The 388,791-nt window shown below is 72.5% G+C and carries 373 protein-coding genes, 8 tRNA genes, 5 pseudogenes and 2 riboswitches; of the genes and pseudogenes, 212 read left to right on the forward strand and 174 right to left on the reverse strand.

The features are described 5' to 3' along the window. Nucleotides 1-84 (reverse strand): DUF4192 domain-containing protein (locus FXF52_RS42400; protein WP_222870425.1); only part of this gene is annotated, 84 nt, incomplete at its 3' end. Nucleotides 85-247: 163 nt separating this feature from the next. Between FXF52_RS42400 and FXF52_RS03135 the strand changes: the two genes are divergently transcribed. The 5 genes from FXF52_RS03135 to FXF52_RS03155 all read left to right on the forward strand — a co-directional run bounded on the left by FXF52_RS03135 (nucleotide 248) and on the right by FXF52_RS03155 (nucleotide 7,010). Continuing rightward, nucleotides 248-1,162 carry a fructosamine kinase family protein gene (locus FXF52_RS03135; protein ID WP_148793723.1) on the forward strand — a complete coding sequence of 305 codons (915 nt, stop codon included), beginning with the start codon at nucleotides 248-250 and terminating at the stop codon, nucleotides 1,160-1,162. Beyond that, on the forward strand, nucleotides 1,159-2,172 hold the full coding sequence (moaA, locus tag FXF52_RS03140) for a GTP 3',8-cyclase MoaA (protein ID WP_148793724.1): 1,014 nt from the start codon (nucleotides 1,159-1,161) through the stop codon (nucleotides 2,170-2,172). Before FXF52_RS03135 ends, moaA begins: the two co-directional genes overlap by 4 nt. A gap of 2 nt (nucleotides 2,173-2,174) precedes the next feature. After that, nucleotides 2,175-2,420, forward strand: a complete 246-nt coding sequence (locus FXF52_RS03145) for a MoaD/ThiS family protein (protein ID WP_148793725.1) — start codon at nucleotides 2,175-2,177, stop codon at nucleotides 2,418-2,420. A gap of 11 nt (nucleotides 2,421-2,431) precedes the next feature. Further along, a complete protein-coding gene (locus FXF52_RS03150; protein WP_148793726.1) occupies nucleotides 2,432-3,718 on the forward strand; it encodes a metallophosphoesterase in 1,287 nt (428 codons plus the stop codon). Between the two features lie 94 nt (nucleotides 3,719-3,812). After that, entirely contained in the window at nucleotides 3,813-7,010 is a 3,198-nt protein-coding gene (locus tag FXF52_RS03155; protein WP_148793727.1) for a UvrD-helicase domain-containing protein, read from the forward strand. A gap of 270 nt (nucleotides 7,011-7,280) precedes the next feature. Here FXF52_RS03155 and FXF52_RS42835 read toward each other — a convergent pair whose 3' ends face one another. The 3 genes from FXF52_RS42835 to FXF52_RS03165 are packed head-to-tail and all read right to left on the reverse strand — an operon-like array spanning nucleotide 7,281 to nucleotide 8,889. Continuing rightward, nucleotides 7,281-7,538 (reverse strand): prepilin peptidase, encoded by a 258-nt coding sequence (locus tag FXF52_RS42835; protein WP_255471713.1) that lies wholly within the window; start codon nucleotides 7,536-7,538, stop codon nucleotides 7,281-7,283. A 17-nt stretch (nucleotides 7,539-7,555) separates the two neighbouring features. Further along, nucleotides 7,556-7,867: a hypothetical protein gene (locus FXF52_RS42840; protein WP_255471714.1), complete on the reverse strand. Its 312-nt coding sequence runs from the start codon at nucleotides 7,865-7,867 to the stop codon at nucleotides 7,556-7,558. 11 nt (nucleotides 7,868-7,878) lie between these two features. Continuing rightward, nucleotides 7,879-8,889, reverse strand: a complete 1,011-nt coding sequence (locus FXF52_RS03165) for an EamA family transporter (RefSeq protein ID WP_148793728.1) — start codon at nucleotides 8,887-8,889, stop codon at nucleotides 7,879-7,881. Between the two features lie 87 nt (nucleotides 8,890-8,976). On the opposite strand from FXF52_RS03165, the gene FXF52_RS43970 reads away from it, so the two are divergent. Both FXF52_RS43970 and FXF52_RS03175 read left to right on the forward strand, forming a co-directional pair. After that, a complete protein-coding gene (locus FXF52_RS43970; RefSeq protein WP_148793729.1) occupies nucleotides 8,977-9,813 on the forward strand; it encodes a flagellar basal body protein FliL in 837 nt (278 codons plus the stop codon). Between the two features lie 182 nt (nucleotides 9,814-9,995). After that, nucleotides 9,996-11,231, forward strand: coding sequence for an ATP-binding protein (locus FXF52_RS03175; protein ID WP_148793730.1), 1,236 nt, complete (start codon nucleotides 9,996-9,998; stop codon nucleotides 11,229-11,231). Nucleotides 11,232-11,240: 9 nt separating this feature from the next. Here the strand turns inward: FXF52_RS03175 and FXF52_RS03180 are convergent, their stop codons facing one another. After that, nucleotides 11,241-11,786: a GNAT family N-acetyltransferase gene (locus FXF52_RS03180; RefSeq protein ID WP_148793731.1), complete on the reverse strand. Its 546-nt coding sequence runs from the start codon at nucleotides 11,784-11,786 to the stop codon at nucleotides 11,241-11,243. A gap of 146 nt (nucleotides 11,787-11,932) precedes the next feature. Here FXF52_RS03180 and FXF52_RS03185 point away from each other — a divergent pair, with 146 nt between their 5' ends. After that, the gene (locus FXF52_RS03185) at nucleotides 11,933-12,478 is read left to right on the forward strand and encodes a DoxX family protein (RefSeq protein WP_148793732.1); all 546 of its coding nucleotides are present in this window, start codon (nucleotides 11,933-11,935) and stop codon (nucleotides 12,476-12,478) included. A gap of 204 nt (nucleotides 12,479-12,682) precedes the next feature. Then, the gene (locus FXF52_RS03190; protein ID WP_148793733.1) at nucleotides 12,683-14,119 is read left to right on the forward strand and encodes a glycosyltransferase 87 family protein; all 1,437 of its coding nucleotides are present in this window, start codon (nucleotides 12,683-12,685) and stop codon (nucleotides 14,117-14,119) included. A gap of 45 nt (nucleotides 14,120-14,164) precedes the next feature. Here FXF52_RS03190 and FXF52_RS03195 read toward each other — a convergent pair whose 3' ends face one another. From FXF52_RS03195 to FXF52_RS03215, 5 genes are all read right to left on the reverse strand, one after another. Beyond that, the gene (locus FXF52_RS03195) at nucleotides 14,165-14,596 is read right to left on the reverse strand and encodes a molybdenum cofactor biosynthesis protein MoaE (protein WP_255471715.1); all 432 of its coding nucleotides are present in this window, start codon (nucleotides 14,594-14,596) and stop codon (nucleotides 14,165-14,167) included. Between the two features lie 217 nt (nucleotides 14,597-14,813). Further along, nucleotides 14,814-16,070, reverse strand: coding sequence for a molybdopterin molybdotransferase MoeA (locus tag FXF52_RS03200; RefSeq protein ID WP_148793734.1), 1,257 nt, complete (start codon nucleotides 16,068-16,070; stop codon nucleotides 14,814-14,816). A 31-nt stretch (nucleotides 16,071-16,101) separates the two neighbouring features. Further along, complete coding sequence (locus tag FXF52_RS03205) at nucleotides 16,102-16,572, reverse strand: molybdenum cofactor biosynthesis protein B (RefSeq protein ID WP_148793735.1); 471 nt, start codon at nucleotides 16,570-16,572, stop codon at nucleotides 16,102-16,104. After that, entirely contained in the window at nucleotides 16,569-17,060 is a 492-nt protein-coding gene (gene moaC, locus FXF52_RS03210) for a cyclic pyranopterin monophosphate synthase MoaC (protein WP_148793736.1), read from the reverse strand. Before moaC ends, FXF52_RS03205 begins: the two co-directional genes overlap by 4 nt. Before the next feature lie 242 nt (nucleotides 17,061-17,302). Then, the gene (locus FXF52_RS03215; protein WP_255471716.1) at nucleotides 17,303-20,440 is read right to left on the reverse strand and encodes a BTAD domain-containing putative transcriptional regulator; all 3,138 of its coding nucleotides are present in this window, start codon (nucleotides 20,438-20,440) and stop codon (nucleotides 17,303-17,305) included. A 507-nt stretch (nucleotides 20,441-20,947) separates the two neighbouring features. Between FXF52_RS03215 and FXF52_RS03220 the strand changes: the two genes are divergently transcribed. The 5 genes from FXF52_RS03220 to FXF52_RS03240 all read left to right on the forward strand — a co-directional run bounded on the left by FXF52_RS03220 (nucleotide 20,948) and on the right by FXF52_RS03240 (nucleotide 26,831). Then, on the forward strand, nucleotides 20,948-23,503 hold the full coding sequence (locus FXF52_RS03220) for a bifunctional diguanylate cyclase/phosphodiesterase (RefSeq protein WP_187413306.1): 2,556 nt from the start codon (nucleotides 20,948-20,950) through the stop codon (nucleotides 23,501-23,503). Between the two features lie 145 nt (nucleotides 23,504-23,648). Beyond that, complete coding sequence (locus tag FXF52_RS03225; RefSeq protein ID WP_148793737.1) at nucleotides 23,649-24,995, forward strand: glycosyltransferase 87 family protein; 1,347 nt, start codon at nucleotides 23,649-23,651, stop codon at nucleotides 24,993-24,995. A gap of 10 nt (nucleotides 24,996-25,005) precedes the next feature. Then, complete coding sequence (locus FXF52_RS03230; RefSeq protein WP_148793738.1) at nucleotides 25,006-25,638, forward strand: phosphoribosyltransferase; 633 nt, start codon at nucleotides 25,006-25,008, stop codon at nucleotides 25,636-25,638. Between the two features lie 23 nt (nucleotides 25,639-25,661). Beyond that, nucleotides 25,662-26,045 (forward strand): zf-TFIIB domain-containing protein, encoded by a 384-nt coding sequence (locus FXF52_RS03235; RefSeq protein ID WP_148793739.1) that lies wholly within the window; start codon nucleotides 25,662-25,664, stop codon nucleotides 26,043-26,045. Between the two features lie 90 nt (nucleotides 26,046-26,135). Then, nucleotides 26,136-26,831: a maleylpyruvate isomerase N-terminal domain-containing protein gene (locus tag FXF52_RS03240; protein WP_148793740.1), complete on the forward strand. Its 696-nt coding sequence runs from the start codon at nucleotides 26,136-26,138 to the stop codon at nucleotides 26,829-26,831. Between the two features lie 101 nt (nucleotides 26,832-26,932). Here FXF52_RS03240 and dnaB read toward each other — a convergent pair whose 3' ends face one another. The 5 genes from dnaB to rpsF form a co-directional block, all read right to left on the reverse strand. Then, nucleotides 26,933-29,752, reverse strand: coding sequence for a replicative DNA helicase (gene dnaB, locus FXF52_RS03245; RefSeq protein WP_148793741.1), 2,820 nt, complete (start codon nucleotides 29,750-29,752; stop codon nucleotides 26,933-26,935). Between the two features lie 595 nt (nucleotides 29,753-30,347). Continuing rightward, nucleotides 30,348-30,794, reverse strand: coding sequence for a 50S ribosomal protein L9 (gene rplI, locus FXF52_RS03250; RefSeq protein WP_148793742.1), 447 nt, complete (start codon nucleotides 30,792-30,794; stop codon nucleotides 30,348-30,350). Between the two features lie 14 nt (nucleotides 30,795-30,808). Continuing rightward, nucleotides 30,809-31,048, reverse strand: a complete 240-nt coding sequence (gene rpsR / locus FXF52_RS03255; protein WP_013289355.1) for a 30S ribosomal protein S18 — start codon at nucleotides 31,046-31,048, stop codon at nucleotides 30,809-30,811. A gap of 41 nt (nucleotides 31,049-31,089) precedes the next feature. After that, nucleotides 31,090-31,617 carry a single-stranded DNA-binding protein gene (locus FXF52_RS03260; RefSeq protein ID WP_187413307.1) on the reverse strand — a complete coding sequence of 176 codons (528 nt, stop codon included), beginning with the start codon at nucleotides 31,615-31,617 and terminating at the stop codon, nucleotides 31,090-31,092. A gap of 80 nt (nucleotides 31,618-31,697) precedes the next feature. Continuing rightward, nucleotides 31,698-31,988: a 30S ribosomal protein S6 gene (rpsF, locus tag FXF52_RS03265; RefSeq protein WP_046563719.1), complete on the reverse strand. Its 291-nt coding sequence runs from the start codon at nucleotides 31,986-31,988 to the stop codon at nucleotides 31,698-31,700. 667 nt (nucleotides 31,989-32,655) lie between these two features. Between rpsF and FXF52_RS03270 the strand changes: the two genes are divergently transcribed. Beyond that, on the forward strand, nucleotides 32,656-33,438 hold the full coding sequence (locus FXF52_RS03270) for a deoxyribonuclease IV (RefSeq protein ID WP_148793744.1): 783 nt from the start codon (nucleotides 32,656-32,658) through the stop codon (nucleotides 33,436-33,438). Nucleotides 33,439-33,674: 236 nt separating this feature from the next. Continuing rightward, nucleotides 33,675-35,726 carry a hypothetical protein gene (locus tag FXF52_RS03275; protein ID WP_255471739.1) on the forward strand — a complete coding sequence of 684 codons (2,052 nt, stop codon included), beginning with the start codon at nucleotides 33,675-33,677 and terminating at the stop codon, nucleotides 35,724-35,726. 255 nt (nucleotides 35,727-35,981) lie between these two features. Here the strand turns inward: FXF52_RS03275 and FXF52_RS03280 are convergent, their stop codons facing one another. The 3 genes from FXF52_RS03280 to FXF52_RS03290 form a co-directional block, all read right to left on the reverse strand. Then, entirely contained in the window at nucleotides 35,982-37,514 is a 1,533-nt protein-coding gene (locus tag FXF52_RS03280) for a glycosyltransferase family 87 protein (protein WP_148793745.1), read from the reverse strand. A gap of 118 nt (nucleotides 37,515-37,632) precedes the next feature. Continuing rightward, nucleotides 37,633-40,473 carry a transglycosylase domain-containing protein gene (locus FXF52_RS03285; RefSeq protein WP_148793746.1) on the reverse strand — a complete coding sequence of 947 codons (2,841 nt, stop codon included), beginning with the start codon at nucleotides 40,471-40,473 and terminating at the stop codon, nucleotides 37,633-37,635. A gap of 194 nt (nucleotides 40,474-40,667) precedes the next feature. Next, nucleotides 40,668-41,132, reverse strand: coding sequence for a DUF5318 domain-containing protein (locus FXF52_RS03290; protein ID WP_148793747.1), 465 nt, complete (start codon nucleotides 41,130-41,132; stop codon nucleotides 40,668-40,670). A gap of 174 nt (nucleotides 41,133-41,306) precedes the next feature. Between FXF52_RS03290 and FXF52_RS03295 the strand changes: the two genes are divergently transcribed. Then, nucleotides 41,307-41,945, forward strand: coding sequence for a PadR family transcriptional regulator (locus tag FXF52_RS03295; protein ID WP_148793748.1), 639 nt, complete (start codon nucleotides 41,307-41,309; stop codon nucleotides 41,943-41,945). Between the two features lie 24 nt (nucleotides 41,946-41,969). After that, nucleotides 41,970-43,049: an inositol-3-phosphate synthase gene (locus FXF52_RS03300; protein ID WP_148793749.1), complete on the forward strand. Its 1,080-nt coding sequence runs from the start codon at nucleotides 41,970-41,972 to the stop codon at nucleotides 43,047-43,049. A gap of 83 nt (nucleotides 43,050-43,132) precedes the next feature. On the opposite strand, the gene FXF52_RS03305 is transcribed toward FXF52_RS03300, so the two are convergent. Beyond that, a complete protein-coding gene (locus FXF52_RS03305; protein WP_148793750.1) occupies nucleotides 43,133-43,612 on the reverse strand; it encodes a methylated-DNA--[protein]-cysteine S-methyltransferase in 480 nt (159 codons plus the stop codon). A 70-nt stretch (nucleotides 43,613-43,682) separates the two neighbouring features. Between FXF52_RS03305 and FXF52_RS03310 the strand changes: the two genes are divergently transcribed. From FXF52_RS03310 to FXF52_RS03325, 4 genes are read left to right on the forward strand one after another with little or no spacing between them, the layout of a single operon-like run. Continuing rightward, nucleotides 43,683-44,204 (forward strand): SigE family RNA polymerase sigma factor, encoded by a 522-nt coding sequence (locus FXF52_RS03310; RefSeq protein ID WP_148793751.1) that lies wholly within the window; start codon nucleotides 43,683-43,685, stop codon nucleotides 44,202-44,204. Beyond that, nucleotides 44,201-45,301 carry a PD40 domain-containing protein gene (locus tag FXF52_RS03315; RefSeq protein WP_148793752.1) on the forward strand — a complete coding sequence of 367 codons (1,101 nt, stop codon included), beginning with the start codon at nucleotides 44,201-44,203 and terminating at the stop codon, nucleotides 45,299-45,301. The genes FXF52_RS03310 and FXF52_RS03315 overlap by 4 nt, the downstream gene beginning before the upstream one ends. Nucleotides 45,302-45,340: 39 nt before the next feature. Further along, complete coding sequence (locus FXF52_RS03320) at nucleotides 45,341-45,862, forward strand: NfeD family protein (RefSeq protein ID WP_255471740.1); 522 nt, start codon at nucleotides 45,341-45,343, stop codon at nucleotides 45,860-45,862. Nucleotides 45,863-45,889: 27 nt separating this feature from the next. After that, complete coding sequence (locus FXF52_RS03325) at nucleotides 45,890-47,398, forward strand: flotillin family protein (RefSeq protein ID WP_148793754.1); 1,509 nt, start codon at nucleotides 45,890-45,892, stop codon at nucleotides 47,396-47,398. 88 nt (nucleotides 47,399-47,486) lie between these two features. On the opposite strand, the gene FXF52_RS03330 is transcribed toward FXF52_RS03325, so the two are convergent. Then, nucleotides 47,487-48,947: a CCA tRNA nucleotidyltransferase gene (locus tag FXF52_RS03330; RefSeq protein ID WP_148793755.1), complete on the reverse strand. Its 1,461-nt coding sequence runs from the start codon at nucleotides 48,945-48,947 to the stop codon at nucleotides 47,487-47,489. Between the two features lie 129 nt (nucleotides 48,948-49,076). Between FXF52_RS03330 and murJ the strand changes: the two genes are divergently transcribed. The 7 genes from murJ (at nucleotide 49,077) to FXF52_RS03365 (ending at nucleotide 57,513) form a co-directional block, all read left to right on the forward strand. Then, nucleotides 49,077-50,828 carry a murein biosynthesis integral membrane protein MurJ gene (gene murJ, locus FXF52_RS03335; RefSeq protein WP_148793756.1) on the forward strand — a complete coding sequence of 584 codons (1,752 nt, stop codon included), beginning with the start codon at nucleotides 49,077-49,079 and terminating at the stop codon, nucleotides 50,826-50,828. Nucleotides 50,829-51,241: 413 nt separating this feature from the next. After that, nucleotides 51,242-52,846, forward strand: a complete 1,605-nt coding sequence (locus tag FXF52_RS03340) for a protein kinase family protein (protein ID WP_148793757.1) — start codon at nucleotides 51,242-51,244, stop codon at nucleotides 52,844-52,846. A gap of 43 nt (nucleotides 52,847-52,889) precedes the next feature. Then, nucleotides 52,890-53,621 carry an RNA polymerase sigma factor SigM gene (sigM, locus tag FXF52_RS03345; protein ID WP_148794048.1) on the forward strand — a complete coding sequence of 244 codons (732 nt, stop codon included), beginning with the start codon at nucleotides 52,890-52,892 and terminating at the stop codon, nucleotides 53,619-53,621. Continuing rightward, complete coding sequence (locus FXF52_RS03350; protein ID WP_148793758.1) at nucleotides 53,618-54,664, forward strand: hypothetical protein; 1,047 nt, start codon at nucleotides 53,618-53,620, stop codon at nucleotides 54,662-54,664. Before sigM ends, FXF52_RS03350 begins: the two co-directional genes overlap by 4 nt. A gap of 178 nt (nucleotides 54,665-54,842) precedes the next feature. Next, nucleotides 54,843-55,796 (forward strand): thioredoxin-disulfide reductase, encoded by a 954-nt coding sequence (trxB, locus tag FXF52_RS03355; protein WP_148793759.1) that lies wholly within the window; start codon nucleotides 54,843-54,845, stop codon nucleotides 55,794-55,796. 38 nt (nucleotides 55,797-55,834) lie between these two features. After that, nucleotides 55,835-56,158, forward strand: a complete 324-nt coding sequence (trxA, locus tag FXF52_RS03360; RefSeq protein WP_148793760.1) for a thioredoxin — start codon at nucleotides 55,835-55,837, stop codon at nucleotides 56,156-56,158. Nucleotides 56,159-56,352: 194 nt separating this feature from the next. Beyond that, nucleotides 56,353-57,513, forward strand: a complete 1,161-nt coding sequence (locus FXF52_RS03365; protein WP_148793761.1) for an N-acetylmuramoyl-L-alanine amidase — start codon at nucleotides 56,353-56,355, stop codon at nucleotides 57,511-57,513. Nucleotides 57,514-57,582: 69 nt separating this feature from the next. Here the strand turns inward: FXF52_RS03365 and FXF52_RS03370 are convergent, their stop codons facing one another. Beyond that, a complete protein-coding gene (locus FXF52_RS03370) occupies nucleotides 57,583-58,248 on the reverse strand; it encodes a GNAT family N-acetyltransferase (RefSeq protein ID WP_148793762.1) in 666 nt (221 codons plus the stop codon). Nucleotides 58,249-58,529: 281 nt separating this feature from the next. Here FXF52_RS03370 and FXF52_RS03375 point away from each other — a divergent pair, with 281 nt between their 5' ends. Both FXF52_RS03375 and FXF52_RS03380 read left to right on the forward strand, forming a co-directional pair. Next, the gene (locus tag FXF52_RS03375) at nucleotides 58,530-59,843 is read left to right on the forward strand and encodes a PLP-dependent aminotransferase family protein (RefSeq protein ID WP_148793763.1); all 1,314 of its coding nucleotides are present in this window, start codon (nucleotides 58,530-58,532) and stop codon (nucleotides 59,841-59,843) included. A gap of 7 nt (nucleotides 59,844-59,850) precedes the next feature. Next, on the forward strand, nucleotides 59,851-60,846 hold the full coding sequence (locus FXF52_RS03380; RefSeq protein ID WP_148793764.1) for a D-alanine--D-alanine ligase: 996 nt from the start codon (nucleotides 59,851-59,853) through the stop codon (nucleotides 60,844-60,846). A gap of 15 nt (nucleotides 60,847-60,861) precedes the next feature. On the opposite strand, the gene FXF52_RS03385 is transcribed toward FXF52_RS03380, so the two are convergent. From FXF52_RS03385 to rpmH, 9 genes are all read right to left on the reverse strand, one after another. Beyond that, on the reverse strand, nucleotides 60,862-61,623 hold the full coding sequence (locus tag FXF52_RS03385) for a hypothetical protein (protein ID WP_148793765.1): 762 nt from the start codon (nucleotides 61,621-61,623) through the stop codon (nucleotides 60,862-60,864). A 2,475-nt stretch (nucleotides 61,624-64,098) separates the two neighbouring features. Then, a complete protein-coding gene (locus tag FXF52_RS03390; protein ID WP_148793766.1) occupies nucleotides 64,099-65,127 on the reverse strand; it encodes a ParB/RepB/Spo0J family partition protein in 1,029 nt (342 codons plus the stop codon). A gap of 27 nt (nucleotides 65,128-65,154) precedes the next feature. Beyond that, entirely contained in the window at nucleotides 65,155-66,522 is a 1,368-nt protein-coding gene (locus tag FXF52_RS43805; RefSeq protein ID WP_148793767.1) for a ParA family protein, read from the reverse strand. A gap of 226 nt (nucleotides 66,523-66,748) precedes the next feature. Beyond that, nucleotides 66,749-67,654: a 16S rRNA (guanine(527)-N(7))-methyltransferase RsmG gene (gene rsmG / locus FXF52_RS41450; RefSeq protein ID WP_370517874.1), complete on the reverse strand. Its 906-nt coding sequence runs from the start codon at nucleotides 67,652-67,654 to the stop codon at nucleotides 66,749-66,751. A 220-nt stretch (nucleotides 67,655-67,874) separates the two neighbouring features. Further along, a complete protein-coding gene (locus FXF52_RS03405; RefSeq protein ID WP_148794049.1) occupies nucleotides 67,875-68,405 on the reverse strand; it encodes a R3H domain-containing nucleic acid-binding protein in 531 nt (176 codons plus the stop codon). 264 nt (nucleotides 68,406-68,669) lie between these two features. Further along, complete coding sequence (yidC, locus tag FXF52_RS03410; protein WP_148793769.1) at nucleotides 68,670-69,644, reverse strand: membrane protein insertase YidC; 975 nt, start codon at nucleotides 69,642-69,644, stop codon at nucleotides 68,670-68,672. Then, nucleotides 69,645-69,884 (reverse strand): membrane protein insertion efficiency factor YidD, encoded by a 240-nt coding sequence (yidD, locus tag FXF52_RS03415; RefSeq protein ID WP_222870422.1) that lies wholly within the window; start codon nucleotides 69,882-69,884, stop codon nucleotides 69,645-69,647. 44 nt (nucleotides 69,885-69,928) lie between these two features. Beyond that, nucleotides 69,929-70,342: a ribonuclease P protein component gene (rnpA, locus tag FXF52_RS03420; protein ID WP_148793771.1), complete on the reverse strand. Its 414-nt coding sequence runs from the start codon at nucleotides 70,340-70,342 to the stop codon at nucleotides 69,929-69,931. A gap of 34 nt (nucleotides 70,343-70,376) precedes the next feature. Then, nucleotides 70,377-70,514, reverse strand: coding sequence for a 50S ribosomal protein L34 (gene rpmH / locus FXF52_RS03425; protein ID WP_073836962.1), 138 nt, complete (start codon nucleotides 70,512-70,514; stop codon nucleotides 70,377-70,379). Between the two features lie 638 nt (nucleotides 70,515-71,152). Between rpmH and dnaA the strand changes: the two genes are divergently transcribed. From dnaA to FXF52_RS03450, 5 genes are all read left to right on the forward strand, one after another. Further along, nucleotides 71,153-72,967, forward strand: a complete 1,815-nt coding sequence (gene dnaA / locus FXF52_RS03430) for a chromosomal replication initiator protein DnaA (RefSeq protein WP_148793772.1) — start codon at nucleotides 71,153-71,155, stop codon at nucleotides 72,965-72,967. Nucleotides 72,968-73,737: 770 nt separating this feature from the next. Continuing rightward, a complete protein-coding gene (dnaN, locus tag FXF52_RS03435) occupies nucleotides 73,738-74,871 on the forward strand; it encodes a DNA polymerase III subunit beta (protein WP_148793773.1) in 1,134 nt (377 codons plus the stop codon). Nucleotides 74,872-74,911: 40 nt separating this feature from the next. After that, on the forward strand, nucleotides 74,912-75,784 hold the full coding sequence (gnd, locus tag FXF52_RS03440; protein WP_148793774.1) for a phosphogluconate dehydrogenase (NAD(+)-dependent, decarboxylating): 873 nt from the start codon (nucleotides 74,912-74,914) through the stop codon (nucleotides 75,782-75,784). A 16-nt stretch (nucleotides 75,785-75,800) separates the two neighbouring features. Next, entirely contained in the window at nucleotides 75,801-76,934 is a 1,134-nt protein-coding gene (recF, locus tag FXF52_RS03445; RefSeq protein ID WP_148793775.1) for a DNA replication/repair protein RecF, read from the forward strand. Then, complete coding sequence (locus FXF52_RS03450; protein WP_319993778.1) at nucleotides 76,924-77,649, forward strand: DciA family protein; 726 nt, start codon at nucleotides 76,924-76,926, stop codon at nucleotides 77,647-77,649. Before recF ends, FXF52_RS03450 begins: the two co-directional genes overlap by 11 nt. Nucleotides 77,650-77,789: 140 nt before the next feature. On the opposite strand, the gene FXF52_RS03455 is transcribed toward FXF52_RS03450, so the two are convergent. Next, nucleotides 77,790-78,344 (reverse strand): hypothetical protein, encoded by a 555-nt coding sequence (locus FXF52_RS03455; protein ID WP_148793776.1) that lies wholly within the window; start codon nucleotides 78,342-78,344, stop codon nucleotides 77,790-77,792. 626 nt (nucleotides 78,345-78,970) lie between these two features. On the opposite strand from FXF52_RS03455, the gene gyrB reads away from it, so the two are divergent. From gyrB to FXF52_RS03485, 7 genes are all read left to right on the forward strand, one after another. Then, complete coding sequence (gene gyrB, locus FXF52_RS03460; RefSeq protein ID WP_148793777.1) at nucleotides 78,971-80,917, forward strand: DNA topoisomerase (ATP-hydrolyzing) subunit B; 1,947 nt, start codon at nucleotides 78,971-78,973, stop codon at nucleotides 80,915-80,917. 131 nt (nucleotides 80,918-81,048) lie between these two features. Then, nucleotides 81,049-83,574 carry a DNA gyrase subunit A gene (gene gyrA, locus FXF52_RS03465; protein ID WP_148793778.1) on the forward strand — a complete coding sequence of 842 codons (2,526 nt, stop codon included), beginning with the start codon at nucleotides 81,049-81,051 and terminating at the stop codon, nucleotides 83,572-83,574. Nucleotides 83,575-83,577: 3 nt separating this feature from the next. Further along, entirely contained in the window at nucleotides 83,578-84,495 is a 918-nt protein-coding gene (locus FXF52_RS03470) for a DUF3566 domain-containing protein (RefSeq protein ID WP_148793779.1), read from the forward strand. Between the two features lie 145 nt (nucleotides 84,496-84,640). Next, a tRNA-Ile gene (locus tag FXF52_RS03475) sits at nucleotides 84,641-84,714 on the forward strand. A gap of 42 nt (nucleotides 84,715-84,756) precedes the next feature. Then, nucleotides 84,757-84,885, forward strand: coding sequence for a DLW-39 family protein (locus FXF52_RS42405; protein ID WP_222870423.1), 129 nt, complete (start codon nucleotides 84,757-84,759; stop codon nucleotides 84,883-84,885). Nucleotides 84,886-84,926: 41 nt separating this feature from the next. Continuing rightward, nucleotides 84,927-85,002, forward strand: a tRNA-Ala gene (locus tag FXF52_RS03480). Between the two features lie 771 nt (nucleotides 85,003-85,773). Next, entirely contained in the window at nucleotides 85,774-86,466 is a 693-nt protein-coding gene (locus FXF52_RS03485) for a maleylpyruvate isomerase family mycothiol-dependent enzyme (RefSeq protein WP_148793780.1), read from the forward strand. 9 nt (nucleotides 86,467-86,475) lie between these two features. Here the strand turns inward: FXF52_RS03485 and FXF52_RS03490 are convergent, their stop codons facing one another. Beyond that, nucleotides 86,476-87,375, reverse strand: a complete 900-nt coding sequence (locus tag FXF52_RS03490) for an aminoglycoside phosphotransferase family protein (protein WP_148793781.1) — start codon at nucleotides 87,373-87,375, stop codon at nucleotides 86,476-86,478. 282 nt (nucleotides 87,376-87,657) lie between these two features. Between FXF52_RS03490 and FXF52_RS03495 the strand changes: the two genes are divergently transcribed. Together FXF52_RS03495 and FXF52_RS03500 are read left to right on the forward strand one after the other, a co-directional pair. Next, on the forward strand, nucleotides 87,658-88,611 hold the full coding sequence (locus FXF52_RS03495) for an L-threonylcarbamoyladenylate synthase (protein WP_148794051.1): 954 nt from the start codon (nucleotides 87,658-87,660) through the stop codon (nucleotides 88,609-88,611). Nucleotides 88,612-88,767: 156 nt separating this feature from the next. Beyond that, a complete protein-coding gene (locus FXF52_RS03500; RefSeq protein ID WP_148793782.1) occupies nucleotides 88,768-89,187 on the forward strand; it encodes a CBS domain-containing protein in 420 nt (139 codons plus the stop codon). A 4-nt stretch (nucleotides 89,188-89,191) separates the two neighbouring features. On the opposite strand, the gene FXF52_RS03505 is transcribed toward FXF52_RS03500, so the two are convergent. Then, nucleotides 89,192-93,760 carry an HAD-IC family P-type ATPase gene (locus FXF52_RS03505; protein WP_148793783.1) on the reverse strand — a complete coding sequence of 1,523 codons (4,569 nt, stop codon included), beginning with the start codon at nucleotides 93,758-93,760 and terminating at the stop codon, nucleotides 89,192-89,194. A gap of 201 nt (nucleotides 93,761-93,961) precedes the next feature. On the opposite strand from FXF52_RS03505, the gene FXF52_RS03510 reads away from it, so the two are divergent. From FXF52_RS03510 to FXF52_RS03530, 5 genes are all read left to right on the forward strand, one after another. Continuing rightward, nucleotides 93,962-94,252 carry a hypothetical protein gene (locus FXF52_RS03510; RefSeq protein WP_148793784.1) on the forward strand — a complete coding sequence of 97 codons (291 nt, stop codon included), beginning with the start codon at nucleotides 93,962-93,964 and terminating at the stop codon, nucleotides 94,250-94,252. A gap of 84 nt (nucleotides 94,253-94,336) precedes the next feature. Continuing rightward, nucleotides 94,337-95,704, forward strand: a complete 1,368-nt coding sequence (locus FXF52_RS03515; RefSeq protein ID WP_255471719.1) for an MFS transporter — start codon at nucleotides 94,337-94,339, stop codon at nucleotides 95,702-95,704. Nucleotides 95,705-95,867: 163 nt separating this feature from the next. After that, complete coding sequence (locus tag FXF52_RS03520; RefSeq protein WP_148793785.1) at nucleotides 95,868-96,647, forward strand: SDR family oxidoreductase; 780 nt, start codon at nucleotides 95,868-95,870, stop codon at nucleotides 96,645-96,647. Between the two features lie 37 nt (nucleotides 96,648-96,684). After that, nucleotides 96,685-96,885, forward strand: a complete 201-nt coding sequence (locus tag FXF52_RS03525) for a hypothetical protein (protein ID WP_148793786.1) — start codon at nucleotides 96,685-96,687, stop codon at nucleotides 96,883-96,885. A gap of 124 nt (nucleotides 96,886-97,009) precedes the next feature. Next, nucleotides 97,010-97,558 (forward strand): YbaK/EbsC family protein, encoded by a 549-nt coding sequence (locus FXF52_RS03530; RefSeq protein WP_148794053.1) that lies wholly within the window; start codon nucleotides 97,010-97,012, stop codon nucleotides 97,556-97,558. A gap of 49 nt (nucleotides 97,559-97,607) precedes the next feature. On the opposite strand, the gene FXF52_RS03535 is transcribed toward FXF52_RS03530, so the two are convergent. From FXF52_RS03535 to FXF52_RS03555, 5 genes are all read right to left on the reverse strand, one after another. Continuing rightward, complete coding sequence (locus FXF52_RS03535) at nucleotides 97,608-98,240, reverse strand: DsbA family protein (protein WP_148793787.1); 633 nt, start codon at nucleotides 98,238-98,240, stop codon at nucleotides 97,608-97,610. 20 nt (nucleotides 98,241-98,260) lie between these two features. Beyond that, nucleotides 98,261-98,686, reverse strand: a complete 426-nt coding sequence (locus FXF52_RS03540; protein ID WP_148793788.1) for a SufE family protein — start codon at nucleotides 98,684-98,686, stop codon at nucleotides 98,261-98,263. A 97-nt stretch (nucleotides 98,687-98,783) separates the two neighbouring features. Then, nucleotides 98,784-99,203, reverse strand: a complete 420-nt coding sequence (locus tag FXF52_RS03545; protein WP_148793789.1) for a CBS domain-containing protein — start codon at nucleotides 99,201-99,203, stop codon at nucleotides 98,784-98,786. 50 nt (nucleotides 99,204-99,253) lie between these two features. Further along, nucleotides 99,254-101,023 carry a proline--tRNA ligase gene (locus tag FXF52_RS03550; protein ID WP_148793790.1) on the reverse strand — a complete coding sequence of 590 codons (1,770 nt, stop codon included), beginning with the start codon at nucleotides 101,021-101,023 and terminating at the stop codon, nucleotides 99,254-99,256. 160 nt (nucleotides 101,024-101,183) lie between these two features. After that, the gene (locus tag FXF52_RS03555; RefSeq protein WP_148793791.1) at nucleotides 101,184-101,927 is read right to left on the reverse strand and encodes an MBL fold metallo-hydrolase; all 744 of its coding nucleotides are present in this window, start codon (nucleotides 101,925-101,927) and stop codon (nucleotides 101,184-101,186) included. Between the two features lie 110 nt (nucleotides 101,928-102,037). Between FXF52_RS03555 and FXF52_RS03560 the strand changes: the two genes are divergently transcribed. After that, on the forward strand, nucleotides 102,038-102,892 hold the full coding sequence (locus FXF52_RS03560) for a class I SAM-dependent methyltransferase (protein ID WP_148793792.1): 855 nt from the start codon (nucleotides 102,038-102,040) through the stop codon (nucleotides 102,890-102,892). A gap of 107 nt (nucleotides 102,893-102,999) precedes the next feature. On the opposite strand, the gene FXF52_RS03565 is transcribed toward FXF52_RS03560, so the two are convergent. Further along, complete coding sequence (locus tag FXF52_RS03565) at nucleotides 103,000-103,182, reverse strand: DUF397 domain-containing protein (RefSeq protein WP_148793793.1); 183 nt, start codon at nucleotides 103,180-103,182, stop codon at nucleotides 103,000-103,002. Continuing rightward, a pseudogene (locus FXF52_RS03570) lies at nucleotides 103,173-103,358 on the reverse strand (Scr1 family TA system antitoxin-like transcriptional regulator); the annotation flags it as partial. The pseudogene FXF52_RS03570 and the gene FXF52_RS03565, both read right to left, overlap by 10 nt. Before the next feature lies 1 nt (nucleotide 103,359). Here FXF52_RS03570 and FXF52_RS03575 point away from each other — a divergent pair. From FXF52_RS03575 to FXF52_RS03590, 4 genes are all read left to right on the forward strand, one after another. Then, a complete protein-coding gene (locus FXF52_RS03575; protein WP_148793794.1) occupies nucleotides 103,360-103,692 on the forward strand; it encodes a hypothetical protein in 333 nt (110 codons plus the stop codon). Nucleotides 103,693-103,779: 87 nt separating this feature from the next. Continuing rightward, on the forward strand, nucleotides 103,780-104,310 hold the full coding sequence (locus FXF52_RS03580) for a SigE family RNA polymerase sigma factor (RefSeq protein WP_148793795.1): 531 nt from the start codon (nucleotides 103,780-103,782) through the stop codon (nucleotides 104,308-104,310). Continuing rightward, nucleotides 104,307-105,431: a hypothetical protein gene (locus FXF52_RS03585; protein WP_148793796.1), complete on the forward strand. Its 1,125-nt coding sequence runs from the start codon at nucleotides 104,307-104,309 to the stop codon at nucleotides 105,429-105,431. The genes FXF52_RS03580 and FXF52_RS03585 overlap by 4 nt, the downstream gene beginning before the upstream one ends. A gap of 181 nt (nucleotides 105,432-105,612) precedes the next feature. Continuing rightward, nucleotides 105,613-106,650 (forward strand): hypothetical protein, encoded by a 1,038-nt coding sequence (locus FXF52_RS03590; protein ID WP_148793797.1) that lies wholly within the window; start codon nucleotides 105,613-105,615, stop codon nucleotides 106,648-106,650. 52 nt (nucleotides 106,651-106,702) lie between these two features. Here the strand turns inward: FXF52_RS03590 and FXF52_RS03595 are convergent, their stop codons facing one another. Beyond that, nucleotides 106,703-108,208, reverse strand: coding sequence for a hypothetical protein (locus FXF52_RS03595; protein ID WP_148793798.1), 1,506 nt, complete (start codon nucleotides 108,206-108,208; stop codon nucleotides 106,703-106,705). A 231-nt stretch (nucleotides 108,209-108,439) separates the two neighbouring features. Here FXF52_RS03595 and FXF52_RS03600 point away from each other — a divergent pair, with 231 nt between their 5' ends. From FXF52_RS03600 to FXF52_RS03615, 4 genes are all read left to right on the forward strand, one after another. Next, the gene (locus tag FXF52_RS03600; protein WP_148793799.1) at nucleotides 108,440-109,207 is read left to right on the forward strand and encodes an SGNH/GDSL hydrolase family protein; all 768 of its coding nucleotides are present in this window, start codon (nucleotides 108,440-108,442) and stop codon (nucleotides 109,205-109,207) included. A gap of 3 nt (nucleotides 109,208-109,210) precedes the next feature. Beyond that, nucleotides 109,211-109,657 carry a hypothetical protein gene (locus tag FXF52_RS03605; protein WP_148793800.1) on the forward strand — a complete coding sequence of 149 codons (447 nt, stop codon included), beginning with the start codon at nucleotides 109,211-109,213 and terminating at the stop codon, nucleotides 109,655-109,657. A gap of 98 nt (nucleotides 109,658-109,755) precedes the next feature. Further along, entirely contained in the window at nucleotides 109,756-110,658 is a 903-nt protein-coding gene (locus tag FXF52_RS03610; RefSeq protein WP_148793801.1) for a sulfurtransferase, read from the forward strand. A 118-nt stretch (nucleotides 110,659-110,776) separates the two neighbouring features. Further along, nucleotides 110,777-112,414: a serine aminopeptidase domain-containing protein gene (locus FXF52_RS03615; RefSeq protein WP_148793802.1), complete on the forward strand. Its 1,638-nt coding sequence runs from the start codon at nucleotides 110,777-110,779 to the stop codon at nucleotides 112,412-112,414. Here FXF52_RS03615 and FXF52_RS03620 read toward each other — a convergent pair. Both FXF52_RS03620 and FXF52_RS03625 read right to left on the reverse strand, forming a co-directional pair. Further along, nucleotides 112,386-112,814, reverse strand: a complete 429-nt coding sequence (locus FXF52_RS03620; RefSeq protein WP_148793803.1) for a hypothetical protein — start codon at nucleotides 112,812-112,814, stop codon at nucleotides 112,386-112,388. The genes FXF52_RS03615 and FXF52_RS03620 overlap by 29 nt on opposite strands. Before the next feature lie 28 nt (nucleotides 112,815-112,842). Beyond that, a complete protein-coding gene (locus FXF52_RS03625; RefSeq protein WP_148793804.1) occupies nucleotides 112,843-114,087 on the reverse strand; it encodes an MFS transporter in 1,245 nt (414 codons plus the stop codon). 107 nt (nucleotides 114,088-114,194) lie between these two features. Here FXF52_RS03625 and FXF52_RS03630 point away from each other — a divergent pair, with 107 nt between their 5' ends. The 3 genes from FXF52_RS03630 (at nucleotide 114,195) to FXF52_RS03640 (ending at nucleotide 117,323) form a co-directional block, all read left to right on the forward strand. Beyond that, nucleotides 114,195-114,821 (forward strand): TetR/AcrR family transcriptional regulator, encoded by a 627-nt coding sequence (locus tag FXF52_RS03630; RefSeq protein ID WP_148793805.1) that lies wholly within the window; start codon nucleotides 114,195-114,197, stop codon nucleotides 114,819-114,821. An 83-nt stretch (nucleotides 114,822-114,904) separates the two neighbouring features. Then, a complete protein-coding gene (locus FXF52_RS03635; protein ID WP_148794054.1) occupies nucleotides 114,905-116,242 on the forward strand; it encodes an acetyl/propionyl/methylcrotonyl-CoA carboxylase subunit alpha in 1,338 nt (445 codons plus the stop codon). 160 nt (nucleotides 116,243-116,402) lie between these two features. After that, nucleotides 116,403-117,323 carry a hydroxymethylglutaryl-CoA lyase gene (locus tag FXF52_RS03640; protein ID WP_148793806.1) on the forward strand — a complete coding sequence of 307 codons (921 nt, stop codon included), beginning with the start codon at nucleotides 116,403-116,405 and terminating at the stop codon, nucleotides 117,321-117,323. 134 nt (nucleotides 117,324-117,457) lie between these two features. Here FXF52_RS03640 and FXF52_RS03645 read toward each other — a convergent pair whose 3' ends face one another. After that, on the reverse strand, nucleotides 117,458-117,796 hold the full coding sequence (locus FXF52_RS03645; RefSeq protein ID WP_148793807.1) for a rhodanese-like domain-containing protein: 339 nt from the start codon (nucleotides 117,794-117,796) through the stop codon (nucleotides 117,458-117,460). A gap of 35 nt (nucleotides 117,797-117,831) precedes the next feature. On the opposite strand from FXF52_RS03645, the gene FXF52_RS03650 reads away from it, so the two are divergent. From FXF52_RS03650 to FXF52_RS03665, 4 genes are all read left to right on the forward strand, one after another. After that, nucleotides 117,832-118,473 carry a TetR/AcrR family transcriptional regulator gene (locus FXF52_RS03650; protein WP_187413309.1) on the forward strand — a complete coding sequence of 214 codons (642 nt, stop codon included), beginning with the start codon at nucleotides 117,832-117,834 and terminating at the stop codon, nucleotides 118,471-118,473. A 191-nt stretch (nucleotides 118,474-118,664) separates the two neighbouring features. Next, on the forward strand, nucleotides 118,665-120,197 hold the full coding sequence (locus FXF52_RS03655; RefSeq protein ID WP_148793808.1) for an acyl-CoA carboxylase subunit beta: 1,533 nt from the start codon (nucleotides 118,665-118,667) through the stop codon (nucleotides 120,195-120,197). A gap of 81 nt (nucleotides 120,198-120,278) precedes the next feature. After that, complete coding sequence (locus FXF52_RS03660; RefSeq protein ID WP_148793809.1) at nucleotides 120,279-121,427, forward strand: acyl-CoA dehydrogenase family protein; 1,149 nt, start codon at nucleotides 120,279-120,281, stop codon at nucleotides 121,425-121,427. Nucleotides 121,428-121,583: 156 nt separating this feature from the next. Next, complete coding sequence (locus FXF52_RS03665; RefSeq protein ID WP_148793810.1) at nucleotides 121,584-124,241, forward strand: helix-turn-helix domain-containing protein; 2,658 nt, start codon at nucleotides 121,584-121,586, stop codon at nucleotides 124,239-124,241. A 258-nt stretch (nucleotides 124,242-124,499) separates the two neighbouring features. Here the strand turns inward: FXF52_RS03665 and FXF52_RS03670 are convergent, their stop codons facing one another. After that, entirely contained in the window at nucleotides 124,500-124,997 is a 498-nt protein-coding gene (locus FXF52_RS03670; RefSeq protein WP_148793811.1) for a MarR family winged helix-turn-helix transcriptional regulator, read from the reverse strand. A gap of 100 nt (nucleotides 124,998-125,097) precedes the next feature. On the opposite strand from FXF52_RS03670, the gene FXF52_RS03675 reads away from it, so the two are divergent. Further along, entirely contained in the window at nucleotides 125,098-125,679 is a 582-nt protein-coding gene (locus FXF52_RS03675; protein ID WP_148793812.1) for a YceI family protein, read from the forward strand. A gap of 249 nt (nucleotides 125,680-125,928) precedes the next feature. Then, nucleotides 125,929-127,407: a glutamate--cysteine ligase gene (locus FXF52_RS03680; protein ID WP_148793813.1), complete on the forward strand. Its 1,479-nt coding sequence runs from the start codon at nucleotides 125,929-125,931 to the stop codon at nucleotides 127,405-127,407. A gap of 66 nt (nucleotides 127,408-127,473) precedes the next feature. Here the strand turns inward: FXF52_RS03680 and FXF52_RS03685 are convergent, their stop codons facing one another. Continuing rightward, on the reverse strand, nucleotides 127,474-128,772 hold the full coding sequence (locus FXF52_RS03685; protein ID WP_148793814.1) for a hypothetical protein: 1,299 nt from the start codon (nucleotides 128,770-128,772) through the stop codon (nucleotides 127,474-127,476). Between the two features lie 117 nt (nucleotides 128,773-128,889). Between FXF52_RS03685 and FXF52_RS03690 the strand changes: the two genes are divergently transcribed. Next, nucleotides 128,890-129,576, forward strand: a complete 687-nt coding sequence (locus tag FXF52_RS03690) for a PASTA domain-containing protein (protein WP_148793815.1) — start codon at nucleotides 128,890-128,892, stop codon at nucleotides 129,574-129,576. 101 nt (nucleotides 129,577-129,677) lie between these two features. Beyond that, on the forward strand, nucleotides 129,678-130,556 hold the full coding sequence (locus FXF52_RS03695; protein ID WP_148793816.1) for a PASTA domain-containing protein: 879 nt from the start codon (nucleotides 129,678-129,680) through the stop codon (nucleotides 130,554-130,556). A gap of 3 nt (nucleotides 130,557-130,559) precedes the next feature. Here FXF52_RS03695 and FXF52_RS03700 read toward each other — a convergent pair whose 3' ends face one another. Both FXF52_RS03700 and FXF52_RS03705 read right to left on the reverse strand, forming a co-directional pair. Beyond that, nucleotides 130,560-131,006 (reverse strand): hypothetical protein, encoded by a 447-nt coding sequence (locus FXF52_RS03700; protein WP_264998380.1) that lies wholly within the window; start codon nucleotides 131,004-131,006, stop codon nucleotides 130,560-130,562. Nucleotides 131,007-131,106: 100 nt separating this feature from the next. Next, on the reverse strand, nucleotides 131,107-131,391 hold the full coding sequence (locus FXF52_RS03705; RefSeq protein ID WP_148793817.1) for a hypothetical protein: 285 nt from the start codon (nucleotides 131,389-131,391) through the stop codon (nucleotides 131,107-131,109). Between the two features lie 612 nt (nucleotides 131,392-132,003). Here FXF52_RS03705 and FXF52_RS03710 point away from each other — a divergent pair. From FXF52_RS03710 to FXF52_RS03720, 3 genes are all read left to right on the forward strand, one after another. Further along, a complete protein-coding gene (locus tag FXF52_RS03710; protein WP_148793818.1) occupies nucleotides 132,004-132,885 on the forward strand; it encodes a helix-turn-helix transcriptional regulator in 882 nt (293 codons plus the stop codon). Beyond that, a complete protein-coding gene (locus FXF52_RS03715; protein WP_148793819.1) occupies nucleotides 132,855-133,076 on the forward strand; it encodes a DUF397 domain-containing protein in 222 nt (73 codons plus the stop codon). The genes FXF52_RS03710 and FXF52_RS03715 overlap by 31 nt, the downstream gene beginning before the upstream one ends. Before the next feature lie 157 nt (nucleotides 133,077-133,233). Next, nucleotides 133,234-133,635, forward strand: a complete 402-nt coding sequence (locus tag FXF52_RS03720; protein ID WP_148793820.1) for a hypothetical protein — start codon at nucleotides 133,234-133,236, stop codon at nucleotides 133,633-133,635. Here the strand turns inward: FXF52_RS03720 and FXF52_RS03725 are convergent. After that, nucleotides 133,603-134,259: a hypothetical protein gene (locus FXF52_RS03725; RefSeq protein ID WP_255471721.1), complete on the reverse strand. Its 657-nt coding sequence runs from the start codon at nucleotides 134,257-134,259 to the stop codon at nucleotides 133,603-133,605. The genes FXF52_RS03720 and FXF52_RS03725 overlap by 33 nt on opposite strands. A gap of 219 nt (nucleotides 134,260-134,478) precedes the next feature. Here FXF52_RS03725 and FXF52_RS43975 point away from each other — a divergent pair, with 219 nt between their 5' ends. Beyond that, on the forward strand, nucleotides 134,479-136,485 hold the full coding sequence (locus tag FXF52_RS43975; protein ID WP_148793821.1) for a S8 family peptidase: 2,007 nt from the start codon (nucleotides 134,479-134,481) through the stop codon (nucleotides 136,483-136,485). Nucleotides 136,486-136,570: 85 nt separating this feature from the next. Here FXF52_RS43975 and FXF52_RS03735 read toward each other — a convergent pair whose 3' ends face one another. The 3 genes from FXF52_RS03735 to FXF52_RS03745 all read right to left on the reverse strand — a co-directional run bounded on the left by FXF52_RS03735 (nucleotide 136,571) and on the right by FXF52_RS03745 (nucleotide 138,640). Then, nucleotides 136,571-137,377 carry a WecB/TagA/CpsF family glycosyltransferase gene (locus tag FXF52_RS03735; RefSeq protein ID WP_148793822.1) on the reverse strand — a complete coding sequence of 269 codons (807 nt, stop codon included), beginning with the start codon at nucleotides 137,375-137,377 and terminating at the stop codon, nucleotides 136,571-136,573. Beyond that, nucleotides 137,374-138,447 carry an NAD-dependent epimerase/dehydratase family protein gene (locus FXF52_RS03740; protein WP_148793823.1) on the reverse strand — a complete coding sequence of 358 codons (1,074 nt, stop codon included), beginning with the start codon at nucleotides 138,445-138,447 and terminating at the stop codon, nucleotides 137,374-137,376. Before FXF52_RS03740 ends, FXF52_RS03735 begins: the two co-directional genes overlap by 4 nt. A 107-nt stretch (nucleotides 138,448-138,554) precedes the next feature. Continuing rightward, nucleotides 138,555-138,640 (reverse strand) — tRNA-Leu (locus FXF52_RS03745). A 209-nt stretch (nucleotides 138,641-138,849) separates the two neighbouring features. Here FXF52_RS03745 and FXF52_RS03750 point away from each other — a divergent pair. The 7 genes from FXF52_RS03750 to pknB all read left to right on the forward strand — a co-directional run bounded on the left by FXF52_RS03750 (nucleotide 138,850) and on the right by pknB (nucleotide 147,752). Continuing rightward, the gene (locus FXF52_RS03750) at nucleotides 138,850-139,638 is read left to right on the forward strand and encodes a DUF3662 and FHA domain-containing protein (protein ID WP_091126795.1); all 789 of its coding nucleotides are present in this window, start codon (nucleotides 138,850-138,852) and stop codon (nucleotides 139,636-139,638) included. Between the two features lie 6 nt (nucleotides 139,639-139,644). After that, complete coding sequence (locus FXF52_RS03755; RefSeq protein WP_148793824.1) at nucleotides 139,645-140,130, forward strand: FHA domain-containing protein; 486 nt, start codon at nucleotides 139,645-139,647, stop codon at nucleotides 140,128-140,130. Next, entirely contained in the window at nucleotides 140,127-141,575 is a 1,449-nt protein-coding gene (locus FXF52_RS03760; RefSeq protein WP_148793825.1) for a PP2C family serine/threonine-protein phosphatase, read from the forward strand. Before FXF52_RS03755 ends, FXF52_RS03760 begins: the two co-directional genes overlap by 4 nt. A gap of 85 nt (nucleotides 141,576-141,660) precedes the next feature. After that, complete coding sequence (locus FXF52_RS03765; protein ID WP_370517875.1) at nucleotides 141,661-143,091, forward strand: FtsW/RodA/SpoVE family cell cycle protein; 1,431 nt, start codon at nucleotides 141,661-141,663, stop codon at nucleotides 143,089-143,091. Then, a complete protein-coding gene (locus FXF52_RS03770) occupies nucleotides 143,088-144,593 on the forward strand; it encodes a penicillin-binding protein 2 (protein ID WP_148793827.1) in 1,506 nt (501 codons plus the stop codon). The genes FXF52_RS03765 and FXF52_RS03770 overlap by 4 nt, the downstream gene beginning before the upstream one ends. 1 nt (nucleotide 144,594) lies before the next feature. Then, entirely contained in the window at nucleotides 144,595-145,953 is a 1,359-nt protein-coding gene (locus FXF52_RS03775) for a serine/threonine-protein kinase (protein WP_148793828.1), read from the forward strand. Continuing rightward, entirely contained in the window at nucleotides 145,950-147,752 is a 1,803-nt protein-coding gene (pknB, locus tag FXF52_RS03780) for a Stk1 family PASTA domain-containing Ser/Thr kinase (protein WP_148793829.1), read from the forward strand. Before FXF52_RS03775 ends, pknB begins: the two co-directional genes overlap by 4 nt. A gap of 217 nt (nucleotides 147,753-147,969) precedes the next feature. On the opposite strand, the gene FXF52_RS03785 is transcribed toward pknB, so the two are convergent. The 4 genes from FXF52_RS03785 to FXF52_RS03800 are packed head-to-tail and all read right to left on the reverse strand — an operon-like array spanning nucleotide 147,970 to nucleotide 151,550. Beyond that, complete coding sequence (locus FXF52_RS03785; RefSeq protein ID WP_148793830.1) at nucleotides 147,970-148,620, reverse strand: aminodeoxychorismate/anthranilate synthase component II; 651 nt, start codon at nucleotides 148,618-148,620, stop codon at nucleotides 147,970-147,972. A gap of 4 nt (nucleotides 148,621-148,624) precedes the next feature. After that, entirely contained in the window at nucleotides 148,625-148,906 is a 282-nt protein-coding gene (locus tag FXF52_RS03790) for a hypothetical protein (protein WP_148793831.1), read from the reverse strand. A 2-nt stretch (nucleotides 148,907-148,908) separates the two neighbouring features. Then, nucleotides 148,909-150,747 carry a class E sortase gene (locus FXF52_RS43810; RefSeq protein ID WP_264998379.1) on the reverse strand — a complete coding sequence of 613 codons (1,839 nt, stop codon included), beginning with the start codon at nucleotides 150,745-150,747 and terminating at the stop codon, nucleotides 148,909-148,911. Then, entirely contained in the window at nucleotides 150,744-151,550 is an 807-nt protein-coding gene (locus tag FXF52_RS03800) for a DUF881 domain-containing protein (RefSeq protein ID WP_148793832.1), read from the reverse strand. The genes FXF52_RS43810 and FXF52_RS03800 overlap by 4 nt, the downstream gene beginning before the upstream one ends. 229 nt (nucleotides 151,551-151,779) lie before the next feature. On the opposite strand from FXF52_RS03800, the gene FXF52_RS03805 reads away from it, so the two are divergent. The 5 genes from FXF52_RS03805 (at nucleotide 151,780) to FXF52_RS03825 (ending at nucleotide 158,202) form a co-directional block, all read left to right on the forward strand. Further along, nucleotides 151,780-152,043, forward strand: a complete 264-nt coding sequence (locus FXF52_RS03805; RefSeq protein WP_148793833.1) for a cell division protein CrgA — start codon at nucleotides 151,780-151,782, stop codon at nucleotides 152,041-152,043. A 306-nt stretch (nucleotides 152,044-152,349) separates the two neighbouring features. Then, on the forward strand, nucleotides 152,350-154,551 hold the full coding sequence (locus FXF52_RS03810; RefSeq protein WP_148793834.1) for a (Fe-S)-binding protein: 2,202 nt from the start codon (nucleotides 152,350-152,352) through the stop codon (nucleotides 154,549-154,551). A gap of 166 nt (nucleotides 154,552-154,717) precedes the next feature. Next, a complete protein-coding gene (locus FXF52_RS03815; RefSeq protein WP_148794058.1) occupies nucleotides 154,718-156,025 on the forward strand; it encodes a hemolysin family protein in 1,308 nt (435 codons plus the stop codon). Next, a complete protein-coding gene (locus FXF52_RS03820) occupies nucleotides 156,018-157,022 on the forward strand; it encodes a hemolysin family protein (protein ID WP_148793835.1) in 1,005 nt (334 codons plus the stop codon). Before FXF52_RS03815 ends, FXF52_RS03820 begins: the two co-directional genes overlap by 8 nt. Nucleotides 157,023-157,185: 163 nt before the next feature. Next, the gene (locus FXF52_RS03825) at nucleotides 157,186-158,202 is read left to right on the forward strand and encodes an NlpC/P60 family protein (RefSeq protein WP_255471722.1); all 1,017 of its coding nucleotides are present in this window, start codon (nucleotides 157,186-157,188) and stop codon (nucleotides 158,200-158,202) included. Between the two features lie 63 nt (nucleotides 158,203-158,265). Here FXF52_RS03825 and FXF52_RS03830 read toward each other — a convergent pair whose 3' ends face one another. After that, nucleotides 158,266-160,311 (reverse strand): N-acetylmuramoyl-L-alanine amidase, encoded by a 2,046-nt coding sequence (locus FXF52_RS03830; protein WP_148793837.1) that lies wholly within the window; start codon nucleotides 160,309-160,311, stop codon nucleotides 158,266-158,268. Nucleotides 160,312-160,542: 231 nt separating this feature from the next. After that, nucleotides 160,543-160,678, forward strand: a riboswitch (cyclic di-AMP (ydaO/yuaA leader). 12 nt (nucleotides 160,679-160,690) lie between these two features. On the opposite strand from FXF52_RS03830, the gene FXF52_RS03835 reads away from it, so the two are divergent. Continuing rightward, complete coding sequence (locus FXF52_RS03835; protein ID WP_148793838.1) at nucleotides 160,691-161,725, forward strand: NlpC/P60 family protein; 1,035 nt, start codon at nucleotides 160,691-160,693, stop codon at nucleotides 161,723-161,725. A 45-nt stretch (nucleotides 161,726-161,770) separates the two neighbouring features. On the opposite strand, the gene dcd is transcribed toward FXF52_RS03835, so the two are convergent. Beyond that, nucleotides 161,771-162,349: a dCTP deaminase gene (dcd, locus tag FXF52_RS03840; RefSeq protein ID WP_148793839.1), complete on the reverse strand. Its 579-nt coding sequence runs from the start codon at nucleotides 162,347-162,349 to the stop codon at nucleotides 161,771-161,773. Between the two features lie 78 nt (nucleotides 162,350-162,427). Between dcd and FXF52_RS03845 the strand changes: the two genes are divergently transcribed. Beyond that, complete coding sequence (locus FXF52_RS03845) at nucleotides 162,428-162,973, forward strand: pyridoxamine 5'-phosphate oxidase family protein (protein WP_148793840.1); 546 nt, start codon at nucleotides 162,428-162,430, stop codon at nucleotides 162,971-162,973. A gap of 66 nt (nucleotides 162,974-163,039) precedes the next feature. On the opposite strand, the gene FXF52_RS03850 is transcribed toward FXF52_RS03845, so the two are convergent. Then, nucleotides 163,040-164,023, reverse strand: coding sequence for a zinc metalloprotease (locus FXF52_RS03850; RefSeq protein WP_148793841.1), 984 nt, complete (start codon nucleotides 164,021-164,023; stop codon nucleotides 163,040-163,042). Nucleotides 164,024-164,265: 242 nt separating this feature from the next. On the opposite strand from FXF52_RS03850, the gene FXF52_RS03855 reads away from it, so the two are divergent. Beyond that, nucleotides 164,266-164,339 (forward strand) — tRNA-Gly (locus FXF52_RS03855). A 106-nt stretch (nucleotides 164,340-164,445) separates the two neighbouring features. Then, the gene (locus FXF52_RS03860; RefSeq protein ID WP_255471723.1) at nucleotides 164,446-164,715 is read left to right on the forward strand and encodes an e9imm peptide; all 270 of its coding nucleotides are present in this window, start codon (nucleotides 164,446-164,448) and stop codon (nucleotides 164,713-164,715) included. A gap of 2 nt (nucleotides 164,716-164,717) precedes the next feature. On the opposite strand, the gene FXF52_RS03865 is transcribed toward FXF52_RS03860, so the two are convergent. The 3 genes from FXF52_RS03865 to FXF52_RS03875 are packed head-to-tail and all read right to left on the reverse strand — an operon-like array spanning nucleotide 164,718 to nucleotide 166,920. Then, nucleotides 164,718-165,914, reverse strand: a complete 1,197-nt coding sequence (locus FXF52_RS03865) for a tyrosine-type recombinase/integrase (RefSeq protein WP_148793842.1) — start codon at nucleotides 165,912-165,914, stop codon at nucleotides 164,718-164,720. Then, nucleotides 165,914-166,129, reverse strand: a complete 216-nt coding sequence (locus tag FXF52_RS03870; RefSeq protein WP_255471724.1) for an excisionase family DNA-binding protein — start codon at nucleotides 166,127-166,129, stop codon at nucleotides 165,914-165,916. Before FXF52_RS03870 ends, FXF52_RS03865 begins: the two co-directional genes overlap by 1 nt. Nucleotides 166,130-166,134: 5 nt before the next feature. After that, nucleotides 166,135-166,920: a replication initiator gene (locus tag FXF52_RS03875; protein ID WP_187413311.1), complete on the reverse strand. Its 786-nt coding sequence runs from the start codon at nucleotides 166,918-166,920 to the stop codon at nucleotides 166,135-166,137. A gap of 59 nt (nucleotides 166,921-166,979) precedes the next feature. Between FXF52_RS03875 and FXF52_RS03880 the strand changes: the two genes are divergently transcribed. Genes FXF52_RS03880 through FXF52_RS03890 form a run of 3 tightly spaced genes read left to right on the forward strand, consistent with a single transcriptional unit; the run spans nucleotide 166,980 to nucleotide 168,592 of the window. Continuing rightward, nucleotides 166,980-167,183 carry a lipid A biosynthesis lauroyl acyltransferase gene (locus tag FXF52_RS03880; RefSeq protein WP_255471725.1) on the forward strand — a complete coding sequence of 68 codons (204 nt, stop codon included), beginning with the start codon at nucleotides 166,980-166,982 and terminating at the stop codon, nucleotides 167,181-167,183. Between the two features lie 2 nt (nucleotides 167,184-167,185). After that, nucleotides 167,186-167,731, forward strand: coding sequence for a DUF6879 family protein (locus tag FXF52_RS03885; RefSeq protein ID WP_148793844.1), 546 nt, complete (start codon nucleotides 167,186-167,188; stop codon nucleotides 167,729-167,731). 24 nt (nucleotides 167,732-167,755) lie between these two features. After that, on the forward strand, nucleotides 167,756-168,592 hold the full coding sequence (locus FXF52_RS03890) for a helix-turn-helix transcriptional regulator (RefSeq protein WP_255471745.1): 837 nt from the start codon (nucleotides 167,756-167,758) through the stop codon (nucleotides 168,590-168,592). Nucleotides 168,593-168,647: 55 nt separating this feature from the next. Here the strand turns inward: FXF52_RS03890 and FXF52_RS03895 are convergent, their stop codons facing one another. The 3 genes from FXF52_RS03895 to FXF52_RS03905 all read right to left on the reverse strand — a co-directional run bounded on the left by FXF52_RS03895 (nucleotide 168,648) and on the right by FXF52_RS03905 (nucleotide 171,022). Next, nucleotides 168,648-169,391: a YfbU family protein gene (locus FXF52_RS03895; protein WP_222870424.1), complete on the reverse strand. Its 744-nt coding sequence runs from the start codon at nucleotides 169,389-169,391 to the stop codon at nucleotides 168,648-168,650. 675 nt (nucleotides 169,392-170,066) lie between these two features. Next, nucleotides 170,067-170,570 carry a hypothetical protein gene (locus FXF52_RS03900; RefSeq protein ID WP_148793847.1) on the reverse strand — a complete coding sequence of 168 codons (504 nt, stop codon included), beginning with the start codon at nucleotides 170,568-170,570 and terminating at the stop codon, nucleotides 170,067-170,069. Between the two features lie 203 nt (nucleotides 170,571-170,773). Further along, on the reverse strand, nucleotides 170,774-171,022 hold the full coding sequence (locus tag FXF52_RS03905; RefSeq protein ID WP_148793848.1) for a hypothetical protein: 249 nt from the start codon (nucleotides 171,020-171,022) through the stop codon (nucleotides 170,774-170,776). Between the two features lie 343 nt (nucleotides 171,023-171,365). On the opposite strand from FXF52_RS03905, the gene FXF52_RS41455 reads away from it, so the two are divergent. After that, the gene (locus FXF52_RS41455; RefSeq protein ID WP_187413312.1) at nucleotides 171,366-171,536 is read left to right on the forward strand and encodes a hypothetical protein; all 171 of its coding nucleotides are present in this window, start codon (nucleotides 171,366-171,368) and stop codon (nucleotides 171,534-171,536) included. A gap of 208 nt (nucleotides 171,537-171,744) precedes the next feature. Here FXF52_RS41455 and FXF52_RS03910 read toward each other — a convergent pair whose 3' ends face one another. Genes FXF52_RS03910 through FXF52_RS03920 form a run of 3 tightly spaced genes read right to left on the reverse strand, consistent with a single transcriptional unit; the run spans nucleotide 171,745 to nucleotide 173,037 of the window. Continuing rightward, complete coding sequence (locus FXF52_RS03910) at nucleotides 171,745-172,278, reverse strand: GNAT family N-acetyltransferase (RefSeq protein ID WP_148793849.1); 534 nt, start codon at nucleotides 172,276-172,278, stop codon at nucleotides 171,745-171,747. A gap of 22 nt (nucleotides 172,279-172,300) precedes the next feature. Then, a complete protein-coding gene (locus tag FXF52_RS03915; RefSeq protein ID WP_148793850.1) occupies nucleotides 172,301-172,684 on the reverse strand; it encodes a VOC family protein in 384 nt (127 codons plus the stop codon). Continuing rightward, a complete protein-coding gene (locus tag FXF52_RS03920; protein ID WP_148793851.1) occupies nucleotides 172,681-173,037 on the reverse strand; it encodes a DUF1801 domain-containing protein in 357 nt (118 codons plus the stop codon). Before FXF52_RS03920 ends, FXF52_RS03915 begins: the two co-directional genes overlap by 4 nt. Before the next feature lie 110 nt (nucleotides 173,038-173,147). Here FXF52_RS03920 and FXF52_RS03925 point away from each other — a divergent pair. The 3 genes and pseudogenes from FXF52_RS03925 to FXF52_RS03935 all read left to right on the forward strand — a co-directional run. Then, a pseudogene (locus tag FXF52_RS03925) lies at nucleotides 173,148-173,246 on the forward strand (LysR family transcriptional regulator); the annotation flags it as partial. 91 nt (nucleotides 173,247-173,337) lie between these two features. After that, a complete protein-coding gene (locus tag FXF52_RS03930) occupies nucleotides 173,338-174,390 on the forward strand; it encodes a MerR family transcriptional regulator (protein ID WP_148793852.1) in 1,053 nt (350 codons plus the stop codon). Between the two features lie 59 nt (nucleotides 174,391-174,449). Further along, complete coding sequence (locus tag FXF52_RS03935; protein WP_148793853.1) at nucleotides 174,450-175,328, forward strand: LLM class flavin-dependent oxidoreductase; 879 nt, start codon at nucleotides 174,450-174,452, stop codon at nucleotides 175,326-175,328. Nucleotides 175,329-175,334: 6 nt separating this feature from the next. Here the strand turns inward: FXF52_RS03935 and FXF52_RS03940 are convergent, their stop codons facing one another. The 3 genes from FXF52_RS03940 to FXF52_RS03950 all read right to left on the reverse strand — a co-directional run bounded on the left by FXF52_RS03940 (nucleotide 175,335) and on the right by FXF52_RS03950 (nucleotide 177,491). Beyond that, nucleotides 175,335-175,766, reverse strand: coding sequence for an ASCH domain-containing protein (locus tag FXF52_RS03940; protein ID WP_148793854.1), 432 nt, complete (start codon nucleotides 175,764-175,766; stop codon nucleotides 175,335-175,337). Between the two features lie 116 nt (nucleotides 175,767-175,882). Beyond that, nucleotides 175,883-176,902 (reverse strand): questin oxidase family protein, encoded by a 1,020-nt coding sequence (locus tag FXF52_RS03945; RefSeq protein WP_148793855.1) that lies wholly within the window; start codon nucleotides 176,900-176,902, stop codon nucleotides 175,883-175,885. A gap of 49 nt (nucleotides 176,903-176,951) precedes the next feature. Further along, a complete protein-coding gene (locus tag FXF52_RS03950; RefSeq protein WP_148793856.1) occupies nucleotides 176,952-177,491 on the reverse strand; it encodes a phosphoribosyltransferase family protein in 540 nt (179 codons plus the stop codon). Between the two features lie 205 nt (nucleotides 177,492-177,696). Here FXF52_RS03950 and FXF52_RS03955 point away from each other — a divergent pair, with 205 nt between their 5' ends. Together FXF52_RS03955 and FXF52_RS03960 are read left to right on the forward strand one after the other, a co-directional pair. Next, a complete protein-coding gene (locus FXF52_RS03955; protein ID WP_148793857.1) occupies nucleotides 177,697-178,344 on the forward strand; it encodes a septal ring lytic transglycosylase RlpA family protein in 648 nt (215 codons plus the stop codon). Nucleotides 178,345-178,444: 100 nt separating this feature from the next. Beyond that, complete coding sequence (locus FXF52_RS03960; RefSeq protein WP_148793858.1) at nucleotides 178,445-179,572, forward strand: PP2C family protein-serine/threonine phosphatase; 1,128 nt, start codon at nucleotides 178,445-178,447, stop codon at nucleotides 179,570-179,572. A 3-nt stretch (nucleotides 179,573-179,575) separates the two neighbouring features. On the opposite strand, the gene FXF52_RS03965 is transcribed toward FXF52_RS03960, so the two are convergent. Then, nucleotides 179,576-180,064, reverse strand: coding sequence for a MarR family transcriptional regulator (locus FXF52_RS03965; RefSeq protein ID WP_148793859.1), 489 nt, complete (start codon nucleotides 180,062-180,064; stop codon nucleotides 179,576-179,578). Between the two features lie 87 nt (nucleotides 180,065-180,151). Here FXF52_RS03965 and FXF52_RS03970 point away from each other — a divergent pair, with 87 nt between their 5' ends. The 3 genes from FXF52_RS03970 to FXF52_RS03980 all read left to right on the forward strand — a co-directional run bounded on the left by FXF52_RS03970 (nucleotide 180,152) and on the right by FXF52_RS03980 (nucleotide 183,260). Continuing rightward, nucleotides 180,152-180,820 (forward strand): NAD(P)-dependent oxidoreductase, encoded by a 669-nt coding sequence (locus FXF52_RS03970; RefSeq protein ID WP_148793860.1) that lies wholly within the window; start codon nucleotides 180,152-180,154, stop codon nucleotides 180,818-180,820. 137 nt (nucleotides 180,821-180,957) lie between these two features. Beyond that, nucleotides 180,958-182,814: an acyl-CoA dehydrogenase gene (locus FXF52_RS03975; protein WP_148793861.1), complete on the forward strand. Its 1,857-nt coding sequence runs from the start codon at nucleotides 180,958-180,960 to the stop codon at nucleotides 182,812-182,814. 176 nt (nucleotides 182,815-182,990) lie between these two features. Next, on the forward strand, nucleotides 182,991-183,260 hold the full coding sequence (locus tag FXF52_RS03980; protein WP_073835076.1) for a DUF6458 family protein: 270 nt from the start codon (nucleotides 182,991-182,993) through the stop codon (nucleotides 183,258-183,260). A 91-nt stretch (nucleotides 183,261-183,351) separates the two neighbouring features. Here FXF52_RS03980 and FXF52_RS03985 read toward each other — a convergent pair. Next, nucleotides 183,352-183,887: pseudogene (locus FXF52_RS03985) on the reverse strand (histidine phosphatase family protein). Between the two features lie 115 nt (nucleotides 183,888-184,002). Between FXF52_RS03985 and FXF52_RS03990 the strand changes: the two are divergent. Further along, the gene (locus tag FXF52_RS03990; protein WP_148793862.1) at nucleotides 184,003-184,290 is read left to right on the forward strand and encodes a DUF6458 family protein; all 288 of its coding nucleotides are present in this window, start codon (nucleotides 184,003-184,005) and stop codon (nucleotides 184,288-184,290) included. 82 nt (nucleotides 184,291-184,372) lie between these two features. Here FXF52_RS03990 and FXF52_RS03995 read toward each other — a convergent pair whose 3' ends face one another. Next, the gene (locus FXF52_RS03995; RefSeq protein WP_148794061.1) at nucleotides 184,373-184,996 is read right to left on the reverse strand and encodes a hemolysin III family protein; all 624 of its coding nucleotides are present in this window, start codon (nucleotides 184,994-184,996) and stop codon (nucleotides 184,373-184,375) included. Nucleotides 184,997-185,154: 158 nt separating this feature from the next. Between FXF52_RS03995 and FXF52_RS04000 the strand changes: the two genes are divergently transcribed. The 3 genes from FXF52_RS04000 to FXF52_RS04010 are packed head-to-tail and all read left to right on the forward strand — an operon-like array spanning nucleotide 185,155 to nucleotide 187,341. Next, complete coding sequence (locus FXF52_RS04000) at nucleotides 185,155-185,763, forward strand: allophanate hydrolase subunit 1 (protein ID WP_148793863.1); 609 nt, start codon at nucleotides 185,155-185,157, stop codon at nucleotides 185,761-185,763. After that, entirely contained in the window at nucleotides 185,760-186,608 is an 849-nt protein-coding gene (locus tag FXF52_RS04005; protein ID WP_148793864.1) for a biotin-dependent carboxyltransferase family protein, read from the forward strand. The genes FXF52_RS04000 and FXF52_RS04005 overlap by 4 nt, the downstream gene beginning before the upstream one ends. Further along, the gene (locus FXF52_RS04010) at nucleotides 186,592-187,341 is read left to right on the forward strand and encodes a LamB/YcsF family protein (RefSeq protein ID WP_148793865.1); all 750 of its coding nucleotides are present in this window, start codon (nucleotides 186,592-186,594) and stop codon (nucleotides 187,339-187,341) included. The genes FXF52_RS04005 and FXF52_RS04010 overlap by 17 nt, the downstream gene beginning before the upstream one ends. A gap of 111 nt (nucleotides 187,342-187,452) precedes the next feature. Here FXF52_RS04010 and FXF52_RS04015 read toward each other — a convergent pair whose 3' ends face one another. After that, complete coding sequence (locus FXF52_RS04015; RefSeq protein WP_148793866.1) at nucleotides 187,453-189,288, reverse strand: NHL domain-containing thioredoxin family protein; 1,836 nt, start codon at nucleotides 189,286-189,288, stop codon at nucleotides 187,453-187,455. A 781-nt stretch (nucleotides 189,289-190,069) separates the two neighbouring features. On the opposite strand from FXF52_RS04015, the gene FXF52_RS04020 reads away from it, so the two are divergent. Continuing rightward, entirely contained in the window at nucleotides 190,070-191,005 is a 936-nt protein-coding gene (locus tag FXF52_RS04020) for a hypothetical protein (protein WP_148793867.1), read from the forward strand. Between the two features lie 117 nt (nucleotides 191,006-191,122). Here FXF52_RS04020 and FXF52_RS41460 read toward each other — a convergent pair whose 3' ends face one another. From FXF52_RS41460 to FXF52_RS04035, 4 genes are all read right to left on the reverse strand, one after another. Beyond that, nucleotides 191,123-191,290: a hypothetical protein gene (locus FXF52_RS41460; protein ID WP_187413314.1), complete on the reverse strand. Its 168-nt coding sequence runs from the start codon at nucleotides 191,288-191,290 to the stop codon at nucleotides 191,123-191,125. A 218-nt stretch (nucleotides 191,291-191,508) separates the two neighbouring features. Next, nucleotides 191,509-191,778: a hypothetical protein gene (locus FXF52_RS04025; protein ID WP_148793868.1), complete on the reverse strand. Its 270-nt coding sequence runs from the start codon at nucleotides 191,776-191,778 to the stop codon at nucleotides 191,509-191,511. A 2-nt stretch (nucleotides 191,779-191,780) separates the two neighbouring features. Next, on the reverse strand, nucleotides 191,781-192,461 hold the full coding sequence (locus FXF52_RS04030; protein ID WP_148793869.1) for a hypothetical protein: 681 nt from the start codon (nucleotides 192,459-192,461) through the stop codon (nucleotides 191,781-191,783). Between the two features lie 74 nt (nucleotides 192,462-192,535). Beyond that, nucleotides 192,536-192,853 (reverse strand): hypothetical protein, encoded by a 318-nt coding sequence (locus FXF52_RS04035; RefSeq protein WP_148793870.1) that lies wholly within the window; start codon nucleotides 192,851-192,853, stop codon nucleotides 192,536-192,538. Between the two features lie 739 nt (nucleotides 192,854-193,592). Here FXF52_RS04035 and FXF52_RS41465 point away from each other — a divergent pair. Further along, nucleotides 193,593-193,766 carry a hypothetical protein gene (locus tag FXF52_RS41465; protein ID WP_187413315.1) on the forward strand — a complete coding sequence of 58 codons (174 nt, stop codon included), beginning with the start codon at nucleotides 193,593-193,595 and terminating at the stop codon, nucleotides 193,764-193,766. A gap of 1,113 nt (nucleotides 193,767-194,879) precedes the next feature. Here FXF52_RS41465 and FXF52_RS41470 read toward each other — a convergent pair. From FXF52_RS41470 to pdhA, 9 genes are all read right to left on the reverse strand, one after another. After that, a complete protein-coding gene (locus tag FXF52_RS41470) occupies nucleotides 194,880-195,029 on the reverse strand; it encodes a hypothetical protein (RefSeq protein ID WP_187413316.1) in 150 nt (49 codons plus the stop codon). Then, a complete protein-coding gene (locus FXF52_RS04040; protein ID WP_148793871.1) occupies nucleotides 195,026-195,322 on the reverse strand; it encodes a hypothetical protein in 297 nt (98 codons plus the stop codon). Before FXF52_RS04040 ends, FXF52_RS41470 begins: the two co-directional genes overlap by 4 nt. Before the next feature lie 81 nt (nucleotides 195,323-195,403). Further along, the gene (locus FXF52_RS04045; protein WP_148793872.1) at nucleotides 195,404-197,131 is read right to left on the reverse strand and encodes a recombinase family protein; all 1,728 of its coding nucleotides are present in this window, start codon (nucleotides 197,129-197,131) and stop codon (nucleotides 195,404-195,406) included. Nucleotides 197,132-197,156: 25 nt separating this feature from the next. Beyond that, entirely contained in the window at nucleotides 197,157-197,288 is a 132-nt protein-coding gene (locus FXF52_RS42850) for a hypothetical protein (RefSeq protein ID WP_255471726.1), read from the reverse strand. A 119-nt stretch (nucleotides 197,289-197,407) separates the two neighbouring features. After that, a complete protein-coding gene (locus FXF52_RS04050; RefSeq protein ID WP_148793873.1) occupies nucleotides 197,408-199,996 on the reverse strand; it encodes a hypothetical protein in 2,589 nt (862 codons plus the stop codon). 351 nt (nucleotides 199,997-200,347) lie between these two features. Beyond that, the gene (locus tag FXF52_RS41475; RefSeq protein ID WP_187413317.1) at nucleotides 200,348-200,485 is read right to left on the reverse strand and encodes a hypothetical protein; all 138 of its coding nucleotides are present in this window, start codon (nucleotides 200,483-200,485) and stop codon (nucleotides 200,348-200,350) included. Nucleotides 200,486-200,708: 223 nt separating this feature from the next. Further along, nucleotides 200,709-202,184 (reverse strand): dihydrolipoamide acetyltransferase family protein, encoded by a 1,476-nt coding sequence (locus tag FXF52_RS04055; RefSeq protein WP_148794062.1) that lies wholly within the window; start codon nucleotides 202,182-202,184, stop codon nucleotides 200,709-200,711. A 5-nt stretch (nucleotides 202,185-202,189) separates the two neighbouring features. Then, a complete protein-coding gene (locus FXF52_RS04060; protein ID WP_148793874.1) occupies nucleotides 202,190-203,179 on the reverse strand; it encodes an alpha-ketoacid dehydrogenase subunit beta in 990 nt (329 codons plus the stop codon). Next, entirely contained in the window at nucleotides 203,179-204,357 is a 1,179-nt protein-coding gene (pdhA, locus tag FXF52_RS04065; protein WP_148793875.1) for a pyruvate dehydrogenase (acetyl-transferring) E1 component subunit alpha, read from the reverse strand. The genes FXF52_RS04060 and pdhA overlap by 1 nt, the downstream gene beginning before the upstream one ends. Nucleotides 204,358-204,845: 488 nt before the next feature. Between pdhA and FXF52_RS41480 the strand changes: the two genes are divergently transcribed. Then, complete coding sequence (locus FXF52_RS41480; RefSeq protein WP_187413318.1) at nucleotides 204,846-205,571, forward strand: hypothetical protein; 726 nt, start codon at nucleotides 204,846-204,848, stop codon at nucleotides 205,569-205,571. Between the two features lie 85 nt (nucleotides 205,572-205,656). Here FXF52_RS41480 and FXF52_RS04075 read toward each other — a convergent pair whose 3' ends face one another. From FXF52_RS04075 to FXF52_RS04085, 3 genes are all read right to left on the reverse strand, one after another. Next, nucleotides 205,657-206,880: a hypothetical protein gene (locus tag FXF52_RS04075; RefSeq protein ID WP_148793877.1), complete on the reverse strand. Its 1,224-nt coding sequence runs from the start codon at nucleotides 206,878-206,880 to the stop codon at nucleotides 205,657-205,659. Nucleotides 206,881-206,933: 53 nt separating this feature from the next. Beyond that, nucleotides 206,934-208,592 (reverse strand): GTPase, encoded by a 1,659-nt coding sequence (locus FXF52_RS04080; protein WP_187413328.1) that lies wholly within the window; start codon nucleotides 208,590-208,592, stop codon nucleotides 206,934-206,936. A gap of 100 nt (nucleotides 208,593-208,692) precedes the next feature. Beyond that, entirely contained in the window at nucleotides 208,693-210,531 is a 1,839-nt protein-coding gene (locus tag FXF52_RS04085) for an ABC transporter (RefSeq protein WP_148793879.1), read from the reverse strand. Between the two features lie 219 nt (nucleotides 210,532-210,750). Between FXF52_RS04085 and dnaK the strand changes: the two genes are divergently transcribed. The 5 genes from dnaK to FXF52_RS04110 all read left to right on the forward strand — a co-directional run bounded on the left by dnaK (nucleotide 210,751) and on the right by FXF52_RS04110 (nucleotide 215,638). Next, entirely contained in the window at nucleotides 210,751-212,619 is a 1,869-nt protein-coding gene (dnaK, locus tag FXF52_RS04090; protein ID WP_148793880.1) for a molecular chaperone DnaK, read from the forward strand. Nucleotides 212,620-212,667: 48 nt separating this feature from the next. Beyond that, nucleotides 212,668-213,429 carry a nucleotide exchange factor GrpE gene (gene grpE / locus FXF52_RS04095; RefSeq protein WP_148793881.1) on the forward strand — a complete coding sequence of 254 codons (762 nt, stop codon included), beginning with the start codon at nucleotides 212,668-212,670 and terminating at the stop codon, nucleotides 213,427-213,429. A 79-nt stretch (nucleotides 213,430-213,508) separates the two neighbouring features. Further along, complete coding sequence (gene dnaJ, locus FXF52_RS04100; RefSeq protein ID WP_148793882.1) at nucleotides 213,509-214,690, forward strand: molecular chaperone DnaJ; 1,182 nt, start codon at nucleotides 213,509-213,511, stop codon at nucleotides 214,688-214,690. Between the two features lie 28 nt (nucleotides 214,691-214,718). Next, nucleotides 214,719-215,159, forward strand: coding sequence for a heat shock protein transcriptional repressor HspR (locus FXF52_RS04105; RefSeq protein WP_148793883.1), 441 nt, complete (start codon nucleotides 214,719-214,721; stop codon nucleotides 215,157-215,159). 272 nt (nucleotides 215,160-215,431) lie between these two features. Continuing rightward, a complete protein-coding gene (locus FXF52_RS04110; RefSeq protein ID WP_148793884.1) occupies nucleotides 215,432-215,638 on the forward strand; it encodes a hypothetical protein in 207 nt (68 codons plus the stop codon). 122 nt (nucleotides 215,639-215,760) lie between these two features. Here FXF52_RS04110 and FXF52_RS04115 read toward each other — a convergent pair whose 3' ends face one another. From FXF52_RS04115 to FXF52_RS04125, 3 genes are all read right to left on the reverse strand, one after another. Then, on the reverse strand, nucleotides 215,761-216,189 hold the full coding sequence (locus FXF52_RS04115) for a hypothetical protein (protein WP_148793885.1): 429 nt from the start codon (nucleotides 216,187-216,189) through the stop codon (nucleotides 215,761-215,763). A 171-nt stretch (nucleotides 216,190-216,360) separates the two neighbouring features. Then, complete coding sequence (locus FXF52_RS04120) at nucleotides 216,361-217,569, reverse strand: cation:proton antiporter (RefSeq protein ID WP_148793886.1); 1,209 nt, start codon at nucleotides 217,567-217,569, stop codon at nucleotides 216,361-216,363. Nucleotides 217,570-217,574: 5 nt separating this feature from the next. Then, entirely contained in the window at nucleotides 217,575-218,075 is a 501-nt protein-coding gene (locus FXF52_RS04125) for a cation:proton antiporter regulatory subunit (RefSeq protein ID WP_148793887.1), read from the reverse strand. A 29-nt stretch (nucleotides 218,076-218,104) separates the two neighbouring features. On the opposite strand from FXF52_RS04125, the gene FXF52_RS04130 reads away from it, so the two are divergent. After that, nucleotides 218,105-219,178 (forward strand): hypothetical protein, encoded by a 1,074-nt coding sequence (locus FXF52_RS04130; protein WP_148793888.1) that lies wholly within the window; start codon nucleotides 218,105-218,107, stop codon nucleotides 219,176-219,178. A gap of 121 nt (nucleotides 219,179-219,299) precedes the next feature. Here the strand turns inward: FXF52_RS04130 and FXF52_RS04135 are convergent, their stop codons facing one another. Further along, nucleotides 219,300-219,518, reverse strand: coding sequence for a winged helix-turn-helix domain-containing protein (locus FXF52_RS04135; protein WP_148793889.1), 219 nt, complete (start codon nucleotides 219,516-219,518; stop codon nucleotides 219,300-219,302). 316 nt (nucleotides 219,519-219,834) lie between these two features. On the opposite strand from FXF52_RS04135, the gene FXF52_RS04140 reads away from it, so the two are divergent. Together FXF52_RS04140 and FXF52_RS04145 are read left to right on the forward strand one after the other, a co-directional pair. After that, a complete protein-coding gene (locus FXF52_RS04140) occupies nucleotides 219,835-220,152 on the forward strand; it encodes a DivIVA domain-containing protein (RefSeq protein WP_148793890.1) in 318 nt (105 codons plus the stop codon). Further along, on the forward strand, nucleotides 220,149-220,400 hold the full coding sequence (locus FXF52_RS04145; protein WP_148793891.1) for a hypothetical protein: 252 nt from the start codon (nucleotides 220,149-220,151) through the stop codon (nucleotides 220,398-220,400). The genes FXF52_RS04140 and FXF52_RS04145 overlap by 4 nt, the downstream gene beginning before the upstream one ends. 63 nt (nucleotides 220,401-220,463) lie before the next feature. Here FXF52_RS04145 and FXF52_RS04150 read toward each other — a convergent pair whose 3' ends face one another. Beyond that, on the reverse strand, nucleotides 220,464-221,600 hold the full coding sequence (locus tag FXF52_RS04150; RefSeq protein WP_148793892.1) for an epoxide hydrolase family protein: 1,137 nt from the start codon (nucleotides 221,598-221,600) through the stop codon (nucleotides 220,464-220,466). Between the two features lie 83 nt (nucleotides 221,601-221,683). On the opposite strand from FXF52_RS04150, the gene FXF52_RS04155 reads away from it, so the two are divergent. The 15 genes and pseudogenes from FXF52_RS04155 to FXF52_RS04230 all read left to right on the forward strand — a co-directional run bounded on the left by FXF52_RS04155 (nucleotide 221,684) and on the right by FXF52_RS04230 (nucleotide 234,744). Then, entirely contained in the window at nucleotides 221,684-222,334 is a 651-nt protein-coding gene (locus FXF52_RS04155; protein ID WP_148793893.1) for a TetR/AcrR family transcriptional regulator, read from the forward strand. An 85-nt stretch (nucleotides 222,335-222,419) separates the two neighbouring features. After that, nucleotides 222,420-225,011 carry an ATP-dependent chaperone ClpB gene (gene clpB, locus FXF52_RS04160; RefSeq protein WP_148793894.1) on the forward strand — a complete coding sequence of 864 codons (2,592 nt, stop codon included), beginning with the start codon at nucleotides 222,420-222,422 and terminating at the stop codon, nucleotides 225,009-225,011. A 181-nt stretch (nucleotides 225,012-225,192) separates the two neighbouring features. After that, nucleotides 225,193-225,567, forward strand: coding sequence for a hypothetical protein (locus FXF52_RS04165; protein WP_148793895.1), 375 nt, complete (start codon nucleotides 225,193-225,195; stop codon nucleotides 225,565-225,567). 58 nt (nucleotides 225,568-225,625) lie between these two features. Then, complete coding sequence (locus tag FXF52_RS41485) at nucleotides 225,626-226,456, forward strand: hypothetical protein (RefSeq protein WP_187413319.1); 831 nt, start codon at nucleotides 225,626-225,628, stop codon at nucleotides 226,454-226,456. An 84-nt stretch (nucleotides 226,457-226,540) separates the two neighbouring features. Further along, nucleotides 226,541-227,170 carry a DUF4178 domain-containing protein gene (locus tag FXF52_RS04175; protein ID WP_148793896.1) on the forward strand — a complete coding sequence of 210 codons (630 nt, stop codon included), beginning with the start codon at nucleotides 226,541-226,543 and terminating at the stop codon, nucleotides 227,168-227,170. Between the two features lie 2 nt (nucleotides 227,171-227,172). Next, on the forward strand, nucleotides 227,173-227,664 hold the full coding sequence (locus tag FXF52_RS04180; protein ID WP_148793897.1) for a DUF2617 family protein: 492 nt from the start codon (nucleotides 227,173-227,175) through the stop codon (nucleotides 227,662-227,664). Continuing rightward, nucleotides 227,661-228,086, forward strand: coding sequence for a DUF4247 domain-containing protein (locus FXF52_RS04185; protein WP_148793898.1), 426 nt, complete (start codon nucleotides 227,661-227,663; stop codon nucleotides 228,084-228,086). The genes FXF52_RS04180 and FXF52_RS04185 overlap by 4 nt, the downstream gene beginning before the upstream one ends. Nucleotides 228,087-228,116: 30 nt before the next feature. Next, a complete protein-coding gene (locus tag FXF52_RS04190; protein ID WP_148793899.1) occupies nucleotides 228,117-228,539 on the forward strand; it encodes a DUF350 domain-containing protein in 423 nt (140 codons plus the stop codon). 77 nt (nucleotides 228,540-228,616) lie between these two features. After that, on the forward strand, nucleotides 228,617-229,375 hold the full coding sequence (locus FXF52_RS04195; protein WP_255471727.1) for a hypothetical protein: 759 nt from the start codon (nucleotides 228,617-228,619) through the stop codon (nucleotides 229,373-229,375). Next, the gene (locus tag FXF52_RS04200; protein WP_148793901.1) at nucleotides 229,372-230,940 is read left to right on the forward strand and encodes a polyamine aminopropyltransferase; all 1,569 of its coding nucleotides are present in this window, start codon (nucleotides 229,372-229,374) and stop codon (nucleotides 230,938-230,940) included. Before FXF52_RS04195 ends, FXF52_RS04200 begins: the two co-directional genes overlap by 4 nt. A gap of 90 nt (nucleotides 230,941-231,030) precedes the next feature. Beyond that, nucleotides 231,031-231,804 (forward strand): hypothetical protein, encoded by a 774-nt coding sequence (locus FXF52_RS04205; RefSeq protein WP_148793902.1) that lies wholly within the window; start codon nucleotides 231,031-231,033, stop codon nucleotides 231,802-231,804. A 72-nt stretch (nucleotides 231,805-231,876) separates the two neighbouring features. After that, nucleotides 231,877-232,488 (forward strand): annotated as a pseudogene (locus tag FXF52_RS04210) (hypothetical protein); the annotation flags it as partial. Between the two features lie 305 nt (nucleotides 232,489-232,793). Beyond that, nucleotides 232,794-233,603 carry an SDR family oxidoreductase gene (locus tag FXF52_RS04220; RefSeq protein WP_148793903.1) on the forward strand — a complete coding sequence of 270 codons (810 nt, stop codon included), beginning with the start codon at nucleotides 232,794-232,796 and terminating at the stop codon, nucleotides 233,601-233,603. Between the two features lie 166 nt (nucleotides 233,604-233,769). Then, nucleotides 233,770-234,309 carry an orotate phosphoribosyltransferase gene (gene pyrE, locus FXF52_RS04225; protein WP_148793904.1) on the forward strand — a complete coding sequence of 180 codons (540 nt, stop codon included), beginning with the start codon at nucleotides 233,770-233,772 and terminating at the stop codon, nucleotides 234,307-234,309. Between the two features lie 57 nt (nucleotides 234,310-234,366). Next, entirely contained in the window at nucleotides 234,367-234,744 is a 378-nt protein-coding gene (locus FXF52_RS04230; protein ID WP_007073957.1) for a helix-turn-helix transcriptional regulator, read from the forward strand. 166 nt (nucleotides 234,745-234,910) lie between these two features. On the opposite strand, the gene FXF52_RS04235 is transcribed toward FXF52_RS04230, so the two are convergent. The 4 genes from FXF52_RS04235 to FXF52_RS04250 all read right to left on the reverse strand — a co-directional run bounded on the left by FXF52_RS04235 (nucleotide 234,911) and on the right by FXF52_RS04250 (nucleotide 241,565). Beyond that, nucleotides 234,911-235,687, reverse strand: coding sequence for a DedA family protein (locus FXF52_RS04235; RefSeq protein WP_148794063.1), 777 nt, complete (start codon nucleotides 235,685-235,687; stop codon nucleotides 234,911-234,913). A gap of 79 nt (nucleotides 235,688-235,766) precedes the next feature. Then, on the reverse strand, nucleotides 235,767-238,283 hold the full coding sequence (locus tag FXF52_RS04240) for a polynucleotide kinase-phosphatase (RefSeq protein ID WP_148793905.1): 2,517 nt from the start codon (nucleotides 238,281-238,283) through the stop codon (nucleotides 235,767-235,769). After that, nucleotides 238,280-239,746 carry a 3' terminal RNA ribose 2'-O-methyltransferase Hen1 gene (locus FXF52_RS04245; protein ID WP_148793906.1) on the reverse strand — a complete coding sequence of 489 codons (1,467 nt, stop codon included), beginning with the start codon at nucleotides 239,744-239,746 and terminating at the stop codon, nucleotides 238,280-238,282. The genes FXF52_RS04240 and FXF52_RS04245 overlap by 4 nt, the downstream gene beginning before the upstream one ends. Nucleotides 239,747-239,996: 250 nt before the next feature. After that, nucleotides 239,997-241,565, reverse strand: coding sequence for an LPXTG cell wall anchor domain-containing protein (locus tag FXF52_RS04250; protein ID WP_148793907.1), 1,569 nt, complete (start codon nucleotides 241,563-241,565; stop codon nucleotides 239,997-239,999). A gap of 178 nt (nucleotides 241,566-241,743) precedes the next feature. Between FXF52_RS04250 and FXF52_RS04255 the strand changes: the two genes are divergently transcribed. Together FXF52_RS04255 and FXF52_RS04260 are read left to right on the forward strand one after the other, a co-directional pair. Continuing rightward, complete coding sequence (locus FXF52_RS04255; RefSeq protein ID WP_148793908.1) at nucleotides 241,744-242,229, forward strand: SigE family RNA polymerase sigma factor; 486 nt, start codon at nucleotides 241,744-241,746, stop codon at nucleotides 242,227-242,229. After that, nucleotides 242,226-243,275 (forward strand): LCP family protein, encoded by a 1,050-nt coding sequence (locus FXF52_RS04260; protein ID WP_148793909.1) that lies wholly within the window; start codon nucleotides 242,226-242,228, stop codon nucleotides 243,273-243,275. Before FXF52_RS04255 ends, FXF52_RS04260 begins: the two co-directional genes overlap by 4 nt. 33 nt (nucleotides 243,276-243,308) lie before the next feature. Here the strand turns inward: FXF52_RS04260 and FXF52_RS04265 are convergent, their stop codons facing one another. After that, nucleotides 243,309-243,521 (reverse strand): hypothetical protein, encoded by a 213-nt coding sequence (locus FXF52_RS04265; protein ID WP_148793910.1) that lies wholly within the window; start codon nucleotides 243,519-243,521, stop codon nucleotides 243,309-243,311. Between the two features lie 191 nt (nucleotides 243,522-243,712). Between FXF52_RS04265 and FXF52_RS04270 the strand changes: the two genes are divergently transcribed. Together FXF52_RS04270 and fbaA are read left to right on the forward strand one after the other, a co-directional pair. After that, a complete protein-coding gene (locus FXF52_RS04270; RefSeq protein WP_148793911.1) occupies nucleotides 243,713-244,096 on the forward strand; it encodes a phage holin family protein in 384 nt (127 codons plus the stop codon). A 131-nt stretch (nucleotides 244,097-244,227) separates the two neighbouring features. Then, entirely contained in the window at nucleotides 244,228-245,253 is a 1,026-nt protein-coding gene (gene fbaA / locus FXF52_RS04280; RefSeq protein WP_148793913.1) for a class II fructose-bisphosphate aldolase, read from the forward strand. A gap of 55 nt (nucleotides 245,254-245,308) precedes the next feature. Here fbaA and FXF52_RS04285 read toward each other — a convergent pair whose 3' ends face one another. Further along, nucleotides 245,309-246,523 (reverse strand): LOG family protein, encoded by a 1,215-nt coding sequence (locus FXF52_RS04285; protein WP_148793914.1) that lies wholly within the window; start codon nucleotides 246,521-246,523, stop codon nucleotides 245,309-245,311. A gap of 261 nt (nucleotides 246,524-246,784) precedes the next feature. Here FXF52_RS04285 and FXF52_RS04290 point away from each other — a divergent pair, with 261 nt between their 5' ends. Then, a complete protein-coding gene (locus FXF52_RS04290) occupies nucleotides 246,785-247,213 on the forward strand; it encodes a DUF3151 domain-containing protein (RefSeq protein ID WP_148793915.1) in 429 nt (142 codons plus the stop codon). Nucleotides 247,214-247,266: 53 nt separating this feature from the next. Here the strand turns inward: FXF52_RS04290 and FXF52_RS04295 are convergent, their stop codons facing one another. Beyond that, nucleotides 247,267-249,243 carry a chromosome partitioning protein gene (locus tag FXF52_RS04295; protein WP_370517876.1) on the reverse strand — a complete coding sequence of 659 codons (1,977 nt, stop codon included), beginning with the start codon at nucleotides 249,241-249,243 and terminating at the stop codon, nucleotides 247,267-247,269. A 426-nt stretch (nucleotides 249,244-249,669) separates the two neighbouring features. Then, nucleotides 249,670-250,668, reverse strand: a complete 999-nt coding sequence (locus FXF52_RS04300) for a diacylglycerol kinase family protein (protein ID WP_148793917.1) — start codon at nucleotides 250,666-250,668, stop codon at nucleotides 249,670-249,672. A gap of 122 nt (nucleotides 250,669-250,790) precedes the next feature. On the opposite strand from FXF52_RS04300, the gene FXF52_RS04305 reads away from it, so the two are divergent. The 3 genes from FXF52_RS04305 to purD all read left to right on the forward strand — a co-directional run bounded on the left by FXF52_RS04305 (nucleotide 250,791) and on the right by purD (nucleotide 254,516). Then, entirely contained in the window at nucleotides 250,791-252,080 is a 1,290-nt protein-coding gene (locus tag FXF52_RS04305) for an adenylosuccinate synthase (RefSeq protein WP_148793918.1), read from the forward strand. Between the two features lie 196 nt (nucleotides 252,081-252,276). After that, a complete protein-coding gene (locus tag FXF52_RS04310) occupies nucleotides 252,277-253,185 on the forward strand; it encodes a type IV toxin-antitoxin system AbiEi family antitoxin domain-containing protein (protein WP_148793919.1) in 909 nt (302 codons plus the stop codon). A gap of 83 nt (nucleotides 253,186-253,268) precedes the next feature. After that, nucleotides 253,269-254,516, forward strand: coding sequence for a phosphoribosylamine--glycine ligase (gene purD / locus FXF52_RS04315; RefSeq protein ID WP_148793920.1), 1,248 nt, complete (start codon nucleotides 253,269-253,271; stop codon nucleotides 254,514-254,516). Between the two features lie 181 nt (nucleotides 254,517-254,697). On the opposite strand, the gene FXF52_RS04320 is transcribed toward purD, so the two are convergent. The 4 genes from FXF52_RS04320 to FXF52_RS04335 form a co-directional block, all read right to left on the reverse strand. Further along, a complete protein-coding gene (locus FXF52_RS04320; RefSeq protein ID WP_148793921.1) occupies nucleotides 254,698-256,224 on the reverse strand; it encodes a N,N-dimethylformamidase beta subunit family domain-containing protein in 1,527 nt (508 codons plus the stop codon). A gap of 104 nt (nucleotides 256,225-256,328) precedes the next feature. Beyond that, nucleotides 256,329-257,894, reverse strand: a complete 1,566-nt coding sequence (locus FXF52_RS04325) for an AMP-binding protein (RefSeq protein WP_148793922.1) — start codon at nucleotides 257,892-257,894, stop codon at nucleotides 256,329-256,331. Between the two features lie 108 nt (nucleotides 257,895-258,002). After that, nucleotides 258,003-259,217: an acyl-CoA dehydrogenase family protein gene (locus tag FXF52_RS04330; protein WP_148793923.1), complete on the reverse strand. Its 1,215-nt coding sequence runs from the start codon at nucleotides 259,215-259,217 to the stop codon at nucleotides 258,003-258,005. Nucleotides 259,218-259,219: 2 nt separating this feature from the next. Next, nucleotides 259,220-259,672 (reverse strand): SCP2 sterol-binding domain-containing protein, encoded by a 453-nt coding sequence (locus tag FXF52_RS04335; protein ID WP_148793924.1) that lies wholly within the window; start codon nucleotides 259,670-259,672, stop codon nucleotides 259,220-259,222. 67 nt (nucleotides 259,673-259,739) lie between these two features. On the opposite strand from FXF52_RS04335, the gene FXF52_RS04340 reads away from it, so the two are divergent. After that, nucleotides 259,740-260,387: a TetR/AcrR family transcriptional regulator gene (locus FXF52_RS04340; RefSeq protein WP_148793925.1), complete on the forward strand. Its 648-nt coding sequence runs from the start codon at nucleotides 259,740-259,742 to the stop codon at nucleotides 260,385-260,387. 6 nt (nucleotides 260,388-260,393) lie between these two features. Here the strand turns inward: FXF52_RS04340 and FXF52_RS04345 are convergent, their stop codons facing one another. The 7 genes from FXF52_RS04345 to FXF52_RS04375 all read right to left on the reverse strand — a co-directional run bounded on the left by FXF52_RS04345 (nucleotide 260,394) and on the right by FXF52_RS04375 (nucleotide 267,590). Further along, nucleotides 260,394-261,008, reverse strand: a complete 615-nt coding sequence (locus tag FXF52_RS04345) for a DedA family protein (RefSeq protein WP_148793926.1) — start codon at nucleotides 261,006-261,008, stop codon at nucleotides 260,394-260,396. A gap of 47 nt (nucleotides 261,009-261,055) precedes the next feature. Further along, nucleotides 261,056-262,303 carry an adenylosuccinate synthetase gene (locus tag FXF52_RS04350; RefSeq protein ID WP_148793927.1) on the reverse strand — a complete coding sequence of 416 codons (1,248 nt, stop codon included), beginning with the start codon at nucleotides 262,301-262,303 and terminating at the stop codon, nucleotides 261,056-261,058. Continuing rightward, complete coding sequence (locus FXF52_RS04355; RefSeq protein ID WP_148793928.1) at nucleotides 262,300-263,259, reverse strand: hypothetical protein; 960 nt, start codon at nucleotides 263,257-263,259, stop codon at nucleotides 262,300-262,302. The genes FXF52_RS04350 and FXF52_RS04355 overlap by 4 nt, the downstream gene beginning before the upstream one ends. A 10-nt stretch (nucleotides 263,260-263,269) precedes the next feature. Beyond that, nucleotides 263,270-264,244 (reverse strand): serine/threonine protein kinase, encoded by a 975-nt coding sequence (locus FXF52_RS04360; RefSeq protein WP_148793929.1) that lies wholly within the window; start codon nucleotides 264,242-264,244, stop codon nucleotides 263,270-263,272. Further along, nucleotides 264,241-264,993, reverse strand: coding sequence for an NUDIX domain-containing protein (locus FXF52_RS04365; RefSeq protein ID WP_148793930.1), 753 nt, complete (start codon nucleotides 264,991-264,993; stop codon nucleotides 264,241-264,243). The genes FXF52_RS04360 and FXF52_RS04365 overlap by 4 nt, the downstream gene beginning before the upstream one ends. 105 nt (nucleotides 264,994-265,098) lie before the next feature. After that, nucleotides 265,099-266,232 (reverse strand): MaoC/PaaZ C-terminal domain-containing protein, encoded by a 1,134-nt coding sequence (locus FXF52_RS04370; protein WP_148794064.1) that lies wholly within the window; start codon nucleotides 266,230-266,232, stop codon nucleotides 265,099-265,101. Next, entirely contained in the window at nucleotides 266,232-267,590 is a 1,359-nt protein-coding gene (locus FXF52_RS04375) for a 3-oxoacyl-ACP reductase (RefSeq protein WP_148793931.1), read from the reverse strand. The genes FXF52_RS04370 and FXF52_RS04375 overlap by 1 nt, the downstream gene beginning before the upstream one ends. 149 nt (nucleotides 267,591-267,739) lie before the next feature. Between FXF52_RS04375 and FXF52_RS04380 the strand changes: the two genes are divergently transcribed. Beyond that, nucleotides 267,740-269,032 carry an acetyl-CoA C-acetyltransferase gene (locus tag FXF52_RS04380; protein WP_148793932.1) on the forward strand — a complete coding sequence of 431 codons (1,293 nt, stop codon included), beginning with the start codon at nucleotides 267,740-267,742 and terminating at the stop codon, nucleotides 269,030-269,032. A 93-nt stretch (nucleotides 269,033-269,125) separates the two neighbouring features. Here FXF52_RS04380 and FXF52_RS04385 read toward each other — a convergent pair whose 3' ends face one another. Next, nucleotides 269,126-269,605, reverse strand: a complete 480-nt coding sequence (locus FXF52_RS04385; RefSeq protein WP_187413320.1) for a hypothetical protein — start codon at nucleotides 269,603-269,605, stop codon at nucleotides 269,126-269,128. A 156-nt stretch (nucleotides 269,606-269,761) separates the two neighbouring features. Here FXF52_RS04385 and FXF52_RS04390 point away from each other — a divergent pair, with 156 nt between their 5' ends. From FXF52_RS04390 to FXF52_RS04400, 3 genes are all read left to right on the forward strand, one after another. After that, entirely contained in the window at nucleotides 269,762-270,013 is a 252-nt protein-coding gene (locus FXF52_RS04390; protein WP_148793934.1) for a hypothetical protein, read from the forward strand. Nucleotides 270,014-270,085: 72 nt separating this feature from the next. After that, a complete protein-coding gene (locus FXF52_RS04395; RefSeq protein ID WP_148793935.1) occupies nucleotides 270,086-270,601 on the forward strand; it encodes a SigE family RNA polymerase sigma factor in 516 nt (171 codons plus the stop codon). Further along, nucleotides 270,598-272,523: a hypothetical protein gene (locus FXF52_RS04400; RefSeq protein ID WP_148793936.1), complete on the forward strand. Its 1,926-nt coding sequence runs from the start codon at nucleotides 270,598-270,600 to the stop codon at nucleotides 272,521-272,523. Before FXF52_RS04395 ends, FXF52_RS04400 begins: the two co-directional genes overlap by 4 nt. A gap of 56 nt (nucleotides 272,524-272,579) precedes the next feature. Here FXF52_RS04400 and FXF52_RS04405 read toward each other — a convergent pair whose 3' ends face one another. Next, nucleotides 272,580-273,320 carry an SDR family NAD(P)-dependent oxidoreductase gene (locus FXF52_RS04405; RefSeq protein ID WP_148793937.1) on the reverse strand — a complete coding sequence of 247 codons (741 nt, stop codon included), beginning with the start codon at nucleotides 273,318-273,320 and terminating at the stop codon, nucleotides 272,580-272,582. A gap of 132 nt (nucleotides 273,321-273,452) precedes the next feature. Between FXF52_RS04405 and purB the strand changes: the two genes are divergently transcribed. Continuing rightward, nucleotides 273,453-274,877: an adenylosuccinate lyase gene (gene purB / locus FXF52_RS04410; protein ID WP_148793938.1), complete on the forward strand. Its 1,425-nt coding sequence runs from the start codon at nucleotides 273,453-273,455 to the stop codon at nucleotides 274,875-274,877. Nucleotides 274,878-274,971: 94 nt separating this feature from the next. On the opposite strand, the gene FXF52_RS04415 is transcribed toward purB, so the two are convergent. Beyond that, nucleotides 274,972-275,541 (reverse strand): YbjQ family protein, encoded by a 570-nt coding sequence (locus FXF52_RS04415; protein WP_148793939.1) that lies wholly within the window; start codon nucleotides 275,539-275,541, stop codon nucleotides 274,972-274,974. 24 nt (nucleotides 275,542-275,565) lie between these two features. Beyond that, nucleotides 275,566-276,246, reverse strand: a complete 681-nt coding sequence (locus FXF52_RS04420; RefSeq protein WP_148793940.1) for a DUF1986 domain-containing protein — start codon at nucleotides 276,244-276,246, stop codon at nucleotides 275,566-275,568. Between the two features lie 351 nt (nucleotides 276,247-276,597). On the opposite strand from FXF52_RS04420, the gene purS reads away from it, so the two are divergent. From purS to FXF52_RS04440, 4 genes are all read left to right on the forward strand, one after another. Next, complete coding sequence (gene purS, locus FXF52_RS04425; protein WP_148793941.1) at nucleotides 276,598-276,861, forward strand: phosphoribosylformylglycinamidine synthase subunit PurS; 264 nt, start codon at nucleotides 276,598-276,600, stop codon at nucleotides 276,859-276,861. Further along, nucleotides 276,858-277,541 (forward strand): phosphoribosylformylglycinamidine synthase subunit PurQ, encoded by a 684-nt coding sequence (gene purQ, locus FXF52_RS04430; RefSeq protein ID WP_148793942.1) that lies wholly within the window; start codon nucleotides 276,858-276,860, stop codon nucleotides 277,539-277,541. Before purS ends, purQ begins: the two co-directional genes overlap by 4 nt. Nucleotides 277,542-277,608: 67 nt before the next feature. Beyond that, a complete protein-coding gene (purL, locus tag FXF52_RS04435) occupies nucleotides 277,609-280,395 on the forward strand; it encodes a phosphoribosylformylglycinamidine synthase subunit PurL (protein ID WP_148793943.1) in 2,787 nt (928 codons plus the stop codon). Continuing rightward, nucleotides 280,355-281,155, forward strand: coding sequence for a 2-phosphosulfolactate phosphatase (locus FXF52_RS04440; RefSeq protein WP_264998378.1), 801 nt, complete (start codon nucleotides 280,355-280,357; stop codon nucleotides 281,153-281,155). Before purL ends, FXF52_RS04440 begins: the two co-directional genes overlap by 41 nt. A 398-nt stretch (nucleotides 281,156-281,553) precedes the next feature. On the opposite strand, the gene FXF52_RS04450 is transcribed toward FXF52_RS04440, so the two are convergent. Further along, nucleotides 281,554-283,533, reverse strand: a complete 1,980-nt coding sequence (locus FXF52_RS04450) for a carboxypeptidase-like regulatory domain-containing protein (RefSeq protein WP_148793946.1) — start codon at nucleotides 283,531-283,533, stop codon at nucleotides 281,554-281,556. A gap of 164 nt (nucleotides 283,534-283,697) precedes the next feature. On the opposite strand from FXF52_RS04450, the gene FXF52_RS04455 reads away from it, so the two are divergent. The 5 genes from FXF52_RS04455 (at nucleotide 283,698) to amcA (ending at nucleotide 288,420) form a co-directional block, all read left to right on the forward strand. Further along, on the forward strand, nucleotides 283,698-284,051 hold the full coding sequence (locus FXF52_RS04455; RefSeq protein ID WP_255471728.1) for a sterol carrier family protein: 354 nt from the start codon (nucleotides 283,698-283,700) through the stop codon (nucleotides 284,049-284,051). A 163-nt stretch (nucleotides 284,052-284,214) separates the two neighbouring features. Continuing rightward, nucleotides 284,215-285,771, forward strand: coding sequence for an amidophosphoribosyltransferase (purF, locus tag FXF52_RS04460; protein WP_148793947.1), 1,557 nt, complete (start codon nucleotides 284,215-284,217; stop codon nucleotides 285,769-285,771). Nucleotides 285,772-285,833: 62 nt separating this feature from the next. Beyond that, complete coding sequence (gene purM, locus FXF52_RS04465; protein WP_148793948.1) at nucleotides 285,834-286,988, forward strand: phosphoribosylformylglycinamidine cyclo-ligase; 1,155 nt, start codon at nucleotides 285,834-285,836, stop codon at nucleotides 286,986-286,988. 123 nt (nucleotides 286,989-287,111) lie between these two features. Continuing rightward, nucleotides 287,112-288,215 (forward strand): cyclophane-forming radical SAM peptide maturase AmcB, encoded by a 1,104-nt coding sequence (amcB, locus tag FXF52_RS04470; protein WP_187413329.1) that lies wholly within the window; start codon nucleotides 287,112-287,114, stop codon nucleotides 288,213-288,215. Next, nucleotides 288,184-288,420: a multiple cyclophane-containing RiPP AmcA gene (gene amcA / locus FXF52_RS04475; protein WP_148793950.1), complete on the forward strand. Its 237-nt coding sequence runs from the start codon at nucleotides 288,184-288,186 to the stop codon at nucleotides 288,418-288,420. Before amcB ends, amcA begins: the two co-directional genes overlap by 32 nt. 147 nt (nucleotides 288,421-288,567) lie before the next feature. On the opposite strand, the gene FXF52_RS04480 is transcribed toward amcA, so the two are convergent. Both FXF52_RS04480 and FXF52_RS04485 read right to left on the reverse strand, forming a co-directional pair. Beyond that, complete coding sequence (locus FXF52_RS04480) at nucleotides 288,568-288,783, reverse strand: DUF3073 domain-containing protein (RefSeq protein WP_073834995.1); 216 nt, start codon at nucleotides 288,781-288,783, stop codon at nucleotides 288,568-288,570. Nucleotides 288,784-289,085: 302 nt separating this feature from the next. Next, complete coding sequence (locus FXF52_RS04485; RefSeq protein ID WP_148793951.1) at nucleotides 289,086-290,168, reverse strand: Glu/Leu/Phe/Val dehydrogenase; 1,083 nt, start codon at nucleotides 290,166-290,168, stop codon at nucleotides 289,086-289,088. A 173-nt stretch (nucleotides 290,169-290,341) separates the two neighbouring features. On the opposite strand from FXF52_RS04485, the gene FXF52_RS04490 reads away from it, so the two are divergent. Both FXF52_RS04490 and FXF52_RS04495 read left to right on the forward strand, forming a co-directional pair. Next, nucleotides 290,342-291,181, forward strand: coding sequence for a hypothetical protein (locus FXF52_RS04490; protein ID WP_148793952.1), 840 nt, complete (start codon nucleotides 290,342-290,344; stop codon nucleotides 291,179-291,181). Between the two features lie 253 nt (nucleotides 291,182-291,434). Next, nucleotides 291,435-291,644 carry a BldC family transcriptional regulator gene (locus tag FXF52_RS04495; protein ID WP_007073996.1) on the forward strand — a complete coding sequence of 70 codons (210 nt, stop codon included), beginning with the start codon at nucleotides 291,435-291,437 and terminating at the stop codon, nucleotides 291,642-291,644. A gap of 90 nt (nucleotides 291,645-291,734) precedes the next feature. On the opposite strand, the gene FXF52_RS04505 is transcribed toward FXF52_RS04495, so the two are convergent. Further along, nucleotides 291,735-292,112 carry a PPOX class F420-dependent oxidoreductase gene (locus FXF52_RS04505; RefSeq protein WP_148793953.1) on the reverse strand — a complete coding sequence of 126 codons (378 nt, stop codon included), beginning with the start codon at nucleotides 292,110-292,112 and terminating at the stop codon, nucleotides 291,735-291,737. 114 nt (nucleotides 292,113-292,226) lie between these two features. Between FXF52_RS04505 and FXF52_RS04510 the strand changes: the two genes are divergently transcribed. Then, the gene (locus tag FXF52_RS04510) at nucleotides 292,227-293,003 is read left to right on the forward strand and encodes a bifunctional 2-polyprenyl-6-hydroxyphenol methylase/3-demethylubiquinol 3-O-methyltransferase UbiG (RefSeq protein ID WP_148793954.1); all 777 of its coding nucleotides are present in this window, start codon (nucleotides 292,227-292,229) and stop codon (nucleotides 293,001-293,003) included. A 63-nt stretch (nucleotides 293,004-293,066) separates the two neighbouring features. Here FXF52_RS04510 and FXF52_RS04515 read toward each other — a convergent pair whose 3' ends face one another. Next, nucleotides 293,067-293,345: a hypothetical protein gene (locus tag FXF52_RS04515; RefSeq protein WP_148793955.1), complete on the reverse strand. Its 279-nt coding sequence runs from the start codon at nucleotides 293,343-293,345 to the stop codon at nucleotides 293,067-293,069. A gap of 163 nt (nucleotides 293,346-293,508) precedes the next feature. Here FXF52_RS04515 and FXF52_RS04520 point away from each other — a divergent pair, with 163 nt between their 5' ends. Then, nucleotides 293,509-294,366 carry a 3-hydroxyacyl-CoA dehydrogenase family protein gene (locus FXF52_RS04520; RefSeq protein ID WP_148793956.1) on the forward strand — a complete coding sequence of 286 codons (858 nt, stop codon included), beginning with the start codon at nucleotides 293,509-293,511 and terminating at the stop codon, nucleotides 294,364-294,366. A gap of 52 nt (nucleotides 294,367-294,418) precedes the next feature. Then, on the forward strand, nucleotides 294,419-295,162 hold the full coding sequence (locus FXF52_RS04525; RefSeq protein ID WP_148793957.1) for an enoyl-CoA hydratase/isomerase family protein: 744 nt from the start codon (nucleotides 294,419-294,421) through the stop codon (nucleotides 295,160-295,162). 60 nt (nucleotides 295,163-295,222) lie between these two features. On the opposite strand, the gene FXF52_RS04530 is transcribed toward FXF52_RS04525, so the two are convergent. Next, nucleotides 295,223-296,563, reverse strand: a complete 1,341-nt coding sequence (locus FXF52_RS04530) for an ABC transporter substrate-binding protein (RefSeq protein WP_148793958.1) — start codon at nucleotides 296,561-296,563, stop codon at nucleotides 295,223-295,225. 166 nt (nucleotides 296,564-296,729) lie between these two features. Here FXF52_RS04530 and FXF52_RS04535 point away from each other — a divergent pair, with 166 nt between their 5' ends. Beyond that, a complete protein-coding gene (locus tag FXF52_RS04535) occupies nucleotides 296,730-297,119 on the forward strand; it encodes a hypothetical protein (RefSeq protein ID WP_148793959.1) in 390 nt (129 codons plus the stop codon). An 89-nt stretch (nucleotides 297,120-297,208) separates the two neighbouring features. Next, nucleotides 297,209-297,916 carry a DUF2786 domain-containing protein gene (locus tag FXF52_RS04540; protein ID WP_148793960.1) on the forward strand — a complete coding sequence of 236 codons (708 nt, stop codon included), beginning with the start codon at nucleotides 297,209-297,211 and terminating at the stop codon, nucleotides 297,914-297,916. Nucleotides 297,917-297,977: 61 nt separating this feature from the next. Here FXF52_RS04540 and FXF52_RS04545 read toward each other — a convergent pair whose 3' ends face one another. After that, on the reverse strand, nucleotides 297,978-298,493 hold the full coding sequence (locus FXF52_RS04545) for an SRPBCC family protein (RefSeq protein WP_187413322.1): 516 nt from the start codon (nucleotides 298,491-298,493) through the stop codon (nucleotides 297,978-297,980). Between the two features lie 446 nt (nucleotides 298,494-298,939). On the opposite strand from FXF52_RS04545, the gene FXF52_RS04550 reads away from it, so the two are divergent. Beyond that, a complete protein-coding gene (locus tag FXF52_RS04550; RefSeq protein WP_148793961.1) occupies nucleotides 298,940-299,551 on the forward strand; it encodes a hypothetical protein in 612 nt (203 codons plus the stop codon). Between the two features lie 281 nt (nucleotides 299,552-299,832). Here the strand turns inward: FXF52_RS04550 and FXF52_RS04555 are convergent, their stop codons facing one another. The 8 genes from FXF52_RS04555 to crtI form a co-directional block, all read right to left on the reverse strand. Beyond that, the gene (locus tag FXF52_RS04555; protein WP_148793962.1) at nucleotides 299,833-300,075 is read right to left on the reverse strand and encodes a hypothetical protein; all 243 of its coding nucleotides are present in this window, start codon (nucleotides 300,073-300,075) and stop codon (nucleotides 299,833-299,835) included. Nucleotides 300,076-300,194: 119 nt separating this feature from the next. Beyond that, nucleotides 300,195-300,268, reverse strand: a tRNA-Phe gene (locus FXF52_RS04560). Nucleotides 300,269-300,342: 74 nt separating this feature from the next. Continuing rightward, nucleotides 300,343-300,416 (reverse strand) — tRNA-Asp (locus tag FXF52_RS04565). Between the two features lie 33 nt (nucleotides 300,417-300,449). Beyond that, nucleotides 300,450-300,522, reverse strand: a tRNA-Glu gene (locus FXF52_RS04570). Nucleotides 300,523-300,665: 143 nt separating this feature from the next. Next, a complete protein-coding gene (locus FXF52_RS04575; protein WP_148793963.1) occupies nucleotides 300,666-301,466 on the reverse strand; it encodes a polysaccharide deacetylase family protein in 801 nt (266 codons plus the stop codon). A gap of 77 nt (nucleotides 301,467-301,543) precedes the next feature. After that, the gene (locus tag FXF52_RS04580) at nucleotides 301,544-302,542 is read right to left on the reverse strand and encodes a MerR family transcriptional regulator (protein ID WP_148793964.1); all 999 of its coding nucleotides are present in this window, start codon (nucleotides 302,540-302,542) and stop codon (nucleotides 301,544-301,546) included. Further along, entirely contained in the window at nucleotides 302,532-303,146 is a 615-nt protein-coding gene (gene idi, locus FXF52_RS04585; protein ID WP_148793965.1) for an isopentenyl-diphosphate Delta-isomerase, read from the reverse strand. The genes FXF52_RS04580 and idi overlap by 11 nt, the downstream gene beginning before the upstream one ends. A gap of 27 nt (nucleotides 303,147-303,173) precedes the next feature. Then, the gene (gene crtI / locus FXF52_RS04590; protein WP_148793966.1) at nucleotides 303,174-304,655 is read right to left on the reverse strand and encodes a phytoene desaturase family protein; all 1,482 of its coding nucleotides are present in this window, start codon (nucleotides 304,653-304,655) and stop codon (nucleotides 303,174-303,176) included. A 151-nt stretch (nucleotides 304,656-304,806) separates the two neighbouring features. Between crtI and FXF52_RS04595 the strand changes: the two genes are divergently transcribed. Further along, nucleotides 304,807-305,733, forward strand: a complete 927-nt coding sequence (locus FXF52_RS04595; RefSeq protein ID WP_148793967.1) for a phytoene/squalene synthase family protein — start codon at nucleotides 304,807-304,809, stop codon at nucleotides 305,731-305,733. A 1-nt stretch (nucleotide 305,734) separates the two neighbouring features. Here FXF52_RS04595 and FXF52_RS04600 read toward each other — a convergent pair whose 3' ends face one another. Next, on the reverse strand, nucleotides 305,735-306,838 hold the full coding sequence (locus FXF52_RS04600; protein ID WP_148793968.1) for a serine hydrolase: 1,104 nt from the start codon (nucleotides 306,836-306,838) through the stop codon (nucleotides 305,735-305,737). 92 nt (nucleotides 306,839-306,930) lie between these two features. Here FXF52_RS04600 and FXF52_RS04605 point away from each other — a divergent pair, with 92 nt between their 5' ends. Genes FXF52_RS04605 through FXF52_RS04615 form a run of 3 tightly spaced genes read left to right on the forward strand, consistent with a single transcriptional unit; the run spans nucleotide 306,931 to nucleotide 309,877 of the window. Then, on the forward strand, nucleotides 306,931-308,406 hold the full coding sequence (locus FXF52_RS04605) for an NAD(P)/FAD-dependent oxidoreductase (RefSeq protein WP_148793969.1): 1,476 nt from the start codon (nucleotides 306,931-306,933) through the stop codon (nucleotides 308,404-308,406). Between the two features lie 52 nt (nucleotides 308,407-308,458). Then, nucleotides 308,459-308,977 carry a SigE family RNA polymerase sigma factor gene (locus FXF52_RS04610; protein WP_255471729.1) on the forward strand — a complete coding sequence of 173 codons (519 nt, stop codon included), beginning with the start codon at nucleotides 308,459-308,461 and terminating at the stop codon, nucleotides 308,975-308,977. 6 nt (nucleotides 308,978-308,983) lie between these two features. Next, nucleotides 308,984-309,877: a hypothetical protein gene (locus tag FXF52_RS04615; protein WP_148793970.1), complete on the forward strand. Its 894-nt coding sequence runs from the start codon at nucleotides 308,984-308,986 to the stop codon at nucleotides 309,875-309,877. Here FXF52_RS04615 and FXF52_RS04620 read toward each other — a convergent pair. Continuing rightward, a complete protein-coding gene (locus tag FXF52_RS04620) occupies nucleotides 309,870-310,682 on the reverse strand; it encodes a crotonase/enoyl-CoA hydratase family protein (protein ID WP_148793971.1) in 813 nt (270 codons plus the stop codon). The two genes, FXF52_RS04615 and FXF52_RS04620, sit on opposite strands and share 8 nt — an antisense overlap. A 135-nt stretch (nucleotides 310,683-310,817) precedes the next feature. Continuing rightward, nucleotides 310,818-311,717 carry a DMT family transporter gene (locus tag FXF52_RS04625; protein ID WP_148793972.1) on the reverse strand — a complete coding sequence of 300 codons (900 nt, stop codon included), beginning with the start codon at nucleotides 311,715-311,717 and terminating at the stop codon, nucleotides 310,818-310,820. Between the two features lie 233 nt (nucleotides 311,718-311,950). Here FXF52_RS04625 and FXF52_RS04630 point away from each other — a divergent pair, with 233 nt between their 5' ends. Continuing rightward, nucleotides 311,951-312,802, forward strand: coding sequence for a Rieske 2Fe-2S domain-containing protein (locus FXF52_RS04630; RefSeq protein ID WP_148793973.1), 852 nt, complete (start codon nucleotides 311,951-311,953; stop codon nucleotides 312,800-312,802). Nucleotides 312,803-312,939: 137 nt separating this feature from the next. Here FXF52_RS04630 and FXF52_RS04635 read toward each other — a convergent pair whose 3' ends face one another. The 12 genes from FXF52_RS04635 to FXF52_RS04690 all read right to left on the reverse strand — a co-directional run bounded on the left by FXF52_RS04635 (nucleotide 312,940) and on the right by FXF52_RS04690 (nucleotide 322,428). Continuing rightward, a complete protein-coding gene (locus FXF52_RS04635) occupies nucleotides 312,940-314,181 on the reverse strand; it encodes a LysM peptidoglycan-binding domain-containing protein (protein WP_148793974.1) in 1,242 nt (413 codons plus the stop codon). A gap of 19 nt (nucleotides 314,182-314,200) precedes the next feature. Beyond that, nucleotides 314,201-314,632 (reverse strand): pilus assembly protein TadG-related protein, encoded by a 432-nt coding sequence (locus FXF52_RS04640; RefSeq protein WP_148793975.1) that lies wholly within the window; start codon nucleotides 314,630-314,632, stop codon nucleotides 314,201-314,203. Continuing rightward, the gene (locus tag FXF52_RS04645; protein ID WP_148793976.1) at nucleotides 314,629-315,087 is read right to left on the reverse strand and encodes a TadE/TadG family type IV pilus assembly protein; all 459 of its coding nucleotides are present in this window, start codon (nucleotides 315,085-315,087) and stop codon (nucleotides 314,629-314,631) included. The genes FXF52_RS04640 and FXF52_RS04645 overlap by 4 nt, the downstream gene beginning before the upstream one ends. A gap of 5 nt (nucleotides 315,088-315,092) precedes the next feature. Further along, nucleotides 315,093-315,635 carry a TadE/TadG family type IV pilus assembly protein gene (locus FXF52_RS04650; protein ID WP_148793977.1) on the reverse strand — a complete coding sequence of 181 codons (543 nt, stop codon included), beginning with the start codon at nucleotides 315,633-315,635 and terminating at the stop codon, nucleotides 315,093-315,095. 8 nt (nucleotides 315,636-315,643) lie between these two features. Next, the gene (locus tag FXF52_RS04655; RefSeq protein WP_148793978.1) at nucleotides 315,644-315,838 is read right to left on the reverse strand and encodes a DUF2970 domain-containing protein; all 195 of its coding nucleotides are present in this window, start codon (nucleotides 315,836-315,838) and stop codon (nucleotides 315,644-315,646) included. Between the two features lie 24 nt (nucleotides 315,839-315,862). Further along, nucleotides 315,863-316,723 (reverse strand): type II secretion system F family protein, encoded by an 861-nt coding sequence (locus FXF52_RS04660; RefSeq protein WP_187413330.1) that lies wholly within the window; start codon nucleotides 316,721-316,723, stop codon nucleotides 315,863-315,865. 43 nt (nucleotides 316,724-316,766) lie between these two features. Then, entirely contained in the window at nucleotides 316,767-317,666 is a 900-nt protein-coding gene (locus FXF52_RS04665; protein WP_148793980.1) for a type II secretion system F family protein, read from the reverse strand. A gap of 151 nt (nucleotides 317,667-317,817) precedes the next feature. Next, nucleotides 317,818-319,350 carry a CpaF family protein gene (locus FXF52_RS04670; RefSeq protein WP_148793981.1) on the reverse strand — a complete coding sequence of 511 codons (1,533 nt, stop codon included), beginning with the start codon at nucleotides 319,348-319,350 and terminating at the stop codon, nucleotides 317,818-317,820. Then, nucleotides 319,340-320,170: a ParA family protein gene (locus FXF52_RS04675; RefSeq protein ID WP_148793982.1), complete on the reverse strand. Its 831-nt coding sequence runs from the start codon at nucleotides 320,168-320,170 to the stop codon at nucleotides 319,340-319,342. Before FXF52_RS04675 ends, FXF52_RS04670 begins: the two co-directional genes overlap by 11 nt. Next, on the reverse strand, nucleotides 320,170-320,826 hold the full coding sequence (locus FXF52_RS04680) for an SAF domain-containing protein (protein WP_148793983.1): 657 nt from the start codon (nucleotides 320,824-320,826) through the stop codon (nucleotides 320,170-320,172). The genes FXF52_RS04675 and FXF52_RS04680 overlap by 1 nt, the downstream gene beginning before the upstream one ends. A 97-nt stretch (nucleotides 320,827-320,923) precedes the next feature. Further along, on the reverse strand, nucleotides 320,924-321,868 hold the full coding sequence (locus FXF52_RS04685) for a hypothetical protein (protein ID WP_148793984.1): 945 nt from the start codon (nucleotides 321,866-321,868) through the stop codon (nucleotides 320,924-320,926). Further along, nucleotides 321,862-322,428, reverse strand: a complete 567-nt coding sequence (locus FXF52_RS04690; RefSeq protein ID WP_148793985.1) for a hypothetical protein — start codon at nucleotides 322,426-322,428, stop codon at nucleotides 321,862-321,864. The genes FXF52_RS04685 and FXF52_RS04690 overlap by 7 nt, the downstream gene beginning before the upstream one ends. Before the next feature lie 587 nt (nucleotides 322,429-323,015). On the opposite strand from FXF52_RS04690, the gene FXF52_RS04695 reads away from it, so the two are divergent. Then, complete coding sequence (locus tag FXF52_RS04695) at nucleotides 323,016-323,786, forward strand: A24 family peptidase (protein ID WP_255471730.1); 771 nt, start codon at nucleotides 323,016-323,018, stop codon at nucleotides 323,784-323,786. A 131-nt stretch (nucleotides 323,787-323,917) separates the two neighbouring features. On the opposite strand, the gene FXF52_RS04700 is transcribed toward FXF52_RS04695, so the two are convergent. Next, a complete protein-coding gene (locus tag FXF52_RS04700; RefSeq protein WP_148793986.1) occupies nucleotides 323,918-324,544 on the reverse strand; it encodes a phosphatase PAP2 family protein in 627 nt (208 codons plus the stop codon). Nucleotides 324,545-324,664: 120 nt separating this feature from the next. After that, nucleotides 324,665-325,150 carry a hypothetical protein gene (locus FXF52_RS04705; RefSeq protein ID WP_148793987.1) on the reverse strand — a complete coding sequence of 162 codons (486 nt, stop codon included), beginning with the start codon at nucleotides 325,148-325,150 and terminating at the stop codon, nucleotides 324,665-324,667. A 320-nt stretch (nucleotides 325,151-325,470) separates the two neighbouring features. On the opposite strand from FXF52_RS04705, the gene FXF52_RS04710 reads away from it, so the two are divergent. The 7 genes and pseudogenes from FXF52_RS04710 to FXF52_RS04740 all read left to right on the forward strand — a co-directional run bounded on the left by FXF52_RS04710 (nucleotide 325,471) and on the right by FXF52_RS04740 (nucleotide 329,441). Next, entirely contained in the window at nucleotides 325,471-326,358 is an 888-nt protein-coding gene (locus tag FXF52_RS04710; RefSeq protein WP_255471731.1) for a redoxin domain-containing protein, read from the forward strand. A gap of 45 nt (nucleotides 326,359-326,403) precedes the next feature. Continuing rightward, entirely contained in the window at nucleotides 326,404-326,574 is a 171-nt protein-coding gene (locus FXF52_RS04715) for a hypothetical protein (protein WP_255471732.1), read from the forward strand. 183 nt (nucleotides 326,575-326,757) lie between these two features. Beyond that, nucleotides 326,758-326,859: pseudogene (locus FXF52_RS04720) on the forward strand (VOC family protein); the annotation flags it as partial. A gap of 1 nt (nucleotide 326,860) precedes the next feature. Continuing rightward, nucleotides 326,861-327,484: a glyoxalase gene (locus FXF52_RS04725; protein ID WP_148793989.1), complete on the forward strand. Its 624-nt coding sequence runs from the start codon at nucleotides 326,861-326,863 to the stop codon at nucleotides 327,482-327,484. Between the two features lie 184 nt (nucleotides 327,485-327,668). Continuing rightward, nucleotides 327,669-327,820, forward strand: a riboswitch (cobalamin riboswitch). 33 nt (nucleotides 327,821-327,853) lie between these two features. Further along, nucleotides 327,854-328,057, forward strand: coding sequence for a CbtB-domain containing protein (locus tag FXF52_RS04730; RefSeq protein ID WP_187413323.1), 204 nt, complete (start codon nucleotides 327,854-327,856; stop codon nucleotides 328,055-328,057). A 29-nt stretch (nucleotides 328,058-328,086) separates the two neighbouring features. After that, a complete protein-coding gene (locus FXF52_RS04735) occupies nucleotides 328,087-328,839 on the forward strand; it encodes a CbtA family protein (RefSeq protein WP_255471733.1) in 753 nt (250 codons plus the stop codon). After that, nucleotides 328,836-329,441 (forward strand): histidine phosphatase family protein, encoded by a 606-nt coding sequence (locus FXF52_RS04740; protein ID WP_148793991.1) that lies wholly within the window; start codon nucleotides 328,836-328,838, stop codon nucleotides 329,439-329,441. Before FXF52_RS04735 ends, FXF52_RS04740 begins: the two co-directional genes overlap by 4 nt. A gap of 229 nt (nucleotides 329,442-329,670) precedes the next feature. On the opposite strand, the gene FXF52_RS04745 is transcribed toward FXF52_RS04740, so the two are convergent. Both FXF52_RS04745 and FXF52_RS43980 read right to left on the reverse strand, forming a co-directional pair. Then, complete coding sequence (locus FXF52_RS04745; protein WP_255471734.1) at nucleotides 329,671-330,012, reverse strand: hypothetical protein; 342 nt, start codon at nucleotides 330,010-330,012, stop codon at nucleotides 329,671-329,673. Beyond that, nucleotides 330,009-330,416, reverse strand: a complete 408-nt coding sequence (locus FXF52_RS43980; protein ID WP_370517877.1) for a hypothetical protein — start codon at nucleotides 330,414-330,416, stop codon at nucleotides 330,009-330,011. Before FXF52_RS43980 ends, FXF52_RS04745 begins: the two co-directional genes overlap by 4 nt. 260 nt (nucleotides 330,417-330,676) lie before the next feature. Here FXF52_RS43980 and FXF52_RS04755 point away from each other — a divergent pair, with 260 nt between their 5' ends. The 8 genes from FXF52_RS04755 (at nucleotide 330,677) to FXF52_RS04790 (ending at nucleotide 339,739) form a co-directional block, all read left to right on the forward strand. After that, nucleotides 330,677-330,901: a winged helix-turn-helix domain-containing protein gene (locus tag FXF52_RS04755; protein WP_073834199.1), complete on the forward strand. Its 225-nt coding sequence runs from the start codon at nucleotides 330,677-330,679 to the stop codon at nucleotides 330,899-330,901. 731 nt (nucleotides 330,902-331,632) lie between these two features. Beyond that, entirely contained in the window at nucleotides 331,633-332,466 is an 834-nt protein-coding gene (locus tag FXF52_RS04760; protein ID WP_148793993.1) for a hypothetical protein, read from the forward strand. Nucleotides 332,467-333,386: 920 nt separating this feature from the next. Next, nucleotides 333,387-333,803 carry a DUF2809 domain-containing protein gene (locus FXF52_RS04765; RefSeq protein WP_148793994.1) on the forward strand — a complete coding sequence of 139 codons (417 nt, stop codon included), beginning with the start codon at nucleotides 333,387-333,389 and terminating at the stop codon, nucleotides 333,801-333,803. A 592-nt stretch (nucleotides 333,804-334,395) separates the two neighbouring features. Further along, complete coding sequence (locus FXF52_RS04770) at nucleotides 334,396-334,905, forward strand: hypothetical protein (RefSeq protein ID WP_148793995.1); 510 nt, start codon at nucleotides 334,396-334,398, stop codon at nucleotides 334,903-334,905. Then, entirely contained in the window at nucleotides 334,902-335,684 is a 783-nt protein-coding gene (locus FXF52_RS04775) for a hypothetical protein (RefSeq protein WP_148793996.1), read from the forward strand. Before FXF52_RS04770 ends, FXF52_RS04775 begins: the two co-directional genes overlap by 4 nt. A gap of 1,069 nt (nucleotides 335,685-336,753) precedes the next feature. Next, complete coding sequence (locus FXF52_RS04780) at nucleotides 336,754-338,325, forward strand: replication initiator (RefSeq protein ID WP_148793997.1); 1,572 nt, start codon at nucleotides 336,754-336,756, stop codon at nucleotides 338,323-338,325. Then, nucleotides 338,322-338,519: a DNA-binding protein gene (locus FXF52_RS04785; RefSeq protein ID WP_148793998.1), complete on the forward strand. Its 198-nt coding sequence runs from the start codon at nucleotides 338,322-338,324 to the stop codon at nucleotides 338,517-338,519. The genes FXF52_RS04780 and FXF52_RS04785 overlap by 4 nt, the downstream gene beginning before the upstream one ends. Continuing rightward, nucleotides 338,519-339,739 carry a tyrosine-type recombinase/integrase gene (locus tag FXF52_RS04790; protein WP_148793999.1) on the forward strand — a complete coding sequence of 407 codons (1,221 nt, stop codon included), beginning with the start codon at nucleotides 338,519-338,521 and terminating at the stop codon, nucleotides 339,737-339,739. Before FXF52_RS04785 ends, FXF52_RS04790 begins: the two co-directional genes overlap by 1 nt. An 85-nt stretch (nucleotides 339,740-339,824) precedes the next feature. Here the strand turns inward: FXF52_RS04790 and FXF52_RS04795 are convergent. After that, a tRNA-Lys gene (locus FXF52_RS04795) sits at nucleotides 339,825-339,896 on the reverse strand. 147 nt (nucleotides 339,897-340,043) lie between these two features. On the opposite strand from FXF52_RS04795, the gene FXF52_RS04800 reads away from it, so the two are divergent. Together FXF52_RS04800 and FXF52_RS04805 are read left to right on the forward strand one after the other, a co-directional pair. Beyond that, nucleotides 340,044-340,517 (forward strand): DUF1772 domain-containing protein, encoded by a 474-nt coding sequence (locus tag FXF52_RS04800; RefSeq protein WP_148794000.1) that lies wholly within the window; start codon nucleotides 340,044-340,046, stop codon nucleotides 340,515-340,517. Between the two features lie 125 nt (nucleotides 340,518-340,642). Further along, nucleotides 340,643-341,725, forward strand: coding sequence for an NAD-dependent epimerase/dehydratase family protein (locus tag FXF52_RS04805; RefSeq protein ID WP_148794001.1), 1,083 nt, complete (start codon nucleotides 340,643-340,645; stop codon nucleotides 341,723-341,725). Between the two features lie 91 nt (nucleotides 341,726-341,816). On the opposite strand, the gene FXF52_RS04810 is transcribed toward FXF52_RS04805, so the two are convergent. The 4 genes from FXF52_RS04810 to FXF52_RS04825 all read right to left on the reverse strand — a co-directional run bounded on the left by FXF52_RS04810 (nucleotide 341,817) and on the right by FXF52_RS04825 (nucleotide 345,286). Continuing rightward, nucleotides 341,817-342,566 carry a ZIP family metal transporter gene (locus tag FXF52_RS04810; RefSeq protein ID WP_148794002.1) on the reverse strand — a complete coding sequence of 250 codons (750 nt, stop codon included), beginning with the start codon at nucleotides 342,564-342,566 and terminating at the stop codon, nucleotides 341,817-341,819. Between the two features lie 39 nt (nucleotides 342,567-342,605). Then, nucleotides 342,606-343,805, reverse strand: a complete 1,200-nt coding sequence (gene eis / locus FXF52_RS04815) for an enhanced intracellular survival protein Eis (protein WP_148794003.1) — start codon at nucleotides 343,803-343,805, stop codon at nucleotides 342,606-342,608. A 108-nt stretch (nucleotides 343,806-343,913) separates the two neighbouring features. Next, nucleotides 343,914-344,633: a PP2C family serine/threonine-protein phosphatase gene (locus tag FXF52_RS04820; RefSeq protein ID WP_148794004.1), complete on the reverse strand. Its 720-nt coding sequence runs from the start codon at nucleotides 344,631-344,633 to the stop codon at nucleotides 343,914-343,916. 104 nt (nucleotides 344,634-344,737) lie between these two features. Further along, complete coding sequence (locus FXF52_RS04825; protein WP_148794005.1) at nucleotides 344,738-345,286, reverse strand: helix-turn-helix domain-containing protein; 549 nt, start codon at nucleotides 345,284-345,286, stop codon at nucleotides 344,738-344,740. Nucleotides 345,287-345,367: 81 nt separating this feature from the next. On the opposite strand from FXF52_RS04825, the gene FXF52_RS04830 reads away from it, so the two are divergent. Further along, complete coding sequence (locus FXF52_RS04830; RefSeq protein WP_148794006.1) at nucleotides 345,368-346,588, forward strand: benzoate/H(+) symporter BenE family transporter; 1,221 nt, start codon at nucleotides 345,368-345,370, stop codon at nucleotides 346,586-346,588. 7 nt (nucleotides 346,589-346,595) lie between these two features. On the opposite strand, the gene FXF52_RS04835 is transcribed toward FXF52_RS04830, so the two are convergent. The 4 genes from FXF52_RS04835 to FXF52_RS04850 form a co-directional block, all read right to left on the reverse strand. Then, nucleotides 346,596-346,955 (reverse strand): hypothetical protein, encoded by a 360-nt coding sequence (locus tag FXF52_RS04835; RefSeq protein ID WP_148794007.1) that lies wholly within the window; start codon nucleotides 346,953-346,955, stop codon nucleotides 346,596-346,598. A gap of 30 nt (nucleotides 346,956-346,985) precedes the next feature. Then, the gene (locus FXF52_RS04840; protein ID WP_148794008.1) at nucleotides 346,986-347,234 is read right to left on the reverse strand and encodes a hypothetical protein; all 249 of its coding nucleotides are present in this window, start codon (nucleotides 347,232-347,234) and stop codon (nucleotides 346,986-346,988) included. Nucleotides 347,235-347,314: 80 nt separating this feature from the next. After that, nucleotides 347,315-347,773, reverse strand: a complete 459-nt coding sequence (mscL, locus tag FXF52_RS04845; RefSeq protein WP_148794009.1) for a large conductance mechanosensitive channel protein MscL — start codon at nucleotides 347,771-347,773, stop codon at nucleotides 347,315-347,317. A 40-nt stretch (nucleotides 347,774-347,813) separates the two neighbouring features. After that, nucleotides 347,814-348,497 carry a FadR/GntR family transcriptional regulator gene (locus FXF52_RS04850; RefSeq protein WP_148794010.1) on the reverse strand — a complete coding sequence of 228 codons (684 nt, stop codon included), beginning with the start codon at nucleotides 348,495-348,497 and terminating at the stop codon, nucleotides 347,814-347,816. A 49-nt stretch (nucleotides 348,498-348,546) separates the two neighbouring features. Between FXF52_RS04850 and FXF52_RS04855 the strand changes: the two genes are divergently transcribed. Continuing rightward, a complete protein-coding gene (locus FXF52_RS04855) occupies nucleotides 348,547-349,839 on the forward strand; it encodes an MFS transporter (protein ID WP_148794011.1) in 1,293 nt (430 codons plus the stop codon). 10 nt (nucleotides 349,840-349,849) lie between these two features. Here the strand turns inward: FXF52_RS04855 and FXF52_RS04860 are convergent, their stop codons facing one another. Next, nucleotides 349,850-350,206, reverse strand: a complete 357-nt coding sequence (locus FXF52_RS04860) for an STAS domain-containing protein (RefSeq protein ID WP_148794012.1) — start codon at nucleotides 350,204-350,206, stop codon at nucleotides 349,850-349,852. A 199-nt stretch (nucleotides 350,207-350,405) separates the two neighbouring features. Here FXF52_RS04860 and FXF52_RS04865 point away from each other — a divergent pair, with 199 nt between their 5' ends. Next, the gene (locus FXF52_RS04865; RefSeq protein WP_370517873.1) at nucleotides 350,406-351,608 is read left to right on the forward strand and encodes a PP2C family protein-serine/threonine phosphatase; all 1,203 of its coding nucleotides are present in this window, start codon (nucleotides 350,406-350,408) and stop codon (nucleotides 351,606-351,608) included. A 31-nt stretch (nucleotides 351,609-351,639) separates the two neighbouring features. Here FXF52_RS04865 and FXF52_RS04870 read toward each other — a convergent pair whose 3' ends face one another. After that, on the reverse strand, nucleotides 351,640-352,449 hold the full coding sequence (locus FXF52_RS04870) for an AraC family transcriptional regulator (protein ID WP_148794013.1): 810 nt from the start codon (nucleotides 352,447-352,449) through the stop codon (nucleotides 351,640-351,642). Nucleotides 352,450-352,480: 31 nt separating this feature from the next. On the opposite strand from FXF52_RS04870, the gene FXF52_RS04875 reads away from it, so the two are divergent. The 3 genes from FXF52_RS04875 to FXF52_RS04885 all read left to right on the forward strand — a co-directional run bounded on the left by FXF52_RS04875 (nucleotide 352,481) and on the right by FXF52_RS04885 (nucleotide 355,740). Continuing rightward, on the forward strand, nucleotides 352,481-353,047 hold the full coding sequence (locus FXF52_RS04875) for a TIGR03086 family metal-binding protein (RefSeq protein WP_148794014.1): 567 nt from the start codon (nucleotides 352,481-352,483) through the stop codon (nucleotides 353,045-353,047). A gap of 162 nt (nucleotides 353,048-353,209) precedes the next feature. Continuing rightward, nucleotides 353,210-353,620, forward strand: a complete 411-nt coding sequence (locus tag FXF52_RS04880) for a hypothetical protein (RefSeq protein WP_148794015.1) — start codon at nucleotides 353,210-353,212, stop codon at nucleotides 353,618-353,620. A gap of 2 nt (nucleotides 353,621-353,622) precedes the next feature. Continuing rightward, nucleotides 353,623-355,740: a bifunctional polysaccharide deacetylase/glycosyltransferase family 2 protein gene (locus tag FXF52_RS04885; RefSeq protein ID WP_148794016.1), complete on the forward strand. Its 2,118-nt coding sequence runs from the start codon at nucleotides 353,623-353,625 to the stop codon at nucleotides 355,738-355,740. Between the two features lie 73 nt (nucleotides 355,741-355,813). Here the strand turns inward: FXF52_RS04885 and FXF52_RS04890 are convergent, their stop codons facing one another. Next, the gene (locus tag FXF52_RS04890; RefSeq protein ID WP_148794017.1) at nucleotides 355,814-355,993 is read right to left on the reverse strand and encodes a hypothetical protein; all 180 of its coding nucleotides are present in this window, start codon (nucleotides 355,991-355,993) and stop codon (nucleotides 355,814-355,816) included. 40 nt (nucleotides 355,994-356,033) lie between these two features. On the opposite strand from FXF52_RS04890, the gene FXF52_RS04895 reads away from it, so the two are divergent. Beyond that, nucleotides 356,034-356,978 carry a threonine/serine dehydratase gene (locus FXF52_RS04895; RefSeq protein ID WP_148794018.1) on the forward strand — a complete coding sequence of 315 codons (945 nt, stop codon included), beginning with the start codon at nucleotides 356,034-356,036 and terminating at the stop codon, nucleotides 356,976-356,978. A gap of 48 nt (nucleotides 356,979-357,026) precedes the next feature. Here FXF52_RS04895 and FXF52_RS04900 read toward each other — a convergent pair whose 3' ends face one another. Continuing rightward, the gene (locus FXF52_RS04900; RefSeq protein WP_148794019.1) at nucleotides 357,027-359,123 is read right to left on the reverse strand and encodes a S9 family peptidase; all 2,097 of its coding nucleotides are present in this window, start codon (nucleotides 359,121-359,123) and stop codon (nucleotides 357,027-357,029) included. Nucleotides 359,124-359,223: 100 nt separating this feature from the next. Between FXF52_RS04900 and FXF52_RS04905 the strand changes: the two genes are divergently transcribed. Further along, complete coding sequence (locus FXF52_RS04905; protein WP_255471736.1) at nucleotides 359,224-360,702, forward strand: FAD-binding oxidoreductase; 1,479 nt, start codon at nucleotides 359,224-359,226, stop codon at nucleotides 360,700-360,702. A gap of 9 nt (nucleotides 360,703-360,711) precedes the next feature. Here the strand turns inward: FXF52_RS04905 and FXF52_RS04910 are convergent, their stop codons facing one another. Beyond that, complete coding sequence (locus FXF52_RS04910; protein ID WP_187413324.1) at nucleotides 360,712-362,790, reverse strand: SpoIIE family protein phosphatase; 2,079 nt, start codon at nucleotides 362,788-362,790, stop codon at nucleotides 360,712-360,714. A gap of 153 nt (nucleotides 362,791-362,943) precedes the next feature. Here FXF52_RS04910 and FXF52_RS04915 point away from each other — a divergent pair, with 153 nt between their 5' ends. Together FXF52_RS04915 and FXF52_RS04920 are read left to right on the forward strand one after the other, a co-directional pair. Next, on the forward strand, nucleotides 362,944-367,308 hold the full coding sequence (locus FXF52_RS04915; RefSeq protein WP_148794022.1) for a HAMP domain-containing protein: 4,365 nt from the start codon (nucleotides 362,944-362,946) through the stop codon (nucleotides 367,306-367,308). Further along, complete coding sequence (locus tag FXF52_RS04920) at nucleotides 367,305-367,862, forward strand: two-component system response regulator (RefSeq protein WP_148794023.1); 558 nt, start codon at nucleotides 367,305-367,307, stop codon at nucleotides 367,860-367,862. The genes FXF52_RS04915 and FXF52_RS04920 overlap by 4 nt, the downstream gene beginning before the upstream one ends. Before the next feature lie 65 nt (nucleotides 367,863-367,927). On the opposite strand, the gene FXF52_RS04925 is transcribed toward FXF52_RS04920, so the two are convergent. Then, a complete protein-coding gene (locus FXF52_RS04925; protein ID WP_148794024.1) occupies nucleotides 367,928-368,431 on the reverse strand; it encodes a GbsR/MarR family transcriptional regulator in 504 nt (167 codons plus the stop codon). 96 nt (nucleotides 368,432-368,527) lie between these two features. Between FXF52_RS04925 and FXF52_RS04930 the strand changes: the two genes are divergently transcribed. Then, nucleotides 368,528-369,445, forward strand: a complete 918-nt coding sequence (locus tag FXF52_RS04930; RefSeq protein WP_148794025.1) for an ABC transporter ATP-binding protein — start codon at nucleotides 368,528-368,530, stop codon at nucleotides 369,443-369,445. 76 nt (nucleotides 369,446-369,521) lie between these two features. After that, nucleotides 369,522-371,114 (forward strand): ABC transporter permease, encoded by a 1,593-nt coding sequence (locus tag FXF52_RS04935; protein ID WP_148794026.1) that lies wholly within the window; start codon nucleotides 369,522-369,524, stop codon nucleotides 371,112-371,114. Between the two features lie 114 nt (nucleotides 371,115-371,228). Here FXF52_RS04935 and FXF52_RS04940 read toward each other — a convergent pair whose 3' ends face one another. Beyond that, entirely contained in the window at nucleotides 371,229-371,561 is a 333-nt protein-coding gene (locus tag FXF52_RS04940) for an STAS domain-containing protein (RefSeq protein ID WP_148794027.1), read from the reverse strand. A gap of 149 nt (nucleotides 371,562-371,710) precedes the next feature. Here FXF52_RS04940 and hemL point away from each other — a divergent pair, with 149 nt between their 5' ends. From hemL to ccsB, 6 genes are read left to right on the forward strand one after another with little or no spacing between them, the layout of a single operon-like run. Then, complete coding sequence (hemL, locus tag FXF52_RS04945; protein ID WP_148794028.1) at nucleotides 371,711-373,048, forward strand: glutamate-1-semialdehyde 2,1-aminomutase; 1,338 nt, start codon at nucleotides 371,711-371,713, stop codon at nucleotides 373,046-373,048. 2 nt (nucleotides 373,049-373,050) lie between these two features. After that, the gene (locus tag FXF52_RS04950) at nucleotides 373,051-373,698 is read left to right on the forward strand and encodes a histidine phosphatase family protein (protein WP_148794029.1); all 648 of its coding nucleotides are present in this window, start codon (nucleotides 373,051-373,053) and stop codon (nucleotides 373,696-373,698) included. After that, nucleotides 373,698-374,270 carry a TlpA disulfide reductase family protein gene (locus FXF52_RS04955; protein ID WP_148794030.1) on the forward strand — a complete coding sequence of 191 codons (573 nt, stop codon included), beginning with the start codon at nucleotides 373,698-373,700 and terminating at the stop codon, nucleotides 374,268-374,270. Before FXF52_RS04950 ends, FXF52_RS04955 begins: the two co-directional genes overlap by 1 nt. Then, nucleotides 374,270-375,145: a cytochrome c biogenesis CcdA family protein gene (locus FXF52_RS04960; RefSeq protein ID WP_148794031.1), complete on the forward strand. Its 876-nt coding sequence runs from the start codon at nucleotides 374,270-374,272 to the stop codon at nucleotides 375,143-375,145. Before FXF52_RS04955 ends, FXF52_RS04960 begins: the two co-directional genes overlap by 1 nt. Further along, nucleotides 375,145-376,758, forward strand: a complete 1,614-nt coding sequence (locus FXF52_RS04965; protein WP_148794032.1) for a cytochrome c biogenesis protein ResB — start codon at nucleotides 375,145-375,147, stop codon at nucleotides 376,756-376,758. The genes FXF52_RS04960 and FXF52_RS04965 overlap by 1 nt, the downstream gene beginning before the upstream one ends. After that, the gene (gene ccsB, locus FXF52_RS04970) at nucleotides 376,758-377,768 is read left to right on the forward strand and encodes a c-type cytochrome biogenesis protein CcsB (RefSeq protein WP_148794033.1); all 1,011 of its coding nucleotides are present in this window, start codon (nucleotides 376,758-376,760) and stop codon (nucleotides 377,766-377,768) included. Before FXF52_RS04965 ends, ccsB begins: the two co-directional genes overlap by 1 nt. On the opposite strand, the gene FXF52_RS04975 is transcribed toward ccsB, so the two are convergent. Then, nucleotides 377,761-377,967: a hypothetical protein gene (locus tag FXF52_RS04975; protein ID WP_148794034.1), complete on the reverse strand. Its 207-nt coding sequence runs from the start codon at nucleotides 377,965-377,967 to the stop codon at nucleotides 377,761-377,763. The two genes, ccsB and FXF52_RS04975, sit on opposite strands and share 8 nt — an antisense overlap. A 103-nt stretch (nucleotides 377,968-378,070) precedes the next feature. Between FXF52_RS04975 and FXF52_RS04980 the strand changes: the two genes are divergently transcribed. Then, nucleotides 378,071-379,552, forward strand: coding sequence for an ATP-binding protein (locus FXF52_RS04980; protein ID WP_255471738.1), 1,482 nt, complete (start codon nucleotides 378,071-378,073; stop codon nucleotides 379,550-379,552). A gap of 9 nt (nucleotides 379,553-379,561) precedes the next feature. Here FXF52_RS04980 and FXF52_RS04985 read toward each other — a convergent pair whose 3' ends face one another. Then, a complete protein-coding gene (locus FXF52_RS04985; protein ID WP_148794035.1) occupies nucleotides 379,562-380,032 on the reverse strand; it encodes a MarR family winged helix-turn-helix transcriptional regulator in 471 nt (156 codons plus the stop codon). Nucleotides 380,033-380,095: 63 nt separating this feature from the next. On the opposite strand from FXF52_RS04985, the gene FXF52_RS04990 reads away from it, so the two are divergent. The 3 genes from FXF52_RS04990 to mqnP all read left to right on the forward strand — a co-directional run bounded on the left by FXF52_RS04990 (nucleotide 380,096) and on the right by mqnP (nucleotide 383,152). Further along, a complete protein-coding gene (locus tag FXF52_RS04990) occupies nucleotides 380,096-380,659 on the forward strand; it encodes a carboxymuconolactone decarboxylase family protein (RefSeq protein WP_148794036.1) in 564 nt (187 codons plus the stop codon). Nucleotides 380,660-380,777: 118 nt separating this feature from the next. Beyond that, complete coding sequence (locus FXF52_RS04995) at nucleotides 380,778-382,238, forward strand: menaquinone biosynthesis decarboxylase (protein ID WP_148794037.1); 1,461 nt, start codon at nucleotides 380,778-380,780, stop codon at nucleotides 382,236-382,238. After that, nucleotides 382,238-383,152: a menaquinone biosynthesis prenyltransferase MqnP gene (gene mqnP, locus FXF52_RS05000; protein ID WP_148794038.1), complete on the forward strand. Its 915-nt coding sequence runs from the start codon at nucleotides 382,238-382,240 to the stop codon at nucleotides 383,150-383,152. The genes FXF52_RS04995 and mqnP overlap by 1 nt, the downstream gene beginning before the upstream one ends. 37 nt (nucleotides 383,153-383,189) lie before the next feature. On the opposite strand, the gene FXF52_RS05005 is transcribed toward mqnP, so the two are convergent. Then, entirely contained in the window at nucleotides 383,190-384,155 is a 966-nt protein-coding gene (locus tag FXF52_RS05005) for a terpene synthase family protein (protein WP_148794039.1), read from the reverse strand. Between the two features lie 167 nt (nucleotides 384,156-384,322). On the opposite strand from FXF52_RS05005, the gene FXF52_RS05010 reads away from it, so the two are divergent. After that, nucleotides 384,323-384,967, forward strand: a complete 645-nt coding sequence (locus FXF52_RS05010; protein ID WP_148794040.1) for a UbiX family flavin prenyltransferase — start codon at nucleotides 384,323-384,325, stop codon at nucleotides 384,965-384,967. 30 nt (nucleotides 384,968-384,997) lie between these two features. On the opposite strand, the gene FXF52_RS05015 is transcribed toward FXF52_RS05010, so the two are convergent. Beyond that, nucleotides 384,998-385,264 (reverse strand): BldC family transcriptional regulator, encoded by a 267-nt coding sequence (locus FXF52_RS05015; RefSeq protein ID WP_073834151.1) that lies wholly within the window; start codon nucleotides 385,262-385,264, stop codon nucleotides 384,998-385,000. A gap of 270 nt (nucleotides 385,265-385,534) precedes the next feature. Here FXF52_RS05015 and FXF52_RS05020 point away from each other — a divergent pair, with 270 nt between their 5' ends. The 3 genes from FXF52_RS05020 (at nucleotide 385,535) to FXF52_RS05030 (ending at nucleotide 388,055) form a co-directional block, all read left to right on the forward strand. Next, nucleotides 385,535-385,993: an Lrp/AsnC family transcriptional regulator gene (locus tag FXF52_RS05020; protein ID WP_148794041.1), complete on the forward strand. Its 459-nt coding sequence runs from the start codon at nucleotides 385,535-385,537 to the stop codon at nucleotides 385,991-385,993. A 117-nt stretch (nucleotides 385,994-386,110) separates the two neighbouring features. After that, on the forward strand, nucleotides 386,111-386,941 hold the full coding sequence (locus FXF52_RS05025; RefSeq protein ID WP_148794042.1) for an SDR family oxidoreductase: 831 nt from the start codon (nucleotides 386,111-386,113) through the stop codon (nucleotides 386,939-386,941). Nucleotides 386,942-386,963: 22 nt separating this feature from the next. Beyond that, nucleotides 386,964-388,055, forward strand: a complete 1,092-nt coding sequence (locus FXF52_RS05030) for a PLP-dependent cysteine synthase family protein (protein WP_148794043.1) — start codon at nucleotides 386,964-386,966, stop codon at nucleotides 388,053-388,055. 19 nt (nucleotides 388,056-388,074) lie between these two features. Here FXF52_RS05030 and FXF52_RS05035 read toward each other — a convergent pair whose 3' ends face one another. Next, a complete protein-coding gene (locus tag FXF52_RS05035; RefSeq protein WP_148794071.1) occupies nucleotides 388,075-388,695 on the reverse strand; it encodes a putative glycolipid-binding domain-containing protein in 621 nt (206 codons plus the stop codon). Between the last annotated feature and the right edge of the window lie 96 nt (nucleotides 388,696-388,791).

Below are 388,791 nucleotides of genomic sequence, written 5' to 3' on the forward strand. Positions count from 1 at the left end.
ATGGAAGCCGAGCAGGTACGGCACGGCGGCGATCAGGTCGGCGGGTGAGCGGACGGCGAGTCGCGGGGGCTCGGTGGGAGTCATGCCGGGAGCGTGCGGCGGCCGGGTGCCGGCGCGACAGTCCCTGTGGACGACACGCGGGTTATCCACAGACACGCAGAGTATCGGTGCAGGTAGGCACCGATAGGCATGCGTCCGGACGGGCTACCACCCCACGGCGACCGGCCGGACCGGCTACCTTGCGCTCATGGACCTGGCGTACCTGCGGGCACACCCGGAGCACCTGCCGACCTTCCTGACCCACCAGCGGATCCGGGAGACGCCGGTCTCCGGCGGGGACAGCTGCGCCGCGTCCCGACTCACCCTCGACGACGGGCACTCGGTCTTCGCGAAGACCTGGCCGGAACAGGCCACCCGCCCGGTGCCGGAGGACTTCTTCGCCACCGAGGCGGCCGGGTTGCGCTGGCTGCACGAGCCAGGCACGGTCGCCGTACCCGAGGTGGTGGTGGCGCTGCCGGAGCTGCTGGCGCTCGACTGGGTCGAGCCCGGCGAGCCGACGCCGGAGGCGGCCGAGCAATTCGGCCGCGAGTTGGCCGGGCTGCACCGGGCCGGGGCACCCGAGTTCGGCGCCGAGTGGCCCGGCTTCATCGGCACGCTGCCGCAGGACAACACCCCGGACCCCGGCCCGTGGTCGGGGTGGTTCGCCCGCCGCCGGTTGCTGCCGTACCTGAAGATGTCGGTCGACGGGGGCGCGCTCACCGGCGCAGACGCCAGCCTGGTCGAGGAACTGATCGGGCGGATCGGCGAATTCGGCGGCGACGAGCCACCGGCCCGGATCCACGGCGACCTCTGGCCCGGCAACCTGCTCTGGGGGGCGGACGACCGAGTCTGGCTGGTCGACCCGGCGGCACACGGCGGCCACCGGGAGACCGACCTGGCGCAGCTGGCGCTCTTCGGCGGTCCGCCACACCTGGACCGGATCGTGGCGGCCTACCAGGAGGCGTGGCCACTGGCCGACGGCTGGCCGGAACGGAGGCCGCTGCACCAGCTTCACCTGCTGCTGGTGCACACCGCCCTGTTCGGCGCGGCGTATCGGGATGCGGTGGTCTCCGCCGCCCACTCCGCACTGGGGGGCGCCGGGCGCGCTACGGTCGACAGGTGACCGCCGCCCCGACGACTGACGGCGTCCTCGTCGACCGGTACGGCCGGGTCGCCCGGGACCTGCGCGTCTCGCTGACCGACAAGTGCAATCTGCGCTGCACGTACTGCATGCCGGCCGAGGGCCTGCCCTGGCTGTCCGGGCCGCAGCTGCTCACCGACGACGAGATCGTCCGGCTGATTCGCGTCGCGGTGCACCGGCTCGGCGTCACCGAGGTGCGCTTCACCGGCGGCGAGCCACTGATCCGGCCGGGCCTGGTCGGCATCGTGTCGGCGGTGGCCGCGTTGCAGCCCCGGCCCCGGATCTCGCTCACCACCAACGGCATCGGCCTGGACCGCCTCGCGTCCACCCTGCGCGCCGCCGGCCTGGACCGGGTCAACGTCTCGCTGGACACGGTGGACCGGGCCCGGTTCGCCGAGCTGACCCGGCGGGACCGGCTCGGCGACGTGCTGGCCGGGCTGGCCGGCGCGGCTGCCGCCGGGCTGACCCCGGTGAAGGTCAACGCGGTGCTGATGCGCGGAATCAACGACGACGAGGCCCCCGCGCTGCTCCGGTTCGCCCTGGCCCACGGCTACGAGCTGCGGTTCATCGAGCAGATGCCGTTGGACGCCCAGCACGGCTGGGACCGCAGCCGCATGGTCACCGCCGACGAGATCCTGGCCGCCCTGCGCGCCGAGTTCGCGCTGACCGCCGATCCGGACGAGCGGGGCGCGGCTCCGGCCGAGACCTGGCTGGTGGACGGCGGACCGGCCCGGGTCGGGGTGATCGCCAGCGTGACGCGGCCGTTCTGCGGCGCCTGCGACCGGACCCGGCTCACCGCCGACGGCCAGGTCCGCGCCTGCCTCTTCGCCACCGAGGAGTCCGACCTGCGCGGTGCGCTGCGCGCCGGGGCGGACGACGCCGAGCTGGCCCACCGCTGGCGCACCGCGATGTGGGGCAAGCGGGCCGGGCACGGCATTGACGACCCGACCTTCCTGCAGCCCGCCCGTCCGATGTCGGCGATCGGAGGCTGACCTTGGAACTCACCGTCCGCTACTTCGCCGGCGCGCGCGCCGCCGCCGGCCGGTCCGAGGAGGCCGTCCTCGCCGGCCGGTCCCTGGACGAGCTCGTGGACGAGCTGACGGCGCGGCACGGCGAACGGCTGGCCGACGTGCTGAAGGCGGCCAGCTTTCTGGTCGACGGCGTGGCCTGCCATGATCGTCAGGCACCGCTGCCGGCCGGGGTGACGGTCGACGTGCTGCCGCCGTTCGCCGGCGGCTGAGGGAGGCTCAGTTGTTGGCGCTGGTGACGCTCATCGGCTTCGCGCTGGTCGTCATCGTCCTGATCCATCTCTACCTGTGGAAGCGGCTGGTGCTGGACACCACCGTCCCGGGGCGCTGGCGGAGGATCGGCGGGTGGGCCGTTCTGGCGCTCGGCCTGCTGATCCCGGCCACGATGGGCGCCAACCGGGCCGCCATCCGCTTCCTCTCCTGGCCCGGCTTCGTCTGGGTCGCCCTGATGTTCTACCTGCTGGTGCTGCTGCTGGTGCTGGAAGTGCCGATGGCCGTGGCGAAGCTCGTGCTGCGCCGCCGGGCGGCGCTCGCCGAGCCCACCACGGCCGCGCCGGAGCCGGCCCTCGTCGGGGCCGCCGACCTTGGTACCGCCGAGCCGCCGGTCCCGGACCCGGCCGGGCCGGCCGCCGCCCCGCCGGCCGCCGTGGCGGTCGGGCAGCCGGATCACGACCCGTCCCGGCGGCTGCTGCTCGCCCGGGGCGCCGCGATCTTCGCCGGGCTCACCGCCGCCGGCATCACCGGGTACGGCGTCCGCACCGCGATGGGACCGCCCCGGCTGGACCGGGTGCAGATCCAGTTGGCCAAGCTCCCCCGGAGCATGGACGGGCTGCGGATCGCCACCGTCTCCGACATCCACCTGGGGCCGCTGCGCGGCCGGTCGCACACCGAGCGGATCGTCGCCATGATCAACCGGCTCGACGCCGACCTGGTGGCGGTGGTCGGTGATCTGGTCGACGGCTCGGTGGCCGAGTTGGGCGCGGCGGCGGAACCGTTGCGCGACCTGCGGTCCCGGCACGGCAGCTTCTTCGTCACCGGCAACCACGAGTACTACTCCGGCGTCGAGGAGTGGGTCCAGGAGGTGGACCGGCTGGGCCTGCGGGTGCTGCAGAACGCGCGGCAGGAGATCCGGGCCCGGGGTGGCGTACTCGACCTGGCCGGGGTGAACGACGTCACCGCCGCCGGCACCGGGCTGGCCGCCCCCGCCGACTACGCCGCCGCACTCGGCGACCGGGACCCGAGCCGCCCGGTGGTGCTGCTGGCCCACCAGCCGGTGGCCGCCTACGAGGCGGCGAAGTACGGCGTCGACCTCCAGCTCTCCGGGCACACCCACGGTGGGCAGATGGCGCCGTTCAACCTGCTGGTGAAGCTCCAGCAGCCGGTGGTCTCCGGCCTCGGCGAGGTGGACGGCACGAAGGTCTACGTGACCAACGGGGCCGGATTCTGGGGCCCGCCGGTCCGGGTCGGCGCGCCGCCGCAGGTGACCCTCGTCGAACTCCGCGCCGCATAGCGCGACCGGGCCGCCGGGTCCCGCATCGGATTGCTCAGGTCACCCGTACGCGTGGCGGCGGGCGGGCCGCGGACCACTCGTGGCAGGATGCGGCGTGCCTCCGTTCAGCGCCGCACCCCCCGGTGGCCTCCCGCCGTTCGTCGCGGATCTGCACATCCACTCGAAGTACTCGCGCGCGTGCAGCCGGGACCTGACCCTGCCGAACCTGGGCTGGTGGGCCCGGCGCAAGGGCATCGGCGTACTCGGCACCGGCGACTTCACCCATCCCGCCTGGTACGACCACCTGCGCGAGACGCTGCATCCGGCCGAGCCCGGCCTGTACCGGCTCAGCCCGGAGGCGGAGCGGGACATCGCCCGGCGGCTGCCGCCGCGGCTGGCCAGCGCGGCGGAGGCGGACCCGGTCCGGTTCATGCTCAGCGTGGAGATCTCCACGATCTACAAGCGGGACGACCGGACCCGGAAGGTGCACCACCTGATCTACCTGCCGGACCTGGACGCGGTGGCCCGGTTCAACGCCGCGCTGGGGCGAATCGGCAACCTCGGGTCGGACGGCCGGCCGATCCTCGGCCTGGACTCCCGGGACCTGCTGGAGATCACGCTGGAGGCCAGCCCGGACGGCTACCTGGTGCCGGCGCACATCTGGACGCCCTGGTTCTCCGCGCTCGGCTCGAAGTCCGGCTTCGACGCGATCGCCGACTGCTACGCCGACCTGGCCGAGCACGTCTTCGCCGTGGAGACCGGCCTCTCCTCCGACCCGGAGATGAACTGGCGGGTCGGCAGCCTGGACCGCTACCGGCTCGTGTCCAACTCGGACGCGCACTCGCCGCCGGCGCTGGCCCGCGAGGCCACCGTCTTCAACTCCGCCCGCGACTACTTCGCGATCAGGGAGGCGCTGCGCACCGGGGACGGGCTCGCCGGCACCATCGAGTTCTTCCCCGAGGAGGGCAAGTACCACGCCGACGGGCACCGGCTGTGCGGGGTGAACTGGTCGCCCGAGCGGACCCGGGAGGCCGGCGGGCGGTGCCCGGAGTGCGGCAAGCCGCTGACGGTGGGCGTACTCAGCCGGGTGGAGGAGCTGGCCGACCGGCCCGAGGGGCACCGGCCGGCGCACGCCCGCGAGGTGACGCACCTGGTGCCGCTGGCCGAGATCCTCGGCGAGATCAACAAGGTGGGCGCCCGCTCGAAGAAGGTCGAGGGAAAGCTCAACGAACTGGCCGCCGCGCTCGGCCCGGAGCTGGAGATCCTGACCACCAGCCCGCTGGACGAGATCGGCCGGGTCGGCGGCGAACTGCTCGCCGAGGGCATCGGCCGGCTCCGCCGCGGCGAGGTGCGTCGGGTCCCGGGCTACGACGGCGAGTACGGGGTGATCACCCTGTTCGACCCGGCCGAACTGGGCACCACGAGCGGGGCGAGCGGCCAGGACACCCTCTTCGACGTACCCGTACCCGTACCCGCGCCGCGGAAGCCCGCGGAGCTGGCGCCGAAGTCGAAGGCGAAGCGCCCGGCGGCGGCCCGGACGGAGCCGAAGCGGAAGCCCGGCCCCCCACCGCCGCCGCCGATCGCGCCGGCGCCCTCCCCGCACGAGCCGTTCGAGCCGATGCTGGCCGGCATGGAGGAGGTGGGCACCGGCCTGCTGGACCGGCTCGACGCGATGCAGCGGGTGGCGGCCTCGGCGCCGGGCGGCCCGCTGCTCATCGTGGCCGGTCCGGGCACCGGCAAGACCCGGACGCTGACCCACCGGATCGCGTACCTCTGCGCGGAACTGAACGTCTTTCCGGAGCAGTGCCTGGCGATCACCTTCACCCGGCGGGCGGCCGAGGAGCTGCGGCACCGCCTGGACGGGCTGCTCGGCCCGGTGGCCGAGGACATCACGGTCGGCACGTTCCACTCGCTGGGGCTGACCATCCTGCGGGAGAACGCCGCGGCCGCCGGGCTGCCGGCCGACTTCCGCATCGCCGACGACGCGGACCGCGCGGCGGCCCGGGCCGAGGCGGGTGACGACGACGGCCGGTACACCGCGCTGCTGCGCAAGCGGGACCTCGTCGACCTGGATGAGCTGCTCACCCTGCCGGTGGCGCTGCTGAAGGCGGACAAGAAGCTGGTGCGCGAGTACCGCGAGCGCTGGAAGTGGATCTTCGTCGACGAGTACCAGGACGTCGACGCCGTCCAGTACGAGCTGCTGCGGCTGCTCAGCCCCGCCGACGGCAACCTCTGCGCGATCGGCGACCCCGACCAGGCGATCTACTCGTTCCGGGGCGCGGACGTCGGCTACTTCCTGCGCTTCTCCCAGGACTTCACCGACGCCCGGCTGGTCCGGCTGAACCGCAACTACCGCTCGTCAGCACCGATCCTGGCCGCCGCGGTACAGGCCATCGCGCCGTCGTCGCTGGTCCGCGGCCGCCGCCTCGACCCGGCCCGGCTCGACCCGGAGGCCCCGCTGGTCGGCCGCTACGCCGCGGCCTCCGTCGCCGACGAGGCCGATTTCGTGGTACGCACCATCGACGAGTTGGTCGGCGGCCTGTCCCACCGCTCGCTCGACTCGGGCCGGATCGACGGCCGGTCCACCTCGCTGGCGTTCTCTGACATCGCCGTGCTCTACCGCACCGACGCGCAGGCCGCGCCGATCGTGGACGCCCTGGCCCGGGCCAACATCCCGGTGCAGAAGCGCTCGCACGACCGGCTCCGCGACCGGCCCGGGGTGACGGCGATCGCCCGCGAGCTGCGGCACGCCGGGCTGGACGGCTCGTTGACCGCCCGGGTCCGGCTGGCCGGGCAGATCCTCGCGGAGCGCTTCGCCGTGCCGACGCTCGACGGTGCCGGCTCGGTACGCCCCGAGGACGTCCGCACCGCGGTGGACCTGCTCACCCCGCTGGCCCGGCGGTGCGGCGACGACCTCGGGCTCTTCCTCTCCCATCTCGCAACCGGGGCGGAGGTGGACGCCCTGGATCCGCGCGCCGAGGCGGTCACTCTGCTCACCCTGCACGCGGCCAAGGGCCTGGAGTTCCCGGTGGTCTTCCTGGTCGGCGCGGAGGACGGGCTGCTGCCGCTGCGCTGGCCGGGGTCGGAGCCGGACGACGACGCGATCGCCGAGGAGCGCCGGCTCTTCTTCGTCGGGCTCACCCGGGCGCAGGACCGGCTGTACGTCAGCCATGCTGCCCGGCGTACCCGGCACGGATCGGAACGCGACTGCCGACCGTCGCCGTTCCTCGACGTGATCGACCCAGGGCTCTTCGAACGGTTCGGTGAGGCGGAACCCCGCCGCCCCAAGGACCGGCAGCTCCGCCTGATCTGAAGCAGGGCCCTGCTCAACCGCCTGAGGCTCAGCAGGGCCCTGCTCAACAGCCGGCGGCGCGGGCCCGCTTGTGCAGCGCTCGGGCGGGCAGCACGGCGCGGACCGCCCGTGCAGCGCTCAGGCGAGCAGCACCGCGAGCCAGGTGCCGGCCAGGATCGCCGGGCCGAACGGGAGGGCGGTGTCCCGGCGTACCCGGCGGGCGGCCAGCAGGGCGAGCACCACCACGCCGTTGAGCAGGTGCGGCAGGAGCAGCCCGAGGCCCAGGGTCGGTCAGCCCAGCCAGCCGAGCGGCAGGCCGAGCGCGGCGGCGAGCTTGACGTCGCCGAACCCGAGCCGCGCTCCGGGCAGCAGTGCCAGCAGCACGTAGCCGGCGAACAAGACGGCCGCGCCGACCAGCGCCGCCAGCAGGCGACCCGGGGCGTCGGCCGCCAGCGCCGCCCCGACCAGGCCGAGCCCGCCGCCGAGCGCCGCCGCGCCAACCAGCGGATCGGGCAGCCGCAGGCAGGCCAGATCCACCCGGGCCAGCACCAGGCCGACCGCCGCGATCAGCAGGAACGCGGGCAGCGCCGGCTCGCGCCGTGCGCGACGGCCAACCCGCCGAACACCGCCATGCCCGTCAGAGTCATCCCGAGCCGCCCGACCGGTCGAGGGCGGATGTCCCGGTCACCGTCCGCTCCGGGCCGGTGGGCGGCATCGGACTGGGCCAGCGCCGGCGGGCCGGCGGCGGCCACCGGGTGTGCGCGGCCCACGGTGGCGACGGTGACGCCCGGCGCGGTGAAGCGGCGGGCGAGCGGGACGGCCGCCCAGCCGGCGAGCGCGCCGAGGAGCACGACACCCGTCACCAGCCCGGCGGACACGCGCCGGGATGTTACCGGCGGACCGGCTCCGGGGCTGCCCCGTCGACCCGCCGGCGGGGACGCTCGGTGCTCACCACCACGGCCACCCCGACGACGATCACCGCGCCGCCGAGCAACACCTGGGTGGTGACCGGTTCGGCGGCGAACAGCGCGCCGAGCGCCACCGCGACCACCGGGTTCACGTACGCGTAGGTGGCGACGAGGGAGATCGGGGCGTGGTGCAGCAGCCAGACGTACGCGGTGAAGGCGACCAGCGAGCCGGCCACCATCAGGTACGCCAGCGCCGCCCAGGAGCGGCCGGTCACCTGGGCGGGGGAGAAGCCGTGCAGCTCGCCCCGGAGGGTGGCGAGCACGGTGAGCGCCGCCGCGCCGGCGACCATCTCGTAGACGGTGGCGACGAACGGCTCGGCGGGCATCCGGATGCGCCCGGAGAGGTAGGAGCCGACCGACCAGCAGATGGCCCCAGCGACGATGATGAGCGCGCCGACCACCGGTACGCCTCCCGGCCCACCGGTCGGGAGGACGAGCAGGACGAGACCGACGAAGCCGACGGCCACCCCGACGAAGGTCCACGGCCGGGGCCGGTCGCCGCCGAGCGTACGCAGCAGCACGACCAGCAGCGGGACGGTGGCCACCAGCAGCGCGGCGATGCCGGAGGGCAGCGGTGCCACTCCGGCCGGGCCGGACTCGGCGAGGCCCACGAGGCCGTTGCCGCAGGCGAGCAGCAGCACCCCGACCAGGGCGGCGGACCCGAGCTGGCGCCGGTCGACGCGGAGCGCGCCCGGCCCGCGGCGGAGTCGGAGCACCAGGGCGAGCACCGCCGCGGCGGCGGCGAACCGCATCGCGGCGGAAGCGAGTGGCGGCAGCGACTCGACCGCGACCCGGATGCCCAGGTAGGTCGAACCCCAGAGCACGTAGACAAGGACCAGCGCGGTCCAGACCAGGGCGGGACGGGTGGCGGTGGTCGCGGTGGTGGTGGCGTGGTCGACGGTCGACGTCGCACCTGTGGGGCGTGAGCTCATCGGTGGACCACGCTACGGTGACCACGGCGTCGGCGTCCCCCGTTGGTGGCCGGCCTCTCACCACTGGCGTAACCAGGAGGACGTGGCATGTCGAACTTCGGACCACCGGGTGGCGGCTCCCCCGATCCGTGGGACCGACGCCGACCGGACGACGGCTACGCCCCGGCGGCCGACCCGCGCTATGACCCCGGCTACGCCCCTCAGCCCGGCGGGTGGGGCGAGCCGCCCGCCCAGCGGTACGAGCCGACGACGGGCTGGGACACCGGGCAGCCGGCCGGCGCGCCGGGGTACCAGGGACACCCGCCCGCCGAGCCCGGCTACGCCGAGCCGCGGCACGCCGGCCGGCCGCCCTACGCCGAGCCGCGGTACGCCGAGCCGACCCCCTACGCCGAGCAGCCGACGTACGCCGGGCAGCCGCCGTACATCGAGCCGACCCCCTACGCCGGGCAGCCGCCGTACGCCGAGCCGACCCCGCCGAAGCGCGGCAAGGGACGGCTGGTCGCGGTGCTGGTCGTGCTGGCGGTGCTGGTGCTCGGCGGCGCCGGGGCGTACTGGGTCCTCGGCCGGGACGAGCCGGTGAACCACTCCGGGACGTCCGCCTCGGCGGCAGCCGACCCGACGGCGGGGGGCGGCCCCGCCGATCCGCCGACCACCGCACCGGCCCCGGCCTCCTCGACCGACTCGCGCTTCGTCAAGGCGGGCCAGTGCGTCAGCAACGAGGGCGGGAACGGGCGGCAGCCGAAGCTGGTGATCAGCGAGTGCGGCGCGAACACCTACCAGGTGTTGCGCCGCTTCGACGGTGAGACCACCGGCAAGAAGGACGCCGAGGCGAAGTGCGCCAAGGTCGAGGGCTACACCGACTGGTACTTCTTCGACAGCGAGTTGGACACGCTCGACTTCGTGCTCTGCCTCAAGCGCCGCTGACCACCGCCGCCGGCCACCCCCCGCTGGGCGCGGAGCGGCGGCCCGGCGACGGTAACCAAAACTAGGGCTGTCTAGCGTGGAGGCTAGACAGCCCTAGTTTTCTGTCGAGGAGCCCGACACGCCGGTAGCCCCATCTACGGATGTCTAGCCTCGCAGCTAGACGGCCCGATACTGTGCGATTCGTGGATCCGGTCCGCAACCCGTACGCCCCCGGCGCCGGCCAGCGCCCGCCCGAACTCGCCGGTCGGGGGCGCGAGCTGGACGTCTTCGACGTGGTGCTGGAACGGATCGCCCGGGGCCGGCCGGAACGCAGCCTGATGCTCACCGGGCTGCGCGGGGTCGGCAAGACGGTCCTGCTGAACACCCTCCGCTCGCAGGCGATCAACCACCTCTGGGGCACCGGCAAGATCGAGGCCCGGCCCGACCAGTCGCTGCGCCGGCCGATCGCCGCCGCGCTGCACATGGCAGTCCGCGAGCTGGCGCCCCGGCACCGCGCCCCGGACCGGATCGACGCCTTCCTCGGCGTACTCAAGGCGTTCGCCCAGCGCGCCGTGCCCACCGGACGCGGCGGTGCCGCGCCGAAGCTGCGCGACCGCTGGCAGCCGGGCATCGACGTGCCGGCCACCAGTGGCCGGGCCGACTCCGGGGACATCGAGATCGACCTGGTCGAGCTGCTCAGCGACGCCGCGGCGGTCGCCACCGACGTGGGCACCGGCGTCGCGATCTTCATCGACGAGATGCAGGACCTCGGTGCGGAGGATGTCTCCGCGCTCTGCGCCGCCTGCCACGAGCTGTCCCAGCTCGGCGCGCCACTGATCGTCGTCGGCGCCGGGCTGCCGCACCTGCCGGCCGTGCTGAGCGCGGCGAAGTCCTACTCCGAGCGGCTCTTCCGCTATCAGCGCATCGACCGGCTGGACCGGATTGCCGCCGACCAGGCGCTCTGCGCGCCGGCCGAGCGGGAGGAGGTCGAGTACGAGCCGAAGGCCCTCGACCTGCTCTACGAGAAGTCGGGCGGCTACCCCTACTTCGTGCAGGCGTACGGGAAGGCCACCTGGGACCACGCGCCCCGCTCGCCGATCACCGCCGCCGACGTCCGGGTCGCCGCGCCCGAGGCGGAGGCCGAGCTGGCCGTCGGCTTCTTCGGTTCCCGGTTTGAGCGGGCCACCCCCGCCGAGCGCGAGTACATGCGGGCGATGGCGACGCTCTCCCTGGTGGAAGGGGAGGACAACGGCCGGGACGACATGGACGCGGCGGTGCCCACCGCGGAGATCGCCCGGGCGCTGGGCCGCAAGCCGGCCAGCCTGTCGCCCGCCCGGGACGCCCTGATCAAGAAGGGGCTGATCTACTCCGGCGAGCGCGGCACGGTCGCCTTCACCGTTCCCCACTTCGGCCGCTACCTGCGCACCCAGCCGGCCTGACCGCCCGGCTCACACCTTCGCCCAGGGCGGCGGGAAGAGCACCTCACCCCCCGGTGGCGGGGGCTCGTCGGTGGTGGACGGGGGCAGCAGCAACGCCTGCCACGGCTCCCCGAGGCCGGACCAGGGGCTGGTCAGGCCCATCCGGTCCGCCCGACCGAACCCGAAACGGCGGTAGAACGCCGGGTCGCCCAGCACCACCACCAGCCGTTCGCCCAGTTCGGTCGCGGCGTCCAGGGCCGCCTGCACCACCGCCGTACCGTGTCCGATCCGCTGCCGGTTGGGCGCGACCGCCACCGGTCCGAGCGCCAGGGCCGGGTACGTGTGGTCGTCGGTGCGCACCCGCACCCGGGTGAGCAGCGCGTAGCCGACGACCTCGCCGCCGTACTCGGCGACCATGGCCAGCTCCGGGATCCAGGCGTCGCTGTGCCGGAGCTCGTCGACCAGCCCCACCTCGGGCGGGGTGGCCACGTCGGGGCGGGCGAAGGCGGTCGCCAGCACCCGGGCGACCGGTGCCTCGTCCGCCGGATTCTCGGGTCGGAGTCGCAGGGTCGTCACCCGCGCGACCTTACCGTCCGATCGCGGTCCATCAGCGACGGTCGCTGAAATCGGCCCGGCGACCGGCCCGGCCGGACGTCCATGTCGGCCGATCCCTTTCGAGTGTTGCAGGGGTGGCGACCAGCTCGACGGGGTATGACTGATTCATGAAGCCCGTGCGCTCCCTCGCCCGTGTCATGTTGAGCGGCATCTTCGTGGTCAGCGGCGCTCGCAACCTGCAGAACCCGGGCCGGCTGGCCACCGCCGCGAAACCGGTCACCGACCGGGTCGCCCCGCTGATCCAGAACCTGCACCCGCGCATCCCAACCGACACCGAGACGCTGATCCGGGCCAACTCGGCCACCCAACTCGTCGGCGGGCTGATGCTGGCGACCGGCAGGTTCACCCGGCCCGTCGCGCTCGTCCTCGCCGGCACCCTGGTGCCGACCACCATCGCCGGCCATCCCTTCTGGAGCAACGACGACCCGATGGCGCGCAACAACAACCAGATCCACTTCCTGAAAAACCTCGGCCTGTTCGGCGGGCTGCTCCTCGCCGCCGCGGACACCGAGGGCAAGCCCGGACTGCGCTGGCGGGCCGGTCACCGGATCGGGCACTCGCGCCGCTCGGTGCAGCGCGCCGTCCGGACCGCCCGCCGAGAGGCCAAGATCGCCGTACGCTCGGCGGCCTCCGCCCGGCGACTACCGGGCTGACCTGCACCAATACGGCCTCCACCCCCCGCAAGGCCACTAATCACCTGAACCGTCCGACACCCGTTAACGCGGTGGAAATGTCAAAAACACGTGTGGGATCGGACACGGTCGCATAACGCGGGAGGCAGCAACGTGAGGCGCCGTTCTAGGCTCCGTGCGGGACCTGGACGGGAAGTACGATCTTGGTACGGGGGTGGCACCGCCATGCCGGCGACTGTCGGTAGACGGATCGACCGCCTCACTCCAGTCCAGGGCGGCAGGCGTCGGGTCGATCGCAGGACAGTCGTACGCATCGGCGTCGTGGTCGCCGTCGCCTACGCCGCCTGGCTCGCCATCGGCGCGTTCGGGCGGCCGTACAACTTCTTCGACATGCGGATCTACCACGGTGCCGTGGTGTGGTGGGCCAACGGCAACGGGCTCTACGACTTCATCGCCCCCTCGACGACCCTCGGCTTCACCTACCCGCCGTTCGCCGGTCTGGTCATGCTGCCGATGTCCTGGCTGCCGGTCGCGGCCGCCGGCTGGCTCAACGCCCTGGCCAGCATCGCCGCGCTCGCCGTCGTACTGGCCGCGCTGCTGCGCCCGATCGTCGACCGGCTCGGCTGGTCGCTCTGGTTCACCGTCGGCATCGCCACGCCGATGGCCGTCGCCATCGAGCCGTCCCGGGAGACCCTCGGGTACGGCCAGGTCAACCTGCTGCTGTTCGCCCTGGTCATGGGGGACCTGGTCGGCCTGCGCTGGCGGGCGAAGCGCGGCACCCACCACGACACCGCCGACTCGGCGCTGGCCCGGTTCGTCTACAGCGGCACCTGGGCCGGCGTCGGCATCGGGCTGGCCACGGCGGTCAAGCTCACCCCGGCGCTGTTCATCGCGTACCTGATGATCACGCGACAGTGGCGGGCGGCGACGACCGCGATCGGCACCGCCATCGGGGTGACCCTCGGGACGTTCGCGGTGGTCGGGCCGGAGTCGCGGACGTACTTCGGCAGCGTGCTCTGGCAGACCGAGCGGGTCGGTGCGGCGGACATGACCGCCAACCAGTCCCTGGCCGGGCTGCTGGCCCGGCTCTACGACTCGATCGAGACGCCCGGACTGCTCTGGCTGGCGTTCTCCGTACTGCTCCTCGCGCTGGGGCTGTCCCGGGCGGCCAGCGCCCGGGCCGACGGCGACGAGCTGACCGCGTTCACCCTGGTCGGGCTGACCGCCAATGTCATCAGCCCGATCTCCTGGTCGCACCACCTGGTCTGGGTGATCCCGGCGGTCATCGTGCTGGCCGACGCCGCGGTACGCCGCCACGAGGCGAGCCGCGGCCTGTCCGCGCGGATCAGCGGGATGCCGCCCACCGGCGGGGTGCCCTCGCTGCGCCCGCCGATCTGGTATCCGACGCTCACCGGGCTGCGGCACGGGGTCGGCGCGCTCGCCCTCTACCTGCTCTTCCTGATTTCGCCGATCTGGCCGTACGAGCACCAACTCCCGGAGGTGTCGCACTACCAGGACGGTCTGTTCGGCGCCCTGATGGAGAACTCCCTGGCGATCGCCCTGATCGTGCTCGTCGCGGCGCTGCCCTGGCGACCCGGCGCGGAACCCGCGTTCTACCACGACCGGCTGGTCCGCGCCGCCCAGCTCACCGGCCGCCGCTGACCGTCGCCCGCCGTTCCCACCCGGCGCCGCCGGCGGGTCGCCCGGTCAAGGGCAGTTCACCCACTCCTCGGTGCCGTCGGCGAACACCTGCCGCTTCCAGATCGGCAGCCGCGCCTTCACCTCGTCCACCAGCCGGGCACAGGCCGCGAAGGCCGCCGCCCGGTGGGCGGTGCTGACCGCCGCGACCAGGGCGGGGTCGCCGATCTCCAGCCGGCCGATCCGGTGCGACACGGCCACCGCGTACACCTCCGGGTCGGCGGCGATCTCGGCGGCCACCTCGCGCAGCACCGCCTCGGCGGTCGGGTGCCCCTCGTATTCGAGCAGGGTGACCGCCCGGCCGTGGTCGTGGTCACGGACGACGCCCTGGAACGAGACCACCGCGCCGGCCCGTCGGTCGGACACTGCCGCCTCGTGGGCGGCCAGGTCGAGCGGCTGGTCGGTCACCACGCCGATGAGAACCTCCACGACCGGGCTCACTGCTCCTCCTTCGTTCGCGACCGCGGGGCTCGCCACCCCGGCTCAAGCGCGCATTCCGGCACGGCCGCGTCCCCCGCGAGCCGCCCCGGAACGCGCGTCCTCGCGCTCACCAAGCCCGCCTTCATTCGCGACTGCGGGGCTCGCAACCCCGGCTCAAACGCGCATTCCGGCACGGCCGCGTCCCCCGCGAGCCGCCCCGGAACGCGCGTCCTCGCGCTCACCATGACCGCTCCCCGGGGGTCAGCGGCAGCGGTACGAGCGGCACGCGGTCGCCGGCCGCGCCGCTGGTGCCCGGGCGGATCACCGCGAAGCCGTCCGCCCCGGCCAGGCCGCGCAGCATCGCCGAGCCGACGTGGCGCACCGGATGGGCGGTGCCGGCAACCCGGTCCCACCTGACCAGGGCAAGGTGCGTGTAGTCGCCCCGGCCACCGATCGGTTCGGCGAGGGCGACCTGCGGCAGCACCGGCATCGGCCGACCCTGCAGGCCGGCGAGCAGCGGCGCCACCAGCGAGACCAGCGCCACCACGGCCGACTGCGGATTGCCCGGCAGACCGGCCACGAACCGGACCCGGCCGTCGGCGTCCACCAGCCGGGCCAGCAGCATCGGGAAACCCGGGCGCACCGCCACTGTGTTGACCACGTAGTCCGCGCCGAGCTCCGCCAACGCCGGGTGCAGGTGGTCGACCGGACCGTGCATGGTCCCGCCGGTCGTGCACACCACGTCGGCGCTCGCAAGCGCGCCGCGCAGGGCCGCCACGTGCGCGGGCAGGGTGTCGGCCACCGGGCCGACCACATCGGCAGCGCGCACCTCGCAGCCGTACCGGCGCAGCCAGGCGGGCACGGCCGGGCCGAGCGCATCGCGGACCCGGCCGGCGCCCGGCGGGCCGGCGGTCAGCAACTCGTCGCCGAAGACCAGCAGCGCCGCGTGGGGCGGGCGACGGACCCGCAGGGTGTCGTGACCGCAGGAGGCGGCCAGCCCGATCAGCGCCGGATCGACCGGGGTGCCGACGGGCAGCAACTCCTCCCCGGCGTACGCCTCCTCGCCGGGCTCCCGCCACTCCGGCGCCGGACGCGGCGTGCCGGCCACCCGCCCGTCGCCGGTCCGGGTCGACTCCTCGATCCGCAGAATCGCGGTGGTCCCCGCCGGCACCATCGCGCCGGTGGCGATCTCGACGGTGGTGCCGTCGGTGGTCAGCGGGGGCGGGGTGTGCCCGGCGAGCACCCGCCCGACCACCTGCCACGGGCCGTCCCCGCGCACCGCCCAGCCGTCCACGCTGGAGGTGGGGAACGCCGGCAGGTCGGTGCGGGTGGTCAGCGGCTCGGCGAGGGTGTGGCCGTCGGCGTCGGCGAGCGGCCGGTCGACCACGGGGAGCGCGGCGGCCAGACCCACCGCGTACACCCGGGCTCGGGCCTCCTCCCACCCGGCCGGCGGTGCGCTCACCTCGGCCGCCGTAGCTGCGGTTTTCGTGCTCATTCGGCGAGCCTATCGCCGGCCGGGTGCCTCGTCAGTGGTCGCCATTGCTCAGTTGGTCGACGGCATGCCGGAGGATCGGGCCGAGCACGGCCAGCCCGTCCTTCGCCCCACCCCGGGAGCCGGGCAGGTTCACCACCAGCATGCGGCCGGCCACGCCGGCCAGCCCCCGGGAGAGGGCCGCGGTCGGCACGGTGTCGCGGCTGTAGGCCCGGATCGCCTCGGCGATCCCGGGAACCTCGTAGTCGAGCAGGGCCCGGGTCACCTCGGGGGTCCGATCGGTCGAGGTGATGCCGGTGCCGCCGCTGGTCAGCACCACGTCGACGCCCTCGTCGCGGGCGGCGCGCAGCGCGACCCCCACCGGCTCGCCGTCCGGCACCACCACCGGCTCGTCGACCTCGCAGCCCAGCTCGCGCAGGCCGGCGACGAGCAGCGGGCCGCTGGTGTCCGCGTACACCCCGGCGGCGGCCCGGTTGGAGGCGACGATCACCCGGGCCCGGATCACGGCCGGTCCTCCGGCCGGACCCACTCGCCGGTCTTGCCGCCCTCCTTGCGCAGGACGCGTACCGCGTCCACGGAGGCCGCCGGGTCGACGGCCTTGACCATGTCGACCAGGGCGAGGCCGGCCACCGCCACCGCGGTGAGCGCCTCCATCTCCACGCCCGTCCGGTCGGCGGTCTTCGCGGTCGCGGTGATCTCGACGGTGTCGGTGGTGAGCCGCAGGTCGACGGTGACGCCGTGCAGGGCGATCGGGTGGCAGAGGGGGATCAGATCCGGGGTTCGCTTCGCCCCCATGATCCCGGCGAGCCGACCCACCGCCAGCGCGTCCCCCTTGGGCAGGCCGTCCCGGCGCAGCAACTCCACCACCTCGGCCGTGGTGCGGAGCCGGCCGGCGGCGACTGCGAGCCGGCCGGAGACCGGCTTGCCGGAGACGTCGACCATCCGGGCCGCGCCGGCCTGATCGACGTGGGTGAGCTGCGCGTGATCGGTCACGGCCGCGAGCCTAACCCCCGGGTACGACCGGCCGCCGGACCACTCGGTGGGGAGGAGCGCCGGTGCCGGAACGTGCCGATCGTGCCGCACGGCGCTCCTCCCTCAGCCACCCGCCGTCGAAGTCGCTGGGGGGAACCTGACAGCGGGCGTCCCGTCGACCGGGTCCGCCGGTGGCGGGACCCCCCGTTCGGTCGACACGCGGGGGACGGTAGCGGGTGCCGCGATAAGAAATCGATAAGCCGTCACCCGGCTCCGGGCGGACGGGTTCCGGCCTGGTCGATGGCGGCGTCATCCTCCGCGAGGCGTCGTGCCAGATCCCGCCGCTCGGGCGCACCCATCCGCCGGAAGATCGCCAAGGCGCGCCGGCGGTACCGCAGCGCCTCCTCCGGCTCGTCGTCGAGGTGATCAGCCAGCGCGACGAGAGCGCGTCCCTGCTCGTAGGGATGTGCGATGCGGGTCGCGAGCTCAAGGGCACGGCGATGGGCGGCCTCCGCGTCGTCCATGCGCCCCACGAACGCCAACGTCATGCCGAGGTCGTTCCACACGGCTGCCTGCACGTGCCGTTCCCCCGAGTCGACCGCAATCTGCAGCGCCAGCTCGTGCTGCTCTCGCGCCGCATCGAGCCGGTCCAGATGGCGGTAGGCGATCCCCAGATCATTGCGGGCCTCCGCTTCCCCGAATCTGTGCCCCGTCCGGTCCCGCAACCGGAGGGACGCAGTGATGAGTCGGACTGCCTTGGCGAAGTGACCGAGCCGGTTCTCGACGGACGCGATGTGCCCGAGAGCGTTCGAGATGTCGTACTGGTTCCCCCGGCACCGCCCGAGGAACAGGTGCTGCCGGTGCGCCTGGATCGCTTCCGTGTAACGCCCTAACGTGGTGAGGGCGAACCCGAGGTTCGGGAGGGACAGCATCGGGTCGAGGGCCACGCCACCTGAACGCGCCCGAAGGAGCTGTCGCCCGAGACTGACCGACCGCGACGGGCTGCCCGTCAGCCAGTACACGACGACGAGGTTCGCCCGGTACCGATGTTGGTTAACGTGGTCACGGAGCTCTCTGGAGATGGACACCGCCGTTTCGAGGTGACGCAGCGAGTCCAGGTAGCTGCCGGTACGGGTATATGCGGAGGCAAGGTAGTTGTGCATGACCGCCTGCGCCGCCCGGTCGCCGCACTTCTCCGCTGCGGCCAGGCCGCGCCGGTGGGTGACAAGGATGTCGTCGAAGTAGCCGCGGATATAGCAGAACCGCCACATGGAGCGAGCAAGTCGCCATGCGTACCGGTGAAGAGGCTCCCGCTCCGCGAACTCGACCAGAGCGACCAGGTTCGAACGTTCCCGCTCCAACCACTCGACGTCGGGTGGGTCGGAACGGCCGAGTAGATCGGGTCGTCGCGGTGGACCCAGACGGACGTGGAGTTGCAGAGCCGAGGGCTCCAGCAGTTGGGCTCGACCGGCCGATTCATGGAGCACGTGATCGAAAAGCCTATCGGCCGCCTCCTTCCGGTCCCGTGCCTCGCCCGGCTCCTGGGACAGTTCGGCCGAGTACTGCCGCATCAGATCGTGCAGGCGGTAGCGGCCCGGTTCGACCTCCTCGATCAGATGCTGGTCGAGGAGCTCGTCCAGCATCGTGTCCACGGATTCCAACGGCACATCCGCCAGCGCCGCCGCCATCGCCACATCGAAATGGGCACCGGGATGCACGCTGACGAGTCGGAACAGCCGCTTGACCGGTTCGGCCAGCGGCTCGTACGAGGCGGCGAAGGCGCTGACCACCGTCTGCTGCTCGACGGCAAGTTGACGGAGTACGGTGCCTCCGGCGTTCAGGCGGTGAGCCAGGTCGGCGACCCGCCAGGCGGGTCGGTGGGCGAGCCGTCCTCCCGCCAGCCGAATCGCGAGCGGCAGATGGCCGCAGCGACGCACCACTTCCGCGGCCGCTTGCGGCTCACGCTCGACCCGGTCTTCACCGGCGGTGCGGGACAGCAGTTCCACCGCCTCGTCCTCGGTGAGCGCAGGGAGCGGCACGGGCCGCCCTGCGTCCCCGACCGACAGGCGACGCCGGCTCGTCACGACCACGACTGAGCCCCCGGCAACCGGAAGCAGCGGTTCGACCTGGTCGCTGCTGGCTGCGTTGTCCAGCACAACGACGACTCGGCGATCCCGCAGCTCTCGCTGCCACAACTCTTGCCGCAGGAGGAAATCGGTGGGAATTCGACCGGCGGGAACCCCGAGTTGACGCAGCAGCGCGGTGAGCGCGTCCGCCGGGTCGACAGAAGCGCCCTCCGCGTGTCCCCGTAGATCGATGAAGAGCTGCGCATCCGGATAGCGGTCGGCCAGGCGGTATGCGAGGTGAACGGCGAATGCGGTCTTGCCGCTGCCCGCCATGCCATCGATCACACGGACAGGTGAGGTGCGATCGCCCGCTGCCGCGATCTCCGTCAACAGGCGCTCGGTGAGCTCCCGCCGCCCGACGAGATCGGCTACCGCGCGGGGCAGATGGTTGACGGCCGCCCGGCCCTCCGTCGCGAAGGCGACGTTGGTCATGGGCCCGCGCGGGGCGGCCGGACCGCGATTGCCGGCATCCGGCCCAGGCGGCCGGGGAAAGTCAGGGAGCTGTTCCCGGTCCATGATCCGCTCGCGCAGCACCTGCAACTCTGCGCCCAGCTCAATGCCGAGCTGCTCCTTGAGCACGGACTCCGCATGCTCGATCGCGGCCAGGGCACCGGCGGGATCGCCGTCCGCGTAGAGCGCGCGGGCGAGCAGAGCATGAGCATGTTCGCGGAATGGATAAGCAACTACGTGATCGGTGAGGACGGCGATGGCGCTCCTGGTACGGCCGAGCCGGAGATCCAGCCACGCCCTGAGTTCAATCGCGGACAAGCGCTGCGCGTCCAGGGCTGCCCGACGGGCGGAGAGAACCGCCCCCAAGGACAGGCCGGCCAACAGGGGGCCACGCCAGAGTTCCTCGCTGCCCGTCAGAAGAGTGCTGGCATCGTCGACCTCACCCCGCTTCCACGCGCTCTCGGCGGCATCGACGAGATGCTCGAACCTGGGTACGTCGACCGACTCGTCGGTCAGCTCAAGCCGGTAACCGCCGGGCAGCCGGGAGAGGGCGGGACCCTGGTGCTTCTCGAAGGTTCGCCGCAGATTGGCAGCGTACGTCCGTACGTTCGCTACGGCGGAACGTGGCGGCTCGTCCGACCACAGCTCGTCGACGAGGGACTCGATCGTGACGACTCGCCCGCCGTGCACCGCGAGCATTGCCAGCACGAGCTGCTGCTTCGGCGTACCGAGCGGAAGCCGGATCGGCCCCCGCCACACCTCCGGCACCCCCAGCAGACGGACCTCCGTCAATCCCTCCTCCGCCGCCTGGTAAACGAAATTCAAATAACCACTGCATTTCGCATCAGAATATGCGTAAGCGACCCGAAAGCCAGATTGCGCGCGATCCGACCCGCGACTTCAGAAGATATCAGAGAGCGACGACATTTTTCCGGTGAGTGGAGCAGCAGGTCGGGTGCCTGGCAGAAGAACCGAGCGGCGCGGCGCCTGCGCCAAACTGCTAGAGACATCCCCCGATGCCACCTCGATAATCAGCATTGGCAGGCCACCCAAATATGCGTTCAGTCTCCAGTCAAAGACGGTGAGTGACAAAAGGAGACGACATTAGCGCATTATGCGCATATGGACATCTAATGTCACCAACCTGGCCGAAACGCCATAAGATAGCCCGCGTCGGTGGGGGTCGAAACCGAACGGCTCCGCAGGATCGAGTGAAGGGCGAAGCAGATGCGCGGCAACGACTGGCTGTGATCACCTTCCCGGGCGCCTGAGCGGGCCGTACAGTACGGGTACACGCACCGCAACGAATGACCGCGGTGGAGGCAGGAAATCGTGACTCGCGCCAACGCACGCGACAATGGGACCGATCGGCGGCTGCTGCTGCTTGTCGGTCTCGTCGTGTTTGCCGCCGCGATCACCGTGCTGGCCAGCCTCCGGCTTATTCAGGTTCAGGGCCTGACGGCCTCGGCGGACCTCACCCGGGCGGCCACCCTGACGTTCCTCGTCGCGGTCGCCGCCACCGTCAATGTCCGAATCCGTATCCGAGCCACCACCCACGGCGTCTCCTGGACGGATGCGGCCTCCGTGATCGGCCTGGCCGTCGCCCCTGTGCCTTGGGTGGTCATCGCCACCGGTCTGGGCGTCGCGATCACCCGGATGATCGGTCGGCTCCCGCCCATCAAGCTGGCCTTCGGCGTCGCCAAGGAAATGACGTTGGCGGCGGTGGGCGGGATGGTGCTGGTGGCCTCCGGATGGACGTGGCCCTGGTCCGGGCCGATCCTTCGCTCACTCCCCGCCCTGGTGCTGGCTTATCTGACGGTCGTCGTGCTGGACGAGCTGCTCATGTTCCCCGTCCTCGCCTTCGCGACCCGAACACCGATCCTCAATCGCTTCCGCCAGCAGCTCGACCTCCGGCTGGCGAGCGTGGTCGCCCGCTTCTCAGTGATCTTGTCGACCCTCCTGATCCTCCGAATCAACCCGACGTTCCTGGTCCTCGTCCCACCACTCGTCCTGAGCCTGCACCTGGCTTACTCCAGTCGGGTACGCAGCCGGGCGGAGCGGGACGCCTGGCAGCGTCTGGCCCGCACCACGGATGCCCTCAACGTGGTCGACCTGGACGAGGTGCTCACCACCGCGGTTACGCAGGCCACCGAACTCTTCTCAGCCGATGAGGTCGACATCGAGCTTCGCGAGGAGTCGCGACTCGTCCGAGGTGCCGGAGGAGACATCACCTATCGCGGGCCGGCCGGCGAGGCCAGCATGATCAAGGGCTCTGTGCTCGCCACCCGCCTCGAAGGTCATGACCACAGCGCCGACGTCGGGGTCCTGCGTCTCCGGTTCGCCGGCCCCGTCGAACTCTCCGAGCGGGAGCAGTACACGCTGCGTACCTTCGCCTCCGCGCTCTGCACGGCGGTCCGCAACGCCCAGGCGTACGCCGAGTTGGCCCGGATCGCCGAGGAGCACGCGTACGCCGCCACCCACGACGCCCTGACCGGGCTCTCCAACCGGCGTCACCTGCTCGACGAGGGCACCGAGCAGCTGACCGCCCGGCACGCCGACGGCGTCACCGCGCTGGTGCTGATCGACCTCAACCACTTCAAGGAGGTCAACGACACGCTCGGGCACGGTGCCGGTGACCGGGTGCTGATGCAGGTCGCCGACCGGCTACGCGCCGCTGCCCGCCCCGGTGACCTGGTTGCCCGGCTCGGCGGCGACGAGTTCGCCGTACTGCTGCGCGGGCTGCCCGCCCCGGCGGTGGCCGCGCACCGGGCCGAGGCGCTGTTGGCCGCCCTGCACGAGCCGCTCGACCTGGACGGCATGCGGATCAGCGTGGAGGCCAGCGGCGGCATCGCGGCCGCCCCGGCCAGCGGCGGGATGCCGGAGCTGCTGCGCCGCGCCGACGTGGCGATGTACCAGGCGAAGCGGGCCGGCCAGCGGATCTCCACGTACGCGCCGACCCGGGACACCGCGGACCTGGGCCGGCTCACCCTCGGCGGCGAACTCTCCCGCGCGGTGGCCGATCACGAGTTCACCGTCAACTTCCAGCCGATCGTCGACCTGGGCAGCGGCGAGGTGATCGGTGCGGAGGCGCTGGCCCGCTGGCACCACCCGACGCACGGCATGATCGACCCGCTGCGCTTCATCGAGGCGGTGGAACGCTCCGGGCTGCTGCCCGCGTTCGCCGAGGCGATCCTCGACCAGGCCCTGATTGCGGCTGGCAGCTGGCGGGCCGCCGGCTTCGACCTGCCCGTCTCGGTGAACGTGTCGCCCCGCAGCCTCCTCGACGCCCGCTTCCCCGGGGCGGTGCTGGCCCGGCTGCGGGCGCACGACCTGCCCCCGGACCGGCTGGTGCTGGAGCTGACCGAGACCCTGACGCTCAGCCAGCTCGACGTGGTGGACCAGGTGCTCAGTCGGCTGCGCGACTCCGGCGTACGGCTGGCTCTGGACGACTTCGGCACCGGTTACTCCTCGCTGTCGCTGCTGTCCCGCATCCCGGTGCACGAGTTGAAGATCGACCGCAGCTTCGTCACGGCGATGGAGAGCGCGGCCGAGGCCGCCGCCGTGATCCGCTCCACGCTGGACCTGGGCCGCAGCCTCGACCTGACCGTGGTGGCCGAGGGCGTGGAGAGCGAACCGCAGCGGCGGGCGCTCTGGGAGCTGGGTTGCGCCGCCGGCCAGGGCCATCTTTTCGCCCGGCCCCTGCCGGCCGGCGCGCTGCTCGCCGCCCTCCAGCGGGGGGCGGGCGGCCGACCGGGCAGCTTCGTAGCGCCGCTGCACGACGCGGGCGCGGTGATCCGCCTGCCGGGTCGCCGCTCCGCCGGCCGGGGTCGCGGGGCCAGCTCGACGTCCGTGGCCGGCCAGACCGCCGACGAGCCCAGCCGCCACTGATCCCGCAGCCGAGGGCCGCTCCCCACGAGATCTTGGACCGTTGCCGTCAGCTGCGAACCGAACTGTCCAAGATCCGCAGGCCGAGCGAGGCGCGCGGAAGGTGCGCGGACCGGCGTGGCGGCGGCCGTCTGCCAGACTGGCCGGCGTGACCGCCGACCCCGACCGGCCCGCCCCCGCCACCCGACGCTGGACGGCCATCGACACCGCCGCCAGCGGGCTCGCCCTCGACCTGGGCCTCTACGCCGTCTCGGCGGTCTTCGCCGGGGTCACCGCCGCGACCTCCACCCTGCTCCCGCACCGGGCCTGGGGCACACTCGCCGCCGTCGGCTACCTGGTGGCCGCGCTCGCCGCGATCGGCCAGATCCTCGCCCGGCGCCGTCGCGCCGACGCGCCGCTCGCCGGACACCGCGCCCGCTGGGCGGTCACTGGCTTCGCCTGGGCCACCACCGCGCTGCTGCCGGTCGTGGCGCAGAGCATCCAGCGGGCGGCCGGGCGTACCGACCGGGCGCAGGAGGAGGTGGTCGTGGTCGAGCACGCGGGCACCCGGCTCGCCGAACACGGCACCCCCTACCTGGGGCACGACGCGATCGCCGCGCTGCCCCCGGCCGAGCAGCTGCTCGGCTACACCCCGTACCAGCCGGGAATGGCGCTGTTCGGGCTGCCCCGGGCCGCCGTCGACGCCTGGTGGACCGACGCGCGGGTCTGGTTCGCCCTGGTCACCGCCGGGGTGCTGGCCCTCGCGGTGGTCACGCTGCGCAACCGGCCCGCCCCGGCCACGCCCCGTCGCGACACCGCGCTGCTCCGAGCCGTACAGGCGGCCACCGTGCTGCCGATCTGCGCGCTCACCCTGGCGACCGGCGGCGACGACCTGCCCGTACTCGCGCTCTGCCTGCTCGGGCTGGCCTTCGCCGCCGCCGGCCGGCCCGGACGGGCCGGCCTGGCGGTCGGCGCGGCGGGTGCTCTGAAGCTCTTCGCCTGGCCGGTCGCGGTCGTGCTGATCTGCTGGGCCGCCACCCGCCGGGGCGGCCTCCGCACCGCCCTCGGCGCCCTCGGGCTGCCGGCGCTCGCGCTGATCCCCGCCCTCCTGGTCGACCGCGACGCGCTGGTGGAGAACGTGCTGCGGTTCCCGCTCGGACACGGGCTGGTGACCAGCCCCGCGCAGTCCCCGTTCCCCGGTCACCTGATCGCCGCCGCGCTGCCCGCCGGCCGGATCGTCGCCGCCACGCTGCTGGTCGCGGCCGGGGCGGCGATCGCCGTCCGGCTCCTCCGCCGCCCGCCACGCACCGCCGCCACCACCGCGCTGATCTGCGGGTACGGGCTGCTCGCGGCGATCCTGCTGATGCCCTCGACCCGCTTCGGTTACCTGCTCTACCCGGTCGCCCTGCTGGTCTGGGCACCGGCGCTGACAGCTGCGAAAACCGGGATGGCCCCCGAGCCCGCCACCCGGGCCGCTTCCGGCAACTCGTGGACGCGGCCGGTCGGCAGGGCGTAAACCTGAGGGCATGACCACCTATCGCGACCGGGCAGACGCGGGCCGCATGCTCGCCGACAGGCTCACCGACCTCGCCGGGCGGCAGGACGTCATCGCCCTCGGGCTGGTACGCGGTGGCGTGGAGGTCGCCCGGGTGATCGCCGAACGGCTCGGCGTGCCGCTGGATGTGCTGGTGGTCCGCAAGCTCGGCGTGCCGTACGCGCCCGAGGTGGCGTACGGCGCGCTCGGCCCCGGCGGGGTGCAGGTGCTCAACGAGATGGTCGCCAACCGGCTCAGCGAGGTCGACAAGGCCGAGGTACGGCAGCGGGAGCAGGCCGAACTGGAGCGCCGCGAGCGCCTCTACCGGGCCGGCCGGCCACCGCTCGACCTCACCGGGCGGACCGCGGTCATCGTCGACGACGGGCTCGCCACCGGCGCCACCGCCCGCGCCGCCGTGCAGGTCGCCCGCCACCTGGGTGCGGCCCGGGTCGTCGTGGCCGTGCCGGTCGGCTCCCGCGACGCGTACGAGATGCTGGCCGCCGAGGCCGACCAGGTGGTCATCCAGGAGACGCCGCCCGACTTCATGGCGGTCGGCGCGTACTACGACGATTTCCACGAGGTCTCCGACGACGAGGTGACGGAAACGCTGAAGGCCACCGCGTGAATCGACCGGGTACCGTCGGTCCCATGCAGCTGACCTGTCCCAAGTGTCATGGCGACATGCGCCAGTACGAGCGCAGCGGAGTGATCATCGACCAGTGCGGCGAGTGCCGGGGGATCTTCCTCGATCGCGGCGAACTCGAGAAGCTGTTCGAGGCCGAGGCGAACTGGAACAAGCAGCACGCCCCGCAGCCGGCCGCCCCCGCCGGCGGCGGCTACACCCCGCCGCCGCCACCGCCGCCCACCGCCGCGCCGCACCAGCCCGGCTACGGCGCCGTCCCGCCGCCCCCTCCGCCGCCCCCCGGCCACGGCTACGCGCAGCCCGCGTACGGCCACGGCCAGCACTACGGCTACCACGGCCACTACCGGCGCAAGAAGCACCACGGCTTCCTCGGCGAGCTCTTCGACTGACCGGCGCGCGGGCGGGCCGGGACTGCCTCCCGGCCCGCCCGGCTGCTGGGCCGAGGTGCCGAGCGGCGTCCCGTGTGCGACCCTCATCCCATGAAGCCCGGCGGGCAGCACATAGCCCTGGCGCAGGCCTACGACGGCATCACTCGGACAGTCGCCGATCTCGACGACGCCGACCTGCAACGACCCACCCGCTGCCGGGGCTGGCTCGTCGCCGACCTGCTCTTCCACGTCCTCTGCGACGCCCAGCGGGCCCTGGTCACGCTCGCCAGCCCGGCCGACGGCCCAGCCGACGTGGACGATGTCAGCTACTGGCGCGCGTTCACCCCGGGTGGCGACGACGAGGCCAGCGTGCGGCACGCCCAGTGGGTCCGCCGCTCGGCCGCCGCGTTCGACCGGCCCAGCGGGGTGGTGCGGCTCTGGCGCGACACCGCCCCCGCCGCCGTCCGCGCGGCCGGCTCCGCGGTACCCATCGCCGAGCCGCACGACTGCGTCACCACGCAGGGGCACGTGCTGCGCGTACCGGATTTCCTCGCCACCCTGACCACGGAGGCGGTCATCCACCACCTCGACATGGTGGTCGAGCTGCCGGACGCGCCCGCACCCGGTGCCGTCGCCGTCGACGTCGCGGTGGCCACCGTGGACGGCCTGCTCAGCGACGACGCGGTCCGGCCGACCGGATGGGACGACCGGGAGTACCTGCTCAAGGCGACCGGCCGTATCCCGCTCACCGACCGCGACCGGCGGGAACTGGGTGAGGTCGCCGGCTGGTTCCCGCTCCTCGGCTGATCTGATCTCCCAGGGGAGTCAGAACGTCGCCGGCAGGCCACCCGCGGGCAGCACCGCCGCGTCGAAACTGGCCACCTCGCTCACCCGCCCATCGGCGAGGGTCAGACGATGGCCATGTCGACGAAGCGGGACAGGTGCAGCTGAGCCGCGACGGTCACCGTGTCGGTGGGGCCGTTCCTGTGTTTGGCCACAATGAAGTCCGCTTCCCCGGCCCGCGGCGACTCCTTGTCGTAGTAGTCGTCGCGATGCAGGAGGATGACCACGTCGGCATCCTGCTCGATTGATCCCGATTCACGCAGGTCGGACAATTGGGGCCGCTTGTCGGTGCGCTGCTCGGGGCCACGGTTCAGCTGACTCACCGCGATCACCGGGCACTCGACCTCCTTGGCCAGCAGCTTGAGGCCACGGGAGAGGTCCGCGACCTCCTGCTGCCGGCTCTCGGTGCGCTTCGGGGAGGTCATCAGCTGGAGGTAATCGACCACGATCAGCTTGAGGTCGTGCTTCTGCTTGAGTCGCCGCGCCTTCGCCCGGATCTCCATCAGGTTCATGCTCGGCGTGTCGTCGACGAAGAGCGGTGCCTCGCTGATCTCGCCCATGCAGCGGGCCAGCTTGGTCCAGTCGTCGTCGGAGAGTTGGCCGCTGCGCAGCACGTGCAGCGGTACGCGCGCCTCGGCCGAGAGGAGTCGCATGACGATCTCGACCTTGCTCATCTCCAGCGAGAAGATCGCCGAGGCTTGGTTGGAGCGAATAGCCGCATTTCGGGCAAAGTCCATACTCGCGGTGCTGTTGTGCGTCGGGATCATGGACCGGCCGGCCAGGTAGAGATGGTCCGGGTTGTCCACCGTGACGCAGCGCACCGGGACGCTCGTTACCGGCCGGACGTCCACGATGAACCGGGCGGTGGTTCGGATGTCCGAGGATGTCCTCCGCCGCGCCGTGTGCGCCGTGCTCTTGCGCGGCAGACGGAAGACAGTGTCGGGCGTGGAGAAGTTGAGGGTGTACGCGGTCGACGAATCCTCCGTACGTCCCCGCACCCGCTTCTCGTTGATCGTGCACCGGTAGCCGAGGCTGACCACCAGTTCCCTGACGCCCTCGATGAGGCGCTTGGAGGTGGACGTGTATTGAAGGTTCCCCGCCGGGGCGACCGTACCGTCGGTGTCCATCAGGCCGGCGAGCAACGCTCGACGCTGCGCCTCCGAGGCTCGGAGGTACTCCTGCGGGATGTGCTTCTCCTGCGCCACGCCGGCCTGCCGAAGCAGCGCCAGGAAGGACCCGTTCCGATCGTGGCACTCAGCGCATCGACGCGTCGCAGGGTTCTCCCGAAGCGCCCGGGTGGAGCAGCCGCAGTCGACACAGGTCCGATCGGGGTTGGCGGTGGGAACGGGCAGCACGACGGTGTAGACCATCGGCCCGCTGGGGCGTACCACGAAGCCGTCCTGCGTGACCAGGTCGACCATCTCCGGGTCGGCGCTGGTGAAGCGGCTCGCTCCGGTGTGCCCGTCGCCGAGCCACACCCCGAGGGTGTACGGCGGAACCACCAGGTCCCGCTCGGGGAGCTGGAGCGGCGCGCAGTTCTCCACCGCGTGGTTCAGTCGACGATCAGCCGTGTCCGTACGCAGGGTTGCAGCAATCTGCGCGGTCGTCACCACACCGTCGTGGCGCGCCCGGGCGCCGTCGTTGACGTGCCGCTCGGCCCGCTCACGGAGGCCGGCCAGAAGCGCGCCGGCCGGATAGCCGGGCGCGGTCCAGTTCCGCACCTTGCCGGCACGGGTAACCGGCCGACTGACCCGGCCGTTGGCCCCCAACTGCCGCGCCACGGTGTGCAGCACGTTGCGGAACTCGGGGCCGACCTGCTCGATGGTCTGCGCGAGCGTGACCAGGCGGTGCGGCTCCGCTCCGGCCGTCGCCGCAGCCGCCCGCACCTTGGCCAGCGACTCCTCCGACCAGTAGTGGCGCAGGCGCGCCTCCGGCTGCCGCCGGCTGGTTCGGGTGGTCGTCTTCCAGAGGTGCTCGGCGTCCGCCACGATGACCGAACCATCGGAGAACTCGACCTCGTAACAGGGTCGGTCGTACATGACGTCGAAGACTGCCGTGATGGTGGTGGGGGTGCCGTCCGCGGCGAGCAACTTGTCTCCGACTGCCACCTCACCCATCGTGGTCCAGCCCTCGGGGGTGGGAAGCGGGGTGTCGAGCGCAAGCGCCTTGCCCAAACCAGGCCGGCCAGCCACGATGATGAGCTGGCCCGGGTGCAGGCCGTTCAACAGCCGGTCGAGGTCGCTGAAGCCGGTCGGTACCCCGGTCATCACGCCGCCCTGGGCGCCCACCGCCTCGATCTCGTCGAGGGTCGGCTGGAGCATGTCGGCCAGGACGGCGAAGTCCTCGCTGACCCGCTTCTCGGTCACCTCGTAGACGGCCTGCTGCGCGAGGTCGACGATGTCGTCGACGTCGCGGCTGCCGCCCTGGCCGGTGCCGTAGCCGAGCTGGACAATCTTGGTGCCGGCCTCGACCAGCCGCCGCAGCACGGCCCGCTCGCCGACGATGCGCGCGTAGTAGGCGGCGTTGGCGGCGGTGGGCACGCTGGCGATCAGCGTGTGCAGGTAGGGCGCGCCGCCGATCCGGGCCAGGTCGCCGGAGTCGGCGAGGGCGGCGGCGACAGTGATCGGATCGGCGGGCTCGCCGCGGCCGTAGATGTCGAGGATGGCGTCGAAGATGGTGGCGTGCACCGGGCGGTAGAAGTCGTTGGACTTCAGAATCTCCACGACGTCCGCGATGGCGTCCTTGGAGAGCAGCATGCCGCCGAGGACGCACTGCTCGGCGGCCACGTCCTGGGGCGGGGTCTTCTCGAACTGTGCGTCCCGCTGCGCGGGCGCGGGCGGCGGCCCCCCGGTCCGCTCCGTCCGCGTGTCGTCGCTGACCGACACGGGTCCCCCCTCGCTGCGTCGGGTCGAGTCCAGCTCTGCCGCCAGGCTCTGACATCTCCGACGACCCTCCGGTCGATCGGGGGCCACCGCCCGGACGGTCGGGGGACCACGATACGGAACCCGAGGTCAGGCCCTCAACCATGCCGGTGGACGAGCCTCGGGACAACCTGTGGACGTTTGGGGACGGACATGTGCGCAGCGTGTGTGCAGGGTGTGGACAAGTGATGGGCAATTCCAGCCCGAACGCCTCTGACCTGCGGTTATGTAATCCACACCCTGTGGACGACAGATTTCCGGTCGAGCCTGCGCGCTGTTCGTCCCGTACCATCTCTGCGAACGGCTACACCTGGACGGCGGATTGCACCTTCGGTTGAGAAGCGCCACGCTCCGGCCGCGAGACACCGGGACGGGGAGGCGGGGAGGGCAGCCCGCGCGAGCGCCAGCCGATCGTCTCGTGGGCCGAGCCCGCCGAGCTACTCCCGGTCGTATCCAGTTCGGCGCGGCGTAGACGCGCCGAACTGGAGTTGTCGGAAGGGACATGCGGAAGGGCCCGCACCGGTCTCCCGGTACGGGCCCTTCCGTCGTGCTGTCTGCGTCAGCTCGGGGTGACGTTCAGGTTAAACTTGGCGGTCACCTCGGGGTGCAGCTTGATGCTCACCGGGTAGGAGCCGGTCGACTTGATGTGACCGGGCAGTTCCAGCCGGCGGCGGTCCAGGCTCGGACCGCCGGCCGCCTTGACGGCCTCGACGACCTCGGCCGGGGTGACCGAGCCGAAGAGCCGGCCGCCGTCGCCGGCGCGGGCCTTCAGGTTGACCTTCAGGCCTTCGATCTGGGCCTTGACCTCGTTGGCGTGGTCGAGGTCGCGGATCTCCCGGGCCGCGCGGGCCCGCTTGATGACCGTGACCTGCTTCTCCGCGCCCTTGGTCCAGGCGATCGCGAAGCCCTGCGGCAGCAGGTAGTTACGGCCGTAGCCGTTCTTCACCTCGACGATGTCGCCCGGAGTGCCGAGGCCGGACACCTCCTGAGTCAGGATGATCTTCATGTCCGCGCCTCCTCTCAGCGGGTCGTGGCCGTGTACGGCAGGAGCGCCATCTCGCGGGCGTTCTTGACCGCACGGGCGATCTGCCGCTGCTGCTGCGAGGTCACGCCGGTCACTCGCCGAGCGCGGATCTTGCCGCGGTCGGAGATGAACTTGCGCAGCAGCGCGGTGTCCTTGTAATCGATGTAGGTGATCCCGTCCTTGTCGAGCGGGTTCACCTTCTTCTTCGGCTTGCGCAGTGCCGCAGCCTTGGCCATTGCTCTTGCTCCTGGTTTGCGATCGCGGGCGCTCGGCGCCATTAGAACGGGGGCTCCTCGTCGAAGTTTCCGCCGCCCGAACCACCGCGCGAGGGAGCCGGGGCAGCCGAGGCCCAGGGGTCGTCGAAGTTGCCTCCGCCGCCCTGGCCACCACCACCACCACCGAAGCCGCCTCCGCCGCCCGAGCGGGACATCTTCTGCACCTTCGCCGTGGCGTAGCGCAGCGATGGGCCGATCTCGTCGACCTCCAGCTCGATGACGGTGCGCTTCTCACCCTCACGGGTCTCGTACGACCGCTGACGCAGCCGGCCGGACACGATCACGCGGGCGCCGCGCTGCAGCGACTCGGCGACGTTCTCGGCGGCCTGCCGCCAGACCGTGCACGAGAGGAACAGCGGCTCGCCGTCCTTCCACTCGCCGGACGCCTTGTCCATGAAGCGGGGCGTCGAGGCGACCCGGAACTTGGCGACCGCCGCCCCGGAGGGGGTGAACCGCAACTCGGGGTCATCGGTCAGGTTGCCGATGACCGTGATGGTGGTGTCTCCTGCCATGACCATCTCCTCGCGCACTCATCTCTGTGCCCTACAGGCTCTCAGAGCCCTCCGACAGCGTCGATGAGGCTTGATCCGGACGTGCCGGGTCTAGATGCTCAGCGCATCTCCGGGCGGATGACCTTGGTGCGCAGCACCGACTCGTTGAGTCGGAGCTGACGGTCCAGCTCAGCCACGGCCTCCGGCGACGCCTGGAGGTCGATGACGGCGTAGATGCCCTCGGCCTTCTTGTTGATCTCGTACGCGAGGCGCCGGCGGCCCCACACGTCGGTCTTCTCCACCGAGCCACCCGCGGTCCGGATCACGTTCAGGTACGTGTCGAGCGACGGGGCGACGGTGCGCTCCTCGAGGCTGGGGTCGAGGATCACCATGACTTCGTAATGACGCAAGACGTGCTCACCTCCTGTGGGCTAAGCGGCCACGGTCCTTCCGTGGCAGGAGGTCGTGCGTCGTGCCCGTGACCGGCAGCGGGGGGACCCGGCCGAGCGCGGACAACCGGACCAGGATACCCGGTCCGGACGATCATGCCCGGGCCGGTCGTACGCGCTGCCCGGACGCGGCGACAGGGGTCCACCGCCGGCGTCGCGTACCGGTGGTGGACCCCTGTCCACAGGGCCGCGGGGCGTCCCGTCCGCATTCCTTGGGTGGGACCTGGGGAGGAACGACCACACCGATGAGGTTGGATCGAAGACGCCCCGCGGAGCTTTATCGTGTTGTCATCTGGTCTGACCATACAACGGCTCTCGTCACCTCTTGGGGGAAATGGAGGAATTTGCCCCACCGACCTGATGTCCGGTCGTCGGGTCTGACGAGTCGGATCCCGCCCCGTCGTGCCGGGCCGCACGGCGGGGCGTCCCGTTTCCGGGGGTCTTCCCTGCACCCGTGCCCGCTGTGGATTCGGGCCCGGGTGCAGGGTCGACCGTCGATCCCACCTGGAAAACGAGTGCCCGGCCGCCGGGTGACGGCCGGCGCGGCGCCGCCCGCGCACGGCGCCGCCCGTACGCGGGCACGCCGCGGTCGCCCCGCACGTCGGGGGCGCGACGTAGGCTGCCCTGCATGCGAATCGGAGCCCACGTCGATCCGACCGACCCGTTGGCCGAGGCGACCGCCCGGGACGCCGACGCCGTCCAGTTCTTCCTCGCCGACCCCCAGGGATGGAAGGCCCCGAAGCCCCGGGAGGACGCCGACCGGCTGCGCGACGCGGGCGTCGACCTCTACGTCCACGCGCCGTACGTCATCAACGTGGCCACCCTGAACAACCGGATCCGCATCCCCAGCCGCAAGCTGCTCCTCGGCCACGCGGCCGCCGCGGCAGCCGTCGGCGCCAAGGGCCTCATCGTGCACGGCGGCCACGTCAACGCCGGCGACGACCTCGCCGTCGGCTTCGACAACTGGCGCAAGACCTTCGCGTACGCCGCGGACTCCGGCGGCTTCCCGCTCCCGGTCCTGATCGAGAACACCGCCGGCGGCGACAATGCCTGTGCCCGGCACCTCGACGCGCTGGCCCGGCTCTGGGACGCGCTCGGCGACTACGAGGTGGGCTTCTGCCTGGACACCTGCCACGCGTACGCCGGGGGCGAGGAGTTGCTCGGGCTGGTGGACCGGGTCAAGGCGATCACCGGCCGGATCGACCTGATCCACGCGAACAACTCCAAGGGCGCCTTCAATTCGGGGCAGGACCGGCACGACAACCTGACCGGCGGCACCATCGACCCTGAGCTGGTGATGGCGGTCATCCGCGCGGCCGGCGCGCCGGTCATCGTGGAGACCCCGGGTGGGACCGAAGGCCAGGCGGCGGACATCGCCTTCCTGCGCGAGCAGTTGGGCAAGGCGGCATGACGACGGAGCAGTCCGACACCACCGACGGCGGTCGCCCCGCCGGGAGTGATCCGCGGCCGTCCGCCGACAGCAGCGACCCGGACGGTCCCGCCGCGGCGGCCCCCGAGCCGGTCGTCCGGCAGTCCGGTGCGGACACCGCCCCCACGGCGGCGAAGGTGGCCGGCGGAAGAGCCGCTACGGCGGCGAAGGAGCCGGTCAACGGAAAGGCCGCCACCTCGACGAAGGACCCGGCCACCATGGACATCAGCGTGGCTGCCGGCTCGCCGGCGGCCACGGACGCGGATGCCGGCCCGGGCCGCTCCGGGTCCAGAGCCGGCACGACGGCCGCGGCCGGGGCTTCGGGGAACGGTCAGCAGACCGACGCGACCGGCACCGGGAAGTCCGCCGAGGGCGGGGCCGACCCGAAGGAGACCGCGAAGTCCGCCGAGGATCCGGTCGGGAAGGCCGATCGCGGCGACACCGCCGCCGACGCGGCCGGGAAGAAGGGCGAGGACAAGTCGGCTACCGCACCGGCGGATCCGTGGTCGGCCTTCGGCCCGGCACCGGACCCGGTGCTCACCCGGCCCCGCCGGGCGGTCCGCGCGGTGGGGCGCTTCCTGATCCACGAGTGGACCCTGGCCACCGTCGCCTCGCTGGTGCTGGCCGTCCTGATGACCTGGCCCACGCTGCGCTACCCGAGCTACACGCTGCCGCAGGACTACTGGGATCCGAGCCTCCAGGCCTGGCAGATGGCCTGGTCCGGGCACATCCTGCTGACCAACCCGGCGCAGCTCTGGCACTCCAACAGCTTCTTCCCCGAGTCGTGGAGCTTCGCCTTCTCCGACACCCTGCTCGGGTACGCCCCGGCCGGCATGCTCGGTCACGGTCCCGAGGCCGCCGTGCTGCGCTACAACATCATGTTCGTGCTGGCGCACGCGCTCGCCACGCTCGGGGCGTACGCGCTGGCCCGGCAGTTGGGCGCCGGCCGGATCGGGGCCGCGGTGGCCGGTGCCGCCTACACGTACGCGCCGTGGCTGCTCGCCCAGGCCGGGCACCTGCACATCCTCTCGAACGGCGGCATCCCGCTGGCGCTGGCGATGCTCGCTCGCGGCCACGGCTGGTCCCTGCGGTACGGCTACCGCCCGCACCGCCGCCACGCCGGCTGGGCGTTCGCCGGCTGGCTGGTGGCGGCGTGGCAGCTCAGCCTGGGCTTCGGCATCGGGCTGCCGTTCGCGTACCTGCTGGCCGGCATCGTGCTGGTCTCGGCCCTGCTCTGGTTCGCCCGGCGCTGGGTGGTCCGGCCGGTGAAGCGCCCGTTCGGGTGGCGACTGATCCTCGCCGACGCGCTCGGCGGGTTGCTCTTCGCCGCGGTGGGCGCGCTGCTGGCGGTGCCGTACTTCACGGTCGCCCAGCAGCACCCGAACGCGGCCCGGACGATCGCCGATATCGAGATCTACTCGCCGCCGGTGAGCGGGTTCTTCACCGCCCCGGCCGAGTCGCGGATCTGGGGTCCGCTGCACGAGGGGGCGCGGGCCGTGCTGCCCTGGCACCCCGAGATGACGCTGCTGCCCGGCTTCGTGCTGTACGCCCTGGCCGCCGGCGGGCTCTTCTTCTCCGTCTGGCGGGTCCGGCACCGGCTCTTCCTGCTCGCCGGGGTGCTGGTGACGATGGCGCTGGCCATGGGCACCCGGTTCTTCGGCGGCCGGTTCAGCTACGTGCCGCTGTTCGACTACCTGCCAGGCTGGAACGGGCTGCGCACCCCGGGCCGGATGATGCTCTGGGCCACGCTCCTGCTCGGCCTGCTCGCGGCGGGCGCGGTCACCGCGTTCTGCGCCCGGGTACGCGAGCTGGCCGCCGAGCGGGTCCCCCCGTGGCCCGGGCCGTGGCTGCGCCTGGCCACCCTGCTGCCCCTGCTGCTGGTGATCGTGGAAGGGCTGAACGTCACCCCGCACCCGGTCGTGCCGGTGCAGCCGGCCGTGATGCGTACGGTCGACGGCCCGCTGCTGGTCCTGCCCAGCAGCCAGAATCTGGACCAGCCGGTGATGCTCTGGTCGACCACCCGGTTCCAGGAGATGGTCAACGGCGGCAGCGGCTTCACCCCGGACAGCCAGGCCCGGGTCCGCGACGCTGTCGTCGGCTTCCCCGACCAGCCCAGCATCGCCTACCTGCGCGAGCTGGGGGTGAAGACCGTGGTCGTGCTGCCCGGGCAGCTCGCCGGTACGCCGTGGGAGGGGCTTCTCGACCGGCCTTCCGACGGGCTGGGGGTGACTCGCTCGGAGGTTGGTGACGCTGTCGTCTTCCGCCTCTGAGCTGTTTGGGGCGCGGCGGGGGTTGCTTGTTCACAGCGGGGGTTGCTTGTTCGTTCGCAGCGGGGGGTTTGCGGGGAGCCCAGCCGGCTCCGGGCGGTCAGGCTTGATCCCTCCGCCGGCTGGGCTCCCCGCAAACCTGACAACGCAGGCCGCCCCTAATTCTTGGACATGGGGGGCGACTCGGGTCGGTTGAGCCTCCGGTTCGGGGGGCCTTCGGGGCGGCTCGATCTGGTTGGGTGCTCCTCCGTCTGTGGGTTAGGCGGTGATGGGTTTGGCGGGATGGTCCGTGGTGGCGGGGCGGTGGCGCCAGCGGAGGTACCAGCGGGCATCTTCGGCACCGTTGAGGACGCCGCCGTCGGGGTCGTCGGCGTAGGTGGCCCGGACCGCGTCCCGCTCGGGGCGCAGGATGTCGCGGATCACCAGGCCGCAGAGCACCGCGACGGTGATGAGGCGCAGGCTGGCGGCCAGCACGAAGACGCCCTCGGGGAAGACCGGCCGGCTGGTGGCCGTGCCGAGCAGCTCGCCGTAGAAGGCGGCGAAGTAGCAGACCTCGGCGATCTGCCAGGCCAGGAACGCCCCCCAGCGCGGTCGGGCGAGCACCGCGAGCGGCAGCAGCCAGAGCACGAACTGCTGCGACCAGACCTTGCTGAAGATCAGGAAGGCGGCGACCACCAGGAAGGCGAGCTGCGCGAGCCGGGGCCGGCGCGGGGCCAACAACGCCAGCGCGGCCACCCCGAGGCAGGCCAGGCCGAACAGCAGGTACGACACCCAGTTGAGGGTGGCGACGTGGGCGTTCAGCCACTCGAAGGGCCCTAGGTCACCGGGTGCGGCCGGGCTCACCTTGCCGTCCAGATACCGGCCGATGTACCAGAGGGTGCCCCAGTCGATCGGCCGGGTGGTGTTCAGCTCGAAGAACCGGCCCCAGCTCTCCCGGTAGGGAATCGCCACCGGCAGGTTCACCAACACCACCGTCACCGCAGCCGTGATGACGGACAGGAGGGCGGCCCAGATCCGGCCGGCGCGGACCGCGAGCACCAGGATCGGCCCGAGGATGAACAGCGGCCACAGCTTCGCCGCACCGCCGAGCCCGAGCAGCACCCCGGCCAGGACGGCCAGCAGGGCGCCGGTCCGGCCAGGGCGGGTGCGCGCCCAGGCCAGCAGCCCGAACGCGGCCAGCCCGACGGCGAGCAGGTCCCAGTTGACGGTGGCGGTGAGCAGCAGGGCGGGCGCGAGCGCGAACATGGCCGCGTCCCACGGTCGTCGTCGGCGCAGACTGAGGATGACCGCGACGGTGGCGACGGCGAGCACGCTGAGCACCAGGGCGTTGAGGTTGTAGAACCACTGCCCCTGGTTGATGCCCGGGTTGTCCACGCCGAGGGCGTGCACCGGCAGCCCCAGCGCACCCATGAAGTAGCCGGTCAGCACCGGGTACTCCACCGGATGGTCGGCGTAGGGCACCTTGCCCTCGTTGAGCCCTTCGGCGTAGTAGAGGGCGAGCACGTCCGTGTAGCACATCCGGGTGTACTGCGTGTTGTTCTGCCAGGCGCCGTCCTGGCAGGGCGACTTCTGCACCCAGTGCAGGGCCAGTGTCAGGCAGGCCAGGGCCAGCACGATCCGGGCGGCGGTCCAGAGTCGCCGCTCCCCGCCCGCCGGCCGGTCCAGGGCGGCGGCGTGGTCGCCCAACGGGCCGCCGATCAGCTCAGAGGCGCCCCGGACGAAGCCGTCCGAGCGGGACGGATGGTCCACGGTCCCGGTGTCGTCGATGCCTGCCGTCGACTGGGTGCTCATGGAGAGGCATCCTGCCGTACGTCGGGCTCCGCGTCCCGCCTCGACCGCAGAATTCCGGTGCTCGGATACGCCGACGGCGGCCGGACCAGTGGTCCAGCCGCCGTCGTGGGCGCTGCGGTCAGTACGTCTGTCTCGGGGGCGTGGTCGGCAGAAGACCACCACCGGTGCCGCCGTTGCCGCCGCCACCCGGACCGCGGGGGTCGGTCGGCCACGTCCCGGTGTTCCCACCGCCATTGTTGCCACCGCCGTTGTTGCCGCCGCCGTTGTTGCCGCCGCCGTTCGGGCAGAACAGGCCGAGCGGGTTGTCGCAGCCCGGCTGGGTCGGCGCCGGGGGTGGCGGCATCTCGCCGTTGCCGGTGTCGTCCTTGCCGACGTTCGCGGCGGGCGGGAAGTCCTTCTTCTCCTTGCCCTTCAGCGCGTCGTTCATGAACCGCTGGAAGATCGCACCGGGCATGCCGGCGCCGCTGATGTTGGCGCCGCCCTTGGTCTTGATCGCCTTCCGGTCCTTGACGTTGCCGACCCAGACGGCGGTGGCGAGCTGCGGCGTGTAACCGATCATCCAGGCGTCACCGTTATCAGTGGTCTTCGCGTTGAGTTCCCAGGTACCGGTCTTCTCGGCGACCTTCCGACCATTGGCGAGCGGACGGTGCGACGACTTGGCCGGGTACTGCTCCAGCACCGAGGTCACGTCGGCGACGATGTCCTTGGGGATCCGCTGCTCACCCTTCTTGCTCGGGCCCGAAAGCAGACGCCACTTGCCGGTCTGATCCTGCCTCTCCACCTTCCTGATGAAGTGCGCCTTGTGATAGACGCCCTGGTTGGCGAAGGTGGCGACGCCGTTGGCGTGGTCCAACACGGTGATCGGGTACTGGCCGTAGCCGATGACGTTGAAGAACGGGTTCGGGGCCAGGTCCTTCGGGTCCGACTTGGTCAGGTCGTACCCCTTCGCCGGGTTGGTGTCGGTACGCCACATGGTCGTGACGCCGGCCCGCTTGGCCATGTCGAGGACCTTGTCCGCGCCGATCTTCTCGGTGATGTAGTAGAACGGCACGTTCAGCGACTTCAGTGTCGAGAGTTCGAGCGTGCAGGAGTCGCCGCAGGAGACCTTGTCGGCGCCGGCGTTACTGACCTTGAACTCCACCCCGTCCGGGGTGAACGCCGTGCCCTTCCACCGCGACTTGATGGAGATGCCCTCCTTGAGGGCCGCCGCGAGGGTGTAGATCTTGAAGCTCGATCCCGGCGAGTGGCCGCCGCTGACCGCGCCGCTGTCATCGTAGTTCTTGCCGGCGTAGTCGGTGCCCGTGCCGTCGTCACCGCCGTAGTAGGCGCGCACCTCGCCGCTCTGCGGGTCGATGGACACCACTGCCGCCATCAGGTTCGTCGGCTGGCCGTCGAGCTCCGATCCCTTCGACTTGCGCTGGGCCGCCTCGAGCGCCGCCGCCTGCATCTTCTTGTCGATGGTCGTCGTGATCCGGTAGCCGCCCTTCTGCAACGCCTGGCTGCAGAGCGGCTTCTCCAGGGTGGCCGCGGCCTCGTCGTCGGTGCAGAGCTTGAGGTCCCGCAGCTCACTCTTGACGTAGTTGACGATGTTGCCGTTCGGGGTCTTGCCCACGTTGGTCAACCCACTGGCGTTCTTCGGCTTCGGCTTCAACGCCTTGAGCGGGTACTCAGTGGGATGCGGCTGCTTGCCGGCCGCGTCGAGCCACCCCTCGGTGATCATGCCCTGGATGACGTAGTCCCACCGGTCCTTCGCGGCCTGCAGGTTGTCGGCCGGGTCGTAGCCCCGGTGGGTGGCGCTCGGCTCGGGCTGCTTGATCAGCGCGGCAAGCACCGCCGCCTCCGCCACGGTCAGCTTCGACACGTCCTTGCCGAAGTAGGTCTGCGCCGCCGCCTGGATGCCATACGCGCCCCGGCCGAAGTAGATCACGTTCAGGTAGTGCTGCATGATCTCCGGCTTGGAGTACCGGTCGTTCAGCTTGGAGGCGAGGATCGCCTCCTTCACCTTGCGCGCGTACGTGTCCTGGTTGAGGTTGTCGAACGCATTGCGGGCGTACTGCTGGGTGATGGTCGAGGCACCCTGCTTGTCGCCGCCGGTGAGGTTGTTCCAGGCGGCCCGCGCGATGCCCTTGTAGTCCACGCCGGAGTGCCGGTAGAAGTTCCGGTCCTCGGCCGCGGCCACCGCGTTCTGTACGTACTCCGGAACGTCCTTGATGTTGACGAAGGTGCGGTTCTCCGCACCGACCCGGGCGATCAGGTCGCCGTTGCTGTATTGGATCGTGGTGGACAACGGCGGGGGCGTGTCCTGGGGCAGGATCACGTTCTGCGAGTAGTAGGTGAAGCCGACGACGCCGATGCCGGCGAGCATGATGAAGACGGCGAAGCCGGCGATCAGCATGTTGATCCGCCGGCGCTTCTTCGCCCGGGCCCGCGCGCCCGGGTCGTCGCCGCCCCGACCGCCTCGTCCGGGCCCGGTCGGGCCGCCCGGTCCTCCCGGACCGCCGCCCGCCATGCCGGGCACACCGGCGCGGGCCACCGTGGCCCGGCCTCCGACGGCCGCCGAGCCGACGCTCGCCCGGCCGGCCGTACCCACGCTGGCCGCGCCGACAGAGGCGCGTCCCGCTGGACCAGCGGGGGACACCGGCACGGAGGCGCGGCCGGCACCGGCCCGGCCGGAGGCTCCACCCGGGGCCGGCGAGACCGGCACCGAGGCGCGGCCCGCGCCGGCCCGGCCCACCGAGGCCGAGCCAGCGGCGCCACGCGGCGTTGGGGCGACGCCGCCGACCGAGGCGCGCCCGCCGGACGCGGAGCCCCGGGGCGTCACCGAGGCTCGGGCCGAGGCACCGCCTTCCGACCCGGATGACCAGCCGTTCCCGTGTGCGCTCCCGCCGTAGTCGGCGTCACCGCTCGGGCCCGGGATCTGGGCCCGCCCACGCGAAGAACTGGAATCGCCGTAGTTCATTCCTCACACCCTGCCGGTCGCGGTGGGGCACGAACGCGCCGCCACCCGGTTGCCGTGAGCTGGAACACGAGACGCTACACCCCGGGCGTGCCGGGGCGCAGTCGTCGAATCCGACCTAATCGGACCAATTAGACCTAAAAGCTGTCGGTCGCCCTGCCCGGGGATCGGGCCGGGTGCGACCTGACCAGCCAGGTTCACCGTTGCGCCTCTCGCCTTCGACGAGGAGTGGAGCCGGTCGACGCGGCCGAGCCGCGCACCGCCTCCTGCTCCGAACCGTCCTCCGTGCCGCCGGCCAGCCCGTCCCGGCCGAGCAGGAACTGCTCGACGAGATGGTTCCAGTCGCAGCCGGGGCAGACCTCCACCACGAAGACCTGGAACTCACGCAGCGTCATCGCCAGGAGCGACAACTCGGCCCGGTTGCGTGCCTGGCCGGCGGACTGCTTGAGCTCGTCTCCGTAAATGTAATGGACGTGAATGAGGTTCTCGCGGCGGCAGATCGGGCAGCGCTCATCGGTGGGCTCGCCATGGAACCGGGCGGCGTTTTTCAGGTACGGCGAGGCATCGCAGACGTCATACGTGCCGATCCGGTTGGCGAGGAGGTCACGCAGCACCGCTCGCTTCCGGAGCGAGTAGTCGACGACCTGGCGCTGCGTACGCATGCGGCAAAGGGTACGCGACACCGCCGGGCGAGGCGACCACCGTCACGATCCGTGACGGCAGCACCGCGTAAACGAGGGTTTGCCCTGATCATGCGTCTCCGCTAACGTGCGATGTATCGGTCCGATACATCGCGGCGGTTACGACTCCGCGCCGGGGGTAAGAAGGGGTGGCCCATGCTCGAGCTAGCCATCCTCGGCCTCCTGCAGGAGGCTCCAATGCACGGCTATGAGCTGCGCAAGGAGTTGGCCGCCAAGCTCGGCGCCATCCGGGCGGCGATCAGCTACGGCTCGCTCTACCCGACCCTGCGCCGGCTGCAGGCGGCGGGCTGGATCACCGAAGCCGCCGAGACACCCGCGACCGCCGAGGAGGTTCCCGCGCTGACCAGCCGACGTGGTCGGGTGGTCTACACCATTACGGCGGAGGGCAAGGAACGCTTTGCCCAGCTCATAGCGCAGGCTGGACCCGAGACGTACGACGACACGGGCTTCGGCGTGCACTTCGCGTTCTTCGCCCGGACCGACCAGGCCACCCGGCTCCGGATCCTGGAAGGTCGTCGTCGCAGGATCGAGGAGCGTCGCGAAGGCCTTCGTGACGTGCTCGGCCGGGCAGCCGAGCGACTCGACGCCTACACCCTGGAGCTGCAGCGTCACGGCCTGGAGGCCTGTGAGCGCGAGGTCCGCTGGCTGGAGGAGCTCATCGCCAACGAGCGCTCCGGCCGAGCCCCGACGGTCCCGCAACCCGGGACGGCCGGCGGCCGACGAGAAAACGACAGCCCGCCCCCGCCTGGAGAGTCCAGGAAAGAGCGGCCGTGATGAAAGAAGAAGGAGGCAGACGCTATGGGCTCCGTCCGCGTCGCCATCGTCGGCGTGGGTAACTGCGCCTCGTCCCTCGTGCAGGGCGTGGAGTACTACCGCAACGCCGACCCGACCGACCGCGTCCCGGGTCTCATGCACGTCACCTTCGGCGACTACCACGTCTCCGACGTGAAGTTCGTCGCGGCGTTCGACGTGGACGCCAAGAAGGTGGGCATGGACCTCGCCGAGGCGATCGTCGCCAGCGAGAACAACACCATCAAGCTGTGTGACGTGGCGCCGACCGGCGTGACCGTGCAGCGTGGCCCGACCTTCGACGGTCTCGGCCAGTACTACCGGGAGATCATCGAGGAGTCGGACGCCGAGCCGGTCGACGTGGCCCAGGCGCTGCGCGACGCGCAGGTCGACGTGGTCGTCTCCTACCTGCCGGTGGGCTCCGAGGAGGCCGACAAGTTCTACGCCCAGGCCGCGATCGACGCGGGCTGCGCGTTCGTGAACGCCCTGCCGGTCTTCATCGCCTCCGACCCGGTGTGGGCGAAGAAGTTCTCCGACGCCGGCCTGCCGATCGTCGGCGACGACATCAAGAGCCAGGTGGGTGCCACCATCGTGCACCGCGCCCTGGCCAAGCTGTTCGAGGACCGCGGGGTCGAGCTGCTGCGCACGTACCAGCTCAACTTCGGCGGCAACATGGACTTCATGAACATGCTGGAGCGCAACCGCCTGGTCTCGAAGAAGATCTCGAAGACCCAGTCGGTGACCTCCCAGATCCCGCACGAGATGGCCAAGAGCGACGTGCACATCGGCCCGTCGGACCACGTGCCGTGGCTCGACGACCGCAAGTGGGCGTACATCCGCCTGGAGGGCCGCTCCTTCGGTGACGCCCCGCTCAACGCCGAGCTCAAGCTCGAGGTGTGGGACTCGCCGAACTCGGCCGGTGTCATCATCGACGCCGTCCGGGCCGCGAAGATCGCGCTGGACCGGAAGATCGGTGGCCCGATCCTCTCCGCCTCCTCGTACTTCATGAAGTCCCCGCCGAAGCAGTACGCCGACCACGAGGCGCACGCCGCCGTCGAGGCGTTCATCAAGGGCGAGGTCGAGCGCTGACGCGCTGAACCACCGCACCGTCGAGGGCCGGGTCCGCACGGACCCGGCCCTCCGCGCGTCCCGGCCCACCGGCCGGGGGTACGTCAGGACCAGGCGCGTCGCAGCGCCACGCCCGCCTCCAGCTCCAGCAGGGTCACCTTGCGCGGCAGGCCGCCGCCGAAGCCGACCAACTTGCCGCCCGCGCCGACGATCCGGTGACAGGGCACGATCACCGGAACCGGGTTGCGGTTGCAGGCCACCCCGACCGCGCGGGCCCCGCCCGGGTCCCCGACCGCCTTCGCCACCTCGCCGTAGGTCCGCGTCTCCCCATACGGGATGAGGGTCATCTCCCGCCACACCGCGCGCTCGAACTCCGACCCCCGGGGTGCCACCACCGGCACGGTGAACTCGATCAGCTCACCGGCGAAGTACGCGCGCAGCTCGGCCAGCGCCCGAGCGGCCAACTCGTCGCCGGGCCGGTCGGTCGCCGACTCCACCCGGCCGAAGTGCGCCCCGCGGACGGCCTCGCCGTCGGTGGCGACGGAGAACTCCCCGATCGGTGAGTCGAGCACGGTCCAACGCATGCCCCCCATTCTGTCGCCCGGTCGGGCAAAGTTCTCCGCACCCCGTGCGTCTGAGGTACGGAGGTGGGCGGTGGCCGAGGTGACCGACGGGGAGTTCACCGCGTTCGTCAACGAACGGGGGGCCGCCCTGCTGCGCGTCGCGTACGCGCTCGCCGGGAACCAGCACGCGGCGGAGGACCTGCTGCAGAACGCGCTGGCCAAGGCGTACGCGCGCTGGCCGCGGATCCGGGGCGACGCCGAGCCGTACGTGAAAAGGATCCTCTACCACGACCAGGTCTCCGGCTGGCGGCGCCGCTCGCGGCGCTCCGAGGTCCCGGTCGCGGAGCTGCCGGAGCGGGCCGCGGTGGGCGACAGCGGCGACGACACCGACCTGCGGCTGCTGCTGCGGGACGCGCTGCGGGCGCTGCCACCCCGGCAGCGGGCCGTGCTGACCCTGCGCTACCTGGAAGACCTCAGCGTCGAGCAGACCGCGGCGCTCCTCGGCTGCCGGGCCGGCACGGTGGCCAGCCAGTCCGCCAAGGCGCTGGCCCGGCTGCGCCAACTGGTGCCGGGGCTGGACGAGCTACCGAGCCGTACGGAGGTGACGCGATGAGCCGGGCCCTGGACGCGACGCTGCGGGCGGTCGTGCACGACCTCGCCGACGGGGTACGGCCGTCGCCCGACCTGGCCGCCGCGGCGCTGCGCCGGGGTCGCCGGCTGCGTCGCCGGGGGCGGGCCACCGCGGCCGGGGCGGCCCTGCTGGCGGTCGTCGCCGTGACGCTGCCGTTCGTGCTGCTCCGGCCGGAACCGGCCGCGCGACCCGCGGGGCCACCCGCCACGCCGCCCGTGACGGCCACCCCGTCACCACCGATCCGACCCACCCCCGGCCCGGACTGGGTGACGAAGCCGCTGGTGCTGCCCGGCGACTGGGTGGTCACCCGGGCGGGCACCCGAGCTGGTTCGGGCAAGGGATTTCTCCTCGACCGGGGCCGCGGGCGGTACCTCCAGACCGACCGCTACGACGGGATCTTCCCCGCGCCGACCGGTTCCCTGGTCGCCGTCACCGAGAAGGACCGGCCCCGCGACGTGGGCCTGGTCGACCTGGTGAGCGGCAAGACCCGGTGGTACGAGGTGGGCCGGGCGCTGGCCGGCCTGCAGTGGTCGCCGGACGGCCGGCGACTGCTGTTCACCACCAGGCAGGTCGACCACTTCGGTTTCATCGTGCTGGAGACGGACGGCACCAAACAGGCCCACGTGACTGGCTGGCTGGGCTGTACCAACTTCTGCGAATTCACCTGGTTGCGGAACGGCCGGGAGGTGGGGCTGACCCTGACCGCCCGCCGGGCGCCGGAGAGCGCGCCGCGGGATCTCGCGAAGGGCGTACAGGTCTTCTCGGCCGACGACGGCCGCCCCACCCGCTTCGTCACCATGCCGGGCGCGCCGGTCGGCCCGGATGCCTGGTCACCGGACGGGAAGCTCGTGGTCGTCCAAGGGCAGGACGCACCGCTGCTGGTCGAAACCGCGACCGGCCGGGTGGTGAATCCGCTGCCGTCCGCCGACGTGGCCTGGGTCTCCGCCGACCGGCTGCTCTACCGGCGGCCGAACGGATCGCGGGACTTCGTGCTCGCCGACCCCACCGGCCGGGAGCTGGTCCGTCAACCACTGCCGAAACAGCTGGTCGATCTTGAGCTGACCGTTGCGCCGAGCTGAGCGTTCGGACAGCCGACGACCTTGCGCGGCATCGATACCGTGCAGGTCGTGGCCACGGGGACGCTCATCTTCCTGATCATCGGTGGAGTCGGGGTCGGCGTGCTGGCGCTCGCCCTGCTCGGCACCGAGCTGTTCACCTTCGGCCATCCGGACGTCGACGGTCCGGTGTCGCTGGAGGCGGTCGCCGGGTTCATCGGCGCGTTCGGCTTCGGCGCCGCCATCGTCAACGAGTTGCTCGGCGGGCGTACCCCCGGGATGATCGCGGCGGCGGTGGGCGGCGGCGTGTTCGCCGCCGTGCCCACCGGGTGGCTGGCGGCCCGGCTCAGCCGCGCGGCCCGGAACATGCGCACGGACCCCACGCCGACCCGGGACCACCTGGTCGGCGCGATCGGCCTGGTGGTGACCCCGGTCCCCGCCGGCGGCTACGGCGAGGTCCGGGTACGCCTCGCCGGCCAACCGGTCAAGCTCAACGCCCGCGCCGACCAGCCACTCCCGGTCGGCGCCCGGATCTTCGTGGTCGAGGCGCTGAGCGAGACCAGCGTGCACGTCGAGACCTACTAAACCCCCATCGCAGAGACGGGAAGTCCCATGCTCCTGCTCGTCGCCATCGGCGGCGCGGTTCTCCTCGCCGTCCTCCTCATCCTCTTCGTGCTCTCCCGGATCAAGGTGGCCGGCCCGAACGAGGCGTTCATCGTCACCGGCCGCAAGGGTCGGACCACCCAGACCGCCGACGGCGGACGCTCCACCGACATGTCCGGGCAGAAGGTCGTGCTCGGCGCCTCGGTCTTCGTCCTGCCGGTGGTGCAGAAGCTCCAGTCCCTCGACCTGTCCAGCCGCCGGATCGACGTCGGCATCAAGGGCGCGGTGAGCAAGCAGGGCATCCGGACCGACCTGCACGGCGTCGCCATCGTCAAGGTCGGCGGCACCGAGGACGCGATCCGCGCCGCCGCCCAGCGCTTCCTGCACCAGCAGGACGAGATCGACAACTTCACCCGGGAGGTGCTGGCCGGTGCCCTCCGCTCGATCGTCGGGCGGCTCACCGTCGAGGAGATCATCCGGGACCGGGCGGCGTTCGCCAGCGCCGTGGCCGAGGAGGCCGAGCACTCGATGACCAACCAGGGCCTGGTGCTGGACACCTTCCAGCTCCAGGACATCCTGGCCGAAGGGTCGTACCTGCAGGACCTGGGTCGGCCGGAGGCGGCCCGGGTGCTCAAGGACGCCGCCATCGCCGAGGCCCGGGCCCGGCAGCAGGCCGAGCAGGAGCGGCTGCTCGCCGAGGAGGCGATCGCCGAGGCGAACCGGAACCTCGCGCTCAAGCAGGCCGGCATCCAGGCCGAGATCGACGCCGCCAAGGCGAAGTCGGCGGCGGCCGGCCCGCTCGCCCAGGCCGAGCGGGACCAGGCGATCCTCTCCGAGCAGCAGAAGGTCGCCGAGCGGAACGCGGAGCTGAAGCAGCGCCAGCTCGACACCGAGGTGCGCAAGCCGGCCGACGCGGCCCGCTACAAGGTCGAGCAGGAGGCCGAGGCGGCCCGCAACGCGGCGGTGCTGCACGCGGACGCGCAGCGGCAGGCCACCATCGCCGCCGCGCAGGCCGCCGCCGAGCAGGCCCGGCTCACCGGTGAGGGCGAGCGGGCCCGCCGGGCCGCGCTGGCCGAGGCGAACGCGATCGAGGGCGCCAAGGAAGGTGAGGCGGAGCAGCGGCGGCGTTCCGCGATCGCCGAGGCGATCGAGCGGGAGGGCCAGGCGGAGGCCGCGGCCATCCTGGCCAAGGGGCAGGCGGAGGCGGAGGCGATGGGCCGCAAGGCCGAGGCGTTCGCCGCGTACGGCGAGGCCGCCGTGCTCGACCTGCTGGTCAAGGTGCTGCCGCAGGTGGTCGAGGCGGCCAGCGCGCCGATCGGCGCGATCGACAAGATGACGGTGATCTCCACCGACGGCGCGTCCTCGCTGACCAAGTCGGTGGCCGGCAACGTGGCCCAGGGCCTCCAGCTCGGCAGCGACCTCACCGGCATCGACCTGGCCGGGCTGCTCGCCCGGCTCGGCGGCGGTACGCAGGCCAACGGCCGGACTGCGGTGGACAGCAGCGCGGTGGAGCACTGACCGGTGGCGGCCGGGCCCTCGGCGGGCCCGGTCGCCACACCGCGGCAACGACGGCGCCCACCGGACCCGGTGGGCGCCGTCGTCATTGTCAGTCGAGGACGCCCTGCTCCCGGGCCCACCGCAGCAGCTCCGCCTCGGCCTCCTCGCGGTCCAGCGGGCCGCGCTCCAGGCGCAGCTCCTTGAGGTGCTGCCACGCCTTTCCGACCAGCGGACCCGGCGGTACGCCGAGCAGCTCCATGATCGCGTTGCCGTCCAGGTCGGGGCGGACCCGGGCCAGATCCTCCTCGGCGGCGATCCGGGCGATCCGCTCCTCCAGCGCGTCGTAGTCGGCCGCGAGCTGGGCCGCCTTGCGCCGGTTGCGGGTGGTGACGTCCGACCGGGTCAGCTTGTGCAGGCGGGGCAGCAGGTCGCCGGCGTCGGTGACGTACCGGCGCACCGCCGAGTCGGTCCACTCGCCCCGGCCGTACCCGTAGAACCGCAGGTGCAGCGCGACCAGCTTGACCACCTGCGCGGTGACGTCCTTGGGGTAGCGCAGGGCCTTCATCCGGGCCTTGGTCAGCCGGGCACCGACCACCTCGTGGTGGTGGAAGCTGACCCGGCCATCCGGGCCGACCGCCTTGGTGGCCGGCTTGCCGACGTCGTGCATCAGCGCGGCCATCCGGAGTACGAAGTCGCAGCCGCCCTCTTCCAGCGCCATCGCGTTGCTGACCACGGTCAGGGTGTGCTCGTAGACGTCCTTGTGCTGGGCGTGCTCGTCGATCTCCAGCTTCAGGCTGGAGAGCTCGGGAATGAACCGGTCGGCCAGCCCGGTGTCGACCAGCAGCCGCAGCCCGGTGATCGGGTCCGCGCCGCAGAGCAGCTTGCTGAACTCGTCGCGGATCCGCTCGGCGGTGATCCGGTCCAGGTCGGCGGCCATCCGGGTCATCGCCTCGCGGACGTCCGGGTGGACGGCGAAGCGGAGCTGGGCGGCGAACCGGGCCGCGCGCAGCATCCGCAGCGGGTCGTCGCCGAACGACTCCCGGGGCGTGCCGGGAGTACGGATGATCTTCGCGGCCAGGTCGGCCAACCCGCCGTACGGGTCGGTGAACCGGTGGTCGGGGACGCTGACCGCCATCGCGTTGATCGTGAAGTCCCGGCGCTTGAGGTCGTCGACCAGATTGGTGCCGTACTCGACGATCGGGTTCCGGCTGACCTGGTCGTACGCCTCCGCACGGAAGGTGGTGATCTCCAGGCGGAGCCCGGCGCGCTGGCAGCCGATGGTGCCGAACTCCCGCCCGGTCTCCCAGATCGACTCGGCCCAGCCGCGGACGATGGCGAGCGTCTGGTCCGGGAGGGCGTCGGTGCAGAAGTCGAGATCCTCGCCGAGGCGGCCGAGCAGCGCGTCCCGGACCGAGCCGCCCACCAGGTGCAGTTCGTGACCGGCCCTGGCGAACCGTCGGCCGAGCTCGTCGGCGACCGGTGAGACGCGGAGCAGTTCGGCGACGGCGTTACGCTGCGCGGCGGTCAGCTCGCGACGGTCAGCGGCGTGGGAGGCGGAGGCTTCGGACATGGGATCGCCAGCCTATCGGGCGGGGACGGCACCTAATGCGCCGGGCGTGGGTAAGCGGTCGAGGTTGACTAAGGTCATGGGCGTGCGGGCCCGGTGGTCCGGCTCCGACGTACCCCTTGGAGGCTGGAGATGAGCGGCGGGCTGTACCGCAGCGCGAACGCGCACGGCGGCGGCCAGCCGCCGGACGACGGTGCCACCTTCATCTCCGCCGAGCCGCTGAACCAGCCGGGCGTGGAGGCCACCGCGCCACCGCAGGAGGTGGTCGCCGAGACCAGCGCCGCGGCCAACAGCGCGGTGATGGCGATCGGCAGCCTGGTCAGCCGGGGTACGGGCTTCGTCCGCAACCTGATGATCGGTGCCGCCCTCGGCAACGCGGTCGGCGACGTCTACACCACCGCCCAGTTCCTGCCGAACCAGGTGTACGAGTTCCTGCTCGGCGGCGTGCTCACCAGCGTGCTGATCCCGGTGCTGGTCCGGCGCCGCAAGATCGACCCCGACCGGGGCGAGGCGTACGCGCAGCGGCTGCTCACCCTCGCGGTGCTCACGTTGGCCGCCGCGGCGCTGCTGGCGGTGGTCTCGGCGCCGGTGCTCACCGCGATCTACGCCGCCGGCAAGGACGCCGCATACAAGGGGCTGGTCAACGACCTGTCCTACCTGATGCTGCCGATGCTCTTCTTCACGGGGGTCAGCGCGCTGATCGCCGCCGTGTTGAACACCCGGGGGCACTTCGCCGCACCCATGTGGGCGCCGATCCTGAACAACCTGGTGGTGATCGGCGTCCTCGGCCTGTACATCGGCGTGTACGGCGCCAAGGCGCTGCAGCCGGCGCAGATGACCCCTGGTCGGATCCTGCTGGTCGGCGGCGGCACCCTGCTCGGCGTGGCGGTCCAATCAGCCGGCCTCCTGCCGGCGCTGCGCAAGGTCGGCTTCCGGTGGAAGTGGCGGTTCGACTTCCGCGAACTGGGCCTGCGCGAGCTGGCCCGGCTCGGTGCCTGGATGTTCTGCTACGTCGGGGTCAACCAGCTCGGCCTCTTCGTGGTGGTCAACCTGCTCACCCGGGCCGCCGGTGAAGACAGCCAGAAGACCCAGGCCGGCCTGTTCATCTACAACGGCGTCTTCCTGCTGCTGATGATGGCGCACGGCATCATCGCCGTCTCGATCATCACCGCGCTGATGCCGCGGATGAGCGCCGCCGCCGGTGAAGGCCGGTTCCGCGACGTCACCGCCGATCTGTCCCGGGGCACCCGGATGGTCACCGCCGTCCTCGCCCCGGTCGCGGTCTGCTACGCGGTGCTGGCCGGCCCGCTCTCGGTCGTGATCTTCCGGTACGGCGCGTTCACCGGCAAGGACGCGGTGGCCCTCTCGACCGTGCTGCTGGTGGCGGCGGCCGGCCTGGTGCCCTTCTCGATCAGCCAGCTCTTCACCTTCGCCTTCTACGCGCTGCCGGACACCAAGACGCCGGCCCTGGTCAACATCCCGGTGGTGGCGCTGCGGGTGCTCCTCCAGATCGGCCTCTTCCTCGCCTTCTCGACCACCTTCGCGGCGGCCGGCATGATGCTCGGCAACGCGATCTCGTACGTGGCGGCGGCAGTGATCTCGGCTTTGCTGCTGCGGCCCCGGGTGGGCCGGATCGGGCTGGGCGAGATCATGCGGACCATGGGCCGGGTGCTCGTCGCCGCGCTGGGCGCGGCCCTGGTCGGCCTGCTGGTGGTCAGGCTGCTCCCCGGCGACCCGGGGCACCTGAGCTGGCTGGCCGCCGCGGTCCGGCTGGTGATCGGCGGCGCCGTGATCGGCGCAACGTACCTCGGGCTGGCCATGGCCCTGCGGATCGGCGAGATCACCGAGGTGGTCGGGATGGTCCGCCGCCGCCTCGGCCGCTGACCCGGCCCCCTCGACGACGGACGGTGAACGAGGATCACCAGCCTGGGGATACGGCTGTGGATAACTCGGGATTTCGCGGCCCAGTAGGCCGGTCAGCCTGTGGACAACCAACCGTAAGGATGAGGGTGACCCTCCCGACCAGGGGAATCCGCCGAGGCGTCGCGGGGCCGGCCACCGCGCGCCCCTGCGCCGACGAGTTGTTGCCAACCTCTAGATTGGCTGGTGGGTGTGCCAACGCCGGAAATGACCCGGCCGGATCGCTCCGGTCTGGCGTCCCACCGGCTACGGCGGGAAGATGACATGTCGAGGAACCGGGCATCCCGGGTAAGGTCGGTCTCGACGGGTACGGCAGGTGCCGACGCGGACGTCGACGCCGGTCTGCCGGTTCCTTCGAAGGCAGAGCAGGAAGCCACATGCCCAGCAGCACGGGTCCATCGATCGACACGATCACCGAGGGAGGACGGGTGACCCAGGTCGGCGAGGGTCAGGAGGCGGAGGAGACTGCCCCTCCGGTCATGACCTTCGGTGCTCCCACGGCCGGTGAGGTCCTTGCCGAGCGGTATGAGCTGGTCGAGCACATCAACAACGACAGCGCGGGCCGGCTGGTCTGGCGCGGGGTCGACGTCGTGCTGCGCCGTCCCGTCGCGGTGGTCCTCCGCTACCCGGGCGGCGACTCGGCCACCGAGATGCTCCAGGCGGCCGTCGCGGCCAGCCGGGTGATCCACCCCAACCTGGTGGGCGTCTACGACGCCATCGACGAGGCCGACCGGGCGTACGTGGTCCGCGAGTGGGTGGACGGCCAGTCCCTGCGCGAGCTGGTCACCGCCGACGGTCCGCTGGACCCGGCCCGGGCAACCGCCATCGGCAACGCGGTCGCGAGCGCCCTCGCCGCGGTGCACGCCACCGGCATGGTGCACGGCAACCTCCACCCCGGCACGGTGATGATCAGCGACGACGGCCGGGTGGTGCTGGCCGACGCGCGTACCGACGGCGCGGACAGCCAGGAGAACGACCTCCGGGCGGTCGGCGGGGTGCTCTACTTCGCCCTGACCGGGCACTGGCCGCACGGCGAGGCCCCGCTGCACGGCGCCACCGCCGGGCACGGCCGCGCCGCGATCCCCGACGCGGTCCGCGACGCCAGCGGCACCATCGCCGCGCCCCGGCAGGTACGCGCCGGCGTGCCGGCGTACCTCGACGACCTCACCATGGACCTGCTCGACCCGGAGATCGCCCCGCCGTCGTCGGACGTGCTGGCCGCCGAGCTGAGCCGGCTGGACGTCCCCGCCGACGAGCACTACCTGGAGCCGACCGGCCCGCTGCGCTTCACCGCCGAGACCGGCGAGGAGCCGTCGCCGCTGGCCGCCGCCGGTGGCCGCAAGGTGGCCCTGGGCATCGCCGGGATCCTGGCGGTGGCCCTGGTCGGGCTGCTCGTCGGGATCAGCCTGCTCGGCGACGACAAGAAGCAGCCGACCGAGCCGGTCGCCCGTCCGACCAGCAGCGCGCCCGCGGGAAACGACGGCAGCCCGGCCAGCACGGTCCGCAAGCTCAACATCCAGGACGTCCGGATCATCGATCCGGACAGCCGCAAGCGTGACGAGCTGAGCGGCGTCGAGAAGGTGATCGACGGCAACGAGGACGAGGGCTGGGCGACCGACACCTACAACTCGGCCGACTTCAGCCGCTACAAGAAGGGCATGGGGGTCTGGATCGATCTGGGCGAGGAGCACACGGTCAAGTCGCTGCAGGCCGTGCTGTCGACCCCCGGTGCCTCGGTCCAGCTGCTCGCGGGGAAGGCCGACTTCCCGTCCAGCTCGTCGGGTGACAAGCAGCTCGTTACCAGCTACGCCACCCCGATCGGCCAACCGGTCGAGCACGCCGGCCTGACGGTGACGTTCGACGGATTCAACCCGGAGCAGAAGTACCGCTACCTGCTCTTCTGGATCACCGAGCTGCCGAAGAAGGACAGCGGGGGCGGCTGGAAGCTGGGGGTCCAGGAGATCACGGTCCAGGGGTCGTGAACCGCCGGCCACGGCTTCCGCGCCGCCTCCCGTGGACGCGGTGATGGCGGGTCGCGGCGGGCGTACGCCGGAGCCGGCGACCGGGGACGGCCTGCCGGCCGGGCCGTCCGACCTCGACCTGCTGCGCGCACACGTCGCCGGCGACCGGGACGCGTTCACCGAGCTGTTCCACCGGCACCGGGACCGGCTCTGGGCGGTGGCCCTGCGTACCCTCGGCGACCGCGAGGAGGCCGCCGACGCGCTCCAGGACGCCCTGCTGTCCGCGCACCGCGCGGCGGCCCGGTTCCGCGGCGACTCGGCGGTCACCACCTGGTTGCACCGGATCGTGGTGAACGCCTGCGTGGACCGGATGCGGCGACGCCAGACGCATGCCACCGTCCCGCTGCCCGACGGCGTGCACACCGACGGGGAGCCGGGCCGGCACACCGGCGGGGTGGAGCCGGCGGCCCCGGTTCGTGACCACGACACCGCCCTGGTGGTCCGGCAGGCCCTCGCGCAGCTGCCGGCCGAGCAACGGGCCGCGCTGGTCCTCGTGGACGTGCAGGGCTACCCGGTGGCGGAGGTGGCCCGGATCCTCGGCGTCGCGGAGGGGACGGTGAAGAGCCGCTGCGCCCGCGGGCGGGCCCGGCTGGCCGTGCTCCTCGGACATCTGCGTACCGGCTCCGACGAGACGCCGGACGTGCCGCGCGTCACCGGGGGGAACCCCCGGCCGCCCGAGGGCGTCGGATCGACGTCGGGGTGGTCCCGGCGGGACGTCAGCCAGGAGGAGACGTGACTTCCCGGGAGTTCAGCGGGGTCGACCCCGACCTGCTCGCCGACTACGTCGGCGGCGCGCTGGACGGCACCCCGGAGCAGGCCACGGTGGCCCGGCTGATCGAGTCCGACCCGGCCTGGGGCGACGCGTACGCCGCGCTGGCGCGGGCGATCGAGCTGGTCCACGCCGACCTCGCCGACTGGGCCGCCGCTCCCGCGCCGGAGCTGCCGCTGACCGTGGCGGACCGGATCACGGCGGCGCTCGCCGGCGCTGGGCCGGCCCCGGCCGACGCCACCCGAGTCGACGCCGAGGAGTGGGCCGGCGCGCCCGGCCCGGGCCGGCGCGAGGTCGGCGACGGGGAGCCGGAAGCGCCCCACCCGGCCGAGGCCCGCGGGGCGACGCCGGTCTCCGTGCCGATCCAGCCGCGGCGGGCAGACGGGGCGACGCGGCCCGCCGAACGCCCGGCCCGCAACACCGGACCGGGCCGGCGCTCCCGGCGCTGGGCCCGGATCGCCGGGCCGGTCGCCCTGGCGGCCGTCTCGGTCACCGCGGTCGGGCTCGGGATCAGCCACCTGGTCGACACCGCCAACCACGGCGTGACGTCGACGGCGGACCGCGCCGGGTCGGCCGCCGGCCGGGCGCAGCCCGAGGCGGCTGCCGCCGCGCCCTTCCGGACCGCCGGGCCACCCCAGCACAGCGGCACCGACTACGGCCCGGACCAACTGCCCGGCAGCATCATGACGCTGGCCTCGCCGTCGGCGGCCCGTGGTCCCGGCGAGACCGCCGGAATGGCGCCGGACGACCAGCGCAAGTCGGCGGGGGCCGGCCTGGAGCGGCTGGCCCGCCCGGGGGCGTTGGCGTCCTGCCTCGGCGCGATCAGCGCCGAGCACGGAGCCGGACTGATCACCCTCGACCTGGTCGACTACGCGTCGTTCCAGGGGCGTCCGGCGCTCGTCGTCACCTTCGTCGACCCGAGCGGCACGCGCTGGGCGTGGGTAAGCGGAGCCGAGTGCGGGGTGCCCGGGTCCGGCGCGGACACCCGCTTCCGTACCCGAGTAGGGTGAGGTCACGGTCGCCCGGGCGTGTCCTGCCACGTGACGTGACCCACCAGATGACCGGCTCGGGAATCCCCGCTTCGTACGATGACGTTCTGCAAGTCAGGCGCCGACGCCGCTGAGCCGTCGGCACTCGGGATCGACATCGGTGCGCGCCGGTGACGAACACACACATCGGGAGACGGCAGTGGACGAGGTCCGCAACCTGATCATCATCGGCTCCGGGCCGGCCGGTTACACGGCGGCGGTCTATGCCGCGCGCGCCAACCTCAAGCCGCTCGTCATCGAGGGCGTGCAGTCCGGTGGCGCGCTGATGACGACCACCGAGGTGGAAAATTTCCCCGGCTTCGCCGACGGCATCCTCGGGCCCGAACTGATGGACAACATGCGCAAGCAGGCCGAGCGGTTCGGTGCCGAGTTCCTGACCGACGACGTGACCCGGGTCGAGCTCAAGGACACCGGCGAGATCGGCTCGGACGCGGTGAGCACCGTCTGGGTGGGCGCGACCGCCTACCGGGCGAAGGCGGTCATCCTCTCCACCGGCTCCGCCTGGCGTCCGCTGGGTGTGCCGGGTGAGCAGGAGTACCTCGGCCACGGCGTGTCGTCCTGCGCGACCTGCGACGGCTTCTTCTTCCGCAACCAGCACATCGTGGTGGTCGGCGGCGGTGACTCGGCGATGGAGGAGGCCAGCTTCCTCACTCGGTTCGCCGACTCGGTGACGATCATCCACCGCCGGGACTCGTTCCGAGCCAGCAAGATCATGGCCGAGCGGGCCCTCTCCAACGACAAGATCAAGGTCGAGTGGAACACCGTGATCGAGGAGATCCTCGGCGACGACGGCAAGGTCAGCGGCGTCCGGGTGCGAAACGTGCACACCGGCGAGAGCAAGGTGCTCGACGTCACCGGGGTCTTCGTGGCGATCGGCCACGACCCGCGCAGTGAGCTCTTCCGCGGGCAGATCGAGCTCGACGACGAGGGGTACGTGAAGGTGCAGGCGCCGAGCACCCGGACGAACGTGCCGGGCGTCTTCGCCGCCGGTGACGTGGTCGACCACACCTACCGGCAGGCCATCACGGCCGCCGGTACGGGCTGCGCCGCCGCCCTGGACGCCGAGCGCTTCATCGCCACCCTGCAAGGCTGAAGAATTTTCTCAGAAAAGTCCCGGAGGAGGGGTTCATAGTGGGTGCAACCAAGGCGGTCACCGACGCGAGCTTCGCGAGCGACGTGCTGAAGTCCGACAAGCCGGTCCTGGTCGACTTCTGGGCGGAGTGGTGCGGACCGTGCCGCAAGGTCTCGCCGCTGCTCGAGGAGATCGCCGGCGAGATGGGTGACCAGGTCACCATCGTCAAGCTCAACATCGACGAGAACCCCGAGACCGCGCGGGCGTACCGGGTGATGTCCGTGCCGACTCTCACCATCTTCAAGAACGGCGAGCCGGTGCAGTCCATCGCCGGCGCCAAGCCCAAGGGCGAGCTGGTGAGGCTCATCGAGTCGGCGCTCTGAGCCGGCTCCGCAGCCGAGGAACCCCCGTCGCCACCCGGCGGCGGGGGTTCCTGCTATCCCGCCCGGGTGCCCGACCTGCTCGAACCGGAAGCCGACGGTGACCGGCCACGGTACGCTCCGTAAGCGCCCCCAGCCATGGGGGCCACCTCCGTCGGAGTCTCCGGCCAGCCAGTGCCCGTGCAGAGGGGGTCATCGTGCGTCCCATCCGACCCGGTGACCGGGGACCTGCGGTGACCGAGATCCGTACCGTCCTCACCGGCCTCGACCTGCTTCCGGCCGGTGGCAAGGGCGACGACTTCGACGCCGAGACCGAGCGCGCCGTCCGGGCGTTCCAGCAGTCCCGCGGCCTGAGCGTGGACGGGCGGGTCGGCGCGGAGACCTGGCGGGCGCTGGACGCGGCCCGCTGGCGGTTCGGCGCGCGGACGCTGTACCACGCGGTGCCCGAGCCGCTGATCGGCGAGGACGTCCGGTCGCTCCAGGAACGCCTCCTGGAGATGGGGTACGACGTGGGCCGGGCCGACGCCATCTACGGGATCCGCACCTCGCGGGCGGTTGCTCAGTTCCAGCGGGAGATGGGGCTGAAGCCGGACGGCGCGTGCGGCCCGCACACCATGAACGCGCTGCGCCGCCTCGGCCGGAAGGTGGTGGGCGGGCGTCCGCAGTGGCTGCGCGAGTCCGACGCCATCCGGCAGGCCGGACCGACACTGGTCGGGCGGACCGTGGTGGTCGACCCGGGACACGGCGGCACCGATCCGGGCGTGGTGGTGCCGGACGGCCCACTCCGCTGGACCGAGGCGGACATCGTGCACGACCTGGCCAGCCGGTTGGAGGGGCGGCTCGCCGCGGCCGGCGTACGGGTGCAGCTCACCCGCGGCCCGTCGCCGGCAACCTGCCTGCCGGACGCCGATCGCGCCCAGCTCGCCAACTCCCTCGGCGCGGACGTGTTCATCTCGCTGCACGTCGACGGGCACGCCAACCCGGCGGCCAACGGGGTCGCCACCTACCACTACGGCACCAACAACGGCGTCACCTCGGCCACCGGGGAGCGGCTGGCCGGGCTGGTGCAGCGGGAGATCGTGGCCCGGACCGGGCTGCGGAACTGCCGTACCCACGCCAAGGCGTGGGACCTGCTGCGGCTGACGAAGATGCCGGCGGTCCGGGTCGAGGTGGGCTACCTGACCTCGCCGGAGGATCGGGGCCGGCTGGTCGACCCCCGGTTCCGGGACAAGGTGGTCGAGGCCATCGTCGCCGCGGTGCAGCGGATGTACTTCCCGATCGAACGGGACGTACCCACCGGCTCCATCGACGTCAGCGAGCTTCGGGCGATCGTCGCCGCCGGCACGGCGGTGGACTGACGGCAGGCTGCGGCGCGGGGCCGGGGCGCGGCCGGGCGGGGCTGACCCGGCGGCGCGGAGCTGACCCGGTCAGCTCGTCGAGCGGGTGGCCGGGGCGGGACGCACCGGGCGGAGCAGCGTCTCCGGGCTCATCGAGCCGAGCAGCTTCTCCAGCGCGTACTCGACGTCCGACTTCCAGCTCAGCGCCGTGCGCAATTCCAGCCGTAGGCGCGGGTAGCGGGGGTGCGGGCGGACCGTCTTGAAGCCCACCGACAGGAAGAAGTCGGCCGGCGCGAGGCAGGCCCGGGTCGGGTCGTCGCCGTCGTCCCCGAACTTCGCGTCGCCGAACGCCTCGATCGCCTTGATGCCGCGCTTGGTGAGGTCCCGGGCCACGCCTTGGACCAGCATCCGGCCCAGGCCGCCGCCGGCGAAGGCGGCCACCACGTTGGCCGTCATCAGCAGCGCGGCGTCCGCTGAGACCGGCGAGGTGGGAAAGGCCATCGAGCGCGGAACGTACGCCGGCGGGGCGTACATGACGAAACCGGCGGGCATGCCGTCGACGTACGCGAGCTTGCCGCAGGAGCCCCACTCGAGCAGCGTCTGGGAGACCCAGGCCTCCTTTTCCAGCCCGGGGTCACCGGCGGCGCACGCCCGGTCGGCGGAGACCGGATCCAGCTCCCAGTAGACGCACTGCCGGCACGGGCGGGGCAGGTCTTCCAAGGTGTCGAGGGTCAGACTGACCAGACGTCGCGACATGATCGCACCCCACCAATAGGCTCAGAGCCTCACTCCGCCGCTTTCCTGCCCCCGACGAGCGATCGTACGCCTCTGTCCCGCGGTGCGGGAGAGGACGTGCGAACGGCCACCCGGCACGGGCCGGACCGGTCCGGGATGTGGACTTTCTTCACATGGCGGCGCAGGTGGCGGGGGGTACCGACTACGATCGACCAACCGGCGTCCCGCGCCGCCAATGGTTGCCGGCATCGCGGGTACCAATCCGGGCGGCAGCCCCGCCGACACCCGATCGAGGTGATGTCATGACCGGCACGACGCTCGACGACTACACCGACCGGTACGCCCGCCGGGTCCGGGGGATGACCGCCTCCGAGATCCGGGCACTCTTCGCGGTGGCCAGCCGGCCGGAGGTGGTCTCGCTCGCCGGTGGGGCCCCGTACATCGCCGCGCTGCCGCTCGACGCGGTCGGCGAGATGCTCGGCCGGCTCGGCGCCGAGCACGGCGTCACCACGCTGCAGTACGGCATCGGGCAGGGCACCCTGGAGCTGCGCGAGCGGATCTGCGAGGTGATGTCCCTCTCCGGCATCGACGCCTCGTGCGGCGCCTCGCCGGAGGACGTGGTGGTCACCGTCGGCGGCCAGCAGGCGCTCGACCTGGTGGCCCGGCTCTTCCTGGACCCGGGCGACGTGGTGCTCGCCGAGGGCCCGACCTACGTCGGCGCGCTCGGGGTGTTCCAGGCCGCCCAGGCCCAGGTGGCCCACGTACCCATGGACGAGCACGGGCTGATCCCGGAGGCGCTGGAATCGGCCATCGCCGACCTGGCCCGCGCCGGCCGTCGGGTGAAGTTCCTCTACACCATCCCGACCTACCAGAACCCGACCGGCGTGACGCTGAGCGAGGAGCGGCGCGAGCAGGTGCTCGACATCTGCGAGCGGGCCGGCCTGCTGGTGGTCGAGGACGACCCGTACGGTCAACTCGGCTTCGAGGGGGACGCGCCCGCGCCGCTGCGCGCCCGGCGGCGGGACGGGGCCTTCTACCTGAGCACCTTCTCCAAGACCTTCGCCCCCGGCCTCCGGGTCGGCTGGATCCTCGCCCCGCACGCGGTCCGCGACAAGCTGGTCATCGCCAGCGAGGCGCAGATCCTCTGCCCCAGCGGATACGCCCAGGCGGCCGTCTCGACGTACCTCGGCACCATGCCCTGGCGGGAGCAGCTCAAGGTCTACCGGGAGGTCTACCGCGAGCGCCGGGACGCCATGCTCGCCGCGCTCGAGGACCTGATGCCGGCCGGCACCACCTGGACCAACCCGGGCGGCGGTCTGTTCGTGTGGGCGACCCTGCCCGACGGGCTCGACTCGAAGGCGATGATGCCGCGGGCGATCTCGGCGCGCGTCGCGTACGTGCCGGGCACCGGCTTCTACGCCGACGGCACCGGCAGCGGCAATATGCGGCTCAACTTCTCCTTCCCGCCGCCGGAGCGGATTCGGGAGGGCGTCCGCCGGCTGGCCGGCGTGATGGAGCAGGAGATCGCCATGCGCCGGGTCTTCGGCGCGGTCGGCGGCTCGGAGCCGCGGCGCAGGCAGGGCGGCTCGGACGCGCCCGGCCCCGACTTGGCATGATTCCCGCATGGCCGTCAGCCCTGCCGCACACAATTCCGTGACCGACCCCGCCGTCACCGACGAGCTGCACGTGCTGGTGCTCGCCGGCGGACTCTCGTACGAGCGGGACGTCTCCCTGCGGTCCGGCCGGCGCGTGCTCGATGCGCTGCGGGCGGTCGGCGTGGAGGCCGAGCTGCGGGACGCGGACGTGGCCCTGCTGCCCGCCCTGGCCGCCGACCCGCCGGACGCCGTGGTGATCGCCCTGCACGGTGCCACCGGCGAGGACGGCTCGCTGCGCGGGGTGCTCGACCTCTGCGACGTGCCCTACGTCGGCTGCGATGCCCGGGCCTCGCGGCTCGCCTGGGACAAGCCGTCGGCCAAGGCCGTGCTGCGCGAGGCCGGCATCCCCACGCCCGACTGGGTGGCCCTGCCACACGACCGCTTCTCCGAGCTGGGCGCGGTGGCCGTGCTGGACCGGATCGCCGACCGACTCGGCCTACCGTTGATGATCAAGCCGGCGCAGGGCGGCTCCGGACTGGGCGCCGCCGTGGTCCGGGACGCCAGGTCGCTGCCCGCCGCCATGGTCGGTTGCTTCGCGTACGACCAGACGGCGCTGGTGGAGCGCTACGTGCCCGGGATGGACGTGGCGGTCTCGGTGGTGGACCTGGGCGAGGGGCCGGAGGCGCTGCCCCCGGTCGAGATCGTGCCCCGCAACGGCGTGTACGACTACGCCGCCCGCTACACCGCCGGCCGGACCACCTGGCACGCGCCCGCCCGGCTGGACCAGGAGACGACCGACCGGGTGGCGGATGTGGCGCTCGCCGCGCACAACGCCCTCGGCCTGCGCGACCTCTCCCGGGTCGACCTGATCGTCGACGCGGACGGGCAGCCGCATGTGCTGGAGGTCAACGTGTCCCCGGGCATGACCGAGACGTCGCTGCTACCGCTGGCCATCCAGGCCGCCGGGCTGGACTTCGGGCGGGTGCTCGGCGCGCTGGTCAGCCGAGCCGCCCGTCGTCCGTAACGATCGCCTGTTCGGTCACTCCACCGGCGCGGCTGCTGACTCCTTCTTCGCCGGGCCGTTTTCCGGCTCGAGGGGACTCTCCAGCGCGGCGTCGTTTTCCGGCTCCGGGATCTCCTCCGCCGCCTCGATCACCGAAGCGGTTTCCTCCGCATCGGCCGCCACGCTCTCCGGTGCCGACGACGAGAAGCTCGACGGCGCCTGCCACTGAATGCGGGGCGGCTCGGCGAGCGGGCGGCCGCCGAACTCGGCCAGCCAGGCGGCGACCAGGGCCAGGTTCTCCCGCCACTGCGACTCGGAGATCGCGGGCAGGATCGAGTCCCACAGGGAGAGGAACGTGCCCCGCAGTTGCAGCCGTCCGTACGGCCGCGCCAGGAACCACATGTGCAGGTGCGCGGAGCCGTCACCCCAGCGGTTGACGTGCACCCGGGCGACGCCGTCCAGCGAGCGGATGGCCCGCTCCAGGCGGACGGTCATCACGCCCAACTCGGCGGCGAGCAGGTTCGGCAGATCGCCGAGATCGAGGTGGGAGCGGGACTCCAGGATCAGCACCATCGGCAGGCCGGTGGGGCGGTCCATCGCCCGTACCCGCCACCGCTCACCGACCCAGATGTACGCCTCGTCCGGGGCGTTGCAGGCGGTGCACTCCCGGTTTCCCTCGCCCCGGCGGGGCGGTTCGACCGGTACCGGATCGTCGAGCTGCTTGACGCGGAGATCGCCCTCGAAGGGGAAGGAGGGCCATTGGGTGAAGTCCGGGACTGAGGGAGGGGTGTCCTGCACGACGCTGACCCTAACCGAGTCCGCGGCGGCTGTCCCTACCTCTTTTCGTCGTTCGTCGTCGATCGGCGCGCGGTTGTCCACCGCGTTGTCCACAGGCCGCTGAGATCACCAGCACACCGCGTCATCCACAGCTCAACACGGGTTTCGCCGCGCTGTTTCACGTGAAACGAGGGTGCCCTGTGGAAAACAACTGTGGATAACCGGGTGGATGCCGGGGCGGGTTGTCCACCGGATGTTCACCTACCGCCTGGCCTCCCTTCCTAACGAGTGACGGGCCGATGGGCAGCGGGCATGTTCGGTCCGTCGTGCTGCGCCCGTTGCCCGCGTTCGGCAACCGGCAGGTGCTTGGCATGCCTCTTCCGGTGCTGCCCTCGCCGCAACTCCGGTCCGGTCGCGACCCCCGTCCGGGGTCCAAGATCTCTCGCTTCGGATGCCCGCCGGACCAACTGCTCCGACATGGTCTGCGGGCCGCCCTGAACCGCCTCGTCGCCCGGCTACCCGAAGCGGCGCCGGCACCTGGCATCGCTGCGCTCAAATCGCAGGGGCTCAGCCAGATGCCGGCCGAGAGGCTCCCGATCCGGCTGAGCACGAGCCGGCATCGTTCCGGTTCGGGCGCGTCCGGTCCGGTCACGCCGCGACTGGGTTGGACAGTGGTCCGAATCGAGACGCCGAGTGCGCCCAATGCGGAGGGATCCACAGCCCGAGCCGAGATGCGCTAGCAACTCCCGGGGCGCCTCCCGCAGCCTCGTTCATGCGGCAGGCAATGCCGAAGCTCTGGCACCGGGCTGCCTCCGAGGCAACAGCTCAGCCGGGCTACCTCAGGCGCCCGGGGGATACCGGGCTGCCGTCGCGTCCACGCGTGCACCTGGCTGGCGCGGCGTGGACGGCGGGCTCGGGCGGCGTTCGGCTCCGGCGACGTTCGGTCCCCGGCAACGTCGGCCCTCGGGCGTCGGTGGCGTGACCAAGCGAGGGTGGCTGCGGTGGCGGCACCGCCGGGGAGTGCCCGCCTTGCTCATGGCGCGGCCGCGCCTTTCCGCGCCGCAAACCGTCCGCGCCGCCGCCCTGGTCGTGGTCCTCGTGTCACTCCATTGATGTCGGATCAGGATTGCGGCTGGCAGGGCGACGGCCCGCTGGGTGCTTGGGTACCCCGCGTCCACTGACGCCGGGCCGCTGTTTCACGTGAAACGGTCCCTCGACTCGCTCGGCTCTCTCCGCCCCGTAGATCGCTAGCCACCCACCGGTGCGCCCGATCGGCATGGGTCGCGCGGCTTGTACGGCGGGCCGATGGCCGACCTGCGCGCCGGCTGCCGTACACCGCCCAGCCATTCCCGGTCCTACTTCTCGCCGGCTCGCTCGGCTGGTTCGGTTCGAGCGGCTGGTTGCTGCATTGCCGCGCTGTGGCCGCGCCCGTGTCGCTCCACAGTGTTCCGGTTCAGCCGGTCGGACCTGTTCGCCGCGGACCCATGCTCCCCCGCTCGCCTCGTCGCCGCGCTCCTGGCCTCCGAGCTCCGCTCAGCAACGGCCACGAACGCCGGAGCCGGATGACCCAGGCACGCCCGAGCTCCTCGTTCACGTGAAACAGCGGCACATGCGCGGCCGGACCGCGCCGGCCCTGGAATCCAGAGGCGGAGTGGAGCGCGAGGCGTGCCCGGTCCTCCGGCCCAGATTGCCACCGTTGCCTGCCGGGAGACCGTGGGGAAGGACTGCGGCGTGCGCGGCGAGATGGCGGAGACCGCCGGTGAGCGCTGGCGGAGGCGGTGAGCGCTGGGACGGCCTGCGGGCGTTGGGACGGTCTGCGGGCGTTGGGACGGTCTGCGGGCGGCCCAGTGGGGCCTGTTCGGCTTGGGGGCAATCCAATCCAAGAAGTTCCGGCCCGCCACGCACCTCCGCAGCGGCCGTCGACTTTTCTGATGCCCTACGCCTAGGCGTAAGCCAGCCTGCGTTTCACGTGAAACGGCACCGTCCCCGGTCGCGGCAACACATCCCCGCACGGCCGTTTCACGTGAAACGCCGGACGAAGTCCTGCCCCTCGGCGGCGGACTCCCACGCGCAGCAGTGGCCGCATCTCGCGGCAGCGAGCCGGCGATCCAATCGGCCGGGTCGGGGGTCGACATGGCGCGGGTGCTGACAACGACACCCTCCATCGCGCCATCCGCCCTTTCGGGCCGTTGAGAGCGCCGTGAGCACGACAGAGGAGCGGCAGGGCACTCGGAGACACCCCTACCCCGAACCGGAGACGTGAGGCCCGCAGAACCGGGGCGCTCGGCGTCGGCCGGCTGGCGGCCCGGTTCGGCACCCTGCCCGCACTGCGCGGGGTGCTGCTGACACAGACCCTGGCCCTGGTTCCGTCAGCCGGGAAGCCGGGACAGCGGCGCCAGCCGTCCAGCGACAGCGGCCCGAAGCTCCGCGCCCACCCCACAAACGGCTCGGCCGCGCCGTCACGAAGACGACGCGGCCGAGACCCACGACCCGTGCTCACTCGCCGGGCTGATCCTCCTGGCCCACCCCGATGATCCCGACGATCCGCTCCAGGTCGTCGACCGTGGCGAACTCGATCGTGATCTTGCCCTTGTTGCGGCCGATGTCGACCTTCACCCGAGTGTCGAACCGGTCCGAGAGCCGGTCGGCGAGGTCCGTCAACGCCGGCGCGTGCGGCTTCGGTCGGCGCTTCGCGGCCGGGGTCTTCGCCGGCCCGTCGGCGAGCGCGAGGGCGACCATCTCCTCGGTGGCGCGTACGGAGATGCCCTCGGCGACGATCCGCTTGGCGAGCTGCTCCTGCGCCTCGGCGTCGTCCAGGCTGAGGAGCGCCCGGGCGTGGCCGGCCGAGAGCACCCCGGCGGCAACCCGGCGCTGCACCTGAGCGGGCAGGTTCATCAGCCGGATGGTGTTCGAAATCTGCGGACGGCTCCGGCCGATCCGGCGAGCCAACTCCTCGTGGGTTGCCCCGAACTCCTCCAGAAGCTGCTGGTAAGCGGCCGCCTCCTCCAGCGGGTTCAGGTTGGCCCGGTGGATGTTCTCCAGCAACGCGTCCCGGAGCATCGCGTCGTCCTTGGTGTCCCGGACGATGGCGGGAATGCTCTCCCGGCCGACCGCCTGGGCGGCCCGCCAGCGCCGCTCACCCATGACGAGTTCGAACTTCTCGCCGTCGAGCGCACGGACCACGATCGGCTGGAGGAAGCCCACCTCCTGGATCGAGGTCTTCAGCTCCTCCAGGGCGTCCTCGTCGAAGACCTGCCGGGGCTGCTTGGGGTTCGGCACGATGGCGTCGACCGGGATCTCGGCGAAGCGGGCTCCCGGCACCGGGCTCAGCTGCGGTCCGGGCTCCGCGGCCGCCGGGGGCGCCCCGACCACGGCAGCGGCAGCGCCGGCCACGGCTGGGGGCGGCATTTCGGCCGCCGTACCGCCTGCGGGCTCGGCGGCCGCCGGGCTGCTGCCCGGCACCGGCCCGGTGGGGATGAGGGCACCCAGCCCTCGGCCCAGACCGCCGCGAGGACGGTTCTTCATGCGACGCCTCCCAGCGACTTCTCCGCACTACGCATTCCGGCTCACCGGCTCCTTGACGCCGCGCTCGGCGATTTCCTGAGCGGCCTCGAAGTAGCTCGTGGCCCCGCGCGAACCGGGATCGTAGGTCATCACGGACTGGCCGTAGCTGGGGGCCTCGGAGACCCGTACGTTCCGGGGGATCACGGCCTGGAGCACCTTGTCCCCGAAGTGGTTCCGCACGTCCTGCTCCACCGCGTCGGCCAGCCGGGTACGCCGGTCGTACATGGTGAGCAGGATGGTGGAGACCTCGAGCCTCGGGTTGAGGTGCTGGCGTACCAGGTTGATGTTGTTGATCAGCTGGTTGAGGCCCTCCAGCGCGTAGTACTCGCACTGGATCGGGATCAGCACCTCCTGCGCGGCGACCAACGCGTTGACGGTCAGCAGGCCGAGCGAAGGCGGGCAGTCGATGAACACGTAGTCGAAGTGCCCCGGGTACGCGGCGATGGCGCGGGCCAGCCGGGACTCCCGGGCGACGACCGAGACCAACTCGATCTCGGCGCCGGCCAGGTCGATGGTGGCCGGTACGCACCACAGGTTCGGGATGCCCTCCACCGCCTGGGCGACGTCCTCCAGGGGCACGCCCTCGATGAGGCAGTCGTACACGTCGGGGACACCGGTGTGGTGCGGGACGTTGAGCCCGGTGGAGGCGTTGCCCTGCGGGTCGAGGTCGACCACCAGGACCCGGTTGCCGTGCAGGGCGAGCGCCACCGCCAGGTTCACCGTGGTCGTGGTCTTGCCCACGCCGCCCTTCTGGTTGGCGACGCACATCACCCGGGTCCGTTCGGGCCGAGGCATGGTCACCTCGCCACTGGGATTCAGGATCTGCACGGCGCGCATAGCCTCCATAGCCAACGGTGGATCATCCTCTTCGCGCGTCGGGGTTTCACGTGAAACGTACGTGCTGTCGGCGGCTTCGGCACCGTAGGCGGCGGCCGGTGGCGTGTCGGCCGGGGCCACCTCGACCGCGACCACGTCGGGCGCGGACTGCGAGGTGGGCTGCTGCGGCACCGCCGAGACCGGCGGCTGCGGCTCGTAGCGCCCGGGGACAGCGGCGTTGCCGCGTGCCGGGCCGGGACGCGCGGTGGGCGCGTTGGCCGGACCACCTGTCGGGTCGAGCGGATCCCGCGTCGGGGGCACGTTCGCCGGCACCCCGGAGGTCGGCCGCACACCACCTCCGGCCGACACGTCCCGGCGTACCACCGGATCGCACTCCGGTGGACGCGGGGCCGCACCGTAGGACTCGTTGCCGCTCACCGGCCAGCCCGGGTAGTCGGTTTCACGTGAAACGGGGTCGGCAGGGGGTCGTCCTCCTGGCCCGGTCACCCGTGGATCGTCGTACCTGCCGTCGTCATGCACCTGTCATCCCTGCCCGCTCCGGATGGTCGGTCCGCACCCCGTCAATCAGGCCCCCGCGCTCGCTGCGCGGCCTACGGCCCGGCGGGAACGGTCGGGTTCGGTGCCGCCCGGCACCGCCGTTCCACATTATCGACGCGCGGCCAGCCTACGGCCGACGGGCGCAGCGGGTCCACGTTGGGTTCGGATCCGTCGGCCATCTCGCACCGCCACAACGGTAAAACCAGCGTCAGCGATCCCGGCCGTGCCCACCGCGGCGGCGGCCGCCGCGCGACCGCTTGGGGCCCTTCTTCTTGACCGGACCGATCACCCGCTCCCGGACCACCTCGATCACCGCGGCAGGCGGGTCGATCACGCCCACCCCGCACCGGTGCAGCTCCGGCTCGCCACCGCCGAGCCGGGCGACCGCCTCGGCGTGCTCGGCGATCTCCTCGGCGGCGGAGGCGCCCTTGAGCGCCACCAGCCGGCCGCCGGGCACCGCGAGCGGCAGGCACCAGGCGGCGAGCCGATCCAGCGCGGCCACCGCCCGCGCGGTCACGATGTCCGCGCTGAGCGGGGCGGTGTCGCGGGACCCGGCCGCCGCCTCCTCCGCCCGCCCACGGAAGACGCGGACGGAAGCGGTCAGGCCGAGCTGCTGCACGGCCTCGATCAGGAAGGTGGTCCGCCGGGCGAGCGGTTCTACGAGCGTGACGGTGAGGTCGGGGCGGGCGATCGCCAGGACCAGGCCGGGCAGCCCGGCGCCGGAACCGACGTCGATCACGCTCGCGCCCTGGGGAATCCGCTCCGCCACCGCCGCACAGTTGAGCAGGTGCCGTTCCCAGAGCCGCGGCGTCTCGCGGGGGCCGATCAGACCGCGCACCACGCCGTCCGTGGCCAGCAGTTCGGCGTACGCGGCCGCCAGCTCGAGCCGGTCGCCGAAGAGGGTACGGGCGGCCGCCGCCAGCTCGGGCGGCAGCGTCGCCGTGGCCGGGGACGCTGGCTGCGCCTCGCCGGTGTCGCCCTCGGCAGGGGACGCCGTCGCCGGCTCGGCGAACACCGGCTCGACGGAACCCACCGGGGCCGCCGGGACCGTTTCGCCTTCCGGTGCCGGGTCAGCCGAGAAGGCCGGAGTCACGACGTCCGAGGAATCGAACATCGTCGACGTGTCGTCATCGGAGCGGCCCGCTGGTGCACCACCGGAGAAGGCGGGGTCCGCGGTGGGCGGCGTACCCGTGATCGACGGGTCGGCCGGGGAGGCGTCCCCGTCGGAGAAGATCGGGTCGACGGCCGGGTCGGGCCGGACAGGCGACGGCCCGGGCGGCGTACCACCCGGGCCGGCCACGGCACCCGCCGTCGTCTCGTCGTGGGTCACCCCGTCAGTCCGCCGCCGGCCGGACGACGATGCACCGGTTCGGCTCGACGCCCTCGGACTCGCTCTCCACGCCGCTCATCGCGTTCACCACGTCGTGCACGCACTTGCGCTCGAACGCGGACATCGGCTCGAGGCGCACCGGCTCGCCGTACTCCTTGACCTTCTCCACCGCGTTCTTGGCGACGGCGGCGAGCTCCTTGCGCCGGGCAGCCCGGTAGCCGCCGACGTCGAGCAGCAGGCGGCTGGGCGAACCGGTCTGCCGGAACACCGCCAGCCGGGCCAACTCCTGGAGCGCCTCCAGGGTGGCGCCGCGCTGGCCGATCAGGTTCTGCAGGCGGCCACCGACCACCTCGACGACCGGGCGGCCGCCGGAGACCAGCTCGTCGATGTCGCCGTCGTAGTCGAGGATGTCGAGCAGACCCTCGACGTAGTCGGCCGCGATCTCGCTCTGCCGGAACAGGTCGCTCTCGGCCGGGGCCTTCTTCTCCGCAGCCGCCGACTCGGCCCCGGTCTCCTCGGCCTCGTCGGTGGGCATGGTCTCCTCGTCCAGGGACTGCTCGGCGCTGGGGATGCTGGTGTCGGTCACGGTCTCATCTCCGTACTCGCTCGGCCGGACCGTCGGGTCCGCTGGTCTCCCGGGGCCGGCGCGGGGTTCGCCGATGCCCTCGGGCACGTCTGTACGGGCCAGTTTCGCCCGTGACCGCGCTCCGCGCGGCGGTTCCGGCCCGGCGCCGACCGTACGGTGGCAGCTCGGGGGCCGGACGGGCCGCCACCGGGATCCCGGTGGCGGCCCGCAGGCTCAGCCCTGCCGCTTGGCGGGGCGGGTCTTCTTCGGGTTGACCGGCTTGGCGCCGGGCTTCGGACCGGCCACCTTGGGCGCGGTCGCCGGGGCCTTCGCCACCGGCTGGGCCTTACGGCCGAGCAGACCACCGGTCTTCGCCGGCTGGGCGGTGGGCCGCGCGCCGGCACCGGTCTTCGCCGTGGGCGGCGGCGGGAACTTCCGCAGCACCCACTGCTGCTGGCCGAGGGTGAAGAGGTTGTTGGTGACCCAGTAGATGATCACACCGATCGGGAAGATCGAACCGGACACCAGCAGCGAGACCGGGATGCCGTAGAGCATCAGGCGCTGGACCATGCGCTGCTGCGGGTCCTCCGCCCAGCCAGTCTTCAGGATCATCTGGCGGCTGGTCAGGTACGTCGTGGCGATCATGATGACCACCAGGATGCCGGCGACCAGCTTGACGGTGTTGCCGCTCGCACCGAGGCTGGCCAGCTCGTCGGCCGTCGAACCGAACTTGCCGGCGATCGGGGCGGTGAAGAGCTTGGCGTGCGAGGCGCTGTTGAACTGGTCGACCGTCCAGCCGTACAGGGTCTTGTTCGTCTTGTCCGGGTTGAGGCGGCGCAGCACGTGGAAGAGGCCCAGGAAGACCGGGATCTGGAGGAACATCGGAAGGCAGCCCATCAGCGGGTTGGCCTTTTCCTTCCGGTAGAGCTCCATCATCTCCTTCTGGAGCGTCTCCCGGTCACCCTTGTGCTTCTCCTGGAGCTCCTTGACCTTGGGCTGGAGCGCCTGCATCGCCCGCTGCGACTTGATCTGCTTGACGAAGACCGGGAACAAGATCACCCGGACCGTCACCACCAGGAAGACGATGGCAAGGATCCAGGGCCAGTTCGTCCCGATCACCGCCTCGGCCGGAACGATGGCGTCCCAGGCCGAGTGCCAGGTCAGCAGGATCCACGAAATGGCGTAGTAGACCCAGTCGAGGCTAAACACTCAGGCTCCAGTCACGTCGGCACGGCGGCGGTCGCCCGGCTCCGGCACCGGGTCGTGTCCACCTGGGTGGAAGGGGTGGCAGCGCGACAGCCGCCGGACCGTCAACCAGGCTCCCCGCAGTGCGCCGTGCCGAGACACCGCCTCGACGGCGTAGGCACTGCACGACGGGTAGAACCGGCAGCGGGCCGGCAGCGCCGGACTTATCCACCGACGGTACGCGATGATGGGTACCAGCAGCATGCGGGCACCGCTAGTCGTCGGCCGCGGGGCGGCGCTCCCACCGCTCACCGGGCCCGCCGAGTCCGCGGGGTGCGCGCCGCGGCGACGGCGGCGTCCAGGTCGGCCCCCAGCCGGGCGTACGACACGTCGGCGGCCTGGGGCAGCGCGCGTACCACCAGCGTGGTACCGGCGGGCAGGTCCGCCAGGCGCTCGCGGACCAGGTGCCGCAGCCGGCGTCGGACCTTGTTGCGGACCACCGCGTTGCCGACCGCCTTGGACACGACGAAGCCGGCGCGGCTCGGCGCGGAGGGTTCCGCACCGCTGGACCGCGCCGGCTCCGGCGAGATTGTCGCGGTGGGTCCGGTCTGCTCGGGGAGGGTCAGGTGCACCACGACGGCACCGCGGCCGACGCGTCGGCCACCCCGGACCGCTGCGGCGAAGTCGCTACTGCGCCGCAGTCGCTGCGCGGCGGCCAGCACCTCAGCCCACGTCCCTGGACCGGACCGGTCGGCCTCAGGCCGCCAGGCGGGCGCGGCCCTTGGCGCGACGGGTCGAGATGATGGCGCGGCCGGCACGGGTGCGCATGCGCAGCCGGAAGCCGTGGGTCTTCGCGCGCCGGCGGTTGTTCGGCTGGTAGGTGCGCTTGCTCACGTCAGGCTCTCCGTTGTCGTACGCCCCGCGCGGGGGATCGCCCGGGGTCGTGTGGTGGTCCAGGCCACCTGCCCGGTGGCCTCCGATCGGTGCTGCCCGGCGACACGGGACCTCGGCGATACGGGGAAGCGACCGCGGACAGCAAGCACCCATCACCCTAGCAGAGGGCGAGAGAGCAGCCGCTCCAGCCTACGCAGGGGGGCAATGGCCGTCAAACATCACACACTCCTCACCCGGTGACCGTGGGAGCGCGACCGAAGGGGTGGTTTTCACGGATGTTGACAAGGCTGCCCCGGTGTCGACGGTTGAACGCACGGGGTCCCCGCTGTTAGCGTGCGCGATTGCGGTCAGCGTCGGGCTCCGGGTTGTCGCTGATCGGCAAGACCGGACAAGGTAGTGAATCGTTCGGCACGGTGAACCCGCTTCAGCGCCTCCGGGAACGAGGGGGCAGGTCCGACCCACGTCCGGTGGGCGGCCACAATCGGTCGGTACACACAGGCTGTGGATAACTTGTGGATAATGACCGTTCGGCCGTCCGGGAGGGCGTGACCTAAGGTCCGCGCGTACGCGGTGGCGGGCCGGGACTGCCGATGGACAGCAGCGGTGGTCGGGAGCAGAGGCGAGGGGGTGGCACGACGGTGACCGGAGCGACCGACCTTGCCGCGGTGTGGACGGCGGCGACCGAGGAACTCGCCGACGAGATCATCTCCGCGCAGCAGCGGGCGTACCTCCGGCTCACCCGGCTGCGGGCGATCGTCGAGGACACCGCCCTGCTCTCCGTACCGGACGCCTTCACCCGGGACGTGATCGAGTCGCGGCTGCGCCCGGCCATCACCGAGGCCCTCAGCCGGCGGCTCGGCCGGCCCATCCAGGTCGCCGTCACCGTCCGGGTCGCCGAGGACGCGGGCGGCCGCCCGGCCGGCACCGTCTACCGGACCAGTCCCGAACCGGCGGACCGTGACGCCCCGCTGGACCTGCTCGCCGGTCTCGAGCCCGGCCCGCCGATCGAGGCCCCCGGCTTCCCCGAGCTCGGCTACCCGGGCCGGCCAGAGGCCCCGGCGTACCCCGAGGAGCCCCCCGCGCCCACGGTCAGCGAGCCGGCGCCGCGGCAGCGCACGCCCGACGGCGGCCGGCCACACCTCATCCCGCGCGGCGGGGACGGTCAGGACACGCTGTTCAGCGACGGCTTCGCCGAGCCGCTGCGCGCACCCGAGCGGCGCGGCTTCGACGAGCGGGGCCGGGTCGAGCCCCCGGGCCCGGACGCGGGCGGGTACGAGCCCCGCTACCGGGAGAACCGGGCCGACCCGCCGCTGCGCGGGCTGCCCCGGGACGGCGCCACGGACAGCGGGCCGGGCCGGGGTGGCCCGAACCACCGCCCCGGCGGCCAGGCCGACCGGCGACTGCCCGGCGGGGCGGAGACCGGCGGCAACCGGCTCAACCCGAAGTACATGTTCGAGACGTTCGTCATCGGTTCCTCGAACCGCTTCGCGCACGCGGCGGCCGTCGCGGTGGCCGAGTCGCCGGCAAAGGCGTACAACCCGCTGTTCATCTACGGCAGCTCCGGGCTGGGCAAGACCCACCTGCTGCACGCCATCGGGCACTACGCCACGACGTTGGGCAACGCCCGCTCGGTCCGGTACGTCTCGACCGAGGAGTTCACCAACGACTTCATCAACTCGCTGCGCGACGATAAGACCAGCGCGTTCCAGCGCCGCTACCGGGACGTGGACATCCTCCTGATCGACGACATCCAGTTCCTGGAGAACCGGGAGCGGACCCAGGAGGAGTTCTTCCACACCTTCAACACCCTGCACAACGCCAACAAGCAGATCGTGATCACCTCCGACCGCTCGCCGAAGCAGCTGGCGACGCTGGAGGACCGGCTGCGGACCCGGTTCGAGTGGGGACTGCTCGCCGACATCCAGCCGCCGGACCTGGAGACCCGGATCGCGATCCTGCAGAAGAAGGCCGCGCAGGAGCGCCTGTACGCGCCGCCGGACGTGCTGGAGTTCATCGCCTCGCGGGTGTCGAACTCGATCCGGGAACTGGAGGGCGCCCTGATCCGAGTCACCGCGTTCGCCAGCCTCACCCGCTCGTCGGTGGAGCTTTCGCTCGCCGAGGAGGTGCTGCGCGACTTCATCCCCGACGGCGCCGGCCCGGAGATCACCGCCGACCAGATCATGGTCTCCACCGCCGACTACTTCGGGGTGAGCCTGGAGGACCTGCGCGGCCACTCCCGGTCCCGGGTGCTGGTCAACGCCCGCCAGGTGGCCATGTACCTGTGCCGGGAGCTGACCGACCTGTCGCTGCCGCGGATCGGGCAGGCGTTCGGCGGCCGGGACCACACCACGGTCATGCACGCCGACCGCAAGATCCGCCAGCAGATGGCGGAGCGGCGCTCGCTCTACAACCAGATCGCCGAGCTGACCAACCGCATCAAGCAGACCACCTGAGTCCTCCGCCACCGCGCACGGCGGCGCAAGGCCCGACCGGGGATCCGGTCGGGCCTTTTTCGTCCCTGTGGATGCCGGGAGCTTGACCCTCGACCCGGTCGAGGGCCCACGATCGGTGTCGTGTTCGTCCACAGCACGGCCTCGTTGTCCACACCCCCTGTTCCACAGACGGTGGAAAACCACGCTCGTTCCAACCCGGTTACCCACAGACTGTGGACAAGTCCTGGGGACTACGCTGTGGACGCCTGGGGATGACGAGCGAGTTGTCCACGGGCGACGGTCGGCCTGTGGGCGACCTGTTGAAGGTTCTGGGGATGACCTCGATCAACGCGGCCCGCCCCGTCCACAACGCTGGGGAGAAACCCCGTGGATTACCGGTGGACAACCGGTGGACAACGGTGGACAACCTGGGGGCCGGCGCGGGCTGTGGACCGGAACACGCGTTGTACCCCTGGTTCTCCACAGCCAAACCACCGGTGGATAGCCTGTCTGACCTGCGCGGACGCCGGTTCTCCACAGTTTGCACAGGTGCGATGAAGACGATGAGTTATCTCTTCTAAACAACAAAAACCAATCATCACCGTTGGACTTCCTGTGGATCGGGCCGGAGCGCTGCCGTCGGCAGTCGCCCCGGCGCCTGGATCCACGGGGTCGGGCGCACAGCCGATGCCCGCGCGACCTAAGGTGCGAGGGGTACCCGCCGGTCGGGCGGGACGGGTGGCAGCGGTCGGCATGAGAGAGTTGTCGCTGACGTCGACGCGGAGGCATTGATGAAGTTCCGAGTGGAGCGCGACGCGCTCGCCGAGGCGGTCGCCTGGACCGCCAAGAGCCTGCCCAACCGGCCCTCCGTACCGGTGCTGGCCGGAGTGATGCTCCGGGTCACCGACGGCAACCTCCAGGTCTCCGGCTTCGACTACGAGGTCTCCAGCCAGGTCACCGTCGAGGTGCAGGGGGACGCCGACGGCGCCGCGCTGGTCTCCGGTCGCCTGCTTGCCGAGATCACCAAGGCCCTGCCGGCCAAGCCGGTGGACATCGCCGCCGTCGGTGCCCACCTGGAGCTGGTCTGCGGCAGCGCCCGCTTCACCCTGCCGACCATGCCGGTCGAGGACTATCCGGCCCTGCCGGAGATGCCGGAGAGCGCCGGCACGATCGACGCGGCCGCCTTCGCCGCCGCGGTGGCCCAGGTGGCGGTCGCCGCCGGCCGGGACGAGACGCTGCCGATGATGACCGGCGTCCGCATCGAGCTCTCCGGCAGCACCCTGGCGATGCTCGCCACCGACCGCTACCGCCTCGCCCTGCGTGAGATGGAGTGGAACCCGGACGACCCCGAGGTGAGCCTCAACGCGCTGGTGCCCGCTCGGACGCTGCACGACACCGCCAAGGCCCTCGGCCCGCTCGGCGGCCAGGTGACCATGGCGCTCTCGCAGGGCGGCGCGGGCGAGGGCATGATCGGCTTCTCCGGCGGCACCCGCCGGACCACCAGCCGGCTGCTGGACGGGGCCAACTACCCGCCGGTCCGCTCGCTCTTCCCGGCCAGCCACAACGCCGAGGCCCGCATTCCGGTCAGCACCCTGATCGAGGTGGTCAAGCGCGTCGCATTGGTCGCCGAGCGGACCACGCCGGTGCTGCTGAGCTTCAGCTCCGACGGCCTGGTCGTCGAGGCCGGCGGCACCGAGGAGGCCCGGGCCAGCGAGGCCATGGAGGCCACCTTCACCGGCGACCCGCTGACCATCGGCTTCAACCCGCAGTACCTGATCGACGGCCTGGCCAACCTCGGCGCCCAGTACGCCCAGCTCTCGTTCGTCGACGCCTTCAAGCCTGCGGTCATCTCTCCCGCGGGTGAGGATGGCGAGGTCATCCCGGGGTACCGGTACCTCATCATGCCGATCCGCGTGTCCCGCTGATCGCACCCCAGCAAGACCAGACGTACGGAGGTAGGAGCAGATGCAGCTCGGCCTGGTAGGACTCGGCCGGATGGGCGGCAACATGCGGGAGCGGTTGCGCGCCGCCGGCCACGAGGTGGTCGGCTACGACCGCGACGCGGAGCTGAGCGACGTCGCGAGCCTCGCGGAGCTGGCCGAGAAGCTGGAGTCGCCCCGTGCGGTCTGGGTGATGGTCCCGGCCGGCGTCACCGACGCCACGATCGACGAACTCGCCGGCGTCCTCGGCGAGGGCGACATCATCATCGACGGCGGCAACTCCCGGTTCAGCGACGACGCCCCGCGCGCCGAGCGCCTGAACGAGCAGGGCATCGGCTACGTCGACGTCGGCGTCTCCGGTGGCGTCTGGGGCCGGCAGAACGGGTACGCCCTGATGGTCGGCGGCGCCCAGGAGCACGTCGACCGGCTGATGCCGATTTTCGAGGCGCTCAAGCCGGCGGGTGAGTTCGGTTTCGTGCACGCCGGGCCGGTCGGTGCCGGCCACTACGCCAAGATGGTGCACAACGGCATCGAGTACGGCCTGATGCACGCGTACGCCGAGGGCTACGAGCTGCTGGCCAAGTCGGAACTGGTGACCAATGTGCCGGGCGTCTTCAAGTCCTGGCGCGAGGGCACCGTGGTCCGCTCCTGGCTGCTTGACCTGCTCGACCGGGCGCTGGACGAGGACCCGGAGCTGGCCGAGCTGAGCGGCTACACCGAGGACACCGGCGAGGGGCGCTGGACGGTGGACGAGGCGGTCCGGCTGGCCGTGCCGCTGAACGTCATCACCGCCTCCCTCTTCGCCCGGTTCGCGTCCCGGCAGGACGACTCGCCCGCCATGAAGGCCGTCGCCGCGCTGCGTCAGCAGTTCGGCGGGCACGCCGTCCGCAAGCGCTGACCGGTATCCACAGCCTGTGTACGTCCGTCGGCTCGAACTGGTCGACTTCCGCTCGTACGAGCGGGTCGGCGTCGACCTGGAGCCGGGCCCGAACGTGCTGATCGGCGCCAACGGCGTCGGCAAGACCAACCTGGTCGAGGCGCTCGGCTACGTGGCGACCCTGGACTCGCACCGGGTCGCCACGGACGCCCCGCTGGTCCGGATGGGCGCCTCCTCGGCGGTGATCCGCTGCGCGGTGGTGCACGAGCGCCGGGAACTCCTCGTCGAGCTGGAGATCGTCCCCGGCAAGGCCAACCGGGCCCGGCTGGGTCGGTCCCCAGCCCGGCGCGCCCGCGACGTACTGGGCGCCCTGCGGCTGGTGCTGTTCGCCCCGGAGGACCTGGAACTGGTCCGCGGCGACCCGGCCGAGCGCCGCCGCTACCTCGACGACCTGCTGGTCACCCGCCAGCCCCGGTACGCCGGGGTGCGCGCCGACTACGAGCGGGTGGTCAAGCAGCGCAACGCCCTGCTCCGGACCGCGTACCTGGCCCGCAAGACGGGCGGGTCGCGGGGCGGGGACCTGTCCACCCTCGCCGTCTGGGACACCCACCTGGCGCACCACGGCGCCGAGCTGCTCGCCGCCCGGCTGGAGCTGGTCGCCGCGCTCGCCCCGCACGTGGCCAAGGCGTACGACGCGGTGGCGGCGGGCAGGGGCGCGGCCGGGATCGCGTATCGGCCGTCGGTGGAGCTGACCGAGCCGACCACCGACCGTACGGCGCTGGCCGAGGCGCTGCGCGTCGCGCTAACCGAGAACCGGTCGGCGGAGATCGAACGCGGCACCACGCTGGTCGGCCCGCACCGCGACGACCTCGCCCTCACCCTCGGCCCGCTGCCCGCCAAGGGGTACGCCAGCCATGGCGAGTCCTGGTCGTACGCGCTGGCCCTCCGCCTCGCCGGGTACGACCTGCTGCGGGCCGACGGCATCGAGCCGGTGCTGGTGCTCGACGACGTCTTCGCCGAACTGGACGCCGGCCGCCGGGAGCGGCTGGCCGAGCTGGTCGGCGGCGCCAGCCAGCTCCTGGTGACCTGCGCGGTCGACGAGGACGTGCCGGCGGCCCTGCGCGGCACCCGGTACGCGGTGAGCGAGGGGACGGTGTGCCGTGTCGGATGAGGTCCAGCTCCCGCCGGCCCGGCTGGGCCCGGGGCGCGGCGGGCGTACCCCTGCCGACGGCGACGGTGCGGCGGCCTCGGCGAACGGGCGGGACGCGGCGGGTCGCCGGGGGGCGGCGGGCGCGGCCGGGGGCCGTCGGGGCGGTGCCGGGGCCGGTCCAGAGGCCGACGGCGCGAGCCCGGCCGAGGCGGGTGCCCTCGGTGAGCTGCCGGCGGGGGCGTCCGGGCCGGAGCTGGCCCGGGCGGTGCTGGACGCGGCGAAGGCCCGCCGGCAGGCGGCCGCCGGCACCCGCCGGCGCAGCGCGGTACGCGGGGACGGCGAGCGGCGGCTGCGCGGCTACTCCGGTCCCGGGCCGGATCCGCGCGACCCGCAGCCGCTCGGTGCGGTGCTGGAGAAACTGGTCAAGGCGCGCGGCTGGCAGCAGCCGGCGGCCGAGGCCACGGTCTTCGGCGCCTGGGAACGGGTGGTCGGGCCGGAGGTGGCGCAACACAGCCGCCCGGTCAAGCTGGAGGACGGCGAGCTGACCGTGGAGGCCCGCTCGACCGCGTGGGCCACCCAGCTCCGGCTGCTCGCCGGCTCACTGCTCCAGCAGATCGCCCGTGAGGTGGGCCACAACGTGGTCCGCAAACTCCACATCCACGGCCCGGCCGCGCCGTCCTGGTCGCGCGGCCCGCGTCGGGTCCGTGGCCGCGGCCCCCGTGACACCTACGGCTGACCGTCCGATACGTCCCGCGTAGGGGCGAGGGCCACCTCGCCGAGGTGGCGGCTTCCGGGCGCGGCTGACCCCGCCACCTCGCCGACCTGATGTTGATCAGGCGAGGCGGGTGGGCAGCGGCGGGAGACCGGGTCGCGGGGTCAGGCGTCGGCGTAGACGGCGAAGCCCCGGTCGGCGCAGCGCCGGTAGAAGGCGGCCAGCACCCCCAACTCGGCGCAGGTGAAGTTCCACTGCGGCGGGTCGCCGTTCTCGTCGCGCAGCCGGTCGAGCCGGCTGTCCAGCCAGCGCAGCTGCTGCTCGGCCAGGCGACCGTCGCCCAGCAGCGACCGGAGCACCTCGCTCACCGACTCGAAGGTCACCGCCTCGCCGATCGGCCGGTGCCGGGCGACGAACTTCTCCACGCCGTCGGCGATCCAGGAGCAGCCGTCCGGGTCGATCACCGGGTCCTCGTCCTCGGCCGCGTTCTCCGTGGCGTAGAGCACATTTTCCAGGCCGAGGATCAGGTCGACCAGCTCGCTGTACGCGGTCGCGCGTACGGTGCCGGTCTTGGCGATCAACTCGGCGAGCGCCGCGGTGGGGGCGGAGATCCGTGGCAGGTCCACGATCTCGCCGAAGTCGACGAACTCGGCCGGCGCGACCGGGTCGTAGAAGCGGCCGGTTCGCGGCCAGTGCACCGCGACGTTGTCCAGCCCCATCTGGCGTCACCTCTTATTACCAAGCGCGTTGTCGGACCGATCGGGTCGATCGTCCCGGTTCCGCCCGCCAAAGATCAAGACCGCTGCGGCGGCGCCGCAAACGTACGGCACGCCGGATCCCGCCGCGACCCCCGGTCGGTCACGTGCCGATACCGATGCGGTGCCCGACGACCGCTCCGGGTCGCGGCGTGGCGTCAGACCGAGCCAGAGTGGTGGGACGACTCCGGGTCGCGGCGTGGCGTCAGACGTGCCGAGCCGGAGTGGTCGGAAGCGCCCTCGATCAGGGCCAGGTGTGTAGGGGGAGTCGCGGACAGCATGATTCGGCCGGCTACGGAGTTCTCAGCCGCCCCGCAGGGGTGCCGAGTGGCGGTTTAGTCGTGTGCGCAGAGTAAGATTGATGGCGAGACGAAAGACCCGACACGGAGCGACGGACAGGGGCCCCCGGGCCCTTGATCATTGTCCCGGATCGGGTCAAGCCGATCGCGATCCGCGGGCGACCGCGGCGCCCGGCGTACGCGATCTGTGACCTGGAGATGCGGGGACCGGTTCGTGCGCCGACGTCGCGTGCTGTCCGCCGAACCCGCGCCCCGCGCCCTGGCGTGGTCGGTGCGAGAAAGTGGCCGAGGGTGGCAGCGGAGGACAACAAGAAGTACGGCGCCGAGTCGATCACCGTTCTCGAGGGGCTGGAGGCGGTCCGGAAGCGGCCCGGTATGTACATCGGGTCCACCGGTGAACGCGGTCTGCACCACCTCGTGTGGGAGGTCGTCGACAACGCGGTGGACGAGGCGCTGGCCGGATACTGCGACACCATCGACGTGGTGCTGCTGGCCGACGGAGGCGTCCGGGTCACCGACAACGGGCGTGGCTTCCCGGTCGACCTCCACCCGAAGCTGAAGAAGCCGGGTGTCGAGGTCGCGCTGACTGTGCTGCACGCGGGCGGCAAGTTCGACGGCAAGGCGTACGCGGTCTCCGGTGGTCTGCACGGCGTCGGCGTCAGCGTGGTGAACGCCCTCTCCACCAAGATGGCGGTGGAGATCCACAAGGACGGCTTCGTCTGGCGGCAGCAGTACGACCACTCCAAGCCGACCCCGCTGGAGAAGGGCGAGCCGACCGACCGGACCGGCTCGGCGGTCTCCTTCTGGCCTGATCCGGACGTCTTCGAGACCGTCGATTTCGACTTCCAGACCATCTACCGGCGTCTGCAGGAGATGGCCTTCCTCACCCGGGGTCTCACCATCCACCTGCTCGACGAGCGGGTCGAGGAGACCGAGGAGGGCAAGCCGCGCGAGGTGACCTTCCACTACGAGGGCGGCATCGCCGACTTCGTCCGGCACCTCAACGCCTCGAAGAACCCGATCCACCGGACGGTGGTCGAGTTCGGCGCCGAGGAGGAGGGCATGTCGGTCGAGATCGCCATGCAGTGGAACGAGTCGTACGGCGAGTCGGTCTACACCTTCGCCAACAACATCAACACGCACGAGGGCGGCACCCACGAGGAGGGCTTCCGGGCCGCGCTGACCAGCGTCATCAACCGCTACGGCGCGGACAAGAAGCTGCTCAAGGGCGACGAGAAGCTCTCCGGCGAGGACATCCGCGAGGGCTTGGCCGCGATTATCTCGGTCAAGCTGACCAACCCGCAGTTCGAGGGCCAGACCAAGACCAAGCTCGGCAACACGCCGGTGAAGAGCTTCGTGCAGCGCGTGTGCAACGAGTGGCTGGTCGACTGGCTCGACCGGAACCCGGCCGAGGCGAAGACCATCATCACCAAGGCGTCGCAGGCCGCCCGGGCCCGGATCGCCGCCCAGCAGGCGCGGAAGCTGGCCCGGCGCAAGTCGCTGCTGGAGTCCGGCTCGATGCCGGGCAAGCTGGCCGACTGCCAGTCCACCGACCCGCGCGAGTCCGAGGTGTTCATCGTCGAGGGTGACTCGGCGGGCGGCTCGGCCAAGCAGGGTCGCGACCCACGTACCCAGGCGATCCTGCCGATCCGCGGCAAGATCCTCAACGTGGAGAAGGCCCGGATCGACCGGGTGCTGAAGAACAACGAGGTCCAGGCGCTGATTACCGCGCTGGGCACCGGCATCCACGACGACTTCGACATCGAGAAGCTGCGTTATCACAAGATCGTGCTGATGGCCGACGCGGACGTGGACGGCCAGCACATCCAGACGCTGCTGCTCACGCTGCTGTTCCGGTTCATGCGGCCGCTGGTCGAGCTGGGGCACGTTTACCTGGCCGCCCCGCCGCTCTACAAGATCAAGTGGAACAAGAAGGGCGACGACGCCCAGTACGCGTACTCGGACCGGGAGCGGGACGGGCTGATCGCGCTGCGCCAGCAGAAGAAGCCCAACGCCAAGCCGGACGACATCCAGCGGTTCAAGGGCCTCGGCGAGATGAACTACCCCGAGCTGTGGGAGACCACGATGAACCCGGCCACCCGTACGCTGCGCCAGGTGACGCTCGACGACGCGGCAACCGCCGACGAGCTGTTCAGCGTGTTGATGGGTGAGGACGTCGAGGCACGCCGTTCGTTCATCCAGCGCAACGCCAAGGACGTGCGGTTCCTGGACATCTGACGGACCGGGCCGGGGCGGCCGGAGATGCACCCGGCCGGCCCGGCGGTCCACAGGGTTATCCACAGTCTGGCCGGTTTCCACAGCCGTTATCCACAGCACGAACACGACTTTGAGTCTGATAAGGGTTAACAGTGACCGATACTCCCGAGTCCACCCCTAACGAGCCGGAGACCCCGGAGACACTGGCCGCGGTCGTCGCGCACGACCGCATCGAGCCGGTCGGCCTCGAGGTCGAGATGCAGCGCTCGTACCTCGACTACGCGATGAGCGTCATCGTCGGGCGGGCCCTGCCGGACGTCCGGGACGGGCTCAAGCCGGTCCACCGCAAGATCCTCTACGCCATGTTCGACTCCGGCTACCGGCCGGACCGCGGCTACGTGAAGTGCTCGCGGGTCGTCGGCGACGTGATGGGTCAGTTCCACCCGCACGGTGACTCGGCCATCTACGACGCGCTGGTCCGGATGGCCCAGCCCTGGTCGCTGCGCTACCCGCTGGTCGACGGCAACGGCAACTTCGGCTCGCCCGGCAACGACCCGGCCGCGGCCATGCGATACACCGAGTGCAAGCTCGACCCGCTCGCCATGGAGATGCTGCGGGACATCGACGAGGACACCGTCGACCTGCAGGACAACTACGACGGCCGGGCCAAGGAGCCCACCATCCTGCCGTCCCGCATCCCCAACCTGCTGATCAACGGCTCCGAGGGCATCGCGGTCGGCATGGCCACCAAGATCCCGCCGCACAACCTGCGGGAGATCGGCGCGGCCGTGCAGTGGTGCCTGGAGCACCCGGAGGCGGACGAGGCCACCACGCTCGAGGCGCTGCTGGAGATCGTCAAGGGTCCCGACTTCCCGACCCACGGCCTGATCGTCGGCCAGGCCGGCATCCAGGACGCGTACCGGACCGGGCGCGGCTCGATCCGGATGCGGGCCGTGGTCGAGGTGGAGGAGGACAAGCGGGGCCGGCCGGCGCTGGTGGTCAGCGAGCTGCCGTACCAGGTCAACCCGGACAACCTCGCCGAGCGGATCGCCGAACTGATCAAGGAGGGCAAGCTCGGCGGCATCGCCGACATCCGCGACGAGTCCTCCGGGCGTACCGGCATGCGGATCGTGCTCGTGCTCAAGCGCGACGCGGTCGCCAAGGTGGTGCTGAACAACCTCTACAAGCACACCCAGCTCCAGGAGACCTTCGGCGCCAACATGCTGGCGCTGGTCGACGGGGTGCCGCGCACGCTCAACCTGGCCCAGTTCATCCGCTACTACGTCGAGCACCAGATCGAGGTGATCCGCCGGCGGACCGCGTTCCGGCTGCGCAAGGCGGAGGAGCGGGCGCACATCCTGCGCGGTCTGGCCAAGGCCCTCGACGCGCTCGACGAGGTGATCGCCCTGATCCGGCGCTCGCCCACCGTCGAGGACGCCCGGCAGGGCCTGATCCGACTGCTGGAGATCGACGAGGTCCAGGCGACCGCGATCCTGGACATGCAGCTGCGCCGGCTGGCCGCCCTGGAGCGGCAGCGGATCCTCGACGACCTGGCCAAGCTCGAGCTGGAGATCGCCGACCTCAAGGACATCCTGGCCAAGCCGGAGCGGCAGCGGAGGATCGTCTCCGAGGAGCTGGGCGAGATCGTCGCGAAGTGGGGCGACGACCGGCGCACCAAGATCGTGCCGTTCGACGGCGAGGTCTCGATGGAGGACCTCATCGCCCGCGAGGACGTGGTGGTCACCATCACCCGCACCGGGTACGCCAAGCGCACCAAGGTCGACCTCTACCGCTCGCAGCGGCGGGGCGGGAAGGGCGTCAGCGGCGCCACCCTCCGTCAGGACGACATCGTCAGCCACTTCTTCGTATGCTCTACGCACGACTGGATCCTGTTCTTCACCAACAAGGGTCGGGTCTACCGGGCCAAGGCCTACGAGCTTCCCGAAGCCAGTAGGGTGGCCAAGGGCCAGCACGTGGCCAACCTGCTCGCGTTCCAAGCGGACGAGCAGATCGCGCAGATCATCGAAATTCCGAACTACCAGGTGGCGCCCTACCTGGTACTGGCCACGAAGAACGGCCTGGTGAAGAAGACGCGGCTCGAGGAGTTCGACTCCCCCCGGTCAGGCGGCATCATCGCGATCAACCTGCGCGATGAGGACGAGTTGGTCGGTGCTGCCCTCGTGAGCTCGACGGACGACCTGCTGCTGGTCTCCAAGAACGCCCAGGCCATCCGCTTCAACGCCACGGACGAGGCGCTGCGCCCGATGGGCCGGGCCACCTCCGGCGTCATTGGCATGCGGTTCAGCGAGGACGACGAACTGCTGGCCATGGAGGTCGTCCGCGAGGGCATGGACATGGACGTGCTGGTCGCGACGAACGGCGGATACGCGAAACGTACCCCGATCGAGGAATACCCGGTGCAGGGCCGGGGAGGTAAGGGTGTGCTGACTGCGAAGATCACTGAGCGACGCGGTGGTCTGGTCGGTGCGGTGGTGATCAGCCCGGATGACGAACTGTTCGCCATCACCAGCAACGGGGGCGTCATCCGGACTCCGGTGAAGCCTGTACGCCGTACGCGTGACCGGAACACAATGGGGGTTAAGCTGATGGACCTCCCGGACGGCGTGACTATCGTGGCGATTGCTCGCAATGCCGACGAGCCTGACGAACAGGACTAGTTGATGACGGAGACACAGGCGAAGTCGGGGAACACGGGGGCCTCGGCCAACCCGGTCGACGAGGAGGCCGCGCAGGGCGGTACCCCAGCGTCCGGCCGTGCGGCCGTGGGCCGGGCCACGGTCCCCGCCGACGCGCCTGCCCCGAAGTTCACCCGGGCCCCCGGCATGACTCCACCGCCGGACAAGCCCGCGGAGGACTCGGGGACCAGCGAGAAGACCGAGAAGACCCCGGTCGACGCCCCGACCTCCGCTGACGGCCTGGCCGCCCCGGCGGCCGGCGCGGCGAAGCCCGCCACCAACCAGGCGAACAAGACGACGGGTACGGCCCGGCCGGCCACCGGCACTCCGGGCACCCCGCCGAAGGTGGGCGCCGGTCTCGGCACCGCCCCCAAGCCGTCGCCGGACGGTGCCCACCCCGGCGCCAAGGGCCGCCCCGCCAACGGTGGTGGCCTGCCGCCGGCGATCAGCAACGCGGCCGCCGTGGGGGCCGCGCGCGTGGGTGAGGCGGTACGCGCCGCGCGTACCTCGGTCAGCTCGGCCGCGTCGCGCGGGCCGCGCCGGGCCCGGCTGAACCTCAAGCGGATCGACCCCTGGTCCGTGATGAAGTTCGCGTTCGCGGTCTCGGTGGTGCTCTTCATCGTGGTGGTCGTCGCCACCTCGGTGCTCTACCTGGCCCTGGACGCGATGGGCGTGTTCACCAGCGTCAACAGCAGCCTGACCGACCTGGTCAACGCCGGTGGCGGCGCGGGCGGCGGGGGTGGCTTCCAGATCACCGCCAAGGGCGTCATCCTGAGCTCCGCGCTGATCGGACTGGTCAACGTGGTGCTGTTCACCGCGCTCGCCACGCTCGGCGCGTTCGTCTACAACGTCTGTGCGGACCTGGTCGGCGGCATCGAGCTGACGCTCGCCGAGCGGGACTGACCCGGACGACGCCGGGGCACCGCGTAAAGCGGTCGCCCCGGCGTCGCGTATCCGGGTAGGTTCTTCTCTGGCACGGGTGAACGGCGCACCGGCCCCCGATTTGGGGACGGAGGCGGCGATGGGTTAACCTTGCTCGTCGCCATGCGGGGCTATAGCTCAGTCGGTTAGAGCGCAGAGCTGATAACTCTGAGGTCGCTGGTTCGATTCCAGCTAGCCCCACCGCACATCGTCCGACGATAGTCGAGCGCGAGGGGTCGCCCCATGTTCAAGAAGCTCCTGATCCTGGTCGGCGTGGTCGGCGTGGCCGCCGTGGTGGCCAAGAAGGTGATGGCTGCGAACGACGAGCGCGCCCTGTGGCACGAGGCGACCACCGCGCCCGACCTGCGCTGACCGTCCCTCCGACTGCCTGCACCGGCGGCTCCGCCCGCCTCGGGGCCCTAGCTCAACTGGCAGAGCACTGCCTTTGCAAGGCAGGGGTTAGGGGTTCAAGTCCCCTGGGCTCCACCATCTCCATTCGTCACCTGCTGTTTTGATCTGATGCAGGGGTCGGAATCCCCATTTCTCGTCGCCTGGCTCGGCAGTAGACGAGTTGCGTCCGTACCTCTCTGCGCCGCGCCGGCCATCAACAACCAGTCCACGACCAGCCCGGCACCCACTGATTTCGGCTGGCACCGATGTCTTCAGGAACGCTGTTGGGCGGGTTGGCAGCGGGATCCGACTGGGGCGGCACTGGTGACGGAGCGCATTCTTACGTTGAGTCACCGCTGTTGAGGCGGCGCACCCCGGGACTCGGCCCAGTACCGGATAAAGAAGCGAGAAACGGACCTTTCTCCCGGCTGTGGGCGCGACACCTCGCTGCCATCCCTTCCCACCTTTGCTCTGCAGCCACATACGCATCAAGCACCGAACGTAGCTGCCGCGTATGTGGCTGCAGAGCAAAGCGAGCGCGGGGTAGGGAGTGGGGATCGGTAGATGGCCACCCACAGTGACGATTGGCTGGCGTCGGCGACAGCCGGACTGATCCCGGACTTGCTGCCGAGAGCTGGACGCGATGGTCGGCCTGAACGACGGACGGGCCGGCGTACCCGGTCAGCTTGAACCGGCGGCGCCCGTCGGTCAGGTACACGGCGATTGCGCTCCCGCCTTCGAACCGCAGGCTGAAGACCGGATGGAGGTCGCAGCGGAACGCGAGCCCCGCACGGTCCTCGTCGCCGTCGCCTACCAGCCCGGCAATCACGGAGCCCGCGCTGTCGGAGGGCCCGGCTAGCGTGATCGGTCGTGGATGCTCCGTCCTTCCTCCGCCATCTCCGTCATGAGCTCGCGGCGTTCCGGGCCTGTCTCGACGGCGACCTGTCCGTCCCGATCGAACACTGCTCCGGCTGGACACTGCGCGATCTGGCGGCCCATCTCGGTGGTTCGAACCTGTGGGCGGCCGCTGCGGTGACCGAACAGCGGGGTGACTACGAACCGCCGGCGGCGCCGACGGACCCGGCCGAGCTGCTGCGCTGGTTCGACGAGTCCTCCGAGGTGCTGCTCCGCGCACTGGACGTCGACCCGGGCACCAGTGCGTGGACCTTCCACTCGCCGCACACGGTCGGCTTCTGGCAGCGGCGCCGCTGCCTGGAGGCCCTCGTGCACCGGTGGGACGCCGAGCACGCGCTTGGTACGCCGCGTCCGCTGAACGCGGAGCTGGCGGGCGAGGGCGTGGCCGAGGTGTTCGACACGATGGCGCCGAGGCAGGTCGCGCGGGGTCGGGCCGAACCGCCCGCCGCGGCGCTTCGGCTGGATGCGACGGATACCGGCGCGTCGTGGACGTACGGCCCGGGTGCGCCGGTAGCCGTGCTCTCCGGCAGCGCACCGGATCTCCTGCTGCTGCTCTGGGGCCGACTCCCGCGCCACGGCGCGTCGCTGACCTGGCAAGGTGATCAGCAGGCCGGGCAGCGCATCCTGGACGGCCCGCTGACGCCCTGACGGGTCCGGTCAGCGGGCGGCGTCGGCGAGGACCTCGGCCAAGGCGTGCGACGTCTGCCGGACGATTCCCGGGTTGGTGTCCCAGTAGTAGGGCAGCGCGAACACCGCTTGAAGCAGAGCCCAGCCGCGGCCGCGCAGCCAGGAGGCGTCGTCCGCGTCCAGTTCAGCCCGGAACCGCCCGCGGCTGCGGCCGGCGAAGATGTTCCACGCCGGTTGCAGGTCGCAGGCCGGGTCGCCGACGTTGAGCCCGCCGTAGTCGATGACGGCGGAGAGGCGGCCCGCCACGACCAGCAGGTTGCCGGGCAGCAGGTCCCCGTGCACCCACACCCCCGGCCCGTCCCACGCCGGCGCTTCCAGCGACTCCTGCCAGGCGCGCAGCGTCGCGGCGCCGTCGACGCGGTCGCCGAGCTGCGCCACCGACCGGCGTACGCCCTCGTCGAACTCGGCCAGGTCGCTGCCCCGGCTGCCCGGCTTCCGGGGGTACGCACCGGTGGTGTCGATCTTTCGCAGCGCCATGATGAACGCGGCGAGGTCGACCGCGGCCCGGTCCAGGTCGTCGAGGGTGCCGTTGGCGTTCTCGCCGGGCAGCCACTCGTACACCGACCAGTCGAACGGGTAGCCCTCGGCGGGGCGTCCCCGCACGAGCGGGACGGGCAGGGCGAGCGGCAGGTGCGGGGCCAGTCGCGGCAGCCACTCGGCTTCCCGCGCGGCCTGCGCGGTGGCCCAGCCGATCCGGGGCAGCCGGACCACCAGGTCCGCGCCGAGCCGGTAGATGTCGTGGTCCGTCCCGTACGAGGGGACCAGCCGGATCGGCAGGTGCGCCCACTGCGGGAACTGCCCGGCGAGCAGTCGACGGACGAGGTCGCCGTCGGTTTCCACCTCGTCGGCGTGCATCTTCACCCGGCCCACGGCGACATCCTCGGCGCATCCGCTGAGCCCGACAAGCGAGTTTCGGGGCGGCGAAGCCCGTGGTCCAGGTCCAGCGGGTGTCGTCCGTGGCCACCTCGGTCCAGTCGAGCACCCGCCCCGGTGTCGCCGGCCGCCCGTCCGGCCTGGTCACCTGGCAGCGGTCGGGGTCCGGCGCGGTGGTCGGCCGGGTGGCCCAGACCGCGTAGCGGCCGGGCCCTCCGTCACCGCCCGCGTACGGCGGCAGGCTAGCGTCGGGGCGTGAGCACCGGATCCCCGCGCGTCCTGCCGGCCGACAGCGGCATCGTCGAGGCCGCCTCCGTCCTACGTGGCGGCGGGCTGGTCGCCTTCCCCACCGAGACGGTCTACGGGCTGGGCGCGAACGCACTCGACGCCCGGGCGGCGGCCCGCATCTTCGAGGCGAAGGCGCGCCCCAGCTTCGACCCGCTGATCAGCCACCTGGCCGACGCCGCCGACCTGGCCGGGCTGGTCGGCGAGGTGCCACCGGCGGTCGCCGCGCTGGTCGAGCGTTTCTGGCCCGGCCCGCTCACCCTGATCGTGGACCGGCCCGCGGCGATCCCGTCGATCGTCACCTCCGGCCTGGACACCATGGCGGTCCGGGTACCGGACGAGCCGTCCGCCCGCGCGCTGATCGCCGCCGCCCGGGTGCCCGTGGCCGCGCCCAGCGCCAACCGGTTCGGGCAGCTCAGCCCGACCCGGGCCGAGCACGTGGTGGCCGGGTTGGGCGACGCGGTGGACGTGGTGCTCGACGGCGGACCCACCCGGTGCGGGATCGAGTCGACGATCGTGGACGCCCGTGGCGAACGCCCGGTGGTGCTCCGGCTGGGCGCGCTGCCGGTCGAGGCGCTGGTCGAGGCGGTCGGGCCGGTCGACGTACGGCCGGGCAGTTCGGGACAGCCGGTGGCGCCCGGCACGCTCGCGGCCCACTACGCCCCGCGTACCCCCTTGCGGCTGGGGACGGCGGAGTCGGCGCCGGGGGATGGCGGCCGGCGGGGTTTCCTCGCCTTTCGGGAGCGTCCGGAGGCGGACGGGTGGGCGGCCGTGGAGGTGCTGTCGCCCGAGGGTGACCTGACTGCGGCCGCCGCGCGGCTCTTCGACGCGCTGCACCGGCTCGACGCGGCCGGGACGACCGAGATCGTCGCCGAGCCGGTGCCCGAGGTCGGCGTGGGGCGGGCGATTAACGACCGGTTGCGACGGGCCGCCGCCACCTGGCGCTGACCGCCACCGGTCCACAGCGGCGGTGGACCGTGGTCAGGTCTCCCGCTGGAGCACGTTCAGGTTGACGTAGCGCGGTTCACCTCATGTGTCGGCATGCCTTCCGCCCGCCTGGGTAGGAAACCAGCAACAACCCCCCGAAAGTGAGGTGTGATCCCGATGCCGACCGCACGCGACATCATGACCAGCGACGTGAGCTGTGTCCGGGAGCAGGACGATCTCCGGACGGCCGCCCGGCGGATGGCCGGCCTGGGGGTGGGCTCGCTGCCGATCTGCGGCGCCGACAACCGCCTCAAGGGCATGCTGACCGACCGCGACATCGTGGTGAAGGTGCTCGCCGAGGGCCGCGACCCCGGCAGCGTGACCGCGGGTGAACTGGCCCAGGGCGAGGCGGTGACCATCGGCGCCGACGACGACGCGGCCGAGATCCTGCGGACCATGGGCAAGCACCAGGTACGCCGGCTCCCGGTGATCGACGGGCACGACCTCGTCGGCATCGTGGCCGTCGCCGACGTGGCCCGTTCGCTGCCGGAGCGCCCGGTGGGCGACCTCATCGAGGCCATCTCCGAGCGCGGCTGAACGCCTACCCGGCACGGCCGGACCGGTGTGGACCGGCGGCCGGCGTACGGAGGCCGTGCTGCGGGAGCCGGTCGACGAGTCTGCTGAGCGCGCCGTTGGCGAAGGTCGCGCCGAGCGCGGAGCCGGCGGCGATGGTCCAGCCCACCGGACCGAGCGGGGTGCAGCCGAAGAACTGGCTGACCCCCGGGGTCTGCACCACCGCGACCAGCACGCCGACGGACGCGGCGGTGGAGGCCAGGACGGTGGGGCTGGTGCCGCCGGCCAGCACGGTCTGGCCGAGCTGGGTGCCGACCAGCGAGGCGAGCGCCACGGTGCCGGCCCGGCGCTCGGTGCCGGTCCACCGGGCGAGGCTCCAGCCGGCAGCCGCGCCGAGCGTGGTGGCGCTCGCCCGGAGCCCGATCTCCCGGGTCATCGTCGCGCCGAGCGAGGTGTCCGGCCCCTCCCGTAGCAGGTGGTCGGCCCCGTGGGCGGCCGGCGGGCGGACCGCGATGGCCAGCGCGGGCGCCAGGTCGGTGAGCAGGTTGACCAGCAACAGTTGCCGTCCGGTCAGCGCGGACCGGCCGGTGGCGGCGGCGGTCAGCACGCTGAACGCGATCTCGCCGAGGTTGCCGCCGACCAGGATGCTCAGCGCGTGGCGGACGGACGACCACATCGCCCGCCCCTCCACCAGCGTGGAGATGATCGTCTCCAGCCGGTCGTCGGTGACCACCAGGTCGGCGGCGGCGCGGGCCGCCGGGGTGCCGCGCTGGCCCAGCGCGATGCCCACGTCGGCCAGCCGGATCGCCGGGGCGTCGTTGGCGCCGTCCCCGGTCATCGCCACCGTACGGCCTCGCCGCTGCAGCGCCTGGATGATCCGGACCTTGTGCGCCGGGGTGCAGCGGGCGACCACGTCGGTCGCCATGAGCCGCTCGGCCAGCGCCTCGTCGTCGAGCCGGTCCAGGTCGGTCGCGGTGACCACCCGCTGCCCACCGTCATCGGGGCTGATGGTCGCGGCGATCGCCTCGGCGGTGGCGGGGTGGTCTCCGGTGATCATGATGGTGTGCACGCCGGCCTGCCGGATCCGGCGGACCGCGGGCTTCGCGCTCACCCGTACCCCGTCGGCGAGCGCCAGGAAGCCGACGAAGACCAGCCCCTCGACCTGCTCGTCGGTCACCGACTCCGTGCCCACTGGGCACTCGGCGACGGCGAGGATGCGATGCCCAGCCCTGGCCCGCTCGGCGAGCATCGCGTGCAGCCCGTCCCGGCCCGCCTCGTCCAACGGCTGGTCACCGCCGGCCGTCCGGCGGGCCGCGCACCGCGGCACCACCGACTCGGGCGCCCCCTTGACGCTGAGCAGCAGCCCCTGCGGGGTCCGCCCGATGGTGGCGTGGTAGCCGCGGGACGGCTCGAACGGCAGCCCGCCCACCGCCGTCCAGCCCGCCGAGCCGGTCTGCTCCGCCACCCCGGCGGTGCCCGCGCCCCGACGTACCGCCCGGTCGGTCTGCTGGGGCAGCTCGTCCGGGTCGGCCGCGGCCGGGGTGGCCCGCAGCGCCGTGGCCAGGGTCAGCCGCAACGGCTCGTCCAGCCGGTCCGGTGGGGCGTACCGCTCGCCGGCGCCGTCGCCGACCCCGGCCAGCAGCAGCTTCCCCTCGGTGAGGGTGCCAGTCTTGTCGAAGCAGAGCACGTCCACCCGGCCCAGCGCCTCGATGGTCCGCGGGTTGCGGACCAGCGCGCCGTGCTCGGCGAGCCGCCGGGCCGCCGCCAGCTGCGCGGCGCTGACCAGGAACGGCAGCCCCTCCGGCACCGACGCGACGGCCAGGTTCGCGGCGGTCGCCGCCGTCGCCGCCAGGGGTACGCCCCGGAGCAGCCCCGCCCCGGCCACCGCGATCGCCGAGCCGGCCGCCAGCGGTACGGCGGCTTTGGTCAGCTTCCCGAGTCGTGCCTCCACCCCGCTCGGCGGCGGGGCCTCCCGGGCCATGGCCAGGCTGCGCCCGGCCTCGGTCTCCTCGCCGGTCGCCACCACCACGGCGATGCCCCGGCCGGCCGCGACCGTGGTGCCCTCGTACAGCATGGAACGTCGTTCCGCGACGGCCGCCGCCACCACCGGATCGGCGGTCTTGCCCACCGGCAGCGACTCCCCGGTCAGCGACGACTCGTCGGCCTCCAGCCCGTCCGAGCCGAGCACCCGGCAGTCCGCCGGGATCGCGTCCCCCGGGCCCACCGCGATCACGTCCCCCGCCACCAGCTCCTCCGCGGGCACCACCCGCTCGGCTCCGTCGCGCAGCACCCGGGCGGTCACCGCGGTGCGGGACAGCAGCTGGGCCAGGGATCGCTCGGTGTTGCGCTGGTGCACCGCGCCGACCAGCGCCGAACCGCCGACCACCCCGCCGACCAGGGCCGCGTCGACCAGCGAGCCGAACGCGGCGGAGAGCACGGCCCCGGCGGCGAGCACCGGGGTGAGGGGGTTCGCCAGCTCCTGCACGAACGCGCGCAGCAGCGCGGCCGGTCCCGCGTGGTCTCCCGCGACCGCTTGCCGCCGCCGGTCCGCCTCCTCGCTGGTCAACCCGTTCGGGTCGGTGCCCAACTGGTCGAGCACGGTCTCCACCGGCATCAGGTGCCAGGCGGTCAGCGCGGGCACCGGCGCGCGGGTCCGGTCCGGCAGTCGGTGGGCCCGCCACACGCCGTGTCCGAAGGCGAGCGCGCCGGCGCCGTTCACCGCGGAGAGGGTCCGGCCGGGCAGCCGCAGCGGGTCGGCGGTGAGCGCGGCCAGCGCCCCGAGCCCGCTGCCGGCCATCGAGATCCGGATGTTCTGCCCGGTCATCCGGCGGGCCACCCCGACCGCGTCGATCAGCAGCGCGGGAATCCGCAGGTCCTCGCCGACCAGCAGGTGGGCACCCCAGGGCGGGAGGTCCTCGGGGGCCGAGACGCCGAGCGAGCAGTCGGCCGCGCTGAGCGCGGCCCGGTCACCGGACACCAGCAGGACCACCGCGCCGTCGCGTTGCAGGGCGCGTATCGAGTCGGCGAGGTGCGCACCGCCGGGCACCAGGGCGTCAGCGAAGCCGTACCGGCCGTCGTCGTCGCCGGCCACCACGAGGCGCAGGCCTGCCTGACGGGCGGCGGTGGGCAGGACGTCGACCCCGGGCGCCGGCTCCGGATCCACCCGGAGCACGGCGGCGAGGGTGTCGCCCTCCGCGAGGCCGAGCAGCATTCCGCCGTGCTCGGTGAGCCGGCGCCGGTCCGGGGTGTCCCCCGGGTCGCGGGCGTCGATCCGATCCAGCGGCCCGAGCCGCCAGCCGTCGGCCTCCCGTACGGCGTCCGGGGCGGCCGGGTCGAAGAGGGCGAATGCCCGGGCGGCCACCTGCCCGGTGTCCGCCCCGGGCAGCGGCGCCAGGTCGGCCAGCACGCCCCGGTCCGAGCCGAGGATCGCGCTGTCCAGCACCACCGTGTCGATGCCGTCCAGCCTCCGCAGCACGCTGCGGTCCATGGCGATCACGCCGCGCCGGGCCAGCATCCGGCCGAGCTGGGCCGCGTACCCCTCGCGTCCGTTGCCCGGAGCCTTGGACAGCGCGGAGAGGGCCACCGATGCGGCCCGCTTCGGGCCGACCACGGGCACCGCCGCCGCGCCGGCCGCCGCACCGGCGAGGAGTGCCCGCTGCACGTACCGCTCGGCCGGGCCGTCCGGGCGCGGTTGCGGGCGCTCGCCTTCGGGCACCCGGGCGACCGCCCGCTCCGGGTCGCCGGTCAGCCGCGGTTCCGCCCTCGACCAAGCGGTGAGCTGAGCCCGCGCCTCGCCCCACTGCACCACCCGCTGCGCGCCGTCCAGCACTATTCCGGTCCAGCCGCCGGTGAGGCCCTGCACCACCGCCTCGGCGAGCGGGAAGAGCACCTCGGCGCGGGGGTCGGCGCGCAGCCCCCGGTCGGCCAGGGCGTGCAGCTTCGGGTGCAGGTCGATCGCGGCGAGGAAGCCGGCTACCTCGCCGGGGACGGGGGTGAACGGCAGGATCCGGGTGGCTGCCGAGATGGTCAGGCCGAGCGCGTCCGAGACCAGCGCGCCCAGGGTCCGGGGCGTACGCGGGCCCTCCTCGGCCGGGTGTGGCGGGGGAATCTCCGGGTCCGGCTCGTACGGGCACACCCGCTCGGTGCGGGCGATCGTGGCGATCAGGTCGCGCAGTTTCGGCTTCGGCTCCTGGACCGCCACCACCACCCGGCCGGAGGGCGCGTTGACCCGGGCCCAGGCCACCCCGGGCATCCGCTCCAGCGCCTCCTCGACCTGCCGGGCCAGCCGGTTCGCGCCGTCCTGGCACACGCCGTGCACCTCGATGTGGTGGCGGCCGTCCCGGGTCCAGACCCGGCGCCGGGTCAGCCCGGCCAGCCGGGCCACTCGGGCGGCGCCCTCGCCCACCCGTCCCGCCGCCTCGGCGACGCCGCGCGGTACGGCGGCCCCGCCGGCCCGGGTTGCCGCCGGCACCGCGTGCGGCAGGGCCGAGCCGACCGTCCGGGCGGCGTCCGGCACGGCGTTGACGACGGTACGGGCGACCCGCGCGACGGCGTCCGGCGCCAGCAGGAGACCGGCGTACCGGCCCAGCGAGGTCATCGAGGCGTACGGCCGAGCCCCCGGCCGCGCTCCCCGTTGCTCCCGCCGCCGCGCCAGCCGTACGCCATCTCGCCTCCCGTACCCCTCGTCCCGGCGGCCCGACTTCCCGGCGTCGCGTCCGTTATGCCCCCCGGGTGGGGGAAGTTTCCCGGCTGGCGGGGGCATGGACCGGATCGTGGGTGGAATTCCGGTCGGACGTCGATGTGGTCGGTCGGATCCAGGGGAGGCGGAATGAGCGCGGTGACCCGGCAGCTCAGCGGGGTGTGCGAGGCGATGCGGAGGTACAACCGGCGGGTGGAGATCCCGGTGCTGGGCGAGGTGGCGGTGCCCCCGCCCGACAAGATCGCCTACTACGCGGGGCTGGGCGTGCTCGCCGCGCTCCAGGTCATCGAGTGGCCGATCGCCCTGGTCATCACCGCCGGGCACCTGTTGGCCGACCAGCACATGTCCGGGCTGGTCAAGGGCGTCGGCGAGGCGCTGCAGTCGGCCTGACGAGAGCGGGATCACCGTTGACCTCAATCCGGGTTGAGGTCGGATGCTTGATCCCATGTCGACCGCACGTACGCCGGGCCGCCGGTGACCGCCACCGCCGCCCCGGCCACGCACCTCTACTCGCCTCGCCTGCGGGCGATGACCGTGGGCAGCGTCGCCCTGGTGTCGCTGCTGGCGTTCGAGGCCCTGGCGGTCGGCACCGCGATGCCCACCGTCGCCCGCAGCCTCGACGGGCTCACCCTGTACGCGCTCGCCTTCGGCGGCCCGTTCGCCTCCGGCGTGGTGGCCATGGTGGCCTCGGGGATCTGGTGCGACGCGCGCGGGCCGCGCGCACCGATGTGGCACGGGGTGGCCTGGTTCGTGGCCGGGCTGGTCGTCGCGGGCGTCGCCCCGACCATGGAGTTGCTGGTGGTCGGGCGGGTGGTGCAGGGCTTCGGCTCGGGCCTGCTGTCGGTGGCGCTCTACGTGATCGTCGGGCAGGCGTACCCGGAGGAACTGCGGCGGCGGGTCTTCGCCGCGTTCGCGGCGGCCTGGGTCGTACCGTCGCTGGTCGGTCCGGCGCTGGCCGGCCTGATCGTCGAGCACCTGGGCTGGCGCTGGGTCTTCCTCGCGGTGCCGGCCGTCGCGGTGCCGGCGGTGCTGCTGATCCAGCCCGGGCTGCGGGCGCTCGGTGCGGCGGTCCCGGCCCGGCCGCCGGCCGGGGCGCTGGCCCGAATCGGCTGGGCCTGCGGGGCGGGGGCGAGCGCCGCACTGCTGCATCACGGGGGGCAGCAGCGCGGCGTGCTCGGCGGTCTGCTGGTGGCGGCGGGGCTGGTCGGCCTGCTGGTCTGCGCTCCGCGCCTGCTGCCGGCCGGTTTCCTGCGCGCCCGGCGGGGCCTGCCGACGGTGGTCGGCCTGCGCGGGCTCGCCTCGGCCGCGTTCGCCGGTGCGGAGGTGGTGATCCCGCTGATGCTGTCCCGGGAACGCGGCTTCTCGCCGACCGCCGCCGGCCTGGTGCTGACCGTCGGCGCGCTCTCCTGGTCGGTGGGCTCGTGGCTGCAGGGCCGGCTCGCCGCGCCGCGCTCGGCCGCCACCCTGCCCCGGGCCGGGCTGGGCTGCGTGGCCCTCGGTACGGCCACCGTCGCGTCGGCCGTCCTGCCGGGAGTGCCGGTGGCGCTGACGGTGCTCGGCTGGGCCGTCGCCGGACTCGGCATGGGCCTGCTCTACCCGTCCCTGTCGGTGCTCACGCTGGACCTCTCCGCCCCCGGGGAGCAGGGGCGGAACAGTTCCGCCCTGCAACTGGGCGACTCGCTCGCCGCGGCCACCGTGCTGGCGCTGACCGGCGCGGTGCTGGCGGCCGGACCGGCTCCCGGTCCGGCGAGCTACGCGGTCACCCTGGCCGTGGCGGCCGGCTGCGGGCTGCTCGGCGTCCTGCTCGCCGCCCGGGTGGTGGTCCGCCCGTCCGTCGCCTGAGTCGCGCGGGCGGCCCGGCGTCGGCCGGTCACGAACCGGCTGGCCGTCCCGTCCGTCGAGCGGAACGCGGGCGTCCTCGGCCGGGCGTTGGGCAGGGCCAGCGCGGCAGTGGGCGCCACCCCGGCCGGGCTGGGGCGAGGGTGTGTCGGGAGAGGAGCGGTCGATGCGGGTGCTGGTCACGGGGGCGAGCGGGCGGCTCGGGCGAGCGGTGCTGCCGCGCCTGCGGGACGACGGCTTCGTCGTACGGGCGGTGAGCCGGCATCCTCGGCAGGACTCCACCGTGGAGTGGTTGACGGCCGACCTCGCCACCGGCGCGGGGTTGACCCCGGCGGTCGCCGGCGTCGAGGCGGTGCTGCACCTGGCGTCCTCGGCGGCCCGGCGTACCCACGAGGTCGACGTGCTCGGCACGCGGCGGCTGGTGGAGGCCGCCGGCCGGGCCGGCGTGAAACATCTCGTGTTCGTCTCGATCGTGGGGATCGACCGGGTGCCGCTCCGCTACTACCGGCACAAACTCGCCGCCGAGCAGGTCGTGACGGCCGGCCCGGTGCCGTGGAGCATCCTGCGGGCGACCCAGTTCCCGGAGTTACTGGAGGAACTGCTGCGCAATGCCGCCCGGCTCGGCCCGGTGATCGGCGACCCGGCCGTCCTGGCCCAGCCGGTCGACCCGGTCGACGTGGCGGCCCGGCTCGCCGGGATGCTGGTCGCCGGCCCGTCGCACGCGGTCGAGGAGTTGGGCGGGCCGCAGGTGCTTCGCTTCGACGAGGCGGTACGGGCCTGGCGGGCGGCCCGCCGCTCCCGCCGCCCGTTGCTGCCGGTGCGGATCCCGGGGCGGCTCGGCCGGGCCCTGCGCGCCGGCGGCCTCACCACCACCGCCACTCCCACGGGCACCCGGACCTGGGCGGACCACCTCGCCGACACGTACGGGGGAACCGGTCGAAGATGAAACCTTCAGCGGCTCACGTTCGCCTTACCGTGGCCGCATGCTGGTCTTCGTCACCACCGTGATCCTGTACGTGTTCGGTTTCGTCTTCCTCTACGGCGTGGTCCGGCTGGGCGTCCGGCACGGCATGGAGGACGTCGAGGCGCATCGTCCGGAGGTCCTGGAGCGGGCGCATCTCGCCGCCGCCCGGGACCGCGACTTCGCCCGCCAGAACGCCTTCCTGTCCGGCAACTCCAACTGACCGTCGCTACCCGCACCGGTCGCACCGTCGTCCCGGGTGCGGCCGGTGCGGGTCTCCCGTCAGGCGGGCGGCCGGCACGTCGGTGAGCGGAACCCGGGCGGCTGGTGCGAGGATCGCACCCGTGATGGGGACGCTGAAGACAGAGCCGGCCCGTACCCGACTGGACCTGCTGGCACCGCCGGTCGCCGCCGCCGTGGAGCGGTGGCCGGCCGAGGCGCCGGTGGACGTCGACGACGTGCTGGTCGCCCCGATCGACGCGGACCTGGCCGACACGGCCGCGTTCTGCGCCGCGTACGAGGTGGGGCTCGACGAGTCGGCGAACTGCGTGGTGGTCGCCGGCAAGCGAGGTGGCGAGATCCGGTACGCGGCCTGCGTCGTGCTGGCCACCACTCGGGCCGACGTGAACGGCGTGGTCCGCCGGATGCTCGACGTCCGCAAGGCGAGCTTCGCGCCGATGGCCGACGCGGTCGAGTTGACCGGGATGGAGTACGGCGGAATCACCCCGATCGGCCTGCCGGAGGAGTGGCCGATCCTGGTCGACTCGCGGGTGATCGCCACGCCGCACGTCATCATCGGATCCGGCGTACGGCACAGCAAGATCGCGCTGCCTGGGCCAGCGCTCGGCGCGCTGCCCGGGGCCACGGTGGTGGAAGACCTGGCCAGGCCGGCCTAGACAGTTACTGTCATGGATCTTGTTTCACGTGGAACAAGATCCATGAGTGTCACTCGGCCGACTCCCGCTGCTCGACCTCGCGCAGGGCGGCGAGCAGGGTCTCCGGCTCCTGGGCGCCGGTGACGGCGTACTTCCCGGCCAGCACGAAGGTCGGCACGCTGGAGACCCCGAGCTGGTGCGCCTCGGTCAGGTCGGCGGCCACCTCCCGCCGGCCCAGGTTCGACGCCAGGTACTCCCGGGCCTCGGTCTCGTCCAGGCCCACCTCGGCGGCGAGCTTGACCAAGGCGTCCTTCGACCCGACGTCGATCCCGTCCTGGAAGTGCGCCCGGTAGAGCCGCTCCACCAGTTCGGCGGCACGGCCCCGCTCGGTGGCGAACCGGACGAGGCGGTGCGCCTCGAAGGTGTTGGCGGCCACCGCGCGGTCGAAGTGCATCTCGATCCCCGCACCGGCGGCGACCTGGGTGACGTGGGCGGCCATCCCCTCGGCCCGCTGCCGGCTGCCGAACTTCGCGCCCAGCGCCTCGACCAGCGGCTTCGGCTCGGTCACCGGCGTCGGGTCGAGCTGGAACGGCCGGTACCGGACGGTCACCTCACCGTCGTACGACTCCAGGGCCTGCTCCAGCCGGCGCTTGCCGATCCAGCACCACGGGCAGACGACGTCGGCGTAGATCTCGATCTCCATGACCGGCAACAACCCGTCGATCAGGAAATCTGTTCCCGGACCTGGCGCTTGAGCCGGGCCAGGATCGCCGTGCCGCCGCGTACCCGCAGCGGGCTGATCGCCTGGGCCAGCCCCATCCGCTGGTAGAGGTCGTCCGGCACGGCCAGCACCTGGTCGGCGGTCGCCCCGGCCAGGCCCTCGGCCAGGATGCCGGCGAACGCCCGGGTGGTCGGCGCCTCGGGCGGGCAGTCGAACCAGGTGATCACGGTGCCGTCCGGCTGCACCTGGGCGCGCAGGAAGAACGGCGTCTGGCACTCCGGCACCTGCTCCATGCCCTCCCGGTCCATGCCTGCGGGCAGTGGCGGGATGACGTCGGCGTACTCGAGGAGCATCTCCAGCACCACGTCGCGGGGCGCCGCGGCGAACTCCTCGACGATCTCGGCCAGCTTGCTCGGCATCTCGGGCATTCCTTGAGGCTATCCGCAGCGTACGGCCGCCCGCCGAGGTGGAGCTGTCAGGAAGGGGCCCCCTCCGCTACCGGGCGTTGAGGAGGGACCCCTCCTGTCACATGTTCGGGGCGGCCTCGCTGATGTCGCTGAGGGCGGAGTTCGGGTCCAGCTGCATGGCCAGGTCACCCAGGGAGACGATGCCGACCAGCTTCCGCTCGTTGTCGCAGACCAGCACCCGCCGGATGTTGCGCTCCCGCATCAGGGCCGCCGCCTCGCTCGCGGTGGAGTGCTGCTCGATCATCACCACCTCGCGGGTGATGATCGACCCGATCGTGGTGGTCGCCGGGTCGGCCCGCTCGGCGACCGCCCGGACCACGATGTCGCGGTCGGTCAGCATGCCGGCGAGGGTCGCCCCCTCGGTGACCACCACATCGCCGATGTCCGACTCCTTCATCACCCTGGCCGCCTCGTCCAGCGTGGTCTCCGCCGGCAGGTAGACCACCTGCTTGGTCATCGCGTCGCTGACCCGGTACATGAGAGCCTCCGAAACACTCGATCCGGCACCGGTACCCCCTGGCGCGCCCGCTACACCCGGTCGCGGCGTGCCCCGGGCACCTCGTCGAGCAGGCGCTCGACCAGACCGTCCACCGGCAGCTCGACCCGCTCGCCGGAGGCCCGGTCGCGCAGCTCGACGTACCCGTCGGCGAGCCGGCGGCCGACCACGACGGCGCGCGGGATGCCGACCAGTTCGGCGTCGGTGAACTTCACCCCGGCCGAGACGTGCGTGCGGCCATCGACCAGCACCCGCAGGCCGGCCGCCGACAGCCGCCCGCCGAGCTCCAGCGCCGCGTCGAGCTGCGCCCCCTTTCCCGCCGCCACCAGGTGTACGTCGCACGGCGCGACCGCCGCCGGCCAGACCAGCCCCCGCTCGTCGTGGTGCTGCTCGGCGACCGCCGCGACCGCCCGGGAGACGCCGATGCCGTAGCAGCCCATGGTGGGCCGGACCGGCTTCCCCTCGGGGCCGAGCACGTCGACGGCGAACGCGTCGGTGTAGCGGCGGCCGAGCTGGAAGATGTGCCCCACCTCGATGCCCCGCCGCATGGTCAGCTCACCGGTCTCGCAGGCCGGGCAGGGGTCGCCGGGCCGCACCTCGGCAGCCTCGATCGTCCCGTCCGGGACGAAGTCCCGCCCGCAGACCACGTCGACCGCGTGCCGGCCCGGCTCGTTCGCCCCGGTCAGCCAGGCGGTGCCGGGGACCACGCGGGGATCGACCAGGTAGCGGACGCCGTGCTTGGCGAGGATCTGCGGCCCGAGGTACCCGCGGACCAACTCGGGATGGTCCGTCCAGTCCTCGAAGACCGCCACCGTGGCGGGGGCGAGCACCGCCGCCACCCGCTTGAGGTCCACCTCGCGGTCGCCGGGCAGACCGATCACCAGCAGCTCGGCGGTCTCCGCGCCGGGCCGGCGCACGGTCAGCACCACGTTCTTCAACGTGTCGGCGGCGGTCCAGTCCGTCCGACCGCCGAGGGCGCGGGCGTTGGCCAGCTCGACCAGCGAGGCGATGGTCGGCGTCTCCGGGGTGTCGTGCACCTCCATCGCCGGATGGGCGTCGGGGTCACCGGCGGCCGGGGCGCGGGTCACCACCGCCTCCGTGTTGGCCGCGTAGGCGCAGGCCGTGCAGCCCACGAAGCTGTCCTCGCCGACCGGGGTCGCCGCCAGGAACTCCTCCGACGCCGAGCCGCCCATCGCCCCGGACATCGCATGCACCACCGTGTAGTCCAGTCCGAGCCGGTCGAAGATCCGCTGATAGGCGTCGCGGTGCCGGTCGTAGGCCGCCTGCAGCCCCGCCGCGTCCAGGTCGAACGAGTACGCGTCCTTCATCAGGAACTCGCGCCCGCGCAGCAGACCGGCCCGGGGCCGGGCCTCGTCCCGGAACTTCGTCTGGATCTGGAACAGCGTCACCGGGAAGTCCCGGTACGAGGTGAAGAGGTCCTTCACCAGCAGCGTGGCCATCTCCTCGTGGGTCGGGGCGAGCAGGTGCTCGGCGCCCTTCCGGTCTGCGAGGGTGAAGATGTCGTCGCCGTACTCCGTCCACCGCCCGCTGGTCCGGTACGGCTCGGCCGGCAGCAGCGCGGGGAAGTGCACCTCCTGGTCGCCGATCGCCGCCATCTCCGCCCGGACGATCTCGGTGACCCGGTCCAGCACCAGCTTGCCGAGCGGCAGCCAGATGTAGCCACCCGGGGCGGCGCGGCGCACGTAGCCGGCGCGGAGCAGGAGACGGTGGCTCGGCACCTCGGCGTCGGCCGGGTCCTCGCGCAGGGTCCGGAGCAGCAGGGTCGACATGCGCAGCAGCATTGCCGCAGCGTACGGCGGGCCCAGGCGGACCGGCGATCCTATTCCTCGACTCCGGGTCGCCGATGTTGCGGTGTCCGACCGACCGGGACACCGCGATGTCGCGAATCGGGAGTGGATCAAGCCGGATCCGCCCGGCGGAGCGCCCGGGGTACGCCGAAATTCAGGTGAGGTCCAGGGTCAGGTCGCCCGTGGCGACGCCGATTTCGCCCGCGTAACCGTCGCCCGCTGCGGCTCGGGCAGCCGCAGGATCGGTGCCGGGCCACAGGTGGGTCAGGATCAGGCGTCCCGCGCCGGCTTCCGCCGCCTGGCGACCCACGCCCCGGGCGCTGGACAGGTAGCCGAGCGAGTCCGCCGGCACCTGGTCCACGTGGGTGGCCTCGGCCAGCAGCAGGTCGGCGTCGCGCGCCAGTTCGACCACGTCTGGGCTCGGCCCGGTGTCACCGGTGTACGCGAGCACCCGGCCGCCGCCGGTCAGCCGAATGCCGGCGTTGGGCACCCAGTGCGGCAGCAGTCGGGTCTCGGCGCGGAACGGGCCGATGTCGAACTGGCTGCCGGCGGTGAACTCGTGCAGGTCGTAGGCGGCGTCCAGCATCCCGGGGCGGTCCAGCGCCAGCACCGCATCGAGCGCACCCGGCAGCGCGTACACCGGTAGCGGCGCGGGCGGATCGTCGCGCAGGGCACGCGCCCGGAGCAGCGGATTCAGGTCGGCGCAGTGATCGGGATGACCGTGGCTGATGAACACCGCGTCGACCTGGTCCGCGGTGACCTGTTGCAGCAGCCGCGGGAAGGTCGCATAACCGAGATCGAGGAGCAGCCGGAACCCGTCGTGCTCGACGAGGTAGCCGCTGCACGCCTGGCCGGCCTCCGGCCACGCACCGCACCCACCCAGCACCGTCAGCCGCATGTCACGGACGCTACCGGCCGGTTCGCCAGGGGTGCCAGGCAACTTACGGCATCACCAGATGCACCTTCGGCGTCCCCTCGCCGCGGCGCCGACCGGCCTACGATCCGGCCATGCCTGTGACTCCGTCAGTCCATGCCGTCAGCCAGTACGCGACGACGACCGGCAACCTCACCGCCCGGATCGCGCTGCACACCTACGGCACCAACCCGCAGAGCTGGTTCGACTCCGACGAGCGGCTACCGCTGGCCGGCGACGTACTCGAGGTCGGTGCCGGCACTGGCAGGCTGTGGACGCACGTCGACCACGTGGGCCGGGGGCTCCGGCTGACGCTGACCGACTTCTCGGCCGCCATGTGTGCGCAGTTGCGCACCATTCCCGCCGCCCGCGTCCAGCAGTGCGACGCCGCCGACCTGCCCTTCCCCGACGCGGCTTTCGACACCGTCATCGCCAACCACATGCTCTACCACCTGGATGACCCCGACGCCGCGCTGGCCGAGTTCGCCCGGGTTCTGCGCCCCGGCGGGCGGCTCGCCGTCGCCGTCAACGGCAGCGACCATCTGGCTGAACTCGACGCCATCGGCCCGGCCATCGGCCGCCCCGAGCTGGTGCTCGGCGCCGCGCAGAACGACATCACCGCCGAGACCGCGCCGGGCTACCTGGCCGCCCACTTCACCGACGTCACCGTCGAGCGCTACCCCTGCGACCTCGACATCCCCACGGCCGAGCCCATCCTCGCCTACCTCGACAGCATGGCCGGCGAACCGCTCCCGCCGGAGCAGCGCTCCGCCGCCCGCGACCTCGTCCAGGCCCGCATCGACGCCGAGGGCAGTTTTCGGGTACGCAAACACAGCGTGCTGATCACGGCGTGCGCTGAAAGCCGGGGGATGAACTGTGCCACGCCCGCTGCCCCTGGTCGCCCTTCTCCGGCCGGGACAGCCATCACTGGTCGGACACTACGAACTTGATGGCGTAAACGATTCAAGCGCACGGCAGCTGCCCCGGTCCGGAGCCGCCGGGCCGTGAGTCGTCTGCGTCATCAAGTTCGTAGGTGGAGTGGAGAGCCGTCATTGGATCAGGAGTGCTTGACGTGCTCGACGAAGGCGTGCCAGGTCCGTGGGTCGAAGGTGAGGACCGGGCCGGTCGGGTCCTTGCTGTCGCGGACCCCCACCACGCCGGGCAGGTTGTCGGCCACCTCGACGCACTCGCCGTTGCCGCTGCGGCTGGACTTGCGCCAGGTGGCGCCGATCAGCTCCATGACGTCATCACTTCCTTCATCAGCTCGACCGACTGCCGGCGAGGCAGCGCCTCGCTGCGGACGCTCTCCCATCTCGCGACCGCGATAGCCACGTCTTCGTCCTTGTCGATTGTCGTGCCGCCGAGCTGGTTCTCCAGGTGAGCAACCCATCCGCCGTTGTCACCACGGGGGCCGCTGGTGAGCTACCCGCAGCTTCCGGTGCCGCGCCTCGGGCCGTACCCCGATCGACCCCGCGCCTACCCGCCTGGCCACCTGCCGCACCTGCCGATCCGCCCACTGTGGCTGTGCCGGGCCTGCGGGCAGCCGTGGCCGTGTGCCCAGGCCCGCCTGCTGCTCCGCGCCGAGTACGACGACCACCCGGTCGACCTGGCCAACTACCTGTCCGGGCTCTATCACGAGGCCACCCACGACCTGTTCCGGCTCAACCCGCACGACGGGCCCACCCCACGCGAGCTGTTCGAGCGGTTCGTCGCCTGGGGCCCGTACCGGAGGGGCATCGCCGAGAATTGACGAAGCATCGGCAACCATCGCACCGCGGGGTGGCGTCTGGTAGGGCGTCAAGCTGATGCCCCACCTCACCCCCAAGGATCGGCTCGTGTGGACCCTCTCCTGAGTGAGTTCGACTCGTTCGTGCGAACCCGCACCCCCGCACTGCTGCGCTCGGCGTATCTGCTGACCGGCGACCAACACCTGGCGGAAGACCTCGTCCAGTCCGCGCTGGCCCGGACCCACCGCTCCTGGAACCGGCTGCACGACAGCGGCAACGCCGAGGCGTACACCCGCAAGACCATGTACCACCTCCAGGTTTCCTGGTGGCGGCGGCGCCGGGTGGCCGAGTCGATGCCGGGCGACCTGCCCGAGCCGCGCGGAGGCGACTCGGCCCCCGACCACGCCCACCAGACCACGCTCCGGCTCACCCTCCGGGCCGCGCTCGCGAAGCTCTCCGCCAAGCAGCGGGCCGTGCTGGTCCTGCGGTTCTTCGAGGACCGCACCGAAGCCGAGGCCGCCGACCTGCTCGGCGTCACCGTCGGCACCGTCAAGAGTCAGACCTCGAAGGCCCTGGCCAAGCTGCGCACCGTCGCCCCCGAGCTCGCCGAGCTGTACGTCCTGGAAGGGAGTGCCCGATGAACCACGACCGCCTCCGGCTCGACCTGGCCGACCTGGCCGAGGAGGTCACCCCGGTCGACCTGCGGGACCGGGCGCTGCGTACCTCCCGCCGGCTCGGCATCCAGCGGGCCGTCGCCACCTCGGCCGCCGCGCTGGTGATGATCGCCGCCGCAACGGGCACCGCCCTGGCGATCCGCCCCAACGGGCAGGCGCCCGCTCCACAGCCGGCCGGTCCGTCGACCACCGTCACCCCGACCCCGGTCGAGGTCACTCCGATCCCGGACCCGTCGGCCAGCTCCGAGCCGACCAGCTCGTCGACGAAGCCGGCGACCGTCCTCGCCGGCACCCGCTACTACCTCGAGAAGACGTCCAACAAGTACCGGATCCACGCCGTCCGGGGCGGCTCGGACCGGGTCGTCCACCAGCTTCCGTTCGTCACCTACGGCTGCGAGGCCAACACCCTCACCGTCTCGCCGGACGGCAAGCGGGTGGCCTGGGTGCAGGACAGCACGGACGGCAACCTCAGTGGGGTGCTCCTCGCCGGCACGCTCGGAAAGCCGGGGGCGACGAAGCTGCTGGACGACGTCAACTGCCTCGGACCCCGCCCGCTGCGCTGGCAGGGCAGCGACCTGCTGATGGTGGGCAAGAAGACCGGACAGTCCGTGCTGTACGACGTGGCGGCCAACAAGCGGGTCGACGGTGACCCGGGCCAGGAGACAGACCGGTGCTGGTCAGCCGACGGCAGGTGGCTGGCCGCGGTGGCGGAGGGCCAGCCGTACGTGGCGGACGGGACGCAGCTCCGCCAGTACACCTACACGCCGCCGAAGGACGAAGCCGCGCACTGGGGTGGCTGGGAGGCCCGGAGCGTGTCGATGGACGGCCGGTACGTCTCCGTTGGCTGGATCGGCACCGACCCGTCCCGCCGGGACGACAGCTTCGCCGTGGTCGACACCACCACCAGCAAGGTGGTCGACCTGCCGGGTAGCGGCGACATCCGCAGCATCATGTTCACCGTCGACAACAAGGTGATCGTCAAGCGGGCGACCGGCATCAGCGTGCTGGACACCGGCTTCAAGCCGCTCGGCACGGTCGCCGAGTCCACCCCGGTGCGGAACATGACGCTGCTGGCGTACGTGCCCTGAGCCGTCGGTTAGCGGACCATCAGCAGGCCCTCAGCACCCGGTGCTGAGGGCCTGCTGCGTGGCTGGGCCCCGTCTCGCACATTCCCCGAAATTCCTTGGTCGATACGGCAACCCTCCCTTGAGAACTCGACGTCTGGGAGTGCGTCAACCCGCTGCGCCACCGAAGCTGAGGACCGAAGCCGTGAACACTTTCGCCGCCGCGCCCGCCAACCGCACCGCTCGTCTCCGTAGCCTCCGCCGGGCCGTGGTCCTCTCGGCCGCCACGCTCGCGATGGTGGGGCTGAGCGCCTGCGGCGAGGGCAGGAACGCACCGGCCGGCTCGCCCGCGCCGACCACCTCCGACGCTCCGGCCACCGTCGCCACCGCGGCTCCGGTCAGCAACCCCGCCTCGGCCACCGTGCTCACCGGCACCCGCTACTACCTGGGCATGACCGACCAGGAGGCGGTGGTCCACGCCGTCCGGGGCAACGTTGACGAGGTGACCGCTCGGATTCCCCTCGGCAAGGGGTCGTGCGTCCGCAACACGATCACCATCTCGCCGTACGGCGAGCGGCTGGCCTGGGTGGAGGGCGGTGCCAACGAGGATGCCGGCACCCTGGTGACGTCGACGATCGACGGATCGCGGAAGCGGACGGTCGAGCGGGCGGAGCCCTTCCGCGGGAAGGCCAACTGCATCGGCAGCAATCCGCTCGTCTGGAACACCAACGACCTGCTGATGGTGCAGGACGGCCGCCGGTCGGTGCTGATCGACGTGGCGGAGAACAAGCCGGCCGACGGCGACGCGGGCAACGAGACCCTCAAGTGGTGGTCCGCCGACGGGCGGAACTGGGCCGCGGTCTCCGAGGGCAAGCCGTACGCCACCGGCGGGAGCAAGGTGCACTTCTACCACTACACGCCGCCGAAGGCCGAGGCCGCGCACTACGACGGCTGGCGGGTGCGCAGCGTGTCGATGGACGGCCGGTACGTGGCGGTCGGTTGGATGAACACCGACGTGTCCCGTAACGACGGCAGTTTCGCGGTGGTCGACACCACCACCAGCAAGGTCGTCAAGCTCCCCGTCGGGGGCGAGGTCAAGAGCATCCAGTTCGCGGCGGACGGCAAGGTGCTGGTGCGGCAGGCGACCCGGGTCGTGGTGCTGGACGCCCGCTTCCGGCAGATCGGCGAGGTGGCGGAGCCCCGGGACGTGCAGCAGCTGACCCTGCTGACCTACGTGCCCTGAGCATGCCCGACCGCCGAGCGGGCCGCCCCACCAGGGGCGGCCCGCTCGGCATTCAGCGCACCTTGGCCTTGAGATAGGCCGCCCAGTCCTTCTCGAACTCCTCGTACGACACGCCGAGGACGTCCCGCGTCACCGTATCGATTTTCCGGCTGCGGTAGTGCTCAGCCACGAGCTGGAACATCTTCTGCTCGCCGTACCGCTCGACGAGGTAGCCGATGGCCGAGTGGCCCAGCCAGTAGTGGTATTCGACCCGGTCCTTCAGGTCCCACGCCGGGCCTCCCGGCAGGGAGGACGGGTAGCCGGTCTTCCGGATCACCGTCCGGGAGTTGGCCGTACGCTCGCTGGTCAGCCAGGCCTTTCCGCCGTGGCCCAGGTATTCCGCGAACCCCTCGACCACCCACCTCTCCCGCTCGCCCAGCGAGGAGCCCGGGGCCCGGGCGGTGAGCTTGCCGATCAGGGCATGGCCGATCTCGTGCCGGAACAGGTTCAGCTGCCGCTCCCGGGTTCCCCTCGTGAAGTGGTACTCGTCGCGGACGTCGACCACCACCCGGGTGGCCCCGACCACGGGGTCGTTCTCGTCGCCGTCGAGCACACCCTCCGGCGGCACCGGGATCGCGACCCCAGACTCGGTGGGGGTCTCCTTCGTGGTCCGGTAGAGGGAACCCAACTCGGACCGCCCCTTGACCAGGGAGATGACGAAGCCCGGCGGCACCTCGCCGCGCACCCCGCCGGCCCGCCAGGCGGCCAGGTCGTCCGCCGCGGCCTGCTCGGCGATCGGGGCGTACCGTTGCGCCTCCGCCCGCAGCGACGCGTCGACGATCAGCAGCGTGTGCGGCGTCCGCTCGACATGAATGTCGCGCCACTTGTCCCACGGGGCCGGGTAGTGGGTGACCGCGTCCCGCCTGCGCTCCTCCGGGACGCCCCCGGCCCGGACGACCCTCAGCGGGGCGTCCTGGTCGGCCTGGACGATCGTCCATTGGTACCACTCCTCGACGGGGCCGACGTCGAAGCCGTCGAACCGATGCACGAACGCCACCGTCACGTCGACCTCGTGCCCGCCGCCCACCGGGCGGAACTCACCCTTGTGGCGGTACGCGAAGCGCACGTCGGCCAGCGGCAGCTTGCTGAGGTTGCGGTAGAGGCTGGTCTGCTCCGTGACCAGGTCCTTGTGGGCCGGGTCGAACGGCGCGACGAACGCCTTCTCGTCCCGGCCGGTGAGCGCCCTGGTGTGCTCGGCCAGCAAGGACTCGATCTTCGCCTGCCGAATCGGGTTCGTGTCGTCGAGCGCGCCGGTCGAGCTGTCGTTCCGATCGTCGAGATACGACTTCAGCCCGACCAGCCCCGCCCCGGCGCACAGGGCCAGGGCCAGGGCCCCCGCACCGAGTCCGATCCACAGGCCACGCCGGGACCGCCGGGCCGGTGGTGCCGGCGGCGGAGCGTGCCCGCCCGGTGGCGGGTGGGGCAGCGGCCCGTACGGGTGGGCGGGCGCCCCGGCGGGCGGTGGGGCGTACGGTCCGGGGTGTCCCGGCGGGGGAACGGCGCGCGGTCCCTCGGTCATGGCGTGCGTCCTCGCTCGTGTCCGACACGTCGGGTCCGCGTCCACTCAGGGGCGGTCCCGACTGGGGTCGCGCGCCATTATTTCCGCCCGAGCGTCCGCTTCTCTGCCCCGTGCCACCCATCGGCGGCGTGGGCAGCGCCACGTCCGCACGTGGCGGGCGCGCCCGTCGACCATCTCCGGTGCCAGAATGGCCGACACCGATGGGAATTCCGGTAGCCGGGGGGACGACAGGTGCGCTGGCGCAGCTTCGTGGCGGTGGGCGACAGCTTCACCGAGGGCATGGACGACGCGTATCCGGACGGCACGTACCGGGGCTGGGCGGACCTGGTCGCCACCCGGCTCGCCGCCGAGGCCGGCCCGGACTTCGGGTACGCCAACCTGGCGATCCGGGGCCGCCTGTTTCCGAACATCGTCGCCGAGCAGGTGCCGGCCGCCCTGGCCATGCAGCCCGACCTGATCAGCTTCGCGGCCGGCGGCAACGACGTGCTGCGCCGGACCTTCGACGCCGAGTCCTTCGTCCCCCGCTTCGACGCGGTGATCGGCGAGTTGCGCGGCAGCGGCGCCGACGTGATCCTCTTCCGGTTCGCCGACGTGATGGCCCGGCTCCCCGGGCAGCGGCTCGTGGCCCCCCGGGTGACCCTGCTCAACCGGGTGGTCGGTGAGGTCGCCGAGCGGCACGGCGCCATCCTGGTCGACCTGTACGCCGACGACACCTACCTGAACCCGATGCTGTGGAGCACCGACCGGCTGCACCTGTCGGCGGCCGGGCACCGGCGGGTCGCCGGGCAGGTGCTCACCGCCCTCGGAGTGGGCTGCGACGAGGAATGGCTGATGGTGCCGCCGCACCCCGCGCCGACGCCGTGGCTGGCCGCCCGCGCCGCCGACCTGCGCTGGGCCGGCCAGCACCTGGCGCCCTGGATCAAGCGTCGGCTGACCGGCCGCTCCTCCGGCGACCTGGTCACCGCCAAGCGGCCGGTGCTCGGGCCGATCACCGACTGACCGGTGCGGACGATCCACGCCGCCCCGCTGCTGCGGCTGACCCCGGACGACGAGCCCCGCCCGGATCACGCCGTGCTGGTCTCCGGCGACCGGGTCGAGGCCGTCGCGCCGCTGGACGAGCTGACGGCGGCGTACCCGGAGGTGCGGGTGCGGCGGTGGGCCGGCACCCTCGGGCCGGCGCTGGTGCACGACGGGCCGCTGCCGCCCGCCCCCACCCCGCGCGAACGGGTGCACGCCCTGTTCCGGCGCGGCGCCGCCGCGGTGCTCGCCACCGCGGTGGCCGACCCGGCGTTGCGGGCCGCCGCCGCCCGCAACGACGTCGCGGTGCTGGGCGCCGCCCGGCCTTCGGCGCTGATGGTGGGTGGGCGGGCCGACTTGGCCGTGTTCGGCGCCGACGGCGCCTGTCTGGCCACGGTGGTGGCCGGCCGGCTGGTGCACCGCCGCGCCTGACCACCAGTTCCGCCGCTGTCGGTGCGACCCGCCACATCCGCTGCACCCTATTTCCGTTGACCGGCCCTGGTCCCGGGATCGGGCGTACCTTGGGGCTCATGCCTGTGCCGAGCGATCCGAATCCCCGCTTCCAGTCGTACGCCGACCCGCAGCGCCTGGTCACCACGGAGTGGCTGGCCGAGCATCTGGGCGACGAGGGACTCGTGGTGGTCGAGTCCGACGAGGACGTGCTCCTCTACGACACCGGCCACCTCCCGGGCGCCGTCAAGGTCGACTGGCACACCGAGCTGAACGACCAGGTGACCCGGGACTACCTGGACGCGAAGAGCTTCGCCGAACTGTGTGCTGCCAAGGGCATCGGCCGGAACGACACGGTGATCTTCTACGGCGACAACTTCAACTGGTGGGCCGCGTACGCCCTCTGGGTCTTCTCCCTCTTCGGCCACCCGGACGTCCGGCTGCTCGACGGCGGCCGGCAGAAGTGGATCGCCGAGGGACGCGAGCTGACCCGGGAGAAGGTCACCCGCCCACGCGCCGACTACCCGGTGCCGGAGCGGAACGACGCGCCGATCCGGGCGTACCGGGAGCAGGTGATGGCGCACATTGCCGCCGGCCGGCCGCTGGTCGACGTCCGCTCCCCGGGCGAGTACACCGGCGAGATGCTGCACATGCCGGACTACCCGCAGGAGGGCGCGCTGCGCGGTGGGCACATCCCCGGCGCGGTGAACAAGCCGTGGAAGTCCGCCGCGAACGACGACGGCACCTTCAAGTCCGCGGAGGAGCTGCGCACCATCTACGCCGACCAGCTCGGGCTGAGCCCGTCCGACGACGTGGTGGCGTACTGCCGGATCGGTGAGCGGTCCAGCCACACCTGGTTCGTGCTGCGCCATCTGCTCGGCTACCCGCAGGTCCGCAACTACGACGGGTCCTGGACCGAGTGGGGCAACCTGGTCCGCGCGCCTGTCGTGAAGGGCGACGAGCCCGGCGGTCTCACCGGCTGACCGCTCGGCCCGCCCGGAGGCTGACGCTTCCGGGCGGCAATCCGGCGTTGCCCCGTCGCGTCCGCGCCCGGCGGGGCAGGCTGCTGAGAAGCAGCCGTCGGAACGTCGAGGAGGGGGCGTGGTGCGCCTGGACAAGCGGTTCGTCGGGCTGCTCGTGCTGGCCGCGCTGCCGCCGGTCGTGGAGGCCACCGTCCTCAACGTGGTGGGGTTCCGTGCCGCCGAGGGGATGGCTCCACAGATCACCGCCGTGTGGCCGTACGACACGTACCACGACCTGCGGTGGCTGTTCGTCTACCACGACTCGTGGCCGGGCTTCGCCCTCGGCATGGTCGCTCTGGTCCTGTTCCGGGCGTCGCTCACCGCCGGGCTGGTCGCGCTGTCCTGGCCACGGCAGGTGCCCTGGCCGGGCCTGGGTTGGCTGGTCCGGCGGAACCTCGTGCTCACCGTGGTGATCGCCGCGGTGGTCTCGCCCTGGGCGGCCCTGTCGATGGCTGCTTCGGTGGTTGCTCTCTCCTGGCTGTTGTTCGCCTCGCTGGTGCCGCTGTTCCTGCTCGCGCCGTTCCTGCAACGCGCGGCCGTGCGCGGCGCCTGGTGGCGCGGGCTGCCCTCGATCGAGTTGGTCGGCTGGTCCCTGCTCAACTTCGTGGTGCTCACCGTGGGCGGCGGGGTGGTCTGGGTGATACCGCTCGGGTGGGACGTACCGGTGGCGGCGGTCGCCGGGTTGATCAACGGCCTGCTCTGGCAGCGCACCGTGGCGGCCGCCCTGCTGCCGCGCCGCGCGGTGAAGTGGGCGCGGGTGCCGGTGGCGCCGCTGGCCGTGTTGCTCGTCTTCGTCGTGCCGCTGGTGGTGCAGCCGGTGTTGCAGCTCCTGCCCGGGACGTCCCCGAAGGGGCGCGCCATGGTGCTCGACCGGCCCCTGCCGGCCGGCGTCCGGCACGCGGTGATCTTCCTCGACGGCCACGGGAGCACGTCCGGCGGGCAGCCGGCCGTCGACCCGAACGTGCAGCAGTTCTCCTATCGGGGCCTGGACCCGCGGGGCCAGCCGCTGCCGTACTCGGCCCGGGACACCTACCGGTCGATCGAGTCCAGCGTGGGGCTGCTGGCCACGCAGGTGGACCTGCTGCACCGGCGTACCGGACGGCCGGTGGCGCTGGTGGGGCATAGCGAGGGGGCCCTGGTGGCCCGGACCTACCTGGCCGTCCGGCCGCACCCGGTGGTGGACATGCTGGCCATGTTCAGCCCGCTGATCAACGCCGGCCGCTCCTACTACCCGCCCGCTGGGGCGTCCCGCGGCTGGGGCGTGGCCGCCGGGTGGGAGCTGCGTGTCCTCTTCGGCGTCCTCGACTCGTTCGCCCACACCGGCAGCGGGCCGGAGGAGCCTTTCATCCGGTCGGTGCTGGACAACGCCCCCTTCTACCGCAACGGCCTGATGTGCCCGGTACCCGGTGTACGCATTGTGGCGTTCCTGCCGACCACCACGGCGATCGAGGCGCCACCCGGCGAGTACACCCGCGTCCCGGTCTTCCAGCTGCCGGCCCTGCACGGTGGCCTGCTCAGCCTTCCGGTCGTCCAGGCGCGACTGATCAACTTCCTCGAAGGTGAGCCGGTCAGCCAGCCGCAGCCCGGCTACAGCGAGCTCCAGAACGCCGCCGCCGCCTGGCACGCTCCGCCGCTGCCGCTCTCACTCAACCCGATCTGGCGGGCCAAGCACGTGCCCGACCCGGCCTTCAGCGGGAAGATCTGCCAGTCGAGTTGACCTGGTCGCTCGGCGTCTGCCGCCGGCACCGGCGGACCAGCACGAGGGCCGCCACCGCCAACCCGATCACCATCAGCGCCCAGACCGGCCGGAACGGAAGCAGGACCACGTGCATGGCGACGCCGAGCACCGCCACCAGCGCGGCGAACCAGACCGACCAGCGGCGGCCGGAGAAGAGCAGCACCCCGCCCAGCACCATGAGCACCCCGGTCACCAGGTGCGCCCACAGCCAGCCGGTCAGGTCGAGGTGGTAGAGCCCCTCCTTGGTGATCACCACGTACGGGTCGTCGTCCAGGTCGGTGATGCCGGAGACGGCGTCGGCGAGGCCGCCCCCAGCGAGCAGCACGGCGGCCAGCATCCGCTGGCGATTCCGCATACGCGCCTCGTCGTGCTGGGTCACCCGTCCTCCTGCCGTCGTCCGCTCCAGCCTAGGGACGGGGCACCGGCTCCGTCCGGCGCTCGGTGCGGGTTGCACCCTCCCGCAACGTCCGCCAGGCGCCGGCGGTGACCAGGGCGAAGACGCCCGCCGCCGCCCAGCCGACCGGGGCCACCCCGTAGGCCTGGCCGGCGAACCCGGCGAGCGCCGCGCCGACCGGCGCGCTGACCAGACCGACCGTCCGCTGCGCCGCGCCGACCCGGCCGAGCAGCCCGGCCGGCACCTGCCGCTGCCCGTACGCCGACCAGAGGCTGTTCCAGACGGTCGTGCCGGCGGCGAAGCAGGCCAGGGCCAGTCCACCGGGCACCGGGTGCCGGGCGACCGCGAACCCGGCCAGGGCCAGGGTCTGCGCCAGCAGCACCCCGCGCAGCGCGGGCAGGGTGCCGAACCGGGCCGCCAGCCGGCCGGCGCCGAGCGCCCCGACCAGGCCGCCGACCACCGCCCCCGCCGCGAACAGCCCGTACGCCGCCGGGGGCACGCGCAGCACCGTCAGCGCGTACAGCACGAGCACCGCCATCACTCCGCTGATCGCGAGGTTCGACCCCGCGGTCGCCAGGGTCACCCGCCACAGCACCCGGTCCCGGCGTAGCCAGCGCACCCCCGCCCACGCCTCCCGCCACACGCCCGCCCGGCCCGGAGTCGGGCGCTGCCCTTGTTCGGGTGCCGGGGTGGGGCGGAGGGCGAGGACGAGGAGAGCGGCCGCGGCGAAGCTCAGGGCGTCGAGGGTGAACGGGAGGGCCGCCGAGATCGCGAAGAGGACGCCGGCCAGCGGGGCGCCGAGGAAGCCGCCGGCGAGCGCCGTGCCGGCCTGGAGGCGGCCGTTGGCGGCGGGCAGCGCGGCCGGCGGGACCACCGACGGGAGCACCGCGAAGGAGGCCGCGTCGAAGACCGTGCCCAGGGCGGCGAGCAGGAAGGCGGCGACCGCCAGCGCGGTCACCCCGGCCCGGCCGGTGGCGACCAGCCCGGCCAGGGCGGCCACCACGGCGGCTCGCAGCCCGTCCACCACCGCCATCGTCCGGCGGCGGTCCCAGCGGTCGGCGTACGCGCCGCCGAGCAGGCCGAGGAGCAGCGGCGGGAGTTGTCCGGCGACGGTCACCGCGGCGACCGCCCGGGGATCGCGGGTGAGCGTGGCGGCCAGCAGGGCCAGGGCCGGCGTACGCAGGGCGTCGCCGAACCGGGAGGAGACGGCGGCGGACCAGAGCAGCCGGTAGTCGCGGCCGAGGACGGGAGCGGTCATGCCGCCGGAGCCTGTGGCCTCAACCGGGTCGAGGGTCAAGCAGACGTGAGGCAACCGGCGGGTAACCGAGCCTCCACCTCGCCGCGCCGGAGGTCTAGGCTGGCCCGGTGGCGGTGGAACAGCAGGCAAGGAGCACGACGAACGGCGCGACGGGTGCGGGCCGGCGCCGGTCGCGGCGGGACGAGATCCTCGAGATCGCGGTGGGCCTCTTCGCCTCCCGCGGCTACCACGGCGTGTCGATGGACGACATCGGCGCCGCCGCGGGGGTCACCGGTCCGGCCCTCTACCACCACTTCGCCGGCAAGGAGGCGATGCTCGTCGCCGCGCTGATCCCGGTCAGCGAGGGGCTGTTGGCCGGTGGTCGGGAGCGGGCTGCCAACCACCCGGACGACCCGCGCGGGACGCTGGAGTCGCTGATCGACTTCCACGTCGACTTCGCGCTGGCCAACCCGGCGGTGATCGCCCTGCACCTGCACGAGCTGGATCGCCTGCCGGACGAGCCGCGCCGGCGGATCCGCCGGCTCCAGCGGCTCTACGTCGAGGAGTGGGTGACGGTGCTCACCGCGCTGCACCCGGGGCTGCCGGACGGTGAGGCGCGGGTGCTCGCCCACGCCGCCTTCGGTCTGATGAACTCCACCCCGTTCCTCGCGGGCGAGGTGGACCGCCGGCGCCGCGCCGAGCTGCTGAGCGCCGCCACCCTCGCCGCCCTCCTCGCCCCCACCGATCCCGCCTGACACGCCGCGTTGGGCTTAACGCGTGTTAAGAAGGGGCCCCGGCTATGCACGAGGCGTTGAGAAGGGGCCCTTCCTTGCAGAACATGATTGAGTCGCTGCTGGTCGCCAATAGGGGCGAGATCGCCCGCCGGATCATCCGTACCGCCAAGCGGCTCGGGATCCGCGCGATCGCGGTGCACTCGGAGGCGGACGCCGGCCTGCCGTTCGTGACCGAGGCGGACGAGGCGGTGAATGTCGGCCCGGCCAACCCGGCGCAGAGCTACCGGAACGTCGAGGCGATCCTCGCCGCCGCCAAGTCGACCGGCGCGCAGGCGATCCACCCCGGCTACGGCTTCCTGTCCGAGAACGCGGACTTCGCGCGTATCGTCGAGGCCAGCGGCCTGATCTGGGTCGGACCCGGCGCGGACGCGATCACCGCGATGGGCGACAAGATCAACGCCCGGAACCTGATGGCGGCGGCCGGGGTGCCGGTCGCGCCCGGCACCACCGACCCGGCGGCCGACCTGGCCGCGGCGGTCGCCGCCGCCGCGGAGATCGGTTACCCGGTGATGGTCAAGGCCGCAGCCGGTGGCGGCGGCATGGGCATGGGCGTGGCCACCGACGAGGCCGCGCTCCGCACGGAGTACGACAAGGTCCGCTCGTTCGCCGAGCGGATGTTCGGCGACGGCTCGGTGCTGATCGAGCGCTATTTCCCCCGGGTACGCCACGTCGAGGTGCAGATCCTCGGCCTGGCCGACGGCCGGGTGGTGGCCCTCGGCGAGCGGGAGTGCTCGGTGCAGCGGCGCAACCAGAAGCTGGTGGAGGAGTCCCCGTCCCCGGCGGTGTCGCCGGAGCTGCGCGAGCGCTTCCTGGCCGCCGCCGTACGGGCCGGCGAGGCGGTCAACTACCGCAACGCGGGCACCGTGGAGTGCCTGCTCGACCCCGCCACCGGGGAGTTCTTCTTCCTGGAGATGAACACCCGCTTGCAGGTCGAGCACCCGGTGACCGAGTACGTCTACGGCGTCGACCTGGTCGAGGAGCAGTTGCGGGTGGCCGCCGGCCTGGCCCCGACCTTCGACCCGGACGCGCTTGCGCCGCGCGGGCACGCCATCGAGTTGCGGATCAACGCGGAGGACCCGAAGCGCTTCCTGCCCGGTCCGGGCGCGATCACCACCTGGAACGAGCCGGCCGGCGAGGGCGTCCGGGTCGACTCCGGCTACGTCGCCGGCAACACCGTCACCCCGTTCTACGACAGCCTGATGGCCAAGCTGATCGTGAGCGGCAAGGACCGCACCGAGGCCGTGGAGCGGGCCAGGGCCGCCGTGGCCCAGTTCGAGATCGCCGGCCCCAAGAACAACCTCCCCTTCTTTGCCGAGCTGCTGGAGAACGAGGAGTTCCTCTCCGGCGCCTACGACACCGGCATCGTCTCCCGCATGCGCTGACCCCCCCCGCCGAGCCCCGTTGATCATGAAGTTAGCGGCGACAAAACGGACAATTTTTGCGGCTAACTTCATGATCGACAAAGCGCAGGGCGGTGGGCGCGGCCGGGTGACATGCTGAAGGGACCCATCACGTAAGACCGTCACAGTGAGGTGACCCCTTATGGCGGAACTGCCGGACTTCGTCTCCATTCGGGAGGTCGGACCCCGGGACGGACTCCAGAACGAGGAGCCCATCCCCACCGACGCCAAGGTGCGGCTGCTCGACGCCCTGTCGCGCACCGGGGTGCGGCAGATCGAGGCCGTCTCCTTCGTGCATCCCAAGGCGATCCCGCAGATGGCCGACGCGGACGAGGTGTGGCAGCGGGCCGCGAAGGTCGAGGGGGTGCGCTACTCCGCCCTGGTGCCGAACACCCGGGGCGCCCAACGGGCCCTGGCCGCCGGGTTCACCGAGATCGAGGTGGTGGTTTCGGCCAGCGACACGCACAACCGGCGCAACGTCAACCGCTCCACCGAGGAGTCCCTCGACGACATCGCGGAGCTGATCGACCTGCTGCACGGCGCGGGCGCCCGGGCCGAGGTGATCATCGCGACCAGCTTCGGCTGCCCGTACGAGGGGGACGTCGACCCCCAGCGCGTCGCCGGCATCGTAGACCGCGTCGTCCGGGACGGTGCCGACCGGGTGGCCTTCGGCGACACCACCGGCATGGGTACGCCCCGCCGGGTCCGCGAGCTGATCACCGCGGTACGCGACCGTAACGCCCACATCCCCGTGCTGCTGCACTTCCACAACACCCGGGGCACGGCGCTGGCGAACATGCTGACCGCCATGGAACTGGGTGTCACCGAGTTCGACGCCAGCGTGGGCGGCCTGGGCGGCTGCCCGTACGCCCCGGGGGCCAGCGGCAACCTGGCCACCGAGGAGGCCGTGCACATGCTGCACGACATGGGCATCGACACCGGGATCGACCTGGCCGCGCTGATCGAGGCAGCCGAGTTGGCCGAGGAACTGGTCGGCAAGAAGCTCCCCTCCGGCGTCCTCCGCGCCGGCCCCCGTACCCGCCTCACCCCCCTCCCCGCCTGAGCACCGCACCCGCGCCCGCGCGCCGAGCCGCAGGACCGCGGTGATCAAGAGGTTTGCGTCCGCTTCCAGGCGGCCGGATCGGGACGCAAACCTCTTGATCAACCAGCCATACCGGCGAGGGGAACGGGCGCGGGTCAGCGGGCGAGGGCACCTGACTCGGTCGGGAGGCCGGCGGTCACCCAGTCCTCGATGCCCTCGGCGTACTTCCGGACGGCGGTGTAGCCGAGAGCGGTGAGCCGGTCGGCGACGCGACCGCTGTTCGGGCAGGCGGGGTTGGAGCAGTACGTGACGATCGGGGCGTCCCGATCCGGCAGCAACTCGCCGGCCCGCTCGGCCACCTCGGCCTCGACCAGCGGGATCGCGCCGGGCAGGTGCTGCCGGGCGTAGTACTCCCCGCCGAGCGCGTCGACGACGGTCACGCTGCCGGCATCGATCGCGGCGCGCAGTTCGTCCCGGGTGATGAGGGCGGTCATGGCATCCTCCTGAGTAAATGGACTACAGTCCGGTTATGCCTCAGGACATTAGCGGACCACAGTCCGCTTCTGCCACCCCTCCGCGGGAACTGCTGGAGTTGCGTACCTCACCGCCGCGGGAGCGGGCCGACGCGGCGCGCAACCGGGCGGCGGTGCTGGACGCGGCAGCGGCGCTGTTCCGGGAGCGCGGCGTGGAGGCGGTCTCGATGGACGCGGTGGCCGCCGCCGCTGGAGTCGGCAAGGGGACGCTGTTCCGCCGGTTCGGCGACAAGGCGGGTCTCGCCGTGGCGCTCCTTGACCAGCAGGAACGCGTACTCCAGGAGGCGATCCTCTTCGGCCCGGCCCCGCTCGGGCCCGGCCCGGCCGGCGCGGAGGCATCCCCACGCGACCGGCTTCGGGCGTTCCTCGCCGCCTACCTCGACTACCTGCTCGCCCACCTCGACCTGGTCCGGATGTCGGAGACCGCCTCGCCGGGCGCCCGCTACCGGATCGGCGCCTACCGGTTTTGGCACCGGCACGTGGCCCTGCTGCTGGCCCGACGCGAGGATCCGGTGGCCGACGCGCACACCCTGCTCGCCCCCCTCGCCGCGGAGCACGCACGCGCAGTCCGCGCCGAGGTCGGCGACGAGCGGCTGCGGGCGGCCGTGCTGGCCCTCGCCGACGCCTTCACCGGCTGACCCTCTTCGGCGCCCGCGCCGCCGGCTCCTGGCCCCGGTTCTCGGGATGACGACGGGCTTCCGTCCAGGCTGGCAGTGGCCGGGGTGAGCGCCGTGGGCTGGGTCGCCTGAGCCGGCGCGGATGCGCTACCCTAACGATCGTTCAGGTCGGTCGACGCGCCCAACGAGGCGCGGGTGGCGAGGGAGTCGGCGTGACGCTCGACGGTGAGGCCCTGGAGCAGCTGCGCAAGCGCGCCAAGGCCGGCGGTGCGGACAAGTACCACGCGGCGAACGCCGCCAAGGGCAAGCTCTTCGCTCGGGAGCGGGTCGCGCTCCTGGTGGACGAGGGCTCGTTCGTCGAGGACGGCCTCTACGCCAATGCGCTGACCGAGGGGCTGCCCGCCGACGGCGTGGTCACCGGCACCGCCGCCATCGACGGCCGCCCGGTCTGCCTGATGGCGAACGACTCCACGGTCAAGGCCGGCAGCTGGGGCGCCCGCACCGTCGAGAAGATCATCCGGATCATCGAGCGGGCGTACACGACCGGCGTGCCGATGGTCTACCTGGTCGACTCGGCCGGGGCCCGGATCACCGACCAGGTCGAGCTCTTCCCAGGGCGGCGCGGTGCCGGAAAGATCTTCTGGAACCAGGTCCGCGCCTCCGGCTCCATCCCGCAGGTCTGCGCCCTCTTCGGGCCGAGCGCGGCCGGCGGGGCGTACATCCCGGCGTTCTGTGACGTGGTGGCCATGGTGGACGGCAACGCCAGCATGTACCTCGGCTCCGACCGGATGGTCGAGATGGTCACCGGCGAGAAGACCACGCTGGAGGCGATGGGCGGGGCCAAGGTGCACTGCGCGGAGTCCGGTGTCGGGCACTTCCTCTGCAAGACCGAGGCCGAGGCGCTCGACGTGGTCCGCCGCTACCTGTCGTACCTGCCGGCGAACTGGACCCAGACCCCGCCGGCCGCCGAGGCGGCGCCCGCCCCGGAGAAGGCCGACCTGGCCGCGCTGGTCCCGGCCAGCGAGCGGCAGGCGTTCGACATGCGCCGGTACGTCAAGGGCCTGCTCGACGAGGGCAGCTTCTTCGAGATCCAGGCGCTCTGGGCCAAGGAGCTGACCATCGGCTTCGGCCGGCTGGGCGGCGAGGTTGTCGGCGTGGTCGGCAACAACTCGATGTTCAAGGGCGGCGTGCTCTTCGTCGACTCGGCCGACAAGGCGACCCGGTTCGTACAGCTCTGCGACGCGTTCAACGTGCCGCTGCTGTTCCTCTCCGACGTGCCCGGGTTCATGGTGGGCAGCGCGGTGGAGAAGCAGGGCATCATCCGGCACGGCGCCAAGATGATCACCGCGATCTCCGAGGCGACCGTACCCAAGATCTGCGTCGTGGTCCGCAAGGCGTACGGTGCCGGGCTCTACGCGATGGCCGGCCCCGGCTTCGAGCCGGACGCGACGATCGCGCTGCCCACCGCCAAGATCGCGGTGATGGGTGCGGAGGCGGCGGTCAACGCGGTCTACGCCAACAAGATCGCCGCGATCGAGGACGAGGCCGAGCGGGCCGCTTTCGTCACCGCGAAGCGCGAGGAGTACGAGCGGGACATCGACATCGTCCGGCTCGCCAGCGAGCTGGTGGTGGACGCCATCGTCGAGCCGCACGAGCTGCGCGCGGAGCTGGTCCGCCGGTTCGCCGCCGCGCGCGGCAAGGACCGGCACTTCTCGAAGCGCCGGCACGGCGTCACCCCGGTCTGACCCGGCCGCGACCCGGACCGAGTCAGCGATCCCGTCCCGGCGTCACGAGCGCCCGGCGGCCCATCCACACAGGAGGAGCAGATGGACTTCCGGCTCAGCGAGGAACAAGAGGCGCTGCGGGAGAGCGTGCGGGACTTCGCCCGCGAGGTGGTGGCACCCGCCATCGCCGAGCACTACGAGCGGCACACCTTCCCGTACGAGATCGTCCGCCAGATGGGCAAGATGGGCCTGTTCGGGCTGCCGTTCCCGGAGGAGCACGGCGGCATGGGTGGCGACTACTTCGCACTCTGCCTGGCCCTGGAGGAGCTGGCCCGGGTCGACTCCAGCGTGGCGATCACCCTGGAGGCGGCGGTCTCCCTCGGCGCGATGCCGATCTACCGATTTGGTAGTCCGGAGCAGCAGGCGCGGTGGCTGCCGAAGCTGCTCAGCGGCGAGGCGCTGGCCGGCTTCGGGCTGACCGAGCCGGGCTTCGGCTCGGACGCCGGCGGCACCCAGACCCGCGCCGTGCTGGACGGCGACGAGTGGGTGATCAACGGCTCGAAGGCGTTCATCACCAACTCGGGCACCGACATCACCGCGTTGGTCACCGTCACCGCGGTCACCGGGACGAATCCGGACGGCTCGAAGGAACTGTCCACCATCATCGTTCCGTCCGGTACGCCCGGCTTCACCGTCGCCCCCGGCTACTCCAAGGTTGGCTGGACCGCCTCGGACACCCACGAGCTGACCTTCGACGACTGCCGGGTCCCGGCGGCCAACCTGCTCGGCCAGCGCGGCCGGGGCTTCGCCCAGTTCCTGCGCATCCTCGACGAGGGGCGGATCGCCATCGCCGCCCTGTCCGTCGGCCTCGCCCAAGGTTGCGTCGACGAGTCGATCAAGTACGCGAAGGAGCGCCACGCCTTCGGCCAGCCGATCGGCAACTACCAGGCGATCCAGTTCAAGATCGCGGACATGGAAGTGAAGGCGCACACCGCCCGGCTCGCGTACTACGACGCGGCGGCCCGGATGCTCGCCGGCGAGCCGTTCAAGCGCCAGGCCGCGATCGCCAAGCTGCACGCCAGCACCATCGCGGTGGACAACGCCCGCGAGGCCACCCAGATCCACGGCGGCTACGGCTTCATGAACGAGTACCCGGTGGCCCGCTTCTGGCGGGACTCCAAGATCCTGGAGATCGGCGAGGGCACCAGCGAGGTGCAGCGCATGGTCATCGCCCGCGACCTGGGCATCTGAGGAGAGGAAGGGCACCCTGTCGACGCCTCGCGCATGGCAGGGGCCCGTGTCAACAGCATCGTTGGCCTCACCCGGCTGTCGGGTATCGGCATCCGACGGTCGGTTGGGCGACGATCGGGTGTGGCGGGTCGTACCCCGTCCGTACTCTTCGTCCCCATGACCCCGGATCATGATCGCTCGCCGGGCACGGGTGGTCGTACCGGCCTGTCCGATCTGCTGCGCGGGCACCGGCTCGCCGCCGGCCTCACCCAGGCCGAGCTGGCCGCGCGGGCCGGCGTCGGGGTGCGGACGGTCCGCGATCTGGAGCGGGGTCGGTCTGTCCGGCCCCAGCGCACCACGATCGACCTGCTCGCCGACGCCCTCGGCCTGACCGGCGCCCTCCGGCAGGCGTTCTCCGCCGCGGCCCGACCGGCCCCGGCCGCCGCGCCGCACCGCACAGCCGACGGGCCGTACCCGGCCGGGCAGCACCGTACAGCCGACGGGCCGTACCCGGCCGCGCGGCACCTCCCGCTCACCGGCTCCGCCACCACCGGATCCGGTACGCCGGTCGCGCTGCCGCAGCCGGTACCGCTGATCGGCCGGGACCGGGACGTCGCCGAGGTGGCCGCCCTGCTCGCCGCCGACCATCCGGTGGTGAGCCTGGTCGGCCTGGCCGGCGTCGGCAAGACCGCGCTCGCCCTCACCGTCGGGCACGCGGCGGCCGCCGACCACCCGGGCGGGGTGGCCGGCGTGCTGGTCGGCGAGGGCTCCGACGCGACCGACGTGCTGGCCGCCTCGGTCGCGGTCCTCGGCGTGAACCGGCTGGCCGACCTCCCCGGGCGGCTCGCCGGCCGGCCGGCGCTGCTGCTGCTGGACGCGGTCGAACGGGCCCCCGGTGCGGTGACCGAGGCGCTGCGGACGCTGCTCGCCGCGGCGCCCGGGCTGCGGGTGCTGGTGACCGGCCGGCGTCCGGTCGGCCTCGCCGGCGAGCTGGTCCGGCCGGTCGCACCGCTGGACGTGCCGCCGGCCGGGGTGGTGCCGGCGGACCCGGCGGACCCGGCGGCGCTGGCCCGCTGGCCGGCGGCCGCGCTGTTCACCGCCCGGCTCGCCCAGGTGCGCCGCGAACCGCCCACCCCGGCCGAGTTGCCGGCGCTCGCCGCGCTGGTCCGGCGGCTAGGCGGTCTCCCGTTGGCCATCGAGCTGATGGCCGCGCGCGGCCGGATCCTCGACGTCACCGAGCTGCTCGACCGCTACGGCGACCGCGTCCTCGACCTCGCCACCGGCGACCGCCCCGGCTGGGAGCCCGCCGATCCTGCCGCGGGCACGGTGACCCTGCGCGAGGCGGTGGCGACCAGCTACCACCTGCTCGCGCCGGCCGACCGGGCGGCGCTGCGCTGGCTCTCCGCCTTCGGCAACCGGTGGTCCGTGGAGCTGGCCGAGGACCTGCTGGCCGACGGTGGTGCGCGGGCGGACGCCGTCCCGTTGCTGGACCGGCTGCTCGAACTCGGCCTGCTCAGCGTCCGGGGCACCGGCCGGTTCCGGTTCCGCCTGCTGGACGCGGTACGCGACTTCGCCGCCGAGCAGGCCGCAGCCGCAGGCGAGCTGGCCCGGATCCGGCGCCGGCACGCGCTCGTCGTCACCGGACTGGTGGTCCGCACCGCGCCGAACCTGCTCGGCGGGGAGCCCTCCGCCGCCCTGCACCTGCTGGACGAGGCGACCACCGACATCAACGTCGCCCTGGCGTACGCGGCCGACGACGATCCGGAGACCGCGCTGCGGCTGGCGGCGGCCCTGCCCCGGTGGTGGCGGCTGCGCGGGCGGGACGTCTCCGGACGGCGGTGGCTGCGCCGGTTGCTGGACGATCCGCGTACCGCCGACGCCGACCCGCTGCTGCGGGCCTGGGCACTGATCGGCGCGTCCGGGCTGGCCGCCGAGCACGGCGCCGCCGCGGAGGAGGTGCCGGGCGCGCGGGCCGCGTTGGCCGCCTTCCGCGCGGCCGGGGAGGTGACCGGGGAACTGTGGAGCCGGCTGGTGCTCGGCACGCTGCTGCCCGCCACGGGCGCGCACGACGAGGCCCGGGAACAGGCCGAGGCGGTGCTGGAGTTGGCCACTCGGCACGGCCGGGCACGCGAGATGGCGGTCGCCCAGACATACCTGAGCTGGCACGACGTACGGGTGGGTGAGCTGGCCGGGGCGCGCCGCCGGCTGGCCAGCGTGGACCGGCTGGCGGCGCAGTCCGGTGAGCAGCAGCTCCGGCTGCTGGCCCGGGCCCACCTCGCCGAGGTGGCCCGCTTGGAGGGCCGGTACGCCGATGCCGTGGCGCAGGGGCGCGGGGTGGCGCGGGCGCTGGCCGAGGTGGGCGACCCGGGGCAGCGTCGCCGGGTGCTCGGCACGGTCGGGCTGGCGCTCGCCCAGGCCGGGCGGGTCGACGAGGCGCTGGCGGTGCTCGCCGAACTCCGGCCCGCGCTTCCGGTGCCGGCGCAGCGCCGGCCGGCCGATGCCGGGAGCGGGGACCGGACCGGGGTCGGGGCGGACCACGGCCGGCCGGAGGACGCGGTCTGCGCGCTGATCGAGGGTCAGGTCGCGCTGCACCGGGGCGACCGCGAGCTGGCGGCGGAGTGGTTCGCCGCGGCGGCGGAGGCGGCCGTCGCCGGCCGGGACCGGCGCGACCTGATCGAGGCGCTGGTGGGGTTGGCGGCGAGCACGGCCGACCTGGCTGTGCTGGACCGGCTCGACCGGGCCCGCCGCGACAACGGGATCAGCCTGCTGCCGCCGGAGGAGGACCTGCTGTACGCGTTGGTGGCCCGCCGGGACGTCCGCACCCGTCGGCGCTGACCGTCGACCACGGGAGTGGTTCGGCCGCAGGCGCTGGCCCGCGGGTCCCGGGGGAGCGGGGGTGGCGCGAGCGAAGTAGCCCCCTGGTACTGCCCCTCGCTCATCGCTCGCGCCGGCACCCCCCGGTGCGCCCCCGCTGCTGGGAAGCCTATCCACGGCGTGTGGGGTGTTTAGTGGTTTTTGAGGGGATTTGTCCCGGCGCTTAGCTGGTTCTGCCGGTCTTTCTGCCGGTCGACCGGTCGGTAGAAGTCGGCCCGCTCAGCAGCCGGCCGCGGCCGGTGCGGGGTCGCTGCTCCCGGCGGTCGCCCCCGGGTGGACCGCGTCGCGGACCCGGCGCAGCCCGTCCAGGAGGGCGTCCAGGGCGGCCGGTTCGAGCTGCCCGGTGAACCACTGCTCGATGATCTGCAGGTGACCCGGCAGGGTCTCGTCCAGCCGGGTCAGGCCGGCCGCGGTGACCACCGCGTACGAGCTGCGCCGGTCGGAGGGGCAGGCCCGGCGGCGGATCAGGCCGTCACGTTCCATCCGGTCGACCACCCGGGTCACCCCGCTGGTGGACAGGGAGGTCTGGGCCGCGAGGTCGGTCATCCGGAGCTGGTTGCCGGGCGAGCGGGCGAGTCGGGTGAGCACCTCGAACTCCACCGGAGAGAGGCCGTGCTCCTCGAACTGGGCGGCGAACCGGGCCGACAGCCCGGCGTGCGCCTCGACGAGGAGGCCGACGGCGGTGATCCGGGGATCGTCGAACACGTTCTGGTTCACGCCACCATCCTAGCAGTACTTGACACACGGAATATTGCCGTGCCTATAGTTGCTTAGTCAGTCGTTGGACTACTCAACAATCTCCCTGGAGGACAGCACCATGACCAGCAGCACTGAGGCGGTTACCCGCGACTGGGAGGGTCTCACCATCCCGGCTGCCGGCACCTACCTGCTGGACGCCGCTCACAAGCGGGTCGGCTTCGTCGCCCGCCACATGATGGTGAGCAAGGTTCGCGGTGAGTTCGGCGACGCGACCGCCACGATCACCGTCGCGGAGGACCCGACGCAGTCCTCGGTGACCGCCACCATCCAGACGGCCAGCATCCACACCGCCATGGCCGACCGCGACGCGCACCTGCGTAGTGCGGACTTCCTCGACGCCGAGAAGTTCCCGACCCTGGAGTTCCGCAGCACCGGTGTGAAGTCCCGGAGCGGCAGCAACTTCATCCTGTCCGGCGAGCTGACCATCAAGGACGTCACCCGCCCGGTGGACCTGGAGGTCGAGTTCGAGGGCGTCGGCCGCAGCCCGTTCGGCCAGGACATCTTCGGCTTCTCCGCCAGCACCGAGATCGACCGCGAGGACTTCGGGCTCACCTGGAACGTCGCCCTGGAGACCGGCGGCGTGCTGGTCGGCAAGAAGATCAAGATCGAGATCGAGGGCGAGGCCATCCGCCAGGCCTGATCTCCCCGTACGACCCCTGCGGGCCCGTGCCGTCACCCGACGGCACGGGCCCGTTCGCACGTACGCCGATGAGGTGCGAATTGTCACGTCCGATTCACCGCTCGCCGGCGGTGCGGTGGGTGCGGCCTGGGTAGGAGTCCAGACCTGCGTCCGGCCCCTGGCTTCGCCGGCCGGGGGGCACCTAACGTGAATGGTTCACAACGCGTTTCGGGACGGAACGTTCCGTTGCGCCTCGCGCCGGGAGGACAGATGGGCAGAGACGTCGAGCAGGGCGCCTTCTCCCGGGAAGACCGGGTCCGCTACCGGCAGAAGGTCCGGCGGTGCCTGGACGTCTTCGCGTTGATGCTGGACGACTTCGGCTTCGACGCCGACCGCCCGATGACCGGCCTGGAGATCGAGCTGAACCTGGTCGACTCCGCCGCCGAGCCGGCCATGCGCAACGAGAAGATCCTCGCCGACATCGCCGACCCGCTCTTCCAGACCGAGCTGGGCCAGTTCAACCTCGAGCTGAACACCCCGCCCCGGCTCATCGAGGGCAACGGCTTCGGAAACTACGAGCGGGACCTGCGTAACAGCCTGGCCCGCGCCGACGAGCGGGCCGCCCGGTCGGACGCCAAGATCGTGCTGGTCGGCATCCTGCCCACGCTCACCGAGCGGCACCTGATCGCGGACAACCTCTCCACCGACGAGCGCTACCGGGCGCTGAACGACCAGATCGTCGGTGCCCGGGGCGAGGACTTCGAGTTGGACATCCGCGGCGTCGAGCGGTTGCAGACGCACAACGACTCGATCGCCCCGGAGGCCGCCTGCACGAGTCTCCAGTTCCACCTCCAGGTCGCGCCGGACAGCTTCGCCGACTACTGGAACGCGTCCCAGGCCATCGCCGGTCCGCAGGTGGCGGTGGGTGCGAACTCGCCCTTCCTCTACGGCCGGCAGCTCTGGGCGGAGACCCGGATCGCTCTGTTCCAGCAGGCCACCGACACTCGACCCGACGAGCTCAAGGCGCAAGGTGTACGGCCCCGGGTGTGGTTCGGGGAACGCTGGATCACCTCGATCTTCGACCTGTTCGAGGAGAACGTCCGCTACTTCCCGCCGCTGCTGCCGATCTGCGAGGACGAGGATCCGGTCGAGGTCCTGCACGCCGGCGGGGTGCCCCACCTGGGCGAGCTGCGGCTGCACAACGGCACGGTCTACCGGTGGAACCGGCCGGTCTACGACATCATGAACGGCCGCCCCCACCTGCGGGTGGAGAACCGGGTGCTGCCGGCCGGGCCGACCGTGGTGGACATGCTCGCGAACGCGGCCTTCTACTTCGGGCTCGCCCGCAGCCTCGCCGAGGCCGACCGTCCCATCTGGAGCCAGCTCACTTTCAGCGCCGCCGAGGAGAACTTCCACGCCGCCGCGCGGCGGGGCATGGAGACCGTCCTGCACTGGCCCCGGCTCGGCGAGGTGCCGGTGACCACGCTCGTGCTCGACGTCCTGCTGCCCAGGGCCGCGGCGGGGTTGGACCGGTTCGGTGTCGCCCCCGCCGAGCGGGACCGCCTCCTCGGTGTCATCGAGCAGCGCTGCCGTACCGGGCGCAACGGCGCGACCTGGCAGACGGAGACCGTGTGGGCGGCCGAGCGGCACCGGGGCCTGGACCGGGAGGCCGCGCTGCACCACATGCTCCAGCGTTACGCCGAACTGCAGCGCAGCAACGAGCCCGTGCACACCTGGCCGGTCGACTGACCACCGCGGCGGGACTGGTCGTGCGTGGCGGACGTCCACCGGCCGGCCAGCGGATTGCCGTGACCGTCAGCGGCTGCGGCGGCGGGACCTGGCCCCGACGGCCGGCGGGCCGCCCTCCGCGCTGCCGCTCGTGGTTTCGTCCATTCCGGAGGCGTCCACCAGGGAGCGTCCGGTCTCCGTCCGGGTGGCCGCGCCCACCTTGGACCCGCTGGTCCCGGCCGACACCGGCGACCGCTGCGGCGGGACCGCCCGGCCACGGCGGGCCGTGCCGGGCGCCGGAGTCGAGGTGCCCTCCTCGGCTGGCCTGGCCGGCTCCGGGTCCACCGCCCGGCCCGGTGTCGTCACGGGGGCCGTCTCCCCGTCCGCGGGCGTCGGTTCGGTGGGATCCACCGGGTCGGCGGGGCCGGCCTCGAGGGCGGGCGGGGCGAGGTCGTCCGGCGCGCCGGTGCGTTGCCGGGGCAGGGCCGCCCCGGTGCGCCCGGCGGCCCGGCGGTCGGCCCGCTGGGCCAGCGCGGCCACCAGAGCCGAGCCCCCGACTCCCGCGATCACGGCGTACGGGGCGATCAGGTGGGCGGACACCTGCTCGGCGGCGATCGCCGCCAACCTCGGCACGGCCAGCAGGTACGCCAGCGCGACCAGGAGCGGCCCGGCCGCCCCGGAGGCCGCCGCACCGACCCGCCGCTCCGCCACCCCGGCGGTACGCCGCGCCGCCAGCGCGCCGATGACCAGGGCGGAGCCCAGCGAGAGCAAGGCACCGGGCCAGTAGAAGTAGTCCCGGATCCAGAACCGCTCGCTGTCGGCGCTGATCTGCCAGATGCCGAGCTGGGCGGTGGTCAGACCACGGCCGGAGAGCACTCCGTCCACCACCGACACCACGGCGAGCAGCCAGAGCCAGCCCGTGGTGGCGACGAGGTTGGCGGCGGCTGCCCGGGTGTGCAGCGCCCAGGTCGCGAGCAACAGGCCGAGCAACAGCCCGACGAGGGCGTACCCGGCGGCGACGGCCTGGGGCGACGAGGTGTCCGGCAGCCGGGCGGCCCGGGCCGGCACGGCGACCAGCAGCACGGTGATCAGCGCGCCGACCGCGGCGGCGAGGGCCACGCCGAGCCTCCGTACCGTGCCGTCCGGCTCGTTGTCGGCGGTGCCGCGCAGCCGGTGGGCGCAGACCGCCCCGGCGATCACCGAGGTGGCCGAGATCCAGGTGGCCCAGGCGAGGCTCGCCACCCAGGCCGCCTCGGCCCGGCCGGTCGCCGCCGGCGCCCAGTTGATGATGCCCAGCCCGTAGCCGAAGCCCAGCTGCGCCGCCCCGGTGCCGGCGGCGACGCCGAGCGCGGTGGCGGTCGATCCTCCCCAGCCCCGTCTGGCCATGTCGGGGAGCGTAGCGTCCCAGGGTCGGCGCGGCGAGTCTTGACGGAGCTCGATCTGCGGCGCGGGTGGGCTTGGCGGCGCCGGATACGGTCGCCCGGGACTGAGGCGGTGGAGACGATGACGGACGACGGGTACCCGGACGGGCAGCCCGGGGCGGCCGACCCCGGACCGGACCGAACGAGACTGGTCCTCGGCGGTGGCCTGGCGGTGGTCCTGCTGGCGGTGGTCGGGGCGAGCGGCGGCTGGATCCTCGCCGGCGACGCCGATCCGTCCACCCCGCCGGCCGCGACCGGTACCAGCGCACCCGCGTCGAGCGGCGGTACGCCGACCCACGCGCCACCATCCACCAGGCCGGAGCGGAGCCCGACCGGCACCCGTACCACCACACCGGCCGGGCTGACCGTCCCCGACCTGGTCGGCACCGACTTCGAGCGGGCCCGGGGAGCACTGCACGACCGGAAGCTGGGCTGGCGACTGGTCTTCGGCACCGGTTCCGGCCGCAATGTCGAGCGCACCTCGCCCGCGCCCGGTACGGCCGTCCGGCCCGGCGTCACCGTCACCCTCTGGGTCGCCGGTCCGGCACCGGCGGTGTCCGTGCCCGACCTGCTCGCCCAGGACTGCGGCGACGCGGCTAATGACCTGGTCGCCGCGGGGCTGTACCCGCGGTACCGCACCGGTCGCCGGGGCCCGGTCACCGCCCAGGACCCGGTCCCCGGCAGCTCGGCCCGGTGGAACGACCAGGTCGCCCTCACCTGCGGCGACGAGCCGTCCACGACGACGGCCACCCCGCCGCCGACACCGTGACGGCCGGCGCGCCGCGCTGATCCCTGCCGATGGTGCCCCCGACCGTTACCGTGGACGATCGAGGGCCAGGGCGCCCGTCCCGGTGGGGAAAGGACGTGCCGATGAGCGACGACCGTCAGGAGCCACCCGCCGGGAACGACGACGCCACCCGACCGCTGCCATCGGAGCGGGACGGCGACGCGGACGCGACCCGGGCGATGCGGTCCGGCGGGCCGGCCGAGGACGACGCGACGCGGGCGATGGGCAGGTCAGAGCACGCCGACGCCACCCGTGCCATGCCGGCGGCGGGCGGTCCGGCCGGGCGGGAGCCGGCCGACGCGACGCGACCGCTGCCCCAGGGCGACCAGGACGCCACCGCCCGCCGGCGGGCCCCGGACGCGACCGCCCGTCAGGAACCCGTCGCCGCCGCACCGGCCTGGTCCGGCCGCGCCGGGGTGCCCCCGCCGCGCCCGGTCGGCTATCCCGAGCCCGCCACCGAGTGGTACGCCGAGGAGCAGGGCGGCCGCCGCTGGTGGATGCCGATCCTGCTCGGCATTCTCGCGCTGGTGCTGATCGCGCTGATCGGGTTGGGTGTCTGGCTGGCGCTCCGCGCCGCCGAGCGGAACTCCGGCCCAGCCACCGTGCCCTCGGTCGTGCCGAGCACCGCGCCGGAGACCAGTGCGGCACCGACCACCACCGCGCCGAGCACCTCGCCACCGACCACGCCACCCACCTCCGCCCCGGCCCGGGTGCCGGTGCCGCCGCTGGTCGGGCTGCCGGAGGACGCCGCCCGGGCGGTGCTGGACCGGCTGAACGTGGACTACCGCGTGGTGCGCCGGACGTCGGACCGGCCGGCCGGCACGGTGATCGAGACCGACCCGGCCGCCGGCGAGCTGATCTCCGACGGCGACCAGCTCACCGTCGTGGTGGCGAAGGCCGAGGCGCCGACGACGGCCAGCGCGACCCCGACACCCGGCCCGACGGCCACGGTCACCCCCTGAGCGTCACCACTGCCGGCGTCTGGTGCACACCAGGCCCAGGCCGGCCAGCGAGATGCCGAGGCCCAGCAACCCCGAGTAGAACAGTGACCGGCTGAGGTCCGTCGAGTTCCGCGTCCCGTCCGCGCCGGCCAGCACGCCCTCTCCGGCGCCGCCGCCGGCCCCGTCCGGGGTGGGCGATGTCCCGGCGTCGGCCCCCGGTGCACCGGTGCCCGACTTGCCGGCCCAGCCCGGGTCCGCCTCCGTTTCGGCGGGGGGTGCGCTGCCCTCCCCGATCACGGTGATCTCCGGAGCCGGCAGCGGCTCGGTCAACTGCTCGGTGGCGGAGAAGGCGGGGTTGCGAACGACGAGCGCGAGTGCGGTGGCGAGGCCGAGGAACGCCAGGAGTCCGAAGGTGTAGCCGATACGGGACCGGTGGTGCCGCCGCGCGGCGGGCAGATTGACCATGACCATCCCAGGTTCAGGGTCCGGGACGCGCGGGGTGGAGACTTTGCCGGGGTGGGCGTACCGATTCTATGGCGGCGGTAGCTGCCCCGGCCGGGCAATCGGGAGGTCAGCCGACCCGGATCGGGGTCCGGATGACGGGACGTCGGGCCCGTACGGTGTGTGGACGTGGCGCCGGCGCGGCTTGGAGTTGCTGCAGCCCCGCCTGTTGTACGAAGATCGACCGCCGGTTGACCGCGTCCCCCGCCGCGTTCAACTCGTAGCCGTCGAGCCAGAGCCAACCGTCGTAGGTCGGCCAGTCGAGCACCCGGATCACCCGGAACATGATCGGTCGGAGGAACTGGACACTCGCCGCGCGAGTCACGTGCAGTACGTCACCAGAGCGGGGAAGCACATGGGCTCCTGGGAGGATCGGCCGGCGGGGAGCCGGCGGGGAAGCTGATCGGGGGACAGGTCGCCGGTGACGGGGTCGTGCCTCGTGGACCGGTTGATCAGGTGGTCGGTGGTGGTCGGGTCGTACCCGCGGTGACGGGCCGACGCCCGACCATCACCCGGCTGCTCCCGGTTACCGCTCCCACCGCCGCAGCCAAACTGGCGTGCAGCGGCGGGGTCTTCATCCCGGTGCAGGTCGCGAGGCGCGGGACGGCTCCCCTCCCGCCGTCCCACCCCTCGTGGGATCACCACGCGGGGAGATCATGCCGAGACGGTGAGTAACCCGTGCCATATCGACAGACTGCACCAGTGGCGTGCTTCATGCAAGTTGCACGTCGAATTTTGCCAATACGCGAGCAGGACACGTGAACGGGACGCTTGAAGCGGCCGGCACCGAAACGGCACACTGGACGCCGGTTTCGCCCGTCGCGGCCGGTCGACGACCGGCACCACCCCTGCCGCGAACGATCGCCCGCCGTACGACCGCGCCCCAGGCGGGTGTCGAACCGGGCGCGACCGACCGGAGGTAGCCGGGTGAGCGAGCAGAGCGAACCAAGCTCGGTGAGGCGGCGTCGTGAGTGAGCGGCGCAGCCCGACCATCCGGCGTCGACGTCTGGGGGCGGAACTCCGCCGCCAGCGGGAGGCCGCCGGCATCACCATCGAGGTGGTCGCCGAGCAGTTGGAGTGCTCGGCGTCCAAGATCTCCCGGATCGAGACCGGCCACACCACCGCCACGCCCCGGGACGTGCGGGACATGCTCCGCATCTACGGGGTGGTCGGCGCCGAGAGCGACGAGCTGGTGCAGATCGCCCGCGAGGCGCGGCAGAAGGGGTGGTGGCACCCCTACAGCACGGTGCTGGTCGGGGCGTACGTGGGGCTGGAGGCGGCGGCCAGCTCGATCCGGGCGTACGAGCAGCAGGTCGTGCCGGGCCTGCTGGAGACCGAGGAGTACGCGGGGGCGATGATCCGGGCCGCCCGGCCGGACTTCACCACCGAAGAGGTCGCACAACGTGTCCGTGTCCGCCTCGGTCGTCAGTCGTTGCTGACTCAGGACGATCCGGTCGATCTGTGGGTGGTGCTCGATGAGGCGGTGCTGAGCCGGCCGGTCGGCGGCGACGCGGTGATGCGTGGCCAGCTGAGACGGCTGGTGGAGGTGGCCGAACTGCCGAACGTGACGTTGCAGGTCCTGCCCTTCGAGGTGGGCGCGCACGCCGGCATGGACGGGACCTTCACGATCCTCAGCTTCCCCGAACCGAGTGATCCCGATGTCGTGTACGCGGAGAACGCCACGGGTGGGCTCTTCCTGGAGAAGAGCGACGAACTACAGAAGTACAGCTTCATCTTCGATCACATCCGAGCAGCGGCCATTCGCCCGGAGGAATCCATCGCACACATCGCAAAACTGGCAGAGGAGCCGCTGTGGAAATGGCGACCAAGGAGTTCCCCGTGGACCTGACGCAGGCGACCTGGTTCAAGAGCTCCAAGAGCGGGCCGAACTGTGACAACTGCGTGGAGGTCGCGTACGTGACCGGGGCGGTCGGCGTCCGGGACTCGAAGGACAAGACCGGCCCCGCCCTGGTCTTCGCCCCGGGCGACTGGCACGCATTCGTCGCCAGCGCCAGGGACGGTGTGTTCGTCCGGGGCTGATCCGGCGATCCGGACAACGTGCATGGTCCCGCCCGGCAGCGTCGTCGGGCGGGGCCATTTCGTGTTCCCGGCCGGCCCGCTCTGGCGACCCGTCGCCAGTTCCGTTCCGCCTCGTTGAACCGCACGGATCGGCAACCGAACGAGGTAGGCGAGACGGATGACGACGATCGGTTCAGAGAATCTCACCAACGGTCCGGGCAAGCCGGAGCGGTTCGGTGGCAAGTACCGCGGGGCGCGCCGGGACAGCGTCCTCACCGAGGTGGTCTCCTCCGACGCCGAGATCGCGGGCCGGGACGCGGACGGCCCGGAGCAGCCCTCGCCGCCCCTCTCCCTGCCGTCGTTGGATCCGAACCCGCTCACCGAACCGTCGTTCCCGCCGACCGGCTGGCCGCTGGAGCAGGCCGAGTCCCTGGTGGACCACCCGCTGCTGCGCGGCCTGCTGATGGAACTGCCCCCGAAGGGCAGCGTGCCGCCGCCGGGCTGGCTGGACCGCTGGTTCGAGGCGACCCGGGCGATCCTGGAACTGCTATACGTGCAGGGGCCCAGCCGCTCGCGCTGACGCCCGGGCCGCCAGCGGCTGCGCTGGCGTCAGGCTCGCCGGCGGTTGTGCCGGCGGCAGGGTCGCCGGCGGCAGCGCCCGTTCGGCGAGCCGGTTGTGCCGCAGCGCGTGGCGTACCCCGATCGCGAGGACGCCGAGCACGCCGACGGTGATCGCGGGGCCGGTCACGGCCGGCGTCGCGAGCAGGTCGACGCCCGTGGCCGAGACCACGGCCGGGACGAACGCGAGCGCGGTCACCTGGATCGGCAGCCCGATCAGCGGATGCGCCGCGGCGGCGCGCAGCCCGTGCGGGGCCGGGGTGTCCGGTGCGGCGGCGAAGGCCCCCGCGCCGGCCCTCAGCCGCCGCACCCGCCGGACCGTGCAGACCGCGACGACCAGAGCCGGGGCCGCCGCGAGCAGGAGGCCGTCGGCGGCCCGGTCGATCGCCGTCGTCCCGGCGCTCTGCAGGCCCAGGAGCAGCACGGCCGCGGTCAGCACCAGGCCGGCCACGGTCAGCGCGGACAACCATCCGGTACGCCGGCGCAGAGCGCGGGCGCGGTCCAGCCGGGGCAGTCCGTCCGCGACGACCCCGGCGGCCAGCCAGACGGCGGCGACGGGGAGCAGCACGGTGAGATGGTCGTCCATGCCACTCAGCCTTGCCCAGTTCGACGTGCACCGAATCGGGGCAGCACCCCGGTTGCCCCCGTACGTCGTCCCGTAGGGGCCATCCCGCCGGCGTTATTGAGGATTCGACATGTTCACATTCTCGACCTCTCGATCTAGCCTCTTCTCGATCGGCAAGTGTCGATCTGCCTGCGCCGCACCGGGCGGACGGCCGTACGCCGGTCGGAGGGAGGTAGGGAGATGGTTCTCCCACACAGGTCCGTACTCGTCGGCGTGGCCGCCCTGACCATGCTCGCGGCGGCCAGCCCCGCGCTGGCCGCCGAACGGAGCGGAGCGATCCGGAACGCCGGCGGCGCCACCGCCGTGGCCGACAGCTACCTCGTCGTGTTGAAGGACAGCGCCGTGGCCTCCAGCCGGGTCACCGAGGCCGCCCAGCGGCTGACCGCCCGGCACGGCGGCACCGTCGCCCGCACCTGGCGTACCGCCCTGCGCGGCTTCGAGATCCGGGTCGGCGAGGTCGCCGCCGCGCGGATCGCCGCCGATCCCGCCGTGGCGTACGTGGAACAGAACCACAACGTGTCGATCGCCGGCACCCAGCCGAACCCGCCGTCCTGGGGCCTGGACCGGATCGATCAGCGGAACCTGCCGCTGAACAGCTCGTACACCTACCCGAACACGGCCAGCAACGTGCGCGCGTACATCATCGACACCGGCGTGCTGTTCGGGCACAACGACTTCGGCGGCCGGGCGGTCTCCGGCTTCGACGCGGTCGACGGCGGCTCCGCGGACGACTGCAACGGCCACGGCACGCACGTCGCGGGCACCGTGGGCGGCTCCTCGTACGGGGTGGCCAAGGGAGTCCAGATCGTCGGCGTCCGGGTGCTCAACTGCCAGGGCAGCGGCACCACCGCCCAAGTGGTGTCCGGCATCGACTGGGTCACCGCCAACGCGGTCAAGCCGGCGGTGGCGAACATGAGCCTCGGCGGCTCCGCCGACAGCGCGATCGACACCGCGGTCACCAACTCCATCAACTCCGGCATCACCTACGCGGTGGCGGCCGGCAACGGCGACATCTTCGGCAACCGGCAGAACGCCTGCAACTACTCGCCGGCCCGGGTCGCACCGGCGATCACGGTCGGCGCCACCCAGAACAACGACGCCGCCGCGAGCTTCTCCAACTACGGCACCTGCGTGGACATCCTGGCGCCGGGGGTCAACATCACCTCCGCCTGGTACACCAGCAACACCGCGACGAACACGATCAGCGGCACCTCGATGGCCTCGCCGCACGTCGCCGGCGCCGCCGCCCTGGTGCTCTCGGCGAATCCGACGTGGACTCCGCAGCAGGTGCGGGACAGCCTGGTCAACGACGCCACCCCGAACGTGGTGACCAACGTGGGCACCGGCACCCCGAACCGGCTGCTCTACGTGACCGGCGGCACCACCCCGCCGACCAACGACTTCTCCGTCTCGGTGTCGCCGACGTCGGGCTCCACCGCGCCCGGCGGCTCGGTGACGGCCACCGTCAACACCGCCACCACCAGCGGCTCGGCCCAGTCGGTCAGCCTCTCCGCCAGTGGCCTGCCGGCCGGCGCCAGCGCCTCGTTCAACCCGGCCACGGTGACCTCCGGCGGCTCGTCCACGCTCACCATCACCACGTCGGCCAGCACCCCGGCCGGCACGTACCCGGTGACCGTCACCGGCACGGCAGCCTCGGGCACGCGGACGGCGAGCTACTCGCTGACCGTCACCGGCACCGGTGGCTGCACCGGCACCGGCCAGAAGCTCGCCAACCCGGGCTTCGAGTCCGGCAACACCGGGTGGACCGCCAGTTCCGGGGTGATCGGCCAGTACGGCTCCTCCGGACAGCCGCCCCGCTCCGGCAGCTGGAACGCCTGGCTGGACGGCTACGGCACCAGCCACACCGACACCCTGGCCCAGACGGTGAGCCTGCCGGCCGGCTGCTCGTCGTACACCCTGAGCTTCTGGCTGCACATCGACACCGCTGAGACCACCACCAGCACCGCGTACGACACGCTCAGGGTGCAGGTGCTCAACGGCAGCGGCTCGGTGCTGGCCACGCTCGCCACGTACTCGAACCTGAACAAGAACACCGGCTACGCGCAGAAGTCGTTCAACCTGGGCGCGTACGCCGGCCAGACCATCCAGATCAAGTTCACCGGGGTGGAGGACTGGTCCCTGCAGACCTCGTTCGTCCTCGACGACACCGCGTTGAACGTCTCCTGAGCCAACCTCTTCCCACCGGCGTCCGGCGGTCATCCCCAAGGTGGCCGCCGGACGTCGTGGTGGCCGCAGCGGTCGTGGGGGTGCCTCAGACGTCGAAGGCGGCGGGGCGCCCGGTGGCCGGCGCCGGCGGGGTGGCCTTCCACACGCCCGTCTTCTGTGCGGCCAGCCGGGCCAGGTACGCCGGGTTGAGGATCACGTAGCGCCGCCAGAGCCGCTTCGGCTCCAGCCCGAGCCGCCAGAACCACTCCAGCCCGGCCCGCTGCATCCACGACGGCGGGTTGCGCAACAGGCCGGCGTGGTAGTCGAAGGCCGCGCCGACCGCCATCAGCGGCATGTCCAGCAGCGGCCGCATGGCGTACGTGAAGACCTCCTGGCGGGGGCAGCCCAGCCCGACCAGGACCAGCCGGGCACCACTGGCCTTGATCCGGTCGGCGATCTCGACGTCCTCACCCGGCTGCAGGGAGCGGAACTTGGACGCCTCGACTCCGGCGATCTTGAGCGCCGGGAACTTCCGCTCGAGGGCCGGGATCAGCCGGGACAGGGTCGCCTCGGTGGAACCGTACAGGTAGACGGGCAGCCCCTCGTCGGCGAAGCGGGCGAGCACCCGGAGGGTGAGCTCCGGGCCGTAGACCCGGTCGGTGAGGCCGGCGCCGTGCAGCAGGTTGAGCGCCCAGCGGACCGGCTGCCCGTCCGGCGTGACCACGTCGAACGCGTTGAGCCGGGCGTTGTGCGCCGGATCGAGCACTCCCGTCATCACGCCGTGCACGGCCAGCGCGGTCAGGGCCAGCGGGCGGCGCTCCTGCGCCGCTGCGACCACGGCCTCGGTCGCCCGGGCGTAGTCGGTCGCGTCGACGAGTACGCCGAGCACGTTCCGCTTGGTGCCGCTGGTCATGCCTTCGGCACCCACTTGTCGACGTTCGCGTCGTAGATCTCGCGGAGGATCATCGGCACGTCGTAGGTGATCTTCCAGTCCGGATAGTGGTCCTCGAACCGGGCCATGCTGCTCACGTACCACTGGTGGTCGCCGGTGCGGGCCTGCTCGACGTAGTTGATTTTCGCCTCGCGGCCGGTGATCTCCTCGGCGATCCGGAACGCCTCGATGTGCGAGGTGTTCGAGTGACGGCCGCCACCCAGGTTGTAGACCTGGGCCGACCGCGGCTCGCGGAAGAACGCCTCGAACGCGGTCAGCACGTCCCGGGAGTGGATCGCGTCCCGGACCATCTTGCCCTTGTAGCCGAAGAGGTTGTACGTCCGGCCCTCCATGACGCAGCGCATCAGGTACGCCAGGAAGCCGTGCAGCTCGGCCGCCGAGTGGGCCGGGCCGGTCAGCGTGCCACCCCGGAAGCAGGCGGTCCTCATGTCGAAGTACCGGCCGTATTCCTGGACCATCACGTCGGCGGCGACCTTGGAGGCGCCGAAGACCGAGTGCAGCGACTCGTCGATCGACATGTCCTCGGTGATGCCCTGGTGGTAGGGGTGGTCCTCGGGCAGCTCGTACCGGGTCTCCAGCTCGACCAGGGGGAGGCTGTTCGGGCGGTCGCCGTACACCTTGTTGGTCGAGCAGTGGATGAAGGGCGCCTCGATGGCGTGCCGGCGGGTGTTCTCCAGCACGTTGAGGGTGCCGCCGGCGTTCACGTCGAAGTCGGTGTACGGCTCCTTGGCGGCCCAGTCGTGGCTCGGCTGCGCGGCGCTGTGGATCACGACGGCGATGTCCGAGCCGTACTTCTTGAAGACCTGCTCCAGGCCGTCCCGGTCCCGGATGTCCACCGCGTAGTGGGTGTAGGCGGTGCCCAGTTCGGCGGCGAGCCGGTCCAGGCTCCAGGACGTCGAGCCGTCCTCACCGAAGAAGTACCGCCGCATGTCGTTGTCGATGCCGACCACGTCGAGACCGAGACCGGCGAAGTGCCGGGCCGCCTCGGAGCCGATCAGACCGCCTGAACCGGTCACCAACGCGACACTCACACGCCACTCCTGATCGATAGGAGGCAGGGAAACCATCGGAGCATAGCGTGACGTCCGGCATGCCCCGATACGCCGCGAGGGCTCCGCTGCAAGCGAAGCCCTCGTGATGGTGGGGAAGGGGGGAGTTGAACCCCCACGCCCTTTCGGGCACACGGACCTGAACCGTGCGCGTCTGCCATTCCGCCACTTCCCCGTGGCCTGACCTGGAATACCGTAACTTATCCCGCGCCCGCCATCTGCGGCGGGTGCCGGAACATATTACGCTGTCCCCGGTCATCGCCACGAGCGATCACCGTTCGTGGCGGACGAAACTGTAGCACGACCGCGGGGCCGGCCACGAACGGGCCGCCGGCAGCCGGCCGAGCGGCGTGTGAGCTGCGGAGGCGGTGTCCGGATACCATCATTGCCTCGGGACCCGAGGAGGAGCCGGTGAGCGTGCTGCAACGCTTCGAGAAGCGTCTGGAAGGCCTGGTCGAGGGGGCCTTCGCCAAGGTCTTCAAAGGGGTGGTCCACCCCGTGGAGATCCTCAACGCCATGCAGCGGGAGGCCGAGGCGCACAAGGCGATCCTGGCCGGTGGGCGCACGTTGGTGCCCAACCGCTACGTGATCGATCTCTCGCCGTACGACCACAGTCGGCTGGCGCCGTACGCCGCTGCGCTGGCCCAGGAGCTGGCCCAGTCGCAGGCGGAGTTCATCGGCGAGCAGGCCTGGACGGTCTACGGTGACGTGATCGTCGAGGTCGAGCGCGGTGAAGGGCTGGACACCGGCATGTTCCGGGTCACCGCCGAGGTCTACACCGGCGGCGACGTCGCCCCGGTCTCCGCGCCCGGCGGCTACGACGCCGGCCCGGCCTACCCGTCGTACGACCAGGGTGGCGGCTACGGCCCGCCGCCGGGGCACGGCGGGGGCCGCAACGTCCGGCTGGTCTCCGGTGACGGCCGCACGTACCCCCTCCAGATGGGCTCGACCGTGATCGGTCGCGGCGACCAGGCCAACCTGCGCCTGCCCGACGTCGGCATCTCCCGGCGGCACGCCCGGCTCGACTTCGACGGCGGCCAGGTGGTGCTGACCGACCTCGGCTCCACGAACGGCACGATGGTCAACGGCCAGCGTGTCTCCGCGGTCGCCCTCAACCCGGGCGACATGATCCAGCTGGGCACGACCACCCTGACCTTCCGCGTGGACGGCTGACCCGCCTTGCCGGAACTCGTCATCACCGTCGCCCGGTTCGGGTTCCTCATCCTGCTGTGGATCTTCGTGTTCACGGTGGTCGGGGTGATCCGGCGGGACCTCTTCGCGGGGGCCCGGTCGGGTCGGCTGGTGGCCGCGCCGCGCGCGGTCGGGGCCTCGACCGGGCAGGCGGCGAAGCCGGCGAAGGTGAAGCGGGGCAGAGCCGCGCACCAGTTGATGGTCACCGCCGGCCAACTGGCCGGCACCCGGATCACCCTTGGCGAATCCCAGATCACCATCGGCCGGGCCGAGGATTCGACGCTGGTCATCACCGACGACTACGCCTCGGCGCGGCACGCCCGGCTGGTGCCGCGCGACGGGCAGTGGTTCGTCGAGGACCTCGGATCGACTAACGGCACCTACCTGGATCGCGCTAAGGTCACCGGACCGACCCCCGTCCCCCTCGGCGTGCCGATCCGAATCGGCCGCACCTCCCTCGAATTACGGCCATGACTCTGACCCTGCGCTATGCGGCCCACAGCGACCGCGGTCTGATCCGAGACGGTAACCAGGATTCCGTCTACGCCGGGCCGCGGCTGCTCGCCGTCGCCGACGGCATGGGCGGCATGGCCGCCGGTGACGTCGCCAGCAACATCGTCATCGGTGCCATGGCGCCCCTCGACGAGGATGTCCCAGGGGACGCCCTCGTCGACGCGCTGCGTTCCGCCGTGGGCACCGCCAACCAACAACTCCGCGAGACCGTGGACGCCAACCCGCAGTTGGAGGGGATGGGCACCACGCTCACCGCCACCCTCTTCTCGGGCAGCAAGCTCGGCATGGTCCACATCGGCGACTCGCGGGCCTATCTCCTGCGGAACGGCGAGTTCGCGCAGATCACCAAGGACGACACGTACGTCCAGATGCTCGTCGACGAGGGCCGGATCAGCGCGGAGGAGGCGAGCAGCCACCCCCAGCGCTCGCTGCTCACCCGGGCGCTGGACGGCCGCGACATCGACCCGGAGTACAGCGTCCGCCAGGTGCTCCCTGGCGACCGCTACCTGATCTGCTCCGACGGCCTCTCCGGCGTGGTCAGCGCGGACACCATCGCCGACACGATGCGGGAGTACGCCGACCCGCAGCAGTGCGTCGAGCGCCTGGTGCAGCTCGCGCTGCGCGGCGGCGGCCCGGACAACATCACGGTGATCATCGCCGACGCCACCGACCAGGACATCGTCGAGGCATCCCCGATCGTCGGCGGTGCCGCCGCCCGCGACCGGGGCATGGCGACCTCCGCCGACGGCTCCACCCCGGCGGCCCGCGCCTCGGCCCTGTCCGCGCCGCGGCCGGCCGCCCCCGAGGAGCCGGCGGACCGCGAGGACGAGCCGGAGCGGGGTCGGCACCGGCCGCTGCGTACCGCGGCCATGCTGCTGGCGCTGCTGGTCATCCTCGGCGGGGGCCTCTTCGGCGGGTGGAGCTACACCCAGCGCCAGTACTACGTCGGGGCCACCGAGGACGGCAAGCTCGCCGTCTTCCGCGGCGTGCCGGGCCAGATCGCCGGGCTCGACCTGTCGAGCGTGCATGCCACCAGCCCGGCCAAGCTGGACGACCTCACCCTGGCCGCGCAGGAGCAGGTGAAGCAGGGCATCCAGGCGCGCAGCGAGCCGGACGCCGAGCGCCGGCTGGCCGAGCTGACCAGCGACGACCCGGCCAACCCGAACCTCAAGCCGATCTGCCCGCCCAGCCCGACGGCGGCCACGGTCAGCCCGACGCCGACCGTGACCCCGACCGCTGTCCCGACCGTGACCGCCAGCCCGCTGGCCCCGGCCGTGAGCGCCAGCGCCAGCGCCAGTGCCAGCGCGCCGGTTACCGTCCCGCCCGCGCCCACCACCACACCCGACGTCGCCCCCTCCGACACGGTCCCGCCGGTCGACCCGGCGGGCTGCCGGTCGCCGGAGTGACGGTCGGCTCGACCCCGAGGACCCATCCGTGACCGCAGCCGCCGTACCGGCAACCTCGCCCGCCTCGACGGGCGAGCAGCCCGGCGTGCGCCTGGCCCGGTCCCGGCGTAACGCCGAGCTGTCCCTGCTCCTGCTGGCCATGGTGCTGGTGGCGGCATATTCGGCGACGGTCGAGGCGACCGCGCTGGACACGGTCACCCCGGACTTCTGGATCCCGACCGCCGCGCTGGGGCTGGTCTTCCTCGGCCTGCACCTGGTCATCCGCTGGCTGGCGCCCTTCGCCGACCCGGCGCTGCTGCCGGCGGTCGCCCTGCTCAACGGCATCGGAGTGGGCTTCCTGCGCCGCTACGACCTGGCCCAGGCCGCCCCGGCCGACCGGGAGCACCTGGCCATCTTCGCCGGTACGGGCGGCCGGCAGCTCGCCTGGACGCTCGCCGCGGTGATGCTCGCCGCCGGGCTGCTGGTGATCATGCGGGACCACCGGTCGCTCTCCCGGTACGCGTACACCCTGGGGCTGGCCGGCATCGTGCTGGTGATGATCCCGGCGGTGCTGCCGGCCCGGTTCTCCGAGATCAACAACGCCAAGCTGTGGATCCGGATCGGCGGGTTCTCGATCCAGCCGGGTGAGTTCGCCAAGCTCGCCCTGCTCACCTTCTTCGCCTACTACCTGGTCCGCAAGCGGGAGGTGCTGTCGCTGGCCAGCCGGCGGGTGCTCGGCATCGACTTCCCGCGCGGGCGGGACCTCGGGCCGGTCCTGGTGGTCTGGATTATCAGCCTCCTGGTCCTGGTCTTCGAGAAGGACCTGGGCACCTCGCTGCTCTACTTCGGCATGTTCGTGGTGACGCTCTACATCGCCACCGAACGGGTCAGTTGGCTGCTCATCGGTCTGATCCTGTTCTTCGGCGGTGCCTACCTGGCGTACGTGCTGGGCAGCACCGTCGGTGGCCCGTTCGCGAACTTCTACCTGCGCGCCGAGATCTGGCTGGACCCGTTCGGTGACCCGTACGACAAGGGCTACCAGCTCGTCCAGGGCCTGCTCACGCTCGGCACCGGCGGCCTCTTCGGGGCCGGACCGGGCGGCGGGCAGCCGACGCTGCTGCCGGAGGTGCAGACGGACTTCATCTTCGCCGGCATCGGCGAGGAGATCGGCCTCTTCGGCCTCTCCGCGCTGCTCGTGGTCTATCTGCTGATCGTCGAGCGGGGGCTGCGGGCCGCCCTGGCGGTGCGGGACTCGTTCGGCAAGCTGCTCGCCGGCGGCCTCGCCTTCACCCTGGGCCTGCAGGTCTTCGTCATCGTCGGCGGGATCAGCAAGCTCATCCCGCTGACCGGCCAGACCACCCCGTTCCTCTCCGCCGGTGGCTCGTCGCTGATGGCGAACTGGCTGCTCATCGCGGTCCTGCTCCGGGTCTCCGACGGCGCGCGCCGGCCGGTGACCCCCGGCGGCCCGGCGGTCCGGCCGTCCGGCGGCCCGCCCGAGCAGCTGCACGGTGCTCCCACGGAGGTGATCCGACCATGAACGCACCCCTCCGCCGCGTCGGCGTGGTCGTGATGATCCTCTTCGGGCTGCTCTTCGCGAACCTGAACTGGATTCAGGCCTACAAGGCCGACGAATACCGCAACAGCGACTACAACGGCCGGGTTCAGGTCGCCGAGTACGAGCGCAAGCGGGGCAACATCGAGGTCGGCGGCACCGCGTACGCCCTCAGTAAGGAGACCGGCGGCAAGCTGAAGTTCCAGCGCAGCTATCCCGGTGGGGAGATGTACGCGCACGTGCTCGGCTACAAGCCGGTCAACAACGCCGACATCGGCATCGAGCAGGTCGAGAACGACTTCCTCGCCGGCACCAGCGACCAGCTGATCGGCGACCGGGTGAAGGACATGTTCACCGGTAACAAGACCGGTGGCGGCAACGTGCTGCTGACCCTCTCCAAGCGGGCCCAGGAGACGGCGTACAAGCAGCTCCAGGACAACCAGGTCGGGGCCACCCGGGGCGCGGCGATCGCGATCGACCCGCGTACCGGGGCGGTGCAGGCGCTGGTCTCCATGCCGAGCTTCGACCCGAACCCGCTGGTCAGCCACGACACCGCCGCGGCGTCGAAGGCGTTCAACAAGCTCGAACAGGACCCGGAGCGCCCGCTGGCCAACCGGGCCCTGTCCGAGACCCTGCCGCCCGGCTCCACCTTCAAGATCGTGGTGGCCGCGGCGGCGCTGGAGAACGGCGTCAGCAAGGAGACCCGGATCCCGGCCGGGTCGAGCTGGACCCCGCCCACCTCGGGCCAGCCGATCCGCAACGCCGCGGCCTCGATCTGCCCCGAGTCGCAGGTGACCCTGATGGACGCGGTCACCGAGTCCTGCAACACCGGCTTCGCCCAGCTCGGCGTGCGGCTGGGTGCCGACAAGCTCAAGGAGAAGGCCCGCCAGTTCGGCTTCGAGCAGGACGACCTCACGGTCGGGCAGCTCAACGAGGGTGGCCTGCCGGTGGCGGCCAGCCGGACCGGCGAGATGACCGCGCCCGGTGGGTCCACCGACCCGGCCGCCCTGGCCCAGTCCTCCATCGGCCAGCGGGACGTCCGGATGACCCCGCTGCAGGGCGCGCTGATCGCCGCGTCGGTCGCCAACGGCGGCAGCCAGATGCGGCCGTACCTGGTCAAGCAGCTGCTCGCCCCGGACCGCACCACCAGCTACTACACGGCCAAGCCGCGCGAGCTGCGCCGGCCGGTGAGCGGCGAGGTCGCCAGCGACCTGCAGGACATGATGGAAAGCGTGGTCAAGAACGGCACCGGCCGGAAGGCCGCCATCAGTGGCTACACCGTCGGCGGCAAGACCGGTACCGCCCAGTCCGGCCCGGACACCCCCGACCACGGCTGGTTCATCGGCTACGTGATGGACAAGAACGGCACCCCGATCTCCGCCGTCTGCGTGGAGCTGGAACGGGCCGGCAGCGGCGGCAGCGCCGAGGCGGCCCGGATCGCCGGCCGGATCATGGCCGCGGTCATCGCCGACTCCGGAGGCCGCTGACATGCTCAGCCCCGGGGTGCAGCTCGGCAACCGCTACCGCCTCGACGAGCGGATCGCCAGCGGTGGCATGGGTGACGTCTGGCGCGGCACCGACCAGGTGCTGGGTCGCACGGTCGCCGTGAAGAGCCTGCTCCCCGCCCTGCTGGACGAGCCCGGCTTCGCCGAGCGGTTCCGTGGCGAGGCGCGCACGATGGCCACCATCAACCACCCCGGGGTGGTGGACGTCTACGACTTCGGCAGCGACCAGCAGATCGCCTTTCTGGTCATGGAGTACGTCGAGGGCGACCCGCTCTCCTCGACGCTCAGCCGGGTCGGCCGGCTCACCCCGGGCCGGACCATGGCCCTGCTGGCGCAGGCCGCCGACGCGCTGCACGCCGCCCATGAGAAGGGCATCGTGCACCGCGACGTGAAGCCCGGCAACCTGCTGGTCCGGCCGAACGGCACGCTGGTGCTCACCGACTTCGGCATCGCCCGCTCCGACCTGGTCGGTCAGCTCACCGCCGCCGGTTCGGTGCTCGGCACGGCCTCGTACATCTCCCCGGAGCAGGCCACCGGCGCCGTCGCCACCCCCGCCTCCGACGTGTACGCCCTCGGCGTGGTCGCGTACCAGTGCCTCGCCGGCCGGCGGCCCTTCGAGGGGGACAATCCGCTCGAAATCGCCATGAAGCACGTACGGGAGACGCCGCGCCCGCTTCCCGCCGACATCCCGCCCCAGGTCCGGGCCATCGTCGAGCGGGCCTTGGCGAAGGACCCGGCGGCCCGCTGGCCCAGCGCCGCCGCCCTGGCCAGCGTGGCCCGGCAGGCCAAGGCCGCCCTGTCCCAGCAGGCGCGCGGGGGCGGCCGCCCGGGGCCCGTCTCCGGCGTACCCTCCTCGCCCGCGGCGCCGGCGGCCCGGGCGCAGGTCCCGGCGGCACCACGACCGCAGCCCCACCCGCCCGCCGTGGCCGCCCGCCCGCCGGTCGCTGCGCGGCCCGCCGCGGTGGCACCGGCCGCTCCGCAGACGCGGCCGCCGCTGGCCCCGCGCGGCGCGGCGACCGTCCCGCCGCCCCGGCAGCCCAGCCCCCTGGCGTACGCCCACCAGCCGGCCGCACCGGCTCCCCGCGCGTCCCGGTCCGGGCGGTGGGCGATCGCGATCGTGGTCGCCATACTGGTCGTGCTCTGCTCGGGCGTGATTTCGTACATGTACCGGAAGGGCAAGCTGGCCGGGGGCCCCGGCGCGCTTGCTCCGGTGAGCGTGACCTCCAGCGCCGCGCGGGCGCAGGGAGGGGACGATCTGGTCCGGACGTCGTACCGTCGTGGGGTACGGCTCCAGCCGGCTGGCGGCGAGACGACGACGAGCGAAGGACGACAGACGCGATGACAGCGCAGGCCCGCCTGCTCGGTGGCAGGTACCAGGTCGGCGAGCTGCTCGGCTACGGCGGCATGGCGGAGGTGCACCGCGGTCGCGATCTCCGGCTCGGTCGGGATGTCGCGATCAAGATGCTCCGGGCGGACCTGGCCCGGGACGCCACCTTCCAGATGCGGTTCCGGCGGGAGGCGCAGAACGCCGCCTCGCTCAACCACCCGGCCATCGTCGCCGTGTACGACACCGGCGAGGAGACCGCGCCGACCGGCGAGACGCTGCCCTTCATCGTGATGGAGTTCGTCAACGGGCGGACCCTCAAGGAGGTGCTGGGCGCCGAGGGCCGGCTCCAGCCGCGCCGGGCGCTGGAGATCTGCGCCGACATGTGCGCGGCGCTCGAGTTCAGCCACCGGCACGGGATCATCCACCGGGACATCAAGCCCGGCAACGTCATGCTCACCCAGACCGGCCAGGTCAAGGTGATGGACTTCGGCATCGCCCGGGCGCTGGCCAGCGGGGCCACCACGATGACGCAGACCAGCGCCGTGATCGGCACCGCGCAGTACCTCTCCCCCGAGCAGGCCCGCGGTGAGGCGGTCGACGCCCGCTCCGACGTCTACGCGGCCGGCTGCGTCCTGTTCGAGCTGCTCTGCGGGCACCCACCGTTCGTCGGGGACAGCCCGGTCAGCGTCGCGTACCAGCACGTGCGGGAGGCCCCGCCGACGCCCAGCAGCATCAACCCGGACGTCAACCCCGCGGTCGACGCCATCGTGCTCAAGGCGCTGTCGAAGAACCCGCTGAACCGCTACCAGAGCGCCGGCGAGATGCGGGCGGACCTGCTCCGTGCCGCCGCCGGCCGGCCGGTGCTGGCCACCCCGGTCATGCCCGCCGAGGAGACCGTCCCGATGGCGCCGGCCGGCGGGGCGAGGGGCTACCAGACGCAGGTCATGGGGCCGCAGACCCGGCAGCAGATCCCGGCCCGGGTCGGCGACCCGCGCAAGCGCAAGAGCTCCGCCTGGGTGATCGCCACCTTCGCGGCGCTCGGCGTACTCGCGGTGATCGCCCTGGCCGCCGCCCTCTGGCTCAACCAGACCGGCGCCAAGGTCCAGGTCCCGAACTTGCAGGGCAAGAGCGAGACGGCCGCGACCAGCGAGATCCAGCAGGCGGGCCTCCGCTGGGAGATCGGCGATCCGGTGTTCAACGCCACCTGCGAGAAGGGCACCGTGGTCGGCCAGAACCCGGGTCCGAACACCGAGGCCGCCAAGAATTCGTTGGTGACGCTCCAGGTCTGCAACGGCCCGAAGCAGATCACGATCCCCCCTGGCCTGGTGGGCAGCACCTACGACAGCGCCAAGGATCGCCTGGACGAGCTCAAGCTGCAGGTCACGAAGAAGGAGGTCGACGACGCGGCACCCAAGGGGCAGGTCCTCAAGGTCACGCCGGATGAGGGCAGCAAGGTCCCCGAGGGCGCGGAGGTCGTGGTCGAAGTCTCCAAGGGCAACGTCAACGAGGTGCCGGATGTCCGCGGCTACACCAAGGAACAGGCCATCAAGCGGCTGAAGGACGCCGGCTACCAGGTGGATTCCCGGGACGGCGATGAAGTGCCGCCGGACCAGGCTGGCAAGGTGGGCAGCCAGAACCCGAAGCCGGGCACAAAGCGCCCCAAGGGCAGCACGGTAACCATCTACGTCGACTACGCGGCGCCGGAGCCGAGCGACAGCGCGACCCCGACCCCGACGCCCAGCGGCTCGCCGACCGGGGGCGGCGGTGGCTTCCCCTTCCCGACCCCGCCCACGCGGGACGCCACCCGGCAGTGACGCATCGAGGCCCCGACACCCGTCGGGGCCTCGAAACGTCCCACAGGCGGAATGCATCCGACGCTGTCCGCCAGCACCCTTCACCGCCCCGCGCCCGCCGCCGCCGCGAATGGTCGCACCTGTCGGCCCATGATCGACTCCAGGTCGCCGACATCGCGGTATCCGCGTCAGCGGGACACCCCGATGTCGCGTAACTGGAGTGGATCAAGCAAACGCGTCAGGCGGCGGCGAAGGCGGCGCGGCGGCGGGCGTCCACCTCGGCGGCGAGTTCCGGAGCCCGCTCCAGCGCCTCCGGGAAGCCGCACGTGGCCAGCCAGTTCGCCAGCATCAGGTGGCCACCCTCGGTCAGCACCGACTCGGGGTGGAACTGGACCCCCTCGATCGGCAGGGTCCGGTGCCGCATAGCCATGACCACGCCGGAGCCGGTCCGGCCGGTGACCTCCAACTCCTCGGGCAGGGTCTCCGGCAGGACGGCGAGTGAGTGGTACCGGGTGGCGGTGAACGGGTCCGGCAGGCCGGCGAGCACCCCGACCCCGTGGTGGCTCACCTCGGAGGTCTTGCCGTGCAGCAGCTCCGGCGCCCGGGTCACGGTCGCGCCGAACGCCTCCCCGATGGCCTGGTGGCCGAGACAGACCCCGAAGAGGGGCAGCTTGCCGGCGTACTCCCGGATGACGTCGAGGCAGATGCCGGCGCGGTCCGGACTCCCCGGCCCGGGCGACAGCAGGACGCCGGCCGCGCCCACCCGGCCCACCTCGGCCACGTCGATCTCGTCGTTGCGCCGGACCTCGCACTCGGCGCCGAGCTGGCCGAGGTACTGCACCAGGTTGAAGACGAACGAGTCGTAGTTGTCGATCACCAGGACGCGCATCGGGTCACCTGCTCGGGGTGGTCGGCGGGGCGTTGTTCGTCTCCGTGCTGTACGGGATCTCCTCGTGGCTCGGGGTCACCCCCGGGTCGTTGAGCCCGCCACCCGGATCCTCCCCCGGTACGCCGGAGTCCTGGGTGACCTGCACGTCGTCGAAGGGGAGCAGGGGCTCCGCCCACGGGAACACCACGAACCAGAGCAGAGCGACCGCCGCGGCGGCGAGCAGCACCGAGCCGGCCAGCTTCCCGGCCAGCCCGAACGGCAGTCTGCGCCAGATCCACATGTACATGGTCAGCCCTCCAGCTCGGCCGGGCGGCCCGCCGACTTCGCCTGCACGTGGTCCAGCTCGGCGTGGATGATCAGCCGCTGGTAGTTGTCGAACTTGGGGTTGCAGGTGGTCAGGGTGAGCAGCTTCTGGCTCGGCTTCTCGCCCGGCTTGCCGGGCACCGGGGCCACCACCTCGACCTGGTTCGGCCGGACGATGCGCTGCTCGTAGACCTTGTAGACGAACCACTCGGTCTTGGACTCCACCACGATGTTGTCCCCGCTGCGCAGCTCGTCCAGCCGCCAGAAGGTGGCCCGGATGCGGTGCCCGGCGACGGCGAAGTTGCCCACCTCGCCCGGCAGGGCGCTCTTTGGGTAGTGGCCGGGGGCGTACCGGATGTCGGCCGGGCTGACCCCCTCGACCACTACCCAGTGCTTGTCGATCTTGGGGATGTAGAGCCCGGCGACCGGCTTGCCCTCGGCCGGTGCCGTGGGCTTCACGGCGGGGCCGCTCGGGCTGACCGTCGGGTCGCCGGTGGGCCCCCACTCCTGGGCGAGCTGGCTGTTCAGGTCGTTCTGGTGGGCGTCGACGATCACCGTCTTGCCCCAGATCTCATACCCGGCGAAGAGCAGCACCACCAGGCCGAAAGTGATCAGCACCTCGCCGGCGACCCGCACGGTGGTACGCAGCCGGGAGCCGAAGGTCGGCCGGGTCAGCTCGGAGTAGACGCTCTTGTACCCCTCCCCGGTCTGCTCGGGGCGTAGCTGCACCACCCGCTCGCCGCGACGGGGGCGCGGCGGCTCGGCGGGGGTGTCGGGCTCGTCGTCGCCCGGGTCCCGGACGGGCGGCACCGCTCCCATCAGCGCGGTCGAGTCCATGGCCGGGCTTCGGGCCGGCCGGTTCGTGACGGCGGGGATCACCGCGGTCGCTGCCGGGTCCGCCGCGTCGCCGGCCGGTCCTCTCCCGCCCGGGTCGCCCGGGGGCGGCCCAGGCGCCCGGGGCGCGCCGCCGCGTGACGCCGCACCGGCAGGATCCCCGCCGGACCGTCCGGGCGGCGGTACGTCCGGGCCCTGGTGCGGATGCCCGGCGGAGCGGCGCCCGGAGCGGTCGCCGACCGGCGGGATGAACGCGGTCGGCCCGTCGCCCGGGGCGGCCGGCCGTACCGCGGCCGTAGGGCCGTCCGGCCGGCGGGCGGCGGGCTGGTCGGCGGCGCGGTGGCCCGGTGCGGGCGTGGGGATCCCGGGCGCGGCGGCGGGCGCGTCCGGCCGGCGGGCGGTGAACCCGTCGGGGGCGCGGCGGCCCGGGGGCGGTGCGGGAGTTCCGGACGCGGCGGTGCGGCCGCCCGAACGGGGTCCGCTCGGCTCGTCGGCGGCCGGGTGGCCGGGGAATCCAGGGGCGGGGCCGTCGGAGCGGCGGCCCGGCGCGTCGCCGCCCCAGCGGCCCGGCGCGCTGCCGCCCGCGGGCGGGCCCGGCCGGCGGTCGAACCGGTCGCCGGGCGAGTTGGCGCGCGGGCCGGTGTCGGCCGGCTCCTCCGGCCGGTGGCGGGACTGCTCGGCGGGGCCACGGCCGGGGGACCGCTCGGGCTCCGCCCAGGCGCCCGGGGCCGGCTGGCGCGGGTCGTGGCGGCGCTCCGGGCCGGCGGCGGGCGCCGGCGGGCGGGCGTGGGGGCCACCGGTCCAGGGCGATGGCGGGGCCGCGGACCGGGCGGCCGGACCGGAGGCTGCCGCACCGGGCGCGTCCGACTCCGGCCAGGGCAGGTCGAGTGCGGGCCGGGGTGGTGGCGGCGCCGGGCGGTCGACCCTGGGAACGAACGCGGTCGGCTCGTCGCCGTGGTCGTGGTGTTCCCGGGGCTCCTCCGGCCTCACTGCGGCACCTTCGCGGACTGGAGTGCCGTCGAGTCCTCGAACGCCGGCACGGTGACCGTGGAGACGGTCTCCTTGTACCCGAGCTGGTAGTGGTCGACCGCTTCCCTGAACAACCGGACTCCCTCGGAGGCGGCGAGCGCGCGCTGGAGAGCGGCGGGATCGCCGATTGCCACGATCTTGAAAGGAGGGGAGTACACCCGGCCGTGCAGCAGCAGGGTGTTACCGACGCAGCGTACCGCGCTGGTGCTGAGCACGCGGACGTCCATGATTGACATGGCCTCGGCCCCACCCGCCCAGAGCGCGTTCACGACCGCCTGGACGTCACCCTGGTGGACGACCAGGTCGTCGTTGCTGGCACCTTTGGGCAGGGCCTGGTCGGCCCGCCGGGGCGCGTCGTCCAGTTGGATGGTGACCCCGGTGCCGGTGAGCGCGGTGAACCCGGCGGCCTGCCGGCTGGCGGCGGCCCGGTCGCGCTGGGCCTTGATCGGGCCGTCGGTGTCGGCCAGGGCGGCCGTCTGCTCCTCGACCTCGGCGCGCAGCTCGGCGGCCTGCTTCTCGCTCGCCGCGACCTGCTCGCGCCGGTCCTCGATCAACTGGGTGAGCTGCGGCCGACGGTCCTCCCGCAGCGGCGTGCCGCCGGCGGTGGTCGCGGTCGTGGTGAACAGCAACCCCGCCGCGGCGGCGATCAGGGGTACGCCGATCGACCAGCCCGGTCGGCGCTGCCGCGGCCGTCGGGGCAGCAGGCCGGCGACCGCCCGCCGAAGGACCTTCTGCCAGGAGGCGGCGCCGGACGTGTACTCCACCGGGCGTTCCCTTTCCCGTCGTCTCTTCCGGCCCGCGTCTACCCGGACCGGTGTGTTCGACCCGAAAAGTCCCGCCTTTTCGGTCACTCCGCGCACCGGCCTGACCCCATTCATGGCTTGAACGGCCCGTCCGGACTACGCTAGCTGTCGAACATTATTGGCCATGGACCGTCGCCCCCGCGCCCGGTTGTCAGGCCGGACGAGGTCGTACCCCCCTCTGGAGAGCGTCGTGCCCAAGTCTCAGGTCCGCAAGAAGAAGGTGTACACCCCGCCGACGGACGTTCGCCCCACGGCGACGGCGGCGACGCGCAAGCCCAGCCCCATCTGGCTTCCGATCAGCGCCGTCACGCTGATCGTGGTCGGCATCGGCTGGCTGGTCGTGTACTACCTCTCCGAGCAGGCGTACCCGGTCATGTCGTGGGGTTACTGGAACCTCGCGGTGGGCTTCGGCGCGATGGTCGCCTCGCTGATCCTGCTCTCCCGCTGGCGCTGACCCCGCCAGCGGCCGCTGGCCGTTCCACACCACCCCGCTCCACGGACGCATATCACGCCGCGACGCCCCTGACCGGCGGCCGGCGCCCGGTCCACCTAAGGTGTCGGCAGGGCGGCGTGGCCTGATGCGAGATGACTCACGTTACTGCTGGGTAACCTTGCGCGTAGGCTGCACTGCATGACCGAGCGGAGCGAGGTCATCGACCGGTCGGGTCGGGGTGGTGGGAGCGGCGCAACGCCGCTCCAGCCCTGAGCCGCTCCCGGTCGCCGAGCCGCTCGACAGGCAGCAGACCGGGAGGCCAACTCGATGGGCAGCGTCCAGATCGTCACCACGATCCTCGCGGCCGCCATCACCGCCGTGGCGGTGGGGCTTGCGGTACGCGCGGTCATGAAGATGGTGGCAGTCATCCGGCTCGGGCAACCGGCGCCGGAGCGGTTCGCCGACAAGGGTGCCCGCACGACCAAGATGCTGGTGGAGACCGCCGGTCACACCCGCATGTTGAAGTGGAGCGTGGTGGGCGCCGCGCACTGGTTCGTGATGGTCGGGTTCATCGTGCTGTCGCTGCTGGTGCTCGAGGCGTACTTCGAGGTGGTCACGCCGGGCGGCGGGCTGCCGATCATCGGGCACTGGACGATCTTCGGCCTGGCCACCGAGCTGATCGGGATCTTCGGCCTGGCCGGCATCCTGGTGCTGATGGCGATCCGGCTGCGCAACCGGCCCGCCCGGCCCGGCAACCGGTCCCGGTTCACCGGCTCCACCATGTGGCAGGGCTACTTCGTCGAGTGGGTCGTGCTGCTGGTCCTGATCTTCGGCTTCGTGATCCGCGGCTTCAAGGTCGCCACCGACCACTTCGAGTACCCGGTCTGGGCCACCCCGCTCAGCCACGCCGTCGGCCAGGCGCTCCCGGCCTGGGCGGCCGGCGTCAGCGTCGCCGCCCTCATCAAGATCGCCATCTCGATGACCTGGCTCATCGTGATCTCGCTGAACGTCACCATGGGCGTCGCCTGGCACCGCTTCCTGGCGTTCCCCAACATCTTCTTCAAGCGCGACCCGGAGAAGCCGGCCGGCTCGGGTCTCGGCCCGCTGCGGCCGATGATGAGCGACGGCAAGCCGCTCGACTTCGAGGAGGCCGACCCGGAGAAGGACCAGTTCGGCGTCGCCCAGGTCGAGCAGTTCAGCTGGAAGGGCCTGCTGGACTTCAGCACCTGCACCGAGTGCGGCCGCTGCCAGTCGCAGTGCCCGGCCTGGAACACCGGCAAGCCGCTGTCGCCGAAGCTGCTCGTGCTGAGCCTCCGCGACCACGCGTACGCCAAGGCGCCGTATCTGCTGGCCGGCGGGGGCAAGGACCTGGCCGGCGAGGAGAAGGCCACCAGTGAGCAGCTCGCGAACGTCGACGTGCTGGCCCTGGCCGAGGCCGACCGGCCGCTGATCGGCACGGCCGAAGAGGGCGGCGTCATCGACCCCGACGTGCTCTGGTCCTGCACCACCTGCGGCGCCTGCGTCGAGCAGTGCCCGGTGGACATCGAGCACGTCGACCACATCGTCGACATGCGCCGCTACCAGGTGCTGATCGAGTCGAGCTTCCCGTCCGAGGCCGGTGTCATGCTCCGCAACCTGGAGAACAAGGGCAACCCGTGGGGCGCCCCGCAGAACACCCGGGAGGACTGGACCAAGGGCCTCGACTTCGAGGTGCCCCGGGTCGGCGAGGTCGAGGACTTCGAGTACCTGTTCTGGGTCGGCTGCGCCGGCGCGTTCGAGGACCGGGCCAAGAAGACCACCCAGGCGGTCGCCACGCTGCTGCACGAGGCCGGCGTCTCCTTCGCCATCCTCGGCGAGGGCGAGACCTGCACCGGTGACCCGGCCCGCCGGATCGGCAACGAGTTCGTCTTCCAGATGCTCGCCCAGCAGAACGTCGAGACCCTGAACGAGGCGTTCGAGGGCCGGGAGAAGAGCAAGCGCAAGATCGTCGCCACCTGCCCACACTGCTTCAACACCCTGGGCAACGAGTACGGCCAGCTCGGCGGCGAGTTCGAGGTCGTCCACCACACCCAGCTCCTGGCCCACCTGGTGGCCAGCGGCAAGCTCACCCCGGTGCAGCCGGTCGACGGCGGCCTCACCTACCACGACCCCTGCTACCTGGGCCGGCACAACCGCGTCTTCACCCCGCCGCGCGAGGTGCTCGGCAGTGCTCTGGGTGGCGCCGAGATCACCGAGATGCCGCGCAACAGCGAGCGCTCCTTCTGCTGCGGCGCTGGCGGTGCCCGGATGTGGATGGAGGAGAAGATCGGCAAGCGGATCAACGTGGACCGGGTCGAGGAGGCCATGTCCACCGGGGCGAAGACCATCGCGGTCGGCTGCCCGTTCTGCTCGACGATGCTCAATGACGGGGTGAACGGCAAGGGCGCCGGGGAGCAGGTCGAGGTGATCGACGTCGCCAGCGTGCTGCTCCGCTCGGTGCGGCCGGAGAACACCCAGGGCGACAAGGAGGCCGAGCCGGTCGCCGGCTGAGGCGTACGCCGGGACAGCCCGGCACCCGACGGCGGTGGCACCCACGGGGGCCACCGCCGTCGTCGTGCAGAAGCGCGGCTCGCGCGCACTCGTGCACCTGGCGGGGGCGTGGAAGAATCGCGCCCGAGGTGAGGCGAGCATCGATGTCCTGTTGGTCACCGCGCTGTTGCCCCTGGTCGGCTTCGTCCTGCTGACCGCCGGCAACGCGTTCTTCGTCGCGGCCGAGTTCGCCCTGGTCACCGTCGACCGCGCGGAGATCGACCGGCGGGCCGACGAGGGCGACGGACGGGCCGCCACCGTACGCCGGGCGGTCCGCGAACTCTCCTTCCATCTCTCCGGCGCGCAGCTCGGCATCACCATCACCGCACTGCTCACCGGCTACCTGGCCGAGCCCGCCCTGGCCCGGCTCTTCGCCCCGCTGCTGCGCCTGCTCGGCGGCGCGGAGCGGTTCAGCGGGCTGCTCGCTCTCGCGCTGGCCACGCTGATCTCGATGCTCTTCGGCGAGCTGGTGCCGAAGAACCTCGCGCTGGCCCGGCCGATGCCGGCCGCACTCGCCACCGCCGGGCCGATGCGCACCTTCTCCCGAACCTTCGGCTGGCTGATCCGGCTGCTGAACGACTCGGCGAACCGGCTGGTCCGCCGGCTCGGGGTGGAGCCGCAGGAGGAGCTGGCCAGCGCCCGGTCGCCGGAGGAGTTGGGGCTGCTCGCCGCGATCTCGGCCCGGGCCGGCGCGCTGCCGCCCGACACCGCGATGCTGCTGCGGCGCACCATCCGCTTCGGGGACAAGCGGGCCGCGGAGGCGATGACGCCCCGGGTGGACGTCATCGCACTGCGGTCCACCGCGACCGTCGCCGAGCTGCTGGACCTGTCCCGGGAGACCGGCCGCACCCGGTTCCCCGTCTACGAGGAGACGCTGGACCTGGTCACCGGCGTCGCCGGGGTGCCGGACGCGCTCGGCGTACCGCTGGCGCAGCGGGCGAGGACGACGGTAGCCGCGGTCGCCCGCGAGCCGGTGTACGTGCCGGAGAGCCTCGACCTGGACGGCGTGCTCGCCGCCCTGAAGTCGGCCGGCGCGGACCTGGCGATCGTGGTCGACGAGTACGGCGGCACCGACGGCGTGGTGACCGTGGAGGACCTGGTCGAGGAGCTGGTCGGGGAGATCGCCGACGAGTTCGACCCGGACGCGGTGGACGACCTCGGGCCGGTCGAGCTGACCGTGCCGGGCGGGGAGCGGACCGTCCTGGTGGACGGTGTGCTGCGGGCGGACGAGCTGATCGAGCAGACCGGTTTCCGGCTGCCCGAGGGGCCGTACGAGACCCTGGCCGGGTTTTTGATGGCCCGCCTCGGGCACATCCCCGTCCCGGGAGAGACCGTCGAGGCGAGCGGCTACGAGTTCACCGTCGTCGAGGTCGAGCGGCACCGGATCGAGCAGGTCCGGGTGGTCCGCCCCGAGGAGCCGGACGACGATGAGTGAGCTGGTCGTCGCCGTCCTGCTGCTGCTCTGCAACGCCTTCTTCGTGGGCAGCGAGTTCGCGTTGATCGCCTCCCGCCGTACGGTGATCGAGCCGCTCGCGGCGACCTCGAAGCGGGCCCGCTGGGCGCTGTCGGCGATGAACCAGATCCCGCTGATGATCGCCGGGGCGCAGCTCGGCATCACGGTCTGCTCGCTCGGCCTCGGCGCGATCGCCGAGCCGGCGCTGGCCCACCTGCTGGAGACGCCGTTCGAGGCGCTCGGGCTGCCGGCCTCCGGGGTGCATCCGGTGGCCTTCGTGATCGCCCTGGGCGTGGTGGTCTTCCTGCACACCGTGGTCGGCGAGATGGTGCCGAAGAACATCACCCTGGCCGGCCCGGAGCCGTCGGCGCTCTGGCTCGGCCCGGCGATGCTGGCGTTCTGCCTGGGCACCAAGCCGCTGCTGCTGGCCATGAAGTGGTCGGCCCGGCAGGTGCTGCGGTGGTGGCGGGTCGAGGCGACGGACGCGGTGAAGACCGTGTTCACCGCGGAGGAACTGGCCGGTCTGGTCTCCCAGGCGCGTACCGAGGGGTTGCTGGACGCCGAGGAGCACGCCCGGATCACCGGCGCGCTGGCCCTGCACAGCCGGACGGCGGCGGACGCGCTGCAACCCTGGTCGACGGTGACCACGGTGGCCGAGGACGTGTCACCGGCCTCGCTGGAGGTGCTGGCGACCCGGACCGGCCGGTCCCGGTTCCCGGTGGTGCAGCGGTCCACCCGGCGGGTGCTCGGTTTCGTGCACGTGAAGGACGTGCTCGGGTACGCGGGCGCGAGCCGCCGCGCGCCGGTGCCCGCGGCGGTCTACCGGCCGTTGGCGGTGGTGCCACCCGATCGTACGCTGGCCGACCTGTTGCTCTCGATGCGGCGCGAGCGGCGGCACATGGTCCTGGTGAGTGACGGACGTCTACCCCTGGGCGTGGTGACGCTCGACGATGTATTGACGGCAATCGTTGGCAGGTGAATGAACACCGGTTGTGTGCAAGCGGTTGCGTATACGTGATGTAGCGATACGTCGCCTTGATTCCACCCCGTCGCCTTCCCTAATGTGGGGCACCGGCCGCTGTGGTCGTCTGCCTCGACTTCCCCTCTTGCGAGGCGCCCGGCGGTCGGTTGCAAAGGAGTCCGTGCCGGTGGCAACCATGCCCCCTCATCGTCACGCCCCGAGCCAGCCGCCCGCCCCACCGGTCGGGGCGCGCCGGGTCGTACGCCGTCTCCTCACCGTGGTCGCGGCCGTCGCGGTCGGCGCCGGGCTGCTGGCGGCTCCGGCGCACGCGGCGCCGTCGGTGGACGAGATCGAGGCGCAGATCGACAAGCAGTGGGAACAGCTCGAGCCCACCATCGAGAGCTACAACAAGGTCCGCGCCCAGCTCAGGGTCAACAAGAAGAAGTCGGACGACCTCGAGAAGAAGATGGTGCCGCTGGAGCTGGAGTCGGACCTGGCGATGAACCAGGTGGGCGACATGGCGGCCCGCTACTACATGCGCGGCCCCTCGCAGGAGATCGGCGCCCTGCTGACGAGCACCAAGCCGGGCGCCCTCGGTGAGCAGCTCGTCATCCTCGACCACCTGGCCGCGGAGCAGAAGAAGCAGGTCGCCAGCGTGCTCGCTGTCCGGGACAAGTACGACCGGCAGAAGCGGAAGCTGGACGAGCTGATCGCCACCCAGCAGAAGCAGAGCGACGAGCTGGCGGCGAAGAAGAAGCAGATCGACAGCGAGATCAAGCGGCTGACCGCGCTGATGCCGAAAACCACGGTGATGGTCGCGGGATGCCCGACCATCAACGGCGTGGTGAGCAGCGCCGCGCGGACCGCGATCAAAACGGCTTGCGCCCAGGTCGGCGACCCGTACGTGTGGGGCGCCGTCGGCCCGAACGCCTTCGACTGCTCCGGCCTCACCCAGTACGCCTACAAGGCCGCCGGCATCTCCCTCACCCACTTCACCGGAGCGCAGTGGAACGAGGGCAGAGCCGTGTCCCGCAGCGACGCGCGCCCCGGTGACCTGGTTTTCTTCTACAGCGACCTGCACCATGTCGGCCTGTATCTCGGCAACGGTCTGATGGTGCACGCGCCACGGACCGGCAAACCGGTCCAGGTTACCAAGATCAGCTACATGCCGGTCGCTGGCTTCCGCCGCGTCACCTGATCCTCCCGCACGGCACGAAGAAGGCCCCGGTCCAGGCGGACCGGGGCCTTCGCTACATTCGGGTCAGCTGGGCGAGCCGACCGACGCCGGCAGGATCTGCACGTCGTCCAGGTTCGCGTACATCACCCGGTGGCCGAACTGGATCTGCACGTACCGGTTCTCACCGCGGACCACGGTCCGGTCGCCCGGCGCGGAGCCGTCGAACGAGACCGCCCGGTAGTACTCGCCCGGCAGGGTGCCGCCGAGCGCGTACCGCTGGCCCGCCGGGAAGGTGTACTGCAGGGGCGAGATGCCCTGGTACGGGATGGTCGACGGGTAGGCGGCCCGCTCGGGGTAGGCCCGCCCGTACACCGGGATGGTGGTCTTGCCCGGCTTCGGGGTCACCACGAAGCCCTGCGCCCACTTCGCCGTCGGCGCCGAGGCCGGGTTGTAGAACCAGGCCTTCTGGCCGAGGTACCAGATCGCGGTCCAGTCGCCCTGGATGTCCGCGAGGGCGTACGTCTGACCGGCCGAGGCGCGGGCGCCGTGATCCTTGATGTGCATGGTGTTCGGCGTACCGTTCGGGCGCAGCCCCTTGTCGTTGACCAGCGGCGCGTCCAGGCTCGGGCCGGTGCGCAGAATGACCGAGGACGAGCCGCGCAGCGGGCAGGGTTCGGCCGGCGGCACCGGCTTCGGCACCCCCGGCGGCTGCTGGTTGCAGGCGTAGAAGGCCGGCTTGTTCGACGCGAAGTCCGGGTCGATGGTGACCAGGCCGGTGTGCGGGGTGCCGGTCGACTGGAACGGGGCCTTCATCAGGTCGAAGTAGTGCGACCAGTCCCAGTAGGGGCCCGGGTCCCAGTGCATGCCGGCGACGGTCCCGGCGGTGGTGCCAGGGACGTTGTCGTGACCGAGGATGTGCTGCCGGTCCAGCGGGATCTGGAACCGCAGCGCCAGGTGGCGAACCAGCTTGGCCGAGGTCCGGTACATCGCCTCGGTGTACCAGGTGCCGTGGCCGGCGAAGCCCTCGTGCTCGATGCCGATGGACTTGGCGTTGACGTACCAGTTTCCGGCCTGCCAGCCGACGTCCTTGGCCTTGATGTGCTGGGCCACGTATCCGTCCACCGAGCGCAGCGTGTAGTGCCAGCCGAGGTAGGTCACATCCTGGACGAGCCGCACGCTGGGGCCGAAGTAGCCCTCGGTGTCGTGGATGATGATGTACTCGATCTTCTGCTGCGCCGGCCGGTTGCCGATGTCGTAGTTGCCGTAGTCCACGATGTTCGTCTCGGGGATCGTGTATTCGCCGTAGGGCGCGGGGATCCACTCGCAGGCGAGGCGGACCGGGCACTCGATCCCGTCCGGCCGCTCGGCGCGGCGCAGCCCGAGCTTGTGCAGCCCCGACTCGTCCGGCGTCACCGCGGTGGCGGCGAGGGTCACCCGCTGGCCGTCGTCGGTGGTCCGGCTGGCGCCCTGGCTCAACTGGTCGTACACCTCGTCGGCGAAGGCCGCCGCGGCGTCCTCGGTGTCCGCGCCCGAATACCGGGCCACCGCGCCGTACCAGGCCGCCGGGTCACTGCCGGCGCCGACCGGCCCACCCAGTTCCTTCTGGTACGAGGCCAGCAGCGCCGCGCCGCCCCGGATGTTGGCCGCCGCGTCGGTGCGCAGCGTCTCCTTCGACTCGCCGGTGAGGTCGGCGGCAGCGTCCATGGTCTGCAGCGAAGCCTGGGGCAGGGCGTCCCCGGACGGCGCGGCCGCGGCGCTCAGGTCGACGGTGAGCGGGCGGGACTCGTCGCCGCGGGGGTCCTCGTTCTCGTCCACGTGTGCGCTGGACGGGGTCGAGGCGACCTGCTCGGCGTCGGTGAGGTGCATCGGGCCGTAGCCGCCGCTGGTGCTGGGCTGGCCGGTGTGGGTGTCCCAGCGGGACTCCAGGTAGGAGACGCCCAGCAGGACGCTCTGCGGCACGCCGTACTCCGCCGCCGCGGCGGCGTACTGCTGCTGGCGGTCCGGGCTGTCGGTGGTCCCGGCGGTGAGGGGTGCCGCCGCGGTGGGACCGCTGGTCGCGAGAGCGGTGGCCGCCGCGACGGCGGCGGCCAGCAGTATCCGTCTGCGCGGTGGCAGTGCTGAGAGGTGCATTGAACCTCCAGATAGGGATGGGGGTGACTGCGCCCCCACCCTCACTCCGTGGATGCCCTGTGGTCAATACCTTTCCGAATTGAGATGTTGTCCGTAGAAAACCTTCATCGCCCGCTTGTTCGCGAATCCCGTACGGAGTGTCACGGCCCCACGGGTTGCGGATCGATAACAACGGTCCCTACTCTGGTCAGTCGTCGACCGGTAGGTTCACCGTCCAACCCGGGTGGTGACGGTCGGACACCGCCGAGTCGCCTCCGGGCGAGCCGGGGACCCAGGTACCTGGGGTGAATCCGCAGCCACTGCGGTAGGGCGCCTCCCTTCCCGCCCGAACCCGTCAGCTAACCCGGTAGGCGGTCAGGAAGAAGGAGTACGGAGCCCGGTGGCATACCATGCCCCGCGGCCACCGTCGGTCCGGTCGGTCGACCGGTCGGCGGCTGCGCCGCGTTCACGCTGGTCCCGCTTCACCACCGCCCTCGCCGCCCTGGTCGGCACCGCCGTCGTCCTGACCGGCGGCGCCACGGCGGCCCACGCCGAACCGTCGGTCGCGGAGATCGAGCGCCAGATCGACCAGGACTGGAACAAGCTCGAACCGATCATCGAACAGGTCAACTCCACCCGGGAGAAGCTCGCTGCCCGGCGCAAGCAGGCCGACGCGCTGGCCAAGCAGATCGCCCCGCTGGAGGCCCGGGTCGACGCCGCCCTCGGGCAGGTCGGCGGGCTGGCCGCCGACGCGTACAAGGGCAACAACCTCTCCACCGTCAACGCCCTGCTGGGCAGCCGGTCGCCGAGCGAGGTGGTCAACGGCCTCGAACTGCTCGACCGCTTCGCGCGCCACCAGCGGCAGGAGGTGCAGGCCGTCGCCGAGCTGCGCGACCAACTCGCCGCGAAGAAGAAGCCGCTGGACGAGATGGTCGCCCAGCTCACCCGTACCGAAGCCCAGCTCGCGGCGCAGAAGAAGCAGATCGACGCCGAGATCGCCCGGCTCCAGAAGCTCCGCCTCAAGGTCTACGGCAACGGTGGCGGCGGGCCGCTGCGCCCCGCGCCCTGCCCCGCCGGCTACCCGGGCGGCCCGGCCGGTGTCGCGGTGAAGTTCGCCTGCGCCCAGATCGGCAAGATCTATGTCTGGGGTGCCGCCGGCCCGGACCACTACGACTGCTCCGGACTCACCATGGCGGCCTGGGCCAAGGCCGGGGTCTCCCTGCCGCACAACGCCCGCGAGCAGCACGACGTCACCCGGCGGGTGAGCCGCAGCGAGCTACGCCCCGGTGACCTCGTCTTCTACTACAGCGACCTGCACCACGTCGCCATGTACGTCGGTGGCGGCTGGGTGGTGCACGCCTCCCAGTCCGGCAAGCCGATCACCATGAAACGCGTCGACGACGGCCAGATCAACAGCTACGGCCGCCCGGGCTGACCGGTCCGCAGGGGCTCCCGTGCCGCGGGGGCCCCTGCAGCGTGCTCAGCGGGTCGGCCAGACCCGCCAGTTCTGCCAGGACCGGCTCGGGGTCGGCCCGCGCTGCCCCTGGTAGCGCGAGCCGTAGACCGCCGAGCCGTACGGGTGCTCGGCCGGCGACGAGAGCCGGAAGATGCAGAGCTGGCCGATCTTCATGCCCGGCCAGAGCGTGATGGGCAGATTGGCCACGTTGGAGAGTTCCAGCGTGACGTGCCCGGAGAAGCCCGGGTCGATGAAGCCGGCGGTGGAGTGGGTGAGCAGCCCGAGCCGGCCCAGGCTCGACTTGCCCTCGAGCCGGCCGGCGAGCTGGTCGCCCAGCGAGATCACCTCGAGCGTCGAGGCGAGCACGAACTCGCCCGGGTGCAGCACGAACGGCTCGCCCTCGGGCACCTCCACCATCGAGGTCAGATCGTCCTGCTGCACGGACGGGTCGATGTGCGTGTAGAGGTGGTTGTTGAAGACCCGGAAGAGCCGGTCCAGGCGTACGTCGATGCTGGACGGCTGCACCAGCGTGGGCTCGAAGGGCTCCAGCGCGAGCGTGCCCGCCTTGATCTCGGAGACCAGGTCGCGGTCGGAGAGCAGCATCGGAACACCATAGCGACCGGAACGGGTGACCTGCGTGTCGGACTACATCTTCGTACACGTGTTCGATAGAATGTCCGCATGGCTTCCTGGTCCGAATTCGCCGCCGACGAGCCCCGACTCGCCGACGAGATCCGCCTTCTCCTGCAGCAGTACGGGCCGGGTTTCGGCTACCTCGCCACGGTCCGCGCCGACGGCGGCCCCCGGGTCCACCCGGTCTCCCCGGTCATCACCGACGAGGGGCTCTACTGCTTCGTCATCGACTCGCCCAAGCGCCGCGACCTCGAACGCGACGGCCGCTACGCGCTGCACTCCTTCCCGCCGGAGGAGAGCGACGACGAGGCGTACGTCGCCGGCCGCGCCCGCCCGGTGACCGACCCGGCGACCGTGGCCCGGCTGGCCGGGATCGGCCGGGCGGCGCCGCACGTCGACTGGCGGCTGTTCGAGTTCACCGTCGAGGTGGCGATGCTGACCCGGCGTGACCAGGCGGCCCACCTCGGCGGGGGCCGGCCGCAGGTGCGGGTCTGGCTCGACCCGCAGGCGACCGCTCCAGCGCGGCATACCTCGACCATGCCCGAGGGCCGGCGCGGTCGGCACGGCTTCGACACCCGCCGCCCGGCCGCCTGACCGCGTAGACGCCGGTGCCGGCCCCGTCCGAGGACGGGACCGGCACCGGTTCGCTGTGCTCGGCGGTTACGCCGCGCGGTAGGCGTTCCACGCGGTCAGCATCCGGCTCGCCTGACCAGGGGTGAACTGGTGCATGCAGGAGTCGTAGGTGTAGTCCATGAAGTTGGTGATCGGGTCCAGGCCCGACGCCGTGCAGGTGTCCCGACCGGTCGGGCACTGGTACGCCGGCGAGGCCTCGGCCGGGGTGTCGTCGACGCTGTCGCCCGAGCCCGAGCAGCCGCCCTGGAAGGTGTGGTAGAGGTTCAGCCAGTGGCCGATCTCGTGGGTGCCGGTGTCGCCCTGGTTGTAGTTGGTGGCGGTGCCGCCCGGCAGCGACTCGCTCAGCACGACCACGCCGTCCATGCTGTCGAGCTTGCGCTTCGGGAAGGTCGCCCAGCCGAGCAGGCCGTCGCTCAGCTCACCCAGGTACATGTTCAGGGTGTTCTTGCCGCCCTCGCGCAGCGAGGTCTTCATCTGGCGCTCGGCGGTGGAGCCCGAGATGATGGGGTACCAGGCCGGGTTGGTGACCCGGTTGATCTTCTGGAGCTGGAAGCTGAAGGCGGTGGGAGCGCCGCCGGTGCCACCGCTGTACGCCTGGTTGAGCACGCTGATCTGCTGCGTGATCATCGAGTCCGGGATGTTGCCGCCGGCCCGGGTGCTGTCCCGCTGGATGACGTGCACCACAACCGGGATGGTCACGGTCGCCAGGGGCGTGGCTCCGGCGCCGGCGCGGAACCGGGCCCGCTCGGCCAGGGCGGCGACGAGGTCCGCCTCGCGCTCACGGACCTGGGCGGCGGTCAGCTCGTTCGGCTCGTGCTTGGCGTGCGCGCCGGCCTTCACCCGGGCGTCCGAGTGGACGTCGGCCGGCTCGACACAGCCGCCTGCGGGGGCGGCGGAGAAGGCCGACGCGGCCGGGACGACACCCACCGCGGCGGTGCTGAGCAGCAGCGCGAGGGTCGTCGACGCGACGCCGGCGGCACGCCGGGTCAGCAGGTTGGGACGAAGTCCCATGGGCCCACCTCTTTCTGGCGGCGCGACCGGGGTGTGTCACGCCGTGGCTGAAACGTTGGGGAGACGCTACAGCTGATTGAGAGATTTGAGAATGGCTATGCATTGGCGGCGTGAAGCTTTTCCTGCTGGGGCCGGGGAGGGGTGTTGCAAGATCATTTCCAGCCGCTCTCGCGACACGTCGAGCCGCCGCGGGGGTACCTGGGTGCACGGGGGCGGTGACCTCAGGTACAGTGGTGCCGCCTGCGGGTGTAGTTCAATGGCAGAACATCAGCTTCCCAAGCTGACAGTGCGGGTTCGATTCCCGTCACCCGCTCCAGCGTGAAGGCCCTGGTCAGGACGTCAGTCCGAGCCAGGGCCTTCGACGTTTCCCAGACTGCGGCCGTTGTCCGTGCCATTGGCGTGCCATTAGCCTGCGGTGGGAGGTGAGCGACCTGGCACCGAAACTGACCCGAGACGAGGCGATTGCCCTCGTGGAGCGGATCATGAGGGGCGACTACGCGGACGACGCTGAGGCGAACGGGTGGCTGGACCAACTTGATCGAGACCTCGTCTGCCCGGGCGGCAGCGTCTCCGGCCTGATCTTCTGGACTGCCCCCGAGTTGACGGCTGCTGAGGTGGTTGACCGAGCCTTGGCCTATCAGCCGATCGAGATGCGGTCCACGCCATGGACGCAGCCGCCGCCGAGCAAATAGCCTCACCCTTCCCCACGCTCCTTGCCACTCTTGCCGGCCTTGTCCTTGGGCTTGCCATTGCCGGCTGACTTCTTCGACTTCTTCCGATCCGCGCGTACCGCCTCGTGCAGCGCCTGGGCGATGGCCCGATCCGCCTCTGCCGTGGCGTGCTGGTAGATCAACGCGGCCTGGGATGAGTCGTGTCCCATCCTGGCCATCAGGTCGCGGGTGCTCGCCCCGGTCCGGGCGGCGAGGGTGTTGCCGGTGTGCCGCAGGTCGTGGAAGTGCAGATGCGGTTGGCCGATCTGCGCCACCGACGCCTTCCAGCCGATCAGCTTGTTGAGGTTGCCCCGCCAGATCGGCCGCCCACTCTCGGTGCTGAACACGAGCGCATCCGGGTTTTCATCGACCTCCGCCGCCAGGTGGTCACGAAGAATGTCGACCACAGCCGGCGGCAGACTGACAACGCGCCGGCTCGCCCGGGACTTTGGCGGACCGAGGACCAGGCCAACTCCGCGCTGCTCGGTGTACGCCTGCCGAACCCGAATAGTGCCCGTTGCCGTATCGATGTCCTGCCGTTGCAGCGCGGCCACCTCGCCCCAACGCAGGCAACCGAAGGTGGTCACCAGGACCAGGGCGCGGTACCGAGGCGGCACGATTTCAGCCAGCTTGAAGACCTGGGCGAGCGTAAGCACGGGTCGCTCTGCCGGCTTCTCCTGGTCCGCACCCGGTATCCGGCACGGGTTCCGGTTCAGGATCTCGTCCTCCTTGACCGCCGTCATCAGCACCGCACGCAGCAGCCGGTACGCCTTGGCCGCCATGCTCTCCGATACACCGTTGCCGAGAAGTCTCGCCCGCCACTCACGGATCATCGGCGTGTCGAGCCGACCCAGCTCTACCCCGCCGAGGTGCGGCACGATGTGCTTGTCCAGCAGCCAGCCGTACAGGTGGATCGTCCGAGGTCGCAGGTTCGGCCGCTGATCGATCCACCGCCGGGCGTAGTCCCCGAGCGTCACCTTGGCACGATCCGGGTCGACCCATTCCCGCCGCGCCATCTGCGCCTCGACCAGCGTCAGGTACCGATCCGCATCGGACTTGCGGGTGAACGTCTCCGGGGCATTGCGCATCCGGCCATCCGGTCCCGGATACCGCGCCTGGTAACGCCCGGACGGTAGCTTGCGGACATTGCCGAAGCGCCGGTGTCCTTCCTTGTTTGCCATCAGGCCACCCGCCCCAGGTCACGCCACACAGCGGAGGCGGTCATGGGCTCCACCCGACCGGCATCGATGTGGGCGTCTACGTCCGAAGCCTTGAGGCGCACGCTCCGGCCGACCTTGTGGAAGGCGATGCGCCGCTCTGCGACCAGCCGGCGCACGTAACGAGCGCTCATCTTCATCCGGGCCGCGGCTTCCTCCACCGTCAGCACCTCATCCACCGCCGTCATGCCTCCCCGCTTTCAATGGTCATGCAGTCAGTTGCCGGAACATCAGGCGGGACCGCAGCACGTCTCGCGGCGTCGAGCTGTGCCCGCCATTGGATGCGCTCAGAGATCGCCCGTAGGACCCGGTGGCCGAGGGGTGGCACGTCGGGGTCGGTGGGTTTGGCCAACTCCCAGGCGTGCCGGTGTTCGCCGCCGGCCGGGGCGGTGTCTGCATCGGTGGTGACCCCGAGCAGGGCCTTGACCCACTCGCGCCGATCCGCTCGGTGATCGGCCAGGGTCTTGCCGGACCACTGCCGGGAGATGAGGACGCGTCGGCCGCCGATGCCGAGGGTTTCGCGCTTGTGGACCTTGTTTTTGCAGTTGCCCGGCTTGAGCCCGGGGCGGGCCTTCTTGGGTTGGATGCCGTAGAGGAGCCAGTTGGCGCACCGCTCCGAACACGGGGTGTGCCGCAGTTCCTGCCACAGCCGTTCCAAGTGGGCGCGCTGCCGGCCGGTGGTGACGTCGTGGCAGTCGGCGGCTTGCTTGGTGAGGTACTTGGTGATGTAGCCGACGCAACGGTCGGCGTCCTTGGTGCCGGCGAGGATGCCCTTGGCGTCGACCTGGGTGCCGAAGCGGACGACGTGGACGGGTTGGGCGTCGGGGTCGGCGTCGACCAGGTCCAGGGCGTCATCCCACGACGGCAGCAGCCGACCCGTCTCGGGGTCGGTGTAGCCGCCGGCGGTCGGATTCCACTGCGGCGCCCTTCCCGGTTCGTAGACGAGCTGGTCGGCGGGTGGCCACCACACCTGGTGGTAGGTGGCGAGGTATCTGCGCCACGAGGCGCAGCGAGGGAAGGGGCCTGAGAGTGCGGAACCTGGAGTTCCTGTGGAAGGACGCCACCTCCGGCGGCGGCGGATGCCCGGCGCTGTACAAGACCGAGGGCGGCTACGTCGTGCAGGGCATCAAGCTGGATGACGCGACCCGCGCACAGCTGCGCCAGCTGGCCGACGACGAGGACGGCGTGTTCGTTCCCGCCAACGTGCTCGACCGACTGCGCGAGATCGGTTGAGCATGGGCACCCCGCTCACCGATGACGAGTTCGCCGACCAGCTCCGAACGTTCAATCACACCGCGTTCCGGCTGGAGCTTCAGCCGGCATACCTGGAGCCCAGCGAGCACGACACGGTGGCGAAGTTCCTGGCCGGCGAGCCGGAGCCCCCGACAGAGGTTCCCGGGCTTGCTGCCTGGTTCGAGCAGATCACCGCGTTGACGCAGCAGGGCAAGCGGATCGAACGCGTGCGGGTACACGAGGACCCGCCGACCGACTACCAGCGGTGGGAACGCTGGATCGGCCGGTGGAACGTCGAAGCCGGCGAGACGATGCGCTACCTGACGCGGGCGAGGGCACACGAGATTGGATTGCTGCCCGCAGCCGGCAACGTCGACTGGTGGTTGCTGGACTCCAGCCGACTCATCATGATGCGGTTTGACGAGGTGGGCCACCGGATCAGCAACGAGCTGGTGACCGACCCGGCGACCGTGGTGCAGGCGTGTGCGTGGCGGGACCTGGCAGTCCACTACGCCGCTCCGGACAACGCGCGGAGCGCAGCTGCCTAGCACGAGGAGTCACCCGTGAACCCGATGGAAGAGTGGCTGACCCAGCCCGAAGGACTGGCCGATCGCCTGCGTGCCCTGCGCACGCAGGCCGGCCTGTCCGGCAAGGAACTCGCCGAGGCGAATGGCTGGGCGCCGTCGAAGGTCTCCCGACTGGAGAACGGCCGACAGATGCCGGCCCCCGCCGACCTGTACGCGTGGGCACGCGCCTGCGGTGCCGACGACACCGCCGCTCAAGAGCTGTTGCGGATGCTCGGCGAGGTCCAGTCCGCGCACCGCAGCTTCCGCCGCCGGATGCGTCAAGGCCAGGCCGCCGTCCAGGACAGCTACAACCAGATGGTCGCCGAGTCGCGCCTGATCCGGCACTTCGAGACCGTGTGGGTACCCGGGCTGCTCCAAACCGCCGACTACGCCCGCCGCGCCCTGACCGAGATGGTCGAGCTGCACAACCTCGACATCGCCGACGTGGACGCCGCAGTCGCCACCCGGATGCAGCGCCAGCAGTTCCTCTACGACGCCAGCAAGCGGTTCGAGTTCCTGCTCGCCGAGCCTGTGCTGCGGTGGCTGATCACCTCACCCGAGGTCAAGCGCGGCCAGCTCGACCGCCTGCAAACCATCGTCGGCGTTCCGAACATCCGGTTCGGCATCCTGCCTCTCGGAGTCCCGCTCGCAACCACCCCGCAGAACTCCTTCCAGATGTACGACGATGTCGCCATCGTGGAGACCTTCGTCGGCGAGACCACCTACCGCGACGACGAAGCAGCCACCTACACCAGAGCCATCGAACGACTCTGGGAGGAAGCCGTCACCGGCGAGGACGCCCGACGACTGATCGTCCGCGCCGCCCAGGAGCTCCAGAGCTAGGCACGTCTGGCAGCACGGACGATCAGTCGGCGGGCCGCTTCGCTCTGCGCCTCCCTCAGCGCGGCGGCCGGTTCGAAGGATGCACGCGCGCATCGGCGATCTGCTGCAGCTCGTCGAGCGTCAGCAGGTAATCGAACCGATTGAATCCGCGCTTGCGGCTGTCCATGATGCGGCGATACTCGCCCAGCATCCGCATGTAGGTGTCGAGCATCCGTGCGTGGGAGTTGCCGTGGTCGTTCCGCTCGACCTGCGGCTTGAGCTCCGACCAGCGATCGTCCCTCATCTGGTACTCGACGTACGTCGCCATGTGGCCTTCTAGCGCGTCGTTGTGGTCGAAACCCTGGAACTCGAGCTCGAAGGCCAGCTTCTGGTCTACAGGCGTGCCGTCCTCCCTGAGGTGGTTGATGCTGAAGGTGATGATCCGGAACATCTGAAGGATGTCGGACACCCGACCGCAGTCGCGCTTCGACAGCTCGGTCCTGAGGCCTGCGACCTCCAGCCAGTACTCACCGGCGAACCCCTCTTCGAGGATCTTCGCGCGCTTCAGCTGGTACTCCAGGTCACCGTCGACGTCGTTAGCGTCCTCCGGCAGCACACGCGCGAGGATGCGGTGCAGCAGCGAGAGAACCTGCCGGTCGATGGTCCGCATGCTCTCGGGCGCGGGCTCATCGCCGTGCTTCACGTCCGCCGCGTATACGGGCATCACAGCCTCCAGCAGCAGATCGCGGACGTATTCGCTGAGGGTCACCCCCTCGGCGTCCGCCATTTCCTTGAGCTGATCGCGGACATGATCGTCCACCCGTACATTCAGAACAGCCACGCTGTCCTCCGCTTCTACTGTATGACGCGTGCCGTAGCGTCGTCATACAGGGTACCACAGATCGAGGCCGGCGATTGGGCGGAGGACAGCGCGTCGCGTCGCGCTCGTGTGGGGACGAGGATCCACAGTGCGCGAAGGCCCAGACCTCTTCGGCTGAGCCCCGGGGCTCATGACGCCCAGGGACGACGCGCAGTGTGTCCGCTACTGCCGCGATCAGCGCGTTGAGATGCCGCAGATCATCTGGCGGCCACGTGTCGCATCAGTCGACGGAGGACACGGGCACAGCACTTCTGGTTGCCGAATTGGCCTCTATCAGATCAAGGCGGCCCGCAAAGCGGGCCGCGCCGGCCCGGCCCCGGCCTGCTGGCGACCTCCGGCCGGCATCGGCCGGGCCGGCCGGCCACGCTTACGAGATGCAAGAGCTTGAAGACCTCGGGGCTCCGCCCCGAACCCCGACCCTCCTCAGAGATGCCACCGCAGATCACCTCGCCGGGCACCACAAGGGCTACCAGCCTCCCCGGACGGGGCCAAGGTCGTTCGTCCGGTAGGGCGCTCCACCTTGTCCCCGTCCGGGGAGGCTGGAAGGTCTACGACTGCCCGACGAGGAGATCCGCTTCAACAGCCCGGGCTCAAGAACCGCGAAGATCCGGCTCGCTATGGAATGCATCCAACAGATACGGACAGGACCGACAATCGTGCCGCCCTGACCTCGGCCAGTTGCTCGGCCGTCAGCTCGAAGTGTCGTAGGGGCGTCGCATTCGTTCTCCAGCGCTCGACCCGCACGCCACAGCCGTGCCATATGCCGTGACCAATCAAGTCGCTGTTGCGGATGCCCGCATCCTCTGTTTCAGCGTTGACAACGAGTCCAGGTCCCGACACGCGGGTAAGGACCTTGTCATCCGGAGGCCCGACGAAGACGGCGACTGCGGCGCGCTCCCGCGCGGGCCCCGTACCAAAGTCGATGTAGTCGTGCACTCGCTCGTAGCCGCGCACCTTGATCTGAGACACGTCGCGCTGCGCATCGGTCTTGAAGGGGTCCACCAGCCAGATCAGCACGCCGAGTAGACAGACAACAGCGGCAGCCGACAGAAGCCATACTCGTGGGCGTCGCGAACGCGCCGGAACGTTTACCTCGGCGGCGTCGTCGGGTTCAGGCACGACAAGACAGTAGCCAACCAACTGGCGGGCCTGGGGGGAGTCGAAGCTGCCGGGCCATCCACGGGCCAGTAACTGTGGCGCGCAGCGGTCATGAGCGGGCACGAGCGGAATTCGGCTCTGCCGCCGGTCGCAGGCGTTTCGGGCATCACGGCCCGTTGAGCACGCTCTTCCAACCTGACGGTGCCGTAGGCGAGCACCGCAACTCACAAGGACTGGTCCCGCGCGACCTGATCAGTAAGTGGGCCGAGCTGCACGACCGGGACACCGTGGGCCCGCATGGTCCGCAGCACAGCGGCAGCTAGATCATCGTCGCAGATCAGTGCGGCCACACCGGTCCGGCGGTTATAGGGCAAGCCGCCATCGTCATCTCCGTCTGAACTCGGCAGGATCACCCAATCCGGGTCGCTGCCGTCCCACAGGTCCGAGTACGGGTCGAGGCTTGCGTCGTCCACCAGCTCATAGTGACAGGATCAACTTCAGCTGCCGCGACAGCCGACCGGTCCGCATCCAGTCCGCAAGAGGTCCACGGACAGTGGGGGAGCGGTGAGAGATATCGGAAGGTATTTCCGCTGCTAGACCGCTATGTGCCCAGGTTGGCGGGTGCCCATCTTGATCTCGTAATGCGTAGGTCGGATCAGGTCCCATGGGGCAACGCGGATCGGCGCGAACAGGGATACTGCGCCGATGACTACCCAGCCACAGACGGTGTGGGAGGACGCCGATGGCGTCCTCTCCGGGAGCACGGCATCGGTCCGAGCCGCCGCTATGCCACGCGGTGACCAGATGTGCGGAGCCGTGACTCTCACGATCCGCGTGCCCGAGGGCTTCTTCCAGGTCGTGCAGCAGGACCAATCCGGTGTCGCGACCATCCTGCTCAACCCCAATGAGGCTCGCGGCATCGCAGCTTGGCTGGACGAGGCGGCGCAAGCGGCAGATCGGGTAGGCCCGCCGCTCTACGAGAGCTAGGAGTAGAGCCGCACGCGGCGTGCCATTAGCGTGCCATTGGGTCAGGACAGCTGGGGCCAGCAGAGGCCACGTGAGACTGCCGCGACCAAGCCGCCACGCCGGTGGCCTGCGGGAGATCGGCAATTCCCAAGCTGACAGTGCGGGTTCGATTCCCGTCACCCGCTCCACCGTGAGGCCCCAGCTCAGGACAGCAATCCCAGCTGGGGCCTCAGTCGTTGCTACCGCCTCTTGCGCCAGCGGTGCCCGATGGTTGACCTGCGGCGATCAGGTCGCGGACGTGCCGGAGACCGGGCTTGCCGCCGAGCTGCACCTCGCCGACCGGGACGAACCCGGTGCGCCGGAGCACCGCGAGCGACGCCGGGTTCTCCAGCGCGGCGGACGCGACCAGCTGGCGCAGCCCGTACCCGTCGCGGGCCAGCTCGCAGACCCGCCGGACCCCGTCCTGCGCCACGCCCCGCCCGGTCGCCCGTTCGGCCACCCGGTAGCCCAACTCGGCGCTGCCGTCGGCGACGTCCACCAGGTTGAACCGCCCCAGCACAGCGCCGTCGTCGTCGACCAGGACGTGGAAGTGGCACCGGCCGGTGGCCTGCTCCGCGAGCAGCGCCGCGTGCCGGGCGGCGAACTCCGCGAAGTAGTCGTCACCGCGGTCCGGCACGGTCCGCGCGAAGTACGCCCGGTTCTCCCGCTCGAAGCGGAGCAGCGCGGGGGCGTGGTGGGCGTCGAGTCGCTGGAGCTGAGGCATCGCGCCACGCTAGCAACGACGGCTACTCCGGATACGAGCGCAGCTCGACAGTGTTGCCGTCCGGGTCGCGTACGTAGATCGAGGTGCCGCTGCCCCGGGCGCCGAAGCGGGGCACCGGCCCGGTGAGCACGGTGAACGCCCCGGAGTCGATGACCGCTTGCCAGTCGACGGGTGCCACCACCAGGCAGATGTGGTCGACGTTCGACCCGGTCGGCTCGCCGCGTACGAGGTCGATGATCGTCTCCGGGCTGACGCGCACCGAGGGGAAGGGCACCTCGCCGGCCCGCCAGCGGTCGACGCGTACCGGTGCCAGGCCGAGCGTGCCGCAGTAGAAGTCGAGGGACCGTGCCACGTCCGCGACGGTGAGGACCAGGTGGTCGAAGCCCGTCACCCGCACCGCGCTCACCGCGCCTCCAGGGCGTACGCCTGCTGGAGCCAGCCGGCGAACAGGTCCGGGTCGATCTCGTCGACGGTCCGGAGCTTGACCGAGGCCATCCGCCGCGCGCCCGGGGCGAGCCGGCCGGAGGCGTCCGCCACGTCCTGCCCACGCCACAGCCCGAAGGTGAGGTACGACGAGTACGCCTTGACCAGGCAGACCGGCGTCCTGCCCGGTCGGTCGCCGAGACCCCAGACCGGGTGGCCGTGCCACATCGCGCCGGTGGCCTCGGGCAGCGCGGAGTCGATGAGGCTACGGAGTTTCTCGCCGGTCTCGCGGAGCGGGGCGTCGAGGCCAGCCAGGTAGTCGGTGACGGCGTCCATCGGGTTCCTTTCCTCGAAGGGGTCGCTCTCCACCCTCGTCTGGACGCCGCCGTCGACCAAGCCGCGATCGGGCTACGATCGTTGATCAGGATTCAACGATGGGGGTCGGCGTGCTGGAGCGGTACGAGATCGAGACGTTCCTGACGCTGGCCGAGGAGCTGCACTTCGGGCGTACCGCCGAGCGGCTGCGGATGATTACGGGGCGGATGCTGGCCAGGCTCACCCCTTGACCTTGCCCCTGCGGGAAACCCGAGCGTGGTCCGTGCCGGTCACCGGGACCGGTACGAGGAGGATGCGTCCGTGGAGCTGCTGACCATTGGGGCGTTCGCCCGCGCGGCGCGACTGACGCCGAAGGCGTTGCGGCTCTACGACGAGCTGGGGCTGCTGCCGCCCGCCGCCGTCGACCCGCACTCGGGCTACCGCTACTACGCGCCGAGCCAGCTCGACCGGGCCCGGCTGATCGCCGCGCTGCGGCGGGCCGGGATGCCGCTGGCGGACATCCGGGCCGTCTGCGGCCTGCCGCCCGACTCGGCAGCCGAGGCCGTCGACGCCTGGTGGCGCCGGGTCAGCGCCGACACGGCGGCCCGCGGGCGCGTCGTCGCGCTCCTCGTCGACCAGCTCTCCGAGAGGGGCACCATGTCCGAACCCATCCTCCGGTACGCCGTCCGCTGCGAGCCGGGCGCGGTCCGGGACTCCAACGAGGACACCGCGTACGCCAGCCCGACGCTGCTCGCCGTGGCGGACGGTATGCGCGGCCCCGGCGGGGCCGCCGCCAGTGCCGCCGCCGTGGACGCGCTCCGGCCGCTGGAGCTCTCCGCGGCGCCGGCCGCCGAGCTGCTCGCCACGCTGGCCGACGCGGTGGCCGCGGCCGACCGCACGGTACGCGCGTCCGCCACCGAAGGGCACCAGCCGGGCACCACCCTCACCGCGATCCTGCGGCGCGGGTCTCAGCTCGCCCTGGTGCACGTCGGGGACAGCCGGGCGTACCTGCTGCGCGGGGGCGAGCTGGTCCGGCTGACCCAGGATCACACGTACGTGCAGTCACTGGTCGACCAGGGCCGGCTCAGCCCGGCCGAGGCCGCCGCGCACCCGCAGCGGGCGCTGCTGGTGCGGGCCCTCGGGGCGGGTGTCCAGGTGGAGGCCGACCTGGCGCTGCGGACCGCCCTCGCCGGCGACCGCTACCTGCTCTGCTCCGACGGGCTCTCCGCGGTGATCGCCCCGGAGGCGCTGCACGCTGCGCTCGCCGGAGCGGACGATCCGGAGACCGCCGTCGGGCGCCTGGTCGACCTCGCGTACGCACAGGGCGCGCCGGACAACGTCGCCTGCGTGGTGGCCGACGTGGTGACGGAGTAGCCCGGAACGGGTCGGCCGGCCCGAGCGGGCCGGCCGGCCCAGGCCGTAGGGTGGCGATCATGCGGATTGGCATCGTGATCCTGCCCGACCAGCGCTGGTCGGACTCCCAGCGGCGCTGGCGGCAGGCGGACGAGTGGGGCTTCGACCACGCCTGGACGTACGACCACCTGGGCTGGCGGGACCTGGTCGACGGTCCCTGGTTCGACTCGATGACGACGTTGACCGCCGCCGCGACGGCGACCTCCCGGATCCGCCTCGGCACGCTGGTCGCCTCGCCGAACTTCCGGCACCCGGCGGCGTTCGCCCGGCAGGTGACCACCGTGGACGACGTCTCCGGCGGCCGGCTGCTGCTCGGCCTCGGCGCGGGCGGCATCGGCTTCGATGCCACCGTGCTCGGTGGGGAGACCCTGCCGCCCCGGCAGCGGGTCGACCGGTTCGCCGAGTTCACCGAGCTGCTGGACCTGATCCTGCGGGAGGACGGCACCACCTGGCGGGGCGAGTGGTTCGCCGCCGTGGACGCGCGGAACAATCCTGGCTGCGTCCAGCAGCCCCGGGTGCCGTTCGTGGTCGCCGCGAACGGGCCCCGGTCGATGCGCCTGGTCGCCCGGTTCGGGCAGGGGTGGGTGACCACCGGGCTCGGCGGTGACGACCTGGAGAGCTGGTGGTCGTCGGTCGCCGACCTCGCCGGCCGGATGGACGAGGCCCTGGAGCGGGCGGGCCGCGACCTCGCCACGTTGGACCGCTATCTGTCGCTGGACTCGGCGCCGGTCTTCTCGCTCAGCAACGCGGACTTCTTCGCCGAGCAGGTCGCCCGGGCCGGCCACCTGGGCTTCACCGACGTGGTGACGCACTGGCCCCGGGCCAGCAGTTGGTACGCCGGCGACGAGGCGGTGCTGGTGGAGGCGGTCGGTCTGCTGCCGGAGCTGCGCCGGGTCTGACCCGCCTCAGGTGCCCAGGTCTCCGGTGCTGATGCCGCCGTCCCCGGCGGAGACCAGCCGGAACCGGATGCAGACCACCTGAGTGTCGTCGTCGACCGTGAGGCCCTTTCGGGCCCAGAAGCGGCGGTGCCCCTCCCGCCACTCCTCGATGGACCGGTCCCCCTCCCCTTCGGAGCGGGCGAAGTCCCAGGACACGTCGGCGAAGCGGACCACCTCGACGTCGGTGACCTCGACGACACCCAGCAGCGCGTTGTGGTCGTCGACGAGGACCAGCCGTTCGCCGACGTGTTCCAGCTCCTCGTCCTCGTCGGCGTACTCCCTGGTGAGGCCGGCGGTGGCGGTCTTCACGCCGGCCAGCACGAGGGTGTTGAGGTTGGTGCGCATCTCGCCGGGCGTGCCGAGGGCGAGCGTGCGAAGTCCACCGACGCGGGGCCACATCCTGCCGAGGCTAGTCGTCGGCCGACCGCCCGTCGCGGGGATTCCATCCGTCCCACGACCGCTCGGTGCGAGCGCGCCGTGCCTGCTGGTCGGCGGCACCGCCGTCGAGGACTTCCTCAGATGAGCTGTCCGGCGTAGCCGGGCGCCGTCAGGACCTCGGCGTCGCCGGTCGCCGCGTGCGCGTCCAGCACCGCGTCGGCCAGCTTCACCACGTGTGCGTCACCGTGCCGGGCCGCCCGGGCGAACACCTCGGCCGGCCCCACGGGTGTGACCGCCGGTGGGGCGGCCGGCGTCGGTGGGGCGTACACCGAGGTGACGGCGGCCGTGGCCGACCAAGCCGCGGCGACGCTCGGTGCCCACAGCGCCGGGTCCAGGGCCGGCAGGGTACGCAGCACCGCGGTCGGCGCGGTCACCGCGTGCACCAGCATCACCGGGTTCGCGTGCCCGAACCGGAGGTAGTCCAGGCTCGCCCGGTGCACCAGCTCGGTGAGGGTCCGCTCAGCCTCCGCCGGGTCGCCCGGTGGGCGCAGCGCCGTCACGGCCCCGGGCCAGTCCGCCAGGTCCGGCAGCCGGCCCAGCCGTTCCCGGATGCCGCCGGTCTGTTCGGGGATCCGGGGCAGCCCGGCCAGCGCGGCCGCCGCGTCGGACCGGCCGGTGAGCGGGCCGGCCCCGGGCACCGGCTGCCAGCGGGCGGCCCAGTAGCCGAGCGCCTGGCCCAGCTCGGCGAGCCGCTCCGGGTTCACCCCGTCGGTACGCAGCGCCCGGACCGCGTGCCCGACCCGGATCACGCCGTGGGTGGCGCCGGCCGCGATGCCCGGCAGCAGCCGGGGCCACCAGCTGCCGAGCACCTCCCGCCAGGGGCGTTCGCGCACCTCGCGGTCGAAGTGGGCGAGCCAGTCGCCGGCCCGCTTCGGGTCGCCGAGCGCGTCCCGCCAGTCGTCGATCGGCCGCAGTCCGCGGGGCCGCTCGTCCAGTTGCCGCAGGTAGTCGTCCAGCCAGCGCTTCACCCGCGCGCCGTGCCCGTGCCGGACCATCGCCTCGACGGCCATCGGCCCGTGGTTGGAGAGCCAGCCCTCGAATTCCGGGCCGGTGCGGTGCAGCCGTTGGTACGCCTCGTCCAGGATGCCGTCGTCCATGCGGCGATCCTCGATGTTCAACCGCCGTTGAGGTCAACCCCGGCGGCGCTCAGGGCAGCTGGTCCGCGGTGAGCAGCGTACGCAGCCGGAGCCGCTCGGCCACCGGCGGCGGGCAGGTCGCCACGACCGCGGCGGTGCCGACCGGCTCCGCCCCGCTGTCCCGGATCAGTCGGGCGAGCGCGTCGAGTTGGGCGCCGGTGGCCACCCAGTCGTCGACGAGCAGCACCCGGTCGCCGGGGCCGAGCCGGCGGGCGTCCACGCCGATGCGCAGTCGCCGGCCCCGGTAGTCCGGCGGCGTCTCGGCCCAGCGCATCGGGCCGACCCGCCGTCGCCCACTGTCCTGCTTGTACGCCGGCAGGAAGCCGGCGCCGGCGGCCACCGCCACCAGCGGGCCGAGCAGCAGCCCGGTGACCTCGGGGGCGACCACGACGGTGGGCCGGGTGTCCGGGAACAGCCCGGCCAGGGCCGGTCCGATGCCGGCCAGCACCACCGGATCCCGCCACCAGCCGGAGCTGTCGCTGACCAGATGACTGCTGTCCGGACCGGGGTCGACCCAGCGGAACAGTTCGACCAGGCGTCGGCTCAGCACGTTCTTATCCTCGGCCACCGGCGCCAGGCGATGCGGCACTGGCCCCGGCCAGGGATCATTCCTCCGTTCGGATGAGGAATGTTCACACGAGCGGATACACGTATCGGGGTAAATATGGGCATAGCACCATGATCACGTTGACTTCGGAAGTGCTTCTCTCGTTACGGTCCAAGCCGGTTTGCTCCGCTGACGAAAGGACCGCGCGGTGGCTGGTAGGCACCTCCGTACCCGCAAGTTCTCCTCGCCCGCCGGCATCGCCGCCACCGCGGCCGTCGGCGTGGTGCTCGCCGTCGGTGGCACCGTCGGCGCGGTCCGGCTCACCTCCGGGGAGCCCGCGGCCGAGCCCGCCGTCGCCGAGTCCCTGCCCAGCGCCGTCGTTCCCACCTCGGCCACCCCGTCGCCGACCGCGTCCGCCACGCCGAGCGCGTCCGGCACGCCGAGCCTCAGCCCGTCGCCCAAGGCCACCCCGAGCCCGAAGGCGACCCGTACCCAGGCGGCCTCCCGGAGCCTGACCCGGACCGCGAGTCCGAAGCCCACCGCGAAGAAGACCACTCCGGCGCCGAAGGTCGTGAGCAGCGGCTCCTGCGGAGCGTCCTTCTACGACGAGGGTCAGATGACCGCGAACGGGGAGACCTTCAACCCGAACGCCATGACCGCCGCGCACAAGACCCTGCCGTTCGACACGAAGGTCCGGGTGACCAATCCGGCCAACGGCAAGTCGGTGGTCGTCCGGATCAACGACCGCGGCCCGTACGTCGACGGTCGCTGCCTGGACCTGTCCCGCGCTGCCTTCGCGGCGATCGCCTCGACCGATCTCGGCGAGGTGACCGTCCGGTACGAGGTCCTCGGCTGACCGGGTGACCGGGGGCGATCGTGCCGCCGGAGCGATCCGGCCGGGCAGAATACCGTCGGACGACGGGTCAGGTTCATTCACCCGTTCACGTCCATCAGGCATGCTGTCCGGTGTACGCACGCAAGCCTTCCAGTCGGGCCACGGCCCGCTGAGTCCCGGATCCCGCGCCGGCCTCGGCGCGGCCCTCGGGCTGCTCGCACTCGTCTCCGCCGTGGAGATCGCGGACGGCCCCAGCGCGCACTACATCGCGTTGATGGCCGCCGCCCCGGTCCTCGCCGCCGCGCTGGCCTCCTGGCGGGTCGTCCTCGGGGTGGGCGTCCTGGCCACCGGGGTCGGCGGCTCCTTCGCCCTCGTCGAGCCGACCATGTCGCTGGTCACCGCGGTCAACGTCGCGGGCATCGCGCTGGCCACCGCGATCGCCGCCGCCGTGGCCGCGGCCCGCCAACGCCAGTCCGAGCGGATCGCCGAACTGTCCCGGCTCGCCTCGGTCGCCCAGCAGGCGGTGCTCCGGCCGCTCGGCCCGCAGGTGGGCACCCTCGCGGTGGCCGCCTCCTACATCTCCTCCACGGCCACCGCGGTGATCGGCGGCGACCTGTACGAGGTGATGGACACTCCGTACGGCGTCCGCATGATCATTGGCGACGTCCGCGGCAAGGGGCTGGACGCGGTCCGGCTGGCCAGCATCGTCCTCGGCTCCTACCGGCATGTGGCGTACGAGCGGGCGGACCTGCGCGCCGTGGTGACCGACCTGGACCGGGCGGTGGCCCGCAACGTGGGCGACGAGGACTTCGTCACCGCCGCGCTGGTCGAGGAGCGGGGTGGCACGCTCACCATCGTCAACTGCGGGCACCCGCCGCCGCTGCTGCTGCGCGGGGGCGAGGTGATCCCGCTCGAACCCCCGGCGCCCGCGCCTCCGCTCGGCTTCATGCCGGTGGTCCGGCCCCGGGTGGAACGGCTCGAACCGGGCGACCGGCTGCTGCTCTTCACCGACGGGCTCGGCGAGGCCCGCCGGGACGGCGAGTTCTTCCCGACCGCCGACCGGGCGTGGCGGCTGCTCGGCCACGGGACGGTGGCCGACGGCCTGGCCTCGCTGGAGACGGCCCTGGTCGAGTGGGTGCACGGTCGGCTCGACGACGACATCGCGCTGGTCCTGATGGAATACACCGGCCCGGCCCGCGACGTGACGGCGCCCGTGCCGAGCTGGGAGGTCGGCGCGGCGGAGAGCTGAAGGTCACCTTTCGGCCAGCTCGTCGGTGGCCCTCCGCCCGGCTTCCCCGGCCCGGCGCAGGAAGTCGGCGATCACCTCCAGCTGGGCTTCGTCGTACCCGGCGCAGAGCTCATCCATCGCGGCGTTCATGCCCGCGTACAGGCGGAACAGCTCGCCGTTGCGCTCGCGCAGGGCCCGGACGGCCACCGAGCGGCGATCGGTGGCGTCAGGGTCCCGCTCGCGCACGATCCAGCCGCCCCGTTCGAGGCGGTCCAGGATGCCGGTCATGGTGGCCGGGTGCAGGCCCGCCCGGCGGGCCAGCGTGCCGGGACTGAGCGGCCCGTGCCGGGAGATCAGGTCGAGACAGTCCAGGTCCACGTCGCGCAGCGAGAGACGTACGCCGACCTGGTGGTTCAGCAGCGCGAGCTGGTTGTTCAGCTCCCGCATCGCCTCCTTGATCCGGGTGGCCGTCCGGCGGTGCCGCCGCGCGTCCGCATGTTCTACGGAACTCATATTGTTTGGACCTCGTATCAACTGTTACGGTTTCCATATCTTACGGGAGTCGGCCGCCTGAGGCGGTCGTCGACGAAGGGATGGCAGATGCGGCTCACGATCTTCGGGGCCAGTGGCGGGATCGGACGTCACCTCGTCGCCCAGGCGCTGGCCGCCGGTCACGACGTCACGGCGGTGGTGCGCGATCCGGCCCGGCTGCCCGATGCTTCCGCGCGCGTCGTCACCGCCGACCTGTCCGCAGCCGATCCGGGGGCGCTGCGGGCGGCGGTCGCCGGCGCCGACGCGGTGCTGTCCGGCCTGGGCCCTCGGTCCGCGGCCGACGCCGGCGTGGCCTCCCGGGGCACCCGGGCGGTCGCGGAGGCGATGACCGGGGCGGACGTACGACGGATCGTGGTGGTGAGCGCCGCGCCGGTCGGCGTGGTCCCAACCCCCGGGCGGCCCCACCCGCCGCGCTACGACGAGGGCGACGGTCCCCTGATGCGCTTCGTGCTCGGGCCGGCGATCCGGCGGGTGTTACGGCGCCACTACGCCGACCTGGCGCTGATGGAGGAGGAGTTGCGGGACGGTGTCCTGGACTGGACGGTGGTCCGGCCGCCGCGGCTCACCGACGGCCCGCTGACCGGCGGCTACCGCACGGCGTACGGGCGGAACATCCGGGGCGGCCTGAGCGTGTCCCGGGCCGACGTCGCCCACCTCATGCTCGCGCTGCTGGACCGGCCGCAGTCCGTCCGGCAGACCGTCGGCGTCGCTCGCTAGGGCCGGTGTGGCCGGAAGCTGAACCGGGGGTGTGTAATCGCTGTCACTTCGGTGATCGGGTTGTCGTTGGCTACCGGTGAGTAATAGAGTCTCAGTTACTGATCGGTAATATCTGTCCGGAAGCGGGGCCAGCGAGCATGACCCACTACAAGAGCAACCTTCGGGACCTCGAGTTCAACCTGTTCGAGGTCTTCGGGGCGGACCGGACGTTCGGCCACGAGCCGTACACGGACCTGGACGTCGACACCGCCCGCAGCTTCCTCTCCGAGGTCGACCGCCTGGCCCGCGAGGACCTGGCCGCCAGCTACTCGGACAGCGACCGCAACCCGCCGGTCTTCGACCCCGCGACACACACCGCCCCGCTGCCGGAGTCGTTCAAGAAGTCCTACCAGGCGTTCATGGACGCGGAGTTCTGGCGCCTGGACCTGCCGGAGGCCCTCGGCGGCACCAACGCCCCGCGCGCCCTCTGGTGGTCGCTCGCCGAGTTGGTGCTCGGCGCCAACGCCCCGATCTGGATGTACGCCTCCGGCCCGTCCTTCGCGCACGTGCTGCACGTCGAGGGCACCGAGCGGCAGCAGAAGTGGGCCAAGCTCTTCATCGAGAAGCAGTGGGGCTCGACCATGGTGCTCACCGAGCCGGACGCCGGCTCGGACGTGGGCGCCGGCCGGACCCGGGCCATCCCGCAGCCGGACGGCTCGTGGCACATTGAGGGCGTCAAGCGCTTCATCACCTCGGGTGAGCACGACCTCTCCGACAACATCGTCCACTACGTGCTCGCCCGCCCGGTCGGCGTGGCGGGCGTCGGCGGCCCGGGCACCAAGGGGCTGTCCCTCTTCGTGGTGCCGAAATACCACTTCGACGAGGAGACCGGCGAGCTGGGCGAGCGCAACGGCGTCTTCGCCACCAACGTCGAGCACAAGATGGGCCTGAAGGTCTCCAACACCTGTGAGATGACCTTCGGCGAGCACGGCGTCCCGGCCAAGGGCTGGCTGCTCGGCGACAAGCACGACGGCATCCGGCAGATGTTCATGATCATCGAGTACGCCCGGATGATGGTCGGCACCAAGGCGATCGCCACCCTCTCCACCGGCTACCTGAACGCCCTGGAGTACGCGAAGAACCGGGTGCAGGGCGCCGACCTGACCCGGTCGACCGACAAGACCGCCCCGCGCGTGACCGTCACCCACCACCCGGACGTGCGTCGTTCGCTGCTGCTGCAGAAGTCGTACGCCGAGGGCCTGCGGGCCCTGGTCTGCTACACGGCCACCTGGCAGGACAAGGTCGCCATCGCCGAGGCGGCCGGTGACGAGAAGGCCACCAAGCTGGCCAAGCGGGTCAACGACCTGCTCCTGCCGCTGGTCAAGGGCGTCGGCTCCGAGCGGGCGTACGAGCTGCTCGGTCACGAGGCGCTGCAGACCTTCGGCGGCTCGGGCTTCCTCCAGGACTACCCGCTGGAGCAGTACGTCCGGGATTCCAAGATCGACACCCTGTACGAGGGCACCACGGCGATCCAGAGCCTCGACCTGATCTTCCGGAAGATCGTCCGGGACAACGGCAAGGCCCTGCTGGCGGTGGCCGGTGAGATCCAGGAGTTCATCGCCTCCGAGGCCGGCAATGGTCAGCTCAAGGAGGAGCGGCAGGCGCTCGGCAAGGCCCTCGCCGAGATCCAGAACATCCTCGGCGTGCTGACTGGATGGCTCGGCGAGGCCCAGGGCGGCGACGCGCGGGCCCTCTACAAGGTCGGCCTGAGCAGCCGCCGGTTCCTGCTGGCGGTCGGCGACCTGGTGGTCGGCTGGCTGCTGCAGAAGCAGGCGGACGTGGCGTTGCAGGCGCTGGCCGGCGAGGTCTCCGCCGCTGACAAGGCGTTCTACACCGGCAAGGTGGCCGCCGCCCGGTTCTTCGCCCGGGAGGTGCTGCCCCGGATCGGCGCCGACCGGCGGATCATCGAGGGCGCCGACCTGGAGATCATGGACCTCCCGGAGGAGGCGTTCTGATCCCCGTGGGGTGATCGGACCGGTTTGCTGACGAACGGCGGCCGGCGAGCGGGTGGCTCGCCGGGCGCCGCCGTTTGTTTCGCGGCCCGGCCGGTAGGCCGGCCGCCTGACGGGTAACCGTCGCGGACCACGACCGGACACGCCCAAGGGCCACCGCACGGGGGAGTGCAGCGCACATGGGCATTGGAAGCGGAATCTTTCTGATCGCCGTCGGCGCGATCCTGACCTTTGCTATCCGGGCCAACGTCTGGTGGATCGACCTGCGCGCGGTCGGCTGGGTGCTCATCCTGGCCGGGCTCGCCGTCCTGCTCACCACGCTCTGGTTCTGGCAGGACCGGCGCAAGCGGGCCCGCACGCTGATCGTGGAGGAGAACCGGCTCTCCCATCCGACCGCGATGATGCCGCCGCCGCCCGATCCGCCGCCGCCCACGGCACCACCGTCCTGACCGTGGTCCCGGCGGACCAGTGCCCGGGACCGGTGCCAAGAGGGGGCCCCTTCGCTACGCGAGGCGTTGAGAAGGGGCCCTTCCCTGCGCCTCAGCCGCGGGCGGTGTGGCGGGCGGTGATGGGCGCGCCACCCGGTCCCAGGTTCGTCCAGCTGGTGGTCAGGAGGTGCACCGCCAGGTCGTGGTGCGCAGCCCGTCCGGATCCGCCCCCTCTGGGTCGAGTAGCGCCGAGAGCAGCGAGATGCCCGGGTTGTGGCCGATCAGCAGCACCGTGCCAGTCTCCGCCGGGACCGCCCGGACCAGCGTCAACAGGTCCTCCGGCTGCGCCTCGTACGCGGTCGCCGCGTAGCGCACCACCGGCGACGACCCGGCCGGTCCGCCCTCCGGCGGGGAGCCCGTCATGCCCAGCGCCACCCCGTGCCAGGTCTGCCGGGTGCGCCGGGCCGTGGAACAGATCACCACGTCCGGGAGGAGGGTGTGCCGGGCCAGCCAGGCCCCCGCCGCCGCCGCGTCGGCGTGCCCCCGCGCGGTGAGCGGACGCTCCGCGTCGGGGACGTCCCGGTACTGCTCGGCCTTGGCGTGCCGGAGCAGCACCAACGCGTGCTGCTGGTTCCTGCCCTCCGTCATGCGCCCAGCTTGCCTGATTGGCGATCGGACCGCCTGGGTAAGTCGATGCGTGCCGCTACCTCAGCCATGGCCGCGGCGGTAGGAAACGCCAGCAGAACGCCAAGGAGGCGACGTCATGGGCATCGGTGCCAGCATCTTCCTCATCGCGCTGGGCGCGATCTTCGCGTTCGCCATCGACGCCAACCTGGGATGGCTCAACCTGAACGTCGTGGGCTGGGTGCTCATGCTCGCCGGCGTCGTCGGGCTGCTCACCACGCTCTACTTCTGGAACAACCGCCGCCGTACCGTGGTCGCCCGGCCGGTCCGGGAGCAGGTCGTCGCCGAGCCCGTGGTGCCAGTGCAGGACGACCGGGTCGTGCGCGAGGAGTACCGCGAGGTGCGCCGCCCGGGCTACCCGGCCTGAGCCACCCCGAGATGGTCGAGGGCCCCGCGCCGCCGCGGGGCCCTCGCACCGTTTCCCGGGTGGCGGGTCCGGCGCGGCGTGGTCAGGCGAAGAGGGCGAAGTAGATCGCGACGTGGTGGCAGATCGCCGCGACCAGGGTGCAGGCGTGGAAGAACTCGTGATGACCGAAGACCGTCGGCCACGGGTTCGGCCGGCGCAGCGCGTAGAAGACCGCGCCGACGCTGTAGATCGCGCCGCCAACGATCAGCAGCACCAGGGCGGTGACCCCGCCGGCGTGCAGGATCTGCGGCAGCATGGCCACCGCGACCCAGCCGAGGGCCAGGTAGAGCGGCGCGGAGACCCAGCGCGGGGCGTGCGGCCAGATCATTTTCAGCGCCACCCCGAACAGGGCCCCACCCCACACCAGGCCGAGCATGACCTCGGCCGGGCGAGGATCGAGCAGCAGCGCGCAGAACGGGGTGTACGTGCCGGCGATGAACACGAAGATCATCGAATGGTCCATCCGGCGCATGATCTGGTAGCCGCGCTCGGACCACACCCGACGGTGGTAGAGGGCGCTGGTGCCGAAGAGACCACACACGGTCAGGCTGTAGATCAGACAGCTCACCAGGGGTGCCCAGCCGGGGCGGGCCGCCGCGATGGAGCAGAGCACGATGCCGCAGACGAGCGCGGTGAAGAACGCGTAGGTGTGCAGCCAGCCGCGCATCCGGGGTTTACCGATGTCGACCGGCTTGAGCCGAAGCGGTGCGGAGGTCACGCCAATAGGCTACGGCACCGTAGGTTACCTGCAAGTAGTGTGGACCGTCACGCCGCCTGAACGGTCGGCGGACGCTGGCGGACGGCACGATCCGCGAGGATGGCCGGATGCGGATCAGACTCGTCGGCGCGCACGCCCTGCTGCTCGACTGCGACGACCTCGACCAAGTCCAGGCGTGGCGGGCCGAGCTGTGGCGGCGGCGGGCGGCAGGTGAGCTGAGCGCCGTCGAGATCGTCCCCGCGGCGGCCACCGTGCTGGTCGACGGCGTACCGGACCCGGCGGCGGCCGCCGCGCGGATCGCCGGGTGGACCCCGCGGGCCGACGCCGCCCCGGCCGACGCCGCCGAGGTCGAGGTCCCCACCGTGTACGACGGAGCGGACCTGCCCGTGGTCGCTGAACACTGGGGCGTCGACGTGCCGGCCGTGGTGGAGCGGCTGCGGCGTACCGAGTTCCGGGTGGCGTTCTGCGGGTTCGCGCCCGGGTTCGCGTACCTGACCGGGCTGCCCGCGCAGCTGGCCGTGCCGCGGCTGGCCACCCCGCGTACCCGGGTGCCGGCCGGGTCGGTCGCGCTGGCCGGCCCGTACGCCGGGATCTACCCGACCGCCTCGCCCGGCGGCTGGCTGCTGGTCGGGCGGACCGACCTGGTCCTCTTCGACGTGCGGGCCGACCCGCCGGCCCGGCTCACGCCCGGCACCCGGGTACGGCTGGTCGCATGATCGAGGTGCTCCGGGCCGGTGCCCTTACCACCGTGCAGGACCAGGGCCGGCCCGGGTACGCACACCTCGGCGTGCCCCGCTCCGGCGCGCTCGACCCGGCCGCGTTGCGCCTGGCCAACCGGCTCGTCGGCAACCCGGAGACCGCCGCCGGGCTGGAGATCACGCTGACCGGCTGCGCGCTCCGCGTCACCCGGGCCGTCACCGTGGCGCTCACCGGCGCCGAGGTGGACGTCCGCGCCGACCGGCGGGCGGGGGACGTGGGCCGGCCACTGTCGCTGCCCGCCGGGGCGGTGCTGCGGATCGGTCCCGCCCGCGTCGGGCTGCGTAGCTGGCTGGCCGTCTCCGGCGGGATCGACGTGCCGCCGGTGCTGGGCAGCCGCGCCACCGACACGCTCTCCGGCCTCGGCCCGCCCCCGGTACGCGACGGCGACCGGCTGCCCCTCGGCCGGCCCGCCGGTCACCCCGCCCCGGTGGACGTCACCGCCGGCCCGGCCCTCCCCGACCGGCTGCGACTGACCGTCCGCCCCGGCCCGCGGCACGACTGGTTCACCCCCGCCGCGCTGGACCTGCTGTTCACCACCGCGTACGCGATCAGCCCGGCGAGCAACCGGGTCGGCGCGCGACTGGTCGGCGCGGCGCTGCCCCGCGCGGTGGCCGGGGAACTGCCCAGCGAGGGCCTTGTCCTCGGCGCGGTGCAGGTGCCGCCCGACGGCCAACCGCTGATCTTCCTGGCCGACCACCCGACCACCGGCGGCTACCCCGTGATCGGGGTGGTGGACGACGTGACGCCGCTCGCGCAGGCCCGCCCAGGGACTACGGTGACGTTCCATGGACCTCAACGCTGACCTCGGCGAGGGATTCGGCATCTGGCGACTCGGTGACGACGAGGCACTGCTGGACCTGATCACCTCCGCCAACGTCGCCTGCGGCTTCCACGGTGGCGACCCGTCCACCATGCACCGCGTCTGCGCCGGCGCCGCCGAACGGGGGGTCGCGGTCGGCGCCCAGGTCGGCTACCGGGACCTCGCCGGCTTCGGGCGGCGGCACATCGCGTACGACTTCGCCGAGCTGCGCGACGAGACGATCTACCAGCTCGGCGCGCTGGACGCGTTCTGCAGGCTGTTCCGCACGCGGGTCCGCTACCTCAAGCCGCACGGTGCGCTCTACCACGCGGCCGCCGGCGACGAGGCGCAGGCCGCGGCACTGGTCGCCGCGGTCAACCACTACGACGGCGAGCTGCCGTTGCTCTGCCCGCCCGGTTCGGTGCTCGCCCAGCTCGCGGCCGGCGCGGGCCTGCGGGTGGTGGCCGAGGGCTTCGCCGACCGCAACTACCTGCCCAACGGCTCCCTGGTGCCCCGCAGTGCCGCGAACGCGCTGGTCACCGACCCGGAGGAGGTGGCCACCCGGGCGGTCCGGATGGCCACCGAGCGGACCGTGGTCGCGGTCGATGGCAGCGTCGTCCCGTGTGCGGTCGAGTCGATCTGCCTGCACGGCGACACCCCGGGCGCGGTGCGCTGCGCCGAGCTGGTCCGAGCGGCCCTCATCGACGCCGAGGTAACCCTCCGCCCGTTCGCCTGACCGCCGTTACCCGGCACCGGCGTCAAGATCCGCGCAACTTCAGGGAACGAGTCCCCTCAGCCCGCGAGGAGGCGACGGTTTCCGGGAAACTGCGCGGATCTTGAGCAGAAATCAGGCCTCGTCGAGGCCGCGGAGGACCAGGGGGAGGCGGGTGGTGCCGCCGTCGACCACCCGCAGCGGTACGCCCCAGTCCTGCCGGGTCAGGTGGCAGGCCGCGTGCTCGACGTCCGCGTCACAGGTGGCCGCCTGGGCGGTCACCTGGAGCACGCCCTGCGCCACGTCGCCGTTCACCACCAGCCGGCGGGACAGATCCATGGTCGTCCCGGCCCCCTCGACCAGCAGCTCGGGCGGGGAGGCCGACACCACCAGCCGGGTCGACGGGCCGTAGGTCTCGTCCAGCTTCTGCCCCGGCGCGGGCGTGAAGATCACGTCGAGGGTCAGCTCGCCGGCCGCCACGTCGGTGGGCTTGCGCTCCAGCTTGTGCCGCGGGCCGTCCACGGTGCTCGCGCCGGCCGCGGTGAGCGCGCCCGGGGCCAGCCGGGTCAGCCGGTGCGCGGCCGACTCGACCACCAGCACCTCGCCCTCGGCGGTGAGCACCACGTCGCTCGGCTCGGCCAGCCCGTCCGCCACCGTGGCGACCTGGTCGGTCGCCGGGTCGAAGCGGCGCACCGCGCCGTTGTACGTGTCGGCGATCAGCACCGAACCGTCGGGCAGCGCGCAAACCCCCAGGGGGTGCTGGAGCAGCGCCCGGTCGGCGGGGCCGTCGACGTGCCCGAAGTCGAAGAGGCCCTGCCCCACCGTGGTGTGCATCACCCCGTCCTCGACGTACCGGACCGCACTGGTCTCGCTGTCGGCGATCCACAGCCGGGTGCCGTCGACCGACACCGAGAGGCCGGAGGGCTGGGCCATCCAGACGTCCGGCAGCGGGCCGTCGCGCAGCGCCTCCACCGTCGTGCCGGCGTACATGCCGGCGGTCCGCTTGATCGGGTCGAACCACCAGAGCTGGTGGATGCCGGCCATGGCGATGACGACCTTGTCGTCGTACCAGGCGACGTCCCAGGGCGAGGAGAGGTCGACCGCGCGCGCGTCGTGGGCGTGGTCGTCGACCGTCGAGCGCCACTGCCGGCCGGTGCCGGCGACCGTGACCACCTCGCCGGTGGCCAGCTTCACGCCGCGCAGCAGGTGGTTGACGGTGTCGGCGACGACCAGGTCGTACCCGGCCACCTCGGCGATGTGCGCGGGCAGCAGGCAGAGCCCCTGCGGCTCGGAGAAGGTGGCGCTGCCCGCCGGGCCGTCCGTGTGGCCGCGGGTACCGGCGCCGATCCGGCGGAGCACCTGCTCGCCGTCGGGGGCCAGCTCGACCAGGGAGTGCCGGGCCGAGTCGGAGACCAGCAGGTTGCCGCCGTCGAGCACCACGGCCTTGCCGGGGAAGCGCAGCGCGGTCTCCGGCTCGGCCGGCGGCACGTACGGACCCTCGCCCCGGTGCAGGGTGCCCTTCGCCTCGTGGGCGGCGATCAGCTCGTCGATCAGCCGGGCCAGCCCCTCGGCGTGTCCCTCGCCGGCCATGGTGGCGACCACGTACCCCTCGGGGTCGACCACCGAGAGCGTCGGCCAGGCCTTGGCCGCGTACTGCTGCCACATGTCGAGGTCGGGGTCGTCGAGCACCGGGTGGTGCACGCCGTACCGCTCGACGGCCGCCGCCAGCGCCGCCGGGTCCTTCTCGTGCTCGAACTTCGGCGAGTGCACGCCGATCACGACCAGGACGTCACCGTACTTCTCCTCGAGCGGGCGCAGCTCGTCGAGCACGTGCAGGCAGTTGATGCAGCAGAAGGTCCAGAAATCTAGGACGGTTACACGACCTCGAAGGTCGGCCAAGCGGAGGACCTTTCCGCCCGTGTTCAGCCAGGCCCGGCCCCGCAGTTCGGGGGCGCGTACGCGTGCGCTCATGACCCCATCGTGCCGCACCATCGGCCCCCAGCCCGCGCGACGGGGCGGCGGGAGAGGCGAACGCGACACCGCCTCGCCGAAGGTCAGCACGGCGGACGTCGTCCGATACCGGCCGTTACGCAGTCGGTAGACCTCCGGAGGGCCGACGGGCCGCGACAGGTCGCCGGTCGCAACTAGCGCGGTGTGGTCGCGATTACGGCACGGCTCGCCGTGCTCGACACGGCGGACGATCACGGTCGTAAGGCTGGCCCGGACCACGACCGCCGGGTAGGCGTCGTCGCCGACAACAATCGTCGCGGGTGAGCCAACGGCCAAGCGAAGGCTCTGGGGCGCGGGGATCTGGACGGCGAGGGGCATAAGCGACAACGTAGCCGTGGGCGGCGACAGATGTGGGCCCAGCGCCTCGCCGAGATCGCGGCCGAGGTTCTAGTCCGAGCTCTCCTCGGCGAGGTCCGGGCGGTGCTCCCTGATCCATCGCTCGACGTCGGTCCGCCGCCATATCTGGCCCATCTTCAGGACTTGGTATGGCGGCGGGAAGTCGCGCCGGGAGGCGATCACACCGGCACGCGCCCGCGACACGAGGTCGGTCCTCTGCCCGTGACGGGGGCTCCAATGTCCGACGGGAGCCCCCGTCACCTAAGGCGAGACGCGTGGCTGCGTCTAATCGCGCCGAGTGGGGCATAGACGGGCGGGGCAGGATGCCTGTACTCCGTTGTCCACAGGCCGCCTCGGGCGCTTGCCCCGGGTAGCTCCAGTTGCACCTAACCGTCACAATCCGGGGGTGCGTTTGAACTGGCTGCGCGGTCTTGACCTGTGGGTGGTTGTCGCCACCGTCGCGGGCATCGGAACCCTCCTCGCCGCGCTCGCGATGACCTCGGACGGTCTCGGCGACTGGGGTGCCGGAGTGCTCGTCAACATCGGTGCGTCGGTGCTCTTGATCGTGCCGGTGTACATCCTGACCAAGCGCTTGGACAAGCGGATCGAGCGCGTAGGTTCAGAGACCCGATCCAGCGTTCAGGCCCTAGCGGATCGCGTCGAGACCTTTGAGCAGGACGTGGAGCGACGAATTGAGGATGTGGCAGCCTCGGTGGCGGCCCAACTGGAGCAGGAGCGCCACGAGGACAAGGCAGCCTTCACTGCACTCGGAAGCGCGCCGTCCCGAGATTCCGTGCTTGAAGCGCTGCGCCGTGCGAATGAGCTTGGGTTGATATCGCAGAGGAGAGGGCCACGCGTGTGCGTTTCGGACGCCTGGCGCATCTTCGTTCGGATCGACTTTAACGAGGCTCCGGATAGGTACTTTGACGAGGAGGAAGTCAGCTTCACCCTAGAGACGTTCGACGGGAACATGTTGGCAGTCGTTCTGTGGCCTGAGGACCAGGACGTCGAGGCGGTCATGGTGAAGCTCGGCCGCTCCCTGCTACGGGAGACCTCGGGCGAACAGTTGGACGTGAGGGGGCTCTTTGAAGGGATGAGCCGGGCGCTGTCAATTGCTCAGACCGATCCGGAACGCCGGCCGATTTGGCAAGTCTGCCCCCCGCAATGGGTCGTGACTGAACATGGCATTCACACCTACGGCGGCGCTCCTTACTACGGCGCTGCCACCCGGGCCCTAGAGGGGAACGCTCGTCTGGCGACACATATCGCCGAGAAGACTTGGGTCGATCCTGACTCGTTGGACGACGCGGTCGCAGTCGCTCTGGCTCTGTCGAAGCCGTAAGGAGCGCCCGCCGTTCGGAGCGGCTTCACTCGACCTCCATGCCCGTACAGACAGCGAGGCGCTATGCCGCTTCGGTGAGGGAGGGGGCCGAGGGGGGAGTCACCCCCCCCCAGGGGATCACGCTGCGTTGTCGTCGCTGGTCGCGAGGTCGCGGCGAAGCTTCGCGAGGAGGTCGCGGGCCCAGCCTTCCCGGTCCTGGGCGGGCGGGATGCCGTGGGCGTAGCCGGACCGGTTGGGTAGGTGCCGGTAGCAGGCGGCGACGGGACGGCCGTCGACCAGGACCACGCCCGAGGACGCGGACCGGCACGGACGGCGAGGGCCGCCGACTGGCATCGGAAGCCAACCTCACGGCGGACACGACGGGCGAGGGACAGTCGGCGGCGGGTGCGCCGGGTCGGCGCGGGGGCGGCGGGGCTGGACACGGGAGGGCCTTTCGCGAGGAGGGGAGCGGGTACGGCGAAGGCCCCCGGGGTCGGTTCCCGAGGGCCCTCGCGTCGATTCGGTCAGTCGTCGGCGGTGCGCCCGACGTCGGCCTCGGCGGCGGCGAGTCGGGACCGCTCCAGGGCCAGGGCGCGGGCCTCGCGCTGGATCTCAGTCGCGCCGCTCCCCGTGATCCGGGCGGCGTCCTCCTCGCCGAGGCCGTAGCGCTTGGCGGCGTCCCGGACGAGGTAGGCCCGGTCAGCGCGGGGTTGGTTGGCCCTCGCCCGCTGCGTCTCCTCGGCGGCGGCTACGGCCCGGGCGATCCGGTCGCTGATGTTGTCGGAAACCGCCACGGTCAGGCCCCCTCGGCGTACGGGTCGACCACGATGCGGTCGGCCGGGATGCCCGTCGCGACGGCCTCAATGTCCTGCCACGCCAGCGGGAGTCGGACCGACCGGCCGGGGTAGTTCACCGGATCGGCCTGGCGGATCGCCCTCGCCCGGCGGTCGATCGCGGCCATCTGCTCGGGCGTGGCGCTGCGGCGCATCCGCCGGACGTTGTCCAGGGACACGATCGCCTGCGTCAGGGCCTCGGCCTCCTGGTACGCCTGGCGGGCCTCGCGGAACGCACGGGCGGACGTCGCGGCGGCCTCGGGGACGCGGGCGGCCAGGATCGGGCGCAGCGCCTCGTGGTGCTCGGGGGTCACGGCCTCGGCCGCCTTCACGGCGGCGTACGCGCGGTTGCGGGCGGCCCGGACACGCATCTCGCCCTGGCGGGTCTGCTCCTCGGCGACGTCCTGTGGGATCGCGGCCGGAACCTTCCGGCCGTCCCGGATCGCGGCGGCGATCGCGGCCCGGTTCGCCGCCAGGGTGTCGCCGATCGCGTCGACCTTGTCCCGCTCGGCCGAGGTCTCGGCATTCGCGGCGTCTAGGGCGGCGAACGCTTCCCGCACGGCGGGCGGACAGGCGGGGTCGTCCAGGACCCACGCGGGGATCGTCCAGTCCGGCTCTACCAGGTCACCAATACTGGTCGGCACGTTGTCTCCTCGGGTGATTGCGACCCCCGCCAGGCCAGTCCTGGCGGGCGATCGGGGCGGTCAGGGGGTACGGGCTAGGGGCGCGGCATACGGGCGGTCTCGGGCCTCGTCTCGCCAGGAATGGCGACCAGGCGGAAGACCCACTCGCGACGGCGAAGGTCGGGGGTCGGCTTGTAGCGGCAAACCGCGATCCCCAGCGCGCCGAGGTTGGCCAGGGCCCAGCGGACATAGGTCGCGGCGGCGGCGGGACTCTCGGCGGCCGGGCTGTCAGGGATGTGCCGGCGGAACAGGCCGAACAGGTGGCCCGTGTTGGCCCGGAACTCACCGCGTCGGCGTAGGACCTCCTCGGCGATCAGGCGGGCAACGTCGGGGTCGGGCGGCGTGTGGGTCACGGGCGGGGCTTCCGGGTCGGGTGGCGGCAAGGGCAGGTCACGCGGGGGATGCCGTCGGCGTCGCGGTCACGTTCCGCGTCGGCTGGCGGCACTGTTCGCAGCGTCGCCCTCGCGCGGCCTACCGGTCGTCGTTTAACAGACCGGCCCCGGCATGTCTTGCAACGAGAAGACAGCGTGCCGAGACGGACTGGGGCTAGAGGACGCAGCGGCCCGGCCACGTGGCTCGTGAATGAGAGAGTCGGGAGTGTGGACCCCTTCGAGGAACAGGCCGCCGCAATCAAGGCCAACCCGGATCAGTACCGGGAGCTTGACCGGCTGACGTGTGACTGTTCCAAGCCACACACCACGATCGCCGTCCTGTACGCCGCTGAGGGCGGTCAGGTCTGGTTATGGACGCCTGCCGGGCGAGGCGCAATGAATCGCCCCGATCAGCCAGCAGACGGCCCGCTCGTGCCAGGGCGGTGGCCGCCGCGTGCGGTTCCGCTCCCGCGCCGTCCGGGCGATGTTGCCCACTCGGCGCTCGCGATCTGTTCCCGTTGCCGGCGCGGGTTCTTGCTGTTGCCCGGGGTCGGCAGCATCCAACACATACGCCTTGGCGCGCCGACCTGGGCGCGCGTCGCCGAGTAGGTGCCGCGCCCGGGGTACGCTTCCCGTAGAACTTCATGCCTGACCGGGATCGGCGAACCTGACTCGCGTGCCTTGGCCGCCGCGAGGTTGACCCCAAGGGGGTTGCTTCGCCGTGCCTGTATTCGAGCCGTTCCTCACTGCCGGGCCGTGGGCACTGGTCGCCGTCGGGCTGATCTACGCCGTGCCACGTCTCATCGTCGCGTTGGTCGCGCTGTTCAGGGTGCCCCCGGACAAGCTGCCGGCCGTCCTGCGCGCGCTGGCCGAGCTGTTCCGCTTCCGGCGGTAGCGACCCTGTCGGGCCGTTCGAGCGCGTCGCCGATTGGCCCCACCTTCGCTGCGAGGGCGGTCGCAGAGGTTCAGCCGATGCTGAGCGAGGTCGAGCGGGCGCAGCCGCCATGATTCGCACAAACAGTCAAACCATGACGAGGTGTGAGCGTTTGTCCGCCGCAGTCTGGCACTGACTGGCATCGGCGGAGCTAACTACCCGTCGAGGCCTAATGCGTAGAGATGATGACGCGCAGCCAGCGACGGCCAACTTGACCTCGCGTCCCTTACCGTCTGCAATGGATGTAGCAGGGATCAGGGCGTAAGTCGCCTACAGGTTGGGTCCGACTACCAGGGCCTGGCAGAGGAAGGCGACGATCGCGAGTCGTGCAGAGGAGGGCGTCCAGAATCGGGTGCCACGGCTATGACGCCCACGCGGGCTAGGCTCGCTCCGGCGGCGAGGAATCGCTTCCACTCCACTGTGGTCATCAGTGCCCCAAGCGGGGCGCACGAGAGACCGAAGGGAGGTGATCAAGTCGAGCCGGAGGAGGAAGCCCCAGGGCCTAGGGAGGCCCCAAATCCTGCAAGCCAGCTCAAGCAAGTGGCAGAGCAGGGGGACAGGGGCAGCGATTTTGCTGCAAGTGACGTACTGGGCGCTGAAGCTGGTCAGCATCTTGACCGACTTCACGCGGGGTGGGCCCGCCTAACCCATCGGGTAGGCGAACCCACGCCAGCGACTACAAGCCGTCGCCATGAGTTTCCAGGCCCTAGGCGACTGGCCCTTGTAACAGGGTGTATCGCGGAGCGCTTTACAACGCGTTACATCCTCGAGTGTAGGTCTCTGAAGGAATGAGTCAACGCAGAGGGGGGGATTTCTTTCCCCTCTGCGGAAGACTGGCGGCCGGGGGCGGCGGTGCTGTCGCCCCCGGTTTTGCCTAGTCAGCCATCAGATGTGCCAGCGCGGCGGTCCGCCTGGGCGATTGTGGCGGGGGTCTTGTCCTCGCCCGTTGGCAGGGGCGTCAGCGCGGGCGGAACCGGGCGAGCTACGGGCTGCGGCGAGGCGGTCGCCTGGGCGGCCTCGGGCGGCGCTACGGCCGCCGGGCGGTCCGCCGGGTCGCAGCCCGGCCCGCGTCGGTCAGCGTGGCGACCGTGCCAGCGCGGACATGGTCACCAGACCGTGCCGGGCGAGCGCGGCGAGCGTGGCCGGGGAGATCGTTCCGGCGTAGACCATGCCGGCCGGGTCGTAGGATGCGGCGCGTAGCGCGGAACGCTGCGGGCGGGTCACCGGGTCACCGCCAGCGCCTCGGCGAGGGTCGCGATCGGCACGCCGTACAGCTCGGCCGTGACCGGCTCGAACAGCGCCGCGCAGTCGCCGACGGTCACCAGGGCGTCCGCAGAGGCGACGGCGTTCAGGTCGTCAGCGACGACCGAGACCAGGTCGTCTGGGTCGATCGTGTCGGCGACGGTCGCCGAGGTCACTAGGAAGCCTGCGGCGAGCAGGGCGGCAGTCGCGGCGGCCAGCTCGGCGGCGCTGTGAGCGGCGGCGGCGAGGTACAGGCGGGTAGGGTTGGGGGTCATGGCGGAAGCTCCGTTTCCGTCTAGGGCCCTGGTCAGCGGCGGAATCGCTAGGCCGGGGCCTGTCTTATTGGGTTGGATGAGTCAGTGCGCGGCGGGGAGTAGCGATCGCGCCGATTCGAGGTAGCGCCGGGCGGTCCGGGGCTTCCGGCCGATTGCCTCGGCTACCGCCTCGACAGTGATCGCGGGGTTTTCGGCGAGCAGGGCGCAGACCTTCTCGGTCGTCTTGTCTGGTAGGTCGGCCGGGTGCGAGGTGGTCCCGTCGGCCCACACGATCAGAAGCCGCTCGGACGCCTTGAAGCGGACCCCCCGCGTTCCGGCGCGGGTGGGCCGGACCTCGGCGATGGCGAGCCCGAGGAGGGCCCGGCGTTCGGCTTCTGGGAGATCGAAGAAGGCCGGGACGCTTTGGGCGAGATCCAGGAGAGGCGAAATATCAGCCTCGGGAACGGGGATGCGGGCGAGGGCGTCTTCGGCGGCTTTGACCTTCGCCCGCAGCTCGGGCATGACCTCGGCGGCGTCCTCTTCGGTGAACGTGCCGGCCGCGACCAGCCGACGCACCCGGGCGAGGTCGGCGCGGGCCTCGTCTAGGACATCCTGAGCCGCGTCTCGGGCCTCGATGTCGTCGTGAGCGACCCGGGCGGTCCAAGCATCCGCCACGGCCTCTAGAAGCGGGTCGCCCGGCTCCAGCGTGGCGAGCCTCCAGAGAAAGGCCAGCGAGACTGCCTCGTCGGTTTCCGCCATCGGAACGGTGAAGCCGTCGCAGGTTCGGCCGTTCCCGTAGCTGCCGCAGCGGTAGACCTTCCGGTCGGCGGCCCCGCTCTGCGCCGAGCGGCCATCGCAGTACGGGCAGCGAAGAGCATCGGCGAGGATCGTCGCTGAGCGGCGGTCGCCTCGGCTGACGAAGCGCCCGTGCTGGATCATGGTCGCCGACCTGTCGCCGATGGCGTGCAGGATGCGCGCTCGCTCGGCAGGCGTGATCACGCCCTCGCCCACGCTGACCGTCTGGCCGCGCTCGTCGCGGTACAGCTCGGCCGTGTGCCGCCATCGGCCGGAAGCCGTTCGCTTTCGGATGGACTGGAGACCCGCCCAGCCTGGCGAGCGGACGAGAGCCGCGACCGTGCCCACGCCCCAGGACTTGCCGCGCGGCGAGGGGATGCCGTCTTCGTTCAGGCCCTTCACGGTCGCCCAGATCGTCGACCCAGTCAGAAGCTCATCGGCGATCCGGCGAGCGGTCGGGTAGGTCTCGGGGTCGTGGGCGAGCTGGCCGTCTTCGATCCGCAGGCCAAACGGCGGGGGGCCGCCGAGCCAGCGGCCCTCGGCACGACGGAACTTCTTCGTACGACTGACCCGGCGCGACAGGTTCTCGACCTCTTCACGCGCGATCTCGGCGCGGATGATCAGCTCTAGCCGGCGGCGGGGGTCGCTGGTGTCAGTGCCGTCCGCCCCGACGATCCGTCGCGAGCCGTCGGCGTGCTCGTCCAGAAGCCGGCCGATCTCGACCGCGCCACGACGGTCAGCGCGGTCAAGCGACCAGGCGAGGAGCGTCCGGAAGCGGTCGCCGACCCGAAGCGATTCGAGCGCCTTTGTCCACTCGGGACGGGCCTTCATAGAGAAGCGGGACGCGCCGGTCCCTTCCCGCTCAACGAAGACATAGAGAACGACGAGACCGAGGCGGGCGGCCAGCTCGCGAAGCTCGGCTTCCTGCTCGGCGAGTGAACGGCCGTTGCGGGCGTCGCCTTCGGCGTTGCGGTGAGAGCGGCGCAGGTAGAGGGCGCAGCATCGGGACGGGTCGGGGACCTCGGCGGGTTGCATGCCGAGGACGCTAGCAACGAGTTAGTTAGACCGTAAGAGGCGTCCCGAAATCGAGCAGAACGATCTTGCCGCGCAGGTCGGCCAGGGTGATGGCCTTCCCGCCGGTGTTCAGCCAGCCCCGGCCACGCAGCTCAGGTGCCCGTACTCGTGCGCTCATGCGTTCAGTCTGCCGGACCGGGGGCCGCGATCCGGCCGGCACCCGGCGCGGGGTGGATCACATCCGGAACGGACGACGGCGGGGTCACGGACAATCCGTGACCCCGCCGTCGGGAACTGTTACTGACCGGCCGCGGCCGGCTTCAGGCAGAGCACCCGGTCCGCCCCGTCGCCGGGGAGCACCACGTGCGGCTGTGCCGGGTCGCCGCACTTCTCCTTGGCGTCGACCTTCGCGAGGACCTTGAAAGCGCCCTGCTCGCCGCAGTCGACGGCCGCCACGCCGTTGGTGCCGGCCTGCTTGACGCAGGAGCCCACGGCCGGGTTGAACGCAGCCGGCTCGTTGTCGCCGCCGAGCTTGCCGAGCAGCTTGAGCGTGCCGAGCGGGATGGCCAGGATCAGCACCGCCACGATGAGCACGACGGCCAGCACCCTGCCGTTGCGTACCTTTGGCGTGGGCGCCTCGGTCTGCGGCTCGGCCTCCGGCTTGAACGCGTCGAAGCGGCCCTGGTCCGGCTGGTTGGCCGGGCCCGGCTGCCAGGCTGGCGGCGCCTGCTGGGGCGGCGGCGGGAACGGGGGCGGGAAACCGCCCGGTCCCGGCTCGCCCATCGGCCCCGACCCGGGTACGGCGACCGCCGCGCGGCCGCCACCCGGCGCGCCGTACGGGTCGCCTGGGCCGCTGAACTGCCCGCCGTACGGGTCGTGCGAACCGCCGGGACCTCCAGGGGTGCCGCCGAACGGGTCGTGCTGACCGCCGGGGCCGCCGAACGGATCACTCGGGCCGGTGCCGCCGAACGGGTCGTGGTGACCGCCGGGGCCGCCGTACAGGTCCTGTGCGCCGCCGCTGTGCTCGTCGCTCTGCGGGTGCACCCCGTTGACGGGGCGGGTATTGCCGGACGGGTTGCTGAAGGACGGCATGCCGGGCGGGAACGGCGGCGGGCCGGCGGGCGAGGACGGCGGGCCGAACGGCACCGGGGGCGCCTCGGCGAAGCCGTTCGGGCGGTCCGGCTCGTCCGTCCGCGACTGCGGGCCGTGCTCGTCGAAGCGCGGGCCCGGCTCCGGGAAGTCGTCCGACCCCGGGGCGTCCTCCGGCTCCGGGCGGCTGGGCCGGCCGTACACCCGGGGCTGCGGGGCCGGTACGCCGCCGGTGTGCAGCGCCTGGTCGGCCGGGGGCGTCACCCGGCTGGCCACCGGCACCGAGGCGCTGGCGGAGACGTGGCCGCCCGCCTCCGGCGAGGTACGCGGGCCCGGGACCATCGGCCCGGCCGGCGACTGCGGATCGTTGTGCGGCGGCTCCGGTGCACCCCAGCCGCCCGACTGCTCCGGCTCGTACGGGTCCCGGTCGGCCGGGGCGAACTGCGCGGGCGGCAGGTAGTCGCCGGGTGGCGACGCGGCCAGCGCCGCACCCGGTACGCGCTGCTCCTGCGGCGGCAGCGGTACGGCGTTGGCCGGGGAGATGCCCGGGCCCGGGGCCGGCTGGTAGATCGGCGGCTCCCCGGGCTGGGTCTCGGTGGCCCGGCCCCACGCCTCACCCGGCGCCCACGGTTGGGCGTCCGGGATGGCCGGCTGCTCCGGGGTCCACGGAGCGGGGTTGTCCTGGTTGCCGCCCCAGGCGGACGGCGAGTCGGGGGGCGTGACCGAGGCGCTGGCCCGGGCCGGGGCCTCCGCCGACGGCCAGGCCCCGGAATCCGGCCGGTCGCCGGGCGTCGGGACGGCGGCGGAGCCCCAGCCGGGCTGCTGGCCGGCCTCGGCCGCCCGCCCCGCGGCCCAGCCGCCGGAGCGGTCCGGGTCGTCGTGGTGCGGGGTGGCCGCCCCGGTCTCCCAGCCGCCCGAGCGGACCGGGTCGTCCTGGGCCGGCCAGGCGTTGTCGGCCTGCGCCCCGGATACGGAGACCTTGGCGGCGGCGCGCGCGGCCGGCTCGGCGGGTGCCCAGGCGGGCGCGGCCTGCTCGCCCTGCTGGCCCCAGGCCGGCTGCTCCTCCTGCGGGGCCGCGCCCCAGCCACCCGAGCGGTTCGGGTCGTCGTGCTGCTGGGCGGCGGTCCCGGCGGCCCAGCCGCCGGCGCGGTCGTCCTGCGGGCCGGCCGCGGCGGGCCAGCCGTCCGAGCGTGCGGGGTCGTCGCCCTGCGGTCCGGTGGCCCATGCCTCGTGCGGCGGGGTGGCGGGCGCGGGGACCGAGGCGGCGCCGCGGGCGCCCCCGTCACCGGACTGCGCCCAGGCCGGCTGCTCGCCGTGCGTGCCGGCCGGCGGAGCGGCGGCCCAGGCGGGGCCGCCCGGCGTGGCCCCCCAGGCGGGTGGGCCCGGCTCGGCGGAAGCGCTCGACGGGCCGGCACCCCAGGCGGCCGGCGGCTGCTCCGTGGGCGGAGCCGGTGGGCCGGCGGCCCAGGCGGGCGCGCCCTGTTCCTGGGCTGCCCAGGCGGGTTGTGCGGGGCCACCCCAACCCTCAGCCGGCGGCGGCACCTGCGCGGTGGCTCGGCCGGCGGTCTGGCCGCCGGGTGGCGTCCAGGCGGGGGGCTGGTCGTCCGGCGCACCCCAGGCGGGGGCGGACGGGGCGGGGTGACCGGCTGGCGGGGGCGGGGCCCAGCCGAGGTCGGGAGCGCCGCGGTACCCGTTGTCCTGCTGCGCCGGGCGGTCGCCGTACGGCGCCGGTCCGCCGGCGCCCGACGACGTCTCGCCCGGCTCCTGGCCAGGGCGGTTCGGGGCCTCGGACGTCATGGGAACGCCTCCTCCATCACATGTCGGCCACCGATGCCGATCGGGACCGTCGGCACGGTTGCCGGCGTCGCCGGCAAGTACCGGCCGGGCGGGCTCCCCGCACCGTATCGGGTGGCCGCCGGGAGGCGCCCGGGGGGAGCACCGGTCGTCACTCACCGTGACCGGACTTTGTCGATCGGTTTCTGTCGGTGCGATCGGTCCGGCGGCGGGCGGGGTGGCGACCGAGCCCCACCGTACCGGGCGGTGCGGCGAGGTGGAATCCCGGTGTCAATCGACGTGAAACGCCGAAGACCCGCCCGGGTGACCGGGCGGGTCTTCGAACTGGAGGAGGTGAGGAAAGTAGTTGGAGCGTCAGCTCATGTGACGCTGGGCGATGGCGAGGAGCTCCTCGCGGACCGCGGGGGAGTTGGCGGAGCGCAGCGCCTGCTCGATGGCGCGGGCGCGGCGGTTGGCGTCGCGGCGGGTGCGGATTCGCTCGATCATGCTCATCTGGGTCTCTCCTCCTGGCTATTCGGTTGTCAGCCCCTTGATGTCTCTATTGAACCGCATAACGCCGCCAGCTTCCATCGATTATTAGGTGAGCTGAGCCACGTACCGAAGGATCGTAGGTTGGAGCCCATCCCGGGCCGATGATTTGGTCTCCCAACGGCAACGGCCGGTGTGCCGGGCGTTCACCCGTGGCACACCGGCCGTTGCCTGGTGCAGCGGACCATCAGGTCCAGGCGAGCAGCGCCGCCTCCGGATCGGCCAGGAAGTCCCCGATGTCGCGGAGGAACTTCGAGCCCAGCTCACCGTCGATGATCCGGTGATCGAAGGAGAGGCCCAGCGTGGTGACCAGGCGCGGCTTGACCTTGCCCTTGTGCACCCACGGCAGCTCCCGTACGGCGCCGAAGGCGAGGATCGCCGACTCGCCCGGGGGCAGGATCGGCGTACCGGTGTCGACGCCGAAGACGCCGACGTTGGTGATGGTCAGTGTGCCGCCGGACATGTCGGCCGGGGAGGTGCGGCCGGCCTTCGCCGTCTGCACCAGCTCGGTCAGCGCGTCCGCCAGCTCGCGCAGCGAGAGCCGGCCGGCGTCCTTGACGTTCGGCACGATCAGGCCGCGCTCGGTGGCCGCCGCGATGCCCAGGTTGACGTAGTCCTTCACCACGATCTCGTCGCCGGCCCAGGTCGAGTTGACCATCGGGTGGCGCTTGACCGCCAGCAGCACCGCCTTGGCGACCAGCAGCAGCGGCGAGATGCGGACCTCCCGCCACTCGCGCCGCTCGCGGAGCCGGTCCAGGGCCTTCATCGCGCGGGTCACGTCGACGGTCAGGAACTCGGTGACGTGCGGCGCGGTGAACGCCGAGCGGGACATGTTCTCCGCGGTGAGCTTGCGTACCCCCTTGACCGGGATGCGCTGCTCGCGGTCGGCGCCGAAGCTCGCGGCCGCCGGGGCCGCGGCCGCCAGCGGCTCGGCCGCCGCCGGGGCCGACGCCGCCCGCTGTACGTCCTCCCGGGTGATCGAGCCCAGCGGGCCCGAGCCGGTCAGCGCGGTCAGGTCGATGCCCAGGTCCTTGGCCAGCTTGCGCACCGGCGGCTTGGCCAGCACCGGGCCACCGGACCGGCCGGTGCCGTTGACCGCCGGCGCGGCCGGGGCGGCCGGCGCCGGAGCGACCGGCGCGGGCGTCTGCGCCACAGGCGCGGGCGCCGAGGCAGCCGGCGCGGGCCCGGCCTGGGCCGGGATGGCCCCCTTGCGCGGGCGCCGCTTGGCCGGCGCGTTCCGCGGGCCGTAGCCGACCAGCACGGCGGTACGCCCGCCCGGTGCCACTCCGCCGATCAGGCCCGGCTCGACCATGCCCTCCTCGGGCGCGATCTCGACGGCGGCCAGCGACGCCGCCGACGGGGTGGGCAGGCCGGCGGCCGGTGCCCCGGTCGTCGACTCCTCGATCGGCCCGGCGCCCGGGTCGGTGTCGATCGCGATGATCGGGGTGCCGACCTCGACGGTGGCGCCCTCCGGGTGGAAGATCGCCTGCACCTGGCCGGCCCACTTCGCCGGGATCTCGACCGCCGCCTTGGCGGTCTCCACCTCGACGATCGGCTGGTTCAGCTCGATGACGTCGCCCACCTTGACCAGCCAGGCGAGGATCTCGCCCTCGGTCAGGCCCTCACCCAGGTCGGGGAGGTTGAACTCCTTGATCCGCGACATGCCGCTCACCAGCCGAAGGTGCGGTCGACGGCGTCGAGCACCCGGTCGAGGTCGGGGAGGTACTCCTCCTCCACCCGGGCGGCCGGGTAGGGGGTGTCGAAGCCGGTGACCCGCAGCACCGGGGACTCCAGGGAGTAGAAGCACTCCTCGGTGATCCGGGCCGCGATCTCGGCGCCGAGGCCCAGGTTGCCCGGGGCCTCGTGGACGACCACGCACCGGCCGGTGCGCTTCACCGACTCGTACGCGGCGGTCAGGTCCAGCGGGGAGAGCGAGCGCAGGTCGATGACCTCCAGCTCCCGGCCGTCCTCGGCGGCGGCGGTGGCCGCGTCGAGGGCGGTCCGCACCATCGGGCCGTACGCCAGCACGGTGGCGTCGGTGCCCGGCCGGGCGACCCGGGCGGCGTGCAGCGGGTACGCGTCGGCCAGCGGGCCGTCCAGCTCGACCTGGCCCTTCTCCCAGTAGCGCCGCTTCGGCTCCAGGAAGACGATCGGGTCGTCCGAGGCGATCGCCTGCTGGATCATCGAGTACGCGTCCTGCGGGCTCGCGCAGGTCACCACCTTCAGGCCGGCGGTGTGCGCGAAGTACGCCTCGGGCGACTCCGAGTGGTGCTCGACCGCGCCGATGCCACCGCCGTACGGGATCCGGATGACCATCGGGATCCGGACCTTTCCCTGCGAGCGGTAGTGCATCTTCGCCACCTGCGACACGATCTGGTCGTACGCCGGGTAGACGAAGCCGTCGAACTGGATCTCGCAGACCGGGCGGAAGCCGCGGATGGCCAGGCCGACCGCGGTGCCGATGATGCCGGACTCGGCGAGCGGGGTGTCGATCACCCGCTGGTCGCCGAAGTCCTTCTGCAGGCCGTCGGTGATCCGGAAGACGCCGCCGAGCTTGCCGACGTCCTCGCCCATGATCACGACCTTCGGGTCGTGCTCCAGGGCCTTGCGCAGGCCGGCGTTGAGGGCCTTGCCGAGGGTGAGCGTCTCCGTGGCCATCAGTGCGCGCTCCCCTCGAACGACTCCAGGTACTTGGTGAACTGGGCCCGCTGCTCGTCGAGCTCCGGCGAGCCGTTGGGGTAGACGTGGTCGAACATGGTCACCGGCTCCGGGTTGGGCATGGCGAGCACCCGCTCGCGCAGGTGCACCGACTCGGCACGAGCCTGCTCGTCCACCTCGGCGAAGAACGACTCGTCGGCGAGCTGCTGCCTGGTCAGGAACGCCTTCATCCGGGCGATCGGGTCCTTGGCCTGCCAGGCCTCGACCTCGCTGGCGATTCGGTAGCGGGTCGGGTCGTCGGAGGTGGTGTGCGCCCCCATCCGGTAGGTGTAGGCCTCGATCAGGCTCGGGCCCTGGCCGTGCCGCGCGTTGTCCAGCGCGTGCCGCGTCACCGCGTACGACGCGAGCACGTCGTTGCCGTCCACCCGGACTCCGGGGAAGCCGAAGCCGCCCGCCCGCTGGTAGAGCGGGACGCGGGTCTGCCGCTCCAGCGGCTCGGAGATGGCGTACTGGTTGTTCTGGCAGAAGAAGACCAGCGGGGTGTTGAAGACGCTGGCCCAGACGAACGCCTCGTTGACGTCGCCCTGGCTGGTGGCGCCGTCACCGAAGTACGCGATCACCGCCTCGCCGTCGTCGCTGCCGGTCTTGCCGTCCATGGCGACACCCATGGCGTACCCGGTCGCGTGCAGGGTCTGCGCCCCGATGACGATCGTGTACATGTTGAACTTGAACTCGTTCGGGTCCCAGCCGCCCTGGTCGACGCCGCGGAACAGGCCGAGCGGCATGATCGGGTCGATGCCGCGGCAGTAGAGGACGCCGTGCTCCCGGTAGGTCGGGAAGGCCATGTCCTGTGCGCGCAGCGCGCGGCCGGAGCCGACCTGCGCCGCCTCCTGGCCCAGCAGGCTGGCCCAGAGGCCCAGCTCGCCCTGGCGCTGCAGCGCGGTGGCCTCGGCGTCGAGCTTGCGGACCAGCACGAGGTCGCGGTAGAGCCCGCGGTACTCCTCGTCGGTGAAGTCCACGCGGTACTCGGTCCCGTCCGGGCCGAGTGCGCTCTCGATCCGCTCGCCCTCGGGCGTGAGCAGCTGTACGAGTTCCGGCTCGCCTGCTACGGCGGCACGCTTGGAACGGGGTGCGGCCCGCCGGCCGCGGCTGGTGACCCCGGGGTCGCCCTTTGCCATCCGTCTCTCCCTGTCTGGTCTGCCGGCGCCGGGGGTGACCCGTGCCGCCGCACATCATGCGCCGCCCGGCTCGAGCCGGGCTGGTCCTGGCGGCCGCGCCTAGCCCCGGTGAGGGTTGCCGCGCGGCGTGAGCCGGGTCCGTGGAGGAACCCGACCCGGGAGCGCCGGCGCCGTTCCGCACCCGCCGCGAGGTGCGCGGAGGTGGCGGCTGCGTTGCCGTCGTGCCTGAATGATTGCAGAGGAGGTGAGTCGGCCCACAGTACGGCCTCCCCTGGCGGTGAAGTTCCGTCTGGTTCGCGACGCATGGGTTTTTTGTCGCGCAGAACCTGCACCGGGCGACGGACACGAGGTGTGTCGACACGCGGTGATGCCTGGTGAACTGAGTGTGGCTGGTCCAAGCTGACTGGTGTTTCTGGTGGGGCATTTGGTGGCCTTTTGTCCCCGCTTGGACGAGCGTGCCGCCGGGTCGACGTACGAGGAGTGGGTGGGTGTCCGAGCCAGCAGAGGGTCCCGGGGCTCCGCTCCTCGGGAGCCACCGGGCGGGATACCGCCGGGTGGTCGGAGCGCACCGCGCGCACGGCCTGGGCACCCCGAGCCGGGGCTACCTCTTCACCGTCGCGTTGCTCGCCGGCACCGCGTCCATGCCGATCCTGGCCGCGATCAGCGCCGGGTCGGCGACCGTGGGCAACAGCGCCCTTCCGGACAGCAGCACCGCGTTCATCCCGACCCCCTCGGTCGGCCCGGTGGTCATCCCGCTGCCCGAGGGCACCCAGCCCCCGGTCCTCCCCAGCCGGACGCCCGTGGCCGACGCCACCAGCCTGCCGGCGCACCCGGCCGGCACCCCGGCGCTGCGCGACGACAGCGACCTCGGCTCGCGCCGGCGGCCCCAGCCGGCCGCACCGAAACCGCCACCCACCCGGCCCACGCCGACCGTCTCGCCGCGCCCCTCGCCCTCGCCGTCGCCCTCCGACCCGGCCACGCCGGATCCGACACCGAGCCCCACGGCCGAGCCGACCAGCACCTTCTCCGGGCCGGCCACCGATCCACCGACCACCCCGAGCGCGGAGCCCAGCGCGACCACGACACCGGACGCCTCTCCGGCGCCGCCCACCGCGCCGCCCGAGGAGACGTCCCTGCCGAACCCCCGCCCCACCCCCGATCCGGGCCCGAGCACCACCGCACCGGCCGCCGACCAGAGCCCGTGCAGGGCGTAGCCGCGCGCATCGTGGGGCGGGCACGTCGGTGATCGGCCGGGCCCGACGTGGCTGATCGGTCGGGCCCGACGTGGCGGGAGCCGGGTCAGGCCGGGTCGTCGGTGAGGCGGTGCCGGTTCGCCTCGATCCAGGCGTCCAGGGCGGCCGGATCGTCGGGGTCGACACCATCCGCCATGAGCTGGGCGACCGCCGCAGTGGCGGGGCTGCGCCGCTCGCCGGTGCTGTAGAGCCGGGCGAACTCCGGGACCATCTCCTCGATCGCCTCGTCCGTCCGCCGGGCCGCCGCCGCCGGCAGGCCGCGCTGGCGGGCCGCGTACGCCGCCCAGCCGCGCAGCACCCGGGGCAGCATCGCCGCGTCGTCCATGTCCAGCACGGCCCGCCGGTGCACCCAGTCCAGCAGGAACAGCTCGGCCACCGCCGGGCTCCACCGCAGCGGGTCGGCGTCCGGGAAGCTGGCCGCGTGGTCGAGCAGCAGGCCCAGGCAGAAGTGCAGCGAGGCCAGCTCCGCGTCGGCCACCGCGTCCAGGCCGAACCGGGCGGCCTCCGGCGCGGCGAGGAAGGCCCGGACCAGCCGGGTCCGCTCCGCGTCCGTGGCCGGCGGGACGTCCCCGGCACCGGCTGTCCCGGCCCGGCCCGGCAGGACGGCCAACCGCGCGCCGACCAGCGCCCGGTCGGTGGCCAGGGAGCCCTGGGCGGGCAGTTCCCCGAGGTCGTCGGTGACCGCGAGGTGGCGGGTCACCTCCGCGTGCATCCGGGCCGGGTCCTCGGTGCGGAACCAGGTGAACTCGTCCTCGGTACAGATCTGCCGGGCCTGCTCGACGATCCGCCCGGCGGGACCGCCGACGAAGACGTCCTTGGTGATGCCGATGTTGTGGTCGACCAGGGCCACCAGGGCGTGCTCCGGGCCGCCCTCGGCGTCGTCGTAGGCGAAGGTGGCCAGGTAGGAGGTCTGGTCGCCGTACACGTCCCCGTACGCCCAGGTGCCGGTGAGGTGCACCCGCCCGAGCTGCCCGGCCCAGGCCGGGGAGTATGCGCCGGGGCGGATCCGGGCGGCGCCCTCGGCCTCCGGCACCAGCGTGGCGAAGACGGCGCGGATGGTGGTGGCGGCGGCGCTGCGGCGGCGGGACGTGGCGGCCAGGAAGCCGGCCACGAACTCGCGGACGGCGGCCTCCCGGTCGGTCTCGGCGACGGCGTAGACGCTGCCCAGCAGCGCGGCGCCGAGCATCTCCGCGTCGAGGGCGGAGTCGAGCCTCGTCACGTCGCGAGCGGCGTGCAGCACCGCCTCGTAGGGGGTCTGTGGCGTGGCCATGCATCGACCCTACGCCGGTCGGCCGCTCCGGGCACCGTCCAGCGCGCCCGGGCTCACCGTCGCGCGGCGTCCTCCAGTGCCTGCCGGGCCTCGGCGTAGCGGCCCAGCACCGCCCAGACCGGGTCCAGCACGTACTTCTCGCCGATCCGGCCCACCGAGATCAGCAGCCGCTCCTCGGCCCGCCGCCGGGCGCGTCCGGCAGCCCACCGGATCACCGGCCGGCTCAGCGCCGCCACCAGCAGCCCGGCGAGCAGGCCGCCGAGGAGCAGCACGGTCGGCCAGGGCACCTCGCCGAGCCTCGGAGGTTGCAGCGCCGGCAGGCCCAGCGCGCGCAGCGCGTAACCCAGCACCAGCCACCCCAGCCCGGCCAGCGCGGCGAGGGTGACCAGCCACTGCAGGCCGCCGACCACCCGCCACCAGGTCGGGCGCCGGGTCATCCCCAGGTCGGTGGCGGCCACCGCGTGGTCCAACGCGTCCGGCAGGTCGGCCAGGCGGGACCGGGCCGCCGTGGTCACCGCGGCCGGCCAGGGTGCCGGCAGGTCGGCGGCGGAGCGGTCCACCACCGCGCGGATGGCCAGGTTGAGCGCCGACCGCTGCGCGGCCGTGGCATCGGGTACGGAGGTCGCCGCGACAAGACTCTCCGCCGGCGCGTCGGGATCCCCGCCGGGCAGGTGCAGCCGGCGCAGCGGGTCCGGCCGGAGTCTCCGCCAGCCGCGGACCAGCGGCCAGCCGGTCGCGCCCCCGGCCCGATGCCGGTACGCCGCCTCGACCGCCTCGGCCACGGTCGGCACGCCGGCCGCCCCGGCCAGCGCCGCGGTCAGCTCCTCAGCCGCCGGGCCGTCCGGGCCGGTACGCGGCGGCTCCGGCCCGACCAGCTCCGCCAGCCCGGCCACCACGGCGTCCACGTCGCCGGCCAGCCGGCGCAGGGCGGCCTGCCGTTCGGCGACCGTCTTCTCCAGTTCGGCGCGCAGCCCGTCCAGCCCGGCCGGGTCCACCGCCACGGTCGGCAGCAGCGGCACTCCGGCCAGCCCGTCGGCGTCGAGCAGCCGGCGCAGGTCGCCCAGCACCTTCGGCAGCTCGGCCGGGGGCAGCCGGTCGGCCTGGTTGAGCACGACCACGGTCACGTCCCGGTGCCGGTGGAACTCGCGCAGGTAGCTGGTGTGGATCACGCGGTCCGCGTACTTCTGCGGGTCGACCACCCAGACGACCAGGTCGACCAGGCCGAGCAGCCGGTCCACCTCCAGCCGGTGGGCGGGCTGCACCGAGTCGAAGTCGGGCAGGTCCAGCAGGACCAGCCCGTGCAGGGCCGACTCGTCGTCGCCGTCGAGGGCGCTCTCCCGGACGAACCGGTGCCGGGGCAGCACCCCGATCCAGTCGAGCAGCCGGGACGCGCCGTCCGGCGGCCCCCAGACGCAGGCGTGCGCCACCCCGGTGGTCGGCCGGCGTACGCCGACCGGCGAGAGGTCCAGCCGGGCGAGGGCGTTGAACAGGCTCGACTTGCCGCTGCCGGTCGCCCCGGCCAGGGCGACCACGGTGTGGTGCCCGGACAGGGCGAGCCGGGTGCCGGCCCGCTCGACCACGGTGTGCGCGGTGACCAGTTGGATGTCGGGCACCTGGCCGTCCACCGCCTGGAGGAAGCGCTGGACCGCCTGCAGGCGCGCGACCAGGACGTCCGGGTCGACCCGCTGGTCACCCCGGAACGCCTCGCGCATCCGATCGACGATGTTGCTCACCTCGGCCCACCTTCGTCTCCGGCCCGCCTGGCCACGCGGCGTCTCGCCCGGTCCCCGGCCCGGCCTCCCGTCGGCGTGGTCACCGGCGGCCATCCTGGTCGACGGCGGGCAGCACCGGCCCGTCTGTACGGGTCAGGCCGCTGCGGTGCCGGGCCTTCTCCACCTCGTTGGCGGCCCGGCGCAGGTCGGCACCGGTCTCGGCGGCCGGGCGGGCCGCCTCGGTGCGGGCGAGGAAGCGGGCCGCCTCCTCGGCCAGCAGCGTGCCGATCCGGTCGAGCAGGTCCTCCCGGGCCTTGGTCGCCAGGTTCCGGACCGCCTGGTCCCCGAAGATCGCCTGCAGCACCGCCTGCCCGGCGACCGCGGTGCCGGCGCCGGTGGCGACCTCCAGCCCGGTCGGGATGAAGGCGGTGGAGGCGAAGACCCCGATCATGACCGCCAGCCCGGTGGCGTTGACCGCGTACGCGGCGGTGCGGGCCACGAAGCGGCGGTCCCCGCCCTCGGTGCGGACCAGCTCCAGCACCCCGCGCTGCCAGTCGCGGACCAGCCGCTCGGCGCGCTCGGGCAGGTCGTCGGAGGCGCGGGCGAGTTCCGGTTCGAGCAGCGCCGCCCCGGCCGGGTGCGCCTTCCACCCGGTGTACGCGTGCTCCGCCGCCTCGGCGGCCACCCCGCGCAGCAGCGTCACGAGCTGGGACTCGATGGCCGTCCGTAGCTCGGCGGCGGGGGCCGGACGCCCGGTGAACGCGCCGACCACCCGGTCGCGCAGTCCGCTGACCCGGGCTTCCAGGGTGCGGAAGAACTCGCCCGTGCCGACGAACTCCTGCCAGCGGGCCAACACCTCGCCGCGGAGCAGCCGGCCGTCCCGGAGCCCCTCCGCGACGGTCCGCTCCGCTCCCCGGTACGCCGCCCGTACCCGCTCGTCCAGCGCGTCGGCGGCGGCCACCTGCTCGTCGGCGGCGTCGGCCAGCCCGTCGACGGCGGGGTGCAGGGCGGCCAGCGCGCCGTCCAGGGTCTGCCGGACCACGGCGGAGCGGGCCTCGGCGTCCGCGGCGAGCCGGGCGAACCAGGCGCTCAGCGGGGCGGTGACCTTGTCGGGGAGTAGCCCCTGGCCGTCGACCCAGGTCTCGGGCAGCACGAAGAGCGGCGCGGCGCCCAGGTCCTGGGCGGCGAGCATCTCCGACAGGTGGGCGGCGATCTCGTCGGCCGCCTCCGGCGGCACCCGGTCGAGAACCATCGCGATCACCGTGCCCCGGGCCCGGGCGCTGCGCAGCAGCTCCCAGGGGACGGCGTCGGCGTAGCGGGCGGCGGTGGTGACGAAGAGCCAGAGGTCGGCGGCGGCCAGGAGTTGCCCGGCGAGCGCCCGGTTGGCGTCGACCACCGAGTCGATGTCGGGCGCGTCGAGGAAGGCCAGCCCGGCCGGGAGCGCGGGCGCGGTGACCAGGTGCAGGGTGCCCGGGTGCTCGCTCGGCTCGTTGGTCCTGGTCAGGCCCGGCAGCAGGTCGCCCCGGCGGAACCAGGCGGCGTCGGCCGGGTTGCAGACCAGCACCGGCGAGCGGGTGGTGGGCCGGAGCACCCCGGCGGCGCTCACCCGCGCCTGGACGAGGCTGTTGACCAGGGTCGACTTGCCGGCGCCGGTCGAGCCGCCGACCACCACCAGCAGCGGGGCGTCGAGGCGGGCGAGCCGGGGCAGCAGATAGTCGTCGAGCTGGTTGGTGAGGCCGGCGGCGGCGCGCCCGGCCGGCTCCGCCGAGGGCAGGGTGAGCGGAAACCGCGCCACCCCGATCGCGGCCCGCAGGCCGGCGAGCGCGGCGGGCAGGCCCTCCGCGCTGGTGGCGGGCCGGTCCTCCCCGGCGTCGGATCCGGAGCGGGCTGCGACGGCGGGCGCGCCGGAATGGGTGGCGGAATCGCCATGCGTCGTCACCGCTAAAGCGTGCCCGACCGACGCAAGGGAAGACAACCGGACGGTAATAACGGTCAGGTTGCGTCGGGTCGACTCAACCTCGACTTGCGGTTTGCCGGCCGCGTGGCACTATTGAGTCCGGTCCACTCAACTTGTGGTGCGGTCGCTGCGGGCGACCCGCCGGGCAGCTCGGGGGCAAGGCCCCTGACCTGCTCACCGTTACGAAGCGAGGAAGCGAACATGGCACGTGCGGTCGGCATCGACCTCGGCACGACGAACTCCTGCGTCAGCGTTCTCGAGGGCGGTGAGCCCACCGTCATCGCCAACGCTGAGGGCTCGCGGACGACCCCCTCGATCGTCGCGTTCGCCCGCAACGGGGAGGTGCTCGTCGGTGAGGTCGCCAAGCGCCAGGCGGTGACCAACCCCGACCGGACCATCCGCTCCGTCAAGCGGGAGATCGGCACCAACTGGACCGTCGACATCGACGGCAAGAAGTACACCCCGCAGGAGATCTCGGCCCGCACGCTGATGAAGCTGAAGCGGGACGCCGAGGCGTACCTGGGCGAGCAGATCACCGACGCGGTGATCACCGTCCCCGCGTACTTCAACGACGGGCAGCGCCAGGCCACCAAGGAGGCCGGTGAGATCGCCGGCTTCAACGTGCTGCGGATCGTGAACGAGCCGACTGCGGCTGCCCTGGCGTACGGGCTCGACAAGGGCTCCAAGGAGCAGACCGTCCTGGTCTTCGACCTGGGTGGCGGCACCTTCGACGTGTCGCTGCTGGAGCTGGCCGAGGGGGTCATCGAGGTCAAGTCGACCAGCGGTGACAACCACCTCGGTGGCGACGACTGGGACCAGCGGATCATCGACCACCTGGTGAAGACCTTCCGCGGCGAGCACGGCATCGACCTGTCCCAGGACAAGATGGCCATGCAGCGGCTCAAGGAGGCGGCCGAGAAGGCCAAGATCGAGCTGTCCGCCGCCACCACCAGCAACATCAACCTGCCGTACATCACCGCCGGCTCGGCCGGCCCGCTGCACCTCGACGTGACTCTGAGCCGCGCCGAGTTCCAGCGCATGACGCAGGACCTGCTGGACCGTTGCAAGGGCCCGTTCGAGCAGGCCGTGAAGGACGCCGGGATCAAGATCTCCGACGTCGACCACGTCATCCTGGTCGGCGGCTCGACCCGGATGCCGGCCGTGACCGACCTGGTCAAGCAGCTCACGGGCCGCGACCCGAACAAGGGCGTCAACCCGGACGAGGTCGTCGCCGTCGGCGCCGCCCTGCAGGCCGGTGTGCTCAAGGGCGAGGTCAAGGACGTCCTGCTGCTCGACGTGACCCCGCTGAGCCTGGGCATCGAGACCAAGGGCGGGATCTTCACCAAGCTCATCGAGCGCAACACCACCATCCCGACCAAGCGCTCCGAGGTCTTCACCACGGCGGACGACAACCAGCCGTCGGTGCTGATCCAGGTGTTCCAGGGCGAGCGGGAGATCGCGGCCTACAACAAGAAGCTCGGCACCTTCGAGCTGACCGGCCTCCCGCCGGCGCCGCGCGGCGTGCCGCAGATCGAGGTCACCTTCGACATCGACGCCAACGGCATCGTCAACGTGCACGCCAAGGACCTGGGCACCGGCAAGGAACAGAAGATGACGATCACCGGCGGCTCGTCGCTGCCGAAGGACGACATCGAGCGGATGCGCCGGGACGCCGAGGAGCACGCCGACGAGGACAAGCGGCGCCGCGACGAGGCGGAGACCCGCAACCTGGCCGAGGCGCTCCAGTGGCAGACCGAGAAGTTCCTCGCCGAGAGCGGCGACAAGCTGCCCAGCGAGAACCGGGACCAGCTCAACGAGGCCCTCGGCGAGCTGCGCAGTGCGCTCGGCGGCCAGGACATCGACAAGATCAAGGCGGCCCACGAGCGGCTGGCCCAGGTCTCCCAGCAGGCCGGTTCGCTGCTCTACTCGCAGCAGCAGGGCGAGCAGGGTGCGCCGGGCGCGGCCGGGCCGGGCGCCGGTGCGACGGGTGGCCCGCAGGCCGGTGGCGCGCAGGCCGGCGGCGCCGACGACGTGGTCGACGCGGAGATCGTGGACGAGGACAAGAAGTGACCTTTCCGTCCCGGACACGTACGCACGGCAGAAGGATGAGGTAGCCGCATGACGGAGAAGCCACGAGCGGCCGACCCGGGCTCCACCGGGTCGGCGCCGGGTGGCTCGGCGACCGCCGGGCAGGGCGCCGGCGACGAGCCGCGGATCGTCATCCGAGACAAGCGCAAGATTGGCAAGACCACCGAGCAGCCCGCGGCCGACGCTGCGGCCGCGGACGCCGCGGCCGACGCGCCCGCCGAAGGGCTGGTCGAGGAGACCGAGGTCGTGGTCGACGAGATCGAGACCGAGGCGCCGGTCTCCGGACCGCCGGTGGTCGACGCGCCGGCCGAGCCGACCGAGGAGGCCGAGGAGGTCGTCAAGGCGGGCGGCCCGCTCGGCGCCGAGCTGGAGGCGCTCCGGGCCGAGCTGGACGAGCGGACCAGGGACCTGCAGCGGGTGACGGCCGAGTACGCCAACTACCGCAAGCGGGTCGACCGGGACCGCAGCCTGGTCCAGGAGCAGGCGACCGGCTCGGTGCTGACCGCGCTGCTGCCGATCCTCGACGACCTGGACCGGGCCCGCGAGCACGGCGACCTGGTGGGCGGGTTCGGCTCGGTGGCCGAGCAGCTCATCACCACGCTGGGCAAGTTCGGCCTGACCGCGTTCGGCGAGCAGGGCGACCCGTTCGACCCGACCCGGCACGAGGCGGTGGCCCACCAGACCTCCGCCGACGTGACCGAGCCGACCTGCGTGCAGGTCATGCGCCGGGGCTACCAGCTCGGCGAGCGGCTGCTGCGGCCGGCCCTGGTCGCGGTCGCCGATCCGGAGTAGTGCCGACCCGTGACGTCCCGCCCGCCCGCACCGGGCGGGCGGGACGACCGGGGTACGTCCCGTGGAAGGGGGTGGACGGGTGAGTTCCAAGGACTGGATCGAGAAGGACTACTACGCCGCGCTGGGCGTGGAGAAGTCCGCCTCCTCAGACGAGATCAAGAAGTCGTACCGGAAGCTGGCCCGGGAGTCGCACCCGGACCACAACCCCGGTGACCCGAAGGCCGAGGAGCGGTTCAAGGCCGTCTCCGAGGCGTACGCCGTGCTCGGCGACGAGAAGAAGCGCCGCGAGTACGACGAGATGCGGTCGCTGTTCGGCTCCGGCGCGTTCCGCCGCAACGCCCGCGGCGGGGGCCAGCCGGGCGGCATGCCGTTCGACGTCTCCGACCTGTTCGGCGGGGCGGCCGGCGGCGCCGACACCCGGTTCGGTGGCGGCGGGTTCACCGACCTGTTCAGCTCGATCTTCTCGGGTGGCGGTGGCGGTGCGGCCCGCGCGCGCGGCCCGGCGCGTGGCCGGGACGTCGAGGCCGAGGTGGCGCTCGACTTCGAGGACGCCGTACGCGGCGTCACGCTGCCGCTGACGCTGCGCGCTCCCGGGGTCTGCGACACCTGCCACGGCAACGGCGCGAAGCCGGGCACCCAGCCGGTGGCCTGCCCGGTCTGCCACGGCGCCGGGGTGACCACCCGCAACCAGGGGTCGTTCAGCTTCTCCGAGCCGTGCCGCAACTGTCAGGGCGTCGGCACCATCGTCGAGGAGAAGTGCCCGGAGTGCCACGGCACGGGCGGGGTCACCAAGACCCGCACGCTGAACGTGCGCTTTCCCGCCGGGGTGGCCGACGGCCAGCGCATCCGGCTGGCCGGGCGGGGCGAACCCGGCGAGCGCGGCGGCCCGGCGGGTGACCTGTTCGTCCACGTGAAGGTCCGCCCGGACGAGCTGTTCGGGCGCACCGGGGACGACCTGACCCTGACCGTGCCGATCACGTTCGCGGAGGCGGTGCTCGGCACCGACCTGCGCGTACCGACCCTGGACGGGACGGTGACCCTGCGGGTGCCGCCGGGTACTCCGAGCGGGCGGGTGCTGCGGGCTCGGGGCAAGGGCGTCGTACGCAAGGACGGCCGCACCGGTGACCTGCTGGTCACCCTCGACGTGGTGGTCCCGGCGAAGGTGTCGGACGAGGCGCGGGCGGCGCTGGAGGCGTTCGCGGCACAGACCCCGCCGGCCGCGCGGGAACATCTCGACGCCCGGGTGCGTCGATTCAGTTGACCGGTCAAGGCAGCGGAGGTGAGCGGGGATGTCACAGGAGTTCGTCGGCTCGGGTGACCCTGCCTACGAGGCCAAGGTCCTGATGATCTCGGTCGCGGCGCGGATGGCGGGGATGCACCCGCAGACCCTGCGCCAGTACGACCGGCTGGGCCTCGTGCAGGCCGGCCGGGCGGCCGGCGGCGGTCGCCGGTACAGCGTCCGGGACGTGGTGCTGCTCCGCGAGGTGCAGCGACTCAGCCAGGACGACGGCATCAACCTGGCCGGGGTCAAGCGGATCATCGGCCTGGAACGGCTGCTGGAGGAGGCCCAGCAGCGGTTGGCCCGGCTGGAGGCGGAGCTGGACGCCGCGTACCGCCGGATCGCCGAGCTGGAGTCGCTGGGCCGGTTCTCCCGCGGCGACCTCGTGCCCACCAACCGCACCTCGACGGCGCTGGTCGTCTGGCGGCCGCGCCGCACCGGCGACCGCTGATCCCACCCTCTGCCGCCCACCGACGCGGGCCGGCGCGTGCCCCGACCGGGCCGCGCCGGCTCTTGCCGTATCTGGCCCCCATTCTCGGCGCGCCACGGCCCGCCGCGCCGTCGGTGGAACACCATGTACGTCTCAGCGGGCCGGAGACCTCCATGGCGTTCCACCCGCGGTCGCGGGGTTGAGGAAACGGGCTGCGGAAGCTGGGTGGCCCGCTAAGCTGTGAATCAGGCCCAACCAACTCAATCCGGACTCCGAACTTGGCAGGGGGAGCCATGACGGAATCGGCGAAGAAGGTGGCGCAGGAGGCGGAGGACCGGCTGGAGAAGGTGGCCGCGAACATCCGCGAACGGTTCGATCGGGTCGCCCAGGGCAGCTTCACTGACAAGATCAAAGAAGGTCGCTTCGCCGACCAGTTGGACCACGGCGTCGACCGGGCCAGAGCCGACGAGCGGCGCAAGAAGCAGGGCGGATCGACATGACGATCCGTCGACGAACGGGCCGGGACCCACGGGGGGTCCCGGCCCGTTCGCCGTCACATGTCGTGCGGGCCGGGACGCGGTGCCGCCGCGAGGCACGGCGGGGCCACACCCGACCAGACCAACTAGAGCCGGCGGTTCTCCCGCACCAGGCCGCCCTCGCACCAGTCGCGGTAGACGAAGAGGTCCGGCCGGGCGAGCAGCACCCGGCTGTTGTGCGCCCAGTTGCGCATCAGCTCGTCCCCGGTCCGCTCGGCCTGCTCGACGAGCTTGCGGAAGCGGCGCTTGGGGTGGGCCCGGAAGTTCGTCCGGATGCCGTCGGCGGCGTAGATGTAGAGGCAGTGCAGGGCGAACCGGCGGGCCGGGCAGGCCGTGTCCATGGCCAGTTCGAAGAGCGTCTGCACCAGGTGGTCACCGGCGACCAGCAGGTCCCAGTCCGGGGGCATGGAGGTCAGCGGTACGGAGTCGGGGTGGTACGCCCACGCCCGCAGCTCGGCCGGCGAGGGATCTACGGGGTTGGCGAAGCCGTGGAACGTCGACTCCTGCACGCTCACCGGCCAACCTTCCGTTTCCGCTGGCGGGGGGCATCCGGCCACCCGCGGACGCTGGCTGCTGGGGCGACACGGTAACGCGGTTCCGCGCACCGGCGGTAGGCCTTCCCGGAAGCAATTCGGCAACCGTTGGCCGGGCCGGGTCCACCGTACGGTCGACCCGGCCCGACCAGGTCAGTCGGGTGCCGCCACCGGGACGGGTCGCCGGGCGGCGGTGCGCTGGCGCAGCCAGCGCTTGAACCAGGGCAGGTCGGGCAGCCGGGCCAGCATCGGCCCGGTCACCACGGTGATCAGCACGTACGCGGTGGCGAGCGCCGCCAGCTTGGGTTCGACCGGGTGCGCGGCGGCGACGGCGAGCCCGGCGATGACGATGGAGAACTCGCCGCGCGGGGTGAGCGCGAAGCCGGCCCGCCAGCGACCGGGCTCGGCGATCCCGGCCCGCCGGGCGGCCAGCCAGCCGGTGAGCAGCTTCGTCCCCATGGTGACCACGGCCAGCCCCAGCGCCGGCAGCAGCACCGGGGGCATGTCCAACGGGTTGGTGACCAGCCCGAAGAACACGAAGAAGACCGCGGCGAACAGATCCCGCAGCGGGGAGAGCAGCTCGGTCGCGTGGTGTGCCACCGGGCCGGAGAGGGCGATGCCGACCAGGAACGCCCCGACCGCCGCGGACACCTGGAGCTTGGCCGCGACGCCGGCGACCAGCAGGGTCAGGCCGAGCACCCCGAGCAGCAGCGCCTCGGGATCCTTCGCGGAGAGCGCCGAGGAGATCAGGTGGCCGTACCGGATGGCGACGAACAGCACGGCGACCACCGTGAGCACCGCGACGGCGAGCGCCACACCGCCCTTGACCAGGCCGACGCCGGCGAGCAGCGCGGTGAGCAGCGGCAGGTAGAGGGCCATCGCCAGGTCTTCGATGACCAGGACGGAGAGGATCACCGGGGTCTCCCGGTTACCGACCCGGCCGAGGTCGCCGAGCACCTTGGCGATCACGCCGGACGAGGAGACCCAGGTGACGCCGGCGAGCACCACCGCGGCGATCCAGCCCCAGCCGAGCAGCAGTGCGAAGGCGAAGCCGGGCAGCGCGTTGAGCACCGCGTCGATCAGGCCGGCCGGGGCCGCCGAGCGGAGGTTGCCCACCAGCTCGTTGGCGCTGTATTCCAGGCCGAGCATGACCAGCAGCAGGATCACGCCGATCTCCGCGCCGACGGCGAAGAACTCCTCGCTGGCGTTGAGCGGCAGCAGGCCGCCGTGGCCGAAGGCGAGCCCGGCGAGCAGGTAGAGGGGGATGGGCGAGACGCCGAACCGGCGGCTGAGCCGGCCGAGCAGGCCGAGCAGGAGCAGCAGCGCGCCGACCTCGACGAGCAGAGTTGTGGTTTCGTGCATCCGCGTCAGCCGTCCGGGTCGGTGTCGGCGAGAATCGCGCTCACCCCGTCGAGGCCCTGGCGGGTGCCCACCACGACCACGACGTCACCGGCCGCGAAGCGGAAGGTGGGGTCCGGCGAGACGATGACCTCGCCGTCCCGCAGCACCGCCACGATGGAGGCGCCGGTGCGGGTACGCGCCTTCGTGTCGCCCAGCCGCTTGTTGACGTACTTCGAGCCGGCCGTGATGGCGATCTGCTCGGTGAGCAGCCCCGCGGCCTGCTCGCGCAGCCCGGAGAGCTGGCCGAGCATCAGCGACGCGCCGAGGATGTCGGCGAGCGCCTCCGCCTCGTCGTCGGTCAGCGGGATGTCCGCCTGACAGGAGTCGGGATCGTCCGGGTCGTAGAGGACCAGGTCCCGGCGGCCATTGCGGTGGGAGACCACGCCGACCCGGCGGCCCGATTCCGTCACCAAGTCGTGACGTACGCCGATCCCCGGTAGGGCAGTCTGTTCGACACGTACTCGCACCCAGGTGAGGCTACCCGGTTGGAGCTCGGATGGATTCTGCAAGATCCCGCCGCCTGGTCGCCCTTCTGCTGCTGCCCGCGCTGACGGCCTGCTCGATCGGCGACGTCCGCCGGCCGCCGCCGAACCGGGCGTCCGCGACCGCGCCGCCGGTCGCCGACGTCGACGAGGTACGCCACGTGCAGGTCGCCGTCCCCGACCGGTACGACCCGCCGTTCGTCGAGTTCGTCGACGCCGACCAGGCGTACGCCCTTTTCGCCACCTGCGACGGCCGGCCGCCCGGCCGGGACTGCCCGGCGCTGCTCTTCGCCACCCGGGACGGTGGGCAATCCTGGCGGTCGCTGCCGCACCCCCGGCCGGTCGCCGCGAGCCAGCAGCTGTACGCCCCGCAGGGCCTGCTGGTGCTCGGCGCCGAACCGTTCGGCTGGTACGCCTCGACCGACGGCGGCGTCACCTTCACCCACCACCTGGGCGCCGCGCCGCCGCCGATGTTGGTGGGTGCCGACGGCCGTTTCCAGGTGACCGAGGACGCCGGCAAGGTGGCCCGCTGGGACGGGCGGCGGCTGCGACCGTTGGCTGCCCAGCCCGGACTGCCGGTCGTAAACACGGTGCGCGAGGTCGGCGGCATGTTGATCGCGGCGGGCGCGGCCGACGGCCGCCCGTACGCCGCGGTCTCGATGGACCAGGGACGGAGCTGGCAGCGGACGCCGGTGCCGGCGCCCGACGGCGAGGTGGGTGTGCTGCGGGTGACCCGTTCGCCCGACGGCGAGGCCTGGCTGGTCGGGGAGCGGCCGGACCGGACGGGCTTCCCGGCGCTCTGGCGCTATCAGGGCAACTGGGCGCTGGTGCGTGCCGACGGCCATCCGGACCGGATGGGCTCGGTGGCCCCCGTGGGTGCCGGGCGGCTGGCGGTGACCGGGCCGGACGGCGTGGGGGTGGTGGTCGACGGCCGGTATCAGCGGGTCGACTGGCCGGTCGGCCCCGAGCACTACCTGTCGCTGCTGGCCGACGGCACGCTCGCGGCCCGCGCCCCAGACGAGACGGTGCTGGCCGTCGGCCCGGTCGGCGCCCGGCGATGGATCCGGGTGGTCCTGGCCGGCGACTGACGGCCTCCAGGGTTGCCGCCGCTGTTCCGGGCGGCGCTCCGGCGACCCGTACCTGTGGTGGTGGCGTCCTTTGGAGCTGAATCGCTTGTGCCACCGGCTAGCTGAGGCGGATCTCTTCGCCCTACTCAGGCTTGGCGACGAAGACTCCGACGCCTTCGAGGGTCTCGGTCAGACCGGTCGCGCGCAGGATCATCATCGCCTTGCCGACCACGGTGTCCGACACGCCGTATTCCTTGCACAGCTGTGACCGGCTCGGCAGCTTGGTGCCGGGCGGCCACTCTCCCGAATCGATCTTGCTCTTCAGCTCGTCTGCGAGCACCTGGTACTGCTGCTTGGGCATACACACTCCCCGGATGGCACGCCCATTCGATCACGCAGCAACCTCCAACCTCAAGCAATCGCGGGTTGGTCGTTGACCTACAACCGCTACCGATTGTAGGTTCCCTGTGAACGCTTCCGGATGGCACTGGGGCGCTCATCTGGTCGGGACGGGCATCCCCCGTGGTCCGTCCCGACCTGGCGGATCTGGCCTACTGTCCGCCGCTGGCCGCCGAGCAGGGCTGCGGTGGCAGGACGGGCGGCCTGGCTGATCAATGGTGCTTGGCTGGGCCGCTGCCCTCTGCCTCGATCACTGATGTCGAGAAGGGATCAGCATCGTGCGCAACTTCCTGCGACCCCGGTCGAAGCGCCGGAACGCCGGTCCGGCTTACCAGCCGCCGGCCGGGGCGTACCGCTCGACGTCGTACCTTCCGCTGCGGCCGTGGCAGGTGCGGAGCCGCACCTTCGCCACCCGCCGGCGCGGCCTGGACCCGGTCGAGGTCGCCGCGTTCCTCGACCGGGTCGCCAGCGACCTCGCTGCCGCCGAGGCCGAGGTGATCCGGAGCCGAGCGGAGACGGCCCGGATCAAGGACGCGCTCCGCGAGTGGCAGTCCCGCCAGGCTCCGACGATGCGCGACCTGGCCAGGCAGCCGTGACCGGCCGCTACGTGATCCACCTGCCGGTCCGGGCACCCGACCTGGCCCGCGCGAAGATGCTCGGCCGGACGGCAGGCCGCTCCCTGGCCTTCCTCGCGGCCGTCGACCTCGGCGGGATCACCGTCTCGACCGAGGACAATCAATGCGTACGTCACTGGGTTTTCTGTGACCGAAAGCTCGACGGCGGCCGGCGTTGCGTCCTGCGCGCCGACCATGAAACCCCCTGCACGGCCCGCCTGCCTCGCTGATCCGGCCAGCGCGCCGTGCCCGGCCGAAAGCAGTCTCCGGCCGGGCACGTGAGCGGCCGAGGCTCAGCGAAGCGAGGCGAAGAATTCGCGGATGTCGCCGACCAGCACGTCGGTCGCCTCGTGGGCCGCGTAGTGGCCGCCGACGTCACCGCGCCCCTCGACCTCGGTCTGGTACGCCGTCCACCGCACGATGTTGCCGTGGTCCCGCTCGGCGAAGCGGCGGATCGACTGGAAGTCGCCGGGGAACATGGCCAGCGCCGTGGGCGTGGTGGTCGGCCCGGTCGGGTGCTCGGCGGTGTGCGCGTCCTCCCAGTAGAACCGCATCGACGAGGCGGCCGTGCCGGTGAACCAGTAGATCGCCACGTTGGCCAGGATGAAGTCGGCGTCCAGGCTCTCGTCGAAGAGCTGCGCGTTCCAGGCGAGCAGCCCGACCGGCGAGTCGGCCAGCGCGAACGCCAGGGTCTGCGGCTGCTGGCTGTGCACCTGGTTGAAGGAGAACTTGTTCTCGTAGAACCACTGCAGGTGCTTAAGCGCGGCCTGGTCGGCCTCGGAGAGTCCGGCGAACTCGGCCGGGTCGCCGGACGGGAACGAGAAGAGCTGGGTGACGTGCACGCCGAGCACATGCTCCGGGTCGATCCGGCCGACCTCGGGCGACACCAGGGAGCCACCGTCGTTGCCGACCGCGCCGTAGCGGTCGTAGCCGAGGCGGGCCATCAGCTCGGCCCAGGCGCGGGCGGTGCGGTAGCGGTTCCAGCCTCCGGTGCGGGTCGGGCCGGAGAAACCGAAGCCGGGCAGCGACGGGATGACCAGGTGGAACGCTGGCGAGTCCGGGTCGGCCGGCGCGGTCAGCGGGGCGATCACGTCCAGGTATTCGACCACCGAGCCGGGCCAGCCGTGGGTGAGCACCAGCGGGACGGCGTCCGGCCGGGACGACCGGACGTGCAGGAAGTGGATGTCCTCGCCGTCGATCTCGGTGACGAACTGCGGGTACGCGTTGAGCCGCGCCTCGACCGTCCGCCAGTCGAACGTCTCCAACCAGTGGTTCACCAGCTCACGGACCCGGTCGGTCGGCATGCCGTACGCCTCGCCGGCGCCGGGCAGTTCCCCGGGCCAGTTGACGCGGCGCAGCCGGACGGCCAGGTCGTCGAGCGCGGCCTGCGGGATCTCGACGCGGAACGGGCGGATGGCGGTGCTGGACATGCGCTGCTCCTTTAGAACGGAATGCTTCGTTCCGTTTCACGATAGCAGAGCGGAACGATCCGTTCCACTGCTAGTCTGGATCCATGCCCAACCCGACCGAGGCTCCCGAGGCTCCCCAGCTCCCCGGCCGCCGTGCCCAGGCCGCCCGGAACGACGCGGTGATCCTGGAAGCCGCCCGCGCGGTCTTCCTGGACGATCCGAAGGCGCCCATCGCCGCCGTCGCCGAGCGCGCCGGCGTCGGCATCAGCGCCCTCTACCGGCGCTACGCCGGCAAGGAGGACCTGCTCCGCAAGCTCTGCCACGACGGCCTGCGGCGCTACATCGCCGTGGCCGAGGAGTCCGCCGCCGACCCGGACGGCTGGCGGGCCTTCGCCGGGTTCCTGGAGCGCGTCGTCGATGCCGACGTGCACTCGCTGACCGTGCAGCTCGCCGGCACCTTCACGCCGACCGAGGAGATGGGGCGGGACGCGGTGCGCTCCGGGGAGCTCACCGCGGAGCTGGTCGAGCGGGCCAGGGGCACCGGCCGGCTCCGCGCCGACGTGGTGGTGCAGGACGTCGGGTTGCTGCTGGAGGGGTGTGCCGCGATCCGCGTACCCGATCCGGAGCGGACCCGGCAGTTGCGTCGCCGGCACCTGGCGCTGCTGCTGGCCGGTCTCGCCGTGGCCGAGCCGCCACTGCCCGGGCCGCCGCCGGCCGCTGGGGAGTTCGACTGGCGGTGGCGACGCTCCGAGTGAGTCAGCTCACACCGCTGGAGTTGAGCGGAATAGACTCAACTCTGGTTGTGTCGTTCCCAGTGGACACGCCGATCCGGGGGAGCCCATGAACACGGAACGCCTCACCACCAAGAGCCGCGAGACCATCACCGGCGCCGTCGCGCTGGCGAATCAGCGCGGCCACGCCACCGTGGAGCCCTGGCACCTGCTGCTGTCGCTGCTGGACACCGAGGGCTCGACCGCTGCCGGCCTGCTGCGCGCCGTCGGGGCCGACCCCGCCGAGCTGCGTCGGGTCGCCCAGCGCTCGGTCGACGCCCTGCCCGCCGCGCACGGCTCCAGCATCGCCGAGCCCACCCTGGCCCGCGAGTTCGTCAACGCCATCGGCGCCGCCGAGCAGATCGCCCGGCCGTTGGGCGACGAATACACCTCGACCGAGCACCTGCTGGCCGGCCTGGCCCGGGTGGGCGGCGCGGTCTCCGTCGTGCTGAAGAACTCCGGCGCCACCGAGGAGAACCTGGTCGCCGCATTCCCGACCGTCCGCGGCGGGGACCGCCGGGTCACCACCGCCGACCCCGAGCAGACCTACCAGGCCCTCGCCAAGTACGGCGTGGACCTGACCGCCAGCGCCCGCGAGGGAAAGATCGACCCGGTCATCGGCCGGGACTCCGAGATCCGCCGGGTGATCCAGGTGCTGTCCCGGCGTACCAAGAACAACCCGGTGCTGATCGGTGAGCCGGGCGTCGGCAAGACCGCGATCGTCGAGGGCCTGGCCCAGCGGATCGTCGCCGGTGACGTGCCCGAGTCGCTGCGGGACAAGAAGCTCGTCTCGCTCGACCTGGGTGCCATGGTGGCCGGCGCGCAGTACCGCGGCCAGTTCGAGGAGCGGCTGAAGTCCGTGCTGGAGGAGATCAAGAACTCCAACGGGCAGGTCATCACCTTCCTCGACGAGCTGCACACCGTGGTCGGCGCCGGCAAGGGCGAGGGCTCGATGGACGCCGGCAACATGCTCAAGCCGATGCTGGCCCGCGGTGAGCTGCGGATGGTCGGCGCGACGACGCTCGACGAATACCGCGAGCACATCGAGAAGGACCCGGCGCTGGAGCGCCGCTTCCAGCCGGTGCTGGTCGGCGAGCCGACCATCGAGGACACCATCGGCATCCTGCGCGGCCTCAAGGAGCGCTACGAGGTGCACCACGGCGTACGGATCACCGACGCCGCGCTGGTCGCCGCCGCCTCCCTGTCCGACCGCTACATCACCGACCGGTTCCTGCCCGACAAGGCGATCGACCTGGTCGACGAGTCCGCGTCCCGGCTCCGGATGGAGATCGACTCCCGGCCGGTCGAGGTGGACGAGATCGAGCGGGCGGTCCGCCGGCTCGAGATCGAGGAGATGGCGCTGGCCAAGGAGCCGGACGCCGCCTCCGCCGAGCGGCTGGAGCGGCTGCGCAAGGAGTTGGCCGACAAGCGTGAGCAGCTCACCGCCCTGTCCGACCGGTGGAAGCTGGAGAAGGACCACATCACCAAGCTCTCCACGGCCAAGGAGGAGCTGGAGCGGCTCGGCGGCGAGGCCGAGCGGGCCGAGCGCGACGGCGAGCTGGAACGCGCCGCCGAGCTGCGGTACGGCCGGATCCCCGCCCTCAAGGCCGAGCTGAAGCAGGCCGAGGAGGAGCTGGCCCGGCTCCAGGCCGACGGCGCGATGCTCAAGGAGGAGGTCGGCGCGGACGACATCGCCGCCGTGGTCGCCTCCTGGACCGGCATCCCCGCCGGCCGCCTGCTGGAGGGGGAGACCGCCAAGCTGCTCCGGATGGAGGAGTCGCTGGGCTCGCGGGTGGTCGGCCAGTCCGAGGCGGTCGGCGCCGTCGCCGACGCGGTCCGCCGCGCCCGGGCCGGTGTCGCCGACCCGGACCGTCCGACCGGCAGCTTCCTCTTCCTCGGCCCGACCGGGGTCGGCAAGACCGAGCTGGCCAAGGCGCTCGCCGAGTTCCTCTTCGACGACGAGCGGGCCATGGTCCGCATCGACATGAGCGAGTATGGCGAGAAGCACTCCGTTGCCCGCCTGGTCGGTGCCCCGCCTGGGTACGTCGGCTACGAGGAGGGCGGCCAGCTCACCGAGGCGGTGCGCCGCCGGCCGTACTCGGTCGTGCTGCTGGACGAGGTGGAGAAGGCCCACCCCGACGTCTTCGACGTGCTGCTCCAGGTGCTCGACGACGGCCGGCTCACCGACGGTCAGGGCCGCACGGTGGACTTCCGCAACGCGATCCTGATCCTCACCTCGAACCTGGGGTCGTCGGTGATCAGCGACCTGACGCTGACCGAGGAGCAGCGCCGGGAGGGCGTCCTCGCGGTGGTCCGGTCGCACTTCAAGCCGGAGTTCCTCAACCGCCTCGACGACATCGTGGTGTTCGCCGCCCTGCAGGGCGAGGACCTGCGGGCCATCGTCGACATCCAGCTGGACCGGATGCGCCGCCGGCTGGCCGACCGCCGGCTCGGCCTGGCGATCACCGACGCGGCCCGGAGCTGGCTCGCCGAGCACGGGTACGACCCGATCTACGGGGCCCGTCCGCTGCGCCGGCTGGTGCAGTCGGCGATCGGTGACCAGCTCGCGAAGGCGCTGCTGGCCGGCCAGATCCGCGACGGCGACACGGTCAAGGTCGACCTGGCCGACAGCAAGGAGGGTCTGGCCGTCACGGCCGCCTGACCCGTCCGCCCGGCCCCGCCCCACCGCTGGGGCGGGGCCGGCCCTGCTCCTGGGCCGGCACCTACATCGACATCCACATCCTGCGGTCCCGCTGCGTCCCGGCTCGCGCCGGTTGTTGCGACCAACGACAACTTCCCGATCAACGGGTAGTAGGTGGGGCGTTCGGGGAAAGGATGGAGCCATGGTGGGGAACGGAAAGGACCGGGAGCTGGAGGCGGCCGTCGAGGAGTTGGCCCGGGCGGACACGCTCGCGTTCGGCGGGGTCGGCTTCGCGGGCACGCTGCTGCCCGAGACCGAGGCGTACCGGCGGGTCGAGCAGGCGCTGGACGAGCATCCCGACGCGGCCCGCAAGCAGGTCGACTGGCTGCTCAACCACGGGTCGCCGGCCGGGAAGGCGTACGCCGCCACGCTGCTGGACCAGGCCGACGTGGCGGCGGGGCGCGCGGCCTGGACGAAGCTGCGGAACGACGAGGCCCAGTTCACCACGTTCACCGGCTGCCTCATGGGCCGGGCCAGCCTGCGCGAGTACGCCACGGAACGCCTCGCCGGACGGTGACCACCGGTCGGCCGGAAAGGGGACTCCGGAAACCGGTGGGTGCCCGTAGCTTGCCGGGATGACCTTGACCGCCGCCCCGCCGGCCCGCCCACCCCGCCCCACGGCCGTCACGACCGCGTCCTGGATGCAGCTCGCCGCGGCGGCCCTGCTGCTGGTGGCGGCCGGTCTGTTGGTGTGGCACGCGATCTGGTGGGACGGCGAGATCGACCACGCGGCCCGGCTGGTGCCTGATGCCGACCCGGCCGAGGTGGACGGTGAGCGCTTCGGCAACGTCATGATGTCCTGCGTGCTGGGGGTGCCGGTGCTGCTGTTCGCGGCCCTCCTCGGCGTCGCCGCCCGGGGTGTCCGGCGGGGCAGCAACGGCGCCCGGATCGCCGTCTTCGTGGCCGGCGGCCTGCAACTGCTGGTCGGCGTCGGCCAAGGCTGCTGCGCGGGTGCGGCGCTGCCGTTCTTCTTCGCGTTCGGCGCCCCGATGGAGGCGGGAGACGTGCCCCCCGAGTTCCTTCCCGAGGAGTCGACGTTCAGCCAGACTCTCTACGGCACCGATCCACAGGGGGACCTCTTCTTCGCCGGCGGCGGACTGATCGCGCTGCTGGTCCTCGGTCTCACCGTCACGGCCGTCGTGCTGTTGGCGCTGCCCACGTCCCACCGTTGGTTCGTGCCGCAGGCCGCCGAACCACCCCGCCTGCCAGCCGGCTATCCGGCGCCGTCCGCCTTCCTGCTGCCGCCCGGCTACATGATCTGCCCCGATCCCCGGGCCCACGGCGTGCCGGGGCAGTACGGTCCGGCCGCCCCGGGTCCGGCCGCGCCCGCCGCGCCCATCGATCCCGCCGCGGCGCCCGACGGGCCGCCCACCGATCCCACCCAGGGGGTGAGCGACGCCGGGTAGCTGACCACACACTCAGCGAACGGCGTTTCGGCCGGCGTGCCTCCGGTTGTTACCGTCTCCGCCGACGCGTGTGGGGAGGCGGTCGTGAACGGAACGCTGGCGTATCTACTGGTGACCCTGGGGTGTCTGGTCGGGGTGGCCGGTGTGGTGATCGCCGTGGTGGCGCTGCGCAAGGCCCGCACCGGGCCCCGCCCGCAGACCCCCGGCGACCCGTTCCGCGACCGGGACGCCGACGCGCTCCGCGGCGACCCCCGCCAACTCAAGCCCGGCGACATCGTGGAGATCCGCCAGGTCCCGTACACCGTCCGCGGCTCGGTGCATCTCGTCGAGGGCGGCTGGAGCTGGGCGGAGCACCTGCTCGATGACGCGGGCGGGGTGAAGCGCTGGCTCTCCGTCGAGTCGGACCCGGACCTGGAACTGGTGCTCTGGACCAGCGAACCGTCCGCCACGGTCACCCCCGGTGCGCCCACCTTGGACGTCGCCGGCCGTCGCTACACCTGGGACGAGTCCGGCCAGGCGCGCTACACCGCCACCGAGGGCACCGGCCTCGACCCCCGCGGCACCATGCGCTACCACGACTACCAGGCGCCCGGCGGGGCCCGGCTCTCCTTCGAGGCGTACGGGGAGGCCGGCTGGGAGGTGAACCTCGGCGAGAAGCTGCACCGCGCCGAGGTGATGATCTACCCGCAGGGCGGTCCGGAGCAGGTGGCCTGAGCGTGCTGGTCGCCCTGGACGCCCCGTACGTCGACACCCGCGCCGCCGACCTGAGCCTGACCCTCGGCGGCCCGGAACGTCCCGCCCTGCACGTCCGCGAGCTGGCCCTGCCCGGCGGCATCCGACTGCGGCTGCGCCTGCTCGGTGCCTCGCACCAGGTGGTCTGCGGTGAGCTGGTCGAGACCGTCGCCTGCCTGCCCGGCCGCCCGCCGCACCTGCCGGAGACCCTGTACGACGAGGACGCCGGCTACCGGTTCACCGCCACGGTGCTGCGCCCGGAGGGCGACGGCCTGCGTACCCGCGTCGCCGCGCTCCGCGCCGACCTGGCCGACGACCCGTACGCGCTGGTCGGGGTCTTCCCCGGTGACGTGGACGCGGTCACCGCGCTCTCCGTCCGCCCCGATCCGCCGGACGGCTCGATGGCCTGGCGCACCTGGCACGCGTACCCGCAGACCAACGAGCTGGTCCTGACCGAGACGGTGGTGGAGCTGTGACGTACCGACGGTGGTTCGTGGTGGGGGTGGCGGTCGCCGTGGTCGGCGCGCTGATCGCCGCCTTCGCCGTCTTCTACGGCAACTTCTCCCCGCGCGGCTACGTCGAGGACCACTACGCCCGGGCGGCCAGCCGGGACATCGGCTCCGGCGCGCTCGCGTACACCTCGACCCGGCCGCCCAGCCAGGTGGCGAAGGAGGTCACCGACGCCTGGCAGCCGGCCGACGAGTACGTCGACGGCAGCGGCGTCTACCTGCGCTACGACGACGACTCGGTGGTGATCCTGCCGGTCGCCGCCGGCTCGCTGATCCTGCTGGAACGGATGACCACCGCCTACCCCCGCTACCACCACGTCGTCGGCCGCGGCTGGGGCTGGGGCCGTGGCAGCACCGTCCGGGGCGGTGGCCCCGGCGCCGGCAAGTAGCCCGTCCGACCCCTCACCCTGGAGTCCCCTGTGCAGCATCTCGTCACCGATCTGCTGGTCACTCTCGCCTACGGCGTGGTCGGCGTCGTCCTGATGGGCATCGGCTACCTGCTGGTCGACCTGGCCACCCCGGGCCGGCTCGACCAGCTCATCTGGACCGAGCGCAACCGCAACGCGGCGCTGCTGCTCGCCTCCAACCTGGCCGGCGTCGGCATCATCGTGGTCGCCGCGATCGCCGCCAGCCCGGACGACTTCCTGCTCGGCCTGGTCGGCGCGGCGGCGTACGGCATCCTCGGTCTGGTCATCATGGCGGCGGCGTTCGTGCTGCTGGATGTGGCCACCCCCGGCAAGCTGGGCGAACTGCTGGTCGACCCGGAGCCGCACCCGGCGGTCTGGGTCAGCGCCGTCGTGCACCTCGCCACCGGCGCGATCATCGCCGCCGCGATCAGCTGATGGGCGGCGGGACGCGACCGGCTGCGGCCAGGTCAACAGGCCGGAAGTCGACGTCGCTGGAGGCGGCCCTGGTCCGCGTGATCGTCCCGGGGGTCGCCGGCCTCTGCCTCGCCGGCTGTGCGAGCGGATCCGACCTCGACGTCCCCGCGCCGGCGACCGACGAGCGCACCGACACCGTGCCGATCCTGCGGGAGGCCTTCACCAGCCAGGGGATCTGCTACGGCTGGCGACTGACCGACGGGTACGACGTGGTGAGCGTCGGCTCGAACCTCGGCGACGGGACGGCGGTCGGGGACGCGCCGGACTGCCCGCGCTGGATCGAGGTCAGCGCGGACATCACCTACACCTCGGAGAGCAGCGAGGCGAACGACTCCGCCTACATCCAGGTGGAGGGTTCGGACGACATCGACTTCGCCGACCTGTCCGGCATCGCGCGGGGGCTGGACCGGTTCGGGCTCGACGAGGACACCTTCATCGACGACCCCGGCTGGGCGATCACCCGGGCCGCCACCACGCTGCCGCTGCTCGCCGCCGAGGCGGGTCTGGCCGCACCGGCCGCCACCCCGACCGCCGGCTCGGCGGCTTCGGCGAGCCCACTGCCGGACGCCGGCAACGACTTCTGGCGGGACCGCTGGGGCTGGCTGCTCGCCACCGTGGCGCTCCTCCTGCTCGCCGCGCTCTTCGTCACCGTGGGGGTGGCGCAGCGCCGGACGACTGCTCCGGGTCGCGGCGCGGCGGCAGACGCGCCGAGCCGGAGTGGTCGCAAGCCCCGGGGACGCGTGCCCGGGCAGCGCGCCGGGGCGGGAGCCGCCGGGCGTACCCGGGAGGAGGCGTGACCACCGACGCGCCGGCGCCGCCGCGATGGCGCGCGGCCCGCGCGGCGGTCCTGCTCGCGGTCTTCGTCTGCGCGGCCTGCGGTCTCGTGTACGAGCTGGCGCTGGTCGCCCTCGGCAGCTACCTGATCGGTGACGCCGTCGGCCAGGCGTCGATCGTGCTCGGCGTGATGGTCTTCGCGATGGGCGTCGGCGCGCTCGCCGCGAAGCCCTGGCAGTCCCGGGCGGCGGCCGCGTTCGCCGCGGTCGAGCTGACCCTCGCGCTGCTCGGCGGCCTCTCCGTGCTCGGCCTGTACGCCGCGTTCGCCTGGCTCGACCTCTACGGGCCGGCGCTGGTCGGCACCGCCTTCGTGCTCGGCCTGCTGATCGGCGCGGAGATCCCGCTGCTGATGGTGCTGCTGCAACGCATCCGCGAGCAGTCCGCCGGCAGTGCGGTGGCCGACCTGTTCGCCGCCGACTACGTCGGCGCGCTGCTCGGCGGGCTGGCCTTCCCGTTCCTGCTCATGCCGGTCTTCGGCCAGCTCAAGGGCACCCTGGTGGTCGGCGCGGTGAACGCGGTCGCCGGCCTCGCGCTGGTGTGCACGGTCTTCCGGGCCGACCTCGGCCGCCGGGCGCGGCTCGCGCTGGGCGCCGGCTCCGTCGTGGTCGCCCTCCTGCTCGGGTACGCCTGGGTCACCGCGCACGACTTCGAGGTGACCGCCCGCCAGCAGCTCTACCGCGACCCGGTGGTGCACGCCGAACGCAGCCGCTACCAGGAGATCGTGCTGACCCGGTCGGTGCGGGAGATCGGCCACGCCGACACCGACCTGCGGCTCTTCCTCAACGGCGACCTCCAGTTCAGCTCGGTCGACGAGTACCGCTACCACGAATCGCTGGTGCATCCGGCGCTGCGCGGCCCGCGCGGCGAGGTGCTGGTGCTCGGCGCCGGGGACGGGCTGGCGCTGCGGGAGATCCTGAAGTACCCGGACGTGCGCCGGGTGACCGTCGTCGACCTCGACCCGGCCGTGGTGCGGCTGGCGGAGACCGAGCCGCAGCTGCGCGAGCTCAACCACCACGCGTTCGCCGACCCCCGGGTGCGGGTGCTCAACCTGGACGCGTTCGGCTGGCTGCGTACCGCCACGGAACGCTTCGACGTGGTGGTGGCCGACCTGCCCGACCCGGACGAGACGGCCACCGCCAAGCTCTACACGGTCGAGTTCTACGCCCTGATCCGCTCGGTGCTCGCCCCCGACGGGCGGCTGGTGGTGCAGGCCGGGTCGCCGTACTTCGCGCCGAGGTCGTACTGGTCGATCGAGCGGTCGGTCCGCGAGGCCGGCTTCGGCACGGTGCCGTACCACGTGGACGTGCCGAGTTTCGGCGACTGGGGTTTCGTGCTGGCCGCGCCGGGCACCGCCCCGCCGGCGCCGGAGCTGCCCGCCGACGCTCCGCCGCTGCGCTTCCTCACCCCGTCGGTGCTGGCCGCGGCGACCACCTTCCCCGCCGACCGGGCCCGGGTGGACGTGCCCGCGTCCACTTTGCTGCAACCCCACGTGCTGGAGTACGCCCGCGCGGAGTGGCGCGGCTACTGATCCCCGGGCGCGGCGGGTCCCGGCTCTCGTGCCGTGCCCTGCTGGCCGGGTCTCGTTACGGTGGTCGTGTGATCTAGGGAAGGAGAAACAATGGTCGATGCCCAGGGGCCCCCGGCCCGTACCCGCCGCCCGGGTGTGGTGACGCTCTCCAGTTGGCTGCTCATTCTCGTTGCCGCCATCCAGGTGGTGAACCTGATCCTGACGCTCACCACCATCGGCACCGTCCGGAACGTCCTGCGGGACGCCTACCGGGGCACCGCCGCCGAGCAGGCGGCCGATTTCGCGTACGCGGCCGCCCTCGGGGGCGCCGTGCTCTCGCTGCTGTTCGCGATCGGGCTCGTGGTCCTCGCGCTGCTGAACAACCGGGGCAAGAACGGCGCCCGGATCACCACCTGGGTGGTGGGCGGCATCCTGTTCTGCTGCAACGGCGGCGGCCTGGTGAGCAACGCGACCGGCGGCCTGACCGGCGGCGGCGCGCCCGGCGGCAACATGCCGAGCCCGGAGGAACTCCAGCGCCGGCTCTCCGACGCCCTGCCATCCTGGTACGGCCCGGTCACCCTCCTCCTCGGCCTGCTCAGCCTGCTCGCCCTGCTGGCCGCCCTGATCCTGCTGGCGTTGCCGAAGTCCAACGAGTTCTTCCGCAAGCCGAAGCCGGCCTGGGAGTCGCCCGTGCCGGGTGGCGCCTACCCGGCCTACCCGCCCGCCCCGGGCTACCCGGGTCAGCCGCCGGCGCCCGGCTACCCGTCGGCCCCGGACTACCCGCCCGCTCCAGGCCAGCCCGGTCAGCCCGGTCAGCCCGGGCCGTCGGGTCCGTCGTCGGCCCCCGAGGACCGGCCCGGCCCCCAGCCCCCATCCGGAAGTTGACGCCCCGATAAGAGCGACTCCGACGATCCCTCCGAGTAGGTTGCAAGCCGACGCCTACCGGAGGGATCTGTCGTGTCGTACCCCGTTCAGGCTCCGCCTCGCCGTCCGGGGGCGGTGGTCGCGGCGGCGGCGGTGCTGCTGCTGCTGATGGCGGTCGGCGCCGTGGCGTACGCGATCGCCAACCTGGCGGTCACGCCCGGCACGGTGGACCGGTTCCGGGTGGCGGCGCGGGCCACCGGCGCCGGCGCGAGCGAGGTCGACCCGTTGGTGTCGCTGCTGCGTGCCTCCACCGCGCTGGCGGCCGTGGTCGGCGTGGTCGTCGGGCTGGTGCTCGTCGGGCTCGCTCTCGGGCTGCTCGCCGGTCGCCCCGGTGCCCGGGTGGGCACCTGGGTGGTCTCCGGCCTGGGCCTGCTCTGCGGCTGCTGTGCCCTGGCGGTGCTGGTCGGCCAGCGGGCCGCCCCGCTGCGCCTCGGTGCCGACGAGCGGGTCACCGCCGACCTGCTCGCCCGCCTCGGCGACACCTACCCGGGCTGGTGGATCCCGCTGAACGCGGCGCTGTCGGTAGCCCAGATCCTCGGCTACCTGGTGGTCGCCGCCCTGCTGATGCTGCCCGGCGCGAGCGCCTTCTTCCGCCGCGCCGTGCCCACCGCGCCGGCCTCCGGCCCGCTGCCTCCGGCCGGACCGGTCCCGCCGGGCGGGCCGACCACCCCGCCGACTGGGCCGACCACCCCGCCGGCTGGGCCGGCCTACGGTCCGCCGAACTCCGGCCCGGCGGCCTCGCCGTACTCCGGTCCGCCCGCGTCGTCGTCGCCCTCCTACGGTCCGCCGGCTTCGGCGCCGCCGCCCGCCGGTTCGCCCGCCGACGGATCAGGTTCGCCCTGGGGCCCGCCCGTGCCGCCGCACATCGGGTCTGGCCCGGCGGGCCCGCCGCCCACCCCGCCGGCCGCGTCGGCGGAACCCGGACCGACGCCACCCCCCGAGGACCGCCCGTGACCGACGAACCGCACCCCGCTCCGCGCCGTGCGCTGATCACCGGTGCCAGCCTGGGCATCGGCGAGGCGTTCGCCCGCCGACTGGCCGCCGACGGCTGGGACCTGATCCTGGTGGCCCGGGACGCCGGCCGGCTCGACGCCCTGGCCGCCGAACTCACCGAGCGGCACGACCGCCGGGTTGAGACGATCTCCGCCGATCTGTCCAACGACGACGGCTGTGCCCTGGTGGAACGCCGCCTCGTCGCCGAGCCGCCGGTCGGGTTGCTGGTGAACAACGCGGGTATCAGCCTGAACACCCCGTTCGTCCGCTCGGCGGTCGAGGACGAGGCTCGGCTGCTGCGGTTGAACGTGCTGGCCGTGCTCCGGCTGACGCACGCCGCCCTCCCACCGATGATCGAGCGAGGCGCCGGGGCAGTGATAAATGTCTCTTCGGTTGCGGGTTTCGGAGTGCCCATGCCCGGGTCGACCTACTCGGCCAGCAAGGCGTGGGTGACGAATTTCAGTGAGTCGATCGGCCAGTCGGTGGCGCCGCTCGGCGTCCGCGTGATGGCCCTGTGCCCCGGCTACACCCGCACCGGCTATCACGAGCGCGCCGGCATCGACATGTCGCGTACGCCCGGCTGGATGTGGCTGCGGCCCGCCGAGGTGGTCGACGAAGGACTGCGTGACCTGGGAAAAGGCAAGCTGGTCAGCGTGCCGAGCTGGAAGTACAAGCTGGCCGTGGCGGGCCTGCGGCACGCGCCGCGACGGCTGCTGCGCGGCGTCTCCCGGGACACCCGAGGGCGGGTCGGTCGGGGTCGGGACTGACCGCCGGCCCACCGGATGAGCGTCCCGTGGCCGGGATCGGCGGCCGGGAATCCGGATGGACGGTCGCACAGCGTAATCGGGTATAGCCAGTCGTCGGTCGCCCGCAGGGTTGACCCAGGAGGACCCCACACACGCCTCCCAGACTTGCGAAGTACCCTCTATCGCCATGGAGGACCACGACGACCTGCGTAAATTCATCACCGACCTGGCTGTGGTCCATGGCCGCGTGGTGCTCTCGTCCGGCCGCGAGGCGGACTGGTACGTGGATCTGCGGCGCGTCACGCTCCATCACCAGGCGGCACCGTTGGTCGGTCGGGTGATGCGCGACCTCACCGCGGACTGGGCGTACGACGCGGTCGGCGGGTTGACCCTGGGGGCCGATCCGGTCGCCGCCGCGATGCTGCACGCCTCGGCCGGGACCGACCGGCCGCTGGACGCGTTCGTGGTCCGCAAGGCGGGGAAGGCCCACGGTCTGCAGCGGCGCATCGAGGGGCCGGACGTCGCGGGTCGCCGGGTCCTGGCCGTCGAGGACACCTCGACCACGGGGGGCAGCGTGTTGACCGCCGTCGAGGCGTTGCGTGAGGCCGGGGCCGAGGTGGTGGGTGTTGCGGTTATTGTTGATCGTGGCGCCGGCGACGCGGTGCGAGCCGCCGGACTGCCGTATCGGGCGGCCTATACGTTGGCTGACCTCGGCCTTGTGGCGTAAAAGTTTGCCGATTCGGACTTGCTGATATGCAGGCGGATCGATGCTGCTGGTGGAAGGATGGAATACGTGGGAACTGCGTTGGCTGAAATGACCATGCCTCAGATCTCGCCGCTTGCCGGCGAGCCGATCGAACGTGCCGACGCCGAGCGGCTCGCGGGGGTCCTGAAGGCCCTCGCCGACCCCGCCCGGCTGCGGCTGCTCAGCCTGATCCAGTCGGCCCCCGAGGGCGAGGCGTGCGTGTGTGACCTCACCGCGCCGCTCGGCCTCTCGCAGCCGACGGTCAGTCACCACCTGCGCATCCTCACCGAGGCCGGCTTGCTGGAGCGGGAGAAGCGCGGTGTCTGGGCGTACTACCGGCTGGTGCCGACCGCGATCGCCACGATCGCGGATCTGCTGACCCCGCCGCGTAAGCGGGCCACCAAGAAGGCCCGCTGACACCGGACCTGTCCGAGGTCCCGCCGGGCTGGTGACTGGTGGCGTGCAGGGGTGGCGTCACCAGCGGGCGATGACGGCTGCCCGTCATCCGCACCACCCGCAGAGCGACAGGTCGTAAGCCGATGGCCGGCCCCCGATGAGGGGACCGGCCATCGGCGTATGTCGGTCAGCGGTCCTGCGGCCCGCGGCGTCGCTGGTCGTCGTCCTGGACGGCGTTCCGGAAGGCGTCGGCCGCGCCCGCCGCGCTGGACGCGGCCACCACCGCGGCGGCCTCGCCGCGCTTGCGTGCCCGCCGGTCGCGGAGGAACTCGAAGAAGATCGGCAGCACCGAGATCACGATGATCAGGGCGACCACCGGCAGGATGTACCGGTCGATCTTGTCGCCGATCGCGTTGTAGATCTGGTCGGCCAGCAGGTAGCCGACCAGCAGGATGCCGTCCACCCAGAGGATCGCGCCGACCACGTTCCAGAGCAGGAACTGCCGGGCCGGCATACCGAGCACCCCGGCCACCGGGTTGAGGAAGGTCCGCACGATCGGGATGAAGCGGGCCAGCACCACGGCCTTCGCCGGCCCGAACTTCTGGAAGTAGTACTCGGCCTTCTCCACGTACTCCCGCTTGAACAGGCGGGAGTTGGGGCGGTCGAACATCCGCCGGCCGTACCGGTGGCCGAGCCAGTGCCCGAGCTGCGCGCCGAGAATCGCGCAGATCGGCCCGCCGATCAGCAGCGCGGCCAGCGGCAGGCGGGTGCCGGCGCCGAAGATCGCGTCCGCCACCGGCGAGGCGGCCACCCCCGCCAGGAAGAGCAGCGAGTCGCCCGGAAAGAAGAAGCCGACCAGCAGGCCGGTCTCGGCGAAGAGGATCGCCCAGACGCCGATCAACCCGAAGGTGTGGATCAGGTCCTTCGGGTCGAGCGGGTTCAGCGCCACGCTTTCGGAGAGCATCCGGGTCTTTTCGGCTGTGTCCACGGCCACAAAGGGTACCCGGGCCCGGTCCGGCCTCACGCCGGACCGGGCGTACCGGTCACAGCCGCGGGTCCAGCGGCTCGGACTCGCAGGCGAGGATGGCGAAGACCAGCTCGTGGCGGCGCCAGAGCGGGGCGTCCTCGGCCAGGGCGTCCAGGGCGGCCAGGCCCAGGCCGTGCTCGCGCAGGGCCAGCCCCCGCTTGCGCCCCAGCGAGCGCTTGCGCAGCGCGGCGAGCTGCCCCGGCTCGGTGTACCCGGGACCGTAGATGATCCGCAGGTACTCCCGGCCCCGGCACTTGATCCCCGGCTGGAGCAGCGCGCCCTTCGGCGAGCGGGCGGCGAGGCCGGCGTACGGCTTGACCACCATTCCCTCGCCGCCGGTCGCGGTGAGCGCCAGCCACCAGTCGGTCGCCGCCGTCACCGCCGCCTCGTCGGTCAGGTCGACCACCTGCCGCCGGGTCGCGGTGAAGAACTCCGGGTCCGCCGCGCAGAGCCGGTCGGCCAGGGCCAGGTGCCAGCCGTGGTCCCGGTCGGCGTAGCTCGCCCCGGCCCCGGCCAGCACGGCGAACGGCGCCAGGGTCACCCCGCGCAGCCCGTCGGTCGGCCCGACATACGCCCGGTACGCCGCCGAGTACGCCCGGACCTCGGACGCCCGGTCGGCCATCCGGCCGCGCAGCTCCCCGACCGGCAACCCCCGCCCGGCGGCGGCGTCCAGCGCGGCGAGCACCGCCGGCAGTGCCGCCCGGCCGGCCGCGCCCACCCCGGCGTACTGCTCGCGGATCAGGCCGCCCGCCTTCGCCGACCAGGGCAGCAGCTCGCAGTCGAGCAGCAGCCAGTCGGTGTCCAGCTCCGCCCAGAGCCCGGCTGCGGTGACCGCCGCGCGGACCCGGGCCAGCAGTTCGTCGTCGAGCGGCGGGCCGAAGAACGGGCGACCGGTGCGGGTGTGCACCGCCCCGCCGGTGAACCGTCCCGGCTCCCGCTCCACCAGCACCACGGCCCGCGAGCCCATGTGCTTCTCCTCGCATACCACCCGCTCGACCCCGGCCGAGCGGTAGTCGGCGAACGCCTGCTCCGGGTGCTCCAGGAACCCGTCCACCGTCGACGTCGAGCAGGGCGCCATGGTCGGCGGCAGCCAGACCAGCCGGCCCGGGTCGACCGCGTACCGGCTCATCACCTCCAGCGCGGCGGCGGCGTTCTCCGCCGGCACGGTCAGCGTCCCGTACGCGTGTGTGAGGTGCCGCCGCCCGGTGACGTCGGCCAGGTCCAGCACGGTGTCCGGGCGGGCCGGCGCCGGCGCGACCAGCGGGCGGGCCGGGGCGTACCACTCCTTCGCCGCCGGGACGGAGACCAGCTCCTTCTCCGGGTAGCGCAGCGCGGTGAGCCGCCCGCCGAAGACGCAGCCGGTGTCGATGCAGATGGTGTTGTTCACCCACTCCGGCTCCGGGGTGGGGGTGTGCCCGTACACGACCGTGGCCGAGCCCCGGTAGTCGCGCGCCCACGGGTAGCGCACCGGCAGGCCGTACTCGTCGGTCTCGCCGGTGGTCTCCCCGAACAGCGCGAAGGCGCGGACCCGGCCGGACGCGCGGCCCTGGTAGGCCTCCTTGAGGCCGGCGTGCGCGACCACCAGCCGGCCGCCATCCAGCACGTAGTGGCTGACCAGACCGTCGATGAAGGCCGCCGCCTCGGCGACGAAGCGCTCCGGCTCCGCCGCCAGCTGGTCCATCGTCTCGGCCAGGCCGTGGGTGAGCCGCACGTCCCGGCCGCGCAGCTTGCGCAGCAGCTTCTGCTCGTGGTTGCCCGGCACGCAGATCGCGTGGCCGGCCGCCACCATGCCCATCACCAGGCGGAGCACGCCGGGGGAGTCCGGGCCGCGGTCCACCAGGTCGCCGACGAAGACCGCGGTACGCCCGGCCGGGTGCACCGCGTCCACCGGGCGGCCCGCGTCGTCGCGATGCAGCGTGTAGCCGAGCCGGAGCAGCAGCGCCTCGAGTTCCTCCCGGCAGCCGTGCACATCGCCGACGATGTCGAACGGCCCGGTCAGCTCGCGCCGGTCGTTGAACAGCTTCTCGTAGCGGATCTCGGCGGCGTCGATCTCGTCGACCCCGCGCAGCACGTGCACCTTTCGGAAGCCCTCCCGGGCCAGCCGCCCGTACGACTGCCGCAGGTCCCGCTGCATCCGGGCGAGCACCTGCCGGCCGTGCGTCCGGTCGGCCCGTCCCTGCGTACGTTCCCAGGCCAGCGCCTCCGGCACGTCCAGCACGATCGCCACCGGCAGCACGTCGTGCTCGCGCGCCACCTTCACCAGCGCGGCTCGGGCGTGCGGCTGGAGGTTGGTCGCGTCGACCACGGTGAGCCGGCCCCGGCGCAGCCGCAGCCCGGCGACGTGGTGCAGCGCGTCGAACGCGTCGCCCGAGGCGGACTGATCGTTCTCGTCGTCGGCCACCATCCCGCGGAAGGCGTCCGAGGAGAGCACCTGACTGGGCCGGAAGTGCCGCCGGGCGAAGGTGGACTTGCCCGACCCGGAGACGCCGACCAGCGCCACCAGGGCGAGCTCGGGAATGTCCAGGGTGGTCATGCGCTGATCTCCCCCTTCCGGGTCGTGTGTTCCGTGCTGGTCAGCACCGCTATCTGCGTCGGCCTACCCACCTCCGGGTCCTCGTCGCCGACGCCGTCGATGGTGGCGGTGTAGCCGTGGGTCGTCGACACCCGCTCGACCCATGCGGCGAACTCGGCCCGCGTCCACTCGAACCGGTGGTCGGTGTGCCGGAACCGGCCCGCGCCCAGCCCCTCGTAGCGGACGTTGTACTCGACGTTCGGGGTGGTCACCACGACCGTGCCGGGCCGGGCGTGCCCGAACACCGCGTCCTCCAGCGCCGGCAGGCGCGGCGGGTCGACGTGCTCGATCACCTCCATCAGCACCGCCGCGTCGTACCCGCGCAGCCGGTCGTCCCGGTAGGTCAGCGCCGACTGCCACAGCCGGATCCGCTCCCGCTGCCGCTCCGGCAGCCGGTCCAGCCGTAGCCGCCGGGCGGCCAGGGTGAGCGCCTGGCTGGAGACGTCGGTGCCGACGATCTCGGTGAACCGCCGGTCGGCGACCAGCGCGGTGAGCAACGCCCCGCCCCCGCAGCCCAGGTCCAGCACCCGGCCGGCCCCGCTGGCCCGCAGCGCGGCCAGCACCGCCTCGCGCCGACGTACGGCCAGCGCGGCGCGGGGTGCCTCGCGCGGCTGGTCGTCGTCGACGCTGTTGTCGTCAACGCTGTCGTCGGCGGGCGCCTCGTCGGCGAGGCGCAGCTCGGCCAGCCGGGCCAGGGCCTCGCCGGCCAGTGCCCGGCGGTGGGCCAGGTAGCGGCGGCTGATCAGGCCCCGCTCCGGGTGGTCGGCCAGCCAGCCCGCGCCGGCCCGGAGCAGCTTGTCCACCTCGTCCGGCGCCACCCAGTAGTGCTTGGCGTCGTCCAGCACGGGCAGCAGGACGTACAGGTGGTTGAGGGCGTCGGCGAGCCGCAGCGTGCCGGCGAGGGCCAGGTCCACGTAGCGGCTGTCGCCCCACTCCGGGTACGCCTCGTCCAGCGGGATCGGGGTGGCCGTCACCGTCCAGCCGAGCGGGGCGAAGACCCGCACGGCCAGCTCGGCGCCGCCCCGGCAGCGCAGCACCGGGACGCGTACCTCCAGCGGGATCGGGGTGGCGGCCAGCTCCGGCCGCTCGCGGGACTCGCCGCGTAGCGCCGACCGGAACACCTTGGCCAGGGCAGAGGAGAGCAGGCTCGACGCGGCGTACGGGCGGTCGTTGACGTACTGGCCGAGGGTGAAGGTCTCCGGGGTGGCCGCCTGCGCCCGGCCGCGACCGCGACCGCCGCCCAGCCGCAGCGGGTCGATCTCGACCAGCAGCGCCGCGCTGCACCGATGCTCGTCCGCCTCGGGGTAGAGCACGTGCGCGGTGCCCGCCGGCAGGTCGAAGCTCTGCACGCGGTCCGGGTGCTTCACGAGGAGGTGGCCGAGGTCGGTCGCGGGGCGGTGGGTCGTGGTCAGGGTCAGCAGCACGGTTTCGATGCTCTCAGGGGTGTCGATTTCTTTTTGTCGGTGGGTTTCCGGGGAGCCCCGCCCGCTCCGGGCGGTCAGGCTTGATCCCGCCGCGGGCGGGGCTCCCCGGAAACCCGTCGGGGCCGCCGTCCGGGCCTTGCGGGTTGGTGCTGCTGCCGCTGATGGTGGCGCTGTCGGGGTGGCCTGGATATGACGGTGCCCCGCCGACCGGGGGTCGGCGGGGCACCTTGGTTTCGTCGGGTGCCTGCGGTCAGGCGACGAAGCGGGTCTTGCGGCGGCGGGCCACCACGTAGCCGCCCAGCCCGGCGACCAGCAGGAGGGCACCGACGCCGGCGATCAGAGCGGTGGAGCTACCGGTGATCGGCAGGCTGCCGCCGTCCCCGCCGCCCTGGCCACCGCCGCCCTGGCCGCCGTCGCCCGGGGTACCCGCGCCGGTCGGGTTGACGACGATCTTGGCGGTGTTGTTCTGCGTGTTCGGGTCACCGGCCAGCTTCGTGGTGATGGTGCCGGTGGCGTCCGGCAGCACCTTGTCGATGCGAAGCCCGAACTCGTACGGGTTGTTCATGTCCTTCGGGCTCTCGGTGACCTGGCAGGCGTACTCCTTGGCGCCCGGCTCGCCCCAGCCGGCGTTCCACGGGTCCCATTCCTTGCCCGGCGCGTACGGCACGCAATCGAACGGCGCCTCGACAGCCGTGGTGCCCTCCGGGATGGAGATCCGGACCGGCAGGTCCTCGAGCTCGATGCCCGGCGTCCCCTGGCCCTGGTACTCAAGCACAGCCGGCCCCAGGTTGGTGAAGCTCGGTCGGACGGTGACGACGTCACCCTTCTTGCCCTTGGCCGTGGCGCCCTTGGCCTCCAGGTCCGCCGGGTTGTTGCCGGTCACCCGGACCATCGCCAGGGTCATGTTGTTCAGCTTGTCCAGGTCGGTCTGCGGCACCCGCGCCGCGCGCGGAGTCTGCTCGACCAGCCGGAGTTCGCCGCCGCTGCCGGGCTTGATGTCGTCCTGCGGCCAGTCCTTGAACGCCTGGTTCCAGTCGTCCGTGGTCCACCAGTCCAGCCAGATCGGGAACTTGGCCCCGGTACGCGTCTCGGGCCGCAGCTTGATCGGCAGGTTCTCCGAGAGCTGGTACGACTTGCCCGGCTCGATCTTGGTGTCGAAGGTGCAGAAGGCGTACATGCCGAACTCGTCCGACTTGCAGTTGGAGAAGTCGCCGCCGTAGGAGGCGAGCCAATCGGCCTGCACGACGAGAACGGTGCCGTCGACGGTGGTGTCACCGGCGTTGCGCACGACGCCCGGCACGCCCGCGCGGGTGCCCGGGGCCCCGCTGGCCTCGACGGTCTCGTCGCTCACCAGGTCGACACCCTCGGCGATCGTGATGCCGGCCGTCGCGGTGGCCGTCTTGCCGCCGGAGGTGATGCTGATCGCCAGATCACCCTGCTGCCCCGGCTTCGCGTTGTCCTTGCCCGTGACCATGTAGTCGAACCATGGCTCTTCGCCGTCCAGGAGGTCGGCCTCGCAGTGGAGCTTCGTCGGCGACACGTCGCACGTCCAGCCCCAAGACGGCTCGACGGTGGCGAAGTCCGCGACCTTGGAGAGGTCGATGTCCACGGTGGTGCGGCCGAACTTCGGCTTGGACTCGGAGTCGGTCGAGTGTGCGAAGAACCAGCCGTAGTCCATGTGGCCGGGCGCGACGAGCAGGTCGTGCGTGACGATCTCGAAAGGCGCCTCGGCGGCGGCGGCGGGGGTGGCGGAGGCGGCGACGAACGCGCCTGCTACGCCCAACCCGGCGAGCCAGCGCCGGGTGGAGTTGCTGAGCATGTGGGGGTTCCTCCAGTGAATTTTCAGGGGGAGCCCGTGGAGCTTAAAGAATCCTTAAGTCGCGTCGCTGTCCCGATTGGCTGGTCGGCCCGCCGAACCGACCGAAAGGTTGATCGCCGCCGGTGCAATGTTCGGTCGCCCCGGGTCCGTCAACAAGGCGGGACACCGGGAGGTGCAGGTGACGTACGAGGAGTTCGCCGACGCGCGGCTGGGTGCTCTGCTGCGGTACGCGGTGATGCTGACCGGCGATCCGCACCAGGCGCAGGACCTGGTGCAGGAGACCATGGTGCGGGTCCAGCTGAACTGGCGGCGGGTGGCCCGCACCGACGCCCCGGAGCGGTACGTCCGCCGGATGCTCACCAACCAGTACGTCGACTGGCGGCGCGGCTCGTGGGCCCGTCGGGTGCTGTTGCGCAGCGACCCGGACGAGGCGGTGCCGGCGCCGACCGACCACGCGCAGTCCGCGGTGGACCGCGACCAGGTCTGGTCCTGGCTGTCCCGGCTGCCCCGCCGGCAGCGCGCCACGCTGGTGCTCCGCTACTACGAGGACCTGCCCGACGCGGAGATCGCCGAGATCCTCGGCTGCGCCGTCGGGACGGTCCGCTCCTGCATCTCCCGCGCGCTGGCCACCCTCCGAGCCGAGTACGTGGAGGTCTGCTCATGATCGAGGACGACCTGCGGGCCGCCTTCGCCCGGCACGAGTCGCTGGCCCCGCCCGCCGGTCCGGTCCGGGCCGCCATCGACCAGACCGTGGTCCGCCGCCGGCGCCGCCTCCGGCTCGCCGGTACGGCGATGGCGGTGGTCGCCGCGGCCCTGACCGGCTTCACCGCGATCGCTCCCCAGCACCGCGAGGCCGGGACCCTGCTGGCGGAGCCCACCGCCTCGGCACCCACCGGCGCGCTGAACGTGCTGCTGCTCGGCGTCGACGCGGCCGGCCCCGACGAATCCCGCCGGGCCGACTCCATCCTGCTGGTGCATGTTCCAGCGGATCGGAGCCGGCTCTACCTCGTCTCGCTCCCGCGTGACCTGCTGGTGCCGATCCCCGGACAGGGGACGGACAAGCTCAACAAGTCGTTCACCTCCAGTGCCACGTCGGGCAACGGCGACCTGACCCGCGGCTACGACCGCACCCGACAGGTGGTCGCCCAGCTCACCGGCGTACGGATCGACGCGGGTGCGGTGCTGACGTACCGGGCGGCGCGCGACCTCACCGACGCGGTCGGCGGCGTACCGGTCTGCCTGCCCGCCCCGGTGCGCTCGGTGCACACCGACCGGCGCTTTCCGGCCGGCTGTCAGCAACTCGGCGGCGGCGAGGTGGTAGACCTGCTCCGCCAGCGCTACGGCCTACGTGACGCGGCCCGGGACCGGGACCGCAACGCCGAACGGTACGCGGCCGGGCTGCTCCGCCAGATCCACGAGCGCGGTGGACTGACCGATCCCGTGCTGTTCTCGAAGCTGATCGGGCAGGTCGGCTCCGGCCTGGTAACCGACACCGGGGACCTGTCCCTGCCCAGTCTGGTGTCGATGGCCGGGCAGGCGGCCGACGCCGAGCCGGTCGGGCTCGGGCTGCCAGTCCGGTATGTGGATAAGCCGACCATCGGGTTCGGCCTCGACCCCGCTCTCGCCCCGGGCTTCCTCGACGCGCTGCGCAACGACCGGCTCGGCGAGTGGACGGAGGCCCACCCGGACCAGGTCAACACGCTGCGCTGACGTGGGAGGGGCGCCGCGGCCCCTCCCACGGCGTCAGCGGTAGTCGTCCTCGTCGGCGGTGACCACCCGGGCCTGTTCCATCGCGTCCCAGTCGTCGACCTCCATGCCGCGGTGCGGCTCGATCTCGCCGTCCTCCGGGTTGATCACCGTCGCCTGCTCGACCGCGTCGGCCGGCTCCGCCTCCAGATCCCGCTCCTCCGGAGCGAGGTGGTCACTCGGGGCGAAGTCCTCGTCGGGCTGACCCATCGTCCCTCCCTGGATCTCGGTGCGGACAGTTACCACCACACCGTACGGGCTGGCTCCGGTCCCCGCTCGGAGCCGGACCGAACCAGCGCGGCCGGGGCCGGCGGGCCTGGCGGCCGGCGGGCCCGGACCGCCGCCCGGGCGAGTCGGCGGATTGTCCCTCCGGGCCCGGTTTCCGATGCCAGGATGGTGGCGTGGGCCTCCTGATCCGACTGGTGATCACCGCGTTCGCGCTGTGGATCACCACGCTGATCGTGCCCGGAGTGGAGGTGACCGGGCGCACCGGTGCGGACACGGTGCTCACCCTGGTCGTGGTGGCGCTCATCTTCGGCGTGGTCAACGCGGTGCTCAAGCCGGTCATCAGGGTGTTCGGCTGCGTGTTCTACCTGCTCACGCTCGGTCTGTTCGCGCTCGTGGTCAACGCCCTGCTGTTCCTGCTCACCGGCTGGATCGCCCGGCAGCTGCAGTTGCCGTTCCAGGTGGACGGCTTCTGGGCCGGCTTCTGGGGAGCGATCGTGATGGCCGTGGTGAGCTGGCTGATCAACGTCGTGGTGCCGGACCGGCCGGATCGCCGGTGAGCGGTTCCCGGGCCGGTTGTGCCGGTCGCCGCCTCCTACGGGATACTGCCCGCGGTGGACAGCGCGGTCCGGCGCACCCAAGGAAGACAGCGGCCTGCACGGCCGACAGTGGTAAGTAAGGAGCGTTCGACATGCCCATCGCTTCCCCCGAGGCTTACGCGGAGATGCTGGACCGCGCCAAGGCCGGCCACTACGCGTACCCCGCCATCAACGTGACTTCGTCGCAGACGCTGAACGCGGCGCTGAAGGGCTTCGCCGACGCGGAGAGCGACGGCATCATCCAGGTCTCCACCGGTGGCGCCGAGTACCTCTCCGGGCCGTCCGTGAAGGACATGGTCACCGGCGCGACCGCGTTCGCCCTGTACGCCCGCGAGGTGGCGAAGAACTACCCGGTCAACATCGCCCTGCACACCGACCACTGCCCGAAGGAGAAGCTGGACAAGTTCGTCCGGCCGCTCATGAAGATCTCGCAGGAGCGGGTGCAGCGCGGCGAGGAGCCGCTGTTCCAGTCGCACATGTGGGACGGCTCGGCCGTGCCGGTGGCGGAGAACCTGGAGATCGCCGCGCAGCTGCTCGACGAGGCGGCCAAGGGCAAGATCGTCCTCGAGATCGAGGTCGGCGTGGTCGGCGGCGAGGAGGACGGCGTCGAGAACGCGATCAACGAGAAGCTGTACACCACCGTCGAGGACGGCCTGGCCATGGTCGACGCGCTCGGCCTCGGCGAGAAGGGCCGCTACATGGCGGCGCTGACCTTCGGCAACGTGCACGGCGTCTACAAGCCGGGCAACGTCAAGCTGCGTCCCGAGGTGCTCAACCACATCCAGGTGGCGGTCGGCGCCAAGTACGGCAAGGAGAAGCCGCTCAGCCTGGTCTTCCACGGCGGTTCCGGCTCGCTGCTGTCGGAGATCCGCGAGGCGCTGGACTACGGCGTGGTGAAGATGAACATCGACACCGACACCCAGTACTGCTTCACCCGGCCGGTGGTGGACTTCATGTTCCGCAACTACGACGGCGTGCTCAAGGTCGACGGCGAGGTCGGCAACAAGAAGATGTACGACCCGCGGGTCTGGGGCAAGGCCGCCGAGGCCGGCATGGCCGCCCGGGTCGTCGAGGCCTGCGAGGCGCTGCGCTCCACCGGCACCACCATGAACAAGTAGTCCGCCAGCACGTCGCGGCGGCCGGCTCCCGGATCGGGGGCCGGCCGTTCGTGTCTCACCCGGCGGTGAGCAGCCGGACCGCCTCCCGTACGTCGTCGGTGAGGTGCACGGTGGACGACAGGTCGCCGAACGGGGACGCGGCCAGCAGCGGCCGCAGCAGCGCCTCGACCGGTAGCTCGGTGGTCCAGTAGGTCCGGTCGAGGAAGACGTACGCCCCGCTCGCGCCGTCGGTGCCGTAGTAGGTCTTGGTGGCCGCCTGGAACACCTCCTGCACGGTCCCGGCCCGGCCGGGCGCGAACACGATCCCGCCCCGGGCCAGCCGCAGGATCGTGTCCTCCCGGATCGCGTTGGAGAAGTACTTGGCGATCCGCCCGGCGAACAGGTTCGCCGGCTCGTGCCCGTACAGCCAGGTGGGGATGGCCAGCCCACCCGAGCGGGCCCACTCGGTGCCGGCCGCGGCGGGACGCGGCGCGGGCAGCGTCGGCCCGGCGCCGTACCGCTCCCGGACCCGGAGCGCCACCTCCGTGTAGCGGTCGTGGTCGGTGAAGTCGGGGGCGGTGGCGAGCAGGTCGATCGCCCCGGTCAGCTCCTCCGCCGGCCAGGCCGCGAGGAACGCGCCCAGGTTGGCCGCCTCCATCACGCCGGGCCCGCCGCCGGTCACCACCAGCCGGTCCGCCCGCGCCAGCTCCCAGCCCAGCACCGCCGCCATCCGGTACGCGGCGCTGCCGCGCGGCACCGCGTGCCCGCCCATCACGCCCACCACGGACTGCGGCCCGTGCACCGCCAGCCAGGTCCGGGTGGCGTCCGCCAGGGCGTTGTCCACCCCGTGGTCGTGCAGCCGCTGGCCGAGCGCCTCCCGGACGTCCGGCAGCGCGCCGCCGTGCGCGCGGAAGTGCGCGTACACCCGGGTGTCGTACATCCCGGCGAAGCCGCCGTCGGCGAAACCGGCGGCCAGGTCGTCGGCGGTGTAGAGGTGGGCCGGCTGGGTGGGGTAGGGCAGCCCGGAGAAGGGCGGGACCACGTTCGCGCCGCGCCGGACCAGGTCCGCGCCGACCTCCCGGCCGGCGAACCGGCAGCCCACGAAGAGGGCTCCGGCGACCTCGACGTCGCGCAGGTCGGGGACCGGGTCGAGGTCGAGGCGGAGGCCCTGCACGGTCAGGCCGGCGAGGGTCCCCTCGGCCAGCCGCCGGTCGAGCTCGGCCCGGGTCTCGATCTCGTCGATGCTGGTGTCGTGCGGCTCGATGACGTCCGCGGGAGGTGGGGTCGGCACGAGATCATCCTGCCCCGGCCGGGCAAGCCGGCAAACTCCGGCCGGACGGACAGGAGCCCGGCGACCAGGCCACCGGGCTCCTGCGTAACCGGGTCCTGGGGAGGCTCCGGATCTTTAGTTTTAGTGGAAAGCATCTCCGCGTGGCATGGGCCGCGGGTATGTGCCGGCGCGCCGCAGGCGTGACGAACCCCTCAGCCGTTCAGTTGACCGGCTCGCCGGACCCCCTCGCGTACCCCCGCGCGAAGCGGGTTGAATGGGGCGATGCAGAACCTGTTGCCTGAGCCACCGGCCACCCTCCTGCCCGCGCACGAGGAGGCCGACGCCGCGCTGGCCGCCGCCGCCCAGCAGGACACCGATGGGGCGTACCAGGACGTCGCGGCCCACTTCCCGGTCTACAGCGCGGGCTGGGCGGCGCTCGCCGCCCGGGCGCTCGCCGCGGGCCAGGTGATCCCGGCGTACGCCTACGCGCGTACCGGCTACCACCGGGGGCTGGACCAGCTGCGCCGCAGCGGCTGGAAGGGATTCGGCCCGGTGCCCTGGTCGCACAAGCCCAACCGGGGCTTCCTCCGCTGCCTCTACGTGCTCTCCCGAGCGGCCGGCGAGATCGGCGAGGCGGACGAGGCGGCCCGCTGCGCCCAGTTCCTCCGCGACTGCGACCCGGCCGCCGCAGACGCCCTCGCCAGCCTCTGACCTGCGGCGACGGCCAGTCCGACCCATCCGGTCGGGCCGGCCGTCGCGCCGGTTCACAGGCCTTCCGCCACCGCGGCGGCGATCTTCAGCCAGGCGTCCCGGGTGGCCGAGGAAAGGTGCCCGTACCGGATCGGCTCGCCGGTGTCGATGAGCCGCTCGTACGGCGCGAGCAGCACCGCCCGGGTCCGGGCGGCGAAGTGCCCCTGGATGGCCGGCAGGTCGATCTCCTTGCGCGACGGCGGCATCGACACCACCGTCACCGCCTGCCGGACCAGCCGCTGCCGGCCGCTCTGCTCCAGGTGGTCGAGCATCCGCGCGGCGGTCTCCGCCGAGTCGTTCCGGGCCGACATGGTGACCACGAGCTGGTCGGTGGCGTCCATCGCGGCCTGCCAGTTCTGCGCCCGGACGTTGTTCCCCGTGTCCACGAAGATCAGCTTGTAGAAGCGGCTGACCACCTCGCGGATCTCGGCGAACGCGGCGGCGGTGAGCATCTCGCCGCCGGTCGCCGACTCGTCCGAGGCGAGCACGTCGAACATCCCCTCGCCCTGCGAGCGGACGTACTGCGACAGGTCGCCGACCCGCCCGTGCGCGCCCTGGAACTGGGCCAGGTCGCGCAGCATGTCCCGCACCGTACGTGAATGGAAGTCCTGCTGGGCCCGCATGCCGAGGGTCCCCTGGGTCTCGTTGTTGTCCCAGGCCAGCACGTAGCCGCCGCGCTTCTGACCGAAGGTCATGGCGAGCAGCAGGATGGCGACCGTCTTGCCGGCGCCACCCTTCGGGTTGACCACGGTCACCTGGCGCAGCCCGCCGAAGTTGCGCCGGACCATCTCGATGTCGCGCCGTACCTCCTGCTCGTGCCGCCCGGGCGGGAGCCGGACCAGGCCGATCCGGTTCACCACCGCCCGGACGCCCATGGTGGCCACCGGATCGACCGGCCTGGCCTGCCGGCGCCGGGCGAAGTCCTCGGCGGTCGGGGTGGCTCCGCCCTCCGGCGTCCAGGCGGGCTCCGGGAACCCGGCCGGCGCCGGCTGCTGCTGCATCGGGGGGCCGGGCTGCTGCGGCGGGGTCCCCGGCTGGGGTGCCGGTGGGCCGGGCTGCTGCGGCGGAGTGCCCTGCTGCGGCCAGGCGGGCGGATACCAGCCCGGCGACGGGCTGGGCGGCACAGGCCCGCCCGCCCCGGGCGGCGGGTACGCCGACTGGTCCGGCTGCCCGTATCCGACCGGCCCCGGCGGGTACGCGTTGCCGTTCCCGTACGGGGACGGCGGGGGCGGCACGCCCCGGGAAGGCGGGAACGGCCCAAGCCGGGGCGGCGGCGGAGCGTCCGGCTGCCCGTCGGTGGGCGGTCCGGCGGCGGGCGGTCCGGCGCTCGGTGCGGCAGGGCTGGGCGTCGCCGGAATGGGCGGTCCGGTGGCGGGTGTGGGGCCGGTGGCGAGGGGTTCGGCCGGCGGGGTCGCGGTGCCCGGTCCTGGCGTGTCGGTGGCCGACTCGGCCGGCGCGGTGGTCGACCGCTGCGGCGGCTGGGCCCAGGGCGAGTCCGTCCGGCTGCCGGTGCTGGCCGGGGTGTCGCCGGCCTGGCCCGACCCGTTCGGGGACCGGTCCGGGTCGCCGGTTCCGCCGTCCGCTCCCGCGCTGCCCGCTGCCGACCCGATCGCCGGGGTGCCGGCCGACGTGTCAGCGGCGCCCGTGGACGTGCCTCCGGCGACTGCCGGGGCGGCGCCGGTCGCGGGCTGGTCGAGGGGCGTGCCTGCGGTGACTGCCGGGGCGGCGCCAGTCGCGGGCTGGTCGAGGGTGAACGGGAGATCCAGGTCGACCGGAAGCTGCGCCGCGCGGGGCGCGGGCACCCCGTTGCCGGCGCCGCCCGCCCGCGTCCCGTGGTCCGCGGCCGCGCCGGTGGCCGTGGCGTCGCGGGCCGGTCCCGTGGCCGCCCGTTCCGGCGCCGCCCCGGCCACGCCGTCCGGGGCCGGATCGGATGGGCCGTTCGGGCCCGCGCCCGCCGCGCCGTTCGGGCCCGCACCCGCCCCGCCGTCCAGGCCCGCGCCCGTCGCGTTGTCCGGGGCTGCGGCGGCCGCGCCGTCCGGGGCCGGATCAGGCAGGCCGTTCGGACCCGTGCCCGCGACCCCGTCCGGGGCCGCACCCGCCGCGCCGTCCGTGGCCGGTGCGGTGGCCGGGCCGTCCACCGTCGCGCCGGGCGGTCTACCCGGCGCGGGTGCCGGTGCGGTGGCGTCCGGGGGCGGGGCCGGCCAGGCGGGCGCGCCCGGTTGGGTGGGGGCCGCCCAGGGCGGAACGCGGTCGGTCTGCTCCGGCGGCCAGAGCGGTTCGATGTCCCGCTCCGGCACCTGCGGTTGGCCCGGTACGTGGGCCCGGTCGGCGTTCTCGTGCACCACGGTTCCTCCCCATTCCTCCCGCCGAGGATAGGAGGTCCGGCTGACCGGGAGGCGCCACGAGATCGACGGAGGTCAGGCCGTCCAGACCGCCCACGCGCCCGGCTCGGTCCACCAGGACCGCTTCCGGCTCAACTCGCCCTCGACGCCATCGTCGAGGAAGGGCACCTTCTCATCGCGGGGCACGACCGCCACAGCCCGGCCCCGGGCCCGGCGCACCTCAAGGCGTACCCGCTTCCTGCCCAGCGCGGAGCGGGTGACCACGGGAACGGCCACCGCCACCTCGACCCGGCCGTCGGTCGGGTCCGGGTCAGCCAGCAGCGTCACGTCGTCGAGGCGCGCGTACCCGGCGGCGTTGCCGATCGCGCAGGCCATGATCGGTTCCTCGCCGTCGGAGAGGATCGCGTCGTCGACCTCCACCCGGCCGCGCCAGTGCAGCGGCCGGCCCGCGTCGTCGGCGGCACCGAGCAGCGCGCCGTCCAGGGTCACCGAGCCGCCGTCGTTGCGCAGCAGGTCGAGCCGGCGGGCGCTGCCGTCCAGCACCGCCGCGGCCACCGCCGCCGGGTCGCGCGGCAACCCGAGCTGCGCGGCCAGGTCACCCGCCGTCCCGCCGCGGGCCGGATCGAGCGGGAGTACGCCGATCGGGGGCAGGTCCGGGACCGTCCGGTTGCCGGGCAGATCGGCGGGGCGGCGGCTGGGCGGCGGAGCGTACCGCCGGACCAGCCGGCGCAGCACGGCGCGCAACTGCCCGTCACTGGCCGTGGCGATCACCAGGCGGGTCTTGCCGTCCGGGTCGGGCCAGGTGAGGCCGTCCTCCCGCGGCGGTCCGTCGAGCCGGGCCAGCACCTCGTCGATCTCGGCATCCGAGCGGGCGGTGACCGTCACCACCCGGGCACCCCGGGCGGTCAGCGCGTCCGCGCAGGCCAGCACCGGTACGCGCGGGGTCTCGCAGCGCTCCTCGGGCCGTGCGTCGCCGGCCTCGTCGGCGCCACCGCAGCAGGCTCCGCCGCTGCCACAGCCGCCACCGGGAGCATCCCGCTCCGAGCCGAGGCTGAGCAGCATCACGTCGTACACGAAGGAGCCTCCTGCTTCTCGGCGAACCCCTGCCGGCCTCGCCGTCACTACTTGTTAGCCTGACACCCCGGGCTCGCTGACCGGTCGCCACCTGGCACCCGAGCCTTCTGGAGGCGGAGAAGATGCCAGCGATCGTGCTCCTCGGTGCCCAGTGGGGCGACGAGGGCAAGGGCAAGGTTACCGACCTGCTGGGTGGGCGGGTCGACTACGTGGTGCGCTACTCCGGCGGCAACAACGCCGGGCACACGGTGATCACCCCGGACGGCCAGAAGTACGCACTGCACCTCATGCCGTCCGGCGCGCTCTCGCCGAGCGCCATGATCGTCATCGGCAACGGCGTGGTGGTCGACCCGAAGGTGCTGCTGGAGGAGATCGACGGCCTCGCCGAGCGGGGTGTGGACGTCTCCCGGCTGCGCATCTCCGGCGACGCGCACCTGATCATGCCGCACCACCGGGCGCTGGACCGGGTGGTCGAGCGCTACCTCGGCTCGTCCCGGATCGGCACCACCGGCCGCGGCATCGGCCCCGCGTACGGGGACAAGGTCGCCCGGATGGGCATCCGGCTCCAGGACCTGCTCGACCCCGGCATCCTGCGCAAGAAGCTGGAGCTGGCGCTCCGCGAGAAGAACCAGGTGCTGTTCAAGGTCTACAACCGCAAGGCGATCGACGTCGACGCGACGATCGAGGAATACCTGGGCTACGCCGAGCGGCTCAAGCCGTACATCGCCGAGACCCGGGCGATGCTCTGGGACGCGCTGGACCGCGGCGAGACGGTCCTGCTGGAGGGTGCCCAGGCCACCATGCTCGACATGGACCACGGCACGTACCCCTTCGTCACCTCGTCGAACCCGACGGCCGGCGGGGCGTGCGTGGGCGCGGGCATCCCGCCGACCGCGATCACCAAGGTCATCGCGGTGAGCAAGGCGTACACCACCCGGGTGGGCGCGGGGCCGTTCCCGACCGAACTCTTCGACGACAACGGCCGGCACCTCGTCAAGATCGGCCACGAGTACGGCACGACCACCGGCCGGGAGCGCCGCGCCGGCTGGTTCGACGCGGTCGTGGCCCGGTACGCGTGCCGCCTCAACGGCGTCACCGACCTGGTCGTCACCAAGCTGGACGTGCTCACCGGCCTGCCCAAGGTGCCGATCTGCGTCGGGTACCAGATCAACGGCGAGCGGGTCGACGACATGCCGATGACGCAGACCGACTTCCACCACGCGACGCCGATCTACGAAGAGCTCGACGGCTGGTGGGAGGACATCACCAAGGCCCGGACCGAGGACGAACTCCCCGAGAACGCCCGCCGCTACATTGCCAGGATCGAGGACCTCACCGGCACCCGCGTGAGCGTGGTCGGCGTAGGCCCCGGCCGCGACGAAAACGTCCTCCGCCACCCCCTCCTCCCCTAACCCCGGGAGGTTCGCCTCGTTGATCATGAAGTTGTTGCGGTGACACGCCGGTGTCGCCGGCAATAACTTCATGATCAACGGCGAGGCGCCCGGGCGTTGTCCACAGGGGGTGGGCGGGTTATCCACAGGGGTGTCGGTGTGGGCCGGGTGGGGCGGATCGTCGGCGGGTGTGGATGCTCTGACGATCGTGCGAAGGATGGCCGCCGCCCGGGACGGCGTGGTCACGCTGGCTCAGGCGCGGGCTGCCGGGCTCAACGTGCACGAGGTGCACCGGTTGTGCCGCAGTGGCCGTTGGCGGGTTGTTTCCCGGATCGGGTACCTCGTTGACGCGGATCGTTACGACGGCATTCCCCGACGTGCTCGGATCAGGGCTGCTGTGGCCTCGTTCGGCCCCGGTGCGGCTGCCGTACTCGGCACCGCGGCTGAACTGCACGGCATCGAGGGGCTTCCCCGAACTGACGAGATCCACCTGTCCTTGTCCGGGCCGGCAGCTCGACCAGCCCGACTCGCCCAACCCGACGTGGTGGTCCATCAACTGGTCATCGCCCCGGCGCAGTTCGAGCGGGTCGTCGGCATCATGACCACCGATCCGTTGCGCACCCTCGCCGACCTCATACTCCGTGCGGAGCGGTACACCGCGGTTTCGCTGTTGGACTCCGCGTTGAACCGCGGTCTGATCTCCGTTGCCGATCTCGCACGGGTGCCATCCCTGTTGAGGGGTCGACGGGGTGCGGTCGCAGCTCGTGGCTACCTGGTGGAGGCCAACGGCCTGGCGCAGTCGCCGTTGGAGACGCGCACCCGCCTGCGCTGCGTGGACGGGAGGGTGCCGTCAGATGTCCTCCAGCTTCCGGTACGCGACCACGGCGGCTACCTCATCGGTATCGGTGATCTGGGCTGGCGAGGCCCGCACGTCATCGCCGAGGCGGACGGCCGTGAGGTGCACCGCAGCCCGGACGCCCTCTTCGCCGATCGTCACCGCCAGAATCGTCCGATCAACGCCGGCTGGACGATTCTCCGCTTCACCTGGTCCGACACCCTCCGTCCCGATTACATCCCCGGCATGGTCCGCCAGGCGATCGCCGCCGCTGCGTACCGTCGATCATGAAGTTGTTGTCTGTCGCGTCGGCGTATCGGAGCAATAACTTCATGATCAACGGGGTGGGGTGGTGGGGTCAGTAGGATCTGGGTGTGCGGGTTTTGGTTGTGGGTGGTGGGGGGCGGGAGCATGCGCTCGCGCTCGGGTTGTCCGGTGATCCAGCCGTCACGGCGTTGATCGCGGCGCCGGGGAATCCTGGGATCGCGGCGGTGGCTGAGCTGCGGGAGGTCGCTTCGACCGATCCGGCGGCGGTGGCGGCGCTCGCCGTCGAGGTGGGTGCCGACCTGGTGGTGATCGGGCCGGAGGCGCCGCTGGTGGCCGGGGTCGCCGACGCGGTACGCGCCAAGGGCATCCCCGCGTTCGGCCCGTCGGCGGAGGCGGCCCGGCTGGAGGGTTCCAAGACGTTCGCCAAGGACGTGATGACCGCCGCCGGGGTGCCCACCGCCCGGGCGTACACCTGCGCTGATCAGGAGAGCACCGGCGCGGCGCTGGACGAGTTCGGGCCGCCGTACGTGGTGAAGAACGACGGGCTGGCCGCCGGTAAGGGCGTCGTGGTGACCACCGACCGGGCGGTCGCCGAACGGCACGCGCAGGACTGCGGCCGGGTGGTGGTCGAGGAGTACCTTGCCGGGCCCGAGGTCTCCCTCTTCGTGGTCACCGACGGGGAGGCGGCCCTGCCGCTGCTGCCCGCGCAGGACTTCAAGCGGGTCGGCGACGGCGACACCGGCCCGAACACCGGCGGCATGGGGGCGTACGCGCCGCTGCCGTGGGCACCGCCCGGCCTGGTGGACGAGGTGATGCGCGACGTCGTGCACCCGACGCTGGCCGAGATGCGCCGCCGGGGCACCCCGTTCGCGGGCCTGCTCTACGTGGGCCTGGCGATCACCGCCGCCGGCCCTCGCGTGATCGAGTTCAACGCCCGCTTCGGCGACCCGGAGACCCAGGTCGTCCTCGCCCTGCTGGAGACGCCGCTCGCCGGGCTGCTGCACGCCGCCGCCACCGGCACGCTGGCCGCGCACCCGCCGCTGCGCTGGCGGGACGGCGCGGCGGTCACCGTCGTGGTGGCAGCCGAGGGATACCCGGCGGCACCGCGTACCGGTGACGTGATCACCGGCGCGGACCGCGCCGGGGTCATCCACGCCGGCACCCGCCGGGACGCCGACGGCACGCTCCGCTCCGCCGGGGGCCGGGTCCTCTGTGGTACGGCCACCGGCCCGGACCTGGCCGCCGCGCGGGACGCCGCCTACGCCCTGGTACGCGACATCGGGCTGGCCGGCTCGCACCACCGCACCGACATCGCCGCCGACGCGGTGGCCGGCCGGATCACCGTCCCCGCCTGACCGCCTGACCCGCCCGAGCGGTCGAGGCCCGAGGTCTTGACTGGCCGCCTGGCCGGCCCGAGTGGCCGCGGCTCGAGGGTCCTGACCGGCCGGCCCGCCCGAGCGGTCAACGTCTGAGCGCCCTGACCGGCCGGCCCCGCGATCGCGGGTGCGACCGGGGGAGACGGGCGGGCGGGCCGTGCTATCCCACCACCGGCTCGGACGGCCGGACCTCGGCTGACGTCCGGGCGCGCCCGATGATCCGGTCGAGCAGGTTGGCGGTGGCCCGTTCGATCCGCTCGTCACGGTGCCCGGGGCGGTTCAGCGCCATCGTCCAGCAGAGTGTGCCGGTGGCGAAGACGAGTCCGCCCTGCGGCGTCTCGTACAGGTGCGTGCTCTGCAGCCGCTGGGCACCCTCCCGGGTGCGGTACGGCGACCGGCTCAGCACGGTGGCGGCGACGGCGGGCGGCCAGGGCGCGGTGGGGTAGCGACCGTCGGCCTCGCCGCCGACCACCCCGGGGATCCGGTCGCCGTCGGCCACTCCGGTGCCGGCCCAGAACCAATGGCTCGCCGACTGGACCACCAGCGGCTGCGGCGCGCCGACGATGCCGTTGTACTGCACGCCGATCAGTTCCTGTTCGGGCTGGCCCATGTCGCGCCAGCGGATGGTGGGGCCGGCGGCATCCTGACCCGGGTCGGGCGTGGACTTGGTGCAGGCGACCAGGCGCTCGGCGCGCCCGTCGGCGGCCGGCCGGACCCGGATGTGCCAGTAGACGCTGTTGGCGCCGAGGAAGGCCAGGCTCCGGCCGGCCGCGACCGCCCGTTCCGCGGCCCGGCGCATCTCCACCGACCAGTACTCGTCGTGCCCGCCGAACACGATGCCCCGGTATCGGGTCGGGTCGAGTCGGCCGGAGTGCAGGTCGAAGCTGGTCGCGTAGCTGACGTCGTACCGGTTGCGCTCCAGCCACTGGATGACGTCGTGGTCCCGGGTGAGGTGGCTCGGAATGCCGTCGTCGGCGTACGGCCGGTCGAACGAGACCTCCCGGGCCCGGACCAGGGGGTCCCGCCGGCCGTTCGTGTAACCGTTGTAGAGGCTCTTGCCGTTCAGCCCGTCCGTCGGCCACTGGTTGTACGCCTGCCAGGTGGTGACCGGCAGCACCACGCAGAGCGCGGCGGTCCGTCCGTCGTCGCGGACGACGAACGGGGTGCAGGCACGCCAGCCCGCGGCCGAGGTGAACACCGCCTGGTAGAGCCCCGAGGTCCAGTGCTCGGGGATCCGCAGGCTCCAGGACACCGGCCACCGGCAGGCGATGGTCCCGGTCGCCGGGTCGGCCGCCGGCACGGGTTGTGGCACCCCGGCCAGGTCCGGGCTGGTCAGCATGGTGCGCGCGCCGGCGCCGTCATACCAGCCGAGCCGGTGGACGGTGATCCGGAACGGGCCGGCGGGGTTGACGGCCACGTGGAAGTCCACGGTCTCGCCGGGGACGATGCTGGTCTTCGAGGCGTACCCCTGGATCTGGCGCTGCCGGTCGTCGGCGGCGGGCGGGCCGTCCTGCGGCCACCAGGGTTGCCCGGCCGCGTGGTTCTCCACCTCGACGGGCGGGGGTTGGCGGCGGACGAGGGTGCCGGCGCGGCGCCGGCCGAGGACGGGTTCGGTGGCGCCGAACGCCGTGGCGGAGGCGCCGCCGAGGAGGAGGCCGAGCGCCCAGCGTCGGCGGAGTCGGACCATCGCGCAGCTCCCGAACACGAGAACGGACCTGCCGGGGACCGCCGGCGGATGCGAAGGTATCACCCCGTGGGGCGGGGCCAAATCTCCCTTTTGGCCCCTTGACTTCAGCCGTAGTAACGGCGTAGCTCGCGGGTGAGTACCTTGCCGGTGGCGTTGCGCGGCAGGTACTTCACGAAGACCACGTCCCGGGGCACCGAGAAGCGGGCCAGGTAGTGCCGCACGTACTCGCGGACCGCCTCCGGGTCGAGGGTCTCGCCGGGGTGCAGGGCCAGGAACGCGGCCAGGCGCTGGCCGTACTCGGCGTCCGGTACGCCGATCACCGCGACTTCGCGGACCTGCGGCAGCCGGGCGATCAGGTCCTCCAGCTCGGAGGGGAAGACGTTCTCGCCCCCGGAGACGATCATGTCGTCGGCCCGCCCGTCGACGAAGAGCAGGCCGTCGCCGTTGAGCCGGCCGAGGTCGCCAGTGTCCATCAGGCCGCCCTGGCGCTCCCGGCTGGCCCCCGACGTGTAGCCCTCGAAGAGCATCTCGTTGCCCACGAAGATCCGCCCGACCTGCCCCTCCGGGACCGGCTCGCCGGCGTCGTCGAGGATCGCCAGCCGGGTGCCGTGCGGCGGCCGGCCGGCGCCGTTGGGTGCCGCGCGCAGGTCGGCCGGGCCGGCGATGGACGCCCAGGAGACCTCGGTCGAGCCGTAGAGGTTGTAGAGGATGTCGCCGTAGCGGTCCATGAACGCGGTGGCCAGCCCGCCGGGGAGGGCGGAGCCGCTGACCGCGACCACCTTGAGCGGCGGCCGGGGGGCCGGCGCGGGCACCTCCATCAGCCGTTGCAGCATCACTGGTACGGCGAACAGCGCGTCGCAGGACCACGCCGCCAGGGCGGTCAGCGTGGCGGCCGGGTCGAAGCGGCGGTGCAGCACGATGGTGGCCCGCAGCGCGAACGCTACCTGGAGAGCGGCGTACCCCCAGGTGTGGAAGAGCGGTGCGGCGATCATCACGGTGTCCCGGGCGTGCAGTGGGATCCGGTCGATGATGGAGACGAGCGGGCCGAAGCCGTTGGGCGTGGGCCGGCGGGCGCCCTTGGGCGCGCCGGTGGTGCCGGAGGTGAGGACGATGGTCCGCCCGTCCCGCTCCGGCGGCTGGAGCTGGTCCCCGGGGAGGGCGCCGGCGATCAGTTCCTCCCGGCCGCGCTCGTCGACCCGGTGCACGTCGGCGGGGAGGCCGAGGATCCGTTCGGCGAACTCGGCGTCGTGCACCAGCACCCGCAGCGCCTGCTCCTCCGCCACGGTGGCGAGCTGCGCCGCCGACAGCCCGGTGTTGACCAGTACGGCGTCCGCGCCGAGCAGCATCGCCGCGACGACCGCCTCGATCAGCCCGTGGTGGTTGCGGCAGAGCACGCCGACCCGGTCGCCGGCCCGTACGCCGAGCCCGGCCCGCATCGACCGGGCCAGCCGTTCCGCCCGGTCCAGCAGTTCCTGGTACGTCAGCGTTGCGCCGTGCTCGTCGACGACCGCGGTCCGCCCGGGGTCGCGGGCGGCGGCCTGGCGCAGCTCACCGGCGAGGCTCCAGCCCCATTTCCGCAGCGCACCCAGTTGGGAGGCGACCCGGATCGGCCGGCCCGGGTTGAGCAGGCCGCGTCGGGTCAGCGTGGCGACGATGAACGGCAGGTCCAAGCCGCAACCCTCCTTCGGGAGTCGGTGGGACCGGCGGCCCGACCCGCGACGTGCCACCGCTCGGCACAGCGGTGGATCGTCGCGGATCGGGTCGGGGTCCGCCGGCGATCAGCGGATCTGCATTCCGGAGATGGCCCGGGAGATGACCAGACGCTGGATCTCGGAGGTGCCCTCGAAGATGGTGTAGATCTTGGCGTCCCGGTACCAGCGCTCCACCGGGTGGTCGCGCAGGAAGCCGGCCCCGCCGAGGAGTTGGACCGCCTTCTCGGTGACCGAGACGGCCACCTCGCCGGCCTTGAGCTTGGACATCGAGCCCTCGCCGGCGGTGAACGGCCGGTTGTTGCGGCCCATCCAGGAGGCCCGCCAGACCAGCAGCCGCGCCGCGTCGATCTCCATCTTCATGTCGGCGAGCGCGAACGCGACCGCCTGGTTCTCGATGATCGGGCGGCCGAACTGGACCCGGTCCCTGGCGTAGTCGAGGGCGTACTCGTAGGCGGCGCGGGCCACCCCGAGCGCCTGCGCGCCGACGGTCGGGCGGGACAGCTCGAAGGTGCGCATCGCCGCCTGGCCGGAGGCGCGCTGCCCGGAGCGGGCCCGGGCCAGCCGCTCGTCCAGCGCCTCCCGGCCGCCGAGCAGGCAGCGCCCCGGCACCCGTACGTCGTCGAGGAAGACGTCGGCGGTGTGGGACGCGCGCAGCCCGAGCTTGCGCAGCTTCCGGGTGGCACTGAGCCCCGCCGTGCCGGGCGGTACGACGAACGCCGCCTGGCCGCGCGAGCCCAGTTCGGGGTCGACCGAGGCGGTGACCACGTGCACCCCGGCGATGCCGCCGTTGGTGGCGTACGCCTTCTGCCCGTTCAGCACCCACTCGTCGGTGGCCTCGTCGTAGCTGGCGCGGGTACGCATCGACCCGACGTCGGAGCCGGCCTCCGGCTCGGTGGTGCAGAACGCGGCCACCGCCGGCTGGTCGACGTCACCGAAGCACTGCGGCACCCACTCGACGAGCTGATCGGGGGTGCCGGCGCCGTAGATGGCGGCGACCGCCAGCGAGGTGCCGAAGATGCTCAGCCCGATGCCGGCGTCGCCCCAGAACAGCTCCTCGCTGGCGATCGGGAGGGAGAGCCCGGTGGGGTCGGCCCAGCAGGTGGCGAGGAACTCGAAGCCGTACAGGCCGACCTTCGCCGCCTCCTGGATGATCGGCCAGGGCGTCTCCTCGCGGGCGTCCCACTCGGCCGCGGCCGGGCGCACGACCTCGGCCGCGAAGCCGTGCACCCAGTCGCGGAGGTCCCGCTGTTCCTCGTTCAGGTCGAGCGAGAACTCCACCATGTTCAGGCCTTCGGGATGTCGAACAGGTTGGCGATGTTGGCGGCGAGGCCCAGGTCGCCCTTGGCCTTCAGCTTGCCGGTCATGAACATCATGACCGGGTTCCCGCCACCGGAAACGATCTTCAGGAACTCGACCGGGCCCATGGTGAGGCTGAGCTTCGGGTCCCGCTGCGGGGTGTCGGAGACGGCGCAGGTGCCGTTCTCGATGACGATCTCGTAGGTGTCGGTGCCGCCGTCGGGGCGTCCGGTGACGTTCCAGTGGATGACCGCGTTGGTGGAGCCGGCGCGGTCGGCCCGGAACAGGGTCGGCATCCGGTTGAAGACCTCGCTCAGGATCTTGCCGCGCAGGTCGCCGGTCATGATCCCGGCGATCTTGTCGTCGGGAGTGGACTTGACCAGCTGCGCGAACTCCTTCGGGCCGACGTTCGCGAAGTTGGCCGGGTCGAAGTCAGTCATGGGGAATTGCACCTTCCGGAGCGGGCCGACTTTGGTTACTCTCGCGTAACCTTACGCACGGGTAGGTATGCTCGCAAGGGTGTCCAGCCCGACCTTCAAGCGCCTGCCCCGGGCCGTACGCGAACAGCAGATGCTCGACGCGGCGGTCAAGGTGTTCTCACGCAGGGGTTTCCACGCCGCCAGCATGGACGAGATCGCCGACGACGCCGGCATCTCCAAGCCGATGGTCTACGCGTATCTCGGCACGAAGGAGGAACTCTTCGTCGCCTGCCTGCACCGGGAGGGCACCCGGCTGATGGAGGCCATCGCCGGCGCGGCCGCCCCCGACCTGCCCGCCGACGAACGGCTCTGGCGGGGGCTGCGGGCCTTCTTCGGCTTCGTCGGCGCATACCGGGACGGCTGGGCGGTGCTCTACCGGCAGGCCCGCGGCGAGCGGCCGTTCGCCGCGGAGGTGGCCACCATGCGCGGCCGGCTGATCGAGGTGGTCGCCGGCATGCTCGACCACGCGCTGCGCGCGAAGGGGCGCGAGGTGCGTGCCATCGACCTGGAGGTGGTCGCGTACGCCCTGGTCGGGGCGAGCGAGTCGCTGGCCGACTGGCTCGCCGACCACCCGGAGGCGGACCCGGAGAAGACCGCCACCCGGATGATGAACGTCGCCTGGCTCGGCGCCGACCGCCTGCTGCGCGGCGTCACCTGGCACCCCCCGACCGACTAGCCTGGCTCAGCGGGCGGCGGCGCGGGATCGGGACCGCCGGCGGGCCCAGCGGACCGCCTCGAACAGGCCGGTGGCCACGAGCGACAGGCCCACCCCGACGAGCAGGCCCAGGATCGGGTTCTCCTTGAAGGCCAGCCCGCCGAAGAAGCCGAGCAGCCCGCAGTAGAGCGCCCAGGCGGCGCAGGCGAGCACGTCGTACATCAGGAAGCAGTGCACCGGGTAGCGGACCGCGCCCATGGTCAGGGTGACCGCGGTCCGGCCGCCCGGGACGTAGCGGGCGGTGGTCAGGATCAGGCCGCCGCGCCGGTCGACCGCCCGGCGGGCCCACTCGGAACTCGCGCGCCGCCGGCTGTCGGCGGGCAGCCGGGCCAGCCGGTGCCCGCCGCCGCCGCGCCCGATGGCGTACGAGACGTGGTCGCCGGCGAGCGCGCCGAGCGCGGCGGCCACGATCACCAGGACCAGGGCAGGCTCCCCGTCCGCCGCGAAGACCGCGGCGGTGATCACCACCGTCTCGCCGGGCACCGCCGGGAAGAACGCGTCGACGGCGGTGACCGCGAAGATCACCAGGTACGCCCACGGCGAGGTCGCCGTCTGGCGCAGCAGGTCGAGCGCGTCCTCCATGCCCTCATGCTGATGCCGAGCGGCGGCCGGCGGGCCGAGTCGACGGATCAGGCGGGCACCGGGGTACGGCGGTCGGCGCTCACCTTGTCCGCCGCGGTCGGGCCGTGCGAGGTGAGCACCACCGGGACGCCCAGCTCCCGGGCCACCGCCGCCGGCCAGTCGGCGGGCGGATCGTCGTAGACCGGGCGGGCCCGCAGCAGGCGGGCGGTGAGGGCGGCCTGCCGGCCCAGGTCGCCGGCCGGACCCGGGGCGATCCGGTCGAGGGTGTCGTAGCGGCGGCAGATCCGCAGCTCCGGGCCGGCCAGGTCGAGGTGGGTGAGCGCCAGGCCGTCCACCCCGCCCGCCACGGCCAGCGCATACCGGTGGGCGACGGCGTCGAAGTGGCCGAACCGGAACCGGCCCTGCCAGGGGTTGGTCGGGTTGCGCGGGTCCGTGTACGGCAGGGCCGGGTCCTCGGTGACCAGCGGCCCGGGCCCGTGCCGGGTGGTCGTCACCCGGAGCACCCCGAGCCGCCGGGCGCCGCCCGCCAGGCCCGCCTCGGCGAGCAGCGTCTCCGCGTTCGCGAAGGTGGTCGTGCTCCACGTGGTGTACGGGTGGAAGCCGTGCCACTCGTCCAGCAGCACCCCCTGCGCCCCCTCGAAGACGCAGGTCCCGGCCCGGAGCACCCGGGCCAGGTGGGACCGGTCGACGATCGCCACCCGCGCGGCGAACCCGGCGTACGCGGGCAGGCAGTCCTCGACCGGCGGCGCGTCCAGCGGGCCCAGCTCGGCGGTGAGCCGGTCCCGGAGCGTGGCGAGCCGGCGGCGCAGCACGGCCGGGTGACGGCAGTCGGCCACCCGGGGCGCCTCGTCGGGGTGGGTGAGGCCGTACCCGACGGCCTCACCCACCCCCAGCCCGCAGGAGCCGTGCCGGTCGGCTCCCCGGGCGATCTCCCGGGCCCGGTTCGCGGCCCGGTGGTACGGGGTGGCCAGCAACGCCTCGCCGTCCACGGTCAGCCGGTCGAGCGCGTCGGGCACACCGACCGCCGCGAGGTGGTCGGCCTCGGCGGCCAGCGCCAGCGGGTCCACCACCACGTGCCGCGACAGGTGGGTACGAACCCCGGGGCGGAACGTCCCGGAGCCGAACTGCGCGAACGTGTGGTGTCGTCCGTCGCGCAGCACGACGTTGTGCGCCGCCTGCGCGCCCCCGTTGAACCGGACCACCGTGTGCACCGGCCGGCTCGCGCAGAGCCAGTCCACGACGGTGCCCTTGCCGGCGTCGCCGTAGCCGAGGTCGACCACCATCACGTGTTTCACAGCCGGGTGACCCCGCTTTCCGCGGTCGGGGTGAACGGCACCGTCGCCACCGACGCCGGCCGATCGCCGCCCAGCTTCGCCAGCGCCTTCGAGACCGTCCGGCCGGCCGTCGAGCCGGCCCGGGCCAGGTCGCGCAGCCCTTCGTCCAGGTCGACGGCCTGCTCGCCGAGGCCGACGGTGAGCGCGATGGTCTCGCAGACCGCGTTTAGGTCGTCCAGTTCGACGGCGTGCTGCCCGAGCAGGCCGCGCCAGAAGTCCAGCACCTTGCGGCTGCCGGCGTACGCGCTGCCGGCCGGGAGCAGATAGTAGGTGTCCCAGCGGCGGGTCACCTCGTCGACGATCTGCCGTACTGGCACGTCCTCGGCCAGCTCGTCGCCGATCAGCCGGGCCACCTGCCGCCGGTCCACCCGCGGGTACGCCAGCTCGTCGCCGATGAGGAAGAGGTAGCCGCGCCGGCCCCGCTTCTCCCAGCAGTCGGTGACCGTGTGCCGGGCCATGAAATAGAGAGCCAGCTCGTACGACTCGGTCATCTGGCCGCCACCGCCGCCCTCCAGCACGATCCGGCCGAGGTCGTCGTCCATCCGGTTGTCCGACTCGAACTGGCCGATCTGCAGCGGCACCCGGTCGCAGGTGGCGTCGCCGATCGCGCCGAACATGAGCTGCGGGTCGCGGGCGTACCCCTGGCGCAGCAGCAGGCCGAGCAGCTGCGGCAGCTTGGTCTGCAGCATCCGGGGGACGTGCCCCATCGAGCCGGTCACATCGAACAGGACCGCGATGGCGAGCGACTGCGGGTGCTCCGCCGAGTCGCGGCTCTCGCGTACCGCCCCGCGCGGGTCGAGCGCCGGGTGCACCGTCCGGGCCCCGCTGTCGCTGTAGGAGAAGGCGCTCGTGCCGGTGGCCCGGCGGTAGCGGTCGGCGGCGTCGTACACGTCGGTGGACCAGATTCCGCTGCCCATGGCAGCCTCCCTAGGGATTGAGGGTGAAGGGTCGGAAGGTGCGGGGGCCGTAGCACCGCTCCAGCACCTCGTCGAGTTCGCCGAGCAGCCGCCAGGCGTCGTCGGGCCGGGCGTTCAGGGCCGGTCGCACGCAGCCGGCGGCGAAGGCGCGCAGCTCGCGTGGGATGCGGTCGGCCATCAGCCAGGCCATGCAGCGGGCGGCCATGGCCAGGTCGGTGCCCGGGCCGCAGGGCTGCTTCCCGGTCACCTCCGGCGGGTACCAGTCCTCGTGGCCGGGGACCAGCGCCGGGACGGCCCCCTCGCCGACCACGGAGAAACACCAGTCGACCAGCACCAGGCCGTGTGCGTCCGGCTCGATCAGCACGTGCCGGGGCAGCACCGCGCCGTGCACCACCCCGGCCCGGTGGGCCAGGCCGAGGGCGACCAGCAGCCGCCGCCACATCCAGGCCGCGTCGCGCGGGTCCAGCCCGTCCGGGTACGCCCGGCGCACCTCGTCCAGGCTGTGCAGCCCGGGTGCGGCGGCCAGCACGTTGACCCACCGTGCCACGCCGGTCGCCGGGTCCCGGGCGGTGAGCGAGTCGACCAGCCGGGGCACGTACGGCAGGTGCCGCGGGTCGCCCCGTTCCTCGATCACCTTCAGGGCCCGGGCCTCGCGGACGGTCAGGTCGTTGTCGGCCGGGTTGCGGGGCAGCTTGAGCAGCCGGTCCGCCCCCACGTCGTAGAGGTCGGCCAGGTCTCCGATGTACGCGAGCCGGCGGAGTGGATAGTCGCCGAGCATGGTCCCGCCTCCTCCCCGCCACCGGGTGGTGACCTCGACGAGCGCGTCGGTGGCGGCGGCGCGTACGTCCGGGTCGGCCGCGCCCAGCCGGTCCGGGTGCAGGGCCGCGACCAGCTTCCGGTAGCGGCGGGCCGGCGCGTCGGTGCCGAACAGGTCGGCGTCGTCGCGGGCCGCCGCTACCAGGCGGATGGCCTCCTCGGTCCTCACCGCACCGTCTCCTCCCGGGCGGGGCGCAGCAGCGCCGGGTGGAGCAGCCGGGCGTCGCCGGCCCGGTAGAGCCTGGCCCGGGGTCCGCCCCGCGCGCCGCCGCGCTCGGTGCTGGCGCCGGTGCTCTCCACGAAGCCCGGCACGGAGAGCACCTTGCGGTGGAAGTTGCCGGCGTGCAGCGGGTGCCCCCAGACTGTCTCGTAGACGGCCCGCAGCTCGGTGATGGTGAACTCGGGTTCGAGGAAGCGGGTGGCCAGCGGGGTGTACTCCAGCTTGGAGCGGGCGCGTTCGAGGCCGTCGTCGATGATCCGGGCGTGGTCGAAGGCGAGCTGCCGGCTGGTCAGCGCGGTCACCGGCAGCCAGACCGCCTCGTCGGCGTCGGTGCCGGCCGCGGGGTCGGGCAGGTCGGGGGCGAAGGCCAGGTGGGCCACCGAGACCACGCGCATCCGGGGGTCGCGGTCGGGGTCGCCGTAGCTGGCGAGCTGTTCCAGGTGGACGCGGCGCAGCCGCTCGCCGCCGAGCCCGGTCTCCTCGGCCAGCTCCCGCCGGGCGCCGGCGGCCAGGTCCTCGTCGGGGCGGACGAAGCCGCCGGGCAGCGCCCAGTGCCCCTCGTACGGCGGCGCGCCGCGGCGGATCAGCAGCAGGTGCAGCGCGCCCTCGCGGATGGTCAGCGCCACCACGTCGACGGTGACCGCCACCGCCGGGTAGTCCCGGGGGTCGTACGCGGCGAGGTAGTCCTGCTCGTTCACGGCATCTCTCTCACTATGAGAACAAGCATCTCTCTCACTATGAGAACAACTCAAGGTGAGAACAACCTAGCGTACGAAGGGGGAAACGCCAAGCCCCTGCATTCCTCAGCGGACGGTGCCCACCAGTTGCGGCCCGCCGGACCGCGCGTCGTGCAGGGCGAAGTCCCAGGTCGCGTCGGCCGCGGTGGCGCTGAAGGCCACCGTGGACGGCAGCGGCACCGGCAGCTTGAACGCGACGTCCACCGTGTACGCCTCCGGCAGCCGGCTCTCCAGCGCGGCCAGGCAGTGCGCCTTGCTCCACATGCCGTGGGCGATCGGGTGGGGGAAGCCGAACAGGCGGGCACCGAGCCGCGAGGTGTGGATCGGGTTGTGGTCCCCGGAGACCCGGGCGTAGTCGGTCCCCACCCGGCGGGTCACCCGCCAGTGCGCCGAGGCGGCCGGCGGGTTCGGGCGGTCACCCCGGTCGCGCCGCGGGCCGCCGCCCGCCTGCCGCTCCTTCCCGAGGTACGTCGAGACGCCCCGCCAGACCTCCGCGCCGTCGACCGAGCCGACCAGCACCACGTCGAGTTGCCGGCCCCGCTCGTGTGGGCGCAGGTTCTCGGCGTACGTGTGGAAGTCCAGGGTCTCGCCGGCCTCGATCGGCCGGTGCACGGTGATCCGGTTCGCCACGTGCACCACCCCGGTCAGCGGGATGGGGAACTCCGCCGCGGTCATCAGCCGCAGCGCCAGCGGGAAGCCCAGCACGTGCACGTACGTCGCCGGCAGTCGGTCGGTGAGCCGGAAGCCGCAGACCCGGTCGTAGTCGGCCAGGTGCGCCGGGTCCACGGTCACGCCGGTTACGCCGAGCTCCACCTCGGGCAGTTCCGGGCCGCGCCGGCCGCCCATCCCGGGCAGCGCGCCGAGCAGGGCCCGCCGGTAGAGCGCGCCGGCCGCCGGCATCCGGGGCAGGTCGATCCGGACCCGTCCCTCCGTGCCGCCGGTCGCCGGTGCGACCGCTGCCCCGGCGACGGTCGACAGGTCCCGGGTGACCTCGGCGGCCGCCGCGGAGAGGTCGCGGGTGGCCTCGGCGGCAAGGCCGGAGAGGTCCTGGGTCGCCTCGGCGGACGGGCGCGGGTCGGCGTCCGCCCCTGCCACGGCGGCCCGGGCCGCGGTGAGGTCCTGGGTCGGCCCCTCGATCAGCTCGTGCACCGACAGTTCCTCGATCGGCTCCGCCGACCGCCGCTGCTTACGCCGCGCCATCACGCCCCCAGCAGACTCTGGCCGCACACGCGGATGATGTTGCCACTGACCGCGCCGGTCGCCGGCCACGAGAGCCAGCCGATCGTCTCGGCCACGTCCACCGGCAGGCCGCCCTGGGCCATGCTGTTCATCCGGCGGCCCGCCTCCCGGATCATCAGCGGGATCCGGGCGGTCAGCCGGGTCTCGATGAACCCGGGCGCGACCGCGTTGAGGCTGATCCCGCGCTCGCGCAGCACCGGGGCGAGCGAGTCGACCAGGCCGATCACGCCGGCCTTGCTGGTCGCATAGTTGGTCTGCCCCCGGTTGCCGGCGATGCCGGCGATCGAGGAGACCGAGACGATCCGCCCACCGGCCGGGATCAGGTCGCGTTCCAGCAGCACGTCGTTGATCCGCTCCTGGCTGGACAGGTTCACGTCGATCACCGAGTCCCAGCGGTCGGCGTCCATCCGGCCGAGCGTCCGGTCGCGGGTGATGCCGGCGTTGTGCACCACCACGTCGACCCGGCCGTGCCGGCGCGCCAGGTGCTCGGCCAGCCGGGTCGGGGCGTCCGCCGCCGTCAGGTCGAGCTGCACCGCGCTGCCGCCGACCTCGTTGGCGACGGCGGCCAGTTCGTCCCCGGCGGCGGGGATGTCCAGCGCGACCACCCGGGCGCCGTCCCGGGCGAGCACCCGGGCCAGGGCCGCGCCGATGCCCCGGGCCGCCCCGGTGACCAGCACCACCTGGCCGTCCAGCGGCCGGTCCCAGTCGGCCGGTGCGGTGGCGGTGCCGGTGCCGACCCGGATCACCTGCCCAGAGACGTACGCGGACCGGCCCGACAACAGGAACCGGAGCGTGGACTCCAGACTGACCGGGGTGCCGGCGTCGCCGTTCCTGGTGACGTACGCGAGCTGGGCGGTGACGCCCCGGCCGAACTCCTTGCCGATGCTGCGGGTCAGCCCCTCCAGGGCGCGCTGTGCGGTCGCCTCGCGGGGCGAGTCGCCTTCGGCCGGCGGGGTGCCCAGCACGATCACCCGACCGCAGGGGAGCAGCGCCCGGGCGTGCGGGTGGAAGAAGTCGTAGAGCTGGCGCAGCTCGGTGGAGTCGGTGATGCCGGTCGCGTCGTACACCAGGGCGGCGAAGCGCGAGGTGGCGCCGGTGGCGGCGGCCGGGTCGGGCAGCTCGATCCCGGCGGCGGTCAGGATCTTGCCGACCGGCTCGGCGAGCCGGCCGCCGGTCGACGAGCCGAGCAGGACCGGCCCGGGAACGAGCGGGTCGCCGGGCGTGTGCCGGCGCAGTCGGGGCGGGTCGGGCAGCCCGAGACGCTTGACCAGCGCGCGGCCGGCCCCCGTCTGGACGAAGCTCGCGTAGCGGTCGCTCATGACCGTAGCCTACTGGCGAGTAGGTTGGACGCAACCCCTGCCGTGCCGAGGGCGGTCGCACGGCCCGGGCCAGGGCTCGCGTCACGGCCACCGGGCGGCGTAGCCTACTGGCGAGTAGGGTACGGGAAACCGAATCGAGGAGGCCGATCGTGCAGAGTGTCCGGCGGGTTGCGGTCATCGGCGGCAACCGCATCCCCTTCGCCCGGTCCAACTCGCGCTACGCGCACGCGTCCAACGCCGACATGCTCGGCGCGGCGCTCGACGGGCTGGTCGCCCGGTTCGGCCTGGCGGGGCAGCGGGTGGGCGAGGTGGTCGCCGGCGCGGTGCTCAAGCACTCCCGGGACTTCAACCTCACCCGCGAGGTGGTGCTCGGCTCCCGGCTCGACCCGCACACCCCGGCGTACGACATCCAGCAGGCCTGCGGCACCGGGCTCGAAGCCGCCATCCTGGTCGCCAACAAGATCGCCCTCGGGCAGCTCGAGGTCGGCATCGCCGGCGGCGTGGACACCACCTCGGACGCGCCACTGGCCATCAACGAGGACCTGCGCCGTACGCTGCTCGCGCTCAACTCCGCCCGGACCCTCGGCGAGCGGCTGAAGATCGCGGCGAAGCTGCGCCCGCATCAGCCGTTCAAGCCGGAGATCCCGCGCAACGCGGAGCCGCGTACCGGGCTGTCCATGGGGGAGCACGCGGCCCGGACGGCGCTGCGCTGGAACATCGACCGGCAGGCCCAGGACGAGCTGGCACTCCGCTCGCACCAGCGGCTCGCCGCCGCGTACGAGAAGGGGTTCTTCGACGACCTGATGACCCCCTACCTCGGGCTGACCCGAGACCAGAACCTGCGCCCGGACACCAGCCTGGAGAAGCTCGGCTCGCTGAAGCCGGTCTTCGGTGCGAAGGGCGCGGACGCCGAGCGGGCCACCATGACCGCCGGCAACTCGTCTCCGCTCACCGACGGCGCGTCGACCGTGCTGCTGGCCTCAGAGGAGTGGGCGCGGGAGCACCACCTGCCGGTGCTGGCCTGGTTCTCCTGGTGCGAGACCGCTGCGGTCGACTTCGTGCACGGCGACGAAGGGCTGCTGATGGCCCCCGCGTACGCGGTGCCCCGGATGCTGGCCCGGGCCGGCCTCGCGCTCCAGGACTTCGACTTCTACGAGATCCACGAGGCGTTCGCCTCGCAGGTGCTGGCCACCCTGGCCGCCTGGGAGTCGCCGGAGTTCTGCAAGGAACGGCTGGGCCTGGACGCGCCGCTCGGGTCGATCGACCGCGACAAGCTCAATGTCAACGGCTCCTCGCTGGCCGCCGGGCACCCCTTCGCGGCCACCGGTGGCCGGATCGTGGCCACCCTCGCGAAGCTTCTCGACCAGAAGGGGAGCGGCCGGGGCCTGATCTCCATCTGCGCGGCGGGCGGGCAGGGCGTGACGGCTATCCTGGAGCGTTGATTCCAGGCAACCCCGGCGCTGTGGTTGGCCGGCGGCGAACCGCCCGCTTTTCAGCTCACGCCGGCCCGTCGCGGCGCAGCGCCTCGCGCAGCATTACCCGACAAGCTGATCCTCAATGAAGCGCATCCTCTTGATGATCTTGCCCGCCCCGGTTTTGTCGTAGCTGTCGTATTCTTTTCGCGGGTCGGCATCCGACCAGTTTATCGAGGCAATGAGATCGTTCTTGTGATGTTCCAGCCGATCTGTGCTCAGGTAGCCCTCGTCAGGCTGCCAGTCTCTCGGCAGATCGTCACTTTCTCGATAGAAGTACATGTTGAAGAACCTGGCCTTGCGTCCTGCTGCCTCAGGTTCTCCCTCGATCGGGTGATCCTTGCTGTATTTTTCCACCAATTCTTTCAACTGGGTCAGATCTTTGGGCGGGTTCAGGATCATGTAATGCTTCCTGATGGTCACCTCTCCTTCATCCTGCTTTCCGAGCACTTCTGCCGTGTTGTCAATTTCGAAGATCTTTGTTTCCCCGCCGGACTCCCCGTTCGTTCCGCATCCGGTCAAGCTCAATGGGATGAAGAACATTCCAATAATGAGAACTAGAATTTTCAAATCGGCCCTGGTCACTCAATCCCCCGCCGGACATCAATCCCCGTAGAATAGCCGCGAACAACGCCACGAGGTAGGGCGTGGCCGGCTGCGATGTGTAGATCGTCCTTCATCGGGAGGTTGAGGTCGGGAGTGGACCGGCACCAGGTGCGCGGCGCCCTGCTGGCGGCGGGGCTGTCGCCGGACGCCTTCGAACTGGAGGATGTGCACGAGCACGTGCCGGTCCCTCCCGACTTCTGGTTCCTCCGCCGCTCGCCCGGCGGCGGTTGGGAGATCGGCCTCTACGAGCGCGGCGTGTACGACGTCCGCGAGCGGTTCGACACCGAGGAGGAGGCGTCTGCCGGTTTGTACACCTCCCTCACCGGGCGGCCCGCGCCGTCCTGACCCGCTCCCGGGCAACCCCCGCCCGGGGTCCCTCCGTCACCTGGGCATGAGGCGAACGAGGGACCCCGGATCGTGAACCGGGCCGACGAGGACGAGTACCGGCAGTTCGTGGTCGCCCGCCTGGAGGCGTTGCGGCGCACGGCGTACCTGCTCTGCCGCGACTGGCACATGGCCGACGACCTGGTCTCCATCACCATCGGCAAGCTCTACCGGCACTGGCGGCGGATCCGCGCGGTGGAGAACGTCGACGCGTACGTGCGCGGGATGCTGACCAACGCCTGGCTGGACGAGCGGCGCCGGCCGTGGCGGCGGGAGCGGGCGACCGACGAGGTGCCGGACCAGGCGGACATCGTCATGCCGGAGCCGTCGCTGGCCGACCGGGAGATGCTGCTGGACCTGCTCGGGCAACTGCCACCCCGGCGGCGCGCGGTGCTCGTGCTCCGCTTTTACTGCGACCTTTCGGTGGAGGAGACCGCCGGCATCCTCGGGATCAGCGCCGGCACCGTGAAGAGCCAGGCCGCCCGCGGCCTGGAGGCGCTGCGCCTGTTGATGACCGGCGCCCCGTCGGCCCGGGGGGAGCTGTCATGACGTACCAGCAGCTGTTCGACGACCTGATCGGCGAGGCCCCCCTCAACACCGTGGATGTGGATCGGGTGATCGGCCGGGAGCGCCGCGCCCGCCGGTTGCGGATCGGGGCCGGCACCACGGCGGTCGCCGCGGCGGTGGCCGCGGTGGTGTTCGGTACGACCACCCTGATCGGCAAGCCGCACGCTCAACCCGCCAGGCCGAAGCCGACCATCACCACGGTCCCCGGCACCAACCAGGACCTGGACCGGATCGACGCCGCCGTGGTGGCCGCGCTGACGCGTGAGGAGCCGAGACTGACCTGGGCTACGAAGGGTGCCCCCGCCAGTAAGACGCCGATCTGGGAGTCCCGGCCCGGCGGCGGCACCACCTTGGCCTCTGGTTACCTGGGCAACGGCAGCCTCCGGATCGACGGGATCGACGTGTCCGTCCGGATGGAGATCACCCGCAACGGTGCCCCCGCCTGGGAGACGGTCGAACGCCGCCCGTGCAGCAAGTTCGCCGTGGAGTGCGGTGAGCGGACCGGCCCGCACGGCGAAAAGATCAAGTTTGACCGGAGCGTCCGGGAGCAGGAGGTTCCGCCGCGGCTGCGCGATCGGATGTCGAGCCGCGCGGAGAGCGCAAGTGTCGTGGTGCTGCGCAGCGACGGGTCGCTGATGAGCATGTTCGCGGGAACGACCGGCGAGGATTCCCGGCTCCCGCTCACCGTCGAGCAGCTCACCGCGGTGGCCCTCGACCCGGCGATCGTCCTCGCCCCCTTGCCGCCGGCGTCCCCCACCCCCAGCTCGACCGTCACCACCGTCGCCGGCACCGAGGCGGATGCGACCCGGCTCGACACGGCGCTGACGGCGGCGCTGCGCCGGCAGGCGGCCGGGTTCACCTGGATGACCAAGTGGGGCGGCACGGACAGCCCCACGCCGGTCGGGTTCGCGCCGAAGGGCCGGCTCAACGTGGACGCGCCGGTCCTGGACGCCGCCACGTTCCGGGTGGGCGACCGCGCCGGCCAGCTCACCCTGCGGCTGGTGCGGGAGGGAAGGCCCGCCTGGGAGAGCGCACCCCCCTGCCCGACCGCCGGTCTGGCTGGCCGTAACTGCGCCGTCACGGAAGGCCCGGCCGGCGAGCGGATCCGAGCCCGGCAACTGCTGGGGGACTTCGGCCGGCGGGGCGACCTGCACCGGCCCGCGCTGAGCGGGAACCTCCTGGTCGAGGTGCTGCGTCCGGACGGCACCCTCGCGTACCTGTCCCTGACTCAGGACAAGCCGGCGCTGTCGCTGGCACAGCTGATCGAGGTCGGCCGTGATCCGGCACTCACCCTCGCACCCCCTCCGCCAGCCGGTGCCGGCACCGCGCAGGCCGTCGGCCCGCCGAACGATGCCTACGAAGGTGCCCAGACGACCGCCGCGAGCGCGGCGTTGGAAGCCGTGTCGCCGGACGGAACGATCTTCCTGCGCACCTTCAGCGCCGGATCCGACGGGTTGACCGGCACCCGCCAGGCCTCGTTCGTCTTCCTGGTGCAGCGGGCCGGGTTGGCCGGTGACGGGGAGATCGTCGTTCAGCGCCGGCTGGGCGTCACGGTGAGCTGCGAGACGGTCCGGTCGATCTCGTCCCAATTCCACGAGCGGCACCCGCACGGTGGTGAATGCACCGAGTCGACCGGCTCGGATGGCAACCGGGTCGTCGCCATCGTGGCGCGCTCGTCGGGGACGGTCAGCTACGACGTCTTCGTCCAGCGGCCGGACCGGGGCACCGTCGAGGTGGTGCTCGACAACCGCCCGAACACCGGAGCGACCACGGACATGCCGGAGGGCGGCGACCTTCAGTACGTGTGGCCGAAGGGGGTGCAGGGTGGGGGCGGTCCGCCACTCACCCTGGACCAGGTGACCGAGTTGGCCGGCCATCCGGACCTGCTCAACCTGCTGCCCTGACCGGTGTCGGTGCCCGGGGTCGGCTCACCGCCGGCCCCGGGCACCGGCGTAACTGGTCAGGCGGTGGTGCCGCCGTCGATGGCGATCGACGCGCCGCTGATGTGCCGGCCGCCGTCGCCCGCCAGGTGGCTGACCGTCGCCGCCACGTCGGCGGGCGTCCCGTACCGGCCGAGGGCGATGTGCGCCCGCTGCGCGTCGGCGCCGGCGCTGTCCGCCGGGTTCATGTCGGTGTCGGTGGACCCGGGCAGGAGCACGTTGACGGTGATCCCGCGCGGGCCGAGTTCCCGGGCAAGCGCCCTGGTCAGGCCGTTGACCGCGCTCTTGGTCATGGCGTAGACGCTCACGCCGGGGGCCGGGACGCGGCTGGCGAAGCTGCTGCCGATGTTGACGATCCGCCCGCCGGCGCGCATGTGGCGTACCGCCGCCTGGGTGGCCAGGAACACCCCGCGGACGTGCACGGCGATGGCCCGGTCGAGGTAGTCGAGGCTGACCTCCTCGATCGGCGCCGCCGCGAACACCCCGGCGTTGTTGACCAGGATGTCCAGCCGGCCCAGCTCGGCGACGGTCCGCTCGACCGCCGCGACCACGGCCGCCGGGTCGGTGCTGTCGGCCTGGATCGCCAGGCCGGTGCGGCCGTACGCCTCGATGTCGGCGACCACCGCCTTCGCGCTGTCCCCCGCCTCGCGGTAGGTGAACGCGACGTGGGCTCCGTCCTCGGCCAGGCGGCGTACGACGGCGGCGCCGATACCGCGGCTCCCGCCGGTGACCAGGGCGACCTTGCCGGTAAGTCTGGACACGCTTCCCCATTCTCGTCAGTCGATTGCACCGGATGATCACCTTATCCAGCCCGCCGTTGGGCGGTTGGCCGGTACCGGTCCGGCCGGCGGCCCGCCCGGAGCGTCCCGGGCGGGTACGGGAGAATGAGGGCCGTGACGACGATCCCGAACGTGCTCGCCAACCGGTACGCCTCGCCCGAGCTGGTCGCCCTCTGGTCGCCCGAGGAGAAGGTCCGCATGGAGCGGCGGCTCTGGCTCGCCGTACTGAAGGCCCAGCGGGACCTCGGCGTGCCGGTGCCGGACGGGGTGGTCGAGGCGTACGAGCGGGTCGTCGACGCCGTCGACCTGGCCTCGATCGCGGCACGTGAGCGGGTCACCCGGCACGACGTGAAGGCCCGGATCGAGGAGTTCAGCGCGCTCGCCGGGCACGAGCACGTGCACAAGGGGATGACCTCCCGCGACCTCACCGAGAACGTCGAGCAGCTGCAGATCCGCGCCTCGCTGGAGCTGATCCGGGACCGGGTGGTCGCCACCCTGGCCCGGCTCGCCTGGCACGCCTACGAGTACTCGGGCCTGGTGATGACCGGCCGGTCGCACAACGTCGCGGCGCAGGCCACCACGCTGGGCAAGCGCTTCGCCTCGGCCGCCGAGGAGCTGCTGATCGCGTACGAGCGGCTGGCGGACCTGATCAACTGGTTCCCGCTGCGTGGCATCAAGGGGCCGGTGGGCACGGCCGCCGACCAGCTCGACCTTTTCGACGGCGACGCCGACAAGGTGGCCGAGCTGGAGCGCCGGGTCGCCGAGCACCTCGGGTTCAGCCGGGTGCTGGACAGCGTCGGGCAGGTCTATCCCCGCTCGATCGACGTGGCGGTGATCGCCGCGCTCTCCCAGGTGGCCGCCGCGCCGTCGTCGCTGGCCACCACGATCCGGCTGATGGTCGGCCAGGAACTGGTCACCGAGGGCTTCAAGCCCGGCCAGGTGGGTTCCAGCGCGATGCCGCACAAGATGAACACCCGCTCGTCGGAGCGGGTGAACGGCTTCGCCGTGATCATCCGCGGCTACCTGTCGATGGTCGGCGAGCTGGCCGGCGACCAGTGGAACGAGGGGGACGTCTCCTGCTCGGTGGTCCGCCGGGTGGCCCTGCCGGACGCGTTCTTCGCCGCGGACGGGCTGTTCCAGACCTTCCTCACCGTGCTGGACGAGTTCGGCCCGTACCCGGCGGTGATCAACCGGGAGCTGGAGCGCTTCCTGCCCTTCCTGGCCACCACCAAGATCCTGGTCGCGGCGGTCCGGCGCGGCGTCGGCCGGGAGGTCGCGCACGAGGTGATCAAGGAGCACGCGGTCGCGGTGGCGCTGGCCATGCGGGAGAAGGGCGCGGCCGAGAACGACCTCTTCGACCGTCTCGCCGCGGATGGCCGCCTGGGCCTGGCCCGGGCCGAGATCGACGCCCTGGTGGCCGACCGGAACGCCTTCGTCGGCGCCGCCGCCACCCAGGTCGACCGGGTGACCGCCCGCATCGCCAAGATCGTCGAATCCCACCCCCACGCGGCGGCCTACTCCCCACCCCCCATCCTCTGACCCCTGCCTCCGCTCGGTTGATCATGAGGTTGGCGGCGGCCCCGGAGATCCACTTCGCCGCTAAATTCATGATCAACGCGGGCAGGCCCGGTGGTCAGGGGGATTTGGGGGTGGGGGTTTCCGCCGCCGAGGAGAGGTTGGGGGCGCTCGCGGGCTCGGCGATGCCGCCGGGGGCGGACGCGATCTCCGGCTCGGTGGCGGTGTCGGCCGCGACGAGCGGCTGGTCGGGCGGCATGACGTCCGGCATCTTGGGTACAACGATCACCGCCGTCCCGTACGCGCAGATCTCCATCCACATCTCGCCGCAGTCCCGGCTGTCGAACCGCATGCCGATCACCGCGTTCGCGCCGAGCCGCCGGGCCTCCTCGCCCAGCCGCGCCACCGAGTCGGTACGCCAGCGGGTGAGGTTGTCCGGCGCCATCGGGTCGTAGGCGCCACCGCGCAGGTTCTTGACCCCCTCGCGGTACGGGTTCCGCGTCCTCGCCATCGAGGAGACCACTTCGCCGAGGATCTGGCGGATCTCGTAGCCGGGCAGTTGATCCGTCGTCACGACCAGCACGGTTCCGATGCTGTCAGCCGGTCGGCGGCCGGTTCGCGAGCCTTGTTCACCTGATCGGATGCTGCGAAACAAGGCGGCGCGGACGGTCGGCGCGGCACCGACCATCCGCGCCCTGACCGGCGCTAACCGTCAGACACCGGCCACCGAGGTGATCCAGGACCGGTTGTACGCGACGCTGCCGTAATTCTGGATGCTCACGCCGTCGGCGGTGGAGGCGACGCCGACCTGCCGGCCGTTGTAGAACTGCGGGCCGCCCGAGTCGCCCCGCCAAGCGTTGCCGCTGATCCTGCTGCTGCGGATCGCCTGCCCGCCGTACGCGTCGGTGGCGCTGTTGCTGGTCACCTGCACGGTGGCGGTCTTGAGCTGGCTGGACGGGTTGCAGCCGCTGTAGCAGGTCATGCCCCAGCCGTAGATCGAGTTGGTCGACCCGATGGGCGGGTTGCTGCTGGCCAGCGACACGGCGGAGGTGGTCACCGGGCTGGAGAGCCGCATCAGCGCGAGGTCGTAGCGGGTGTAGGTGGCGCTGACCGTGCGGGTGGTGCCGCCCGAGGCGTAGTAGACGCTGCCGACCCGAACGGACATGCTGCCGCTGATGCAGTGCCGGGCGGTGAGCACCCACTGGGACGCGATGACGCTGCCGGAGCAGGTGAACGAGCCGTTGCTGAACACCGCGGCGGCCCAGGGCGCGGAGGAGACGGTGCCGCCGATGATCGGTTGCGGCCCGGCCGGGGCGGCGACGGCGCCGGACGCCGCGCCGAGGACGCCGATCATGGCGACGCCGACGGTGGCGAGCAGGGAACGGATGCGCATCGGGGGACTCCTTACGTCGGGGCACCCGGGGTCGCCGGGTGACGGGGAGCGGGCGACGGGTGGTCGCCGGGGATGCATCGACCTACATCGATGTACGGTAGGGCTCCGGCCCGGCGCTGGCAAGAAGTCGATAGAGATTAGCCGATGTAACAATTTCGCAGCGTCGGCGCTGGTAAGGGGGCGTTCCGCGCAGGGCGGGACATCCGGCGCAGCCCCCTCGGGGCGGTCACGTCGATCACTGCCCGGACGCGCCCCGGCCGGTTCGGCCGGGGCGGTATCTGCCAGGTAGGCTGGCTGCGCTCGCCCGTTGATGGGCCGGCACCCAACTGCGTACACAGTCAGGAGTGCCCCGTGCCTCGCGTCGTCGTCGACGTCATGCTCAAGCCCGAGATCCTCGATCCGCAGGGCCAGGCCGTCGCAAACGCGCTGCCCCGGCTCGGCGTCAGCGACGTCGCCTCGGTCCGGATCGGCAGGCGGATCGAGATCGAGTTCACCGGCGAACCGGACCTGGACCGGGCCCGGGAGATCGCCGACAAGCTGCTGGCCAACCCGGTCATCGAGGACTTCACGGTCCGCCTGGTGGAGACCGACGAGCCCGTGGACGCGCACCAGTGACCGCCCGGATCGGTGTGGTCACCTTCCCCGGCTCGCTCGACGACGGGGACGCGGCCCGGGCCGTACGCATCGCCGGCGCCGAGCCGGTCCGGCTGTGGCACGGCGACCCGCAGTTGCACGGCGTGGACGCCGTGGTGCTGCCCGGTGGCTTCTCCTACGGTGACTACCTGCGCTGCGGGGCCATCGCCCGGTTCGCCCCGGTGATGGAGACGATCGTGGACGCCGCCCGGGGCGGCCTGCCCGTGCTCGGCATCTGCAACGGCTTCCAGATCCTCTGCGAGGCCCACCTCCTGCCGGGCGCGCTGACCCGCAACCAGCACCTGCACTTCCGTAACCGGGACCAGATCCTCCGCATCGAGGCTGTCGGCACCGCCTGGACCAACGCGTTCCAGCCGGGCCAGGAGGTGCTGATCCCGGTCAAGAACGGCGAGGGCTGCTACGTCGCCGACCCGGCGACGCTGGACCGCCTGGAGGCCGAGGGTCGGGTCGTCGCCCGCTACCTCGGCGGCAACCCCAACGGTTCGCAGCGTGACATCGCCGCGATCACCAACGAGGCCGGCAACGTGGTCGGCATCATGCCGCATCCCGAGCACGCGGTGGAGGCGCTCACCGGCCCCTCCCTGGACGGTCTCGGCTTCTTCACCTCGGTGCTCAAGCACCTGGTGGGGGCGCCGGCGTGACCGTGCGCGGCGGGATCAACGGTCGGCTCACCCGTCGCCCCGGCGGCGAGCGCAGCGAGGAGAGGTCATGACCACCCATCCGGACCCGGCCCTGCGGGAGACACCGGGCGCCCTCCCGGCCGACCCGGCGGAGCCGCGTACGGCCGCCGTGGTGCAGCAGGCCGGCCCGGCCGACGACTGGACCCCGGGCGTGGACACCGTGCCCCGGGCCGCCGGCACGCCGGACGAACTGCAGCCGTACGCGGAGCTGGGCCTCCGCGACGACGAGTACGAACGGATCCGGCACATCCTCGACCGCCGGCCCACCCAGTCCGAGCTGGCCATGTACTCGATCATGTGGAGCGAGCACTGCTCCTACAAGTCGAGCAAGGTGCACCTGCGCCAGTTCGGTGAGAAGGCCCCGCCGAGCGACCGGCTGCTGGCCGGCATCGGGGAGAACGCTGGTGTGGTCCAGGTCTCCGACGAGCTGGCGGTGACCTTCAAGGTCGAGTCGCACAACCACCCGAGCTTCGTCGAGCCGTACCAGGGTGCGGCGACCGGCGTCGGCGGCATCGTCCGCGACATCCTCGCCATGGGCGCGCGTCCGGTCGCGGTGATGGACCCGCTGCGCTTCGGCGCGGCCGACCACCCGGACACCGCCCGGGTGCTGCCCGGCGTGGTCGCCGGCGTCGGCGGGTACGGCAACTGCCTCGGCCTGCCGAACATCGGCGGCGAGGTGGTCTTCGACCCCTGCTACCAGGGCAACCCCCTGGTCAACGCGCTCTGCCTCGGCGTGCTGCCGGTCGACCGGCTGCAGAAGAAGGAGGCCGCCGGCCCCGGCAACGTCGTGGTGCTGATGGGCGCCAAGACCGGCCGGGACGGCATCGGCGGCGTGTCGGTGCTGGCCAGCGCCACCTTCGACGAGGGCAGCGAGCAGCGCCGCCCGTCCGTCCAGGTGGGCGACCCGTTCACCGAGAAGCTGCTGATCGAGGCGTGCCTGGAGCTGTACGACGCCGAGCTGGTCGTCGGCATCCAGGACCTCGGCGGCGCCGGCCTGACCTGTGCCCTCACCGAGACCGCCGCGGCGGCCGGCACCGGCATGCGGGTCTGGCTGGAGCGGGTGCCGCTGCGCGAGCCCTCGATGGAGCCGCACGAGATCCTGGCCAGCGAGTCCCAGGAGCGGATGCTGCTGGTCGTCGCCCCGGACAAGCTCGACGCGGTGCTCAAGACCGCCGAGAAGTGGGGCGTGCTCGCCACCGCGATCGGTGAGGTCACCCCGCCCGCGCCCGACGGCCAGCCGGGCCGCCTGCTGATCACCTGGCGCGACCAGGTGGTGGTGGACGTGCCGCCGGGCTCGCTGGTCGACGACGGGCCGGTGTACGCCCGCCCGATGCGCGAGCCGGCCGACCTGATCCTGCTCCAGGCCGACCGGGCGGAGACGCTGCCCCGGCCGAGCAACCCGGAGGCGCTGCGGGAGACCGTGCTGCGCATGATCGCGTCGCCGAACCTGGCCGACAAGACCTGGGTCACCGAGCAGTACGACCGGTACGTGCTGGGCAACACCGTGCTCGCCCAGCCGGAGGACTCCGGCGTGATCCGGATCGACGAGCGGACCGGCCTCGGCGTCGCCCTCTCCGTCGACGGCAACGGCCGGTACGCGCGCCTCGACCCGTACCACGGGACGAAGCTCGCGCTGGCCGAGGCGTACCGGAACGTGGCGGTGACCGGCGCGAAGCCGATCGCCGTGACCAACTGCCTCAACTTCGGCTCGCCGGAGGACCCGGGCGTGATGTGGCAGTTCGCCGAGGCCGTCCGCGGCCTGGCGGACGGCTGCCTGGAGCTGGGGATCCCGGTGACCGGCGGCAACGTCAGCTTCTACAACCAGACCAACGCGGCGGCCATCCACCCGACCCCGGTGGTCGGCGTGCTGGGCGTGCTGGACAACGTCGCGGACCGGGTGCCGATGGGCTTCGTGCCGCGCGCGGGTGGCGACCACGACCAGCTCTTCCTGCTGGGTGAGACGCACGTCGAGCTCTCCGGCTCGGAGTGGGCGTGGGTGACCCACGAGCACCTCGGCGGCATCCCGCCGCAGGTCGACCTGGGCCGCGAGCGGCAGCTCGCTGAGCTGCTGGCCGCCGCCGCCCGGGTGGGGCACCTCAGCTCCGCGCACGACCTCTCCGACGGTGGCCTCGCCCAGAGCCTGGTCGAGTCCTGCCTGCGGCGCGGCGTCGGGGCCCGGGTCGCGGTGCCCGAGCACTTCGCCGGCGGGTCGATGCCGTTCGTCTTCCTGTTCAGCGAGTCGGCCGGCCGCGCGCTGGTGTCGGTGCCGCGTGGGCACGAGAAGGCGTTCACCGCGCTCTGCGCCGAGCACGGGGTGCCGTGGGAGTTCATCGGGGTCACCGACCCGGCCAGCGGCGCGCTGGAGGTGCACGACCAGTTCCGGATCGGTCTCGACGAGCTGCGCGCCGCGCACACCGCGACCCTGCCGCGCCTCTTCGGCGACGCGGCGGCGGTCAGCGCGGCGGAGGCGACCGGTGACGCCCCGGCGGAGGCCGCGGACGCCGCCGTGGCCCCGGACGCTGCGGTGGAGGCGGCGGTTCCTCCGGTGTCGGAGCCGGTGGCGGCGGACGAGCCCGAGACGGCCACGGACGCTGCGCCGGCCGACGCCGCGGCTGCCGACGCCCCGGCGGAGGCTGGTTCCGCAGCGGCCGACGCCCCGGCCGAGGCTGCGGCGGCCGCGCCGGCCAGCGACGCGCCCGGCGTCCCGACCGACGGCCCCGAGGCGGCGTCCGGACCGGCGCAGGCCGGGCCGGCGGGTTCCGCGACGGCTGCCGATGACCCGGACGAGCAGGCCCCTGCGGCAGATCAGCGCTGAGGCCCTGGCCTTGGCCGTCTACGGACAACCCGGTGCCGGCGCCCGGTTCGACTGGGGGCTGACCGGGGCGGCGGAACTCGGCCGGGTCTGTGCCGCCCTGGTGGTGGTGGACGTGCTCTCGTTCACCACCGCCGTGGAGGTGGCGGTCAGCCGCGGCATGCGGGTGCACCCGTTCCCCTGGGGAGAGCAGGCCGCCGAGTACGCCCGCCGGGTCGGGGCGGTCGCCGCGGTCGGCCGCCGGCGGGTGACCCCGGAGCACCCATGGTCGCTCTCGCCGGCGGCGTTGCGGACCGCACCGGTCGTCGCCGACCTGGTCCTGCCCTCGCCGAACGGCTCGGCGATCAGCGCCGCCGCGAGCGCCACCGGCGTGCCGGTGGTGGCGGCGTGCCTGCGTAACGCACCCGCCGTCGGGCGCTGGCTGCGCGCCGAGGGGTACGGCTCGAACGACGCGCCGGTCGGCGTGGTGGCCGCCGGTGAGCGCTGGCCGGACGGTTCACTGCGCCCCTGCGTGGAGGACCAGCTCGGGGCGGCCAGCGTGCTCGACGCCCTGTCCGGAGTGCCGGGCGGGCTCTCGGTGGAGGCGGCGATGGCCCTGGCCGCGCTGGCCAGCACGCCCGACGTACCCGCCGCCGTGCGGGGGTGCGTCTCCGGGCGGGAACTCGTTGAGGGTGGCTTCGCCGGGGACGTGGAGGTCGCCGTCCAGGTGGGTGTCTCCGACGTGGTGCCGGTCCTGCGCCAGGGCTACTTCGCCGCTGCCTGACCCGGCTCTGCCGCGTGGTCGGGGCTCGGTCGCCTGGCCCGGCTGCGCCGCCAGGTCCGGCTCCGCTGCGCGGTCCGGCTCGGCGCGGTTCCGGTGGGCCGGCTCCTGGCCCGGTCGGTGGCCACCAACCTGATGGCGCAGACGACTCACGTGATCGCGGTCCGCGCGGCCGCGCCGGAGCTGGGACGGCCCGACCTCCCTGATTCGTTTACGACATCAGGTCTGTAGCGGGCCGTCCACAACTGTCGGTTGCCGTGGGTGGTCACGGTGGCGGGTGCCCAGCGACCGTCCCCGCCGACTGGCCGCCGCCACTGTCGAGCCGACGATGCGAAGTGGCCGCCCGGATAGTTCCCCGGGCGGCCACTGTCGATATTCGTCCCTAGGTGCAGCTCCGGTGGTCAGTCGTCCAGCCAGTCGAGGCGGCGGCCGCCGCGCTCCTGCGGGCCGTCGGGTCGACCCCGACCGGCCTGGGCCGGGTCGCCGTAGTAGCCGCCCTGGTCGTAGCCCTGGTTGTCGTAGCCACCGGTCCGCTGCTGAGGCGGCTGCTCCTGGCCGAAGCCGCCCTGCTGCGGCTGGCCGTAACCGTCGCCGCCGCCGTAGCCGCCGCGCTGGTCGTAGCCGTCGTAGCCGCGCTGCGAGCCGCCGTCGTAACCGCCGCCGCGCTGGTCGTAGCCCTGCTGGCCGCCGTCGTAGCCGCCGGACGGCCCGTTGTCGTAGCCACCCGAGGGGCCGTTGTCGTAGCCACCCGACGGGCCGCCGTAGCCGCCGCCCGCGCCGTAGCCGTTGCCCGGCTCCGACCCTCGGCCGTACTGGCCCTGGCCCGGCTGGTCGTAGCCCCGCCCCTGGTCCGGCTGGTAGGTGCTGGTCGGGTAGGGGTCGGCCGGCGGCGCGTACTGCGTGCTGTCGCCGGTGTAGCGGCCGGTCGGCTCGTCGTACCGCTCGCCGCCGTAGCCGCCGCCCTGGGCGGGCGGGTAGCCCCCGGCCCCGTAGTCCCGGCCGCCGTAACCGCCACCCGAGGAGGGCGCGTTGCCGTAGCCGCCACCCGAGGACGGGGCGTAGCCGCCACCCGAGGAGGGCGCGTTGCCGTAGCCGTTGTTGCCGTAGGCGCCCTGGCCGGGCGCCTCGTCACCGTAGCCGCCCCAGCCGTCCTGCCCGCCGCCGGCGCCGTAGCCAGAGCCGGGCGGGGCGCCGTACGGGTCCGGCGGGACGTCGTCCACGACCGGGCGGTGCATCATGGTCGGCGCGTCGCTGAGCGAGGTGCCGCCGACCATCGTCGGCGCCGCCCCGGCGCCCATGCCGTTGACCACCCGGGTCTGGTCGTCGGCGCCCCGGTAGGCGCCCCGGGCGCCCGGCACGGCGCCCGCCGCCCCCGCTGGACCACCCGGACCCACCGGGCCACCCAGGCCGTCACCGTCGGTGTCGTCGCCCTCGTTCTTGCGCTTCATGTAGAGCAGCACGATGGTGCCGACGCCCACGGCCACGAAGAGGCCGCCGAGCAGGATCAGCAGCCAGTTGCCGAAGCCGCCGGAGTCCTGCTGGGCGGCGGGCTGCTGGCCCTGGGCCGCCGCGTCGGTCGGCGTGTCGGTGGCCTCGTCGGTCGGCGTGTCGGTCGGCAGGGGCTCCTCGCTGGCGGACGGCGTCGGGCTCGGGCTCTTCTCGACCTTGATCGGCACGCTGATCCGCACGCCGGTCACGGCCTGGCCGGCCGCCGCGTCGATCGACTTGTAGCCGTTGGTGCCGTCCTTGCTGGCCCCCAGGTCGAGCCGTCCGGGCGCGATCGGCTCCGAGGCCGTGCCGGTGAACCGGAAGTTTCCGCTGCTGTCCGTGTTGGTCTGGCGCGTGCCCCGGCTGTCACGGAGCATGACCACGGCACCCGCGATCGGCTCGCTGTTGTCCGCGATCACCACCTTGCCGGAGATCGACTTGACCGTCTGCGGCTGCTCCTGCGTCGGGGGCGCCGCCGCCTTGACGGTGACTCTGAGAGAATGGGAGTCCGACCCCCCGTTACCGTTGCCCTCGACCCGAATCGTCGCTCGGGTTCCGTCGGCCGCAGGTGCGTTGGCTGCCGCCGACAGAGTCAGGGTCACCGACTGCGGGGCCGGGATGCCCCCGGGGAAGTCGATCTTCTTCCCGCATCCCGCGCAGGTGACTCCGTTGGGTAGACCCGTGATGTCGATCGTCGCTGAGTTTTCGCCAGCTTCCGGTGTGACGGTGACGCTGACCGAGCCGCTTTTGCCGGCATCAATCGACACCGAGTCGTCGGCTGAGGTGATCCTGGCGGCGGAGGCGGGTGTGGCGGGGACGGCGAGCAGTGCGCCGACAACCAGCGCCACGACCACACCGGCCCGCTGCTTCCAGGCACGTCGGTGTGTTGACACGTCCACCGCCTTCCGGGTCTGATCTCTCCCCGCCGGCCGGCGCCGGGCCGGGGACGATCACTCACGGTACGAATACGCCGTCGGCAACTATGCCTTGTCTTACCGGATCATCTCTACCCAGGGCCAGCGTCGACCGCGGTGCCGTCGAATCGTATCGTCCCGTCGTGTCCTCTCCGCATACCAAGTCCGCCGCGGTCGCCGCCGCGTTGACGGCGCTGGATGAGGGGCGTACGCCCGAACGACCGGTGTTCCGGGAGGCGGTGCGTACTCTCCTGACCGCCCTCACGGAGCGCGCCCCCGGCCGATCGGTGGAGGTGCGCGTTCCACCATACGGTGCCGTGCAGTGCGTGGCCGGGCCGCGACACACCAGAGGAACGCCCCCAAACGTGGTGGAAATGGAGCCGGAGACCTGGCTCGCGCTGGCCACCGGCCGCCTCGCCTGGGCGGAGGCGATCACCGAGGGTCGCGTACGGGTCAGCGGGATCCGCGCCGACCTCTCCGAGTACCTCCCGCTCTAGCTGGGCGAACCGCCTGCCCGTCGTCACGGTGGGCGGGCGGATGGTGACTGTCAGTGCCGACTGCTGTTCGCGTACACTGTCAGGCGACGACGGCCCCGGCCGATCGCGCGGAGTTGCCCCCGCCTCCGCCGGGCCGGTCCAGACCAGCATGAGGGAGCGGCAGGTGCCCCGAGGCGATGGCCGGCTGAGCCACGACCTTGACCCCCAACGACCCGGCCCCCAGGACGCGTGCGGCGTCTTCGGCGTCTGGGCCCCCGGGGAGGAGGTCGCCAACCTGACCTACTTCGGGCTGTACGCCCTGCAGCACCGTGGCCAGGAGGCCGCGGGCATCGCGGTGAGCGACGGCTCGGGGGTGGTGGTTTACAAGGATCTCGGCCTGGTGGCCCAGGTGTTCGACGAGCCGACCCTGGCCAGCCTGCGCGGGCACGTCGCGATCGGCCACGCCCGCTACTCGACCACGGGCGGTTCGACCTGGGAGAATGCCCAGCCGACCATCCGGGCGACCAGTGCCGGCACCACGATCGCGCTGGCCCACAACGGCAACCTGGTCAACACCGCCGAGCTCCAGCGCGAGGCGGCCGCGCGCGGCATGGACTCCGACGGCTCGACCAACGACACCTCGCTGGTGACCATGCTGCTGGCCAGCCGGCCGGATCTCTCGGTCGAGGCGGCCGCGCTGGAGGTGCTGCCCCAGCTGCGCGGCGCGTTCAGCTTCGTCTTCATGGACGAGTCGACCCTCTACGCGGCCCGCGACCCACACGGGGTGCGTCCCCTGGTGCTCGGCCGGCTGGAGCGCGGCTGGGTGGTCGCCAGCGAGACCGCCGCGCTGGACATCGTCGGCGCGAGCGTGGTCCGCGAGGTCGAGCCCGGCGAGTTGATCGCGATCGACGAGGACGGGCTGCGGTCCACCCGGTTCGCCGCGCCGGAGCCGAAGGGCTGCCTCTTCGAGTACGTGTACATCGCCCGCCCGGACGCGACCATCGCCGGGCGCAACGTGCACTCCGCCCGGGTGCAGATCGGCCGCCAGCTCGCCCGGGAGCACCCGGTCGAGGCCGACCTGGTGATCCCGGTGCCGGAGTCCGGCACCCCGGCCGCCATCGGCTACGCCGAGGAGTCCGGGATCACCTACGGCCAGGGCCTGATGAAGAACCCGTACGTCGGGCGCACCTTCATCCAGCCGTCGCAGACGCTGCGCCAGCTCGGCATCCGGCTCAAGCTGAACCCGCTCCGGGAGAACGTCCGGGGCAAGCGCCTGGTCGTGGTGGACGACTCGATCGTTCGCGGCAACACCCAGCGGGCCATCGTGCGGATGCTGCGCGAGGCGGGCGCCCTGGAGGTCCACGTGCGGATCTCCTCCCCGCCGGTCAGCTGGCCCTGCTTCTACGGCATCGACTTCGCCACCCGGGCCGAGCTGCTGGCCAACGGGCTGGACAACGAGGGCATCCGGCGGTCGATCGGGGCGGACACGCTGGGTTACGTCTCGCTTGCCGGCCTCATCGCCGCGACCGAGCAGCCGAAGACACGGCTCTGCCGGGCATGCTTCGATGGGGAGTACCCGATCGAACTGCCGGCCGGGCACCTGATCGGCAAGCACGTGCTCGAAGGCGTGGGCCGGCGGGTCGCCGCCGAGGCCACCGCCGAACTCAGCGACAACTTCAGCTCGGCGCGTCTGGAGGCGCGCCCCGACCTGAAGCCGTCGGCCGCTACCCACCAGCCATAGCACCTCCGACGCGGGTCGCTCACCGCAACGGCGGCCCGCGAGAACCACAAAGGGGAGAACCCGTGACGCACGTGTCCGAGCGCAGCGGCGCAGGAACCAGCCCGTCGGGCGCCGGCGGCGACCGCCAGCCCTGGACGGCCGGCACCAGCCGCACGACGCGCAAACGCTCGGTCTCCTACGCGGACGCCGGGGTGTCGATCGAGGCGGGCGACCGCGCGGTCGAGCTGCTGAAGTCCAAGGTCAAGCAGACCCGGCGCCCGGAGGTCCTGGGTGACCTGGGCGGCTTCGCCGGCCTGTTCCGGCTGGACACCAAGAAATACAAGAACCCGATCCTCGCCTCCTCCACGGACGGGGTCGGCACCAAGTTGGTGATCGCCCAGCAGCTCGACATCCACGACACGGTCGGCATCGACCTGGTCGCCATGGTGGTCGACGACCTGGTCGCCTGCGGCGCCGAGCCGCTGTTCCTGCTCGACTACATCGCCACCGGCGAGGTCGTGCCGGACAAGGTCGCCGAGATCGGCGCGGGCATCGCCGACGGCTGCCGGTACGCGGGCTGCGCCCTGCTCGGCGGCGAGACGGCGGAGCACCCGGGTGTGCTGCGTCCCGACGAGTACGACATCTCCGCCACCGGTGTCGGCGTGGTGGAGGAGAGCGAGATCCTCAGCCCCGAGCGGGTCGAGGTGGGCGACGTCGTGATCGCGATGCGCTCCTCCGGCCTGCACTCCAACGGCTACTCGCTGGTCCGGCACGTGCTGCTCGGCGCCGGCCGGATGCGGCTGGACGTGGTGATCGAGGACTTCGGCCGGCAGCGGACCCTCGGCGAGGAGCTGCTCACCCCCACCAAGATCTACGCCCAGGACTGCCTCAAGCTGATCGCCGAGGCCGAGGTGCGGTCGCTGGCCCACGTCACCGGCGGCGGCATCCCGGGCAACCTGGTCCGGATCCTGCCGGAGCACGTCGACGCGGTGGTCAACCGCTCCACCTGGAAGCCGCAGCCGATCTTCGACCTGATCCAGTCCAAGGGCCGGATCGAGGACCCGGAGATGGAGGCGACGTTCAACATGGGCGTCGGCATGTTCGCCATCGTCTCCGCCGAGGACGCCGACCGCGCGCTGGCCACCCTGACCGGCCGTGGGGTCGACGCCTGGCAGGCCGGCGAGATCATCGAGGGCTCCGGCAACGTGCAGATGATCGGGCACCACACCCGCGGGTGATCACGTTCCGGTGATCATCCGGGCACCTGATCGGGGGTTCACCCGAGTAGCCAGCGCCGCCTAGCCTGAAGGGCACTTCGGGCTGACGGGGGAGGGTTGATGGCTGCTCGTACGCATCCGGGGATGCGCGGCATCGCCGCCGTCCCCTCGTACGTGGTGATGCAGCCGACCACGCTCTGCAATCTCGACTGCGCCTACTGCTACCTGCCGATGCGGGCGGTGGACCGGCGGATGCCGGTCGCGGTCGCCGAGGCGGTGGCGGCTTCGGTGAACCCGTGGGCGGCCGCGGGGCGGTTCTCCGTGGTCTGGCACGGCGGGGAGCCCCTGGCTGCCGGTCGGGAGCACCTGGCGGCCCTGCTGGCCCCCTTTGACCCCGAGGTGGAACACCACGTCCAGACCAACGCCACGCTGATCGACGACGCCTGGTGCGCGTTCTTCGCCGAGCACGGCATCCGGGTAAGCGTGAGCGTGGACGGGCCGCGGGAGCGCAACGGTGAGCGGGTCACCCGGGGCGGCCGCCCGGCGTACGACCGGATCCTGGCCGGGGTGGCGGCGCTGCGCCGGCACGGGCTGCCTTTCTCGGCCCTCGCCGTGGTGTCCCGGCCCGCCCCCGGCCTGGCCACCGAGCTGTACGACTACTTCCTCGACCTCGGCTGCGACGTGCTCGGCGTCAACATCGAGGAGACCGAGGGGGTCAACACCCGGAGCAACGCCCGGGAGGCCGCCGCGGTGACCGGATTCTGGGCGGAGCTGGTGGGCGCGTGGCGTCGCGATCCCCGGATCCACCTGCGCGAGGTCGAATGGTCGCTGCGGTACGCCGGAGCGGTCCTGGCCGGCACGGCCGACGACCTGCTGCCCCGCCAGCTCGACCCGATCCCCACCGTCGCCCATGACGGTTCGGTGGTGGTGCTCTCCCCGGAGCTGGCCGGCTTCACCGATCCCCGGTACGGGGACTTCAGCAGCGGCAACGTGTTGACCACCCCGCTGGCCGAGATCCTCGCCGGTGCGGGGCGTACGCCCTGGGTGGGTGAGTTCCTGGCCGGCGTCGAGGGGTGCCGGTCGTCCTGCCCCTATTTCGGCTTCTGCGGCGGCGGGCACGCCGCCAACCGTTACTTCGAGCTGGGGCGTTTCGACGGTACGGAGACCGAGCACTGCCGCAACAGCAAGATCCGCCTACTGGAGGGAGTGTTGGAGCATGCCCGAGACCACGAGTCGCCGGCAGCCTGAGCGTGTCGGGGAAGCCGCACCGGACCCGGTGGCGGACCGGGTGCGGGAAGCCGCCGTGGGGTTGACCGCTCTGCTCCACGAGGCCGAGGCCGCGCGCCTGCTGCGGGCGGAGGTGTCGGGCGGAGACGGGGCCAGCGCGGTGTGCGCGTGGAACCACTTCGAGAACATCCCGACGTTCTACAACTGGAACAACCGGCCGCGCTGACGCCGAGCGTCCGCGATCAAGGACCTGCCGGTGCGCCCGGGCGTGGCCCGGTGCGGCAGGTCCTTGATCGTCGGTCGGTACGCCGGCTTCCGCTGAGCACATGCGTGAGCACGCGGGGGCTACCGCGTGCTCAGATGTGACCGGAGGTCAGCGGGTCGGACGGGCCCAGGTGTCCGGGTCGTCGTCCGCGTGGTCCTCGTCATCGTCGTCGACATACTCTTTGTAGTCGTCGTCGAAGTCGTGGTCCGACTTGCCGCTGCCGCCGAGTTCTCGCTGCAAGGCGGCGAGGTCGGTGTTCGGGGAGTGGTACTTCAACTCCCGGGCCACCTTTGTCTGCTTGGCCTTAGCACGGCCGCGCCCCATGGCTCGACCCCCTCGCACAGAATGCGGGGCAGCCCGAAGGCGGGCCCCGATGACGTCAGGCATCTCTCGTGGCTCTTACGGTACATGGGGATGCCATCGTTCGGCACCTCGGGTTACCGTCAGCCGGCCCTGCGCGTCGCAGTGATCCGGCCGTCACAAAGTCTACCCGGTAAGGAGTGGGTGCCGTGACTGGCCGTGACACCGGACAAACCATCGCGAAGCGCTCCATTTTCCAGCTTAACGCCGGCATGCCGCGCCGCGCGAGCCGGGGGCGGAACGGTGCCCCGCCCCCGGCGTGACGTTCACCGCAGGTGGATCGTCCGCAGCCGGCCGACCTCGGCCATCCGGCGCTCGGCGAGCCGGTCCGCGGCCACCGCCGGCGGCACGCCCTCGGCGTCGGCGAGTCGCAGGATCTCCCGGGTGGTGTCGTAGATCTGGGTCGCCCGCAGCTTCGCCCGCTCGAAGTTGAAGCCCTCGATCTCGTCGGCGACCTGGATCACGCCGCCGGCGTTCACCACGTAGTCGGGGGTGTAGAGGATGCCCCGGTCGGCGAGGACCTTCTCGATGCCCGGGTGGGCGAGCTGGTTGTTCGCCGCGCCGGCGACCACCTTGGCCCGCAGCACCGGCACCGTGTCGTCGTTCAGGGCGCCGCCGAGCGCGCACGGGGCGTACACGTCGATGTCGGAGGCGATCAGGGCGGCGCTGTCGTCGACCAGCTCGACCTGCGGGTGGGTGGCGCGCACCCACTCCAGCGCCTTCGGGTTGACGTCGGTCGCCACAACCTCGGCCCCGTCCCCGAGCAGGTGCCCGGTCAGGTACTTGCCGACCTTGCCCAGGCCGGCCACGCCGACCCGCCGGCCGGACAGCGTCGGGCTGCCCCAGACGTGCTCGGCGGCGGCCCGCATGCCCTGGAAGACGCCCCAGGCGGTCAGGATCGAGGAGTCGCCGGCACCGCCGTGCTCCACGCTGCGTCCGGTGACGTAGCGGGTCTCCCGGGCGATCACGTCCATGTCGGCGACGTAGGTGCCGACGTCGCAGGCGGTGTAGTAGCGCCCGCCCAGGGACTCCACGAAGCGGCCGTACGCGCGCAGCAGCGCCTCGCTCTTGATCTGCTCCGGGTCGCCCCAGATGACGGCCTTGCCGCCGCCGAGGTCGAGGCCGGCGAGAGCGTTCTTGTACGCCATGCCCCGGGACAGGTCGAGCACGTCGGCGAGGGCCTCCTGCTCGCTGGCGTACGGGTAGAACCGGGTGCCGCCGAGCGCGGGGCCCAGCGCGGTGGAGTAGATCCCGATGATCGCCTTGAGGCCGGACTGCGTGTCCTGGCAGAACACGACCTGTTCGTGACCGGTGGATCCCGGGTCTTCGGTGCTGGCGAATACGCCCATTGTTGACTCCTGTGTCGGTGTGCGTCCTTGTGGGGCGCGGACCTGGTGGCGTGCCGGCGGGATGGTGCCGGCGCTGGTGAGCCTAATATCGGCCGGAACCGTACTGTCGTGCACGTCACGGCCCCCCGTCACGCCGGGGACGCAGGGGTCCCGTCTCGTGGGAGGATCGCCCCGTGCCGTCGCTCTTCGCTTCTTACCTGCGGGTGTACGAGCCGCTGACCGCCTTCGACCGCGACCGCCAGTCGTTCTGGCGCCGGTACGTCAACGAGGGCCGGGCGGTCGCCCCGCTGGAGGGTCCCGTCCGACAGCGCACCGCGGTGATCGAGGCGCTCGGTGCGGGCTGGACCCGGCTGCCCGATCTGCCGGACGAGGCGTACGTGCTGGAGACCGACGACACGCTGCTGGTCTGCCCGTGGAACCTGCGGATCCGGGTGGCGGAGGCGGCGCTGAGCGCCCGGGACGGGGTGCCGTCGGTGCTGGCCGACGCGTTCGTTCCGCCGACCCTGGCCGGGCAGGCCAAGGCGGTGGTGGACGACTGGCGCAGCGGAGCGCGGGTGCTGGAGCACGGGGTGCCCCGGGTGCACGAGCAGATCGCCACCTGGGGGGTGCCGCTGCGCTGGTTCGTGCTCTTCGACCGGCAGGAGCGGCAGTTGGTGACCGAGCCGGACCGGCGCGCGCTGCGCTACCGGACGGAGATCTCCAAGGCGCGTCGCCGGTCGTCCCGGGCGCTGTCGGTACTGCGCAAGTCGGTCGGGGACGCCCCGATCACCGAGGCGGTCGAGGAGGCCGCCCGCTGGTTGGAGGAGTTCCACCCGCGCTCGGTGGTGGAGCTGGACTACGGCGGCCTGGTGCAGTTGCTGCCGGACGAGACGCTGGCCGCCGACGACTCGACCGAGCTGGTCGCGACGGGGCTGGCCGGGCTTTCCCGCGGCGAGGCCGAGGAGGCGTCGGCGGCGTACGACAAGCTCGTCGCCCGGTGGCGGGCGGTGCAGTTGCTGGAACGCTGCAACTAGCCCGAATTGTCTGATGGGGGCCTCTCGATGCGAGAGTGTCTCGTAGTTGACGCATCACGAACCGTGATCATGAGTCCCAATAAGGTACTTTCTGCGGCGTAAAAGTCGTAAAAATCGGGCATGGTTCATCCGTCCGTCTAGGGACCTTCAGCCGTTCGGCCCATGTCGGACATCGGGGACTAGCCGGACCATGGGAGACGCGTCGGCCGGCGGGACCCCGGCCGATGTCTATACATGTGGAGGAGTGACCCCGATGGCATCGCGAACGCACGAACCAGAGCCGCTACTCACACCGGCCGAGGTGGCGTCGATGTTCCGTGTCGACCCGAAGACGGTGACCCGGTGGGCCAAGGCTGGCAAGCTCAGCGCCATCCGGACCCTGGGCGGCCACCGCCGTTACCGCGAGTCGGAGGTTCGAGCCCTGCTGCAGGGGCAGATCCCCCAGCAGCGCCAGGGCGACTGACCACCGGACGCCTTTCAGGCGTTCCGATCAGGGGCGGCCGGACGTACGCGCGAGCGTCGATCCGCCGCCCTTAATCGTGTCCGGGGTTTGTCAGTCCAGCATGACGCGCAGCCCCACGGTGCCCCGCTCGCCGCGGCGCAGCCGGCTGCCCAGCAGGCTGAGCCGGCCGATCATGCGGTACTTGTGCTTCAGCAGCCCGCGGATCCGTCGGGTCTCGACCAGGTCGCAGATCGTCGCGTGCCCCGGCATCGCCGCGCCGCGCGGCCGGCCGCGGACGTCACACGGGGCCACCGTCACCTGGCCGTTCCGCCGGATCCGCTTGACCTTGCCGGAGTCCGACGCCGTCCACACCGCCAGCGCGTCGCCGTCCCGCACCGCCCAGACCGGCGTCGCCACTCCCCGGCCGTCCTTGCGGAAGGTCGTGAGCAGCACGTACTTCTCCGCCGCCAGGCGGTCCAGGTCGGTCACGCCGCTCAGGATACGGCCGCGACAGCCCGGCCGAGTCCGGATAGCGTGATCGCCGTGAGCGCGAGGAGCGAGCCGGGTCTGCGAGCCCCGCAGTCGCGAACAGAGACAGCGCCTGTGACCGGGGAACCCACGATTGGCGACGTGTTCGGCGAGATGATCCGCGACGCGTACGCGGTGGCGACCGGGGTCGGACCCCGGCCACTGGCCGGCGGGCGCCTGCCCCGGCCGGTGATCGAGATCATCGAGCGGGACGACGGCCTGGTCAACGGCGCCCCCGCCCAGCACTACCTGGACCCGCCCGAGGCGTGGCAGCCGCACGACCACCGGGCCGTGGACCGGGTGCGCGGCCACGTGCTGGACGTCGGGGTCGGCGCCGGACGGATCGCCCTGCACCTGCAGCAGCGCGGGGTCCCGGCGACCGGGCTGGACACCTCGGCCGGCGCGCTGCGGGTCTGCCGCGCCCGGGGCGTACGGGACCTCGTGCACGGCACGGTCGACCAGCACGTCGCCGACGGCCACCGGTACGACACATTCCTGCTGCTCGGCAACAACCTCGGGCTGATCGAGGGACGGGAGCGGGCACCCGGATTCCTGGCCGCGCTCGCCGCGCTGGCCCGTCCCGGCGCCGAGGTCATCGCGCACGGCACCGACCCGTACGGCACCACCGACCCGGTGCACACCGGCTACCACGAGCGCAACCGGCGGCGGGGCCGGCTGGGTGGCCAGCTCCGGCTGCGGCTGCGCTACCGGCTGCTCGGCACCGAGTGGTTCGACTATCTGGTGTGCTCGGTCGACGAACTGGCCGAGCTGGTCCACGGCTCGCCGTGGCGACTGGTCGACGTGGACGACCGGGACCGCCCGTACTACCTGGCCACGCTGAAGCTGGCCTGAGCGCGGGGGTAAGGACGGGCCCCGGCAGTCGCGCGGCGTCGACAAGGGGCCCGTCCGCACACCTCACACCTGGACGGTCGGGGAGTGCTGCTCCGGCGGGAGGCCGCCGTCGCCGTCGACCACCTCGTCCGGGGTGCCGTCCTCGTCGATGTCGACCATGGTGATGTCCACCTTGCCGTCACCGTCGGTGTCGAACTGGAACAGGTCGGCCGTCCCGTCGCCGTCGGTGTCCGCCACCCACACGTCCGTCCGCCCGTCCTGGTTGGTGTCCGCGCGGAGCAGGTCCACCCGCTCGTCGCCGCGGGTCTCCACGGTCTCCGTGCTCTCCGGTGCCTGGCTCATCTCGGTCCTTCCCTCTCGGCTTCGACGGCCGTCGTACCCGATCCGGCGCGCCCCCACGCACGCCGCCCGGGCCGGCCCTGCATAGGGTCGCATCCAGGAACGAGCGGAGTGTGCGGGCCGGCGCGGCGGAGACCCCGCGCGTCGCCCGCGGCGAGGGGACGTCATGAGTGGTCGTTTTGTGGTCGTCGGGGCCGGCACCATGGGCCTCGGCATCGCGTACGTGGCGGCCGGCGCCGGCTACGCGGTGGAGTTGGTCGAGGTGGATGCGGCCCGCGGCGCCGGCGCCGTGCAGCGCCTCGGCGAGCTGTGGGAGCGCGGGGTGCAGCGCGGCAAGCTGACCGCCGAGGAGGCGACGGCGAACCGGGCGCGGGTCACCCTGCGGGCCGGGCTCGGCGAGGTCGCCGAGGGGCCTGACGTGATCGTCGAGGCGGTTCCGGAGCGGCTCGACCTCAAGCGTTCGGTGCTGCGGGAGGCCGAGGCGCGGCGGCCCGCCCTGCTCGGCAGCAACACGTCCAGCATCCCGATCGCCGACCTGGTCGAGGGGCTGGACCGGCCGGCCGACTTCCTCGGGTTGCACTTCTTCAACCCGGTCTGGGCCATGGCGCTGCTCGAGATCGTGGTGGGCCCGGCCACCGCGCCGGGGACCACCGAGGCGGCCGTCGCGCTCGCCGGCCGGCTGGGCAAGGACCCCGTCGTCGTACGCGACATGCCCGGCTTCGCCACCTCCCGGCTCGGCGTCACCCTCGGGCTGGAGGCGATCCGGATGGTGGCCGACGGGGTGGCCAGCCCCGCCGACATCGACAAGGCGATGGTGCTCGGCTACCGGCACCCGGTCGGCCCGCTGGAGCTGACCGACCTGGTCGGGCTGGACGTCCGCCTCGACATCGCCCGCACCCTCCAGGCCGCGTACGGGGACCGTTTCGCGCCGCCGCCGCTGCTGGTGGAGATGGTGGCCGCCGGGAAGCTGGGCAAGAAGTCCGGCCAGGGCTTCTACACGTGGGAAGGCGGGGTGAAGCGGTGAGCGCGAGGAGTGAGCTTGCGAGCCCCGCAGTCGCGAACGAAAGGCTGGCAGAGTGAGCGGCCTGCGGATCGAGGAGCTGCCGGACCGGCTGGTGGTGACGCTGGACCGGCCGGAGAAGCGCAACGCCATCGACGCCGACCTGATCGCCGAGCTGCACGCGGTCTGCGCCGAGCTGGAGGCGCGGCCCCGGCTGCTGCTGCTCACCGGCGGAACGGAGGGCATCTTCGCCGGCGGGGCGGACATCGGCCAGCTCCGCGAACGCGGCCGGCTGGACGCCCTGGCCGCCATCAACCAGGCCGCCTTCGCCCGGATCCGGGCGCTCCCGATGCCGACCGTGGCCGCCGTGGACGGCCCGGCGCTAGGTGGGGGCGCCGAGCTGGCGTACGCCTGCGACCTGCGGGTGTGCACGGCGCGCGCGGTGTTCGGCCAGCCCGAGGTGCGATTGGGGATCCTCGCGGGCGCCGGCGCGACCTACCGGCTGCCGGCGCTGATCGGGGAGGCCCGGGCCAAGGAACTGCTCTTCACCGGCCGCCGGGTGGACGCCGACGAGGCCCTACGGATCGGGCTGGTCAACCGGGTGGTGGCCGAGCCGGCGGAGCTGCTACCCGCCGCGCACGGCCTGCTGGACGAGATGGCGAAGGGTTCGGCGCTGGCGCTCCGGCTGACCAAGCTGGCCGTGGACGCCCCGGCCGCCGCCCACCCGCAGCTCGACCTGCTCAGCCAGGCGGTGCTCTTCGAGGACGAGGAGAAGCACCGCCGGATGACCGAGTTCCTGGAGCGGCGCCGGCCCCGCTGACCGGGCCCGAGACGCGACGAGGGCCGCACCGGTACGCCCGGTGCGGCCCTCGTCGCGCGCTCAGTGCTGGAGCTGCACCCCGGCGTCGTCCAGCGCGGTGATCACCTTCAGCGACTCGCCGAAGCCGATGATCAGCACGGCGTCCGCCCCGTCGTCCTTGACCTGCTTGGCCACGGCGGAGAAGTCCACGGGCGGCGCCTGCGCGTCGGCCGGCAGCTCGTACGAGAGCAGCTTCACCCGGTCGCCGCCCAGGCCGGCCCGCTCCAGCTCGGCGCGGACGTTCTCCTGGAGGCCCTCACCGTAGGAGTCCTTGCGGGCCACGATGGCGACCTTGTGCGGGCCGTCCCGCATGATCACGTCGGCCAGGGCCCGGCCCTGGAGGATGTCCGACGGGGCGGTGCGGAAGTAGAGGCCCTTGTCGTCGATCGTGGTCAGCCCGGCATCAGTGTTCGACGGGGAGAAGAGCACCCGGCCGGCGGCCACCACGTCGGGCAGCACGGCCCGGGAGATGCCGGACGCGGCCGCACCGATGATGACGTGGACGCCCTTCTGCACGTGCGAGGCCACGGTCGCCTTGGCGATCGCCGGGTTGGTGCCGTCGTCGCCGTCGATCCAGGTCACCGGCTTGCCGAGCACACCGCCGGCGGCGTTGACGTCCTGCAGCGCGAGCGCCACGCCCGCCGCGATCGGCGGGTACGCCAGAGCCAGGTCACCGGTCTTCGGCAGCAGGCCGCCGAGGACCAGCGGCCCGCCCGACTTGCCGTCGCGCTGCTTCCGACCCGGCGGCGGGGTCTTGGTGCTCGCCCCCGATTCGTCGCCGGCGCCGACGAACTCGGTCTTGCCGTCGTTGATCCGCTCGTGATCGAAGTGCAGGGTGGCGTAGCTGGCGGTGGCCGGCTCGCCGGCGTCGGTGAACCCGGCCCGGGTCAGCGTCACCCCGCGGTACTCGATGTCCTGGCCCGTGCGGGCGAGCCGCAGGCAGGTCGCCGCGTCCTCGCAGCGCTGGCCGCCGTTGGTCACCCCGACGATCTGCTTGGCGATCTCGGTCGGCTGGGTGGTGCCGGCGAGTTGGGCGGCCAGGGAGCTGATCACCACCGCGTCGTACGACTCGGCGGAGTAGAGGTAGTCGGTCAGCTTCGGGTCTACGGTGCGTAGCCGTTCCTTGAAGCTTTCCGGCAGTTGCACGAGCGGGATCGTGCCCTTCATGCCGTTCAGAAGGTCCGCGCGGCCCTTCAGTTCGGCCGCGTACGAGTTCTGCATGTTGCCGTCGGTGCCGTAGAGGCGCACCTGGGTGTTGGTGGTCGCCTCCTCGGGCTGGTCGCTCCCGCAGGCGCTGGTGGCGAGCAGGAGCGCCGCGCAGGCCATCGAGATGGCCGCGCGCGACGCGCGTGATACGGGCATTGTCGTCCTTCCTCCGGCGAAGGTCCGCTGCGCACATTAGCGTGCCGGCGCGGCCCTTGGGACCGTGGAGGCGGCTCCGTCGGCAGCCCGACTGCCGATATCACGCACCGTGATGGCCGGGCCGATCCCGGGTCACCGCTTGACCCTCGGTCCTACTGTTCGGCAGGTGACCGACGAAGCACAGCAGACGCTGGACGATGCGACCGCCGTGCTCCGCTCGGCGCTGGCCGGTGACGGCGACGCGGTGGTGGGCACCTTCGACGCCGTGGTGGACCGCTCCGGGCTGGCCGGGGCGTACGGGGTGGCGTGGTGCCTGGCGGCCACGATGGTCGGTGACGACGCCCCGGCGGGCGGCTGCGCGCTCGACTTCCCCGGGATCGACCAGGCCGACTACGACACCCGGTGGGTGGCCCGGTTCGTCAGCGCGTACGCCAACCACGACGCCGACACCGGCGAGGCGCTCTTCGGCGCCGCGGTCGCCGACGGGCTGCTGCCGGACTGCCTGCTCACCCTCGCCGGGTCGACGATCGCCACGCTGCGCAGCCGGGCGGCCTGACCGGATCCGCCGGGCCGCCGCCCGGGCTGGGCCGGCGCGCCGTGACCGCCGCCGCCCGACCGGGTCCGCCCCTGTGATAGCTCTGGGGCATGTCCGAGGCGATGCTGAGCAAGGTCCGCAAGCTGCTCGCCCAGGCCGAGGACCCGGCCTGTACGCCCGCCGAGGCGGCGGCGTTCATGGCCAAGGCGACCGAGCTGATCGCTCGCTACGGCGTCGACCGGGCGCTGCTCGCCGCCCGTGAACCGGCCACCGACCCGGTCGGCGACCGGGTGGTCGAGGTCGTCGCCCCGTACGCCCGGGACAAGGCCGGCCTGCTCGCGGCGGTCGCCGACCCACTCCGCTGCCGCTGCGTACGACGCCGGCAGGGCAGCGGCTTCGCGATGCACCTGTTCGGCTTCGCCAGTGATCTGGAACGGGTCGAGCTGCTCTTCACCTCGCTGCTGGTGCAGGCCGCACACGGGTTGGCCGGTGTTGCCGTACCGGCCGGGGAGCATCCGGCCGCGTTCCGGCGTACCTGGCTGGCCGGCTTCGCCCACGTGGTGGCGGATCGGCTGCGCGCGGCCGAGGCCGGCGCGGTGGCCGACTCCGGCACGCCCACGACGGCGCTGGTGCTGGCCGACCGCTCCGACCGGGTCCAGCGCCGGCTCGCCGAGGTCTACCCGCGACTGCGTACGGCGCCGCCCCGCCGGCTCGCCGGCACCGGGTTCGGTCCGGGTGCGGCGGCGGGTCGCCGGGCCGACCTGGGCGGCACCGGCGTGACCGGCCGGGGCGCCGTGGCCCGGGGCATCGGGCGGTGAGTCCGGTCCCCCGAGTCCGCGGTGACTCTGGTCCGCTGGCGCGAGGCGGCACGGGCGGCGGTCAGGCCGTGGTGCGGGCGACCGTGGCCAGGTAGCGGCAGAGCAGCTCGTGCCAGCCGGCGGTGAGCGCCTCGCGGTAACCCTCGGCGGCCGGGCCGTGCCGGTCGAAGTAGCGGTGCTCGACGTCGACCTGGGTCCGCTCCGGGCCCGCCGGCTGGAAGAGCACCTCGACCTCGCTGGCCCGCGCCGGGTCCGGCACCGCCACCCGGTCCGGTCCGATCTGCCAGGTGAAGACGAGCCGCCGGGGCGGGTCCCAGGTCAGCACCCGGCCCCAGTCGCTGCGGAAGCCGTACGGGCCGATCTCGTATAGCATGCCGCCGGCCCGGGGCTCCATCCCCAGGTCGGCCAGGGCCTCCGGCCCGGACCAGGTGTATTCGCGTACCCACCAGTCGGCCAGCGACCCGGTGAAGACCGCGAAGGCCAGCTCGGCGGACGCTGGGGCGAGGAGGCGGCTGCGGAGACTGAACCGGTCGAATTCCTGACGAACCTCATCCGGATCGGCCATCTCCTGTCCCATAGGCCCGGACCATACCGGCTGATGCCCGGGTGTGCAGCTTCGCGAGCGCCCGCTTCCCGACACCGGGAGAGGGGTTTCCTGACAGTGCTGAAAGCGGGGATCGCTGGTCGATGGGACGTGGCCAGGGCGGAGGCGGGACAGCGGGGGCAGGACGGGTGCCCGGCCGGAAACCGGGTATCCGCGGCTGATCCGGCCCGACGGACCGGGCCAGCGGGGAGCGGGGAGCATGAGCGAGAGCGGAGCGACCCGAGCGGGAGCCGGACCCGAGCGAGCGGCGCAACCATCGGGCTGAATCGTCGGAGCAGGACGTCCTGCTCGACATCCCGGAGGTCGCGGTCGACCAGCTCCGGCTGGCGGCGGACGGGCTCGACGCGGACCTGTCGCTGCGCGCCCGGCTGGCGAACCTGCTGGAACTCGACGCCGGGGTCCGCGTACGCCTGACCGGGGTGGAGCTGGATGTCACCGGCGTGAGCGCGGAGGCGCTGCTCAAGGTACGCCTGGAGCGGCTGGTGCGGATCCTGGACCGGGCGCTGGCCACCATCGACGGGAACCCGCAGCTAATCGACGCGCTGGCCCGGACGGTGGGCGCCGGCATGGCGGACGTGAACCGGGCGGCCGGGCAGCTCACCGGCCGCGAGGGCGCGCCCGGGGTCGACGAGGGCGGGCAGCGGACCGGAACGGTCGGCGTGGAGGCCCGCCGGACATCACGCGAGCGGGTCGCCAAGCCCGCGCCCCCGCCGCCCGCTGCCGGGACCCGGCACCCCGAGCCGCCGATCGGCCCCGGCGGCCAGCAACCCCCGGGACCGTCGGCCGAGGCCGTGTGGCCGGAGGCGGCCGGTGCCCCGCCGTCCGGGGAGCGGGGCGACCAGCCGTCCCGGGCGGCGGGACCGGAGCAGCAGGGATCCGGCGGCGGACCGGGCGGACGGCCGGCGGGGCCGTTCGGGGCGGCCCACCTCGCGGGCCAGGCCGGGGAGACGCTGCGCCAGGCCGGCCGGAGCGTCTGGGAGGCGATCCAGGGTGGCATGGGTCAGCACGGCCCGCAGCCACCGGAGCGGTAGCCGACGGTCCAGCCGGCCCGAACCCCACGCCCCGCCCCGCGCGGCCGCCGGTATCAGTGAGGTGACCCGGTGACGAGTCCCGGAGATGGCCGGGGCCAGGTGGAGACGGCTTCACCCGTTCTCGACGTTCCAGAGGCGCCACGACGGCCGGAGGCCATCACGGGTGGACGGAGTTGCCGAACGGCCCGTACGGGGCCGCTGAGGCCCCCGGAATGGGAGGGGCGGAAGTGGTGGGAGGTGAGGGAGCGAGTTGGAGGGAGCTGCGGAAGCGGGGGTTCAGGTCACGCTGTGCGCTGACGCACGCCGCGGGCGACTCGGACAGCGAGCCAGATGCCGCCGGCCAGGAGACTCAGACCGAACAAGGCGATGCCAACCTCATAGATCCGATCAGCATCGCCGAGAGGCGGCCCATCCGGCGACAGACCATCCCAGGCGTTCCAAGAGCTGTAGACAAACAGCACACCGAAGACTGTCGACGCGAGCGCCACAAGCAGAGCCGCGGCCCGCCCGATCCACATCAACATCGCCGCAGTATCCCAGCAAAAGCTGCCTCCGTGGGGGCCAGACGGCAGGCCCAGACGCCAAACGGTCCCCACCGACGTTTCCGCAGGTGAGGACCGTTGTAGCCCGGCGAAAGGCTATGTGGCCAGGGGCGGGGTCGAACCGCCGACCTTCCGATTTTCAGTCGGACGCTCGTACCAACTGAGCTACCTGGCCGTGCTGCTCGGCTCATGCTACCGCACGGCCGATACGCAGAACGCCGCGCATGAGGGGCGCGGCGTCAGCGCTTGCGGTCCTGACGGGACTTGAACCCGCGACCTCCGCCTTGACAGGGCGGCGAGCACTCCGACTGCTCCACAGGACCTGGCTGGTGTTGCATCCGGCCTGAGCCGGACCGTGCCCCCAACGGGATTCGAACCCGTGCTACCGCCTTGAAAGGGCGGCGTCCTGGGCCGCTAGACGATGAGGGCGGCCCCGCCATCATTGCACACTCGCAACTTCAAGCGGACTTGCTCCCATCCGGCCCCGCCGGAGGCATGAGAAGCATATGCCATGCCCCGTCGGTCGACCAAACCGGTATGCCCCCCGGCACAACGGCGGATGAAAGCGCAGGTCAGCGAGGTGGGGAAATTCCGTACCGGCGCTTGAGGTCGGGAATCAGGTGCCGGCAGGCCACCATGGTCTGGCGCCGGTCGCCGCCTCCGTCGTGCATCAGCACGATCGAGCCGGGGCGCGCCGCCGCCTCCACCCGCTTGGTGATCGTCTTCGCGGGTGGGTGGTCCCAGTCCTGCGGGTCGACGGTCCAGTGCAGGGCGTGCATGCCGAGCTGGCGCGCGACGGTCACCTCCTCCGCCGTCCACCGGCCACCGGGCTGGCGGAACCACTTGATTTCGGCGTCCGGTACGGCGGCCCGGATGGCCTGGTTGGTGCGTGCCAGATCCGCCCGGATCTGCGCGACGGTCCGCCGGCCGAGGTTCAGGTCGTGCCGCCAGCTGTGGTTGCAGAGCTGGTGGCCCTCCCGGGCGATCCGTGCCACCAGCTCCGGGTAACGCCGGGCCTGTGTGCCGATCAGGCAGAAGGTCGCCGTGACGTGGGCCGCCCGCAACTGGTCCAGGATCTGTGGCGTCCACCGGGGGTCCGGCCCGTCGTCGAAGGTCAGCGCGACCGCCCGGGTGCCGCTCCTGCGCTGCAGCCCGGCGGGCAGGGTCTTGGGCAGCGGACGCAGCTTCGGCTTCGGCGGGGCGGTCCGGGTGGGCCGCGGCGTGGGGGTCGGCTTCGGCGGCTCCGGCGGCGCCGGGGTGGCCGACGCCGTCGGCGGGCCGCCGGCCTGGGCGGGGGGCTTGTCGGCACTGCCACAGCCGGCCGCCAGCAGGACCATGCTGAGGGCGAGCACCAGTGCGGCGCGTGGACGCATCGTCGCTCCCGAAGAGGGGGTCGGGGTACGCGGACCCAACGACGGTAGTGGACGCCGCGCCGATCGGACAGGGGCCGTCAGCCGATGGTCGACGGATCCAGCGAGTCCCGTACGGCCACCGCCAGCGAGACTGCCTCGGTCAGGTCCACCGGCCGCACCACGCCCGTCGGCAGCGTGTCGGCCTGCCACCCTGGCCCGGCGGCGAGCACCAGCAGCGGCCGGCGGGGGGCGGCGAGCAGCGCGGCGAGCTGGTCCGGATCGGCGGTGGCCGGGGTGTGCGACCAGAGCACCACGGCGGCCGGCCCGGTCCGGTTGACCGCCTCGAGCAGGGCCGCCACGGGCACCCGGGCGCCGAGCATCCGGTAGCCCACCCCCGTCTCGGCCAGGGCGGCGCCCAGGGCCTCCAGCGGCAGGGTGTGCTGTTCCTCGTCGGCGCAGGAGAGCAGGATCCGGGCCGGGCCGGCGGTCGGGTGCGATCGGGCCGCTGCGGCGAGCGCCTCGGAGACGCACCGGGACGCCAGGTGCTCCACCTCGATCAGCGCGGCGGTGGCGGCGTGCCGTTCGCCGATCCCGGCGAGCACCGGCCGGAGCAGTCCGTCCCAGGTCGCCACGACGCCGTCGGTGGCGATGGCCTGCGCGATCGTCTCGCCGATCGCGACCGAGTCGAGCCGCATGGCGGCGCGGGCCAGCCCGCGGGCGACCGGCCCGGCCCGGCCGACCGGGATGGCCGTCCCGCCGCCGTCCCGGGCGGCCCGCGGAGCGACGGCCGCGGCTCGCTGCGCGACGGTGGCCGCGCCGAGCTGGGGTTGCCGCCGGAGCCGCGCGCCGGGCTCGGGCGGGACGGTGCCGGGTGCCTGCCGGGCCCAGCGGGCCGCCTCGGCCGGGGCCACCCCGTCGACGGTCAGCCGTCGCATGATCTCCAGGCGGGCGAGGTCGGCCGGCGTGTAGCGCCGGTGGTGTCCCGGCACGTGCTCGCTGGGACCGAGACCGTAGCGCTGGTGCCAGGTGCGCAGGGTGGTGACCGCCACCCCCAGGCGGCGGGCGGCCGCCCCCGCGCTCAGCGCCTCATCGGCCACCCGGCCGCTCCGGTGCCTGCTCGGCCGGCCCACCGGACGGCGCCGTGCCGGCCGGGTCGGCGGCGGTCGGCGCCGGTCGCAGCAGCCGGCTCACCACTCCGCCCAGCCACGGCGAATACGCGCGGGGATCGACGTCGAGGTCGGCCGTCAGCTCGCCCGGGTCGACCCAGCGCAGGCTGGCCACCTCGTCCGGGTCGGGGCGGGTGGGCAGGTCGGCCGGCACGTCGGCGCGCAGCACGTGGTCGTACTCGAACTCGACGCGGCCGGTGGCCGGGTCCTCGGCGTAGTAGACGTACACCCCGACCTCGATGAGGTCGACGGGGCCGACGCCGAGCTCCTCGGCCAGCCGCCGGTTGGCGGCCGCGGCCAGCGACTGGCCGGGCAGCGGATGACCGCAGCAGGAGTTGGCCCAGCGCAGCGGGAACCGCGTCTTCACGGCCGCCCGCTGCTGGAGCAGGATCCGCCCGTCGGGGTCGACGAGCAGCACCGAGAACGCCCGGTGCAGCCGTCCGGGCGCCTGGTGGGCGGCGGCCACGGTGGCCTCGCCGAGCACGTGCCCGGCGTCGTCGACCAGCTCGACCAGGTGTTCTTCACGGGACCTCACGGGACGGCCTTTCGTTCGGGGCCGCGCTCACCGACCGGCTCCGGTGATGCGCGCGGCGGCGAGCTTGCCGCTGATCAGGACCATGGGCACGCCCACCCCGGGCTGCGTGCCGGAGCCGACGAAGACCACGTTGCCGAGCGTCCGGTGCAGGTTGGCCGGGCGGAACGGACCGGTCTGGAAGAGGCTGTGCGCGGCGGCGAACGGGGTGCCGGCGGCCATGCCCTGCTCCGCCCAGTCGGCCGGGGTGACGGTCTGCAGCACCTCGATCCCCTCGCCGAAGCCGACGTAGCCCCGTTGCTCCAGGGTCTCGACGAGTTGGTCGGCGTAGTGGCGGGTCAGGTCGCCGCGCCAGTCGAGGGGCGCCCGGTCGAGGTTCGGCACCGGGGCGAGCACGTAGTAGGTGTGCCGCCCGGCCGGGGCCACCGCCGGGTCGGTCCGGCTCGGGTTCGTCACCAGCAGCGAGGGGTCCGTCATCAGCTCACCTCGCCGAATCACCTCGTCGAACGTGCCCTTCCAGGATCGTCCGAAGTGGATGTTGTGGTGGGCGATCTTCGCATAGCCCTGCCGCGACCCGACGTGCAGCACGACGCAGGAGGGCGAGTAGGTGAGCCGGCGCTGCCGGCCGGCGGGCAGCAGGTCCCGGTAGGCGACCGGCAGGTCGGGGTTGAGCACCACGACGTCCGCGGGGACGAACTCGCCGTCGGCGGTCACCACCCCGGTGGCCCGGCCGTTGGCGGTCGCCACCCGGGTCACCGTGGTCGCGTACCGGATCTGCACGCCGTGCTTCTCCGCCGCGCCGGCCATCGCCCGGGAGACCGCGTGCACGCCACCGCGCGGGAAGCACACCCCGGCCACCGAGTCGAGGTACGCGATGACCGCGTAGATGGCGAGCGCGTCGTGCGGCGCGAGGCCCGCGTACATCGCCTGGAAGGAGAAGATCCGCTGGGTACGCGGGTCGCGGAAGAACTGGTTGATCTTCGTCTGGAGCCGCCGGAACGCCCCGTTGGCCAGCAGCTTCACCAGGTTGGCGGTGAGCAGGTCGGTCGGCGCGTCCAGGTTGCGTTCGATGAAGTCGGCCCGCTCCCACCGCCACAGGCTCCGGGCGTAGTCGACGAACCGCAGGTAGCCGTCCGCCTCACGGGGGCCGCAGACCCGGGCGATCTCGGTGGCCATCCGGGTGCTGTCGCTGATCACGTCGAGGGTCGACCCGTCCGGGTAGTACGCCCGGTAGGCCGGGTCCAGCGGGGTCAGGTCGAGCCAGTCGGTCAGCTCCTCGCCGACCGCGCCGAGCGCCTCGGCGATCAGGTCCGGCATGGTGAGCACGGTCGGGCCGGTGTCGAACTCGTACCCGTCGACGCTGAGCCGGCCGGCGCGCCCGCCCGGCACCGCCTCGCGTTCCAGGACGGTCACCTGCCGGCCGTCGCCGGCCAGGTGCAGCGCGCAGGCCAGCCCGCCCAGGCCGGCGCCGACGACCACCACCCGGTCGGTCCGTCCGGTCACGGTTCGCACGTGACCACCTCCCTCACCGGATCGTCCGTCGCCCCCGGCGGTGCCGGCACCACCCGGAGCCCGTCAGCCGCCACCGCGTCGTTGGCCATGTCGGCGAGCGTACCCTAGGCTACGAGTTGCGTCGATTGATGCGTCGATATGAGGAGGGCCGGTGGACGCCGATCTCGCTGCCGCCTACGAGCGTTGTCGTGGGCTGCACCGACGCCACGGTCGGACCTACTATCTCGCCACCCGCCTGTTGCCCGCATGGAAACGGCGGCACGTGCACGCCCTCTACGGATTCACCCGGTACGCCGACGAGATCGTCGACTCGACCGGGGACCTGCCGCCGGCCGAGCGCGCCGCCCAGCTGGCGGACTGGTCCGACCGATTCGTCGCCGGTCTGCGCGGGGAGCCGGTCGACGACCCGCTGCTCCCCGCGGTGCTGCACACCATCGCCGTCTTCGACCTGGCGCCCGCCGACTTCGCCGCGTTCCTGCGCAGCATGGCGATGGACCTGACGGTCACGTCGTACCGGACCTACGACGACCTGCTCGGTTACATGGACGGCTCGGCCGCCGTCATCGGCACCATGATGCTGCCGATCCTGGGCAGCTCCGACCCGGCCGCCGCCCGGGAACCGGCCCGCCAGCTCGGGCTGGCGTTCCAGCTCACCAACTTCATCCGGGACGTCGCGGAGGACCTGGACCGGGGCCGGACCTACCTGCCGGACGAGCACCTGGCCATGTTCGACGTCACCCGCGACGACCTGCTCGCCGCCCGGGCGGTCGGCCACGGCACGCCGCAGCTCCGCGAGCTGATCCGGTACGAGGTGACCCGGGCCCAGGCCCACTACGCGGCCGCCGCGCCGGGCATCCCGCTGCTCACCGCCGCCTCGCAGGCCTGCATGCGCACCGCGTACGAGCTCTACGGCGGGATCCTCGACGAGGTGGCCGCGCAGGACTACGACGTCTTCGCCCGGCGGGCCCGGGTACCCGTGCAGCGGCGGCTCGCGGTGGCCACGCGGGCGCTGCTCACCCCGCCCGGCACGCCGGTGGCGGTCCCCGGTCCGGCACTCCAGCCGGCGCTGGTGGCATGAATCACAGGCAGGAGTGCAGCGCCTCGACCAGCTCGTCCACCCGGTCGTGCTCGCCGAGGCGGGGCGTCGCGTACGCGAACGTGTAGCCCCGCTCCGGGTCCGCCCAGGCGCTGCTCCCGCCGATGCCGCCCATGCCCCAGCTCCCGTCCGGCTCCCACTGCATGCCCAAGGTCCAGTACGCCCTCCGGTCCAGCACCAGGTCCGGCCCGTCGTACTGCACCCGGGTGGCCTCGGCGACCAGCTCCGGGCTGAACAGGCGTACCCCGTCGAGGGTGCCGCCGGCGAGCAGGCCCGCGTAGAGCCGCGCCAGGCTGGCTGCGGTGGCGTGCAGGTTCACCGCCGGGACCTCGGCGGATCGCCACAGTGAGTGGTTCACCACCGCCAGGTCCAGGCCGCCGGCCGGATTGCCGAGCGCCCTGGCCCGCAGCGACCCCGGCTCGCCCAGCGTCCGGGTGAGCCAGCCCGGATCGGCGTACGACAGGTCGGCGCAGCGCCGCTGGTCGGCCGGGCTCAGGCCGAAGCCCAGGTCGAGGCGCCACGGTCCGGCGATCTCCTCGGACAGGAACCGCCCCACCGGCCGCCCGTCCACCCGGCGGACCAGCTCGCCCACCAGGTGCCCGTACGTCCAGGCGTGCTCGCCCGCGACGCTGCCCGGCATCCATTCGGGCTCGGCCGCGGCGAGGTCGGCGCAGAGCAGCGCCCAGTCGGCGACCGCCCCGGCGGGCCGCGGCACCGGAAAGGCCGGCAGCCCGGCGGTGTGGCTGAGCACCTGCCGCACGCTCGCCGGGGTGCGGAACTCCGGCCAGTACGCGGACACCGGCCGGTCCAGCTCGACCCGACCCCGGTCAACCAGCATGAGCAGGCAGAGCGCGGCCACCGGCTTGCCGACCGAGTAGACGTTGACCAGCGTGTCCGGCCGCCACGGGTCATTGGTGGCGGCGCGGCCGGCGGCGGCCGGGCCAGACCGGACGCCCGCGCGGTGCCCGCCCGTCAGGTCGACCACCGGTTGCCCGTCGTACCAGATGCTCAGGCCGGCGCCGGTCTCCCGCCCGCTGGCGAACAGGTCGTGGAAGCAGTCCCGGACGGGGGTGAAGCGAGGGTGCATCCGGTCACGGTAGGCCGTCCACGTCGGAACGGCCGCGCCAAATTCCGCCCGCTGTGGTGGTCCCCGGCCCGCCCGTACGGGATGCTGGCGGGATGGCGGAGCCGGAACTGGTGGACGTGGTCGTGGTCGGGCTCGGGGTCGGCGGCGAGGAGGTGGCCGGGCGGCTCGCCGAGGCCGGCCTCACCGTCGTCGGGATCGAGCGGAACCTGGTCGGCGGCGAATGCCCGTACTGGGGCTGCATCCCGAGCAAGATGATGATCCGGGCGGCGAACGCGCTGGCCGAGGCGCACCGGGTCAACGAGCTGGCCGGCTCGGCGCAGGTCCGGCCCGACTGGGCGCCGGTGGCGAAGCGGATCCGCGAGGAGGCCACCGACACCTGGGACGACAAGGTGGCCGTCGAGCGGTTCACCGGCAAGGGCGGCCGGTTCGTCCGGGGCAGCGGCCGGCTCGACGGCCCTGGCCGGGTACGCGTCGGCGAGCAGGTCTTTCACGCCCGGTACGGGATCGTGCTGGGCACCGGCACCCGCCCCTCGATCCCCCCGATCGACGGCCTGGCCGACACCCCGTACTGGACGAACCACCAGGCCATCGAGGTTGAGGAGCTGCCGGAGTCGCTGCTGGTGCTGGGCGGAGGCGCCATCGGGCTGGAGCTGGCCCAGGTCTTCGCGCGGTTCGGCGTCCAGGTGACCGTGATCGAAGCGGCCGACCGGGTGCTCGCCATCGAGGAGCCGGAGGCGTCCGACGTGGCCGCCGGGGCGCTGCGCGCCGACGGGGTACGCATCGAGACCGGGGTGCGGGCCGGGCGGGTCAGCCACGACGGCACCACCTTCACCGTGCACGCGGACGGCACCGGGTTCACCGGCGAGAAGCTGCTGGTGGTGACCGGCCGCAAGGCGCACCTGGAGGAGCTCGGCCTGGACACCGTCGGCGTGGACGCCACGCAGCGCTACCTGCCGGTGAACGAGCGGATGCACGTCACCGAGGGCATCTGGGCGGTCGGCGACCTCACCGGCGAGGGCGCGTTCACCCACATCGCCATGTACCAGGCGGGCATCGTGGTGGCCGACGTGCTCGACCACATGCGGCGTACCAAGGGCGGCCCGGACGCCAGCGGCACCGCCAGTGTGGTCGGCGGCGCGGCCGGGGTGGCCAGCGCGGTCGGCGGGGCGACGAGCGCCGGCGGGTCGACCGCCGCACCCGGCAGCGCCGACTATCGCGCGCTGCCCCGGGTCACCTTCACCGACCCCGAGGTGGGCGCGGTCGGCCTCACCGAGCGGCAGGCCCGCGAGCGCGGCATCAACGTCCAGATCGGGTACGCCGACCTGACCGCCTCGGCCCGGGGCTGGATCCACAAGGCCGGCAACGAGGGCTTCATCAAGCTGGTCGCCGACGCCGACCAGGGCGTGCTGGTCGGCGCGACCTCGGTCGGCCCGGCCGGGGGCGAGGTGCTGTCCGCGCTGGTGGTGGCGGTGCACGCGGCGGTCCCGCTCAGCCACCTCCGGCACATGATCTACGCGTACCCGACCTTCCACCGCGCCATCGAGGACGCGCTGCGCAATTTGAAGTGACCGCCCGGTCCGGGCCGGACAACCTTTCCGTAGGCCGGTGCGTGGTAGGGGCGTGACCGACCAGAACAAGCGACTGTCGACGGCGGACGCCTCGTACGTGGCCTTCGTCGAAGAGGCCTGGCAGCGCCACATCCGGCTGGCCATGCTGCTGGCCGGCGACCGGTGGCGGGCCGAGGAGCTGCTCCAGGACAGCCTGGTCCGGATGTACGAGCGGTGGCGCAGGTTGTCCCGGAGCGACGACCTGCACGCCTACCTCCGCCGTGCCCTGGTGAACAACCAGACCTCGTTCTGGCGCCGGCGCCGCCGGGAGAACCTCGTCGCGGAGGTGCCCGACCGGGCCGCGCCGGACACCGCCCCCGACCACGACGCCGTCGCACTGCGTCGGGCGCTCCGTGCGCTGCCGCCGAAGCAGCGCGCGGTGGTGGTGCTGCGCCACTACGAGGACCTGCCGGAGCGGGAGGTGGCCCGGATGCTGGGCTGCTCCGTCGGCACGGTCAAGAGCCAGCACTCCCGCGCCCTGGAAAAGCTCCGCCACCTCTTGCACGAACCCTCCTACACGGGAAGCAGGTGACCTCGCATGACCAACATCGATGAGCGACTCGCCAGCCAGCTGCACGCCCTCGTCGACGGCGAGCCGGACTCGGCCGCACCGACCGGCATGCTGCTGGAGCGGGGGCGCCAGGCCCGCCGGCGCCGGACCGGCAGCCTCGTCAGCGGCAGCCTCGCGGTGCTCGCGCTCGGCGCGGTCGGTGCGGCCACGCTGGTCCACGGGCCGGCGTCGGACCGTCCGGCCGTCGTCGCCGAGGCATCCTCGCCGGCCGTCGCGTCTCCGCAGATGGAGCTGGCCGCCGCCGTCGCCGCGAGCGAGAACACCAGCTACCGGGTCACGGTGCGCAGGACCGCCCGGGTCGATCCGAAGTGGTCGGAGACTACGTTGGGCGCATTCGACCCGGCAACGGCCAGCGGCTACCTGCGCACCCCGTTTCCCGATGGGCTGAGCTTCCAGGAAGACCGACTGGTCGACGGGGTGTACTACCTCGGCGGAGCCGACGGCGGCCGGAAGATGCCCTGGAAGCGGTACCCGGGCAAGCGGAACTTCCTCCCCTTCGACGCGGCGATGGGCGGCGCCCTGGGCGCCTCCTCCGATCAGGAAGGGCTGTTCCAGGTGCTGAAGAAGACCGGGGCGACGGTCACCAAGACCGGCGAACGGGCCTATCACTTCAGCGTCGAGCCCACCGGCAAGGCCACCGGCTTCGATGCCGGCGCCCCGCTGGCGAGCGAGAAGGTCGTGGGCGACGTGACGCTCGACGCCGACAACCGGGTCGCCAAGCTCGACTACGAAGTCACCTACGTCTGGAAGAAGGACGGAAAGGTCGGTCCGCCGACCACCGTCCAGGTGACCATGGCGTTCTCCGACTACGGCCTGCCGGTGAAGGTGGAGCCGCCGGCCCCCGCCGAGGTCGTCAGGTAGACCCTTCCGCCGCATCGACGCTCGGGCCGGGCACGGTGTCGTCTTCCGGGGCGGCACCGTGCCGGCCCGCGCCGGCGGTGAACCGGGCGGCGCCCTTCATCGCGTCGGTGATCAGCGACTCCATGCCGAAGGTCAGCTCGGTGGCCATCGCCTCCGGCTCGGGCAGGCCGGCGTTGGCGAGCAGCGCCGCCCGGTCGTTGCGCAGGCAGGTCTGCGGATGCCGAGCGATCTCGGCGGCCAGCCGCTCCGCCTCCGCGCGGGCCGCACCCGGCGCGACCAGCCGGTTCACCAGGTCCATCCCGTACGCCTCCTCGGCGGGGACCGGACGGCCGGTGAGGATCAGGTCCATGGCCCGGCTCTCCCCGATCAGCCGGGGCAGCCGGACCGTCCCGCCGTCGATCAGCGGTACGCCCCAGCGCCGGCAGAACACCCCGAGCACCGCGTCCGACTCGGCGATTCGCAGGTCGCACCAGAGCGCCAACTCCAGTCCGCCGGCCACGGCGTACCCGGAGATCGCGGCGAGCACCGGCTTGGACAGGCGCATCCGGGTGGGACCCATCGGGCCGTCGCCCTCCGGTTCGACCCGGTTGCCGCGCGGCGTACCGATGGCCTTCAGGTCGGCGCCGGCGCAGAACGTGCCGCCGGCGCCCCAGAGCACGGCGACCGCCGCGTCCGGGTCAGCCTCGAACGCGCGGAACGCGTCCGCCAGCGCCCGGGCGGTCGGGCCGTCGACGGCGTTGCGCGCCTCCGGCCGGTCCAGGATCACCGTGGTCACCGGCCCGGCGTGCTCGACGCGTACCCCCATCGGGTCAGCATGCCTCGACGGCGGCCGGCGCGCCAGGCATCGGTGCGGGTGCGTTGATCGACTCCAGGTCGCCGACATCGCGGTATCCGACTGACTCCGACACCGCGATGCCGCGTAACTGGAGTTGATAAAGGGTCAGCCACGCCGGGCCAGGGTGGCACCGAGGGCGGCCCCCACCACACAGGCCACGCCGAGCAGTTGCGACCCGGCCAGCAGCTCGCCGAGCAGCAGCGCGCCCACCAGCGCCGCCACCGCCGGTTCCAGGCTGAGCAGCACCGCGAAGACCCGCGCCGGCATCCGGCGCAGCGCGGCCAGCTCCGCCGAGTACGGCAGCACCGACGACAGCAGCGCCACCCCCAGCCCGAGCGCCACGATGCGAAGGTCGAGCAGTTCGGCGCCGCCGGACGCCACCCCGAACGGGAGTACGCAGAGCGCACCCACCGCCATGCCCAGCGCCAGCCCCCGGCTGCCCGGCAGGTGCCCGCTCAGCGCCTTGCCGAGCAGCACGTACCCGGCCCAGCCGACCGCGATCAGCGCGCAGAGCAGCAGGTCCAGCGGGTCCACCCCGATCCCGCCGAGCCCGGCCAGGAGCAGGACGCCCGTCCCGGCCAGCAGCGCCCAGAGCACGTCGACCACGCGGCGGCTGCCGAGCAGCGACACCAGCAGCGGGCCGGCGAACCCGACCGTGACCGCCACCCCGAGCGGCACCCGCTGCAGGGCGGCGTAGAAGGCGAGGTTCATGGCGGCCATGGCCACCCCGAACGCCCCGACCAGGCCGGCCGCCCGCCAGCCGGGCCACCTCGTCGGGCGGGTGACGGCGAGCAGGACCAGCGCGCCGAGGCCGAGCCGCAACGTGGTGGTGCCCCCGGCGCTGGTGGCGGTGAAGAGCTGCTTGGCCACCGCCGCGCCGACCTGGGTGGAGACCATCCCGAGCAGCATCAGCAGCGGCGGGGGTACGGCCTCGGGGCGGCTCAGCGCCGTGACGAGCCGAGCCGCCGGCAGAGACGAGGGGGTACGGGAGGCGTGCGCGTACATTCCGGTCACGATGGTCGGCGACGGCGCGGGACGCGAGGGAATTCCCGGCCCTGGGCCCAGGCAGCGGCGAAGAGCAGCCCGGAGCCGCCAGCGGAAGCCGCTGCTCGCTGTCAGCGACGACCTCCGCGTGGTCGCGCCCGGCTGGCTTGCGTCGGCATGGCCGGAGGCACCCGATGGGGTGATTGGCCAGTCCCGCCCGGTTTGGGGCCGCGCCTGCCGGGAAGTCGGACCACGTGCGCGGACTAGTGAACAACCTCGAACAGGCCTCCCGGCTCGACGGGATCGGCGACCGGCTCCAGCGGGCCGTCCAGGGCACCCTGCGTGGCCAGCGGATCCGGGACTTCCTGCACGGTGTCTGGCTGGGGCACCCGCTGCACCCGGCGATGGTGCAGGTGCCGGTCGGCGCCTGGATCAGCGCCGCGGTGCTGGACCTGATGCCCGGGCAGCGCCGTGCGGCGACCACCCTGATCGGGATCGGCACGGCCAGCGCGGTGCCGGCCGCCGTCGCCGGGCTCAACGACTGGGCCGCACTCTCTCGCGACCAGCGCCGGATCGGCCTGGTGCACGCCACCGCGAACGCCATCGGGCTGGCCTGCTACGCCGGCTCCCTGATCGCCCGGCGCAACGGCCGGTACGGGATGGGCAAGGCGCTGGCGTACCTCGGGCTGTCGGCGGCGAGCGGCGGGGCGTACCTGGGCGGGCACCTGGCGTACAAGCAGGGGGCGCAGGTCAGCCAGAGCATCTCCGAGCTGCACCTGGTGAGCGATGGCTGGCACCCGCTCGGTGACCTGTCCAGCGTGCCGCAGCGGCAGCTCGTCACGCGGGAGATCGACGATGTGTCGGTGATCCTCTACCGGCACGGGGACGACATCACCGTGATGCTGGAGCGCTGCCCGCACCAGAGCGGCCCGCTCGGCCAGGGCCAGGTGCAGGATATCGACGGCCACGACTGCGTCGTGTGCCCGTGGCACGGCAGCACGTTCCGGCTCAACGGCGGCGAGGTGGTGCACGGGCCGTCCGCGAACGACCAGGTCACCCTGCCGGCCCGGGTGGTCAACGGCCGCATCGAGGCCCGCCTGCCCTGACCAGCCAGGGTCAGCCGCGGCAAGCCGCCCGGGCCAGATGTTGGTAGGAAATGGCCCCTGGAGGGCCGAAATCTGCCAAGGTCTGCCGGCGCGGCGCGGCGCGGCGCGGCACGACGCGGGCGCGTGGTGGGTGATGGTCAGTCTTTGCGGTGGCGGCCGGGCAGGAGCGCCCGGCCGGCCGCCCGGGGGACCGGTCGCCGGCGCAGGCCGAGCACCGCCCCGATCTGCGCGCCGACGATGCTCGCCACCGCCAGCACCGCCGAGATCGCCAGCGGCCGGTTGATCCCGTCCTCGGCCGTGGCCCGCGAGGCCCCCGCCGCCATCGCCGGCGGCTGGCCCACCGGTTCCGCTGCCGTGGACCCTGGCGTCCCGGTGCGCCCCGGGGACGGCTTCGCTTTCGGCGTCTGGCCGGCCGCCCCGGCGCCGCCCGCGTCCGCCGTCGGGCCCCGTCCGTTGTGGGGGGTCGCCGACGAGCCGGGCGTCGCTGACGATCCGGGCTTCGCCGCCGGTCCGTCCGGAGCGGCGGCCGGCGTGCGCGGTCCGGGAACCGGCGGGGCCGGGGTGACCAGCCGACCGGTGGCATGCCGGCGAGCTCCCTCGTCCGCCGCCCCCTCCGGCAGTCTCAGCAGTTGGCCGGGGCGGATCCGGTCCGGGTCGGCGATCCGGTTCAGCCGGGCCACCTCGCGGTAGCGGTCGAAGTCGTCCAGGTATCGCTCGGCCACCGTGCCCAGGTAGTCGCCCTTCGCCACCCGGTAGACGGCCGGCTCGCCCGCGTCGGACGCCGCCCGCATTGGCGGGGCGGCGAGCGCGGGGGCGGGGGCGGCCACCTGTTCCGGCGGGGCGGCGAGCCCCCGGGCGGCCTGCTCCGGCGGCGTGACCAGCCGGGCGACCGGCGCCGCGGCCTGCCTTGGAACAGCGACCGCCGGCCCGGCCACGCTCGGCTGCGGAGCGACGACGGCCGGCTGCGGGGCGGCCAGGGCGGCGGCGCTCGCCGCGGCCGGGCTCGCCGCCAGGATCAGCGCCACCGAGCCCACCAGCGCGGCCGCCGCCCGCTGCTGCCGGCGCATTCCGGGCAGCCGGGGCGCCGGCCGGCGCACCGCCGCCGCCAGCAACTCCACCAGTACGGAGAACGCGAAAGTCGCCCAGCCGAACCAGCCCACCACCGCCAGCGCCCGCAGGAACAGCTGCCCGTCGTCGCGGCTGGTCAGCGCCGTACCCACCCCGGCGAGGGTGGGCAGGTGGTCGGGGAGAGGATTGCCGGCGAGGGCGAGGAGCGCGATCGGCCCGCCGGCCAACACCGCGCAGAGCACGACGAGGGCGCCCAGCCCGGTGAGGACCTGGCCGGTCCGCCGTACGGCGGAGCGTTGCGGTGCGGCCATGGCTGCTGCCTTCCCTTCCTTACGGTGCCCCGGTGAGCGCCCGCGCGGTGGCCTCACCGGTGACGGTGACGGAGTCGTCCAAGCCGAAGAGGGCGAGCAGATCCCGGCGGTAGGTGATACGGACGCGTACCTGGATCTGCTTCTCGCCGTCGACCACCGGGAAGCTGACGTCGTGCCCGCGGACCCCACCGGCGGCGCGCAGGTAGTCCGCGACGGCGTCCCGGGCCGCCGCCTCGTCGATCTCCTTCGGGCCGCCCTCGATCGCCCGGGCCCGGTCGATCATCTGGCCGCCGCTGCGAGCCGCCTCGGCGGCGAGGTCGTCGGCGCGCTGCAACGACCGCAACTGGCCGGCCGTGTCGTACGCCAGCCCGATGACCACGAGGACCCCGGCCAGCGCGGCGGCGAGGAAAAGGCTGATCCGGCCGCTCTCCCGGCCGGCCCGCGGGATCATCGCCGGCTCCGGTAGCTGTCCAGCGGAGACGTGAAGGTCGCCAAGACGCGATGCTCACCCGGCACCCCGGGCACGCCCGGCGCGCGCAGGTCCGTGAAGGAGACCCGGCAGGTGACCGTGACCGTGACGGTGGCGGGCACCCCGGGTGCGCTCCGGTACGCCGCCGCGAAGGTGGTCGACCGGCCCCGGACCGAGCCGCTGAACTGCAACGCCGGGGCTCCGGCGCAGTTCAGCCCCCGCCAGTCGAGCTGCTGGCGGGCCGCGTCGACGGCCGCGGACTGCCCGGACCGAGCGTCCCGGGCGATCGAGGCGGCCCGGGCGGCGTCATGTGCGGCCGACTCCACCGCCTCGTCCGCCACCGCCGTACGCCCGGCCACCCCGGCCAGCACCAGCAGCCCGATGAAGGCGGGGGCGAGCACCGCCACCTCGATCGAGACCGAGCCCCGTTCGCGCATCGGCCTCACCCCGTCGTCCAGCGTTCGACGGTGCCGTGCGCGGTCTGCCGGACCGGGAAGCTGACCCCCGGGACGACCGACAGGGACCGGCCGGTGACCGTGCAGGTCACCTCGGTGGCGCCGGTGACGCAGGTGGGGCCGGTCTCGTCCCAGCCGACCAGCCAGTCCCCGGCGGTCCGCAGGAAGCGGGCGGCCCGGGCCTCGCCGGCTCCCGCTGGCGCCTCGAGGACCCGCTGCGCGTTGACCCCGCTCTGCGCCGCGTGCAGCGCGGTGGAGCGGGCGACGAACCAGGCCGCGACCTGGATCGACCCGAAGAGCAGCACCAGGATGGCCGGCATCACCACGGCCAGTTCGACCGGATTCGCCCCCCGGTCCGTACCGTCCGCGGCGAGCCGCCGCCGGACGGCCGCGACCGCCCGGCGGAGGACGCCGGACGCGGCCGGGGGGCGGCCCGCCGAGCCGGCGGCCTGCCGCAGCTCGGGCGCGGGCCGCCGCGGCCGGGCGGGGTCCGCCGCCAGGCCGCTGCCGTTCGCCACAGATCGTCGCATCGGATCCGTCAGGGTGCGGTCGGGACGGCGTTCATCCAGTTCCGTGCCCGGGCCATGACCAGGCCGGTGACGAAGAGGGCCGCGGCCACCAGGCCAAAAATGATCACTGCGGTGGGGACCGGGCTGTCTCCCCGCTCCGGCTCCCGACGCAGGTCGGCCAGGCGCGTGGTCAGCGCGGCGTGCAGGTAGGCGATGAGCTGCATGGGAACTCCTTCTCGGGGTGGATGTCACAGGCGGGCGAGGAACGGATACACGGCGAAGCCGAGCAGCACGAAAACCAGCAACGAGCCCGGGATGTCCAGCCGGCTGGTCACCCCCTCGGCCCGGGCCAGGTTGTCGGTACGGATCTGGTCGCGCAGCGAGTCCGCGCGGCTGCGCAGCGTCTCGTGCACCTGGGCGCCCTCGCTGCCGGACGAGCGCATGATGGCGCCCACGTCGCCCAGCTCCGGGATGCCGATCCGGTCGGCGAGTTCCTGCAACTCGTCCCAGGGCGAGTGCATCTGGAGCTGGGCGATCCGCAGCGCCTCCCGGATCCGGTCGAAGACCCAGCCGTCGCAGACCGTCGCCGCGCGTTCCAGCGACTGCACCGGGCCGTGCGCCGCGGAGAGCTGCAACGCCACCAGGTCCAGGTAGGTACAGACCGCCTGGCGGAACTCGTCCCGCGCGGCGTCCGCCTTGGCCAGCACCTCGCGGTGGGCGAGCAGGCCGGCGAGGAACGCCATCCCCAGGCTGCCCAACAGGGGTACGGCCAACGGCACCGACACCCCGCCGAGGAACAGCACGGCCGAGGTCAGGGCCGGGGTGGCGAACCCGACCAGGGCGCTGAGCAGCACCGACAGGGCGTACTGCTCGGGGGTGCGGTCGAGCAGGGCGAGCTGCCGGTGCGGCGGGCGCAGCCAGCGCGAGAGCCCGCCCAGCCAATCCGGGCCGCCCCGGGCGGTGGCCACCTGCCCGGGCGGCTGGTGCAGCCGGCGCAGCGCGGGGCCGAGCGCCGGGGTGGCCGGCAGTGCCTCGCGGACCACCAGGAAGAGGCCGAGCCCGATGGCCGCCCCGCCCAGCACGGCCGCGGCGAGCTGCCAGTTGAGGATCACCGCAGCCCTCCTTCGTTGGCGACCGGCTCACTTCTCGCGCTCACGCGATCACCTCGTCCGGGTCGGGAGCCGGCAGGAAACGCGCCGGCCGGGGCGGCTGGCTCATCGACCGGACCCAGACCAGCAGCCCGACGAACGCGCCACCGAGCACCGCCATCACGAGCTGCCCGACCGGCGTCCGGTACGGCCGGATGTACTCGGTGTTGACCAGCGCGTACGCGAGGGCGGCCAGGGTCATCCCGGTGAGGAAGCGGACCGCGAACCGGGGCTGCGTCCGTTTCGCCTCCACTTCGCGCCGGGTGGCCACCTCGGCGGACGCGGCCGCGGCGATCGAGCCGAGCACGTCACCCAGCCGCTCGCCGCGGTCGGTCAGGTGCAGGATCAGCGCGGCCACCACCTGGTCGCAGACCGGATCGCCGATCTCGTCGGCGAAGGCGAGCAGGGCGGACTTCGCCAGCCAGCCCGCCTGGAGCCGGGCCGCCAGGGTGCGTACCTCCTCCTGGATCTCCTCGGGAGCGGTGGCGATGGTGCCGACGATGGCCTGCTGGAGTCCTTGGCCGGTGCCGCAGATGTCCTTGAGCCGGCGGGTCCACTCACCCACCGCCTCGATCCGGGCGCCGGCCCGCTGCTCGGCCCGGCCGACCCCGAAGAGCCACGGCACCCCGGGCACCGCCAGCGCCACCAGCAGGCCGACCACCGGCAGCCCGGTCAGCAGGAAGGCCACCGCGCCGGCCACCACGGCCGCGCCGAGTAGCACCTGGTACCGGCGCTGCTCCCGTCGGCTCGCCCCGGATCCGGTCCAGACTCGGCGCAGCCCCGGCCCGGCGCCGGCCGCCGGTCCAGGTGGCCGGTGGGTGCCGACCAGCGCGACCACGGCCAGCACCAGCCCGGCCACGCCGGCCGCGCCGGAGCAGAGAGCGATCAGCTCGATCACCGTCATGTCGGGCCCGCCTTCGTGCGCCTCGGCCTGGTCACGGTGCTGGTCGTCGTTCGTGACTGCGGGGCTCGCAACCCCGGCTCACTCCTCGCGCTCACGGTGCTGGCCTCGGTTCGCGACTGCGGGGCGCGCAACGCCGGCTCACTCCTCGCGCTCACGGTTGCCGCCGGCCGAGGCGGGTGTGCCGAGGGCGGCGCCAGGCGCCGGTGCCGGCCTCGATGAAGCGGGTCAACAGCCGGGCGTCGTAGCCGACGCGCAGGAGCTGGTCCCGGATCCGCTCGGGGAGGTGGCGGGGGACGGCCCGGCCGTCCGGCCCCGGCCCGAACACCGAGGTGGTGATGATCCGGTTGCCGGCACCGACACCGACCACCTCCTCGACGTGCGAGACGAAGCGGTGCTTGCGACCGCCGATCGCGGTCTCGTCCTCCACCGTGACGTAGACGATCAGGTCGAGCGCGTTGCCCGCCATCCGGCGCGCCTGGTCGACCGTCATCTCCCGGCCGTGGGCGAGCGCCAGCTCGATGATCCGTTCGCTCACCCCCGCCGGGGTACGGGCGTGGATGGTGCACATCGACCCGCGACTGGTGGTCATCGCCTGGAGCATCGGCACGATCTCCCGGGACCGGACCTCGCCGACGATGATCCGCAGCACGCCCATCCGCAGCGAGACCGGGATCAGGTCGGCGATGCTCACCTCGCCGGCCGGTCGGCCGTCCAGCCCGCGCTCGCCGTGCCCCTCGCGGGCCTCGAAGCTCATCACCGCCCGGTGCCGGTGCCCGCGCCGGGCCGGCAGCAGCTCGCGGCTCTCCTCCAGCAGCACGTACGGCTCGTCGGCCGGGATCTCCTCCATCAGCGCCCGGATCACCGTGGTCTTCCCCGCCCCGGCCAGCCCGGCGACCATGATGTTCAGCCCGGCCCGCAGGGACGCGCGGAGGAAGTCGCGCAGCAGCGGGTCGATCATCTCGTCCAGGTCGGGCCGGCCGCCGGCGATGTCCTCCAGGCTCACCGCCAGGGTGTTGTGCTTGCGGATCACCGCGTACGGGCGGTGGCTGACCAGGAAGACCGCGGCGAGCCGGCTGCCGTCCGGCAGTTGCAGGTCGAGGGTCGGCTTCGAGGTGGACAGTGACCGCTCGGTGGCCCCGGCCCGCCGGGCCGCCGCCTGAAGGATCTCCACCAGCTCCTCGTCGCTGTCGGCGATCGGCTCGGCCCAGTCCACGCCGCCGCCGTGCCGGGTGATGCGGACCTGGTCGCAGCCGAGGATGTGCACCTCCTCGATGGTCTCGTCGACCAGCAGCGTCTGGAGTCGCCCCAGCCCGACCAGCTCGGCAGTCACCTGGTCGAGCAGCAGTCGTTCCTCTTCGGCGGGCATCGGCGTGCCGGCCCGGCGCACCGAGTCCGCGTACGCGGAGACCACCGCGACGGCCAGCCGGGCCCGCTCGACCTCCTCGGCGTCCGCGTCGAACTCCCGGCCCCGCTGCCAGAGGGTGAGCCGCTCGCTCAGCTCCCGGCGCAGCTCGCGGACCACCGCGAAGTCGACCCGGGGGCGGGGCGGCGGCGTAGGTGCCGGTGGCGCGACGGCCGGCGTGCCGGGCTGGTGCCGCCCGTTCGGCGGGGCCAGCGGCGGCACCGTGGAGGTGGCACCGGGCTGCTGCCCGCGCGGGTCGTGGGAGACCGGCTCAAACCGCACCGGACACCCCCGGCCCGCCCGGCGCGGTCACCGCCGGCGCCGCCGCCCCCGGCCAGGCCAGCCGGGCCCGGCGCCGGTCCAGCAGCGCCCGGACCGGCACCTCCAGGGCGCCGGCCGCGCGCAGCAGCGGCCGGCCGGCGCGTACGGTGCCGCCGAGGCTGAGCACCGCCGCGGTACGCGGGTCGTGCGGCAGCCGGCCGATCACCGGCAGCCGCAGGGCCTTGCTGATCTCGCTGGTGCCGTGCCCGTCCCCGACCACCAAAAGGCGCAGGGTGCCCGGGGGGACCCGGTGTTCGGTGAAGTCCCGTTCGATGGCGCGGACGGTCGACCGGGTGGCCGACAGGTCCGGCAGGTGCGCGCGGGTGACCAGCAGCACCACCGCCGCGGCCCGGAGCACCGGCCACGGTGGACCGCCCACCTGGAGCCGGCCACAGTCGACCAGCACGTCGTACGGGGGGACGCCCCGTTCCAGGCTGGTGAAGAAGTCGGCGAAGCGCTGCCAGAGCGGGCTCACGCTGCCGGCCTGGGCCGGGTCGACCACGCCGGGCAGCAGCAGCCGCTCCCGCTTCGGGGCGTCCAGGTCGACCAGCTGCGACCAGAAGGCGCTCTCCAGGTTGCCGTCGCGCAGCTCCCCGACGGCCAACTCGCCGATGCCCCGGGGGCCGTCGAGCGCCCCGCCCAGATAGCCGGCGAGGATCGAACCGCCCGCCGGGTCGCACTCGGCCAGCACCAGCCGTCGGTGCCAGCTCAACGCGGCGGCCAGCGCGGACGTGGTGACGCCGGGCGAGCCCTTCGCCGAGACCAGGGCGATGACCGCCATCAGGCCGCCCCGGTGAGCACGAGCGCGATCCGGTCGTCGGCGGCCAGCACCACCACCGCTGGCACGTCCCGGACGGCCAGGGCCACGTAGACCACCACGTCGTCGTGCTCCGGTGTGACCGAGTCGATCACGGTGGCCTCGAACCGGGTGCCGCCGGCGCGCGCCTCGCCCTCGGCGTTCTTGTCCGGGGTGCTGACCAGCAGGACCTTGTCGCCGGGGTGGAGCGTACGGGCCGGCACCTGGCTCGGCTTGAGCCCGAGGGCGATCTGCTGCTGCCCGGGCCCGAGCAGCGGGGCGTCGGTGAGCTGCGCCGGGGTGAGCAGGGTGCCCGGGGTCAGGCGCACCGCCGCCCGCAGGCCCAGCACCTCCTTCAGCCGGCGGGTCGGCACCGGCCGCAGCCCCTGGCCGCCGGAGACCCGCACCGCGACCAGGTCGTCGGCGCTGAGCTGCCGGCCCGCCTCGACCGGGCGGTCCACCGCCAGGTAGCTGCCGGTGGACCGGACCGAGGTGACCGCGAAGGCCGAGCCCAGCCCGCCGAGGGCGATCAGCAGCACCGCCAGGCCGAGCAGGCCGGGGCGGACCCGCCGCTGCCGGACCACCCGGGGCGGCGCCACCGGCGCGTCCAACGGGGTCCCGTTCCGGGTCGCCACACTCACTGGGCCACCTCCGTTCCCGACTGCGGGGCGCGCAAGCCGGGCTCACGCGCGCATCCCGGCTCGGCCGCGTCCCACGCGAGCCGCCCTGTCCTCACGCTCACCGCGTCACCACCTGGAGTTCGTTGATCTGCACCGGGACCGTGCCGCTGACCCGGCTCTGCGCGATGTCGCCGCTCTTGCCCCCGCCGACCCAGTGCACCGTCCAGTACGTGGTGGCGCTGACCTGGTAGGTGCCCGCCCGGGCGTACCCGCGGTCGTAGCCGCAGTTGGGGGAGGTCAACCCGGCCCGGGGGCCGTCGGCCGTGTACGGGGTGCCGGGCCTGCGGCAGGTGATCCGGGTGCCGTCGCCCATGGTCCAGACGATCCGGTTGACCCGGGCGGTGATCCGGACCGTCAGCCCCCGGTCCGAGGCGGCGGCCCGCAGCGGTCCGAAGTAGGCGGCCCCGCTGCTGGCCCACATCCAGACCGGCAGGCCGACCAGGCCGGGCCCCTTGCTCCGCCGGGGCGCGACCGCGATCCGGGGCGGCAGCAGCGTGATCGAGGCGAGCGCGCGGCGGGCCAGCTCCTCCGGGTCGGGCGGCGCGCCGTAGCCGGGCGGCGGGCCGTCCCGCAGGACCGTGGTCTGGGTGCCCAGGTCACCGCCGTTGCAGGTCTGGACGTACCACTGCTTGCCCGCGGGCGTGGCCTGCTGCGGCTCGGCCAGCTTGTAGTAGCAGCCGTCACCGTTGTTGAACCAGCCGAGGAACTCGCTGTAGCAGGCGATGACCCGCCCGTTCCACTGGCACTTCGCGGCGGCTCCCCCGCCGTTCCCGCCCCCGCCGGTGTTCCCACCGCCGCCGGGATCGCCCGGGACGCCCGGGTCGTCGTCCCAGACGTTGCAGTCGTTCTGCCCGGGCGGGCAGTTGCCGCCGGGACCGGCCGCCCGGACGGGTACGCCGGTCAGCGTGAGCAGCAGCGCCAGGCCGGCGGCGAGCAGCAGCCTTCGGGGTGCCCCGGCCCGGGTCGGGTGGGCCGGGACACCCCCTCCTCCCCAGGTCAGCACGGCTGGTCCTGATGCGTGGCGCCGGCATTGATCAACCACCGGCCGTCCGGGTAGCGGGTGGCGGTGGCCGTGGCCAGGTAGCGGCCGCCGCGCGTGCCGGGGACGACCCGGCGGTCCTTGGCGTAGACGAGGCGGTAGCCGGTGGCGTCCAGGCAGTCCTGGATCTCCACGGTGGGCGGGTCGGCGGCCAGGTCGACCGACACGACGGCCGGATCGGAGACGAGCGTCCCGGTACGCATCGCGCCGTGCTCCTTCGCCTCATGAATTGCCACCCGTACCCGGGTCAGCAGCGGATCCGCCAGGAATCGGGACAGCGCGGGATGCGCCGGATCGCTGCGCGCGCTCGCCGCTCGGGACGCGTCCAGATACCCGGAATACGCGGCGAGGGCGGCTTTCTCGGCGGCCTGTTCGTCGGCGGCCGAATGGGTGGCCGGTGTGCTGTCGTGCCCGGTCAGTGGGCGGGCCGCCGCCTCCGGTTCGGTGCCGCAACCGGTGCTCGCGCCCAGCACGGCAAGGCTGAGCAGGCAGCTTGTCCAGCGGCGGGAATGCCGTGTGCGCAACGCCGTGCCTCCTCGGTGGTGGCCCGGAGCGGTCGCGCCGGCGTACTCCGGGCATGCGGCAGCGCGCCCGGATGTGTGCGGCCGGGCCTTGACTGACTACCGCTGCAATTGCCTCTGTTGATCTTCGACGAATTCGAAAGGTTGTCTCTGGTTGGCCTCCGACGCCAATTGCTCGGGGTTGCGTCGTACCCAAGGGGCGAGCATAGGCTGACGTCCGCCGATGCAACAGAGGCAATTCTTTTGAACACGCTGAGTGATGACAGGTGGTGGTGGCCGGTGGGTGTCCGGACGGCGACGCTCCCGCGAGGGCCGGCCGGGGCGGTGGCAGGAGTGCCCGCACCCTGTCAAGGTCGCACTCGGTCCGTTGGTCGATCGAAGGGCGGAAGAATGGGTGGCATCTGTGCCTCTGGTCCGATCCGTCCCGTCGGGGTCCGGGCTCGTCGCCGGCCGTCGCCCGCCGGCCACCCCGCCTCCGGCCGCCCCGGTCGGCACGCCGGTTTCCGCGCCATCCGCCACACGCCGGCACGGCAAATATCACTCTCCGTGCTCCAGAGTGGAACGGTAAGCAACCGCGCCGGCGGGTCAAAGTGACCGCCGAACGGCTCCGAAGCACCGGACCGGAGGTCACCCGGCGTCCGGCGGTACGGCTGCTGGCGGTCCTGGCGCTCGTACCGCCGATGCGGCTGGCGGTCGCGCGGTACGCCGTACCCCCGGGATCGGTGGACCGGGCCGGGTGCGACCGGTGCGGCACGCCCCTCGGCCTGGACCGGCCGCTGCCGGCGCTCGGACCGACGGCCCGCTGCCCGGTCTGCCGGGCCCGGGTCGGCGCGCCACCCGGCGCGGTCGAGGCGGCCCTGGCCGCGGCGGTGGCGGTGCTCGCGCTGGCCGGCGGCCCGGTCGCCGTGCGGGTGGCGGTGGCCTGGTGGCTCGCCTGGGCAGTGCCGCTGGCGCTGGTCGACGCGGCGGTGCACCGGCTGCCGGACCGGCTCACCTATCCGGCGGCGGCCGGCGTCTGGGGGCTGCTCGGGGTGGCCGCGGTGGGCGGGGCCGGTCCGGTGCCCTGGCTGCGGGCCACCGCCGCCGGGCTCGTCCTCGGCGCAGGCTTCGCGGCCACCACCCTGCTGCTCGGCCGGCGCGGCTTCGGGCTCGGCGACGCCAAGCTCGCCCTAGGGGCGGGTGCGCTGCTCGGCTGGTACGGGTGGTCGGCGCTGGTGGTCGGGCTGGTGCTCGCCGTCACCCTCTCCGCGCTGGTCGGGCTGGCCCTGCTCGCGGCGCGCCGGGTCCGCTGGTCCAGCCACCTGCCCTTCGGCCCGTTCCTCATCCTCGCCACCGCCGCGACCCTCCTGCTCACCCCCTGACACCCCCGCCGCCCGGTGACGCACTCGTTCCCGCCCGTCCCCACGCGGTGGCCACTCTTTGGCGGAATGAGCACCGTTGCCGTGAATCTGCGCGCATGGCCGAGGGTGGGCGTGGGCGGCGACGGGGTGGGTCAGCGGCGGGCGGGGCGGGTGAGGGGGCGGGCGGCGCGCCGGGCGCGGCGGGCCAGCAACTCGGCGGCCGGGCGAGCGGCCAGCGGGGTGAGCAGGGCGCCGACGAGGACCCCGAGCAGCAGTCCGGCGGCCACGTCGTGCGGGTAGTGCACCCCGACGAAGGTGCGGGACAGCGCGGCGAGCAGCGCCAGCGGGGCGGCCACCAAGCCGATCCGGCGGTGCAGCAGCAGCGTGGTGGCGGCCAACGCGCCGGCGATGGTGGCGTGGTTGCTGGGGAACGACCAGTCGCCGACCGGGGGGCAATGCCCGGCGACGATCACCAGGTCGGCGGGGCTGCGGCAGGGCCGGTCCTCGGCGATCAGGTCCTTGAGCCCCTCGCTGGCCCCGTACGCCAGCAGCACGGTGACCGGCGCGGCCAGGGCGAGCGCCCGGCCCCGGACGTCGCCGCCGACCAGCCGGGTCAGCGCGGCCAGCACCATGAGTACGCCGAGCAGCAGGATCGCGCCCTCGGTGAAGTGGGTGGCGAACCAGTGCACCGGCTGCGGCGTGCTGTCGGCGTACTGCACGATGTCGTGGTACCAGTCGGCGCTGATATCCGGAACGTCGGTCATAACGGCGTCAGTCATGAATCACCTCACCAACTGTTCATACTCCGTACACCTGGAGGGTGCCGGGAAAATCCACCGCCCGGCACCGAAGTCTCAGGCGGTTCACAGGTGGTGAGCAGGGAGCGCCCAGTGGCGGCGCTACGACGCCTCGGAGGGGTGCGCCGGCTGCGCGGGAACCCCGGACATCCGCTCGACGATCTCCTCCAACGCCTCGAACGCGTACGCCCAGTTGTGGCACTTGAAGCTGCGCAGCCCCTCGATCGGGCTGCGGCAGTCCGCGCAGTGCACGCCGGGGATGGCGGCCGGCACCTCGGTGTTCACGTACTTGCGCTCGCCGAGGATCACCCGGGCGATCATCGTGCGGTCGTGCACCCCGTGCAGGGCGGAGGCGACGATGTCGTACCAGTTCACCCGGCGGCCACACTTCGGGCAGTCCGGCTCGTCGCCACTGATCCAGAGCGGGGCGCCGATGCTGCGCGCCGGCATGTTGAGCAGCTTCTCCAGCCGGCGTACGTCCGACTCGGGCGTGGTCCACCGGTGCCGGCCGGGCAGCGAGGCGGGCGAGTCGTAGACGGCGCGGAACACCACCGGGTCGACCTCCACGGTCTCCCGCCTACCGGTCATCGGTACCCCCTCGGTGCGGCATGCTCCCCACCGTCGTACCAGGTGGCGGGCGTCCGCAGCCGGATCATGGACACGACGGGTCAGCGGCGTGTCGCCGACGGTGCTGCCCACCGTACGGTCCGTCGTTGAGCGGTGAGGGTGGGCTGACCTTGGCGTTCCGGCTCACTCGCCCTAGGCCGAAGTTAGGCTGAGAACGGCCCGACCGCAGCGCGGAGAACGCCGAACTCACGTGCACCGAACGCTGGGCCCAGCACGCCCACCGCCAGCTCATCTTCTTCCACGAGGTCGACATCCGGCCCGAAGAGATGACGGATGAAGAAATGACGATCCGGATCCCTGAGTTCGCTGTTGAGCGATGGGTCAACTCACCGCCGCTGACCGCCGCTGCCCTGCACGGCAGGGTGGTCCTGATCGACGTCTGGGAGTACACCTGCATCAACTGGATCCGCACGTCGCCCTACGTCAAGGCATGGCACCGCGACTACGCCGATCGGGGCTTGGTCGTCATCGGTGTGCATGCGCCCGAGTTCGAGTTCGGCAAGCGCGCCGAGAACATCGACCGGGCGATCCGTGACCACGGGCTCACCTATCCGATCGCGCTCGACAACGATTTCACGTTCTGGCGGGCCCTCGGCAACATCGCCTGGCCGGCGAGGTATCTCTTCGACGCGGACGGACGATTCGTCGATCGGTGGATCGGAGAAGGTGACTACGACCGGGTGGAGTCGGAGATCCGCCGGCTTCTCGTGGCCGCCGCGCCCGGAACCGAGCTGCCGCCGGTCAGCCCCGAGGCGGCGGTGTTCGCCACGACCCGGCAGCCCTCCCACGCCGGCGTCACGCCGGAGACGTACGTCGGTGCCGACCGGTGCGAGCCGGGCACTTTCGACCTGATCGGCGACTGGCGCAGCAGCGGCGAGTACGTCGAACTGGCCAGCGGCACTGGCGAGATCGGGCTTCCCTTCAACGCCGGCGAGGTGAATCTCGTCGTGGACCCGGGACCGTCCGGAACAGCGGCGGTCAGGGTCCTGCTCGACGGCAAACCGATCGGTGACGAGCGCGGCGCCGACGTCGGCCCGGACGCGGTGGCGCACCTCGACCGGGCGGCGATGGTTCGGCTTGTCGCCGGCGCGTCCCGGGACGATCACCTGCTGACCCTCGTCACCAGCCAACCCGGCCTACGCGCGTTCGCCTTCACATTCGGCCCGTAAACCTTCTTCGCCGCCAAGGGCGTATCCCCATCCCTCCCCGTTGCCGTGAGCGTCTTTCCCGACGAGCTCTACCAGGCACCGAAGAGTTGGGCGGAGCAGGCGTATCCCAATCTCATCCACTACAACAAGCTCGACAAGGGCGGGCACTTCGCGGCCTGGGAACAGCCGCAACTCCTTTCCGAAGAGGTTCGCGCCGGCTTCCGGTCGCTCCGCTAGCTGACCAGTGTCCGAACGTCTGCAGACGCCCTACGGTGCTACGCGGCGCGACGGCGGGGACGCCGCCGTGTGTGCGAGGTAGGTGCCCAGACTGATCAGGAATCGAGAAGCCTGGGCTGCCGCGCCGCACCTAGCGTGATCGCCATGGACATCACCATTCACCCGACCTGCCGCCGACTGTCGGTCAGCGACGCCGAGGTCGCCCAGGAGCCGACCGAGCAGCCGTACGGCGTTAGCGACTGCGTCTTCGCCGGCAACATGATCCGGACGCAGGAGGTGCACTGAGATGGGCGCCATCGAGTCCGTCACCCTGGAGGTGCCCGACCCCGCGGCCGCCGACGCCTCCTACGCCGCGGCGTTCGGGCTGGGCGCTGTGCTGGGCGTCCGCGCCGCCGAGGCGCCGACGACAGGCTTCCGTGGGTTCGCGCTGTCGCTCGTGGTGTCCCAGCCGAGCACCGTCGACAGCCTCATCGGCACCGCCCTTGACGCCGGTGCCACCACCTTGAAGCCGGTCAAGAAGAGTTTCTGGGGCTACGCCGGCGTCGTGCAGGCCCCGGACGGGGCGATCTGGAAGGTAGCGACGTCCGCGAAGAAGGACACCGGCCCGGCCACCCGGCAGGTCGACGACGTCGTGCTGTTGCTCGGCGTCGCGGACGTCAAGGCGAGCAAGCAGTTCTACGTCGACCGCGGCCTGGCCGTGGCGAAGAGCTTCGGCAGCAAGTACGTCGAGTTCGAGGCCGCGGGGTCGCCCGTCAAGCTGGCGCTGTACAGCCGCCGCGCTGCCGCCAAGGACGTCGGCGTCTCCCCGGACGGCACCGGATCGCACCGGATCGCCATCGCCGGCGATGCCGGTCCCTTCACCGACCCGGACGGGTTCGCCTGGGAGGCCGCGTCGGTTCGCGCCGGTTGAGCTGAAGTCTCGGGCGGCGCGATCGGGTAGACAGGGGCCGTCGCCGCGACGGCGGCGGCCCCGGTGAGCAGGGGTGGCAGGAGCATGGCCACGATCCCGACGCGCCTGCCGAGCGCGTCCATCGGTGGTATCCCGCTTGGGGCCAGGCACGCCGACCCCGCAAGCTGTCTGTTGACCGGTCGGCATCGCGTCGGTACGTTCATGACGCTATCTGCGGCGTCGCGAGGGAAACCGGTGGGAATCCGGTGCGGTCGCGCCACTGTGAGCGGCCTTCGTCTCGATGATGGAGACGAGGCCGCGAGTCAGGACGCTCCTTCGTCGCAGTCCTTTCGTAGGGGACGCGTCATCCCCAGAGGAGGTCGACTCATCATGTCCAGTGCCACTCCGGCTCGCCCGCTGACTCAGCCCGCCGTCTCTCCCCGGATGGTGTGGGCGGTGCTGGCAGTCGTCGCCGTCCTGCTGCTCCTGGCGTACCTCGTGGCGTTCGACCAGGGCGCGGTTTCTCGCAGTGGCATGTACCTGCACGAACTGATGCACGACGGCCGGCACCTGCTCGGCGTCCCGTGCCACTGAGTGCCGCCGGGATGCCTACCTTCACCTCCGTGCTGCTGCGTGGTCTCCTGGCCGGGTTGATTGCTGGCCTGCTCGCCGGAGCCTTCGCCCATGTCACCGGTGGACCCCGCGTCGAGGCGGCGATCGCCATTGAGGAACAGGCTGTGCACGCCGATCCGGCGACCGGCGACGATCACCACGCCGAAGAGTTGGTCAGCCGCGAAGGCCAACGGGCTGGGCTCTTCCTCGCCACCGGGTTGTTCGGCGTCGCCATGGGCGGCCTGCTGTCGATCGCGTACGCACTGCTGCGGCGTCGGCTGCGGATCCGCCACGACGCCCATGCCGCTCTCGCTCTGGCCGGTGCGGCGCTGCTCGGTGCGGTGATCGTGCCGTTCGGCAAGTATCCGGCCAATCCGCCTGCGGTTGGCAACCCCGACACGATCAACCAGCGCACCGGCAGCTACCTGGCAATGGTGATCCTCGGCCTGGTGGCGGTGTGGGCCGGCGCCCTCGCCTACCGGTCCATGCGCGCCGGGGCACCACAGTGGTCACGCTGTGCCGCCGCCGTCGCCGGCTTCTTGGCCACCGTGGCCGTCGGCTACCGGGCGCTGCCGTCCTTCAACGAGGTGCCCGCGAACTTCCCGGCGGGCCTGCTGTGGGACTTCCGGCTCGCCTCGCTGGGCACCCAGCTGGTGCTGTGGGCCGGCGTCGGGCTTGCCTTCGCCGCGTTGCTGCAGCGTGGACAGGCGAAGGCTGCAGGTAGCGAGCCCTCACCAGAGGCGACCGTTCCTGCCAGAGCGTGACCACGACCGGGATTCAGCTGGTCGCCCACGCACCCACCCGTGCCCTACGACTGGCGACCTTCGGTAGCGGAAACGTGGACCTGGACGAGGGCGGCCGCCGTGCCGCTCTCGCCCTGGCCAACCAGGCCCCCGCGCGCTGGGGCGAGCACTGGTGCGTGAGCAGCCCCGCCGAAGCGGCTGTCCAGACCGCGATGGCCTGGGGACTACGACCTACGATCGAAGCCGCGATCGCCGATTGCGACTACGGAGACTGGACCGGCCACACCCTCGACGAGGTCGCCGCGACAAACCCCGACGGTGTGCAGCGATGGCTCATCGACCCGGACGCCGCACCACACGGCGGAGAGACCCTCACCACGCTCATCGACCGCGTCGGCCACTGGCTTCACGCACAGACAACACGGTGCGAGCGAATCACCGCGATCACCCACGCGGCAGTGATCCGAGCCGCCCTGGTCAACGCCCTGCGAGCACCGTCGACAGCCTTCTGGCAACTCGACGTCGCGCCGCTGTCGGTCCTGCACCTACGGGCAGGCCCCCGGGGATGGAAAGTTCACCTGGCGACGGCAGGACCAACGGCTGCCGTCAGACATGGAACTTAGGCGGCCTGCGGCAACCTGCCTGCTGCGTCGGCCTCACGGAGATCGGCGAACGCTGGGCACTGATCGACTTGATGTGCCGATAGCCGGCGTGACGGGTAGGCAGGCGGCAGCGCCCGGCGCTCGGTCGGTGCCCGGCCTACGGGTGTACGGGCCGGTTCGAGGCAACAGCGGCCCGGTCTGGGCCGCTGACCTGAGTACGAGTGGGCCGCCAGGGACTCGAACCCTGAACCTATGGATTGCCGGCGAGCCGGCCGGATCGGGTGCCGTCCGAGGTCATCCGGCCTGCTGAGGCTGGTCTCGGTCGGGTTCGGCTGGCACGGTTGCTGTGCATCGCTGCTGTACTGCTGGCGTCGGCCCTGGTCCAGCCGAGAAAGCGTCGGTGCAGCACGCCGGCCGGCGTCCACGGCATGTCCTCGGTGGCTTGGACGAGGTAGGAGCCGAGGTAGAGGGCCAGCGACACCGGAGCATCGGCGTACTCCGCCCGTAGCTCCCGCTTACGGGTCGGGCAGGGCCAGGGTAGGTCGCAGCCTCCGCAGTTCCAGATCGGCATGATCGGGCCGTGGGTGGTCACCGCACACCCTCCAGGAAGCGAGCGGTGATCGTCCGGGCCTGCCGGCTGGTTGCCCAGTCCACCTGCCAGCACGGGTACGGCGTCAGCCGTGACCACCAGGCGCGGCAGCCGACGCACATGCCGTCGAGCCCGGGAACGTGTGCGGCCAGGATCGCGTGCTCCTGGTCGTCTTTCACTGGGCCTCCTCTCCTGGCCAGTGGCCGCGATTGATCGGAATTCGGTGCCGGGCGCGACACGGCAGCTCGGCACCGCAGCGGCAGATCCGCCGCCACTTCCGCCAGGACCAGACCGGCCGGTGCCGCCGTGCGAGGGTGAGCGCTACCGCCAGGACGTACTCGTCGTAGGACACGCGCCCTTTGTTCTCCGACCCCTGCCGCCAATGGCCCGCATCCCGGGCAGCGCAGCCGGCACCTGTGGTCGAAGCACTCGCATCGTTAGGTCTGGTCACCGCGCCTCCCGCCGACGCCTGGGGTCCGTGGGCACCCCATCAGCCGTGTCCGGAGACGGGGCGCCCACGGCAGGACACCCGACCGCCAAGCTGGGTAGCCCCACGAGCAACTTAGGACGCAATGTGCGCAGGGTCAACAGCTACAACACATAGCGTTGTAAGTCGAGCCCGCGATGTGGTCTGCTTGCACCAGCCGCCAAGCTGGGAGCACCACCTATGTCTGAAGCTGCCTACCTGCAGGTCGCCCGAGATATCCGCGAGCAGATCAGCTCCGGACAGTTAAAGCCGGGCGACAAGTTGCCCTCGTTCGCTGCCCTTTGCGAGCACTATGAGGTCAGCAACACCGTCATCCGAGCTGCCATGCTCCTGCTCAAAGCTGAGGGCCTGATCGACGGCCGGCAAGGCAAGGGCGTGTACGTCACCAACCCCCTGCCCAGGTAGGCCCTGGGTAATACGCCGAGTCCGGACGCCTCGTTTTACAAGCTCTGTGCGGGCCGTCCAGGCGCATCCGTCCTCGTGCATGACCTCGGCCCGTCGTCCGTCGCCGGCCGTGGCCGGCCTCCGGTGGTTGGACCCGTTGCTGTCGACAGCCACCGGCGGCAACCGGCTGTCGTCATCGCGTAGGCGGCGGGGCAACCGCCCTGCAGGCAGCGATTGGAGCATCGGGCTCCTGGTGCTCGATCTCGTACCGGCACTCGCTACATGGCTCCGGCGGCTCGTGTTCGCGCCAGTCATGCCCGCATTCGGGGCAGTCGCCGTACCAGCGCGGTCTCCGTCGTACCTTCATACCTCGCATTGTCGACTGGCGTTCAGCGTCGAGGTTGACCCCCGTCGGGGGGAGCCGGGCAGTGCGCAGCAACGGCTGAGTTTGCGTGTAAGGGACTCTCGATATAGGGCACTCCATGCGGGGTCTGGTGACGCCTGGCCGCAGCCGTTGCCGCTGCTTTCGCTGCCTTCTCGCTGCCTCCGTCGACCTGTGGGCTGCCTCGGCGGTCGAGCGACTGCTCGCGGGGTGCGGGGACGTGCCCACGGGCGATCACCCTGGGCGGCAATGCGCCGGTGAGACAGCGGATCTGTTCGCCATCGGGGTGCCAAAGGCAGACGTAAGCAGGAACTGGTCCGCCCGGCGCCGTCCGTGAGCCAAATCGGCCGCTACGGGTAGATTGACGCCGATGAGCGGTCTATTGCGTCAGGAGTTGCGCGGGTTGGCCCGCAGTCGGGCGCTGTGGCTCCTGCCGCCCCTGGTCGCGCTCGCCGGCCTGAGCGGTCTTTCGTTCAACGATGGCGCCTACATGTTCTACGTCTACGACGACCCGCAGACTTTCGAGGAACAGCTTGATGCGTACCACTTCGACGTCAGGGCGATCCACACCTCGGGCCTCGGCTGGGCTCAACTAGCCGCGCTGGCGGCCGGGGCGTTCCTGGTACTGCGTGATCCACGACTGCCCGGCGGCCCGGCCCGGCCCTCCCTGCCGGCCCTGGCATCGTCGCCGGCCCGGCTCCCCCCGCCGCCCTCTCCCGTCCGGTACCTAGTGGCGAAGGCGGGCGTGGCCGCGTTGTTCGGTGTGCTCCTCGCCGTGGCCGACCTCGCCGCAGTGCTGCCGTTGGCACCCAGAGTGGTCGCTGGCCACTGGGTTCGGCGCGAAATGGTCTCGAAGGACATCTTCCTGCCGGTACAGATCTTGGCCGACGAGTCGGTGTGGCCGGTGGTGCTTCGCGCGGCGGCCGGTGTCCCGCTGTTCGCGATCGTCGGGATCGGCCTAGCCGCGCTACTCAACCGCTGGTGGGCGGTTACGGTGGCTGTCGTCGTCCCAATCTGCGGGTCGCTGTACCTGACCGCTGACCCGTTCTTCGGTGCCCTGACTGCTCCAAGCCGGCCGGCCCTCGCCGCGACCATGATTCCGAGCCTGGGCGCGGCCGCGATCGTCTTCCTGCTCGGCTACAGCGCGACCCGGTGGCGACTGGCCCGGGCGCCCGCAGTCCGGCCGATCGGCACGGAAGCTTGAGGCTTCGGCCGCATACGGGCCGGTACGGCCCGACGCGTGGCCACGGACTACTCGCTTACAAGTTCTGGGCGCTTCGTCCGGCGGGGTCCGTCCTCATCCGCGACCTCGGGCGACTGTCCGCGCCCGGCCGTCGGCGGCTGTCCTCATCCCGGCCGGTTGCTGTCACCGTTGCTGTCGACAGCTGCCCGACTCACGCGCAAGCACTTCTCGACCAACCCCGGGCACCAACCGAGCCATATCTCTAGCAGTCGACGAGACGGGACCTGTCATGATCGGCCGGTGGTACTCCGACCACTGCTGATGACTCGCATCGCCAACACCGCACCCGGCATCGTGGTCGCCTTGTTGGCTTGGCCGCTCGCCGAGGACCTGTCCGGCTATGCAGCGCTCGCCTCCTTGACCCCGTTAGTAGCTGGGCTCATCCTGTCCGTCCGCGGTTACCGCATGTCCGTGTCGATTGGGCGAGAAGGCATCACAGTCCGAGGGCTCTTGTGGTCCCGCTCGATCCCGCGCAGCGACGTTGAAGGCTTGACCTCGTATCCCGCGTTGAAGTGGCGATCCCCTTCGGGCCGCCACTTCTACACACCGTTGACCGCGTTCATGGATGTCCCCGGACTCCTACCCACGATACGGGCACACAACGAAGCTTGCCTCAATCGACTGTCGCGGGCCCTGCAACGTCGGCGATAGGCACCAGCGGAAGGACGCTGACCACTTCGGTGTGAACACGGGTGGGGCCCACCGTTGGGTGCTGTCGCGCACCGTTCTGTGGTGCCGGCCATGGCTGTTTCGCCATCCCGTGTCGTCCGCCGCTGGCCGTTGCTGCTGCTTTCGCTGCCTCCTGGCTGCCTCACTCACCCGTCTGACCCGGGCTCACCTGTGGGAGGCACTTCTCCTGCGCTGCCACTTATGATTGCCCGATGTCGCTCGCAGTGCGCTGGACTCGGCTGCTGATGGTGGTATCGGCAGCCGGCTTTATAGGCGCGGCCTTCGCAATCCGCGCCGCGATGGACGGGCCTATCGAACAGTACTCAGGCGCCGCCTTGTCCGCGGCCATCGTCTACACGATAGTGATCTTCATATGGCCGCTGATCTCCCCACTTCCCGCCGGCAGCGCCGCGATCGCATACTGCTGGTTCATCGAGTTTGCACAGCTCACCCCCATACCCGCGGCACTCTCCCAACGCAGCTGGCTCGCCCGCCAGCTGCTAGGCGCCCAGTTCGACCTCATTGATGTTGCCTGGTACCCCGTCGGCGTCATCCCATTGGTCGCCGCGCATTGGTTCCTCGCTGCCCGCACACGTTCCCAACCAAACCCGACACCCGCTGAGCCTTAGCCCCCTCCCGCGCTGGCGTGGACTTGAACCCCTAAGCCGCGAGGCGACGGCAGAACCGTCGAAACTGGACTCATCGAGCCGCTGGCCAGCGCTGCGATCCTCAGTATCTCTCGACGTTTCGCATGCGTTTTTGCTGTCGGCTGTGCCGGATCTGTGCCCGATGATCTTTGGAGGTCCGCCTAGTTCCGATGGCTGGCCGTCGGATTGCGGGCAAGCTGTGGGCGACGCTGGCCTGACTCGTCGCGGCTGCCTCCGTATGACGCCCTCAACTTGTAGCGCCAGGGGCACAGCCGTGCACAGAGCGAGTGATGGGCGCTGCACGGGCGCCGGATCGGTTACCTCACGGCTGTAACGGGGCTGGTCACAGCGCTGGGGACACTCATCGCCGCGATCACCGCTCTCACAGCACTGTTCATCGCCTGACTACGCTGGGGGCAGGTTGGCCACGCTTCCCTGCCCCCGGACTGCTCGTCGGCAACGAGGGACCCCAATCGGCGGCCTTCCACGTCGCGCGGTCGATGCCTGGGCATCGATGAGATGCCCTAGCATCTAGGGACTGCAAGACGAACTGCCCAGGAGATGCGGAGCTTCTGTGGACTCAAGATCAACGGCTGATCGCTCCTCGGAACTCGACGGTCTCCAAAAAGATGAGCTTCCCTCGTATTCTTTCTCCGGCCACCGCATCCCGTCCAAAGAGCCGGACCGTCGAGTCAACATCGAAATATGGGTGCCTGGCGGTATGACCGAGCAGGCCATGCACCGATATGCGGCATGTGTCAATGAATTCAGTATGGCGCTGTCACGAGAAACCTCTCGACTTGAAGAGGCCGAACGTGCAGACGTCGTGGATGCTCCCGAGATCACCGCCACGATGGTGGTTAAAGCGAACGACGAAGTTCGCAACCCCCGCCGGGATCCCGATCCGCCGATACCACCTTGGGCTATGGTGGCTCAGTTGGCGGCGTTTACGGCGGCGATGTTCGCAGGCGTCTTCGGCAGCTACCTGAATTCACGCTGGCAGTGGTGGTCGTTTATCGGCTGCGCGGTTATCGGCGTGTTGGCTCAGGGGTATGCCATCGCGGCTTTGAGGAGGCGTCGGTGAAAAGAGAGGAACTGACGACTGACGAGGTCGCAATCCGTGATTTCACGGAGGAGGCCGCTGGCGTTCTCGCCGGACATATCGACTCTATCAATAGGCGGGTGCTTCAGGAGATTGCGCGAGCCCGTCAGCAAAACGGCGTGGTGGGCAGAGTTCGTGCCGATGAGGTTTCCGAGGCGATCCAACGGATCTCTATGACTGACGCTCGAACGCATTACCTCGGTGTCCTGCGGCGGGCGAATAGCATCGCGCCTCGCTTGCTGATGGCGGTTTTGCCCATTGCCATCGCCGCAACCGCGGCCTTTTCCTTACTGGACAGCACGAAGGATGAAGCTTGGTACTCGGCACCACTGGTAGCCGTGTCGGGCGTCAGTGTTGCACTTCTTACTCAGTTCGTGATTCATTGGCTTGATCGACGAGCAGCGACCGTAGTGCTAGATGCCCAACTGTTCCTTCGAGGGATGTCGCGCCTAGAAACGGATGCGAGAAACTATGTGGCGCGCGAAGTGGATTTCGACACCGCCCAAGGCCCTCTCGGTGCAATCTTCGCGGTGCTTGCATCGGATGGGATCTGGTCCACTGACGACATCAACAACTTCCGCCTGCTGCTTCGGCTCCGAAATGCACTGGTCCACGAACAAAAGCTGGAACTTTCCGGCGACGAGCTTACCGCCGCGATGGAGCAGATTGAGCAAATGCGGGATCGCATCCCCAGCTGGCCTCGTCTTTTGCCACCCAAACAGCGCGCCGATAGCCTGCCCAACGACCACTCAGATCGCTAAAGCGCCATCCCGTCTGCCGTCGACCCGCCCTCCTGGGGAGCGGGCCGCCGCCCGGCCCGCCACGTCAAGCGGACCTTGACGCAGGTTCGGGCGCTGGCGGGTCGGGCGGTGGTCTGCTCGGCTCGCCCGGGTCGATGGCAGGCGGGATGGCCTACCGCAACCACCCACGGACCGTGACCCGCCGACGGTGCCCCGGCCATCCTGGAGCCGGAGCGCCCCCGCCGGAGGCGCCCTAACCGCAACCCGGCGACCGCCGCCAGCTCGCCGACGCGGCCGGCGTCCGCTCCCTCACGCCGCGCGGGCTTGTGGCCGCGCGGCCCGGCCGGCTGCCGGCACACCATCCACCGGTCAACGCTCCTGTCGTTCTGCGGCGGCCCTCCGGGCTTCCCCGCTGTCCGCGCCAGCCGCCGGGCGTCAGGCGTGACGGCCGCAGAGCGACAGCGGCAGCGGCCGGCGCGCGCCCAGGCGGCGGCGCGTGCGGCCCGTCAAGGGCCGCCTTGATAGACGTACAGAAAGTCCTCCCACACCGGCCGGCAGCCGGCCCTTCCGCCCCGGCCTGAGAGGTCACGGCGGGTTGACGTGTCGGCACCCGGTGCTACTCTGGCGCTCGTCGAGGACGCCAGCGCGGCCTTCCTGCCGGATCGCTGGACTCGACGTCGGAGATGCCGAGCGGCCTTCTTGCCGCTGACGCGGGCCACGTCCCGCCGGCTCTCGATCGCACCGGCCGCTGTGCCGGTTCCCCGAATCCGCTGAGTGGCCCAGCATGGCCTTTCCTGCCGTCCACGGTGGCCCGGATTCGCTCACCTCCACGGGTGGGGACGGCCTGCGGCAACCCGCCGGATGCCGATATTCCAGGCTCCCCACCCGTGCCGGCCCCAATTGCCAAGTCCACGCACGTGAAAGGACATGACCCATCGGCGGGAAGTGGCACGACCACGAACCCGCCCTCCGGCGTCAGCCGCCCTCTCGGCGGTGCCAGGAGACACGACGAACACCACCAGCGGACAGACGTCCACGGCTGGTGGTGCTTCGTCTCCCGTCCCTGCCACCCCCTGATGAGGAGACAGCCGTGTCCACCACCCCGCTCACCATCTACCGCCCTGGTCTCGCCGTCGGCCGGGACGCCCAGGTCCTGCACCGCGCCGCATCGCCGGAGTTTTCCGGCTGGCTGGAGCACACCCGCCCCGCCGGCGGCTGTGCTCGCCCGATCCGCCTCACCGGCACCATCGCCGCCGTCGACCGGAACACCGGCCGCATCACCGGCCAGCTGCACACCGACGAGCTGCCCGACCGGACGCTCTACAAGGCGTGCGGCAACCGCCGCGAATCGGTGTGCCCGGACTGCGCCTGGGTCTACCGGGGCGACGCCTACCAAGTCGTCGTTCGCGGTCTGACCGGCGGCAAGGGCGTGCCCGCATCGGTCGGCCGGCACCCGGTCGTCTTCGCCACCTTCACTGCCCCGTCCTTCGGCCCGGTCCACCACCGCCACGTCGCACGCCACACCTGCCGCAACCGGCAGCGCTGCGACTGCCGCCCGTCCCCTTGCCGCGCCCGCAGCAGCGCCGGCACCTGCCCACACGGGCAGCCCGCGGCGTGCTTTGCTCGACACGAGGCCGACGATCCGCGGCTCGGACGGCCGTTGTGCCTGGACTGCTACGACCACGACCACCAGGTCGTCTGGAACTACTTCTCCGGCGAGTTGTGGCGGCGCACCAAGCAGGCCGCCGACCGCTACCTCGCCGCGCTCTGCCGCAAGCGCGGCATCCCCTTCGTCCGGGTCGTCTCGGCCTCCGGCAAGGTGCGCTGGGTGCCGCCCGTTCGGGTGTCGCACGGCAAGGTCGCCGAGATGCAGCGCCGGGCAGCCGTGCACTTCCACGTCCTGCTACGCCTCGACGGAATCGACCCCGACGATCCGGACGCCCTCGTGCCGCCACCGGCCGGCATCACCATTGACGACCTGGAGGCCGCCATCCACGCCGCCGCCGGCCAGATCACCGTCAACACGCCACCGCACCCCGACCAGCCCGAAGGGTGGCTGATCGCCTGGGGCGAGCAGGTCGACGTCAGACGCATCAACACCACGAGCGGCGAGCTGACCAACGGCAAGGTAGCCGCCTACCTCGCCAAGTACGCCACCAAGGCCACCGAAGCCACGGGCCACTCTTTCGCCCGGCTCACCCCGGCCACGATCGACGACTACGCCGACCCCGAAGGCGACCACCTCGCCCGCCTCCTCGACGCCTGCTGGCACCTCGGACGCCCCACCCCCACCGACACCAGCAGCGGCGCCGCAACCGCCGATGACCGTCAAGACAGCCTTGACAGCAAACCGCGCCCCTACGCCGGGCTGCGCCGCTGGGCGCACATGCTCGGCTTCGGCGGTCACTTCCTCACCAAAGCCCGCCGCTACTCCGTCACCTTCGCCCTGCTCCGCGACACCCGCGCCACCTACCGCCGCACCGAAGACGACGAACCGACCGACACCTTGACTGTTGGCACCCTCACCTACCGCGGGTCCGGCTGGCTCACCGAAGGTGACGCCTTGCTCGCCAACACCGCCGCCCAACAGCGACGCGAGAGCAGACGCATCGGCCGGGAAGAACTCGCCCACGAAGCCGGGCTCACCGGAGCCGCCGCATGACCCACGACCTCCGCCCCCGCTGGTACTCGCCGGCAGAAGTCACCGTGCTGCTCGGCTTCGGGATCTCCAAGGTCAAGATGAAGATCGCCACCGGCGAGCTGCGCTCCATCAAGGACGGCAAGTACCGCCGCATCCTTCCCGAATGGGTCGACGACTACATCCGCGAGCAGGTCGAACGCCAGGAGGCCGCCTGATGCCCGCACGCGCACGAGCCAACGGCGAAGGATCGATCTTCCCGTACCGGAACGGCTTCGCCGCGTACGTGTGGGTGGAGAAGCCGGACGGCAGGCGGGGACGGAAGTGGGTCTACGGCAAGACCCGGGAAGAGGTCCACGACAAGTGGATCAAGCTGCACGGGCAGGCCAAGGCCGGCCCGGTGGCGACGCGCTCCCCGACAGTGGGGGAGTACGCCGGCTACTGGCTGCGCGAGATCGTCAAGCCGAACCTCGCTCCGGGCAGCTACGTCACCTACGAGGTGGTGGTCCGGCTCTACCTCGTGCCGGGGCTGGGCCGCAAACGCCTCGACAAGCTCCGGGTCAGCGACGTCCAGACGTGGATCAACGAGGTGGGGCGGACCTGTCAGTGCTGCGCCCAAGGCAAGGACGAGCGGCGCAAGCCCGCCCAGCGTCGCTGCTGTGCCCTCGGCCGCTGCTGCCAGGATCTGCCCTCGGCGACCAGTGTCACGCATCTGCGGACCGTGCTCCGGACGCTGCTCTCCCAGGCGATCACCGAAGGGCTGATCACCCGCAACGTCGCGTCCCTGGTGAAGCTGCCACCGGTGCGGAAGCGCAAGCGGAAGGCGTGGACGAGCGACGAGGCGCGGCGCTTCCTGGAGTCGGCCCGTGCCGACGACGACCCGCTCTATGCCGCGTACGTCCTGGTCCTGGTGCTCGGTTTGCGCAAGGGCGAGATGTTGGGGCTCACCTGGGCCGACGTGGACCTCAACGCGGGGGAGCTGACCATTGATCGGCAGCTCCAGCGGGTCGGTGCCGAACTGTTGCACCGGGAGACGAAGACGGCCGCCTCGGACGCCACCCTGCCGCTGCCGGACATCTGCACCGTGGCGCTCGACCGCCGCCGTACCGCGCAGACCGCCGCCCGGGACACCGCCGGCCCGGCCTGGCAGCCCTCGGACCTGATCTTCACCACCCGCTACGGCCGGCCGGTCGAGCCGCGCAACTTCAACCGCTTCTGGGACAGGCGTTGCAACACAGCCGGAGTCCGGCGTATCACCGTGCGGGACGCCCGGCGGACCTGCGCGTCGCTCCTGGCTGACCTGGACGTGCATCCCCGGGTTGCGATGCAGATCCTTCGGCATGCTCAGTTCGCCATCACGATGGAGATCTACACGGTGGTGTCGTCGGCGGCCACCCGCGACGCGCTCAAGCGGCTCGGCAGCGCGCTCGACCGTTGACGGGCCTACTGCTGTACTTCGCTGCTGTACCGGCCCCGATCAAGGCAACAGCGGCCCCGGTCGGGGCCGCTGACCTGCGTAAGAGTGGGCCGCCAGGGACTCGAACCCTGAACCTATGGATTAAAAGTCCACAGCTCTGCCATTGAGCTAGCGGCCCGCCCGCTCAGGCTACCGGAACCCGTCCGCGCCAGGCTTCCGGCTTCCCACCGCCCATCGATGCCCGGCACCGACGCCCGACGGCCGGTACCCGCCGCGTGACGGAAGCGGGGTGGTCAGGAGCGTCGTTCTCCGCTTGGCTTGCCGCATGATGATCGTGCGTACGGGGGTGCTGGTCGCGGCGACCCTGCTGGCCGGGCTGATGGCGGGGCTGTTCTTCGCGTACTCGTGCTCCGTGATGCCGGGGTTGGCCGCGACGGACGACCGGAGCTTCGTGCAGACTATGCAGTGGATCAACCGGCGGATCCTGAACGGGTGGTTCCTCACCGCGTTCCTCGGGTCGATGGTGCTGATCGTGGCGGCGGTGGCGTTGCACTACGCGGACGGACCGGTGCTGGTCTGGACGGGCGCGGCCCTGGTTCTCTACGGCGCCACGCTGGTGATCACCATGCGGTGGAACGTGCCGCTGAACGATCAGCTCGACCGGGCCGGCCCGGCGGACGACCCGGCGGCGATCCGCGAGCGCTTCGAGGCGCCGTGGGTGCGGTGGAACCTGGCGCGGACGATCACCTCGGTCGCGGCGTTCGGCTGCCTGATCGGGGCGCTGGTGGGCAGCGACTGACGCGCGGCGGCAGATCGGCGACGTGGCGGTGTCCTGCCGGCGCGGTCACCGCCAGCTCGCCGACCTGGCGTCGCACTCACCGGCCACGGCGGTTGGGACCCGCTGCAGCGGGTACGGCAGGCGACATGCGCATCGTGATCGTGGGAGCCACCGGCAACGTGGGGACGGCGCTGCTGCGCCGGCTGCGGCGGGAGTCCGGGACGGAACTGGTCGGCGTGGCGCGCCGGCTGCCCGGGCTGGACCCGGGGGAGCCGTACGACCGGGTGGAGTGGCACTCCTGCGACATCGGCGGCCCCGAGGCCGCCGAGCAGTTGGCCGCGATCTTCGCCGGGGCGCGGGCGGTGGTGCACCTGGCCTGGCAGATCCAGCCCAGCCACGACCGGCGCGCCCTGTACCGGACCAACGTCGGCGGCAGCCGCGCGGTGATCGACGCGGCCGTCCGGGCCGGCGTCCCCGCCCTGGTGTACGCGTCGTCCGTCGGCACGTACGCGGCCGGCCCGAAGGACCACCCGGTCAGCGAGCGCTGGCCGGCGACCGGGGTGCCCGAGTCGTCCTACAGCCAGGACAAGGCCGAGGTGGAGTCGCTCCTCGACGCGGTCGAGCGGGAGCGCCCGGAGCTGCGGGTGGTCCGGCTGCGGCCGGGGTTGACCTTCCAGCGGGACGCCGGCACCGAGATCAGCCGCTACTTCCTCGGCCCGCTGGCCCCGGTGCGGCTGCTGCGGTACGGCCGCATCCCGCTCGTACCCACCAACCGCCGCCTCCGGATGCAGGCGGTGCACGCCGACGACGTGGCCGACGCGTACGCGAAGGCGGTCCTGGGTGAGGCGCGCGGTGCCTTCAACGTGGCCGCGGACCCGGTGCTGACCCCGGAGCTGGTGGCCCGGCACTTCCACGGCTGGACGGTGCCGGTGGCCGTCCCGGTGCTGCGCGCGGCGGCGGCGCTGACCTGGCGGGTGCGGCTGCAGCCGGTCGACGCCGGCTGGGTCGACCTGGCGTTGAACGTGCCGCTGATGTCCAGCGAGCGCGCCGAGACCGAGCTGGGCTGGACCCCGCAGGTCGACTCGGTGACCGCGCTGCGGGAAGTCCTCACCGGCATGGCCCACCACGCCGGCACTGCGGCGCCGCCCCTCTCGACGGCGCCCACCCTCCCCGGCCGCCCCGCCGCCCTCCTCCAGTCCCGCCTCCCCGGCCACCCCAACCCCTACTGACCACCCACCCACCAGGCCGGGTTGATCAAGAAGTTCGCGCCCGAGTCGATCTCCCTGGAGACGCAAACTTCTTGATCAACGAGTTCCGGCGTCAAGCGTGCGAGAGGGCGAAGGCGACCAGGAAGCCGAGGACGGTGATCAGGCCGACCAGCAGGTGCGCGTCCTCGAACGCCTCCGGGACCATGGTGTCGGTGATCATGGCGAGGATGGCGCCCCCCGCCAGTGCGGTGATGCCGGCCAGCACCTCGGGTGGCGCGCCGCCGAGCAGCGCGTACCCGGCCAGCGCCGCCACCCCGCTGACCAGGGCGATCGCCGTCCAGAGCAGGAAGACGTACCGCCTGGTCCGGCCGGCCCGGCGCATGCCGGCGGCGCTGGACAGCCCCTCCGGCACGTTGCTCAGGAAGACCGCGATCACCGTGACCAGGCTGACCGGGCCGCCGGTGAGCAGGCTGGCGCCGATCACCACCGACTCCGGTACGCCGTCCAACAGCGCGCCCACCGCGATCGCCGTACCGGAGCCGGGCTGCTCCTGCTCGGAGGGCTGCTCCTCGCCGGAGCGCTTGCGGTGCCGCGCGCCGCGCCGGGCCAGCAGCACGTTCGCTCCGGTGTACGCGAGCGCCCCGGCCACCGCCCCGATCACGGTCGGTGTGAGGCCGCCCCGCTCGTGCGCGTCGGCGATCAGCTCGAACGAGACGGCGGAGAGCAGCACCCCCGCGCCGAACGCCATGATCGACGCGATGATCCGGCGCGGCACCCGCGCGAAGTATCCGGCGACCGCGCCGATCAACAGGGCGGACCCGGCCAGCAGACCCCAGAAACCCGCTTCCAGCCACTGCGGCACGGGCAGCACCCTACGCCCGCCCCAGCGACGGAGACCAGGTCAGAAATCGGCGAACAGATAGGGCAGCTGGCGCGGGAAGATGCGGCGCAGCTCGGCGGCCGCGTCCACCGGCACCACGCCGAGCCCCCGGATGGCGACCTCCGCCGGGTCGAGCACCCCGTACGCCAGGGCGCTGAGCCCGGCGGCGGTGAGCGTCGCGGTGGGGACGGTGCCGACGGCGGCGGCGTCGCTGGGCAGCACCTCCAGCTGCCCGGTGGCCCCGTCGAGCAGGTGGGTGCCGGCCAGCCACCGGTCGCCGACCAGTTCCACGGTGACCCGGCCGGTGCCGGCCGGCAGGCCGGCGAGCGCGTCCAGGCTCAGCAGCCGGGCCATCGGCGCCGGTGACCCGGGCCGGGACACCCGCGCCTCGACGTGCACCGCCAGGTCGGCGAGCCACAGTTCGGGCAGCTCGTCGGCGGGCAGCTGGACGCGGACCCGCTCCACCTGGTCGACGTGGCGGGCGAAGAACTGGAGCAGCGACGCCCGGGCGTACGGGTCGCCGGCGAGCAGGTCGTCGGCGATCAGCTCGCCGCCGTGGTCGTCGATGCGGTAGGTGACCGCGCCGACCGTCGCGCCGTCGCGGACGACGGTGAGCAGCCAACGGTCGTCCCGATCGCGCAGCCCGACCGCGCGGAAATCGGGGAAGACGGCGAACCCGTGCCGCTCCGCCAGGCACCGTTCGGTGTACGCGCGCCACGCCGGGTAGCCGGCGGCGATCCGCTCCCAGACCACCTCGCCGGGCAGCTCGGCGCGGAGCAGCGGGGCCAGGTCGGCCGGGGAGAAGACCGCGGTACGCCGGGCGGGCAGCCCGACGTATCCGAAGCGCTCGTAGAACGAGGCGCGGAACGGGTGGAGCGCGGTCAGCTCGTGCCCCTCGGCGCGCATCTCGTCGAGGAGCTGGTGCAGCAGCGCCCGGACGTGGCCGCGCCGGCGGGCCAGCGGATGGGTGGCCACGCCGGCCACGCCGGCCATCGGCAGGACGCGTCCGCGCAGGTTCTGCCGCATCGGGATCGCCGTGGCGGCGGCCATCGCGCCGCCGTCCTCCTCGACGACCAGCGTCCGGTTGCCCGCGTTGTACGGCAGGTACTCCCGGTACTGGTCGAGCCGGTTCGGCCCCATCGGCGACGCCTCGAACGCGTACGCCTGGAGCGGGAAACTGTGGGTGAGGCGTTCCTCGGCGGCCAGCCGGCGGATGATCATCCGTCCATCCCAACCCGGGCGGGCGGCGGGCGCAACCCGATTGCCGTTCAGGTCACCGGCAGGTGCCGGACGTGCTGGCGCCGGCGCAGCCGGGCGGTGGACACCGGGTCAGACCTCGGTGACGTCGGAGACCACGACCGTGACGTTGTCCGGCGCGCCGGCCTGGTGGGCGAGCTTCACCAGCTGCTCGCCGCACTGCTGCCGGTCGCCGTACGTGGCCAGCGCCGAGGCGATCGCGATGTCCTCCACGTAGTCGGAGAGGCCGTCGCTGCACAGCAACAGCCGGTCGCCGGGGACGACGGTGAGCATCCCGATGGCCGGCGGCGCGTCCGCGCCCTGCACGGCGCGGGTGACCAGGGAGCGCTGCGGGTGGTGCCGGGCCTGGTCGGGGGAGAGCGCGCCCTGGTCGACCAGCGCCTGCACGAAGGTGTCGTCCCGGGTGAGCTGGGTCAGCGCGGCGTCGCGCAGCAGGTAGCAGCGGGAGTCGCCGACCTGGGCCAGGACCAGGGTGGCGCCGGCGAGCAGGCCGGCCGTCAGGGTCGTACCCATGCCGTCGCGCGTCGGATCCACCGTGATGGCGGCCCGGATGCGCTGGTTGGCGGTGCTGACCACGGCGCGCAGCGCGTCGGCGGCCTCGTCGGGGCCGGTCGGCGGGGTCAGCTCGTCCAGGATCCGGATGACGATCTCGCTGGCCACCTCGCCGGCGGGCAGGCCGCCCATGCCGTCGGCGACCGCCACCAGGCGGTCACCGGCGAGGGCGGAGTCCTCGTTGTTGGTCCGGATGAGGCCGACGTCGTTGAGGATGGCCGAGCGGAGGATGAGCGTCATGGGGTCAAGCTTGCCAAGAAGACCCCACCGCCGTCTCTACGCTACCCGGGGGTACGGCCGAGAAAGATTCCGTTGTCCGGGGCGGGCGACCGGGTCCACGCTGGTCAGCGGCGCGGGTAGCGCAGCAGGAGGCTGGCCCGTACCTCCTCGTCGCCGACCGCCGCGTAGCTGTGCGGGACGTCGGAGGTCCAGCGCAGATGCTCGCCGGCCGCGGCGGTCAGCGGGGCGCCCACCGGCCCGGCCCGCAGCACGCCGGCGAAGACGGTGACGTGTTCGGTCACCCCGGGCTGGTGTGCGGGGGAGAGCTGGCCCGGGCCGGGGGCGACCCGCATCCGGTAGAGCTCGTAGGTCGCGTCGGTGTCGGTGAAGACCTCCAGCAGGGTGGCGCTGACCGCCGCGCCGGTGACCGTGGGGGTCGTCGCCGGTTCGGAGAGGACGGCGGTGAGCGGTACGCCGAGCTGCGCGGTGATCGCGTACAGGGTCTCCAGGGTCGGGTTGCGGGTGCCGTTCTCCAGCCCGGAGAGGGTGGCCTTCCCGACGCCGGCCAGCCGGGCCAGCGTGGAGAGGGACATGCCCCGCTCCTCGCGGAGGCTGCGGACCCGGCGGCCGACCGTCTCGGGCGCCCGGTCCCGGGCTGGTGGGGCTGCTGCCATGCGGCTATGGTGCTACATCGAGGCGTTCCGTAAACGGAACGTTCGACGGAATGGCCGACGGAACGACGGCGGGAGGATGGCGTGGCGGGTCGACTTCAACCGGTCCTGGCCGGTGTGGTGACCGCGCTGGTCGGATTCGCCAGCTCGTTCACGGTGGTGCTGGCCGGGCTGCGGGCGGTCGGCGCGGACCAGGCGCAGGCCGCCTCCGGCCTGCTCGCGCTCTGCCTAGCCACCGGCGGCTGCGCGGTCTGGCTGGGCCTGCGGCACCGGCTGCCCCTGGCGATCGCGTGGTCCACCCCGGGCGCGGCGCTGCTGGTCGCCACCGGTCCGGTGCCCGGCGGGTGGCCGGCGGCGGTCGGCGCGTTCCTGCTCACCGGCCTGCTGATCGCCGCCGCCGGCCTGGTCCCGGCGCTCGGCCGGGCGGTCGCCGCGATCCCCGCCCCGGTCGCCAGCGCCATGCTCGCCGGGGTGCTCCTGCCGCTCTGCACCGCGCCCGTCCGGGCCCTCGTCGAGGTGCCCAGGCTGGCCGGACCGGTGGTGCTCACCTGGCTGGTGCTGCACCGCTTCGCCCGCCGCTGGGCGGTGCCGGGCGCGCTGGCCGTGGCGGCCGTGGCGATCGCGCTGACCGCTTCCGGGCCGACCCGGGCGCAGCTCGCCCCGACCATCGCGCTGACCGCGCCCACCTGGACCCTGCCCGCGGTGGTCGGCCTCGCGCTGCCGCTGTTCCTGGTCACCATGGCCGCGCAGAACGTGCCCGGCACGGCCGTCCTCGCCGGCTACGGCTATCGCGCCCCGCTGGGCTCCGCGCTCCGGGTGACCGGCCTCGCCACCGCGCTCGGCGCGCCGGCCGGCGGGCATGCGGTGAACCTGGCCGCGATCACCGCCGCGCTGGCTGCCGGCCCCGACGCCCACCCCGACCCGGAGCGGCGGTGGATCGCCTCGGTCACCGCCGGGATCGGCATGGCGCTGCTCGGCCTCGGTGCCGGGGTGGCGACCGCCCTGGTGCTGCTCTCCCCGCCGATCCTGGTCGAGGCGGTGGCCGGGCTCGCGCTGCTCGGTGCGCTGGCCGGCGCGGTCTCGGCGGCCGTCGCCGAGCCGGACGCCCGCGAGGCGGCGGTGGTCACCTTCGTGGTCACCGCCTCCGGAGTGAGCCTGCTCGGCATCGGCGGTGCGTTCTGGGGCCTGGTCGCCGGCTGGCTGATGCTCCTGCTCTTCCGCCGCCGCCGGAGTGCCGAGCGTCCGGCACCACCCCCGACGGACCCGTCCGCCGCCGAGCCGGCCACCCCGGCGCGGGTCGCCTGATCAGGCGTCACTCCTCCTCGGGCAGTTCCGCAGCCGGGACGTCGAGGCGTACGCCGTCGTCGGTGACGGCCGTGATCCGGTCGGCCAGCACGTAGACCGCGCCGGTGCGGGCCAGTTCGGTGGAGACCTTGAGGTATCCGGTACGCAGCAGTCGGGCGGCCAGGTCGGCGGGGACGTCCGGTTCCTCGACCGCCGCCGACTCGATCAACTCGTCCAGGCTGCCGCCCGGGTCGACCCCGGCGGGTGCCTGCACCGTCACCGCGTTCGGGTCGCCGCGCTGGACGAGATCCACGGTGCCGACCTCGGCGCCGGTCGAGTCGACCACTCGCATGCCCGTGGTGACCCGGGAAATCACCTGCTGACTCATGCCGTCAGCGGTTCCCGGGCCGGCCCGGCGCTAAACGGGCGGGGTCCAGCCGCTGGGCGGACGGGGCGAGAGCTCGCGCCAGGCGTCCGTCCCCTCCAGCAGCGCCCGGACCGTCTCCTCCGCCTCCTCCGCGCTGCCGTACTCGTAGAACTGGGAGATCCCCTCGGCGCCGCCGGCGCGCTGCTCGACGTGCCAGCGGTCGCCGTCGACCCGGAGGAAGACGTCCCGCCGGGCCAGCCGCCCCCATTTCCCGTTCCACCAGTGCCTGCGCTGCTCCATGACCGGGACTCTATCGAACATGTGTTCGACACGCGTCGGCCCCCGTGGGATTCCCACGGGGGCCGGTGTGCTCGCGTACGTCAGCGCGCGGCGGGCGGCTCCTGCCGGCGGCCCAGCACGTCGTCCAGCGCGCCCCGCTGGGCCGGCGTGGCGTGGTTGCCGGCGAGCAGCGCGTCCCGGATCTCGGTGAGCAGCCGGACCTCCTCGCTCGGCGCCTTCGGCGGCGGCTCCTCGCCGCGCTTGCGCCGCTCGGCGAGCTTGTTCATCGGGAAGACGACCAGGAAGTAGAGCACTGCGGCGGTGATCAGGAAGGTGATGGCCGCGTTGACGAACGCGGCCCAGTCCATGAAGTTGCCCTTGCTGATCTCCCAGGCTCCGGCGAACTGATCTTCGCCGCCGCCGACCAGCTTGATGATCGGCTTCAGGAACGAGTTCGTGAAGGCCGTGACCACGCCCGTGAACGCGGCGCCGATGACGACACCGACCGCCAGGTCGACGACGTTGCCGCGCATGATGAAGTCTTTGAAGCCCTTGAGCATCCGCTCTCCCGTGCTGTCCGGTATCTCCGTCCGGGACAACCTATGCCCTGGAGGGAGCCTCCAGAAAAGCACCGGCCTCGATCGCCGCCCGGGTCGGATCGCCGTCCCGGATCGCGTCGACCAGCCGACCGTGGTCGACGTACCGCTCGGGCTCCAGTGCGTCCCCCATCGCCTGGGCGACGGTGCTGCGCAGCGCGGCGCCGACCGAGGCGTACAGCTCGGCCAGCATGGCGTTGTGCGCGGCGGCCACCACCGCGGTGTGCAGCGCGGCGTCCGCCTCGACAAACTCGGGCACCCGGCCGGAGCGCCACGCGGCCTCCCGGGCGGCGAGCGCCGCGTCGAGCGCCGCCAGGTCCTCGGGGGTACGCCGCAGCGCGGCGAGCCGGGCCGCCTCCACCTCGAAGGCGCGGCGGACCTCGATCACCTCGGCCATCCGGTCGTCGGTGAGCCGGCGGGCCACCACCGGGGCCAGTTCGTCGGTCGACACCACGTACGTCCCGGAGCCCTGGCGGGGTTCCAGCACCCCGGCGTGCACCAGGGCGCGGACCGCCTCGCGGACGGTGTTCCGCCCCACGCCCAGCGCGGCGACGAGTTGGGGCTCGGTGGGGATCCGGCTACCCACCGGCCACTCGCCGCCGAGGATCCGGGTCCGAAGCTGCTCGATGGTCTGCCGCACCCGGTGCCCACGCGGCGGCACGGCGAGGGAATCAACGGCGCGTGTCACCGGTTACAACTCCTGCCGAAATTCATCCCATGATTGTAGGTTCGAGGTCATGACACCGCCACCCACCTGCGCCGAGGCTCCCGCCGCCGACCAGATCACCGCCGACGTGACGCCCGGTCCGGCCCCGGCGGCGGCCCCGCCGGCAGCCCGGCGCCCGGCCACGGGCGGCGCGCTGGTGCTGGTCGGCATGCTGCTGGTCGCGCTCAACCTGCGCGCCGCGGTGACCAGCCTCGGCGCCCTGCTGGACGAGGTACGCGGCGGCCTGGGCCTCTCCGGCGCCATGGCCGGCTTCGTCACCACCCTGCCCACCATCGCGTTCGCCGGGCTCGGCGCGCTCACCCCGTGGCTGGTCCGCCGCTGGCCGGCCGCCCGGGTGCTGGTGCTGGCGATGGTCGCGCTCACCGTCGGGCAGGTGCTCCGGGTGGTCACCGACTCGGCGGCGGTCTTCGTGCTCACCAGCGCGCTCGCCCTGGCCGGCATCGCGGTGGCGAACATCCTGCTGCCGATGCTGGTCAAGCAGCATTTCGCGCACCGCACCGGACTGGTCACCGGGGCGTACACGATGGCCCTGACCACGGGCACGACGGTGGCCGCCGCCTCGGCGGTGCCGGTGGCGCACGCCTTCGGGTCGTGGCGGGCCGGGCTCGGCGTGTGGGCCGGGATGGCCGCGGTGGCCGTACTCCCGTGGGTGCCGCTGGCGCTGCGCGCCCGCGCGGCGCGGCGAACCGCGACCCGGGACGCGGCCGTCGCCACCCCGGCGCGGGTGCGGCCGGCCCGGACCCGGCTCGGCTGGGCCATGGCGATCTACTTCGGGGCGCAGTCGCTCAGCGGGTACGCGATCATGGGCTGGCTGGCCCAGCTCTTCCGGGACGCCGGCTACGCGCCGGAGACGGCGGGCCTGCTGCTCGCCGGGGTGACCGCGCTCGGCGTGCCGGTGGCGCTGGCCATGCCGACCCTCGCCGGCCGGCTGCGGACGCTGCGGCCGCTGGTCCTCGCGCTGACCGCCTTCTCGGCGGCCTCCTACCTCGGTCTGGCCCTCGCGGCGCACGGCCTCGCGCCGCTCTGGGTGCTGCTGCTCGCTCTCGGCCAGGGCGCGTTCCCGCTGATCCTGACCACCATTGGGCTGCGCGCCCGGACCGCCGAGGGCACCGTGGCGCTGTCGGCCTTCGCGCAGAGCACCGGATACGTCATCGCCGCGCTCGGACCGCTGCTGGTCGGCATCCTCTACGAGGCGACCGGAGGCTGGACGGCGCCGATCGGCTTCCTGCTGGTCGCGCTCGCGGTGCAGACGGCAGCGGGGCTGGTGATCGCCCGCCCCCGCTACATCGAGGACGAGCGCTGAGACGGGACGGTCAGGAGGAGGCCGGCGTCGGGTCGCCCGCGACCGCCTGCTCCACCGTCGGGTAGGTGTGCAGCACCTCGACCAGGCCGCTGACCTCGAGGATGCGGAGCACCCCGCGCTGCGGAGCGGCCAGCCGGACCACCCCGCCGGTGTCGTCGCAGCTGTTCTTCGCCCGGACGAACACGGACAGACCGGTCGAGTCGCAGAAGGACAGCTCGGCCAGGTCGAAGACGAGGCGGTTGCGCCCCTTGTCCAGCAGGTCCGTGATCTGGTCCTGCAGCTGCGGTGCCGTCGCCATGTCCAGCTCGCCCGCGACCGACACGACGACCACGTCGCCGCGTTGTTCCGTGTGCACCGTCAGGGACATACGCAGACCTCCTGTGTTCGGTTGGAACCGTATCCCACGAGAAGGGGGATACGCAGAACGGAGGCCGGCGGGAGTGCTCCCGGTCATTCCTTTGCCGCGTGACAAGTAGCCCGCAGATTCCGGTGATAGAGTCCGCCCGTCCAGAAACCAGGGAGGTCGTCGTGGCGTTGAGCGCGATCATCCTCCCTTCGGCCGGAGCGTGACGGTGGACGGCGGCGCGGCCATGCTCCGCTACCACGAGGCCCGGCAGCAGGCCGAGTTGCTCGCCGAGCGGCTGGTCGCGCTGGCCGACACCACTGTGCAGATGCATGCCGCGCCGAACTTCGGCCGGCTGCTGGCGGCGGCCGCGGCCGGTGCGGCGCGGATCTTCAAGAGCCCGGCGGCGGTGATTGCCGAGACCTTCGACGGCGACTGCCTGGCCGGGGTGGCCGCCGCGCCGGACGCCGCCGGGGTCCTCGTCCCGTGGACCATCGACGACACCGGGATGCCGATCGGCACCACCGTCCGGATCGACGAGCCGGGCAACTGGGCGCTGGCCGACTGGCCGACCGGCGACACGGTCACGGTGGCCGCCGCCCGGCTGCGGGAGGACCGGGCCGCGCTCTACGTGGTGGTGCCGACCGCCACGCAGACCGTCCGTACGCCGGTGCTGGTGCAGCTCGCCCAGGCCGTCGCCTCGGCGGTGGAGGCCCAGCGCTCCTTCGACCAGGAGCACCGGATCGCGGTGACCCTCCAGCGCAGCCTGCTGCCCCGCCGGCTCCCCGAGATTTCCGGCCTGGACCTGGCCGTCCGGTACGAGCCGGCGAGCGCCCACACCGAGGTGGGCGGCGACTTCTACGAGCTGGTGATGCTCGACGGCCACCTGCTGATGGCGATCGGCGACGTGGCCGGGCACTCGCTGCACGCCGCGACCGTGATGGCCGAGCTGCGGCACGCGGTGCGGGCGTACGCGGTCGAGGGGCATCCGCCGGGGGTGATCCTGGACCGGGTCAACGAGCTGATGCGCATCCTGCTGCCGAGCGAGCTGGCCACGCTCTGCCTGCTGCTGCTGGACCCGGGCAGCGGGCTGATCCGGCTGGCCAGCGCCGGGCACCTGCCCGCCCTGATCAGCAGCGGCGGGCGGGTGGAGTTCGTGCAGCAGTCGGCGCCCCTGCTCGGGGTCCGTGCGCCGCGCCCGCCGGACCTGGAGTTCGTGCTGCCGGCCGGCGCGACGCTGGTCCTCTACACCGACGGCCTGATCGAGCGCCGGGACGCCACGATCGACGAGGGGATGGCGGCGCTGGGGGTCGTCGCCGCCCGGGTGGACGACGACCTCGACCAGTTCTGCCAGCGGCTGCTGGTCGAGCTGGCGCCGCCGGAGATCCATGACGACGTCGCGGTGGTCGCGGTCCGCCGCCGCTGAGCACGGGGTCCGTCCGCAGCGCGCCCGAGCGTCACCCGCCGCGCGACGCGGCCAGCGAGCGGGCGTACGCGGCGGGGGAGACGCCGGTGACCGCGCTGAACTCGCGGACCAGGTGGGCCTGGTCGGCGTACCCGAGGTCGGCGGCGACCCGCGCCCAGTCCAGCGGCCCGGCGGCGGCCTGTTCGATCGCCTCCTGGAGGCGGTACCGCCGGATCACCCACTTCGGACCGACGCCGACGTGATCGAGGAAGAGCCGTTGCAACCGCCGGGTCGAGACGGCGTGCCGCCGGGCGAAGTCGTCCACCCGCAGGATCCGCCGGTCGGCGCGGATCTCCTCGACCAGCGCGGTGGCCTCGGCGGCGAGCGGGTCCGGCGCCGGCGCCCAGCTGGTGAGCAGCTCGTCCAGCCGGCGGCACCGCTCGTCGTCCGGGCCGGCACAGTGTTCGCCCTGGACCGGTAGCCCGACCTGCGCGAGCGGCCGGCGCTGCCCGGTCAGCTCACTGACCGGCCGCGGCCAGAAGGGCCGGAAGCCGCCGGGGCGGAACTGGATGCCGCTGACCCGGCCGGTGCCGCGCAGCGTGACGGTGAACAGCTCCAGGCCGACCCCGGCCACCTCACCGGTCTCCGGGCCGCCCGCCTGGGTCTGGAACACCACGTTGACGGCCGGGTGCGGCACCACCCGCTGCACGTGCGGCTCGGTCAGCTCCCAGTCGACCAGCCAGTAGTGCTCGACGTACGGGCGCAGCGCGGGCGCGGCCAGCCGGCGCCGGAAGCGCACGTTCCGCAGCAGCCGGCTCGGGTCGAGGATGCCGCGGCTGTCCCGTCGCGGTTCGTGTCGCATTTCTTCAAGACCACCCCCATACGCTGGCCCTATGAGCACGAAGACTAGTGAGCTGCTGGCCGCCGCCGCGCCCCGGACGGTGGCGGTGGTCCAGGACATCTCCGACGATCAGCTCGACCTGCCCACCCCGTGCCCCGACTACTCGGTGCGCGACCTGCTCAACCACCTGTACGACGTGGTGGTCAACTTCCAGGTGCTCGCCCGGCGGCAGGAGGTGGACTGGTCGGCGAAGGACGACCACCTGACCGAGGGCTGGCGGGACCGGTTCGCGGCGGAGACCGTACGCCTGACCGAGGCGTGGTCGGACCCGGCGGCGCTGGAGGGTGTCTCGCCGGGGATGGGGCTGCCGCAGGAGACAGTCGGCGACATGGCCCTCATCGACCTCACCGTGCACGCCTGGGACCTGGCCCGGGCGACCGGGCAGCGGTTCGAGATCGAACCGGCGGTGCTGGCGGCGGGCCACGGCTTCATGGACCGGATGGGAGAGACCGGCCAGCGGATGGGGGCGTTCGGCGAACCGGTGCCCACCACCTCCGACGCCACCGCCCTGGACCAGTTGCTCGGCCGGACCGGCCGGAACCCGGCCTGGACCCCCTGACTCCCGCTGTTCTTCCCGCGCGCCAGCACGACGGTGGCGGAGCTGTGGACGACCTGATGTGACGCGGTGGCCACCGCCGACGCTGTTCGCACCGGGAGGCCCACCGGTGGCCCTCCCGGGCCGAAGGGCCGGCGGAGAGCGCGACAGCGGGAGACCAGCAGCATGCACAACCAGCCCGGCAACGCGGCGCCGGTGTTCGTCGACCGGACCGGACGGCGCCGCCGGTTGACGGTGGTCGCGGGTACGGCGATGGGCCTCGGCCTGCTCACCAGCTTCGGGTTGATCCTCGCCGGTCTCTTCTTCGACTCCTCGGTGCCGCTGCCCGGCTGGTCGGAGACGAAGGTCCAGCCGCCGATCAAGATTGGCGTCGACGCCCCGTCCCGGGGCGAGCAGCGGACCAGTCCCCGGCCCGAGCCGGTGACCAGCACGACCCCGCCGGCGCTCACCCCGACCGCCACCGGGACGACGACCACCCGGGCCGCCACCTCTGCGGTCCCACGACCGTCGGTGCCGGGGCAGGGTGACGAGCGGCGGCGCAGCGCCAAGCCGACCCGGACTCCGGGCAAGCCCTGACCATGGCGCGACACGTGGCCCGCCGCGACCCCCGGGCGCACTGGTTGCTGCTCCTGCTGGGGCTGGTCGCGCTGCTCGCGGCGCTCAGCTTCAACGGTCTGGTCACCAACGTCCGGGGCGGCTCCGGCCCGGTCCAGGCAGCTGCGGTGCCCGCGCCGAACGGGATCAGCACGGCTGGACCCGTGCTGCGGCTGGACGGCCCCACGCCGGTCACCCGGCGGCTCGCGCCACGCACCCTGGCGCTGACCTTCGACGACGGGCCGGACCCGCGGTGGACGCCGCAGGTGCTCGACGTGCTGCGCCGGCACCATGCCCACGCCACCTTCTTCGTGGTCGGCGCCCGGGTGAACGAGCATCCCGAACTGGTCCGGCGGATCCTGGCCGAGGGGCACGAGATCGGCTCGCACACCTTCACCCACGCGGACGTTGCTGCCGTGCCCGGCTGGCGGGCCGGGGCCGAGCTGGCCTGGACGCGGAATGCGATCGCCGGTGCCACCGGTCGCGAGGTGACCTTGTTCCGGCCGCCCTTCTCGTCGACCCCGGCGGCGCTGACCGGGCCGCTGTACGGCGCGCTGCGCGGCGCCGCCGGGAGAGGGCACGTGGCGGTGCTCGCCGACCTGGACACCCGGGACTGGGAGTGTCCGGGCGTCCCGGCCATCGTCCGGGCGGCCACGCCGCAGGGCGGCGCCGGGGCGGTGGTGCTCATGCACGACGGCGGCGGCGACCGCAGCCAGACCGTGGCCGCCCTCGACCAGTTGCTGCCCCGGCTGGCCGAGGCGGGATACCGATTCACCACCGTGTCGGAGGGCATCGGGGCACCGGCGTCGATGCTCCCGGCCGGTGCCGGCGCCCGGCTGAGCGGGATGGCGCTGCGCTGGGCGCAGACCGGCGCAGGCTGGCTGGCCTCGGCCATGAACCTGCTGCTCGGCGTGGCTCTGGTGCTCGCGGTGGCGCGGCTCGCCGTGCAGGTGGTCTGCGCACAACGGCACGTACGCCGGGTCCGCCGGCCGCGGCGGCGCCGGCCCGAGGTGACCGCACCCGTCTCAGTGATCGTGCCGGCGTACAACGAGGCCGCGAACATCGCCGCCACCGTGCGGTCGCTGGTCGCCAGCGCGTACCCGACGCTGGAGGTGATCGTGGTCGACGACGGCTCCACCGACGGCACCGCCGACATCGTCGAGCGGATGCGGCTGCGCGGGGTACGCGTCATCCGGCAGGCGAACGCCGGCAAGCCGGCCGCGCTGAACACCGGCATCCGGGCCGCCCGTGCCGACCTGCTGGTGCTGGTCGACGGGGACACCGTCTTCCAGCCGGACACCGTTTACCGACTGGTCCAGGGCTTCGCGGACCCGCGCGTCGGCGCGATCAGCGGCAACACGAAGGTGGCCAACCGGCGCCGGCTGCTTGGCCGCTGGCAGCACCTGGAGTACGTGATCGGCTTCAACCTCGACCGCCGGATGTACGACGTGTTGGAGTGTATGCCGACCATCCCCGGGGCGATCGGGGCGTTCCGCCGTCAGGTGCTGCTCGCTGTCGGCGGCGTACCCGCCGACACCCTGGCCGAGGACACCGACCTGACCATGCAGGTGCTCCGGGCCGGCTGGCGGGTGGGGTACGAGGAGAGTGCGATCGCCTGGACCGAGGCACCGTCTTCGCTGCGCCAGCTCTGGCGGCAGCGCTACCGCTGGTGCTACGGCACCATGCAGGCGATGTGGAAGCACCGACAGGCGCTGCGCGAGCCGGGGGCCGGCGGGAAGCTGGGCCGTCGAGGGCTGCCGTACCTGACCGTGTTCCAACTCGTGCTGCCGTTGGCCGCTCCGGCGGTCGACATCTTCGCCCTCTACGGGCTGCTCTTCCTGCCCTGGTCGAAGCTGGTGCTGGCGTGGCTCGGGCTGCTCCTGCTCCAGGGCTTCACCGCCGCGTACGCGCTGCGCCTGGACCGGGAACGGTTCGGACCGCTGTGGGCGCTGCCGTTCCAGCAGCTCGTCTACCGGCAGGTGATGTACCTGGTGGTGGTGCAGTCGGTGGTGACCGCGGTGATCGGCAACCGGTTGCGCTGGCAGCGGATGGCGCGTACCGGGGAGGCGGCCGCCCTGGTGCCGGCGGCCCCGGTCGGCTGAACGGCCCCCGGGCGGCCCGTGCGGTGACGGCGATCCGCCGTACGAGTGCGATGCGGCGGGCGTCAGCGCCGGATCAGCGGCCGCCGAGGAGGCCGGCGGACCAGGAGACGGCCAGGCCGATCACCACCGAGCAGCAGCAGACCAGCAGGGCGGCGGCCACCACCGCGAGGATCACCCAGGTCGGCCCGCGCCGGGCCGCCCCCGCCGGGCCTGCCTCCGCCCCGGCCGGCTCGTCCTCCTCGGCCCGACTCACCGGGGCAGTCTAGGCGCCCACAGCGGGGCAGGATGGGCCGATGGAGCTGATCTCGATCGAGGACGTCCGGGCGGCCGCCGAGGACATCGCCGGCACCGTCGTGCGTACGCCGCTGCTGCCGGCGCCGTGGGACGACGAGCTGTGGCTCAAGCCGGAGAGCCTGCAACCGGTGGGGTCGTTCAAGCTGCGCGGCGCGACGCATGCCGTGGCCCGGCTCGACCCGGCCGTCCGGTCCCGCGGCGTGGTGACCCACTCGTCCGGCAACCACGGGCAGGCCCTCGCCTACGCCGCCCGGGCGTTCGGTGTCCCGTGCACGGTGGTCGTCCCCGAGGGGGCGCCGCAGGTCAAGGTGGACCAGATCCGGGCGCTCGGCGCCGAGGTGCGGCTGGTCACGCCGGCCCGCCGGCTGCCGGAGGCGGAGCGGATCGCCGCCGACACCGGCGCCACGCTGGTGCCACCCTTCGACGACCGGCGGATCATCGCCGGGCAGGGCACGATCGGGCTGGAGGTCGTGGCGGACCTGCCCGACGTCGACGTGGTGCTGGTGCCGGTCGGCGGGGGCGGGCTCGCCTCGGGGGTCGCCACGGCGGTGAAGGCGCTGCGCCCGCAGGCCGCGGTCGTCGGGGTGGAACCGCTGCTCGCCGCGGACGCCCGGGACTCGCTCGCCGCCGGTGAGGTGGTGGTCTGGGACGTCGAGCGCACCTACCGGACCAGCGCGGACGGGCTGCGGACGAACCTGTCCGAGCTGACCTTGGCCCACCTGCGGGCCCGCCTCGACGGCATCGTCACGGTGACCGAGGAGGAGATCACCGCGACGATGGGCCGCCTGGCCCGCGAGGCCCGGCTGGTGGTGGAGCCGAGCGGCGCCGTGTCGGTCGCCGCTCGCCTCTTCCGCCGCGACGAGTTGCCGTCGGGCCGTACCGCCGCCGTGATCACCGGCGGCAACGTCGACCCGGCTCGCCTGGCGTCGGTGCTCGTCGGCTGAGCCTCAGGCAGGACCCCCGCTGGCCGGCGGGGGTCCTGCCTTTGTCGTTCAGGCGCGGTTGAGGCGGTCGAGGATCCAGGCGTTGATGAACGCCTCCTCGCGCCAGGCGTCGTAGCGGCCGCTCGGGCCGCCGTGGCCGGCGCCCATCTCGGTCTTGAGCAGGTAGTCGCCCTCCGGGGCGACCGCCCGCAGCCGGGCGATCCACTTGGCCGGCTCGTGATAGAGCACCCGGGTGTCGTTCAGGCTGGTCACCGCGAGGATGGCCGGGTAGGCGACCTCGGCCACGTTCTCATACGGGGTGTACGACTTCATGTACGCGTACACCTCGGGGTCGTCGAGCGGGTTGCCCCACTCCTCCCACTCGGTGACGGTGAGCGGCAGCGACGGGTCGAGGATCGAGGTGAGCGCGTCCACGAAGGGCACCTGCGCGACGATCCCGGTGAACGCGTCCGGGGCGAGGTTGGCCACCGCGCCCATCAGCAGGCCGCCGGCCGACGCGCCCCGGGCCACCAGCCGGTCGGTGGCCGTCCAGCCGGCCTTGACCAGGTGCCGGGCGCAGGCCACGAAGTCGGTGAAGGTGTTCTTCTTGGCGAGCAGCTTGCCCTCGTCGTACCAGCGCCGGCCCAGTTCGCCGCCGCCGCGGATGTGCGCCACGGCGAAGATGACGCCGCGGTCGAGGAGGCTGAGCCGGGCGATGGAGAACCAGGGGTCCATGCTCGCCTCGTAGGAGCCGTAGCCGTAGATGAGACAGGGAGCGGAGCCGTCGCGCGGGGTGTCCTTCCGGCAGACCAGTGAGATCGGCACCCGGGTGCCGTCGTCGGCCAGCGCCCAGTCCCGGTGCTGCTCGTAGTCGGCCGGGTCGTACGCCCGCCCGTCCGGCCCGGGGCGGACCGGCTTCTGCTTGCGCAGCACCATCTGCCGGGTGACCAGGTCGTAGTCGTAGACCGAGTCCGGGGTGACCAGCGAGGTGTAGCGGAGCCGCACCTCCCGGGTGCGGTACTCCGGGTTGGCGTCCAGCCCGACGCTGTAGATCGGCTCCGGGAAGTCGATGTCGTACGGGTCGCCACCACCGACCGGCAGCACCCGCAGCCCAGTGAGCCCGTTGCTGCGCAGCGAGACGATCAGGTGGTTCTCGAACGCGTCGACGGACTCCAGCCGGGTGCCGGGTGCGTGCTCGATCAGGGGTGTCCAGTCGCCGGGCGTGTCCGCCGAGGTGAACGCCAGCGCGAAGTCCTCCGCGCCGTCGTTGTGCAGGATCAGGAACCGGTGCCCGTGGTGCTCCACCGAGTACTCGACGCCCTGCCGGCGCGGGGCGATTACGGCCGGCTCGCCGGTCGGGTTGGCCGCCGGGATCACCCGTACCTCGCTGGTGATCTTGCTATGGATGTCGATCATCACGAACCGCTCGGAGCGGGTCAGCTCGACGCCCACCCAGAACCGCTCGTCGTCCTCCTGGTGGACCACCACGTCCTCGCTCGACGGGGTGCCGACGGCGTGCCGCCAGACCCGGTTCGGCCGCCAGGCGTCGTCCACGGTGACGTAGAAGAGCGTCGAGGCGTCGCGTGACCAGGCGGTGCCGTAGAAGGTGTCCGGGATCTCGTCGGGCAGCACCTCGCCGGTGCCGAGGTCCTTGATCCGCAGGGTGAACCGCTCGTCGCCGGCGAAGTCGGTGGAGTATGCCAGCCAGCGCCCGTCGGGGCTGACGTCGAACGCGCCCAGGGCGAAGAAGTCGTGCCCCTCGGCGAGCAGGTTGCCGTCCAGCAGCACCTCCTCGCCCTCCAGCGGGGCACCGTCGGCGCTGATCGGGGGCTCGGTCTCGCCGTTCCGGACGGCCCGGCGGCAGTGCACGCCGTACTGCTGGCCCTCGACGGTGCGGGTGTAGTACCAGTACCCGTCCTTGCGGGTGGGCACCGACAGGTCGGTCTCCTGGGTGCGCCGGCGGGTCTCCTCGAACAATCGGGACCGCAGCTCGGCCAGGTGCGCGGTGTGCGCCTCGGTGTAGGCGTTCTCCGCGGTCAGGTAGGCGATCGTCTCCGGGTCGTCCTTGGCCGCCAGCCAGGCGTACTCGTCGACGACGGTGTCGCCGTGGTGGGTGCGCTCGCTCGGCACCCGCTTGGCGACGGGTAACGGGGTCTCGGTGGTCACGGCGTCACGTTACCGGCCGGCCGCCCGGTTCCGGGCCGTCGCACTGTCGGATCTGGCAACTCGCGGTCCGAGACTTTCGAACATGTGTACGATGACCGCCATGGCGGCTGCAGCGAGTTCCACGAATCGACCCGGAGCCCTCGACATCACCCGGCGCCTCGCCGAGATCTGCGGCCCGCCGTTCGCCCGCTTCGCCGGCCCGGCCGACGAGGTGGCCGGCCGGACGGCCCGCTGGGTGGCGGTGCCGGGCGGCCCGCACGCCGCCGCCGAGGTGCTGCGGCTGGCCGCCGCGCACGACCTGACGGTGGTGCCGCGCGGCGCCGGCACGAAGATCGACTGGGGAGCGGCCCCGGAGCAGGTCGACATCATGCTGGACACCGGCCGGCTGGCCGGGGTCTGGCACGAACCGCAGGGCTCCCCGGTGGCCGAGATCGGCGCCGGCACCCCGCTCCGGGCGGTCCAGGCCACCCTCGAACGCACCGGCCAGCGCCTCCCGGTCGACGCGCCCTCCCCGGGGGCGACCCTGGGCGGGGTGCTCGCCGCCGACGAGGCCGGCCCGCTCCGGCTCCGGCATGGCAGCCCGTGCGCCCAGCTCGTCGGGGTGCGCTATCTGGACGCCGACGGCGAGTTGGTCAGCGTCGGCGAGCCCGGCACGGCGTCGCTGGGCCGGGCGGCACCGACCGCTCGCGACCAGGTGGGCCAGGGCGGGGCGGCAGCTCCGGGCCGGGCGGGAGCGGGCGGCGCCGGGGCGCTCTTCGGCACCGACGACCTCCCCGGGCTGGACGTGGCGCGGCTGCTCTGCGGCTCGCAGGGCGGGCTGGGTGTGCTGGTCTCGGCCACCCTGCGGGTGCAGGCCGCACCGGCCAGCCGGGTCTGGGTGTCCCGGCCGGTCTGGACCCCGCTCGAAGTGCACGACCTGGTCCGGGCGGTGCTCGCCGCCCGGCTCGACCCCGCGGCCGTCGAGCTGGACCTGCCCGTACCGGTGCCGTTGCCGCGCCGGCGGGTCTCCCCGTGGCACCCGTCGGTCGCTGGCCGGCCCGACCATCCGGCGCTGACCGGGAGTTCGACCCGGCCGGCCGCGGCGGGCAGCCTCGTGGTGCTGCTGGAGGGCGGCCCGGCGGACGTCGCGGAGCGGGCCGAGCGGCTCACCGCCCTGCTCGGCGGCGATGCGGTGGTCGGCCACTCGGCGCCGGAGTGGTGGGGGCGCTACCCCTTCGCCCCGGGCGACACCGCGCTGCGGATCGAGGTGCCCATCAACGACCTGCACGCGGCGGTCTACGCGCTCCGCGACGCGGCCGGCAGCCCGGTGCCGGTCCGCGGCTCCGCCGGGGTCGGCACGGTGCACGCCGCGCTGCCCGGCTCGCTGGCGCCCGACCGGGTCGCCTCGATCCTCGCGGCCGTCCGCGGCGTGCTCCTCGCCCGGCAGGGCCGCTGCGTGGTGGTGTCCGCCCCGGCACCGGTCCGCCGCGCCGTCGACCTCTGGGGCGAGCTGCCCACTCTGCCCCGCCTCCGCACGGCCAAGGCACACCTCGACCCGCACCACCGCCTGGCCCCTGGCCGCCTCCCCGGCGGCCTCTGACCAACTGGGTCAGAGGGCGTCGTTGCGGAGGACGAGGATGGCGATGTCGTCGCGGGGAGCCTCCACCGAGAAGCCGATCGCCGTGGCGCGCAGCCGGGCCGCGACCACGTCGGCGGAGTAGCCAGCCAGTGGGGCAGCCGATTCGCGGAGCCGGTCGGTGCCGAAGAGCTCCCGGCCGCGGCGGCGCTCGGTCACGCCGTCCGTGTAGAAGATGAGCGCGTCGCCCCGGCCGAGGGTGAGCTCGGCCGTCGGGGTGGCGATCGAGTCGAGCAGCCCGAGCGCGGTACCGCCGGTGCCGACGAAGGCCGCCCCGCCGCCGCCGGCCAGCAGCACCGGGCGGTCGTGCCCGGCCAGGTGCAGGGACACGTCGAGCTGCTCGCCCTCGCCCGCCCCGACCGCCGCCAGCGCCAGCGTGCAGTACCGGCCGCTGCCGCGCTCGACCAGCGTCTCGTTGAGCCGGCCCAGCACCTCCGGCAGCGGCTTGCCGTCGCCGACCAGCACCCGGATCACGTCCCGGACCAGGCCGGTCACCGCCGCCGCCTGCACGCCCTTGCCGGAGACGTCGCCGATGACCACCAGCCACCGGCCGTCCGGCAGCGGGACCACGTCGTAGAAGTCGCCGCCGACGTCGGCGTCGTCGCCGGTCGGGACGTACTCGGCGGCGAAGCCGATGCCCTCGACCACCGGGAGCACCGGCGGCAGCAGCGACTGCTGGAGGGTCTGCGCCACCCGCCGGCGCTCGGCGTGGATGCGGGCGTTCTCGATGGCGAGGGCGGCGCGGCGGGCCACGTCCTCCAGCACGGAGACCTCGTCCGGGTCGTGCCGGTGCCGCTGGTGGCGGCCGACGGCCAGGGTGCCGAGCCGCTGCCCGCGGGCGATCAACGGTACGGCGAACCCCTCCATCGGCCCGCTGAGCGGCACCTGCGCGGCGCTCCGGGACGCCTCCCGCAGCCGGGCCTGGATCGAGTCCGGCCCGGTCTCCTCGAGCACCCGGTGCAGCTGCGGCAGCACCGACTCGTCGGCGTGGCTGCACGCGGCGAGCCGCAACCGCCCCCACTCGTCGGTGGTGTGTACCGCGCACCACTGGCCGAGCCGGGGCACCACCAGTTGCGGGATGAGCGCCATGGTCAGCTCGACGTCCAGGGACTGGGCGAGCAGTTCGCTCGCCTCGGCGAGGAAGGTCAGCCAGGTCGACCGGCGGACGTCCGCCCGGCGCAGCCGGTCGTTCTCCAGGTGCAGCGAGAGCCGCTCGGCGGCCAGCACCGCGAGCGGGCGGGCGTACGCCGACGGTGCCGCGTCCAGCTCCAGCTCACCGGCGTACGGGCGGTGCACGGCGAGCGGGACCCGGAGCAGTTCGTTCCCCTCCCGGGGCTGCCGGCCGTACCGGGCGATCACCTGGGTGCCCTGCCCGTCGCCCCGGTCCAGCCGGACCACGCCGCCGGCGGCGCCCACCATGTCGGCGAGCCGGGCCAGCAGCCCGGTGGCGAACTCCGGCAGCGGGTCGTCCGCGTACGGGTCGGGGGTGGTCTGCATCAGCTCGCTCATCGCGGCGGCGCTCGGGGCGCTCTCCGCCGATTCACCCGACGTGATGACCCGGTGCTCGGTCATGGTCCGTGGGGCGGCCGACGTCCCATCGTGCCGGTCGAGCCGGAACCAGACGCCCTTGCCGGTGGGCAGGTAGGTGGTGCCCCACCGGCTGGCGAAGTGGTCCACCAGCAGCAGGCCGCGCCCGCGCTCGGCCACCTCGGCGATCTCGGAGCTGACGTTGCGTACGCCGACCACCAGCTCCTCGACGGGGCCGGAGGCGAAGTCGGTGACCGTGACGGTCAGTCCCCGATCGTCCGCCTCGACCTCGATGTCCAGTTCGGTGCGCGCGTGCTCGATGGCGTTGGTGGTGAGTTCCGTGGTGAGCAGCAGTGCCTCGTTGAGCAGTTCGTCCAGTTCCGCCTCGCCGAGGACGGACCGCACCAGTGCCCGGGCGGCCGCCGGCGTACGCCGGTCGGCGGGAAGCCGGACCCGCCGGACATGCTCGTCCGCGCCGTTGTCGACCACCGGCCCCGCCTCCGCTGACACCTTCGTATCCTCCATCGCCGCCGCCCCCGGTGCCAAGCGCCCCCCGTCGCGCCACCCGCCGGAGCTGGGTCGGGCACGCCGTGTCGACTGGTCGTCACCTCGACGTGCCGCGGGCAGAATGGTGGGATGTCGGCACGAGCCGGTTGGCCCCGAGCTGAGCGAGGAATGATGACCACGGCGAAACAGTCGATAGCCGCGGACCCGGCCGCCTCGGAGCACGAGGCGCTGCTCGGTGACCTCGTGGAGGCGCTGCGGCAGGTACGCCGGGGCGATCTCAAGGTCCGGCTGCCCCGCCGGGCCGGTCTGGCCGGTGAGGTGGCCGACGCGTTCAACGACGTGGTGGCGCTCCAGGAGCGGCAGCACCTGGATCTGCGCCGGATCAGCCGGATCGTCGGCCGGGACGGCCGGCTGACCGAACGCCTCGACGACGAGGGCCTGGACGGCTCGTGGGCCGAGGGCCAGCGGGCGATCAACTCACTGATCGACGACCTGGGCCGGCCGACCACCGAGATCGCCCGGGTCATCGTGGCGGTGGCCGACGGCGACCTGTCCCAGCACATGGCGCTGGAGATCGACGGCCGCCCGCTGCGCGGTGAGTACCTGCGCATCGGCCGCACCGTCAACACCATGGTCGACCAGCTCTCGTCCTTCTCCAACGAGGTGACCCGGGTGGCCCGGGAGGTGGGCACCGAGGGCAAGCTCGGCGGCCAGGCCGACGTACGCGGGGTGGCCGGCACCTGGAAGGACCTCACCGATTCGGTGAACACCATGGCGTCGAACCTGACCTACCAGGTGCGCTCGATCTCCCAGGTGGCCACGGCGGTGGCGAAGGGTGACCTGTCGCAGAAGATCACCGTGTCGGCCAAGGGTGAGGTGGCCGAGCTGGCCCACACCTTCAACTCGCTCACCGACACCCTGCGGCTCTTCGCCGAGCAGGTGACCCGGGTGGCCCGGGAGGTGGGCACCGAGGGCAAGCTGGGCGGCCAGGCGGAGGTGCCGAACGTCGCCGGCACCTGGAAGGACCTGACCGACAGCGTCAACTCGATGGCGTCGAACCTGACCGCACAGGTCCGCAACATCGCCCAGGTCTCCACCGCAGTGGCCCGGGGCGACCTCTCGCAGAAGATCACGGTGGCCGCGCAGGGCGAGATCCTGGAGCTGAAGAACACCGTGAACACGATGGTGGATCAGCTGTCGTCGTTCGCCGACGAGGTGACCCGGGTGGCCCGTGAGGTGGGCACCGAGGGCAAGCTGGGCGGCCAGGCCCAGGTACGCGGGGTCTCCGGCACCTGGCGCGACCTCACCGAGAACGTCAACCAGCTCGCCGGGAACCTGACCAGTCAGGTGCGGAACATCTCGCAGGTGTCCACGGCGGTGGCGAAGGGTGACCTGAGCCAGAAGATCACCGTCGACGCCCAAGGCGAGATCCTGGAGCTGAAGAACACCGTGAACACGATGGTGGACCAGCTGTCGTCGTTCGCCGACGAGGTGACCCGGGTGGCCCGTGAGGTGGGCACCGAGGGCAAGCTGGGTGGCCAGGCGCAGGTGAAGGGCGTGTCGGGCACCTGGCGGGACCTGACCGACAACGTGAACTCGATGGCGTCCAACCTGACCAGCCAGGTGCGGAACATCGCCTCGGTCACCACCGCCGTGGCCAAGGGTGACCTGTCGCAGAAGATCACGGTGGACGCCCGGGGCGAGATTCTTGAGCTGAAGTCCACGGTCAACACGATGGTGGATCAGCTGTCGTCGTTCGCCGATGAGGTGACCCGGGTGGCCCGAGAGGTCGGCACCGAGGGCAAGCTCGGCGGCCAGGCCCAGGTACGCGGCGTCGCCGGCACCTGGCGCGACCTGACCGACAACGTGAACTCAATGGCGTCGAACCTGACGTCGCAGGTGCGCAACATCGCCCAGGTGTCCACGGCGGTGGCCAAGGGTGACCTGTCGCAGAAGATCACCGTCGACGCCCAGGGCGAGATTCTTGAGCTGAAGAACACCGTGAACACGATGGTGGATCAGCTGTCGTCGTTCGCCGATGAGGTGACCCGGGTGGCCCGTGAGGTGGGCACCGAGGGCAAGCTGGGTGGTCAGGCGCAGGTGAAGGGCGTGTCGGGCACCTGGCGGGACCTGACCGGCAACGTGAACTCGATGGCGTCGAACCTGACGTCGCAGGTGCGGAACATCGCCTCGGTCACCACCGCCGTGGCCAAGGGTGACCTGAGCCAAAAGATCACCGTCGACGCCCAGGGCGAGATTCTTGAGCTGAAGAACACCGTGAACACGATGGTGGACCAGCTCTCCTCGTTCGCCGATGAGGTGACCCGGGTGGCCCGCGAGGTGGGCACCGAGGGCAAGCTCGGCGGCCAGGCGCAGGTGAAGGGCGTCTCGGGCACCTGGCGGGACCTCACCGAGAACGTCAACCAGCTCGCCTCGACCCTCACCACCCAGCTCCGGGCGATCGCCCAGGTCTCCACCTCGGTGACCCGGGGCGACCTGACCCAGCGGATCGCCGTCAAGGCGCAGGGCGAGGTCGCCGAGCTGAAGGACAACATCAACCAGATGATCGTCACCCTTCGGGAGACGACCAAGAAGAACGCCGAGCAGGGCTGGCTGGACTCCAACCTGGCCCGGATCGGTGGCCTGCTCCAGGGGCAGCGGGACCTCGGCGAGGTCTGCCGCATGATCATGATGGAGGTGACCCCGCTGGTCGACGCGCAGCTCGGCGCGTTCTTCCTGGCGGACAGCTCCGAGGGGAGCATGCGGTTGCGGCTCACCGCCTCGTACGGGTATGTGGCGCGGGGGCACGACGTGACCTTCGGGCCCGGCGAGGGGCTGGTCGGGCAGGCCGCCCTCTCCCGGCGGACCATAAGGGTCAATGCCCAGCCCGACGGGCGGCTGATGCTGCGCTCCGGGCTCGCCGAGACGCCCCCGGCCGACCTGGTGGTGCTGCCCGTCCTCTTCGAGGGTGAGCTGCTCGGCGTGATCGAGTTCGCCGGGGTGACCACCTTCTCCGAGCTGCACCTGTCGTTCCTGGAGCGGCTGGTCACCACCATCGGCATCGCGGTCAACACGATTCAGGCCAACCGGCGTACGGAGGAGCTGCTGGCCCAGTCGCAGCGGCTGGCGCTCGAACTCCAGGAGCAGTCGGCGGAGCTGCAGCGCACCAACGCCGAACTGGAGGACAAGGCCAAGCTGCTCTCCGAGCAGAAGGCCAACATCGAGACCCAGAACCGGGAGATCGAGCTGGCCCGGCTCGGCCTGGAGGAGAAGGCGCAGCAGCTCACCCGGGCGTCGGCCTACAAGTCGGAGTTCCTGGCGAACATGAGCCACGAGCTGCGTACGCCGTTGAACTCGCTGCTGCTGCTGGCCCGGCTGCTGGCCGAGAACCCGGACCAGAACCTGACGCCGAAGCAGATCGAGTTCGCCCGCACCATCTACAGCGCCGGCTCGGACCTGCTCTCCCTGATCGACGACATCCTGGACCTTGCCAAGATCGAGGCGGGCCGGATGGACGTGGAGCCGACCGAGGTGCGCTTCTCCGAGCTGCGCGGCTACGTCGAGCAGGCGTTCGCCCCGCAGGCCGAGGAGAAGGGCCTCGACTTCCAGGTCCGGATCAGCAAGGACCTGCCCCCGGCACTGGTCACCGACGCCCAGCGGTTGCAGCAGATCCTGCGCAACATGCTCTCCAACGCGGTGAAGTTCACCGACAACGGCGCGGTGACGCTGCGGATCGCCCCGGCCGCCGAGAATGCCGTCTTCGACGTGCCGGCGCTGACCAACGCGCGGCGGGTGATCGCGTTCACGGTGATCGACACCGGGATCGGCATCTCGGACGACAAGCTGTCGCTGATCTTCGAGGCGTTCCAGCAGGCCGACGGCACCACCAGTCGGCGGTACGGGGGCACCGGGCTGGGCCTGTCGATCAGCCGGGACCTGGCGCGCCTGCTCGGCGGCACGATCACCGTGTCGTCGGCGCCCGGCCAGGGGTCGACGTTCACCCTCTTCGTACCGGACGTGCTGGCGCCGGACGCGGTGGTGGCGCCGGCGCCGCCTTCACCGAGCCGCGCGGGCCTGCCGTCGTCGCTGCTCATGCCGATGGAGCTGCCGCAGCCGCAGGAGACTCCGGCGACCCGGCGGCTGGAGGGCGTGACCGTGCTGATCGTCGACGACGACGTCCGTAACGTGTTCGCCCTGACCTCCGCGTTGGAACTGCACGGGATGACCGTGCTGTACTCGGACAACGGGGCGGACGGGGTCCGCCAGCTGGCCGAGCATCCGGAGGTGGACATCGTGTTGATGGACGCGATGATGCCGGACCAGGACGGCTACGAGACGACCCGGCAGATCCGGCGCAACCACCGCTTCGCGGACCTGCCGATCGTCTTCCTGACCGCGAAGGCGATGCCCGGTGACCGGGAGTCGGCGATCACGGCCGGAGGTAGCGACTACATCACCAAGCCGGTGGACCTGGACGAGCTGATCGAGATGATGTCGTCCTGGATCGGCCGCAGCCGAGGCGAGGAGACCCCGTGACTCAGATGGCCAAGGCGCTGCTGGTGGACGACCGGCGGGAGAACCTGATGGCCCTGGAGGCGATCCTCCAGGGGCTTCCGGTCCAGTCGGTCGCGGTGGAGAGCGGCGAGGCGGCGCTGAAGCAGCTCCTGGTCGACGACTTCGCGGTGATCCTGCTCGACGCGCAGATGCCCGACATGGACGGCTTCGAGACCGCCACCCACATCAAGCGGCGGGAGCGGACCCGGCACGTGCCGATCATCTTCCTCACCGCGGCGGACCGGGACGCCCAGCTCGCCCTGCGCGGCTACGCGGTGGGCGCGGTCGACTACCTGACCAAGCCGTTCGACCCCTGGGTGCTGCGCGCCAAGGTGTCGGTCTTCGTGGAGCTGTGGGTGAAGACCCGGCAGCTCGCCGCCCAGTCCGACCTGGTGCGGGAGCGGGACCGGCAGTGGCGGGTGCTCACCGACGCGGTGGACGAGGCGACGGCGCTGCTGCGCGCGGACGACGGCGCGGAGGCCCGGGAGCGCGCGGTGGACATCCTGGAGCAGGCGCGCTGGGGCAACACCGCCTGAGCGCTGCGCGGGCCGGTCCGTTGGCCACGGAGTGACGCTCGGTCGGCCGGGCCGACAGGCAAGGGTCAGCCGACCGGGTCGCCGTGTGCCCTCGCGGCGCGCCAGGCCCGCCACCGTTCGCCCATCGTGTCGAGTTCCCCTTGGACGAAGAGGAAGAAGTCCCGCATCTCGGCCACCCGCTCGCCGGCCGGCGTGTCCCGGCCGAGCAGCGCGTTCACGCCGCCGTTGGCGATGTCGATGAAGTTCTTGTAGAGGCCGGTCTTGGTGATGGTGGCCTCGTACCAGGGGTTGTCCGGCATCCGGTAGCGGTCCCGCCGGGAGCCCTTGACCGGCTCGCGGACCAGCATGCCGAACTGGGTCAGGTAGCGGACCGCACCGGAGACCGCCGCCGCGCTGACCCCGAGCCGCTCACCGATCTGGGCGGCGGTCAACGGCTCGTCCGCGCTCATCACGCTGAAGAGCACCCGGGCGGCCATCCGGGGGAAGCCGACGTCCGCGAAGGCCATTGCCATCCGTTCGACGAAGAGGTGGACCTCCTCCTCGTTCCGGGCCGGGCGGTCGTCAAGCATCGGCGGTGGCTCCTCGCGTTAAAAAGTCGTGAAGCTGATGGTGCCCCAACTCTCACAGTCTTCACAAGTTTATGAAACGAGCGTAGCTTCCGAAGTATGGAAACCCCAATTGAGGTGTCCGGCCTGGTGAAGACCTTCGGCCGGACCCGGGCACTCGACGGACTCGACCTGACCGTCCGCGCCGGGCAGGTGCACGGCTTCCTCGGTCCCAACGGCGCCGGCAAGTCGACCACCATCCGCGTGCTGCTCGGTCTGCTGCGGGCCGACGCGGGGGCCGTCCGGCTGCTCGACGGCGACCCGTGGCGGGACGCCGTCGCCCTGCACCGCCGCCTCGCGTACGTCCCCGGCGACGTCACCCTCTGGCCCAACCTCAGCGGTGGCGAGGTGATCGACCTGCTCGGCCGGATGCGTGGCGGGCTGGACCCGAAGCGCCGCGCCGAGCTGCTGGAGTCCTTCGAGCTGGACCCGCGCAAGAAGGGCCGGGCCTACTCCAAGGGCAACCGGCAGAAGGTGGGTCTCGTCGCCGCACTCGCCTCCGACGTCGAGCTGCTCATCCTCGACGAGCCGACCTCCGGGCTGGACCCGCTCATGGAGGAGGTCTTCCAGCACTGGGTCCGGCGGGCCAAGCAGGACGGCCGGACCGTCCTCCTCTCCAGCCACATCCTGGCCGAGGTGGAGGCGCTCTGCGACCGGGTGACGATCATCCGCAACGGCCGCGCCGTCGAGTCCGGCACCCTCGGCGAGCTGCGCCACCTGCACCGCACCTCGATCGACGCCGAGGTCACCGCGCCGCTCGACGGGTTGGCCGACCTGCCGGGCGTGCACGACCTGCGCGTCGACGGCAACCGGGTGCGCTTCGACGTGGACTCCGCCGCCCTGGACACCGCCCTGCGCCGGCTCACCGAGCTGGGCGTACGCAGCCTGGTCAGCCAGCCGCCGACGCTGGAGGAGCTGTTCCTGCGGCACTACGAGGTGGCGCCGACCGAGGCGACCCCGGCCGAGGCGACCCGATGAGCAAGCGTCAGCGAACGAATCATCAGTACCGCGCGGTCGTGCCTCAGACGGCCGCCGAGTGGAGCGAGGTGGCCGCATGAGCACCCTCACCGGCACCCGCCACCTGGCCCGGCTGATCCTGCGCCGGGACCGCGTCCTGCTCCCGCTCTGGGTGCTGGTGCTCGCCGTCCTGCCGATGACGTACGCGACCAGCTTCTTCGAGCTCTTCCCGACGGCGGCCGACCGGGCCGCGTACGCCGCCGGCACCGCCCGGAACCCGTCCATCGTCGCGCTGCTCGGCCCGGTGTACGGCGACAGCGTCGGCGCGCTGACCGCGCAACGCGCCGGCTTCCTGCTGGTGATCGTCGGGCTGGCCAGCCTGCTCACCGTCATCCGGCACACCCGCACCGAGGAGGAGGCCGGCCGGCGGGAGCTGCTCGGTGGCACGGTGCTCGGCCGGTACGCCGGGCTGACCGCCGCACTGCTCGTGACGTACACGGCCGACCTGCTGCTCGGCCTGCTCACCGCGGCCGGGCTGGCCTCCACCGGGCTGCCGGCGGCCGGCTCGTACGCGTACGGCCTCGCCGCCACGCTGACCGGCGTCGTCTTCGCCACGATCGGCGGGCTGGCCGCCCAGCTCACCGAGACGGCCGGCGGGGCGCGGGGCATCGGTATCGCGGTGCTCGGCGCCGCCTTCGCGCTCCGGCTGGTGGGGGACACCGCCTCGAACGACTGGCCGAGCTGGCTCTCCCCGCTGGGCTGGGCGGCCCGGGTGCGGCCATACGAGGGGGAGCGCTGGTGGGTGCTGGCGTTGCCGGTGGCCGCGTCGGTGCTGCTCGCGGCCGTGGCGTACCCGGTATCGGTGCGCCGCGACCTGGGCGCCGGGGTGCTGCCGCCCCGGCTCGGGCCGGCCACCGCCGGTCCGGCCCTCTCCGGATCGTTCGGGCTGGCCTGGCGGCTGCACCGCGGGCAGATCCTCTGGTGGTCGGTCGGCTTCGGCCTGATGGGGCTGATCCTCGGCGGGGCGGCGAAGGGCGCCGGCCGGGGCGTCGAGGGCAACCCGCAGCTCGAGGAGATCATGGCCCGGATCGGCGGCGCCTCCGGCCTGGCCGACGCCTACCTGGGGGCCACGCTCAGCCTGGCCGGGCTGGCCGCCGCCGGGTACGGCATCCAGGCGGCGCTGCGGATGCGGGCGGAGGAGACCACCGGGCGGGCCGAGCCGCTGCTGGCGACCGGCGAGCACCGCTCGACCTGGCTGCTGTCCCACGTGGTGTTCGCGTTGCTCGGCCCGGCGGTGGTGCTCGCCGTGACCGGCCTCGCCATCGGCGTGACGTACGGGCTGAGCGTGCAGGACGTGCCGACGGAGCTGCCCCGGATGGTCGGCGCCGGGCTGGCCCAGGTGCCGGCGGCGTGGGTGCCGGCCGGATTCGCGGTCCTGCTCTTCGGGCTGCTGCCCCGGCTCGCCCCGGTGGCCTGGGCGGTGCTCGCGGTCTGCCTGCTGCTCGGCCAGCTCGGCGCCGTGCTGGAGCTGGACCAGTGGCTGCTGGACCTCTCCCCGTTCACTCACACCCCGCAGGTGCTCCGGGACACCTGGAGCGTCACTCCGCTCTACGCGCTGGCTCTCGTGGCGCTGCTGCTGGCGCTCGCCGGCCTGGCCGCCTTCCGCCGCCGCGACACCCCCGTCACCTGACCCGCACGGTCAACCAGGTTGATCATGAGGTTGGCGGCGCCTGACGAGATTTACATCGCCGTCAACCTCATGATCACCGGGGCGGCGGGGCGGAGGAGATGAGGGTGGGGCGCGTCAGGGGGCGGTTTCGTTGCGGATCATCAGGGCCGACCGGAGGCCGGTGATGTCCAGGACGCGCAGGAGGAAGTCGCCGACATTGCTGAGGACCAGCAGGCTCTGGGCGTGGCTGGCCTTGCGGCTGAGCACCACCAGGGTGCCGAGCCCCTGCGAGTCGCAGAAGGTCACCCCGCCCAGGTCGAGCACGATGCGCGGCGGGGCCTCGGCCAGCACCTCATTCACGACGGTCGACAGCTGGGCGGCCGTGAGCATGTCGATCTCACCGGCCAGGCGAAGCACCGCTTCGTCGCCCGACCGGTGTACCGTGATGGACAGTTCGGCACGATCCACCCGGTCAGCCTATCGCGATCTCGATCGCCGGGCCCGGCGAGCCACCCCCGGCTGTCGATCTCCGGCCGGCCGGGCGGGCGTGAGCCCGGTAACCCCCGGTGCGGGGTGGCTGCTGATCAGCCGTCCGGCGCTGACACAATGGCGGCATCGTGACCGAGACCTTTTTCGCCGGATCCGGCCGTTACCCGGCCGACGCGCCGGCCTCCGAGGCCCTGTTCGACCGCGCCAAGGCCATCGTGCCCGGCGGGGTGAACTCTCCTGTCCGCGCGTTCCGTGCCGTGGGCGGCACTCCGCGCTTCATGCTCCGGGGGGAGGGGCCCTGGCTCTTCGACGCCGACGGTCGCCGCTACGTCGACCTGGTCTGCTCCTGGGGCCCGTTGGTCCTCGGCCACGCCCACCCCGCCGTGGTCGAGGCGGTGCAGGCGGCCGCCGCGTACGGCACCAGCTTCGGCACCCCGACGCCGGGCGAGGTCGAGCTGGCCGCGGAGATCGTCGACCGTACCCCGGTCGAGCAGGTCCGCCTGGTCAACTCGGGCACCGAGGCGACCATGTCGGCGATCCGGCTGGCCCGGGGCTTCACCGGTCGCGCCAAGATCGTCAAGTTCTCCGGCTGCTACCACGGCCACTCCGACGCGCTGCTCGCCGCCGCCGGCTCCGGCGTGGCCACGCTCGGCCTGCCCGACTCGCCCGGCGTGACCGGCGCGGCCGCCGGGGACACCATCGTGCTGCCGTACAACGACCTGCGCGGGGTGGAGGAGGCCTTCGCCGCCGAGGGAGCGCACATCGCGGCGATCATCACCGAGGCGGCCGCCGGCAACATGGGCGTGGTCGCCCCGCGCGACGGCTTCAACCAGCAGCTCGCCCGGATCGCCCACGCGCACGGCGCGCTGCTCATCGTCGACGAGGTGATGACCGGGTTCCGGGTCTCCCGCGCCGGCTGGCACGGCCTCGACGCCAGCGACGCCGACCTGTGGACGTACGGGAAGGTCATGGGTGGCGGCCTGCCCGCCGCGGCGTTCGGCGGGCGCGCGGAGGTCATGTCCCGGCTGGCCCCGGCCGGCCCGGTCTACCAGGCCGGCACCCTCTCCGGTAACCCGCTGGCGTGTGCGGCCGGCCTGGCCACGCTGCGGCTGGCCGACGACGCCCTCTACCGGAAGCTGGACGAGACGGCCGCCGTGGTGGGCAAGCTCGCCACCGACGCGCTGGCCGCCGCCGGGGTCCCGCACCGGCTGTCGACCGCAGGCAACATGTTCTCGATCTTCTTCACCGACGCCGAAGTGGTCGACTACGACAGCGCCCGCACCCAGCAGGTGCCCGCGTTCAAGGCGTTCTTCCACGCGATGCTCGCGGCCGGCGTCTACCTGCCGCCGAGCGCGTTCGAGGCGTGGTTCGTGTCGGCGGCGATCGACGACGCCGCGCTGGAGCAGATCGCCGACGCCCTGCCGGGCGCGGCGACGGCGGCGGCAGCGGCGGGACACGGGGGGTAGCGGTGAGCGAGACGGTGGTCCACGTGCTGCGGCACGGCGAGGTGCACAACCCGGACGGCATCCTCTACGGCCGGCTGCCCGGTTTCCGCCTCTCCGAGCTGGGCGTCCAGATGGCCAAGGCCGCCGCCCAAGCGCTCGCCGACAAGACCGTGGTGCACGTGGTGGCCAGCCCGCTGGAACGCGCGCAGCAGACCGCCGAGCCGATCGCCGCGCAGTTCGGCCTCCCGGTGGGGGTGGACGAGCGGCTGATCGAGAGCGCCAACTGGTTCGAGGGCAAGAAGGTCTCCCCAGGCGACGGCTCGTTCCGCGACCCGCGCAACTGGTGGGTGCTGCGCGACCCGGTCACCCCGTCCTGGGGTGAGGCCTACCGGGCCATCGCCGAGCGGATGTTCGCCGCGCTGCATGCCGCCCGGATCGCCGCCGAGGGGCGCGAGGCCGTGCTCGTCTCCCACCAGCTCCCCATCTGGACGCTGCGCCGGTACGTCGAGCGCAAGCGGCTCTGGCACGACCCGCGCAAGCGGCAGTGCGGGCTGGCCAGCCTCACCTCGTTCCACTTCGACGGTGCCAAGGTCGTCGGCATCGGCTACTCCGAGCCGGCGGCCCACCTGATCGCGATCTCGCCGACCGCCCGGACGGCCAAGGGAGCCTGATGCTCACCCGGAGGCTCGTCGCCGCCCTGCTCGCCGCCGTCACCGCCGGGACGGCGCTGGTCGGCTGCTCCTCCGGAAACCAGGAGAGCCGCTGCTCGGACCGGAACGGCGTCATCGAATGCGCGCCCGACCAGCGGTCGACGGCCCCCAAGCTGGCCGGTGACCTGCTCACCGGCGGCCGGTACGACATCGCCGACGCCCGCGGGCAGGTCGTGGTGATCAACTTCTGGGGTTCCTGGTGCGCGCCCTGCCGCGCCGAGGCCGACGACCTGGAGGCCACCTACCAGGCCACCAAGGCGTCCGGGGTCAGCTTCCTCGGCATCAACGTGCAGGACAGCAAGGACAAGGCGATCGCTTTCGAGGAGGGCCGGGTCACCTACCCGAGCCTCTTCGACCCGGCGAGCCGGCTGGCGCTGGCCCTGGACATCCCTCCGAACACCATCCCGGCCACCGTCGTGCTGGACCGCGACGGGCGGATCGCCACCGTGATCCGGGCCGCCGTGACCCAGGACCGGCTGCGACCCATCGTCGAGCGGATCGCCGCCGAGCAGCCGGCGTCCGGATCCCGCTGATGGGCGAGACGTTCCGCCACCTCGCCGAGTCCGGCCCGCTGCTGCTGGCCGTGGGCGCGGCGGCGCTCGCCGGGCTGGTCAGCTTCCTCTCCCCATGCGTCCTGCCGCTGATGCCCGGCTACCTGTCGTACGTCACCGGGCTGGCCGGCGCCGACCTGGAGGGGCGGGCGGAAAGGAAGCGCCCCCGGTCGACGCCCCCGGTGGCGGAGGGGGCCCCTGCCAACCCGGCGGGCGGCGCGGACAGCAATGGCGGCGTGGCCGTCGCCGCGCCGCCGGCAGCCCGGCCGGTGGCCGTCGTGAAGGGGCGGGTGCTCGCCGGCACGCTGCTCTTCATCGCCGGGTTCACCGCCGTGTTCACCGCCACCGCGATCCTCTTCTCCGGCGTCGGCAAGCTCTTCTTCGAGTACGAGCGCACGCTGGAGATCGTCATCGGCGCCCTAATCGTCGTACTCGGCCTCGGCTATCTCGGGGTGGTCCCCGGGTTGCAGCGCGAGTTCCGGATCCACCGGCTGCCCGCCGCCGGGCTGCTCGGCGCCCCGGTCCTCGGCGCGGTCTTCGCGCTGAGCTGGCTGCCGTGCACCGGCCCGACGCTCGGTGCGGTGCTCGGTCTGGCGGCGGTCGAGGGCAAGACCGACCGGGCGGTGCTGCTCGCCGTGGCGTACTGCCTCGGCCTGGGGGTACCGTTCGTCGTCTTCGGGCTGGGCTTCCACCGCCTGCTCGGGCTGTTCCGCGCCGTCCGGCGCAACAGCCGCTGGGTCACCCGCATCGGCGGCGCCCTGCTGATCCTGATCGGCCTGGCGCTGGTCACCGGCGGCTGGCAGAACTTCGTGATCTGGTTGCAGACGCACGTGGGCACGGGCGAGGTGAGCATCTGATGACGACCGTGGACGACCGGCCGGCGGCCCCGCCCGCGCCCCGGCGCCGGGTCAACCCGGTGCTGGCCCTGCTGCGCAACTCGTGGCGGCAGCTCACCAGCATGCGTACCGCGCTGATCCTGCTCTTCCTGCTCGCGGTCGCCGCCATCCCCGGCTCGGTGCTGCCACAACGCGGGGTCAGCCCGGAGAAGGTCAACCAGTACTTCGTCGACCACCCCGACCTCGCCCCGCGCCTGGACCAGCTCGGCATGTTCGAGGTCTTCGGCTCGGTCTGGTTCTCCGCGATCTACCTGCTGCTCTTCACCTCGCTGGTCGGCTGCATCCTGCCCCGGGCGCGCGACCACGTCCGGGCGCTGCGCCTGCAGCCGCCGGCCGCGCCGAAGCGCCTGGAGCGGCTGCCGCAGCACACGGTGCTGGCGGCCCCGGCCGCCGCCGACCCCGAGGCGATCGCGGCGGTGCTGCGCCGCCGCCGCTGGCGGGTCGTGGTCCGCGGCAACGAGGTCTCCGCCGAGAAGGGCTACCTCAAGGAGACCGGCAACCTGCTCTTCCACGTCTCGCTGGTCGCCGTCCTGCTCGGCGTCGCGGTCGGCTCCTGGTACGGCTGGCACGGCAACCGGCTGCTGGTGGCGGGCGAGGACAACGCCTTCTGCAACACCCGGCAGCAGTACGCCGAGGCGACGCTCGGCCCCCGGGTGGACAGCGCCGACCTGCCGCCGTTCTGCCTCAAGCTGGACAAGTTCGACGCGAAGTACCTCCCGTCCGGGCAGGCCGCGCACTACTGGGCCACGGTGACCGTCGACCAGCCGGACGGCGCGACGCGGACCGCCGGTTTCTCGGTCAACTCGCCGCTGCGGCTCGGCTCGGCCAACGTCTACCTGCTCGGCAACGGGTACGCCCCGATCCTGAAGTACACCGACCGCTACGGCCGTACCCAGACCAGCACCGTGCCGTTCCTGCGTACCGGCGACGCGAACGCGACCGAGGAGGGGGTGGCCGCGTTCCCGGACGCGAACGTCGACCCGAAGACCGGCCAGCGCGCCCCCGATCAGCAGGTCGCCTTCGACGGGCTCTACCTGCCCACCGCCCCGGAGAGCGCGCCGTTCGTCGCGTCGCAGTTCCCCGAGGAACGGAACCCGGCGGTGGTGCTCGCCGCGTACCGGGGCAACCTCGGCCTGGACGCCGGCATCCCCGGGTCGGTCTACCAGCTCGACCAGCGGCAGATCGACAACGGCAAGCTCAAGCAGATCGGCAACAAGAAGCTGGGCGTGGGCGAGAAGTGGACCCTGGACGACGGCAGCACGCTGGAGTTCGTCGGCACGAAGCCGTACATCACCATCGCGGTCCGATATGCCCCAGGGCAGATGCTGATGCTCGGCGCCTGCGTGACGCTGCTCGCCGGCCTGATGGGCTCGCTCTTCGCCCGGCGGCGGCGGGTCTGGTTCCGGATTTCGCCCCCCGAGGGCGGATCTCCGACGCACGGTAGTAGCTTGGTGGAGGCCGGTGGGCTGCCGCGCACCGAGCATCCGGGGTTCGCCGACGAGTTCGCACAGCTCGTCGCCGCGGTCAGCGACGACGGGCGAAGCGACGGCCGGGCGCGAGAAGGGGTCGAGTGATGTCCGCACTCTCCGACCAGCTGGTCACGTACGCGATCCTGGCGTACCTGGTCGCGATGATCAGCCACGCCGTCGAGTACGCGCTCGGCAACGCCCGCGCGGTGTCGGTGAAGACGGCCGCGCCGGCCCGGGAGCTGGTCGGTGCCGGTGCCGGTGTCGGCGGCGCCGGCGGCCCGGTCGAGGCACCCGCCGCCCCGGCCAGCACCGCGCCTGCCACGCCGGCCGGGAACCGGCCCAGCCGCTCGGCCGCCCGCGCCGCGCTCGCCGGGCGGATCGCCGGCTGGGTCACCGCGCTCGCCGTCGTGCTGCACCTGGGTGCGGTCGTCACCCGGGGCGTCGCCGCCGACCGGATGCCCTGGGGCAACATGTACGAGTTCGTGCTGACGGTCACCTTCATCGGGGCCGCGGCCTGGCTCGCGGTGCTCTGGAAGCAGCCGTCGCTGCGCCGGCTCGGGCTCTTCCTGACCCTGGTCATGGTGCTGCTGCTGGCGTTCGCCGAGCTGAAGCTCTACGTGCAGGTCACCCCGCTGATGCCGGCGCTGCAGTCGTACTGGTTCATCATCCACGTGTCGACGATCATCTTCGCCTCCGGCATCTTCCTGCTGGGCGTGGTGCCGGCCGCGGCGTACCTGATGCGGGCCGGCTGGGAGCAGGGGCGGCGGAGCTTCCCGTACACCCTGGCCCGTCGGCTGCCGGCGGCGGCCGGCTTGGAGCGGCTGACCTTCGCGCTGCACGCCTTCGCCTTCCCGATCTTCACCTTCGCGGTGATCGCCGGGGCGATCTGGGCCGAGGCGGCCTGGGGTCGGGCCTGGGGCTGGGACCCCAAGGAGACCTGGGCGTTCATCTCCTGGGTGGTGTACGCCGGTTACCTGCACGCCCGAGCCACCCCGAGCGTCAAGCGGAACGTGGCCACCTGGATCTCGATTCTGGGTTTCCTGACCATGCTGATGAATCTGTTCGGGGTGAACTTCTTCTTCACCGGCCTGCACTCGTACGCCGGCGTCAGCTGACCCCCGTCCGGCGTCGACCGGTGAGCACCCGGTCGACGCCGAGCGTCACCTGGTAGGCGATCTCGGGGACGTCGGCCAGCTCGATCCGCTCGGCCCGCATGGCCAGCTGGGCGTGCAGCTCCCGGGCGACCGCGTCGCGGATCTCCCGCAGCAGCGGGGAGAGGCCGTCCGGGTCGCCCACCACGTACGCGTCACTCATCCTCGTACCTTCGCGCCACGAAGGCACCGTGTCCACTCCTGCATCCGCAAAATGTAGAACTACACTTCTAAGAAGTGTAGTTCTATGAAATGCGGTGGCCCTCGTGACTCAACTGCCGAAGCCGAAGGTGATCTTCGACCGGGACGTCGAGTGGGCCGAGTTGACTCGCTTCGCCGGCGACGAGCGATCGGGTGCCACCCTCGGGGTCGTCAGCGGCCGACGCCGCCAAGGCAAGACATTGCTGCTTTATGAGCTGGCCCGAGCCAGCGGCGGCTTCTACTTCGGCGCTACGGAGGCGACGGCGGCGGAGTCGCTCCGGCGGCTCGGCGAGGCGCTCGGTGCCTACACGGGTGCGCCCGGACCGGTTCAGTTGGCCGACTGGAGTTCGGCGGTGGATGCCCTGCTCGCCCTGGGGCGGGAACGGCCGGTAACGGTGGTCATCGACGAGTTCCCCTATCTGGTGCGCGTTGCCCGAGACCTCCCGTCGATCATCCAGCACGCTCTTACGCCTGGGCGGCCGGAGCGTACGCAGTCCCGTACCCGCCTGCTGCTCTGCGGATCGGCCCTGCCCTTCATGGGTGGCCTGCTGGCCGGTTCCGCCCCGCTGCGTGGTCGGGCCGGCCTGGAGCTACCAGTGCCGCCGCTCGACTATCGGGCCGCTGCGGCGTTCTGGGGCGTCGAGGACCCGTTGCTGGCGGTGCAGGTCTTCTCGATAGTCGGTGGGACGCCGGCCTACCGGCGCGAATACGTCCAGGACGACGCGCCGAGCGGTCCGGAGGACTTCGACGACTGGGTGGTGCGGACGGTCCTCAACCCGGCGCGACCGTTGTTCCGGGAGGCGCGCTACCTGCTGGCCGAGGACCCTGATCTGCGGGACGCCGCTCTCTACCATTCGGTGCTCGCGGCGGTTGCCGAGGGCAACGCCAGTCGTGGCGGGATCGCCGGTTACATCGGGCGTAAGGCGAATGAACTGCAACACCCGCTCACTGTGCTGGAGGACGCCGGCCTGCTGGTGCGGGAACCGGACCCGCTGCGGAGCGGGCGCAGCAGCTACCGGATCACCGAACCACTCATCACCTTCTATCAGGCGGTCATGCGACCTGCCTGGACCGCGCTGGAACAGCGTCGCGGTGCGGACGTGTGGCGCCGGTCGAAGCGTCGGTACACCAGCGCCGTTCTCGGTCCGCGGTTCGAGGAGATCGTCCGGCAGTGGGCAATCCGTTTCGCCGACCTGGACGTCTTCGGCGGCATCGTCGCGGAGGCCAGTGCCGCGACCGTGACGGACCCGTCCACCCGAACCAGCCACGAGCTGGATCTCGTCGCGTTTGGTGAGCCGCCGCTCGGTGACGGCCCGCGTCCGCTGCTCGCGATCGGTGAGGTGAAGTGGGGCCGGCGGTTGGGCCAGGCGGACCTGGAGCGGCTGCGGCGCATTCGGGAAGTGCTCGTCCGTCGCCCCGGAGTTGACGCCACCCACACCCGCCTGCTGCTTGCGAGCGCGGACGGGTTCACCGATGAGCTTGTCGGCGTGGCGTCGGCTGAGTCGGACGTCGTGTTGGTGGACTCCGCGCGGCTCTACGCCGGCTGAGCGCGCGGGTCAGGTGCCGAACCAGCCGGGGACGTCGAGGCGGAAGAAGTTCGGCTGCGCCACCGTGCGCAGGTCGTCCTCGATCGCCGCGACCCGGTCGGCGCCCAGGGTGGCCGCCCAGCGGTCGCGGAGCTGATCGAACACGACAGCGGAGCGGCGCAATCCGTCCAGCCCCCGGTCGGTCAACCGGACCAGCTTGCGTCGGGCGTCGGCGGGGTCGTCGGCGCGGTCCAGGTAGCCGAGCGCCACCAGCCGGTCGACGGTCTTGCCCGCCGCCTGCTTGGAGACGCCGAGGCGCTGGCCCAGCTCACTGGCCGTGGTGCCGGCCATGCCGACCGCCTGAAGGACGAAGCCGTGCACCGGGCGCAGGTCGGGGTGGCCCTGCCGGGCCAGCTCGGCGTGCAGGTCGTCGATGAGGGTGCGGAAGCCGGCGAGCATCAGCAGCGGGAGCGCGAAGCCCGGGCGGTCAGGCGTTGCCATGTTCGACAACCCCGTTTACTATCTCGTCAACCACGTTGACTATCTTACGTGAGGGGTCCCGTCATGTCCCGACCAGTCTTCACCGCCCACACCCTTGACACCGCGCCCGCCGCCGCCCGTCCGGTCATGGCCGGCGTGCATCGCAAGCAGGGCCACCTGCCCACCGCCGTGGGCCTGATGGCGGAGTCGCCCGAGCTGCTCAAGGGCTTCCTCGGCGCCACCGCCGTCTTCGAGTCCACTGACCTCGACCCGATCGCCCGGGAGGTGGTGGTGCTCACCGTCGCCACCCGCAACGAGTGCCACCTCTGCGTGGCCATGCATACCGCCACCCTGGCCGGGCGCGGCGGGACGCCCGAGCTGATCGAGGCGCTGCGCGCCGGCGCCGCACTGCCGGAGCCGCGACTGGAGGCGCTGCGCCGGTTCACCCTGGCCGTGCTCGACCACCGGGGCGCGGTGCCGGATCCGGAGCTGGACGCGTTCCTCGCCGCCGGCTGGCGGCCGCGGCACGCGTTGGACGTGGTGCTCGGCGTCGGGACGTACACCATCTCGACCTTCGCCAACCGGCTCGTCGACGCCCCGCTCGACCCGCCTCTCACCGCGTACGCCTGGGAGCCGGCGGCCGGCTGAGCGCGCGTGCGCCAACCGGGGACCCCTGCTCTACCGGAGGCGTTGAGCGGGGTCCTTCCTCTCGCGTCACAGCACCCGGCGTGGGCGGGGTGGTGGGGGGTGCGGGAGGATGGCAGTCATGGCGGCTCGTGGCTTCCCGTACACCGATCTCAAGGACTTCCTCGCGGCGCTGGAGCGCGCGGGCGAGCTGCGGCGGGTGAGCGTCCCGGTCGACCCCACGCTGGAGATCAGCGAGGTGGTCACCCGGACCGTGCGGGCCGACGGTCCGGCGCTGCTCTTCGAGCGGCCGACCCGGGGTGAGATGCCGGTGGCGATCAACCTGTTCGGCACCGAGAAGCGGATGGCGATGGCGCTCGGCGTCGAGTCGCTGGACGAGATCGGCGAGCGGATCGGCGGGCTGATCAAGCCGGAGCTGCCGGTCGGCTGGTCCGGCATCCGCGAGGGCCTCGGCAAGGTCATGCAGCTCAAGTCGGTGCCGCCGCGCAAGGTGAAGACCGCGCCCTGCCAGCAGGTGGTCTACCGGGGCGACAACGTCGACCTGAACCGGCTGCCCGGGCTGCAGGTCTGGCCGGGGGACGGCGGCATCTTCCACAACTTCGGGCTGACCCACACCAAGCACCCGGAGACCGGCAAGCGCAACCTCGGCCTCTACCGGCTCCAGCAGCACAGCCGGAACACGCTGGGCATGCACTGGCAGATCCACAAGGACTCCACCGCCCACCACGCGGTCGCCGAGCGGCTCGGCCAGCGGCTCCCGGTCGCCATCGCGATCGGCTGCGACCCGGTCGTCTCGTACGCGGCCACCGCGCCGCTCCCCAGTGACATCGACGAGTACCTGTTCGCCGGCTTCCTGCGCGGCGAGCGGGTGGAGATGGTCGACTGCCTGACCGTGCCGCTGCAGGTGCCGGCGCACGCCCAGGTGGTGCTGGAGGGCTACCTGGAGCCCGGCGAGCGGCTGCCCGAGGGCCCGTTCGGCGACCACACCGGCTTCTACACCCCGGTCGAGCCGTTCCCGGTGCTGCACGTCGAGACGATGACCATGCAGCGCGACCCGGTCTACCACTCGATCGTCACCTCGAAGCCGCCGCAGGAGGACCACGGCCTGGGCAAGGCCACGGAGCGGATCTTCCAGCCGCTGCTCAGGCTGCTGATCCCGGACATCGTCGACTACGACCTGCCGGCCGCCGGGGTCTTCCACAACTGCGCGATCGTGTCGATCCGCAAGCGCTACCCGAAGCACGCGCAGAAGGTGATGAACGCGATCTGGGGCGCCCACCTGATGTCGCTGACCAAGCTGATCGTGATCGTCGACGAGGACTGCGACGTGCACGACTACAACGAGGTCGCCTTCCGCGCCTTCGGCAACGTCGACTACGCCCGCGACCTGATGCTCACCGAGGGGCCGGTGGACCACCTCGACCACGCGTCGTACCAGCAGTTCTGGGGCGGCAAGGCGGGCATCGACGCGACCCGCAAGCTGCCCGCCGAGGGTTACACCCGGGGCTGGCCGGAGGAGATGACCATGTCGCCCGAGGTGGTGTCGCTGGTCGACAAGCGCTGGAAGGAGTACGGGATCTGATGGCCGCGGTCGCCGAGGCCCCGGTGGAACGCCCGGGCCGGGTCAAGTCCTTCCTCAAGCTGGTCACCATCGAGCACTCCGTGTTCGCGCTGCCGTTCGCGTACCTGTCCGCGCTGACCGCGATGCGGGTCCACGGCGGGCAGGTCCGCTGGCTCGACCTGCTGCTGATCACCGTGGCGATGGTCGGGGCGCGGACGTTCGCCATGGCCGCCAACCGGATCCTCGACCGGCGGATCGACGCGCGGAATCCGCGTACCGCCAACCGGGAGTTGGTGACCGGGGCGGTGAGCCTGCGGACGGCCTGGACCGGCGCGGCCGTCGCGCTGGTGGTCTTCCTCGCCGCCGCCGCCCTGCTCAACCCGCTCTGCCTGGCGCTCGCGCCGCTCGCCGTGGTCCCGCTGGTCGTCTACCCCTACGGCAAGCGGTTCACCAACTGGCCGCACGCCATTCTGGCGGTGGCCCAGGCGGTCGGGCCGGTCGGCGCCTGGCTGGCGGTCACCGGCACGCTCGCCGGCTCCGGGCCGGCCTGGCTGCTCGGCGCGGCCGTGGGCCTGTGGATCGGCGGCTTCGACCTGATCTACGCCTGCCAGGACGCGGACGTCGACCGGAAGATCGGGGTGCACAGCGTCCCGGCGCGCTACGGGCTGCGCTTCGCGCTGCACGCCTCCACCGTCGCGCACGTGGTGACCTTCGCGCTGTTCATCTGGTTCGGCGCGCTGGTCGGCTTCGGCTGGCTTTGGTGGATCGGCCTGGCGTTCACCGCGCTCGCCTTCGGCTACCAGCACCTGGTGGTCAGCCCGGCCGACCTGAGCAAGGTCAACCGGGCGTTCTTCACCGCCAACGGCTTCGTGGGCATCGCCCTGTTCGTGTTCGCCCTGCTCGACCTGGTGGTCCGCCTCGGCCTGCGGCCGTGAGTCGGAGGTCAGCGGGCAGCGGTGCCGTGAGCCCGCGTCAGCGGGCGGAGCCGACCGGGTAGCGGGCGCTCTCCAGGGTCCAGTCGACGGTGCCGCGGACGGCGTTCGAGACGCCGTCGACGTGGACGGCGACCGACTCGTCCAGCGCCGGACCGAACGACGGTACGGCGGCGCGCAGCGCCATGAAGCGGGCCATCTCGGTCCGCCAGCGGTCGGCGACCAGCGCCACCGCGTCCCGCACCGGCACGCCCCGCTCGGCGGCCACCGCCAGCACCAGATTGTGACCGCCGGCGGTGGCCCGGTCCCGGTCCAACGAGGCCAGGTCGTTGAACCAGGAGAGCAGGTCGTTGGCGAGTTCGGCGAGCCGGCGCAGCGCGGGATGGTGGTAGACCGCGTCGGGTAGCGGCCGGCCGGCCGCGAACTCGATCAGCGGATACGACACGTACGCGGCCGAGGTGGCCCGGCGCAGCGCCACGTACTCCTCGATCCCGGGGGGCCGGCCGGCGGCCTTGGCGGCCGCCTCCCGCCCGGCGCCGTCGAGGTGGTCGGCGACGGCGTCGGCGAAGCGCAGCCGCCAGCGGGCCGGCATCCGTCGCCGCGGCTCGCGCCACGCCTGCACCAGCAGCCGCCGCAGGGGACCCGAGAAGCCGGGATGCCGGGCCCGGGGACCCTCCCGGAGCAGGGCCAGCGTCCCGTCCCGCAGCGCCCGGATCCCCGCCGGATCGGGCCGCCCCGGCCCGTCGCACAGGTCGTCGACCAGGAAGAACCAGGCGAACAGGGCGGCCAGCGCGCGCAGGTCGGGCTCGGCGGCGCCCGGGTAGAGCCGGCCGGCGTACCGGGCGAAACCGGCCCGGGCCAGCCGCTGCCGAGCGGCGGCGTCGCGGAGCAGGCCGAGCCGGTCGAGTTGGTCGACCAGCCACTCCTGCACCCCGTCGGCGTAGGGCGAGAGCCGGGGCCGGATCGGGCAGTCGGACCGCAGCGAGCGGAGCACCGCCTCCGTCATCACCGATCCCTTCCTGGGCATGGATGATCGTCGGAAGCATGGCAGGTCGCGGAGCGCCTCGCCGCCCCTGTGGACATCGGTGCTTGTCGCGGGACAAGCAGGACGGTACGGACGTGCCGCGGGGGTCCCCGCCCGGCCGCCCGGCCGGACCAGGCACGCTTGACGGTATGCGTGAACCATGGGTGGTCGGCGTCTCCGGGGCCTCCGGCACGCCGTACGCGGCCGCCGTCGTCCGGGGCCTGCTCGACGCCGGCGAGGCGGTGGACCTGATCGTCTCCCGGGCCGCCCGGCTGACCATCCTCGACGAGACCGGCCGCGCCTTCCGGGACGCGCACTGGGTCGAGGACCTGGCCGCCTGGCTGGGGCGCGACCTCGCCGGCGCCGACCTGCGGCACTGGCCCGCCGGCGACCTGGCGGCCGGCCCGAGCAGCGGCTCCTACCGGGTACGCGGGATGGCGGTGGTCCCGGCGAGCACCGCGGCCTGCGCGGGCATCGCGATCGGCCTCTCCAAGGACCTCTTGCAGCGCGCCGCCGAGGTGAATCTCAAGGAACGGCGGCCGGTGGTGGTGGTGCCACGGGAGACCCCGGTGACCCGCAGCCACCTGGAGCATCTCATCGCGCTGCACGACGCCGGTGCGGTGGTGCTGCCCGCCAGCCCCGGCTTCTACGGCGCCGGCGCGGCGGCCTCCGCCCAGCAGTTGGTCGACTTCGTGGCCGGCAAGGTGCTCGACTCGCTCGGCGTACCGCACACGCTCTTTCGTCGGTGGTCGGGTGAGCTGGCCGCGTCCCGGCGGGACGCGGACCGGGCCTGACGGCCGGCCCGCGTGCCGATCGGTACCGACTCAGTACATGCCGGCGTTCGCCGGTCCGGGGCCGGTCGAGGCGGTCGGGCCCATGTTGCGCGACTTTCCCATGTCCTCCGCCTCGTCCAGCATGCCCTCCCCCTCGAGCAGGGCCCGTACCTCCGATTCCCGAAACCGGCGATGCCCGCCTGGAGTCCGGATGCTGCCTATCCGCCCGGCCGCTGCCCATCTCGTCACGGTCTTCGGGTCAACCCGAAACAGCGCGGCGACCTCACCCGGTGTCAGCAGGCGATCTCCAGTGTCCACAGCCCCCTCCTCGCATCGACGAAGCCCCCGGCTGAACACACTGCCCCCGGCCGGTGCGAGCCCAGAGCCGTCATGAGGGACGTATGGCAATTACAGCACCAGCGACCTGGCCTGTCCGCCCAAACGCGAAAAACGCACGGAAGTGAGAAGTTAGTAAATGGTACCGGCCGAGAACTGCCCTGACTGCTGGTTTGTGAACCGTTACATGACGTCATGTTCAACTGTTACCGACCGTCGGGCGTTACGCCCGAACGGATAGGGTGACACTCTGTGGACGCGATCGACCTGAGCCTCGTGGAGCTGCTGCGCGGCAACGCCCGCCTGTCGTACGCCGAGCTGGCCCGCCAGGTGGGGCTCTCGGCGCCGGCGGTGCACGAGCGGGTCGGCAAGCTCGAGTCGAGCGGGGTCATCCGGGCGTACCGGGCCGAGGTCGAGCCCGAGGCGATCGGGCTGGCGGTCACCGCGCTGATCGGCATCGTCGAGGATTCCAACGCCGACACCGACGACGTGCTGGAGGCGTTCCGGCAGATGCCCGAGATCGAGTCCTGCTACTTCATGGCCGGGGTCGAGTCGTTCCTGCTCAAGGCCCGGGTGGGCACCATCGCCGAGCTGGAGCAGCTCATCGTGCGGTTGAACCGGACGCCCGGGGTGGCCTCCACCCGTACCGGGATCGCTCTGTCGACCAAGTGGGAGAACCGCCCCCAGCCGGTCGAGCCGTCCGCCTCCTGACCGGCTCGTTTACGGCCATCCGCCGGGCCGGTGGTGCCGGTCGAAACCGAGCGGCCGGTCAGCCGCCGGGACAGGGGACCTCTGGTCCTGACCTCGCCGCGGGGATACCGTGCGCCGATGACGATCTCCGCGCGGGGCGCTGCCGTGGTGACCGGGGCGGCCGGCGGGCTCGGCCGCGCGATCGCCGCCGCGCTGCACGCCGACGGATGGCGCGTCCTGCTCACCGACGTGGACGGCGACGCGGTGGCCGCCGCCGCCGCACCGCTCGGCGGCTGGTCCCGGCGGCTCGACGTACGGGACGAGGCGGCCTGCGCCGAGGTCGCCGCGACGGCGGCCGGAGCGGCCGGCGGGCTCGGGCTCTGGGTGAACAACGCCGGCCTGCTGGTCACCGGACCCGCCTGGACGCACGACGCGTCGACCCGTCGGCGGCTGGTCGAGGTGAACGCGCTCGGCGCGATGACCGGGACCCTGGCCGCCCTGACGATCATGCGGGAACAGGGTCACGGACACGTGCTCAACATCGTCTCCCTGGCCGGGCTGATCGCCGCCCCCGGCGAGACCGTCTACGCGGCCAGCAAGCACGCCCTGCTCGCGTTCAGCCTCGGCACCCTGGCCGACCTGCGGATGGCCGGCGTCCGGGGCGTACACGTGTCGTGCCTCTGCCCGGACGGGATCTGGACGCCGATGCTGCACGACAAGCTCGACGACCCGGGGGCCCTGGCCTCCTTCACCGGGTCGCTGCTCACGCCCGAGCGGGTGGCCGCGCGGGCGGTGCGGCTGGCCCGCCGGCCGCGCCCGGTGGTCAGCCTGCCGCGCTGGCGCGGTGCCCAGGTCCGGCTCCTGGACGCCTTCCCCCGGCTCGCCCTGGCCCTCACCCCGGTGGTCCGGGCCGCCGGTCGGGCCGGTCAGCGCCGGCAGGCGCGCCGGGCCGGCCCGAGCGCGAGCTGAGCTCGCTTGTAACGTTGCCGACGTGACTCATCTCGACCGGTGTGACGAGGCCAGCCGAGCCTGGGTGACCGAGGCGATCGCCACGGTCGAGGCGGACGCCAACCGCTCCGCCGACACCCACCTGCTGCCCTTCCCGCTGCCCCGGGAATGGGGCATCGACCTCTACCTCAAGGACGAGTCGGTGCACCCCACCGGCTCGCTCAAGCACCGGCTGGCCCGGTCGCTCTTCCTGTACGGGCTCTGCAACGGCTGGATCGGGCCGGAGACCACGATCATCGAGGCGTCGTCCGGCTCGACGGCGGTCTCCGAGGCGTACTTCGCGCGGATGCTGGGGCTGCCGTTCATCGCGGTGATGCCGGCCTCCACCTCACCGGAGAAGATCGCCCAGATCGAGTTCCAGGGCGGGCGCTGCCACCTCGTCCAGGACCCGGCCAAGGTGGTGATCGAGGCCCGCTGGCTGGCCGAGGACACCGGCGGGCACTTCATGGACCAGTTCACCTACGCCGAGCGGGCCACCGACTGGCGAGGCAACAACAACATCGCCGAGTCGATTTACGCGCAGCTCGCGCTGGAGCGGCACCCCGTGCCGGCGTGGATCGTGGTGGGCGCCGGGACGGGCGGCACCAGCGCCACCATCGGCCGGTACGCCCGCTACCGCCGGCTGCCCACCAAGCTGTGCGTGGTCGACCCGGAGAACTCCGCGTTCTACCCCGCCTGGCAGGCCGCGGACTGGTCGGTGCGGACCGGCCGGGGCTCCCGGATCGAGGGCATCGGGCGGCCCACTGTGGAGGCGTCGTTCCTGCCCTCGGTGGTGGACCGGATGGTCCAGGTGCCGGACGCCGCGTCGCTGGCCGCCATGCGGGCCGGGTCGGCGGTGCTCGGCCGCCGGGTGGGCGGCTCCACCGGCACCAACCTCTGGGGCGCGTTCGGGCTGATCGCGGAGCTGCTCGCCGCCGGCCGGACCGGGTCGGTGGTGACCCTGATCTGCGACGCCGGCGACCGGTACGCGCACACCTACTACGCCGACGAGTGGGTGGCCGGGCAGGGCCTGGACCTGGCCCCGCACCAGGCCACCATCGACCGCTTCCTCGCCACCGGCGCCTGGCCGGCCTGACCCGGCTCCGCTGGGCGGGTCAGCCGGGGAAGACCCGCTCGGCCAGCCCCTGGTAGCGCACCACGAAGCCGTTCGGGTCGAGATCCAGGTCGGCGGTGAAGCTGTCGCTGGCGAAGCGGATCCGGGCCGGCCCGAGCGAGGTGTAGACCTGCTCGGCCGGGACCACCGCCAGGCTCGGCACCAGCACCCAGGCGACGGCGATCCGCCGGGCCTGCTCCGCCGGGGCCCGGCTCAGCCCGAGCCGGCGTACCGGAAGGGTGTTGAACAGCACCGAGCCGCCCAGGTCGAGGTCGAGCGCCGGGGCCAGCCGGCCCGGCTCGTCGGTGCCCGGCAGCCCGGCGGGCGGATGCCCGGCCGCGCTCAGCGCCGCGTCGAGGTCGCCCTCCTCGCCGGTGCGCACCCGCCACCCGTCCCCGTCGCGTTCCAGGCGTACGCTCCGCGCCCAGCCGCCCCCGTCGGCCTCGACCTCCAGCCGGGTCGCCGACCAGTCCGCGCCGACCGTCAGCCGGTATCGGCAGGTGTAGGGGACCGGGTCCACGGCCAGCATCACGCCCTGTGCGGTGAGGCCCTGGCGGTCATCGAGGATGGCGTGCTCCGACCCGGCGGTGTCGGTTCTGGACCAGAAGAACGACTTCGGCATCGTGGGCATGAACCGGACGTTACGCCACCCGGGCGACGACGGCGCGGGATGCGGGGACGCCGCCGTCGAGCAGTCGCTCGACGGCGGCGTCCGTCA

Source organism: Micromonospora sp. MP36 (assembly GCF_008119785.1).
In the GTDB taxonomy this organism is placed as follows: Bacteria; Actinomycetota; Actinomycetes; order Mycobacteriales; family Micromonosporaceae; genus Micromonospora.

What these genes read in the sequence shown, in the direction of transcription:
- FXF52_RS03135 (WP_148793723.1), top strand. Translation starts at nt 248, where the DNA reads ATGGACCTGGCGTACCTGCGGGCACACCCGGAGCACCTGCCGACCTTC.
- FXF52_RS03165 (WP_148793728.1), bottom strand. Translation starts at nt 8,889, where the DNA reads ATGAGCTCACGCCCCACAGGTGCGACGTCGACCGTCGACCACGCCACC.
- FXF52_RS43970 (WP_148793729.1), top strand. Translation starts at nt 8,977, where the DNA reads ATGTCGAACTTCGGACCACCGGGTGGCGGCTCCCCCGATCCGTGGGAC.
- FXF52_RS03185 (WP_148793732.1), top strand. Translation starts at nt 11,933, where the DNA reads ATGAAGCCCGTGCGCTCCCTCGCCCGTGTCATGTTGAGCGGCATCTTC.
- FXF52_RS03190 (WP_148793733.1), top strand. Translation starts at nt 12,683, where the DNA reads ATGCCGGCGACTGTCGGTAGACGGATCGACCGCCTCACTCCAGTCCAG.
- FXF52_RS03200 (WP_148793734.1), bottom strand. Translation starts at nt 16,070, where the DNA reads ATGAGCACGAAAACCGCAGCTACGGCGGCCGAGGTGAGCGCACCGCCG.
- FXF52_RS03230 (WP_148793738.1), top strand. Translation starts at nt 25,006, where the DNA reads ATGACCACCTATCGCGACCGGGCAGACGCGGGCCGCATGCTCGCCGAC.
- FXF52_RS03235 (WP_148793739.1), top strand. Translation starts at nt 25,662, where the DNA reads ATGCAGCTGACCTGTCCCAAGTGTCATGGCGACATGCGCCAGTACGAG.
- FXF52_RS03240 (WP_148793740.1), top strand. Translation starts at nt 26,136, where the DNA reads ATGAAGCCCGGCGGGCAGCACATAGCCCTGGCGCAGGCCTACGACGGC.
- rplI (WP_148793742.1), bottom strand. Translation starts at nt 30,794, where the DNA reads ATGAAGATCATCCTGACTCAGGAGGTGTCCGGCCTCGGCACTCCGGGC.
- rpsR (WP_013289355.1), bottom strand. Translation starts at nt 31,048, where the DNA reads ATGGCCAAGGCTGCGGCACTGCGCAAGCCGAAGAAGAAGGTGAACCCG.
- FXF52_RS03270 (WP_148793744.1), top strand. Translation starts at nt 32,656, where the DNA reads ATGCGAATCGGAGCCCACGTCGATCCGACCGACCCGTTGGCCGAGGCG.
- FXF52_RS03275 (WP_255471739.1), top strand. Translation starts at nt 33,675, where the DNA reads ATGGACATCAGCGTGGCTGCCGGCTCGCCGGCGGCCACGGACGCGGAT.
- FXF52_RS03280 (WP_148793745.1), bottom strand. Translation starts at nt 37,514, where the DNA reads ATGAGCACCCAGTCGACGGCAGGCATCGACGACACCGGGACCGTGGAC.
- FXF52_RS03285 (WP_148793746.1), bottom strand. Translation starts at nt 40,473, where the DNA reads ATGAACTACGGCGATTCCAGTTCTTCGCGTGGGCGGGCCCAGATCCCG.
- FXF52_RS03290 (WP_148793747.1), bottom strand. Translation starts at nt 41,132, where the DNA reads ATGCGTACGCAGCGCCAGGTCGTCGACTACTCGCTCCGGAAGCGAGCG.
- FXF52_RS03295 (WP_148793748.1), top strand. Translation starts at nt 41,307, where the DNA reads ATGCTCGAGCTAGCCATCCTCGGCCTCCTGCAGGAGGCTCCAATGCAC.
- FXF52_RS03300 (WP_148793749.1), top strand. Translation starts at nt 41,970, where the DNA reads ATGGGCTCCGTCCGCGTCGCCATCGTCGGCGTGGGTAACTGCGCCTCG.
- FXF52_RS03305 (WP_148793750.1), bottom strand. Translation starts at nt 43,612, where the DNA reads ATGCGTTGGACCGTGCTCGACTCACCGATCGGGGAGTTCTCCGTCGCC.
- FXF52_RS03315 (WP_148793752.1), top strand. Translation starts at nt 44,201, where the DNA reads ATGAGCCGGGCCCTGGACGCGACGCTGCGGGCGGTCGTGCACGACCTC.
- FXF52_RS03325 (WP_148793754.1), top strand. Translation starts at nt 45,890, where the DNA reads ATGCTCCTGCTCGTCGCCATCGGCGGCGCGGTTCTCCTCGCCGTCCTC.
- FXF52_RS03330 (WP_148793755.1), bottom strand. Translation starts at nt 48,947, where the DNA reads ATGTCCGAAGCCTCCGCCTCCCACGCCGCTGACCGTCGCGAGCTGACC.
- murJ (WP_148793756.1), top strand. Translation starts at nt 49,077, where the DNA reads ATGAGCGGCGGGCTGTACCGCAGCGCGAACGCGCACGGCGGCGGCCAG.
- FXF52_RS03340 (WP_148793757.1), top strand. Translation starts at nt 51,242, where the DNA reads ATGCCCAGCAGCACGGGTCCATCGATCGACACGATCACCGAGGGAGGA.
- sigM (WP_148794048.1), top strand. Translation starts at nt 52,890, where the DNA reads ATGGCGGGTCGCGGCGGGCGTACGCCGGAGCCGGCGACCGGGGACGGC.
- FXF52_RS03370 (WP_148793762.1), bottom strand. Translation starts at nt 58,248, where the DNA reads ATGTCGCGACGTCTGGTCAGTCTGACCCTCGACACCTTGGAAGACCTG.
- FXF52_RS03375 (WP_148793763.1), top strand. Translation starts at nt 58,530, where the DNA reads ATGACCGGCACGACGCTCGACGACTACACCGACCGGTACGCCCGCCGG.
- FXF52_RS03380 (WP_148793764.1), top strand. Translation starts at nt 59,851, where the DNA reads ATGGCCGTCAGCCCTGCCGCACACAATTCCGTGACCGACCCCGCCGTC.
- FXF52_RS03390 (WP_148793766.1), bottom strand. Translation starts at nt 65,127, where the DNA reads ATGAAGAACCGTCCTCGCGGCGGTCTGGGCCGAGGGCTGGGTGCCCTC.
- rsmG (WP_370517874.1), bottom strand. Translation starts at nt 67,654, where the DNA reads ATGTTCGATTCCTCGGACGTCGTGACTCCGGCCTTCTCGGCTGACCCG.
- FXF52_RS03405 (WP_148794049.1), bottom strand. Translation starts at nt 68,405, where the DNA reads ATGCCCACCGACGAGGCCGAGGAGACCGGGGCCGAGTCGGCGGCTGCG.
- yidD (WP_222870422.1), bottom strand. Translation starts at nt 69,884, where the DNA reads ATGCTGCTGGTACCCATCATCGCGTACCGTCGGTGGATAAGTCCGGCG.
- dnaN (WP_148793773.1), top strand. Translation starts at nt 73,738, where the DNA reads ATGAAGTTCCGAGTGGAGCGCGACGCGCTCGCCGAGGCGGTCGCCTGG.
- gnd (WP_148793774.1), top strand. Translation starts at nt 74,912, where the DNA reads ATGCAGCTCGGCCTGGTAGGACTCGGCCGGATGGGCGGCAACATGCGG.
- FXF52_RS03455 (WP_148793776.1), bottom strand. Translation starts at nt 78,344, where the DNA reads ATGGGGCTGGACAACGTCGCGGTGCACTGGCCGCGAACCGGCCGCTTC.
- FXF52_RS03470 (WP_148793779.1), top strand. Translation starts at nt 83,578, where the DNA reads ATGACGGAGACACAGGCGAAGTCGGGGAACACGGGGGCCTCGGCCAAC.
- FXF52_RS42405 (WP_222870423.1), top strand. Translation starts at nt 84,757, where the DNA reads ATGTTCAAGAAGCTCCTGATCCTGGTCGGCGTGGTCGGCGTGGCCGCC.
- FXF52_RS03500 (WP_148793782.1), top strand. Translation starts at nt 88,768, where the DNA reads ATGCCGACCGCACGCGACATCATGACCAGCGACGTGAGCTGTGTCCGG.
- FXF52_RS03505 (WP_148793783.1), bottom strand. Translation starts at nt 93,760, where the DNA reads ATGACCTCGCTGGGCCGGTACGCCGGTCTCCTGCTGGCGCCGGACGCC.
- FXF52_RS03510 (WP_148793784.1), top strand. Translation starts at nt 93,962, where the DNA reads ATGTGGTCGGTCGGATCCAGGGGAGGCGGAATGAGCGCGGTGACCCGG.
- FXF52_RS03520 (WP_148793785.1), top strand. Translation starts at nt 95,868, where the DNA reads ATGCGGGTGCTGGTCACGGGGGCGAGCGGGCGGCTCGGGCGAGCGGTG.
- FXF52_RS03525 (WP_148793786.1), top strand. Translation starts at nt 96,685, where the DNA reads ATGCTGGTCTTCGTCACCACCGTGATCCTGTACGTGTTCGGTTTCGTC.
- FXF52_RS03530 (WP_148794053.1), top strand. Translation starts at nt 97,010, where the DNA reads ATGGGGACGCTGAAGACAGAGCCGGCCCGTACCCGACTGGACCTGCTG.
- FXF52_RS03535 (WP_148793787.1), bottom strand. Translation starts at nt 98,240, where the DNA reads ATGGAGATCGAGATCTACGCCGACGTCGTCTGCCCGTGGTGCTGGATC.
- FXF52_RS03540 (WP_148793788.1), bottom strand. Translation starts at nt 98,686, where the DNA reads ATGCCCGAGATGCCGAGCAAGCTGGCCGAGATCGTCGAGGAGTTCGCC.
- FXF52_RS03545 (WP_148793789.1), bottom strand. Translation starts at nt 99,203, where the DNA reads ATGTACCGGGTCAGCGACGCGATGACCAAGCAGGTGGTCTACCTGCCG.
- FXF52_RS03550 (WP_148793790.1), bottom strand. Translation starts at nt 101,023, where the DNA reads ATGCTGCTGCGCATGTCGACCCTGCTGCTCCGGACCCTGCGCGAGGAC.
- FXF52_RS03555 (WP_148793791.1), bottom strand. Translation starts at nt 101,927, where the DNA reads ATGCGGCTGACGGTGCTGGGTGGGTGCGGTGCGTGGCCGGAGGCCGGC.
- FXF52_RS03560 (WP_148793792.1), top strand. Translation starts at nt 102,038, where the DNA reads ATGCCTGTGACTCCGTCAGTCCATGCCGTCAGCCAGTACGCGACGACG.
- FXF52_RS03565 (WP_148793793.1), bottom strand. Translation starts at nt 103,182, where the DNA reads ATGGAGCTGATCGGCGCCACCTGGCGCAAGTCCAGCCGCAGCGGCAAC.
- FXF52_RS03585 (WP_148793796.1), top strand. Translation starts at nt 104,307, where the DNA reads ATGAACCACGACCGCCTCCGGCTCGACCTGGCCGACCTGGCCGAGGAG.
- FXF52_RS03595 (WP_148793798.1), bottom strand. Translation starts at nt 108,208, where the DNA reads ATGACCGAGGGACCGCGCGCCGTTCCCCCGCCGGGACACCCCGGACCG.
- FXF52_RS03610 (WP_148793801.1), top strand. Translation starts at nt 109,756, where the DNA reads ATGCCTGTGCCGAGCGATCCGAATCCCCGCTTCCAGTCGTACGCCGAC.
- FXF52_RS03625 (WP_148793804.1), bottom strand. Translation starts at nt 114,087, where the DNA reads ATGACCGCTCCCGTCCTCGGCCGCGACTACCGGCTGCTCTGGTCCGCC.
- FXF52_RS03635 (WP_148794054.1), top strand. Translation starts at nt 114,905, where the DNA reads ATGATTGAGTCGCTGCTGGTCGCCAATAGGGGCGAGATCGCCCGCCGG.
- FXF52_RS03640 (WP_148793806.1), top strand. Translation starts at nt 116,403, where the DNA reads ATGGCGGAACTGCCGGACTTCGTCTCCATTCGGGAGGTCGGACCCCGG.
- FXF52_RS03645 (WP_148793807.1), bottom strand. Translation starts at nt 117,796, where the DNA reads ATGACCGCCCTCATCACCCGGGACGAACTGCGCGCCGCGATCGATGCC.
- FXF52_RS03650 (WP_187413309.1), top strand. Translation starts at nt 117,832, where the DNA reads ATGCCTCAGGACATTAGCGGACCACAGTCCGCTTCTGCCACCCCTCCG.
- FXF52_RS03660 (WP_148793809.1), top strand. Translation starts at nt 120,279, where the DNA reads ATGGACTTCCGGCTCAGCGAGGAACAAGAGGCGCTGCGGGAGAGCGTG.
- FXF52_RS03665 (WP_148793810.1), top strand. Translation starts at nt 121,584, where the DNA reads ATGACCCCGGATCATGATCGCTCGCCGGGCACGGGTGGTCGTACCGGC.
- FXF52_RS03675 (WP_148793812.1), top strand. Translation starts at nt 125,098, where the DNA reads ATGACCAGCAGCACTGAGGCGGTTACCCGCGACTGGGAGGGTCTCACC.
- FXF52_RS03680 (WP_148793813.1), top strand. Translation starts at nt 125,929, where the DNA reads ATGGGCAGAGACGTCGAGCAGGGCGCCTTCTCCCGGGAAGACCGGGTC.
- FXF52_RS03685 (WP_148793814.1), bottom strand. Translation starts at nt 128,772, where the DNA reads ATGGCCAGACGGGGCTGGGGAGGATCGACCGCCACCGCGCTCGGCGTC.
- FXF52_RS03690 (WP_148793815.1), top strand. Translation starts at nt 128,890, where the DNA reads ATGACGGACGACGGGTACCCGGACGGGCAGCCCGGGGCGGCCGACCCC.
- FXF52_RS03695 (WP_148793816.1), top strand. Translation starts at nt 129,678, where the DNA reads ATGAGCGACGACCGTCAGGAGCCACCCGCCGGGAACGACGACGCCACC.
- FXF52_RS03700 (WP_264998380.1), bottom strand. Translation starts at nt 131,006, where the DNA reads ATGGTCATGGTCAATCTGCCCGCCGCGCGGCGGCACCACCGGTCCCGT.
- FXF52_RS03715 (WP_148793819.1), top strand. Translation starts at nt 132,855, where the DNA reads ATGGCGACCAAGGAGTTCCCCGTGGACCTGACGCAGGCGACCTGGTTC.
- FXF52_RS03720 (WP_148793820.1), top strand. Translation starts at nt 133,234, where the DNA reads ATGACGACGATCGGTTCAGAGAATCTCACCAACGGTCCGGGCAAGCCG.
- FXF52_RS03725 (WP_255471721.1), bottom strand. Translation starts at nt 134,259, where the DNA reads ATGGACGACCATCTCACCGTGCTGCTCCCCGTCGCCGCCGTCTGGCTG.
- FXF52_RS43975 (WP_148793821.1), top strand. Translation starts at nt 134,479, where the DNA reads ATGGTTCTCCCACACAGGTCCGTACTCGTCGGCGTGGCCGCCCTGACC.
- FXF52_RS03735 (WP_148793822.1), bottom strand. Translation starts at nt 137,377, where the DNA reads ATGACCAGCGGCACCAAGCGGAACGTGCTCGGCGTACTCGTCGACGCG.
- FXF52_RS03760 (WP_148793825.1), top strand. Translation starts at nt 140,127, where the DNA reads ATGACTCTGACCCTGCGCTATGCGGCCCACAGCGACCGCGGTCTGATC.
- FXF52_RS03770 (WP_148793827.1), top strand. Translation starts at nt 143,088, where the DNA reads ATGAACGCACCCCTCCGCCGCGTCGGCGTGGTCGTGATGATCCTCTTC.
- FXF52_RS03775 (WP_148793828.1), top strand. Translation starts at nt 144,595, where the DNA reads ATGCTCAGCCCCGGGGTGCAGCTCGGCAACCGCTACCGCCTCGACGAG.
- pknB (WP_148793829.1), top strand. Translation starts at nt 145,950, where the DNA reads ATGACAGCGCAGGCCCGCCTGCTCGGTGGCAGGTACCAGGTCGGCGAG.
- FXF52_RS03785 (WP_148793830.1), bottom strand. Translation starts at nt 148,620, where the DNA reads ATGCGCGTCCTGGTGATCGACAACTACGACTCGTTCGTCTTCAACCTG.
- FXF52_RS03790 (WP_148793831.1), bottom strand. Translation starts at nt 148,906, where the DNA reads ATGTACATGTGGATCTGGCGCAGACTGCCGTTCGGGCTGGCCGGGAAG.
- FXF52_RS03810 (WP_148793834.1), top strand. Translation starts at nt 152,350, where the DNA reads ATGGGCAGCGTCCAGATCGTCACCACGATCCTCGCGGCCGCCATCACC.
- FXF52_RS03820 (WP_148793835.1), top strand. Translation starts at nt 156,018, where the DNA reads ATGAGTGAGCTGGTCGTCGCCGTCCTGCTGCTGCTCTGCAACGCCTTC.
- FXF52_RS03830 (WP_148793837.1), bottom strand. Translation starts at nt 160,311, where the DNA reads ATGCACCTCTCAGCACTGCCACCGCGCAGACGGATACTGCTGGCCGCC.
- dcd (WP_148793839.1), bottom strand. Translation starts at nt 162,349, where the DNA reads ATGCTGCTCTCCGACCGCGACCTGGTCTCCGAGATCAAGGCGGGCACG.
- FXF52_RS03845 (WP_148793840.1), top strand. Translation starts at nt 162,428, where the DNA reads ATGGCTTCCTGGTCCGAATTCGCCGCCGACGAGCCCCGACTCGCCGAC.
- FXF52_RS03850 (WP_148793841.1), bottom strand. Translation starts at nt 164,023, where the DNA reads ATGGGACTTCGTCCCAACCTGCTGACCCGGCGTGCCGCCGGCGTCGCG.
- FXF52_RS03865 (WP_148793842.1), bottom strand. Translation starts at nt 165,914, where the DNA reads ATGGCAAACAAGGAAGGACACCGGCGCTTCGGCAATGTCCGCAAGCTA.
- FXF52_RS03885 (WP_148793844.1), top strand. Translation starts at nt 167,186, where the DNA reads ATGGGCACCCCGCTCACCGATGACGAGTTCGCCGACCAGCTCCGAACG.
- FXF52_RS03890 (WP_255471745.1), top strand. Translation starts at nt 167,756, where the DNA reads ATGGAAGAGTGGCTGACCCAGCCCGAAGGACTGGCCGATCGCCTGCGT.
- FXF52_RS03910 (WP_148793849.1), bottom strand. Translation starts at nt 172,278, where the DNA reads ATGCCTCAGCTCCAGCGACTCGACGCCCACCACGCCCCCGCGCTGCTC.
- FXF52_RS03920 (WP_148793851.1), bottom strand. Translation starts at nt 173,037, where the DNA reads ATGGACGCCGTCACCGACTACCTGGCTGGCCTCGACGCCCCGCTCCGC.
- FXF52_RS03935 (WP_148793853.1), top strand. Translation starts at nt 174,450, where the DNA reads ATGCGGATTGGCATCGTGATCCTGCCCGACCAGCGCTGGTCGGACTCC.
- FXF52_RS03940 (WP_148793854.1), bottom strand. Translation starts at nt 175,766, where the DNA reads ATGTGGCCCCGCGTCGGTGGACTTCGCACGCTCGCCCTCGGCACGCCC.
- FXF52_RS03945 (WP_148793855.1), bottom strand. Translation starts at nt 176,902, where the DNA reads ATGGACGACGGCATCCTGGACGAGGCGTACCAACGGCTGCACCGCACC.
- FXF52_RS03960 (WP_148793858.1), top strand. Translation starts at nt 178,445, where the DNA reads ATGCTGTCCGGTGTACGCACGCAAGCCTTCCAGTCGGGCCACGGCCCG.
- FXF52_RS03965 (WP_148793859.1), bottom strand. Translation starts at nt 180,064, where the DNA reads ATGAGTTCCGTAGAACATGCGGACGCGCGGCGGCACCGCCGGACGGCC.
- FXF52_RS03970 (WP_148793860.1), top strand. Translation starts at nt 180,152, where the DNA reads ATGCGGCTCACGATCTTCGGGGCCAGTGGCGGGATCGGACGTCACCTC.
- FXF52_RS03975 (WP_148793861.1), top strand. Translation starts at nt 180,958, where the DNA reads ATGACCCACTACAAGAGCAACCTTCGGGACCTCGAGTTCAACCTGTTC.
- FXF52_RS03980 (WP_073835076.1), top strand. Translation starts at nt 182,991, where the DNA reads ATGGGCATTGGAAGCGGAATCTTTCTGATCGCCGTCGGCGCGATCCTG.
- FXF52_RS03990 (WP_148793862.1), top strand. Translation starts at nt 184,003, where the DNA reads ATGGGCATCGGTGCCAGCATCTTCCTCATCGCGCTGGGCGCGATCTTC.
- FXF52_RS03995 (WP_148794061.1), bottom strand. Translation starts at nt 184,996, where the DNA reads ATGCGCGGCTGGCTGCACACCTACGCGTTCTTCACCGCGCTCGTCTGC.
- FXF52_RS04000 (WP_148793863.1), top strand. Translation starts at nt 185,155, where the DNA reads ATGCGGATCAGACTCGTCGGCGCGCACGCCCTGCTGCTCGACTGCGAC.
- FXF52_RS04005 (WP_148793864.1), top strand. Translation starts at nt 185,760, where the DNA reads ATGATCGAGGTGCTCCGGGCCGGTGCCCTTACCACCGTGCAGGACCAG.
- FXF52_RS04010 (WP_148793865.1), top strand. Translation starts at nt 186,592, where the DNA reads ATGGACCTCAACGCTGACCTCGGCGAGGGATTCGGCATCTGGCGACTC.
- FXF52_RS04015 (WP_148793866.1), bottom strand. Translation starts at nt 189,288, where the DNA reads ATGAGCGCACGCGTACGCGCCCCCGAACTGCGGGGCCGGGCCTGGCTG.
- FXF52_RS04040 (WP_148793871.1), bottom strand. Translation starts at nt 195,322, where the DNA reads ATGACCCCCAACCCTACCCGCCTGTACCTCGCCGCCGCCGCTCACAGC.
- FXF52_RS04045 (WP_148793872.1), bottom strand. Translation starts at nt 197,131, where the DNA reads ATGCAACCCGCCGAGGTCCCCGACCCGTCCCGATGCTGCGCCCTCTAC.
- FXF52_RS42850 (WP_255471726.1), bottom strand. Translation starts at nt 197,288, where the DNA reads ATGAGCGCACGAGTACGGGCACCTGAGCTGCGTGGCCGGGGCTGGCTG.
- FXF52_RS04050 (WP_148793873.1), bottom strand. Translation starts at nt 199,996, where the DNA reads ATGACGTCCGAGGCCCCGAACCGCCCTGGCCAGGAGCCGGGCGAGACG.
- FXF52_RS41475 (WP_187413317.1), bottom strand. Translation starts at nt 200,485, where the DNA reads ATGAGCATGATCGAGCGAATCCGCACCCGCCGCGACGCCAACCGCCGC.
- FXF52_RS04055 (WP_148794062.1), bottom strand. Translation starts at nt 202,184, where the DNA reads ATGTCGCGGATCAAGGAGTTCAACCTCCCCGACCTGGGTGAGGGCCTG.
- FXF52_RS04060 (WP_148793874.1), bottom strand. Translation starts at nt 203,179, where the DNA reads ATGGCCACGGAGACGCTCACCCTCGGCAAGGCCCTCAACGCCGGCCTG.
- pdhA (WP_148793875.1), bottom strand. Translation starts at nt 204,357, where the DNA reads ATGGCAAAGGGCGACCCCGGGGTCACCAGCCGCGGCCGGCGGGCCGCA.
- FXF52_RS04075 (WP_148793877.1), bottom strand. Translation starts at nt 206,880, where the DNA reads ATGGCCACGCCACAGACCCCCTACGAGGCGGTGCTGCACGCCGCTCGC.
- FXF52_RS04080 (WP_187413328.1), bottom strand. Translation starts at nt 208,592, where the DNA reads ATGCGCGAGGCGTTCCGGGGTGACCAGCGGGTCGACCCGGACGTCCTG.
- dnaK (WP_148793880.1), top strand. Translation starts at nt 210,751, where the DNA reads ATGGCACGTGCGGTCGGCATCGACCTCGGCACGACGAACTCCTGCGTC.
- grpE (WP_148793881.1), top strand. Translation starts at nt 212,668, where the DNA reads ATGACGGAGAAGCCACGAGCGGCCGACCCGGGCTCCACCGGGTCGGCG.
- FXF52_RS04105 (WP_148793883.1), top strand. Translation starts at nt 214,719, where the DNA reads ATGTCACAGGAGTTCGTCGGCTCGGGTGACCCTGCCTACGAGGCCAAG.
- FXF52_RS04110 (WP_148793884.1), top strand. Translation starts at nt 215,432, where the DNA reads ATGACGGAATCGGCGAAGAAGGTGGCGCAGGAGGCGGAGGACCGGCTG.
- FXF52_RS04120 (WP_148793886.1), bottom strand. Translation starts at nt 217,569, where the DNA reads ATGCACGAAACCACAACTCTGCTCGTCGAGGTCGGCGCGCTGCTGCTC.
- FXF52_RS04130 (WP_148793888.1), top strand. Translation starts at nt 218,105, where the DNA reads ATGGATTCTGCAAGATCCCGCCGCCTGGTCGCCCTTCTGCTGCTGCCC.
- FXF52_RS04135 (WP_148793889.1), bottom strand. Translation starts at nt 219,518, where the DNA reads ATGCCCAAGCAGCAGTACCAGGTGCTCGCAGACGAGCTGAAGAGCAAG.
- FXF52_RS04150 (WP_148793892.1), bottom strand. Translation starts at nt 221,600, where the DNA reads ATGTCCAGCACCGCCATCCGCCCGTTCCGCGTCGAGATCCCGCAGGCC.
- FXF52_RS04155 (WP_148793893.1), top strand. Translation starts at nt 221,684, where the DNA reads ATGCCCAACCCGACCGAGGCTCCCGAGGCTCCCCAGCTCCCCGGCCGC.
- clpB (WP_148793894.1), top strand. Translation starts at nt 222,420, where the DNA reads ATGAACACGGAACGCCTCACCACCAAGAGCCGCGAGACCATCACCGGC.
- FXF52_RS04165 (WP_148793895.1), top strand. Translation starts at nt 225,193, where the DNA reads ATGGTGGGGAACGGAAAGGACCGGGAGCTGGAGGCGGCCGTCGAGGAG.
- FXF52_RS41485 (WP_187413319.1), top strand. Translation starts at nt 225,626, where the DNA reads ATGACCTTGACCGCCGCCCCGCCGGCCCGCCCACCCCGCCCCACGGCC.
- FXF52_RS04205 (WP_148793902.1), top strand. Translation starts at nt 231,031, where the DNA reads ATGGTCGATGCCCAGGGGCCCCCGGCCCGTACCCGCCGCCCGGGTGTG.
- pyrE (WP_148793904.1), top strand. Translation starts at nt 233,770, where the DNA reads ATGGAGGACCACGACGACCTGCGTAAATTCATCACCGACCTGGCTGTG.
- FXF52_RS04230 (WP_007073957.1), top strand. Translation starts at nt 234,367, where the DNA reads ATGGAATACGTGGGAACTGCGTTGGCTGAAATGACCATGCCTCAGATC.
- FXF52_RS04235 (WP_148794063.1), bottom strand. Translation starts at nt 235,687, where the DNA reads ATGCTCTCCGAAAGCGTGGCGCTGAACCCGCTCGACCCGAAGGACCTG.
- FXF52_RS04240 (WP_148793905.1), bottom strand. Translation starts at nt 238,283, where the DNA reads ATGACCACCCTGGACATTCCCGAGCTCGCCCTGGTGGCGCTGGTCGGC.
- FXF52_RS04250 (WP_148793907.1), bottom strand. Translation starts at nt 241,565, where the DNA reads ATGCTCAGCAACTCCACCCGGCGCTGGCTCGCCGGGTTGGGCGTAGCA.
- FXF52_RS04260 (WP_148793909.1), top strand. Translation starts at nt 242,226, where the DNA reads ATGATCGAGGACGACCTGCGGGCCGCCTTCGCCCGGCACGAGTCGCTG.
- FXF52_RS04265 (WP_148793910.1), bottom strand. Translation starts at nt 243,521, where the DNA reads ATGGGTCAGCCCGACGAGGACTTCGCCCCGAGTGACCACCTCGCTCCG.
- fbaA (WP_148793913.1), top strand. Translation starts at nt 244,228, where the DNA reads ATGCCCATCGCTTCCCCCGAGGCTTACGCGGAGATGCTGGACCGCGCC.
- FXF52_RS04290 (WP_148793915.1), top strand. Translation starts at nt 246,785, where the DNA reads ATGCAGAACCTGTTGCCTGAGCCACCGGCCACCCTCCTGCCCGCGCAC.
- FXF52_RS04305 (WP_148793918.1), top strand. Translation starts at nt 250,791, where the DNA reads ATGCCAGCGATCGTGCTCCTCGGTGCCCAGTGGGGCGACGAGGGCAAG.
- FXF52_RS04310 (WP_148793919.1), top strand. Translation starts at nt 252,277, where the DNA reads ATGGCCGCCGCCCGGGACGGCGTGGTCACGCTGGCTCAGGCGCGGGCT.
- FXF52_RS04320 (WP_148793921.1), bottom strand. Translation starts at nt 256,224, where the DNA reads ATGGTCCGACTCCGCCGACGCTGGGCGCTCGGCCTCCTCCTCGGCGGC.
- FXF52_RS04330 (WP_148793923.1), bottom strand. Translation starts at nt 259,217, where the DNA reads ATGGTGGAGTTCTCGCTCGACCTGAACGAGGAACAGCGGGACCTCCGC.
- FXF52_RS04335 (WP_148793924.1), bottom strand. Translation starts at nt 259,672, where the DNA reads ATGACTGACTTCGACCCGGCCAACTTCGCGAACGTCGGCCCGAAGGAG.
- FXF52_RS04340 (WP_148793925.1), top strand. Translation starts at nt 259,740, where the DNA reads ATGCTCGCAAGGGTGTCCAGCCCGACCTTCAAGCGCCTGCCCCGGGCC.
- FXF52_RS04345 (WP_148793926.1), bottom strand. Translation starts at nt 261,008, where the DNA reads ATGGAGGACGCGCTCGACCTGCTGCGCCAGACGGCGACCTCGCCGTGG.
- FXF52_RS04355 (WP_148793928.1), bottom strand. Translation starts at nt 263,259, where the DNA reads ATGGGCAGCGGAATCTGGTCCACCGACGTGTACGACGCCGCCGACCGC.
- FXF52_RS04370 (WP_148794064.1), bottom strand. Translation starts at nt 266,232, where the DNA reads ATGGCGCGGCGTAAGCAGCGGCGGTCGGCGGAGCCGATCGAGGAACTG.
- FXF52_RS04375 (WP_148793931.1), bottom strand. Translation starts at nt 267,590, where the DNA reads ATGAGCGACCGCTACGCGAGCTTCGTCCAGACGGGGGCCGGCCGCGCG.
- FXF52_RS04385 (WP_187413320.1), bottom strand. Translation starts at nt 269,605, where the DNA reads ATGTTCTTCATCCCATTGAGCTTGACCGGATGCGGAACGAACGGGGAG.
- FXF52_RS04400 (WP_148793936.1), top strand. Translation starts at nt 270,598, where the DNA reads ATGACGTACCAGCAGCTGTTCGACGACCTGATCGGCGAGGCCCCCCTC.
- FXF52_RS04415 (WP_148793939.1), bottom strand. Translation starts at nt 275,541, where the DNA reads ATGGTCGGTGCCGCGCCGACCGTCCGCGCCGCCTTGTTTCGCAGCATC.
- FXF52_RS04420 (WP_148793940.1), bottom strand. Translation starts at nt 276,246, where the DNA reads ATGCGCATCCGTTCCCTGCTCGCCACCGTCGGCGTCGCCATGATCGGC.
- purL (WP_148793943.1), top strand. Translation starts at nt 277,609, where the DNA reads ATGACCACCCATCCGGACCCGGCCCTGCGGGAGACACCGGGCGCCCTC.
- FXF52_RS04440 (WP_264998378.1), top strand. Translation starts at nt 280,355, where the DNA reads ATGACCCGGACGAGCAGGCCCCTGCGGCAGATCAGCGCTGAGGCCCTG.
- amcB (WP_187413329.1), top strand. Translation starts at nt 287,112, where the DNA reads ATGCGCGGCATCGCCGCCGTCCCCTCGTACGTGGTGATGCAGCCGACC.
- amcA (WP_148793950.1), top strand. Translation starts at nt 288,184, where the DNA reads ATGCCCGAGACCACGAGTCGCCGGCAGCCTGAGCGTGTCGGGGAAGCC.
- FXF52_RS04480 (WP_073834995.1), bottom strand. Translation starts at nt 288,783, where the DNA reads ATGGGGCGCGGCCGTGCTAAGGCCAAGCAGACAAAGGTGGCCCGGGAG.
- FXF52_RS04485 (WP_148793951.1), bottom strand. Translation starts at nt 290,168, where the DNA reads ATGGGCGTATTCGCCAGCACCGAAGACCCGGGATCCACCGGTCACGAA.
- FXF52_RS04495 (WP_007073996.1), top strand. Translation starts at nt 291,435, where the DNA reads ATGGCATCGCGAACGCACGAACCAGAGCCGCTACTCACACCGGCCGAG.
- FXF52_RS04515 (WP_148793955.1), bottom strand. Translation starts at nt 293,345, where the DNA reads ATGAGCCAGGCACCGGAGAGCACGGAGACCGTGGAGACCCGCGGCGAC.
- FXF52_RS04520 (WP_148793956.1), top strand. Translation starts at nt 293,509, where the DNA reads ATGAGTGGTCGTTTTGTGGTCGTCGGGGCCGGCACCATGGGCCTCGGC.
- FXF52_RS04530 (WP_148793958.1), bottom strand. Translation starts at nt 296,563, where the DNA reads ATGCCCGTATCACGCGCGTCGCGCGCGGCCATCTCGATGGCCTGCGCG.
- FXF52_RS04540 (WP_148793960.1), top strand. Translation starts at nt 297,209, where the DNA reads ATGTCCGAGGCGATGCTGAGCAAGGTCCGCAAGCTGCTCGCCCAGGCC.
- FXF52_RS04545 (WP_187413322.1), bottom strand. Translation starts at nt 298,493, where the DNA reads ATGGGACAGGAGATGGCCGATCCGGATGAGGTTCGTCAGGAATTCGAC.
- FXF52_RS04555 (WP_148793962.1), bottom strand. Translation starts at nt 300,075, where the DNA reads ATGTTGATGTGGATCGGGCGGGCCGCGGCTCTGCTTGTGGCGCTCGCG.
- FXF52_RS04575 (WP_148793963.1), bottom strand. Translation starts at nt 301,466, where the DNA reads ATGCGTCCACGCGCCGCACTGGTGCTCGCCCTCAGCATGGTCCTGCTG.
- FXF52_RS04600 (WP_148793968.1), bottom strand. Translation starts at nt 306,838, where the DNA reads ATGCACCCTCGCTTCACCCCCGTCCGGGACTGCTTCCACGACCTGTTC.
- FXF52_RS04605 (WP_148793969.1), top strand. Translation starts at nt 306,931, where the DNA reads ATGGCGGAGCCGGAACTGGTGGACGTGGTCGTGGTCGGGCTCGGGGTC.
- FXF52_RS04615 (WP_148793970.1), top strand. Translation starts at nt 308,984, where the DNA reads ATGACCAACATCGATGAGCGACTCGCCAGCCAGCTGCACGCCCTCGTC.
- FXF52_RS04620 (WP_148793971.1), bottom strand. Translation starts at nt 310,682, where the DNA reads ATGGGGGTACGCGTCGAGCACGCCGGGCCGGTGACCACGGTGATCCTG.
- FXF52_RS04625 (WP_148793972.1), bottom strand. Translation starts at nt 311,717, where the DNA reads ATGTACGCGCACGCCTCCCGTACCCCCTCGTCTCTGCCGGCGGCTCGG.
- FXF52_RS04635 (WP_148793974.1), bottom strand. Translation starts at nt 314,181, where the DNA reads ATGGCCGCACCGCAACGCTCCGCCGTACGGCGGACCGGCCAGGTCCTC.
- FXF52_RS04640 (WP_148793975.1), bottom strand. Translation starts at nt 314,632, where the DNA reads ATGATCCCGCGGGCCGGCCGGGAGAGCGGCCGGATCAGCCTTTTCCTC.
- FXF52_RS04645 (WP_148793976.1), bottom strand. Translation starts at nt 315,087, where the DNA reads ATGCGCGAACGGGGCTCGGTCTCGATCGAGGTGGCGGTGCTCGCCCCC.
- FXF52_RS04650 (WP_148793977.1), bottom strand. Translation starts at nt 315,635, where the DNA reads ATGCGACGATCTGTGGCGAACGGCAGCGGCCTGGCGGCGGACCCCGCC.
- FXF52_RS04655 (WP_148793978.1), bottom strand. Translation starts at nt 315,838, where the DNA reads ATGCAGCTCATCGCCTACCTGCACGCCGCGCTGACCACGCGCCTGGCC.
- FXF52_RS04665 (WP_148793980.1), bottom strand. Translation starts at nt 317,666, where the DNA reads ATGACGGTGATCGAGCTGATCGCTCTCTGCTCCGGCGCGGCCGGCGTG.
- FXF52_RS04675 (WP_148793982.1), bottom strand. Translation starts at nt 320,170, where the DNA reads ATGGCGGTCATCGCCCTGGTCTCGGCGAAGGGCTCGCCCGGCGTCACC.
- FXF52_RS04700 (WP_148793986.1), bottom strand. Translation starts at nt 324,544, where the DNA reads ATGACTGACGCCGTTATGACCGACGTTCCGGATATCAGCGCCGACTGG.
- FXF52_RS04705 (WP_148793987.1), bottom strand. Translation starts at nt 325,150, where the DNA reads ATGACCGGTAGGCGGGAGACCGTGGAGGTCGACCCGGTGGTGTTCCGC.
- FXF52_RS04710 (WP_255471731.1), top strand. Translation starts at nt 325,471, where the DNA reads ATGACGATCCGGATCCCTGAGTTCGCTGTTGAGCGATGGGTCAACTCA.
- FXF52_RS04725 (WP_148793989.1), top strand. Translation starts at nt 326,861, where the DNA reads ATGGGCGCCATCGAGTCCGTCACCCTGGAGGTGCCCGACCCCGCGGCC.
- FXF52_RS04730 (WP_187413323.1), top strand. Translation starts at nt 327,854, where the DNA reads ATGTCCAGTGCCACTCCGGCTCGCCCGCTGACTCAGCCCGCCGTCTCT.
- FXF52_RS04755 (WP_073834199.1), top strand. Translation starts at nt 330,677, where the DNA reads ATGTCTGAAGCTGCCTACCTGCAGGTCGCCCGAGATATCCGCGAGCAG.
- FXF52_RS04760 (WP_148793993.1), top strand. Translation starts at nt 331,633, where the DNA reads ATGAGCGGTCTATTGCGTCAGGAGTTGCGCGGGTTGGCCCGCAGTCGG.
- FXF52_RS04765 (WP_148793994.1), top strand. Translation starts at nt 333,387, where the DNA reads ATGTCGCTCGCAGTGCGCTGGACTCGGCTGCTGATGGTGGTATCGGCA.
- FXF52_RS04785 (WP_148793998.1), top strand. Translation starts at nt 338,322, where the DNA reads ATGACCCACGACCTCCGCCCCCGCTGGTACTCGCCGGCAGAAGTCACC.
- FXF52_RS04790 (WP_148793999.1), top strand. Translation starts at nt 338,519, where the DNA reads ATGCCCGCACGCGCACGAGCCAACGGCGAAGGATCGATCTTCCCGTAC.
- FXF52_RS04800 (WP_148794000.1), top strand. Translation starts at nt 340,044, where the DNA reads ATGATGATCGTGCGTACGGGGGTGCTGGTCGCGGCGACCCTGCTGGCC.
- FXF52_RS04805 (WP_148794001.1), top strand. Translation starts at nt 340,643, where the DNA reads ATGCGCATCGTGATCGTGGGAGCCACCGGCAACGTGGGGACGGCGCTG.
- eis (WP_148794003.1), bottom strand. Translation starts at nt 343,805, where the DNA reads ATGATCATCCGCCGGCTGGCCGCCGAGGAACGCCTCACCCACAGTTTC.
- FXF52_RS04820 (WP_148794004.1), bottom strand. Translation starts at nt 344,633, where the DNA reads ATGACGCTCATCCTCCGCTCGGCCATCCTCAACGACGTCGGCCTCATC.
- FXF52_RS04825 (WP_148794005.1), bottom strand. Translation starts at nt 345,286, where the DNA reads ATGGCAGCAGCCCCACCAGCCCGGGACCGGGCGCCCGAGACGGTCGGC.
- FXF52_RS04835 (WP_148794007.1), bottom strand. Translation starts at nt 346,955, where the DNA reads ATGAGTCAGCAGGTGATTTCCCGGGTCACCACGGGCATGCGAGTGGTC.
- FXF52_RS04840 (WP_148794008.1), bottom strand. Translation starts at nt 347,234, where the DNA reads ATGGAGCAGCGCAGGCACTGGTGGAACGGGAAATGGGGGCGGCTGGCC.
- mscL (WP_148794009.1), bottom strand. Translation starts at nt 347,773, where the DNA reads ATGCTCAAGGGCTTCAAAGACTTCATCATGCGCGGCAACGTCGTCGAC.
- FXF52_RS04855 (WP_148794011.1), top strand. Translation starts at nt 348,547, where the DNA reads ATGACACCGCCACCCACCTGCGCCGAGGCTCCCGCCGCCGACCAGATC.
- FXF52_RS04860 (WP_148794012.1), bottom strand. Translation starts at nt 350,206, where the DNA reads ATGTCCCTGACGGTGCACACGGAACAACGCGGCGACGTGGTCGTCGTG.
- FXF52_RS04870 (WP_148794013.1), bottom strand. Translation starts at nt 352,449, where the DNA reads ATGCGACACGAACCGCGACGGGACAGCCGCGGCATCCTCGACCCGAGC.
- FXF52_RS04875 (WP_148794014.1), top strand. Translation starts at nt 352,481, where the DNA reads ATGAGCACGAAGACTAGTGAGCTGCTGGCCGCCGCCGCGCCCCGGACG.
- FXF52_RS04880 (WP_148794015.1), top strand. Translation starts at nt 353,210, where the DNA reads ATGCACAACCAGCCCGGCAACGCGGCGCCGGTGTTCGTCGACCGGACC.
- FXF52_RS04885 (WP_148794016.1), top strand. Translation starts at nt 353,623, where the DNA reads ATGGCGCGACACGTGGCCCGCCGCGACCCCCGGGCGCACTGGTTGCTG.
- FXF52_RS04895 (WP_148794018.1), top strand. Translation starts at nt 356,034, where the DNA reads ATGGAGCTGATCTCGATCGAGGACGTCCGGGCGGCCGCCGAGGACATC.
- FXF52_RS04905 (WP_255471736.1), top strand. Translation starts at nt 359,224, where the DNA reads ATGGCGGCTGCAGCGAGTTCCACGAATCGACCCGGAGCCCTCGACATC.
- FXF52_RS04910 (WP_187413324.1), bottom strand. Translation starts at nt 362,790, where the DNA reads ATGGAGGATACGAAGGTGTCAGCGGAGGCGGGGCCGGTGGTCGACAAC.
- FXF52_RS04915 (WP_148794022.1), top strand. Translation starts at nt 362,944, where the DNA reads ATGACCACGGCGAAACAGTCGATAGCCGCGGACCCGGCCGCCTCGGAG.
- FXF52_RS04925 (WP_148794024.1), bottom strand. Translation starts at nt 368,431, where the DNA reads ATGCTTGACGACCGCCCGGCCCGGAACGAGGAGGAGGTCCACCTCTTC.
- FXF52_RS04930 (WP_148794025.1), top strand. Translation starts at nt 368,528, where the DNA reads ATGGAAACCCCAATTGAGGTGTCCGGCCTGGTGAAGACCTTCGGCCGG.
- FXF52_RS04935 (WP_148794026.1), top strand. Translation starts at nt 369,522, where the DNA reads ATGAGCACCCTCACCGGCACCCGCCACCTGGCCCGGCTGATCCTGCGC.
- FXF52_RS04955 (WP_148794030.1), top strand. Translation starts at nt 373,698, where the DNA reads ATGCTCACCCGGAGGCTCGTCGCCGCCCTGCTCGCCGCCGTCACCGCC.
- FXF52_RS04960 (WP_148794031.1), top strand. Translation starts at nt 374,270, where the DNA reads ATGGGCGAGACGTTCCGCCACCTCGCCGAGTCCGGCCCGCTGCTGCTG.
- FXF52_RS04965 (WP_148794032.1), top strand. Translation starts at nt 375,145, where the DNA reads ATGACGACCGTGGACGACCGGCCGGCGGCCCCGCCCGCGCCCCGGCGC.
- ccsB (WP_148794033.1), top strand. Translation starts at nt 376,758, where the DNA reads ATGTCCGCACTCTCCGACCAGCTGGTCACGTACGCGATCCTGGCGTAC.
- FXF52_RS04975 (WP_148794034.1), bottom strand. Translation starts at nt 377,967, where the DNA reads ATGAGTGACGCGTACGTGGTGGGCGACCCGGACGGCCTCTCCCCGCTG.
- FXF52_RS04985 (WP_148794035.1), bottom strand. Translation starts at nt 380,032, where the DNA reads ATGGCAACGCCTGACCGCCCGGGCTTCGCGCTCCCGCTGCTGATGCTC.
- FXF52_RS04990 (WP_148794036.1), top strand. Translation starts at nt 380,096, where the DNA reads ATGTCCCGACCAGTCTTCACCGCCCACACCCTTGACACCGCGCCCGCC.
- FXF52_RS04995 (WP_148794037.1), top strand. Translation starts at nt 380,778, where the DNA reads ATGGCGGCTCGTGGCTTCCCGTACACCGATCTCAAGGACTTCCTCGCG.
- mqnP (WP_148794038.1), top strand. Translation starts at nt 382,238, where the DNA reads ATGGCCGCGGTCGCCGAGGCCCCGGTGGAACGCCCGGGCCGGGTCAAG.
- FXF52_RS05005 (WP_148794039.1), bottom strand. Translation starts at nt 384,155, where the DNA reads ATGACGGAGGCGGTGCTCCGCTCGCTGCGGTCCGACTGCCCGATCCGG.
- FXF52_RS05010 (WP_148794040.1), top strand. Translation starts at nt 384,323, where the DNA reads ATGCGTGAACCATGGGTGGTCGGCGTCTCCGGGGCCTCCGGCACGCCG.
- FXF52_RS05025 (WP_148794042.1), top strand. Translation starts at nt 386,111, where the DNA reads ATGACGATCTCCGCGCGGGGCGCTGCCGTGGTGACCGGGGCGGCCGGC.
- FXF52_RS05035 (WP_148794071.1), bottom strand. Translation starts at nt 388,695, where the DNA reads ATGCCGAAGTCGTTCTTCTGGTCCAGAACCGACACCGCCGGGTCGGAG.